The sequence below is a fragment of the Romboutsia sp. 1001713B170207_170306_H8 genome, assembly GCF_015550495.1.
In the GTDB taxonomy this organism is placed as follows: domain Bacteria; phylum Bacillota; class Clostridia; order Peptostreptococcales; family Peptostreptococcaceae; genus Romboutsia_E.
In genome coordinates this window covers 1-461,373 of sequence record NZ_JADNAX010000003.1, presented here as the reverse complement: position 1 = coordinate 461,373, position 461,373 = coordinate 1, and the positions used below count along the sequence as shown (strand labels likewise).

The window sequence follows — 461,373 nt, the reverse complement described above, 5'->3', positions numbered from 1 at the left end:
TGGTTAAATAAACCAGATACTGCAGAAGCATCTGCTATTAGTCCTACAGGAGAACCAAGCAAACAACCACAAGTAAGCGACTTTTACACATCTGTAGGAAAATTTGATTTAGAGGGTACTATTTATGGAATAACATATATATATCCAACAACTTATTCAGGTCAACAACAAATAATTATAAACCTATTAAATGTAAAAACAGGGATTTGGAAAATTCGCCTAACCGGTGATTATATAACTAATGGAGTGTATAATGCTTACTTACCCAATAGGGTATTATTAAATCCAGGAACTAAATTTAGAAACCCTAGTCCAGAAAAAACTATAAATTACCCAGCTACATATAGTGATGTCATAGCAGTGGGTGCGTATGATAGTATAAATCGTGGTTTATGGCAAGAATCATCGAGAGGGCCTACGATAAGTGGTTTGCTTAAACCGGATATTATAGCTCCAGGTGTAAATATTATAGGACCATATCCTGGAAGTAGATATGCAACCATAACAGGAACTGCAGCATCTGCAAGTTATACTTCAGGATGTGTAGCAATGCTTTTACAATATTTATTAGTAGAAGGTAATTATCCTGATAAAGCCTTTGTTCAAAAAATAAGGACTTTATTTAGAGCAGGTGCCACTAGAAATAATGATAATATATATCCAAATAATAATTATGGATATGGTATTTTAAATATAAGAGGTGTTTTTGAAATACTTAGATAGTGGGGGAGATTATGGGAAAATCATACTCAATAGTATATGTAGGGGATATATCTAATGCTTTAAGTAGAAATGGCTTAAATGATTTTATGGTTTTAAATAATCAACTTACAGTTTTATATACAGATGATGATTTTAATTCATTAAGGCTGAATAGAATAGAAGAAATTGCATGGTGGCAAGAGGGAAGGCCTATTAGTAGTTTGATACAAATTGGGGAAGGTATCTCTGATGGAGAAACAGTATCTAGTGCATCTCAAGTTGAATATATAGAAAATAATCCATATATAACTGTAAAAGGTGAAGGTGTTATGATTGCTATAATAGATTCAGGAATTGATTATTTACATCCGGATTTTATAAATGATGATAACACTAGTAAGATTATTTCTATATGGGACCAAAATGGAAATGAAGATGAAAAAAGTCCTCCTCAAGGCATGATTTTTGGAAGTGAATTTACAAGAGAAGATTTAAATAGGGCAATACTAGAAAATGATCCTAGTCTAACTGTAGATAATATTGGAACGGGAACAATTGCAGCAGGAATAGCTTCTGGATCTGGAAGAAAAAATCCTTTATACAAGGGTGTAGCTCCAAAAAGTGAGTTGGTTGTAGTTAAATTAAGAGAATATGAAGGAACATTTTTAGAGGGTAGAATCAACTATATAAATAATGATTTCTTAGCGGCTATTAAATATATAATAGATGTAGCGGAAAAAGAAAATAAACTGACTATAATAAATTTAACTGTAGGAGAAAGATCAAGATCTGTAATTTTAACTAACTTACTAGATACATTTGAGTTTTTAACCAGAACAGGTATTGTTGTAGTTAGTGGAGCTGGAAATGAAGGTAATACAAATATACACTATGAAGGGATATTAAAAAACTTATCTTCTACGGATGTTATTTTAGAAGTAGGAAATCAAAAAGCATTAGACATAACAATGTGTCCGAATGGACCAGGAAGAAGTGGAGTTCAATTAATATCTCCATCAGGAGAATTAAGTTATAGAGTAGATTATTCTCCTGATAATGAGGTATATAGAGGAAAATTTAATTTAGAAAATACAACTTATGAAATACAAGCAATATATCCATGGCTTTTATCTGGTAATGGAGAAGTGTATATAAAAATAAATAATATAAAGCCAGGTATTTGGACAATAAGAACATTTCCAGAATTTGTGACAACTGGTGAATTTGATTTGTATTTACCAAATGGTAACTTAATTTCTAGCAATACTAAGTTTTTGGACCCAAATTCATTTACAACTATAACTTTATATGGAGCAACTGATAGTGTAATAACAGTAGGAGCATTTAATGACAAAACTAATAGTATGTGGATTGGATCATCAAAAGGTCCTATAAGAGCTAGAACTACAATAAAACCTGATATAGTTGCTCCTGGAGTAGATATTATATCTACGTTTATAAATCAAGAATATATAAAATCTACAGGAACTGGTGTAAGTAGTTCATTAACATGTGGAGTTTTAGCATTAATTATGGAATATATATCACTAGAAGGAGGATATCAAAGAAACTCTTTATTTACTCAAGTTTTAAAAACATACTTAATGCTTGGAGCAACTAAAAGTCCTATATACACATATCCAAATGATTCTCAAGGATATGGAATTTTAAATTTAAGATCAACAATAGAAGCTATAGCAAATAATCTATGAATTTAAAAAAGATAATATATTTTACTATATATTAAAATATATGTAATTTGTAATAATGTGAATTTATCACAAAAAAAAGTTAATAATAATTAAAAAGGCAACAAGAGGTGGTGACTTTGATGCAGGATAAAGCTAAAGCATTAAATGGTGAAAATAATCGTAGATTAGATTTAAAACAAGCTCTTGATAGAGCTATAAATGCACCATTTGCAGATGCCCATGATGTATATTCAGAAACTAATGTTAATATACCATCTGAAGAAAATACATTACAAGCTAAAGATTGGGTAGATAATGGAAGTAGAACTTAATATAATTAAAATAAAAGGGCTATCTAATTAGATAACCCTTTTATTGAGAAGGAACAACTATATATTGCCCTGCTTCTATATTGTAGTCATCTGATATAATATTTATATTTTCTTTATATACAATTTTTCTAAAATATTTTAAGTCTTCATTACTAATATCATAATTATATTTTTTTATAATATCATCTATTGTTTCTCCGGAAACAACGAGATGCTTAGTAAATGTTCTATCTGACATTATTTTATTATAAGCATTTTTATAAGGAATTTCATAAAGTTTTGATACTAAAGGTATATTTTTATATGCATAACTAGAAACTTCATCTAAACAAGTTATATAATCATAAAATCCATCTCTGAAAACTTGAGATATAGATTTATTATTGTCTACATTAGGAGCAATAAAAAATAATACTAATAAAAAGAGTAAACAATACTTCAAATATATCACCTCTTAATTAGTATTATTGACAAAAATATAGGGTTTATATCAAATGAAATATAAACCCTATAATTATATATTTTTATTTAACTGGGTAAAGTTATTATAAATGTACTACCTTTACCGATTTCACTTTCAACAGATATTTTTCCATTATGAAGTTCTATTAGATGTTTAGTTATAGTAAGTCCTAGACCACTACCACCTTTTACTTCAGATGTAGAATCTATAACTTGATTAAACTTATCAAAAATTTTATCAATATTTCTTTGACTTATGCCTATACCAGTATCTTTTACGCTGATTTGAATATAGTCATCTAAATCATTTATAAATACATCAATTTTTCCTCCAGGTGGCGTAAACTTCACTGCATTACCAATTAAATTTACAATACATCTTTCTATTTCATATCTGTCACACTCAATAATTTTTTCTTCTATCATAGTATCTATAGTAAATTCTATACCTTTACTTTCTATATAATCTTTTAATCCTAATATAGTTTCTTCGACTATAAATACAATATCTTCTTCTTTTTTATTGATAATATAGCTGTTACTTTGAAGTTTGCTAGTATCTATTATATTATTAATTATATTTAACAGACGTGTACAGTTTCTTCCCATTATATCCATATAGTAATCAAGTTTATCAGGTGTTAGCTCATTTTTTCTGTTAAAGTCTCTTATTAATTGACCAGTACCGTTAATTACATTTAGTGGAGTTCTAAGTTCGTGAGATAAATTAACAAAGTAGTTATTTTTATTCTTTTCTAATGTAATTAATTTATTAAATAACTTTTTATTTTTTTTCATTTCAGATTTTAGTTCTTTAGTTCTATTTTCAACTAAGTTATCTAGCCTTTTAACTTTTGTCATATTAAATTTAATAATAATTAGTGTAAATATAATGTATCCTAAGATTGCTAACTTACTTTTCCAAAAAGGGGGCTTTATAATAAATGAAACTTTATTTTCGTCACTCATTATGCCATTGTAACTTAAAGCCTTAACTTTAAAAGTATATTTTCCAGGTGATAAATTAGCATAAACTATTTTGTTAGTATGAGATAATACCCAATCGTTATCAGAACCCTCAAGCATATAATAATATTGCACACCGTCTAAATTTTTATAATCATCAACAAAAAAACTTAAAGTAATATTATTCTCAGTAGATTCAAATTTACGATTAGAGATATCTTTATAATTTAAACCTTTAACTTCAAACTTATTGAATATTACATTAGGTTTATATTTAGAAGTATTAATATCTTTAGGTTTGAATATATTAAATCCATTTATACCACCAAAATAAAAATCTCCATTTTTATTTTTAAAGTATGACTTTCCATTAAACTCATTACTTTGAAGTCCATCTATAACTGTATAATTTTCAAACACTTTAGTTTTTGTATTGAATTTAGAGATCCCGCTATTAGTACTCATCCAAAAATTATTGTTAGAGTCGATTAAAATACCATAAATATTATTATTAGGTAATCCATCGTTAGTTGTATAGTGAGTAAACTTTTCTGTACTAGTATCAAAAATATTTAGACCATGACTAGTTCCTATAACTATATTACCAAACATATCTTCAGTTATACTTCTAATTGAATTGTTAGTTATACTAGTATTATCATCTTCTATATTCTTATATACTTTAATAGAATTATCTTTGGGATTTAGTTCTACTAACCCTCCATCTAGAAAACAACCTATATAATATTTTCCGTTTTTACTTTCATAAATATCTCTTATAAATAAATCACTTATAGAATTTTTTATAAGATAATTTGTTATATTAGTTATTTCTTTAGTTTCAATATTCATAACAGCTAAACCTACATTTGTTCCAATCCAAAGGTAGTTTTTGCTATCAACAAATAATGATTTTATCATATTAACAGGTAATCCATCTTCAACTGAAAAGTTTTGGATCGTTTTAGAATTTTTATTAACAATAGTAAGCCCATTTGAAGTACCTATATAAATTTCATTGTTTAGGCCTGTTATATCTTGTATAGTATTATCGCATAAACTACTATTTTCACTAGTTAAAAAGTAACGATCATCATTTTTTTTATTTATTATGTTTACACCTGTTAAACTAGTACCAACCCAAATATACTCATCATCATCTTCATAAATTCCATGTATCATATTACTGCTTAAAGAATTTTTATCAAAGGGATCATACTTATAATGTTGAAAGTTATTATTAGGGTCGAAAATAGAAATCCCTTTATATGTTCCAACCCAAATTAATCCACTTTTATCTTCTATTAAACAGTAGGTTTTATCATCTATAAGGCTATTTTGGTCATAAATTTTATTTTTATAATTTATAAAGTTATCGTTTTCTGTATTATATTTAGATAATCCTCCCTGTGTATTTATCCATAAGTTGCCATTAGAATCTCTTAGTATATCTCTTATAAAATTACTAGGAATAGAATTATTTGAATTTGTATTTGTATAAACTTTAAACTCATAAGTATCAATATCTATTTTAAATAAGCCAGATCCTAAGGTAGCAATCCATATATATTTATTGTCATTATAGAGTCTATATATAGGATAGTCTGAGATAGTATTTATATTATTATTAGTAAATTCTTTAATTTTCTTTAGGTTTTTGTCTAGTTTAACTAAACCACTTTGAGTACCAAGCCAGATATCACCATTAGAATCCTCTTCTATTGAGTGTATATACTGTGTAGGTAAATCATTATTATTATTTAAAATCCTTTCAAATGAATCTGTATTTTTATTATATAAGTTTAACCCATTTGAGGTAGTAACTAATATATCACCAGCTTTAGTAACTAAAATTTCGCATATGCGGTCATTTGACAGTGTTCCATTATTAGACTCTGAAAAATATCTAGTAATATTATCATTTTTAGTATTTATTTTATTTAAACCATTTATAGTAGATACCCATACATATCCTTCATTATCTTCAATTATATCTACAATATAATTGCTGCTAATGGTATTTTTATTATAAATATCGTGAGTATATTTTTCAAAGTTATATCCATTGTATTTATTTAAACCATCATTAGTTCCTATCCAAATATAGCCATTGCTATCTTGAAAAATAGTTTCTACTGTAGATTGGGATAACCCATCTTCAATTGTAATACTTCTGAAATTTATGTTATCAGGAGTATTAGCATAAGATAAAACTGGACTTAAAATAATAATAAATAAAGCTAATAAAAATTTATCTATAAAACTTTTTATGTTCTTTGTCATTATTCACCTCGAGAGCTTATTATGTAATCTATAATTAGACTATATCAAAAAATAGGAAATTAATAAATTATAATTGAGTAATAAAATGTAAAAAACATAAAAAAATAAAGATATTGACTAAAATTTTAGAAGTTGGTATAATCTTCTTACAATATAGTAATACTAGAACTAAAGACTATGATGAGAAGAGTAGATATAAAATTTAGTTTTCAGAGAGTTGGGATAAGGTGTGAGCCCAATACGAAATTTATATTGAAGAACATCTCGGAGTCTCTACCCGAAAGCGATAGCAAGTAGGCCTAGACGGATGATCCCGTTACGATCATAAGCATAGCTTAACTAAGAGGTCATATTTTGACAATTAGGGTGGTACCGCGAGAGTATAGTCTTTCGTCCCTTTATATGGGATGAAAGGCTTTTTTTATTTTTAATAATAACTAAAATAGGGAGGAAATACAAAATGCAAAAACAATTTGTGACTGTAAAAGAACTATACAGAAACCAAAATGAGTATATTGGTAAAACTGTAAAGGTAGCAGGTTGGATAAGAACATCTAGAGGATCAAAAAACTTTGGATTTATAGAATTAAATGACGGAAGTTTCTTTAAGAACATGCAAATAATTTTATCTGATGATAAATTAGAAAACTTTAAAGAAATAACTAAGTTACCAATAAGCTCATCAATAATAGTTGAAGGAGAAGTTGTGTCAACTGAAGGAGCTAAGCAACCAATAGAAATACATGCAGCAAATGTTATAGTAGAAGGTGAATCAGACAGCTCATATCCATTACAAAAGAAGAGACATACGCTTGAGTACTTAAGAACAATAGCGCACTTAAGACCAAGAAGTAACACATTCTCTGCTGTATTTAGAGTAAGAAGTTTAACAGCATATGCTATACACAAATTCTTCCAAGAAAGAAACTTTGTATACTCTCACTCTCCAATAATAACAGGAAGTGACTGTGAGGGTGCAGGGGAAATGTTTAGATTAACAACTATGGATTTAAACAATGTTCCTAAAACAGAAGATGGAAATGTGGATTACTCTAAAGACTTCTTTGGAAAAGAAGCTAACTTAACAGTTAGTGGTCAATTAAATGCCGAAATAATGGCTCTTGCATTTAGAAATGTTTACACATTTGGACCAACATTTAGAGCGGAAAACTCATTTACTGCAAGACATGCATCTGAATTCTGGATGATAGAACCAGAAATAGCATTTGGTGATTTAGAAGATGATATGGAACTTGCTGAAGATATGATAAAATACATAATAAGCTATGTTATGGAGAATGCTCCAGAAGAAATGGAATTCTTCAATAGCTTTATAGATAAAGGCTTATTTGAAAGATTAAATAATGTACTTAACTCTCCATTCAAGAGAATTACATATACTGAAGCTGTAGAAATATTAACTAAATCAGGAGTAGAATTTGAATATCCAGTTACTTGGGGAGATGACTTACAAACTGAACATGAAAGATATATAACAGAGCAAGTATTTAATGCACCTGTATTTGTAACTGATTATCCAAAAGATATAAAAGCATTCTATATGAGAATGAATGAAGATGGAAAAACTGTTAGAGCGATGGACTTATTAGTTCCAGGTGTTGGAGAAATAGTTGGTGGTTCTCAAAGAGAAGAAAGAGAAGACGTATTATTAGAAAGAATTAAAGAACTAGGATTAAAAGAGGAAGATTATTGGTGGTACTTAGAGCTTAGAAAGTATGGAACAGCTACTCATTCTGGATTTGGTTTAGGATTTGAGAGAATGATAATGTACTTAACTGGTATGTCAAATATAAGAGATGTAATACCATTCCCACGTACTCCAAGAAATGCTGAGTTCTAAATTTATATAAAAATTTATTAAAAATTATTTTAAATTAAAAAATCACTGAAATGTAAGTTTGACTTAATTTATATTTCAGTGATTTTTATTATTTAATTGAATATAACGATTTATATTTTACGATAAGAGAAGGTTAGATTTAATAGATTAAAATTGGGTATATAATAGATATAAATTTTGAATGAATGAGGTGAATTATGAATTACACTAATATAAATAAATATGAATTGAAGAATCTATTAGAAAGTGAGAAAGAATGTTTACTTTTAGATGTTAGAACTAAAGAAGAATTTAGTGAGTATAAAATAGAGGGAGCAGTAAACATACCATTACAAGAGTTATTTTTTAATATGGATGATATTGAAAAATATAGAGATAAAAAGATAATAGTGTATTGTAGAAGTGGTCATAGAAGTATTACAGCATGTAATTTGCTTTCAATGGAAGGTTATGATGATCTATATAATTTAGAAATGGGAATAATAGACTATGTGATATAGAAAAATATATATAAATACTTAATTAAAGCTTTCAGTTAAGCTATAGTTAAGTATTTTTTTGTATAATAAATTTAATAATTTTAGCAGTTGGAGGATCGGTATGTATAATAACTATTCTAAGATTAACGGTGTTATGACTAGAAAAACAAAAAATAATGATATTAAAAGGAGAAAATTAAAGATAGAAAATTGTCCTAAATGTGACAGGCATATTTATGATATTGACATTTATTGTAAATATTGTGGGTTTAATTTAGAAGAAACATCAATTTATACTAAAGATGTTACTGTAAGTTGGAATTATAAAGACATTATTAACTATTTTAATATGCCTAAAACCTTAATTACAGCTACATTTGCAACATTTATATTATTTATAATATCAATATTAGGAAAAAATATAATTAGTGATTATATTTCTAATATAGACGATTTAGTAAACCCAATACATATATTATTAGGTTTAAACTTAGGTTCTTTAACTTATTATAAATCAACTATGATGGGGTGGAGTGGAAATGAACTAAAACTTGGTCTAGTTGTTTTTGCTATATTACCTATAATATCAATAGCTATATCTAATTTGATTTTTAATAAAAAAAATATTAAGAACATTAAAGATGTATTTAGGAATTCTTTAGGTGTTGGTATTTCTTATGGGATTATATTATTTATTTTAGCTTTAATCAGTAGAATAAAGATTAACTATTCGTATAACATGATGCAGTATGGATATGCTAATCAATTTAGTTTTGGAGCACTAGAAATGGCAATAAAAGGATTTATATTAGGTTTTTTACCTACATATGTAGTTCTTTATAGAAGAGAATATGAAGATGATAATATGTACCTAGAAATATTTAAAAGAGCTATAAACATGTTGTTAGTAGGTTATATATGTACATTTATAATAATATTTATATTGACTATTGTTGATAAAAGTTATCTGTATAGTTTAGGAATGTCTAGCTATACTGATATATTTAGTAAATTGGTAATAATAGCTCAATTATCAGTTTATATATGGTCATTTGGAAATTTTGTTCCTGTAAGTATTGGAAATAAAGTATTATCATTTGGAAATTTAATAAGTTCAGATTTATATTCAACTATAAATTTAATGCTAATAGCTATGTTTTTCTTATCAACATTAGTAATAATAGTATCAGCTTGCAAATTAGAAAGTAAGTATGGAAAAGAAAAAGGTATAAAACCTATTATATTAATGAGCTCTTTTTATGCTATATTAATTGGAACATTATCTATAACAACAAAATTAATGTTAAACGTAGGTACTGATGGATTAAGTTTTAGTAATTTTGCGACAGCATCAGTAATGGGATTTGGATTAATAGAATCGATGATAATTACATTTATATATAGTTTTGTAATATCTTTAATGGGATATAAGTTAAATATATTTAATTAGTAACGGAGGATAAAAATGAAAAATATAGAAAGTGATAGATTTTCAAATATGAAAGAAAAAATATTAAAAGATAAAAGTGGAAGAGAAAATTATAGAGAGAAAGTTAGAATAAATAATTTAATAAATGAAGCTGAAGACAAAAAAACTTTATTATTAATAGAAATGGGGACTTTATCATATCAGAAGATAAGAGACGGATATTTAAGAGATGATGACTTTAATGAAATCTCTAATGAGATTATAGAACTAGATAAATTTATATATAAGTCTAATTTAGAATTAGAAAAATTAGAAAGTTTGAATCGTATTAATAAATGTGAATGTGGAAACACAATAAAAGATCAAGATAAGTTTTGTTCTGTATGTGGAAAAAATGTAGAAGACATATATGAAGAAGAGACTATAATATGTGACTTATGTGAGACTGAAATTGATGCAGACTCTAATTATTGTGTATGTTGTGGTAAAAAAGTAGAATTAAATTATTAAAATAATATTTGATTTTTAACAAATAAAAGACTAATACCGTATATATAAATATGTGTGTTAGTCTTTTTTATTAAGATTTGTAATTAATTTGAAATATTTTATGAGATGAAAAAACATAGTAGATATGATAAACTATAAGATGTATTTAGATTGGTGGGAGGTAGTGTATGAAAAAAGATGTAAAGTCCAAAGGACATAATTTAGACGATACTTTTAGCATAACTATGGAATTAGAAAGGCCTTTGCTTTACGATGAATTAAGAAATGAAGTATATATTCAAGAACAAAATGAAAAGTCAAGAAGAATAAAAAATAATATATTAAAGTTAATTTTAGGGGTTTTAATTATTAGTATAGTTGGTTTTTTTATATGGGCTAGTGACAGCTATAAGCCACAATCCTTAGCAGAAAATTCACTTGTAAGCGATAGTTCAGTAGAAGTAAATGTAGGAAAATATATAACATTCACACCTAAAAATATAAACCCGACAAAAGGATTTATATTCTATCCAGGAGCTAAGGTTGAACCCGAAGCTTATGCTCCATTATGTAAGGAAATTGCAAGTGAGGGATATGAAGTAGTTATAGTAAAAATGCCTCTTAATTTAGCTATATTGTCTTATAAAAAAGGTGAATCTGTAATAGATGAATATAGTAATATAAAAACATGGGTTATAGGTGGACATTCACTAGGTGGAACTATGGCAGCTAAACTAGCAAGTGAAAATAATATGATAGATGGTGTTGTATTGTTGGCATCTTATCCAATGGGAACAGAACTTAAAGATATGGGCAAAGAAGTAATTTCTATTTGGGGAAGTAAAGATGGTGTAGTTAATTTTGAAAATCTAATAAACTCAAAAGAAAAATTACCTACAGATACTACTTATGTGGAAATTGAAGGAGCTAATCATGCTCAATTCGGTGATTATGGTGAACAAAAAGGAGATCAAACATCGATAATAAGTAGGGAAGAGCAAATAGATGTAGCATCAAAAAATATTATAAGATTTATGAATAAGATAAATTAAATTATAAATAAAAAATGCTTGGGCTAAAACCAAGCATTTTTTATTTTAAAGTTTTTTGTATAGATTAACACTGTTCCAATCGACTTTTTTTATGTCATTCTTAAATGCATCAGTGAACCATTTTATATCTTTAAACCTAATACATCTAATAATAAATAAAAGAGCTAAGTATAAAATCAGATCAGCTAGGACTTGTAATATAAGAAGAGATTCTAAATTTAACAGTGAAAAAGTGAACTTAATTGTATAACTAGAAATAATGATGCATATAATTGGCTTAATAACCCAATCTATTAAATCAAACTCTAAATTAGTAACTTTTAAAAGTCTGTTTATACTTAAGGAAGCATTAAATATGGTACTAGCAAAAAGTACTAGTATAAAACCTTCAATTCCACTTTTGGGGATAAATCCCAAAATAATAATAATTCGAAGAACCATGTCCATGAGATTATATTTTAAGGTATACATTTGTTGGTTTAAAGCATTCAAACTACCGTCAACAATTCTATCAAGATACATTAAAGGTATAAGAGGAGCTAATATTCTCATCATAAATCCACTTTCAGTGTTATTATAAATAGCTAATCCTAGTTCTTTTGAAAATATCATAAATAGACCTGTTGCAAATAATGCTATTAAAAGCGTAAACTTAAAAACTTTTGAAATTATGTAATTAACTCTTTTATTTTTATGTAAAGCATTTGATTCAGCTATTTCAGGTATGATAAGTGTTGAAAAAGAAGCTAAAAATATAGATGGAAAATTAAGTATTGGCATAACCATACCTTTTATCATACCAAATATAGCTATGGAAGACTCATTAGATGATCCATATGACCTAAGTGCATTTGGAATAAGTATATCTTCGACTGTTCTTAAAGAAGTTTGAACATATGCGCTAAATGCTATGGGTAAAGAAATTGAACTTATATCTAATAAAGAACATTTATTATTTAAAGATAATACGCTGGTTGATTTTTTCTTTTTTTCAAATAAATATAATAAATAAGAATATATAGCAGAAAGTATAGAACCTGAAGTCATACCAATTGATACTAAAGCACATGTATAGTCTAATCCTAGAGGTATGAATTTACCTACAAACAAACATATAATTAACATCATAGTAAAAACTTCTACAATATCGGATGTAACACTCTTCATGACTTTTCGAACACCATAAAAGTAACCTGCAAAGCAGCAACATATACCAACAAAAGGCATGCTAAATGCTAAAATTTTAAGGGACATTATTGCTCTAGAATCTTTTATCCATACATTGCTTATAAATTCAGAGCTATTATACAGAAATACAGCAGTAAGAGTTCCAAAGAATAAGGTGTAAATAAATCCTTTACTTACTATATTTTTTATCTTTCCATAATTACCTTTACCAAGTTCTTCAGCGACTAAACGAGTGATAGTAACCCTTATTCCTGAGATAGCTAATGTGCTAGCAACTACATTTATACTCATAATTAGCTGGAAAATACCCATACCTTCTGCACCTATTTTATTCGAAAGATATACTCTAAAAATCATATTAACTAATCCAAATGTCATTGTACTAATTGTAAGTAGCAAAGCGTTTAAAATTAATTTTTTTCTTTTTTTTCTCATAAGTAAATATCTCCTATAAAATTATAAAATACATTGATTAAATGGAATGATATATATATTTATATGCTAATGTAAGTCCAAAATATTATAAAAATAGTATATAAAAAATGGATGAAATAAAACTTCATCCATTTTTTATATACTATTAAATGTTAGTATGTCTTTTTAAGAAATATTTTTTTTGAAAAATCACCTTTTTCTTTTTTTGTTGTGTTTCTAAAATTATTAATCTCTTCTTCTGAATATCCATATTCTTTTCCTATTTCAGTTAATAAATCTATAGATTCTACTATATCACTTAATGATTTACTATCTAAACCATCATAGATTGTAGCTATTAAATTTAAGTATAAAGCTTCTAAAGCCTTTTCTTCTTCTAGTATTTCGTAATCAAATCTTTTACCTAATTCTTTTAGCATATCAGGAATATTATTTCTAACAATTTTATTATATGTCCCCATTATTATTTCCCCCTTTTATAGATATTTAGAAAATATAAAATATGATTTTGGTAAATAAGTTTATTTATATAGTAGTAGATTTCAGAATAAAAGTATACAAAATTTTAAAAAATATAAAAAAGACATAATATAAGGAGTAAAAATATGATAGTTAGATTAGGCTATGTAGCTATAGCGCTTAATTTAGAAAAAACAACATCATCTAGTACACTAACGTATGCTAGATATAATAAGTTGAATGAGGATGAAAGAATTAATAAATTAAAATCTGTAACATACTCAAATATAAAAGCATTAGAAGAGATTTTAAAATATAATATTAATAATAATATTCATTTTTATAGATTAACGTCAAATTTAATTCCATTAGCCACTCATCCTCAGGTAATGTGGGATTATAAAATATATTTTAAAAAAGATTTTGAACATATTGGAAATATAATAAAAAAAAGTAATATGAGAGTTGATTTTCATCCTGATCAGTTCAATGTTATAAACAGTACTAAAAAAATGTTGTTGAAAGTACCTTAATTAACTTAAATACAGCAGTAGATATATTAGAGCTATTAAATTATAAAGAAGGAAAACTTGTTATACATATTGGAAGTTCTCAAGGTGGAAAGGAAGAAAGTATAAATAGATTTATATCAAACTTTAATGAATTTCCTAAAAGGATACAAGAAAGATTAATTTTAGAAAATGACGACAAAGTATTTACTGCAAATGATGCACTGAAGATATGTGAAAAAATTAAAGTACCTATGGTTTTAGATATACATCATCACAATTGCAAAAATGACAATGAAAAAATAGAAGACTTATTAAGTAATATATTTGATACATGGAAAAATGAATCGTTGCCTCCTAAAATGCATTTTTCAACACCTAGAGACTTTGAGAATGATAGAAAGCATGCAGATTATATAAAAGTTGATGACTTTATAAAATTTTTATCTATGGCTAAAGATAGAGTTAATAAAGACTTTGATGTTATGATAGAAGCAAAGAAAAAAGATCAGGCATTATTTAAATTAATAGATGATTTAAAACAATGTAAATTTAAAATAAAATTTATAGATGATTCAACTATTGAATTATAGAATGGAATTTTAAAGATGTTCATTTAGCTAGTTTTAATAAATGAGCATCTTTTTAATTTTGTAAAAAACTAACTAAAAAGCGTAAAAAGTTTAGTATAAGTAAACTGGTGCAAAATTAATATAAACATATGATTAGGAATACTAAACAAAAATAAAATTAATATAAACATTTTGAAAAAAATATAAGTTAAGATGTTGAAAAATACACATTTGTTACTTTTAAATAAAATAAAAAGAAAAATGTTTTAAAATATACTTGAAAAATGTATAAAAAATAAATATAATGTAAAAGTAAGTTTAACAATACTGAATTATGAGAATAGAAATAGTAAGTATAATTTATAACTTATTCAAAACTTAATAAAATAGGAGGTGAAATATTGCAAGATACAAATAAAAATATGGATTCCTTATTTGATTTAGAATATGAAAAAGTACCTTTACTGAAAGGTTTAGAAGAATATTCTAATATGGATATAGCTTGCTTTGATGTACCGGGACATGTAAGAGATAATGGTGTAGAAATTCTGAATAAATATTTTGGAAGAAATATTATGAAAATGGACATAAATTCATCACCATTAATGGATAATGTTTCAAATCCAAGGGGAATTATAAAAGAAGCAGAGGATTTATTGGCAAAAGCATATGATGCAGACTACGCTTTTTTTATAACTAATGGTACTACACAAGGTATACATGCTATGATTTTGAGTTGTATAAATCCAGGAGATAAGATTTTACTTCCTAGAAATGTACATAAATCTGTTATAAATGCACTTATTCTTTCTGGTGGAATTCCAGTTTATATACAGCCTGAGTATGATAATGAGATTGGAATTAGCCTAAATGTAAGTATAAATAATATAAAAAAAGCGTTAGATGAAAATAAAGACATAAAGGTCTTATTTTTATTAAATCCAACATACTATGGTGCATGTACCTCATTGAAAGAAGTTGTTGATATTTGCCATGATAAAAATATTTTGGTACTTGTTGATGAAGCTCATGGGGCACACTTTCCTTTTTATGATGACTTACCACCATCAGCAATGCAATGTGGTGCAGATATGTCAGCTATAAGTATTCATAAAACTGGAGGAGCATTAACTCAAGCATCAGCAATTTTAGTTAAAAGTAAAAATATAGATGAAAAAAAGGTAAAACAAAATATAAACCTATTACAGTCAACATCAGCGTCATATTTACTTATGGCAAGCATAGATGGAGCAAGAGCAAATTTAACCCAAAATGGAGGATCTCAATTATCAAAGGCACTTAATTTAGCAAGATATGCAAAAAGTAAATTAAGTAAAATTAAAGGAATAAGAGTAATTTCTCATGAATTCTTAAAAAAAGATGGAGTAAGTTTTATAGATGAAACTAAGCTATGTATAAATGTAGCAGGGTTAAATTTGAGTGGATTTGAAGTTTATGAGTTACTATATAAAGATTTTGGAGTACAAGTTGAACTAGGAGATATGTACAATATATTAGCGCTTATATCTATTGGAACAACTAAGCAAGATATAGACAAACTTATAAAATCTATTTCAATTATTTCTAGGATACATAAGAAACAAAGTTCAAGTAGTGAAATAAATATAAGACAAATAATTCCAAGGGTGGAAATTAGTCCAAGGGAAGCTTTTTACTCTATCAAAGAAAGTATATCTTTAGATAAAAGTATAAATAAAATTTGTGCAGAGTCAATTATGGCGTATCCTCCCGGGATACCAATAATATCTCCAGGAGAGATAATAACAAGTGAAATTATAGAGTATATAAAATTATTAAAAGATAACAATGCGTACTTAACTGATATGAAAGATAAAGAATTAAAAAATATATTAGTAGTAAAATAGCAATTTAAAATTAAATAGAAAGTAGGTAAACTAGTATGAAGTTTGAAACATTAGGTAGACACATCTTAGTAGAATATTACAACTGTGATGAGGAAGTACTTAGAGATCCTAAGCTTATAGAAAAGTTTATGAATGATTCAGCTCTAAATGCTAAAGCAACTATTGTTGATTCAGTATTTCACCATTTTAATCCTTGGGGAGTATCAGGTGCAGTTATAATAGCAGAATCTCATTTAACTATACATACTTGGCCAGAATATGGATATGCAGCTGCAGATTTCTTTACATGTGGAGATATAGATCCATGGAAAAGTTTTGAGTTATTAGAAGAACTTTTAAAAGCAGAAAGAAGTGAATCTACTGAAATTCCAAGGGGATTAACATCAAAAATAAAAAAGTTTGCAAAAAAAGATTTAGGCAATATTACTCATAAGCCAGAAGCTGTATAAATAATAAATACCTAAATTAAAAATAAATAAAAAATAAAATAAATAAAAATAAATTTGGACTAACATTATAACATAAAAAAGAGAAATTTTCAAATTGATGATAAATTAAATAATGTTAATTATATAAATAAAAATAAATAAAATAAATTTGGAGGAATAGTATGGAGCTTTGGTATACAGAAGAATGGACTGACAATGTTCGTTTTTCAATAAAGACAGATAAGCATTTATTCAGTAAACAGTCAGAGTTTCAAAGAGTAGATGTATTTGAGAGTAAGGAATTTGGAAAGTTTTTAACCTTAGATGGACTTATGATGGTAAATTATAAAGATGAATTCATATACCATGATATGATAGTTCATGTGCCAATGGCTACTAATATGAATATAAAAAATATCTTAGTTATAGGTGGCGGAGATGGAGGTACAGTTAGAGAACTTACTAGATATCCTCAAATAGAAAAAATAGACATGGTTGAAATTGATAAAATGGTTGTAGATGTATCTAGAGAATTTATAGATATATGTGCGTGTAAATTAGATGATAAAAGAGTAAGTTTATACTATGAAGATGGTGTGGCTTTTGTTAAAAAGTCAAAAGATAAATTTTACGATTTAATAATAGTTGATTCAACTGACCCTATAGGACCAGGAGAAGGATTATTCTCAGTAGATTTTTATAATGATTGTTATAGAATATTAACAGATGAAGGTATACTTGTAAATCAAAATGAAAGCCCTTACTTTGATTTTAATGCTAGAGAAATGAAAAGAGCAAATGCTAAGATATCAGAGATATTTGAAATAGCTAAGGTTTATCAGGCTCATATACCAACATATCCATCAGGGCACTGGTTATTTGGATTTGCATCGAAAAAGTTAGATCCAATAAAAGACCAAAATGTAAAAGGTTGGGAAAGTTTAAATCTAAAAACTAAGTACTATAATAGCGAAGTGCATGTAGGTGCATTTATGTTACCTCAGTATGTAAAGGATATGTTAGATGAAAAATAAATTTTCTCATGTAAGCACATTTATGAGCATGGATGACTCTTATGAAGATTCAGATTTAATAGTTTTTGGAGTAGGATTTGATGGAACTACTTCAAATAGACCAGGTACTAGATTTGCAAGTAGTGCGATGAGACCTGAATTTTACGGATTAGAAACATACAGTCCAATGTTAGATCTTGATTTAGATGACTTTAATATTTGCGATATAGGTGACTTAGAGTTAAGTATAGGAAATACAGACTTAGTATTAGAAGAAATATACGAAGGATGTAAAAAAATAGTACAGGATAATAAAATACCTTTTATGATTGGTGGAGAACATTTAGTTACATTACCAGCATTTAAAGCAGTTTATGAAAAATATAGAGATATATATGTACTTCACTTTGATGCTCATACAGATCTTAGAGATGAATATAATAATAATAAGCATTCTCATGCAACAGTAATAAAAAGAATTTGGGATATTACTGGAGATAATAGAATATATCAATTCGGTATAAGATCGGGTACTAAGGAAGAGTTTGATTTTGCATTAAAAGAAAAACATACATATATGGAAGTATCGTCAATCGATACATTTGAAAAAGTTGTAAAAAGTTTAGATAAAAAGAATATATATTTAACAATAGATTTGGACGTACTAGATCCATCTATATTTCCAGGAACAGGAACTCCAGAACCTGGAGGTATAACATATAGAGAGTTTGAAAATATATTTAAAATCTTAAAAGATTCAAATATAAATTTAGTAGGATGCGATATAGTAGAGTTAAGTCCTGACTACGATGACACAAATGTATCAACAGTGACGGCATGTAAAATATTAAGAGAATTAGCTTTAGTAGCTCTAGATAAGCATAATAAACAAAATCAAGGAGGAATTGAAAAATGGCAAGACATTTATTCACTTCAGAATCAGTAACAGAAGGTCATCCAGATAAAATATGTGACCAAATATCAGACGCTATATTAGATGCATTATTAGAAAAAGATAGTGCATCAAGAGTAGCATGTGAAACTACAGTAACTACAGGATTAGTGCTTGTTGCAGGGGAAATAAGTACTAATGCATATGTAGATATACCTAAGTTAGTAAGAAAAACAGTTAAAGAAATAGGTTATGATAGAGCGAAATATGGATTTGATTGTGACACTTGTGCGGTAATAACTTCTATAGATGAGCAATCAGGGGATATAGCTATGGGTGTTGATGAAGCTTTAGAAAACAAATCAGGGGAAAGTGTAGAAGATGAAATAGAAAAGGTTGGAGCGGGAGACCAAGGTATAATGTTTGGTTTTGCATGTGATGAAACTGAAGAATTAATGCCTCTACCAATATCTTTAGCTCATAAATTAGCAAGAAAGTTAACTGAAGTTAGAAAATCAGGGTTACTAAGTTATTTAAGACCTGATGGAAAGACTCAAGTAACAGTAGAATATGAAGGAAATACACCTGTGAGAGTGCATACCGTTTTAATTTCTACACAACACGGAGAAGAAGTAAGTAACGAAACTATAAGAGAAGATTTAATCAATCATGTAATAAAAGCTGTTATACCAAATGAATTATTAGATGAAGAAACTATGATATACATAAATCCAACTGGCAGATTCGTTATAGGTGGACCACAAGGAGATACAGGTCTTACAGGTAGAAAAATAATAATAGATACTTATGGAGGATACTCAAGACATGGTGGTGGGGCATTCTCTGGAAAAGATCCTACAAAGGTTGATAGATCAGCAGCTTACGCTGCTAGATATGTTGCTAAAAATATAGTTGCAGCAGGTCTTGCAAACAAATGTGAGATAGAGCTTGCTTATGCAATTGGTGTAGCAAAACCTTTATCTATATTTATAGATACTTTTGGAACTGGCAAAGTTAGCGAAGAAAAATTAGTTGAATTAGTTAACAGTAACTTTGATTTAAGACCAGGTGCAATAATAAGAGATTTAGATCTTAGAAAACCAATGTATAGAAATGTTGCAGCTTATGGACACTTTGGTAGAACAGACTTAGATTTACCATGGGAAAGAACTGATAAAGCTGAAATATTAAAACAGCAAGCATTAGAAATTACAATGGCTTAAATATAAATATTAAAATTCACGCAAAAATTTAGAATATATAGTTAAGTTTAAAATATGTAAGTAGGTTGGCTATGTCAGAGTTTTATCTGATGTAGCCATTTTTGTTATGTAAAGTATAGGTATATAAATAAGATTATTAGCTATCACTAAAAATTTATACGTAACATAATATATATTAAAATAATAGCGTCAAGGGGGAAACACTAATGGACTGTATAAAAATAAAAGAGGGAACTTCCTTAATTAGAGTTCTTAATTCATTACCACAAGTTAATGCTATAGATGTATATATTAATAAAAGACTAGCAATTAGTAATTTACAATATAAACAATTTTCTAATTATATAACATTGCCAGAAGGTGATTATAGAATAGATGTATTTGTAAGTCAATCAACTGATCAACCAATAATAAGTGGTAGTCTAGATTTAGAAGATGGTCAGATATTAACTATAGCATCTATAGGTAATATAGGTGATTTAGGATTATTAGTTATTAGTGATCACGTGGATAAAGAAGTAATACATGATAAAAGTGCATTTAGAATAGTGCAACTATCACCTAACCTACCTTCAGTAAATGTATTAGTTAATAATAAAGATTTAGTCGAAGGATTAGAATATAAGCAAAATATAAGTTATGTAGATGCAAGACCTAATCAGTATACTATTGATTTATACTTAACTGAGAATAATGTATCAGTTTTATCTTTTGGAGCAGTATTAAAGCCAAATAGAATTTACACTTTGTATATAGTAGGAGAATATCCTGATTTATCGGATATTCAATCAGTTGATGTTAATACTTATTTATGTAGATAAGTTAGTTTTATTAAAAGAAGAGAAATCCTATGTATGAATAAACTTATATACATAGGATTTCTTATTTTAGATTTTTACTTTAACTCGATAATAAATGCTTGAGATTGTGGTGGGATACTCATAGTCATTATAGGTGAGTGATATGAACCAATTAAGTCACCAACTTGTAAATCATCTATAGATATTTCGTTGTAAAATTCGTCCATAACTAAAGTTGTATCGCTTACTATTAGTATAAAAGATGTATAAATATTAGACACATCTGTAGCAAATGTTATAAAGGTAAGTCGATGTTGCATATCATACCTTATTTCAGTTACAGTTCCCATTCTAAAAGCACAGCATTTCATAAGAAGCTCCTCCTAATATATATGATAGTTATATATTATGCAAAAATATTTTTATAGTTAATAGGTGAAAGCATCAAATATAAATACTTATAATAATTTACATATATAAATTAATAGAATGATAATGAAAATTTATAATAAAAGTCACGTTTTAAATTTATACAAATATAATAAAATGACAAGACTATTTAGTTTATTATATTTGAAAAGAGGTATAATAATGAGACAAATAAAAGGAATAGATATAAGTAACTGGAGTGGTAGTATAGATTTTGCAGCTGTGAATGAATCTGGAGTAGAAATTGTATATATACAAGCAACTGAAGGAACTTTTTATACTGATCCATATCTTCAGGAATTTTATAATGGAGCAAAAAATAATGGGTTAAAAGTTGGTTTTTATCATTTTTTTAACCCTGGAAGCTCTCCAACACCTAGAGAACAAGCTAGATACTTTGTAGATGCTATTAGTGGTATGGAGGTTGAATGTAGATTAGCAATAGATTTAGAACAAACAGGAGGTTTAGGACCAGAAGAGATTTCGAACCAAGCTGTTGATTTTTTAAAAGCTGTAGAAGAGTATAGTGGCAAAAAAGTTGTGGTATATACTTATACAAATTTTGCACAGACAGAACTTGTTTCAAGTACAGGTATAGGAAATTATCCAGTATGGATAGCTCAATACTCTGAGAGTTCGCCTGAATATAATCCTATATGGGGAAATGAATATTTAGGTTGGCAATACTCTGATACTGGATATATAGATGGAGTAGAAGCAAATATTGATTTAGATATATTTTATGATGGAATATTATTAGATGATTCATCTAAAATAGAAGGAGAAAGAAAACCTGAATCAAATCAAAGTTCAGTTATTTATTATACAGTGCAAAAAGGAGATACATTAAGTGGAATAGCTCAAAGATTTGGTACAACAGTAGCACAATTAGCATCAATTAATAACATACAAAATCCAAACTTAATTTATGTAGGTCAAGTTTTAAAGATATACACATCATCAAGGAATATAATATCAAGAAAAAAAAATTTCTATAGAACTTATGTAGTACAACGTGGAGATACATTAAGTGGTATAGCTCAAAGATTTGATACAACAGTAGATGAATTAGTAAAATTAAATGATATATCAAATCCAAACTTAATCTATATAGGTGAAATTTTAAAGATACCAACAACTAAAAATATAAAAAGAACAGCATCAGTATCAGAACATATGCATACACTGACATATGTAGTAGAAGAAGGAGATACATTAAGTGGAATAGCAAGAAGGTTTAATACAACAGTAGCTGAATTAGTACGCATAAATAATATACAAAATCCAAATTTAATTTATGTAGGTCAAGTTTTAAAAATAGAAACATCTGCATCTTCAAATGATGAAAAAAGCTTTACAGGAAGTTATATAGTTAAATATGGAGACACTTTAACTAGTATTGCAGAGAAATTTAATACAACAGTATCAAATTTAGTTGAATTAAATAATATACAAAATCCAAACTTAATTTATGTAGGAGAAATTTTAAGAGTATAATCCTTAAAATAAATAAAATCGGTAACTTTTGTTACCGATTTTATTTATAATAACATTTATAATACTATGTATAGAAAAGAGTTTAAGATTGAAATTTTAAATACTATAGATATATAATATGTTTATTATGATAATAATACGTATATAAGATTGAGTATATCTATTTAAAAAGAAATAAATATAGATAAAGGAGATATTATAATGATAACAAAAGATAATACAATAGGCGAAATATTAGAAATAAATCCAAAGGCAGCAGATATATTAATGGATTTTGGAATGGGATGCTTAGGTTGCCCATCTGCAACTATGGAAACTTTAGAGCAAGCTTGCTTTATACATGACTTAAAATTAGAAGATGTATTAAATAAGTTAAACAGTAAATAAATTTAAAAAAAGGTAATTTCTATTTTTAGAAATTACCTTTTTTTATGCACATTATATAGTATAGATTAGTAACTTATAATATAATCATAAAATTCAAAAGGTGAGTATATTATGAAGTGCAATCGAAGAATAGTATTTTTAACAGAATTAAAAACTGATTGGGATAAGTTAAATTTAGCTGCAAAGGCATTAGTTTTTATAGGTGGATTTTTATTTTCTACAATAATATTTGTCGCATTATATAAAGTATATTGTAGTGAGATATATAAAACTATTGAAGTTATATTTAGATCATCACTAGCATCTGTATTTGGATTTATATTAAGTTCAAATATAAAGAATGTCAAACCACAAAATATACCTTATGTTGAAAAATATAGTATAAAAGAAGAAGATATAAAAGAAGAAGATATAAAAGAAGATTGTAAAGAGGTAATAGAAAAAAGGTATCGAAATGAAGGAAATTCAGTACAAATTGTAATAGCATTCTTAGTTACTGTAATTTCAGCGATTGTAATGATAATTATATATGTATTTGAAATAACTCAGGATGTAGCTATATTATCTCAATTTAGAGATTTAATGTGTATGTCTATAGGATTTCTGTTAGGGGAGTCAAAAATCAAAAAGAATGATTAATATACTAAAAAATGCTTTAAAAATATTATCAATAATTTTTAAAGCATTTTTTATTTAAATAAATGAAAGAAATTTTTATAGTTATAGATAAAAATATAAGTGTCAAAATATGATATAATTAATAATTACGTATATAAATGTAAGGTGGTATAAAATGAATAATAATTTTGAAAAATTCAATTTAAATAAAGAAATTATAAAATCTTTAAATAATTTAAATTATAAGGTTCCCTCAGAAGTTCAAAGTAAAACAATACCTGAACTTTTAGATAATAAAGATGTAATAGTAAAATCAAAAACTGGGAGTGGAAAAACTGCTAGTTTTGCAATTCCAATATGCGAAAGCATTGATATCAATAATAATAGCGTGCAAGCTTTAATAGTTGCTCCTACAAGAGAATTAGCACTTCAAATAAAAGAAGAGATATCTTCAATAGGAAGATTAAAAAAAATTAGGTGTAGTGCAATTTTTGGAAAACAACCAATAAAAGATCAAATTTTAGAACTAAAGCAAAGAGTACATATAGTAGTAGCAACACCAGGTAGAATAATTGATCATATAGGTAGAAAAACCATATCATTAGATAATTTAAAATATTTTATAATAGATGAAGCAGATAAAATGCTTAATAAAGGATTTGTAGATGATATGGAAAGTATATTTGTAAAACTACCACATAAATGCACAAGTGGGTTATTTTCTGCGACTATAGATGAGAATATAAGTTTGATATGTAATAAATATATGGTAAACCCAATTTATATAGATATAAAGATTAATGAAAAAGAGGTATCACAAAAACAAATAATTGAAAAGTGTATAAATGTAACTAAAGAAAATAGATATGAAACTTTAAAAAAGTTAATTTACAGTGAATCTCCTGACTCATTAATAATATTTGCTAATAAAAAAGATAGTGTAATTGATTTATATAATAAAATGAAAAAAGATAAATTTTTAGTAAGGCAACTTCATGGTGATATGTCGCAAGAAAAGAGATTATATACAATAAAAGATTTTAAAGAACATAAATTTAATATAATGATATGTACAGATGTAGCTTCAAGAGGTATACATATAGATGATATATCCTTAGTAATAAATTATGATATTCCAAAGGATAAAGAAAATTATGTACATAGAATAGGAAGAACTGGAAGGCAAAATAAGTTTGGAAAAGCAATAACACTAGTATCTCAAAATGAGGAAAAGTACTTAGAAGAAATAGAAAATTATACGAATAGAAAATTACATGAAATAGTTGAAATTAATGAAGAAGAAGTTAATATGGGAAGAGTCAGATTTAAAGAAATTGAAAGTAAACTTATAAAATTGAGAAATGATAAGAAGTATGAAAAAGATACAAATTCAGAAGTAACTAGAATTTATTTAAATGCAGGAAAGAAAAAGAAAATAAGAGTTATAGATATTGTTGGAACACTTAGCAATATTGAAGGAATAAATAATGAAGACATTGGAGTTGTAGAAGTTAAAGATTTGTGTTCTTATGTGGACTTATTAAATAATAAAGGAAGTAAATTTTTAAAGAAATATAAAGAGATAAGTATAAAGAAGAAACTTGTAAAAGTTAGAAAAGACAATAAAAATTAAATTATAGGAGGACCTTGATGCTTAACAAAGAACAATTTCTTGCCATGTATAAAATAGATGAAAAAGAATTAGCAGACTTAAATATAGATTGGCAGGATTTAGAAGCAATATATGAAGATTTTATAAAATATAGACAAAGTTATGAAACACAAGCAGAGCTAATTGCAAATATATTAAGAGCTCAGCCTAAAGTTCACTCAGTAAAAACAAGAGTAAAAGATGCAAAACACTTAATTGAAAAAGTTATCAGAAAAACACCTGAAAGAAGGTCTAAGTATGGTAAGGATTTTAAATTTACTGTTGAAAATTATAAAAATGAAATTACCGATTTATTGGGTATAAGAGTTATTCATATTTTCAAAGAGGACTGGGAAGAAATACATGAGTTTATAACTAGTATGTGGGATGTTATGGAAATTGTTGCTAATATTAGAGAAGGTGATAATACTAAAGAATTTGAAGCAAAAAATATAGAGGTATGTTCTAGATTGTCAGGCTATAGATCAGTACATTATTTAATTGAGTCTTACCCTACAAACAAAAAACTTATAGCAGAAGTTCAAGTTAGAACTATCTTTGAAGAAGGATATGGAGAAATTGACCACCAACTTAGATATTCACATAATGATATACCTGAAATTTTAGGACAAAATTTAATGTTATTAAATAGGATTGCTGGAAGCTCAGATGAAATGGCGTCTTTGATAAATATGATGAGTAAAAGCTTTAAACAAGTTGAAATAGAATTTGAGGATAAATTAAGAGAAAAAGATAAAAAAATTAATAACTTAAAGGAAAAGATATTAGATAATATAGACATATCAGATGTAGAAAAAGAAAGTTTAATACAAGATATTGATGAAATATTGAAAAAAGAGTAAAATAATGGGTATATTGGAATTAATTAAGCCAATATACCCATTATTTTTAATTAATTATGTTTTAATTTGAAAGGACATTTATGGAAGATAATATAGAGATTATAAAAAAAGCTATGAAAGGTAATAAAAGAGCTTTTTATTATTTAATAAAAGAGTATACTGCTTATTTATATAAAATAGCGTATCTTCATACTAAACTTGAAGATGATGCAAAAAGTATCTTTGAAGAAACTGTGTATAATGGATTTAAAAATATACATAAATTGAAATCACCGTATAAATTTAAAATCTGGTTAACAAGAATTCTTATAAATGAAATAGATTATTTTTTAGAATCTGTAGGGATGGTTGAATTAGAATTTGAACTAGAAGAAGATAATATTGATTTATTTAAATCTATAGATATATTAGAATCTAAAGTTAAAAGTGTAATTATATTAAGGTATTATTGTAAGTTTAGTGTTAACGAAATAGCTGAAATTTTAGAATTAAACCCAAGTACAGTAGAGACGTTTACAAGAAGGGCCTTTAAAGAAATTAAAAATCTTTTAAAGGAGGATTGTATATGTTAGAAAGAATTGACTTTGACAGTATTGATATAGATAAAAGAACAAAATTTGAAATAAAAGAAGATATAAAATCTTTTAATATAAATTTAGATATTGTAGATAGTATTGAAATTCCAAACCTAAACTCTACAACAAAAAAATGTATAAAAAAAGCAGTAAAAGAAAGATATGAATTTGATAAAGTTATAATTGGTAATATTCTTATTTTTTCTATGTTAATATTCAGCATGGTATCTTTATACAATCCTATATTAACTTATAAAATACCACCAGTGTATAAGTTTTTTAAAAATATAAATGAGTCACTTAATATAGATTTTATAGTTGACTTATTAGGATTTGACAATATTATACCAAAGGTTGATTTAGATGAATCTGGGAAGTTACAAATAATTGAAGATCCAAATCTTATAAAAGAAGATGAAGTTAAAGCTCCAACAAGTTCAAAAGAAGCTTTAAACTTAATACATTCTATGGCGAATACTCTTGTTGAAGCCCAACATAAATGGGGTAGCACAGAAGTTACACCAAAAACTATAGAAATAGCATTAAAAAGTGTTGAACTTATAGATGATGATCATGACAGAATCTACTTAAGAAATGCATTAAATAAGTGGTCTGAAGGTAATTTTTCAAATGGAGTAGATTTACATAACTATGTTTGGGATATGTTAGATGGAAGTATTGGAATTGCAGAAGAATTAGATGAACTAATGATTGAAAAAATATTAAAAAATCATTTTAATAATAAAAATGAATAATAAAAATGGAATATCTTATAGAAAGAATGAGATATTCCATTTTAATTTATTATAATTTTTATTATATTAATAGATGCTAGTATAAATAGTAAAATATCTAAAATTTGCAAAATTTTTCTGGTATTAAAGTTAAATTTTAGTAAATACTTAGCGATTCTAGGGATTATATATTTTACTAAAATGCAAAATGATATAATAATTAGAGATATTTCAATCCAAAGAAAATTTTCTGGCAGATTAAGATTTAATTTAAATGGAATATCTATTAAAAATAAGATTAATAATGATATTGCAATAGATGAATAAATTAAACTTTTATTTTCTTCATATCTTACAATATATTTTTCAAAAAAAACTTTATCTGGAGAATAAGATAAGTAATCTAATATTTTTTCTGGACTAATAAAAACAAAATTATTATTGTAGACACCAACTTCAACTAGATACATAGTTATTTCTTTATTATTTGAGTGTAGAGGATATTTATATACTTTTATAATTCTATGAATGCTTTTATCAATTGCATCTCTTAGTGTTTTAGCAATAACCCTATTTATATCTTCATTTTCATTAACTGTAGCTTCATAATAATAGCTATTATCATGAAAGAGTATATTTCCATCTTGATTTTGAATAATGATTCCAATTATCTTGCTACTCATAAAATCACCTCTACTTATAATTATAATATAAGAGTTTTATTTAGTGCATATATTTATGATATTATAATTATATATGAATTATTAAATAGTAGTATAAAAGTTAATAAATTATTTAAATTTAAAAAGGATATTATCAAATTAATAACGAAATAATAAATTTCAATAATGATTTATTTTTATTGATTAAGTCATAGACAATATATAAAATTATATTAAAAAGAAAATAGGGGGCAATGTATGAAAACTTTAATTATAGGTAATGTTTATGTTGATATAATAATCAATGTAGATCATCTGCCTAAGACTGGTGATGATATTGTGTGTAAAAAACATATTGTTACTGTTGGTGGATGTGCTTATAATGTAGCAACAATATTAAAAAACTTTAACATAGACCATACATTAGTATTTCCTGTAGGAAATGGAATATATGGAAGTATAATAGAAAATGAAGTTATAAAGAGTGGTTATAAACCTAATATTAAAGTAGATAGCGGAGATAATGGGTACTGTATGTGCTTAGTTGAAGAAAGTGGAGAAAGAAGTTTTATAACTGTTAAAGGGATTGAAACTAATTATAGTGAGTCTTGGTTTGAAGGTATAAACCCAGATGACTATAAAAATATATATATATCAGGTTATGAAATGGAAGGCGAAAGTGGACAAATAATATCTAACTGGATAAGTAAATTAGAAGACAAAAATATATTCTTTGCTCCTGGTCATAGAATGGGAGAAATAGAAAAAGAAACCTTAGATAAGATACTAAAACTTAGACCTATAATACATATAAATGAAGAGGAAGCGTTATCATTTACTAATAAAAAAAGTATTGTTGAAGCAGCTAGAGCTATAAATAAAATTACAAAAAATACAGTTTTTATAACTCTAGGAAAAGATGGAGTTATGTGTGCTAACAATTGTGAGTATAGATTTGTTGATAGTTTTGATAGTGAAATTAAAAATACAATAGGTGCAGGAGATAGTCATATGGGGGCTATTATAGCTGGATATTCTATGGGTTATAATCTAGGTGACTGTTGCTATTTTGCTAATAAAGTAGCCTCAAAAGTTGTATCAATAGAAGAAAGCAGGCTAGAAGAAAAATATTTTGATATTAAAGAATATAACATAATATAAATGATTATATAAAATTAGTAGTATAAAATTAAAAAGTTCTTACTATAATTTATAATAAATTATACTTTATGGAATATTATTATAATTATTTTAATATAAAGATTAAAATAAAATTTATTTAAATTATGGGAAGGATGCTATATGAGTAATTTATATAATGAAAGATTAAATAAAAGATACAAGTACATAGTTGGAATTTTGATTGTAATTATGATTACATGTGTATATTTTATATTCTTTTCTGAAGGAAATGCATCTGAAAGTGAAGCAAAAGATATAATAAGTAAAATTGATAAAGGATACGATATAATAGTAACTAGTGACAATTATGTGGTAGGCGATAATACTTATTATACAGTTCATGCTAATATAAAGGATAATGAAAGCTATAGTAATATATTTTCAGTTGGAGAAAAAAATTGCTATAGAGTAAATACTAGTTACTATAATGTTGAAAATCAAGATATTTGGTATGCAAGGTATTGTGTAGATAAAGAAAGTAAGGTTGTTTATATAGAATTTAGAGATAATTCCAAAAGATTAATAAGATACTCTGATTATAATGAAAATATAAACTATGCACTTGATATAATTAAAAAAAAAATAGGTTCAAATATACCTAATGTTGACGTTACTGTAGAAGGTGATATATATACAATACATATATATGAAGTTGTAAAAAATGAAGATGAAAGTCATACAGCAACAATAGGATGGTATGATTTTAATGTTAAAAATAAAGAAGTAAAAGATGTAATGAGTGAAGAAGTATTGAATTAAATTATATATAATATATTAAAGAGCAGTGTATTAGAGGTATATTCTAATATCTGCTTTTTTTGTATATTAATTTACTATATAAGTATTTTTAAAGCTATTTTGAAAATAACATAGTTTTTACAGATAATATATAGTATTATATTATTCATAAAATTTACATAGGAAATTAAGAGAGGAAATATTGAAAGATGGAAAAATTATTTTATAAAGATCAGTATATAAAAAATTTTACAGCTAATATATTAGAAATAAAAGAAATAGATAAAAAATTTCATATATATTTAGATAAAACTGCATTTTTCCCTGGTGGAGGAGGACAGTTTTGTGATTTAGGTGAGATAGATGGAAATAAAGTGTTTAATGTATATGAAGAAGATGGAAAAATATATCATGTTTTAGATATAAAACCAAAAGATAGTTTAGTAAAATGTAGTATAGACTGGGATAGAAGAGAAGATGGTATGCATCAACACTTTGCTCAACATGTATTGTCAGGATGTTTTTATACTAAATATAAAGCTAATACAACAGGAATTCATATAGGAAAGGATTTTAGTACTGTTGATATAAAAGGATATTTAGAGGAAGATCAGATTAGAAATATAGAAATATATGCAAATGAAGTCATAAGACAAAATATACCATTAACTATATTAACACCAAGTAAAGAAGAATTAGATAATATATATTTAAGAAGAGATTTACCTAATACTGATGAAGAAATAAGAATTGTTAAAATTGGAGATCTTGATATTAATGCTTGTTGTGGTGTACATCCAAAATCTACAGGAGAGCTTAGATTAATAAAAATTAAAAGATGGGAAAAAAATAGACAATCTACAAGAATAGAGTTCTTATCAGGAAAAAGAGCAATAGATGATGTATTAAGAAGAGATATATACTTAACCAAAGCTTGTAAATATTTAAAATCTAAGGAAGAAGATTTATTAAAGGCAATAAATAACTTAGAAGAAAAAATAGATAAAGTTATAAAAGATAGAAAAAAATTAGAGAATATAGTATCAAAATATGAAGAAAAAGAACTTATAGAAAGTGGTAAATTAATAAATGATATAATAGTTATAAGTAAAATATATGAAAATGAAGATATTAGATATATAAGTAAGCTTGTTAATAAAATTACAGAAGAACATAAAAATATTGCTTTATTAATTGGTAATGATAGTAAGGAAAAAGTAAATTTAGTTTTTGCTAGTTCTAAAGATTTAAAAGACTTAAATATGAATAGTTTAATAAAAAAAGTATTACCTGTAGTAAATGGTAAAGGTGGAGGTAGTTCTAACTTAGCCCAAGGAGCAGGAAGTAATAATGAAAATCTTGATGAAGCAATAAAATTAGCAATTAAGATTATAAAAAATTAATACGAGGAGTTTAATATGGGAGAATTATTTATTATATTTTTAGCAGTTATTATATTAGATATAATTTCAGTTATAATGTTATTTTCTAAAAAGGGAAAGTTTGTTAAGGACAGTATTTTAATGTATATAATAAGTGTATATGGATTAATATTAGCTTATATTCAATATACATCAGGTCCAAGTAATGATATATTAACAAAGGTACTAAGCTTATTTTATGTAGTATGCTTTATAGGTAGTTTAATATTAAAGAAAAATAATTTTTACTTAAGTAGATTGTTGTTAGGTTTTTCGCTAATTTGTTCAACAATAACTGTATTTTTTATGTAATATGATTAAAATTGACTATATACAATAAATATGTTATTATAAACAAAATGCTCTGTATATCATTGATAAACAGAGCATTTTTATTGTTAAATAGGACGTAATATAGATTATATGGAAGGTGAATCTAATATGAAAAAAGAAATATTCAATGGAGCTAAGTTAAAAATTGCAAGAATATACAGGGGTAAAACCGTAGATCAACTTGCAAAAGAAGTTAATATAAATAAAAAAGATATAATTGCATTTGAAGAAAATAAGTATAAGCCAACTCATGAAAACACAATGAAGTTATCAATAAATTTACAGTTTCCAAGAGAGTACTTTTTTAAAAATGAGAATATGAAAGTTACAGTAGATAGTAGCCACTTTAATCCTCAATCAACTATACCTAGAAATGAAGAAATATCATATAGAGAAAAGTTAATAATGACACATAAAATATACACATTTATGCAAGGTTATATAAAGTTCCCAGAACTTAATTTACCAAATAACTTAAGTAGAAATGACGATGTAGAAGAGATGGCTAACAAAACTAGACGATATTGGGGATTAGGTGATGGAGCAATAGGGAATATGGTAAGCTTGTTAGAAAGCAATGGTGTACTTTTATCGGGTATAAATATAGATAGAAAAGGTGCATCACCATATACTCAAAAGCAAACTTTAAATAAAGTAAGTCAATATGTGGTTGCTCTAGGTAATGATAAAAAATCTGCTACAACTAGAAATTATGATCTAGCATATGAGCTAGCATATATAATATCAAATGAATTAAATATACCATCTAAGAAATTTAATGCGGATGAATTTGCTTGTGCATTTTTATTACCAAAAGACACATTCTTAGAAGATTTAACTAACCCTAATGAATTAGAATTTTATGTAGAAATGAAGGCTAAATGGTTAGTTCCAATTTCGACGATGATATTTAGGGCATATACATTAGGTGCTATAAATTATAAGAAATATAATTTCTTAATGAATGAGATGAATAAAAAAGGATGGCTTAAAAAAGAGCCTTTAGATGATAATATAAAAGGGATTGCACCACAGACACTAAAAACTGCAGTTGAATTACTATTTGAAAATAATATAATGAGTAAGAATACATTAATAGATAATTTATGTAATTTCGGTATAAATATGTATCCAGAAGATATAGAGTTATTAATAGGATTAAAAGAAGGAACTTTAGGTGTTAAAATTAATAAAAGTAAAGAAAATAAAAATAACAACGTTAAAGTTGTAGACTTTAAAAATAAAAAAAGAAAATAAAAGTAATGAGCTATATAATATAGCTCATTACTTTTATTTATATTATTAATTGTTAATTTTATAGATAAGGGCATAATTTAATATACATAATAATTATATAATATATAAAAAGTAAAAATAATAAAAGAAGGTAAATTTAAGTTTATGAAAATATTTTTTGAGATACTTGTAATATTAGCACTAAGTCTATTTTTGCTTAGCATGAATGGATTAAATATATCAGCTTTATTTATAATAAGTTGTATATTAATAATATACTCATTGGTTATTTTAAAAAGAGTTATAACTTCAATTAATAAAAAATGGTTAAAAAAGTTGTATAATATATATAAATTTGTAGTTATTATATTTATAAGCTCATTTTTAATAGTAGAAGGAATGATTATACTTTCTATATGTAACCATAAAGATATGGATGATATAAATGATATAAATTATATTATTGTTTTAGGAGCTGGTCTTAATGATAATAAGGTTGGAAAGTTATTAAAAAATAGATTAGATAAGGCGATAGAATACTATAAATTAAATAATGATGTTAATATAATACTTTCAGGAGGGCTTAAACCTAATAACACCATATCTGAAGCTGATGCAATGTATAATTATCTTATTAGTATGGGAATTAGTAAAAATAAAATAATTAAAGAAGATAAAGCCTTAAATACATTTGAAAATATAAAATATACAAAAGAAATACTAAAAAGTAGAAATGATTTAGATAAACATGTTCTAATTATAACTAGTGAATTTCATATTTTTAGATCACTTATGATATCTAATTTGTTAGGCTTGAAAAGTGAAGGATTAGCTTGTTATACACCTATAAAAATGAGAGTTAATTATATGATAAGTGAGTATATTAGCATAACTAGAGATTTTATTAAAGGAAATATATATAAATTAGACAATTAAGAAAGGTAAGATATGAGACATACATTAGATGAATATATAAGTAAAATAAAATTATTACCACTAAAAAGTAAATATACAAAAGAAGAAATACTAACTAATGATTTTCTTATAGATAAAAATGGGAACTTAGAAATATATTATGCCCCTCATAATGAATATATAAATCCTAATGCAAAAGTGTTTATAGTTGGAATAACACCAGGATTTCAGCAAATGAGTACAGCTTTAGCAAGTGCTAGAGTCGGAATTGAGGAAAATAAAAATATAAAGGAAATTCAATACGAGTGTAAGGTATCAGGTAGATTTAGTGGAAGTTTAAGAAAAAATATAATTAGTATGCTAGATGAAATACACCTCAATAAAGCTTTAAATATAGATAGTTGTGAAGAATTATTTAAAGATAAAGATTATTTACTACATACAACATCTTTAGTTCCATACTCTGTTTTTTCAAAAGGCAATAATTATACAGGTCATAGTCCAAAACTTATAAAAAGTGAATTTTTAATGGACTATGTGTATGAAAATTTTAATGAAAACATTAAAAAACTAGGTGATGTACTTATAATACCTTTAGGAAAAGCTGTTGAGGAAGTATTAGAAATGTTAGCTTATAATAAAATTATAAATGAAGATCAGATATTAAGAGGATTTCCACATCCATCAGGAGCTAATGGTCATAGATTAATTCAACTTAGTGAAAATAAAGAAAATATGATGAAAATAATAAAAAATAAATTTTAATAATCGAAGGTGCCAAAAAATGAAAAGTTGCTAGGCACCTTTATTATTTTTATATTTTATATAATGTAACTAAATAAATACGAAAATGAACAATAACTCTAATTAACTAATGGAATCTTAAGTATACTCTTTAAATGAATGGGATATTTTAAAAATATAACTAAATTAAAATTTAAGGAGTGTGCCATATGACAGATAAAAATCCGACAATGATACAAAGTGGAAGAGGATCTGTATTTTCTGTTTTTAGTGAAGATGAAATAAAAGAGATAACTTCAGATAGTAATAGAAAGGTAGCAGTTTCTGGTAAAATAAATAATCCTGGAATTATAGATGTACCTAATGGAGCATCACTAAAAGACATAATAGAGTTATGTGGAGGTATATTAAATAATAGTAATTTTAAAGCAGCTCAACTTGGAATTCCTTTTGGTGGTTTTTTGACAAAAGAAAGCTTTGACAAAGAATTAGATTTTAAGTTATTTGATGAAAATACTAATAGAACAATTATAATTTTATCAGAAGAAGACTGCATTATTCAGTATGCAAGATATTACATAGATTACTTATTAGGGAAAATGCAAGAAGGTAGCTATGAGCAGTATGGTGTAGTAGAAAATGAAATAAAAAGAATGTGGAGAATATTAGATAGAATTAGTAAAGGACGTTCTAATATGAGAGATATATATCTTTTAAGAACGTTAGCATCTTCTGTTAAGGATACATTAAAACAAAGATATAATATAATGGAAGAAATAATAGATAAGTTTTATCATGAAATAGAAGAACATATAGAAGAAAATAAATGTTACACATCTCAATGTAATCATCTTATAAAGCTTACCATTACACATAGATGTATAGGATGTGGAGCATGTAAAAGAGCATGTCCAGTAGATTGCATAATTGGAGAACCAAGACAACAACACTATATAGATTATAATAGATGTACTCATTGTGGTAAATGTATATCAGTTTGTCCAGTAGATGCAATAACAGCAGGAGATAACACTTTTAAATTTATAAGAGATTTATCTACTCCTAATAAAGTTGTTATTACTCAAATGGCACCTGCTGTAAGAGTAACTATAGGGGAAGCATTTGGATTTGAACCAGGAGATAATGTAGAAAGTAGAATTGCTGCAGGTCTTAGAGCTTTAGGTGTTGATTATGTTTTTGATACAACATGGGCTGCAGACTTAACAATTATGGAAGAAGCAGCAGAGCTTCAAGATAGACTTGAAAAATACTTTGCAGGAGATAAAAGTGTTAAGCTTCCAATACTTACTTCATGCTGCCCAGCATGGGTAAATTTTATTGAAAAAAATTACGGAGATATGTTAGATGTTCCATCATCAGCAAAATCACCAATGCAGATGTTTGCAACTGTTGCAAAAGATATATGGGCAAAAGAAAATGGCATGACTAGAGATGATGTTACATCAGTTGCAATTATGCCGTGTGTTGCAAAAAAATATGAAGCATCAAGACCTGAGTTTTCAAGAGGATTAAACTATGATGTGGATTATGTAATAACAACAAGAGAACTTATAAAAATATTTAGAGACTCTGGAATAGATTTAAAAGAAATTGAACCAGAGGAGATAGATAAAATTATGGGAGAATATACAGGTGCAGGTATTATATTTGGTAGAACAGGAGGGGTTATTGAAGCTGCACTTAGAACTGCTCTTGAAAATATGACAGGTGAAAGAATTAAAAATATAGAATTTCATTCACTAAGAGGATGGGATGGATTTAGAGCTTGTGAAGTTGAAGTTGGTGATATTAAGCTTAGAATAGGTGTAGCTCATGGATTGCAAGAAGCAGGTAAGATGCTTGATAAGATAAGGGCTAAAGAAGAATTTTTCCATGCTATAGAAATAATGGCTTGTGTAGGTGGATGTGTAGGTGGTGGTGGCCAACCTAAGGTAAGAAAAAATAAAGATGAAGTTCTTAGAAAAAGAGGAGAAGGTTTAAATGCAATAGATAGAAGCAAAGAACTTAGGGTATCTAAGGAAAATCCAGCAGTACAAGCTATTTATGAAAAGTATTTAGACTACCCATTAAGTCATAAAGCTCACGAGCTACTTCATACTAGATATTTTGCTAGACCTAAAAAAGGACATGATTATATAAGAGATGAAGATAGATAGATAAAAAAATATAGCTATTATAATAGCTATATTTTTTATTAAATAAATTTCTAATTAGAATTTGAAAGTTTAAGTTTTTTAGAGTTTTCTATAATATTAATAATATCCACTGGATGATTAACTAAATACTTAGGATTATAAAGCTCTAATTCTTCTTTAGCTCTAAATCCCCAAGTAACTCCAACTGTATCTATATTAGCATTAATACCAGTTTTCATATCAGTGTCAGTATCCCCAATGTATAAACAATTTTCTAAAGATATGTTTAGTTCATTAGAAATTATAATAGCACCTGCAGGATCTGGCTTTCTTTTTATGTTAGCTTTTTCACCAGCTAGATAATCAAAGTATTTATTTTCAAACATACTTTCAATATTTTCAATAACCCTATCATGTGGCTTATTTGATAAAACTGCAACTTTTATATTATTATTTTTTAAGTAACTAAGTAAATCATTAATTCCATCATAAGCTTTAACTTTATATAGGCAGTGTACTTTAAAATATTCCGTATAAGTTAGGATACCGTCTTCATAATGGACTAAATCTTTATCACCACAATGAATTAAAGCTCTTTCTACTAATTTTTTATAACCATCCCCTACAAATATTTTACACTCATCTTCACTAATAGGGCCTAAATTATACTTTTTTAAAGTTAAGTTAATTGTATAATTTATAGCTTTAATAGAATCTACTAGTGTCCCATCTAAATCGAAAATACAACATTTATACATCTAATATTCCTCCAATACACATTGATATATATAATTATATATTTATTGGTAAATTATTTCAAATAGCTTACTTGTTATAAGATTATTTTTATTGTAGAATATGGTAAAATTAAATTTTAGTTATTAGGAGTATATTAATATGAGTAATTTAGTTAATGCATCATGGTTAAAAGAACACTTAAATGATAAGAATATTGTAATTGTTGATTGTAGATTTAATCTTATGGATAAAGAATATGGTAAAAGGTCATATGAGAAAGGTCATATTAAAGGTGCTAGAAGAATTGATATAGAAACTGAGCTTTCTAGTGAGGTAAAGGTTCATGGAGGAAGACATCCATTACCATCAATAGATAAACTTAAAAATACTTTTGAGAATGTAGGAATAAGAAATGATTCAATAGTTGTTTGTTATGATGAAGGAGATTTATCAGGACCGGCAAGATTATGGTGGATATTAAAGTACTTAGGACATAAAAATGTATATGTGTTAGATGGAGGTATAAAAGAATTTGAGGAAATTGGGGGAGAAATTACAAGGGAAGTAGGAGATGTTAATAAGGGAAATATAGATATTAATATTCAAGAAAATATGAGAGTAGATATGATATATGTAAGGAATAGAATAGATAATAAGAATGTTGCTATTGTTGATTCTAGAGAATATAAAAGATATATAGGTGAATTTGAACCAGTTGATAAAAAGTGCGGTCATATACCAAATGCAAAAAGTTACTTTTGGATGAACATACTAAATGAAAAAAGTGGAAAATTCAATTTGAAAAGTAAAGAAGAGCTTAATAAATTATTTGAAGAATTAAAAGGATATAAAGAGGTAATCGTTTATTGTGGTTCTGGAATAACAGCTTGTCCAAATAGCTTGGCTCTTAGTGAAATTGGAATTAATCATAAGGTATATACAGGAAGTTTTAGTGATTGGATCAGTTATGATGATAATAAAGTAGATATAAAGTAATAATGTAAAAATAGTTGTCATAAATATGATATATATTTATAACAACTATCTTTATATTAATATATATCAAGTCTTCTTTGTGCTAATAAAGGTAACTCATTTCTAATTTTATTTACATAATCAAAATCTATAGAGCAAATACTATATCCTTCTTCTTCATTCATATGTGAAATAACTTCTCCAAATGGAGATACAACAATGGAGTTTGCATAAGAAATATAAGAAGCATTATAATCTCTAGCAGGAGCACATCCTATAGTGTAAACTTGATTATCAACAGCTCTAGATCTAAATAGAAGTTCCCAGTGAGCAGGCCCTGTACTCATATTAAAAGCTGCAGGAACTATTATTGCTTTAGCTCCATTATCTACCATTAATCTAGAAAGTTCAGGAAATCTAAAATCATAGCAAATGCAAAGTCCTATTTTACCAAATTTAGTATCAAAAACTGTAGCTTTATCTCCAGCATCAAGAGTATCAGATTCTTTAAAAGATTGTCCATTTTCCATGTCGATATCAAAAAGGTGTGCCTTCCTATGTTTAGCTATTTTATTTCCTAAATGATCAAAAACATAAGAGGTATTAAAGATATTACCATTATCATCTTTTTCAGGAATTGATCCAGCAACTAAATATATATTATTTTTTTTTGCTATTTTAGACAATAATGAATAAGACATATCACCTTCTTTTTCTGCATATAAGGAAAAATTAGATTTATCGTAAGGACATGAAAACATTTCTGGAAGAACTACTATATCAGCATAGTCTTTAGCAGATTTTCTTATAAATTTATCAGCTTTTTCTAGATTTTTTACTTTATCCTTTTCAACTAACATTTGAATAGTTGCTATTTTTATTTTATTCATAGAAACCTCCATATTATTAAAGAAATTTAATAATATAGTAGCATACTAAATAAAAGTTTTAGTGTAGAAATATGGGGGTAAAAACTAATAAATTATAATTTAGAATAAAAAGATAATCTTTAATAAAAATATATATATGAATATTAAAATAAAAGTTAATAAAAAAGGAGAAGTTTATAATGTTAAAAAAGGCAGTATTTGCAGGTGGTTGTTTTTGGTGTATGATAAAACCTTTTGATAAATATAAAGGAGTTATAAGTGTAGTATCAGGATATAGTGGAGGATATATAGAAAATCCAACTTATGAAGAGGTTTGCTTAGGTAATACAGGTCACAAAGAAGCTGTTTGTATTACATATGATGATGAAATAATAAGCTATAAAGAATTATTAGATATATTTTGGGGTGCAATAGATCCAACTGATGATGGTGGACAATTTAATGACAGAGGAGATCATTATAAGACTGCTATATATTATTTTGATGAAAATCAAAAACAAGAAGCTGAAGAATCAAAAAAGAAATTGGAAGAGAGTAAATTTTATAATAAACCTATTGCTACTAAAATAATAAAAGTCAAGAACTTTTATGAAGCTGAAGATTACCATCAAGATTATTATAAAAAAAATCCAGAACATTATAATAGATACTATAAAGGTTCGGGTAGATTTGATTTTGTAAAAAGAAATTGGGCAAGAAAAAATTTAACTCCAATTCAATATGAAGTAACACAAAATAATAAAACAGAACCACCTTTTAATAATGAATATAATGATAACTTTGATGAAGGGATATATGTTGATATTGTTAGTGGCGAACCTTTATTTTCCTCTACAGATAAATTTGAGTCAGGTTGTGGTTGGCCAAGTTTTTCAAAAGGAATAAATAAAGAATCATTAATTGGAGTAAGAGATTACTCTCATGGAATGGATAGAATAGAAGTAAGAAGTAAAAATTCAGACTCACATTTAGGTCATGTTTTTGATGATGGACCAAAAGAACTTGGTGGAATAAGATTTTGTATAAATTCTGCATCATTAAGATTTATACCAAAAGAAAAAATGAAAGAACTTGGATATGAGGAGTATTTAAATATCTTTAAAGATTAAAATAAGTAATAATATGTAACCTTGAATTTTAAGTCTCATAAAATAGAGTATACTGAAAGTCTAAACTATTAGGGGGATTATAATGTATAGAAATAGAAGAGATATAGGTACACAAGATTTATCAAACCTTCCACCAACATATTTTATAGAATTACCTAAGAATATTGAAGAAGGTAATGAATCATTGATAGTTCAAATAAAATCTCAATATAATAATAAATATGTAGGAATAGGATTTGATGAATATTTTTATGCTAGTGAAGAAAATCCTACTACAGGAAAAATATTTAGTTTTATATTATTACCTAATAATGAAATATTGATTAGGTTACATGGTTCAAGGTTTTTAACCGTTAATGAAAATGGTCATCTAATTGTGGATTTTAGCAATGAATATCCAGACGTATTTAGATTAGATAGAATAGAAGATCAAGTATATTCAATATTAGCACCAAATGGTAAATACCTAAAGCTTAGAGACGAAGATAATAGGTTAGTAGCAGATGAATATAATATGAGCGAAAAAACAGGATTTAAATTTCGAATAGTACAATATTATTGATAATTTAAATAAAAGGATTGTTTATGTGATAAAGCTATTTACAATAAATTACATAATCAATCCTTTTATTTTAAAATTCTTTTGAAATATTGACATATGTAGATAAACTAACTTATTATTTTAATTAGTATATGTAAAATATTGTAAATATAAATAGTGGAGTTAGAGAGGTTGTGTTTTTATTGAGTAGGGAGATTTTTCAGGGAACAATTATAATGTATGGGCATTGTGATGAAGTTGATGAAAATGTGTTTATAGTAAAATCAAACAAAAGAGTAATCTTAAAAGATGATTCAAAATATGATATCGATAAAAAAAAGTATATAGGGAAGACTGTGAATTATACTATAGAAAAAATTGATGATAAAAATAATTTTATATTAGGAAAGATTGAGTACTCAGAAAATACTATTAAGGCAATAAAAAAAGATTTATATTGCAATGGTCCGGGTAAAATACAAAAAATTTTAGATTGGGGAGCTTATATAAACATTAATGGAACTCAAGTAAAAGCTTTAAATAAAGATATATTTATTGATAATACAAGAATATTTGAAGTATTTAAAAAGGGAGATATAATAGAAAATTTAAAGTTTAAGTCAAAAGAAAAATCTGTTTTAGAAGTTGAGTTAGAATTTAAATTAGTTGGTCCTAAAGTAGGAATAACTAAAGAAGAGTTAAAAAAGGGTAAGGAATATGAAGGAACTGTAAGGACTATAATGCCAACCGCATGTTTTGTATATATTTTAAATGAAAGAGATGTTATTTGTTCTATTCCAGATCAACTAGAAGAAGATATAGACAGAGGTAGCAAAGTTATAGTCAAGCTTACAACTGTTTCTTCATTAAAATCTGAAAATGATAAATTAAGAGGGAAAATAGTAAAAATTATTACAGAGTAGAGGGAGAATAAATGAGATACTTCAATTTAGAAAGTGATGAAAAATATATAATACCTGTAGATTATTATCAAGAAATATTAGATATAGATATAAACTATGATTATAATGAGTTATTAAAAGAACACTTAATAAATAAAGATTGCAAATGGATTATAGAGTTATGTAAGTTTATATATGGATTTAAATTTGCAACATTAAATCAAATAAAGCAATATATGGATTTAGCTGAAGTTGATTTTGATCAAGATAATATACATTTTTTAATAGAAAAAAATGTTCTGAAAAGATGCGTTCTTAAAAATATGAATTGTATTGGGAATGATGAAATAAAAGAAGAAAATATATTATACTGTTCAGGAAAAAATTTAGTAGAAATACTTAGAAATTTCTCGGCTATAGATAGTAGAAAATGGATGATAAGAGATATATCTAAAAGTGCAGAGCGAATTTTAAAAAATGTAATGGCTTTAGATTTTTATATAAACTTAGTACAATCTTATGGAATTGAAAATATAACTAATATAGTTTTAAATCCATCTCAAAGATATATGGTATTAGAAAGTGTAAATATAGAGTTAGAATTCACGTTAACAAATAATGAAAAAGAAGAATGCTTTATAGTAGATATAGTTAGAAAGAGTGATTTAAAAGCTAGTTTTTTAAAAAAGATATTGAAATTTGAAAGATATTTATCAAATGATGCTTGTAAAAGAAGTACTCATGGTATAGATAAAAAGCCAAAGATAATATTTATATGTGAAGATAAAGAAATGTTAAATATAGTTTCAAAGAGATTAAGGGTATCTTCATTGCATATGAATACAACAGTATTATATACATATGATGAAATTTTAAATTTACAGTTTTTAAGTAGTAAAAATGCATTTAAGAGAAATGGTTATAATAGTGAAGAATTATATAGTACAGGAATTATGGAAGATATCAAACATGAAAGTTTAGGTGAGTTAAATGCATAATAATTATAAAATAAGTATCTCCTGTGGACATATTTCTACAAGTTATAATGAGATAGGAAAGTGTGTAATAAATGGATTTAGTGATAAAATAAATGGACGTCTAAAAATATCTATAATGGATATTAAATTATGTGAGTTTTTACATAAATTCAAAATGGCAACATTAGATCAAATAAACAGATATTTTGAAGTTATTGGATGTAATAAAAATTGGTCGTATAGACTTGATAAACTAAATAAATCTTATAATCTAATAAATGAAATAAAATTACATAATGAGAAAAATGAAGATATAATATGTTATACACTAGATATTGGAGGTATGTACTTACTAAATAATTATTCTAATGAAGATATAAATCCAAGAGTTGATGATTTGACAAGTCAAAGAAAAACGTTTGACAGTATATTTCAAATACATCCTTATAGTGTAATCAAATCTTTAGTTTGTACAGAAGTATATCTAAATAAATTAAATGAATCTAATATAGTTAATATGGAGAATAGATTTAGAATAAGGGAATACATGATATTAACAGATAGTGAAAAAGAATGTGGTAAGTCACCATTTTTAAATTTAAAAATAGACTTAATGTTAAATATAGATCAAACAATAGAAACTGCATATTTTATAAAAGTGATAATAGATGATGAAATAGAAAAAATATGTTTAGATATAGACAAGTTTAATATGTTTAAAGTGAATAGATGCTATATAGACAAATATTGCTCACTAGATGTAAAATCAGTTAAGCTAAATTTAGTGTTTACAAATGATGAATATATGAGAATTGTTGAAGCTGGATTAAGGTATAGGGGGATAAATTTAGCTGATATAGTTTTAACTAATATGAAATTTATGATAGATAATAGCAAATCTATAAATGGAGTAGCAATTTAGAGAAAATAGGGTGGGAACATATGTTAAATGAAATAGACAGAGATATAGTTGTAGAAAAATTAAAAAGCAATGAAATAAATAATGCTAAAATAATAAAATTAACAGATAGAGGAGCATATATCTCAATAAATGGAATAAGTGGATTAATTAGAAATTGCGATTTTTCCTATGATAATAGCTGTATTGAAGATTTTTATAAAGAGGGAGATACAATTGAAGGTATTGAATTTAGAAAAATAAGTAAAAATGGACATATTTGTGTAAAGATAAAAAATAAATTTGAAAGTAATAATCCATTAAGTTACAGTGATTTAAAAAAGGGAAATTTAGTATTAGGAATAGTTAAAGAAATTGTAAATGGAAGATGTTTTGTTGGAATTATTAAAGACATAGATATGCTTTGTAATGCAAAATATGTTGAATCTAGAGAATATGAAGGTAGCAAAGTTGTATGCAAAATCAAAAAAGTTGATTTAGAAAAGGGCATACTTAGAGGAGCAATTGTTGATTTAGTAAAAATATAAATATACATAATTTATGATATAATTATATAAGAATAAATTTACTAAGGAGACAAATTATGAGATTATTAACAACTAAGGGTATTAGAAATTTAATTTTATCAGGATTATTATCAACATCACTTTTTATTGGTGGATGCAATAGTAATTCAAATATTGTAGATAATCTAGAACAAGTATCTACTCAAATATCAAACTTACAGGATACTTCAAATAATGAAAATTCATCAGATGAAGTACTTTCTTATGATGAACTTGTGAAATCTTTAAAAAATGGTAATATACCAAATTATGTTTTAAAAGCTACAGTAGAAAGAGTCGTAGATGGAGATACTGTTAAAGTCAAACTTGAAGATGGAAGTAGTGAAAGTTTAAGAATACTTTTGATAGATACACCTGAAGACACTAAGGAAAAGCAATATTTAGGAGATGTAGCTACTAGTTTTGCAAAAGAAAATATTAAGTCTGGTGATACTGTTTATGTAGAAACTGATGGAGCTAAAACAGATAAATATGGGCGTTACTTAGGATACTTATGGTATGATGCAAGTGGTAATAAAGACTATAAGATGTACAATGAAGAAGTTGTAAGAGCAGGACTTGCTAGAGTTGGATATATCTATGATGCAGTTAGACATTTAGATAAAATGAAATTAGCAGAAAATGAAGCTAAACAAGGTAAAAAATATATATGGTCTATAGATGGATATGCAACAGATAAAGGATTTGATCAAAGTTTAGCACCAGTATCAAATAACACAAGTAATGAAAGTAATACATCTCAAAGTAATACTAACTCAGAAGTTGTATATGCAAATATATCTTCTAAAAAGTATCATTCAACATCTGATGCTCATGCTATGAAAAGTTCCACAAAAATGACTGAATCACAAGCAAAACAAGCAGGATATTCACCGTGTAAAACTTGTTATAAATAAAGTAATTAATGAGTATAAATCAAATACTAAAATTTGGTTTATACTCATTTTATTATAATCATTTAGGAAAAATTTAACTGTATTAATAATATTAGAGAACATAAAATAATTTTATACTAAATTAAAGTTAGGAGCTAAGAAGATGACTTATAAAAAAGGATTTAGTATTTTATTATTAGTGTTATTTATTATAATTACTTCATTTAATACAAACTCATATAGTGAAGGAAATAAGAAGAAAGTTTTAATTTTAGCATCGTACAATGCAGAAAATGAGTGGGAAGATTCTGTAATAACAGGTGTAAAAAATAATCTAAATGATGTATTAATAAAAGTTGAGTTTTTAGATTCTACGTCTGCTAATTCAGATATATACAATGAGAGTTTTATGAAAGTATTAAATATTAAATATGAAAATGAAGATATAGATTGTATATTAACTATTGATGATGAAGCTTTAAACTTTGCTAAACAAAATCTATTTAATGAAGAATCATTTATGTATAAAAAACAAATAGTTTTTGTAGGCGCAAATAGTTATGTTTCATTAAATAAAGAAGAAGCTAAATATATTAAAGGACTATTAGAGTATCAAGATAATTTATTTTTTATAGATACAATACTTAATTTAAATAAAGATGTAAAAGATATATATTTACTCTTAGATAAAAGTATATATTGTGAAACTGTAAAAGAAAATGTAAAAGATTTAACTCATTTTACATCAAGAGAGTTTAATATAAATGTTTTATCTGATTACTCATATGAAGGTATAAAAGATAAAATAAGTAACATAGGAGATTCATCTGCCATTATTTTATGTGGAGTTTATAAAGACACTGACAATGGTGATTTTATGAAAGAAGAAGAAATCATTAAAAATATAAAACAAGTAACTAATGCTCCTATATATACGAAATTAGAAAAATACGTAAGAGCAGGTGCGCTAGGTGGAATCATAAATGATGGAGAAAAATTAGGAGAAATTAGTGCAATATTTCTTAAAAAAAAGTTAAATGGAGAAGGACAAAATATTACAATGCCATCTTATAATGCATTTAATGTACCTATGTTTAACTATAAAGCTTTAAGATATTATAAAATAAACCCACTATTACTTCCTCAAAATAGTGTAATTATAAATAAAGGTAAATTTGATTTATTAGTGCCAAGATATATAGAAATATTAATTTTGGGAGGAATATTTGTAATAATACTATTTATATCAATACTTATATATATTCATTTCTTAAATAAAAAGAAAAGATTAAAAGAAAAAGAATTACTTAGAGAGTCAATAGAAAGAGATGAGATAAAAACTGATTTTATAATTACAATGTCTCATGAGTTAAGAACGCCTTTAAATATAATAATAAATGCAAATAAACTACTTAGATTAAAGGTTTATAGTAATAATTATGATTCTGAATTTTTTAGTAAACAGATAAGTTTAATAAATAAAAATTCAAATAGACTTTTAAGGTTAATAAATAATTTAATAGATGTAAGTAAAATAGAAAGTGGATATGTAGATGCAACTTTTAAAAATGAAAATATAGTGGATATTATTGAAGATGCAACTATGTCAGTGGTAGATTTAGCAAAATCTTATGATATAGAAATAATTTTTGATACACAAGAAGAGGAAATAATAACAGCAGTAGATAGAAGTAAAATAGAAAGAATAATGCTAAATTTACTTTCTAACTCTATTAAATTTACTGATAGTGGTGGACATATATATGTAAATATAAGTAAGCTTAATAAAAATATATTTATAGAAGTAAAAGATGATGGAATTGGTATGTCAGAAGAATTACAAACACATTTATTTGAAAAATTTAGAAAAGCAATGTTATACCCTTCTTTAGAAAGGGCAAATGAAGGTAGCGGACTTGGCTTATTTATAGTACAAGGATTGGTAAAAATTCATAAAGGTACGATTAAAGTAGAAAGTAAATTAAACGAAGGTACAAAATTTACTATAACAATACCTCAAGTATTTGTAGATAAAGAAAACTCAAGTCATAATCTTATGAATGTTCCTTTAGCTTACAGTAGTAAAATTGAGCTTTCAGATATATATCATAAAGATGATTAAATCTAATGCAAAATAAATAGTTAAGGATAAATCAATATGATATTATGTTAAATAGAAAGATATATTAATTTAGGGGGAGGGGCTATGTTTAATATTTTAGTATTATTACCATTAGATGATGAAAAAAAGTTAAAGTTAAATTCAATAGCAGCTGATTGTAAAATTGTTTATTCAAGTCAAGAGAAAGTAACTAAAAAAGAATTAGAAGATGCAAACATAATAATAGGAAATCCTGATGTGGATATAATTAGATATTCAAATAATTTAAAATGGATTCAGCTAAACTCAGCAGGAGCAGATAAATATATAAAAGAAGGTGTACTTAATAAAGATGTAATTTTAACTAATGCTACAGGAGCTTATGGATTAGCAGTATCAGAGCATATGTTAGCTATGCTTTTAGAATTATTAAAGAAATTACATCTTTATAGAGATAATCAAAATAAAAAAATATGGAAAAGTGAAGGTAAGGTAAAATCAATAAATAAATCAAGGATATTAATCGTTGGCCTTGGTGATATTGGATGTAGTTTTGGTAAAATGGTTAAATCTTTAGGGGCTTATACAATAGGTGTAAAACGTAGAAATACTTTAAAGCCTGAATTTATAGACGAATTACATTTAATTGATAATTTAGATGAATTATTACCAAGTGCAGATATTGTAGCCATTTGTTTACCTTCAACGAAAGATACACAAGATTTATTTTCAAAGAGTAAAATAGAAAAAATGAAAAAGGGAAGCATTTTATTAAATGTTGGAAGAGGAAATACAGTTGATACGGAATCTTTATGCGATGCATTAGAAAATAACCACTTAGGTGGTGCGGGCTTAGATGTTATAGACCCTGAACCACTGCCTAGTGAACATAGGATATGGGACTTAGAAAATATAGTCATAACTCCACATGTTGCAGGTGGATATAATTTAGATGAAACATATGAAAATATTTTTGAAATAAGTATAAATAACTTAGAACGTTTTATAAATGGTAAAAAATTATGTAATATAGTGGACTTTAGTACTGGATATGTAGAATAAATAAAAAGCTCAAATGATAAAAGAAAAGATTTTGTCATTTGAGCTTTTTATTTATATCAAAGAATAGTAAGTTGCATATTATAAAATGATAGATAGTATTCCTAGATTAGGGGGAGATAATTTTATGAAGAGAGCAGTCTCTGTATTTATAGAAAATAAAAGACATTTATGGATTCAATTTAAATGTTTGTATACATCACTTAAATATATACAAAGTAATGATACGGATTTAGTAGTATTTTGTACTAAAGATATAGTAGATAGTATACCAAATGATTGTATAAAAATAGAATGTGAAGCAGCTAGTAGAAAGACTTTGTGGCAAAATTATGGATATATAAACTCTGTAGAGTGCATGACACATGAAAACTCTGAATTTTTAAATGATTATGACTTAATACTTAGAAGTGATTTAGATACATTCCTAACTCCAGCTTGGAATAATTATATTCCAATATTATATACCGCAGGAAGAGGAGGATATGTAAATGATGAATATACAAAAGAAAAAATATTAAATATATCTAATAAACTAGGATTAAAGCATAAAAATATATTTAATGTAGGTTCTACAAACTATGGTAATGCAGCTTTAGTACGAGAAGTTTGTAAATTAACTACAGAAGTATGTAAGTATATACTACAAAATGAGTTTATAGAAAATGAAGGAAATTGGCCTAGTTGGTATAAGGGGGTATCACTACTTTATGCTAATGAGATAGCTGTTAATCATTTGGTTGATAGTGTAATATTAGATGGTAATAAATTAGATTTTGGTAGTGCTAGTAGAGAAAGTATATATGACCATCCACATATTCATTGTTGGCATACTAATGATAAGTTCTCAAAGTTCATGTTTGAAAATGGAAAATATAATAATGAAAGAATTGATTTATTAAATATAAATGAAGTTGCTGATTACTGTATGTATATTGCATTAAAATCTAGAAATTTTATATAAATTAAATATTAATTATTTAATAATATTTACTATTTGAGGGGAGAAATTCAATGAGAGTAGCAATATTAACAATGTTTAATGGATTAACAAGTACTTATTCTTTGGTGAATGTAGTTGCTGAGCATATAAGGATGTTATTAGATGGAGGGCAAAAGGTAACGTTATTAGTTTGCCAAGATTGTAATGATAGTGAAAGGTATGGTATTTTCTTAGATGAAAGAATAGAATGGGTTAAAGTTTGTAATAGGTATAATGGAAAGCAAATACACTGGAGAGATTATAATTACCCAGGGATAAAAATGCATGGCACATTAATACCTGAATCAGAAGCTATTGGAGAAGATTTAATCGATAAATTAAAAGATGTTGATGTGTGCATGATGCACGATATTCACTATCAAGGATGGCATATGGTTCATAATTTAGCAGTCAGATATGCTCAGAAAAAACTACCTAATGTGAAATTTATAGCCATGACTCACTCCATGCCAGATACTAGCCAAGTTGGTAGAAATGTAGAATGGCCAGATTCTGCAAGATATTCACCTATGCCAAACACGATATACGCATATCCAACTGAATGTGGATTAGAATCTTTATCTAAACAATACAATGTAGATATAAGTAAATGTAGGGTAATAAATAATACACTAGATATAATTCAAGATATGAGTAAAGAAGTTCAAGAACTACATGAAAAAGTAGATTTACTTTCAAGTGATATATTAATAGTATATCCAGCTAGACTTACTACAGGAAAGAGATTTGAGAAGGTTTCAAGTTTAGCTGGAGTTATAAAAAAAGAAACAAATAAAAGTGTAAAAGTTATATTCTGTGAATTCCCATCTATGGACATTGATCCCAAAATGTATAAAAAAACTATAATTAGTCAAGGAGTTAGTTATGGTTTAAATGAAGATGATATAGTATTTACAAGTGACTATGGTCATGTCAGTGGATTTAAGAGAGAATGTGTTTTAGAATTATTTACTTTATCTAATTTATATATATGTCCATCACTTGCTGAGTCTTTTGGTTTGACAGTTTTAGAAGCTGCAAGTAGAGGGAATTATATAGTGCTAAATGAAGCTGTACCAGCGTTAAAAGAAATTGGAAATATGATTGACGGATATTTTATGAGATGGGACGCAAGGAATTTTTATGGTATGACACAAGAAAAATATTATCCAACGGAGTTAGAGTATTATAAATATCATGCTAAAAATATTATAGAGCAAATGGAAAGCAATTGCGTAATAAGAGCAAAAACTATGGCAAGAAATAGATATAGTCCTAAGTGGGTTTATGAAAATCAACTAAAGCCACTTTTATACGAATAAAATAGGAAATTTTAAGGCGTGCTATGTAAACTTAAGGCACGTCTTAATTTATAATTATATGATATAATCAGTATATAACAATTGTATAAGAGGTGAAAGATGAATAAAACAATAGGTATTTTAGCTCATGTAGATGCAGGGAAAACAACTTTTTGTGAGCAAGTACTTTATCATACAAATTCAATTAGAAAATTAGGGAGAGTAGATCATAAAGATACATTTTTAGATAATCATAATATAGAAAAATCTAGAGGTATAACTATATTTTCTTCTCAAGGTAATTTTAAATATAAAGGTTGTGAATATAATTTAATTGATACTCCTGGTCATATAGATTTCTCTCCAGAAATGGAAAGATCCATAAACATTATAGATTATGCAGTTTTAATAATAAGTGGAGTTGAGAAAGTTCAATCACATACAAAAACAGTTTTTAGACTATTGAAAGAATATAATGTTCCTGTATTTATATTTGTAAATAAGATGGATAGAACAGGAGCAAATATAGATAGTGTTCTAAATGATATTAAACTTAATTTAAGTTGTGATATTGTAGATATTAGTAATTCATTAGATATAAAAAATAATTATGATTTAGATGAGAATTTAATAGAATTTATAGCTGAAAGAGATGATATCTTATTTGAAAAATATTTAGACGAATACTATGATAAAGACATGTGGATTAATAAATTAAAAGAAGAAATTAAAAATTGTGAAGTATATCCGTGTTGTTTTGGATCGGCACTAAATAATATTGGTATAGATTCTTTCTTAGATAAGTTAGATTTTTTAACTACTACGAATTACTGTGATGAAGGTGAATTTGTTGGGATAGTGTATAAAGTAATTCATGATGAAAATAAGAATAGAATTACTTTTATAAAAGGTTTAAAAGGCAGTTTAAAAGTTAAAGATGAGATAAAGTATAATAATATTAATGAAAAAATAAATCAAATAAGAATTTACAATGGTGAAAAGTTTATAACTGAGAATACTGCTAAAGGAGGACAATTATTTGCAGTAACTGGACTTAATAATGCAAATATTGGAGACTATATATTTAGTAATGATTTCGAAGAAAGTAAAATTAAATTTTATAATACAAGTACACAAATTCAACCAAATTTAAAAGTTAAGGTCATATTTGATAAATCTTTTAATATAAATGAAGTTTACAGTTACTTTAAGATTTTAAATAGTGAAGAGCCATCACTAAATGTATTTTATGATGATAAGTTAAAAGAAATAAGTGTACATATAATGGGAAAAATTCAACTAGAAATATTAAAAGATATTGTAAAAGAAAGATTTAATTTAGATATAGAATTTGGACAATGTGAGATATTATATAAAGAAACAATAAATAAGGAAACAAATGGATATGGGCACTTTGAACCGTTAGGTCATTATGCAGAAGTTCACATAATAATAGAACCATCTAATAGAAATTCTGGAATAAGTTTTGAAAGCAAGGCATTAGTAGATAATCTACAAATAGGTCATCAAAACTTAGTAAAAACTCATATATTTGAAAGAGAACATAGAGGTATTTTAGGTGGATATCCTTTAACTGATATTAAGATAACTCTAATAAATGGAAGAGCTCACAATAAGCATACAAGTGGAGGAGATTTTAGAGAAGCAACTTTTAGAGCATTAAGACAAGGTATAGAAAAAGTAGAAAATATACTTCTTGAGCCATACTATAAATTTAGGATTGAAATTAGCTTAGATTATATAGGACGTGTATTATCAGATATACAAAAAATGAGTGGAGAATTTGAAGAACCACAAATTATAAATGATAGATCCATAATTAAAGGAAGAGGGCCGGTTAGTACATTTATGGATTACAGTATGGAATTACTATCTTTTAGCAAAGGTACGGGAAGTATACAATATATACAAGATGGATATGATGTTTGTCATAATAGTGAAGAAGTTTTAGAAAAAAGAAATTATAACAAAGATGCAGACATAGATTATACATCAAGTTCTATATTTTGTTCAAAGGGTCAAGCCTACAGAGTAGATTCTGATGAAGTAGAAAATCATATGCATTGCTTATAATTATTTGGGAATAGGAGATATAAATTATGCTTAATAAATTTGAAAAAAACTATGAAGTAACATATAGAGACACTGATGCAAGAGGAGAATGTTTTTTTACTTCTTATATGAATTTTATGGCTGATTGTGGACTTAGTCAAGAAGAGAAGTTAGGATTTTCATTGCCGGAAATGGTAAAAAATAATCATACATGGATGCTTTATGACTATGATGTAATAGTATATAAATATGTTAAATATAAAGAGAAGGTAAGAGTTATAACATATGCTAAAAGTTTAAATAAATTTTACGCACTAAGAGTATTTGAAATGTATAACGAAGATAATGAACTTATAAGTGAGGGAAGTACATTAGCTCTTTTAATTGATACTATAAAAAAAAGGCCATGTAGAATTCCTAATGAGTATTATAAAGCATATGGTGTAGAAAAAGAAAATTGTGGACAAGGAAAAAGAGATTTAGAAGTTAAGAATATTCAAAGGTTAGATTATGAAAAAAAGGTAGAGGTACGTTATACAGATATAGACATGAATTGGCATGTAGGAAATGTAAAATATATTGAATGGGTATTAGAAACTATACCATTATATATAATTAAAAATTACAGAACTCATCAAATAAAAATAAAGTATAAAAAAGAGGTTGTATATGGTACTAATGTAAGTATACAAACTCAGATAAATTGTATAAATGAAGAAAGTAATGAAATTAGTACCATTCATAAGTTAGTTAATGATCAATATGAAGAACTTGCATTAATAGAAACTTATTGGAATAAAGCTAATTTATAAGATAATATAAATATATTCAAAAATATGTAATAAATCCTTTTAAATGATTATATATATAATTACATAAAAATAAATTATAAATATATAATTATAAAAAAGAGGTGTCTTATATGCTAAATAATATGATTAATATATATGACATTAGAGAAGATTTAATTAATTTTATAAACATAGTAAAAGACTTTAAAAATGAATATAAATTTACTGATTATGCAGATTTAAATTCCATAGAATATGAAGTAGAATTTGATAATGAATACAGTGATCATAAAGAAAGTAAAATAGAAGATACATGGCTAGATGAAATGGAAATCTTCTCAGAAAAATTAAATGAAATAGAAACAGAAAATCTTATAATAATTAGCAAAATTATAAGTTTAGGTAAAGATTTAATAAAAGGAAAATCTGAAAAAGAGAAAGTAATAATTATTCAAAATGAATATTTAAGTAATCTTTATGAAGATGAAGATGATTATTATGAAAGTAGAGAAGAAATTATAGAAGATTTGTTTTCTAAAAAAGGAGAATTATTAATAAGATATATTGAACTAGGTGCTAAAAAGCTAAATATTATATAAAAGAACCGCTATTTAATCTAGCGGTTCTCCTTTTTTTACACTACTTTCAAAAACACATAACGCATCAATAGTATTATCATAAAAAGTACAATCTTTACCTTTCGAACCAAAACCACTACAAACCTTAGGACAAATATCACGAACTTTACATTCAAAACAACACTTTATAAGAATATCCATAAATCTACAAGCCATACTATACCTCCTTATTATAAAACTAGGACTAGACTAATTAGATTTAATATTTTTTTATGTAACTTACAGTATTTATATACCATATATTTAAATTTATAATTTGTTATAATTAATTTAATCTTTATATGAGTAATATATATAATAGATAATATAAGATTAAAATAAAATTATAGAAAGGGTGTAAATAATGAATATACTTATAACAAACGATGATGGAATAAATGCAGATGGAATATTAGAATTAGCTAAATCTATGAAAAGCATAGCTAATGTATATATTGTGGCACCAGATTCTCAAAGAAGTGCAACTGGTCATGCAATAACAGTTCATAATCCTATAATGGTAAAGGAGGTTTTTGTAGATGATGAAATAAAAGCATATGCTATTTCTGGAACTCCAGCAGACTGTGTAAAAATAGGAATAGAAGCATTATTTTCGGAGGTAAATTTTGACTTAGTTTTAAGTGGTATAAACAATGGTCCTAATTTAGGTACTGATGTTATATACTCTGGAACAGTATCTGCTGCTATTGAAGGGCTTGTACAAAATAAGCCATCTATAGCTATATCTTATGATAAATTTAATATTAATAAAGAAACTTATAAAGAAGCTACGAAATATGTAGTTGATATAGTTAATAAGTTAAAAGAAAATATGAATATATTTAATGATTGTATACTGAATGTAAATATACCAAGTACTGATATAAAGGGTATAAGAATTACTACTTTAGGTGAAAGAAAATATGAAAATGTTCTAGAGGAGAGAATGAGCCCTTATGGAAATAAGTATTTTTGGATAGGTGGAAAAGTAAAGGAATTACATCAAGATGAAAGTAGTGACATTGTAGCTGTAAAAGAAGGTTATATTTCTATAACACCTGTAAATATAGAGATGACAAATTTAAATAAAGTCAAAATTTTAAAAGATATGAAACTTTTATAGAATAAGTAACCTAATATATGTATATAAAATAAGAGAACAATAAAACTCACAATATTAAAAGAGGTGAAATTATGAAAAAAACTCTTATTTTATATGAAAGTAAGTATGGAAAAACTGAAAAATTAGCAAGAATTTTATCTTTTATTTTAGGTCCAGCTAGATTATGTAATGTAAAAAAAGAATTTAATGATATAAATGAGTTTGAAAATTTAGTCATAACATTTCCTTTATATGAGAATAATTTTGCAGAAAATATAATTACATATTTTGATAAGTATAAATTTGATCTTTCTCAAAAAAGGGTAAGTATAGTTATAGTTGGATCATCTAAAGAAGAGTGCATAAAAGCTGTTTTGAAACTTAAGGATATAATTAATAAAAATGATATTTACTATTATTTTATACATGGAGAGCACGATGTTTATGAATTTGAAGATAAAAAATCAATAACTTGTGGTATAAAAATAAAAGAATACTTTGATAAGCCAATAAAGGAGGCTCCCAGGGAAATTATAAAAAAAGAAATAGATAACTTTATTAATAGTAATAACACATGTACTCTATGTACTGGATATGATAATTTTATTAGGTCAACACCTATAGAATATAAATATTTTAAAGATAATTTTTATTTTATAAGTGAAGGTGGACTAAAGTTTGTAGGAATATTAAATAATAAAAATATTTCAATGAGTATATATGAAAATTATACATCAATGAGTAATTTAAAGGGTCTGCAAGTTAGTGGCGAAGTTAAAATTTTAGATTATTTTAGTGATGAATATAAAGAAGTTCTTAGATTGAATAATATAAATATAGGTAGCTTAAAAAATTTAAATATATCAATGAATATATTTAAGGTGAAACCAAATAAATATGAATATATAAATTCTGATTTAAAAAAAATGGGGTATGATAGTAAACAAATTTATATTAAATTATAACCTTGACTAATGAATTTTTAATGTTTAAACTAATTATATATTAATAAACACTTTGGAAAGAAGGACTAAGATGGAAGCAATATATAGAATAATAGAAGAGAAAATAGCACAATCAGGATATACAGGAGTTGTAGATGGTCAAGAAATTTACGATGAAATATGTGATGAGATAGAAGATAAAGAAAATGGAAGTTATATATTTATGTCTAAGAAAGAAGATGACATATTCTTTGAGTATAAAATAGATGTAATGGATGATGAGTTTAACTTATCTTATATAGATATAAATTCACCACAAGGTAAATTCCATATTGATTTTGATGCAGAATAAAGACATATTTAAAGTTTTAGTAATTATATAGTAGAGGTTAGGTGTGAAAATTTTATTTTTAACACCTAGACCTTTATATATAAACACAAAAACCTAAATATGTCTTTTTTATATAAGTTATGTAAAATAAGTATTCAATTATATTTTTAGGAGGGATTACATATGAATTCACATGATGTAGATTATGTACTTTATGGTGATGATATGCAGTTTGTTGAGATTGAGTTAGACCCTAGAGAAACTGTAGTTGCTGAAGCTGGAGCAATGATGATGATGGACAATGATATAGCAATGGATACTATATTTGGAGATGGTAGCCATAAGAGTAGTTCTGGTGGTTTATGGGGCGCTTTAGGAGGTGTAGCTAAGAGAGTTATAACAGGAGAGAGCCTTTTTATGACAGTTTTCACTAATGAAGGTCACAAAAAGCAAAAAGTAGCTTTTGCATCACCATATCCAGGAAAAATAATTCCCGTTGATTTATCTACTGTTGGAGGAAAGTTAATTTGCCAAAAGGATGCGTTTTTATGTGCAGCTAAAGGAGTAAGCATTGGAATTGATTTTAGAAAGAAAATGAGTGTAGGATTCTTTGGAGGAGAAGGATTTATACTTCAAAAACTAGAAGGTGATGGTCTTTGCTTTATACATGCTGGAGGAACTATAATAAGAAAAACACTAGTACCAGGAGAAAAGCTAAAAGTTGATACTGGATGTTTAGTAGCAATGACAAGAGATGTTAATTATAATATAGAATTTGTAGGAGGAGTAAAAAATACTTTATTTGGTGGAGAGGGTATATTTTTTGCAACACTTACAGGACCTGGTGATGTATGGATACAAAGTTTACCATTTAGTCGTTTAGCATCTAAGGTATTTGCATCAGCACCTCAGTCATATGGAAAACAGAGTGATGAAGGTAGTGTATTAGGTCCATTTGGTAATCTTTTTGAGAGATAAATAATTAGTTGAATAGAGAAATTAGTGTTACTTTGAACCTGATTTCTCTATTTTTTTATTTGTATAAAAATATTTGAAAGTCTAGGTAAAAATAAAAGAGTGAATATTATGTAATAATATGGTAATATATTAAAGTATTAAAAAAATATAATGGTGATTAAAGTGGACTTTAAAATATTTTTAAAACAAAAAAAAAAGAGAGAAAATAAAGAAATATTTTTGAATAAAATGAGTTTAAACCAAAAGATAATCTTTTATTTTATATTCCAAATTATAGGGGTTGTAATGGTTGTAAACGTTTTTTGTCAGAAAGTAATAATAAATACTATTATTGATTTAGAAGAAGTTAGAATAAACCAAAGAATTGATAATATAGTGAACTTTTTAGATAATGAGCTAAGTACTGTTCAAAGTATATGTAATGATTATTCTAATTGGAATAAGATGCATGAGTATATTATATTAAAAACTGATGATATTAAAAATGAATATGCCAAGAAGTTTGAAGAAGAATATTTTGCAGAAGTTAATATGTCTTACTTAAAATTAAATTCGATAATAGTTTTAGATAAAGATGGGAATTTAATATATGAATCTTTAGGTAAGAAAGATGATTCAAATAGCTATGAGAATATAAAACATATTAAATATAAAATTTTAAATAAAGAAATTTTTAAAAGTATAAGTGAAGAAAGGTACAGAGCTGGTATTATACCGTATGAAAATAAATTGTATTTTATTTCTATGAATCCCATTCTTGAAGATAATGGAAGCGGACAAAATGTTGGATTTTTATTAATGGGACGAGAAATAACTAAGGAAAAGCTAGAAAAGATTATACCAAAATTTATAATAACAGAATCTAATAGTATAACATCGAAAGAGAATATAAAAACATATATATCTTTACATTCTGATACAAAGAACTTAGAAATTTCTCAAAAAAGTATAAGTATTATGGAAGACTATATTCCTAATATAGAAGGGGATATATATATAAAAGATTTTGAGAATAATAGTTATATAAATTTTAAATTAAGTACTAGTGAAACTTTAATTAATACTATAAACATGACAAGGATATTATTTTTAGGAATTTTAGTATTATATGTAATTATAATAGTTTCAACATGGACATTTTTAAATAATAGCTTTATGTCTAAAATAAATAATATTGTAAAATCAATATCAAAATTGAAGAAATTTAGTTTAGAAAAGCAGTATAAAGATTTAGACACACATGATGAACTTGTCATTGTAGAAAATCAAATTGATACACTAGTAAAAGAGTTAAATAATCACTATAAAGAAATTGTAATTAAATCAAATACAGATGAACTAACTGGTCTTTACAATAGAGTTGGATTTAATAAAGAATTTGAAATATATAAAGATAACTTTAATAAAGAAAATAATAAGGCAGCATTATTATTTTTAGATATAGATAAATTTAAAAATATTAATGATATATATGGTCATAAAATTGGAGATTCAATATTAATAGAATTAGCTAATCGAATATCTAAAACTTTGATAGCAAATAGTATAGTAGCAAGAACATCTGGAGATGAATTTGTTATTTTTGTAAAAGACTATGAAGATAAAGATCATATTAAAGAATTTGCAAATAATTTAGTTAAATATATGAATAAACCATTTAAAATAGGTAGATATAGTATAAAAGCTACCGTATCAATAGGAATTACATTTTATCCAGATGATAGCAATAATATAAATGATCTTATGGTTCAAGGTGATTTAGCTATGTATAATGTAAAGAAAAATGGAAGAAATAATTATGTTGAATATAATTCATATATGAAAAAATTAGTAACTGGAATATCAATATCTGAAGGTATTAAGTATAAAGAATTATATATGGTTTATCAGCCACAAATAAATCCTAAGACAGGTAATATAGAAGGTGTAGAGTCTCTTGTTAGATGGAATAGTAATACACTTGGATTTGTAGCACCAAATGAGTTTATAAATATAGCTGAAGAAACTGGAACTATACATGAACTTGGTAACTTTATTATAGAAGAGGTATTTAAGCAAATTAATATTTGGGAAGAGATGGAATTTAATATTCCGAAAGTAAGTATAAATATATCTCCAATACAATTAATGAATAAAAATTTCTATAGTAATGTAAATGAAATGTTAGAAAAGTATAAGGTATCAACTGATAAGATTGTATTTGAAATTACAGAAAATTTTGCTATAGAAAATCAAAAGCAAATAGTAGACAATTTAAACGCAATATACAAATCAGGTATAGATATATATTTAGATGATTTTGGTAAAGGATATAGTGCATTAGGATATTTAGAGAAACTTCCAATAAGTGGAGTAAAGATAGATAAACAGTTTATGGACTATATTTGTGAAAATGATAAAATTATAAAAATGATATTTACATTAGCAGAATCTTTAGATTTAAATGTTGTTGCAGAAGGTGTAGAAAATAATGAACAAAAAGAAAAACTTATGAATATAGGAAGTTGTGTAATTCAAGGTTATTTATATAGTAAACCATTATCTGTAAAAGAATTAGAAACTAAATATATATAGTTAAAAAGAGGTTGCTTTAGACAGCCTCTTTTTTAGCTTAGTTATGAATATCTTTAAGTTTTATTTTTACTTTTGGGATAACAGTAAAGAAATAGTATCCATTACCGTTAGGATTAAAGCCCAGTTGACCTTCTGGTATATCATAAACATATATTAGATTAGTAAATCCTGTAGTTTCTTTATCATCAATTATTCCATTTTCGAATTCAATATCTATATCGAAAATACTAGGGCTTGGCAAAGTTTTATTAGGTGCAAGGTAATCTACTATTTGATCTAGTCCAACGAATTGGTTATAATAATTAAATGCTACATTTTTACTTAAGCTTGAAAGTAAAGCAGTATAGTTTCCAGATGCTATAACTCTGCAACCTTGTAGCATAATCGGAATACTTATACTTGGTGAATTAGGGCATACACTAGCTGAAATATCACCACCATATACTTCTTCTGATAAAACTCTAATAAAAGGTGGGTTTATATCATTTGCATATACTAATACATTGTCAATAATGCTAGAAAAATCATTAGGATTATCAGGGTTGCCTATACCATTATGAAGTAAAACCTCTCTTCTAACCTCTATATATATAGGAGGTTGCATTTCATAAGTAGCACAAGATAGACCGTTAGCTAATGGTTTAAAGAATGAATTTTCACTCATATTATACATCTCCTTATAATTGATTTAAATCTATTCTAAAAATTCCTTCTATAAGGTAAACATGTTCACCTGCATCATTAGAGCCAACAGAAGATAATTCAGTATTCATAACTTTAACTTTAAAGTCTGGAATAGGGTCACTTGGATTATCTTGAATTAAAACATCCTCATCGTATACGTAAACAATTCCTCCGACAGTTGCGAAATTCATTTTGTTAAGTTGATTATATGGTTCATTATTATCTATTTCAACATTTTCACTTTGAGTTAAAATCTCTGCTCCAACATAATATCCAATATGCCCATCTAACCTTACAATATTTAAATCAACATCATTAACAATTATTGCTTTAGTAGGATCTGTTGGATCACAAGGATTAGGTATAGTTACAGGTTCTGGAAGTGTATAATTTTCTACAGCTTTATAAAAATTAAGATTATCAGTATTTACTGCTGTGGAACTCCAATTATAAGTTCTTACTCATTAGGAATTAATAATTTATTTAGTGGATTAGTAGTTGCTAGCGATAAGGAAGATGAGCTTAGAGAAGAATTTATAAGGCTAAAAGATGATAATTATTACTATGATAAAGTAGTAAGAGGAATTAGGGAGGTATTAAAAAATCATACATACCAAAAAAGATTATCTTTTATATTAGATAAAATAGGAATAAATATTATTAGAAAAAATATAAGTTTAGGTATACTATCAAGGATAGATACTTTAGAAGAATATAAAACATTGAAAGATATATATTTAAAGCAAACTTATAAATATAAAAAGTTATATATACTTACACAAAATAAATTACTATATGATTTTTTACTAAAAATGAATGAAATAGTAGTTATATATTGTGACAAAAATAATATGAAAAAAGATATAAAAAGCTTATTAGATACTGATTATATTGGATTTATAAATACAAAAAATATATATGGGGATTTTTATTTTGAAGACTTAATGATTGGACGATTGTATAGCAATGCTGAAATCATAGGAAAGTGTTCATTTTACGAAATTAATAAAAGTGGAAGTTTAAATCTAGTAAATGAAAATATGGATTTTAGATATGTAGATAATTTAGATTTAGATAAATGTATAATAAAAAAAGAAATACTAAATTGTAATAAATTGGAGGAAATAATAAAGTATATAGATAATAATGAAATAGATGATATAGATTACACGTATTTTTCTATAGACAAAAATAATTTAACGAAAATTAAGTAATCTATAATATAATAAATGTTATGTTATAATTATTTTAAAAGTTAATATACAGAGGAGGATTTTAATGGGGAGGAAATATAGTTTAATTTTATCCCAATATAAAAACTTATATACAAGTAGGATGAAACTTAGACCATTTAGTATGGAAGATAGAAAAGATGTATTTGAGTTTGCTGGAGATGAAGAAGCTACTAAATTCGTAACTTGGGAAGCTCATAAAAGTATAGATCAATCTGCAAATTCAATTTTAAATTATTACAGTAGAGGCGGAGTATATGCTATAGAGCTAAAAGAAAATAAAAAGTGTATAGGATGCTTTGATATAAGAATAGATTCTGAAAATGATAAGGCATCATTTGGATATATATTAAATAGGCAATATTGGAATAAAGGATATATGACAGAAGTTTTAGATTTAATGTTGAAGCTTTGTTTTGACGTATTAAAGTTAAATAGAGTAGAAGCTGAGCATTATACTGAAAATCCAGGCTCTGGAAGAGTAATGCAAAAATGTAATATGAAATTTGAAGGTAGAGGGATTCAAGAGGTTAAAGTAAAAGGAATTTATCATGATATAGACCATTACGCAATTTTAAAATCTGATTGGATTAAATATAATACAGAAAAGGATGTTGTAAATTAAATGCAACATCCTTTTTGTTTAGAATATTAAAGTGTATAGTTAGCATGCACAGTGGACTTGAAGTTATAAGAACAGTGGGGGCAAATCATTTCTACATCCATAGCTTCATAAGTACCAAATGAACCAGAATTCTTATAAGAGTTTGATATAGTTATATTTCCAAGGTTTTTATCAGACCACACTATTGAATCTTCATTTTTTAAGTTATTATGAGGTGGAACACTTAGTGTTATAAATTCGCCACAATGAGGGCAGTTAAGTTGATAAATATTATTATTATCCATAGCCTAAACCTCCTTTATAGTATATTTTCTATAATAAAATAATAATACCTTCTACTTTTATTATCATATGCAAAAAAGTATATACCTATATATCAAGTCAATAAATTAAATATATATTCTATTAATAATAGTCATATATATTAATAATCAATAAAAAGCTAGTATGGGTATTCATTTATAAAATTAATAATACTTATTGATTTTACGTTACTAGGGGGAGTGATTAATGGCTAATTATATAGATAGTATAGAGATACATAACTTCAAAGGTATTGAAGATTTAATATTAAGCGATATGAAAAGTATAAATATATTAATAGGAGATAACAACTCTGGAAAAACATCAGTTTTAGAAGCAATTAGTTTTTTAGAAAGGCCTTTTGATTTTTCTATGCATTTAAAAATAGCAGGAAGAAAATATATACAAAGAGGAATTAGATATAATGAAATTCAAGGTATATTTAATGATTGTGATTTAGAAAAAGAAATAGATATAATAGCTGATACTAATAATGGTTCTTGTAAGCTAAATATAAAAGGTGAAGAAGAAGAACTTACTTCTATAGAAGAAGGAGATTATATTAGTATAGAACAAGGACCTTTGTACAAATTTAATTTAAAATATAAATTTAATGATAAGATGAAAAAATATTCTGTTGAAAGTTATAAAAGTAATAATTTAAATTTGATTAGAGATAAACGCGAGTTTTTAAATATATCATATTTAGTTCCTATTGATACTTATGTATTAGGAAATTTATTCAAATCTCTAGATTCAGTTATAAAAAAGGGTCAAAAAGAAGTATTAATTGATTTACTAAAATTATTTGATGAAAATATAGTAGATATAAATTTTACATCAGATAAAGAAATATATATTACTAAGAAAAATAAAGAAATAATGAACATGTCAAGCTTTGGTGATGGTCTAAAAAAATCTATTGCTCTTATATCAAAATTAATAGAGGCTCAAAATGGAATATTACTTATAGATGAGCTAGAAACAGGGATACATAAAGATTTATTGGGAAAAGTATTTAAAAGTATTATTAAAAATATAAAAAAATATAACATTCAAATTATTGCAACAACTCATAGTATAGAAATTTTAGAGATACTACTTGAAAATTTAGATGAAAACTTGGATGATATAGCTTTATATAGATTAGAAGAATTTAGAAATAAACATTATGTAAGACAATTTTCAGGGAAAGATGCTTATGAAATAGTAATCCAAGGTGGTGGTGATTTAAGATGATAAATCAATATATTTTCATAGTAGAAGGTGTTCATGATTTAGCATTAATTTCAAAACTACTTATTATCTTGGATTATGCAGAACTTAAAAAAACAAAAGAATTAGTAAGTCCAATTAATAAATTAATGTTAAGAAGTATTCCAAATACTGAAGATAGAATAGATTGTTATAATGAAATACCATATTTTTTTAAAAAAGAAAATGATTATATAGCAATAATAAATGCTAATGGAGAACAAAACTTATTAAGGGAATTAGATTTAAATTTAAAGAAATTAAAGTTTAAAGAAATGCAAAAACTAACTAAAATAATAGTGTTTTGTGATGGAGACCTTGATAATAGAGAAGAAAAAATAAACAAAATAACTGATAAAAAGTTTAAGAATATAAAAAATATAAAAATGTTTGATGTATCTTATATTAAGCATGGTGGATTAAAAATAACTGATATAGATGATTTTATTATACCATTTGAAGTTTTTGTATTTCCAAATAATAAAGATTTAGGTAGATTAGAAAATGTATTATTAGAAAGCATAGATGTAGTGGATAATGAGCTTTTAAAATCAGTAGAGATATTTTTAAATAATGTTCCTTATAAGTATAAAGAAAAATGGTCGATTAAAAATTCTAAGTCTGATAAAGCAAAAATATCATGCTTAGGAAGCGTATTACATCCAGGTGTGGGTAATAGTTTTCATATAAAGGAAAGTGATTGGATTAGTAAAAAAACTATAAATAAATGTGAATATTTAAGTTATATATATAACTATATAAAACATGAATTGGAGATTAAAAATATATAATCATTTTATATATGGATAAATTTCTGAAAATTGAGAAAATAAAATTTGTAAAAAGTTTATACTAGTACTATACTTATCATAAATAAAATTATTAAACAAAAGGAGTATATTATTATGAAATTAGGAAATTTAGCAAGACGATTTTTTAGCTTTTTTAGCTGGGGCTATTATTATTTTAGCGCTAGAAAATTTTTATGCAAATTTAAGAGAAGCTATTTTCCTAATGAGAATAATGTCTATATGAAGTATAGTTATACCTTGTATTATACTAACTAAATACAATATTATAACTTTACAATTTTACTATAGTATGAAAAAGAGCTCATTAGAAGGCTCTTTTTTTATTGAAAAAATAAATATTAATTTAAGGGGGATTTTATAATGAAATTACTAAACAATATTGAAAAGATAGGGAAGATAATGTCAAAGTATATGACTTTTTTAATAATAGGTGCTTGTATATATTCATTTATTAAACCTAAAACATTATTGTGGGTTGTGCCTAATATGAATACAATATTACAAGTTATGATGTTTAGTGTTGGAGTTACAATAAGTTTAGACCAATTTAAAACTGTATTAGAAAGACCAAAAGATGTACTTATAGGAGCTTTAGGTTAGTTTACTATAATGCCATTTGTAGAATATCTTATATGTAAACTTTTAAATTTACCACAAGATATATGCATAGGTCTTATATTAGTAGGAAGTTGTGCAGGTGGGATTTCATCAAATATGATGAGTTTTATTGAAAAAGGGGATGTGGCACTTTCTGTTAGTTTAACAACGGTATCTACACTTATAGCACTAATAGCTACACCAATTATAACATTAGCTTTAGCTGGAAGTTATATAGATGTATCTGTATTATCAATGTTTTTATCAATAGTAAAGGTAGTTTTAGTTCCCATAATAGCAGGAGGTATATGTAATAAATACTTACCTAGAGTTAGTAATGAAGTTGAAAAATGTATACCTATGCAATGTATACCTATGCTATCAAGTGTGGCATTAATGTGCTTGGTAGGTGGAGTAACTGGCAACAGTATTGATAATTTAAAAAGTACAGGAATATTACTATTTACAGCCGTAATAGTGCATAATGTATTTGGTCATTTTTTAGGATATCTTTTAGCCGCAAAATTTGGTATGGGCGAAGAAAAAAGAAGAGTTGTTTCACTAGAAGTTGGTATGCAAAATACAGGTCTAGCTACTACACTAGCAGTAAATCATTTTTCATTAATTGTAGCTTTACCAGCAGCTATTGCAGGAACATGGCAAACAATATTTGCAGTAATACTTTCTAAATACTGGGCAAGTAAGTCAAAGAAAAAAGATACTGAGTTAGAATTAGTAAAAGGTTAGTAATAATTAGTATAATTTCAATAAATAAAAAATATGATTTAATAACAACAAATAAGGACTAGTATTATATAATGCTAGTCTTTTTATATATTAATACCAAGTAATAATAAAAAAGTATATAAGTAAGGGAGAGGGTAAGTTTGGAACAAATAGTAACAATAGTCTTTGCATTATTAGTTGTATGGATAGTTTATAAGTTTTTAAAAGATAAACAATATTCTAATGAGTCATCACTAGGAAATATTGCATCAACTATAGGAGTATTAGGTACCTTTGTTGGTATATCAATAGGACTTTGGAAATTTGACCCTAGTAATATAAGTGAGAGTGTACCCATGTTACTTACTGGTATGAAGATAGCATTTGCAACATCTATAGTTGGTATGAGTGCGGCGATATTTATGAAGTATACTGCATTAAAGCATGAAGACGATGAAAATATAGATGATATTATGGAGCTATTTAATACCATGATAAATGAAAGTAGAGCAGTAAATAATACACTTATAGAAAATCAAAAAAATACGGAACTTGTATTTAATAAAATAAGTGAAGTTTGGATAAGTAATCAAAGTAAATTTACTAGTGATATAAGCAATGAAATTTTGAAATTAAATAATAATACAATATCTAAACAAAATGAGCTTATAGACGAATTTAAAAAATTAGGTGAAACTTTCAAAATTTTAAATAACGGAGTAGAGAATTTATTATCTTGGCAAGAAAATTATAAGAATACAATAGAAATGACAACAAAAGAATTAAATACAGTGGTAAAATCAATAACTTATATAGATGATTCTATAAAAGATATATCACAAAATTCACTATTAATAAAAGAAAACAATGAAAACCTAAGTGATATTTTAAGAGATATAAAATGTGCTCAAAGTATAATTGTAGATGGAACAAAATCAATAATTAGCATATCTCAAAAAGCCGAGCAGTCAATACCTCTAATAAATTCATATTTTGAAAATATAGACACTAATACAAATGAAGCTGTAAACAACCTACAAGGTTCACTTTATGAAAATATACATAATGTAGAAGCGCATTTAGAAAATATAGTATCTGAGGTTATATCAAAAGTTGAAGAAAATAAAAATATATTTAATGAAGAAGTTAAAAATTATATAAGTGAATTTAAGAAAATGGTATACGATATAAATTTATGCATACCAGAAATAAGCAACAGTCTACAAAGAAGTAGTGATAAATTTAATAATGAGTTAAGTTCATTTACAAGAGAAATTCAAAATGCACTACAAGAAAATTATAACTGCATAAATCATCAAGTTAATAATTTAAAAAAATCTACAATTAGTATAAATAATAATTTAGATAATACAATTTCACAATCAACTAAAAGATTAGAAAATATGAATATAGCAACACAAAATCAAATAAAAATTATGGTAGAAGATATGGAAGATATATTTACAAGAAAAATTGAGCATTTAGATAACACTCTTGAAATAGAACTTGAAAAGTCTTTAAATTCATTAGGTAAACAATTAGCTACTATATCTAATAGATTTGCTAAAGATTATATACCTCTTGCTGATAAGTTAAAGGATGTAGTTAAAATAGCAGAAGGAGTTAGATAATATATGAGCAAACTTGATAAATTTAAAAGAAAGAAAAAAACGGAAGAAAATGGATTTTCTTCAATATCAGATCTCATGTCAGGTCTAATGATAATATTTTTATTTATATCAGTAGCTTTTATGAGTAGGGTTGTAGATGAAAATATAAAAATAAAAAAACAGCAAGAAACAGTTGAAAATATAGTAGAAACTTATGAAGAAAATAAAGTAAACTTATATTATGATTTATATAATGAGTTTAAAAGTGATATGAATGGTTGGGATATGGAAATAGATAAGGATGGTACTATAAGGTTTAAAGAACCAGATGTTTATTTTGAAAAAGGTAAATCAGAACTTAAAGATGAATTTAAAGAAATATTAAATTCATTTTTTCCTAGATATATAAAGTTAGTATATGATAATTACAAAGATAATGTAAATGAAATAAGAATAGAAGGGCATACGTCTAGTGAATGGGAAGAAAATTCAACTAAGAAAGAGTCATATTTTGGAAATATGGAATTATCTCAAGATAGAACTAGAAATGTACTTAATTATGTTATGAATATGGATGAATTACAAGTATATGAAGATTGGCTTATTGATAATATAACTGCAAATGGAATGTCTTATAGTAAGCGTATATTAAAAGAAGATAATACTGAAGATGAAAGTGCATCTAGAAGAGTTGAGTTTAAAATTATTACTAATTCAGAAGAAACTATTAATGATATTTTAGATAATTATAATGAGTAGAGGTATATTATGAGATTACCTGATTTTAATGAAAATAGAGTTTTTACAAACATAATAGACAATATGAAAATTAAAAAAGATGAGTATGTTGATTGTAATTTTAATGTTGAATATAAAAGTATTCAATTTAATGATAAAAGTTACACAAGAGATTGGGCAAATGTTGCTCAAAGTTATATGATATCAAAAGGTTGGGCTTGTGAAGAGTGTGGACTTGATTGTTCACTTACTAAGTACTATTTACATGTTCATCATATTAATGGAAATAGATATAATAATAGTTATAGAAATTTAAAATCATTATGTAGAAAATGTTATTTAGAGTTAAATAAACCATATTGCAAATAAGCAATATGGTTTATTTTTATTATTTTAATATTAAGATGTCAAATCAGTTTCTTTTTTTATAAATCTATTAGCATACATTAAAAGTACACCAGTAATAGGCACTGATAATAATATACCAATAAATCCTGTATATTTACTAGCAAATGTAACAGCTAATATTGTAAATATAGGAGGAACACCAACTTGTTTTCCTACAAAGAAAGGCTCAAGTACAGCACTTTCTAATTGTTGAACTATTATCATTACTATTAACACAACTATAGCTTTATCAAGAGAGAAGAATAAGTTAACAACTACAGCTATCACTGTACCGATTATAGGTCCAAAGAATGGTATCATATTAGTAATACCAGCAATTATACCTAAGAATAAAGCATATTTAGATCCTACAATAGAAAGAATGATTATACATATAACTGAATAAATGGCTGAATCAGTGGCTTTTGCAACTATATACACTCCTATATTTTTATCTAAAACATTAACAAATTCTTTTACGACTAAGTAATACTTTTTCAATAATTTTTTAGATAAAATATTTATTACATTTATACATTTTTCTTTAGATAATAGTAAATAAACAGATATAACTATTCCTAAAAATACATTAAATACATAAGAGACTATGGTACTAGTAGTGTTTATTATCATTTCGCTAAGTATACTAGCTGTTGATGTAGATAGTGGAAGCAATATATTTGTTATAAAGTCATTTATTTGAAGCTTTATTTCTTGGTTATTTATATTAAACTTATAATTTGTAGATAGATTATTTATAAATTCTTGTATACTATCAACACCTTGAGGTATATAAGCATAAATATCATTTATATTTGATTTTATAACTGGAATTATAAATAGCCAAGAAAATATTATTACTGCTATTACAAAACCATAAACTATAGCTAATGATATTGGTCTTTTAAGTTTAAATTTATTTTCTAAAATTTTTAAAGGTTGATTAAGTATATATGCTATTACAAAACCTATAAAAAATGGAGCAAGTAAATCACTAATATTAGATAAATTTATTGCTATAAAATTCGATATTGAAGAAAAATGTTTTAAAATTAGTATTCCTATAAAGATAAGCACAATTGGAATTACGTATTTTATAGATTTATATAATTCATCTTTTATTTTGTTCATATTTTAATACCTTCCTTATTAAAAATAAAAAACCTCTAAAGATAAATTCATTTAATGAATGAAAATATCTTTAAAGGTCTTGCAAACAAGATTTCTTGCTAATCAACCGGGATCTTAATCCGAAATGACGATTGATTATCACATTTGTGAAAGCTACTCCCCTTTAAGGAACTCAATTATATAGATTAAATTATATTATATGTTATGTTTAATATCAACAATTATTATTTATTATAGATAAAATAAATATATAAATTAAAATAAAACAACTGTTTAATGGTTAATATATTAATGAGTTTGAGGTGAGGGGTATATAGATTTAGAGGTCTATAAGTTTATTTTGATATAAGGAGGATGGTTATGAGCAATAAAAAGATTTTTTTGTCAGAATTAAAAGATGGAAATATAAAAGTATCTCTTATGGTAATGAAGAAATTATACAAAGATGGAAACAAAGTTGTATATTTATTAAGTGATAAAAGTGGATACATAAATGGAAAAGTAGCTCAAAAAATCAAATTAGAGCCAGGTCAAGTTATAGAAATAGAAGGAAATAAAGACTATACAATAGATATTACAAATTTAAAGTTAATTGAAAATTATGAACTAGAGGATTATCTTGTAAGTGTAAAAAGACCTATAGAAGATATAATGAATGATATAGAAGAATTAACTAAAATATATATAACTTCACCACAAGGCAAAATGTTAAATGATTATTTTTTTAAGGATGAAAAATTCTTAGACAAGTTCAAAAAAGGTATAGGTGGTGTATCTATGCATCATAATTATATCGGTGGACTTGCAGAGCATACTCTTAATGTAATGTATTTAACAAGTGTACTTTGTGATAGATATGATTGTAGACATAAGGAAATAGGAGTTCTTAGTGCAAAGCTACATGATATAGGAAAGATTTATGAGTTAGATTATAACGGTCCTTTTAAATATACTTTAGAGGGAGAATTAGAAGGTCATATTGTTATAGGCATTCAAATGATAGATAGAGCAATTATTGATTTAGATATTCCATTTAGTGATGATTTTATTAGAAGAATTAAGGGGTGTATAGTACAACACCATGGTAAACTTGAATATGGTTCTCCAAAATCTTGTAATATGGAGGAATCATTTATATTAAATTATGCAGATACTGTTGATGCTACTATGAATAAGATAGAACAATTAAAGGAAAATACAAGAGAAAATACATGGTCATCATATGATAGAAGGATAGAAACTAAGCTTTATCTTTAATCATTAAAATAAAAGTAGTAAGTAATATTATTAAAAAACATTATGAAATATGTTAAAAATATAAATATTTAGAATTTAAATTATTCTATTGACGATGTCAACTAAAAGGTCTATAATTGCTTTTATCAATTTATGAATTAATAAAAATATACACAAAGGAGACATCGGTATGGAAAGTACAGTAGAAGCAATATCAGCAAATAATTTAATTTTAATATTTGCAATTATAGGTGTCACAGGTATAGTTTTAGGAAGAGTTAGTGAAATACTAAAAATTCCAGATGTAATACTATATCTAATCGCAGGAATTATAATCGGGCCATCAATGCTAAATATAATAAGTATACAATCTTTTCCAGTAGAAAATAATCTTATACTTACATTTGGATCAGCATTTATATTATTTGAAGGTGGTAAAGAAATAAATTTAAAAATATTAAATAAAGTAAAGCTTAGTGTAGGTATGTTAGCAACAGTAGGAGTTGTGATATCAGCACTTATAGTAGGCGGTGTATCAAGTAAGGTATTTGGACTACCTATAATGACAGCACTACTTTTAGGATCAGTAATTGCATCAACTGACCCAGCAGCGCTTATACCAGTATTTAAGCAAGTTAGTATAAAAGATAAAATAAAGCAAACAGTAGTAAGTGAATCAGCGTTTAATGATGCTGTAGGAGCAATACTAGTATCTACATTACTAGGGGTTGTAACTAGTGGAGAGTTTTCAGCACTAGATAGTGTAAAAGAATTACTAATGTCTGCAGGAGTAGGAGTAGGAGTAGGTATATTAGTTGGATATGTATTAACAGTATTCGTTTCTGATAAGAAAATAGGAGTATTCCACTCATATGCACCTATCATGGCAATACTTAAAGTTGCTTTAGCTTATGAAATAGCTATTGCACTTGGAGGTAGTGGATATATGGCTGTATTTATGGCAGGGCTTATATCAGGAAATAAAAAACTATTTGGACTTTGGATACCAGAATACGATTTTCAGTCTATACACCATTTTTCAGAGAGTGTAGGAACAATGTGTCGTATGTCTATATTCGTGGTTTTAGGAACACAAGTAGACTTAAACTCACTTGTAAAATATTGGGCTCCAGCATTAGTAATAGTATTAGTTTTAATGTTTGTAGCAAGACCATTATCAGTTTTAATATGTACAGCATTTGATAAAAATTCAAAATGGACTTTTAAAGAAAAATTATTTATGATGTGGGTTAGAGAAACAGGCGTTATACCTGCTGCATTATCAGGAATAATTGTTTCTATGAAACTTCCAGGATATGAAATTATATCATCAGTAGTATTTATGACTATTTTAGTTACTCTTATAGTACAAGCAAGTACTACAAAGATGGTTGCAAAAAAACTTGGTGTTTTAGAAGATGAATCATTAGATGAATTACAAGAAGCTATATAAATAATATAAAAGGAGATAATTTTATTTTGAAATTATCTCCTTTTATATTTATACAAGTAATTATATATAAATTGATTCTTATTATTATAATTTAGTATAATAAATAAGAGAATATAGCTGAAAGGAATTATTTATGATGAAGAAAAAATTTATAGATATGAAAAAAGAAGAATTTGAATCATTTTTTAATATACTAGAAAAATCATTTCCAGATAATGAAAGAAGAAAATATGTAGATCAATTATCTCTTTTAGATAAAGAAAACTATAGACCCCTTATTTTTAAAGAGAAGGATGAAGTACTAGCAATAATGGCTACATGGGAGTTTGAAAAATTTGTATTTATAGAGCACTTAGCAGTTGATAATAAATTAAGAGGAAAAGGTGTAGGAACCTCTTTAATTGATAATTACTTAAAAGAATGCAACAAAGAAGTATTTTTAGAGGTAGAACCCCCACAATGTGAAATATCTACGAAAAGAATTAAATTTTATGAAAAGTTAAATTTTTATTTAAATGATTTTTATTATTTACAACAACCTTTAAATGAAGGAGATTTACCATTTGAATTAAAAATTATGAGCTATGATAAAAAGATAGATTCAAAAGACTTTAAAGAATATAAAAATATTATATATAAAGAAGTATATGGAAAATAGATAATTTAAATATAATAAAATATAGAAAATCAACATAAATTTCTATATAAAATAATATACCTATACTAATGTATAATAGGAGGTATTTATATGGATTATAGAGATTTATACGATGGCATAGATGAACCTATTGAATTAGGGGATGGAACTTATATAACACCTATTAACTTTGATAATGGAGCAACAACGCCGCCCTTTAGAAGTGTAACAAAATTAATTTCAGATAATATAAAATATTATGGACCTATTGCTAGAGGCGTAGGATTTAAAGGTGAGTATTGCACTACCATGTTTAATAAGGCTAGAGATACTATATTAGACTTCTTTGGCTTAGGTAGTTGCAATACTCATACTGTAGTATATACAAAATCTGATACAGAGTCATTAAATATACTAGCAAATATACTTATAAAAAATAAAGAAGATATGATTCTTACAACTAGAATGGAACATCATGCTAATGATCTACCCTTTAGAAAATTAGGAAAAATGGTTTATGTAGATGTAGACTGTTTAGGAAGAATTAATATAGATGATATAGAAAAAGAGCTTATAAAAGCAAATGGAAAAATTAAAATTGTAACTATAACAGGTGCATCAAATGTAACAGGATATGTTACACCAATACATGATATTGCAAAATTAGCTCATAAATATAATGCAATTATAATAGTTGATGGAGCACAATTGGTAGCACATAAAGAGATTAATATGAACGGAAATTGTGCAGAAGAATCTATAGACTTCTTAACATTTTCAGCACATAAAGCTTATGCACCTTTTGGAAGTGGAGCTATTGTTGGAAGAAAAGAATATCTAAATCAATCAGATCCATTCTTATCTGGAGGTGGATGTGTTGCAGGTGTATTTGATGAGAGTATTATTTGGACATCAATACCAGAAAAGTTTGAGGCAGGAACTCAAAACTTTTTTGGTGTAATATCAATGGCACAAGCATTAAATGATTTAAAAAATATTGGATTTGAAAATATAGAAGAACATGAGTCTAACCTAAAAAACTATATTATAAATAATATGAAAAGTATAAAAAATGTAGTTATGTATGGAGACACAAATAATACTGATGATAGACTAGGTGTAATAACATTTAATGTTAATGAAAGAAATTACGAAGATTTAGCTATAAAAATGGCTACAGAAAAAGCAATATCACTAAGAGCAGGTAAATTCTGTGCACACCCATATGTATATAGACTGTTAGGAGCTAGTGATAGTGATGCATATAGAGATATAGTTTCAGGGGATTATTACTATGGTATGGTAAGAGCGAGTCTTGGTCTTTATAATACAAAAAATGAAGCAGATAATTTTTTAAATCATTTAGAATTTATTGCAAATAGAAGAAATCCTAATCGTAGATATAGAAGATCTAAAGGAATAATAAGATTTTAAAATTTAAAGAAAGTTTTATTTGACATAAGTATATGATGATAGATATAATCTATAATCAGAGAAAAATTATAAATAATAATCTAGAGGTGAATTATGACAAATGATATGACAAAAGGAAGTCCATTAAAGATTTTCATGTTATTTTCAATACCACTACTTATAGGTAATATATTTCAACAATTATATAGTATGGTTGATACTATAATAGTTGGAAGGTTTGTAGGCGTTGATGCACTTGCGGCAGTAGGTTCTACAGGTTCTATGTTCTTTTTAGTAAATGGTATGATACTAGGACTGACTAGTGGTTTTTCGGTATTAGTATCACAAAAATTTGGAGCAAAAGATGAGGTTGGTCTTAAAAAAGCTGTAGCAAGTAATATAAAGTTAACAATAATCTCAACAATTATAATGACTACAGTTTCTTTAATAGTAAAAAATCCATTACTTTCTCTTATGAATACTCCAGATAATATTTTTAATGATGCAAACACATATATAACTATAATATTTGCTGGTATATTTACTCAAACGGCTTATAATATGGCAGCAGGAATATTAAGAGCATTAGGGGATAGTAAAACTCCTCTATATTTCTTAATAGTATCTTCAATACTTAATATAGTTTTGGATTTAGTGTTTATTATAAACTTTAAAATGGGTGTAGCAGGAGCGGCTTATGCTACAAATATAGCTCAAGGTATATCTGCAATATTATGCTTAGTATATAGTTATAAAAAGTTTAAAGTTTTAAGACTTAAAAAAGAAGACTTTAAGGTAGAAAAAAGCTATTATAGTACACATTTAAAAATTGCTATACCAATGGGATTACAATTTTCAGTGACAGCAGTTGGTATAATTATAGTTCAAAGTGCTGTAAATGTATTTGGTTCAAATATAATAGCAGCATATACAGCATCGTCTAAAGTACTTCAATTAGTTATGCAACCATTAGTATCATTTGGAGTTACTATGGCTACTTATGCAGGTCAAAATTTAGGTGCGAAAAGATTTGATCGTATAAGAAATGGTGTTAGTATAATGAATAAAGTTTCTATTGTAACAAGTTTAATTGCAGGAGCTGTTTTAGTTTTCTTTGGAAAGTATTTCGTAATGCTATTTATGGAAAATCCAAGTGCGGAGATAGTTGGATATACTCAAGAAGTGCTTAATTATTCTGCAATTTTTATGATATTCTTAGGATTTATATTTGTCTATAGAAATGTACTACAAGGTATGGGAGAATCTTTTATACCAATGATGGCAGGAGTTTATGAATTAGTTGCTAGAAGTATAGTTGCATTTACTCTTCCTAAATTTATTGGATTTACAGGAATATGTTTATCAGATCCACTTGCTTGGATAGCCGCAGCTGTTCCTTTAATGTTTGCTTATTATAGCAAAACTAAAAAGATTATAGATGAAAATGAAAAGGAAAAGAATATTGCGACTGTATAGTATAATTTAAATTAAAAAAGCTTAGAGTAAACACTCTAAGCTTTTTTTATAAAATAATGCATATTATATATTATAAAAAGTATTGTGCAAAACACAGTACTGTGTTATCTTAAAAGTAGGTATTATGTTTTACACAGTACTATGCATTTTATACAAGATAAAGAATAAGAAAGGAGTAGTTGATGAATACTCAATTTAGAAAAGGTGTTCTTGAAATTTGTGTTCTTACATTAATATCAAAAAATGATATGTATGGATATGAAATAGTTCAAAATATCTCAAAAGTAATCGAAGTAAATGAAGGAACAATATATCCTATACTTAGACGACTAACGAAAGAAGGATATTTCGAAAACTATATATTAGAATCAAGTGAAGGGCCAGCAAGAAAGTATTATAAAATAACAAAAGATGGTATAGAAAATTTAAATAGGTTAAAAGAAGAATGGAATGAGTTTGTAGTGGCTGTAAACTCATTTATAAATGATTAAGGAGGGATAAAGTTGAAAAAAGAAGATTTTTTAGAAATATTAAAAGATTATCTTAAGAAGGGTTTTTCTGAAGATGAAGTAATGGATATATTAAGAGATTACGAAGAGTATTTTATAGATGGAGCTATAGAAGGTAAAAGTGATATGCAGATAATATCAGGTTTAGGATCCCCAAAAGAAATAGCTAATGAATTATTATCTGAAAGTAATTCTAAAAATACAAGTAAAATAAAGAGTAAAGCTGAAGGCATATTAATAGAAGTAAAAGGTAAATTGAAAAGATATTCAAATAAATTTAAAATAAATCTAAATGATAAAGATCATGCTAAATCAAGAAAGAAAACAAGACTTTTACAAGTACTAATTACTATAATATTAATACCAATTGTAATAAGTATTTTCTTAGGAACAGCTAGCTTTGCATTAGGGCTTGTAAGCTCAGTAGTTTTAGCGGCAGTAGGAGCTCCTTTTGCAGTAAGTTTAATGTCTGTAATGCCTGAAGTTAAGTTAGTAGTTATATTTGGAGTAATTGCTTATATAGGTTTTGAAATATTAATATGGCAATTATTTATTGAACTTATAAAATTAGAAAAAAAATATACAAAAAGATATATAAGATGGATTAATACAAATCAAAGATATATAAATGCAAGTATACAGAAAGAAGAAAATGATCAATATGGAGGTGATCTAGATGAATAAAAAACATATAGCTACAACTATTGGAGTAGTATTTCTTACAACGGGTGTTATAGGTGGAATCATATCAGGAATAAATGCTATGCCATCACTTATGAGTAAATACGATGAGGTACAAAGCAAATTTAATGAAAATGAAGTTTTATACGATGGAGAATTAAATATATCTAAGTTAAGTGTAGAATTACCAGTTAGCCATATTGAGATAAGACATCATAATAAAAACAATGTTTTAGTTGAAAGAACTGGAAATAAAGATATAAGCAATATTACTATTAATAATGAAAATAATGAATTAATAATAAGTGAAGAAAGTAAAAGAGTCAAGAAAGATGCTAAAAATGTAGATGATATTGTTCAGCAAATAATAGATGAGATATATACGTATGATATGTCTACTATAGTAATTTATTTACCTAAAGAAACTGATATAGATGTAAAAACTATTAATGGATATTTAAATGTTGAAAAAGATGTAGTATCAGATACTTTAAATTTTGAAACTAATAATGGTAATATATCATTAGATCCAAGTTTAAGTTTTAAGAATTTAAATATCAAGTCTAACCTTGATGTATATTTATCTACTTCGGAAATGTACGGTATAGAAAATATCAAAGTAGAATCATATAGTGTAAATATACATGATGGAAGCACTGTTTATGAGGATTCTATAATACCTAATAAAGTAGAAATATATACACTAAATAGTGATTATTATAATAATATAAGTATTGATACAAATTTACCAATAGCTAAAAACCTTACAATAAACTCAAACTCTAATGTGCGTCTAGATTTACCTATATTAAAGTATAAGTTTAATTTTAATATAAATACTTTAAGTGGTATATCATATGAGAATTCAGATTATGATAAGTATGTAGGGACTCCTTTAGAAAAGTATTTTAATGAAGATAATGAAGATACTACAAAACGAGAATTTATTGGTGTCATGAATGAATCTCTTTTAGAAAAATCTGATGAATATGTTATTAATATAGAGAGTGACTCTGTAACTTTTGAATAGTAAAATATAAAGATAAAATTTATAAAAAAGGAGTGTAGATAAATATTTTCTACACTCCTTTTTATTTGTAAAATAGTATAATAAATAAAACAGAAAGGAATAAAATTTTATGGAATTAATACAAAGTAAATCAATAGTATCGTCTACGTATAAAGAAAATCCACATTGGTTTGGTATAAACTATAATATGAATATATACAAAGGTTGTTGTCATGGTTGTATATACTGTGATTCTAGAAGTAGTTGCTATCAAATTATTGAATTTGATAGAGTTAGAATAAAAGAAAATTCAATAGAAATAATAAAGAAAAATCTTAAATCAAAAAAAACAAAAGGTGTTGTAGGTACAGGGGCTATGAGTGATCCGTATAATCCATTTGAAAAAAAATATATGTTAACAAGAGAAGCTTTGAAATTAATTGATGAAAATCGATTTGGAATAGCTATTGCAACAAAAAGTAACTTAGTTACTAGAGATATAGATATATTAAAAAAGATACAAAGTCATTCACCTACTATTGTAAAAATAACAATAACAACATATGATGATGAGCTATGCAAAAAGATAGAGAGAAATGTATGTCCAACTTCTGATAGATTTAAAGCTATAAAAGAGCTATCTGATAATGGAATATATGTTGGTGTATTATTAATGCCAATTATGCCTTTTATTAATGATAATGAAGAAAATATAAAAAATATTATAAAATCAGCATATAAATGCGGAGCAAAATTTATATTTTCTTATGGATTAGGAGTTACATTAAGAGATAACCAAAGGGAGTATTATTTTGAACAATTAAGAAAAATATTTCCGAATCAAGAATTAGATAAAAGGTATACAGATTCTTATGGTAAGTCTTATGAGAATCCTGCAAGGAACTATGAATATTTATTCAATGTATTTAAGAGAGAGTGTGAAAAGTATAATCTATTATATGATATGAAAGATATTATAAATGATTATAAAAGAAAGTATGAAAAACAGCAACTTAGTTGGTTTTAAGTACAATTAATATATGTTGTATACTTATATAAAGTATACAAAGTGAAAATTATTATATTTATATTCTATAAAAGTTATACAAAACTAAAAATAAACATACTACAATAATTATAAGAACTAAAACAAAAATTTAACAATAACTTAAGGGGAGATATTATTATGGTGAATAGAATAGTACTAAATGAAACATCATATCATGGATCAGGGGCAATAAAAGAAATAGTAACAGAAGTAAAAAGAAGAAATTTTAAAAAAGCATTTGTATGCTCAGACCCAGATTTAATAAAATTTGAGGTAACTACAAAGGTAACTAATTTATTAGATGAAGAAAATCTTGAATATGAATTATATTCTAATATAAAGCCAAATCCAACAATAGAAAATGTTCAAAGTGGTGTAAAGGCATTTAAAGATTCTAATGCAGATTACATAATAGCTATAGGTGGAGGTTCATCTATAGATACAGCAAAGGCTATTGGTATAATAATAAATAATCCAGAATTTGAAGATGTTAGAAGTTTAGAAGGTTTATCACAAACTAAAAATAAATCTGTACCTATAATAGCTGTACCAACAACAGCAGGAACTGCTGCAGAAGTTACTATAAACTATGTAATTACAGATGTTGAAAAAAATAGAAAGTTTGTATGCGTAGATACTAATGATATACCTGTTGTAGCAATAGTAGATCCAGATATGATGTCAAGCATGCCAAAAGGTTTAACTGCTGCTACTGGAATGGATGCATTAACTCATGCAATAGAAGGGTTTACAACAAAGGCTGCTTGGGCTATGAGCGATATGTTCCATATAAAAGCTATAGAATTAATATCACAAAATTTAAGAGGTGCAGTTAAGAATACTACAGAAGGTAGAGAAGGTATGGCACTTGGACAATATATAGCAGGAATGGGATTCTCTAATGTAGGACTTGGAATAGTTCACTCAATGGCACACCCTCTAGGTGCATTATATGATACTCCTCATGGTATAGCTAATGCAATAATATTACCAACAGTTATGGAATATAATGCAGATGTAACAGGAGATAAGTATAAGTATATAGCAAAAGCTATGGGTGTTGAAAATGTTGAGACTATGAGTGTAGAAGAATATAGAAAAGCTGCAATAGATGCAGTTAAGAAACTTTCTAGTGATATAGGAATACCATCTAACTTAAATGATATAGTTAAGGTTGAAGATATAGATTTCTTAGCAGAATCAGCATATAATGATGCTTGTAAACCAGGAAACCCAAAAGAAGCTAGTAAAGAAGATATTGTTAATTTATATAAATCTTTAGTTTCAGTTGAAACTTTAGCATAAAAATAAAAAATAGCTCCAGTCATTAACTAATGACTGGAGCTATTTTTTATTTTTCTAAATAATGATTTTGTTTTATGTACTGTTTTGGTGTTACACCTCGGTGCTTTTTAAAAGTTTTTATAAAATAACTACTATCATTAAATCCACAATTTAAAGCAATTTCAGTTATAGAGTAATCAGTTGTAAGAAGTTGTTCGCAAGCACTTTCTATTCTATAATAATTTAAATATTCAATAGGTGTTTTATTAGTCATCTCATGAAAGAATTTACAAAAATATTTAGGAGTCATACCTGCAGCTCTTGATAAATCATCAAGAGTAAGAGGACTGCTATATTCACTTTCTATTAATGATAATACATTTTTAAAATGAAGTATTCTTTCTTCAGTTCTCTTATTACTTTTATTTTTATTTTTATATAATTTATATTTTAATATTATACCTATTAAATAATATAAAGAGCCTTGTGTAATAAATTCATATCCTACATTTTCATCTTTCATTGATTTAAATAATCCATCACAACAAGACCTTAATTCATCACAATTGCTTTTTAATATAGGTCCGATGATTTTTTTTTGATTTATTATATCTTGGATTTGTTTTGTACAAGTATGATTTTCTTTTAATAAAACCTTCATATCAAATACAATGCATTCATAAATACAGTTATTTGGAGTTCCACCATGAAACATGCCTTCGTGAATAAAAATTATATCATCTTTTTTTGCTAGTATATTTTCATCATTAATTATTAATGAAAATTCGCCTTTTAAGATTCTTATTATTTCACACTCCGTATGCCAATGATAAGGCATATTATACCTAGGATGAGATGGGGTAACATGATAAAATTCAATTGGAAAATCAAAAGTACCGTGTTGCTTTTTTTCTTTATAATCAAAGTATTTCATAAGACTATCCCCCTAATATAAAAAGTGAATATTATTATATTTTTAAACCATTATATCACAAGAAAACGTTTCTTGGGATGCGTATAATTAAAGTATAAAAGGTAAGAAAAAAAGAAAAAGTCTTACTTTTTAAACTAAAAAAAGAAAATTATAAAATATATTATAAAAATATAAGGGGGATAAAAAAATGGCAAAAAGTAGATTAGTAGGAGGATACCCAGTAATAGGGATAAGACCAACAATTGATGCAAGAAAAGGAGTTTTAGATGTAAGAGGTTCTCTTGAAGAACAAACAATGAATATGGCTAAATCAGCTGCTAAATTATTTGAAGAAAACTTAAAATACTCTAATGGTGAACCAGTTAAAGTTGTTATAGCAGACACTACAATAGGTAGAGTTCCAGAATCAGCAGCATGCCAAGAAAAATTTAGAAAAGAAGGCGTAGATATAACTCTTACAGTAACACCATGTTGGTGCTATGGATCAGAAACAATGGATATGGATCCTACAACTATAAAGGGAGTATGGGGATTCAATGGAACTGAAAGACCAGGAGCTGTTTATTTAGCATCAGTTTTAGCAACTCATGCACAAAAAGGTCTTCCAGCATTCGGTATATATGGTCATGATGTTCAAGATGCAGATGCAACAGAAATTCCAGAAGATGTTAAAGAAAAATTATTAAGATTTGGTAGAGCATCAGTAGCAGCAGCTTCTATGAGAGGAAAATCTTATTTACAAATAGGTTCTATATGTATGGGAATAGGTGGATCTATAATAGATTCTGCTTTTATAGAAGAATACTTAGGAATGAGAGTTGAATCAGTTGATGAAACTGAAGTAATAAGAAGAATGACTGAAGAAATATATGATAAGGATGAATATGAAAGAGCATTAAAATGGACTAAAGAGAAGTGTATAGAAGGATTTGATAAAAATCCAGAGCATGTTCAAAAAACTCGTGAACAAAAAGATGCAGATTGGGAATTTGTTGTTAAAATGATGTGCATAATAAAAGACTTAATGAATGGAAATGAAAACTTACCAGAGGGGTGTGAAGAAGAAAAATTAGGTCACAATGCAATAGCTGCAGGATTCCAAGGTCAAAGACAATGGACTGATTTCTATCCAAACTGTGACTTCCCAGAAGCACTTCTTAATACTTCATTTGACTGGAATGGAAAAAGGGAACCATATATATTAGCAACTGAAAATGATGTATTAAACGGAATAAGTATGCTATTTGGAAAACTACTTACTAATACTCCACAAATATTCTCAGATGTTCGTACTTATTGGAGTCCAGAAGCAGTTAAAAAAGCAACAGGATATGAACTAGAAGGTGTAGCTAAGGAAGCTGATGGGTTTATACATTTAATAAATTCAGGAGCATCTTGCTTAGATGCTTGTGGCCAAGCAAAAGATGAAAATGGAAATGGTGTAATGAAAGCTTGGTACGATATAACAGAAGAAGATCAAGAAGCTATATTAAAGTCAACTACATGGAATGCAGCAGATAATGGATACTTTAGAGGTGGTGGATATTCTTCAAGATTTTTAACAGAAGCTGAAATGCCAGTAACAATGATGCGTTTAAACTTAGTTAAAGGACTTGGACCTGTTGTTCAATTAGTAGAAGGATATACTGTAAAACTTCCAGATGATGTATCTGATAAATTATGGAAGAGAACTGATTATACTTGGCCTTGTACTTGGTTTGCTCCAAGACTTACTGGAAAAGGTGCATTTAAATCAGCTTATGATGTAATGAACAACTGGGGAGCTAACCATGGAGCAATAAGTTATGGACATATAGGAGCGGATATAATAACTTTATGCTCTATATTAAGAATACCTGTAAGTATGCAGAACGTAGATGAAGAAAAAATATTTAGACCAGCTGCATGGAATGCATTTGGTATGGATAAAGAAGGTCAAGACTACAGAGCTTGTAGTACTTATGGACCAATGTATAAGTAATATGTGTAGAAGGTGATATCATGAAAACTGAAAATTTAAAAACTCAAGTCTTAGCATTTGACTTTGGAGCATCTAGTGGAAGATGTATGCTTGGTGTATATGATGGAACAAAAATAAGTATTAAAGAAATACATAGATTTTCTAATGATCCAGTTATTGTTAATGGAACTATGTATTGGGATGTACTTAGATTGTTCTTTGAAATTAAGCAAAGCCTAATAAAAGCAAAGTCATTTGGAAAAATTCAAAGTATAGGAATTGATACATGGGGTGTTGATTTCGCACTACTTGATGAATATGGAAATATACTTGAAAATCCTGTTCACTATAGAGATGGTAGAACAGCAGGAATGGTTGAGGAAAGTTTTAAAAAAATATCAAAAGAAGAGTTTTATGATATAACCGGTAATCAATTTATGGAGATAAATACGGCATTTCAATTACTATCATTAAAAGAAAAAAGATCACATCTGCTAGAAAGAGCAGATGTGATGCTCCTAATGCCTGACTTATTTAATTATTTATTAACAGGTAAGAAGGTTACTGAAAACTCTATAGCATCTACAACTCAATTATTTGATGCTAAAAATAGAAATTGGTCTAATAAAGTAATTGATTCATTGGAACTACCTAAAAAAATATTTACAGAAATAGTACCAAGTGGAACTATAATAGGAAAAATATCTGAGGATATAAGTGAAGAATTAGGTATAGATATGTGTGATGTTGTTGCTGTAGCAGGACATGATACTCAAAGTGCATTAGTATCAGCGCCAGCAATGGAAGATGATTTTGTATTTTTAAGTTGTGGAACATGGTCTCTTTTAGGAACGGAGATTGATGAACCTATAATAAATGAAAAATCAGAACATTATAATATAACTAATGAAGGCGGATATGAAAATAAAGCATCATTTTTAAAAAATATTATAGGTCTTTGGTTAATTCAAGAAAGTAAAAGACAATGGGAAAGAGAAGGAAAAGAATATAGCTTTAGTGAGTTAGAAGAGTTAGCGAAAAAAACAAAACCATTTAAATGTTTTATAGATCCAGATGATCCAGTATTTGTTCCAGCTGGAAATATTCCAAATAGAATCAAAGAATATTGTATGAAAACAAATCAAGAAGTACCACAAAATGAAGGTGAGATAGTTAGATGTATTAATGAAAGTCTGGCACTTAAGTATCGTTATGCACTAGAAGAAATCAAAGACTGTACAAATAAAAATTATAAAACTCTTTATATGCTTGGTGGAGGTATACAAAGTAAACTTTTATGTCAAATGACTGCAAATGCTTGTGATATTAATGTATCAGCAGGTCCTATAGAAGCTACAGTACTTGGAAATATAGCAATTCAATTGATGGCAAGAAATGAAATTAAAGACTTAAAAGAAGCACGCCAAATAATTAAAAATTCACAAGATATAATCAACTATTATCCTACTAATACAAAAGTATGGAATGAAAAGTATGATACTTTTAAAGAAATAATTGAAACTAAGGAGGCAGTAAAATGTTAAAAAATATACCTCAAATTTTATCCCCAGAACTACTAAAGGTTTTATGTGAAATGGGACATAGTGATCAAATAGTAATATCTGATGGGAATTTTCCAGCTGAAAGCATGGGAAAGGACTGTATAGTAATTCGATGTGATGGTCATGGAGTACCAGAGTTGCTAGATGCAATATTAACAGTTTTTCCACTAGATACTTATGTAGAAAAGCCAGTTAATTTAATGGAAGTTATGAAAGGTGATAATGTAGAAACTCCTATATGGAATGAATATAAAGATATAATTAAAAAACATGATAGTCGTGGAGAAGATACAGTAGGAACTATAGAAAGATTTAAATTTTATGATGAAGCTAAAAAAGCGTATGCAATAATTGCAACAGGTGAAAAAGCTTTATATGCAAATATAATATTACAAAAAGGTGTAGTAGTAGACTAAAATTTAAGGGGGCAAATTAAATGGAATGTGTAAAAACTTTATCATATATGGAAATAAGAGAACAAATATGCGATGTATGCCATAAAATGTGGCAATTAGGATGGGTTGCAGCTAATGATGGTAATGTAAGTGTAAAACTAGAAGATGGAACTTTTTTAGCAACTCCAACAGGAATAAGTAAAAGTTTTATAACTCCAGAAAAATTAGTTCATATAGATGAAAATGGTGAAATACTAGATGGGCCAGAAGGTGCAAAACCATCATCAGAAATAAAGATGCATTTAAGATGTTATAAAGAAAGAGAAGATGTAGGGGCAGTAGTTCATGCACATCCACCAACAGCAACAGGATATGCAGTAGCTCACTTAGATATGGATAGATATACTATGATAGAGACAGTAATAGCAATAGGATCAATACCAGTAACTCCATATGGAACACCATCTACTTATGAAGTTCCAGATGCAATAGCGCCATATTTACAAGAACATGATGTATTATTACTTGAAAATCATGGAGCACTTACAGTAGGTTCTGATTTAATAACAGCATATTATAGAATGGAAACATTAGAATTATATGCAAAAATAAGCTTAACAGCACATTTATTAGGAGGAGAAAAAGAAATATCAGAAAAGAACATAAATAGATTAATTGGAATGAGAAAAGGATACGGAGTAACAGGAAGACATCCAGGATTTAAGCGTTATAGAAATAGAAAATAATTAAGGTTAAGTATGCAAAGAGAATATATTAGGGGGGAACTAAAATGGAAGGTAAGTTAAAAAGTTCTGTAGGAAATAAACAAGATTCAACACCAATTGTTCCAAAAAAATATACAGTACATTTTATAATGCTTGTATCATGTTTTATACTATGGGGATTATTAAATAATATGACAGATAACTTGGTACCTGCATTTGGTAGAATATTTATGCTAGAGGCTGCAGATGCATCATTAACTCAAGTTGCATTTTATGGTTCGTATGCAGTATTAGCACTTCCAGCAGCAATACTTATAAAAAAATATTCATATAGAACTGGAGTATTAGTAGGATTAGGCTTATATATAGTAGGGGCTATGGGATATATACCAGCAGCAATATCTCAAAACTTTAATTTATTTTTAGGTTCAGTATTTGTTTTAGCAGGAGGGTTATCTATATTAGAAACAACTTGCAATCCTTATGTAATATCTCTAGGACCAGAAGAAACTAGTGTACGTCGTCTTAATCTAGCTCAAGCATTTAACCCATTAGGATCATTAACAGGTATTATAATGGCTAAATATTTTATTTTAAGTAATTTAAATCCTGCAACTTATGAAGAACGTATAGCTATGAGTCCAGAAGCATTAAGCTCTATTAGAGCTAATGAATTACTATGGGTATGTGTACCATATGTAGGATTAGTTGCAATAGCAATAATAATATGGGCATTTTTCAAAAAGCATAAAGATTCAGAAAAGGATACATCAGGGGATCTTAATATAGTAAGTTCAATTGGTAAATTAGTAAAAATACCTAGATATATATTTGGAGTAATAGCACAATTTTTCTATGTTGGAGTTCAAATAGCTGTATGGACTTGGACTATAGGATATGTAATGACTAATCTTGGATTAGATGAAGCTACAGCATCAGGATATTACTTAATAGCTATAATATCATTCATAGTTTGTCGTTGGATATGTACAGCTTTAATGAAATATATAGATCCAGCGATAATGATGGCAGTATTTGCAGTCGGAGGTATATTATGTAGCTTAGGAACTATATACTTACCAATAAATCAATCTGTATGGTGTTTAGTAGCAATTTCAGCTTGTATGTCATTAATGTTCCCAACAATTTATGGTATAGCACTTAAGGACTTAGGAGAAGAAGTTAAGGTTGGAGCAGCAGGTCTTATAATGGCAATATTAGGAGGTGCAGTTATAACTCCTATAATGGGAAAAATGATAGATACAGGAATGTTATCATCAATAGTACCAGCATACTCAGGAGCTCAAGCAGCAGTTCGTTCATCATTTTTAATTCCAGTAGTATGTTTTGCAGTAGTATTAATATACTCTATATGTTTTAGAACTAAGAAAAATGCTTAGAAAAATATAAATAAAAATTACTATAGAAATTATTATAGTATCAAGAATAACATTATGCTTAATTATAATATTTAGAAAATATTTAAAATTAATTAAATAAAAAATATTGACATAAAAATAAATATAATAGTATAATTGAAAAAAACGATAACAAAATTCTATGAAAAAGAGAGTAGCATAATTTAATTTTATAGAGAGCATAGGATGGTGGAAGCTATGCATTGAGGGTTATGTGAAAAGAGCTTTGGAGAAGACTGCAGGAAAATTGAGTATGGCAGTAGGTGTTCTCGCCTTAAGAGATTGAGTGGGTAAGTTTTTTACCAATAAGAGTGGTAACGCGGAGATAGTTCGCCTCTTGGATTTTATTCCAAGGGGCTTTTTTTATTAAAATATTTCTATGTTATTATTCTTATATTGATATTTATATAAACTTACCAATAAGAGTGGTACCGCGGAAACTCGCCTCTTAGCATAATTGCTAAGAGGCTTTTTTTATGATAAGTTTGGCCAACTATCATATGAAATTATAACTGAAATGGAGAAAGAGTATGGAACTATCAAAAATAAAACAACAAAAGAATAGCAAAATAGATAAAAAAGGTATAAAAGTACCACATACATTAGTAATTATTGCATCAATTATTATGATCGTATCTATAGCAACTTATTTTATACCAGGTGGAAAATATGAAACAGTAATAAATGAAGCTGGAAAATATATAGTAGTAGACGGATCATTTAAATATATTGAAAGTCAGCCACAAAATTTATTTAAAATTTTACAAGCACCTATACAAGGGATTATAGATGGAGCAGAAATTATAGCATTTTTATTTATTATAGGAGGCGCATTTAATTTAATAGCTGAAACTAGAGCTATTGACTTTGGAATAGTCAGAATAGTTAATTTATTTAAGGGTAAAGAGATTTTATTATTACCAATTATCATATTTTCATTTTCATTAGGAGGAGCTACATTTGGAATGAGTGAAGAGTCAGTTGCATTTATATCAATTTTAGCACCTCTAACATTAGCATTAGGATATGATAGTATAGTTGCAGTTGCAATAACTAGTTTAGCTTGTACACTTGGATTTTCATCAGCAATGCTTAATCCATTTACAGTAGGTATTGCACAGTCTATAGCAGGTATTCAATTATATTCAGGTATAGAATTTCGTACTATTATATGGTTTATGACAACTGCTGTAGGAACTGCATTTATAATGGCTTATGCAGTGAAAGTTAAGAAAAATCCAGAAATAAGTACAGTTTATGAAAGTGATCAAGTAAAGCGTAAAAGCCTACAAAGTTTTGAAGAGAGAAAAGATGATTTTACATTATCTCATAAATTTATATTATTAACTTTTGCAATAGCTATAGGAGTAATAGTATGGGGAGTATTAGATAAAGGTTTTTGGATATCAGAAATAGGAGCAGTATTTTTAGCTGTAGGATTTATAAGTGGAGTTCTTGGAAAATTATCTCTAGATCAAATGGCAAATGCATTTATTGAAGGTGCAAAGGGAATGATAGGCCCAGCAATTATGATAGGATTTGCTAGAGGAATAATGATAATAGCAGAAAATGCAAATATAATAGATACTATTTTATACAATTTATCTAATATAATAGGAAACTTACCATCTTTACTTGCTGCATATGTAATGTATCCTATACAAATGTTTATAAACTTCTTTATAAACTCTGGTTCGGGGCAAGCAGCTTTAACAATGCCAATACTTGCACCATTAGGAGATTTAGTAGGAATATCTCGTCAATTAACAGTTTTAATATATCAATTAGGGGATGGATTCTCTAATGCAATGTTTCCTACATCAGGAGTACTAATAGCATGCTTAGGTATAGCAGGGGTTCCTTATGGTAAATGGTTAAAATGGATAATACCATTACAAATTATATTATTTATATGTTCAATAGGGTTTATAACAATAGCATCATTAATAGGATGGGCTTAAAAATATTTTGGAGGGATATAAAATGAAGAATATATTATTAGAAAAAGGACAAGAAGTACATGAAAAGTTATGTGAAATAAGTGATTATATTTACGAAAATCCAGAGCTTGGGAATAAGGAATATAAAGCTGTTGAAGTATTAACTAACTTTTTAAAAGAACATAATTTTGAAATAGAAAAAGAGTTACTGGGTATAGAGACTGCTTTTAGAGCAATTTATGATAGTAAAAAAGAAGGTCCAACTATAGGGTATTTATGTGAATATGATGCTCTTCCTTTAATAGGTCATGGATGTGGTCATAATATGATAGGAACTATGTCAACAGGAGCAGGAGTAATTTTAAGCAAAGTAATAGATGAAGTAGGAGGACGTATTATAGTATATGGAACTCCAGCAGAAGAAACTAATGGAGCAAAAGTTATACTTGCAGAGGAAGGCGTATTTGATGAATTAGATGTAGCTATGATGGTTCATCCAGCAGATATAACTGCTAAAAGTGGGACATCTATGGCACTTTACCCACTACAGTTTACTTATAAAGGAAAAACAGCTCATGCAGCATCATGTCCACAAGATGGAATAAATGCATTAAATAGTGTAATACAATTATTTAATGGTATAGATGCCCTACGTCAACATGTTACTCCAGATGTTAGAATGCACGGAATAATAACTAATGGTGGAGTAGCTGCAAATATAGTTCCAGATGAAGCAACAGCGCAGTTTTATTTTAGAGCAGATAAGAAAGAAACTTTAGATGAATTATTAGAAAAAGTTAAAAAAATTGCAAAAGGAGCTGCTCTTATGACAGGTGCAACTCTTGAAATGAGTAGATATGAATTACCTAATGATAACTTAGTTACAAATGAAAATTTATCAGAAGCCTTTACTGAAAATTTAAAAAACTTAGGAATTACGGATATTTATGAGTCAAGACAAAGTGGATCAAGTGATATTGGAAATGTAAGTCATAAGACTCCTACTATACATCCATATATTGGAATAACTGACTGTTGCATAACAAGCCACAGTGTAGAAATGGCAGATGCAACAACAACCAAACTAGCTCATGAAAGATTATTAATTGGAGCATTAGCTCTTGCCTATACAGGATATGATGTATTAACTAATAATATTGATTTAGATAAAAATAGTTAAAAAACTAAATAAAATGAAAAAAATAAAAAAAGTGGACTGTATATGTCCACTTTTTTTATTATTATCTAATATATAATTTATACGTATAAATTTATGAAGTGTAAAATTATATAGTATATTAATTTAATTACATACTTAACTGAATTAATATATTTAGATATGCTAAAAATAAACTAAATCAAAAACATATGAGGTGAAATTATGAATAAATTCATAGAACAAGCTAAAGAAATAAAAGACGATTTAATAGATTATAGAAGAACAATTCATAGTAATCCTGAAGTAGGAGCAGTATTACCTAAAACAAAAGCTTATGTAATGGATAAGTTAAGAGAATTTGGATATGAACCTAAAGAAATATGTGAAAGTGGTATAGTAGCTACTATTGAAGGTCCTAAGCCAGGAAAGACTTTCTTATTAAGAGCCGATATGGATGCTCTTCCAATGGAAGAATCTACATCATGTGATTTTGCTGCTACAAATGGATGCATGCACTCTTGTGGACATGATATGCATACTGCAATGTTACTTGGAGCTGCTAAATTACTTAAGCAAAACCAAGATGAAATAGAAGGAACAGTTAAGTTAGTATTCCAACCTGATGAAGAAGGGTTCACTGGAGCTAAAAAAATGATAGAAGCTGGAGTACTTTCAAATCCTAAAGTAGATGCTGCAATGGCGATGCATGTTAACTCTGGAACACCATCAAACTTAGTAGTATGTGGACTAGGAACAAGTATAGGTGGATGTAACAGATTTAGAATAGTTGTAAAAGGAACTGGATGTCATGGGGCTATGCCAGAAACTGGAGTAGATCCAATAAACATAGCAGCTCATATATACTTAGCTATACAAGGAATAACAAGTAGAGAAATAGTTGCTACTCAACCAGTAGTTGTAACAATAGGTAAATTTGCAGGTGGAGATGCACCAAATATAATACCTGGTGAAGTTGTTATGGAGGGAACAATAAGAACTTTAGATAAAGAAGTAGGAGAATTCATATTTAACAGAATGAATGAAATAGTTACTACAACTGCTAAAATGTTCAGAGGAGAAGCTGAATTAATAGAATTATCTTCTGTTCCACCATTAGCTAATGATAATGATTTAGCAAATGAAGTTACTGGATACTTAAAAGACATCGTAGGTGAAAGAGGGATCTACATGTTTGAAGGTGGAGGAATGGGTTCTGAAGACTTCGCTTCTTACTCATATGAAGTTCCAAGTTTATATATAATATTAGGAGCTGGAGCTGCTAATGAGAATCCAGAGTTCGGTAAACCAATGCATAATACTAAAGTAGTGTTTAATGAAGATGTTTTACCAACAGGTGCTGCTATACATGCATACAGTGCAATAATGTGGTTAAAAAATCATAAATAATTATACTATAAATAATAACTTCGAAGGTAATATTAATGAGACTACTAGACATTGTATTTTATTTATTAAGAAGTAGTTCTAAAGTTACAATTAAGGAACTATCTAAGGTTTTTAATGTATCTACAAAAACTATAAGAAGAGATTTAGACAAATTATCTATAATAGGAATACCTATAATAACATATAGAGGTGTAAATGGAGGTGTAGAGATTGATAAAAACTATATAATAGCAAAGCATGTATTAAAATATAGTGATTATGAATCTTTAATATTTGCACTTTATATAGGTGAAAGTATCAGCAAAAACATAAGCGAATCTTTTTTAATAGATAAGTTTAAGTCTGTAGATAAAAGTAAGTGTACTAAAATTTTAGATAATATTAAAGATAGATTTATAATAGATTTATTTGAAGATAAGTTTGATACTAAAACTGAAATATGTAAAGATATAGATATAGCACTAGATAATAAATCTTTTATAGAATTAGAAATAAATGATGAAAAATTTGAAGTATATCCAATTTCTTATATATTAAGGAAGGATGGATTATGTTTATATTGTTATAGCAAAGAATATATTGTTATTAATATTAACAAAATATCTAATGTTATAATATGTAATAAAATTTATGATGGTAATATAATTAGTTACAATGAAAATAAAGATAAAATAAAATTTATTTAAATAAAAAGTACTCATATATTATCTATGAGTACTTTTTATTTTGAAAAAATTAAACTTAATATATTTGCGTGACAGTAAAACTTATTAAAATGACGATTAATGTCTGAAAGTTTACAAAATAGTCTAAAAATGGTAGAATATATAATAATAATTAGCATCTAATTAAATATTAGAATTAGTGCTAATTAATATATTAGGAGATATAGTATGTTAGAAAAATTAAATATAGAATTATGGGATATTATTAATATAGCCACAGGGACTGTAGACTGGATTATTTTCTTTTTATCAATTGACTCATTTGGAAAGAGAAAATTATCTAATATAAAATATATACTTGGAATTATGTTCATATTTATACTTATGGGATCTATCAATGTATCTGGTATTAATCCAAATACAAAGATTATCATATGTATGATAGTAGGAGGTATATTCTATTCTTTATTTTATAAAGATAAAATATATAAATGTGTATTAGTTACACTATTATTTTGGTTAGGGTTAATTCTTGCTGAAGGGTTAGCTGTAAGTATAGTAGTAATGATGAATGAACTAAATAATATTAACATAATTTTAAATGGTAATTTATTTAGGATAGAAGCTATTATAGTATCAAAAATATTTTTATCTATAACTCTTATAATCTTTAAGTATTTTAAATTATCATTAGACTTTAAACCAAAAGATATGATACTAATAAGCTTGCCATTATTATCAAATATAGTTAGCTTATTGTTAATTTTTGGGTATAACTTAAAAAGTGATGGAATTAGTACGGAACATATTATTGTGTTAGTATTTACAACAGCACTTATAGTATTATCAAGTATAGTACTTTTAATAGTAATAAGAAAAATTATAGAAGATGATAAAGTTAAATTAGAGTATGAGCTTATAAATGAAAGAATAAAAACAAATCACAAAAACTATGAAAATATATATGATATATATGATAGATTAAAATTTGTTTATCATGATTTAAAAAATCATATGATCTGTATGAAGGGGTATGACACAAAAGAAGAAATAATATCTTACATAAATAATTTAGAAAATCAAATAGGTGATTTTGAGAAAGTTAAAAATACAGGAAATAAAACATTAGATATAATTTTAGGCGAAAAAATACATCTTTGTAAAAAACATAATATTAAGTTTGAAGATAATATAAATATATCTAAGTTAGGTTTTATTAAAGATATTGATATATGTGCTATATTTGCAAATGCAATAGATAATGCAATAGAAGCATGTGTTAATATAGATAATGAAATAGAAAAAAGGATAGAGGTAAAAGCCACATATATTAATGGTTTTTCAATAATAAAATTTATAAATTCTAAAGTGAATGATATTAGAATTATTGATGAACGTATAAAAACTAGTAAAGATGATGAAAAGATACATGGGATAGGTCTTGCTAGTATTGAATATATAGTTGATAAATATGATGGTGAAGTAGTTGTTAATTACTCAGATAATGAATTTATATTAAAAATAATGATACCAATAGGTGGATAGGAGAGTAGACTAATGAAAAAAATAGCATTAAAGTTATTAAAAAATATGTCAGCATTAAGTTTAGGGATAGCTGTATTATCAGCAAATAGTGCAAGTTCATGGATAGCGCATCAAGCAAAAGAACCTCAAGCTTTAAATAAACTAAAGAAATAATATAAGAGATAAGCCTCTCCTTAATTATAAGGAGAGGCTTTATGAATGAGGAGGAAATATGTTTAAAAGTTTATCATATAAGTTTGCTGATATGCTTAGTAAAAATGATATAATAGAGGACGAAGATTTTGAAATATATAGGTATGGTTTTGAAACATTGATTTATTTTATAGTAAATATATCAGTAGCATTATTTATAGGTGCTATTTTTGATAGATTTATACATACAATTATCTTTTTAACTTGTTATTGCAGTATAAGACAATTTACTGGTGGGTATCATGCTAGAAATTATACAGAGTGTACGTTGACATTTGTTGTTATTTATACCATAACTATTTTTATGGCTAATAACATAAATATTAATAAATATAAGTATTTATTAATATTATTTATGATTTTTAGTATGTATATAATTTATAAGATTGCTCCTCAAGAGCATAGAAATAAACCACTTAGCAAGGAAGAAAAAGAAAAGTATAAAAGAGTTGTTATGAAAATAGTTGGACTTATAAGTATTATATTTATAGCTAGTATTTTATTTAATATTTTTAAAGAATATATTATATATTCTTTACTTGCTATAATTTGGACTTGTATATTATTACTATTAGGAATTTATACAAAATAAATATTAAATAAAAAGATATTAACATGAAACTATGTTAATATCTTTTTTATTTCAATAAAAGTATTTTTAGAATAGATAATAAAATTTTTTTACATATATTTAAGAAATATATTAATTTTATACTTTATGTTATAATATAAAATATAAGAATACGGGAAATAGTAACTATATTAGACACTTAGAAAGGGGGATTATTGTTGCAAATTAAATTGAAAAATAATGATAAAAATTATTTTTATAGATTTATAGGAATTGAAGATTTTTTTAAGTATAATGATGAATTAAAAACACTTCAATCAAAATGTAGTGAACTAGAAAATGCATGTTTAATATTTGATAATGAAATTGTATTAAGTGGAGAAATGGAACTTATACAATATATATATAATGAATTACAAACTATGAATATAAATGATTTGATTAATCAAGATATAACTATATTTGATGATTTTCAAATTAACAATAAGTTTTTAGAAGCATTACAATATGCAGTTAATTTAGGCATGAAAAATGAAAATTTTTTTAATGATAATATAAGAAATAACTTTATAACAAAACTTATAGTTTGGACATATATGTACGTTAAAAATATTGATTTTAATAAGGGCTATAATCCTCTATGTATTTATTACGGAAAAATAGAAAGACATGAAATCTACTTTTTAATGTTACTTTATAAGATGAATTTTGATATTTTATATATAAACCCTTTAAAAGAAGAATATTTCGAAGAAATAGATAAAGATAAATTGAGTATATGTAAAAAAAGTATGAAAATAGACTCAATAGAATCTTTTAATGAAAGATGTAAAAAGGGAAAAATAATAGAGAATATAGAGACTATCACAAAACAAATTCAAAAAGAAATACATGAAGAGCTTTTTGTAAATACAGGAATGTTTAAACCATGGCAGTTTAGAAATGGATTTACTAAAAGTGTACTTTTAGACACTATAGTAGAAGATATAGAGATTTACTTTAATGAGCCAGCTAAGTTAAGAGATGGATTTGATGTTGATGGAAATATAGTTAAAGTTCCAACTTTCTTTTATAAAATAGATGGTGCGTATGCTGATAGAAGTAAATATGTTAAATTAGTATCTAAATGCTTAGAACCATATCCTATTTCATCTTCAAATAAATTATTCTTTGAGAATGGAAAAATATCATATGATGAAGGCATAAGTGATGAGATGTTTCAACTTATGTTTTGTCAACTAAGTGATGGTACTTTTGATATAGAGGAAATTAAAAAATTAAATATCTATAAATTTCAAAAATACAATGAAGTAGTACAAAACTTTTTACTTAATAAATTTAATGAAGTAATAAAAAGGAATGATTTATTTGTAAATAAATTAGATAAAGATAGTTGCTTAAAACTACTTGTATTAGTTCTTAATTTGAACCATGATATTATAAGAATAATAGATAATTTTGATTTTGTTGGAGATATTCCTAAAATAGTTATATTTTTAAATAAAGAAGATACTATAAGTGAAAATATGATTATGTTACTTGGATATCTTCATAATATAGGAATTGATATTATAATATTCAATCCTTCTGGAATGTGTAATTTAAGTAATGTAATAAGAAGTGATAAATTTAACCAAGTAAGATTAGATAAAATAAGCTATGACACAACATACAATAAGTTAGTCTTTAGTTTAATAAAACCAAGTGTATTTACAAAGCTATTTAAATAAAAGTAACAATATAGGAGATATATCATGAATGAATTTAACAGTGAAGTAGATATAATAGAACAAAGTGATATTTATAAACAAAATTTAAGACAGTTACCAGAAGTTCAAAATTTAACTAATGAAATAGAAGTACAAAATTTAAATTCTATAATTCAATTTGGACAAAAAGCAAGTGAAAATATATCAAAAATATCTGATGAATTATTATCATCTATGAAAGAAGTAAAAGCTGAGGAAGCAGGAGAAATGCTTGTAAGTCTTACTAAAATTATGGACAAGTTTGATATAAAAGAACTTGAAAATCAAAAGCAATCAAGTTTAATGACAAAATTGTTTAAAAAGGCAGGCGATACTATAGCTAAGTTATTCCAAAAATATGATACTATGGGATATGAAATAGAAAAAGTTTATGTACTTCTTAAAAGGTATGAAAATGAAATAAAAGAATCAAATGCAAAGCTTAAAAAGCTATATGATGGAAACTTAGAACATTATAAGCAGTTAGAGAAATACATTGTTGCTGGTGAATTAGCAGCTGAAGAAGTTGATATGTATATAAATCAATTTACAAATGACAACACTATGAATCCTGAAGAAAGATATATGATGATTCAAAAACTTGAAGTTTGTAAGGAAATGCTACAACAACGTTTATATGATTTAAAAGTAGCTGAAAATATAGCTATACAAGCAGCGCCGATGATTCAGACAATGCAAATGTCAAACTTTAATTTATTAAGAAAGATAAATACATCTTTTATAATAACATTGCCAATATTTAAGCAATGTTTAGCACAAGCTATAATTTTAAAAAGACAAGAAATACAAGCAAAATCTTTAAAACAATTAGATGATAAAACTAATGAGCTTATAATGAGAAATGCACAATCTACTGCTAGACAATCTGTAGATATAGCTAGAATGAGTTCAGGAAGTGTTGTAGCAATTGAAACATTAGAAAAATCCTACCAAACAATAATAAAAGGTATAGAAGATACTAAAGCAATACAAAATGAAAATAAAGCAAGAAGAAATGAAAATACTATAAAATTAGAGCAAATGAAGGCTAGTATGAAAAGAAATATACCAAGCGCATAATATAAAGGGGGTAAATAAATGGCTATAAATTTAGGAATAAATAAGAACACTGTAAATGCATTAAACTTACAAAAAAATGATATATTAGATTTAACTAAAAAGAATCCAGGTCTTGAAAATGTAATTCTAGGAGCTGGATGGGATGTAGCAAGTATAGGTCAAGATTTTGATATAGATATAGCAGCATTTTTATTAGATGCAAGTAATAAAGTTACTCAAGTTCCACAAGATGTAATATTTTTCAATAATAAGTTTGGAGATGGAATTTATCTAGAAGGAGATAATAGAACTGGTACAGGTGATGGTGATGATGAAAGAATACAAATTGATTTAAGTAAAATAAGAAGTGATATTCAAAAAATAGTATTCATAGTTACTATACACAATGCACAAGAAAAAAGACAAACTTTCGGTATGGTAAATAATTCTTATGTAAGATTATTAGATGCTAAAAATAATGAAAAAGAAATCTGTAGATTTAACTTAAAAGAAAATGGATCAACTGTTACTTCAGTTATATTCGCAGAGTTATACAAAGATGGTTATGAATGGTATTTCAAAGCTTTAGGTGATGGTAAAATAGCAGACTTAAATGGTATGCTAGGTTTATATATGTAATAAAAAAATACAACTAAGGGGAAATCTTATGAATTTATTAAACTTACAAAAAAATGATATATTAGATTTAACTAAAAAAGATCCTTCATTAAACAATATAGTATTAGCAGCAGGATGGGATGTAGTTAAAAGAGGATTCTTTAATTTTGGTGCAGCAGATATGGACCTAGATTTATCAGCAATATTATTAGGTGAAGATGGAAGAATAATAGGCGAAGAAGGCATAATATACTTTAGAAATCAAAGAGGCCCAGGTATATTTTTACATAATGACAATAGAACAGGAGAAGGACATGGTGATGATGAAAAAATATCTATAACATTAAATAGTTTACCTTCTAACTGTAAAAAGGTTATTTTCTCAGTAAATATATATCAAGGAAAAGAAAGAAGACAAGATTTTTCAAAGGTAAGAAACGCCTATGTTAGAGTTCTTAATAGCGATAAAGGTGATAGTGAGATATGTAGATATAACTTAAGTGAAGATGGTGGAAAAGCCACATCACTTATATTTGCAGAATTAGAAAAAATAGGTTCTGACTGGAATTTTAAAGCAGTTGGACAATTATTAGAGGGTAACTTAACTACATTAATACAAAAATATCAATAAGAGGTGAATAATATGGGAATAAATTTAGGTGGAACACCACAAATATTAAACTTACAAAAAAATGAAATATTAGATTTAACAAAGAGAAATCCAGGACTTAAAAAAGTTACTCTAGGAGCTGGATGGGATATATCAAATGGTGGAGTTGATTTTGATATAGATATAGCAGCATTTTTATTAGATGCAAATAATAAATTTAATACTGTATCAAATGTAATATTTTTCAATAATAAACAAGGGCAAGGAATAGCTTTATCAGGAGATAATAGAACTGGTGCTGGAGATGGTGATGATGAAACTATTTCAATAGACTTAGATAGTATAAATCCAAGTATACAAAAAATAGTTTTCGTAGTTACAATACATGAAGCTCAATCTAGAAGACAAACATTCGGGATGGTAAATAATTCTTATGTAAGACTATTAGATACTGTAAATAATGATAGAGAACTTTGTAGATTTAACTTAAAATCAGATGGATCAACTGCTACATCAGTTATATTTGCAGAGCTTTATAGAGATATGGGAGAATGGCAATTTAAAGCTCTTGGAGAAGGGAAAATAGCTGACCTTAATGGGGTATTAGCTTTATATAACTAAATAGAAAATTTAAAATTAATATGTTTTATAAAAATAGAGTGTAATTACTTACGCTCTATTTTTTATGCTTAAAAATTTGAGAATAAATAAGGAATTTTATTAATAGCTATAAATAAAAATATACTAAAGTAATAGAGGGGATTTTATATGGAATTGGAGATAAAAAAAGATAAAACAGAAAAATATTTAGATAATCAGTTTTATGAATACTATCATATAGAAGGGTTACCTAAAGGTATAGAGTGTAATTTTAAAATTATATATGGAGAAAAATATAGAGATTTCAATATATCACCGAATGACTATTATGCAACATTTGTAGATATAGAAAAGAAAAGTGTATTTATTTCATTATGGTATGACAATTTTGATATTAATTATAATAGACAAGGCAATTTTGAAGAAATTATAAAAGCAATTATAAAATATATGCCAGATAATTTTAGCGATTATAATATTTTCTTTTATGATGTAGATAGTAATATTGAAAGCAAGATAGTAGAAAAATATGCACCAAAACTTGAAATAGGAAAATACAAAGCTAAGTTATATTTAATTTATGAAGGATAAATATAGTCTTAATTAATAAATATTATAAAATGATTTATTATAAAGAGTTAATATACAAAAAGAACTGTAGATAAATTTGATTTTATACAAACCTTACCTACAGTTCATTAATTTATTATTTATTATCCATTATAAATTTCTTCATTTAAGTTATTTTCTGATTTAGATACATAAACAGCAGTTGCAGCATCTCCAACTACATTTAGTGAAGTAACAAGCATTTCTATTGGTCTGTTTATTGCTAGTATTAATGAATAAGCAAGTACTGCTGCATCATTTTGATATCCCATACCTGTTAAAACTGTAAATAATATTATAGCTCCAGCACCAGGTGCAGCAGGTGTACCAATTGATGCTATTAAAGCTAATAATGATATTATCAATATATTTCCTACAGTAACATCATATCCAGCACTAGATGCTATAAATATAGCTGCAATAACTTGCATTATAGCAGTTCCGTTCATATTAATAGTCATACCAAGTGGTAATGTAAAAGAAGCTATTTCTTCACTTACACCTAAATCTTCAACAATAGTCTTCGTATTTAAAGGAAGTGTTGCAGCAGATGAAGAAGTAGAGAAACCAAATAAAGCTACTTTTGAAATTTTCTTTACAAATATTATTGGATTTAACCCAGTAGTAAAGTAAATAAATAAAGCATATCCAACAGTTAAAAATAACAGTAAGGCTATAGTAGTAGTACCAACATATGCAAGGGCTGGTTTTAAATGATCAATACCATAAATTGCAAAAGTTCTTGTTATTAAAACAAAGATAGCTATTGGTCCAAACTTAGTTATTATAAATGTTAAGAAAGTAGTGATTATTTTATTTATATCTTGTAATAACTTTTTTAATACTAAAATTTCATCACCTAATGAGTTAATGCAAATTCCAGTAACACTAGCTAAGAAAACTATAGATAAAACACGTCCATTTTCACCAAATACTGAAGTTATATTGTTTGGTATAGCTTGTACAAATACTAAAAGTGGATTGCTAGAAACAGCTCCTTCACTTGAAGATATATTGTTTATACTTACATTAAATAATCCGAGTTTATTAGCAGTCATTCCGAATAAACCAGCTAATATTAATGCAAAGATAGATGTACCTAAAAATCCTAATATTGTTTTATAAGATATACGACCTAATTTTTTTGTATCACTTATATTACACATAGCAAGAGTTATTGATGTAAATACCATAGGTACTATTACTAATTGTAGTGAATTTATAAATAGTTGACCAACTATATAAAAGATTCCAATTGCCTTATTTGCATCTGGTTTAGTTATATCTTGGAATAATAAATTATTTATTATTGTCCAAGTGTCACCATTTCCATTTGAGATTAAGTTTTCTCTTAAGAAAATAAATGATGTTCCAGCTATTAATCCTATTATTAAGGCAGTTGCCATTTTGATAGCCAATTTGTTGGCGTGATTTATTGAAGTTTGAATTTTACTCATATAGTATCCTCCTAAAATTTTTTTTAGGATACCAAAAAAGCCTTAATACCAAAAGATATTAAGGCAAAAATACTACGTTACGTACATTTCCTTATTAGTCTCACAGGACTATCTTAAAGGTATCCTGTTTTTTAATATACAGTATAGAAAAGTATGTGTCAATAAAAAATTACATTAAAATATATATTTTGACATATAACAATTAGAGGATAAATAAATATTAAAGTAAATTTAAACTATAGATATTATTTTTAATATAAATTTATTAAGGGGGCGATTTAGTGATATTAAAAGGAAATATAATATTTACATCAAGGCCAGATAAATTTGAAACCTATCCTAATAGCTATATATTAGTTATAGATGGTAAAGTAAAAAGTATTACAAAAGAAATTCCTAAGGGGTATACAAAAGAAGATGTAGAAGACTTAGGAAATTCACTTATTATTCCAGGCTTTGTAGATATACATGTACATGCACCGCAACTATATAATGTAGGGATTGGATATAGTAAGCAGCTTATTCCATGGCTTAATGAATATACATTTCCACTAGAAAGCAAGTTTAAAGATATAGAATTTGCATATAAGGCATATGAAAAATTTGTAAAAGAGTTATGCAAAGTAGGAACAACTAGGTCTTGTGTTATGGCAACACTTCATAAAGATGCAACAAAGATTTTAATAGAACTTTTTGAAAAATCAGGTTTAGGTTCATATATTGGTAAAGTAAATATGGATAGAAATTCACCAAGTTATTTAATAGAAAATACAAAAGAATCTATACGAAATACAAAAGAACTTATTCTAGAACTAAAATCAAGAAATAGAACTGATGATAATTTTAAACCATTAGTTAATTATATAATTTCCCCTAGATTTGTACCAAGCACTACACCAGAGCTTATGAAAGGATTAGGAAAAATATCGAAGGACCATGAGATACCAATTCAATCTCATTTAGATGAAAATAATGATGAAATTAGATGGGTTAAAGAACTTCATCCAGAATGCAATAGTTTTTGTGAGGTTTACGAATATTATGGACTTCTTAGAAAAAATAAAACAATAATGGCTCATTGTATTTATAATGAAGAAGATGAAATTGAGATTTAAAAAAAATATAATATAATGGTAGCACATTGTCCTCAATCTAATTTTAATTTATCCAGTGGTATTATGCCTCTTAGAAAATATTTAAATAAAGGTATATCAGTAGGGCTAGGTTCAGATGTAGGCGCAGGTCATACTTTGGATATGAGAAAGCATATTATATCTAGTATTATGGCATCCAAAATCTATTGGTTAAGCAATCCTAACTTTATACCTATAAGCATTAATGAAGCATACTATTTAGCAACAAAAGGTGGAGGAAGTTTCTTTGGCAAAGTTGGTAGTTTTGAAGTTGATTATGAATTTGATGCTCTTATAGTTGATGATAATTTAGATAATAGAAGTCTTAAGTTAGAAGAAAGACTTGAAAGATTTATTTACTCTGGTAATAATAATTGGGTTAAGAGGTGTTATGTAAGAGGTAATATATTAAGTAATATATAGGTTATAAAATATGAATAATTTTTAAAATAAAAAGTAAAAAATTCTTGTTTTGTGATATAATTTGATTATTTAAAAAACTTATAAGAGACATTGGAGGGATAATCAATTATGAAATACAAAGCTATATTATTTGACGCAGATGAAACTTTATTTGATTTTAAGAAAGCTGAAAGAGAAGCCTTTAAAAATACTATGATAGAATTTGGATTCGATTATGATGAAAATTATCATTTTAGTATATACAAAGAAATAAATGATGCTATATGGAAGGAACTTGAAGAAGGACTTATAACTCAATCAAAATTAAAAATAGAAAGATTTAAAAGATTTAGTGATAAATTAGAAGTTAAATTTGATGAAAATAAATTTGCAGCTTCTTATATGAAGCACTTAGGGAATGGGTCATTTTTATTTGATGGAGCAGTGGAGCTTATAGAAGATTTAAGTAATAAATATACACTTTCTATTGTTACTAATGGACTTACTTCAGTGCAAGAGAATAGAATTAAAAAATCTGTTATAGCAAAGTATTTTAAAGATATAGTTATTTCAGAGGAATTAGGCGTATCAAAACCAAATCCAGAAATTTTTGAACATGCTATAAGTAATTTAGGTGGTTTTAGTAAGGATGAAGTCCTTATGATTGGAGATAGTTTAAGATCTGATATAAGGGGTGGCATTAACTATAATATAGATACTTGCTGGTTTAATCCAAATAATGTAGAAAATAAAACAGATTTAAGTCCTACTTATGAAATATCTAATTTTGATGGTATAAGAGATTTATTACTAAATAAGTTTTAGTAATCAAAAAGTCTAATTGGACATTATGTCCAATTAGACTTTTTATAGTTTAATGTTTTTTAGATTATATAAAATAGATAAAATAACTAAGCTAGATAATGAAAATAAAATTATAAAAGATAAGAAAAATCCAATAATAATATTCCATTTAATGATAAAAATTTTAAGGATATTATAATCAAATCCAAATACAGTAAATATTGTATTTAAAATAAACATTCCTAAAAATAAAGTGATTAATCCTGAATAACTTCCTTTTAAGTCATTGCTACTTAAATTCATATTTATAGAAATAGAAAAAGTTATAAATACAAAAATCCAAAATCATATAGTAAAAAAAGGATTACTTAATAAAATAATCATAACTATGTTATAAAAATCAGAAATATAAAGGTTAATTAAGCTTATAATATTGAAACTTTCAATTAAAGTATTATAAGAATTTATATTAATAGAACTTATAATATTACCACATAAATGAGGTATTAGAATTCTAAAACTAAAGGCTATAACAAGTGGTCCCATAATTATAGGGCCAATACCTATAAAAAAGTTTCCAATCTTTTGATACAAGCTACTTCTACTATATGAATGACTTACATACCCTAAAACCCCATCATTTTTACTTTCAATAGGTCTATATAGCTTAATATCACTTACTTTATGATTAAATAGCTTTGCTATTATATAGTGACTTACTTCATGTACTGGCACACCGATTATACCTGTTATTGTAAGAGAATTGCTATCAAATATCCAATAAAGATATTTATTTAGTTTTTTATTTATCAATGTTATTAATAGGGCAAATACCATAAAAATACCTATTAATGAGATTGTTGTTATTAGTGTATATTTTATTATATTTATCATATTTTTCTCCATTAATATAGTTTTGTTTTATATGATAGCACTAGAGCTTGATTTGTGCAAATTATAAAAAACATTTAATGCTTATATAACGTAACTTTTATATATAAGTGAGAATAATATATTAAGTGATAATAAGCATAGGGGGTGCAAAATGGCAAATATATCGGGGCGATTAATATTTGATATAAATAGAAATGCCAAAATTGATGTACAAGATTATGGAATTATAGACATACCTATAGTATTGCAAAACATATCAACAAATGAAAAATTGGGAGTATATACAGATAAAGAAGGAAACTATACTTTTACAAATGTACAAAATGGAAATTATCGTATAGTTTTGGTATATGGCTATAGTGGCAAAATACTTAGTACACCGGCAGAATTCATAAATACAAATACGGAGGTAGGAGAAATACCAACTGCAAAACTTCCTCCATATACAGTTTTAACTGGAAGTTACCCTAAACAAACAAATACATTAAATGCTGTAACACCTACAACTATATTTGTAACAGTTTCTGATGATAAAAATATAGAGGCAGAAACTATTTTTATTGGACCAGCAAGATATGAATCAATTAATTTATTATTAGATAGCTCTGCAACAATATCAGAAGTGAATTTATTAGATGCTGTAGATTATGGAACATTTGGAGATGTAGAAGCTGGAACACATCCAAATGGAGGTCCACTTATAAATCCCTATCCAGGAATAGCATATAGTTTTACTTTTGTTCCTCAAAGAGAAGTTATTCATGATGGATATTATAGTATAGGTAATACAATAGACCCATATCCACATTTTTTTTGGTGGAGATTATCAGACCATACAACTAGTATAGAAACTGGTAGAATGGAAATTGTAAATGGAGCATATGAAGGAGCTAGTTTTTTTCATACAAGAATTGATGTTGATACTAATACTGATTATGTATTTTCTGCATGGTTAATAAATCTTGATGATAATGCATCTCAAGAAGCACCTAAATTTGGTGTTGAAATTATGGGAGATACACCTGAGGAGATATTATATAATGATAAATTGGAAGATCTCTTTAGACCAACTGAGTCAATTTTGCCAATATGGAAAGAAATAGGTACAGCCTTAAATACAAGTGATAATAAATCAATAGGACTAAATTTTTATAGTGAAGGAGCAGCGGCTCCAGGAAATGATTATGCAGTTGATGATGTGAAGTTAAGATTAATAAGGTATCCTGTGATTTCTCCAGTAAAAGAAGTTGACAGTGGAACTTCAAATGTTGGAAATACAATACAATACACTGTAACTTTAGATAATACAAATGATAATCCATTAACGGATGTTATATTTAAAGATCCACAACCATCATCATTAGAATTTATCAGTGGAAGTGTAACTATAAATAACATATCATATCCATCATATAATCCAAATGATGGATTTAATGTACCTAACATTGAAGGAAAAAGTAAAACAATCATTACTTTCAAGGTAAAAGTAATAAGTTTGCCACAAGATCCAAATATAATCAATAAAGCCAATGTAACTTATAAATATACTCCAATAAGAGGTGGAATACCAAATACTTTTAATAGAGATAGTAATGACACCAAAGTCTATATTGGTAGAGCTATTATAGGTGGAGTAACAGAACCAAATGCAAGTTTTTCAAAATTAGTTGATAAAGAATATGTACAAATTGGAGATACACTAACATATACTATAATTGCACAAAATAGAGGTAATATTGAGGCTAATAATATAAAAATAGATGATGTTATACCAAATGGAACAAGTTATATAGAAAATTCAATAACATCAACAGTTGCATTTACAGGAAGTCCACTTACAAGTATAAATTTAACAAATCCGCTACAACCAGGAGAACAAGCAGTGATAATGTTTCAAGTAAAAGTAAATACTCTTCCTAATCCAAATCCAATACCAAACGTAGCAAATATAACATATAGTCATATTGTAAATCTAGATGAAGGTGAAGTAGTTGAACATAGTATTAGTAATACAGTTTATACATTAGTAGTGAATCCAAATGTATCAATAGTAAAATCAGAAAATATAAGCAAAGCAATTATTGGAAATGAAGTAACTTACACTTTACTTGTGGAAAATATAGGCAATATAGAATCTATAAATACTATAGTAAAAGATAATCTTGTACCACAACTAACTTTCGTTTCAGGCAGTTTAGTTATAAATAATAGAGCTTCTAATTATAGTATAGTTACAGGTGTAAACTTAGGGACTTTAAATGTAGGTGATAAAGTTATATTAACATTTAAAGCAATAGTAAATGATACACCACCAACGTTAACTATAGATAATAGTGCAAATGTTACTTATAGTAGTTTAATTGGAGGAATAAGTATTGATAGTAGTGCAACAAGTAATGTAGTTCAGTTAGATGTTTATACTCCTAGTATTGAAGTAACTAAGCAGTCAAGTAAGCAAGAAGTGTGTGTAGGAGAAACTTATATTTACACTATAAATGTTACAAATACTAGTGACTTAGATATATCAAATGTTATACTAAATGATAATTTACCATCAGCATTTAAAGTTATAAGCATAGATGTAAATGGGATAATAATACAAAGCACTGAACTTAATGGACTTAATATAGGAAATTTAAATATAGGAGAAACGGTAACAATATTAGTAACAATACTTGTAACGTCAAATAATATTAATAACTTTAAAAATATAGTAACTACAAGTGGAACAGTTCAAGTAAATACAGCTAACCCACCAGTAACAGTAAAAGGATCAGCAATAGATAAGCAATCTGTAATAGTAATAGATAAGAATCCAAATATATCAATCGTAAAATCAGAAAATATAGATGAAGCTATAGTAGGAAATATAGTTACCTATACATTAGTAGTTAAAAATACAGGTAATACACTTAATACCAATGTAATTGTAGAAGATAAGCTTGAGCCAGAATTAACATTTGTATCTGGAAGTTTGAAAATAAATGAAGTACAATCAAATTTAAATATAACAACAGGAGTAAATATAGGAAATTTAGATGTAAATGAAGAAGCAATATTAACTTTTGAAGCTAAAGTAAATTCTGTTTTAGAAAATTCAACTATAACTAATTATTCAACAGTTAGTTATGATGTTATAGATCAAAGTTCGATTACTAGCTATAGTTCAACTAGTAACACCGTTTCATTAAACGTTTATAATACGGGCATTAAAGTTACAAAAGTATCAAATGAAAATATTGTATACCCTGGGGAAACATTTAACTATACAATAACAGTTACAAATAATAGTGGATTAAAAGTATCTAATGTCATATTGCAAGATAGTCTACCATCTCAGCTATCAATACGAAGTATAAGTGTAAATGGAACTATTGTAGGAACAACTAATCTTAATGGATTAAATATAGGTGATTTATTAGTAGGACAGACAACGACTATAGTAGTTACAGTATATGTATTATCAGATAATCTTAATAATTTTAAAAATATTGTTACTGCAAGTGGAACAGTACAAGCTAATAATGCTAATCAACCAACTACAGTAAGTGGTTCAGCTACAGATACTCAATCAGTTACAAGTATATGTCCCAATTTAAGTATATGTATAGTCAAACTAGAAAGTACATCTATAGCAACTGTTGGTAAGACGATAATTTATACTATAATAGTTAGAAATACGGGTAATATGACATATGAAAATACGATAATAGAAGATCCACTTTCATCACAACTTACATTTGTTCCAGATAGTTTAATCATAAATGGAGTTCCTTCAAATCAAAATATAATAAATGGAGTTAATATTGGAACTTTAAATGTAAATCAACAAGTTGTATTGACTTTTAAAGCAGTAGTAAATTCAATATGCCCAAGTCTAGTTATATCAAATAATGCAAATGTAAGATATAGTGTTGTACGAAATATGAGTACTAATAATTTAATTGATGAAAGTAATACTGTATATTTGGAGATATTAAATCCTCAGCTAAATATAATAAGAAAAGTTGATAAAGAGAATATATGTGTAGGAGATATTATAACTTATACTATAATAATTGAAAATATTGGTGATATAGAAATAGGTTCTAATAATATACCATTAGTTTTTTTCGATAAGTTATGTGAAAATGTTGATTTTATAAGTGATAGCTTAATGATAAATGGATATAAAGTTTATAATAAGAGCATTGAAAAAGGAATAATATTAGGTACTGTTAGTATAGGAGAAAGAGCTGTTATAGAATTTAAAGTTAAGGTTCGTTCTTGTTGTGATATTATGATAAAAAATAAACCTATACTAATGTATGGAATAAAAGGTATGAAAGGATTTATTGTAACAGATTTTGTTAAATAAATTGAGTAAACTTAATAAAAGAATGGTAGATGCTTATATCTACCATTCTTTTATTAAATTAATATTATAGATTAAATTTAATGATAAATAGAAATATTTAAATTAAAAATATATTACATTTATGACAAAGTTCAACAAATTTCTATTAAAGTGTATATTATAATACATTAGTTCGCATATTTTATATTTTGCAAATTGAGGGAGGAATTTATGTTTAAATTAAAAAAATGTGGTATTATAACAGCTATTTTTATAGTTGGTATGAGTAGTTTTTCAAATGCTCATTCTGGGAGAACTGATGGTTCGGGAGGTCATAGAGATAATCAAAATAAATCTGGACTAGGTAGCTATCATTATCATTGTGGAGGATATCCTGCACATTTACATACTAATGGATGTCCGTATAAAAGTTCAGGTGAAACTACACAATCATCGGCGACAGTACAATCGTCAACATCAACACAATCATCAAACACAACGCAATCATCAGTAGAAAGTGATAAGAAGAAAGCGAAAACTAAGGGATATGATCAAGGGTATAAAGATGGATATAATAATAGTTATATAGATACATCATCTTACACTGGAAATTATCGTGAGGAATATAGTGAAGGATACAAAAATGGGTATGATGAAGGAAGTAAAAAACTTGAGTTAGAAATAGATTCTGTAAAAAATAGTGGATATAATATTGGTTTATCAGGAGCTTTATTAAATAATATTTATACAAATAAGGCATTATCACAAGCATATGAAGAAGGATATAATAAAGGCTTTAGTGAATATAAAAAAGTAAAAATAGAAGAGTATACTTTACAAGGTAAAAATGATAGTTATGAAGATAAGGCAATAATAGATTTTACAGATGATATTGAAGAAGAATTTAAAAATGCATATATACAATCATATAATGATGTTCAATTAGAATTAAAAAATAAATACTATAAATTAGGTTTTACATCAGCTATTAAAGGTGAAGAATATAAATCTATAGATGAAAATAATGAAAAATATATAGGATGGTTTAAGACTGGTTATGACGATGGAACTTCTAGCCTAGAAGATGAAATAGAAAAGGCTTATAATTTAGGTTATGAAGGTGAAGAGCTAGATATAAGTGAAGAAATGAACTTGGCTGAATATGTAATTAATGAATCTTATGTCAAAGGTGTTAGTGATAAAAAGAAAGAAACAACTTCTGGTATTGTTGGCTTAGGAGCAATAGCTGGAGTTGGTGGAGCAATTTATTACAAAGCTAGAAAGAATAGAATGAATAGAGATAAAGATAAAGTTTAGAATAGTATATAGGATTTATAGGTAAGTTTAATTTTACATAAACCTACTTATAGATCCTATATCTAATAATTAAGTATAAATAAAAATTACTTTTTCTTTATAGTACTACCTATAATAAGACCACCTAACATTCCAAAACATATTCCATAAGAAATAGCCTCTGGACCGAAGATACTTGTAAATGCGGAACCTAGTGCAACTCCAAAACACATTCCTAAGGTCATTCCCATAGACATATAATCATCTTCTATATAATCACTTCTTTTATTTGATTTATCATTTATCAAACTTTTTCTTTTTTTGTTAACTCTTTTAACTTTATTTATGAACATAATAGCTAAAAGACCTACAGCTAATAATGGTAAAATAATATTAATCATAAATCTTACTCCTTATAATCTATTTAAAATAGCAGAATATATAAATATAATGTATTAGAATTATATTATCATATTAGAATTATTTTACAATCGAAAATTAGTTACAAATTCTATTCATGAAGAAATTAACCTGAAATATTATCCAAATTATACAACCTATTTGTTATAATAAATATAATAATTAACATTATAGGGGGATAAAATGAAAAATAAAAAAGAAAACAAACTAATAGGAAACTTATTAAAAAGTGGTAATGTATATAAATTAAAATGTGAAAAATGCAAAAGCATATCAGTACAAATAAGTGAAGATAAACAACCAGACCTTGTATGCTTAGAGTGTGGAGGAGTATGCAAAGTTTTATGATAGAAATTAAGAGCTCAAATATAGATAATAAAGGTAATATACATAAAATTATAAACTATGAAAATCCAACACAAAGTCAGATACAAAGTATATATAAGTTACTAAAAAATCAAAATAAAATAAATGATAAAGAGGAACTAAAAGATAAATTTCAAAATAAAGCATACAAAAATGGTAAGGGTGCATTATTTTATTTTATAGATAATGAAGCAGTTGCAAGTATATGTGTAGTACTTGAAAGCCGCAAAAACTATAGGAAATAGCTTTATATATGATATAACAATAAATAAAGAAATAAACAACAAATATGCAATACTAGAGTTACTTATAAAAGAAGGAATATCACTATCAAAAGAGCATGGAGCAAATGATATTAGATTAGGCATAAGTCCTGATGTAATAGAAGTTTTTAAAAGTCTTGGATTTAAGGATGAATATAGAGCATTACAAATGGAACTAAATGATACTGATAAGAGGTGTGAAATTTTACAGCTAAAAGAATTGAATTATTATAATAAAGAAAAGTATATAAAAATATATAATAGTTCATTTAAAGATATGCCTCATGGGTGTATTATTTGTGAAGAAGATGTAAAAGAGTATTTAAGAAAAATTAATAATAATAATGATAAAACTCACTTTTACTATATTGTATGTGATAATCAAGATGAAATAGGATTTATGGAAGTTACTATTGAAGATGGAAAAGGAATGTTTGATATTGGTCTTTGTAAAAAATATAGAGGTATGGGATATGGTAGTAGATTATTAGAAACTGCAATTTCTTTTTTAGTAGAATTAGGAGCTAGTGTTAATTTAATTGTTATTGAAGATAATAAGGTTGCTTATGAAATGTATAAGAAAAGAGGATTTGAAGAAAGTTTTATAAAAAGCTATTGGAAAAAACTTAATGTTTAAAATAAATATGACTAGGTAAAATCTAGTCTTTTATTAATAAATCATAATATGTTTTTTTGTAAAGTTAGCAAGTGTAGAAAGTTTTACTAAGAGAACAAATAATTTAATTTAATTTAATTTATTAATTATACCAAATAGGAGAATAGTATGGGGAATGTAGTATTTACAGTTTATATAAGCATAGCATTGATTTTCTTAATATATAGTATAATATCGTGTAAAAAGAAGCGTATAATTTACACTATACGTAATAAAAGGATAAATGTTTCAAAAGATAATTATTATAATTTACAATTATTATTTTGTATAGCAAATTGTATTTTATTAATATTAGAGAGTGTAATTGCTTATAATAAAACGAGCACAAGCCTTTTTGTATCATATTATCTTGCTACATTTTGGTTAGTAAACTATTTATTAAAGTTTATAGGAATTAAAATGAAATACTTAAATACAAATTATAAATAATTTTAGAATAATATGAAAAAAAAGTAGTGATATCCTAATTGGTATACCCCTACTTTTTTATTATTGAAATATTTTCAATAATAAATTATAACTTTTTGATACTTTCATTAGTCTAATATATGAGAGGAGACATAATATGGATGAAAAATTAGTTAAAAAAGCGATCAAAGGAAACTTCAATGCATATAGCATTCTAGTGCATAATTTGAAGAATGAAGGATATAAAATAGCTTATACAATTTTGAAAAATGAACATGACAGTATAGATGCATACTTACAAGCAGTAGAAAAAGGATTGAAAAATATTACAAGCTTAAAAGAGGCTAAATACTTTAAAACATGGTTTTTAAAAATTGTTATAAACGAAGCTAAAAATATTATTAATAAAAATAACAAAGTAATTTATCTAGAAGAATTAGAGGAAAGAAAAGATGTTAAACATGAGGATAAAGAATCTAAGCTAGATTTAGAAGTATGTTTACAGAAAGTAGAACCACAAATTAGGGAAATGATAAGACTTAAATATTATATGGGATATAAATTAGAAGAAATATCCAGCATTTTAGATGTACCAATAGGAACTGTGAAAGGAAAGATGTATACAGCATTAAAAGATATGAAAAAACAGTTGGAGGTGAAGTAATATGAGAATTTATGATAATGATATAGAAAAGTTACTTGAAGAATTTGAAAGTGAAGAAATAAAAGTTCCAGATAAATTAGACGATAAGTTAAATTTGAAATTAAAAGAACTAAAGCTTAACCCTTATAAAAAATGGATAGTATCTTCTGCTGCATCTATTTTAGTAATAGGAATTTCTTATATTACAATTCCATCTTTTAGGAGTTTTGGAGATTCAGTTTTTAAATATATATTTAGTGATATTGGTTTTGAGAATGCAGTTAATAATGAGTATAGTAGTGGAGAAAATCAAAAAATAAAAATAGGTAATTATAATATTAGTATAGAAAATATATACATAGATACTTTGAGAATCAGTTTTGAAGCAGTAATTTTAGGTGATATTAAATATATTGATGATATGGATGCAAATAGTAGTTTATATGTTGAAGGAATTAGCTTTGAAGAGATATCAGTAAATAACGGCGTTTTTTATGAAGAAGATAATAAGTTAAAAGCTAATGTTCAAATTATTGGTGATGGAGTTTCTAATTTAATAAAAAATAAAGACAGGTTAAATTTAAAATTAAAATTAGTAAAGTATATTGATACTGAAGAGGAGATATTAGGTAAAACGGACATAACTATTAATATACCTAAGGATGTACAAAATACAAAAGAAATTAAAATAAATAAAGTAATAAAAGATGATGGTTTAAATATTAGTATAGAAAAGTTAGTAGTATCGCCTACAATGATGTATATGGATACATCAGGCGAATTAGAGGAAGTTGGAAATATACAAGGATTATACAACTTTAAGATATTATCAGATAATGGAAGTATGTATAATGAAAGTTTATCACTATCAGGTATTGGAAAAGATGGTGGATGGAGACAAACTATAATTCCATCAGTTTATTATGATAAAAGCAAAAGTTTAAATTTAAAAGCTGAGGGTGTACTTATTGATGCCAATAAAGAAATAGAAATTAATTTAAATGATACTTACCCAAAAGAAATAGATTATTTTGGACATGTATTAACTATAAGAAAAGTTGAGTATATAGATAACAAATTAATTGTGGAAGTTTTAGAAGATGATAATATTAGCTATGCTGGAGCAAGTTCTATAGATAAAGAATATGCAAGTTCTGGTTATTATATATCTGAAGGGTGGTATGGAAGTAGGTTTGATATTGATAAAAGAGATAGTTATAATTTAAATTTAGCATTAATATTAAAATATAACTATCCTATAGATGTTAAGATTAATGTGATTAGGTAAAATATATAAGCCTAAACTATAAGGGGGAAACCAGTATGAATGAGGTTATACAAACTATAAACAAAAGGGTATCGCTAAGAAAATATCAAGCAAAAAATATATCAAAGGAACACATAGACATAATAATAGACAGTGCCATAAAAGCACCAACAGCAGGTAATATGATGATGTATTCAATATTAAAAATACAAGATGAAAAAACAAAAGAAATTTTAAGTAAAAGCTGCGATAATCAACCACTTATAAAAAAAGCACCTTTAATACTTATATTTTTGGCGGATATGCAAAAATGGTATGACTATTATAAATTATGTAATATAGAAAATATAAAATATCCAGGTATGAATGATTTTATGTTATCTATAAATGATGCAATAATAGCATGTGAAAATGCTGTTTTAGCATCAGAAAGCTTAGGTATTGGAAGTTGTTATATAGGGGATATTATGGAAAATTATGAAGTACATAAAGAATTATTAAACTTACCCAATTATACATTTCCAGCAGCTATGATAACTCTTGGATATTACCCGGAAAATATTAAGAGAATATATAGGGAAAGATTTAAAAAAGATTACGTTGTATTTGATGAAAAATATAGAAGATTAGATGATAAAAGTTTAATAAAAATGTTTGAAGAAAAAGAAGAGAATATGCCTAAGTATAATGCTTTTAATGCAAAAAATTTTGGGGAGTTAACTTATAAAAGAAAAACTAGTGCAGATTTTTCTATTGAGATGGATAGATCTATAAAGAAGTGGATTAAGAGTTTTACTAATTATTTAGAAGATTAATAACAATAAAAACTAGTGCTTGGTATTTTCCCAAGCACTATCTAAAGAAACCTACGCTTGCTAAAATTATACCTATTACACCTAGCCCTGCTAACCAAGTGATTATAATATTTGTAATAACTGTCATAAATTCACCTCCATTAGTAAATATAGTCAATTATATGAAAATATAAACTAATAAAGGGAAGATATATAGTTTAAAATAAAAATGTATCTATTATTAGGAATGTGTGATATAATAATATTTGTAGCGATACACAAATAAATTAAGAAAAACCTAGTAATAGGTTTACAGGAGTATTTTTAATGAAAAATGGAATAGTAAAATGGTTTAACAATGAAAAAGGATTTGGTTTCATATCAGTAGAAGGTGGAGATGATGTATTCGTACATTTCACAGCTATACAAACTGATGGGTTTAAATCATTAGAAGATGGTCAAAAAGTAAGCTTTAATATAGTTGAAGGTTCTAGAGGCCCACAAGCAGAGAACGTAACTATATTATAATATATATACATGTTCATGGAAAAGACACATTATGTGTCTTTTTTATTGCAATTGAAATAAAAAGTAGATGTCTTAATACATTAAAATAATATAAAGACATCTACTTTTTATTATAGAAAAATAATGAATATTAGCTTATTTATTATTTATAATAACATTTTACTTTAATATTTTGGTTAAAATTTCCAAAGTTTGAACCAAAGATATTAATACCACCAGGATTCTGAGTATCTTTAGGGCATTCTATCTTGAAAGATAAGCTATCCATATCATCTTTGATTAAATCAGATAATTTAATATCTGAAAGTTTAATACCATCAAGGAATGATCCTTCATCATTAATTTTAATCATCTTTAATAAGCCATATTCAGTTCCTAAATCCCACCAACTAGGAGTGAAAACTCCCTTTCTATCACCAAAATCACCTGGACTTGTCCATTTGCCTAAAGATAGATTATTTAGATAAAAATAAATATCAGATTTAAAGGAATTATTATATCCTGGAAACTCAGAGCAAATTTCTAAAGAAATTTCTATCTCAGTTAAATTGTTAAAGTCTATATCATAAATTGGTATAGAATATTCTAGATAACCAGATGTAAACCATATAAGAGAAATTTCGCTACGATTAGGAGAAGCAAAATATCTTGGATCATCTAATATACCAAATAGCTTATCTTTTGAAGCCAATCCACAAGGAGCATAAATTTTAAAAGCTGAGTAAGATCCTATAGGAATATCTATTTCAGTGTAATTACTAGGATTTTCCTCATAATTATTATTTAGTATGACTTGTACTTCACTAGTCTTTATTTTACATAACTTTAGTAATCCTCTTACACCAGGTTGAGAATAAGATTCTACAATTCCAACGCTTTCTAGTTGATTTATATGTTTAGTAATTACTGCAGACGACATATTAAGTTCAGAACTTAAATCTTTTATAGACATTTCTTTATTTTGTATTAAAGAAATAATTTTTAATCTAGTTTCACTTGCTAATGCTTGAAAAAATGCTAAGTTTTTATCTAAAGCTTTTATATATATCTTACTTAAATTCTTATTACTCATTTTTAAATTGTACCTCCGTATTATAAGAATATTATAACATAATGCTTATGTAGATTAGAAAAAATGTGAAATTTTAAATAAAAAATAAAGGAAAACGTTGACAATAGATATTTCATATATTATATTTATACTGTAATTAAGTTAACTAAAGAGTTAATAAAACAACTGAAAAGTTTATGATAATTATTAAATTCTATAAAAATACTGAAAATAGAATGTGTAATTAGTTATATGATTAACTGTATAGTTAACTTTATATAATTAAATTAGGGGGTATCATATGTTAAAGAAGTTATATTATCCAAATCCTCAATTTATAAGAGAAAATTGGATAGATTTAAATGGACAGTGGAAATTTACTTTTGATGATGAAAATTTAGGGGAAATAAGTAAAGAATTTTTAAATGATGATTTTTATAAAATTAATATAATTGTTCCATATAGTTATCATACTAAAAATTCAGGTATAGGATTAAATGAAGATAATCAAATAGTATGGTATAAGAAAGATTTAAACCTAGAAGTTAAGAAAAATAAGAAGTACATATTAAACTTTGGAGCAGTAGATTATAAGTGTGATATATGGATTAATGAAAATCATATGTTTACTCATAAAGGAGGACATACACCTTTTAACTTAGATATTACTAATTATCTTAAAGAGGAAGGTAATTCAATAGTAGTAAAAGTTGAAGATAGAAATTCTTGTAGACAACCAATAGGAAAACAATCATGGAAGGATACAAACTTTTTATGTTGGTACACAAGAACTGTGGGTATATGGCAACCTGTATGGATTGAAGAAGTAGGTCAAAATTACATAACAAATATAAAAATGACACCAGATATAGATAATGCATCTATTGATTTAGATATATTTATAGGTGAAGATGATAATGATACAAGCCTTGTAGGAGAGATATATTTTGAAGATAAGCTAATCAATAAATTTACAACAATGTTCAAATCACAAAGGAGTAGACTAAGTGTAGATGTAAGTTCTGAAAATCCTCATTTTAGACTAAATTTCTGGACTCCAAATACACCAAATCTATATGATATAAAATTCAAGTTATACAAAAACAATGAACTAGTTGACTCTATAGATAGTTATTTTGGAATGAGAAATGTAGAGTCTATAGGTAAAAAGATATATTTAAACAATCAAGAATTTTATCAAAAACTAGTACTAGATCAAGGATACTTTAAGGATGGTGGATTAACAGCAACTCCAGAAGAGTTAAAAGATGATGTACTTAAAATAAAGGAAATGGGATTCAATGGAGTTAGAAAGCATCAAAAAATTGAAGATAATAGATTTATGTATTTATGTGATACTTTAGGTTTAGTAATGTGGGCTGAGATGCCAAGTACATTTGAATATAGTAAAGAAACTAATGAAAATGTAACTAGAGAATTATATGAATTTATAGATAAGCATTACAATAATCCATCAGTAATAATATACACATTATTAAATGAGTCATGGGGAATTAATGAAGTATATAAAGATGTAAGACAACAAAACTTTGTAAATGCTTTAGTATATTTAACAAAATCATTAGATAGTACTAGATTAGTAGTAGGAAATGATGGATGGGAACATACAACAACTGATATATTAACGATACATGATTATAATTCTGATAAAGATACAATGAGAGAAAGTTATAAAAATATAAATGAAGCAGCAAATGGATCGCCATCAAGAACAAGTACAAGAAGATGTTATAGCAAAGGGTATGAGTATAATAATGTACCAATCATAATAAGTGAATATGGTGGTGTAGCATATGATACAAGTAAAGATGATGAAAAAGATGCTACATGGGGATATGGAGAAAGACTTATAGGAGAAGAATCAGTACTTAATAAGATTAAGGAATTAACAGAAGTAGTAATGGACATTGAAGATGTTTGTGGTTTATGTTATACACAGCTTTCAGATGTAGAACAAGAGATAAATGGATTGTTAGACCATAACCATGAATATAAATTTGATCCAAAGATAATAAGGGAAATACTAGAGTATAAACATAATTTAGGTTTTATTTTTAAATAAATTAAAGGGGGAAAAGAATAATGGAGAGTTCATTAAAAAATAATATAAGCACATCTGTAAGTAAAAAGGAGTACTTTGGATATTTTGCTTATGGATTTGGACAATGCTTTAGTTACGGATTAGTTGGTTCATTTATATTATTTTTCTATACTAATATATTAAAAATATCAGTTGCAGCAGCAAGTACAATATTTTTAATAGCTAGAGTTTGGGATGCAGTAAATGACCCAATGGTAGCAGGGTTTATGGATACAAGAAGAACAAAATCAGGTAAATTCAAAGGATATATGAAGTTTGCTCCACTTTTTGTAATGATATCAAGTATATTATGCTTCGTATCTCCAGACATATCTACAAGTGGTAAGGTTATATATGCTGGTATTACATATATATTATGGGGAACAGTTTATACAATATCAGATATACCATTTTGGTCATTATCAGCAGTTATATCAGATGATCCACAAGAAAGAACTAGCTTAGTAACTGCAGCTAACTTAGGAGTTTTTGCAGGTATAGGTATAGTTGGATCAGTATTACCTCCATTAGTTATAATGTTTGGAAAAGGTGACTTATCTAAAGGATATTTACTAGGTGTTATAGCTATAATGGTAGTTGGTTATGCATTTATGATGTTTGGATATTCTACTATAAGAGAAAGAGTAGAGCCATCTAAAGCAGAAAAAGTTGCAGTAAAAGATGTTGTAAATACTTTAAAAGCAAATAAACATTTATTCAAAATGTTAATAATATTCTTTATGAATTTATTTATGAATATTGTAAACGGAATGGTAATATACTTCTTTACTTATAATATGGGAAATGATGGACTTATGACTATATTTGGTATAGTAGGAACTGCAAGTGCGCTAGGGTTCTTCTTTATACCAATGTTAACTAAGAAGTTTAAGAAAAAACATATATTATTAGGAATTGCTTCAATTGATATAGCAGTAAGAGTAGCTCTTTACTTAATGGGGTACGATAATGCAACGTTATTAATGATAATGCTTGCTGCAACACAATTCTTACATGCATCTGCAGGTCCTATAATGTCTACTATGATAGCAGAAACTATAGAATATAGTGAAGTACAAACTGGCAAAAGATGTGAAGCTATAATATTTAGTGGACAAACATTTACTGGGAAACTTGCAGCAGCAATATCAGGAGCTTTAAGTGGAGCAGTATTAACATTTATAGGATATAATGCTAATGTTTCAGTACAATCACCAGAAACACTTAATGGATTATTCTTAGCTATATCTATAATTCCTGTATTAGGATCAGTTATAAGAATAATAGTACTATCTACATATAAATATACAGAAGACGAATATAAAAACGACTTAGAAATATTAAAAAATAGAAAAGCAATATAATATAAATCATAAGAAATAGATAAGAATTATTAAATATAACTCTTATCTATTTCTAGTTATATAAAAATGGGAGAGATAAATGAGTATACTAAAAACAGAATTTGGAATTGATAAAAACAAAAATAAAATATATGAATTTAAATTAGAAAATAAAAAAGGGAATTATATAACAGTTTTAAACTATGGAGCAACAATAAGAAATATAGTTATATCAGATAAAAATAGTGAAAAAGTTGATGTATGCCTTGGATATAAAACAATATCAGAATACGAAAATAATGATGGATACTTAGGAGCTGTTGTAGGTAGACATGCAAATCGTATAAAAGAAGGTAAATTTAAACTTAACGAAAAAGTATACAACTTGGCAACTAATGATAGAGGTAATCACCTACATGGTGGAGATAAGGGATTTGATAAACATATATGGGAATATGAAGTAAAGGATAACAAGCTAGTCTTAAAAAGAGAATCAAAACATTTAGAAGAAGGATATCCAGGAAACTTAATTGTAAAAGTTGAATATGAATTTAATGATGAGAATGAATTAATAATAAACTACGAAGGAAAAAGTGATGAAGATACTGTAGTAAATCTTACTAACCATACATATTTTAATTTAAATGGAGAAAGTAGTGGAACTATATTAAATCATACGTTAAGTTTAGAATCCAGTTATTATACTGAGAATGATGAAAAATGCTTACCGACAGGAGAAATATTAAGTGTAGAAAATACGCCTTTTGACTTTAGATGTGAAAAGCAAATTGGAAAAGATATTAATGATACATATGTACAATTAAAAAATGGAGTAGGGTATGATCATAACTATATATTAGATTCAAAGCAAGATTTAAAATATGCAGGCTTTTTATGTGGAGATGAAAGCAATATAAAAATGGATCTTTACACTACTTGTCCAGCAGTTCAATTTTATAGTGGGAATGTATTATCAAATCGTCTTGGAAAAAATGGAGTTAATTACAATGAAAGATACGGGTTATGCCTAGAAACACAGTATTATCCAAATGCATTAGAGCATAAGCATTTTCCATCTGTAGTATTAAAAAAGAATGATTTATTTAAGGAAAAGACAATTTATAAATTCTCATTAAAATAATATAAATTTAAATAGAAATATAAAAGATTCTAAAAGTTCATATTGAACTTTTAGAATTTTTTTTAGGACAAGCACCTAAAAATAATTTTTAAATATAATAATTAATAATTATATATAATTAGGTGGTGATTTATATTAAAACTGCAACTAATATAGGTAAATGTCCTGAATGTGGCGAACATGTTGACTTAAGAATATTTAAATCAAAAATGACAAGCATAGCTATAATAATATTATTAATTGCAGTATCATTATTAATATTAATAGGAGCTATATATGAACCAATGATAGAATTGGTATCAGTAATTATACTATTAGCATCTATATTATATTTTAAGTTATCATTAATATTGATATATGTATTGTTCTTTAAATTAGGATTATATATAGTACCAGCATTTCGATGTAAAAAATGTGGAGCATTAATTAAATTTTCTAAAGATGAATATGAAAATATTAAAGGAACAATAGAGTAAACATATATAGAAGGATAAACTATTTAATTTTTAATGGAATTATATTTACTAATATAAAATTTGAAAGTTTAGCAAGAATTAATATAAACTTAATGGATTATTAAAGTGTAAGGATATGCAAAAACAAAAATGCATATCCTTTTTATCTAATTTAGATAGTAATCAATAAAAATAAACTTTTTATTATTTAATAATTATAAAGTTACTGTATTAATTGACATGATAAAATAAAGGTGATATATTATATACCAAACGGTCGGTATAGAAAGGGTAGAAATTAATGACTAAAAATAGTACTAAGGAAAATTTAATTAAAGCTATGTATAAATTAATTGCTGAAGAAGGTTATGAAAAAGCATCTATAAACAAGATTTGTACATTAGCTGGTGTGAAAAAGCCAACATTTTATCATTATTTTAATTCAAAAGAAGAAGTATTTATTAATATAATTAAAGAAACATATCCATCTAACTTTGGTATTATTTTAGATGAAATAAAGTCTATTACATCAATTGAAGATTATAAAAAAGCATTATATGAGTATGGTGATAAGTTTATTGAATCATATGAAGAAGATATAGATATACGCAAAATTTGTGCTGAAATAGATTTACAAACAACTAGAATTGATGAAGCAAAAAAGATAGTAGATGAATGTGAAAATATTATAGCAGATAATTTGTACAAAATTGCTTTGCATGGTAGGGAAATAGGTGCATTTAGTAAAGAAGCAGACCTTAAAACATTTTCTCAAAATATACATAATATGATCATAGGTTTAGATAAATCATTTATTTGTAATATTAAAATTGATGCAAGAAAGATTTGGAGATTTAATATTGATGCTATGTTTGCACTTTGTAAGGAGATAAGATAATGAATCAAGAACATTTTGGAATAATGGAACCGAAAAAGTTATTTGCTAAGCTAGCAGTACCAAGTTTAATTAGTATGCTATTTTCATCTATATATATGATGGCAGATGGAATATTTGTTGGTAAAGTAATAGGAAGTAAGGCTTTAGCAGCTATAAATCTTGTATTTCCAATAATTATGATTGTTTTTGCATTTGGAGATATGATAGCATCAGGAGCAGCTGTAAAGATAGGGATTAAACTAGGTGAAAAGAAAGAAGAAGAAGCAAGTGAAATTTTCTCAGTAGCCATTTTATTTATATTCATTTTAAATATTGTTTTTGCAGCCTTAAGTTTAATTTTTGCAAGAGATATTATTTTTATTTTAATTAAAGATAAGCAACTTGCAGAGCATGCATATAAGTTTGCTTATGTTTTTATTTGGTTCTTACCAATTATAGCTCCTTTTTTTGCTATAGATAATTATTTAAGAATATGTGGTAAGGCTAATATGAGTATGTGGATAAATATAAGTGTATCAGTACTTAATATTATTCTAGATGCTATTTTTATAGGATATTTAAAACTAGGGATAGAATACGCAGCTCTTGCTAGTTCATTAAGTATGTCTATTGGAACAGTAATTTTAATATATCCTTTTATTATGAAAAAAGTAGTACTTAAATTTACAAAACCAAAAATAAAAATAAAAGAGATATTAGGAATTATTTACAATGGTAGTTCAGAATTTTTTAGTAATATTTCTGGATCTGTTATGGCAATTATTATGAATATTTTTTTACTTCATTTTGGTGGAGCAGTAGGAGTAGCGGCATATTCTATTGTTATGTATATAGAATCATTAATTGTACCAATGCTTTTTGGAATGATAGATTCTGTACAACCTGTTATTAGTTATAACTATGGTGCTAAAAATAATAAACGTATAATGACTTTTTTCAAAATAACTTGTACTGTAGCACTTACTATTTCTATTTTAACAATGATTATAATATTTGTATTTCCTAATTTTTTAGTTAGATTGTTTTCTTCTAAGTCAGACATAGCTGTCATAAACATGGCTAAGAAGGCACTACTTTTATATGCACCATCATATTTATTTACTTGGTTTATTATGACGGTAAGTGGATTTTTGACAGGACTTGAAAAAGCTACTTCATCTATTGTACTTATGTTAGCAGAGTCAGTAGTATTACCATTATTTATGACTTTAGTTTTAACTAAATTTATTGGTGTTTATGGAATATTTGTAACTCCAACAATTAGTGGGGCAATATCTGTAGTTGTTGCTCTTATTCTTTGGAGAAAATGTATCAAAAATGAAATGAACCTTTAATATAGGATAATAAAAAAGGAATAATTCAGAGACAAAATAAAGTAAAGGTAGCATAGCATTGCGACCTTTACTTTATTTTGTTTTTTAGTAAATCACGTATCTCTTCTAATAAGGCTATATCATCAGGTTTTGAAGGTTCACTATTTAAACTTATAGCATCTCCTTTTTTTATTTTATTTACCATCTTAACAAATAAAAACAATATAATTGTTATTAATAATAAATTCATTAAATTATCAATAAAACTTCCTATAGCAATAGAAGCACCACCATTTCCAATAGGTATTGTATAATCTTTATAATCACTAATTTTAAAGAAAATACTAATTATAGGCATAACTAAGTCAGAAACTACAGATGATATAACTTTAGAAAAAGTATTTCCTATAATAACACCTAAAGCAAAATCGATTACTTTACCTTTGGTAATAAAATTTCTAAATTCTACTAAAAATTCACTCATGATAATCCTCCGTATTAAAGTTATATAAATTTAATATGAGTAAATAATATACATTCTATTCTTATTTAAAATAATAAGATGAGTATAAAAATATATGTAAAATTAAGAAGTTAATAACTAGTATAATTGTCTAAGCTATATTATAATTGAACAATCGAACCTATTAACTATGAGGAGACTTTTATGAGAAATGACAAAAATATAAAAGATGTTATATTAATGATAATTGCTGGAATTATACTAATTTCAATAATTTATGGATTTATATTTTTTTTCGGAGGATCTATTTTATTATTATTTGGACTAAAATACGATAGTTTTTGGTCTTTGGCGAAGTTTTTGGAGTATTATTGATTTTAAGTATACCAATAGATTTTATAGTGGTATGCTTTTTAAAGGTATTAAAAGAGATAAAAGGATTAACAGATATTCAACATAATATATTATATTTTATATTAGGTATACCATTAACTATGATTATAATTGGAATGTCAGAATACCTTATTAAAGGTGTTTCTTGTTCAATGTTAACTGCATTTATATTTTCTATAATAACTTATTTATTTAATTTATTTTTAGATAAAAAGATAAGTGAAGAATAGCTATTATAATAAGAACTCTAATATGATAAATTATATTGGAGTTCTTATTATAATTTATTTAGATTATATTAATTTGCAATATCTAATATCATATCTTCTTTTTTTGATTTTCTTGATAAAAATACAAAGAAAGATACACATAATATAATTTGAATTAAAGTAGATATTGGTGTTGCAAGACCTACTTTAAATAAAGATACAGGTTCTAGCTTACTCATTAAATATGATACAGGTATTCTAACGCAAAAAGCACCGACTATACCTTGAATCATAACAAATGTTGTTTTGCCACATCCATTGAAATATCCAACCATACTAAACATGATAGCAGTAAATAAACAGTCAACTCCATAAGCTTTCATATAATCCCAAGAAGCTAAAATAACAGCATCATCTTTAGAGAATATTCCTGAAAGTAAATTTCCATGTAAGAATGTAATATAAAACATTAAAACTCCACAGCATAAAGATGATAATACAGCATAGAATAAAACTTTTTTAGCTCTATCATACTTCATAGCACCATAGTTTTGTGCCACAAATGCAGATACTGATTGAGAGAATGATAATGGTATTAACATTATAAATCCAACCAACTTTTCAGCAACACCTATACCTGCTGATGCAATTACTCCCATTGAGTTACCTATCATCATAATTACTAAAAATGATAAGTTTACAAGGACATCTTGTAGAGCTATTGGAGCACCATATTTAATTATTTGTGAAGTTAAATTCTTATGGAACTTTATACTTTTTTTAGAAAACTCAAAAGGAAGTCCGCGTTTTTTTATTAATATTAAAGATAAAATTACACTAGTTGATTGAGCCAAAACAGTAGCACAAGCTGCACCTGTTGCTGCCATTTTAAATACACCAACGAATATTAAATCACCTATAATATTTGTTATACAAGCTATACCAACTGTTATAAATGGTGTTTTTGAATCTCCAAGACCCCTAAATACTCCTCCAATAACATTATAAGAAATTACGAAAACTGCACCCATAGCACAAATTCTTATATATGAAGTTGTATTATTAAAAGCTTCTGCTGGAGCATGCATTAAAGTTGCAATAGAAGGTGCAAAGCTAACAACAGTAATAGTTATAATTATAGCTAGAACAGCAAATATTGAAATACCACTTCCTACAACATTTCCTGCTTCTTCTCTTTTTCCTTCGCCAAGTTTTTGTCCTATTAATATAGTAACTCCCATAGTAAGTCCAGTAATCATTGATGTTATAGCAAGCATTACCTGACTTCCAGTTGAAACAGCAGATACATCAGCAGCATTACCAAACTGCCCAACTATAAGTAAATCTACAGCTCCATACATAGTCTGTAAAAACAGAGCCATTAGTATTGGTATTGTAAATTTTAATAAAGGTGAAAATATTTTACCTTCTGTAAAATTAGATACTTTTGTCATATATCAATCTCCTTACTTAAATTAAGTTTTGCACAAAACAATATTTATATAATATCTTATAGTCTAGAGATTAAAAATTATTCTAGACTATTTCTCATTTTATTAAGAACTTTATAAAACACTTTTATTTCTTCTTGTGTTAAATCATTAGATAATTTATTTTCAATTGAATCAATTGCATTAGAAATTTTCTCGTTAAGTTCTATAGATTTTTCTGTTAAAACTATTTTCTTTAAACGAGCATCTTTAGCAACAGGTATTCTTTGAATTAAATCACTTTTCTCCATATTATTTAGCATAAGACTAATAGATGAACGTTTTAAGTCGAATTGTTTTTCTAAGTCTTTTTGAAATATATCTTTACTTTTTTCTATATTAGAAATAAAATCTATTACATAAGCTTGAGATACAGTTAAATTATCATCTATTGCGTTAATTACAGCAGCATCCATCTTTCTTGAAATTATGTGGTTTATTTTACTAATATCAAGTCCTAGCTTTAATTTATCTTTATTTATCATAATATCACCTTTTTTAAATATGTTTTGTACTAAACTATAATACATAGTATATATATTTGTGTCAATAGTAATTATTAATTATATTATTAAATTAATGTAATTATATACAAAAATAAAATTCGAATTGGAGTATTTGGAGAATGAATGAGGTTACTAAGCAAAAAAACAAAAGATTACTTATAATGATAATAGGCAATATAATTTTAGGAATAGGAATAACATTATTTAGAAATGTAGGATTTGGGGTAGATCCATTTATGTCTATGACTATTGGAATAAGTAATAAGTTTTCTATTCAATTGGGGATTTTTCAAATGTGTCTTAATATAGGTTTGTTTGTAACACTTTTTTCACTTATAAAAAAATTAATGGGACTTGGAACAATTGTAAATATGTTATTTTTAGGCTATATGGTTCAATACTTTAGTTTTTTATATGGTGAATTTTTAGCTGCACCAAGTACTATACTAGGAAAGTTAATATTATTATTAGTTGCTTTATTAGTACAAGTAATAGGTATGTCGCTTTATATTACAGCGGATCTAGGAATTGCACCTTATGATTGTTTACCAATTATACTGTCAGAAAAAACTAGATTTGAATTTGGAATATGGAGAGTATTTTGTGATACTATTTGTGTTATACTTGCAATAGTATTTGGTGGAAGTATAGGTATAAGTACACTTATAATTGCATTTGGAACTGGACCATTAGTACAGTTCTTCAATAAATATTTTGAAAAAAAGATATTAAAAAAGAATATAGATATAAATTATATGATGAATGATGTATAAAAAGGTGCTAGGTTTATAGCGCTTTTTTTTAAAATTTTTATTTATTATAAATATATAAAAGATAATAGAGTATGAAATGTAAAATATATTTTCAAAAATTGTAATTAAATGAATAAAATGATAAGATTATAATATAAAAATTCTTATTTAGTATTATATTGTGAGGGGAATATTAATTAAATATGAAATCAGTATTTAACAAATTTGACAGTTATGTGTTAGTAATAAATTATAACGGGGATATAGTTTTTGCAAATGATAAATTATTAAAAAGGTTAAAATATAAAGATGATTTATACAAGCTTAAACTAAAAGATATTTTATTAAATAAAGATGATTTTGATATAAATATGTTAGAAACATCAAAAGATATAAAAATTGATTTAAATTTTTACTCTAAAGATAAGGAAATAATAAAACTATATAGTAATATAAGTATAGATTACTTTGAAAAAAATGAATGTATATTTATAATATCTAAAGATATAAAATATAAATATTATACAATTGAAGACTTAGAAAACTTATTAGATAAATGTGAAGTTAAGGCATATATAAAAGATAAAAACTCAAGATATTTATATGTAAATAAAGCATTTGCAGGTATATTTCTAAAAAATAAAGACGATATAATAGGTTTATCTATGAGAGATTATGCAAATGAATGCTTAGTTAATGAATATGAATCTAGTGATAGAGAAATTATAAATTCAAGAGAAGATAGATCGTGTAATCAAAGAGGAAGATTAGGTAATGGTGAAGAGGTCTGGTATAATGCATATAAATCTCCAGTATATGATGAAGATGGAGAGTTTAAGTATATGGCATGTACACTAAGGGATATAACCTTAGAAAAAGTAGTAAAAGATGGGCTCTATAAAAACTATAATCAAATAACAAATTTAACAAATTTAGATACAGCTACATCAAATTTCATAGATATGAGCAATTTATTAAAAAGAATAGGTGAAAAAATTGTAGATCGAATAGGTGCAGATGGTCTTTCTATATTATTATATGATAAAGAAAAAAATGGTCTTATTCCATATACTGTCCTTAATGATGCGAAGAAAGCTTTTAAAAATATAGATTTTATACCAATAAAAAGTGAACAAGGATATGAAAGTATGGTAAATGGTAAATTTGAAGGGTTAACTAAAGTAGAGGATTCTTTAATAAAGTATGATGAAAATCCACAATATTTGCCAAATCTTACATATGTAGGTTCATATAGAATTAGACTTTATAATGAATTTATAGGTATCTTAAATATCTCATATAAATGCAAATGTACTCCAGTTTATAATCAAGAAGAGTTTATGAAATCTATATGTAATAGTATAGCTATGATAATTAAGAATAGTAGACTTTTACAAGAAGTAATATTAGAAAATGAAAAAAGAGAATCAACAGAGCAAGAATTAGAACTTTATTTAAGTACAGCAGTAGATTTAGTTTCTATTTTTGATGAAAATGGTAACTTTTTAAAAATAAATTCAAATTGGACCAAGTTATTAGGGTGGAGTGAAGATGAATTAATTAATCATTCATATAGAGAGTTTATGCATCCAGAGGATATAAAAGATAATATATATAGAATTGATATGTTAGGCACACCATATATGCACACTAATAGATATTTACACAAAAATGGTGAATATATATGGTTAGACTGGAGACTTAAATATGATGATGAAAAAAAGATAATTGTGGGAACGGCAAAGGATATAACCGAGAAGATGAATATAGAAAAACAAAAGAAAAAGTTAGAAGAGAAAGTTCATTTGGAAAGTATTAAAAATGAATTCTTTGCCAATATATCACATGAATTTAAAACTCCTATAAATATAATTTTAGGGACAATGCAACTAACGAAGAAAAACATAGAAAATAATAAATTAAATTCAGAAAGCTTATTTAAATATATAGATACAATAAGACAAAATTCATATAGACTTTTAAGATTGGTAAATAATCTTATAGATATAAGTAAAGTAGATATAGGATATTATAATTTAAATCCTTCAAATAATAATATAGTAAGTATCATAGAAGATATAACTCTTTCTGTAGTAGATTATGTGGAAGATAAAAATATAGAGCTTATATTTGATACAGATATAGAAGAAGTTATAACTGCTTGTGATCCGGATAAAATAGAAAGAGTAATACTTAATCTTTTATCTAATGCTATTAAGTACACTCCTAATAATGGAATTATCAATGTTAATATAACTTCAGATTTAGAAAATGTAATTGTATCAATTAAGGATAGTGGAGTTGGTATTCCATCAGATAAGTTAGATGTAATATTTGATAGATTTAGACAAGCAAATAACCTTTTAACTAGAAGATGTGAAGGTAGCGGTATAGGTTTATCTTTAGTAAAGGCAATAGTTGAAATGCATGGTGGAAATATACAAGTGTATAGCAATGTTAATAAAGGAACTGAATTTGTATTTAATATACCTATTAGATTATTAGATAAAGAAGATGAGCATGTACATAATTATGATAGTAAAGATTTTCATGTGGAAAAGTGTCATATAGAATTTTCTGATATATATAGTTTATAATAATTAAATTTATAGTGAAATGAATAAAAGTAGGATATCTCAAAATGATTTTTCAATCGTTAAAGGAGATATCCTTTTTTTATGTAATATGATAAATTAAAATTTGATGATAAATAATAAAAATTTATTGTTTATCGATAAAAAATTATTGTATTTATATAAAAAATATATTAATATATTTATATAAATTAAAAAAGGAGAGTGTAAAAATGAAAAATAATTATTCTAAAATTTTAAATATTATAGTTTTAGTAGGTATATTATTAACTATAATGTTGTTAGCAGGTATTCCTTTTATATTAGGGGCACTTAGTAAAAGCGCAGATATAGGTATTGAATCAAAATTTATAGTAACGATAACTGGAGGGGTTTATATTTGTGCACTTCCTTATGTAGTTGCATTATTTAATTTAAGAAGATTATGTAAATATATTACAAGTAAAGATGCTTTTTCAAGAAGTATACCAAAGTATATAAATAATATTGCTTATTGTGCTTTTAGCGAAGTTATTATTTTTAACTTAATGAATATAATATTTTACTTTGCATTTGATATATATCTTTATGCAATTACTATTTTTAGTTGTGTTATAGTTTCATTCTTATCACTGGCAATAGGCGTGTTTGCACTTATTTCATCTAAATTGTTTGAAAGAGTCATAGAGATTAAAGATGAAAATGATAAAACTATTTAAGGAGGATATTATATGGCTATAATCGTGAATTTAGATGTGATGATGGCAAAAAGAAAAATGAGTGCAACAGAGCTTTCTAATAAATTAGGAATTACTATGGCTAATTTGTCTATATTGAAAAATAATAAAGCTAAAGCTGTGAGATTTACTACCTTAAATGAAATATGCAAGGTTTTAGATTGCCAGCCAGGAGATATTCTTGAGTATGTGAAAGATGATGAATAAGTTATTGATACATATTTTTAGTGGTAAAAAGGGATGAACTCTATGTGAGTTTATCCCTTTATTTTTATTTTATCAACTTAAGAAAACTTAAGAATTACTTATAAATTACTTAAGGTTTGTAAAATAGAATAAACTCATAAACAAATAAGTTAGTTAAATAAAAAGGAGAATATAAAAATGAAAAATGTATTAATAATATTTGGCGGAAAATCAAATGAATATGGGGTATCTTTAAAATCTGCTTCTGCTGTTATAGATAATATAGATAAAGAAAAATACAATCTTATGATGATAGGAATAACTCAAGAAGGAAAATGGTTAAGATTTAACGGAACAACAGATGAGATAAGAAATAATACATGGTTTAATAACAAAGACTGTAAAGAAGCATTTATATCACCATGTAGAAGTCATAAAGGATTTATAGAAATAGATAATTTTGAAACAAAAATAATAAAAGTAGATGTAGTATTTCCTATACTACATGGTAAGTTTGGAGAAGATGGAACACTACAAGGATTATTAGAATTATCAGGAATACCATTTGTAGGATGTAAGACTTTATCATCAGCAATCTGTATGGACAAGGCAATTGCTCATAACATAGTAAGCGAAGCTGGAATAAATGTAGCTAAATCAGTAACAATCTTTGAAGAATATGAAAATGTAGTTAATATAATAAAAGAAAAAAATATGAAAACTCCGCTATATATAAAACCTGCAAAATCAGGGTCTTCAATAGGTATAACAAGAGTATCAAATTTATCTGACTTATATGAAGCTATAGAAAAAGCATTTATTCATGATAATAAGATAGTAATAGAAGAAGCAATAGATGGATTTGAAGTTGGATGTGCAGTTTTAGGAAAGAGTGACCTTATAGTTGGTGGAGTTGATGAAATTGAATTATCAAGAGGATTCTTTGATTTTAATGAAAAGTACACTTTAGAAACATCCAAAATTCATGCACCAGCTAGAATTAGTGATACTAAGCTTGAGGAAGTAAAGAAAACTGCTATTAAAATATATAAATTACTTTCTTGTGAAGGAATGGCAAGAGTGGATATGTTTATTGATAAAAACGGAGATATATTCTTTAATGAAGTAAATACAATACCAGGATTTACTGGAAGTAGTAGATACCCTAAAATGATGGACTTAATAGGGCTTAGTTACATTAAATTAATAGATAAATTAATTGAAGTTACATTAGTAAATGAACTAGTTGAAACTTTAAGTGTATAGGAAGTTTTATTATGAATGTATTAATAGATAAATATAAAAAAGATTCTTATTTACAAAATGAAGAATATGAAACTATAAAACTTACAAAGGAAGATTTATATTTAGGGAACTTAATATTAGTCAATCAAGGTAATGAATTTAAACAAAAGGGAGTAAAGCTACTCCCTATAGATAACTTATATTTTGAAATTTATTGTGATAAGCCAATATATGTTAGTCAAGAAATAATTAAACCACTGTTAAATTTAATTGATAGTATAAATGCAAGAAAGAAGCTTATAGCAGTTAGTGGATATAGAAGTGAAGAAGAACAAGAAGAAATATATAATAATTCAATATTAGAAAATGGAATAGAGTATACAAAAAAATATGTAGCAAGACCAAAAGAAAGTGAGCATCAAACTGGATTAGCAATTGACCTTGGAGAGATAGTAGAAAATGTAGATTTTATATGTCCATCTTTTCCTGACTATGGAATATGCAAAGATTTCAAAGATTTAGCTAAAGAATATGGATTTATAATGAGATATAAAAAAGATAAAGAAAACATAACAAATATATCAGAGGAAAAATGGCATTTTAGGTATGTAGGAACACCTCATGCAAAGTTGATTAATAAATATAATTATTGCTTAGAAGAGTATATAGACTTTTTAAAACAATTTAAATATAACACTAATCATTTAAAAATAGAAGAAAATAACTCAAAAATAGAGATATTCTATATTGAAATGAAAGGTAATGCAGTAGAAATAAATCTAGATAAACATAAAAAGTATAATATATCAGGAAATAATGTTGATGGTTTTATAATTACTTCATTTGAACATATGGAGACTAATTATGAACTATGAAAAAGTAAATGATAAAATAAGATTTGGTAATATAGACTTATTTAAGTTTATTGCATCAATACTTGTAATTACAATTCATACAGATCCATTAATTACTTATAGTGACTCTGCAAACTTTATATTAACTAGAATAATTTCAAGATTAGCAGTACCATTCTTTTTTATATCATCTGGATATTTGTTTTCAATAAAATTAAGTGATGATAAATGTAACAATAATAAATCTTTATTTAAATATATAAATAAAGTATTTAAATTATATTTATTTTCAATAATTATTTATATTCCTATTAATTTATATAATGGTTACTTTAAGGAAAATAACAGTATATTAAGTATCTTAAAGGACTTAATATTTAATGGAACTATGTATCATCTTTGGTACCTTCCTGCATTAATATTAGGTATGATTATAGTTTATTTACTAATAAGTAGATTTGAACTAAAAAACACATTAATTATATCAATACTTTTATATATTGTAGGTTTATTTGGAGATAGTTATTATGGAATATCTAACAATATAAGTTTATTAAAACATACATATGATATTTTATTTTTAATATTTAAATATACTAGAAATGGTTTATTCTTTGCGCCTATATATATTACTTTAGGTTATAAATTATCATGTATGTATGATAAAAACAAAGTAGATAAATTATTAAAAAGAGATTTATTATTATTTATAATTTTCTTTTTATTATTTTTTATAGAATCTACAATATTAAAAATATATAACATACCAAAACATGATAGTATGACAGTATTTTTAGTAGCAGCTGTATATTTCTTATTTAAGATATGCTTACAATTTAAAAATATACAAATGAAAAACTTAAGACAACTAAGCTTATATATTTATATATTACATCCTATGATTATAGTTCTATCTAGAGTAATAGGAAAAATAACAAAACTTAGTTATTTTATTATAGATAATAGTTTAATTAATTATATTGTAGTAATTATACTGTCAATTTTAATATCAATAATATTAATAAATATAAAAGAAAATAAATTTTAATAGATAATAAGCAGAAAAAGAAGAAGAAAAGGGGCAAATGATGGATCAATATATTTGGACGGGTATTTGGATATTAACATCTAATATAGTAATAGCTCTTAAGATGTACTTAGTATTTTTAAGTATATTATGGATAACAAAAAAAGAAAAATATTTAAATTAATGCAATCTATATTTGAAGTTATGTTACTTACATATACAATAACTCTATTGAAAATAACAGGGATAATAGGAATGAAGTTTTATTTTTCATATGTAATGAATGGCATGTATAACATGAATCTGATACCTTTTAAAGATGTATCTATAATGATGTTATTTCTAAACTTTTTATTATTTTTACCATATGGATTTTTATTACCATGTGTATTTAAAAAACTAAGAGTTAATGGAAAGAAAATTTTAATTATAGGATTTACTACTAGTTTTAGTATAGAATTATTACAATTATTTGGTGGAAGATTTGCAGAGATTGATGATATTTTAATTAACTCACTTGGAGCTTATACTGGTTTTATAATTTTTTCTTATATAAGCAAAATTATTAGTTATCGCAAAGATGGTGAACATATCCTAATAGAAAAGTCATAAATATTAATAAACAAGGAGATTGAAATGAGTAATATAGAAAATACAAATAAAGAAGGCCTAAGAGCATATAGAGAAATCAATCTTTCAAATTTAAAACACAACTTACTTCAAATAAAGTCATTAATAGATGATAACTGTAAAGTAATGGCCGTAGTAAAAGCTGATGCTTATGGACATGGTGCAGTAGAAATATCAATATATTTACAAAGATTAGGTATAAAACATTTTGCAGTAGCATGTATAGATGAAGCTATTGAACTTAGAAAAGCAGGTATAAAAGGTGAAATTTTAGTACTTGGTTATACTCCTATTTATAGTAAAAATGACTTAATAAGTTATAATATTTCTCAAACTATAGTTGATATAAATTATGCAAAAGAATTATGTAAATTAGAAGGTATCTTAGATGTTCATATTAAATTAGATACAGGGATGAATAGATTAGGTACAAAATTTGAAGAATTAGAAGAACTTATTAATATATATAAAAGTGAAAAATTCAATGTAAAAGGAACATTTAGCCACTTATCTAGAGCGGACAGTGTATTAGAAGATGATGTAAACTTTACAAATAATCAAGTTAATAAGTTTTATGAGATAATAGATAAATTAAAAGAATGTAATATAGATGTAGGTAAAATACATCTTCAAAGTAGTTATGGTATTACAAATTATAAAAACTTAAAATGTGATTTAGTTAGACCAGGAATAATATTATATGGCGTTTCAAGTATGCCTAATGATAAAAAACTTAAAAAGTTAGGACTTAAACCAGTACTTTCACTAAAAACAAAGATTGCATCTGTAAAAGATGTTTATAAATCTGAAACTGTAGGGTATGGAAATAATTTTACAGTAACTAAAGATATGAAGATTGCTATAGCTACTATTGGTTATGCTGATGGATATCCAAGGGGGCTATCAAAATGTGATTTTGAAGTATTAATTAATGGACAAGTTGCTAAAATTATAGGTAATATATGTATGGACCAAATGATATTAGATGTTAGTGATATAGATAATATAAAGGATGGAGATACAGTTACCTTAATAGGTGAAGATAAGAAGTTATATATTTCAATAGATAAAATTAGTGAAGTAACTAATACTATTAACAATGAAACTTTAACAGCTATAGGAGATAGAGTTACGAAGATATACATTTAGCAAAAAATAATGTATAATTATGCATGTTATAAGGTGTATACTTAGAAAATTCTAAGTATACACCTTTCTTGATATTATAATATTTAAAAAGTAAACAATATAAGTTAGTAAGGAGCGAAATAAATTGAAAAATACAATACTTGTAGTAGATGATGAAGCAGAAATAAGAGATTTACTAGAGATATATTTATCCAATGAAGGTTATGATGTAATAAAAGCTAGTAATGGAGAGGAAGCTATTGAAATAGTTAATAATAATGATATAAAACTAATTGTATTAGACGTAATGATGCCTAAGATGGATGGTATAGAAGCTTGCAAGAGAATAAGAGAAAAAATGAATATACCAATATTAATGCTTAGTGCAAAGTCAGAAGATATGGATAAAATACAAGGAATTATGACTGGAGCTGATGATTATATAACAAAGCCATTTAATCCATTAGAGCTTACGGTTAGGGTAAAAGCACTTTTAAGACGAGCATATTATTTTAATAATAGAGAAGAAAATACAAGAGATAATATTATAACAATAGAATCATTAAAAATAGATAAAAGTAAACACATAGTAACTGTTGATGATATAGAAATACCATTAACATCAAGAGAATTTGATATTTTATATTTATTAGCTAGTAATAGAGGAAAAGTATTTAGTACAGAAGAAATATTCTCAAAGGTATGGAAAGAAAAATACTATCAATCTAATAATACTGTAATGGTTCATATGAGTAGAATAAGAGATAAAATAGAAAAACATATGAAAGGAAGTAAAGTTATTCATACAGTATGGGGGGTAGGATATAAAATTGAAAAATAAAGACAGAAATAATTATGTAATCAAAGTATATAAATATATTTTTGGTCAAGTAATATACTTAGCAGTAAGTGCTGCTATTGCTATTTTTACATTATTTATCTTACGTACCACTATAAGTGACTTTCAACATTTACCTATAATTAGACAACTGGTACATTTATTTTTATATATGAAAAATAATTATATTGGTGATTTTATTACATATTCAACTATAGTATTCATTTTAACTTCATGTATATATCTTATACTCACTCATAATAAAGTGAAAAATATAGCTCTATTAATGGAAAGTGTAGAGATAATGGCAAGTGGTGATTTAGATAAAAGAATAGATGTTAATTCAGATGATGATATAGGAGAATTATCAAGAAATATAAATCATATAATTGAGCAATTAGAAAATAAGACAGTAGAAGAAAGAAAAGCTCAACAAACAAAAACTGATTTAATAACTAATGTATCCCACGATTTAAGAACACCATTAACATCTATAATAGGATATCTTAACCTTATAGAAGAAGATAGATACAAAGATGAAGTTCAGCTTAGGTATTATACAAATATAGCTTATGAAAAGTCAAAGGATTTAAATATACTTATAAATGACTTATTTGAACTAACAAAATTACAAAATAATACATTACCTCTTAATAAGATTGACATTAACTTAGTAGAATTGGTATCTCAGGTAATATCATATTTGGGCTATCAACTAAGTGAAGTAAATATGGAAATAAGGCCTCAATTTTCTAATGATAAATTAATAGTAAATGCAGACCCTGATAAGCTTGTAAGGGTACTAGAAAACTTAATAAATAATGCAATTAAATATGGAAGTGATGGAAAATATATTGATATCATTACTAAAAAAGAAAGTAATAAAGCAGTGGTAGAGATAATTAACTACGGAGAACTAATACCACAATCAGATATACCATTTATATTTGATAGATTTTATAGAGTTGAAAAATCAAGAAATAGAAATGATGGAGGTTCTGGTTTAGGACTTGCTATTAGTAAAAATCTAATAGAAGCTCATAATGGAAATATTTTAGTTGAAAGTAATAGTAGTAAAACTTCATTTAAAATTATTTTACCAATAGAGTAAAAAATGAAAAAGACTGTAGATAGGTTTGTTTAAAGCAAATCTATTTACAGTGTTTATTTAATTCAAAGTTTATATAGTTACCAGTAAATACTTGGTCTAAATATTCAATTATTATAGGGTTTATAACTGTATATAGCTTAGATGAAAATTTATCTAAATAAATACCAGTTATTGGAGCTAACTTTATATGGAATCCATTGTCAACTAAGCTCATATTTATTTTAGTTAAATTATCTATTGCAGATTTTATTTGTGATTTTACATCTGTAAATTCTATTGAAGAATTATTTAGTATTGTATATAGTTCCTTTAAATCTATTTCTATATTTGAATCTTCATTATTTGTTATATTGTTTTCAAATTCTTTATGTATTATATAATAGAGTATTAGCTTTTCAAGTGTAGGTAGTTTAGTAGGTGATGAGTATATTATCTTAGGTAAATAAATTTGCATTAATATTCTCCTTAAAAGTATTTATAGTATGTAATGTAAGATATATTTTACTTACTTTAAATTAAGTAGTCAAGGTTATGAAAAAAGGGAAGAGTGTATATAGAAATCTGAAGATTAATTAAAGAATATAAAAATAGCTAGATTTTCAATAAATCTAGCTATTTTTATATTCTTAGTTTTCGTATTTAAAAGATGGGTCATCATTATAAGGATATACTTTTAATTCGCTACTTGATAAATCTTCTTTGTTCATATCAATTACATTTAGTTGACTATTTTTATAAGTTCTATAATAATAAATTCCTTTTTCTTGGCACATACAAGATGTATATTGAGTAATTTCATTTCTACCTTGTGGGTCAATTACTGTACCGCTTATCATAGCTACGTTACTTAATATATTAAAGAATTCAATTACACCAGCATTTTCATAATCACCTATAGTTACATGACTTTTTAAAAATGAAGTTTTTACAAATCTAGATTGGGAAGAAGAATCTCCAGGAAGTCCAAAAGCACCACTACCATTTCCTAAAGTAACTAACTCTAAATCACTCCATTTACGAGTATCTGGTCTACTTGTAGTTAATCCTGTATATTGAGTTAAATTTAATAAGTGCCAATCAAATGATGGTGCATTAGTTAATACTCCTACAGGATTGTCAAATACTTTAAGACCATCTTCAGTTTTTTCTATAACTAATGATTTTCCTGATTTATCAGTTACAATCCAGTGAAGAGTTGGAAGTGGAGTTTTTTCATCATATGCTTTACCAACGATATTTAAATTATCTAAATGAGGTCTTAACTCATCTAGAGTTTCAAAGTTTGATGTTATCCAAAGTATTAAATCATATGGCGGTATATTTTCCTTACCTTCTACCACATCCTTTGACCAATATGCAGCTGGAAAGTTAAGTCCTGCACATGCTAATCCCTTTTCATTTAGTGCTTCTGCAAATAATGGATGTTTTCCATTTAAACTTGCCATACCTATTACTGCATATTTAGTGTTTTTAATTTGCTCACTAATTTTATCCTCATATTTAAAGTTTCTTGGAACTAAAACAACAGATTGTCCAAATGTATATTCTAAGTCCATATTTCTACCAAATAGATGGTATCCATCATTAGTTTTTAATGTTAGAGACGTACACATAACTAAAACCCTCCAAATTATATATTTTATTTAGTATTAACAAATTTAGTATTACCAAAATAAAATCATTATATTTAAAATTGAATTTTTTAGATTTATGATATAAATGGAAGGTATTTTTACAAATTTTAAATACTATAGTTTGAAATTTATATTAGAATATAATGGTAATTTTGTGTAAAATATAATGTTAAAGTTAGATAAAAATGGTATTATATATATTAACAAAATACATAATCATAGGGGGACTTCAAAATGAGTAACAATTGTTTTTATTGTCAAAAAAATGAAGCATTAGATGAATTAATGATAGAAATATGCGAATTAGAAGCATCTACATTATATTTATTTAAGGAGCAAACATATAGGGGAAGATGCTTAGTAGCTTTTAATGGTCATAAAAATGAATTATTTGATTTAACTGATGAAGAAAGAGATTTATTTATGAAGGATGTAACTAGAGCTGCTAAAGCAATGAAGTTAGCATTTGATGTAAACAAAGTAAATTATGGAGCATATTCAGATAAAATGCCTCACTTACATTTCCACTTAGTACCTAAGTACGAAGATGGACCAGGATGGGGAGGCACTTTTGAGATGATGCCATCACCAAAGGTTCTTTTAAGTGAAGAAGAGTATACTCAATTAATAGATAAAGTAAGAGAAAACTTATAGTATATAATAAAGAAGCTAATTAAAGTAAAAGAAATATTTCTTTTATATAAATTAGCTTTTTTTATTTTTATAAAAAAATAATTTAAAAATTATATTATAAGTGAGTAATATAAATATAAATAGGGTAAAGATATATGTATAAATCATATATAATACTATGAAAGCAGAGGGATGATGACGTGGAAAATTTATTAAAAAATCAAAAAAGTTTAATGATAAGTTCATTAGGAAAAGATAACAATCCAGAAATAAGTTATGCACCATTTGTAATGATAGATAATAAAATTTATTTATATTTAAGTAAAGCTGCAAATCACTATTATAACTTAAGAGATAATCATAAGTGTAGTGTAATGATTATAGAAGATGAAAGTACATGTAAGACAATATTTGCAAGAACTAGAGTATCATTTGCTTGTGAAGCAAATATGATGGAGTCTGTTAGTGATGAGATATTTGCTAAATTTGATGAAGTTCATGATGCTAAAATGATGTCAATGTTTAAGAATATGGACTTTGATATGTTTGAACTTAATATAAAGTCTGGAAGACTTGTAAAAGGATTTGGACAAGCTTATGAAATTAAGTTTGTTGATGGAAAAGCAGAGTATACTCAAGTTACTGGAAATGGAAATCAAATGGGACATGGTATGTCTAGTGATAAGATGAAAGAAATGATAGGTCGTAAGTAAGAAAATATATTAAAATAACCACATCTTAGTATTTTAAATGTTATTGATTCTAAGGTGTGGTTATTTAATATGTCATAAACTTTATAAATATCTACACAATTCTTCTATTATAAGATATTGATACATTATTACTCGTTAATAGCTTCAATTCCTTGTTCTTTAAGCTTACGCAAATTATCCTTCACATTTTTAAGCATTTCTGGTGAATGTCCTTGCCAATCACTTATTTCCCCAACAACTTTCAATGGATAGGTAGTTCGATAAGAACGAGTTGGATTGCCAGGAAATTTTTTATCAGTTAAATTAGGGTCATCTTCAAATTCACCAGTAGGTTCAACAATATATATTTTTTCAGTATTATCACCAAGTGTTAGTTCTGCTCCCCAGATTGCTGCATCTAAGGTTGCTGTCATATAAACAAAATTAGCTTTTTTACGTTTACCGTAATTAGATTTAAATCCTGTTTTAATTAAGTCCCCTATTTTAAGATTAGCCTTAGTTCCGTGGTAAAAAGGACCTTCATCTAAAATTAAATCTGATTTATTTTGAATATGTGTTTTATTTTTAATACTCATAAAATATCTCCTTATATTTTTAATATAGTTATATTATCTTAGTTTATATTTCATAAAAATTGTAGACTTAAGTTTTCATTTTATATCTGATATAATTAAAGTAGAAGGAGAACTTTACTAAATAGTAGTGAATTTCTTTTTTTATTTATATCAATTTTAACTAGAAATAATTTTATTTATAAATTCATTTTATGTAGCTATAGAAAAATATTCATAAGATGTGTTATAGTGGATGTATCTGATAAATATAGATAAAAATAGAAAGTTTATTAATGATATATCAATATAGAGTTAAATTGAAAGGGATATTTAATATGCAAAATCTTACAATAAATCAAGCCATGCTAAAAGTAGCAGAATTGGAAAGAAATTATAGATACAAATTACCTAATCTTTTAAACAAAAAGAAGGCTAGCATAACTTATATACTAGAATCTAATGGAAGTAGATTTGATTGTGATGAAAAAATTGATTTTAAAGCAGAGTTAGATGAATTAATGCTTTTATCTAAAGAAATAGAAACACTAAAAACAGCAATAGCTTACGCAAATAATACTACTGAAATAGAAGTATTAGAAAGTAAAATAAGCATTCAAGGAGCCTTAAATAAGGTGAAACTAAAAAGAGAATTAGCTTTTCAACTTGAAAATCTACTTGAGAATGTTAAAGTTAACAAAGAAAGAAAAGTAGATGCTGCTGCAACTTCTGTATATTACAAGATTACTGAGTTGAATTTTGATAGAAAAGAAATGGAGAAATTAGTAAAAGACCTAAATGAAGATGTTTTAGAATTAGAAATTGCTATAAACAAAGCTAATAATGAAACATTTATACAATTTTAGTTGATTATTATAATATGAGGTGAAAACCTCATATTTATAATAAAATATGCTTTGATGGATAAAAGTTATACAATTTTTAGCTTTAATAGCTTTCAAACAGGAAATAAGAATTATATTAAGTACAAATATCAAGGATTTTACAATTTACAAATATCAAGTTATTTAAAAATTTAAACTTACAATTAAAACTTAAATATCATAATTTAATTATTAATTATTAATAATTAAATAAATCCATCAAGCATATGAAAGGCTATAAATATTGATTTAAAATCTTTATTTATAGCCTTTTTGTATAGAAATTAATATTTTAATTACATATTAATCTTTATAATAATACAATTACAATTAGATGTATAGGATAAAACCAATAAAACATCCATCTTACAAACTTATTATTAACTCCAAGTTTACCATTATACATAAGTATTGGAACTATTGCAAAACCCATCATCCATTGATAACCTCATAAAGTTATAGCCTTTATAAAATCAGGTACTATAACAACAATTAATTCAAATAAATTCATAAAAATATTATTTAACTAAGGAAATAGAATAATAATTTAGGGAAATATAAAACATATTAATAAAACAAATAAGTGAGGTGTATATCATGGAAAATATACTAAAATACTACTTAATGCCACATCCACCACTAATAATCCCAATAATTGGAAAAGGGCAAGAAAAAACAATTCAAAATACAATAGATGCTTGCAATAAAATAGGAAAAGAAATAGGAAATCTAAAACCAGAAACAGTTGTAATTATAACTCCTCATGGAACTATGTTCTCAGATGCCATTGCAATATCAAATGAAGAATATATAAGAGGGGATTTTGGACAATTTAGAGATTTTGATACTCAAATTGAAGGTACAATAGATAAAGAATTTAATGAAGGATTAATTAACATTTGTGAAAGAGAAAATATATCAGCAGCAGGTGTAGATTCTAATCTTCTTAGAAGATTTAATAGAGATTATGAATTAGATCATGGTGCAATGATTCCTATGTACTTTATAAATAAATATTATAAAGACTATAAAATAGTTCATATTACATATGCAGCTCTTAGCGATATTGAATTATATAAATTTGGAATGGCAATAAAAGAAAGTGCTAAGAACTTAAACAAAAAAATAGTATTTATAGCTAGTGGTGATTTATCTCATAGATTAAGTGAAGAAGGCCCATATGAATACTCTCCAGAAGGATCTAAATTTGACAAAGCTTTATTAGAAAATTTACAAAGTGGAAATGTATTAAATGTATTTAATATGGATAAATATGCAGTCCAGTGTGCAGGTGAATGTGGACTTAGATCTGTATTTATTATGCTTGGAGCAATGGATAAAGAAAAAGTAAACGGAGAATTATTATCTTATGAAGGTCCCTTTGGTGTTGGATATGGAGTTATGACTTTTAATAATGAGTTAAAAGATGATAGCATTTTAGAATCATTAATAAATATGAAAAGAGAAAAATTAAATAAAAAAATATTAAGCTCTAACCCCTATGTTAAGTTAGCAAGAGAAAGTTTAAATCATTACTATAGTAGTGGAACTCTTATGGCAAAACCATCAAACTTACTAAAAGAATTAAGTGAAGAAAAAGGTGGAGTTTTTGTATCATTAAAAAAATTCAATAACTTAAGAGGATGTATAGGTACTTTTTTACCAACAACAGACTCTATAGCAGAAGAGATTATAACTAATGCGGTACAAGCAGCTACACAGGATCCAAGATTCACAAGGGTAGAAGAAGATGAATTAATAGATATTGATATATCTGTAGATGTATTAGAAAGACCACATAAAACAACAAAAGAAGATTTAGACCCTAAAAAATATGGAATAATAGTTAGTCAAGGATATAAAAGATGACTATTACTTCCAGATTTAGAGGATGTAGATACAATAGAAGAACAGATTCAAATTGCTTGTGATAAAGCAGGAATAGATTCTAATGGAGATTATGAAATAGAAAGATTTCAAGTTACTAGATATAAAGAAGGTGATTAAATGGATGAAAAACTAAGATTCTATAAATCACAGGAAGGTTATGTAAAATGTGAGCTTTGTCCTCATAATTGCTTATTAAGTGAAAATAAGTTTGGAGTATGTGCTCTTAGAACTGTAAAAAATAATATACCTGTTGTTATAAATTATGGAGAAGTAACTTTATTTAATGTAGATCCAATAGAGAAAAAACCACTTTATCATTTTAAACCAGGAAGTGAGATTTTATCTGTAGGGACTTTTGGTTGTAATATGAAATGTAGCTTTTGTCAAAATTATGAAATATCACAAAATAAGCCACAATCAAAATTTACAGACATAGATGAATTAATAAATTTAATTGTAAATATACCTGATAATGTAGGGATAGCATTTACTTATAATGAACCTTTTATGTGGTATGAATATATATATGATGTGGTTAAGAGAATAAAAGAATATGATAAACATATTAGCGTTGTTTTAGTCACTAACGGATATGTAAATAAAGAACCTTTAGAAAAAATACTTCCATATATAGATGCAATGAATATAGACTTAAAAGGATTTACAGATAGATATTATAATAAAATTTGTAAAGCAGATATACAGCCGGTATTAGAAACTATAAAAATAGCAAGTAAATCAACTCATGTTGAGATAACTACCTTAATGGTAAGTGATGAAAATGATTCAGTAGAAGAAATAGAGTATATTGCAAAATTTATATCGAGTATAGATAAAAATATTCCTCTTCATTTAAGTAGATATTTTCCAAGATATGAAATGAAAAACCCACCAACTATGGTTGAAAATATAATGAAAGCAAAGGAAGTGGCTAAGAATTATTTAAATTATGTTTATGTAGGGAATATTGCAGGTGTAGATAATAATACTTATTGTCCTAATTGTGGATATAATTTAGTTAACAGAGATGTTTACTTGACTCAAGTACATATTCATGGACATAAGTGCCCTAGTTGCAAAGAATATATAAATATAGTATTTTAATGATTTATAATTTTAAATCTATTATATTATGTGGTTGATAAAGTAGGCTAATTGAACTCGTAAAAATTTTAAAATAGAAAAAGTAACAATAAACAGCCTTATTAATATGATAAATATAGTCATTAGAGAATATAGTTCATTTATAACCTCATAATAAAGCTACTATGAAAGGAGTCAATTTAATGAGAAAAATTGTATTAATAAGGCATGGTCAAAGCTTATGGAACTTAGAAAATAAATTTACAGGATGGACTGATGTAGACCTATCAGAAAATGGATTAATAGAAGCTAGAAAGGCTGGAAAAATTCTAAGTGAGTACGGATACGAATTTGATATGGCATACACATCAGTTTTAAAAAGATCTATAAGAACTCTATGGATAATACTTGATGAGATGAATCTTATGTGGATACCAGTCTATAAATCTTGGAAATTAAATGAAAGACATTACGGAGCTTTGCAAGGTTTAAATAAAGATGAAATAGCAAAAAAATATGGAAAAGAGAAAGTTAAGCAATGGAGAAGGTCTGTAAATATTGCACCACCATCATTAACAATAGATGATAATAGATACTCAGGAAATGATACTAAATATAAACATTTGCCAAAAGATAAAATACCATTTACAGAAAGCTTAAAAGATACAGAAAAAAGAGTAATAGAAGAGTGGTATGATGAAATAGTATCTAGTTTAAAATATAATAAAAAGATTATAATATCTGCGCATGGCAATACTTTAAGAGCTTTAGTAAAATATCTAGATAATATAGAAGATGATGATATTGAGAATATGAATATACCAACAGGAATACCTTTAGTATACGAGTTAGATGATGACTTAAAACCAATAAGACATTATTATTTATCATCAGAAGGGGAAGTTGAAGAAAAAGAAACTGCTAAGTCTATATAATAAAAAAATCCCCTTAAAACTATTTTGGTATTAAGGGGAAATACTTTATTTGATAAGGTGATTAAATAAATAACATAATGTTGATTTAACTGTTCTTGCTAAGTACATTACTTTATATTATTATAAATCTATAACATAAATCATAGGGGGGGATATAGTGAATAAAGAACTTAATAAATCAGTTAAACATTATACTATAGAAGACTTAGAAGAAATACTAGATAAACTACCTTATCAAATATGGTTAAAAGATGAAGATGGAAAGTATGTATACATTAATAAATTAGGAATAGAGAAGGTTGGATTATCTAAAGAAGACATAATAGGCAAGTCTGACTATGATATTAGAGATTATAATATAGCAAAACAGTGTGCTGAAACAGATAGAGTTTTAATAGATAAGAACCATGATATATACAATGAAGAACAGAGCAATATAGATGGACAGGATATATATCATAAAGTACACAAATTTATAGTAAACCAAAATACTACCAAGAAAAATCTTATAGGTGGTATAGCAGAAGAGATAAGTTTAGATAAAAAAATACAATTGGAATTAGAAAGCAACCTTTTAAGTTATTTAGATGAAAGTAAAATTGAAGATGATTCTAAAAATATTTTACATTCTGCATTAGTAAGCTTAAAGAAATTTATAAAATGTAAAAATATAGAAATTTTTTTATATGATGAAGATAAAAAAAATTTCAACTTATATTTAAGTGAAAATAAAGAAGAAAGTAAATTTAAAGAAGGATCACAAATACATATAAATGAAGAAATAGAAAATAAACTATGCTCTAATGAAGTTTATGAAAATAGATACTTTGAAATACATGAAAGTATATCTAAGTTGCAAAAAGATAATATAAAAGATAATTTAAAAATTAAAAGTATGAAATTAGCTAATAAGCTATTTGGACTAGTATGTATATCTTATGAAGAAGAAATAGATAATACATGTAAGGATGATTCTTATTTGGAAGAAATTTTAACTAAAATAAGTATTATAATAAAACAAATAGAAAATAAAGATCAAATATCGTGCATAAATCAGAAAAAAGATGAATTAGAGTCTATAATTGAATTAGAATCTATAAAATCAGATTTCTTTGCGAATATTGTATCTCACGAATTTAGAACACCAGTTAATATAATACTTTCTATTGTACAGTTAGTAAATTCATATATTAACAGTACAAATTCTAATATTAGTAAAACAAAAATGACAGAATATTTAAAAATATTAAAGCAAAACGCATATAGATTGTTAAGGTTAGTTAACAATATTGTAGATACAGCAAAGATAAGTAATAACTCATATGATTTAAGATTAGAAAATCACAATATTATTAGCATAGTAGAAAATATAACTATGTCAACTGTAAGATATGCCAATGACAAAAGATTAAATATAGTCTTTGACACAGATAAAGAAGATGTAATATTAGCTTGTGACTCAGATAATATTGAAAGAATAATGTTTAATTTAATATCAAATGCAATCAAATTTTCATATTGCAATACTGATATAGAAATAAAAATAAAGACGGATTTAGACTTAAATAGATTATTTGTATCTGTCAAAAATTATGGTCAAACAATAGACGAATGCGATAGAGAGCGTATATTTGGAAAGTTTACTCAAATAGATGATTTATTTATTAGAAAGAATGAGGGTAGTGGTATAGGATTATTTTTAGTTAAAAAATTTGTGGAAATGCATAGTGGTAAAATATATATAGATAGTATAGAAAATGCTACTCAGATAACATTTTATTTACCTATATATACTATAGATGAAGAATATGTATATAATCAAAAAATAGGTAAAAATGATATTATAGAAAAGTGCGATATTGAACTTTCAGATATATACATATAAAAAGAAAACTACTTTAAGTATTTTGGTGAAATAAAATACAAAAGTAGTTTTCTGAATATTTTTATAACATCTACTTATATATAAATATATGTTATAATTAATCTACTAAATACATACTAAGACTATAATATTATAAGTAAAATAGTCATTATTCGATCTTTAAACTATTATTATTGCATATTCAAAACTTATAGGAATTTTTACCATTTTGGAGGAATTATATGAGATTATTAGAAATATTATTTTATTTATTAAAGAATAATAAATCTACAACTAAAGAGCTTTCTAAACATTTTAATGTATCAATGAAGACCATACAAAGAGATATAGATAAATTGACTATTTTAGGTATACCAATAGTTACGCATAGAGGTGGTAATGGTGGTATAGAGTTAGATAAAGATTATACTATACATAAAGGATTTATGACTATAGATGATTATAAATCTTTAATAATGTCATTATATATATCTGAAAAAATATTTAAAAATGTAAATACGTCTTCTATTATAGAAAAAATGTTAATGATAGATTCTAAAAAAGTTAAATATAATTTAGACAAATTAAAATCATGTTTTGTGATTGATTTAGAAAACAATGATATAGACATATTTAATGAAGTATGCATTAGAATTAACCAAGCATTAGATGCTGGTAAAGCTATTGAAATAATAGTAGATGAAAAGAAATATGAAACATTACCAATATCATATATTTTAAGAAAAGAAGGAATGTTTTTATATTGCTATAGTGATGATTATATGTTAATTAAGATAAATAAAATATCACAATCTAAAATTATAGATAAAGTAATCAATAAAGATTTAATTGAATATATAAATAATAAAAATGATATAAAAATGATTATATGAATTAAAAAGTCTCTATATAGAGACTTTTTTTATTATATTAATATGCATTAATGATTTTACAAAAAAATACAAAATTATCCAAAAAAATACTTTTTTATAATGAATAAGACTCTATATGTCATATTAATTAAATATAATTAAAACCTGTTTGAATATTGTAAGGGTTTTAAGATGGTTTTTCTATAAAATTATTATATATTTTATAGTTCAGATTAGTTAATTATTTAGTAATTATAGATACAATCACTAGGAATTTATTATGTGAAGGAGGCGATTATTATATTATTTGCAAAAAAATAAATATTAAATTGATTATCATCGCTAGTATATTTATGATAATATTCATCTTAGCAAATAGCTTCTTCGTAGATTCTATTCTAGATAAAAGTATTGAACTTACTTGTAATGTTTACCATAATCAAATTTCTAGTAGAATAGACGAAGAAATTGACCTCTTAAAAATTAGTACTGAAAAAATAGCTAATGATAATAAAATTATAAATATTTTAGATGAAAACAGGAGCTTCGAAGAATTAAGTAGAGAAGAATCTGAATTGATATTAACTGAAATTAATGCATTTGAAGGAGTTTTAAAGTCATCAAGTTTTGTTAAAACAATTAATATTGCTAGTTTATCAGGAGAGTATTTATTTTCTAATGGTGTAGTATATGAAAATTTTGACTTTACTGAAAGACCGTGGTTTAATAAAGGACTTCTAAATAGTAATAGTAAAACAATTATAACTGATATGCATAAGGATTATAGTACAAATTTAGAAACTATAGCAATTATATCATTCATTTATTCTGATGATAATGAACTTTTAGGGGCAGCCGTTTTGGATATATTTGTAAAAGATTTACTAAAATATTCAAATACATCTTTTTACTCAGGAGACTTAAATACATATATTTTGAAGAATAATGAAATACTTTACTCAGAAGATGGAGAAATAAAAGATAATAAATACATAAATAACCATAATAATTATTATATTAGTAATAATAAAGATTACCTAGGTAATGGAAATTATTTATTATTTTCTTTTAATAAGTCTTCTATTAAAAATAATCCATATATGAAATTGGTTATTGAATCAACAACGATTATTTTATTTGCAATAGGTATATTTATATCAATAGCATTAGTAGTAGCAATACGATTAGCATTTAAGCCTGCATTAAAATCAATTGAAAAGTTAAGATATATATTAAATTATTTAGATGAAGGTAAGATTTCATTTGAAAATAAAGATGAATTTAAGCAATTAGAGATAATTTCAGATTCTTTAGGTAAGAGCTTTGATAAAAAAGTTCAATCTCTTATTTATTATGATGAATTGACTAATTTACCTAATAGAAAACAATTAAAAATAATTTGCAATGAATTAATAGATAGTAAAACTAAGTTTGCATTAGTTTTTATTGATTTAAATAAATTTAAGATAATAAATGATGTGTATGGACATTTAGTTGGAGATCAATTATTAGTTAAGTTTAGTAATATTATGAAGAATGCTTTGAATGATAAAGGCATTATTACTAGATATTCTGGGGATGAATTTGTAATTGTATACAAAGACTTCAAAGATGATTTAGAATTTATGCATTACTATAAAAGTGAGATTTTATCAAAATTTAAAAAGCCTATAGAGATTAATAAAGATATTAAAACATTTATTGACTTTTCAACAGGTGTAGCAGTTTATCCTAGAGATGGTTTGGATGTTGATGAATTAATTAATAAAAGTGATTTTATGATGTATAAAAATAAAAAAGATAATATTAATCACCAAATATTATTTTTTAATGATGATACTTACATGGATATGCTGTATATTGAAACCATTAAAAATGAATTAACATATGTATGTGAAAGAAATGAACTTATATTAGAGTTTCAACCAATCTATGATGAATATAAAAAAGTAAAAAAGGCTGAGGCTTTATTAAGATGGAACAGTAAAAAACTAGGTTTTATACGACCAGATAAATTTATTAACTATGCAGAAGAGACTATGGATATCATAAAAATAGGATACTGGGTGATTGAAGAGGTTTGCAGATATATCAAGAATAATAATTGGAATATAGAAATTAGTATCAATGTATCGCCTATTCAATTGATGGAAATTAATTTTGATAAAAATGTAAAGAAAATTATAGAAAAATATAATGTAAGCTATAACAAACTTTGCTTTGAAATTACAGAATCTGTTATATTGGAGAATAATGATACTGTTTTTAAAAATATAGAATCTTTTAGAATGAAGGGGATTAAGATAGCGTTGGATGATTTTGGAACTGGCTATGCATCATTTAATTACTTAACCAAGTATTCATTAGATATTTTAAAGATAGATAAGGTGCTTTTGGATAATGCTTCTCAAAATGATTTTGAGATTATTAATCATATAAAAAAGATCTCAAATATATTAAATATGAAGGTAATTATTGAAGGAGTAGAAACTGAAAGTCAATTTAAAAAACTAAAAGAAATAAAATGTGACTTATTCCAAGGATATTATTTATCAAGACCATTAGGAAATGAAGAGTTTTCTAAACTTTTAGAGAATATAGATTATTAGTATTTAATATGAAAATCCCCCCTATAAAATTAGTTTTTTATAGGGGGATTTTTTAAAGACATAGATACAATAAATAAGGGGAGAAAAGTTAGTCTATACTGTTATTGATACAAATAAGAAGGTAATAGTTTATGATGATTAATATATAATTACATATTAAATGTTATAAATAGTATAACTATTGTTATTATAAAAGGAGAAAAGAACACTATTTTTCCTTTAACACTACCTATATTAACAGTCCAACCTATACCAAATCTTTTCTGAACAAATAAAGATGGATCATTAGGGTTATTATATATACTTCCAAATATCCAATTATCATCATCATCTACAGAATAAACCGCAGTTTTATACTTACTTGGTGATTTATAATACAAGTATGTTTGGTAAATAGAAGATACAACTAATAATATTGTAGTAGTCCACATTATATAAGTATTCACACCACTAGCATTAGCTGTAGCAATTAATATATTAATAAATAAAATCTGACATGATCAGTTTAATATAAAGAAAGTAAAGGCAATTTTACTTAAATAATTTAAATGAGCTTTTTTACTTTCATTAATATTAACATAACTTAACTTAGCTCTACTTTTTAAAGAGTTTACAGAACTAGTATATATTATTATTCCAATTCCTATACTCATAAGCACAATTCCAAATACACTGAAAAATGATTTTTGTGAAAATGCATCTGGCTGACCACTAAATCCCCAGTGAGTAGGTATAACGTCAGGTAGTGAATTATATTGAGTAGATAAATATATTGATACTAGTATATTAACTATAAGTGGAGCTAAAAATAGAATTGAGTATTTTTTTATAATTCTATTTTTTTCATTAATAAAATCTGTATCTAGTATAATTTTAGTTCTTTGTAGCTCTAAATCGTTTATTTCTAACGATAAATCTTTTTTTTTTAGTTTTTACTTTATTATGGATATATACAAATATAATAAATTGATATATACAAAATCCTAATATTGGAATAATAGAAGAAGCTAAATAAGCTTTAAATATATAAATACTAATTAATGTAATTATTATAAATGCAATAAATCCTATAGTAAGAAGTAATTTAAATTTTTTATCTAAACTTTTAAATTCTTCTTTTGTAAAATAATCACTATTTAAACTAACACTATAAAACTGTCTTTTTCCACTTAACGCTTGAGTAAAGTACATCATTACATACACAACAATAACATTGGAATATTTATCAAAACTGCTAAAGTACTATTTATAATCTTTCACCCCATAACTATCAAATAATTTATTACAATAGTCTATAAATTCTTCCTTAGACCTACCTAAAAGATAACTCTTGGCAGTTAATAGTTCTAATGTAGATTTGATTTTTTCAACATTGTCATCTTTTTTTCTAAAGGAAGAGTATTTACTATAGCGCCTTTTCTTCTATCGATATTTATATATCCCTCATCTTTAAGCAAGTTATAGGATTTATTTACAGTATGAAGATTAACTCCTATTTCTTCGGCCATATTTCTAACAGACGGTAATGATTCGTTCAGTTTTAAATCACCAGTTGCAATAGATTTTATAATTTGTTCTTTAATTTGTGTATATATAGGAATATCACTGTTAAAATCTAAGTTTAGTATCATTTTATCACCTCTTATATTACATAATATATTTGTTATATATACAATATAACAATATAATGAGGGATTGCAAGTAAATTGATAATTATCATAATAAAATAGATAATATAAAGTATGACATAGAATATCAAAATAAATAGCAAAAATTGTAAAATTGTAGTGAAAATGATAAAATATATAAAATATGAAACTATAGAGAATTAATAGTTTTGGATTTGTAAGGGGGATATTAATTATAGATGAAATCGATATTTAATAAATTTGATAGCTATGTACTAGTAATCAAATATGATGGAAGTATAATTTTTGCAAATGATAAATTATTAAAAAAATTAAAATATGAGGAAGAAGAATTATACAATTTTAATATACAAGATATTTTAGTAACAAAATATAATGAAATAATAAATATATTAGAATACTCAAAGGATACAACTATTGATTTAAGCCTTTATTCAAAGTCTAAAGAAATAATAAAAGTTTATAGTGATATAAGTGTTGATTATTTTAAAAAGAATAAGGAAATTTTTATTATTTCTAAAGATATAAGACATAAATATTATACAATTGAAGATTTAGAAAATTTACTTGATAATTCAGGAATGATGATCTATATAAAGGATAAAGATTCAAGGTATTTATATGTAAATAAATCACTTTCAAAAATCTCACTAGTAAATCAAGAAGATATGCTTGGATTATCAATGCAAGATTATCTTCCAAAAGATTTATATAAAATTCATCAAGAGAGTGACAAAGAAGTACTTAGACTAAAACAGGATAGGCACTATAATCAAAAAATAACAATTGATGGTGAAGAAGTTTGGTATGATGTATATAAGTCTCCTATATATGATGAAAATGGAGATTTTAAATATATGACATCTACAATTAGAGATATAACAATAGAAAAAATATTAGAGGATGAAGTTTACAAGAGTTATACTCAAATAAATAATTTAGATATAAATAATCTTAATAATATAGATATGTATAATTTATTAAAACATATAGGAGAAAAAATAGTAAGTGCAACTAACGCAGATGGACTTTCCATACTATTATATGATAAGGATGAAAAATCGCTTATACCATACATTAAGCTTGCAGGTGCACTAGAGGGACTTAAGGGTATTGATAAAATACCTATAAGAAATGATGAAGAATATAAAAATATGATATATGGTGAATATGATGGATTAAAGTTAGTAGATGAATATTCAATTAAATATGATGTAAATGAAGATTATTTTAAATCTGTTAAATATATAGGCTCATATAAAATTCAGCTATATGATGAATTTATAGGAATATTAAATATATCTTATAAATATGATTATATACCAACATACAATAGAGATGATATCATGAGATCTATGTGTAATGGAATAGCTATGGTCATTAAAAATTGTAGACTTTCAGAAGAAATCAAAAATGAAAATGAAAAAAGAAAATTAGTAGAACTAGAATTAGAAAATTATCTAGATATAGCAGCAGATTTGGTTTCTACCTTTGATAAGAATGGAAAATTTCTAAAAGTAAATGAAAATTGGACTAAGCTACTAGGATGGGATAAAGAAGACTTAATTAATAAATCATATGTAAATTTTGTACATCCAGATGATGTAAATAACTATAGATCATTTAAGAATATGAAAGATACAACAGCTACTTTAACTAATAGATATATACATAAAGATGGTAGATACATATGGCTAGATTGGAACTTCAGATATGATGAGAAAAAAAGTATAATTATAGGAACTGCAAAAGATATTACAGAACAAAAGGATATGGAAATTCAAAAGAGAAAGTTAGAAGAGAAAATTCATTTAGAAAGAATTAAAAATGAATTCTTTGCTAATATATCACATGAATTTAGAACACCTATAAATATAATTTTAGGAACAATACAATTGATTAAAAAAAATATAGAAAATAATAACATAGGAATAGAAAACTTAAATAGGCATTCAGATACAATAAAGCAAAACTCATATAGGCTTTTACGATTAGTAAACAACCTTATAGATATAAGTAAAGTAGATATTGGATATTATAATTTAAAGCCTTCAAATCATAATATAATAAATATAATAGAAGATATAACGCTATCAGTAGCTGACTATATAGAACATAAAGATATAAATCTGATATTTGATACAGATACTGAAGAAGTAATAACCTCCTGTGATCCTGATAAGATAGAGAGAGTAATGTTAAATCTTTTATCTAATGCTATTAAGCATACACCTGAAGATGGAAGTATAGAAGTTAATATAACTACTGATGATGATAACATAATTGTATCAGTAAAAGATAGTGGTGGAGGTATTCCATCAGATAAGCTAGATATTATATTTGATAGATTTAGACAGGCAAACAATCTTTTAACACGAAGATGTGAAGGTAGTGGTATAGGTTTATCTTTAGTAAAGGCAATAGTTGAGATGCATGGTGGAAAAATACAAGCATATAGTTCTATTGGAAATGGAACTGAATTTGTTTTTAATATACCTATTAAGTTATTAGATAATAAAAAAGAATATGAATATAATTATGATAGTAAAGATTTTCAGATAGAAAAATGTCACATAGAGTTCTCAGATATATATAGTTTGTAGTATAAAAAAGAAGGAGTAATTTAACAATTAGAAATAGAATATAGATGTAACATATAAAGAAAGGGTGTGGTAAAAATACTTAGAAAAACAGTGAGTTTTGATAAAAGTAATATTAGTGAGTATAGGATGCCAAATGAACATTTTATATATCATATCACACCGGTAATAGGTATTAAGAAAAATACAGAAGAAGATAAAGTAGAAGAAATAATAGACGTGATAGAAGGTAATAAAGGTCTTAAGAACATTTTACTTTCAATAATAGTTGGTATATCAATGATATATAAGATACCTGTATGGGTCATTGAGTATTCACCAGTAATATTAATGGAAATTGAGAATTTAATATTAACTATAGGAAGGATGATGGGTATTTAATAAACTAAGAAAAGGTGTAGTAAAATTTTGTTTACTACATCTTTTTTAGTGTATATTTAATAATTTTAAAGTTATGGTATAATAAAATAGAAATTATTAATAAAAAGGGGATAATATTATGAAAACTTGTACTCAATGTAACAATAAGTTTACATTTATAGATAGATTAAAGTTTCTTTTCAATGGACATTTAAAGTGTACACATTGTAATGCAGATTATAGATCTGAAGCAAATATATATAGGGGAATATACATTTTTACTATACTTATGTTGAATATATTTATATTTAATTATGTTATTATTTTAAATGATTTCTTAGAACAAACTATTGTGCAAGTATTAATAATAACTATAACTTTTCCATTGTTTGATTTGCTACCTAACAGATGGCAGAAATACAAAAGAGTTAATTAGAATTTTATAGTTAAAGAAGCTTAATAAAATTATTTTATTAAGCTTTTTCTATTGTTCAAATGAATACATTTTTATTCATACCTATGTAAAATCATACACTAATTATAACATATTGTTAATTTATAAAACACTCATAAAAATAGTGCTTAACACTTAATGCCAAGCACTATTTAAAGAAACCTACGCTAGTTAAAATTATACCTATTACACTTAGGCTGACTGCCTAGTGATTATAATATTAAGAAGGATTATAACAATATAACCTTTACTAATAAATATGGTCAACAATGCAAAATTTTAAACTAATTAAGTTTAATTTAGTTATAAAAAAATAATGATCTGATTTAAATCAATGTTAACAATTATATAATAAAAAATAAATACGCAATTGTTATATATTACAAATTAAAGTCCAACAAATATAACTAACTTCGTATTATATTAAAATTATTTATAATATAAGCACTATATTAAAACATAGCCTACAATTTAATAATTACTTTACCATTAGTATGTCCATTAGCAACTAATTTTAATGCTTCGCCCGCTTCTTCAATAGTAAATATACGTGAATCTATTGAAGGTACAATGTTATTCTCTTCAACAATTCGCGTAATTTCTTTTAATTGTTCTCCGTCAGCACGTACAAAAATAAAACGATATTCCTTTTCTTCTTCTCTAGCTAATTTATCATATTTTGCACCCGCAAGTGAGAATAATTTTCTCTTCAAAAATGGAAATCCATTTTTTTCAGCAAAATTTTTGTTTGGACCTGTACGCAAACTTAATAATCGACCACCTTTTTTTAGAATAGACAGTTCCCTTTTAAACTCCTTAGGACCAAGAGTATCTATTACAAAATCAACTTCATGGATAACTTCCCAATAATTCTCCTTAGTATAATCTAAATAACTATCAACCCCCAACTTCATCATTTGTTCACGAGCTCTTGCATTACCAGAAACAATAACACTAAGTCCCATTGATTTAGCTATGGGAATAGCCATTTGTCCAAAGCTTCCAGATCCACCTGGAATAAATACAGTTTGTCCTGCTTTTGCTTCTAACTCTTCATGTAATCCTTGATAGGCAGTTAAACCTGTTAATGGGACAGCAACTGCCTCTTTAAAATCAAGATTTTTGGGCATATGACTAATGGCATCAGTATTAACTGCTACATATTCAGCAAATGCTCCTATTTTATCTATCGGAAGGCGAGAGTATATTTTATCTCCTTTTTTGAATTTAGTAACATTTTTGCCGACTTCCTCTATTATTCCAGATAATTCATTTCCTAATGTTAGTGGCATATTATAGTCTTGAATTAATTTTACACTTCCCGTAAGAATTAAAATTTCTAATGGATTAACAGCAGCTGCTTTAACTCTTACTAAAACTTCATTATCACTAATTTTAGGAATAGGGATATCATTAATCGTTACATTTATATCTTTTGAATATTTATTAATTTGTACAGCTTTCATATATTTCCTCTTTCTATATTAAATCAATATATTAGATTTATTCTTCCTGTAATTACTTGTTCTCTATTCTTCATTGTATGTATAATTTTTAGAGTTTAGCTAACATACCTTTTCAGATTTCTTGTGATACTATTTTTTTATTAGTTTTCTTCGGAATCCAAGATATTATATAATTTGTATTTTCAGGAACCTCAATATTATCTTGTGATAATTTTTCAAACTTTCCAGACAAACCATTTTCTAATGTTGTTTGATGGAAATGACTTAAACCTATACCAACATCAACTTTCTTTATAAGTTTTTCTTCTGGTTTTGCATTAGCTTTATGAGTTTCATAAAAATGATAAACTTCTCCTTTTTTTAGAACTCTCCATGGTTGTGCATTAGTAGCTGAAGGAGCTAAACGAAGCATTTCCAAAGAAGCAGCATATTCATTAGCATCTTGCTCAGTTAAAGGAGTTAAAAAGTTATCCTTAAAGAAAATATCTTTCCATGGTTTTCTCTGATCTGACTTCATAGTCTTACGCATAACTGATTCTCTTAAGCTTCTTTTTGAAGCTGGATATCCTACAGGGGAAATAGCTGGGAATAAATCACTTTCTTTAATATCCATAGCAGACATAAAGTTATCACGACTAAAAGTTGCTGCTAACCATACTGTTCCAAGTCCCATATTAGTTGCATATAAAATTAGGTTTTCAAACTCATATCCTGCTGCTTCAAGACCTAGTTCAGTATTTTCTACTGATACTCCTAGGAAAGTAGTAGCTCCTTTAATAACTCCATAAGTTCCTAATTTTTCGCCTTTAGCATCTAAATCTTTATCTATAATATGAAAATTTACTTTCACTCCAAATGGATTTGTTAAACTATCAGCATATGCCATAAGTTTTTCTTTATCTTGTGTAGAAAGCTTTCTTTCTTCATATGATCTTACACTATTACGTTTTTTATAGTTTCTTGTACTGGAATATTTATTTTCATTTTTTACCTCCACACAATTAGTATTTTAATTAATTTCCTTGATAATCATACTTAAGCACTAAATCTGCTAAAGTATATTTTGACATAATATCTTTTATTCCTTCGCGTACAGCATTATAAGGCTCTTCTAAAACATCATGTATCTTACAACCAACTGGACATTCAGGAGATGGATTTTTGTGTATTCCAATTAAATTTTCTAGTGAAGTTGGATCAACTGCATTATATACATCAAAAATCGTAATTTCTGATGGATTCATCGCCAATTCTGCACCTGCAGAACCTCGGCGAACCTTAATAATTCCTGCTTTTTTTAGTGATCCAAATATGTTACGAATAATAACAGGATTAGTTCCTGTACTATTTGCAATTATTTCGCTTGTTACCTTAACTTTATCTGAGAACATTGCTATTGATATTAGAATGTGTATCGCTAAAGAACATTTTGTATTGATTTTCAAAACTTATCCTCCTGTTATAATAAAAATTAACTAACTTGTAATGATTGATGTTACAACTTAAGTGATATGATAATATCATATTATTATTTTATTTGCAATAAAATAAATTTTAAAGATTATTGGATTATAGTTAATTAGTGATAGAGCCTGATTTTTTTATGTATTACTGTAATGATATATTTAGGAGTTTGTACAAATTAATATCCTGTAACAAAACAAAATATGCAAATGGAGGAACTTCTTCTTCTAACAAATACCATAAAACTGCTACTGATCATGGTATGAAATGTGCCATAAAAATGACTGAAACTGCTGCTAAAAAGAAAGGTTATGTAGCTTGTAAAGTTTGTTATTAATGTTAATCTAATGATTTTATTTAGATAGAGAATATGATAAATAAAGATTAATAATTTGTAGAAGATATTTAATAAACAATATTAATATATTACGAACAATTTATAGTAAGTTATATATGTAACCATATCTTATAATTCAATGTATTGAAAAGTCTAAGGTGTGGTTGTTTTTATGCCACATTTATCACTAAGAGGTGTAACATAGCCAAAATAAAAAAGATGTACTACCATACAAATCATAAAAAAGTATTACAAAAAGTATAATTATAACAGAAAAAATAATAAGGAGGTTACACATGAGTAAAAAAGAAGCCAATGAATTCTTAGATTCACTAAAATTAAACGAATCTCCAACAAATGAAGAATTTTATCAAGCAATACTATCAGCATATATGGACAGAACAAGACAAGTATACTTTATATGGAAAAAAATCAAAGAATTATACCCAGACATAGATGCAAATAAAATTATAAGAGAAGGATCATGGGACTTTGGTTTATATCAAGGACAAAAAATATTAGAAAAATACGGTTATGAAAACATAGGTCCAAAAGAAGCTATAATGGGTCAAACATCAAAAGGTGGAGTAATGGTATTTGACCAAGAAATACTAGAATTTACAGATGAAAAAGCTGTAAAAATGTTTAATCAATGTCCTCATGTAAAAGCTTTAACAGAACTTGGACTAAGTAAAGAAGAAATAAAAATGTTTTGTAGAGATATGTTAGGTCAATGTGACTATGCAATTTGCCATCCTTTCTCTAATGTAGAGATAGAGTTTCCAACAACAGTAGCAGATGGAGAAGGAAATGGATGTGCTATGACAATTACTAGAGTAAAAAAATAAGGTGGTGTAAGTATGAGAAAACCTACAAAAACTGAAGCTATTATACCCATAGTAGCAATGCTTGTATTATTAGGTGTAGGATATGGATACTATAAATTACCGATACAAGTTTTATTATTAGTAGCAGCATTTATAGCATTTTTAGTAGGAAAAAGAGTTGGACTTGATTGGGATACTATGATGAGTGGAATAACAGAAAAAGTATCTAGTTCTATGATATCAATATTTGTAATGATATGTGTAGGTGCACTTATAGGTACTTGGATAGTATCTGGCGTAATACCAATGATGATATATTATGGAATTAAGTTAATTAATCCAAGATTTTTGTTAGTAACTGCATTTATAGTAACTGCAATAATATCAGTATTTACAGGCACTTCATTTGGTTCAGCAGGTACAGCTGGTGTAGCAATAATGGGTATTGCATATGCTCAAGGTGTTCCATTACCTTATGCAGCAGGAGCTGTTATATCAGGCGCTGTATTTGGTGATAAGCTATCTCCATTTTCAGATACAACAATACTAGCACCAATTGCAGCAGGATGTAATTTATATGATCATATAAAACATATGATGTATACTACAGGAGCAGCAACAATACTAAGCTTAATCGTTTTTACAATAATAGGATTTAACACACCTCATAGTCTATTATCAGATAATGAAAAAGTAACACTTATGCTTACAGGGCTTAGTTCTATATTTAAATTTAGTTGGTTATTAATAATACCACCAATAATAGTATTTGTTGGTGCATATACTAAAAAGCCTATAATACCTATGTTATTACTATCTTCAGTAGTAGCAGTACTTCTTGCTATATTTGTTCAAGGATTTAGTATAAATACAGCGTTAGATGCATTAGTAAAAGGATTTAGTGTAGATATGCTTCAAACTAGAGGAGTTGATACATCTTCTATTGTACCTGAAATTGCAACACTTTTAAATCGTGGTGGAATGGTGGGTATGATGTCAACTGTATTACTTATATTGTGTGCTTTTTCATTTGCAGGTATTGTTAGTAAGGTTGGATGTATGGAAGTTATTTTATCTATGATAGTTTCTAAGGTTAAATCTGTTGGTAAACTTATTTTATCTACAGTAATAGCAACAATACTTATGTCTATATTTACAGGTAGTTCTTATTTAGCTATATTAATTCCAGGAGAAATGTTTAAGGATTTATATAAAAAGTGGGGACTCCATGCTAAGAATTTATCTAGAACATTGGAGGACTCTGGTACTTGTGTAGTTCCACTTGTTCCTTGGTCAATTGCAGGTATTTACATGTCCACAACTCTTGGTGTTCCAACTCTTGAATATCTTCCATTTGCAGTTCTTTGTTATTCTAGTTTTGTTTTTGCTATAATATTTGGATTTACTGGATTCTCCATTGCTAAGATTAAAAATAAAGATTAATATGTATGGTAAACAAATCGATGAGTAAATTAGAGGAAAATGATGAGGAATTTATTAAGTGACTTTATAAAATAGAGAAGTATGGAGTGATATTTTGTTACTTTATACTTCTCTTTTTTATTTAATTTATATGTATGTTTTTAATTATAAAAATATAAAGTAATATCTTCCGATTAAAAGGGAAATAAGTTGAACTTTTGGAAAACGTTAACTTAAGTTATTATAATAATATAAAAACTATAAGGGGGAGAAAAAGATGAAAAACTTAAAAGTAAAAATATATGCAGATGGAGCAGATGTAAATTCAATGTTAAAAGAATATGATAAAGGTTTAGTGAAAGGATTTACAACAAACCCTTCTTTAATGAAAAAAGCAGGAGTAAAAGACTATAAAAGTTTTGGAAAAGAGGTTGTATCTAAAATAACAGATATGCCAATATCATTTGAAGTATTTGCAGATGATGAAGAATTAATGATAAAGGAAGCTAGAGAAATAGCTACTTGGGCTGATAATATATATGTAAAAGTTCCAGTAGTAAATACAAAAGGTGAATTTAATAAAAATGCAATAAATGTATTAGCAAAAGAAAATGTAAAATTAAATATAACAGCAGTATTTACAATTAATCAAGTTAAAGATATATTAGAAAGTTTAGAAAAAGATAGTCATGCAATAATTTCAATATTTGCTGGAAGAGTAGCTGATACTGGTGTTGATCCAATGGACTTAGTAAAAGAATCAGTTGAGTTAGCAAAGGAATACAAAAATGTTGAGATATTATGGGCTAGTTGTAGGGAGTTATACAATATATTCCAAGCAGAAAACTCAGGGTGCCATATAATTACTGTTCAAAATAGTATATTAGATAAACTAGATAATGTAGGAAAAGATTTAACTAAATATTCTGTAGAAACAGTTCAAGACTTCTTCAAAGATGCTAACAGCTTAGGATTTTCAATACTTTAAAATAGGGGTAGTAAAATGATTGATAATTTATTAAATGAAGAAAATGTAGATGTAAATGTAGATGTAAGCTCATGGCAAGATGCCATTAAAGAAGTTGGAAAATTATTATTACTTAACGATAAGATAGAGAAAAGATATATTGATTCAATGATAGATACAGTAACAAATATGGGTCCATACATAGTAATGGCTAAAGGGATTGCAATGCCTCATGCTAGACCAGAGCATGGAGCTAAAGAAACTTCATTATCAATAATAACATTAAAAGAGCCAGTTGAATTTGGGAATGAAGATTTTGATCCAGTAAGAATGGTTATAGGTTTATCATCAGTAGATAGTAAATCTCATCTAGAGCTACTATCAGATCTAAGTAATATTATGGACGATGAAGATTTAATAGAAAAAGCTAAAGATTGTAAAGAGAAAAGTGAATTAATTTCATTAATAAAAAAAGTATACGCAGAAAGTATATAAATTTGGGAGGAATTATAATGAAGATAATAACAGTATGTGGAAATGGAATAGGAAGTAGTTTAATGTTAGCAATGAAGATACAAGAATTATGTGATGCAGAAGGAATATCAGCAGATGTAGAATCTTGTGATGCAAACTCTGCACCAGGAAAAACTTGTGATTTATTTGTAACAGTAAAAGAATTAGCTCCAAACTTAGATCAAAGTAAAACTTTAATTGTAAGAAGCTATACAAATAAGAAAAAGATAAAAGAGGACATATTAGAAGAGTTAAAAAATAGATCATCAGCATTAAAATAAAAATAATAAGGGGTGATTAAATGAGTAGCATATTAGGATTTTTCAATGACTTTTTAAGTCAACCAGCTTTACTTATGGGTCTAATGTCATTTGTAGGATTAGTAGCATTAAAAAGACCAGGTCATAAGATTATGTCAGGAACATTAAAGCCTATACTAGGATATTTAATGCTGGGTGCAGGGGCTGATTTTATCACAGCAAACTTAAATCCACTAGGTGAAATGATACAAGCAGGATTTCATATAAACGGAATTATACCAAATAATGAAGCTATAACTTCTTTGGCACAAACTATATTAGGTGTAGAAACAATGTCCATATTAATAGTAGGACTTTTAGTAAACTTAATAGTAGCAAGATTTACAAAGTTTAAGTATATATTCTTAACAGGTCATCATAGTTTATTTATGGCATGTTTATTATCAGCAGTTTTACAAACAGCAGGATTTAATGGAGCTGTATTAATAGCTGTAGGAGGTATATTCTTAGGAGTAATAAGTGCTATACTTCCAGCTATAGGTCAAAAATATACTCTTAAAGTTACTGATGGTGATGATATAGCAATGGGTCACTTTGGTAGTTTAGCTTACTATATATCTGCATGGATAGGTTCTAAAGTAGGTAAACCAGAAGATAGTACTGAGCATATAGAAATACCAGAAAAATGGAGTTTCTTAAGAGATACAACTATATCAACAGCACTTACAATGATGGTATTTTACTTAATAGCAGCTATTGCAGCTGGTCCAGAATTTGTAGCAGAAATATCCGATGGAACAAACTTAGTGTTATTTGCATTAATGAGTGCAATGAAGTTTGCAGTTGGAGTTACAATAGTATATTCTGGTGTTAGAATGATATTAGGAGATTTACTTCCAGCATTCCAAGGAATCGCAATGAAGGTAATACCAAATGCAATACCAGCAGTAGACTGTGCAGTATTCTTTACTTATGCACAAACAGCAGTTGTTATAGGATTTGTTTCAAGTTTTATAGGCGGTATAATAGGAATGTTAATATTAGGTGCTGTAGGTGGAGTTTTAATAATACCAGGACTAGTACCACACTTCTTCTGTGGTGCAACAGCAGGTATATATGGTAACTCAACTGGTGGTAAAAAGGGTGCAATAGTAGGATCATTTATAAATGGATTATTAATAACATTTATACCAGCATTATTACTTCCAGTGCTAGGAAACTTAGGATTCCAAAATACAACATTTGGAGACTTTGACTTTGGTGTAATAGGTATATTAATAGGAAAATTATATGAATATCTAGGGTCTATAGGAGTACTTGGATTATTAGTAGTATTAGTTGCATGTGTTATAGTTCCTAACTTTATGAAAACTAAAACTAATGTAATAAATAATTACTATGAAGATGAAGAAAGTGAAAACATATAGTTAAATATATAATACTTAATAGCAAGGCTTTATAGCCTTGCATTAAGTGCTTTGGGGAGAGAATAGCATAATGTTAAATTCAAGATGTATAAAAATTTTAGAGTTATTATCTAAAGAAGATAAAACATATAGTGTAGATCATATAGCCAATAAATTTAATGTTTCTAACAGAATGATTAGATATGACATAGATTCTATAAATGATTATTTAAGAAAGCATAAAATTAATGAGATAGAAAAAAAGCCTAATTCTCCAATAAAGCTAAATATAAGTAAAAAAGAAAAAGAAGAAATTGAAGAATTAATAAAAAACATCAATATACAAACATATATACTATCTAATAGTGAAAGATGTGGACTTTTATTATATGAACTTCTAAGTTTGAATAATGAGTGTACATATTCTTATCTTCAAGATAAGCTAGGTGTAAGTAAAAGTACAGTAGTATCTGATTTGAAAAAAGCGAAAGAATGGTTAAAACAATATAATTTAAATATAGTTAAATCAAGTAATAAGGGGATTTTAGTTGAAGGTTTAGAAGTTAATATAAGAAGAGCTATAGCGGACTTATTAATAGCAAATAATGAATATAATGTAATGATAACCTTAGAAAAATTGTATACAAAGGAAAATTCTGATACAATAAAAAATTTTAGAAAAATAAAACTATCATCTACTAATATAGAATATATAAAGGGCTTAGTTAGAGAATTAGAGGTTAGTTTTGGAACATTTTCAGATAATGATTTTATGAATATAGTAATTTATATTTATATAATAGTTAATAGAAATATAGATAAAAGGTTTATTGATGATAATACATATAAATCAATAGAAAGTGAATATGCAAAAGAGCATATTGAAGTATGCAAACTTATTGAAAAGCTTAATAGTAAATTCTCATTAAACATAGATAAACAAGAAATAAGCTACTTATCATCAATTATATTATCATCAAGTAAAAATAATAAAAATATATTTGAATCTAAAGACTATCTAGAAGCAAGTAGTTTAGCAAATTTAATAATACTTCAAATAAGAAAGCAATATATAAAAGACTTTAGTATGGATTCCAAGTTATATAAATCATTCATAAATCATATAAACAATTTAATATTTAGAATAAAGTTTAATACATTTACTTATAATCCTATATGTGACTCTATAATGAAAAACTATAAAGAAGAGTTTTTAATTTCGAAAAATATTGCTAAGATTATAGAAGAGAAATTTAATTGTGAAGTTAATGATGATGAGATAAGTTATATAACTATGTATATATATACAGCTAAAGAAAATATGAAAGATAAAACTAAAGATGGTAAAAAGAATATAATAATAGCTTGTAATTCAGGATTTGCGACAGCTAGATTATTAGAATCTAGAATAAGTAATATATTTGATGTAAATATAGTAGCAATAACATCAATACATGATATAAATACATATAAAGAAAATGAAAATATAGATTATATAATATCAACAACAGAGATAAGTGATTGCTATTTTGCTCCAGTTATAACTATTCCTGCCATATTTAATGATAGTGATGTTAATAATTTAAAACAATATTTTAGTTATAAGATTAATAAAGAGAAAAACTATACTATCACTGATTTAATAAAGATAATAGAAGATAGTTGTGTAATAAAAGATAAGGATAAATTGGTGCAAGATATAGAGAAATATTTGAAAACAGGTAGTAGGAATTTTAAGAGTATAAAGCATTGTATAAATAGGTCTAATATACAATTAAATATAGATGCAAAAGATTGGGAAGATGGTGTAATAAAAAGTGCCAAACCATTAATTGATGATAATATAATTGAAGAAGGCTATGTTGATGCAATAATTGATAATATACATAAGCTAGGGTCTTATATTGTTGTAGATGATATGATAGCTATGCCTCATGCAAAGCCAGGAAATTATGTAAATGATTTTGGAGTATCCATAACTACTTTTAAAAATCCTATTAAAATTGGGACTTATAATAATATAAAAATATTTATAACTATATCAAGTCCTAATAATGATAGTCATATTGACTTTATTACACAGATTATGAAGCTTATTGATAAAGAAGAATTTATAAATTTATTAGAAAATTCATCTTCAAATGATGATGTTTTAGATTATATTAATTATATATAGAGCTACTAGTAAGTAGTTTAATATTTTTATATACAATATTAGGATTATTATCAACTGATATGAGTTTTAAGTTTAGATAAAGTACTCAAAATAAACAAGTTTTAAACTAAAACTATGAAAAGAGAAAGGATGAATTAATATGAGTTCATCCTTTTTTTATACTTTAATTAAAAAAAGGGTGATATCACTTAATTATAATCACTATCTAAAGAAATTTACGTTTGATAAAATATATTAAGATGATAAATATATAATGATAATTTAAGAGATGAAATAAAAAAAGGGAATATAATATTAGGGGCAGGTGCAGGAACATGATCTTTAGCAGGACTTTTACCATATGGAGATGCTAATCAAATAGTTGTAGAAATGGGAGATGAAGTATTACCTGTTGTTAAATATACGCCAGTATTAGCTGGAGTTTGTGGAACAGATCCATATTAGTTGCTCATATGGGTCTTACTACTAAAGGTACTATAGGTGCAAAAACTGCACTTACATTAGATGAAAGTGTAAAAAGAGTTCAAGCAATAGCTGATGCTGGTAAATCTGTAAATCCAGATATAATTGTAATCTGTCATGGTGGTCCTATAGCTGAGCCATGTGATGCAGAGTATGTAATTAAGAGAAATACTGGTGTTGATGGTTTCTTTGGTGCATCTAGTATAGAGAGACTTGCTACTGAGTCTGGAATTAAGAATCAAGCTGAGGCTTTTAAAAATATAAGTAAATAATTATTGATGAAAAAGAGTGATTAAATAGATTATTATTTAGTCACTTTTTTTTATTTGAGTATTTTCTAAAAGGACAAGCTTTCTATTAGAAATAAGGAAATATTAATAATTATATTCATAAAATGTATAAAATACATTTAAGGAGTGAATATATGAAAGTAATTTCAGTAGTAAATTACAAAGGAGGAGTAGGAAAAACAACAGTAACATCAAATTTAGCAGCAGGACTTGCAAAGAGAAAATATAAAGTATTAGCAATAGACCTAGATCCTCAATCAAATTTAACTTTTTCGTTTTTTAATTTAGATGAGTGGAAAGATAAATATGCTCAAAATAAAACTATAAAAAATTGGTTTGAAAGTAAGGGGGATTTGAGATTTGAAAATCTAATCTTAAATCCTAATAATGTAAAAGATAAGAATCTAAACATAATAAGTTCTCATATAGGACTTATATATTCTGACATAGACATGGCTTGCAAAATATCTAGTATAAGTAATAAAAATCAAAAAGAAAACTACATAAAATTACATGATATTTTAAAGGATGGAATTAAAGAGTTAAGGGGATATGATATTGTTCTTATAGATTGCCCACCAAGTTTTAATATGATAACAAGAAATGGAATTGTAGCTAGTGATTACTATCTAGTACCTATTAAGCTAGACCGCTTATCTACATTAGGACTTGAAGAACTTAATAAACACATAAAAGAGTTAGAAAAAGATTATAATGATAATTTGAAAAATACTAATAAAGAAATATCTCCAAAATTTTTAGGGGTAGTTTGTAATATGGTAACTAGAAGAAAAGAAGGTTTAATTTCAACTGAGGAATATTACTTATCTCAATTAAAACAAGGAGATATACCGGTATTTAATAGTATGCTAAGAGAAAATAAGTCAGTATACGGAGATGCTCCTAAAGAAGGTATCCCAGTAACCATGAGAAAATTAAATAGCCAATATAATGACATAAATAAGGAGTTAGATAATTTAGTTAATGAATTTTTAGAAAGGATAGGTATGTAATGGAAGATAGTAAGAAATTAATAGAGATTATTTATAAATTTATTTCTAAAGCAAAAAATGATGATTTAAATAAATTAATTAGTGGTGAGTATAAACTTGCATTTACTAATGTTGAGGTTAAGAAAAAAGAAATTTTAAAAGACAATGGAGAAATTGAAGCCATTTATAAAAAAATAAAGAAAAGTAATAGTAGGGAAGAAGCTAAAGATATACTAGTTAAATCTAAACTTACTAAGGTGAAGTTACTTCAGTTGAGTGAGTTTTTAGAGGTAAAAATTCCTAAGAGTTACAATAAGGATAAGATTATTGAGAGAATAGTAGATATTGTAATTGGATGGAATTTAGAGAGAGAAACCATTGGAAAAGTTAAATTAAAATAGATTAAAAAAAGGTGATGCTTATATGACTTATAAAAATAATAAGAAGCACTACCTTTTAAATTACTCTATTCTAAGCTTTAAATAAAAAAATTTAAGAAAACTGTCAAAAGAAGCTATATTCACTTTTAATAATAAAACAATAAGATTTGTACATAGAAGTATTATAGTTATAAATGAATATTTAAAAGAAAACTCTAAAGAAGAAAAAGAAATAGAAGAAAATGAAATTCTTCCGAATGATTTTACAAGGCTTATAAGGGAAGGTAGTTCATAAAATGAATAATGTAACTTAATCAAGGAAAAATTACTATAAGAGGTGATTAACTTGAAAGAAAAAGATAAAATTATAAAAGAATTAAATAAATTTCTGACAGGTATAAATATGGCCTATGATACTTTTAAAACTTATGAAGAGAAAGTAAATGATAAAAATTTAAAAAATGAGTTTACAAAGGTTCTAAATACATTTGCTTCGCAGAAAAAATCAATTAATTCATATATAACTGATTTAGACCATGATGCAAAAGAATCTATGGGAATAGATGCTAAAGTTAGTGAGATTTTTCAAAAAATGAAAGATATGTTTATGCATGAGGATAAAGATATTGTAAATCATGCCCTAAAAAATATGGAACGAGGTATAACAAGTTCTGAAAGAGTAGTACTTTCCCTACAAAAGATGACTTCAAATGAAGATATAATTAATTCTTTAAATAATATAGTGGACGAATTTAAGAATATATCTGATAATTTTCAAAGAATTTATGAAAGTATGTAATTCATATTATATTGTATAATTAGAATATAAATAAAAAGGTTATGAAAAAGAATTAAGTCTATTTCATAGCCTTTTTATATTATTTTTATTTATATAATTTTGATTCTAATTCTTGAGAAATAGCCATGTTGTAAATGTAAGAGTTACTTACTTCAACAATTAATTTTTCTTCAAGTTCTTCAGATAAATTCATGTTGTTTATCTTCATAGCATATCCCATAACATAAGGCATTATCTCTCCTACACCTTCACAGTTATAGTAGTTTAATCCTTCTTCAGTAATACCGTATTTTTGTCCTAATAGAGGTACGAATGTTCTTCCACCAAATAAGTCTGCCATAAATCTAGTATATGCATGAGCTGCTAATAACTCATATTAATGCTACTTAGCACTACCTTGTCTTATTAATCCTGCAAAATCATTTGGAAGTATTTCATTTTCTTCAATTTCTTTAGCAATTTTTTCAAAATCATAAGGTACTTCTATTATTTCAACTTTAACAGAAGAGTTTATATCTATAGTTACATAGTTAGCATTTGGACTATTAGTTTTTGGTTTTCCAACACTACCTGCATTAACTAATAATTTATCACCATAATATTTAGAATATGGTATATGAGTATGACCACAAACTAATATATCTTCTTTAAGTTCTCTCATAACTTCTTCAGATTCTTTAGAGTTTTCTTTTAAGTATTCATTGATTAATCTTGTACTTCCATGAACAAATCTTATAGTTTTATTGTTGAAAGTAAAAGTAATTTCTTTAGGTAAATTTCTTAGATATTCTTTATTTTCATCAGTTGTTTTTTCACTAGTAAAGTGCATAGAAAGAGCTGCTTTTTCTGCATCTTTTGGGTCTTTGTAATCACATCCACATACTATTTTGAAGTTTCCTATGGCATCATCATAGTTTCCCATTATAGTAAGGATTTTTTCTTTTCTCAGAACTTCTATAACTTCATTGGGTCTAGTACCATATCCTACTAAATCACCTGTGCATACAATCATATCCACATTTCTATTTTTAATATCTACTAAAACTTCATTAAGTGCATATACGTTGCTATGTATATCTGATATTACTGCTATTTTCATATTTATAACTCCTTCATCAAATTGTCTTAATTCATATAATAATATTTAATTTTATTTTTGTAAATATTTGCATCAACTTTTTTTGATATATTTTAATGTTTTTCACTTTTGTTTATAGTTATATTTATATGTTATACAATGTTTAAATTAAGTAGATTCTATTATCAATTGTAAAATATTTGTTATAATAAATATATTGGAGGTATTTACATGAACAACATAGATTTAGTTTTTAAAGCATTATCCGACCCTATTAGATTGGATATTTTAAAAATACTTTATTCTGCTGATAGTGTATGTGTTTGCGAGCTAGTTGATAAGTTTAATATATCTCAATCAAAATTATCTTATCACTTGAAAATGCTGCTTTCAGCTAACATTATAAATAAAACATCTAGAGGGAAATGGAATTATTATTCTGTAAATAAAGATATCTTGTCACAAATATTAACTTATGAATTAATTAAAAATTTATTTTTATAATCAGTTGCCAAATCAAAAAAAATTGATATAATAACTATATAGTATTACATCAATTTTTTTTGATGTATAATGGGAGGTTATTATGAGTATTTTTAATTTTTTTACAGAACAAATACTAGGCATGAAGTGGTTATCTGATTTAATTAATTTATTTGTTGAGAATGTTCTTAATTTAAATGTTTCTAGTAGAATTGGTGGTAGTGTTCAATTTTTTATATATGATACTATAAAAATATTTATCCTTTTAGCAGTATTAATATTCTTTATATCATATATACAAAGTTACTTCCCACCAGAGAAAACAAAGAAAATATTAACTAAATTCAAAGGAGTAACTGGTGCTACAATTTCAGCATTACTTGGAACTGTAACTCCATTTTGTTCCTGCTCTTCTATTCCAATATTTATAGGATTTACTAAAGCTGGGCTTCCTCTTGGTATAACATTTTCATTTTTAATATCCTCACCAATGGTTGATTTAGCATCACTTTTACTGCTTTCTTCATTTTTTGGTATGAAAATTTCTATTTTATATGTTGTATTAGGACTTATAATTGCCATAGTTGGAGGTACTATAATCTCTAAAATTAATATGGAAAATGAGATAAAAGTTTACACTGAAGAAACTCGTGAGTTATATGATGAGTCTGAAAACTTTAATCAAAAGCAAAGACTTGATTATGCTTTAAATGATACAAAGATAATAGTAAAAAACGTCTATAAATATGTAATAATAGGTGTTGGTATAGGTGCATTAATTCATAACTGGATACCACAAGATGTTATTTTAGCTATACTTGGCTCTAATAATCCATTCTCTGTAGTTATAGCATCTGTAATAGGTATACCAATGTATGCAGATATATTTGGAACTATTCCAATAGCTGAGGCTCTGTTTATGGCAGGAGTTCCAATAGGTACTGTACTTGCATTTATGATGAGTGTTACAGCTTTATCTCTTCCATCAATTATAATGTTAGCTAAAGTTGTTAAACCAAAGTTGCTTACTATTTTTGTTATTATTGTTACTGTTGGTATAATGATAACTGGATATTTATTTAATTACTTTGGATTATATTTAATGTAGTATAAAATAAAACTTTATTAGATAAATAAAAAAAGTCCAACAAATTATTTGTCGGACTTTAATTCGTAATATATTATAGCATATATTTATACACTATATACCAATATATGGTATTATTTAACTGAACATAATTAGGAGGCATTTGAATGGATTTTTTTATAAACCTAGGAATTTTAGGTATATCATTAATAATGTTAGGTAAAGTAACAATTAAGGGAAATACATATACACAAGAACTTAGTAATTTTAAAATATTAGATAATATTGTGAATTATATGGAATCTGAAGGATTAGCAAAAATCAATTTAAAATATGGAAAACAACTACTGATTACTGGTATAATTGGAACTTTATTTTATAACACATTAGGCTTATTGATGGTTTTTGTAATGGTTTTAGTTCTTAGCCTATATCTTATAAATGTATTTATTAGTGGATATAAGTTTTACATTAACATAAGATAATATTTATGATTTTAAAATGGATATATAATTTCAGGGGGAGACAAAATGTTAATAGGCAAAAACAAACTAAAAAAGCACAATTCATTTGATGTTCTAGATGCAGATCTTTTAGAAAACTATTTAAGTGAAATGGCACTTAAAGGTTGGATGATAAGTGATATAAGTATAAGAAATTTAACTTTTGAAAGAATTGATCCGAAAGTAGTAAATTTCTTTGTAGATATTACAAAAAAGAATTTAGTAGGAAACAATAGTGTACAAGCCTTAGAATATACAAAATCATGCCAAGAAAAAAATTTAGAACTTATCTGTGGAAATGAAAAGTTTCAAATATTTATAAATAACTCAGATAATAAAAACTTAGATAGACAAAAACTAAATTTTATAAACGTATTTAAAGAATACTTTTATATGATATTTACATTTTCTATTATTATACTAAATATTTATTTAATTAGCACAAAGCAAAATGGGCTTATAATAATAACAGACAATCGTATGCTGATATTATTATTTTTATTTATACTAGCTATATTTATTAATATAAGCATATTTATTTTAAAATTAAAAAAATATAATGCTATAGTTAAAAATAAGGATTTAAATTTTGATATTTGGGATAACTTTAAGAAGAAAAGTTTTTATACAAAATTATTAAGTAATACAGGTACTTTAGCAATTATTATGACTATATTTTTTATAGTTGGTATTAATGGTAGCGAAAAGCTTGTTTCAAATAAAGATATACCATTATCTTTAGAAGATTTTAATGAGGATATTTCAGGAAACAGACAAGTTTATAAATCGAAGTCTTCATCACCTTTTGGAAAATATTATACATATTCTGATTATGCCTTTGTAGAAAGTAAAAAAATACATTATGATAATACAAGTAAGGGATATTATGAGGAGTATATTGAAAAATCTAAGGGCTATGTTGCTTATTCAGTAATTGAAAGTAAGTATGATAAAGTATTAGAAATGGCTTTACAGTCTATTTTATCAGAATATGATAGATATGGATTTAGTTATAAATATGATAAAAATGATACAAAGGACTGGGGAGCAAAGTCAGTTTATACTGTCATTGATACAAACGAAAAGGTAATAGTTTATGATAATGTGATTATTACTATTAATATAGATGATTTTGATATTAACAACTATATAGACTTAGTCAAAGAAAAACTTATAATTTAAAAGGAACATACATATATAGTTGAAATCAGGAGGAAAAATGATTATAAAGGTTGTATTCAACTGTGAAAATGACTTTGATTATATATATTGCCCAGAAAATATTAATATTACAAAAAACACATCTGTTTAAATAGATGTGTTTTTTTCAACACATTACATATTAAATGTTATAAATAGTACAACTATTATTAGTATAAAAGGAGAGAAGAATACCACTTTTCCTTTAACACTTCCTATATTAACAGTCCAACCTACACCAAATCTTTTTTGAACAAATAACGATGGATCATTAGGATTATTATATATACTTCCAAATATCCAATTATCATCATTATCATCTACAGAATAAACAGCAGTCTTATACTTACTTGGAGACTTATAATATAAGTATGTTTGATAAATAGAAGATACAACTAATAATAAAGTACTAGCCAACACTATATAAGTATTTAGACTACTAGCATTAACTGTAGCAATTAATATATTGATAAATAAAACTTGCATTGAAATATTTAGTATAAAGAAAGTAACTGCAATTTTATTTAAATAATTTAAATGAGCTTTTTTACTTTCATCAATATTATCAGAGCTTAGTTTGGCTCTAGTTTTTAAAGAATTTACAGAACTAATATATATTATTATTCCGATTCCAATACTCATAAATATAATACCAAAAACACTAAAAAATGATTTTTGTGAAAAAGCATCTGGATCACCACTAAATCCCCAGTGAGTAGGTATAACATCAGGCATTGAATTATATTGAGTAGCTACATATATGGCAACTAATATAGTAATTATAAATGGAGCTAAAAATAAAATAGAGTATTTTTTTATAATTCTATTTTTCTCATTAATGAAATCAGTGTCTAATATAACTTTAGTTTTTTCTAATTCTAAATCACTTATTTCTAAAGATAAATCTTGTTTTAAAGCTTTTACTTTATTATGGATATATATAAATACAATAAATTGATATATACAAAATCCTAATATTGGAACAATAGAAGATGATATATAAGCTTTAAATACATAAATGCTCACTAATGTAATTACTTCAAAAGCAATAAAACCTATAGTAAGAAGTAACTTAAATTTTTTATCTAAATCTCTAAATTCTTTTTTTGTAAAGTAATCACTATTTAAGCTAACTCCATAAAATTGTCTTTTACCACTTAATGCTTGAGTAAAATACATCATCACATAAATAAATAACAACATTGGAACATTTATTAAAACAGCTAAAGTACTATTCATAATCTTTCACCCCATATTTATCAAATAATTTATTACTATAGTCTATAAATTCATCCCTAGACATACCTAAAAGATAACTCTGTGCAGTTAAAAGCTCTAATGTAGATTTGATTTTTTCAACATTCTCATCTTTTTTCTCTAAAGGAAGATTATTTACTATAGCACCTTTTCTTCTATCGATATTTATATAGCCTTCATCTTTAAGCAAGTTATATGACTTATTTACAGTGTGGAGATTAACTCCTACTTCTTCGGCCATATTCCTAACTGATGGTAATGATTCATTTATTTTTAAATCACCTGTTGCAATAGATTTTATAATTTGTTCCTTAATTTGTGTGTATATAGGAATATCACTGTTAAAATCTAAGTTTAATATCATTTTATCACCTCTATATTAAATAATATATTTGTTATATATATAATATAACAAATATATGAAGTATTGCAAGTAAATTAATGATTATTTTAAATAATTGGTATATAAATACATAATGCAAATAATAGTAATCGTAAGTTTAATAAAAAAGGAAAAAAGTTACCGATAAGTATAAAAAGTTCTGATGATTTTTCAATATTATTATATGATAAGTAGGAGAAATCACTTATACCATATATTAAGCTTAATAATTCAATAGATGATTTTGAAGTTATTGAGAAAATACCTATAGAAAGTGATAAAGAATATGAAATTATTAAAGAGGGCTAACAATAGCCCTCTTTAATAATACTTTTTAGTACATAATATATTAATATTACAAACTTGCTTATAGGAATAATAAACTTATTTATTATTTAAGTATTTTTTTAAAGCACATATTAATAAGTACATAATGTATATAACTAATATCTTGATTGTAAGATTAATAGCCATATTTAATAATTGCATAATACTAATTAAAATTAAATTAAAATCAAATCCCATATTTGTTGTTTCTTCTATAAGACTCATAAAATACCCCTTATTTATAAAATTTTAATTAATATTATATTACACTATTATACAATATTTAACAATTACGAATAATATAACAAATTAAATAACTACATTTTAGAATGTAAAATATTGAAACTACTAAAATATGGTTATTTTTATTATATTATTTTATTATTTTATTATATTAAACCCATTAAGAATAATTTTTCCCACAATAACAGAAATTTCCACAGGACTTTCTTTTAAGCTATTTTTAAGCCAAGCGTCAATAATGCCAATAGAACCTGAAACTACAAAATTATAAAAATATTCAAATTTATCAATTTTATTTGTATTAAATAAAACCATCCAATGATTAAAATATTCTCTAATTGACTTAACAATTCATTTTCCAACTGTTCAGCCATATCATAAATATCCTTATAGTGAAGATAAAAAGTTCCTCTATTCAAGTCAACTTTATCACATAATTCTTTTACAGTTATATCTTTAATACTTTTTTCTAGTAATAAAGCTGTAAAGCCATCCTAAAGTTATTTTCTTGTTTTTTTATTCTACGATCTATTTTCTTTTCCATAAATCTCCTTTCAAAAATAAACAGATTTCAAAAAAATGTTTATTAAAATACGGTTTGTTATTTTGGTGTTCATATATGAACATAAGTATTATTATTGATTATAGTCCGATTTACTATATCTGTAATAGTTTACATGTTTTGTAGTAAACAAGTAAAGATTGACTACGATATGAATAACTACTTACCAGATGAAGCAACTTCATCAATAGCATTAGATGTTATGGATAAGGAATATGGTACGTCCATACCAAATGCTAGAGTAATGGTATCAGATTTAAGCTTATCATAAGCAAAAGCATGAAGGAGAAATTACTGAAAATAGAGGGGGTCAGTAACCTGGTTAGATGATGTAATTGACTTAGATACACCATTAGAAACATTGTCTAAAGAGGTAGTTGAAAATTATTATAAAGATAATAAGGCTTTATATACAGTTACAATAGATGAAAATAAAAGAATTAAAACAGTAAATGAGATTAGAAATTTAATTGGAGATGAAAACTCCATGGCAGGTTCTGCAGTAAATACATCAATAGCAACACAAGCTACAACTAAAGAAGTAAGTAAAATAATATTATTTATTATTCCACTATATTTAGCAATACTGATGTTAACATTAACATCATGGTTTGAACCAATACTACTTCTTGGGAGTATAGGTATAGCAATTAAATTAAATCAAGGTACAAATTTAATATTTGGAACAATATCCTTTGTAACAAATGCAGCAGGAAATGTACTGTAATTAGCAGTGTCTATGGACTATTCCATATTACTTTTACACAGATTTTCTGAAATGATATAAGAAGGATATGAACCAAAAGAAGCAATGACTAAGGCATTAGCAAAATCTACAAGATTTATATTATCTAGTGGACTTACTACAGTTATAGGTTTTGCAACTTATAAAGTAGCTATTTTTATATAGGTATATTTGGTAGATATGATAAATTTTTATTAGTTTATAATAATAAGGTATTTGATTAGTTGACAAGTTAACTAATTAAGCATACAATAGTTAACAAGTAAACTATTTTAAGGAGAAGCTACTATGGAAGAATATATAATAAAGTTTGCAACCATAATAAAAGAACTAAAAAGAAAAAATAGAAGTGTAATATCTTCGTATAAATTATCTCCTAACGAGATAGATATACTTGTAGCATTAGATATGGAGGTATATGATAAAGCTGCAGAAATTGCAGAGAGTTTTGAAATATCTAAATCTCTTGTTTGTAGGTCTGTAGATTCCCTTATAAAAAAGGGATATATAGATACAAAAAAAGATGAAAAAGATAAAAGAATAACTCGTTTAATACTAAAAGAAGATGCAAAGCCTATAGTGAAATTATTGAAGGAAAATAGAAATAAAACAACAGAAGTTATATTAAAAGGTATAGACAAAGATGAGTTAGCTATTTTCAATAAAGTATTAGATAAAATGAAAAAAAATCTTTTATAGTAAATATGAAATATTATTTATAATGTATAAAATTTAATAATTGGAGGAGGAATAAAATGAGTAAAAAAAATGCTGATTTGGGGAAAGACTCCATAGGTAAATTAATGTTAAAATTATCAGCACCAGCTATAATCGCTCAAATAGTCAATGTATTATACAACATAGTTGACAGAATATTTATAGGTAGAATGCCGAGTGGCGATTTAGCTATGGCAGGTGTAGGAGTTGCGTTTCCTATAATCTTATTAATATCTGCATTCAGTTCATTAGTAGGTATGGGTGGAGCACCACTTGCTGCTATAAGAATGGGTCAAAAAGATAATGACGGTGCAGAAAAGATAATGGCAAATAGTTTTAGTTTATTAATTATAATTGCAATCATACTAACAATAGTATTTACTTTATTTAAAGAGCCTATATTAATGGCATTTGGTGCAAGTGATAAAACTTTAGTATATGGTATGGATTATATAGGTATTTATTTAATAGGAACAGTATTTGTTCAAATTGCACTTGGAATGAATGCTTATATAAATACTCAAGGTTTTGCTAAAATAGGAATGATGACAGTAACAATAGGTGCTATTATAAATATAGTATTAGATCCAATATTTATATTTGGTTTAAATTTAGGCGTTAAAGGTGCAGCACTTGCAACATTAATATCTCAAGCAGTTTCTGCAATATGGGTACTTAAGTTCTTGTTTGGAAAAAATAGTATACTTAAAATAAGAAAAGAAAATCTAAAATTAGATAAAAAAATAGTAGGGTCAATAGTAGGCTTAGGAATGGCACCTTTTATAATGCAGTCTACAGAAAGTCTTGTACTAATTTCACTAAATACTCAATTATCTAAGTATGGTGGAGACTTAGCTGTTGGAGCTATGACGATTATGAGCAGTATAATGCAGATGACTATATTACCTCTTACGGGACTTACACAGGGAGCTCAGCCAATAATAAGTTACAATTTTGGTGCGAACAATATAGATAGAGTAAAGAAGGCGTTTAAAGTATGTTTAATATCATCTTTAGTATTTACATCAGGTGCATATATATTACTTATGACTTCATCAGAGTTTGTAGTTAAAATATTTAACAGTGATCCATCATTATTAAAGATAACATCTGACAGTATTAAAGTTTATTTCGCAGCAATATTTATACTTGGAGCTCAAATAGCTTGCCAACAGACATTTTTAGCATTAGGTCAGGCAAAGATTTCTCTATTCTTAGCTTTACTTAGAAAGATAATATTATTAATTCCACTAATATTTATATTACCAAACTTTACAAGTGATGGATTATTTGGTGTATTGCTAGCAGAACCAGTTGCTGATATAATAGCAGCTTTAACTACATTAATATGTTTTGCAGTGTTTTATAAAAAAACATTATCTAAAACAAATAAAACAAAAGAAGATAAACCTGAAATAAATAATACAGTTATAAAATCTGTTTAGGTTAAGACGACTGAGGTGGATACTGTAAAAATTTCTCTTTTATTTTTTTATAAAAAACAGCTTTCTATAATAATTTAATATTATTATAGAAAGCTGTTAAATTTTGTATTTACAAACTTTTTAACAAAATCACAATTTTTACTTTTAAATTACTCTATTCTAAGCTTTGAAAGTGTCTTGGATAAATCATTTATACTATCAGAGAGCACTAAAAGCTTTCCTTCTATCCTAACCAACAAGTACATTGATAGGGCAATTGGAAAGCCGACATTTGCTATGATAGTTAGAAAGTCAGCTTCCATTTTTCTACCTCCTATAACTTAAGGTCATATTCAGTAGCGTATGTTTCAACCACTCTTGCCTTAACTGCCTCTTTTAAATCTACTTCTCCTGGGCAGAATATATTTTTTTCTATAATCAAGTTCATAGCATCTATTACCTGCGTTTCTGTTAAACTTTCCTTTGGATCATCTACTGTTAAATTAACTGTGTTCCCTCCTGCAGATTTAAACGTCATTACCAATCTTTTACTTGCTTCCATAAATTATTACCTCCTTATTTTATTTAAATTTTATAATATAGATGTTGAGTCTAGTTTTAATGTGTCATACAAAGTATGCTTTTGCAAACCTTCTATTGCTTTTGCCACAGCTAAAATGTCATCAGATGAAGCATCTTCCTTTAGATTGGAATAAGTTTTAGTGCCTATAAGTGCCTTTCCATTATCACCTAATCCTTTATCAAATCTTAATTTTAAAGATGAAGCATTAATTGTTTCAGTTGCCATAAAATCTACCTCCTTATTTATTATTTAATTAAATGATAAGATTTTTATTTATCATGTGTTGGGAAGATATAATAAATAAAAATAATAAGAAGAGTAACAAAATTAAGGATATGTTGATTAATTTAGCAACTAAAGAAACTTGTATAACTATAAACACTATTAGGAATAGATATATTGAATTAGCTTAAAGCTAAGAAACTTTTAATAATATTTATTGCTTGTATTATTTAATAAATTACATAATACAAGCAATATAAGATAGTTCGTAATTGTTATATAATGCGAGTAAAGTATATTTTATTTAGAAGTGAATATCATAATTAATACAAAAAAATATACAAGGAGAATTATTATGAGCAAATTAACAATTAGTAATATAGAAAAATTTTCGGTTGAAAGAAAAATTATATATTATATGACAACTAAATCATGGCAGAATATACCTCATGTATCTTATATGTATGAGCCAGATGTTACAGATTTTATTGATTAATTTAAAAAATTAAAAACAGAATATAGTTCTTTGAAAAATGTCTCTATTAATTCATTAATGTTAAAAGTATTTTCAGAGGGGCTAAAGTTTGCTCCAAAACTAAACTCTCACATATCATATAATCAAAGTACTGGTGAAGGAGAAATTCGAACTATTAAGGAGATTAATGTGAATATGCCTTGGATTTTACCAAGTGGAAAAATGATGACGATAAGTATAAATAATATTGAATAAATGTCTTTATGTGAAATAAATAAACATATCAAAGATTTAGGTGAAAAAATTTCAAATATGGATACACAAGCTTTATCTAAATCATTTTCAGATAAAATAAACTATAATATTATAGATAGGATAATAAGTGGAGAACATGAAATTTCTAAAGATAATAAGGATAAAAATAAATCTAACTTACCAATAAAAATTGGTACTATAACTATATCAAATATTGGTTCTACATATAGGGAACAAAAAGGTGCTATTGCTATGTTAGATATTATACCACCACAAGTTTGTGTAATTGGATTTGGTGCAATTTTAGAAAAACCAGGAATATACATTAATGAAAGTAGTGAAAAGACTATTGGTATTCGCAAGGTGCTACCTATATGCTTAGCATTTGACCATCGTGCATTAGATTTTGGTGAAGTAATACCCTTTATTAAAAAATTAGATAGTGTATTTGAAAATCCAAGTATAATTAAAGATTTATAATATATTAGTTCACTATATTAATATATTGCGAAATAATTTATATAAAAGTAGCTAGACAATGGAAATTCCAATATGTCTATCTATTTTTATTATTTATCACATAATTAGCTAATAGAGTTTAAATATAAAAAAATACCAAGACTCTTTTGAGTCTTGGTATTTTACTTATTTTTTTCTTCTTCGATAGCTAAAAGCATACCTATTTTTATAGAATTCAATACTGTACTAATAGCCTCTTTAGAAGCAGGTTTACCACAAAACATTAAACCATCTTGTTGTAACATTTCTTGTGTATTTTTTAAAATTTCTTCTAGATCTTTTTCAGATTTTTTACTTATATCGCACTCATTATGATTTTGAAACTCACTAATCCCTAATAAATAATCAATAGAAACTTCTAATGCATCAGCAAGTCTTGAAAGTACTGCTGATTTAGGTTCAGTTAATCCATTTTCGTATCTAGATAAATTAGACTCAGTTATATTGGCTTTCTTAGCTAATTCTTTTTGCTTTAAATCTAAATTATGTCTAGCTTTTTTTATTCTTTGAGCAATAGTTTCCAACTTCATACCCCCTATGAGTAAATTTGACTAGATTTAGTAATATATTACAATGATAACATAAGATTACAAAAAAGTAATAAAAATGGTATAAATGGGAATATTAAATAAAATTATAAGAAAATAAGTAATAAAATTATCGAAAATTAATTGACACTGTAAAAAAATGGTACTACTATTTAATTACAACTAGGGGATAAAAACTTAAACTTAAAAACCATATAGGAGGGTAAAATGGGACTGAGGATACTTAAATCAAAAAGGGTGTTACAAGGATTGACTCAAGTACAAGTAGCAGAAAAATTGAACTTAAATCCAAAAACATACAATTATAAGGAAAATGGTAGGACTAAATTTACATTAGATGAAGTTACAAAAATTATTAAAATATTAAATTTAACATTAGAAGACGTAGATGAAATATTTTTAGAAGTAAGTAACTTATCATAAAACTTATAAAAAGATGGGAGAAAATCATGGCTTTATATAGACATGTAAGAAGTGAAATATGGGTAAATCCTAAAGTCAGCGAATGTATGAACAGCAATGAAAAATTAATTTTTGTATATCTATTAACTAATCAACATACAACACAAATCGGAATTTATAAAATAACCAAAAAGCAAATAGCATATGATCTAGATTTACCAATGAATATAGTAGAAGAAACATTAGAAAAATTTGAAAATGATTTAAAAATAATAGTCTACAATAAAAGCACTTATGAAATTGCAATTACTAAATGGGGTAGATTTAATCTTACTAACTCAGGACGTCCAATTAAAGATTGTATTAAAAAAGAACTTTTAGAAGTAAAAGATGTAGAGCTTTTGAAAGTTATAAGTGAACATATAAGAAAAGAAGAAATAAAAGAACTATTTGATAATGCTTATGATAACGTAGCGTTAACGTTAGGTGGACAAAAAGAAAATAAAAAAGAAAAACAAAAAGAAAATGAAAAAGAAATACTTAAAAATAGCAATGACTTAAGTAAGTATGCAAAGTTATACACAGAAAATATAGGCGTAATTAATGGAATAGTTTCTCAGTGGTTAATCGAAATATCTGATAGTGTAGATTTACTCTTATTTAAAAAAGCAATAGAAATAGCAACTAATAAAGGAAAATGTAGCAAAGGTTATGTACAAGGAATTATCAATCAATGGAAGGATAAAAATATAAGAAGTATAGAAGATTTAGATTCATATAAACTTCAAGAAAAAATAAATAAAAGCTCGAATATAAGAAGCTTAAAATTTGAAGAAGAAAAAGTAAACTACTCTAAACCGAGTGAAGAATATTTAGCTTATGCAAGGTCATTAAGTGCAATCAATTAAATGGGGGATACAGATGTATAAATGTGATAAATGCAGAGATATGTTATTTGTATTAAATAAAGATGAAGCAATACCATGTGAATGTAGGGATATAAGAATAGCAGAAACTATATTACAAAAAAGTGGAATAAGTGAAAAGTTTAGAGAAAAAACATTTGAAAGCTTTAAATATGAAATAGATAGTGAAATTTTAAGAGCTTATACAAAAGTAGTAAATTACAGCAAAGATTTTGTAAGAGCTTTTGATAATAGCAAAAATAAAAGAGCTATCAATAAGATAAGCTCAATTATATTAGTTGGACAAGTAGGTTCTGGCAAAACTCACTTGTCAATGGCAATAGCTAACACATTATTAAGTAAAGGAATAAGCGTTATTTATATGCCTTTTAGGGATATTATAACACAAATAAAGCAAAACATTCTAGATGAAGAATATTATAAAAAATACATTTCAAGATACCAAAGAGCAAAAGTACTTTTAATAGATGACTTATTCAAGGGTAATATTTCTAAAAGTGATATTAACATTATCTTTGAAATAGTAAATTACAGATATTTAAATAATTTACCCATGATAATTAGCAGTGAATACGATATTAATTCTTTGTTACAAATTGATGAAGCTATAGGAAGTAGACTTATAGAAATGAGTGAAGAAAATATAGTTCAAATAAAAGGAAAAAAATTAAACTATAGAATATATAAGGGAAAATAAAGGAGAATTTTTATATGGGAATGTTAAATAACTTTTTTAATAAAGCTGTAAAAGAAAATATGTATCCTTTTGGTAGCAAAGAATGTGGAAACTTCTTAAGAGAAGTTTATAAAGATAGCATAGATGATACTATAATACTTACTGAAGGTATAAATTATAAATTAATAATATAAACTTCTACCATAAAAATAAGTGTTAGCATAGCTGACACTTATTTTCATGTCTAAGTATAGATAAATAATTATATATGATAAAATATAATTATAATAAAATAGACAAGCAATTATAAGGAGATAAATGTTAATGCTTTTATATCAAATAAATAATAATAAAATGGAAGAAATAAAAGAAAAGCCATTTAAAAAAGAAATAGAGCTTCATAAACTATGTGAAAATAATTTAGAAAATATATTTGGATTAAAATTTGTAAAAAGAGAGTTTAACTTTAACAACTTTAGATTAGATACACTAGCATTCGATGAAAGTAATAAATCCTTTGTAATTATTGAATATAAAAAGATATCTAACTTTAGTGTAATAGATCAAGGATACGCATACTTATCGTTAATGTTAAACAACAAAGCTGAATTTATACTTGAATATAATGAAAGCTGCAAAGAATCATTAAAAAGAGAAGATGTAGACTGGAGTCAGTCAAAAGTTATTTTCGTATCTCCAACATTTAATAACTATCAAAAAGAATCTATAAATTTCAAGGACTTACCTTTTGAATTATGGGAAGTAAAAAGATTTTCTAATGATACTATAAGTTTTAATAACATAAAGCCATCAAAAACTTCAGAATCTATTAATACGATAGCTACAACGAGTGAGCAAATAAAAACTGTTAATAAAGAAGTAGTAGTATATACATAAGAAGATCATTTAAATAAATCCTCAGAAGATATAGTCGAGTTATATAATACTATTAAAGAATTTATATTAAGTTTAGATGATAGCATAACTATAAAACCTAAGAAGTTAGAAATAGGATTTTCATATAAAAATAAGATAATTATAGATATACTTTTACAAAAGAAAGCTTTAAAGATATGGTTAAATACGAGATATGGAATGCTAGATGATAGTAAAGGTATAGCTAGAGATGTTACTAATATAGGCCATTGGGGAAATGGTGATTATGAAATACAATTATCAAATGATGATGAGTTAGAATATATTTTTAGTTTAATAAAACAATTATATAGAATAAAAAGTAAATAAATAATTAGACATATAAAAATTATTGGGGGGAGGATATAAAATGCAACTTTATTATGGTGGAAACACATTAAAAGAATCAATCAATAGTACTAGAGATATAAGTAAAATTAAGATAGCTGTTGCATATTTTTCTGAGTATGGGCTAAAGACTTTAAAGGATTTAATAAAGAATAATAATCTAAATAAAAATAGAGTAGAACTTTATTTATCTCCAGAATTTACAAATAAAAATCAAGGTAAAATATTAAAGGAACTTATAGATATTGCAAAGGTAAATATAGTTTTTGATGCTAAGTTTCATCCAAAGGTATATCTATTTGAGTGTAAAAATAAGAATAAATTAATATTTGGATCTTCTAATTTTACTCAAAATGGTATAGAAAATAATATTGAATTTGATTCTATTATGGAAATTGAAAATAATTCACTATATAAAACAAAGGTAGATTTATTTTTTGACCATTGTAACAGTAAATCTAAATTAGTGGATGAAGAGATTATTAAATAGTATGAAAGTATAGAATCAGAATTAGAAGAGTTAAGAAAAGTTCAAAAGAAAATAACTAAAAGAATTTATGCAAATGAAATGAAAGAGGATCCATTTGATGAAGATGATTACGATTTTACTAACTATTACTTTAAATACAGTGATTATGAAACATTTTTCACTAGAAATGAGAAAAAAGATGATATTAGTATAAATAAATGTAGAGCAGAAGTTAAAGAGAAAATTTTAGAAATACATAAAAATATTTATAGTAAGGTTAAAAAATTAGGAATTAATTGTCATTGGAGAAAAGATCATATTACGTCTTTAATAAGACCATGCACATATAATTATGGAAAAGTTGATTGGCTTGGGGTTAGATATGGGAAAACCGAGTCTGAAATTAAAGTACTAAATATGGGTACAGATAAAGGTGAAGGTTTAGGGTTTCAAAAACATGCATGCATTCAATATGCTATAAGTGCTGATGTATTTGAGGTTAATTTATTTCATTCAGTTCCTAATGATGCATTTGATAGAAGTACTATATATGAAAGATTAAAAAATGATAGATTTAGAAATAGTATAGAAAATGAGCTAAGTAATTTAAAAGGTCATGGATTTATATGGACAATAAATGAAAAAACATTTGATATTGATAAAGATGATATAAGTCAGTTTCATAAGTTTTATATAAGTAATGATTGTGAAGGTAAGTTTTCTTCTTTGAGTAAGGTATTTAACCCAGATGATGAAGAAATAAAAAGTTTAGATTCTATATGTGATATTGTATATAAGTATATAGAAATGCTAATTCCTTTATACAATTTAGTAAGTTATAGATTGAAATAAAAAAGTGTATTTAATAAAAATAAGGAGAATAATATGCAAACTAGTAAATGGACAGATGAAGAAGACTCTTTATTAAAAAAACTATATGAGGATAACATACCTGTAAAATCAATAGTAGAGATGATGAATAGAACTGAAGGAGCTATAAAATCTAGGGCTAGAAAATTAAAAATAAAAAAATCAAAAGAGTGGTCAGAGTATGAGGATAATATAATAAAAGACGGTTATGAGAATGGTGAAAGTAATGAATCTATAGGAAATAGAATAGGAAGGCATAAAAGTTCTGTTCAGCGTAGGGCTAAAGTATTGAACTTAAAGCATCCATCTAAGTGGAGTAAAGAGGAAGAAGAATTAATAAAAGAAGGCATAGAATCTGGTTTAACAATAAAAGATATAGCAACAAAGTTAGAAGGAAGAACAGAAGGTAGTGTATATTCAAAAGTAAAAAATATGGGATTAAGTGTATTAGAAAGATGGTCAAAAGAAGAAAATAAACTACTACATTTATATAATACTGATACTAGTATAGAAGAAATCTCAAGTATGCTTAATAGAACCATTAAAGCAATAAATTCAAAATTACATAAACTAGGAATAAAAAGAAAAAATGATGATTGGAGTGAAGAGGAAGATAATATACTAAGAGAATCTTATAATAATAGAGAAAAAATTAAGAGTATCGCTGATAAATTAGGAATAAGTGAAAATGGAGTAATTAATAGAGCTAAAAGATTAGGAATAAAACATGATAGTTATTGGGATATTGAAGAAGAAAATATATTAAGGGACTTGTATTCTAAAGGGTATACAAGCAATTATATTGCTCGGAAAATTGGAAGAACAGAATCTGCAGTATTTGCAAAAGCTCAAAGTTTAGGTTTAGTTCACCAAAAGTACTTTACGGAAAATGATATAGATATAATAAGAGAAGGTTACGAATTAGGTAAAAGTGTATCTGATATAGCACTGGAAATTGGTAAAAGTTACAAAGGTGTGTCATTTAAAGCAAGAGAATTAGGTTTTAGACATCCTAGATTAATAACAGAAGACGAAGATAGTGTAATAAAGCATGGATATAAAAATGGAGATGAGTTAAAAGACATAGCAAATAAAATAGGTAGAAGTGTTGGTGTTGTTCAGCAAAGAGCAGCATTATTAGGTATAACTACCCAAAAAGCTAGATGGTCAAATGATGAAGATGATGTTCTTATTGAATGTTATAAGAATGGAGAAACTTTAAAAGAAATATCTACTATTTTGGGTAAAAGTAAAGATGCAGTATGGGCTAGAGCTAATAGACTAGGGATAACAAATTCTATAAATTATTGGACCGAGGAAGAGGATAAAATCATTATTGAAGGATATAAGAATAAATCTAATATAAAGGATATAGCTATAAAAATAAATAGATCATATATAAGTGTTTTAAGTAGAGCTAATAATTTAGGTATAAAGTATCCAAATTATTTTACAGAAGAAGATGATAAATTAATAATTGAAGGATACGAAAATGGAGAGTCTATATTAGAAATAGCCAGTAAAATAGATAAAAGTATAGGTTGAACTGTATGTAGAGCTAAATTACTAGGTGTAAAACATGCTTGTTTTTGGACAGAGGAAGAAGATAAAATTTTAGAGGACTCATACAATAAAGGATATACATTAAAAGAAATATCAGAATTACTTAATAGAAGTAAAAGCTCTATTTCAGCTAGAGGGCAATTATTAGGCATAAAGAATATAAACTTTATAGATACTAAGGAAGCTAGAAAAAAGTATATAGAAGAAAAAGCTATTAAAGTTGGAAATAATATAGAAGTAGTAGAATGCAGCATAAGCGCAAATGCTACATGTACTTTTATCTGCAAGGAATGTAATAAAATTAATACAACTAAAAATAGTACATATTTATATATATTAAATTATAAAACTGAAGAACCACATAAAAAATGTAGTTGTAAGCATAAGACTTCAATTATGGAAGAATACATAGAAAAAATACTTTCAGAGCGAGGATACTTATATAAAACTGAGGCTAAAGTAGAGGGGCTTAAGAATAAATCATCTTTAAGAATAGATGCTGTTATTCTTAAAGATGAAAAATCAATAAGTAAAGACATTCTTAATGATAATGAGATTAGTTGCAGTATAGAGTTAGATGGGCAGTTTCATTTTAAAGAAACATCTTTTGGTAATGATTTAAAAGGACAATTAGAACGAGATGGTATAAAAAATGAATTTTCTATTGAAAGAAAAATACCACTTCTTAGAGTTCATTATGAAGATGGATTGAAGTATGATAAGTTAGAAAAAATAGTAGTAGATTTTATTGAAAATGTAAATTCAAAAAATATTGATAATGTAATAACTTATTCAGAATGTTATCCTGAGGACATGAGGATTCTAGTATCTTATGAGGAAATAAAGGAAGATATTATTTGATTTTATAACTTATTGAACTAATTAGAAATATTGTTTAAAACTTTGACAATATCTAACTCAAATCCATTAATATCATCAATACAAGAAATCTTATACTTAGTACCATCCTTAGGAGCATTATTCAACGAAATAAATAAACTAGCTCCATGGAAATGGAACCTAATAATCCACTTCCTAACATTATTAGTATAAAGAACTCCTAAATAACGCCCAGCAACTCTTTGACATATATTATCAACATCAGTATACTTAGATAACATATCTAAAACTAAATCATAAGCTTGAATCTCAAGGTCTAAAAGCTCTCTTTCTGATTTTTTAGAAGTTTCTTCCTTAATGTTATCATTAGGAATTTCTATATTATCCTCTGTAGTTTTATCTATACTAATTTCATTATAAGAATCATCTAATGTACAATCGCTATTAAACTTATTATTTAAAACATCTTGTATAATAGGTCTAAACTTGTTAATTATAGCACTTGTCTTTCTACCTTCATAGAAATTATCCAACACTAATTGAACAAACTCATCAGGAACTTGATTAATTAATTTATCAATACTTTCATATACACAATCATAATCTTGGTTATTAGATATAGTATCAATTAATTCTAGCTCATCAAAATTATTCTTAGAGAATCTATTTAAAAAATCAATAGATTTATCATCTAAATTATCTAAATTAACTGTTAAAAAAGGAGTAGTATCTAAAATATTAGCTTTTTCTAAATCAGTATAAAATCTATATTCAATTCCATTTGTTAAAATAGCAAACTTTGATTCTGTAGTAGTAAAATATCTATGTAACTGTCCTGTATGTTTGTCTAGATTTTCATAAACTGATTTGGCTTCTATTAATATAACAGGTTTATTATCTTTTATAATTGCGTAATCTACTTTTTCGCCTTTTTTTATACTATGATCTGCCACAAACTCAGGTACAAATTCCATTGGGTTAAATACATCGTAACCTAATAAGTAAAAGAAAGGCATTATTAAAGCTGTTTTTGTTGCTTCTTCAGTGGATAAAGAATCCTTTAAAGATACAGCTCTATTACTAAATTCATGTAACTTCTTTGTAAAACTCATAGTCAATCTCCTTTAATGCTAATGTAACGGCGTAAAAAATATTATTTTCTCGTTCTATTATAGAAGAAAACCGTTTTTTTATCAATTAGAACGGGAAAATTTAGAGATTATATTTAATATTAAAATTGATAGTATTCAAATATATAACTACAAATAAACAAATAAGGACAAAAAATGACAAAAAGTATATTGTATAATTACAATATAGAACAAACTTTAAGTAAAGAGAACTATGAAAAATAATCAAGGGGACAAAATAAATGTTAAAAAGAGCAATAAAAGTACTGACAAACAAACCAACAGAGATAACAGGACCAGTATTCACAAAAGAATACAACAAAGAAAACAAACAAATAACAGATCTAGAAAACTTATTAAAAGTAACCGATGAAAACACAAGAAAGAGCATAGAAAGAGACATAAAAAAGCTAAAATACGGTCAAATTGGAGAAAACAACGTATACTACGAACTAAAAAACAGCTTCATACCAATGGTGTGCTTACACGATCTAAGAATAGAATATAAAGGAATGGTAGCACAAATAGATTTTATAGCAATAACATCAAAATACATATACGTAATAGAATGCAAGAACCTAGTAGGGAACATAAAAATAACAAAAGATGGAGAATTCATAAGAAGTATAAAAAACTCATATGGAAAAGTCGTATCAACAGAGGGGATGTATAGTCCAATAGTTCAAAATGAAAGACATATAAACATAATAAAGGAAATTCTAAAAGAAGAGCTTAAATATAAATTTAAACTAACAAGAATAGAATCGCTAATAGTAACAGGAAATACAAAAACAATAATAAATAAAAAAGATGCTCCAAAATCTATTAGTGAAAAGATAATAAGACATGATCAATTAATAGAAAGAATACAAGCAGAACAAAAAAATAAGAAAATTGATTGGACATTTATAGAAGAAGATATGATGAATATATCAGAGTGTTTAATGAAATATCATAAAGAAATTACGTATGATTATGATAAAAAATACTCAATGAAATCAAATGATAAAATAGATATAAAAGTAAAAAGTGAAGACGAATTAAGATCAGAACTTAAATCATACAGACTAGCTATTAGTAAAAAAGAAGAGATTAAACCATTTATGGTATTTAATAATGAAACTATGGAAGAACTTATTTCTAATAGACCTAAAGATTTAGATGAATTAAAAAATATAAAAGGTTTTGGAACTGTAAAATGTGAAAAGTATGGAACTGATTTAGTTGCAATGATGTTATAGCATACAAAGATCATTACAAATATAAATAAGACAATTTTAACAACGGGGGAGAATTATACATGCTATATTACATATTTTTTATTTATGTTTTTGCTTTAATTATTTTAGTTAGCATAAGGAATACAAAATCAAATAAAATAAAGGGAAGTTCAACTTATAAAGAATTAAATCTGAAAATAGAAAAATTCATAAGTGAATTTGAAAAAGCTAAAAGTGGATACTTTACAAATTCTATAAAAGTAAAAATTATAAATGAATATAAAGACATATATAAACTAACAAGAACTAATAAATATAAAAAATTAAATAATGTAAATATAAATAAATTCAATGAGATATATAGGAATTTAGACAAATTAGTAAGAGAATATAATAAAACTTATATTAATAAAGAGCTACTAGAACATAAAGACTTACTTGATAATATAGATGGTAAATCTTTAGATAAACAACAAAGAGAAGCAGTAGTAGTTGATGAAGATAATAATTTAGTATTAGCAGGAGCAGGTAGTGGTAAAACACTTACAATATCAGGCAAAGTTAAATATTTAGTAGATGCAAAAAATATAAAAGCAGAAGAAATATTATTAATTTCATTTACAAAAAAAGCTGCAGAAGAGATGAATGAAAGAATATCTCAAAAACTAGGACTTAATGTAGAGTCTAAAACTTTCCATAAGTTAGGTCTAGATATTATAAAAGAAAAAAGAAAGAAGTCTCCAGATATATCAGATAGTTTAAATAAAGTAATTAATAACTATTTTAAAGAAGCTGTATACAAAGATAAAGCTAACTTAAATAATTTGATGGGATTCTATGGATGTTATATAGATATACCAAAGGATCTAGATGATTTTGAAAACTTGGGAGAATACTATAAACATTTTAATAGTAGTAATTTTACAACTATAAAAGGTAAGCTTGAATTACAAAATATAAATAAAGCTGAGGAACAAAAACTAAAGATAGATAAAAAAACTATAAATGGAGAGCAAGTAAAGAGTATAGAAGAGGTAATAATAGCTAACTATCTTTACTTAAATGGAGTAAAATACATATATGAATATCAGTATCCTTATGATATAGAAGATAACTATAGAAAAATATATAGACCTGATTTTTATCTTCCAGATTATGATGTGTATATAGAACATTTTGGTGTTAATAAGGATTATAATGCACCATGGTTAAGTGAAATAGAAGAGCAAAAGTATGTAGAAGGTATACAGTGGAAAAGAGAATTACATAAATAAAATAAAACAAGATTGATTGAAACTTATTCTTATTATAATTCAGAAGGTAGATTATTAAGTGAATTAGAGCAAAAGTTAAGTAAATTGGGTATTGAGTTTAAATCAGTAGATTGTGAAGATATATATAATACTATAATAAAGAATGAAGAAGATAAATATTTTAAAGAATTTAGAAAGTTAATAGCTACATTTATAGGGTTATTTAAATCTAGAGGATATACATTAAAGAATTTTGATGATTTATTATTAAAAGCAAAACAGATAAAAAGCCCATATTTAAAAGAGAGAAGTATATTATTTTTAAATATAATTAAACCAATTTATGTAGAATATCAAAAGTCACTATCAGATAATCTAGAGATAGATTTTAATGATATGATTATTGAAGCTACTGAAATAGTTAGAAAAGATGAAGTTAAATTTAATTATAAATATATAATAATAGATGAATATCAGGATATATCTCAAAGTAGATTTGAGTTAATAAAAGAAATAAAAAGACAAACTAATGCTAAGCTTATGTGTGTAGGTGACGATTGGCAATCTATATATAGGTTTACAGGTAGTGATATAGATTTATTTACTAATTTTAAAAAGCATGTAGGATATTATGAATTATTAAAAATAGAAAAGACTTATAGAAATTCACAACAGTTAATTGATATAGCTGGTAAATTTGTTATGAAGAATAAGATACAATTAGTTAAAAATCTTAAGTCAGATAAACAAAACAAAGTACCTATAAGAATACTTCAGTATACTGATGATATATCAAAGGGTATAAGTAAGGCAATTAAGGATATAGTTAAAAATTATGGAGAAGGGTCAAGTATAACTATATTAGGAAGAAATAATTTTGATATTAATGTATTGGAAAATGATGTATTATATAAAGTTATAAAAACAGAAAATGATGTTATTATAAAATCAAAGCTATATCCAAATGTATCAATAAATTATCTTACAGCTCATAAATCAAAGGGATTAGAAGCTGATAATGTTATTATAATAAATCTGCAAAATAATATAACAGGATTTCCAAATCAAATGACAGATGATCCAGTGTTAGATTTAGTATTAACAAAGTCTGATAATTTTGATTTTGCAGAAGAGCGTAGATTATTTTATGTAGCTTTAACTAGAACTAAAAATACATCTTATTTAGTTATTCCAGAAAGTAATTCTTCTGTATTTTGTGATGAATTAATCAAGGAATTCAATATTAATGTTGAAAGAGTAGATGATTTAAATTTAAAAGAGAGAATTGCATGTCCTAAGTGTATAGATGGTAAATTAGTTAAGAGGTTTGGTTCAGATAAGAAAGGCTTTGTAGGATGTACTAATTATCCAATGTGTGATTTTACAAGTAAGTCAACAGACATACTTGCAAGTGGTATAGTTTGTAGTAGTTGTGGAGGCTATATGGTTATTAGAAGTGGTGTTAAGGGTAAGTTTTTAGGATGTACTAATTACCCTCATTGTAAAAATACACAAAGGTATGAAGATGAGGTATATTTAAAGGATATTGTTTCATAAAAATATGAGCTAGCATTCTAATAAAATGCTAGCTTTAAATTATGCTTTTAAGTAAAAATATTATAATTAAATATACAAAAATATTAAATTTGGAAAGATTAAATATAAAGAATATAAGTAAGTAACAAAAGGGAGATATATTTATATGAATATACATGACATATTAAATAAAATAATGAATGATTATCTAAAAAAGATAAAAGAAGAAAATTGTAACTCACAAAGTTCAATGTATCAGTTAGTAGTAAATGAAACAAAACAAATAATAACAAAAGATATAGAGCAAATGAACATAATAGACATGGAATTAGAAGTTAAGTCATCTTGTGGTAAGGGTGGATGGACATATAATCCATGGATAGCCATATTTAATCCTAAAATAACAAAAACAATACAAGAAGGAGTGTATATAGTATATTTATTTAGTAGAGATATGAAGAGAGTGTATCTAACTCTAAATCAAGGATATACGAATTTACAAAATAAACTTGGAAAAAAAGATTCTAAGTTAGAAATGATAAAGAAGCGTGATTACTTAAGGAGCAAACTTAATAAATATGATTTTAAAGATGATAATAACATAAATGTAGAAAAACCAGAGTATGAAGAAGGATGTATTTTTTATAAACAGTATAACCTTGGATCAATACCTTCAGAAGAAGCTTTATTACATGATCTAGAAAATATGATAGAGATTTATAAGGAATATTATTATAATATATTTTTAACAAATAATGAGGCAGAGTGCTTTTTTAATGAAATGAAAAATACTAAAATGTCTAAGAGTTATAAAATTCCATTGTTATATGCATTTTATAATGATGGAGATATAAAGTTAAAGATAAATGATAATGATATATTAAAATCATTTGAACAGTTTTATAAGAGAGATGAATTTAAAGATGATTTAAGTATTAATATAGATAATATAAATTATGATGAACAAGAGCAAAAGAATCTTCTAAAAATAGCGAAGGATAATCCAATAAAAAACTTCTTAAAAAATACATCACAATATTTTTATGAAGAAGAAGAGCTATTTTGTTTGAATGAAGTATTAAGACCCTATATAAAAGATGAAAGTTTTAAATTGAAATTTAAAGAAGTATTAGAAACTTTAGAGTCTTTATATCTAAGAAGAAAAATAAAAAATGTAGCGGAGCCAGATATGATAAATAAAAAATATTTAGTTGAGTGTATAGAGAAATATATTAAGAGTAAAGGGTATACATATGAATATAATCAATTATCAAATCTATATCTATCACTAAAAACAAAACCATTTGTAATACTAGCGGGAATAAGTGGTACGGGAAAATCAAAAATAGTACAACTTCTAGCTAATTCACTAGGAGCAACATCAGAAAATAAACAATTTAAAACAATAAGTGTAAGGCCAGATTACAATGATAGTACGGAATTAATAGGATATAAAAATTTAAATGATGAGTTTATACAAGGGACCTTAACAAAAGTAATAGCCGAAGCATCAAAAGAAGAAAATAAAAATAAACCATACTTTGTATGTTTAGATGAAATGAACCTAGCAAGAGTAGAATACTATCTAAGTGATTATCTAAGTATAATAGAAAGTCGCAAAAAAGTAGATGGAGAAATAATAACAGATAATATAGTAGATGAATATAAAATAAAGCTATATATACCAGATAACCTATATATAATAGGAACAGTAAACATGGATGATACAACATTCCAATTTAGTAGAAAAGTACTAGATAGAGCAAATACAATAGAATTTTCCGATGTAGACTTAGAAAATCTATTTCCAGAAGAAATACAAGAAGAACAAGAAGCACTACAAGTTGATAATAACTTCTTAAAAACAAGTTATCTAAAGACTATAGACATAGAGCAAGAATACAGAGAATATGCAAAAACTATAAATAAAAAAATAATAGAAATAAATGAAATACTAAAAATATCACAAAAACAATTTGCATATAGAGTAAGAGATGAAATCATATTCTATATGATAGAAAATAAAAAATCACAATTACTAGAAGATGATTTAGCATTTGATTATCAAATAATGCAAAAAATACTTCCAGCTATAGTAGGTAGTGAATATAGTATATGTGAAGTTTTAATAAAATTATTCAACTTTGTATGTGATAAAAAAGTAATAGAAGAGATAGATATAGAAGAAGCAGAAAACTATATAAAAAATGAAAATGTAAGATATGAAAATAGTGCTAAGAAAATACTATATATGCTAAAAGGATATCAAAATGATGGATACTGTAGTTACTGGTATTAATAAAGATATATTAAAAATATCAACAAATGACTTTACAATATATTTATCTGGAAATATTGAAAATAAAAAATTTAGAGCTACTAATAATCATAAAGATATAACTTCATATATAAGTGTAGAATCACAATATTATGATGTAGAAACTTACTCATTAAACAGCTTTAAAGAATTAGAACTTAATGATACAAACTTCATGTATCCTAGTTTTTTTGAAGATGGAAGTTATAATATATATTTAGAGAATAATAGTAAATCTCACTTTGAAATATATCATACAGACAAAGAGATAAGAGATAACATAGTATCAAGACGTAGAGATGTGTATGGATCTTTTAAGTTTAACGGAGACATAGGATATTCTACATTTAAAGTATTAAAGGATAATGCTATAGTATTAACATTTACAATACAGGTATTTCCATCAAAATTAGATTACTTGGATGATTACAATGAGATTCTAAGAGATATAAATGAAGAAATAAACTCATTAGTGTTTGAGTTTATTTCCAAAACTTTCTCAAGAGTAGAAATAAAGGATGTAAAGAATCAAACTAACTTAGAGTTTATAACTATACTTAACAGCATTTATGAAAACTTAGAAAAAGCTATTAAGAGAATAGAAAATCATCCTAAGCATGGTGTTATAAAAGAGCTTAATTTAAAAAATGAAAATAAAGCTAAAAGAATATGTGTTAAAGATACTATAAAACATAAAAGAAAAAATCAAAATTCAAATAATGTAGTAGAAGTAAAAAAGAAAACAACTTTTGATATATATGAAAATCAGCTTGTAAAGGATATAATAAGCAAAACTATAAAAAAGATAAAATGTGTAAAAAAAGAAATAGAGAAATCAAAGAATAAAGACCATATTTTTTATAAGAAGTTATCATTTTATGAATCTAAATTAAATAATCATTTGAATACATTTTTTAAGGATATAAGCGATATAAAGAGTAATAAGTCTATGACTTTAGCATTTAAAATGGCAAGTGGATATAAGGAAGTGTATTACTACTATAATTTATTATCCAAGGGCCTTGATATATGTAGTGGTGTATATGATATCAATTATAAAAAGCTTTGGAACTTATATGAGATTTGGTGCTATATAAAGATACATAATATTATAAAAGAATTAGGCTATAAAACTAAGAATTCATCAATGATACAAGTTACTTCAAATGGGTTAACTTTATCATTATTACAGAATAAAAAATCAAAATGTATATATGAAAATGATAAAGGTAATAAGTTAGAACTTTGGTACAATAAGCCTTATTATGGATTACCAACTACTAATCAAAGACCAGATACAGTACTTTGTTTAAAGAGTGATAAAAATTCTGATAGAGTTTATTTATTTGATGCTAAATATAGATTATATATAGATAACAATGGGGTTATAGGACCTATGGAAGAAGATATAAATGTTATGCATAGATATAGAGATTCTATAGTTAGTGAAAATAAAGATGAGAACTATTATAAATATGAAACATATGGAGCATATGTAATGTTCCCTTGTAGTGATGAAGAATCTTATAAAGAACATAAATTTTATAAGAGTATAGATAAGGTTAATATAGGTGCAATACCTATGCTTCCAGGTTCAACATCACTTATGAAGAAACATATATGCAAATTAATAGATGAATCATATATAGAAGCTATAAATAATAATCCTATATTTGATGAAGAAAATGATTATTATAAGTTTAAGAATAAAAATGTAATGATAGTTAATGTAAAAGATAAAGAACATTTTGATGCATATAAAGAGCATAATTTTTACCATATACCAAAAAGTACCTTATCTAAGGTTGATATTAATGTACAGTATTTAGCATTTTATCAATCTAAGAGAAGTTTTAAGGCTGATAGTGGAATTTATTATTTTGCTAAGATAAAGGATGTATATGAATACAAAAGAGGTAATTGTTTAGAGCTTAAATGTAGTAATAAATCTAAAATAGATGATATATATATAAGATTTAATCTTGAGAAGTTTGAAAAAGTAGGTCCTATTGATATAGTAGAATACGGCCCAGTTACATTTAATTATACTACTATGTATTTACTAAAAAATGCAGAAACTATGCATGAGTTGTATTTGAATAATAGGAAAGAAATTGAAGTATATAAGGTTTTAAAAAGTTTTAGTAAGAAAAATAATCTTATTTTAAAGAAAGAAAAAGGTGGATTTACTATAGGAGAGAATTATGTCAGAGTTATAAACAATAAAATTATAAAACTTAATGATGAAATTATTGATGATTTAGAGAGAGCTTTATTAAATTTAAGATAATTTTATATAAAAAATAAACATAGTTTAAGTTTTCACAACATAGATATTATAGGTAAGATTTTTTATATTATGGAGGTTTACAAAATGAGTAATTCAAAAAAGTTTCTTATATGTAGTGTCTGTGGAAATATGGTCGGAATGATAGAAGATAAAGGACCTAAACTAGTATGTTGTGGAAAAAAGATGAATGAGCTAGTAGCAAATACAACAGAAGCTTCAGTAGAAAAACATATACCAATAGTAAATATAGATAACAATAAAGTAAAAGTACAAGTTGGAAGTGCACTACATCCTATGACTCAAGAGCATCACATAAGCTGGATATATCTTTTAACAACACAAGGTGGGCAACGTAAATCTTTAGAAATAGATAGTGATCCAATTGTAGAATTTGCATTAACTGAAAATGATAAATTATTAGAAGTATATGCATATTGTAATCTTCATGGATTATGGAAATTAGAATTATAAATAAAATTTAAAAGTTTAAATATATTATAAAGATAAAAATATAGGGGTACATAATTAATGTACCCCTATATTTATGTAGGATATGCAATTTAAAGTGTAATTGGTATTGCAATATGATAAAAAAGCTAAAAGAATGAATTTGAATGCAGAGGATTATATGGGTAATAGATTATATCTATAAATTTTAATAGTAATAAATGGACAAATATGAATATATTAACTGATAAGTTTTAATAAAATACATATATACAAACTATATTTAGTTTTAGTATAATGTTGTGTATTGTCATATATAGGGAGGGCTTAATAAATGAAATCAAGGTTTGAAGGCGGACTACTTGGGCTTATAGGTGTTAATATACTAGCATATTTTATAACTCTTATAACATTTGGATTAGCTACACCATGGGCTATGTGTATAAAGTATAATTGGGAAGCTAAGAATACAGTTATAGAAGGAAGACGATTAAGATTTATAGGTAAAGGATCTAGTCTATTTTTACATTATATAAAATGGTGGATACTTACTATAATAACTTTTGGTATATATGGATTTTGGTTATATATAAAATTATTACAATGGAAAACTGAAAATACTATATTTGAAGATAAATAAAAAGATTCTAATTGGATACTGTATCCAATTAGAATCTTTTTATTTAGGCTATATTATATAACTTGGTAGTTAATTATATTATATAATGCGAATAAAAAATAAGATGTTTTGTAATTTTAAATAGAATAGTAACTAATAAGTGTGACAAAGTTACATATAAAAATATGTAAGGATGATATTATAGATATAGAATAGATAATAAAAAAGATTAACAAAGGAGATAAAAAATGACAAAACCATCAGTTTACCATAGTCAGGGATATACTTGTGCAGAAGCATTAATAAAATCTTACAATGAAGAACATAATACAGATATACCAGTAGCAATTGGAAGTGGAATGGGTACTGGTATGACAGTAGGAAGTTTATGTGGTGCTGTAAATGCTGCGGCAATGATAGTAGGATATATAAAAGGAAGAGAAAGTAATGAAAATAAAAATGAGGCTAGAGGTTATGCTAGAGAATTAATGAGTAGAGTAAGAGAAAATTTTAATTCTGAAATCTGTGCAGATCTTAAAAAAAGTAAAATAAGTTGTGCAGAGATAATTGAATTTTCATATGAAGCTTTAAATGAGATACTAGACAAATAGAGGAGGCATCAATATGGGATTTTTTTCAAATATATTTGGAAGTAGAAACTATACTAATATCAATAATGAAGAGTTACAAAGTATAATCAAAAATAATAAAAATGCTTTAATATTAGATGTTAGAACTATTGGAGAATTTAGAAGTGGTCATATTCCTAATGCGAAAAATATACCAGTTCATGAATTAAATACACAGATAAACAATTTGGATGCTTATAAAAATGATGATATTATAGTATATTGTGCATCTGGAGGTAGAAGCTCCAGTGCTGCAAATATTTTAAATAAGAATGGATTTAACAAAGTATATAACTTAGGTGGAATAGGGAAATATAAAGGTAAATTAACATAATTGAATGTAAAGGAATTCAGAATTTTAACATATTATTATAGTAAGTTATAGAAACAACCACATCTTATAATTCAATGTATTGAATTATAAGATGTGGTTGTTTTATGCCATACTTATCAAGAAGATGGCTAACAGAGCTTTTATTTATAATTATTATTTAACATTTTTTAATTATATTATTTTCAAATCCACCTCTAGCAGATTTTTTATTATTTCGAACTTCTAAAACTTCATCTTCACTATATCTATACTTTTTATCAATAGCAAATAGAACTTCCATAACATCAGCAATTTCAACTTCACACTTTTTACCAGATTCTTTGATAATCTCAGGAATTCTATCTCTAATTAATTTATTATAAACTTTCATAATAAACCTCCTAAATAATATAAAAAAATTATAAATCCTCTAAAAATGAATGTAAAAAAATGATAGTATATAGTTATAAGTAAAATATGAGTGTATGAAATAATATTAAATATAAATTGTATAACAGGAAATTACTTAAACAGAACATTATCATCGGCACTGTATATGATAAAAGAGATATTAGGAGATAAAGTAGATTTTGTACTAAATTAAGTCAATAATTTAATATAAAAAGGAGGAATTTATGAACTGTATATTTTGTAACATGGAAGATAATTACATACTTGAGAATAAACTAGCTTACGCAATTTATGATAAATACCCAGTAGGAATAGGTCATATGCTATTCCTACCGAAAAGACACGTAAAAGACTTCTTCCATATAACAAAAGAAGAAAGAGAAGCTATATTTAATCTAATAGATGAAGGAAAAAACTATTAGATGAGAAATACTCTCCAGACGCATACAACATAGGAGTAAACTGTGGAGAATACTCAGGACAAACAGTAATGCACGTCCATGTACATCTAATACCAAGATACAAAGGAGACACAAATTCACCACAAGGTGGAGTAAGATGAGTAATACCAGAAAGAATGAAGTACTAAAAAAGGATGTAGATAAATGAAAAAAGACATATACAAAAAGTTAGATGAATTAAACATAAAATATAAAATACTAAAACATAAAGAAGTATTTACCGCTGATGAATTTTACGAAGCAACTAAAGATATGCCAGGATATCACTGTAAAAACTTATTTTTAAAGAACTCAAATAAAAGTAAAAACTATTTATTAGTAGCAAAACATGATAAAAATGTAAACTTAAAAGATATAAAAGCACAAATAGGAAGTACTAGACTTTCGTTTGATTCACCAGAAAATTTATACGAACTATTAAAGGTAACTCCAGGAAGTGTAAATCCATTTAGTATTATAAATGATGTAAATAGTAAAGTAGAGTTATTAATAGATAGTGATTTGCTAAATGGTGAAAATCTTAATTTTCATCCATCTATAAATACAGAAACATTTAATATATCAGGAGAAGATTTTAATAAATTTTTAGAGCATATTAATAATAATGTTATAAAAGTAAATATTATATAAAAATGAGAAACATTTTATTAGTATATAAAAAAATAATATAAAATTAGTATCAAATAACTAATAAGTGCATATAATAATATATGTAGTAACATACAAATAAATTAAAAGGTGTCTAGAAATAGATTTTAGGAGTATTTTTTATGAATAATGGAACAGTGAAATGGTTTAACAATGAAAAAGGATTTGGATTTATATCAGTAGAAGGTGGAGATGATGTATTCGTACATTTTTCAGCTATACAAACTGACGGATTTAAATCTTTAGAAGAAGGTCAAAAAGTAAACTTTAATATAGTTAAAGGTGCTAGAGGTCCTCAAGCTGAAAACGTAACTATATTATAATATATATGTTCGTGGAAAAGACACATTGTGTGTCTTTTTTTATGTCTATAATATACTTAACTTTTCTATTGTTTATTTATAAATAGGATATGTTTAATATGGTGTTGATATTAGGAACAATTTTAATAATAAAAAAGTAGGGGTATACCAAATCATATAACTCCTACTTTTTTGTTCGTATTATATTAACATTGTGGATTAAATATTATTTTTTTTATTGGCTTGTATAAAAACAACATAATAATAAAACTTATTATAATTACTGTAAATACTGCATTGTATCCATAAGTAGTGTATTGTATTATACTTTGACCAGAGTCTCTTGATATAAGTTCCCCTGTTATTGAAGTAATCATAGTAGGCTTAATTATAAAAAAAGATAATGCTCCTATAATACCTGAAATTATAATTGAAAGAAATGCATGATGCTTATATTTGTAACTATTCATATTTTTACCATATAACATAGCCTATAAATTATATAAAAATTTATGATATAACTTTAGCAATTTCTTTATTATTTAATAGAAAATTAATTAAAATTGGTATAAATATTAATTGAATTATCATACCTGGTATAGCAGGAAAAAGCCCTGAAGCAACGTAAGTTATTGGACTTACCTGCGGAGCTAAAGTTAAAGAAACTACAAATGCACCAGCTATAGCAAAGAGTCTACCTACAACCATTGCACAAATAAGAGAAATATATACCTTATTAGTTTTAGAAAAAACTAATCCAGTCACTAATCCATAACCACAAAGTTCAAATGCAATAATAGGCATTACAGGAACTAATGGTGGCATACTAGTTAATAAACCACTAAGTATAGGTGTTATTATACCAACAGCAGCACCAAGTGCAGGTCCTAGAAAATATCCTGCCATTAAAACTGGAATATGCATTGGTAAAAATACAGATCCTCCCATATTGAATATATGGAATATCATAGGTAAAATAACTCCAAATGCTACAAACAATCCTGATAATACTAATTTTTTTGCTTTCATAATAATCCCCCTGATTAATTAAAATAATTTTATACTAAATGTAAATTCTAGCTATTTTGTATTACAATATAATACATTTCATCGTCTTCAAATGCTTCAATTACATTCAAAGAAGCATTTATAAATACTTCTTTTTGTTTACTAACTTCCATTAAAAGTGATTCATTAACACGCTCATCAGCATTTTTATGTAGATTGTTTAGAAACTTTCTACTATTAGAATGAGCAATCATCAAGATACCATTATTACGTAAGTTATTTTTTACAAGTTTTGATATAGTGTTTGTTTTATCTTCTAAATGAGGATACATAGAATAAAGAATTATTTTATCATACTTAGATTCTATATTTTCATCTTCTACATCTACTAAATCAAAGTGAACATTAGGTATTTTCTTAAATTTTTCACATGCAATATCTAGCATACCCTTAGAAATGTCAACTCCTCTAATTAAACCATTAGGTGATAGTTTAATTAAAAATGGTATTAACACTCCTGTACCAGTACTTACATCGAGTATAGTGTCGTCTTCTTTTAGTTTTAACTTACTTAGAATATAATTGATTTTACTTTCATTAACTTCAATCATATTATCCCAATTTTTAGCTACTGAATCAAAAAAATCTACCTGTGACATATAATCCCCCCTTTTTGCACAAAAAAAGGCCCTAAAGATTAAAAACCTTCATGGCCTTATTACAAATATTTCATTAATAAAATAGTAGCACAGCTATAATTATTTAGCAATAAAATGATGAAAGAAATGTTTTATAGCTTTTTTATAGCATATTTTATTTAGATTAAAGTAAAGAAGAGAATAATTTTGAGAAACCTTCTTTAATTTTTACATAATTACTTCTATTATTATATTCTTCTAAAGTTAATCTATTAGACAGTAACATATCTTTTTCAAACTATTCACGTTGTTTTTTAGCAATGTCTTCACAATAAATTAAAGCATTTACTTCAAAGTTTAATTCACAACTTCGTGTATCCATGTTTGCAGTACCTATTGAGCACACCCTATCATCTATGACTACAGTTTTAGAATGAAGAAATGCATTTTTATCATAATGATAGATTTCAATGCCGAAGTTTAATAATTCTCCTGCATAAACTAAATTAGCCCAATAAACGAATGGATGATCACCTTTGCCAGGAATCATTATTTTTATATCAACACCAGAAATAGATGCAAGTTTTAAGCTATCAGCTATGCTTTGATCTAAAATCAAATATGGTGATTGTATATAAATATAATCCTTAGCTTTTTGAATCATTTCTAAATATGACCATTTAATTTCATATCTATTGTATGGATTTGGACCACTTGATATTATTTGTATTCCAGGTTCTGAGTAATTAAAATCATATATAGTATTAGATTTAAAATCTTTTAATACAGAAGTTAAGTCTATATTTTCTTTAGTTGCATAGTTCCAATCAGATAAGAATCTTAAGTTTAAATCTTTAACAGCACTTCCATCAAATTTTATATGAGTATCTCTCCAATAACCAAATTTAGGGTCTTTACCTAAGTATTCATCACCAACGTTGAATCCTCCAACAAAACCAATTTTATTGTCTATAACAATGATTTTTCTGTGATTTCTAAAATTCATATTTAGGTTTACTAGTTTTAGTATAGCAGGGAAGAACTCACCAGTTTTTACGCCAGCATCTATTACAGATTTTAATTTTTTATTTGTAAGAGATCTACTACCTACTGAATCATATAATAATCTAACTTCAACACCTGACTTTGCTTTTTCTTTTAATATTTTTAATATTTGAGAACCGATTTCATCATCTTTAAAGATATAAAATTGTATATTTATACTTTTTTCAGCTTTTCTTAGACTATCTAAAATTTCATTAAATAATTCTTTACCATCAAAAAATAATTCTACTTCGTTATTGTTTCTATAAGGTGAATACTCCATAGATTCTATGGCTCTAATTATTTCATAATTACTAGAATTTTTAATACTATCATTAGAAATTCTCATCTGATCTAATTGATCTGTATATGTTTTAAAAAATTCCATTTTAGATTTTTTCATTATGAATATATCAGATTTCTTAATCTTTCTACCAATTAGTAAGAAAAGTATAAAGCCTATATAAGGCAATAGAGTTAAAATTAATGCCCAGGATATTATACTATTAGCTGAACGTTTTTCTTTAAAAATCATATATATGATTGTTATTATATTTAAAATATGAACTAATATAGATAAAGTGGCAATAATCATAAATTTAGTATCCTTTCAAATGGAGTTAAACTTTTTTATATATAAATTATGATAGCCTTTAAATTTAAATTTATGTAAAAAGACTAATTGAGGTATGTTTATGCATATACTAGTATGTGAAAGCTTTATTAATGAAAAAGTTGGATAGGAATAAGGAGGAGCACCATGATAGAAAAATTTGATATCAATATAACGCCCTTTCAGCTAGAAAGAACAATGCATATTTATTTACCAGATGATTATTACGATAGTGAAGAAAGATATCCTGTTATGTATATGTATGATGGTCATAATTTATTTAATGATAATGATGCAACATATGGAAAGTCGTGGGGGCTATCAGATTTTTTAGATAACTATGATAAGAAGTTTATTATTGTTGGAATGGAATGTAATCATACTGGAAATGAAAGATTAAATGAATACTGTCCTTATAATATAGAAGATGAGTCTATAGGAAAAATTAATGGAAGAGGACAACAATTAATGGATTGGGTAGTTAGTGAGTTAAAGCCATTAATTGATAATATATATAGAACCTATCCGTCTAGAGAGTACACTGGAATTGGAGGAAGCTCTATGGGTGGGCTAATGGCATTGTATACTATTATAAAATATAATAAGTATTTTTCTAAGGCTGCATGTTTATCACCATCTATATTTTTATGTATGGATGAATTGAATGAGGAATTAGAGTCATCTATAATTGACTCGAATACTAGAATTTATTTTAGCTTTGGAACAAGGGAAGTAAGAAATATGGATTTGATTTTAGATTATATAGGTTATTTTGATGATTATTTTACTCATTACAATGCAAGTAGCTATGTTTATATAGCTAAAAATGGAAAACATAATGAATCAACATGGGAAAAACAAAATAAAATTTATTTTGACTTTTTATATGGTATGTAGTTAAATAATTCTCTAAACTTAATATAGAAATTAATTATTAACAAAGTGGATTTTTATAAGCAATTCCTTTTATAAATACAAAAACCTTATTACCGAATTTTTCATAATTACTAATTTTAAATCCAGAATTCTACTTGTTAGTTATTTTATAATTCCAACTATGGGAGGATGGATGCTAGGATATATTGATGAAAAAATATATAATGGTTCTATAGTGCCAAGTATATTACTACATGGTATAGTTAATTTTGGAAGAGATATTATGCTTATATTTTAAGGTACAATTTTAAAATATTATGAATAATCTATAGTAAGTTATAGAAGTAACCACATCTTAGAGATTAATGTATTAAAAAGTCTAAGGTGTGGTTGTTTTTATGCCATATTTATCACTAAGAGGGATAGCATAGCCTAATTATAATATAAATTGTTCACAATATATAACAATTGTGAACTAATTTATATTGTTTATCATGAAGTTATCTAACATAGCCATAAAATATTATATAAGATAATAAACAATTAATCCTCCTACGTTTAAAAATAGATATAGAGGGATTAACATTTATTTTTAGCAACTAACGAAGTTGTTGGCTATATGAAGTTATTCGACCACACAGTGGCAATCTAAGCGAATTTTTTATAAAGAAGTTTCTCTTAAAACTAAATCTTCGTTTCTCTCAATAAAATGTCTAATAGACCATTCATTTTGTAATAACAATACTGAATTGTCATTTTTATCTTCGACTAATAATGTCTCCATTGGCATTGAAAGCCTACCATATTTAGAAAGATCATTTTCAATCCAACGTACATAGCGATAAGGTAGTGAATTCATTAGAATCTCAACACCATATTCTTGTTTTAGGCGATATTCTAAAACTTCAAATTGAAGAATTCCAACTACACCTATAATAAGTTCTTCCATACCAGAATTAGGTTGTCTGAATACCTGTATAGCACCTTCTTCTGATAACTGTGTAATACCCTTCACGAACTGCTTTCTCTTAAGAGCATTTTTTGTAGAAACTCTTGCAAAATGCTCAGGAGCAAATTGTGGTATACCAGTGTATTGTAAATTTGATTGTTTTTCACTTAATGTATCACCAATATTAAATATACCTGGATCATGTATACCTATAATGTCCCCTGGATAAGCTGAGTCTATAATAACACGGTCTTGTGCTACAAACTGTTGAGGTTGAGATAGTTTAACCTTTTTGTTTCTTTGTACATGAGTTACTGTCATACCTTTTTCAAATTTACCAGAGCAAATTCTAAGGAATGCAATTCTATCTCTATGATTTTTATCCATATTAGCTTGAATTTTAAATATAAATCCTGAGAAGTTATTAGAATTAGGATCAATATCACCTAAATTACTACTACGAGGACTTGGCGGTGATGTTATTTCTAGGAATGATTCTAAAAATGGTTCTACACCAAAGTTAGTAAGAGCACTTCCGAAGAATACAGGCGTCAATTCACCCTTTAATATTTCATCTAAATCAAAATTATCTCCAGCAATATCTAAAAGTTCAATATCTTCTAGTAGCTTTCCATGAAGAGCATCACCTAATAAAGCATTAAATTTTTCATCAGATACCTCTCCAGTTATAGAATTAGCAATAGATTGTCCATGATTACCATCATCAAATAATTCAATTTGATTTTTATGACGGTTAAACACACCTTTAAATTCTTTACCAGAACCAATTGGCCAGTTTACTGGACAAGAGCGAATTCCTAGAACATTTTCAATATCTTCAAGTAGCTCAAATGGATCTTTTCCTTGACGGTCCATTTTATTTATAAAAGTAAAAATTGGTATTCCTCTCATCTTACAAACTTGGAATAATTTCTTTGTTTGATCTTCGACACCTTTAGCAGAGTCAATAACCATTACTGCACTGTCTGCTGCCATAAGAGTTCTATAAGTATCTTCACTGAAATCTTGATGCCCTGGAGTATCAAGAATATTTATGCAAAAGTTATCATATTCAAATTGAAGAACACTTGATGCAACAGATATACCTCTTTGTTTTTCAATTTCCATCCAGTCAGATACTGCATGTTTTTGAGATCTTCTTGATTTAACTGAACCTGCTTCACGAATGGCACCACCATATAATAGAAACTTTTCAGTTAATGTAGTTTTTCCTGCATCGGGATGGGAAATGATTGCAAAGGTTCTTCTTCTTTTAACCTCATCAATCAAGTTTAAATTTTGTTCTGTCATTTTTTATCATCCTTTATTTTAATTTTACGATTATCCAAATATAAAAAACCATAATCCTATTGATATTATAACTTTATTGCAAAACTGTCAATATAGAAACTTTATGAAAATAGCTCCACTTAAAACGGCAGTCCTCAATGCCTGCCTTTTATAGTAGTAAGGAGTAAAATATATATCAACATTATCTTTAAACATAGCGTAATTTTTAAATTCTTTTGGTGATATTTTATATTCTTTAACAAATGCTTTATAGAATACAGATCAATCTTAAGGATAGGGGAGTCTGGGTTTTATACAGGGAGTATAATATAATCCTTTTATAGATAAAAGACAAAGGAGAAGTATATAATGAAGAAAAATTTAAACTTACTTTACTTTAGTCCTACTGATGGAACTAAGAAAATTGTAAGAGAAGTAGCAAGAGGAATAAATTTAGAATATAAAGAGTTTAATATTACATTACCTCAAAATAGAGTGGAGGAATTAGATTTTGATGAAAATGATATAATTCTAGTTGGTATGCCAACATATGCTGGTAGATTCCCTAAATTATTACATACATATATGGAAAAAATAAGATGTAATAATTCTTTAGCTATATTTATTGCTGCATATGGATTAAATAGTTGTTTAATTTTATAAGTTTTATGTTTTATATATAAATTAAACTATATTGAGAAAATATAGTAAAAATATTTACTAAAAAATATTGATAAGTTACTAATTAATATTACACAAAATAAAAAAATAATGTATAATAAACTTAAGATAAACGTTTTCTACAAAGTGTTGATTAAAAAAATATTTACTAGGGGGATCTTATGAAATTAAAAAAAGGAATGATAGTTTTGTGTAGTTTAGCAATTTCATTAACAACATTACAGTCTAACTTTATTATAGCCAGTGCAAAAACAAGTAATGAAACAGAAACAGGAATTTTTATAGATAAGGTTGAGGGAGTTACAGAAGATACGATAAAGGGTGTAGACGTGTCTAGTATAATTTCATTAGAAGAAAGTGGAGTTAAGTTTTACGATTTTGAAAATAAAGAACAAGATGCTATAAAAACTTTTGCTGATGCAGGAGCTAACTATGTAAGAATTAGAGTTTGGAATAATCCGTATGACTCAAATGGTAATGGATATGGTGGAGGAAATAATGACCTTGAAAAAGCCATTAAAATAGGAAAAAGAGCAACAGAGAATAATATGAAAGTGTTAATAGATTTTCATTACTCAGATTTCTGGGCAGACCCAGCTAAGCAAAAAGCACCAAAAGCTTGGGAAAGCTTTACATTAGAAGAAAAAGAAGAAGCTGTATATAATTATACAAAAGAAAGCCTTCAAAAACTTAAAAGTGAAGGTGTAGATGTAGGAATGGTTCAAATAGGTAATGAAACAAATAACGGATTTGTAGGGGAAACTAGCTGGACTAATATGTCTAAGTTATTTAATGTAGGAAGTAGAGCTGTTCGTGATTTTGATAGTAATATTTTAGTGGCTCTTCATTTTACTAATCCAGAAAAGAGTGGTAACTATGAAAATATATCTAAGAAGTTATATGATAATAATGTAGATTATGATGTATTTGCAAGTTCTTATTATCCATTTTGGCATGGTACTTTAGATAATTTAACTAATCAATTAAGTAATATAGCAAGCAAGTATAATAAAAAAGTTATGGTAGCTGAAACTTCTTATGTATATACAGAGGAAGATGGGGATGGTCATTATAATACTTCTCCAAAGAGTGATCAAACTTTAGATTATACAATATCTGTACAAGGACAAGCTGATTCAGTGAGAAATGTATTTCAAGCAGTAGCTGATGTAGGTGAATCTGGTCTTGGTATATTTTACTGGGAACCAGCATGGTTACCAGTTGGAAGTAGCAGTAATTTAGAAAGTAACAAGTTACTATGGGAGAAGTATGGTTCTGGATGGGCATCAAGTTACGCTTCAGAATATGATCCTGATGATGCAGGTAAATGGTATGGTGGTAGTGCAGTAGATAATCAAGGTTTATTTGATTTTAACGGTAAGCCATTAGAGTCTATAAATATATTTAAGTACATAATGACAGGTTCTACAACTACAAAGAGAGTTGAAAGAGTTGAAAGTGTAAGTGTAGAGACATATGATAAGAATGATATAAACTTACCAGATACTTTAACAGTAAAATATAATGATAAGAGTACGACTGAGGTTGATGTTACTTGGAGTAATAGTGATATAAAGAAACTTCAAAAGCTCGTTCGTGGTACTTTTGATGTAAGTGGAAAGTTTAAAACTAAAGACAAAGAACTTAAGAAACTATCTGCTAAAGCTAATGTGACATTATTACTTACAAATCATGTTGTAAATCATTCTTTTGAAGAAGATGATAGTGTTTGGCAAGTAGAGTATTTAAATGATAATAATGGATGTGCAAATATAAAATGGGAAGATCCTAAGAGTGGAGATAGAGCTATGCACTTTTGGTCAAATTCTGATATGGAGTTTGTAGTTTATCAAACTATTTCAGGATTAGAAAATGGAATTTATGAGTTAAAAGGAAATATACAAGGTGGAGATGCAACTAATTCAGAAATGAAGCTATTCTCAAAGACATCTTCAGGGATACAGGAAGAAGGTTTTGAGGTTGATGGATGGAGAAATTGGAAGACACCTATTATAGAAAATATACCTGTAAATGATGGAGAAATTACTATAGGTGTTAAAATAAAAGCTCCAGCTTATGCATGGGGAACTATGGATGATTTTGAATTAGTTAAAATAAAATAAATTTTTACTTATTGACTTTCTAAATATAATATTATAGAATTATTTTCTGTAAAAGAGCTATAATATATGGCGTATTATAATTTTTATAATGTCAGTGTATGTAAAAATTTACTTAATAAGTAGCAAGGTTCTAAAAAATTAAATAAAACAATAACAATCCAAGTGCGTGCACTGTCAGTACGCATTTGGATTTTTTATTATGCAAAAATTTAAAAAGGAGGAGATATATAATGGAATCATTAGATTTATTAAAAGGAAATGAAAAAAGAGTTTTCTATCATTATTTAATACCATCAATTTGTTCAACTTTAGTAACATCAATTTATATATTAGTTGATACATTAATTATAGGACAAGGTGTTGGTGCAGATGGTATACTAGCTCTTAATATATTTTTACCATTTTATTCTATATATATGGGCATTGGACTATTATTTGGAATAGGCTCTGGTATATTAATGTCTGTGGAAGATGGTATAGGAAATACTGAAAAATCAAATGAGTATTTTATAAATAGTGTTTTATCTGTAGGGCTAGTTGCAATTATACTTACAATATTATCAATTTTAAATTTAAGAGAAATTTCATATTTCTTAGGTGCAAATGAAAGTAGTATTGATTTAGTTATGGAATATGGAAAATATATAGTCTATGCTACACCAATATTTATTTGTACTAATTTCTTAGGACCTATAATTAGAAATAGGAAAGAGCCTAATTTATGTATGATAGGTGTACTAATTGGAGCTGGTCTTAATATAGTTCTTGATTATTTATTTGTTTTTCCAATGCAAATGGGAATGAAAGGTGCTGCTATAGCAACTGTTATTGGAAGTTTAACAACATCTTTAGTACTGTTAACTCATTTTATAAAAAAGAAAAATAGAGTTAAAATATCTATCAAAGTATTATCACTTTCTATGATTAAGAAAATAGTATTATGTGGTGGTTCTAATTTTTTAATGGAAGTAGCTAGTGGGTTTGTGATTTTTATTTTTAATATACAAATATTAAAGTATATTGGAGATAATGGAATTGTTGTTTATGGAATAATTTCAAATTGTGTATTAGTTGGAATAGCTTTATTTAATGGTGTGGCACAAGCAAGTCAACCAGTTATATCAACTAATTATGGTGCTAATGAAAAGAAAAGAGTAGATAATGTTTTAAAATATGCAATGTACACAACTATAGCTATAGGAAGTATTTTATTTTTTATAGTTTTTGTATTTACAAAAGAAGTAATATTAGTTTTTGTAAATGCTAATAGTGATGTTATAAATATTGGTATACCTGCAATTAGAATGTATTTAAGTGCATTTTGTATTATGAATATTAATATTTTAGTATGCAATTATTTACAATCTGTTGGTAGAGAAAAGTTATCTGTTAAGATATCTATAGTAAGAGGATTTTTATTAAATGTAATTCTTATTTTTGTAATGCCTATCTTATTTGGTGGAAGTAGTTTATGGCTTGTTGTTCCTATAACAGAGTTAGTTACTTTTATAGGTATTGGAATTTATTCAAATAAAATTAATTTTCTAAAGGTTACTACTAAATAGACTAGAAAAATTATAGCCTTTATTATATTAAATAGGTTATATTTAAATAAAAGAATAAAAGGGGTAGGGAATATGAAAATAACAAGATTTATACACGATAGTAAGGAGAAATGGGGAGCTTTAAATGAGGACAAAATAAATATAATAAAAGGAAATATATTTGAAGAATATGAAATAACAGAAGAAAAAGTAAGTCTTGATGATGTAAAGCTATTAGCACCATGTAGCCCTACAAAAGGAATATGTGTAGGGCTAAATTATAGAAATCATGCAAAAGAAATGAATGAAGAATTACCAAAAGAACCATTAATATTCATGAAGCCATCATCGTCACTAAACAATCCAAATAGTGGTATAAAATATCCATCAATATCAAAAAATTTACACTACGAAGCAGAATTAGGAATAGTAATAAAGAAAAAAGCTTATAAGGTATCAAAAGATAAAGCTAATGACTATATCTTAGGATATACTTGTGCAAATGATGTAACAGCAAGAGATATACAAAAACAAGATGTACAATGGACTAGAGGAAAATCATTTGATACATTTATGCCAATAGGACCGGTAATAGCAACAAATATAGATCCGCATAACTTAGATATAAAACTATACTTAAATGATGAAATACGTCAATCATCAAATACTAAGGAATTTATATTTAAAATTCCTGAAATAATAGAATTTATAACTCAAGGAATGACACTTTATCCTGGAGATGTAATACTTACAGGAACTCCATCAGGTGTAGGTGAAATGAACATAGATGATGTTGTAACTGTAGAAATTGAAGGTATAGGTAAATTAAAAAATATAGTAATTAAAGATTAATACATAAATAAAAACTATTTTGATGATTTTATTCATTTTAAAGTAGTTTTTTTATTACAAATCAATAATTTTATTGTAATGTGGGTATATAAATAATAATTTAGTATTTATATAAAGCATAAAAGGGAAGGAATAAATTTATGAAAGGAAGCGTTGAAAGAGCTTGTATAGATATATTACTTAAAGTTCCAAAAAATATAAAAACTGTAAAGTATAAAAAAATAGAAAAGGCAAGACTTTTAAGGGAAATTAAAGCCAAGATAAATGAAGGGAAAAGTTATATAGATATAGCAATAGAGTTAGAAATACATACAATAGATGTACTTAATATTTTGCAAGAAGAAATAATATTTGGGATAAATTTAACTAAGGGAATGATAGAACACCTTATATCTAAAGGAATAACAATAAGTGAAATATCTGAATTATATAAGTGTAAAAAAGTAAATATTATATATGCTTTAAATGATATAAATAACAATATTTCAAAAAATAAGGCTATAGAAATAGAAACTGCAATAAAAATAAATGATTTATTAGAAAATAATATAGGATTTGATTTTATATCGAAATCTTTAAAAATAGATGAATACAAAGTTTTTACTATTTATAATAAATACTTTCATAAATACAATAACAATGTTATAAGTTTTAATCAAATAGAAGAATTAATTAAATTAAATCTTTCTGATGTGAATATAGCAAGGTTTTATAGTATAAATGAAGATGATATGAATTTGGTAAAAGAGCAAATTAAATATAATAAACAAATTAGAAAATCAAAAATAGATGATAAAAATAAAGATAATTTAAGTATGATAGAGAAATCATACAAAGAAAGTACAAATATGGACTTTCACTGTATTAGAAGTAAAAATAGAAAGTATAAGTAAAATTATAAGGAGAGGTAACTTATGAGTAATAGTCAAAAAGTATGTGGCTGCTTTAATGTAACAGTTCAAGATTTAATAGATGCAAAGGAAAAAGGATGTAAAAGTGTAAAAGAAATAATGAATGAGACTCACGCTGGAAAAGCTTGTGGAAGATGTAGGCAAAAAGCAGAAATAACTATAATAAAAGTTTTACAAAATAGATTATATATTAAGTAGTTTAAAAGGATGATAGTTTATAAACTATCATCTTTTCTGTTAAATCAAGTATACAATAAAATGTTAAAATATATCTTAAAATAAAATGTAAAAATATGTTATAATTACTAGGTATATGAAAAAATAGAAAATTCGGATTTGAGGGGAGAATATGGGGAATTATATATACCAAAAAATGATACAAGAAAGTCCCATTGCATATATATGTGTAGAAGTTATTAGAAATGATAAAAATGAAATTACAGAAGTAGAAGTAGTACGCGTCAATAAGGCATTTGAAGAGCTTTCTAATATGGACAGAGAAGATCTTATTGGAAAAAGGTCTAATGACCTTATTGATAAAGATCAAATTAGTATATGGTACAATGCTATTTTAGAAACTATAAAAAATGAAAAATATGAATTTGAAAAGTATGTAAACGTTATAAATAGGATTTGTAAGATGGAATGTTACAATGAAGATGGAAAATATATACATTTTAGGGTATATAAAATAAGCGAAAGTGCATTTAAATTGCCTATGTCAATTAAAAAAGCACCTTTCCCAGCTTGGATAAAAGATAGAAATGGTAAATACTTAGATGTAAGTGAGAAATATTTAGAAGTAGAAAATCTTAAATATAGTGATATTATAGGTAAAACTGATTATGATTTAGTAGAAAAAGAAAAAGCTAATAAGTATATAGAAGAAGATCAACACGTAATTAAGGAAAATGAAATACATGTATTTAATAATATAGTTCAAAAAAATCTGAAACCAAGTACTTTGAGATAGCTAAATGGCCTCATATAGATGATGAAACGAATATAGTTATTGGAACTATGGGGGTTTCAATAGAAACAACTAATGAAGTAGAACTTATAAAAGAAGCTAAAGAGAATCAAGAAATATTCTTACAAATAGTTAATAATGTAGAGGATATTATATTTATAAGGGAAGAAGATAAGATCATTTATATAAATAAAGCATTTGAAAAAATACATGGTATAAAAGCAGAAGAATTAAATTTATATGAAGATATAAATGGATGGGTTAATCATTGGGATGAAGTTGAAATTGAAAAAGAGTTTAAACCATATGAATATAATAAAACGGACACAATGTTTTTAAAAGTAACTAAAGATAAAGAAGATAGATGGTTTTATGGTAGGTATTGCCCAATTTTAGATGAAGATGAAAAGGTTTTAAGAAAAGTATGCATAGTATCTGATATAACTAATGCTAAAAAACTTGAATTACAAATGGAAAAGTTAAGAATGGACTTTTTTGCAAACTTATCTCATGAACTTAGAACTCCTTTAAATTTAATACTTAGTTCATATCAAGTTCTTAAATTAAGAATGAATAAGTTAAACTCTGAAGAGTTTGAATATTTTGATAGATATTTAAATATTATTAAGCAAAATAGCTATAGGTTATTAAAATTAATAAACAACTTAATAGATTCAACTAAACTAGATTCAGGTAGCTTTACACACAATCCTAAAAATAGATATATTGTAAGATGTGTAGAGGATATATGCATGTCTGTTTCTGAATTTATTGAAAGTAATAACTTAAATTTAGTTTTTGATACAAATGTTGAAGAAAAAATAATATCTTTTGACCAAGATAACATAGAAAGAATAATGTTAAACTTGCTTTCAAATGCAATTAAATTTAATAAAGATAATGGGATTATATCTGTTGAAATAAGTTGTGAAGATAATATCAAAATAATGGTTAAAGACAATGGAATAGGAATACCTTGTGATAAATTGGAGGCAGTTTTTGGAAGATTTGAACAAGTAAGAAGTAAGATGAATAATAATAGAGAAGGAAGTGGAATAGGTCTTTCTTTAGTTAAATCCTTAGTTAATATGCACGATGGAGATATATGTGTAAAAAGTAAATTAGGAGAGGGTTCTGAGTTTATAATTACATTGCCAGATGTTTTAATTGAGGGTGAAGAATCTGATGTATCAGAGTTTAATAATAATTTTAAAAATATAACTAAGATGAGCGTAGAGTTTTCAGATATATATTTATAAATAAAAGGATAGATTTTTAAATAATCTATCCTTTTATTTATAAATATTTGAAATATAGAATTTTTATTCACAAAATTAATTAAATGAGAATATAATTTATTAAAATAAAGTAAAAAATTTTATATACACTCTTAAAATATAATTAATGAAGTGTAGGCATCTATGAGACCTTATTCTCATGGATGCTTTTTAATATAAAGTAAAATTAGGGGGACTATTTATGAGAAATTCTAATATAAAAAGCGACAAAGATATAGCAATGAGAGTCTCGACTAACAGTATTATATTCAATGCCATCTTATCAGGATTTAAATTATTTGCAGGTATTATATCAAATTCTAGTGCTATGGTATCAGATGCAGTACATTCTGCTTCAGATGTTTTTAGCACAATTATTGTTATGATTGGAGTTAATATTTCTAGTAAGGAAGCTGATGAAGAACATCAATATGGTCATGATAGGTTTGAATGTGTAGCAGGTATGATACTTGCTTGCATACTTTTTGCTACAGGGATAGGTATAGGTATAGTTGGTATAAAAAAAATATTTGGACCTACCAGTGAAAATTTACAAATACCAGGATTTTTGGCATTACTAGCAGCTATAATATCAATTATTGTAAAGGAAGGAATGTATTGGTATACACGCTTTTATGCAAAGAAGATAAATTCTAGTGCTCTTATGGCAGATGCATGGCATCATAGGTCAGATGCAATGTCTTCCGTAGGTAGCTTTATTGGTATATTTGGAGCGAGAATTGGATTTCCTATGCTTGATCCTATTGCAAGTTTAGTTATATGTTTATTTATAATAAAAGCATCTTATGATATTTTTAAAGATAGTATGGATAAGATGATAGATAAATCATGTGATACTGATATTATAAATAAAATGAAAGATGTAGTTAAAAGTCAAGATGGGGTTTGTGATATAGATGATATGAAAACTAGAATGTTTGGTTCTAAGATTTATTTAGATGTAGAGATTTCTGTTAATGGAAGTATATCCTTAGAAGAGGCTCATAAAATAGCACAAGCTGTTCATGATAAGATTGAAGGAGAATTTCCTCTAGTAAAACATTGTATGGTGCATGTAAATCCAGCTGGATTTAAAAATATGGATTAATAATGAAGGGCTATCTTATTTAAGGTAGTCCTTCATTTAGCTATTATAACCTTAACTTCAGAGTTACGATATTTTTCAATTATAGAAATATCAGTATTGCTATCAGTAATTATTAGGTCTATATCACAAGAATTGCCAAAAGATGCAGTAGATATATTTTCAAATTTAGTATAGTCTAATAGAGCAATACACTTTTTAGAACGTTTTAACATTTGTTTTTTTAATTCAACTTCATAAAGATTAAAATCAGTTAACCCCTCATCTAAAGTAAAACCATGAGATGATACAAAAGATATATCAGCATTTATTTTATCTAATAAATCACATCCAAGTAAACCTTCAGTACAAGCTGAATTTTTTGTAACAATTCCACCTATAAAAATAACTGTAATATTGGGTAAATCTTTTAAAGCCATCATTGTATAAATTCCATTTGTAATTACCGTTAATCTTTTAAATTTTACTAACTTTTTAGCTAAAGCTAATGCAGTTGAGCTTGCATCAAGAATAATACACTGGTCATCTTGTATTAATTTTAAAGCTTCATTAGCAATAATTTCTTTTTCGAAATTATTTTGTTTATTTCTTTTATCAATATCTATTGTATAGTGTTTTTCTAATATTGCAGCTCCACCATGGAATTTTTTTAATAATTTTTCTTTTTCTAAAAAATTCAAATCATTTCTTATAGTACCTGCAGATACATTTAATTCTTTACAAAAGTCATTAGTAGTCATTCTAATATTTTTATTCAATAAGTTAATTATTTGAATATGACGTTGTAGCATTAGCATAATTTCACTCCTTATAGTTATTTATATATGATAAATATGGTTATTTTTATATCAATTATTAATTAAAATGTATCACATAAAAGGTTGAAAAACAATCAAATAACAAAAAATAAAAAATAAATAACAATGAAATAAAAATAAAACGAAAATAAAAAATAAAAAACGCAAAAAAACACTTGCTAATTTATAATAAAGATATTACTATATAAATATAAAAACAAGTAAATGAAAATAACATTGCAGGGGGAGTATAGAATAATGGAATTAAATAATCAATTTAGACCAATAACAGCTATAACAATGGGAGATCCAGCAGGTATTGGACCAGAGATAGTTGTTAAAACTATGCTAGACAAGGATTTATATAATGAATGTAAACCTTTTATTATAGGGAGTATTAAAATTTTAGAAAGAGCAATGAAAGTATTAGGTGTTACTTTAAATATTAATAAAATAACGTCTCCATCAGAAGCAAAATATGAATACGGAACAATGGATGTATTAGAAACAGGAGATTATGATTGTGACTCAATTGAATATGGGAAAATACAAAAACTAGCAGGTCAAATGAGTATTGATTACATAATGAAGTCTATAGAATTAGGAAAAAAAGGAGAAGTTCATGCAGTATCAACTGCTCCAATACACAAATCAGCAATAAAATTAGTAGGAGTAAAGCAAGCAGGTCATACAGAGATATATCAAGATGAAACAAATTCTCCATACGCTCTTACAATGTTTTCAGTTCATAAATTAAGAGTATTCTTTGTTAGCCGTCATATGTCATTAAAAGATGCATGTGATTTTGCTTCAAAAGAAGAAGTTCTAAATAATATCAAAAATATATATAAAGAATTAAAAAAATTAAATATGAAAAATCCGTTAATAGCAGTTGCAGCATTAAATCCACATGGTGGAGACAATGGACTATTTGGTAGAGAAGAAATAGAACAGTTAATACCAGCTTGTGAAGCTGCTAAGGAATTAGGTATAAATGTTACAGGGCCAGTTCCAGCAGACTCGGTATTCAACTTAGGTAAACAAGGAAGATATGATGCAATCCTTTCTTTATATCACGACCAAGGACATATTGCTTGTAAAACTTTAGATTTTGAAAAATCTATAACATTAACATTTGGATTACCATTTATAAGAAGTTCAGTAGACCATGGAACTGCATTTGATATAGCAGGAAAAGGTATTGCTGGTGCTGTTAGTATGATTGAATCAACTAAAGTGGTTTCTCAATATGCAAAGATGATGTATGGAAATAGTGAAAAGAAGGGAGAGGAAGTAACTTGCCAATTATAGGGGCTGTAGCAGACGATTTAACTGGAGCTACTACAGTAGGTGTATTACTTTCCAAGTCAGGAGCAAAAACAGCAGCATTTTTTAATGAAGTTGCTGCACAGGAATGTGAGAATGTGAATGAATACACAGGGATAATTGTAAGTAGTAACAGTAGACCATTACCATCAGATGAAGCTTATGAAAAAGTTACTAAGGCAACAAAAGCTTTAAAGAAAATGGGAATAAAGCAATTTTCAAAAAGAATAGATACAACTCTTCGTGGAGGAATAGGTGTAGAAATAGATGCAATGTTAGATGAAATAGGAGATGACTATGTAGCAATAGTAGTACCTTCTATGCCAAAATCTAATAGGGTATTAGTAGGTGGATTTTCTGTTATAAATGGAGTTGCTTTAACAAAGACTCCAGCAGCAAATGATGTTAGAACTCCTGTAAAGGAAAATTATATACCAAGACTTTTACAAGATCAAAGTAAGAGAAAAGTTGGATTTGTTGGATTAGATTATGTTTTAGGTGGAAAAGAAAGTGTAAAATTATCACTTATATACTCAAAGGATGAGGGCAATAGAATAATAGTTGTAGATGCTATAGATGATGAAGATGTAGATACAATAGCAAGTGCAGTAGTTGAATTGGGATGGAATGTACTTGCAGTTGACCCTGGACCATTTACAGAAAGATTAGCTTATCATAATGGATATATGTCAAATAAAGTTTGGGAAAACGTTAATATAAAAGAGGATTACACAGAAGAAAAAACTGTATTAATAGCAGCTGGTAGTGCTACTCCAGTAACTAAAAAACAAATGGAAGTTTTATGTAGTGATGAAAGGAATGTAAGAATACATGTTAATCCAAGAGCCTTAATAAATGGAGGAGTAGAAGCTGAGTTAGAAGTTAAAAAGGCTATTGATAAAGTTGTAGAACTTGTAAGTAAAAAAAATCAACCAAGGTCAATATTATTAGAGACAGCTCTTAGTGGAAAATTACTAAATCTGGATAAAGAAGATGAGAAACATGGATATGAGTATGGTTCTTGTGCAGAAAGAATAAACTCTTCATTAGGATATATAATATGGTCATCTTTAGATAAATTAGGAAGAGATAAGTTTGCAGGATTATATATGACTGGCGGGGATACAATGGTAAGTGTATGTCGTCAATTAGGTGTTGAATGTATAGAGCTTATAGACTATGTAATACCACAAGCTGATGTTGGAAAGTTAGTAGGGTCAAAATATAATAAAATGCCTGTTATAGGTAAAGGTGGATTAACAGGAAGTGAAAATACTGCGGTTGATATAGTCAATCGATTATTCAAAGAATCTAAAAAAGAAAGTAAGGTGTATAAAGATGAGAAGGAAGATAGTTGCTTCAAGTTGGAAAATGCACATTAATTCTATAGTTGATGGAAAAAACTTAGCTAAAGATATATGTGATAAAGTAGGAAAAGTTGAAGATGTAGATATATTTATATTACCGACATTTCCTATGATACATACAGTAAGCGAAGAATTTAAAGGAAGTAATATAAAATATGGAGCTCAAAATGTTTGTTTTGCAGAAAAAGGTGCATATACAGGAGAAGTCCCAGCGAATGTATTAAAAGAAATTGGCTGTACTTATGTTGAATTAGGTCATGCAGAACGTAAAGCTATGTTTTCTGAAAGCGATATCTTAGTAAATAGAAAAGTTAAGATTTGTGAAAAGTATGATTTAATACCTGTAGTTTGTATAGGAGAAACTAAAGAAGATTTAGATAACAATATTGGAAAACAAACTTTAAAAACACAAGTTGAATGGGCTTTAGAAGGTTTAAGTGATGATTTTAGAAAAAAGGTAATCCTAGCTTATGAGCCAGTTTGGGCTATAGGTCAGCCTAAGGCTGCACGTCCTGAATATGTAAATGAAACTCACAAATATATTCGTAAAATTATTGAACAAGAGTATGGAAAAGAAGTAGCAAATTCAATAAGAGTTATATATGGAGGTTCTGTAAGTCCAGAAACTGCACCAGATTTAGTAAAATATGAAGATATTGATGGATTATTTATAGGTAGATTTGGGTTAAAGGGAGAGAACTTTAAAGCTATGGTAGATAGTGCTTTAAATGTAGTTAAAAAAGCTTTATAAAGTTTAAATTAAAAGGAGGAAATAAAGATGAAATTAGCTATAGGATGCGATGAAGCAGCATTTGATTTAAAAGAAAGTGTAAAAGAATTATTAATAGGAAAAGGGATTGAAGTTGAAGATTTTGGAACATATACATCTGATGAAAAAGTATTATATCCAGATGTAGCTATAAAGGTTGCAGAATCTATACAAAAAGGAAATAACGAAAGAGGTATACTTGTTTGTGGAACGGGAATAGGTATGGCAATAACTGCAAATAAAGTACAAGGGATAAGAGCTGCAGTATGTCACGATCCATATTCAACAGAACGTGCTAGAAAAAGTAATAATGCACAAATAATGTGTATGGGAGCTAGAGTTGTAGCTCCAGAGCTTGCAAAATACCTAGTTGAAATATGGTTAACTTGTGAATTTGCAGGTGGAGGTTCTCAAGATAAAGTAGATAGAATTTGTGAATATGAAAAGAATACAAAAACTGCAATGAATATATAAATAAAGTCATATATAGGTCAATGTAAAACATTGACCTATATAATAAGTTAACTTAAAAAATGTATATGAAATAATAGTTATATAATAAATAAAAATAAGGAGATTGATTATACATGAAAATTATATCGAAGATGCAAAAGATTCCTGGTGGGCTTGTAATTATTCCTTTATTAATCGCAGTTTTTATAAATACTGTATTTCCTCAGTTTTTTGAAATAGGTGGATTTACAACTGGTTTATTTAAAAATGGCCAACCAGCAATGATGGGATTATTCTTAATTATATGTGGTTCTGCTATAAACATAAAGCAAGTTGGATTACCTCTTTATAAAGGGACAGTATTAACAGGAATGAAGTTTATAGTAGGTGTTTTAATGGGATTAACAGTAGCTAAAATATGCGGTGACAATGGAATACTAGGAATTACTCCGATGGTTATGATAGCTGCAATAACTAATTCAAATAGTTCTTTATATATTTCTTTATCATCTCAGTTTGGAAATGCCACAGATACAGGAGCAGTATCAGTACTTTCATTAAATGATGGTCCATTCTTTACATTAGTTGCATTAGGAGCAACAGGTCTTGCAACTATTCCAATAAATTCATTAATAGCAACAATAATACCTATATTAATAGGTTTTATATGGGGAAATTTAGATAGTGATTTTAAAGATATGTGTAAAAAAGCTCAACCTATAGTTACTTTTTTTATGACTATAGCAATAGGTTCTAATACCAATCTTGCAACAATAGCAACAGCAGGAGCATCTGGAATACTACTTGGATTAATATCAACTGTAACAGGATTTTTATTTTATTTCTTATATAACTTATGTCTTAAAAAAGAAGAAAGAAGTGCAATGGGTGCAGCAATTGGTACAACTGCTCTAAATTCATCAATGACGCCAGCAGCAGTAGCAGAGGCAGATCCATCAATGGCACCATATACAGAAATGGCAACTGCTCAATGTGCAACTGCATCAATAGTTACATTATTCTTATGCCCATTCATAGTTGCGTTTTTAGATAAAAGATTAAAGAAGAAAATGGCTAAAGAAGGCATAATATCAGACACTGAGTTGGAAGGAGTATAAGATATGAAAAATATTTTAGTTGCTCAATCAGGAGGCCCTACATCTGCAATAAATGCTACAGTAGCTGGAATAGTTGAGATGGCTAAGATTTCTGGAAATATAAATAAAATATATGGAGCCAAGAATGGTATTCAAGGAGTTATAGAAGAAAGTTTTATAGAACTAAATGAAATATTAAAAGATACTAGTGATGTGGATTTACTTTATAAAACTCCAGCAGCAGCTCTTGGATCTTGTAGATTAAAACTTAATGATATAGATAAATGTGAAAATCAATACGAACAAATAATAAAAGTGTTAAGAAAATACTCTATAGCCTACTTTATATACATAGGTGGGAATGACTCAATGGATACAGTAGAAAAATTAAGTAGATACTGTAGAGTAAAAAATATAGATGATATAAATATAATTGGGGCACCAAAAACGATAGATAATGACCTAGTTGAAACTGATCATTGTCCAGGATTTGGATCAGCAGCTAAGTATATAGCAACAACTTTTTCTGAATTAGAAAGAGATTGTTCTGTTTATAATACACAATCAGTTACTATAGTAGAGGTAATGGGAAGAAATGCAGGATGGCTAACTGCTTCATCTGCATTATCAAGATTAAATGGCGGAATTGGACCAAATCTTATATATTTATGTGAAAATGATTTTGATATAAATAAGTTTACTAATGATGTAAAGGAAAAGTTAAAAGATAATAACTCAGTTATAGTAGCAATAAGTGAAGGTATAAAAAATTCAAATGGTCAATATATATCTGATGAAGTACAATCTGGTGTTAAAGATGTATTTGGTCATAATTATATAGCTGGTGCAGGAAGAGTTCTTGAGGAAATAGTAAGAAATGAAATAGGCTGCAAAGTAAGGTCTATAGAATTAAATTTAATGCAAAGATGTGCAGGACATATAGGAAGTAAAACTGATTTAGATGAGTCTAAAGCTCTAGGCATGAAGGCATTTCAATGTGCTAATGAAGGAAATTCAGGAGTAATGGTAGGCATTAAAAGGATAAGTTCTAATCCATATAAAATCGAATTTGTTACTACTGATATTAAGAATGTTGCAAATCTAGAAAAGAAAGTTCCCTTAAGCTGGATAAATTCAAATGGAAATGATGTTAAAAAAGAAATGATAGATTATTTAAAACCTTTAATACAAGGTGAAGTAAGTATAAATTATAAAAATGGTATACCTGAATATATGAACTTATACTAAGGTGTAAAAGGAGGAGATTAATATGAAGTTTTTCTTAGATACAGCTAATGTTGATGATATAAAAAAGGTAAATGATATGGGAGTAATTTGTGGAGTTACTACAAATCCATCTCTTGTGGCTAAAGAAGGAAGAGATTTTAATGAAGTTATAAAAGAAATAACTGAAATAGTTGATGGAGCTATAAGTGGAGAAGTTATAAGTGAAGATGTTGAAAATATGATAAAAGAAGGACGAGAAATAGCTAAAATACATCCTAATATGGTTGTAAAAATACCTATGACAGAAGAAGGTCTTAAAGCAACTAATATTCTTTCTAAAGAAGGTATAAAAACAAATGTAACATTAATATTCTCAGCACCACAAGCCTTGCTTGCTGCAAGAGCTGGTGCAACGTATGTAAGTCCTTTCTTAGGAAGAATCGATGATATATCAATGAATGGTATGGATTTAATAAAAAGTATATCTAAAATATTTAAAGTGCATGATATACAAACAGAAATTATAGCAGCAAGTGTAAGAACTCCTATACACGTTATAGAAGCAGCACAAGCAGGAGCTGACATAGCAACAGTTCCAGCTAAATTAATGTATCAAATGTTAAAACATCCTTTAACAGATCAAGGTTTAGAAAAGTTTAAAAAAGATTGGGAAGATGCTTTTAATAAATAAAGTATTAACTATTAGGGGGAATAAAGATGAATTCTAATTTAAATGAAAAGTGTATAAATGCAATAAGAATACTCTCTGCAGATGCTATACAAAAAGCAAACTCAGGTCATCCAGGATTACCTTTAGGTTCAGCTGCAATGGCATTTACATTATGGTCAAAAATGAATCATAATGGAAAAAATCCAAAATGGCAAAATAGAGATAGATTTATTTTATCAGCAGGGCATGGTTCTATGTTAGAATACTCATTATTACATTTATTCGGATATAAAGTAAGTATAGATGATATAAAAAACTTTAGACAAACAGGAAGTATAACAGCAGGTCATCCTGAATATAATCATACTCCAGGTGTTGAGATAACTACAGGACCTTTAGGACAAGGTATATGTAATGCTGTAGGTATGGCTATTGCAGAAGAATATTTAGCTAATAAATTTAATAAAGAAAAGTATAATATAGTTGATCATTATACTTACTCAATAGTAGGTGATGGTTGTTTAATGGAAGGTATATCAGGAGAGGCAAGTTCATTAGCAGGAACATTAGGGCTTGGAAAACTTATAGTTTTATATGATTCTAATAAAATCTCTATAGAAGGAAGTACTGATATAGCATTTACAGAAGATGTTGCTAAGAGATACGAAAGTTATAACTGGCAAGTTATTAAAGTTTCTGATGGTAATGATATAGAAGCTATAAACAATGCTATAGATGAAGCTAAAGCAGAAACTTCAAAACCTTCTATGATAATAGTAAGTACTAAGATAGGATATGGTTGTCCTGCAAAAGAAGGAAAAGCATCTGCTCATGGAGAGCCACTAGGAATAGATAATATAAAAGCTTTTAGAGAAAATCTTAATTGGCCAAGTGAAGTTCCTTTTGAAGTTCCAAGCGAAGTATATGAAAATATGGATAAATACATAAAATCTGGAGAAGAAAAAGAAGCTAATTGGAATTCATTATTACAATCTTATAAAAATGAATATCCAGAATTAGCTAAAGAATATGATTTATGGTTTAATAAAGATATAAATGAAAAAGCTTTATTAGAAAATGAAGAATTCTGGAGTTTTGATAAAGAAATGGCAACTAGAGAATCTTCGGGAATATTAATAAATAGATTAAAAGATTTAGTACCAAATCTTATAGGTGGTTCAGCTGATTTAGCTCCATCTAATAAAACTTATATGAAGGATAAAGGTGATTTTTCAAAAGAATATAAAAGTGGATCAAACCTTCATTTTGGAGTTAGAGAACATGCAATGGCAGCTATTTGTAATGGAATGTATGCTCATGGCGGATTAAGAGTATTTTGTGCTACATTCTTTGTATTTAGTGATTATATGAAAGCTTCAATGAGACTTTCTTCACTAATGAATTTACCTATATCATATGTATTAACTCATGATAGTATAGGTGTTGGAGAAGATGGACCAACTCACCAACCAATAGAACAATTAGCAGCTCTTAGAAGTATGCCTAATATGACTGTATTTAGACCGGCAGATTCAAAAGAAACTGCAGCAGGATGGTATTATTCTATTTCTAATAAAACTACACCAACTTCACTAGTATTAACTAGACAAAAATTACCTTTATACGAAGGTGATGGAAAAAGAGCATTAAAAGGTGGATATATACTAAGGGATTCTAAAAAAGACAACCCAGATATAATACTTATAGCTTCTGGTTCTGAAGTAGAACTTATATATAGAGCATATGATAAACTTAAAGAACAAGGTATAGATTCAAGAGTTGTAAGTATGCCATCATTTGAGTTATTTGATGCTCAAAGTAAAGAATATAAAGAAAGTGTACTTCCAAATAAAGTAAGATCAAGATTAGGAGTAGAAGCGTTATCTTCATTTGGATGGCATAAATATATAGGACTTGATGGAGATATATTATCACTAGATCATTTTGGAGAATCAGGAAATGCAAATGATTTATTTGAAAAATTTGGATTAACTGTAGATAATGTAGTAGAAAAAGCAATTAAAGTAGTAGAAAATAATAAAGAATTAGTTTTTTAAATAAAATATAAAAAAGGGTTACCTTAAAAATTAGGTAGCCCTTTTTATTATTCACAAACTGTAATATTTATACCAGCATTACGGTATTTTTCTAAAGCTTTATTATCAGCTTTATTATCAGTTATTATTAAGTCTAATTCATTAGATTTACAAAAAGATGCTGTTGAAACATTTTCAAACTTAGAAAAATCTAATAAAGCAATTGATTTTTTAGATCTTTTTAACATTTGTTTTTTTAACTCAACTTCATAAATATTAAAGTCAGTTAATCCTTCATTTAAGGTAAATCCATGAGCAGATACAAAAGATATATCAGCATTTATCTTACTTAATAAATCAACTCCTAGTAGACCTTCAGTACATCCAGAGTTTTTAGTAACTATACCACCTATAAATATAACTGTAATATTAGGTACATCCTTTAAAGCTAACATAGCGTAAATTCCGTTTGTAACTACAGTTAGTCTGTCAAATATATGTAATTTTTTAGCAAGTGCTAATGATGTAGAACTTGCATCTAATAAAATGCATTGATCGTTTTTTATTAAATTTAGAGCTTCATTAGCTATATTCTCTTTTTCTATATTGTTTATTTTATCTCTTTTATGAAATTCAAGATTATTTGATTGATCTGGTAAAGTAGCACCACCATGAAATTTCTTTATTAGCTGTTCTTTTTCTAAAAAGTTAAGGTCATTTCTAATAGTAGCTGCAGAAACATTTAATTGTTCACAAAGCTCATTAGTAGTCATTCTAGTATTCTTATATAGTAATTCCATTATTTGATTATGTCGTTCTAGAGTTAGCATAAGGTATCACCTCCATATTTTATATAAATTATCATTTTTCACTATTATAATTTACTAAAAATATATCATATAAAAAATAAAAAAACAATTTAAAAATAAAAATAAAATGAAAAGAAAGATAAATAACAAAAAAAGAAAAGAAAAGATAATAAATATTAAAAAATGGTTGCGAAATAATAATTAGGGTACTACCATATAATTATAAACGTAAATGAAATTAATTATAAAAAATAAAAAACAAAAACAAATAAAAGGGAAACTGAAAAAATAAATTTGGTTCAGGGAGAGATTATTATGAATACAAACATTAAAGATGTGGAATGTTTTTTATTAGATATGGATGGAACGATATACTTGGGAAATGATTTGATTGATGGAGCAAAGGAATTCTTAGAAGAATTAGAAAAACAAAATAAAAGATATATATTTATGACAAATAACTCCTCAAAATCAAAAATAACTTATGTAGAAAAGTTAAGAAGATTAGGAATAAATTGCCAAGTAGAAAACATATTTACATCAGGGGAAGCTACAGCAATATACTTAAAGGAAGAAAGTAAAAATCCAAAAGTATTTTTATTAGGAACAAAAGATTTAGAAGAAGAGTTTATAAAACATGGAATAACCTTAGTTAATGATAGTTATGAAAAGCCTGATTATGTAGTATTGGGATTTGACACAACTCTTACATATGAAAAAATATGGAAAGCATGCGATTATTTAAGAGAAGGGGTTACATATATAGCAACTCACCCAGATTTAAACTGTCCCCTTGAAGGTGGAAAATATATGCCAGATACTGGCTCAATGATAAAGCTAATAGAAGCTTCAACAGGAAAGTTACCTTATATAATAGGAAAACCAAACAAAGGTATAGTAGAAGCTATAAGTAAAAAATTTAATATAGAAAAGTCTACAATGGCTATGGTAGGAGATAGATTATATACAGATGTAATGTTAGGAATAAATTCAGATATAACATCTGTATTAGTATTGTCAGGGGAAGCTACTATGGGAGACTTAGAAATGTCGGATATAAATCCAACTTATGTATTTAATTCAGTAAAAGATATTTATCGTAATATAAAAGAAGTTGATGTATTAGCATAGAATAATAAAAAAGTGGGGGAAAATAAATGAATAATAATATTTCCATAGAAAATTTACTAAAAGGAATACAAAATTGTAGCTGTAAAAGAGATCATAATGTTTCTATAGAAGATGTAATAATAGAAGATAATGCAATTGATAAGCTAGAAAGTTTATTAAATAAGTACGGATATAAAAATTTATTTTTAGTATATGATAATAACACTTATAAAGTATGTAATGAGAAAATAAATAAGGCTTTAGAAAATAAAGGATTTAATATAAATTCAATGGTTTATGTTAGAGACCATGAATTAACTCCAGATGAAAGATCTTTAGCAGAACTTATGGTTAATTTTAATCCAGGTAATGAGTTTATAATAGCAGTTGGATCTGGAGTAATAAATGATATATGTAAATATGCAAGTTATAAATTAAATAAGCCATATATGGTTATTGCAACGGCTCCTTCAATGGATGGGTATGCATCAAATGTATCTGCACTTACTTTAAACAATTTAAAAGTAACATATCCAGCTAACCTTCCGAAGGCTATAGTGGCAGATATAGAAATATTAAAAAATGCTCCATACAGAATGATACTTGCTGGATTTGGAGATATAATGGGTAAATTCTCTGCTTTAAAAGATTGGAGATTAGGTCAAATAGTAAATAATGAGTATGTATGTGAGGAAGTATATGACTTAGTTAATTACTCAATAAATAATTTATTAAAAGAGGCAGAAAATATAAAAAATAGAAACACTTCAGGAATAAAAAGCTTAATGGATAGCTTAGTTCTTACAGGAATTGGAATGGCATTCGTAGGAAATTCAAGACCAGCTTCAGGTTCAGAACATCACTTATCACATTATATAGAAATTCAATCATTATTAGGAAACTTTGATATACCATCACATGGAGAAAAAGTAGCATGTGGTACAGTTCTTACTCAAAGATTAAGAGAAAGATTAGTAAATACAAATAAAGAATTAGAAGAAAGTAAAGAATATAAATTCAGTTTAGATGAATGGAAAAAAGATATATTAAGTAAATATAAAGAAGCATCAAATGAAATATTTAGCTTATGTGAAAAAAATGATACATTATCAGAATCTAAGAGATTAGAAAGGGTAAATTCAATACATAAAAATAAACAAAAAATAGTAGAACTACTTTCTAGCGGTCCATCATCTAAAGAAATAATTGATATATATGATTCTATAGGATTAGATTATGATTATTCATTTATAAGTCATGAAATGTTACAAGATGCAGTTTTATATGCCAAAGAAATAAGAGATAGATATACTATAAGTCACTTATTATGGGACTTAAGATTATTAGATGAGTATAGTAAAGTTATACCAAATGAATATTACAAAGAAAAAGCATTATCTAAATAAAAATATTAAGGGGCTAGCAAGATAAATATAAGCCCTTTAATAATAGATATTTAGAAAACGTTATCTTATAAATATTAATATAAAAATATATTCAAGGGGGAAGTTTTTTAATGAAGTATGTTATAGGAATAGACTATGGAACGCAATCAGGGAGAGCTGTAGTTGTTAATTGCGAAAATGGAACTGTAGTAGGAGAATCAGTGTATAACTATTCAGATGGGGTTATAGATAAGGTTCTTCCAACAACTAAAGAAGAATTACCAGTTGACTGGGCATTACAAAATCCAAATGACTATTTAGAAGTTTTATTTAAGGCAGTTCCAGAAGCTGTAAAAGATTCAAATGTACACAAAGATGATATAATTGGTATAGGTATAGACTTTACAGCTTGTACAGTATTACCTATAAATGAAAAAGGTGAAGCACTTTGTAATCTTGATAAATATAAAAATAATCCTCATGCTTGGACTAAATTATGGAAGCATCATGGTGGTCAACCAGAAGCTAATATAATAAATGATCTAGCAAAAGAAATGGGAGAAGGATTTTATAAGAGAATAGGTAAAATATCTTCAGAATTATTATTACCTAAAATATTTGAATTAGTTAACGATGATCCAGATCTTTATGATGAAGTTTATGCATTTATAGAAGGAACTGATTGGGTAACGATGCAAATGACAGGAAGATTAGTAAGAAGTAATGGAACTTTAGGATATAAGGCATTATGGAATAAAAAAGAAGGATATCCAACTAAAGAATTTATGGCTAAGTTAAATCCAAAGTTAGAAAACTTCTATGAAGAAAAATTATTTGGTGAAGTAAGGACTTTAGGAGAAAAAGCAGGAGAATTACTACCAGAAATGGCTAAAAAGATGGGACTTAATCCAGGGATAGCAATATCTTGTGGTAACATAGATGCACATGTTTCAGCTCCAGGATGTGGAGTTGTAGATAGTGGAAAAATGTTAATGATAATGGGAACTTCAACATGTGATATTGTAATATCAGAAGAAGAAAAACCAGTTCCAGGAATATTTGGATTAGTTGAAGATGGGGTTGTTCCAGGATTATATGGATATGAAGCAGGTCAAACTGCAGTTGGAGATATATTTGAATGGTTTGTAAATAACTGTGTACCAGAAAATTATTATAAAGAAGCTAAAGAAAGAAATATAGGAATACATCAATTATTAGAAGAAAAAGCATCTAAATTAAAGCCAGGTGAAAGTGGTCTTGTAGCACTAGATTGGTTTAATGGAAATAGATCTATACTTGTAAATGCAGATTTAACAGGAATGATATTAGGAATGACTCTTCATACTAAGCCAGAGGAAATATACAGAGCATTAATAGAAGCAACTGCATATGGTCAAAGAGTTATAATAGAATCATTTATAGAACATGGAGTGCCAATAAATGAATTATATGCTTGTGGTGGATTATCACAAAAGAATAATATGTTAATGCAAATATATGCTGATATAACTAATATACCAATAAAAGTATCTGCAGAATTACAAACTACATCATTAGGATCTTCTATGTTTGCAGCAGTAGCAGCAGGTAAAGATGCAGGCGGATATGATAATATAGTTCAAGCAGCAAATAATATGGCAAGATTAAAAGATGAAGTATATGTTCCAATTGAAGAAAATGTAGAGATTTATGAAAGATTATATAAAGAATATAAAATCTTACATGATTATTTTGGAACTGGAATAAATGATGCTATGATAAGATTAAAAAATATTAAAAAAGAAGTTAAAGAAAATACTGTAAGTGTACTTGCTTAAATTTTTAGGGGGATTAATAATGCTTGAGAACTTAAAAAAAGAAGTTTTTGAAGCTAATTTAGAATTAGTAAAACATAATTTAGTCATATTTACCTGGGGTAATGTAAGTGGAATTGATAGAGAAAAAAATTTAATAGTTATAAAACCAAGTGGAGTTAGTTATGATAGGATGACAGTAGATGATATGGTTGTTGTAGATTTTGACGGCCATGTAGTTGAAGGAAATTTAAAACCATCATCAGATACAGATACACATATTGAGCTTTATAAAAAGTATGAGGAAATAGGTGGAGTAGTTCACACTCATTCAACTTTTGCAACTGGATGGGCTCAAGCTAAACTTGGTATCATACCATTAGGAACTACTCATAGCGATTATTTTTATGGAGAGATACCTTGTACTAGAGAGTTAAGTAAAAATGAAGTAGAATATAATTATGAAAAAAATACTGGATTAGTTATACTTGAAGAACTTGAGAAAAGAAATATAGAACCCCTTAGCATACCATGTATATTAGTTGCTAGCCATGGTCCATTTGCGTGGGGGAAAGACTCTAAAAATGCAGTTCATAATGCAGTAGTATTAGAAGAGGTTTCTAAAATGAATTTTATATCAAAGAGTTTAAATCCAAGTATTAGTAATATAAATGATTACGTTCTAGATAAGCACTATCTTCGTAAACACGGAGAAAACGCTTACTACGGTCAGTAATTATAAATATATTTAAATTAAAGGGGGACTAAAATAATGGCTATCTTAAGAACAGCTATAGGTGGTACTATAGCAGGCTTGTTTGCAGGAGGAGTATGGGGAGCATTTTCAGCACAACCATATGGGATAATAGGAGGTTGGTTTGCAGCATTAGTTATAATTGGCTTAATGTGGTTTATGAATCATTATGTTGGACTTATACATAATTCAGCAGAAGGATCTTTTGTTGATATGGCAACAGCAATAGGAACTACTTGTATAGTAAGGGATTTAATTATGAATGGAGTAGTTGAATTACCATCTTCAATACCAACATTTATATGTTTAGCAATAGGAGGAATAATAGGTGGAGCATTAGCTTATGTTGTTCAAAAAAGTATGGAAAAAGATAGTGAAGAATCTCTAAATGCTTAAATAATAAAATATATTATAAAAATATAGTGGGGGTATTATAATGACTATACAATTTATGTTTACTACAATATTAGGAGGAATTGTATTTGCTTTTTTATGTAACTTTGTTTGGGGTAAATTAGTTGATAATTTTGGACCAATAGGAGGATGGGTTGCAGCAGGTACACTTGTTGGAACTACTTGGGCCTTAAATCATGGAATAAATTTAGTGCATCAAGGTGGAGGAATATGGATGGATATGGCAATTGCTGCATGTTTTGGAGGCCTTACATTCTCAACAATGAATGGTGGTAGTTTAAAAAAATGTGTTCCAACAATATTTGGAACTATAATAGGTGGCATAATAGCAGGAACAGCTTTATCAATTATCTTATAAATTAAAGATTAAATATAATTAATAAATTTAGGGGGAAAAATGAGAAGATTATTTAATGATCCATATGATATAGTTGAAGAAATGTTAGAAGGATATGAAAAAGCGCATAAAGATACAGTTCATCTTTTAGAAAATGATAAAAGAGTAGTAGTTTATAATGAAGCACCTAAAAAAGATAAAGTCGGAATAGTAATAGGTGGAGGAAGTGGTCACGAACCTTTATTTTTAGGATATGTTGGGGAAAATTTTGCTGATGCAGCAGTAATAGGAAATATAAATACATCTCCATCACCAGAGCCTTGTTACAATGCAGTTAAAGCTGTTGATAGTGGAAAAGGTTGCTTATATATGTATGGTAACTATGCAGGGGATGTAATGAACTTTGATATGGGTGCAGAAATGGCACAAGATGATGGTATAAGAGTTGAAACAGTTCTTGTAACTGATGATTGTGTATCTTCTAAAGATATAGAAAATAGACGTGGTGTTGCAGGAGATTTATTTGTATTTAAAACAGCATCCGCAGCAGCTGCTATGGGAAAAGATTTAGATGAAGTTAAATATATAGCTCAAAAAACAAATGCTAATTGCAGATCAATGGGTGTTGCAATGTCTTCATCTACATTACCTGTTACTGGAAACACTATCTTTGAAATGGAAGAAGGAGATATGGAAATAGGAATGGGTATACATGGTGAACCGGGAATAAAAAGAGAAAAATTACGCCCAGCTGATGAAGTAATGACTGAAATTATGGATAATATATTACCAGACTTACCATATGAAAATGGAGATGAAGTCTATGTTTTAGTTAATGGTTTAGGTGGAACACCACTTATGGATTTACATGTATGCTATAGAAAAGTACATGATATATTAGAAGAAAAAGGTATAAAAGTATATAAATCTTTAGTAGGAACATACGCATCATCTATGGATATGTGTGGAATGTCTGTAACTTTATTAAAGTTAGATGATGAATTAAAAGAAGCTATGGATTATCCATGTGATACTCCGTATTTTACAATAAAATAATATTATAAGGGAAAATGTTTTTGTAAAATGTAAATAAGGGGAGTTAGGTATTATGACTAATATTAGTTTAGATAAAAACTATTTTATAAAAGTAATAAAAGATTTAGTTCAAATGGCTGAAGAAAAAAATGAATATTTTACAAAGTTAGACTCTGAAATAGGAGATGGAGATCATGGCATAAACTTAAATATAGGATTTAGAGAAGTTTCTAAACAGCTTTCAACATGGGAAGACTTAGATATAACTTCTTTATTTAAAAAAGTTGGAATGAGTTTACTTTCAAAAGTAGGAGGTTCTTCTGGACCTTTGTATGGAAGTTTCTTTATGAAATTTGGCGTACCAGCAGCTAATAAAAATGAAGTTGATTTTAATGAATTTTATCAAATGTTTAAAATGGGTATAGAGGCGATAGAATCAAGGGGTAAGGCTGTTGTTGGAGAAAAAACAATGGTTGATGCGCTAAGACCAGCTTTAGATGAATTTACAAAATCAATAGAAGAAGGATTGGAAGTAGAAGAGTGCTTTGAAAATTTTGTGAAATCTGCAAATGAAGGAGCAAAGTCTACTATTGATATAGTTGCAACAAAAGGAAGAGCAATGAGGCTAGGAGAAAGAGCTATAGGACATATGGACCCAGGTGCAGCTTCAGCATGTTATATACTAGATGTATTTAATAAAAATTTAAAATCTTATTTAGAAATATCAACAATATAATAATAGAAAAAATAAGAGGTATGCTATAGAGCATACCTCTTATTTTTTATGTTATTACATAGAAATATAAAATAAAAATATATGAACTTATTATAAAAAAGATTATAAAATAATATTTTAAAAATAAAAAAATAGAAACTGATCGAAATTTATACTATAATATAAATTAGAATGATAATCAAAGGGAGAGTTTAATAATGGAGCTTATTAGCGTATTAGACTTACTTAGTATAGTTCAAGGTATTATGAAATTAATAAAACCAGAGATAGTTGAACATGGAAAAGAAGTTGCATATATATCTTATAAAATAGGTGAAAAACTAGGGTATAGTAAAAAGCAACTTTACTATTTAATAATAACAGGAGAAATACATGATTTAGGGGCATATAAAACAGAAAATATTGATTGTATTGACAGGTTTAGATATAAAGATAGTAACAGACATTCATATTATGGTTATGTGCTTCTTAAACATAGTAAGGGGCTTAGTAATTGTGCTAGTACTATTTTATATCATCATTGTTCTTATAAAAATTTTAATGATAAAATTATTAAAGATATACCAGTTCCAGATGATGCTTTTTTAATATCTTTAGGAGATAAAATATCTCTAATCTGCAATAATGAGGATTATAATAAGGAAGAAATAATAAATAAAATAAAAAGTATTAATAAAGAAGATTTTAATCCAGTTCATTTTGAAATATTAATGGATTTAATATCAAATGAAAATCTTATTGATAATATAATAAGTGGGGAATATAAAAAAGAAATAAATCAAGTAGTTAATAACTCATATATAAAAGTAGAACAAGCAACTGAATATCTAACCTTAATACCACTTGGTGTAGATTTATATAGTTATGAAACAGCACTACATACTATAAGTGTAGCTTTCTTAGCAAAAAAGGTAAGTAAGAGCTTGGGACTTAAAGATGAGGATATTATGAAAATAGAAATATCTTCATATCTTCATGATTTAGGTAAGGTTGGTATACCAAAGTATATATTAGAAAAAGAAGGTCCCCTAACCTTTGAAGAATTTGAATTGATGAAAAGGCATGTGTTATTTACAAGACAGCTTTTAGAAGAAGCTAATATAGATAAAGATATAATATCTATGGCATGCAATCATCATGAAAAGTTAGATGGTAGTGGATATCCAATAGGAATAGATTCAAGTGAACTATCTATAGGAGATAGAATTATCTCAGTATGTGATATATTTTGTGCTCTTACTGAAAAAAGACATTATAAGGATGCATTCTCAAAAGAAAAAATATACAATATAATTTCCCAAATGGCTGATAACGGCCTTATAGATAAAAATATTTGTAATCATGTTATGAATGATTATGATAATTTAAATTCATATTTAAATAATTTAATAAGTGGATTTGAAAATGCAATTGACAGCATAAAAAAAGAGTACAACAGTATATTAAAATATGGAGAAGAAAATAATATAAAAATATATTAAAAATATATTTTTATTTAAATAAACTATTTAGTGGAGGTAAAACTATGGCAACAATGTATTGTCCTAAATGTATAATAGAAGTTATGGACTTAATAGATCATGAAGAAGGAAATGATTTTGAAATAATAAATGAAGGTAGTGAAAATGAAATAAGAGAAGATTATCACTACGTTCTTGATACATACAAATGTCCTGAATGTGGATTTGAAGTAGAAGATTATATGGAAGACGAAGAAGAGTAAAGTTTTGTTGCAGGGAGATGTGTATATAAATTACAATTCATGCAGCTAAAAGATGCTGCTAATGTATTGTAATTTATATACTACATCTCCTACTGCTTACAAAGTTGACTGGAAAGATATAGAGAATAGAAGAGATATATAATAACTGAATTTAATAAAAAAGAACCGCTTTGCGGTTCTTTTTTTTATACTGCGAATTCGTCAGATAAGTTGTCTAAAGAAGAGTTTTCTTTGCTTGATCTTGCTTTGAATTCTAGGAATATTATTGTTAATATTATTAAAACTATACTTAGAGTACCTAAGAATCTTAAGTTAGTGTTTATACTAGTTCCTCCAGAGATTGTACTTCTGAATGCTGATACTGCATGAGTAAATGGAAGATAGCTTGTTATCTTAGCTACGAAATCTCCAGATAATTCTACAGGGTAAGTACCAGTAGAACCTGATAATTGTATAACCATTAATACTAGTGTTATAAATTGACCAACTTTTCCAAATACTATACTAATTAAGTATATTATACTCATAAATGTAATTGAAGTTATAGCTGCTACTAATATAGTTTTATTTAAGTCAACAGGACTAAATCCATCGAAGTAGTGTAGTGCTGTTAACATTACCATTGAAGCTATTATAGCAACTGGATACATTATACTTGCTTTGCCTAACCATAATCTAAATCCTGATTTTGTTTTTGAAATTCCTTGAGTTAATGGATACATCGTACAGAATGCCATACATCCAACCCAAAGTCCAACAACCATCATATATGCTGCCATTGCATGCCCATTATCTGCTACTTTAGTTATTTGAGTTTCGTTGCTGCTTACAGGTGCTGAGAACATTTCTGATGTATTATCACTTACATTAGAAAGTTTATCATTTAAAGTATCTGCTCCGTCAGCTAAACTTGATTGTAAAGTATCAGTTCCTTCAGATGCAGTTTTTAACCCATCTTTTAAAGTTAATGAACCTGCATATAATTCTTTAACACCAGATGATATTTTATTAGAACCATCTGAAAGTGATGCTACACCTTGTTTTAAAGCAGAGTTATTAGCAACAAGTTTGCCAGCTCCTGCATTCAATTCATTAGCACCAGAACTTAAAGTGTTTAATCCATCTGAAAGAGTCTTAGTAGATGTTTTTAATGTAGCAAACATTTCTTCATATGAAGAAAGATTTGAATTTACTTGATCAACAACTGCTAATGCTCCCTTTTGTGCTGCTCCTCCTGCAATTTGACTTATAGTACTTGAAACTGTTGGTGAAATTGCATTAGTAATAGAATCAGCAGTAATATTAGATGATACACCGTTTAAAGTATTAGATATAATTCCAACAACTAAAGTTTGTGCTTGCTCTTTAGTATATCCTACTGATTGAAGAGCATTAATCATTTGAATTATATTACCATCGCTAAGTACTTTAGCAGAAACTGCAGATATAGTATCTTTAGATGTTAAAGTAGAGCTTACATTATTACTAACAGCACTACCTATACCTGAAGATAATTTGCTAGCATAACCAGAAGTACTAGAAGCTGCAGTACTCATTAATGTGTTTTGTTGTTCCTCACTTAAAGAAATATTAGGAATAGATATATTAGCAACTGCCGAGTTTAATTTATTAGCACCTTCTGCTAATTGAGATGCTCCACTAGCTAATTTTTTAGATGCATCGTTTATAGACTCAACTCCGCTTAAGTATGTATTAAGCCCTTGTGATAATGTTGTTGTACCATCAGTGAAAGTTAACATACTATCAGATAATGTACCTAATCCATTACTTATCTTAGTACCACCATCTTCTAATTTAACTAATCCATCTTTAAGCTCTAAAGAACCATCAGCTGCTTCTTGTAATCCATCACCTAAAGTTTCAAATTGATCGAAAACTACATTTGCATAAGACTCAGTTACAGTCTCAGATATAGTTTTTTGAATCTTAGATAATGCACTTTGGCTCATTTTACTAGCAATATAATTTTTACCTGGGTTTGTAGCATATTCTAATACCATTTTCTCAGGATTTTTATCTAGTAAAGTAATAGCATTTTCTGAAAAGTTTTTAGGTATTGTAATTACCATATAGTAAGTACCATTCTCTAATCCTTTCATAGCTGTATCTTCATCAACAAAATTAAATGCTAATGAGTCATTATCCTTTAAACTATCAACTAATTTTTCTCCTACATTTATTTTCTTATCTTCGTAATTAGTAGGTTTATCATTATTTACTATAGCAACAGGAAGATTACTAACCTTACCATATGGATCCCACATAGAACTTAAAAATAAAGTTGAATATATTGTAGGTATTGTTACTATAGCTATAAGTGCTACAATTAGGAATTTGTTGTTAATTAGATTTTTCCATTCTTTTTTTAGCATACTTACACACCTTTCTCAATATTTAGTTTTTAATTTTAAATTATAAACAACATGGTGTTGTTTTTCGTTATAATATGAATTATAATTTTATACGAAGTACTATTCAATCATTAAAAAAAACAAAAATGTATGATAACCGACATTTTTATTGATGAATGTTGGATATGTACACGAAAGGAACAATATTAATGGATGAAATCATGGATACAAAAAAAGATCGTAGAATTAGAAAATCAAAGGAATCATTAAAAAATAGCTTAATAGAACTGATGAGTAAAAAGTCAGTAAATAATATTACAGTAAAAGAACTAGTTTCTACTGCTGATTTAAACAGATCAACATTCTATAATTATTACTCTGATATACCGGATATGTTATCTAAGCTAGAAGATGAACTTTATAAAGAATTTCTATATACAATACAAATACATCTTACTAAAGAGCCAAGAATAGCTGATATTTCAGATAATGTTCATGGATTTATTGAAGATATGTGTAATGTAATAAAAAATAATTATGAGTTTTGTAAGTGCATTTTTAGTAAAAATGGAGATATCAATTTTTTATTTAAGTTAGAAGAACTAGTTGAAAATAATATAAAAGATCAACTTAGGGAAAGATGTGAAGGCAGAATAAATAATCTAGCATACGTATATTCTTTCTTTAAAAGTGGATATATAGGTATTCTAAAGAACTGGATGAAAGGTGGTTGTATAGAATCATCAGAAGAAATTGCAGATTTAACTTATAGCCTAGTTAAAAGTGTAGTAGAAACTTGTAAGATATAGTTAAAAAATTCGACAATTTCGGAGTTTGATTTACATTATTTTATATATTTATCTAAATTTATTTATGTTATAATTAAAATGTGTTTATAAAATAAATTTAGATAATTATAGAGGTTGATAAAAAATGATAAATAACAAGATTAAGGTTGTTTGTGATGGCATTGCAAATATGCCAAGAGAGTTAGCCAGGCAATATAATATAGAAATAGTTCCTTTAACTATTAATATTGATGGAAAAGAGTACAAAGATGTTGATATAACAGATGAAGAATTCTATGTTATGATGAGAGAAGCTAAGGATATGCCGAAGACTTCTCAGGCTACTTATATTGACTTTAAAGAAATATTTGATAGACTTGTATCTGATGGAAGTACTGTTTTATATATAGCAGGTTCTTCTAAATCATCAGGTACGTATCAATCTGCAGTTCTTGCTAGTAAAGATGTATATGGTGAGATTCATATATTTGATAGTATGAGTATTAGTTTTGGATGTGGAATGTTAGTTTTGAGTGCAGCTAGAATGATAGAAGATGGTTCTAGTTTAGACGAAGTTTTAAATGAATTAGAAAAGTTAAGGGATAGAGTTTTCGTATCTATGTCTATGAACTCATTAGAGTATCTTAGAAAAGGTGGAAGAATATCTAATGGTAAGGCCTTAGTAGGTAATATGTTAAGTCTAAGACCAATGCTTACTGTAAAGGATGGATTAATATTCCAAGAAGGTCAAGTTAGAGGTAATAAGAAAATAATACCTACGATAATAAAGAGAACTAAAGAAGTATGTGGTGAGGACTTTAGCGATAAAGTTGTAGCTATAGGTTGTGGAGACAATTTAGAAGAAAGAGAACAATTAAAAGAAGCGGTTTTAAGAGAATTAAACCCAAAAGAATTAATTGAGATAACTATAAATCCTCCAATGTGTTCACACTCAGGGCCTGGTTTTATAGGACTTACATGCTTTAAATAAAATATAAATTAATTCGTAGAGGGAGTTTAGGATATGAATAATATAAAAATAATATGTGATACTATGAATGATGTGCCACAAGATATAGTTGATAAGTATGACATAGATGTACTGCCTGCAACTATAATATTTAATGAAAAAGAATATAAAGCAGGTGTAGATTTAAATGGTGATGAATTCTATAAGATGTTAAGAGAATCTAAAGAAATACCTAAGACTTCACAAATAACATACGCTACATTTAGTGAAGTATTTAATAAATATATAAATGAAGGAAAAACTGTACTATATTTAGCAGGATCATCAGTAAGTTCTGGAACATATCAATCTGCAATGCTTGCTAAAAGTGATATAGAAGGACCTCTTTATATATTTGATACTTATAGTTTATGTATAGGTGGAGGTATGCTTGCTAAGGAAGCTGCTATAATGGCTAATGAAGGAAAGTCTGTAGAAGAAATAATTGAAAAATTAGAAGAATTAAAAGAGAAGGTTCAAGTTTACTTCTCAGTTGATGCATTAGATCATTTACATAAAGGTGGAAGAATATCTGGTGCAAAGGCTGCTGTAGGAACTTTACTTAATATAAAGCCAATTTTAAAAATAGAAGATGGTTTAGTTAAGCAAAAGTCTCAAGTAAGAGGAAGTAAAAAGATTATGTCAGGTCTTATGGAAAAATTAAGTGAAGAAGTTTCAGGAGATTTTTCTGATATAGATGTTTATGTTGCATATAATGATGACTTAGACCTTAGAGATCAATTTATTGAAAGAGTTAAGGAAAAGTTAAATCCTAGAAATGTTTATTCAATTCAAATAGGGTCATGTGTTGCTTGTCACTCTGGTCCTGATGTTTTAGGTATAGCTTGTTTAAGTAAATAAAAAGAATGATAAGAGGATATGCTCAAATAAATGGTTATTTAAATTTATTTTGAGCATATCTTTTTATATGTGCATTTTATATTAAGCCATAGATATATACGTTAACTTAGAAATTAGTAACTAATTACAATTTATGACATATTATATTATAGGTAGTATAAATACCTATACATCTAAATATTATATAAAGGAGATGCTCTATAATATGAAAGATAAAGCAAAAAAAAGTGTTAAAAAAGTTACTAAACCTGTTACTGATGTAGGTAAAGAATTAGTAAATGGTGTAGGAAATGTAGGTAAAGAAGTAATTGATACTGTAGGAAATGTAGGTAAAGATGCTATTAAAGGTGTAGGTGGAGTAGTTAAAGAAACTTATAAAACTGGTAAAAATGTAGGCAAAGCAGTTAAAGATAATGTTAGTAAAAAATAAATAACTATAAATTTAGATGCGACAATATAGAGTCGCATTTAATTTTTATAAACCTCAATTAATATAGGAAAATGATTTTAGTAAAGCGTAATGATAAATAATGTTGTATAATAAAAGTATACAGATATAGGAGAGATATTTGATGATATATTTATGTAAATACATACTGTATTTTTTTTTATATGCTTTCTTTGGATGGTGTTGTGAGTGTATTTATTGCTCATTTGGAGATAAGAAAGTGGTTAATAGAGGATTTCTTAATGGTCCTATATGTCCAATATATGGATTTGGAGCATTATTTATAATTTTTTTATTAAATGATTATATAGGAGACTGGGCCATAGTTTTTACAATGGGACTTATAATGACGTCAATTTTAGAATATGTAACAAGTGTTATATTAGAATTTTTATTTCATAGTACTTGGTGGGATTACTCAAATAGAATGTTTAATATTAATGGAAGGGTATGTTTAAAAAATTCTATATTATTTGGAATGATGAGTGTAGTATTAATGGAAATTATTCATCCTATGGTAGTGGAATTTGTAGACGACATAAATATAAATTATTTATATATATTAGTATTTTTATTAATATTATATATAATTATAGACATTTCAATAACTTTAAATTCTTTAAATAAGTTGCGTTATAAGTTAGAAAGATTAGAAGAAGCTTTAGAAGATCTAAAAAAAATAAACATACATGTAAAATCAGAAAAATTTACCGAAGAAAATATACTCAAATCTATTTATAATTTTAGACAAAAAGATGATAAATTAAAGTTTAAAATTAATGATATTTACTCTAAACTAGTCAATATAAAGAAAAAATCAAAAGTTCAAAGAAGGATTTTAAAGGCATTCCCAAATATGAATCACAAGAATAGAAATGAAGGGCTTAAATACTTAAAACAAATGCTAAAAGATAAGACAAAATAATATACTTCTAATATAAGGAGGGTAAACTATGTTTAAGAAAAAAGCATATACTCTAGATGAACTAGACAAAACATTAAAGGAAAAGTATAATGCCAAGTCTTTCTCAGTAGAAGAATTTAAGGACCTTATTAAAGAGATCTCAAATCACCCTGAAAACTCAGTTAGACTTTATATAATAGATGATGAAAAAATTATAGATGAAAATCTAAGTGATTATGAAAGAAGAGAGGTTTTAGATACTATTTATTATTTAAAAATGAATGAGATAATAATAGACTACTCTACAGATGAAGGAAGATTGGAAGCTAAAACATTAGATGATATAAAGCGAGGTAAATTAATTAGAATTATAGTAGAAAGTACTGATAATATAACTTTTACCGGTTTTACAATGCAAGGAAGTGCAGAAGGTATTTACAATGAATTAATTGAAATGTTAGGTGATGAAAAATAATATAGAGGTGTCGTTAATTATGGGAATTAACAGTTTAAATGATATTAAGTTTATAGGAGTGGGTGTAAAAGGAATAGACATAGTAAATAAGTTATCTCATGATAATAAAAAATATATAAAGCTCTGTGCAATAGACATAAAAGATACTAATATAGATGAAAAAGTAAGTGAAAGGTTGATAATAAAAAATCTATATAATAAAGATAAGGACTTGTCTAAGGTAGATTTTTTTCAAATAACAGACATTATAAATAGAAATAAAGAAATTATATATAAAATAATAGAAAAAGAAAAAATAGTTTTTATTACATGTGATATATGTGACTTAACCTCTGTTCATATACTTATAGAGTTAGGTAAAATGGCCAAGAAAAGCAATATACTTGTAATTCCAATAATTATAAATACTCAAGATAATCAAAATATTAATTATAAGTTTTTTATGAAGAAAGTTAACAATATGATAGGTCCAACTATAAACATTTCAAATAATAAAGTTTTTGGAAATATAAAATATCTAAATGATAAAATTGATGATTATTATATAATTCATTCTATAATAGATTTATTTATAGATAATTTAATGTCTACATGTAGTTTAAATGTTGACTATGAAGATATGAAGTGGATTTTTTCTGGAGAACAAGATGTTGAAATGAGTATAATCAAAATAAATGAAAAAAGCTCGGAAGATGATATGAAAATAAAACTAGTAAAACATAGAATATGTAAAGGAAGTTATGAACATCCAGAAAAAATAATGATAAATGCAACGGCAAATGAAGATTATATGAGCTATGATGAAGCTATTAAACTATTACAAAGAGTTGCACTAGTACTTCAAGAAGGTACAGAAGAAGCTTGTCAGATAACGTTTTCTTTAAAGTTTATTAAAAAGAAAAGTAAATCCTTAGAAGTCTTAACAGTCCAAGCGTAAATTAATAAAACGGTTAAAATAATTAGAATATTCTAATTATTTTAACCGTTTTATTTTAATCTATATATTCTTCTCCGTTAATAACAAGAGAAGAAGGATTATTATTTTCTAATATTATATCAAAATAAATTTCTCCCTCAGAAGGATGCTGAAAATATCCAGTTGCATAAACAGTATTTCCGTTTTTATGCATATCTTCTGTTGTAACTTTATAGTTTATTCCTGCATACTTTTTTACTGTTTGTTCTATTATTGAGGAGTAAGTGGATGCCTTAGATTTAGCAACATTAATATTTTCTGAAGTAAAAGTATTCTGAGATTTAGATGAATCATTGTTATTAAGCAGAATTTTATCTGCGATAAATAATAAACCTATAAAAAGTATTACGCAAAGAATAACTTTAGTATACTTGTTTTTATTGAAATACTCTTTTACTTTATTGAATTTCTTTACTCCTTTTTTTCTTCTGCTAGGATACTGAAGAACTTTATGTGAGTTATCGTGTTCTTTATAAAATCGTAAATAATCTTTTTTACTGTTATGGATTTTATTTAGATTTTTTAGTTCTTCTTTTTTACTTTTAAAATGAATTGTATTTTTATTGATGTTAGAAGATTTCAAACTGTTACCCCCTTTTAAACTCCCCTTAAGTTTTTATTAATTTCTATATAAATAATCATACTATAAAGTATTTGAAATACCAATATTATATAATAATCATAATTATGCAATATAATACAAGAAAATTTATGAAAGTTTAAAAAAATACAATTACAAACAGGATAAAAGTATAAAAATGTAAATTTAAGAAAAAATAAAATAATATTTAATCAAGTGATAACTCTTTTTCTTTAAGAGGATATAAAGATCTATCTAAAATGCCTTGCAAATAAGCTATTAATACACCATAATTTACTATTGGAACATTTAGCTCTTTTGCTTTTTCTATTCTACTCATCATAGCAGTTCTATTCATCATGCAGCCACCACAATGTATTATAAGAGAATACTTATTTACATCATCTGTAAATGTTACTCCAGAAGTAAATTCAAAATTAAGATCTTTTTTTGTTTTTTCTTTTAACCATTTAGGGATCTTATAAGTTCCAATATCATCGCTTTGTCTATGATGAGTACATCCTTCTGCAATAAGTATTTTATCTCCATATTTTAAATTATCTATAGCATGAGCACCTTTAACTAACTCATAAAGATCTCCTTTTTGTCTTGCGAACAGTATGGAAAATGAAGTTAATGGAATATCTTTTGGAGTATCTTTTGAAACTCTTTCAAAAGCTTGAGAATCTGTTATAACTAAGGTTGGTTTTTGATTTAGATTAGCTAAGGTTTCTTTTAAAGTAGTTTCCTTAGTTATAATAGCCATAGCACCACTATCTAGTATGTCTCTTATGACTTGTTGTTGAGGAAGTATAAGCCTTCCTTTTGGAGCAGCTTTATCTATAGGTATAACTAAGACTATGAAGTCATTTTCATTTATTAAATCACCAACTAATCTAAACTCAGTACTTTCTTCTTTGGTATTAGATATTATACATTCTTTTAACTTATCTATACCAACATTGTTAATAGTAGATACGCACACTATAGGACATTTGGCTAGTTTTTTACTTTCTTCTAAGACATTATTTTCATTGTTTAGCATATCTATCTTATTTAAAACTAAGATATGTGGTATTTTTTTATCTTTAAATTTTTCAATTAAAGATAAATCTTCTTCTCCTATGCCTATAGTAGAGTCTACTACTAATAAGGCAACATCAGTTTTATCCAAAACATCTAAGGATTTATTTACTCTAAGTTCACCTAATTCTCCTATATCATCAAGTCCAGCAGTATCAATAAGAACACAAGGTCCGATAGGTAGAATTTCCATAGGTCTAAAGACTGGATCAGTAGTAGTTCCTGCAACATTTGATACTATTGCAGCGTTTTGATTTGTTATTGCATTAATTACACTTGACTTACCTGCATTTCTTTTTCCAAATAATCCAATATGTACTCTAACGGATTGAGGTGTTGAATTTAAACTCATATTTATTACCCCCTTTTATATAAAAATTTAATTTTGACTTTATATATTAAGATATTAATCCTGGTAAATTTTGATAATATCTTAAATGGTAGTATTTAATATACTTAAAATCTACAATAAATAAAAAATAAAATTAAAAAAATTAATTTTACGTATTGAAAACGAACAGCTGTTCGTATATAATAAAAACAGAACGAATGTTCGACAAAATAAAATAAAAAAATATTTATAAATTTTGTAATAAAGTAATTGATACATAAATATATATAGACTATAAAGAATTAAATTTAAGGAGTGGGATATACAAATGAGAACAGTTAAAAATATTCAAGATATAACAGTTGCTAACTTAAAAAATGGAGAAGTTACTTTAATTCAATTAGAAGAGATATATAATAAATTTGGATTTATATTTGAAGCAAGTGAAGGAAGATTTATTAAGATAAAAAGAGAGATACGCCATTAATAATAATTTATATATAGATATATAAACCTAGCTTTATACATAATGTAGATAAGCTAGGTTTTTTTAGGAGTGATAAGTTATGAAAATAGTGTCTTACAATATACACAAAGGTAGCGATATAAAAAAAATACCTACTTTAAAAGAGATTATCAAATATTTAAAAAATCTAGAGTGTGACATTATATGCTTACAGGAAGTTTTATATCATCAATTTGTAAAGATAAAATCAGATTTAGAAATTGATGGAGTGTTTGCAGCTAATGTAAACAATAAAACTATGAAGTATGGTGTATGTACTTTTTCTAAGTATAAAATTAAAGGTAGCAATAATTTTTTATTAACTAGTAAAAAGGAACAAAGAGGAGCACTAGCTATAACTATAGATATTAGTGATGAAGAAAATATTAATATAATTAATACACATTTAGGGTTAGATAAAGAGGAAAGAAATATACAGATATTAGAGATACTTAGTTTAAAAAATAGATTTATAGGTTCGAGCATAATATGTGGTGATTTTAATGAAAAAAATATATATTTAAATTCATATTATGATAGTGCTGTTTATTTAAAAAAACATGGTGAAGAAACTCTTCCTAAATATAATGTTAGAATAGACTATATATTTGTAGATAAAAGATACACTCCAAAAAGTTATATTGTAGATAAAATAAATTTATCAGATCATTATCCAATAATTTGTACAATTTAGAAAAGGGTAACAATAAAGTTACATATTCCACCTAAATATTGTTAAAGTTATTTAAATTATATTAAAATGTACTTAGTTATATACTATATTTTGTAGTAAGTGGGGGTGGAGTGATGAATAGTGAAGTTATTGTTGAAGAAAGTATAGCCAGACATAATAATGCTAAATTGAAAATATACATTACAATAGGTATATTAGTAGCTATAATTGGAGGCTATATGATATATTCATTTAACAATAATTACATGTATAATGGAAAAATAGCTAATAACATTTTTGTAGAGGGTGTAAATATCTCATTAATGACAAAAGAAGAAGCAATAGCTTTAGTTAATGAAAAATATAAGCCAGAGAGTTTATCTTTAACTTATAATAATGAAAGTTTTGATGTAGTACCTGAGGATATAAACCTTAAGTATAATATTGAAGAAGTTGTAAATAATGCATATAACTATACTAAAACGGACTCATATTTTGAAAATGTAAAAAGATTATTTCAACTAGATAAATCAAAGCAAGAATACACATTAACAAGTTCTTTTGATGAAGCTAAGTTAAGTGAAGTTATAGATAGTATAGCTAGTAAGGTTAATGTACCTGTAAAAAATGCTAAGTTATACATATCAGGTGGTAGTTTTAGTGTTACTCCATCATTAATAGGTAAGGAGTTTGATGTAGCTGCAAATAAAGAAGCTATATATGAAGCTATTAATAGTAGAAAATATGGACAAGTTAGCTTAAAGGTAAACGATGTACAGCCAAATATAACTACAGCAATGGCTCAAAGTGTAGATACATTATTAGCAGAGCATAGTACAACATTTAGTTCTAGTCACTCAGGTAGAGCCGGTAACATTAGAGTTTCTGCTCAAAGAATAAGTGATGTACTTCTTATGCCTGGTGAAACATATTCTTATAATGAACAAACTGGTATAAGAACATTAGCTAATGGTTTTTATAATGCTCCAGTAATAATAGGTGGGGATCTTAAAGATGCACCAGGTGGTGGAGTATGTCAGACATCTACTACTTTGTACAATGCAGTTTTATATTCTGGACTAACTATAGAGCAAGTTAAGAATCACTCAATAACTTCAAACTATGCTCCAAGAGGTAAGGATGCAATGGTGAATGATAGTGGAAGTGATTTAAAGTTCTCTAATCCATATGACCATCCTATATATGTAAAAAGTTATGTAAGTGGTGGAACTGTTACTTGTCAAATTTATGGAAATTCACAAGATAAGCAAAATATAGAAATAAAGTTAGAAAACTTTAATATGGGTGCTAAAACATATAGAGTATTTAAAGATTCTAATGGTAAACAATTAAAAACAGAATACATAGCAACAAGCGTATATAAAAAATAAAAATATAAAAGGTTGATGATAAAATTAATAATGAGTCATCAACCTTTTTATTTTTACAAATAAATAAAAACTTTGTAAATTAAATGGTAAAACATGTAACAAAATTGCTATAATAGATTTATATGGAGTTTTAAGATTTATTTGGAGGAAAAGATAATGCAATTTGTAGGAAATAGGTATGATATTTTAAATTATAATGGAGAAATAGAAGTGGGGAAATTATATGAGGCTAGAGATACCTATTATAATAATTTAGTTTATTTAAAGCTTATAAATAATGTAGAGACATTAAGTAAGGGATTCATTCCTGATTTGATAGATGAGGCGACAGTTTTAAATCAAATAGACTCCGATCATATTAGTAATTTATTACATATAGATATACATTGTTCTGAATATGATGTATATTATTATATAGTTAGTGAACACTTCAGGGGACAAACACTAAAAAGTTTTATTTACAATAATATATTAGATAAAATTACTATAGCTAATATAGCTATGAAGCTAATAAAATCTTTAGAAATAGCAAATAGAAATAATTTATATCATGGAAGTCTTAACCCAAATAATATATTAATTGATGAAGATCAAAATATAAAAATATTTGATTTTGGTATGACTAAGGCAAATAAAGGAGTACACTTACGATTAGATAAAGAATTAAGTTATTTATGTCCTCATCAGCTAAACATAGATTACACAGATAAAGAGAGTGATTTCTTTTCATTAGGTATAATCTTATTTGAAATGATGTTTAGAGAACTTCCTTTTGGAAATGATTATAATGATAAAGAAATGCTAAAGAGTGTTGATAAAGGTGTGAAATGGAGTCTTTTATATTACGATGAAGACTTAGAGGAAATTATAAGGATAACTAAGAAATTATTAAGTAGAGATGAAAAATATAATTCAGCTCAAGAAGTATTAGTTGAATTAAGTGATATAGTATATAAAAGTACCCAATTGGAAGATGTTAATGAGGAGTTTGAAGAGGAAGAGGAAATAGAGATTTATACAAGTAATCACATAAATAAAAAGCTACTTATGAGTGTAGCTACAATATTATTAGTGATTATGTTAGTTATAGGATTTATATAAGTCTAATTTAAGTAAGGAGAAGATAAATGAAGGTTAACTGGAATGAAAAGTACACAACAATTTCTGTATATGCATTTATAGTTGTTTGCTGTAGTATAGTATTTTATCTTATAAGTTCTCAACTTAAAGTATTTACAGGTAAAATAGGTGAAGTTATAGGTATTTTACAACCATTTATTATAGGATTTGTAATTGCCTACTTATTAAATTTTATATTAAAATTTTATGAAGAAAAGATAGAAAACATTGATGGATTTAAAAGTATGAGTAAGAAAGTTAGAAGAAGTACTTGTTTACTTTTAACTTATATAACTGCTTTTTTAATTATATACTTATTTATGAACTTCGTTGTACCTCAGGTAATAGAAAGTATAGTTGGATTAGTTAATAATATACCATCATATTTAAATAATCTTACAGTATTACTTGAAGATATAATGAAAAATTTAAACTTAGAGCCTAAGTACTTTGATATTGCAAATGAAAAATTAACTGAAATTGTTAACTATATAATACAATTTGCAACAGATTTATTACCTATATTAGGAAATTGGGTTGTTAATATAGCATCAAGTATTTGGAATATAATACTAGGATTAATAGTATCATCTTACTTATTAATAGATAAAGAAAGATTCTATGGAGTAGGAAAGAAAATAGTATATGCTATATCTTCAGAAAGGGTAGCTAATAGAGTTTTTGAATTGGTAAGTAGAAGTAATTATACCTTTGGTAGGTTTTTAAGTGGAAAAATAATAGATTCAGCTATAATAGGAGTTTTAACATTTATTGTGTTAAATATCTTTAAAATGCCTTATTCAACATTAATATCAGTTATAATAGGTATAACTAATATAATACCATTTTTTGGACCATTCTTTGGTGCAATACCATCAGCTATAATAATACTATTTGTTTCACCTATAAAGGCTGTATGGTTTTTATTAATAATATTAGTAATACAGCAAATAGATGGGAATATAATAGGTCCTAAAATATTAGGAGATTCAATTGGAATATCTGCATTCTGGATATTATTTGCATTATTAGTAGCAGGTAAGTTCTTTGGAATTGTAGGTATGGTAATAGGAGTACCTTTATTTGCTATAATTTATTCTATAATAAAAGAAGTTATAGAAGGCAAATTAAGACGTAAAGGATTACCAGAGGATACAGAAGAATATATGTAAACAGAAAAGATTGTCTCAAAGTAACTATTAAAATGTTAAAAATTGAGGCAATCTATTTTTAATTAAGAGGAGGAATAAAAGTGAAGATAACATACATTCATCATAGTTGCTTTAGTGTAGAATTAGATAAAGTTACATTACTATTTGATTATTTTAAAGGGGATTTACCTAAATTTGATAAAGATAAAAAATTATACGTATTTTCAAGTCATCAGCATCATGATCACTTTAATTCAATTATATTCGATTTAGAAAAAGAGTATAAAAATATTAAATATATTCTTTCTAATGATATAAACTGTAGAAAATCAGAAAACACAGTTTTTGTAGGTCCAAATGAAGATATAGAAGTAGATAGATTAAGAATAAGAACATTAGAGTCTACAGATTTAGGAGTTGCATTTATTATTACGTTAGATGGAAAAACTCTATATCATGCGGGTGACTTAAATTGGTGGCACTGGGAAGGGGAAAATACTGATGCTCAAAATAAGGATGCAGGAGATAGGTTCAAATATGAAATGAAAAAATTAAAGGATAAAAAAGTAGATGTTGCATTTTTACCTCTTGATTCTAGACAAGGAGAGCAATTCTATTTAGGATTTAATGAATTTATGAATATGACGGATACTAAATATGCTTTTCCAATGCATTTTTGGAGAACATATAGCATTATAGATAAGTTAAAAGAAATGGATATGGCAAGTTCATATAAAGATAGAGTTGTTAAAATAAATAAAGAAAATGAAGTATTTGAAATAGAACTATAGCATAACTTAGAAGTTATAATAATAGACTCTCTATAGAAAGCAAATATTTATATGGAGGGCTATTATGAAAAAAAGGATTATTTGTATTTTTACTACTATTGTAATTCTTATGTTTAGTATTGTTGCTTTTGCAGAAGATACAACTACATCATCAAATTTATTTTCATGTGATAGTAACATAGCTGTAAATAAAGATGTAGATGGTGATGTTTATACATTTGGAAATAGTATAAGTATAGGCAATATTATAGGCGGAGATATTATAAGTGCAGGTAGAGACATTAATATACAATCAAGTGAAGTAAAAGGAAATATAAGAACTGCAAGTCAGACAGTAAATATAGATGTAGGTAGAACTAAAAATATAACTGTAGCAGGTGAAAGTATTAATATAGGGGATAAGACTAATGCCAATGCAATATATTTAGCAGCAAGTGATATAAGTTTTAAAGGTGAAACTAATGACTTTTATGCAAGTGCACAAACTATAGTAATAGATGGTACTGTGAATGGAAATTTAAATGTGGATTGTGAAAATATAACTTTTACAGAAAATGCAGTGGTTAAAGGTAATATTAAGGTTAAATCATCTAATGAACCAAATTTAAATTCAAAAATGTCTATGTCAGATATAGACTATGAAAAAATTACAACTAATAATGAAGAAGAAGGTATATTTACTAAATCAAATATAGTAGATTTTTTGATAAGCTTAGTTGCAGCTATAATAACTGGATTAATTTTATATGTATTACTTAATAAGTCATTGTTTGGATTTGATAGAAAATTAAGTAAATCTTATAAATATTTATTAATAGGATTAGCTGTACTTATTATAATGCCAATACTATCATTACTTCTTATTATTAGCGTTATATGTGTACCCGTTGGTATAATAATCTTAATTTTATATGGAATAATAATATACTTATGCCCAGTTATTTTAGGTATAATTTTAGGCCAATTAATTTTATCAAAACAAAATCCAATACTTCAAGTTTTATTAGGTATATTAATAATTAAAGTTTTATTACTAATACCGTATATAAGCTTTATTATATGGTTTTTAAGTGTATTATTTATATTAGGTTTAATTACTATGAAGCTATATAGCTATATATGTAAAAAATAAAATAGCAACATTTAGTTGCTATTTTATAAAGGAGGTCTTTAATGAACTGGGATCAGCTGTTGAGAATACATGCTAAGTATTAAAGAGCTTTAATAGGCTATATCAGTATTATGTGTAAAAAGAGATTTACTATTCTAATATATAAGGATATACAACAATGAATAAATATTTTAATAACCTCCAAACTAATTACTGATATAGTAAGTTGTCTGGAGGTTTTTTGTGTGAATGAATGTAAGTGGACATCTGTTCATAATCAAGGATTAAAATGTTGTAGAAAAGCAGATGCATCTGGATATTGTATATTTCATAAAGAAAATAAAAATAGAGAGGAAAATTCATTATTTATATATTTGATAATGAAAGAAAAGATAAGTGACTTTAGAGGATTTGTATTTGAAGATGATTTTATTATAAGAGACGTAATTAAATATGATTATTTAAAACTAAACTTTGACGAAGCAATATTTAAGAAAAAGGTATTTTTAAATCAGTATAATTTTAAAAAAAACCTTACTTTAAATTATACTGATTTTAGAGGGTATACAACTCTTGAAAGTTCAATTTTCCAAGAAAATTTAGAACTTAATAAAACTAAGTTTAATAAAAAATACATAGCCAATAAAGCCTTTGAAAAGGTACATTTTAACGGACAAGCATTTGTAATAACAAGTGTAAAAAACTTACCTCGATTAGAAGGTATAATTTTTAGTCCATGTACAAAATTAGTATTAAGGTATGTTAAATATTCAAAAGCACATGCTTTATATGGAAAAATAAATTATAGAATAGCTAGAACGCAAGCTAATATAATTGGTGATAATGAAAGAATAGGATACTATTATTATAATGAAAGAAATTATGCCAGTAAAATAATGAAAAGCAGTGACTATCCTAAGTATAGTGAATATTTAAATGAAAAATTTTTTGATAATTTATCTAAATATACAATAGGATATGGAGAAAAACCACTGAGGCTATTAGTAACCACTGTAATTGTAATTAGCATGTTTACTTTTTTATATATGTTTTGTGGGGTTAAAAACTCTAAGGGGATATTTATAGGTATAGACTTAAATAATATAAAAAACTATTCAATAAAAGACGTGTTGGATATATATTTAGATTTATGGTATTTTAGCACGGTAACATTTACCACATTAGGTTATGGAGATTTAACAGTTAGTACATTCTTTGGAAAAATACTAGTCTGTATAGAAGCTTTTGCAGGTGTAACAATAGGTTCTACATGGGCATCATTGGTAATAAAAAGGATGATAAGGTAAGTTAGTAAATAATTACTGATATAAATTTTACTTATAAGGCAAAAAATAAGATAGACTTATTAAATCTGAGAAGGTGAGATCTTTGAAAAAGGGAGCACAAAAATTACTAATACTTATAATCATCTTGACATTTGTAACTCCTACAAACGTTTATGCTTTAGATAAGATAGATAAGTATTCAAAATCATCAATCTTAATAGACCAAGATACAGGCAGAGTTTTATATGAAAAAGAACCTGATGCAAAAAGACCTTTAGCTAGTTTAAGTAAAATGATGACTTTTTTAATTGCAATAGAGGCTATAGAAAATAAAGAAGTAAATGCAAATGATATAGTCAAAATTGATAAAAATATAGCTAAAGTAAGAGGCTCAAGCTATCACTTAAAAGAAGGAGAAGAAGTTCCTTTAATTGAGCTTATGAAAGGTCTTATGATAGTATCTGGTAATGATGCATCTATTGGTATAGCAAGACACATTTGTAAAGATGAAAAAGCATTCGTTCAAAGAATGAACAAAAGAGCAAAAGAACTTGGCATGGTAAATACTTACTTTGTAAATCCTAATGGACTACCTATATATAGTTTGAGTGATCCAAAAGCTCAACCAATGCAAAATATATCAACAGCAAGAGATATATCAATTTTAGCAAAATATATGTTTGATCATTATGAAAAACAAGTAACATCAATTACTGATATGTCAACTTACTCAAATCCTAAAAGAGGATTTGTAAAAAATAACACAAATGCATTACTTAGAATAATACCTGAAGTAGATGGAATAAAAACTGGGTATACAGGAAATGCTGGATATTGTTTAGCATTTTCAATGAAAATAAATAAAAATGAAGATAATGAAAGAGACAGAAGAGTTATAGGTGTAGTTCTTGGTGCTAATCATAAAGACAAAAGAATTTCAGCTGCAATATCAATGTTAGATTATGCTAAGAATGATTTTAAAAGTGAAACTTTACTACAAAAAGGAACTTTAATTGGGAAAAGATATATAAAGAAAATAAATGACCTTGAAGTAACTTTAGTAGCAGAAGATGAAGTATATGCAGTAATAAACAAAGAAGAAAATTTAAAATCTCAAGTTACATTTAAAGAAATAACTTATCCTATTAAAAAAGGTGATGTGCTAGGTGTAATAAAATACTACACAAATAATGGAGACATATTAGGTAGTGTAAATATAGTTAGTGCAAATGATGTAGATAATGTATCTTTCATCAATAAAATTAAAATATTATTCTTTGAGTAAATAAATACAAATTTGGATATAATTCAAAGGATAAATACAAAAATATATGATAATAAAATGTTGTATTTTATAAAACCCTATGTTATACTACTAGAGGTGAAAAAATAAAATATAATTAATCACACACGGTGATGGGATCCTTAAAAGGTGCCCAATGAGGTTTTTTAGGGAGTTGATCACACCGGAGGTATAAAACCAAGGAGGTAAAGCAATGTCAGTAATATCAATGAAACAATTATTAGAAGCTGGTGTTCACTTCGGACATCAAACTAGAAGATGGAACCCTAAAATGGCTAAATTCATCTTCACAGAAAGAAACGGAATCTATATAATAGATTTACAAAAAACAGTTAAGAAAGTAGAAGAAGCTTACAGATTCACTAAAGAAATAGCTGAAACTGGAAAGCCAATCTTATTCGTAGGAACTAAGAAGCAAGCTCAAGAAGCTATAAAAGAAGAAGCTGAAAGATGTGGAATGTTCTACGTTAACGAAAGATGGTTAGGTGGAATGTTAACAAACCACAAAACTATACAAACTAGAATAAACAAATTAAGAGAATTAGAAAGAATGGAAAACGAAGGTGTATTCAACGTTCTTCCTAAGAAAGAAGTTATAAAATTAAGAGCTGAAAAAGAAAAATTAGAAAAATATTTAAATGGTATAAAAGATATGCCTGAATTACCAGGAGCTATATTCGTAGTAGACCCAAGAAAAGAAAATATAGCTATACAAGAAGCTCATAGATTAGGAATCCCAGTAATAGGTATAGTAGATACTAACTGTGATCCAGATGAATTAGATTACGCAATACCAGGAAATGACGATGCTATAAGAGCTGTTAAGTTAATAACTGGAGCTATGGCTACTGCTATAATAGAAGGTAGACAAGCAATAGCTGACGAAGCTGAAGAAGTATCTGAAGATCAAGAATAATTAAAAACTGAATGGTAAGGGTCATTCCCTTACCATTAATAATATATAGGAGGAATTTAAAATGGCTATAACTGCACAAATGGTTAAAGAGTTAAGAGAAAACACTGGCGCTGGAATGATGGACTGTAAAAAAGCTTTACAAGAAGCTGAAGGAAACATGGAAAGAGCTGTTGATATATTAAGAGAAAAAGGTTTATCTAAAGCTGCTAAGAAAGCAGATAGAGTTGCTGCTGAAGGTTTAGTTGCAATAGAAATGAACGCTGACAATACTGCTGCTGTAGTAGTAGAAGTAAACTCAGAAACAGACTTCGTTGCTAAAAACGAAGATTTCAAAGTATTCGTTAAGGATGCTGCTGAAATGGCTTTAGCTTCAGAAGCTAAAGGTGTTGCTGCTTTATTAGCAGAAACTCACAAAGAAGGTAAAGCATTACAAGATGTTTTAAATGATAGAGTTGCTAAAATAGGTGAAAAATTAGACTTAAGAAGATTTGAAAAAGTAACTACTGAAGGACAAATAGCAGGTTACATACATGGTGGAGGAAAGATAGGAGTTCTTGTTGAACTTTTAACTTCTGCTAAGAACGACGAATTAATAGCTATGGGAAGAGATATAGCTATGCAAGTTGCTGCAATGAATCCAAAATATGTTTCTAGAAACGATGTTGATCCTGAGTACATAGCTCACGAAACAGAAATATTAACTCAACAAGCTTTAAACGAAGGAAAGCCAGCTAACATAGTTGAAAAAATGATAAAAGGTAGACTTGAAAAGCAATTAAAAGAAGTTTGTCTTTTAGAACAACCTTTCGTTAAAAACGGAGACTTAACAGTTAAGCAATTAGTTGCTGAAACTGCTAAAAAACTTGGAACTGAAATAGAAGTAGGAAGAGTTGTAAGATTCGAAGTTGGTGAAGGTATAGAAAAGAAAGAAGAAAACTTTGCAGAAGAAGTTGCTAAGCAACTTAAGTAATTAACCAAAAGAGAGCACTTACGTGTTCTCTTTTTTAGAAATGTAAGAAAATTTGTAAAATACATATAATAAAATAGGAACAATTTAGAGGAGGATTTCTGATGAACAAACCAATGTACAAAAGAGTATTGTTAAAGCTTAGTGGAGAAGCTTTATCAGGGGCAAAAGGCTTTGGTATTAACAACGAAGTTGTAAATGATATAGCTACTGGAATCAAAAAGTTAAGAGAAATAGATGTAGAAGTAGCTGTAGTTGTAGGTGGTGGTAACTTCTGGAGAGGAAGAACTTCTGAAGGAATGGACAGAACTACTGCAGACTATATAGGTATGCTTGCAACTGTAATGAACTCTATGGCGCTTCAAGATGCTCTTGAAAACATAGGTGTTGAAACAAGAGTGCAAACTGCTATAGAAATGAGACAAATAGCAGAACCTTATATAAGAAGAAGAGCCGTGAGACACTTAGAAAAAGATAGAGTTGTTATATTTGGTGCAGGAACAGGAAATCCATATTTCTCAACTGATACAACAGCAGCACTTCGTGCAGCAGAAATGGAAGCTGAAGTTATATTATTAGCTAAAAATGTAGATGCTGTATATGACAAAGATCCAAAAGTACATTCAGATGCTAAGAAATTTGATGAATTAAGCTATATAGATGTTCTTCAAAAAGGATTAAAAGTAATGGATTCAACAGCAACATCTTTATGTATGGACAATGAAATACCTATAAAGGTATTTGAGCTTTCAACAGAGAATATATTAAAGGCAGTAATGGGCGAGAAAATAGGTACAATAGTAAAATAATAGATAATACTTTAAGGAGGCAATTAATATGAAAGCAGTACACGCTGAGTTAAAAACAAAAATGGACAAAACAATAGAAGCACTTAAGTTTGAATTTACAACTATAAGAGCTGGAAAAGCAAACCCTCAAATGTTAGATAAAATAAGAGTTGACTACTATGGAACTCCAACACCAATAAATCAAATAGGAGCTATATCTGTTCCAGAACCAAGAACTTTAATGATAAGCCCTTGGGATAAGTCTGCTATGAGTGAAATAGAAAAAGCTATAAGAAACTCTGACTTAGGACTTAACCCAACTAGTGATGGTGAAGTTATAAGAATAAATGTACCAGCATTAACAGAAGAAAGAAGAAGAGAATTAGCTAAGAAAGCTCATAAAGTAGCTGAAGAATTCAAAGTTAGACTTAGAAACGAAAGAAGAGATGCTAACGATAAATTCAAGAAAATGGAAAAAGAAGGCGAAATAACAGCTGACGAATTAAAGAAAGCTCAAGAAGACGTTCAAAAAACTACTGATAAATATGTTAAAGATATAGATACATTATTAGCTGCTAAAGAAGCAGATATAATGGCTGTTTAATAAAGTGAATAAATATTACGAACTTTTAGGCCTTCATTTAGATGATGTAAAAAAGTTTTTTGAAAGAGAAAATATTAATTATACTATAAAAACTATTCAAGGAAATAAAGATAAGGATAAACTTATTATTCCTAAGGTTATAAAAATAACTGAATTAGAAGATGGTGTAGAATTAATAGTCACATACTTTTCTGACTCCTTAAAATAAGGAGTCAGAATAATATTGGAGTTATATATGAATAGTGAATTAATTTATGATATCGACTTAGAAAATGTACCTACTCATATAGCTATAATTATGGATGGTAATGGACGATGGGCTAAAAAAAGATTTCTTCCAAGGACAGCTGGACATAAAGCAGGAGTAGAGACTATAAGAGAAGTTGTAAAAGAATGTTCAAAACTTGGAATAAAGTATTTAACATTATATGCCTTCTCAACAGAAAACTGGAAAAGACCTAAATTAGAAGTAGACACTCTTATGAACTTGTTAGTTTCTTACCTAAAAAGTGAAATAAAAGAACTACATAAAAATAATGTTAAAATTGCAACTGTAGGTGATATAAGTAAATTACCTGAAGTATGTATTAGAGAACTAGATAATGCTAAAGAGTTAACAAAAGATAATACTGGAGTAACTTTAAATTTAGCATTAAACTATGGAAGTAGAAATGATATAACAAATGCAGTTTTAGATATAGTAAAAGATTGTAAATCTGATAAAATAAATATAGATAGTATAAATGAAGATACTATAAAAAACTATTTAAGTACAAAGTCTACTCCGGACCCAGATTTACTTATCAGAACTAGTGGAGAGCAAAGATTAAGTAATTTCTTATTATGGGAATTAGCTTATTCTGAATTTTACTTCACTGACATACACTGGCCTGACTTTAATAGGCACGAATTACAAAAGGCAATATATGTTTATCAAAGTAGGGATAGAAGGTTTGGAGGACTTAAGTAAGGAGATTAATTAATATGCTTACAAGAATCATTGCTGCATTAGCTTTAGTCCCACTACTTGGAATATTAATATATGGAGGGATTCCTTTATATATTACTGAGATAGTATTAATTTCTATTGCATTACATGAGTTTTATAAGGCCTTTAATCAAAAAAATATAAAGCCAATATACTGGTTAGGATATGTTTTTGCTGTATATATAGGTATAAAGAATTACCTTAAGCTACCAGTATCATATACCCTTACTTTAGGTTTTATACTATTTTTAATTGGAATTATTTACATGTTAAGCTTGAGACATGACATAATAGATATAGCAATTACAACTTTAGGAATAATGTATGTAGGCATATTTATGGATTTTATAGTTTTAACTAATAATAATTTTGAATTAGGGAAAATTTATGTATGGCTTATATTTATAATATCTTTTGCAACTGATACATTTGCATACTTCAGTGGTTATTTATTTGGAAAACACAAATTAATACCTAAAATAAGTCCTAAAAAGACTATTGAAGGTTCAATTGGTGGAATCGTAGGAAGTATAGTTTGCTGCGTAGTATTTGGATATATATTCAAATTAGATTTAATTCATATGGCCATAATAGGAAGTATAGGAAGTATAGTTGCACAATTAGGAGATTTATTTGCATCTGCTATAAAAAGATATGTAGGAATAAAAGATTATGGAAAATTAATACCAGGTCATGGTGGTATATTAGATAGATTTGATAGTGTTATATTGGTTGCACCATTTGTATATAATGCGATAAATCTTTTTGTTAAGTAGCTTCAGTGTAAACTGAAGCTTTAATTATTTTTAACTTTAATATGAAATTTTAGTGAATAATGTAAATAATATATTTAACAATGGTATAATACAAAGAGGACATAAATATAACATAGTATTAAAATCTTGTTAGAAAGGAATAATTTAAGATGAAGAAAATATCGATATTAGGGTCGACGGGTTCTATAGGAACACAGACTTTAGATGTAGTTAGAAAAAATCCAGATAAATTTCAAGTAATTGCAATATCAGCAAACAGTAGTGTAGATTTATTATTAGAACAAATAATAGAATTTAAGCCTAAATTTGTAGCTGTTTATAATGAGGATAGTGCAAATAAATTAAAGACAATGATACCTAAAGAAATTGATATAGAAGTTTTAAGTGGTATGGAAGGTTTAGAAAGAATTTCATCATTAGATGAAATAGATGTATTATTGACGGCTATTGTTGGTATGATAGGACTTGTTCCAACTTTATGCGCAATAAGAAATGGTAAAGATATAGCCCTTGCAAATAAGGAGACATTAGTTACAGCAGGAAAATTAGTTATGAGTGAAGCTAAAAAGCATAATGTAAAAATATTACCTGTAGATAGTGAACACAGTGCTATTTTCCAAAGTTTAAATGGAGAAAAATATAAAAATATAGATAAGATTATTTTAACTGCTTCAGGTGGACCATTTATAGGAAAAATTAAGGATGAACTTTTAAATGTAACTAAAAATGAAGCATTAAAGCATCCAAACTGGAGCATGGGTAGAAAGATAAGTATAGATTCTTCTACTTTAATGAATAAAGGATTAGAAGTGATAGAAGCTAAATGGCTATTTGATGTAGATTATAAGGATATAGATGTTGTTGTACATCCTCAAAGTATAATTCACTCAATGGTACAATTCAATGATAGCTCAATTATAGCTCAAATGGGTTGTCCAGATATGAGGCTTCCAATTCAATATGCCCTTACATATCCAGATAGAATGTTAAATGATTTTGAAAGACTAGATTTTACAAAGTTCTCAACATTTACTTTTGAAAAGCCAGATTTAGAAACTTTCCCATGTCTAAAGCTAGCATATGATTGCTTGAAAATGGGAGGTACATATTGTGCAGTACTTAATGCTGCAAATGAAGTTTTAGTAAATGAATTCTTAGAGGATAAAATTGGGTTTTATGACATACCATATTACATAGAGGAAACTCTAAAGGCACATAAGTCGATCGAAGACCCTACATTAGATGAAATCTTAGAGATAGATAAATGGGCTAGAGAATTCGTAAAAAATTGTATAAAGTAGGATGGTGAATTTATGACAATAATAGTTGCCATATTATTATTTGGTTTAATTGTATTTATACATGAATTAGGTCATTTTCTTTTTGCTAAAATCAATGGAGTAAAAGTACATGAATTTGCAATAGGTATGGGACCTAAATTATTTAGTATTAAAAAAGATACAGAGTATTCAATTAGACTTCTTCCATTAGGTGGATTTGTAAGTATGGAAGGTGAAGATGAAGAATCAAAAAGTCCAAGATCATTTGGAGAAAAAAGCATACTTCAAAGGGCTAGTATAATATTTGCTGGACCATTTTTTAATATAGTGTTTACTATAATATTATTTATACCTATATTTATGTTTATAGGAGCTCAAACAACAACATTAGGAAATGTTATTGAAAATGGGCCTGCATATGATGCAGGAGTAAAAAGTGGAGATGTTATAGAAGCTATAGATGGTAAAAAGGTAGATACATGGCAAGATATAATATTAAGCTTAAATAATTCTGATGGTAGTGAAGTTAAGCTATCTATAGATAGGAATGGAGAAGATAAAGAAATAACTGTAACTCCAGAAAAAAATGATGAGGGTAGATATGTAATTGGAATAGAAACAAAAGTAGAGAGAAGTATTTTTTCATCTATAAAAAATGCATTTGTTACAACTTGGGATATGACAAAGCAAATGGTTATATTCTTAGGTCAATTAGTTACAGGAACTGTTCCTGGAGGTGTTAGTAATTCAGTTACAGGACCTTTAGGAGTTATTAATATAGTTTCAGAAGCTGCTAAAGTGGGTATTATAAATGTAATGTATATAGGTGCAGTAATAAGCTTAAACTTAGGTATAATTAACCTAGTACCACTTCCTGCATTAGATGGTGGTAGATTATTAATGTTACTTATAGAAGCTATAAGAGGTGGAAGAAAAATAGATCCTAATAAGGAAGCTATGATAAACATAGTAGGCTTAGGTGCTTTAATGTTATTTATGGTATTTATAACTTATAAGGATATACTAAGGCTATTTTAGTCATCATATAGGTAGAAGGTGAAAACATGTACAAAAGAAGGTTAAGTAGAGAAGTTAGCGTAGGTAATGTGAAAATAGGTGGTAACAATCCTATAAGTGTTCAATCTATGACTACTACTGATACAAGAGATGCTAATGCAACTATAGAACAAATAAAAAGATTAGAATCTGTAGGTTGTGATATAGTTAGAGTTGCAGTTCCAGATATGGAAGCTGCTAAGAACATTGGAAAAATAAAATCAGGAGTGAATATTCCTGTAATTGCAGATATACATTTTGATCATAGACTTGCAATAGAAGCTATAGAACAAGGTGTTGATGGAGTTAGAATAAATCCAGGGAATATTGGAAGTATAGACAAGGTTAAAGCTGTAGTTGAAAAATGTAAAGAAAGAAACTTAAAAATAAGAATCGGTGTCAATGGTGGATCTTTAGAAAAAGAACTTTTAGAAAAATATGGTTCAGCAACTGCTGAGGCACTTGTAGAGAGTGCATTAGGCCATGTAAAGATATTAGAAGATTTAGATTTCCATAATATAGTTATATCTCTTAAATCATCAGATATATATAAAACATTAGATGCTTATGAGCTTATATCTGAGAAAGTAGATTATCCACTACATATAGGTATAACTGAATCTGGTAGTATTAAAAAAGGAACTATAAAGTCTTCTATAGGTGTAGGAGCTCTTCTTTTAAAAGGGATAGGAGATACTATGAGAATATCTCTTACAGGTGATCCGACAGAAGAAGTTATAGTTGCTAAAGAGATACTAAGAAGTTTAGATTTATTAAATGATAAAATAAAAGTAGTATCTTGCCCTACTTGTGGAAGATGTAATATTGATTTAATAAGTACGGTTAATGAAGTTGAAGAAAAAATAAATAATATGGATAAAAACATAACTGTTGCTATAATGGGATGTGCAGTTAATGGTCCAGGAGAAGCTAGAGAAGCTGATATAGGTATTGCTGGTGGAAAAGGTGAGGGTCTTTTATTTAAAAAAGGTGAAATAGTTAGAAAGATAAAAGGTGATAGATTAGTAGAAGAATTATTAGAGGAAATTGAAAAGTATTAAATTTTAAACAGTATTAAATTGGTTTAGGATATATAAATTAATTTAATACTGTTTTTTTACTGTATTTAATGACTTAAATTTAACAAAGTTGATAATGGCAACTAACTATAAAGTATATTAGATATTATTAAATTGTTTTGAAAAAATACAATAATACCAATGAATAAATACAAAATTATACGAAAAATAAGGCGGGAAAAGGATTGCTTTATGAAATGTATAACTTTTTACAATAAATTACTTTAAAATACAAAAAGTGATAAAAATAATAAAAAATGGTTGCAAATGTTTTCTTTTGTAGTTATAATAAGCATAGAAGTTAGTTTTTTAACAAACGCACTTATGAATTATTTAATTTTATTACAAAATGGGAGGAATTATTATGATTACATTTTTATCTTGTCTAGCTATATTAATAGTTGGATACTTTACTTACGGTACATTTGTAGCAAAAACTGTTGGATTCGATGATACAAAAGAAACTCCAGCATTAAGACTACAAGATGGTGTTGACTATATGCCAATGCCTTGGTACAAAGTTTTTTTAATACAATTTTTAAATATAGCAGGTACAGGTCCAATATTTGGGGCAATAATGGGGGCTTTATTTGGTCCAGTTGCATTCTTATGGATAACATTTGGGACTTTATTTGCAGGAGGAGTTCATGACTTCTTATCTGGTGTTATATCAATGAAACATGATGGAACTTCTGTTTCAGAAGTTGTTGGTATATACTTAGGGGATACAATGAAGAATATAATGAGAGTATTCTCAGTTGTACTTCTTATATTAGTTGGTACAGTATTTGTTACATCTCCAGCTGGATTATTATCTAATATAACAGGAATGAACAATACTATATGGGTTGCACTTATAATAGTATACTACATAGTGGCGACAGTTTTACCCGTTGATAAAGTAATAGGTAAGATATATCCAATATTTGGAGCAGCATTATTATTAATGGCAGTTGGATTATGTGGTGCAATGTTTATAGGACATTTCAATGGAAGTATGGAAATGGCTGAAATGACATTACAAAACTTACATCCAAATGGAGATAGTGTATTCCCATTCTTATTTACTACTATAGCATGTGGTGCATTATCAGGATTCCATGCTACTCAATCACCTATGATGGCTAGATGTGTAAATAGAGAAAGTGAAAATAAGAGAATATTCTATGGAGCAATGGTTGTAGAAGGTATAGTTGCATTAATATGGTGTGCTGTAACAATAGCATTCTTTGGAGATTCTTTAAGCATACAAGCTGCTTTAACTGAGTTTGGTGGACAATCAGGTGTTGTTAATGTAGTTTCAAAAGAATTATTAGGACCAGTTGGTGCAATACTTGCAGTACTTGGTGTTGTTGCTTGTCCAATAACAAGTGGAGATACAGCATTTAGAAGTGCTAGACTTACAATAGCAGATGCTTTTAAAATAAAGCAAGAAGGTATAAAAAATAGATTTATATTAGCTATACCACTATTTGTAGTATGTATAGCATTAACTCAAATAGATTTCAACATAATATGGAGATATTTTGCTTGGTCTAACCAAACTCTAGCAACAATATTCCTATGGACAGGTGCAGTATTCTTACTTATAAATAAGAAGAATCCTTGGATAGCAGCATTACCAGCAATATTCATGAGTTATGTTGTAATATCTTATATACTACAAGCTAAAGAAGGTTTCAGATTAAATGGAACAATATCAGATGTAGTAGGTATAATAGGTGCCATATTATTAGCAGTATGGTTTATGCTAAAAGTTAAAAAAGTAAGATCAGAGCAAGCTAAAGAAGCTGCTTAATATATGAAAATATCCTATAAGGTAAAGTCCTTATAGGATATTTTTATATATATCAATATAAATGTTAAGTTGATTTATATAGTAAACTTAGTCTATAATTAATTCGCATAGATTATAGTAGCTATAAAAAGGAGTTAAATATATAATGAGTAATAAAACACAAAAGAGGGATTCACAAAGAAAGCTAAAAGGATGGGTTAAATTAACTTTAGGGGTTATTGGAATAGTATTAATTATTATTTTGTTTAATAAAATAGACTATCTTATAAAAAGTGGAATTAGTTTATTTAATGATGATAGAACGGTTGTTGTAATAGATATTGGTCATGGTGGTAAAGACCAAGGAACTCAAAGTTCAAATGGAAAAATATTAGAAAAAGATATAGTTCTAAGTATTGGAAATAAAGTACTTAAGAAATTAGAAAAAGATAAAGATATAAAGATTTTAGCTACAAGAACAACTGATGAATTTATATCTTTAAAAGATAGAAATAAATTTGAAGTAGATAATAATGCACAGTTATTCATATCAATACATGCAAATGCAGCTCCAAAGTCATCAAATGTAGATGGTATAGAGACTTTTTATTGGGATAAGGAAAATGAAGACTCATATAATTTAGCAAAAGTAGTACATGATAAATTGATTCAATATACTAATGCAAATGATAGAAGCATAAAGCCTGGTAATTACCAAGTCATAAGAGATGCTAGCTGTCCATCTATACTTATAGAAACAGGATTTTTAACTAACTACTTAGAATCAATTAACTTATCTAATGATAAGTATCAAGATAAAATAGCTAATGCAATAGTTGAGGGGATAAAGGAATATTTACAACTTAATAGCTCTGAAGATAAACAAGGTTAAGATTATATTTTCTTAACCTTATTACAATTTTTAGGATTTTTATTTAGAAATAATGAATATAGATATAAGTGTAAAGATAATCTAAATAAAAGTAGGGGGCGAGTATATGTGTAAATTAAAAAATAAATTACAATCAAGCAAGTCAATGCTATTAAATGCTCAAAAAGAAGGATATGCGGTACCAGCATTTAATATACATAACCTGGAAACTATTGAAACTGTATTAGATGCAGCGAGAGATTTAAAATCGCCAGTTATATTAGCTGCTACACCTTCAACAGTAAAATATGCTGGAGAAGAGTACCTATTAGCTATCATAGAAAAAGCAAAAGAAATAAATGACATACCACTTACATTTCATTTAGATCACCATGAAAATGTAGAAGATATAAAAAGAATAATTTCACTTGGGTGTAAATCAGTTATGATAGATGCATCGAAGTATCCATTTGAAGAAAATGTATCTATAGTAAAAGATGTTGTTGATTTTGCACATGAATATGGTGCAACTGTTGAAGCTGAACTTGGTAAATTAGGAGGGAAAGAAGATGATTTAGTTGTTGATGAGAGAGATTCCTTTTTTACAGACCCTAATGAAGCAGTAGAATTTGTAAAATTAACTAACGTAGATTCATTAGCAGTTGCTATAGGAACAGCCCATGGCCTATATAAGAGAGAGCCTAAACTAGATTTTGAAAGGTTGGATAAAATAAGAAATTTAGTTCATATTCCTCTAGTACTTCATGGAGCATCAGGCGTTCCAACTCAAGCCGTAAAAATGGCTACTAGTCTTGGAATATGTAAAGTTAATATAGCTACAGAGCTTAAAATTCCTTTTTCTAATGCTATAAAAGAGTATTTTAAAGAGCATCCAGATGCAACAGATCCAAGACAATATCTAGTACCAGCTAAAAAAGCAATGTATGATGTAGTTGTAAATAAAATAAAAATGTGTAATAGCCAAAGTAAAGCATTAAGTTATAATGATAGTATATATTAAAATTTATAAATTTATGAATTAAGTAAGTGTTTATTGGCAAAATAAATAAAGGTAAAGATATAGTAACTGTGTATAAATAAAAATCCTCTATATGATTATCAATATAATATTGATAATTTATATAGAGGATTTTTAGTTACAAATTTGTAACTAAAATATTTAAAAATACCGTTATTGACAAATAGAGGAATTTAAAATATGCTATTTAATATTAAATTTTAATCAATAATAATAACATTTTTAACTAATAATATATCTAAAAATAAAAATATCTATTAAAAAGTAAAAAACTAATTATAAAATTAAAATTGACAAAATAAAAAGATAAAGGGGACTGAGTATGAATAAAAAACTAATTATATCAAAAAGTTTAGTATTTATATTTGTAGTAGCCTTTGTAGTTGGATTTAAAAGTATATTTGGAGATGAAAATACACTAATAGGAATAACTACAATAACTGCTACACTAATGTTTTTAAGTAAAGATTTAACCATATCACCTATAAGGAATTCTATTAGATTAATTTTACTTAATTTATTTATAGGTATATGTGCAATGATTGCATTATCAAATATATGGTTAGGTATTGTGATTAATTTTATAGCTTTATTTACAGTGAGTTATACACTTTGCTATAATCTAGAAACACCAATGTATTTTCCATTTACTCTACAATATTTATTTTTATTATCAGCTCCAGTAAACATAGACCAAATACCCAAAAGATTATTAGCTCTTATATTTGGAGCATTATTTATAATGTTAGCTCAAATAATAGCTAATAAAAATAAGATGTCTAAAAGTGGAAATAAAATATTAATAAGTGTTTGTAATGCAATAACATCAAAGATTGAAAGTATGAAAGGCAAATCTAAAGAAAATACAGATATAGATATAGAGTCTAATATAAATGTATTTAGAAAGATGGTTTATGATAAAAGAGAAGTTGAATTTTATCTAACAGAAGAAGGTAGAATAAAACTTAATTTATCTGTGGCGTTAGAAAGTATATATACAATGCTTAAAGTAATTGATAAATCAGATGATGTATTGTATATAATTAATAACTTAGAACAACTAATCTTAGACACAAAAGATGTTTTAGAAGGCAAAGATATTAAAACTGATTTAGAAAAAGATATATATGAATTCTTAAGTGAATGTGAAAAAAGAAATATAAGTGACTTACTTACACTACAACTTTTAGATAGTACTATACTTTTAAAAGATACATTACAAGAATTAAAGAACTTAAAAAAGGAAAACTATAACTTAGTTAAATCAATAGGAGACATTAAAAATAACGGAAAAATTAAATACATGTCTAAAAATCATAAATCTCTTAAATTCTGTTATGCAATGCGTGTAGCAATAACAATTACATTTGGAGCATTTATAACAGATTTATTTAATTTATCAGAAGGTCGATGGATAATGTTTACAATGTTATCTATTATTAATCCAATATATGAGATATCTAAAGGCAAAATAAAAGATAGAATATTATCTACAATAATAGGAAGTATAATTGTATTTATATTATTTAATATATTTAAAGATACTACATCAAGAAGTTTAATATTAATGTTAACTGGCTATATAAGTGGATACTTGAAAGAATATAAGCATAGTACAATATGTGTAACTGTATCTGCAATTGGTTCTGCAGCAATTTTAGGAGATATAGGATCATTAACACTAAATAGATTAATATTTGTTGCATTAGGTGCATTAATTGCGATAATAGCTAATAAAGTGATATTTCCATATAAACTAAAGGATTCAAATGATGAGTTACAAGCAATATATAAAGGTGCGGTATCAGATATGCTTAGAGAAATTAAAAATGTTGCAGAAGGTATTAAGCAACCTCATGGTATAAAGAACTTACTTATAATTACATCTTTAGTAGAAGAAAAGTTAAAAGTTAATAATCAAATACTAGGTATTAATTCTTATGATAAATTAATAAAAGAAGAAAGATTTTTAGTTACAAATATATATGAGCTATATATTTGGATTATAAGAGAAAAAGTTAATCCAAAATATGTAAAGTATATTTTAGATGAAATAAATCAATTAATTGAGTATAAAAATGAACCAATCGAAAATACAATAGAAGAAATAAAAGCAAATATAAGAGAAATAAAAGATTTAAGAACTAAAATAACATTAAGCAGTATAGTTATTATTTTAAAAGAATTAAGAAAAATATCAGATATAAAAATAGCAATTTAAAAATAAAAAGCTTAAGGTATTCATGCCTTAAGCTTTTTATATTAAAAGTGTAAGTGTTCCAAGTGTTATAATTATCAGTCCTATAAAAGATTTTTTTGTCAGCTTTTCTTTTAAGAATATATAAGAAAAAGCTACAGTAATTAAAATACTTAATTTATCTATTGGAACAACTATACTTGCTTCTCCATCTTGTAATGCTTTATAGTAGCACAGCCAAGACATACCAGTTGTTATACCTGATAAGCAAATAAATATCCAACTTTTTTTATCTATATTTTTTATTTCCCACTGCTTTTTAGTTATAAACACAACAATCCATGCCATTATTAAAACTACAATAGTTCTAATAGCAGTTCCTAGATTAGACTCAATTCCAATAATACCTATTTTACCTAGTATTGATGTTAAACTAGCAAAAACAGCTGAAAGAATAGCATAAAACATCCATTTATTATTAGTTTTAGTATTATCATCAATATCTATTTCCTTTTTAGTAATCATCATATAAGTACCAATAGCAATACATATCATACCAATAATTTTAGTAAAAGAAAGAGATTCACCAAGAATTATAAATGCTAAAATCATAGTTAACACTGTACTTGACTTATCAATAGGTGTAACCTTATTAACATTTCCCAGTTGAAGGGCTTTAAAATAACATAACCAAGAGCCTCCTGTTGCAAGACCAGATAATATTAAGAATAATAGAGTTTTATAGCTAATATTAGGTATTGTATCAAAAGATCCTACGACAAATACCATTAACCATGAAAAAATTAAAATAATAATAGTTCTAATTGCAGTTGCTAAATTTGAATCAGTATTATTTATTCCTATCTTTGCAAGAATAGCAGTAATACCAGCAAATAAAGCTGAACCAAATGCGAATATTAACCACATTTATGTATAGTCCTCCCATAAGTATATTAATGAATATTAAAATCAATTGAAATTAATTAGTATATTTAACTTATTTAGTTTAGTATATTTTTAATAATATATCAATCAATTTTATAAAACTTTGTGAATAAGTTATATTAAAAATATATTTATATAAATAAAGAAGATATAGTATTGTCATACTATATATAGTATGTTTTTATTTAAAAAATATATTAATACACAAGATAAAGTGTACAAGTTAATATAAAAATAGCTAAAATATATTAAGAATGGGAGTTACAAAGTTATGAAGAAAATCATAAAAAGAGATGGTACAACTGAACCATTCAATAAAGTAAAAGTAATGAATGCTATTTATAAGTCAACTATAAATAGCAAAGAAGGAGAAGATAAAGAATTACCCAAAATAGTTGCTGATAAAATAGAAGAAATAGTAAATTCAAGGGAAGAAGAAATAAGCGTAGAAGATATACAAGATAATGTAGAGCTTTTATTAATGGAATCTAATAGAAAAGATGTTGCAAAAAAGTATATATTATATAGAGATAAAAGAGCTGATATAAGAAAATCAAAATGGCATATGGATGAATTACAAAAATCAATTTGGACTAACAAATATCAATATAATAATGAATCTTTTGATGAGTGGATAGATAGAGTTTCAGGAAATAACAGAAAGATAGCTAAGTTAATAAGAGAAAGAAAATTTCTATTTGCAGGAAGAATTCTAGCAAATAGAGGTTTACCTAAGGATGGAATTAAAGTAACTTACTCAAATTGTTATGTTTTAAGTCCACCAGAGGATAACTTAGAATCAATATTTGATACAGCTAAAAAGCTAGCAAGAACATTTAGTTATGGTGGTGGAGTTGGATTTGATATATCTAAATTAAGACCAAGTGGAGCATTAGTTCACAATTCTGCAAAAACAACTACAGGAGCAGTTAGCTTTATGGATTTATACTCAATGACAACTGGATTAATTGGTCAAAGAGGAAGAAGAGGAGCTTTAATGATATCTATGGATATAAATCATCCAGATATAGAATCTTTTATAGATGTAAAAACAGATTTAGAAAAAGTAACTAAAGCTAATATATCTGTTAGAATAAATGATAAGTTTATGGAAGCTGTAGAGAAGAAGGAAAAATATAAATGTAAGTTTGTAGTAGAAGAAACTAAAGAAGTAATAGAAAAAGAAGTGGATGCGTATAAGTTATTTATGAAGCTTATAACTAATAATTGGGACTTTGCAGAACCTGGAATACTTTTTTGGGACAACATTGAAAGATATCATTTATTAAGTGAAGATGAAAAGTTTAAATATGCTGGAGTTAATCCTTGTGCAGAAGAGCCACTACAACCAGGAGGAAGTTGCTTATTAGGTTCTATAAATTTATCTGAATTTGTAGTAGAACCATTTACAGAAAATGCAATTTTTGATAAAGAAAAATTTAAAGATACTGTATCTGATTGTATAATTGGACTTAATGAAGTATTGGATGAAGGACTAAACTTACATCCATTAGATGAACAAAAAGAAAGTGTTAGAGAATATAGACAAATTGGTTTAGGCGTTATGGGTATAGCTGATATGCTTATAAAACTAAATATAAGATATGGCTCAGAAGAATCTATTAAATTATGTGAAGAATTAGCTAAAATAATGTTAAATAGTGCTATTAAGCAATCTGCATTATTAGCAAAAGAATTAGGAAGCTATGAAAAATATAATAAAGAAGCTATATTTAAATCTGATTTCTTTATTAATAATATAGATGATGATGTTAAAGAGTTAATAAAAAAATATGGATTAAGAAATTCACAAATATTGACAATACCACCAACGGGTTCTATATCTACAATGTTAGGAATAAGTGGAGGAATAGAGCCGATGTTTAATACTTCATATATAAGAAAAACTGAAAGCTTACATGATGAAGATGTATTTTATAAGGTATATACACCTATTGTTAAAGAATATATGGATATAAACGATATTTTAGACGATAATGATTTACCTAATATTTTTGAAACTGCTATGACATTAAAACCTGATGAAAGAATAAAGATGCAGGCAGCATGGCAAAAGTATATTGATGCATCAATATCATCTACAATTAACCTGCCTTATGAAGCTACTGTTGAAGATGTGTATAATATATATATGTTAGCATGGAAAAATAAACTTAAAGGTATTACTATTTATAGAGATGGTTGCAAAAGAAGTGGAATTTTATTAAATGATAAGGCTGATAAAAAGGCAAAAAAAGAAGATAAGCATGATGAAGGAATAGTTACATTAGAAGATGGTGTTGAAGAATTTATTTGTCCGGAATGTGGAAATAAAACAGTTATTCCTACAGGAGGATGTGCGATTTGTTTACAGTGTGGGTATAGTAAGTGTAATTAAGTAGTATAAATAAAAGATAGTTAGGATATATATATTATATTATATATATCCTAACTATCTTAATTATTAAATATTATCTTTTATTGATGGTAAAAATATATTTTTATAATGTATTCAGAATAGTTCCACTTCTTTCCCAGGAAATATTATCTCCTCTACTATCATCTAATATAAATCCTGCATTGTTGATTTTTTCTTTTATTAGTCTTTTAGATTCTGCTGCCTCATCTCCTGTACCAACCTTATTATCATAAAGAGAGTATTTTTCACGAAGTTTTTTTGGAGATAAATTAGGCATTATAACGTTTGCACCAGCCTTTAAACCCAATTCTCTACCTACATTGCTTATTGTACCAAGTGCTGTTGTAGCTGGTAATAAAACTTTTGGTAATAATAACCTTGTTATTGCGAGCATTAATAGCGTCTTATCTAAACTACCAGCTTTTTCATTTTTAAATGGGGTGTCATGATGAGGAATAAATGGACCTATACCAACCATATGAGGATCTAATTCTTTTAGATATATTAAATCTTTTGCTAAATTTTTAGTTGTTTGGAATGGGGATTCTACCATGAATCCAGCACCAACTTGAAATCCAATTTCTTTTAAAGTTGAAAGGCATTTTTTTCTATCATATAAGTTTAAATTTTCTGGATGTAATTTAGAATAGTGTTTTTCACAGGCTGTCTCATGTCTAAGTAAATATCTATCAGCTCCTGCATCAAATAATTTTTTGTAAGAATCATAACTTCTTTCTCCCAAAGATAAAGTTATGGCACAATCATTATAATTTTCCTTTATCAGTCTTATAATATTAATCAATCTATCATCTGTAAAAAAAGGATCTTCTCCACCTTGAAGTACGAAGGTTTTGAATCCAAGTTTATATCCAATTTTACAGCATTCTAGTATATCATCTAAAGAAAGTCTATATCTATCTATATTCTTATTAGAACAACGTATACCGCAGTAATAACAGTCATTTTTACAGTAATTAGTAAATTCTATAAGTCCTCTTAAAAAAACTTTGTTTCCATAATAGTGATCTCTTACTTCACTTGCTTTTTTAAATAAATATTCTTTGTCTTCTGAGCTAATATTATCAATTAAATAAATTAATTCATCTTCTGATAAGTTATGAGTCTCACACAATTTATGTATTAATGCCATAATGTACAATTTACTTTACTCCTTTCAGATTAGGATTTGTTTTCTTTAAAATAAATTGTAGTACTTAATTTCTTAAATTGCTATATAATTATATTAGTATAAATAAAAGTTTATAGATTAAATTTATTATTTTGTAAAATATAGTAATTTCTTATAAAATTAAGTAGAAACCGTTATACTACATAAATAAATGAATGTAAATCTTATACTGTGTTAAAAAAGTTTTAATATATAGAATTTTAATAATAAAAAATAAAAAAACTATTTATTGACATAAAGTGAAGTATGAATTACTATTAGTAATAAGAAAATACAGAAAATTCAAAAACGCATTGAAGGGAAGAGTAATTATAAAATTAAGTCAAAGCGAGCTGGTTATGGTGAGAGTCCAGTACAAGATTTATAACGAAGAACATCCCAGAGCTACTAACCGAAATCTTTAATTAAGAGAGTAGACTTAGTCGGAGCCAAACCGTTATCATATTGGTAGTGTATGAATTGTACGCTAATAGAGTTGAACTTTTATTAAAGTTAAATTGGGTGGTACCGCGGAAGACAGCCTTTCGTCCCTTTTATATAGGGATGAAGGGCTTTTTTTAATATCAAGAATTAATAACAAAAAGGAGTGTTGTAGTATGTGTTTAATAGTACCCAAAAAATATGAAACTAGCTTAGGAGTAATAGAAACTCAGCAAGCAATAAAAGATTTAAAGGACTTTTTTGAAAATAGATTAGGGGAAATGTTAAAATTAACAAGGGTTTCATCACCGTTATTTGTTTTACCAGAAACAGGAGTAAATGATAACCTAAACGGAATAGAAAAACCAGTAAGCTTTACAGTGCCTCATTTAAATAAAAATGCGGAAATAGTACATTCACTAGCTAAGTGGAAAAGAATGGCTCTTAAAAAGTATGGTTTTTCAGTAGGAAAAGGTCTATATACTGATATGAATGCTATAAGAAAAGATGAAGAATTAGATAATCTACACTCTTTATATGTAGATCAATGGGATTGGGAACTTATAATAAATAAGGAAGATAGAAGTATAGAAACACTAAAGAAGGTTGTAAAAGATATATATCAAGTATTTAAAGAAACTGAAGAGCATGTACATGCTATATATCCAGAAGTAAGATGTGATTTACCAGAGGAGATAACTTTTATAACATCACAAGAATTATTGGATATGTATCCAAATTTAACACCTAAAGAAAGAGAAGATGCAATAGTTAGAGAAAAGAAAGCAGTATTTTTAATGCAAATAGGTAAAGTTTTAAGTAACGGTCAAAAACATGATGGAAGAAGTCCAGACTATGATGACTGGGAATTAAACGGAGATATATTATTCTATAACCCAGTATTAGATAATGCTATAGAACTTTCTTCTATGGGGATAAGAGTAGATGAAGAAAGATTAGAAAGACAATTAGAAGTATCTGGATGTGAGGATAGAAAAGAATTAGAATTCCATAAAGCCTTATTAAACGGAGAGTTACCTTATACTATAGGTGGAGGAATTGGTCAGTCTAGAATATGTATGTATTTTTTAAACAAGGCACACATAGGTGAGGTTCAAGTTGGAATTTGGCCAGAGAAAATGATTAAAGAGTGCAAAGAAGCAGGAGTATATTTATTATAAATTTATATAATAGGTAGTTTTTAAAACTAGTTTAGTTAATAAAATAAATTCCAAGTCATATAGATTAAAATAATCTTAAAATGGCTTGGAATTTATTTTGTTTAACTAAAATAAATTTCCTATAATAAAAAGTAATTTTATATACTAATTAACAAGATAGGACTTAAATTCATAAAATATCTATATAACTACTAATGCAGGGAGGGATATAGATGAAGCCAGAATATGGAGATGTAATATGTGTAAATCATGGTATTTATAATCATTTTGGTATATATGTAGATGAAAATCATGTCATCCATTATGCTGGTAAAGATGAAGATTTTTTTTTGAGAAAAATGCACATAGATGAAACTTCTATGGATAAATTTTTGGGAAATTCAAATAGATATTATGTATACAAATTTTCAGAAGATAGTTCTAAATCAGTGAAAAGAATAAGAGCTAATGGTTTAAATAGAGGTTATAAAGAAAGTGCATATGCAATGTATATGTTATTAAAATTAAAAAATAAGATAAAATATAAAATTTATTCTCCTGATGAAACAGTAAAAAGAGCTAGAAGTAGAATTGGAGAGCGTAGGTTTAATTTAGGATTTAATAATTGTGAATATTTTGCAGTTTGGTGTAAAACTGGAGTTAGTCAATCATATCAAGTTAATTTAGTGTTAGATGCAATATTTATTAAGAGTAAAATAGATATATATTAATAGAATATATTTAAAATATCTAGTTTATAATGAGTACTTTATAAAAGTTAAAGCAAAATAATGGTATAATGTAAAGTAGAGCATATAAGAAGTATTATTAATATAAGGGGGAGTATATTTGAATGCACAGGAATTACAGAAAATAAAATATAAAAAAATGGTAGAAGAACCCGTTGAAAAATTAGTTATAAAAATGGCAATTCCTACGATAATAAGTATGTTAATTACATCATTTTATAATATTGCAGATACTTTTTTTGTAAGCCTTATAAATAGTAGTGCAACAGCAGCTGTAGGAGTTATATTTTCATTAATGTCAATGTTTCAAGCAATAGGATTTTGTTTTGGTCATGGTTCGGGAAATTATATTTCAAGAAAATTAGGTGCTAAGGAAAATGAAGCTGCGATAAAAATGGCATCGACAGGATTTTTCTCAGCATTTTTTATTGGCGTTATAATAACTATAATAGGCATAATGTTTTTAGACCCTCTTGCTAAAGTATTAGGAGCAACAGACTCTATATTACCTTATGCAAAAAATTATATGGGCATAATTTTAATTGGTGCTCCATTTATGATTTCTTCATTTGTATTAAATAATCAGCTTAGATTACAAGGAAATGCATCTTATGCTATGATTGGTATAGCAACAGGTGCAGTTTTGAATGTTATATTAGACCCTATTCTTATATTTAAGCTTAATATGGGAATTAAAGGTGCGGCTTTAGCTACTGTAATCAGTCAAATTATTAGCTTTAGTTTACTAATTAAGCTTTGTGATTATGGAGGAACTATACCAATAAGATTTAAAAATTTTGAGCCAAACTTAAATAAATATAAAGAAATATTACATGGAGGAGTACCATCATTATGTAGACAAGGAATAACAAGTTTTGCTACTATATTTCTTAATATTGGAGCAGGATTATATGGTGATGGAGCAGTAGCTGCAATGTCTGTAGTTATGCGTATTACAACATTTGCAAGCTCTGCTTTAATTGGATTTGGTCAAGGGTTTCAGCCTGTTTGTGGATTTAACTATGGAGCTAAAAATTATAAACGTGTAGAAAATGCTTTTTGGTTTTGTGTAAAAGTATCTACAATAGTTTTAAGCATATTAGGTGTACTTGGTATTATATTTGCACCAAGTATAGTATCATTATTTACTAAAGATGATTCTAGTTTAATCGAAATAGGTGTTACAGCACTTCGTATGCATTGTATTGCATTTCCATTCTTAGGATGGATAATACTATGTAATATGTTACTTCAAAATATAGGAAAGTATGTAAAGGCAAGTATATTAGCCATGGCAAGACAAGGATTATGCTTTATACCTATGATAATAATACTACCTAGGATATTTGGAGTTACAGGTATTCAGATTAGCCAGTTAATAGCTGACTTATTAACATTTATAATAGCTCTACCTATGGGTATGAGTACATTAAAAGAATTTAAATTAATGAGCAAAAAAGATGATAAAAATTTGATATAATGTAAATAGACTACTTATAGAAAATATAAGTTAATTTATAAAACTATAAACTAACTTATAATAAAAAAATTAGAGCGGGTTAAAATTATATAACACAGGTGCTTATATAATAAATATAAATTATGAACGTAGAAGCTGTCTTAAAATAAAAGACAGCTTCTAACTTGTTTTATAAAGTTATAAATAGAATAAAAGAAAACAGGTGAGATTATGGACTTTAAAATAGTAAATGACATACTAATTGATAACACGGATAAAACTAGATTAAGTAGAGGTACGGAATACTATAAAGATGGATATGTAGAAGAAGTAAAATATACAAATGAAGATAAAGTTTTGACTATTGAAGGTAGAGTAGCTTCAGAATTTCAAAATAGAGTTTATAATAGCTCAATAGTAATCGATTCAAAGAACAAAAGAGTCGCATCAGGTAGTTGTAATTGCCAAGATTGTATGAGTAGAAGTACATCTACTAATTTAGCTATATGCAAGCACATAGTAGCAATGACTATGTATGTAGTAAACTTATTAAAATCAGATGTAATAAGCAGTTTAAAGCAGACAACTTTTACAGTAAAAAATAAAAGCAAGGTTCATAGAAATAAAAATTTTATAAATAAAGAATTGTTAAATTACTTTAAAAGCAATTCTAAAGAGGAAGTTAATTTAGATATTAAACTAGAAATGGTAGGACCAAATACTATTTGTGCAGACTTTAAAATAGGTATTGATAAAATGTATGTACTTAAAAACTTAAGAGAGTTTGCTTTTGCAAGAGCTAATTCTAACAGTCTAGTGTATGGAGTTGATTTTGTTTATAATCCTATAGATAATTATTTTTCAGAAGAAGATGAAAAAGTAGTTAATATGATAGAAGAATATGGCCTAGGCCTTTCATATATTGCACCACAAAGAGAGCTTAGATATATGACCTTAGGAGGACCAAAGGTTAGAAGGTTAATGGAAGCTTTAGAACATAGAGAATTTGATTTTAAATTTAGAAATATGTATTATACTCCAAGAATAATAAGAGGAGAACTACCTATAAATATAGATCTAGAAATGGATGATGATAATATATTACTTAAAAATGAAGGACCACTTCCTATTCCTATATCTCAAAAAGGTGATGTAGTTTTTTATAAAGGTGATATATACTTACTTAATTCTGAAAATGGCATATATTACAATAAATTATATAGTGTACTAGATGAGTTTAAGGAAATATCATTTACTAAAAGTGAAGTTAATGAGGTACTAAGTAATGTTGTTCCAAAACTTAAAAAAATATGCAGTAATGTAAAAGTCGATGAGAAGATAGAAAAAAATACTTCCGGAGAGTTAGAAGTTAAATTTTACTTTGACTTAGAAGATAGCAAAATAACTTGTGATCTTAAGTTTGAATACGAAGGCGAATATGAAGGTAAATTTGTAATAAGAGATACTATAAAAGAACAAGAAGCTATATATAGACTTTATAGTAATTACTTTGAAGATTATAAAAATAAATATGTATTTAAAGGCAATGATGCACAATTATATGATTTTTTAAGTACGGAAATAAATAGATTGAAAAATATAGGTGAAGTATACTACTCTGAAAAATTAAAAGAACGAAAAATATATAATTCAGCTAACATTAAAGTAGGACTTGGAGAAGAAGTAAATCATTATTTAGAATTTAATTTTGAAATTGAAGGTGTAGATGAAAGCGAATATAAAAAAATAATAGACGCATTTAAAATTAATAAAAGATTTTACAAATTAGGAAATGGAAATTTTGTAAACTTAGAAGAAGCCGAAACTAAAGAAATGTTTAAGCTTATGGAAAGTTTAGGATTTACTGATAACTATAAAAATATGAAAATGCATACAAGTAAATCTTTATTTATAAATGATTTACTTACTGAAAAAAAGCTTCCTCATATAGATGGGATAGAAAAAACTAAAGAATTAGTAGATAAGTTTAAAAATCTTAAAAATGTATCTGTAGAAATACCAAAAAACTTAAATGCAAACCTTAGAGATTATCAAGTTGATGCTTTAAGTTGGTTTGAAACTTTAGATTACTGTGGATTTGGTGGTATTTTAGCAGATGAAATGGGACTAGGAAAAACTATACAAACAATAGCATTTTTGTTATGTAAAGAAAATAAAAAGAGTTTAGTAGTAACTCCTACTTCACTTATACATAACTGGAAAAGCGAATTTGAAAAGTTTGCGCCAAGTATAACGGTAGGTATAGCTCATGGTATTAAAAAAGAACGAGAAAAAGTGGTAGATAATATTAATGATTATGATGTAATACTAACTACTTATGGTTCCCTTAGAAATGATTTAGATAAATATGAAAATATAAACTTTGACTATTGCATTATAGATGAAGCTCAAAATATAAAAAATCCAACAGCTATGAGTACGGATGCAGTAAAATCTATAAAAGCTAATAATAGATTTGCCCTTACAGGAACTCCAATAGAAAATAATTTAATGGAGTTATGGTCTATCTTTGATTTTATAATGCCTGGATATTTATATAATTTAACTAAATTTAATGCAGTTTTTATAAGAGATGAAGGTCATATAGAAAATCTAAAAAGAATGATAAGACCATTTATACTAAGAAGAACTAAAAAACAAGTTATAAAAGAACTTCCAGATAAAATAGAAAGACAATTTTTAGTTGAAATGGGTAAAGAACAAAGAAAAGTATATGGAGTATATGTAGAAGATATACAAAAAAAACTTAAAGAAAAGAAGAATATAAAAGATAAAATAACCGTATTTTCTTATTTAACAAAATTAAGACAACTTTGTTTAGACCCAAGTGTAATAATACAAGATTATAAAGGTAAAAGTGCCAAAACTGATGCATGTTTTGAAATTATAAAAGAATATACAGAAGAAAATAATAAGATATTAGTATTCTCACAATTTACAAGTGTACTTAAAAATATAGGAAAGAAATTATCTCAAAATAATATAAGCTATAGTTATTTAGATGGACAAACTAAGGCGATAGATAGAATAAAACTTGTAAATGAATTTAATGAAGGAAATGATAAAAAGGTATTTTTAATTTCTCTAAAAGCAGGAGGAACTGGTCTTAATTTAACTTCTGCAAATACAGTTATTCATTTTGATCCTTGGTGGAATCCATCAGTTGAAAATCAAGCAAGTGATAGAGCTCATAGATTTGGTCAAAAAGACGTTGTTGAAGTTATAAAGCTTATAGCCAAAGGAACTATAGAAGAAAAAATAGTTGAACTTCAAGAAAAGAAAAAGGAATTAATTGATGATATGATAGATGGAAATTTATCTGATGGAAGTGTATTAAAGAGTTTATCAGATGAGGATATACTCGATTTATTAAAGTAAAGAGGTAAATTTATGACAGATATTTTTATAGTAGAAGATGATAATGCTCTAAGTAGAGAAATCAGTTTAACCTTAAGTAAATGGGGATATAGTGTATGTGAAGTTAGAAATTTTGAAAATATAACTGATGAAGTTTTAGAAAAAAATCCAAAGCTTGTATTAATGGATATAAACTTACCTTGTTATGATGGATTTTATTGGTGCTTACAAATAAGAAACTTTTTAAAAGTTCCAATAATATTTATATCATCAAGAGATAACGATATGGATATTATAATGTCAATAAATATGGGAGGAGATGACTATATAACAAAGCCATTTTCACCCCAGATTTTAGTTGCAAAAATACAAGCAATACTTAGAAGAACATATTCTTATAACAGTGATATAAAAAATGAAATAATAAAATTTAAGGATGTAATATTAAATATTGTTGAAGGTAAAATTTATTATAAAAATAAAAATACAGATTTAACTAAAAATGAGTTGAAAATTATGAAGATACTTATGGAAAATCAGGAAAAAATAGTTAGTAGGGAAGAAATAATAGAAAATCTTTGGTATAGTGAAGAATTTATAAGTGAAAACACTTTAACAGTTAATATAAATAGACTTAGAAAAAAATTAGAAAGTATAGGCTTAGAAGAATTTATACTTACTAAAAAAGGACATGGATATATTATAAAATGAGATTTATAAATTATTTGAAAAATACAAAGGTAATTTTTATATTAATAATCTTAATAATGATAATAGTAAATTTAATTATAATTTTAGATCCTAATTTATCTAAAAGCACTGATAGCTTAATATATATGAATTTACTAGTTTCATTAACATCTATTATATTTTTATATTTAGATTATTTAAATTATAAAAAAAGAGTTAATAATTTTATTAATGCAGTAAGTGATTTTAATATAGAAAATTATGAACTGAAAGAAAGCTATGAATATAAAAGAGTTAAGAATATAATAGATAAAAATGAAGATGAAGTAAAATCTTTAAAAAAAGAATTAGAAGAAATAAATGATTATATGACTAATTGGATACATGAAGTGAAAATACCAATATCAGTTCTTGAGATAATTGGAAAGAGAGTAAGTGAAATAGAATATGGAAAAGATTTATCTAAACAAATAAAAGCTGAAGTTACTAGAATAGATAAATTAGTAGAACAAGCTATGTATTCAAGTAGAGCAGGAAATTATAATTCAGATTTTTTTATAAATGAAGTTAATTTAGAAAATATAGTTAAAGAGGTAATTAAGAAAAATAAATACCAATTTATATATAATAAAATAGAGTTAAATGTTTTAGACTTAAATAAAGTTATACTAACTGATAAAAAATGGATTACTCATATAATAGAATTAATAATTGATAATGCTATTAAATATAGTGAGAGTTATGGGAAAATAGAAATTTATACAATTGAAAATAAAAAAGGATTGGAACTGCATATAAAGGACTATGGAATAGGAATAGCACCACAAGATATTGATAGAGTATTTGACAAAGGTTTTACAGGTGTAAATGGAAGAAAAAGGACTAAATCTACAGGTATAGGACTTTATATAGCTAAGAATATATTAACAAAGTTAAGTCATGATATAAATATAATATCTAAACAAAATGAGTTTACTGATGTAATTATAACATTTTATAATTTATCTGATTACTTTAATACTATTGAATAATATTAATATTTACGGTAAACATCAATTTACATAAATTACGTAATATAAGATTTATTTTATAAGAAGAATAGGAGAATTAAAATTATGGTAAAAAATTTTGCTCATCGTGGATTTAGTGGAAAATACCCAGAAAATACTCTTTTAGCTTTTGAAAAAGCTATTGAGGTTGGTGTAGATGGAATGGAATTTGATGTTCAGCTAACAAAAGATGGAGAAGTTGTCATAATACATGATGAGACTATAGATCGTACTTCTGATGGTACTGGTAGAGTATGTGATTATACATATGATGAATTATTAAAATATGACTTTTCATGGAAGTACAGAGCACAGTTTGGAAAAATAAAATTGCCTCTATTAAGAGAATATTTCGAACTAGTAAAGGATACTAACATAATATCCAATATAGAGTTAAAAAATAGTGTATATGACTATGAAAAACTAGAAGAGAAAGTATATGAACTAATAATTGAATATAACTTAAAAGATAAAGTTATTATATCATCATTTAATCATGAAAGTATTATAAGAATGAAAAATATAGATGATAGTATTAAATGTGGATTTTTATCTGATTGCTGGATGATGGAGCCAGGTAAATATACTAAAAATTATAATGTAGAATGCTACCATCCATCAGCATATTATCTTACTAAAGAAAAAGTAAATAAAATACAAAATGAAGGTATAGAAGTTAATGTTTGGTTAGGTAAAGAGAAAGTTAGTTATAAAAAATTAATAGAAATGGGAATAGACTCATTAATATCTGATGATCCTGATGTGATAAAAAAACTTGTAAATAGATAGTTATTTTATACTTAAAAAGGGTAATAGGGAGTAGAGAAAATGAAAGATAGACATAAGCCATTTGTACAAGAAGTAAAGAATTCAGATACTATGATAATATTTATACATGGTATAGTAGAAAGTCCATATCAATTTAGAAATCTTGCTCAAATTGCAATGGATAATAATATATCTGTTTGTGGAGTACTCCTTGCTGGTCATGGAAAAAGTGGAAAAGATTTTGTAAAAAGTAATTTAAATATGTGGAGAACTTCAATTGAAAGGGAAATTGAAAAGTATAAAACTAAATATAAAAATATAATACTAGTAGGACATTCAATGGGGGCATTATTATCTATTGAATTCTATTTAAAGTACAAGCAAAATATAAAATATATTGTTGCAATAGCAACACCGTTATGTATAAGAGTAAAATTTAATATTATAAGAAGCTGTATAAAAATAGCTCTAGGAATAATTCCTAAAGGTGATCTTTTAACAAGATATGCGTATGAAGCTATTAGTGTAAATGAAACAAATTTATTTAATTATATAAAATGGGCACCAAGATACATAGATTTATTTAAGCTAATAATAAAAGTTAGATTAAATTTAAATAATATAGATATACCAATGCTAATATTTCACTCTATGAACGATGAACTTGTAAGTTTAAAAAGTATAAAAATATATAAAAAGAGTTTTAAATACAATAATAAGTTAAATAATAAAAGTATTATAAAATTAGAAAGCTCAGGTCATTTCTATTATGATTATGATGATTTAGAAGTTTTAGAAAGTGAATTTAAATCATTTATATGCATGAAATAAAAAAGTATCTTAAAATAAAAATTTTAAGATACTTTTTTATTATATAGATTCTATATATTTTACATTATTTTTATTAATAGAAACTGCACTACCGAGATCTCTTCCAGATAGTGTCAAGAATCCCGCATCTTCGTTTTTATTAAATTTATCCATCCATTCAATTAAAGATGAAAAATTTCGAATACTATCTTTTTCAATTATTCTCGTGAATCCGTTATTATAAGTTATTTTTATTTTATTTATATTTTTCAAAACAATCACACTCCTAGAAGAATTATACCCATATTTTCAATTTATTTAAACATATTACTCTTTATAAGACTAAAAAAGAAAAATATACAAATAATAACTTAAATAAATTATTTATACACAAGGAGGTAAAAATGAAAAGATTAAGCATTTTAGGTATAATATTTACTTTAATGTTAAACTTCAATATGACTGGATGTGCAAAAAGAAATAGTGAAGAAGTTGAAAAAACAACAAATGAAAGTATTCAAAACACACAATCAGAAACTGAAAAAGCAAATGAATTAAGTAAAGATGAGTACAAGGATTTATTAACTAAGAATTATGAAAAATATTTAGAACCTATAGATATAAAGGATGAAAGTGTAGATGATTTACTAGATAATAACAGTAACTTAAATAATGAAGAGTTAATAAAGAATTATGAAAATTTATTATCAGATAGTAAAAATAATATAGAATCATTTAAGAAATCTATAACAGGATTAAAAATAATTGATTCTAAATTACAAGAATTAAATAGTGATTTAATATCATACTCAGATAAAGCAATTGAAATAATAATAAAAAAACAAGATGATTTAAATTTAAAGAAAGAAGATTTATTAAAAAGTGATAAAAACTCATTAATAAATTATTTAGATAGAGAATTAGATGAAATAGATAATAATGATAATATTGATGATGTTTTAGATAAAATAGAAGATTTATTAGGTATAGATTTAAGTAAATAATTAAAAATAATAAGGAGTACTACATAAAACTAAGGAGGAAGTAAAATGGAATTAAAAAAATTATTAGCACTAGGATTAGCGTTAGGTTTATCAGTAGGATCAGTTGGTTGTACTAATAAAAAGGGTGAAACTACAACAGATAATAACACTAATACAACACAAAATAGCACTACAACACAAGATAATGGGTATTTAAATACAGAGTATGCAAATACTTACTCTGGTCTTTACACTAATAATATATCTCCTTTAAATAATTATGCAATGTATAGTAGTGTAGATGAAGTAAATAACGCTTATAAAACTAAAGAATACCCTGGTAATGAAAAATATTTATCAGAAGTAAAAGCAGCGTATCAAGATAGTAAAGAAAAATTACAAGCTTTTGTTAATGGATTAAAAAATGATGCAAAAACTGATGATGCAAAATTAAAAGAAGCAAATCAAGAGCTTATAGATGAAGGTGAAGATTTAATAGAAGAAATAGATGAAAAAATAAGTAGATTAGATACAATTCCTAAAGATGCATACAATAAGAGCCAAGATGAATTTATTAAATTAGTTGATGATACAACTAAAGTTGAAAATGATGTTAGATCTGAGTTTGATAAAATGATAAAAGATATGAATAATATGTTAGGAATAGATACTACATCTAATAATGGAAAAAACAAATAGTCTAAAAAGTGTGCAAAATAAAAATATTCAGAAAATATATTGACATATGGAAAAAAAACTATAATATATAAATCATAGAAGTACAAAATAAAATAATTCCTTATCAAGAGAGGTGGAGGGACTGGCCCGATGAAACCCAGCAACCAGTATATTTTATATACAAGGTGCTAAATCCTGCAATTCATAAGAATTGAAAGATGAGTATAAACTGCTTACAAAAGCCTGAGTTTATACTCAGGCTTTTTAAATTTAAAGCGTTAATTGAATTATATTTGGGAGGAGTAAATATGATAAGCATTAAAAATGTAAACAAATATTATGGTGATACTAAGGTTTTGAATAATGTTAATATGGAAATTAAAAATGGGGAAATTTTTGGAATTATTGGCCATAGTGGAGCTGGAAAGTCAACGCTGCTTAGATGTATAAATGGCTTAGAGGACTATCAAGAAGGTTGCGTACTTGTAGGAGAGAAAGAAGTCAAATCATTAAAAGGAGAGGGACTTAGATTACTTAGAAAAGATTTAGGAATGATATTTCAACACTTTTCACTATTAGAAAGAAAGACGGTATTTGAAAATGTAGCCTTACCATTAGAATGTTTTAAATATTCTAAGAAAGAAAAAGAAGAAAGAGTAAAGGAATTATTAGACCTAGTAGGTTTAAGTGATAAAAGTAATATTAAACCAAGAAACTTAAGTGGAGGTCAAAAGCAAAGAGTAGCAATAGCAAGAGCATTAGCATTAAATCCAAAGGTTCTTCTTTGTGATGAAGCAACTTCAGCATTAGACCCAAATACTACAAAATCAATACTTAGTTTATTACAAGATATAAATAAAAAGTTTGGAATAACAATTATTATGGTAACTCACCAAATGGAAGTTATAAAGCAAATATGCACAAGAGTAGCAATAATGGAAGATGGTGAAGTTTTAGATATAAATGAAACAGAAGAAGTTTTTTTTAATGATAGTAAAGCACTTAGTAAGTTAATTGGGGAAGAAAATATAATTTTACCAAAAGGAACTAATATAAAAATATTATTCCCTAAAAATGTTTCTAACAGTTGTGTCATAACAAGTATGGCTAGAAATTTAGATATAGATTTCTCAATCGTATTTGGAAGGTTAGAGAAATTCAGAGATGAAATATTAGGGTCATTAATTATAAATGTATCTTCAGAATATGGAGATAGAGTTAAAGCATACTTAGAAAGTGAAGGGCTAAGATGGGAGGAGATAAACAATGAATCAAACTAGTTTAAGTACATTTTTAACAGAAATTTTAGGAGAAGCGCTCTTAGAAACATTATACATGATATTAGTACCAACAATACTTGCAACAATAATTGGATTTATATTAGCAATAACATTAGTTGTAACAAAGCCAAATGGATTAAAGCCTTGTAGTTTAATATATAAAGTATTAGGATTTATAGTTAATATTTTTAGAAGTTTCCCATTTATTATACTTATAGTTGCTTTAATTCCATTTACAAGACTAATAGTTGGCACATCAATAGGAGAAGAAGCTGCAATAGTTCCTATAACTGTTGGTGCAGCTCCATTTATAGCTAGAATAATAGAGAGTGCATTAAATGAAGTTGATTATGGATTAATAGAAGCTGCAAAATCATTTGGAGCTACTAAAACTCAAATAGTATTTAAAGTAATGATAAAAGAAGCAATGCCTTCTATTGTGTCAGGAATAACATTATCAGTAATTTCAATACTAGGATATACTGCAATGGCAGGTGCTGTTGGGGCTGGTGGACTTGGAAATGTAGCGCTTACTTATGGACATCAAAGATTTGATACAGCAGTAATGATTTACACAGTAATAACTCTTATAATAATTGTTCAAATAATACAAAGTTTAGGAAATTTAGCTTATAAAAAACTAAAATAGTATATAATAGAGGGATAAAATTATGAAATTAAAAAAAATATTAGGATTAGGTTTGGGATTAGTGATAATGACATCAGTAGTGGGATGCTCTTTAGGTGAGAATAGTAGCAAAAAAGCAGATGCATCAGAAGATAAAACAATAGTTGTAGGTGCATCATCAACTCCTCATGCAGAAATACTAGATGCAATAAAACCTCTAGTAGAAGAAAAAGGATATAAATTAGATGTGAAAATATTTGATGATTACGTATTGCCAAATACAGCTTTATCTGAAGGGGCTTTAGATGCTAACTATTTTCAGCATATTCCATATTTAGAAGAAACAGTAAGCCAAAAAGGATATGATTTAACTTACTCTGTTAAGGTACATCTAGAACCAATGGGAGTGTACTCAAATAAACTAAAATCATTAGGTGAGTTAAAAGATAATTCAAAAATAGCAATACCAAATGACCCTACTAATGGATCAAGAGCTATACAATTATTAGCTGATAATGGATTAATAAAGGTTGATAATAAAGAATTATTAACAGTAAAAGATATATCTGAAAACAATAAAAATATAGAGTTTATAGAAGTAGAAGCAGCTCAACTTCCAAGCGTATTGCAAGATGTAGATGCAGCTGTAATAAATACAAATTATGCATTAAGCGCAAACTTAAATCCAACAGAGGATGCTATAGCAATAGAATCTTCAGATTCACCATATTCAAATGTATTAGCATGCAGAGAAGATAATAAGGAAAGTGAGAAGATAAAAGTTTTATCTGATGCTTTAACTAGCGATAAAGCAAAGAACTTTATTGAAGAAAAATATGAAGGTAGTATAATACCATCATTTTAGTAATTAATTCTTGAACTGGGATATTATTATATTCCAGTTTTCTTCATACTATTATACATATTTAAAGTCGTGATATACTAAGTTTAAATACATTTATAAAGGAGATGCTACTTTGGATAAACATTTTTTTCAACAAGATGCAATAGAATTAGCTAAAAGTATTTTAGGTATGTATCTGATAAGAGAGTATGATGGAAAACAAATAGTAAGTAAAATTGTAGAAACAGAAAGTTATATGGGAATAAATGATAAAGCAGCTCACGTATATAAGGATAAAAAAACAAATAGGACAAAACCTTTATACTTAGAGGGAGGTCACATATATGTTTATTTAATTTATGGTATGTATTATTGTCTAAATATATCTGCAAATAAAGAAAATATACCCGAATGTGTTTTAATTAGAGCTGTGGAACCTATTGAAAATATAGATGAAATATCAGAAAATAGATATAAAAAAGAATATAAAGACTTAAATACATATCAAAGAAAAAATATTACAAATGGACCAGGAAAGCTTTGTATGGGACTAAAAATAGATAAAAGCTTAAATGAAAAAAGTATATTAGGAGATGAATTATACATAAGTGATTTTTATTATAAAAATAATGAAAAAATTTATGCAGATAATAACTTTGAAATTGAGATAGGAAAAAGAATAAATATAGATTATGCTCAAGAAGCTAAAGATTATCTTTGGAGATTTTATATAAAAAATAATAAATATGTTTCTGTAATTGAAAAAAATAAAACTGTGAGCAAGTAAAGCTCCCAGTTTTATTATAAAAGTTTAGTTGTAATAAATCTTATAACTATAGGTAAAACTGTTAATACAGTTGTTAATCTAGTAAGATGAAGTAAAGCAACAATATGTGTTTGTGCACCAAATGATTCAGACATAATAACCATATCTGTTAAACCACCAGGAGCTGAACTAAATAACGCAGTTGGCAAATCAAGTCCTGTAGTTTTATGTAATATAAGTCCTAAAATTATACTTAAAAAAGTTAATCCAATAACTAAGATTATAGATGGGATTATAAGTTTTTTTAGACCTAAAATAGAATCCATAGTAAAATTAAGTCCAATTATACAGCCAATAACTATTTGTGCAATAGTTTTGAAGTTAGAAGGAACGTAACCTTTACTGATAAAAACGTTATATATACCAACAGAAATCATAGACCCAATCATAGCTCCTGCAGGAATTTTTAACTTAACCCCAATTACTCCTCCAATAGAGCCAATAGCTAAAGTGTATATTATTTTGTCTAATCCAATAGCCGAGCTTAAAATAGCCTTATCCATATATATCCTCCTAGATTATGTCATTAATTTTGATTATACAATACAAGTATTCATTTTGCTACATAAAACACTTTAAGAACACTAAATAATATTGTAATATATATATGGATTATAATTTTTTAAGGAGTGTAAAATGGAAACTGTATTTAAAAAAATAGACGTTACAGACTTAAGACCAATAAGAGAAGTAGTTTTAGATGAAATAAGAAGTGCAATCTTTGAAAATAAAATAAAGCCTGGAGATAGATTAGTAGAAAATGTAATTGCATCTAGCATGGGTATAAGTAGAACGCCTGTAAGAGAAGCTTTAAGACAATTAGAGATAGAAGGATTAGCAGTAAATATTCCAAGAAGAGGTACATTAGTAAAAGGAATTTCAAAGGAAGATGCTATGGAAATTTACGATTTAAGGGAAGTTTTAGAAGGGTTAGCAGTAAGGCTAGCTTGTTTAAACATATCTAGAAGAGAAATAAATCGTTTAAAAGAAATTATAGATATAATGAAAGAAACTATGAATGAAGAAAATTATGATGAATATATGAAAGCACATACTGAATATAATGATATAATTATGTCAGCTAGTAAAAATAAAAGATTATTATCACAAATAGAAAATATATATGAATACTTAAAAAGCTTAAGAAAAGTAGGATTACATGCAATAGAGAAAAGATCGGATATTTTAGAAGAGCATATAAAAATAGTACAAGCAATTGACAAAGGTAATGAATATTTAGCAGAGGAAGAAGCTAGAAAGCATGTTAGAAATGCTAAAAAGAGATTTATTGAATCAACTAAATAATATATAGAGAGTTAACGATATAATTACTTGTTAACTCTATTTTTTTATATATAAAATTTTAAAAATTTATATCTATAAATGATATAATAAAAAGAAATTGGAATAAAATGAAATTTAATATTTTAAGGAGGTTAAATATGAAAAGGATAGGATTTATAGGTGCAGGGAATATGGCATCTGCGATAATTGGAGGTATAATTAATTCTAAATTATTAAATACAGATCAAATAATAGCTTCAGCTTTAAGTGAATCTACATTAGAAAGAATAAAAATAGATTTTGGAATAGAGACTACTAAGGATTCAAAGGAAGTAGTTAAAAATTCAGATATAATTGTAGTTGCTGTTAAACCCAATATTTATGATATAGTACTAGAAGAAGTTAAAGAATTTATAGATGATGAAAAATTAATAGTAACAATAGCTGCAGGAAAAAGTATAGAGTCAGTAGAAGCAGTTATAGGAAGTGATAAAAAAATAATTAGAACTATGCCAAATACACCAGCTTTAGTGAATGAAGGAATGTCTGCTATTTGCCCAAATAAAAATATAACAAAAGAAGATTTAGATTTAGTAATAGAATTGTTTAATTCATTTGGAAAATCTGAAGTAGTTAAAGAATCTTTAATCGATTCAGTAATAGGAGTGAGTGGTTCATCACCTGCATATGTATTTATGTTTATAGAAGCATTAGCTGATGGAGCAGTAAAAGAAGGTATGCCAAGAAATCAAGCGTATAAGTTTGCAGCACAAGCTGTTATGGGTTCTGCAAAGATGGTTTTAGAAAGTGGAAAACATCCAGGTGAATTAAAGGATATGGTTTGTTCTCCAGGTGGAACAACTATAGATGCTGTTGCTGTATTAGAAGAAGAAAATCTGAGAGCATCTGTTATAAAAGCTGTAAGTAAGGCTGCAAAAAAATCAAAAAAAATGAGTAAATAATAAAAGGGGATCATAATGTTTGATAGCGATAAAATAATTGAGATAAAAAATTTAAAAATGAGCTATGGAGAAAAAGAAGTATTAAAAGGTATTAATTTAGATATAAATAAAGGGCAAATTATAGGATATATTGGTCCGAATGGTGCGGGAAAAAGTACTACTATAAAAATAATTTTAGGTATTATAGATGGTTATGACGGAGAAATAAAATTATTTGGAAGAAATATCAAAGAAAAAGAATTTGAATACAAAAACAAAATAGGTTATGTTCCAGAAGTTGTAAAAGTATATGAAAGCTTAACTGCAAGGGAGTATTTGACATTTATAGGTCAACTATACGGACTAGATTATAAAAAGTGTGATGATAAATCTAGAAAGCTTATGAATGTTTTAGGAATAGGAGAAGCATATGAAAGTAGAATATCATCCTACTCAAAAGGTATGAAACAAAAGGTAGCTATAATATCTTCATTATTGCATAATCCAGATATATTATTTCTAGATGAACCATTAAGTGGTTTAGATGCAAATAGTGTTCTTCTTATTAAAGAAATAATAAGCAAATTAAAAGAAGATGGAAAAACTATTTTTTACTCATCTCACATTATGGAAGTTGTAGAAAAGATAAGCGATAGAATAATAGTTTTAAATGATGGAAATATAGCTGCAGATGGTAATTTTGAAGAGATAAAAAGCGCTAGCTTTGATGGATCTTTAGAAGAAATATTTAATAATATAACTGGATTTGATGAGCATGATAACCTATCAACACAGTTTATAGATATTTTAAATGAGGTGTAGAATATGAAAAATTATTTTACACTTAGAATATTAGATTTATTTAAAGGTATTTATACAAAGTTTGGTGTTGATTATAATACTATGAGATTAATTCTTCAAGTAAAGCTTACATTAGATAGTAGAAGGGTTCCTAATACTATAGATAATAGTAAAAATTTAAAAGAAAAAAACTATTTTTATAGTTCATTAATTGTATATGCTATATTAGGTGTTATGTATATACCAATGTTATTTATGAATATTGATATAAGACTAAAAATGACGATGTATTTTTCATGTTTTATGATTTTATTATTAACTATATTAATATCAGATTTTTCAAGTGTTATACTAGATATTGATGATAAAGATATAATCGGAATAAGAGGAATAGATTCAAAAACTTTAAATGCAGCGAAAACCACACATATATTTATATACATATTTACTTTAAGTTTGGCTTTATGTGGATTTAGCATGATTGTATTTTTAAGATTTGGAATTAAAAACTTTTTACTATTTTTATTTAGTATTGCTCTTATAGATATATTAATGATAGTAATAACAGCTATTTTATATTTAATAATTCTTAGGCTATTTAAAGGAGAAAAGCTTAAAGATATGTTAAATACATTCCAAATAGGATTCTTATTACTATTTACAATTGGATATCAATTTATAATTAGAAGCTTTGATTATATGAACATAGACTTTGTATATAATTCATCATGGTGGAATATATTTTTTGTACCAATGTATTTTGCATCTAACTTTAAACTTATACAAGGTAATGATATTGACACTATGACTATAATATTAAGTATATTATCAATAATAGTACCAATAGTATCTTTATTTATATATAAAAGATTAGTACCGGTATTTGAAGAAAGTTTACAAAAGTTAAATGATAATTATTATAAAATTAAAGTAAAAAAAGATCCTTTAAGATTTAAGATTAGCAAATATATTTGCAAAGATAAAGAAGAAAGAGCTATATTTAATTTTGTTTATAATGTATTAGATAAGGATAGAACGTTTAAAACAAAGGTATATCCATCTTTAGCATTAGGAACATTTATGCCTTTAATTATGATATTTACTTCATATGATAATAGTGGTATATTTAATTATTTAAGTGAAATAAAAGGAAGCTATTTATTTTTAAGTGGTTACTTTGCAGTAGTAATAATGCAAAATATAGTATCCATGGTTGGATATTCAAATGAATATGAAGGAGCATGGATATATGAAATACTTCCTATCAAAAATAAAAGAAATATATATACTGGAATGTTTAAAAGTAGTTTAATTAAATTATTTTTACCATCATTTATATTACTAAGTATAATATTTGCTTTTATATTCGGCATATCAGTTATAAAACATATGATAGTACTTCTTTTATCAGGAATACTTGTATCAATGGCAACATTTAAACTAAATGAAAAAAGTCTTCCATTTTCTAAGCCATATAATGTTGCAAATTCATCTAAAAATATGTTTGTAGTTTTTAAAGCTATGTTTATAACTTTAATTTTAGTAGGAATTCATTTTGGTATATGTATTACAAAGCAAAGTATTTTTATTTATGGCTATTCATTCTTATTAGTAGGATTAATCGCATTGCTTTGGAATAAAGTATTTACAGTAAAATAAAAACTTTATATAAAAACATATTGAAAAAAAGACTATTTTAATCATACTATGTAAGTATGTGAGAAATAGTCTTTTTTTTAAAACTTTTTTGTGAAAAATAGAGTCTAATAGGTGAATATAAAATTAAATAATTAGAAGAGGGGATATAATGGAGGAGATAATCTTAGTCAAAAGGGCCATAAAGGGGGACCGAAAGGCATTTGAAGAATTAATACATATATATTCAGATAGATTATATAGAGAAGCTTATATACGATGTAAGTATGAAGATGATGCAAAGGAAATAATTCAAGAAACAATTTATAAAGCTTATAGAAATATAAGCTCACTAAAAGAGCCTAAATATTTTAAAACTTGGATAAGTAGAATTCTTATAAATACTTCTAATGACTATATAAGCAAAATTGGGATGATTGATTTAGAACACGATGAAAGTTCATATATAAAAGAAATAATAGTAGATGATAAAATAGAAACAAAAATAGATTTATATAATGCTATAGATGAATTAGAAGATAAATATAAAGATGCAATAATATTAAGATATATACATGATATGAAAATTGAAGAAGTATCTAAAGTATTAAATAGGTCTATTAATACTATAAAGACCCACCTTAGAAAAGCAATTTTTGATATGAAAAATCTATTAAAGGAGGGATATAGTAATGAGTAAAAACAATAAGATAATAAATGATAAATCAGGCAATGAAATTGAAAATATAAGTTTAGAAGAATTAGATTTAGAAATGAATGAATTTTATATAGATAAAGAAAAAATTAACTCAATTAAAGCACCTAATGATATGAAGATTTGGATAAAGGAATCTATAGATAAAGCTGAGTTAGATATAAAGAAAAGTAAAAATAAAAAAAGATTAGTAGCAAGTGCGGCGAGTATATTTATTATTTTTAGCGTAGGTGTATATAACCCTGCATTAGCTCATAAAATACCTATTTTAGAAATGGCGTTAAGAAATATAAATTCAACTTTGAAAATTGATGAACTAGCATATAGGTTAGGAATAGATAATATAGTTCCCAAAGCTACTTTAGACAAAGATAATAAAATAAAGTTTGTTAAACCTATAAAATATAAAGTAAATAATGTAGATAATATAAGTGAAGATCAAGAAGATGAGATATTAAGTAGTATTAATGATAACTCAGAAAGCCCTAAAAGTGAATATTTAGCAGTTCAGTTTATACATAAAATGTCAAATAGTATAATAAACCCTATAGACAATAAAAAGTATGGAAATATAGAGATAACACCAAAAAGTATAGAACTAGCAATTAGTGGATTAGAATATATTAAAAATAATGAGGCAAGGAATTATTTATATGCAGAACTTAATAAGTGGAAAAAGGGTGAATTTAGAAATGCTGTAGAAGTTCATAACTATGTATGGAATATATTAGATGGACAAGTTGGTAAAGCTATATCTATAAATGAAGAAAGGATAGAAGATATAATTAATAATTACTTTAATAATTAATAAGGGGGAGAACTAAATGAAATTAAAGAGAATTATTTTATTAATAAGCATTATAAGTTTTACGATGATTTTTTTAGTAGGATGTGGCACTAAAGATAAAGTACAAAGCAGTATAAACAATTATGTACAATTACTAAATGAAAAAAAGTATGATGAATTTTATGAAGGATTATCAAAAAAATCTAAAGAATATATTGAAACTGAGTATGGGGGTAAAGAAGGATTTATAAATAAATATACATCAATTTATTCTGCTATGAATGTAAGTAATATTAAAATAGCATTAAAAGAAAGTAAGGAAAATTTACAAGTCCCTATAAGTATTAGCATGGATACATCTGCTGGACAGTTAAAATATGATGATTTAATTATAAAATTAGAAAAAGAAGATAATGAATATAAAATATCTTGGAGTGAGAGTCTTATATTACCTAACATGATTCAAGGAGATAAAATAAGAGTTCAAATATATAACGGAAGTAGAGGAAGAATATTAGATAGAGATGGAAATATACTTGCATATGATGGAGAAGTTAATTATATATATATAAATCCAAAAACTTTTGATAAGAGTAATGTAAGTAATTTAGCTAGTATTTTAGATATTAGCGAAGAATATATACAAAATAAGTTAGATAGTAATTCAAATCCAGACCACCTAATATTTATTGTAAAAGTTTCAAAGTATGATGAAGAAAAGGCAAGTAAAGCACTTGAAATAGAGGGGGTTAATGTACAAGTAGGAATATCAAGAGTCTATGCACAAGGTGAGGCATTTGGTAGTTTACTTGGTTATATTGGAAATATAACAGCTGAAGAATTAGAAAAAAATTCAGATAAAGGTTACACTGCAAGTAGTCAGATAGGTAAAAATGGATTAGAACAAGTATATGAAGAGAAGTTAAGAAGTAAAGATGGAGTACATATTTATATAGAAAGAGGAGAAGAAAAAATTACTGTAGCCAAAACAGATTCTAAAGATGGAGAAGATATACAATTGGCCATAGATTCAAAGCTTCAGCAAGAAATATATAATCAAATGGATAATGAAAAAGGTGCATCTATTGCAATGAATTCTACTACAGGAGAAGTATTAGCTATGGTAAGTTCACCTTCATATGATTCAAATACATTGGTAAGTTACAAAACTAAAACTATAGCTAAAGAGTTGGAAGAAAGCAAAAATGCAGAGTTTGATAATAGAGCAAATAATGCGTACTCTCCAGGGTCTACAATGAAGCTTATAACAGCAGCAATTGGTCTTGAAAATAATGTAATAAATCCAAATGAAAAAATGAGCATAAAAGGATTAACTTGGCAAAATTCTTCTTCTTGGGGAAATTATAAAGTAAGTAGAGTAAAAGATATAGATTCAGTTGGTTTATATGAGGCAACAATATATTCTGATAATATATACTTTGCTGATAAAGCTATCAAGTTAGGACGCGAAAAATTTATATCAGGTGCTAAGAAGTTTGGAATAGGAGCAGATATAAAATTTGAATATCCTATGGCTAAATCACAAATTTCTAATAGTGGAAGTATAGAAGATGAAATACTACTAGCAGATACGGGTTATGGTCAAGGAGAAGTACTTACCACTCCTCTTGAAGTAACTATGGCATATAGTTCATTGGCTAATGGTGGAAAAATAATGGCGCCTAGACTAGTTATAAGTGAAAATAGTGAACCTAATATATATAGTGAAGCTATATCAAAAGATTTTTTAGAAGAATTAAAAAAAGATTTTTCTGGAGTAATAAATGATCCTAATGGAAGTGGATATTTATGTAAAATAGATGGAGTTAATCTAGCAGGGAAGACTGGAACTGCAGAAATAAAATCTAGTAAAGATGATAATAATGGGAATGAAAATAGTTGGTTTGTAGCAGTAGATCTAGATAATTCAAAATTATCAATAGCTATGGTAATGGAAGATATGAAGGATAAATCTACATCTTCATATTTAGTTCCAAAAGTAAAAAATGTAATAAAAAGCTACTTAAATAGATAATTTATTAATTTAAAATTAGTATAGTTGATAGAATATAGAAGAAAATATATTTACGAAAATAAATATATAGGAGAATGAAAATGAAAGATTTAAAAATAATATTATCAACTATACTAGTTATGTTTTTTATAGTTTTAAGTAACTCATATGCACAAGAAAAGAATGATTTAAGTGCAAATAATATGTTTACAATAGAAGTTAAGAGTATAAATGAAGAAAGTGAATTCTTTAAAGCAAATATAAAATATCCATTTTTAAAAATTAAAGAAAATTATAATGATAAAAATACTATCAAAGTAATTAATAAAATTAATGAGGATATAGAAAAATACGTATTAAATTTTAAAGAAGAGATAGAAAAACAGTCTAAAAAATATGAAAATGAATATACAAATGATCTTTCAAAAGATAAAAATCAACAATATGTAAAATATCAGTATGAAGCGTATTCAGAGTACGATGTTACTTATAATAAAAATAATATTATCTCAATACCTTTAACTACATATAATTTCACAGGAGGAGCTCATGGGATAACTTATTTAAAATCATTTAATTACAATTTACTTACTGGAGATAAAATTTTATTAAGTGATATGTTTAAAAAAGATGTAGATTATAAAAAAGTAATTAATGATTATATAAATTCAGAAATAAATAAAAATAAAGAGTTATACTTTACAGGAAAAGAAGGGTTTAATGGGATATCTGATAATCAAGATTTTTATATTGAAGATGATGGAATTGTGATTTATTTCCAAGTTTATGATATAGCACCATATTATGTTGGAATTCCAAAGTTTAAAATTGACAATAATCAATTTAAAAAATACTTAAATATATAAAAAAGACAGATAATAAAATCTGTCTTTTTTTATTTTAGTTATTTTATTGTTCTGTAGCATGTTCACTATCAGAAGGATTTACTGTATCATTATTGTTTGAGTTATCTACATCTTCAGATGGATTTTCAACTGTACCATTTTGAGTTGATGAAGAATCTGGTTGAACATTTTCATAGGTAGTAGAGTTTTGTTCTAATGAATTAACATCACTATCATTAGATTCTTCTGTAGTAGAAGTATTACTATCCACATTATTAGAATCATTATTATCAAACAATCCTGTAAACCAATTCCAAATTTTTGCAAAGAATCCTTCTACTTGTTCACTTGAAGGTAAGTTTATAGCATCCTTATCTGTAGCATCTATAACTGCATTATCTCCAAGTAGAGTATCGTTAGTATTTTCAAGTATACCTAAATCTTTGTTTCCTTCAAATATACCAGACACCCACTGACCGATACCACTAAACCAATTTTTTATAGAGTCGAAAAATCCTGGTTTTATTTCTCCAGCAGCGATTAAACTATCATTTACGTTATCTTTAACGCTATTTAAAGCATTTTTTATGCTATTATAATCATAATCTTGTTGTGCTATTTTAGCCATTAATTCCTCTATTTGTTTTTGTTGTTCACTTGTTAAAGTTATATTATAGTTATTAGTAATATTATTTATAGTCTCAGCTATTTGAACAGTATCACTAGTGTTGTTCTTTATTATTTCTGTTTTTATATCATTAATAATTCCTGTAGCTTTATCTTGACCAGATTCTCCACCTATTTCATCAGCTAAATCACCAGTTATTATTAATTCTTCTGATGCAATTTCCTTTTTATCTTCATCTAAAGGCTCTCCAGTTGCATCTTCAAAAGCCTTCATTATACCTGTCATCATTCCTGTTCTTATCTATATAGATTTATAGAAAATGATTATAGACATAAAAAATACTATTACAACCATTGAATTATCAAATAAGTATAATTCTATAATTAGACAAAATGTTGTAGAATAGGAAAAGTGAGTTATAGAAATACTAATCAAATAATTAATAATTAAAGGAAGGACACTGAAACTATATGATTAGATACAGACCAAAAGAAATATTGACTACAGATTTATCAGGATATAAACCTAAGAAAAAACGTGAGGTTATAATTATAAAGTACGATACGAACAATGAAGATGTTTGGATACCGAGTCAGTTAAGTGATTATTTACATGTATATAAATCTGAAAAAAGTAATAATACGAAATTTAGTATGGGGTATGCAATTTGTGAATTTATAAATTACACATTAGAACAAGTTGAAAAAGGAGAAAATAAAGACTTTGAAATATTGAAAGAAAAAGGATTTTATGGTTTAAATTTTAAACATGTTGCTGAATACATAACGTACATATCAAAATATAATAATTTAAGTTACACAACTGTGAGAAGGAAAGAAAATGTTATTATTGATTTCTTTAAATTTCTTAATCAAAAAAATATATTAACGGATAAGGATGCAACTGTAGAGAGAAAACTTATTCAAATAAAGCGTAACGGACATTCAACAAGAAAAGGAATGTATGTTAGCATACATCCGTTTGATAATAATCCTAAGTATAAAGTTTATAGACCAGCTAAAAATCCTTCAAGCCAAGATGGAGAGAAAAAGAAAGCTCCATTAAAAGATATGAATGAGGAGGTTTGGATGCTAATGCTAGAATTTGCAGAAGAAAGATACCCAGATATAGCATTTGGAGTAGCATTACAATGTATGGGTGGATTAAGATTGGGAGATGTAGTTAATCTAACAATTGATGATGTTAAAGCAGTAAAAGAACAACATGTAATATATTTAAATATTGAAGATAGACAGATTGAGCTATTTGGGAAAAAGAGTTGTAAAAAATCAGAAGTAAAAACGGTTAGAGAAAATCAGCCAGTTTTCAACTTTAATGGAGAGTTGTTTAAGTCAATGGATAAATATATGAATTATCTAAATCGTCAGAAAAGAAATAATAAAAATGCATTATTTATAAATAGTCATGGTAATCCAATGACAGGAAATACTTATGAACAGAGATTTCAAAAACTAAAAGCAGATTTTATAGATTTTTTAGAGTACTCAAAACCTACGGAAGCATATGTACTAAAAGAGCATACGTGGGCGACCCATATAGGTAGGCATATATTTACTAATTTTATTATTAGAAAAGGCTTGACGCAAAACTCGATGGGAGAGCATGACCCTAAAATACTATCGGCATTAAGAGGTGATAAGAGTATAGCATCAGCACTTACATACATAAACCCAGTTGCACTAGTAGAATCAGTTACAGAAATTATTTCTCAAATTAGTAAAGCTTCTAAAGAAAGGGGTTAAATTAATGATAGATAAAATAGATAGAATTAAATATGTAGATAAAAAAGAAGCATGTGAATTATTAGAGCTAACGTATAAACATTACGATAAGCAATCGGCAATAGACAGAATTATAATAACAATTGCAGAAACGTATGAGTTCAAAAGTGTAAAGATAGACAGAAAAAACTTATATTTAAAAGAAGATGTACTAAATCTTATTGAGAAGGTAAATGAATTTTATAATAATCATTATCCTTCTAATATTGCAAATGAAATATGTCCAGAATTAAGATACTCTAAGTTTGAAAAAGTAGCTATACCTAAAGCATACAATCTGATACTAAGAGGTGTTACAAAATCAGAGCCTGGAACTAAAGTAGCATACAAAAAGAATGAAATAGATAATTTTTTAATAGCGAGAAATGAAATATTAGAAAAGATAGAAAAAGGAGAATTAATAAAAAAGAAAGATGCTGAAAAATTTTTAGGAATATCTGAGAGACCTTTCAATAGGTACAGAAAAGAATTAAACCTAGAAGAAATAATATTTAAGCAAACCATGTACTTTAACAAATCAGATTTAATGTACATAAAAGATACAATGGATAAGCCAAAAACCAAGAATACAAAGTGTATAGTTGATGATGAAGAATTTAAAAAATATATAGACAAGCACGAAGCTTGTAAAATGCTAGAAATAACGAATGAACATTACAATGATAGTAATATGAAAACGGCATTAAGAAATGTTGTGGTTGGATTTAATATTAAATGTATAACTAAAAGTAGTAGAAATTTCTATTTAAAAGAAGATATAGAGAAAGCAATACTAGAAACTCAAGAGTTTTTCAAAAAACATTATACAGTAGAAGAAGCAAAAATTATTAGACCTAACTTGTATACTTTAAATATAGAAAGAGTTAAAGTGCCTTCTCATTATAAAGTGATTTTAAGAAGTAGCCTCAATTTTAACTATAATATGATTAATGTATATAGGAAAGAAGATATTGATAAATACAATGAAAACTTAATAGATATTGAAACACATATCAAAAATGGAACATACCTGTCTCATAAAGAAGCTTATGAAATGCTAAATATGACTAGAAATATATTCAACAAAGCTAGAGAAGAATACAAAATTAAGGAAATTAACTATAAAACTTCATTGTATTTTGAGAGAAAAGAAATATTAGCATTACTTAAAGAGCAAGAAACGTTTTATAAAACTTATATAGATAAGAAAGAAATGAAAGAAAAATATTTGAATGAAAATACTTATTATAAATATGGAAAAGGCTTAAAAAAATACAAAGCCCCATTAATCGCTTATACAGAGGATAAATATCGTTCATTACAAACAGCTAATGGTGATTGTCATAAGATATCAGATATAAAAGAACTTGTAAAAAGCTTGGAAAGTATTAAAAGAGAAAATCAATGTAAAGCTTATGAAGAAGGTAAAGGTAGAGATTACATAAATTATAATATTGAAGGTGAAACATATTTTGATACTTTTAATCTTAGATTATATGATAACTGGGATGGATTTAGTGAAAAATCAGTATACACAAAAGAAAAATGGTTTAAATTTATGTCTGACAAAATAGAAACTATGAATGCATCTAAAAAGGTAGCATTAGGTAAAGTGAATCATTATATTAGATGCACTAAAGCATTAGAACTAATGTTAGATTACTTTGATATTAATGAAATATACCAACTAACTACAAATCAGATTAATACTTACTTCAATATAATTGAAACTAATATAATAAGGATTACATTATATGAATTTCTAGGTATAGTTAGTGCGGATTTAAAAACAATGCTAAAGAGTAAAAGAAAAGGATTTAGGTTTGAATTAATACATAGCCCCCATGCAAATGTGAATAAAAAAGAAGAAGCTGAAGTGTATGACTTTGAAGTATACCAAGAAATCTTTAAGTATCTGATAGACACAGATATCCACATAAAGAAGTCTATACATGAGATAAGAATGAAAAATACTGTTAAATATGTATCTACTTGGCTATATGCAATGCTACATTTAAATAATGCTTGGAGACATGGTGATACAACTAGATTTCCTAGATTAAAAATAGAAGACCTACTGGAGTTATATGGAATTGATAGTTTTGAATGGTTTTTAAATAATGAAATTACAATAGATAAAGCAAGAGCCATTATATCAAGAATTATTCAATGGGAAATAATAATTTCTAAAACTCAAATAACAGGCTCATTCTTTTGTTCAGATGAACTAGCTCCAGCAATTGCAACAAGTATTGCAATACTAAGTTTATATCATCGAGACAATCCTGTATCTAGATATGGTGACTCAATTATGGTCTTAGGAAGCAAATATAATGATGTATATCAAAGTCATTTAAATAATTTATTTGAAAACTTAAATAATAGTGAATTTAAGTTTAGTTCAAAGAAGATGAATAAAACTGTAATGACATATATATATTATTTAGCTAATCTATCAGGAGATAACAAATCACTATTATATGCTAAAAAAATTAGAGAACATATGAGTAAAGAGTCAACGCTACATTATATAAATATAGATTTCAAGCATATAGAAAGCTTAAGCAAGCAATTATTTATGAGAGGTGAGTTTGGATACATATCAAACCTGTTATTATCTAGAGTACATGGAGAGCAAATAACTACGCTTGAAAATACAACAGAGCAAATAATGAGATTAAATTATATATTTGGAGATGTTTTTAAAATGCATTCTGCTGTAGGATTCCTTAATACAATCAGAAATGAAAGAGAACTAGTAGTTGCAACTTTAGCAGAAAAGAGCTTAAAAGAATGTCAAGAGATTCTAACTGATTTATTTGCTAAGAAAATGCCATCAAGAGAATTAAATGTGCAGTGCTTGATGTCAAAAGAAGGATGCCAACGACCAAATTTAAAAACATGTTTCGAGTGTCAATACCACATACCATCGATATATGCATTAACAACTTTATGCAAAAGTTTGATGGAAGATATTAATCAATACCATACATCATCAAAGATTAAACAATACAAGTTATCTTTAGCTATAGAAAGAAAACTAGTACTATTAAAAGAAGCTATAGAAACATTTGGATATGATTATGTGTATAGTTGTTTAAATATTGAAGAAGGACAACTTGAAATATTATTGGATGATATCAAAACACCTATAGAGTATATAGATAAATTTTAAACGGAGGAGATATTAATAAATGGATATATTAAAAAATATTGATATTCAACTTATAAAAGAGGAAACAGTTGACCTATCAAATATAAAAGAAACCTTGAAGACTCGACTTGAAAATAGTGGTTTATTGCAATCAGAAAGTACGAAATATACTTCGGATATGACATTTGAAAGTGATGTATGGATTTTAAAAGAAGGTTTAAAACAGGTTTATTGTAATTTAAACATGGAATTTCTTAGCGATATGAAAAGATTTAACCATATGAGTAATGAAGATATTATTATATTTAAGTGTTGGCTAAGTAGAAAAATATTAGATGGAGAATCAATAGGTAAATTAAGAAATGCTTTAACCTCTGTAGAGAGTATAATTAAGTTGACTAATAACTTTAATTTAAGTGATATTGAGAATAATACAGGTAATGCTATAGCTACATTTCTAGTTAAATATAAAGGTAAAACTAAAAAAGATAAAGCTGACGAAATATTAGACTATATATATTACCTTGATGAATTAGATGTAGCAGGAGAAGGACATTACAAAGCTTTAGAAAGTATATTAACACAAAGTTATGATAGAGAAGATAAGGCAAGAAAATTACCATCTGAAAATGATATGCTACTATTTGATTTCTATATTAAATATTTCTACGAAGAAGATAAAAATTTTGATGAAGATATAAAAATGTTTTATATACCTATATTAATTTGGTGGAAATTGACAACAATTATACCGATTAGACCATCAGAACTATGTAGTGAAATGAAAAGGGATTGCTTAATAAAAGAGGATGAAAAATATTATATATCAATTAATCGTGTAAAAGTTGATAAATCTAATAAGGGAGCTGTACGAAAATCTAGAATACCTCTATTAAATAAGATAGAAGTAACAAAAGAAATATATGATTTAATAGATTTCTATATAAGAAAAACAAATGAGTATGGCAAAAGCGATACACTGTTCTCATATAGAGCATTGTGTGCATTTAGAAAAAATATAGCAATTAATAATGCAAAAAAGTACGGATACATAACAATGCCAGAAGTACAAAAAATTGATGAAGACAATTTCTCATTAAATGTTTTAGGACCTCTTTTAGATAGTTTTCATAGACAGATATTATCTAAATCATATGGCATAAATATAAGTGATAATATCGACCCAGGTGACACAAGACATTTAGCATTTACATCACTTTTATTACAAGGTGTATCTCCAATTGAGATTGCTATGCTAGGTGGTCATACTTCATTATCATCACAAGACCACTATCAAGGGCATACTAGACTTTATGTTGATTCTGAGATAATGACTTTTATTAGAAATAAAAAAATAGTACAGGAGGAAGGTTCAAAAAGCTTGAAAGAAAGGATATTTAACATGGATGAAGAATGTAAAAGAGATACTGAATATTGTATACCTACAGAAGATGGAGCTGGATACTGCACCATAGATTTAACTTCAGAAGATATAACTTGTAACGGTGAGAATTGCCTAGAATGTAATCATTGGTGGTGTCCACCTACCAATGAAAGCTTTATTACAGTAGTAAAATATTTAAAAGAAAATGTTATTAGACCTATAGATTTAGCAATAAAGAAAGAATCGATGTTTCTAGAAGAGCTACTAGATAATGTAAAGACTAAGAACGTTAATGGTCTATTAGAATTGGACCAGGATTACGAGAATGAATTACAAACAGTGATTAAAAGATTAAATAGAAATATCTTATTAAATGCAGAAACGAAAAAAAGTTTAATAGACTATAATGATTTCAATAAATATTTAAATATTATGGCTAGTGGAGGAGAAAGATGGCTAGAGCAAAAAGAGAAATAAATGAAATAGAAGTAGAAGAAATTATAAGACTTAAATTAGAAGAATTGGGTGGGGCTAAAAATAAATTAACTAATAACTCAGTATTTCAATTCAATAAAAAAATAGCGAATAACCCAGAGTATAAAAGGAAAGATGGTCAACTATTTAATCTATATGGATATGATTTTTGGGCTGGGAATTATAAAGGTGAAGATTACTATGGAAAAAAGAAGATAAATGAGATAAAGAATGAAACAAATATAAAAGTTGCTGGGGAAACATTTATACCAGAAGTTCAGGATGTAATATTATTAGTAAATCAATATCATGAAAAGCCAGAAGTACTTTCGAGAAAGTTAGTAAGTATATTTACAGCGGATAAGAAGAAATTAGCTAAATTAGAAAAAGAAAACCAAAAGTTAAAAAAAGATGTAAGTAAGTATAAGAAAAATTTAGAAGATTTTCAAGTTGGTTTCGCTTCATTATTCTGTAACTCTCATTACTCTAATAATTCATTAAATGATGTTATATCTATGAAAAGGTCAAATGATGAATTTGTTTATAATGAGCTTAAGGATATGTACAAAGATGAAGATAAAATACTACAATTAGCTAAAATAAGTAATGAAAATGAAGAAGCTAATAATAAATCAATAAATATCGTAAATGAATCTGTATTAGAGTCAAGAAGAAATAGAGCCAGAGGATTAAGTAGAAATCCAAAATAATATAGAATTCTGTATAGTTGAATTTATAGAAATAAGGATAGAGTTATAAAATATAGCTCTATTTTTTTATATAAATATATCTTAAGATTAATTTATATAAAAGAACGATGTAATTAAAAAATTACATTGTGATAATGTAGGAAAATATAAATAGAGTATAAACTCAAGTTATTGTCTTTATTATTCATAAAAATGAAGTATGTATAAGTTACAAATTTAGTCTATACTATGCTAATTATATTGCATTTTATAGTAAATTTGGCTCTCATAGATTAATCTAATTGTAAATTATGGTAATATATAGAAGTGTAAGAAAAGTAGACTTTTAGGAGGTTTAGTTATGGAAAATAATAAACAAATATATATAAATAAGTTATTTAGCATACTAATGAAAATAACTTTTGATAAAGATAATAAAAATAGAATAGTTCAAAATAATCTTGTCATTAAGAATGATACAAGCTTAGTTCATTTAAATAAAATGTCAAATAATTCATTAGAATCAAGGATAGCATCGGTAAACACAGCAACAAGAAATGTTATATTAAATATTGCAAAATCTATGGAGCCTATGAAACAAATTTCCAACATGATTAACAGAACTGTGGAAAAAATAGCAAAAACAATGCAGGCTACAGCCAGTTATTTTTCAAGTTACAAAACAGCACAAAAAATGTTAGGCTTATATTCAAAAAATGTAATAACTAATTTACAGAAATTAAATACTGAAAAAAGATATCAAGATAATATAAAGAAACTACTATATAAAAATGCATTTATAAGATATAAAGATGCAGTAAATATGCTCCATCAAAATAATATATTTCCACCCATAAACTACATAATAGAAAAAGATATTTCTTACTTCGAAGATGGATTTAATATAAAAGAATTTATTATTAGCGAAGAGGTAGTATCTTTTTATTTAAGCAGAATTAGAAAATGGAAGGAGAAGCATAAAAATATTGATGTTATAGAGCTAATAGATGAAATAGAATTTAACCTGCAACATAGAAAAGCTAAGACACTTTCACTTACAATTCCAACATTAATGGAAGCTCTGCTAAAAAGTAGTTCAATTGACTTAACAAAGAAGAATACAAAATCAAATGGAGGATTATATCCAACGATTAAAAAGTTTTTGATAGAAAAGTTATTTGAGCCACTAAATATAATATTCTTACATAAAAAATTTATAAATGAAAATCTATATAACAATACACGAAATGCTAAAAATTTTAGTAGGCATACGGTACATGGTGAGAAACTAGAGCTAGCTAACATGGAAACAGCGATGAATATGATATTTATATATGATTTAATGCAGGAAATAATAATAACAAAAAAGACTCAACAAAAAATAGCTTAATTTAAATTAGAAATAATAGATAGTAATAAAAAAGCGATGTAATTAAAAGATTACATCGCTTTTTATTGATATCTGAAAGAATGATTTATTTCCTCTTTCTAGATAATTATTATAATATTATTACTTTTGATTTATTTCAAATTTTATTGTTGCTTTATAAACATCTTTCTTATGAGCCAATCCACCTTTAAGCATCATATATATGGTATGAGATATATCATTACCAGCAGGCAGAGCATCTAGTAGTTGTAGTTTTGAATTAATGCTATCAAATACATTATATGTTGGCTCTGAACTAGCCTTTATTTTAAATATATTCTTATCTAGAATTGCGGACTTATCAGAGTTTTGAATCTCATGTGGTAAATAAGCATTAACTTCATATGGCAATGAACTACTTACTGTTAATTCAACTGCATTTGTTTTTTCAAAATCATCAACCACATTAAAATCATCAAATGATATAGAATTAGTATTTAAGCTTAGACTTAACATATTTTCAGTCTTTATATAAACATCTACATTACCTGTGGCTGTTTTCTTTTCTAGTATTAAATTATTAAAGTTTGCAATGGTATTTAGCCTTGTTTGTAGTTGGTCTTTCAGAAGAGATTCCTCCATTTGATTTACTTCCTATTTTTTATTTTTATATATTAAAAAAATTATCTGTGAATTATTACTAAATTTAGACTTAACATGTTAAATATTAAATTATTAATAATTTATATATCTAAAAAATACAAAATAAGAATAAAAATATTGATATTTTGCAAAATTTTACAAAATATTTAAATGTGAAGTGTTATTCTATTGATGATAAAAGATATATTTAGGGGAGAATAATAATGAACAGGTCAAAACAAAGATTCTATACATCAATGACGAGTGCTTTTTTAGGGGATGTAGGTAAAAAGATAGAAGGGAACTCCGGATACACTAATTTAATGCATATTAAGAATTTATACTTTGCCCAAGTTATACCATTAATAGACAAAGAAATAGACAGTAAATTTAATGAAAGCAATAAAGAAGAAGCGTACAACAAACTATATACATTCTTTGACAGTTATTTGAATGAGACTGGAACGCCATTCTTTTATAATACACAGATACATAAAAATCTATACGATAAGGTATATAGCGACACAAAGGATGTATCATTATTTTGGAAAACAAGGAAATTATTCTATGTAAAAAGTGAAGCTCTATATACTTCATTAAACTTTGAAATAGATGGGGTTAAGTTTAATTTTGATGCATCTAATATAACTCATCAATCAAATAACGAAAAGAAGAGCTTAGAATTCATATTATCAAATATAATCTGGGAAAATGATAAAAATGAAATAACATTCAAGGTATTTTACAAACAGTCAAATCCACATAAATTACTTGCAGAAAAAATAGATATGAAGTCTGCAAAATTAGATTCTATAAGAAAAGAGATAAGCAAAAAATTACTATCGAATGAAGAATTTTATAACAATACTATTATATTTAATAAAAATAATTTAGACATATCAGCATTTATAAAGAGAGACGGAGCAATCGATGCAGATAAGTTTAAATATTTAGCTAATATATACTCAACAAAAGAAGGACTATTAGATTATTCATTAATTGAAATTGGTATAAATATTACAGAGGAAAATGACTTAGCAAGATTAGAATACTACGCTTCAAAACAATCTATAGATATAAATTTAAAAACTATAAAGAAGGCTATATCAACGTATAAGAAACAAAATGAGATAGACTACTTCGTACATAAGGATTCACAAGGGTTCTTAAGAGAGCAATTTAATTTATATCTGTACAATTATTTATTTAGTGGTGACCACAATTTATGGTCTGAAGAAAGGATAAATGAAATATCTAAGCTGAAAGAAGTAGCCTATAAAATAATAGATTATATTTCAGATTTTGAGGAAGAGTTAAAGCAGATATGGCTAAAGCCTAAATTTGTTAAAAAATCAAATTATGTTTTTACAATAGATAAAATAAGTGAAAATATTGAACTCATACAATTAATATTAGAAAACAAAGGCTTTGAAAGTCAAATAAATGAATGGAAGTTATTGCATAAAGATGAAGAGAATAAAAGAACGTGGAAAGAATTTAAGATAGCTGAAACTTTCAATAAGGATGACCTTCTAATAACTGAAGAGGGGAAAGTAAAAGTAAATAAAAAGTATAAATATTTACCAATAGACACAAAGAATTTCAAAGATATAGAAGGAGAGATATTATCACACTTTAAGAATTTAGATGATATTCTAGATGGTGTATTGATTAAAAGTGATAACTATCAAGCTTTGAGTACAATTATGAACAAATATAGGAATAATATAGAGTTGACGTACATAGACCCTCCATTTAATACAGGAGAAGATTTCCCGTATAAAGATGGGTATCAGGATAGTACATGGCTATCAATTATGAGTGATAGATTGGCTTTAAGTCATGAGTTACTTGGTGATGATGGAAGTATTTACCTTCATCTTGGGGAAGATGCAAGTTATATGGGAAGAATTTTATTAGAAAATATATTTGGGGAAGATTGCTACCAAAATAATATTATTTGGGCTTACACGCTAATAGGTGGAAATGCGAAAAAGTTTGAGCGTAACCATGAATATATAACTTGGTTCTCAAAGACACCAAAAGGATATATTTTTAATAAAGATGAGGTTCGTCAACCTTATAGCGAGAAGTTCCTTAAATCAATTAAGTTAAATGAAGAGGGAAAACTTGTTTACACTAGAGGAGCTGGGAGAGACGGAGAAAAACTAAATAGGAAAAAAGAAACAGAAATAAATCCTCTTGGGAAAGCACCTTCTGATGTATGGGATGATATAAATTATGTAGATGACGAAGAGTTGGTTGAAAGACTACGTCAAATATATGGAGTGAAATCTGATATTTGGCAAGATATAGCATACATGCCACCAACACCAGAACGTATAGGATTTGCAACACAGAAACCCGAAGAATTATTGTATAGAATAATATCAGCATCTTCGAATAAAGGTGGTAGAGTCCTAGACTTCTTCTCTGGTAGTGGAACAACTATCTGCACTGCTCACAAGTTAGAGAGAAAATGGATAGGTATAGAAATGGGAGAACACTTTGATAATGTTGTAGTACCAAGATTAAAGAGAGTCCTTGCAGGTCATGATTCATCTATATCAAAGAAGGTCAAATGGAAAGGTGGAGGTATGTTTAAGTATTATGAATTAGAACAATATGAAGATGTTTTAAAAAACGCAAAATATACTTTCCAAGAAAATATTAATTTATTCTACAATAGCGATAAATTAATAGATGTATTAAAAATTGATGAAAATAAAGAAGTTGCATACCTAGACTTTAAAGAGCTCTACCCAGATATAGATATAGCAGAAACAATATCTAATTTAACAGGCAAAACAATAACTACTATTGATAGTGATAAGGCGGTATTTAATGATGGCTCAACTATTGAATTAAATAATATGAAGTGGGACGAGAATAAAAATCTTAAACCTCTATTCTGGTGGGGGAAATAGTTATGTACAGTTGTTTACTACAAAAATATATTGATACAGTTGCCGATGGAAATATAGATATTACGAATTTAATGCTTGATTTAAAGAGTTTTAATAGTGAAGAGGATATAAATCTCTATGAGTATCAAATAGAGGCTCTAGAAAACACGTGCAAGCTTTTGATACAATATTTTAAAATAGATAAAGAAGAAATATTAGATTATTACTATTCTAATTTAGAAGATGAAGCTAGAAAAAAATTAAATATAGAATTGGAAAATAAAGAAGCAGATATTCTTAGGAGCTATTTTGATGTAATCGAAAATAAGATATCATTCTTACAGTTTACAAATAGAGCCAGCTACTGGATGGCTACAGGCTCAGGAAAAACATTAATCATTGTAAAGCTTATAGAAATATTATATAAGTTAATGAAAAGTAATGAATTACCAAGTAAGAAAATACTAATAGTTGCACCTGATATAAAATTAGTAGAACAGATAAAAAGCCATATAGATATATTTAATAGCGATAGACAAAGGGATTGCAATATTTACCTGAAAGATTTGAAGTCTTATGAAAACATGGAGTTCTCTGCAATAAATCCATTAGCTCCCAACTCTATAACTATATATTATACATTGAGTCATCATATTTCTAATCAAAATAAAGATTTATTACTAGATTACAAATCTTATATTGAAAAAGATGGATGGTACATAATACTTGATGAGGCTCACAAAGGAGATGCTCAAGAAAGTACAAGGAAGCAATATCTAAATATACTTGCACGTAATGGTTTTTTATTTAACTTTTCAGCTACTTTTACAGACCCGATAGATATAATTACAACAATATTTGACTTCAAGCTAGATGAATTTATAAAAAGTGGATATGGTAAAAATATAAAAGTTCTAGATGAAGAGTTTAGAAACTTTAAAGATAAAAATAAAAGAGATGAAGAATTTAAGATAGTTGAAAAAGAAGATATATTAATAAAATCATTTATTGTTTATACCGCATTTAAAAAAGCTAGTAAATATCTAAATGATTATTCTAACAAGTATTCATTGGACCTTATATATCACAATCCACTTATGATAACTATATCAAAAGAAATAAAAACAGACGATGCAGATATGAAGTTGTATTTTAAGTGCTTAGCAGATATAGCTAAAGGCGTGGATAAAAATGTATTAGATAATCTAAAAGAGGAAGTTGTAAACAAGTTAAAATCTAATCAGATATATTCTATAGGAGAAGAGGTAGTGGATGATGAATTAATAGCTATCATACAATCTGTTACATATGAAGATATATTATTAAATGTATTTAATTCAAAAAGTCCGGGAGAAATCGAAGTTAGTGAAATTGGGAAACAGAGTGATGAACTTACATTTAGACTAAAGACATCTGATGTATCTACTCCATTTGCTTTAATAAAAGCATCCAAAGTAGCTGTGTCATGGAAGAAGAATGTACTAAATGGATATAATTTTACTGAAGACATAGTTGCAGATGAAAAAGGTAGATTTGAAGACATTAGGCATAACATGAATGAAATAAATATCCTGATGGGGTCAAAACAATTCGTTGAAGGATGGGACAGTAACAGACCTAATGTTATAAATTTTATAAATATGGGTGTATCCGATGAAAATACAAAACTAGTCTTACAGGCTATAGGAAGAGGCGTAAGAATAGAACCATATAAAAATAATAGAAAAAGGCTAAAGAAGTCTGAATATTTAAGTAAAATAAAAGCCTCTCATAGAGAAGAAATTCTCCCACTAGCAAATATCATGGAATCGCTATTTGTATTTGCAACAAATAAAGAAATAATAAAAAATATACTTAAAAATCTAGAAAAAGATGATTGGAGAAATATTAAAGGCGTAAAGAAGACTGTAATTAAAAAAGATATACTAGTACCTGTATATAAAGATGTAGAGACAAATAATGTACCATATAAAGTATCTAAATCAGATTATAATACAGTTGAGTCATATATTGATAATTCGTCAAAGGCGTTGCTACTTGTAAGGGATTCATTAAATCTAAAGACTATAAATAAAATAAAGAATAAAGATAATATTATAGTAAAGGATGATATAAAATCAAAAGATATAGAGCCATTAAAAATAATTAACACTATTGAACATCATTTTGCACAAAAAGGTAAAGAATTAGTAGATTTTATTAAAGATGAAAAAATCAGCATAACACATTATAAAAGCATTAAAGGAAACCTAAAAGATGTATCTAGCGAAGAGCTTTTATGCTTGGAAAAAGGTATAAAACATATACTTAATCCAAGTAAAAAAGATTATAGTCAGAGCCAAATAGAAGTTATAGAGCTAGTTAAATCTGTTGGTGAAGACAAAGTAAAGAATAATGAAACATTAATAAACCTGTTAACGCAAAATGGATTAAGCCTAGATGATATACTTAATTCTAAAATAGCGGAAACTCTTAATTCTGAGTATAATATAAAACTTAAGAATATAGCGTCTCACTATTATAATCCAATAGTTCTATCAAAGAATAACTACAAATATAAACATATTATAAAAAATGAAAGTGAGATAGAGTTTCTTGAAGTGTTAGAAAAATATATTCAAAATAATCAAGTTGATTGTGATTGGTGGTACTTTTCAAAAATAGATGAGTCTCAAGATGATATATACATACCATACTATGACAATCAATCACAAAAGTATAGAAAGTTTTATCCAGACTTTGTATTTTGGATAAAAAAGGATGATATGTATCATATCAAATTTGTGGACCCTAAGGGTTTAACTAGAGAAGAAAATCCAATGGATAAGGTTAGAGGCTTTAATGAAATCTTTAATCAAGAAATATATTCTATAGGAGATTTAGATATTCAAGTTGAACTTCTATACTACAATGGAGATGACAAAGAGCATCAAGAACTTAATGAACATAAATTCTATAAGGATAGTTTATATAAGTTATTTGAAATAAAGGGGCTAGCACTAGCGTAATAGTTTAAGTATTAGAAAAATAAAGGAGCGTTCGTTTTAAATAAACATGAATGCTCCTTTAATTTTCCTATTGTTATCGATGTAATTAAAAAATTACATTGCTATTTATCTTGATATCTTATTTTCATTATATGTAATCGATTAAATTCTTCTGCCAAGGTCTTATTAAAAGCAGATACAAATTTATAAAATAATAATCCAATCTTACGCTCAAACTTGGTATTAAAATTATTTATATAAATAAGAACTAAAAATTCTTCTAATGTAAATTTTTTATTTCTAAAGTCTATTCTTCTAATAGTATATATCAAATCATCTATAAGCTCTAAATCATCGTATTTATCATCACTTCTCATATATTTATACATCTCATCAATTTGTTTAATTTTAGACTCAGTATCTTGCTTGAATTTTTTAGAAACTCTAATATCATTAGCATGAAGTATATCGCCACAAGAAATAACATCTTCTATAGTGAAGTATTTACTGTTAAATAAATTCATACTATCTTTATCTCTAAATAATAAGGTGTAATATAATTCAAAAAATACTTCATCGTAAATATTTGCAAATCTTAGATAAAACTCAACTAAATTATTTAAATAACGCTCCTTGAAAGCTTCTATACGCATATCACCTGAATATGTAGCAAATAGTATTAATTTTGAATTAGGGTTGTTTAAAATAGCGTTTATTGCAGAATAAGGTACATTGCTACATATAGATATAAGCTCTTTATCGAACTTTTTCCAATTATCCATTATATCAAGCATTTGAGAACTGGATATTTTATCACTACCTTTAGACTCTAGATTAAATAGCTTAAGTAATCCATCAGTATCAGTCTTTGAGATACCTGAGTTCTTATATTCAATAATTTTATACTCAGAAACACCTAACATCTTTTTATCTATAGATATATAATTAAAAGCGATAAGTTTCGAAATTGATTTACTAACATTCATTCTGCTTAATGATAGTTCTTTAGCTATTTGCTCTTGTGTATATTTTAAATTGTTAAAGTTTAATAAGAATATATAAACTTTCATATCACCAGCAGATAACCTTCTATCTAACATTAATTTATTTATTAAGTCTATTTTATCATAATCAGAAATAGAGCCTCCTATTGTTTTATTATGATGCTCTACATTCTTAGTGTTATTTTCTTTAAACATATCATAAAAGATTAACATAATTATTGTCCTTTCTGTATCGATGTAATTTAAATATTACATTGATTTTATTATATAAAAACAAAATATTCAAGAGCTAAAGAGTTCAATAATATTAATACTTAATTTATTTAAATATGGTTATATATTACGTTTGATTAAAATTGTATAAAATTACCCAAAATTATGTAGAATATGCTAAAATCATATATAGTTAATAGAACCAAAATATTAATTGAAACAATAGAAAGATACAAATGAATATTAAACTAAGCTTTAATGAATATAAATTTGAAATTTAATTCTATAAAAGGGGATATATTTAAAATGAGATTAAATCAAAAACATATAGATGTAGCAACTATTTTAGTAGATGCAATAAATAAAGGAGAACCAATTTATTACGAGTATTTAAGACAAAAAGTAAATTTAGGTATGATGGAGCTGTGGGGGTACTTAGGCGATTTATCTATTTAAAGTTTCAATCATAATATACCACTTATTTCAGCGGTGGTAATAAGCCAAGAACATCAAATATCAGGTAACGATTTCTATAAAAGTATTTATTATCCATGTAGAAATATAAACGCAAAAACTACAGACGAAAAATTAGAAGTATACATAAGTGAATTTAAATTAATACAAGAATATAGAAATTGGAATAAGTTATTAGAACTACTAAATAGAGAGGTACACCCAAAGGTAAATAGATTGAAGAAAAAAACTTTTAAAAGAATGAATATAGTAACAACTACATCACTACCACCGTTAGAAAAAACTAAAGATATTGATGTTGAAACCATTTACGAAGAAGGAAAGAAAAAGTTAGAAACCCATATTACAAAAGAAAGAAACTTAAAGTTAATACCTCATGCAAAAGAACAGTTTAAAGAGAAAAATGGTCATTTGTTCTGTGAGTTATGTGGATTTGACTTTGAAGATTTTTATGGAGAGATAGGAAAAGACTTTATAGAGGGACATCATATAAAACCTATATCAGATATGGAAAAAATACATTTTAGCACGACAAAAGATATAATGATGTTATGCTCTAATTGCCATGAGATGGTTCATAGAGGTATTAGAAACAATATAAGTTTTGATGATATAAAAAGTTACATAAAAATAAAACAATAAAAGAAAGGAATTAGTTATCAAGGTTGAGTATGCAAAGAAATGTTTTATGTGTGAGTTTGGATTTGACAATGATGAATACCATGAAAAATATAATCCAGTGCATCCAGACGTATTAGAAATTATATGTAATGGAAGCGAGGAGCATTGGGGTAAAAAGGTAAATCATGATTTTTATTGTAATTGCTGGGAACCGAGCTTTAAAGAGTTTAGCAGATGCTCAAAAGGTTTAGAATATAATGAATTTTATAAGGATAAGATAAAATTGTTGCCTAAATAAACCTCATTATTCAAATAAGTAGTATTTTTGAAAAGTAAGATGGAAATAATAAACTATAAAGAAGTATGTATGACAATATAGCTATTACATACTTTAAATTAAGAATCAAGAATTTAAAATGGTACTTAATATGGAGAGGATATTATGTATAGGGACAATTTTAATAAGTGTGAGAATTGTAATAAAAAAGATATTTGTCTAAGAGAATGTATCTTTGATAGAGAGTTATTAGATAGTTCATATGTAAATTATTATGCAGAACAAATAGGATTAAATGATAATTATCATAGAGAAGGAATAATGATTGAAATCAGTATGTTTGGTAAATATGAATAAAGAGAGGTGAGCTTTAGTTAAAGCTGACCTCTCTTTTTAACTTCTAAATGCATAAACCTTTATACTTGCAGTTTTTACAACCACTAATATCTTCTGTTGTTTTAAAGTGAGTTATATCTTTAGCTTTATTTAAAGAAGTATCATCAAGATAATCCATAAATCTTTCAACATTAGAATTTATAATAGTATCCAAATTAGATAAATCATCATATGAAAACTGATATTCTTTGTAAGTTCCTTGAGATAAATATTCTAATCTACAAACAATATCTTTCACGTTAACAGCGTATGTTTCAACTACATATCTTGCATAAACAAGCATTTGAAGTCTATGCTTTTCATCTTCACTACCTGTTTTCCAGTCAACTATAACGTATTTACCATCACTATTAACATAGAGCAGGTCTAAAAGGGCAAATATTTTAGTGTTATTAGCAATAAAGCTAGGGAAATCTTCTTTGCTATTCTCTAAAACAGTAAGTTTATTTATATGTATATCTTCAAATGTATGAGATAAAGCTACATTGCAAATACACTTTGTTAATAATCCTTTTATTTTTTCACCATCGTATTTTGTTATATCATCTCCATAGAAATATTCATTCAGCATATCAAAACCTTTAATTTTAGGGTCCCAGCTGGAATTATATGATTTACTCTGTATGCAACTATTTCTAAACTTGAATATAGCGACATTAATATGTCTTTCTAAAGCAGATGGCGTTAATACAAAATCTTCTGAGGATGTAACTAAGTTTATAAAGTCCTTAGCTTTTTCGTGTACCATATTACCAGCTAAAATATCCTTATTAGTCATTTTTTTAAATTTATAGACCTCTTTAGTATAAGGGTCAGTAGATTCTTCCCAACCGTTGTGTGCTCCATAGTAAGTATAGAAATATTCTCTTTCACATTTTTCTAAGGTGGAGACTCTTGATGTTGACCATGTGAGCTCAGGGTAAGGGGTGCTCTGGTAGCTCATAATAAAAACCTCCTTGGAATTAGTATTGATACGAAACATTCGTTCTTTAATTATAATATTTCCAAATAAATTGAAAATTATTTTTTGAAAAAAATACCAATAATATGTTAAACTTAAATATCATTATAAAATTAATAAATAGGGAGAACAGCTATGTTTGACAATAAATTTGAAAAAATACGTGAATTATATTTAAGCTATCTAGGAAACATTGATATAAAAGAAGAAATATTTAATCCTAATAATGAAATAAGTGAAGAAATACTAAATTTAGAAGATAGAATTAAATGTATGTACTTTGAAAGTATACAAGAAATTTCAGATGATAAGGCATTTATTACTAGCTTGGATATAAGAAAATTAATTAAACATTTAAAATTAAATCAAGGTATTAAAGAAATAGATTACCAAATGCCAATTGAACTATTAGAGTTACTATCTGGATATTTTGAGCCAAATAAAGTTCTTCCAAATATAGAAAATGAATGTTGGAAAGATATAATTGAAATTTTAGTGAAGTTAAATAAAATAAAAGTAAATAATTTTAAAATGAATGATTACGAATTAGATTTAAAAATAAATTCAGCAAAGTACCTAATTGATAATAAGTTTAATGTAACTATAGAAGAAGATGAAGTTTATATATCTAAAGATATAAGCGAGAAAATACATAAGAAAATAGAAAATTTAGTAATGTATTTAGGCGGTCAAAATTTAATTAACATACTCTTAGGTAAATATTTAAATACATTATACAATGACGAATTAAAAAAATATATGATACACAGACAAAAAACTACTTTCTTCAATGAGCCTTTAGAAGCTCAAATACCTTGGAATTATATAATCCAAATTTCATTAAAGTATTTTTCTAAAAATAATATCGAAAAAGTAAACTCCAATAGATATTTAAAAGAATTAGAAAAATTATTTGAAATAACTAAGGCGTATACTGTATGTTTAAATATTCAATCTTTTAGCATATATACAGATATATTTTTAGATTCCAGTTCACTTCCTAAGTACTATTATCAAAATATTTTATATGATAAATTATTTTGTATAAAGCAATGGAATAAAGAATACGCAAGAAAAATTTTAATAGGTTTATATGAAGACTATTTCATAAAAGTAGAAAATAAAAGATATGAGTTTAATGAATATGTACAAGTATTTGATGAGTTACTATCCAATCATAATTATGTTAAAACATTTAAGTATAATGAATTATGTGATAGATTATCAAATATAAACCCATCAAAAATAGAAGCGATATTAAAAGATATATCTTATGAAAAATATGAAGTAAATAAAGATTTTAAGGGTATCTGGGATGAGATAAATTTCTACAAAAAACCTATTATAAAATATGGAGAACAGTATGTTATACTACCATCTTCTCTAACATCATACTCTTTTATAGAAGTTATAGATAATAAAATAAAAGAAAGCTATAGGAGACTTAATAGAGATTTAGGTAGCAAGTATGAAGAATATATAAAGTATGAATTAGATAATAAAGGATATAAGTATTTAGATGGTGGATACAAATACACATACAATAATGAAAGTAAAGATAATGAATGTGACCTAATTTTGGAAGATGAAAATAATATTGTATTTATAGAAATAAAAAAGAGAATTATAGATGAGAATATCTATAAAGGTGATGATGTTAGATATTATGTTAGTTTAGCTGATTCATTAATGCATTCTCAGCTACAATCAGGATACCACATGATACAGTTGATACATAATGGAAAACTTGAATTATATAAAAGAGAAAACGGCAAAACTGATTATAGTAAAAAAATAGGTGAAGTAGACTATAATAATAAAAACATTATAAGGATTAGTTTAGTACTTCAAGATTATGGATTTATCGATAATAAAAATACAACTGAGAAATTTTTAAACAGTATTAAATTTATGAATTATAAAGCTGTCGATGCAGAAAGAGAAAAAGAGCTAGAAAAGTTTAATAAAACTCAAGAAAAGCTAAATGCTCAATTTGATATAATTAAAAATATTCAAGGTCATAATGATAAAGTGTACTTTAATTCAGTACTAAGGAGTTTTCAACAAATTATGTGTTCATTAGAAAATTCTAATTCTGTAAATGAATTTATTGAAAACCTTACATTTGATTTGCATATTTCATTTGGAAATTATGATTTTTATCAATCACTTTATAACTATAAGGGGATAAGTTCTATTAAATAAATTGATGAGTACCAAAAACGGACGTTTATGGTACTTTTTCATATGTATAAATATTTAGCTAATATACCAATCAAAAACTGTACCAAAACAATTACCTTTATCAAAGAACTAAAAATACCTATTGTATATATTTTTGGTACTAATTTGGATATACTAAAAATCAGAGGTGATATTTATGAAACTTGGATACGCACGTGTAAGTACGGTAGACCAAGATTTAGAAAAACAGATACAACAACTTACAAAAGAAGGTTGTGAAAGAATATATGAGGAAAAAATAACTGGAACTAAAATGGATAGACCTGAATTAGATAAATTATTAGATAACTTAAGAGAAAATGACTTGGTGATTATAAATGATTTGACGAGACTTAGCAGGTCAACGAAAGATTTATTTAAGATAGTAGAAATAATAGAAGCTAAAGGTGCGAATATAAAATCGTTAAAAGAAAGTTGGATAGATACAACTACACCACAAGGAAAATTAATGTTTACTATATTTGCAGGTATTAGTCAGTTCGAAAGAGATTTAACATCAGAGAGAACAAAAGAGTCATTAGCAGTTGCAAGAGCAAGAGGTCGTAAAGGCGGTAGACCTAAGAAAGATGCTTCTAAAATAGAGCTAGCAGTTAAAATGTATAAAAGCAAAGAATATTCTATAAAGCAAATAACAGATGCCACGGGAGTAAGTAAAACTACTTTGTATAGATATATTTAATATTTTTCTATAAAAATTATATTGTGTATGAGAGGATAGTTGTAAAACTTTCCTTTTTTTGTTGAAATATGCCCACTCTACTTTTAAAACATTATATAATGATAATATGAATTATAAATAAGAGAAGAGGAGCTATAATGAAAGAAATATTTGAAATGGTAAGTACGGTACTGTTAAGCTTAGGCGGTGGTGGTGTCATTGTGATGGGTATGTCTAGTTGGTTAGGTAAAGTATGGGCAAATCGCATTCTAGAAGATGAAAAAAAGAAACATCAAAAAGAAATAGAAGATTACAAATCTCAACTTACTGAAAAGATTAACCATTTAAATGTAATTAATGAAAAAGCATTACATATATCGAAAGTTCAATATGACACAGAATTTAATATATATAAAGAAATTTGGGGGAAATTATTCACTTGTATAATAAATACGAATAATTTGTATCCATCAGGTATGGTAAGTGTACCTACTGATGAAAAAGAGTTAGAAGAATACAATGATAAAAAATATAAATTATACATGGAGGCATATAAAGAATTTTCTATAACTATTGATACATATGCTCCATTTTATAAAGAAGAATTTTATAATAAATTTTTAGAAGTTAGAAATTTATGTGTAGAAAAGGGGAATATATTTCATACATATGTGTATGATGTGCCTTATAATCAAACTTTTGCGCTTGTTAGGGATTCAAAAATAACAGGAGAAGAGAGAAAAAGAGTTTACATTGAAATACCAGCAGAATTAAAAGTATTACAGGATTCTTTACGAAAAGAGATAAGGGAATATTTGTTAAGTTTAGAAGTGAAGTAGACATAAGCTAGATTTTATATTCAAAAAAACGATGTAAATAAAATATTACATTAATGGAGGGGTGTTAAATTTATTGTTTATTATTTTATAATTAAATTATAATCAAATTTTATAAATCAAAAAGACAGGCAATTAGATGCCTGTCTTTAACTTACTATATTGCTATACTAATTTTATTGACCTGAAGTATTTTCACTATCAGGCGAGTTTGCTGAATCACCAGTGTTTGAACTATCTGCATTATTTGAAGTATTTTTACCTTCAGCAGGAGCATCTGTAGTTGTTGTTGAATTTGGTTGAACATTTTCATCTGTATTAGAGTTTTGCTCTAATGAATTAACAGCATCATCGATACTGTTATCATTGTTAGATTTCTCAGTTGATGGAGTCGAATTATTATTGTTATCTTCTACATTATTAGAATCATTATTGAATAATCCTGTAAACCAATTCCATATCTTAGCAAAGAAACCTTCAACTTCTTCATTTGAAGGTAAATTTATAGCATCTTTATCTGTTGCATCTATTACAGCATTTTCTCCTAATACACTATCGTTAGTAGAACCTAAGATACCTAAATCTTTATCTTCACTTCCACCAAATATACCAGCGAACCAATCTCCTATACCAGTAAACCAACCTTTTATAGTATCGAAGAATCCTTGATTAACACCTTCTCCAAGTTCATCTAACTTGTCATTTATAGTATTTTTTATACCATTTAAAGTATCTTTCATTTGATTGTAATCATAATCTTGTTGAGCTATCTTAGCCATTAATTTCTCTAATTGTTTTTGTTGCTCAGCACTTAGAGTTACATTGTAATTGTTAGTTACATTATTTATAGTATCAGCTATTTGAATAGTATCGCTTGTATTATTTTTTATTATATCTGTTTTAATATCATTAACGATACCTGTAGCTTTATCTGGACCTATCTCTTCACCTAAGTCACCTGTAATTATTAACTCTTCAGAAGCTATTTCTTTTTTCTCTTCATTTAAAGATTCTCCAGTAGCATCTTCAAATGCTTTCATTATTCCAGTTAGGGCATATATGATAACCTCATGGGTTAACATCTTTTATTATAAGTCGCTACACTTATAATGTCATTTCGATTGCTCTAATGACCACTTCTATTAAGAACGTGAGAAGACTAATTCTTCACCTTCAGCTTTACCTGTTAAGGGCAACCCATTTCCATTACCAATAGCTTGTAATGTACTCCCATTTCAGGGATAGTCGTTGAAGATTCTCCTTATCTAATTTAAAGACTTAGGAGCTTTCCTGCATGAACACCCATTGTCACAAGATACTTAGGATTTAACCATATATCTATCTCTACGTTTTTTCTGCTTTCGCACCTTCATAAACTCCTTTCGGGTATATTGTGGGGTAGAGCTTTAGGGATTACCTGCATTTAAAGTTGTGTCCTATACAGATTTCTCTATATACGGAGCCCGCTTACTCCTGTACCACTAACTGGGAATGTACTTGCAACTACCACATCAGCATCTGTCATACCAGTTGTTGCCAAAGTACTTGCAACCATTGAAGATGTAAGCCAAGTAAGGTTAGCAGTTTTTACATTTATACCACTACCAGCTTTTGTAGGCTCAACATAAGCACAAGAATAAGTTTTCTTACCTAATTGAGCTTCAGTAGCAACACCTTCTAAGTACTTTCTTTCTTCTTGATTATTAACCTCAAGTATAACTACTTCATTTTCATTAACACCGAAGTATTTTAAAATAGTAGCTCTTTGCTCGGGAGTATTATTAACACCTATTGTTACAACTCTCGCCCCATCAGCAAATGCAAAATTTATGCTTCCTAGCACTAAAGTACCACATATAGCTAGAGAAGCTATTCTTTTCTTTAAGCTCATAAATCAATCTCCTTTTTCATTACATATTTAAAAATAAATATAGTAAGCACGCATATAGTTTATTTTTTATATACGCTTCAATTTTATAACTTTGACAACAAAATTAAAGTTACAAAATTGAAATGTACATAAAATGAAACTAAGAATAAAAAATAAAAAGATATGATTAATGTTCGTATTTATAAGATTACAAGATTGTTTTTTCATTAAAGGAGATAAATATTAATATGAAAAAAATAAAAAATAATAGAGTTAATTTAATTTAGGTCTGTACAATATCACTTATCAATTATATAATAAATGTATGAATTTACTATGAATTACTAAAAATAAAGTTGTAGAAATCAAACATACACCTGATATTTACAACATTCCTTTCAATTCTATAACAATTTATATATAGATAACCGTGCCTGATACAGGGAATGGAGCCGCAGCAACTACGTTAGCATCTTCTATACCAACTGTTGACATTATACTTGCTATCATAGAACTTGTAGCCCAAGTTATATTTGCAGTTTTAACATTGATACCACTACCAGACTTAGTAGGCTCAACATAAGCACAAGAATAAGTTTTTTTACCTAGCTGTGCTTCAGTAGCAACACCTTCAAGATACTTTCTTTCTTCTTGGTTATTTACTTCTACTATTACAACTTCATTTTCATTAACACCAAAATACTTTAACATAGTAGCTCTTTGTTCAGTACTTAAGTTTGCACCTAGAGTAACAACTCTAGTTCCATCAGCAAATGCAAAATTTATGCTTCCTAAAAATAAAGCACCACAAAGTAATAAGGAAGTTATTTTATTTTTTAATTTCATACTCAATCTCCTTTAATTTATCGTACAAACAATGTATACGATTTGTTATCAGAATTTATGTATCCCCCTGTTAATATACTATAAACTATTTTTTTATTCAATGCATTTACAATTTTGTAACTCTAATGACAAAAAAGTTAAGAATTTCTTAATAAATATTAATAAAAAATAAAAATATTCTAGTTTATAGACTTATAAATATTATAATTACTAGAATATTTTTGTCAATACTTTTAAATTATCTATATATCTAGATGATGTAAATAGGATTTAGCATGAAAATCATTTAAAAGTGCATCAAATGATTTATTATCTGATTTGTATCCTATTCCTTCTCGACCTATAGATTCATCTATAATTTTATACTGATTACAAGAATTTTTTATTTTATTAAGATCTTTATTTGAAATTATATAGTAAATTTCAAGAATATTTTTGGGTACATGGTATACAAATTTAGGTTTAATAAAAAATCGTGCATCTTTTATATACCCATTATCATACAAAGATTTAATAACCAATCCATTTTTTAAATGTTGAGGATGGTTATCATATTTATAAGTATGAGCAATATGAGTTACACTTTTATATTTTTTTTCAAAACTTAAAGCAGTTTCTTTCATTAAATTAAAGTCCGATGAATTAGAAGGATTTTTATCTGATAAGATTAAGACATTTTCTTTTTTTATGCCTAAAGCCTCAACGGATGATAAAAATTCTTTATTACGTATTTCCCTTTTTTCTTCAATAGTTAAATCTTTATATTTATCATACTTATCAAAAATATAAGATCCCGATCCATTTGAAATAAGCACTATAAAAACATGATTATTGCCTCTTTCATTTATTGCATTTAAAATAGCACTACCAGCCCAAAGAATTTCATCATCTTGATGCTGAGGATAAAAAACAACATAGTCATTAAATTTTTTATTTGAATAAAGAGATATGTAGTTTATAAACAATAAAATAAATATCAAAATAGGTAGCAATATCCATATAAAGTACTTTTTTGATTTAAATTTCATCTTATATCAACTCCTTTTTATAAGAAGATTTATAATATACTATGAAAAAAGGATATATATTTGACAAATAATTATAAAAAAGTATGTCTAAAAATACTCAAAATAGTAAGAAAAATGAGTATAATTGACATACCATATGTATATTATCCACCTAAAGTAACGTCTTGTTTATCGTACCAATTTAACGCATCATAAAAATCTTGTGGCTTAAATGCAGGCCAGTAACTATCTATTATATAAAAATCTGAATATACAGATTGAACTGGTAAAAAACCACTAAGTCTTCTTCTTCCACCCCATCTAATAATTAAATCAATACGTGAAATATCTTTTGAATGAAGATATGGAAGTATACGTTTCTTAGATGTATCGTTACCCTTTAATAAATTTAAGTCCCATTCCCAACCATAATGTATCAAGAAATTAACTTTAATACCTCCATTACCAAATTTCCTTCTAGTAGTAAAAGGAATTAATTCCTTTGGAAATGCACTAGATTCTGTATTTCCAACGACTAGTATTTCACAGTCTTCTTTAGTTAAAAGCATGACAGAATCAATACAAGCCTTTGTAAATGCTAATTTTTGATCTGATGGGCGTTTTGTATTATCAACTGTAAATCCATAAAAAGTTACTTCTTTTACATTTTCTTTTTGACAAAGCTTAAATACCTCAAGACCTGGATTAACTCCATATACATATCCTTTATCCTTACTTAAATTATTTTCTAAAGCCCAACGTCTATTTCCATCGGGTATTATTCCAATATGCTCTGGTACTCTCATAGAACCTCCATAAAATATAAATTATTGTATTATTTTCTCCATATAATTAAAAAAATAAACTCAAAGGTTGTACTTTATAATAAAAAATGAGAATTATATAACTTATTTATGACTAATTTTTAATTAATTTGCATTAATTGACAATAATAAATATGAATGATATGCTTTCTAAAGAATGAGTTTAATATAAAAAGGGGTGGGAATTATGCGTAAATGCATGGATGCTGATAATTTACACAGAAGAATAAAAAAAGTTATTGGTCAATTAAATGCTATAGATAAAATGATTGATAAAGATGTACCTTGTGAGGACATACTAATACAAATAAATGCAGTAAAGAGTGCAGTACATAAGGTGGGGCAAATTGTACTAGAAGGTCACTTAAGTCACTGTGTAAAAGATGGAATAGAACACGGAGATGCAGATAAGGCAATAGATGAATTTGCTAAAGCAATAGAACATTTTGCACGAATGTCATAGATTAAAAAAGTTATCTAATATAATACTTTTAATTAAAAGTTTATAATTAGATAACTTTTTTATTAATAGATAAATTTATTGACAAATATAAATATATAGAACTACTATTTAATCATAAATACATATACCCCTATGGGTATAAAAGGGGATGGGATTATGATTAAATTAAAGTTATTTATGGAAGATGGAGAAAAAAGGAAGGTATTAGTACTTATAGTATCGGCAGTATCACTATTTATTAGCTTTTTTGATTTAGTACAAAGCTCTATTGACTTTGCGTGGATATCAATTATGCTTTGTGGTTTACCAATAATAAAGGATGCTATTATAGGATTAATAAAAGAATTTGATATTAAAGCAGACGTACTTGTATCTATTGCACTAATTGCATCAGTAATAATAGGTGAAGTTTTTGCAGCTGGTGAAGTTGCATTAATAATGACATTAGGAGCATTACTAGAAGAACATACGGTAGCAAAAGCTAAAGCAGGTATTGAAAAACTAGTACATTTAACTCCAACAACAGCAAGGGTAATGAGAAATAATAAAGAAGAAATAATATCAGCTAAAGATGTTTTAGTAAATGATATTATAAAGGTACTTCCAGGAGAAACTATACCAGTAGATGGTATAGTAATAGAAGGTGCAACATCTATTGATCAATCCATAATGACAGGGGAGTCAATGCCTGTAGATAAAGGAATATGGGATGAAGTTTTCAGTGGTACGGTAAATCAATTTGGAGCATTTACAATGAAAGCTACAAAGGTTGGAGAAGATAGTTCACTTCAAAAAATGATAAAATTAGTTCAATCTGCAGATTCAGGAAAAGCTAAAATTGTAGGGATAGCAGACAAATGGGCTACATGGATAGTTGTAATTGCATTAATCTCAGCAATATTAACTTGGATTATAACAGGGGAAGTAATTAGGTCTGTTACAATCTTAGTTGTATTTTGCCCATGTTCATTAGTACTAGCAACGCCAACAGCTATTATGGCTGGTATAGGGAATGCGACTAAATATGGTATTTTGATTAGAGAAGGAGATGCACTAGAGAGGTTATCTAGAATAAAAAAAATTACATTTGATAAAACAGGAACGCTAACATATGGAAAACCTAAGATTACGAATATATATTCTTTTGAGGAAAATTTAAGTAATGATGAATTATTAAAGTTAGCTGCAAGTGTAGAAAAGTTATCAGAACATCCAATTGGAAAATCTATAGTAGATTGTTTTAAGAATAAATCAGATTCTAAATTATATGAAGCTACTAACTTTAAAATGGAAATTGGAAAAGGTGTTTGTGCCACTGTAAATAATCAAAAAGTATTTGCTGGAAATAAAAAATTGTTAAATTATAATAAATTAGATTTATCAAATAAAGAAGAAAGTTTAGTAAGTAAGTTTGAAGAAAAAGGAAGCATAATTATATTTATAGCCAATGAAGATGCAATAAAAGGATTTATAGTACTTGAAGATGTACTTCGTGATAGTGCAAGGAATATGATTGAAAAAATAAAAAGATTAGAGGCAGAATGTATATTAATAACTGGTGATAACAATCAAACTGCTAATAATATAGCATCTATGGCAGGAATCAAGACTGTTTACTCTGAGTGTCTGCCAAGTGATAAGCTATCTATTATAGATAATTTACAAAAAGATAACTATAAAGTTTGTATGGTAGGTGATGGTATAAACGATGCTCCAGCGTTAAAGAAATCATTTGTAGGTATAGCTATGGGTGGAATTGGAAGTGATATTGCTATTGAGGCAGCGGATATTGCTTTAGCAAGTGATGATATAAAGTGCATTCCTCATTTGCTAGCTTTATCTAAGAAAACAATGAAAACTATAAATATAAATTTAATATTATCAATGTTACTTAACTTTGTAGCTATATTATTAGCTATGACAGGTGTACTAAACCCAATAGTAGGAGCGCTTGTGCACAATATTGGTTCAGTACTAGTAATAATACACTCAGCTTTATTACTGAAGTGGTGTAGCTAATAAAAATTAATTTATCTTAAATATAAATTTACAGATTTAATAATACAAATAATAATTAGAAAAGATAAATTAGGAGGTTATAATGAGTTTATATTTAGGTAAGATACATTATTGGCTATATAACAAAATACTATGGTTTGAAGGGTTGGAAGATGAAATTATAAACTTGGCAAAAGAAGAAGGTATAGATGTAGATAAAAAATTTGAAATATTAATTAAAAACTTTGGAGAAAAATTACCAAATAAGCCATTAGAAGAACTTATAGATATGAAGAATATACATGGATGGCTGCAAGATAAAATAACTTGTGCAGAAGAAAGAATGGCATTTTGGATAAGAGAAATTTTAAAAAAAGATAGTGAATCTATTACTAAGATAGAAAAGATATATATAGATCAAGGTCTTAAAGCAGGTAAAGAATGTTTAGAAAATAATATAGACTTATCCAATGCTAAATCTATATTTAAAAAGATTGATGATTACATACTAGATGGAATGCCATGTGATAGAGTAAATGAGATATTAGAATCTAGTGATTATATTGTAAGTTGGAAGAGAAGAATATGTGTACATAAAAAAGTTTGGGAAAATGATGTAGAATTATTTTATCAATTAAGAAGCCTTTGGATAAAGTCGTTTATAAATACTGTTAATAATGAATTTAATTATGTAGAAGAAGATGGTATAAATAAAATAGAGAGAGTTTAATGATATAAACTAAGAAGCTAAACTTAAGTTTTGAAAGAAAGTATAGCCTCTTAGTTTTATTAAATTAAAATCTATATCGATTTATATAAGAATCGAAGCACCAATTGTTTAAAAATGATTTAGCTGAGTTATAGCCAGAATCAAATAAGCGTAATTTTTCATCCTGTGAAATATCAAAGTTTACAGAATCTATACCTAATGTAGGTATATTAACTATTCTAATAGTATCACTTTCTTTATAGTAAATATCTTCGCTAGTATTTAGTGAAGTTTCAACTATATCTAAAGCATAAGATGTAAACCTTGTTCTTTTTTTAGGACAACTTACTTTATCATCAAATAGATTTAAACCAAATGTAGGCCATCTAGGTATTCCTGGAATATCGAATATCCAAACTGGAAAATTACTTAAAAGTCCACCATCAACAATATAATTATTTTGAATACTATCATTAATTATTACAGGTCTAAAAAAGAATGGTATACTAATGCTCATTCTAACTGCTTTTGCAATTTCAAAATCTAAAGGATTTATATTGTATTTAATTAAATCATCTGGAAGTATAACAAGTTTTTTATTTGTTACATCTGCGGCTATAATTTTCAACTTACTTTCACCATCTATATATACATCTCTAAAAGTAGTTTTATTTTTAGCTCTAAATTTTTCGTTTAAAAATTTTTCTACAGGGTCTCCAGAATAAATGCCTTTTCTTATTAAAAGATTAGATAGTGGACCAAGTATAGGTATAGAATTTAATGATTTTTCATGTATAAAAGTTTTTAATTTTAAGTCAAATAAAATATCTGTAAGTTCCCTAGAGGTATATCCAACAGCCAGTAAAGATGCTACAATTGCACCTGCAGAAGTTCCAGCTAGTTTTTTCCAGGAGTAACCTTGATCTTCAAAGTATGAAATAGCTCCAACAAGAGCAATGCCCTTAACTCCACCACCTTTACATACTAAGTCTGCATACATATATAATTCACCACCAAATAAAATAAATATCTTATTACATAATATTACATTATTTGAAAAGTGAACCAACTATATTAAATATAATGAATTTCGGGCAAAATTTATTTAAATCATAATAACAAAGATAAGGTGTATGCAAAATGAAAAAAGTAATTATTATTGGAGCTGGAATTGGTGGATTGTGTACTGCCATAAGATTACTTAATAAGGGGTATAAAGTTACTATACTAGAAAAAGAAAATCGAGTAGGAGGAAAGGTAAATTTAAAAGAAAAAAATGGATTTAAGTTTGACTTAACCGCATCTGTATTAATGACTCCAGATATTTATACTAAAATATTTGAAGAAGTAGGCAAAGATTATAAAGATTATTTTGAATTAATAAATTTAAATTTAATTTATAGAGTTAATTATAATGATAAGTCTTACTTAGATATTTATAGTGACACTAGAAAGATGATTAATTTTTTAGAAGATATCCAAGAAGGTCTGTCTATAGAGTATTTTAATCTTATTATGACATCATTTAAAAAATATTTAATAAGCAAAAAAGGATTTTTAGATGAACCTATGATTGACATAAATGAAACACTTAATTTAAAATCATTACAAAATTTAATTTATATAAATCCAATTTCTAGTGCTAGTAGATACATTTCATCTAAAATAAGTAATAAAAAACTAAGAGAGTATTTTATATTTAAATCAATGTATATTGGAGTAAATCCGTATACTAACTCAAATTTATACACACTAATACCTTCAATATCTAGTATGTATGGACTTTGGTATATAAAAGGAGGTATGTATAAATATATTAGTAGTTTAGAAAGACTTATAAAAGAGCTTAAAGGAGAAATTAAGTTAAATAAAGAGGTTAGTAAAGTTATAATAAAAAATAATAATGTTATAGGTGTAAAATGTGATAATAAAATATATGAATCAGATATAGTCATATGTAATGCCGATTATCCATATACAATTAAAGATTTATTTGAAGATAATTTTAAGGAGTTTAGATATAATAAAAATAATATAGATAATAAAGACTACTCATGTTCAGTATTTATTATTTATTTGGGATTAAATAAAAAATATGAAAATTTAAAAGTACATAATATATATATAAATGATAACTTTAGAGAAAGTATAGAGGCAGCATTTAAAGGTTGTATACCAAAACAACCATCATTGTATATATATTCACCAAGTTCTATAGATGAAAGTATGTGTCCAAAAGGATGTAGCGTTATGAATATTATTGTAAGGGTTCCAAATTTAAAATTTAAAGATATAAAATGGGATAGAAAATTTATACGCGCATTTAGAGATAAAATAATACTTGAAGTTAAAAATATAAAAGGGTTAGAGGATATTGATAAAAATATTGTACATGAAAGCTACCTAACACCATTAGATTTAAAAGATAAATTTAATGCTTACTATGGAAATGCATTTGGTATTAGTCATAAATTAAGCCAAATAGGATATATGAGACCTCATATTAAGTCAAAAACTATAAAAGGATTATATTTTATAGGTTCATCAACTCATCCAGGTAATGGCGTATCAGTAATTATAGATGGAAGTAAGATAGTAAGTGAAGTTATTAATAATGATAATAAGGAGTGAGTTATAATTAAAAGATTTTTAAAATTATTATTAAAAGTATTTTTAGTAATGATAATTATAATGTTAATATTTTTTATTTATACTAAATATATTGAAAATAAATATAAGGATGAAAATAAGAATATAAGCGAAGAAGACCTTAAAGTAATAACAGAAGTTGTTTCATTGGCTAAAGAAAAGATAAAGTTAGAGTATGTATGGGGTGGAAAAGGTGAAGTTATAACTGAAGAAAGACTTAATGAGCTTATATCAGAATATGGTATAGATTATTATCCGTTAAATAAGGAAAGATACATTGGAAAGCAAGGATTTGATTGTTCTGGACTTACATACTGGACATATAAAAAGGCAACTGGTATAAATATAGGATACTCAACTATTCAACAAAAGGATATATTAAAAAGTTATAAAGTAAGTAAATTTGAAATTCAACCTGGAGATTTAATATATACTCCAGGGCATGTAGTAATGTATATTGGTAAAGGACAAGTTATACAATCATCAAATAATATGGTATATCCAATTGGTGGAGTAAAACAGTCACCTTTTTTCATGTATAGTAATGGAGATATATATAGACCTATAGATTATATAAATAATATAAAAGAAATACAGTAATAAGATTTGAATATATTTTAAAATTTTTATACTTATTATATAATAATATAAATTAAAACACCTAAGGAGAATACATTAAATGATTAAATGGGGAATAATAGGACTTGGTGCAATAGCTAATGCTTTTGCAAAGGAAATAAATGAAACAGAAAATGGTAAATTAGTTGCAGTATATGGAAGAACAGAGACTAAAGCAAAAGAATTTTCGAATAACTATGGAATTGAAAAATTTTATAGCAATATTGATGAATTCTTAAATGATAATGATATAGATGCAGTTTACATAGCTACACCTCACAATTATCATATGGAATATGCAACAAAATGTATAAATGAAAAAAAACATATATTATGTGAAAAGCCATTTTCTTATAATAAAAAAACAAGTAAGTTAGTTTTAGATTTAGCCAAAGAAAATAATGTTTTTATAATGGAGGCCCTATGGACATTATTTTTACCAGCAATTAAAGAGGCGAAAAGATGGATTGATGAAGATAAGATTGGAAATATAAAAATGATAACAGCTAACTTTGGATTTAAAAGTAAAGAGGATATTAATTCACGATTATATAATCCGAATCTTGCTGGAGGAGCTCTTTTAGATGTGGGTATTTACACAATATTATTGTCTAACTTTATGATGAGTGATATTCCAAAGGAAATAAATGCCACTTCAGTTATGACTAGAACAAATGTAGATGAAAGTGATGTTATCAGTTTAAGATATGAAAATGATGCATTAGCATCTTTAACATGTTCCATAGCTTTAGAGACAGATAATACAGCCGTTATATATGGAGAAAAAGGTAAAATAATTATTCCTAAATTCCATATGGCAAAAGAAGCTTATTTATATTCAAAAAATGAAGAATTATATTTTAAGGATAATTATAATAAATCAGGATATAAATATGAAATTATTGAAGTGAATGATTGTATAAAAAATAACAAAGTTGAAAGCGATATAGCATCTCACAAAGTAACTTTAGATCTAGCAAGCTTAATGGATATAGTTAGAAGTAAAATAGGATTAGTTTATCCATTTGAATAAAATACAGATATAACAAAAAAATTTTATAATAATATAAAAAATTCAGTTAAAAATACACCTAAAAAAAGGTGTATTTTTTTTAACAAACAAACTGTTGACAAAGTCAATTAAAAGGAGTAAATTAACTTATTGGAAATTAAAGTAAAATAAAAGGGGGGATAACTTATGTTATCATATCATTTCTTACTAGACCTATCTTTAATTTTATTAAGTACAAAGGTATTAGGTTTAGTGACTAGACGATTTAAAATGCCTCAAGTTGTTGGTGCATTATTAGCTGGACTAGTATTAGGGCCTGCTATGTTAAATATACTTAAAGAAACTGATTTTATATTACAGCTATCTGAACTTGGAGTTATAGTTTTAATGTTTTGTGCAGGATTAGAATCTGACTTAGAAGATTTAAAAAAAACTGGTAAAACTTCTTTTATTATAGCTGTTTTAGGAGTTTTAGTGCCTTTAATTGGAGGATTCTTAGTAGGCCATTTTTATGGGTATATAAGTGGTGATACTGGGAATACATTTTTTAAAAATATATTTATAGGAATAGTTTTAACTGCAACTTCAGTTAGTATAACAGTTGAAACATTAAAAGAAATGGGAAAATTAAATACATCTGTAGGTACAGCGATATTAGGAGCTGCAATTATAGATGATATACTTGGAATAGTAGGTTTGACATTAGTAACAAGTCTTTCAGACACATCAGTTAATGTCAGTAGTGTATTGTTAAAAATAGTTGGATTTTTTATATTTGCAATCATAGTAGGAATAATTTTTTATAATATATTTAAAAGGTGGTCTGAACGTGAAGATAGAGATAGAAGAAGGTTTATAATAGCTGCATTTGTATTTTGTTTGGTATTTGCATATATATCAGAAGAGATATTTAATGTAGCTGGTATAACTGGTGCATTTATAGCAGGGCTAACATTATCTAATATAAATAAAAAAGAGTATATAGAAGCTAGGCTAGGTGTAGTATCCTACACTTTATTATCACCAGTATTTTTTGCAAGTATAGGATTAAAGATAGTTTTACCTAAAATGGATATAAACATGATTATATTTGCAACATTATTAACTATAGTGGCAATACTAAGTAAAATAATTGGTTGTGGATTAGGAGCAAAACTTTGTAAATATTCTAAAAAAGAATCATTTCAAATTGGTATAGGGATGGTATCAAGAGGAGAAGTTGCACTTATAGTAGCTAGTAAGGGGGCAGCATTAGGTCTTATATCATCAACAATGCTGGGGCCAATAGTAATTGTAGCTGTAATAACTACTATTATATCTCCAATACTATTAAAATTAGCATTTAGAAGTAAAAAAGAATCTTTACAAGTTGATTTAGTAAAATAGTATATAAATTATAAAAGGATGGTCTTTTAAACCATCCTTTTATAATTTATATTTTTACGGGTGAATCGTAGTTAATATCTTTAGTATCAACTTTTATAGACTCAATAATAACATCTTTAACTGGTCTATCATTAGCACCTGTTTCAACATTTTCAATTTCATGAACAATGTCCATACCATTTATAACCTTACCAAAAGAAGCATATTGACCATCTAAATGTGGAGCATCTTTAGTTACTATAAAGAATTGACTTCCACCACTGTTTTTGCTTTGACTTCTTGCCATAGATATTACACCCTCAGTATGACTTAAGTTATTTGTGAATTTATTACTTGTAAATTCACCTTTTATTTTATAACCAGGTCCACCCATACCACTTCCCTCAGGGTCTCCACCTTGAATCATAAAGTCTTTTATAATTCTGTGGAAAGTAAGCCCATCATAAAATCCATTATTTGATAATTCTATAAAATTATTTACGGTATTTGGAGCTATATGTGGATATAATTCAACTTCAACAGTACCAAAATCTTTGAATGTTATAGTTGCTATAGGTAATTCTTTAGGTGGAGTTCTCACTTCATCAACTACAGTATTTGATGAACAACCAACTAAAGAAAGTACTGATGCTATAATACTTGCAATAAATCCTTTTTTCTTTTTTGTTGTCATATATGTACCATCCTTAATTTTAATATTATTTATTATATCATAAAGAAATTGACTACTCAAAATAAACTAGACGAAAAGCAAGATAAAATAATACTAATTTATTTCTACTTGAATATAGAATTAACAAGTATTTACATATATATAACAATCTTTTTTACAAATAATATAAATATATTTACTTAAAGGAGGAACCTTATGGATAAGAAAAATAAGTGTGAATGTAACAATCAATGGGCAGGTGCAAATGCATCTTTAACAAGTAAGGCAGAAATAAAACAAAAAGATGAAAATAATAATCAATGGACATCCACTTTAAAGAAAAGTCCAGATGTATATGGTGAAAATTGTCATCCAGAGAAACATAACAAATAGGTATACATATAATATAAGAGTAGTAGTTTTTAAAAAATATAATTAAAAAAATATTTAGAAAATTAAAAAATGATTGACAAAGATATAGTATGCATATATTATATAAATATAAAATTAATTAAACGCAGAGAAAAGGAAAGTAACTTTAAAAATACTTATACAGAGAGTTCCTGTTGGTGAGAAGGAGCAAAGGATATTAAAGCGAAAATGGCCTTGGAGTGGTGTACCGAGATCGTAAAGATTTAGGCTACAACGGGTTCACCCGTTACAGTGATAAAGTATAACCAAAATGTTGGTGTACTTGATGAGGTTTGTATCGTGAGATACAAATAAATTAGGATGGTAACACGAAGATATTACTCTCGTTCCTAAGACGTAGTCTTAGGGATGAGAGTTTTTTATTGCTTATATAGCTAACGCTCGGGCTAAGTATTTATAAGTAAAAAGTGGTTATACATTAAAGTACTGACATTATAATTAAAATAAAAAAGGAGAGATATGAAATGAAAAATGAAATAAAAAAAGGTAATCCATTTGCCTTATTACCATTAGCTGTGTTTTTGATCCTATTTTTAGGAAGTGGAATTATAAGTGGGGATTTTTATAAACTACCAGCTTTAGTAGCATTTATAATAGCAGCAGGTGTAGCATTATTATTTAACAGAAAAGCAACCTTAGAGGAAAAATTAAATGTATTTTGTAAGGGAGCAGGAGATTCTAATATTATTACAATGGTTATAATATTTTTACTTGCAGGAGCATTTTCAGGAGTTGCTAAAGCAACTGGAGGTGTAGATGCAACAGTTAATTTAAGTTTATCAATACTACCATCAAATTTAATAGTTACAGGTCTATTTGTAATAGGATGCTTTATATCAGTTTCAATGGGAACATCAGTAGGTACAATAGCAGCATTAGCACCAATTGGTTTAGGTATAGCGGAAAAAACATCTATACCAGTAGCATTAGTAATAGGAGCAGTTGTAGGTGGAGCTATGTTTGGTGATAATTTATCTATAATATCAGACACAACTATAGCTGCAGTTAGAACTCAAGGATGTGAATTAAAAGATAAGTTTAAAGTGAACTTTTTTATAGTTTTACCAGCGGCTATAATAACAGCAATATTATTAACGATTGTAACATCAGGATATAATATAAATTTAGGTCAAAACTATGAGTATGAAATAATAAAAGTTGTTCCTTACTTATTGGTATTAATAGGTGCTTTATGTGGAGTAAATGTATTTGTATTACTAGGTAGTGGAGTTTTATTTGCAGGTGTTGTAGGATTAGCGACAAGTACTTTTGATATATATGGTCTTATAGAAGCAGCTTCAACTGGAATAAGTGGAATGTATGAATTATGTTTACTATCAATAATAATTGGTGGTGTAGTTGAACTTATAAAATATAATGGTGGAATAGATTATGTACTTTACTTTATAACAAGTAAAATAAATAGTAAAAAAGGTGCTGAATTTGGTATAGCAGCTTTAGTTAGTGTTATAGATTTATGTACAGCAAATAATACAATAGCTATAGTTGCAGCAGGACCATTAGCTAAAAATATATCAGAAGAATATGGAATTGATAAAAGAAAATCAGCTAGTATATTAGATATATTCTCATCTTGTTGGCAAGGGATAATACCATATGGAGCACAATTATTAACAGCTGCAGGTGTAGCGGGAATATCTCCAGTAGAGATAATACCATATCTTTACTATCCAGGATTAATGTTTATATGTGGAATACTGTCAATTGCATTTTCAAAATCGGTATCTGAAAAGTTTAAAGCTAAAAACATAGCTTAATAAATATTAAACTTAATATTACTAGGTAGATCAATTGTAGACGAATCATCTGTTAAACATTAATGAGTAAGTTGATGGTACGAGTGTATCTAGGTACTAAAAAATAAAAAAATAGCTATTGAATATAATCAATAGCTATTTTTGTTTTTAATAAAAATTTCTAAAAATTAAGAATATAAGTATACAATTTAAAAAATTATTGTTATAATGTAAGGAAAATTAAAAATATTCTAAAAATAATTTTGATAGAATATGACATTAATATATTTATCAAAAGAGTAATTGGGGGGAAAACGATGAAAGAAATGATTAACAAATGGAACAAAATAAGCTTAGTTAAAAGAATTTTAGTAGGATTAATTATTGGTATTATATTAGCTTTAGTAGTTCCAAATGCTGCTAGTCCAATCGTAATATTGGGATCATTATTTGTAGGAGCATTAAAATCAGTCGCACCAATACTGGTATTTTTCTTAGTAATGACAGCAATATCTCAGCATGATAGTGGTAAAAAAACGAATATGAAGTCGATAATATGTCTTTATCTTTTAGGGACATTTTTAGCAGGACTTGTTGCAGTTGCAGCTAGTTTTTTATTCCCAATAACATTAACTTTAGGTGCAAGCGTAACAGACGTTACACCTCCGAGTGGAGTTGTTGAAGTATTAAAGAACTTATTACTTAATGTGGTTGATAATCCAGTTAAAGCTTTATTTAATGCAAATTATATAGGTATATTAGCTTGGGCACTAATATTAGGATTTGCTCTTAAAAATGCTGAACAAAGTACGAAAATAATGATAAGTAATGTTTCAGATGCTTTATCACAAATTGTGAGATGGATAATAAACTTTGCACCATTTGGAATAATGGGACTAGTGTTTGATAGTATAGCTACACAAGGATTAGAGACATTATTAGGATATGGTAAATTAATAATTTTATTAGTTGGTTCTATGGCATTTATAGCACTTGTAATAAATCCGTTAATAGTATTTATAGGGATACGTAAGAATCCATATCCATTGGTACTTAAATGTTTAAAAGATAGTGGATTAACGGCATTCTTTACTCGTAGTTCTGCAGCAAATATACCTGTAAATATGGAATTATGCGAAGAGTTAGGATTAGATAAAGATACATATTCAGTATCCATTCCTTTAGGGGCTACAATTAATATGGGAGGAGCTGCAATAACTATATCAATACTAACTCTTGCCGCAGTACATACTTTAAATATAGAAGTTGATATGGGAATGGCCTTAGTTCTTAGTTTATTATCTGCAGTAAGTGCTTGTGGAGCTTCAGGGGTTGCAGGTGGTTCATTATTATTAATTCCTCTTGCTTGTAGCTTATTTGGAATATCAAATGATATAGCAATGCAGGTAGTTGGTGTTGGGTTTATAGTTGGAGTTATACAAGATTCTTGCGAAACTGCACTTAATTCATCTACAGATGTTCTTTTTACAGCGGTAGCAGAACTTTCTAAAAAGCGCAAACAAGAATCTAGAAAAGAAGTTGAGTATGTAAAAGATTTTAGTTAATATTTTTATTAAGAGTCTAGAGAATCTAATGTATTAGTCTAATGCATTAGATTCTTTTTATATATAATTAAATAGAGTAAAACTTGCTATAATAATAAGTGAAATAATTTAAAGAGGTAAGATATGGAGAAGATAGGATTAATATTAGAAGGAGGCGGTATGAGAGGTATTTATACTGCCGGTGTTTTAGATTTTTTATAGAAAAAGATATAGAGGTAGATATAGTTATCGGTGTTTCAGCAGGAAGTTGTCATGGTGCGTCTTATTTATCTAGACAGTTCAAGAGATCGTACCATGCTACCTTAGATTATATAGAAGATAAAGAATATTTAAGTTTTAGAAATCTTATAAAAACGGGATCTATATTCGGCATGGATTTTATATTTAATAAGATACCAAATGAATTAAACATATTTGATCATAAAACATTTAACAAATCAAAATCTAAATTTATAGTGGTAACAACTAACTGTGAAAGTGGTAAAGCTGAGTATTTTGAACTAAAAGATATGAATAAAGAAATATTATATATGCAAGCATCATCATCAATACCTATGTTCGCAAATATTGTAGAAGTTGATGGATATAAATTAGTTGATGGAGGAATAGCAGATTCTATACCTATAGAATATTCATTAAGTCAAGGATATAAAAAGAATATAGTTATACTTACAAGAGATGAAACATACAAAAAAGATAAGTTAAAGTTTATACCTATAATAAAAAGTAGGTATAGAGAATATCCAAAGCTAGTAGATGCTATGGAAAATAGACATATTAATTATAATAAAAGTTTAGATTTAGTAAAAAAATTAGAGGATACAGGAGATGCTTTTGTTATTAGACCTAAAAAGCCAGTAAAAATTAGCCAACTAGAAAAGAATAGAGAAAAATTAAATCAGCTATATGAAGATGGATATAATGATGCAAAAGAGGTTTACAATGATATTCTAAAGTTTATGAAAAAAGAATAATTTTAAATAATACATAAAAGATTCAAGTTTATAATGGAAATTTTAGCTTTTTATAGCTTGTAATATTATTAATTTTTTATTATATTAAATTTTGAAGTTAAACTTATATCAAAAATAATAAAAGTTAAATTAAAACTTTAGGAGGAAGACTTATGGGATTAACAGCACATAATAATGCAAATAAAGGAGATATAGCAGAAACTATACTATTACCTGGAGATCCATTAAGAGCTAAATTTATAGCAGAGAATTTTTTAGAAGATGCAGTTGAATACAACACTGTTAGAGGCATGTATGGATACACTGGATACTATAAAGGGAAAAGAATATCTGTACAAGGAACAGGTATGGGTGGTCCATCAATGGGAATATACTCATATGAACTAATACATTTTTATGGAGTTAAGAATCTTATAAGAATAGGTTCAGCGGGAGCATTAAGTAAGGATTTAAAAATTCAAGACTTAGTTATAGGAATGGCTGCTAGTACAGATTCAAACTTTGGAGCTCAATACAACTTACCTGGAACTTATGCTCCATCAGCAAGTTTTGATCTTGTAAAAAAAGCTTATGATATAGCTAAAGAAAAAGGTATAGATGCAAAAGTTGGGAATATTTTATCAAGTGATGTATTTTACAGTGATACTGGTATGGAGTCATTAAAAGTATGGAGTAAGATGAATATATTAGCTGTGGAAATGGAAGCTGCAGCTCTTTATATGAATGCAGCTAGAGCTGGGGTTAATGCACTTTGTATGCTTACGATTTCAGATTTACCATTTGAAGGTGTTGCTACTACTGCAATGGAAAGACAAACAGCATTTACAAAAATGATGGAAGTTGCATTAGAATTAGCATAATAAATAAAAAAGAACTGATAAAATGATGTTATAAATTATTTTATCAGTTCTTTTTTATTTATTAAAATTTGAATTAGTTGCAAATTGACCAATATTTGATAATATAAAGTATATAAAAGTTATAATAAGGAGATATATATGCCTAAATATGCAAAATTACAAAAAAATATAAATGGAAAAGAAAAATATGTAATAACTCCAATGATACCAGGTGGATACCTAACACCTCAAACACTTATAAAAATAGGTGAAGTAGCTAAAAAATATAATGCATCTGTAAGATTAACATCTGCACAAAAAATAGCAATTGGTAATATAAAAGAAGAAGACATAGATTCAATATGGGAAGAACTAGAAATGGAACCTGCCATAAAAAATATATGCTCAGTAATAAATGTAGAAATGTGCTCGGCAAATTTTTGCAGAAGATCAAAGTATCCGATAATAGGATTAGGTATAAAAGTGACAAAGAAATTTCATGGAATGGAATTACCAGGTAAAGTAAAAATTGCAGTAGCAGGATGTAAAAACGCATGTATAAATGCATATACAAAGGATATTGGAATTTTATCAAATGTTGAGGGAAAATTATTTATAGTTGTAGGTGGAAAGGGTGGTGTAAACCCAAGAAAATATGATATATTAGCTGAAAACCTAAATGAAATTGAAGTAATAGATATTATTGATAAATTACTTTATTTATACAAAAGAAATGCTTTAGATAGCGAAAAGTTTACTATGTTTATAGAAAGAATTGGTATAAAAGATATAAAAGAGAATATATTATTAAAAATTTAATAATATGATATTTAAGATAGACTATAAAATAACGGGAGACATTGCTATTGAATATAAAAAGTTTAAGTTTAAATAATATAATATCTTTTGATAGATTAGAACTTATTTTTTCATCAGGAATAAATATTATAGAGCAAAAAAATATAGAAATAAATACAAAAATATTAAAATTAATTTATGCTATGTATAATAATAATACCCATATTGGAAAGTGTAATTTTGATTTAGCCTATACATATTTTAAAAGTAATGCAATAAGTTTAATTAATGATAAAATAAATCTAATTGATAATAAGCCAAACATAAAGATAGTTTATGATGATGATAGCTATTTTACTTACGACTTATTAAAATATGAAGGAATTAAAGCCGAAATTAACGGAGTAGATAAATATTATAAAAGTGGTAATTATAAAATTACGTTTATACCAGCTGATGATATTTTATATAATTCAGAAGAAATATTAAAATCTAATAAAGATTATAAAAGTTTTTTTGATAAAACATATATAGATATAATTAATAAATCTAAACAAAATGAAGATAAAAGTTTAGATAAAAAATATGAAAAAATATTAAATTTAATTTCAAAATCAATTGATGGCATACCAGTATATGAAAATCAAAACTTTTATATTGTAAAAGAAGATAAATATAAGATTAATTTATCAAAAGAAAGCAAAGAAAATAGAAAACTTGCTTTATTTTACTTATTAATAAAAAATGGTTTTATACAAAAAAATCGAGTACTTATTTGGGATAGACCAAGTGAATATTTAAGTAAAAAAAATATATTTTTATTAAAAGAAATACTGAAATATTTTGAAAAAGAAGGAATGCAGATTTTTATAAGTGGAAATGATTTAACTATTAAAAATTAAAGGAAAAGCCAGTCAATTTGACTGGCTTTATTTTTATCCAATAAACATTTGTGTCCAATATAATTGTCCTTTTGAATTTTGAGCAATACCTATACCTATTTCAGTGAAGTTAGCGTTTAATATATTTGCTCTATGACCTTCAGAATTCATCCAAGCAGTAACTACTTCAGATGGAGTTTTTTGTCCCATAGCTATGTTTTCTCCAGCTGTACGATAGCTTATTCCAAATTGCTTCATCATGTCAAATGGAGAACCATAAGTTGGAGAAGTATGGCTAAAGTAGTTTTTATTTACCATATCTTGAGATTTTATTGTAGCTACATTAGCTAAAGAAGCATTTGATTTAAGTGGACTTAAACCGTATTTAGCTCTTTCTTTGTTAACTAAGTTAACAACTTCTTGTTGATAAGCTGCGAAGCTATTTGAAGTTGATTCAGAGTTATTGTCAGAACCAGTATTGTTATCTGAAGTATTATTTCCAGAGTTGTTATCAGAATCAGTATTGTTGTCTGGAGTATTATTTCCAGAGTTGTTATCAGAACCAGTATTGTTATCTGAAGTATTATTTCCAGAGTTGTTATCAGAACCAGTATTATTATCTGAATTATCATTTCCTGTATCTGGAGTAGTTGGTTTATTTATACAGTTTGAATTTAAATCAAATTTATACTTTTTACCGTTTATACATAGATAAATAGAACCTTTTCTAGTGTATTTTGTAGTTTTTGTTGTTGTGCTAGTTAATGCACTTGCAGGTACTGCTGTACTTACCGTAGTTACAGTGACTACACCTAAAGCTAATAATGTTTTTAGTTTCTTTACCATAAAACATATCTCCCTTCATTATTAAAAATATATTTGTTTAAAATATTTAAAAAATGTTACTTATTTGTAACCTTTTATCTAGGGGGGTGCCCCTTTGTAAATCCATGATAACATAGAAATTTGTCGAAAAACCATGTAAATTTATGTAAAATGTATTATAAAAGAATTAAATTAAGTTATTTCAATGATTATAGAAATTATTAAGAATAGAATAAAAGGTTTGACTACAGTGTTATGGGTAAAGAAATATATAATATAAATCGAATAGTAGAATAAAAAATGATACCCTATATATAAACTTAAATTAAGTTTATATATAGGGTATCATTGATAAGGTTGAACCTATATTTTTATATTGTTAATTAAATCATATTAAAAAAGTACATATAACCAACATATAATGCAGACAGTCCAACTAATCCATATATTATTCTACTAAATGAACTTATATTTCCAAATTTTCCATCGCCAGCAAAAATAGCAGCCACAAGGTCTAATTTAGCTACTGACACTAAGCCCCAATTAAGGGCACCGATTAAAACTAATATAACAGCTATATTATAAATAATTGTCATATGAATAACCTCCTACTCCTGTTTTTATTTGAGATTATAGACAGGTTGATATAAATTTATACATTATTAAATTTTAATAATTTTATAAGAAACATGTTTAAAGTAAAGCTTAGGTGGTATATATGTAGTATACTTAATAAAGTTAATAAAGTTTTATACTAGAATATATATATACTAAAATTAGGAGGAGAAATAATATGAAAAAATTTGTATGTACAGTATGTGGATATATCCACGAAGGAGAAACAATAGAAGGATTTGTATGTCCAGTATGTAAAGTAGGAGCTGACAAATTCGAAGAAATGTCAGGAGAATTAAATTGGGCTGATGAACACAGAATAGGTGTAGCACAAGGTGTAGATGAAGAGGTTATAGAAGGATTAAGAGCAAACTTTGTTGGAGAGTGTACAGAAGTAGGAATGTACTTAGCAATGAGTAGACAAGCTGATAGAGAAGGATATCCAGAAGTAGCAGAAGCTTATAAGAGAATAGCATTTGAAGAAGCAGAACATGCTGCTAAATTTGCTGAATTATTAGGAGAAGTAGTTGTTGCTGATACTAAAGAAAACTTAAGAGTAAGAGTTGAAGCAGAATACGGTGCAACTGATGGAAAATTAAAATTAGCTAAGAAAGCTAAAGAATTAGGATTAGATGCTATACATGATACAGTTCATGAAATGTGTAAAGACGAAGCTAGACATGGTAAAGCATTCTTAGGATTACTAGAAAGACATTTCGGTAAACAAAACTAATAATAAGTTTTTATTTATATAAATTAATTTTTAACATTTTAAAATACCTTAAGATATTTAATATCTTAAGGTATTTTTATTTTATAATTTTACTTATATATTTTATTAATAAGTATGGTAATATTTATACATATATAATGATTTTAGTATATTATAGTTATAATATTAAATAAGTATAAAAATAAGGAAAGGTAATAGAATGAAGAATAATAAAGCAATATTTAGTATAGTAATAATTATAGCATTTTTAATAGGTGGCTATATATTTATAAGACCCAGTAAAGAGACAGTAAAACAAAATAATGTAAATAATAAAGTAGAAGAAGATAATGGTGTAAATAATAATAAAACAATAGCATTTCTAAGAGCAATACAAGGCGTTAAAATTGAAAGTTTAGAATTAGTTGATAATCCAGTGGGATTTAATGGAAGTTTCTTAGCTCCAAAAAATTCTATAAAAAATGGAGTAGACTATTTTTTAGAAGAAAGTAAAAATGATAAAATAGATAAAGTTCAAGTAGATATAGGTAGTGGATATATAAAAATTAATGTAGATTATAAAGTAAGCAATACAATAACTACACCAATAGAATTAAAGATAATACCATCTATTAATAATCATAAGGATTTACTTTTAAAAATAACTGAAGTTAAATTTTTAGATTTAAAAATAGCCGATTGGATAATAAATATGGGAGTCAATAAGTTTTTAAACGATTGGTTTACAAATGAAAGTGATTTAATAGTTAAATTTGACGATAGTAATGTAATTATAGATAAAAGTAATTTTAAAGAGTTTACTTTAAATAATATATCTATTGATTCACAAGCTTTAAAAATAGATATGTTTATTAATATGGAAAATATGAAAGGCTTTCAAAATTAAATAAAATAATAAAAAATGGCCTATAAATTATAGGTCATTTTTTATTTTAAATGAAATGAGGAAATTTAAAGATATTTATCAAAATACTTATGGAAAATTATGTAAAAGTTTTTAGAAAATGTAACTTTTTTGTAATAATTTACATAAAATCTATTTACATAATTAAAAATTTCATATAAAGTTACATATAAGGTATAAATTACAATTATATCTACTTTTTATCATAGAATATAGAAAATGGGAGAAAGTAAGCAATGAGTAAGAAAATAATAATGTCTTTAGGGATAAGTGCAGCAGCTTTATCACTAAGCTCGATAGAAGCAGATGCAGCACAAACTTTAACAGTGGCAACATCAGTATTAAATGTAAGAACTGGGGCTGGAACTAATTATTCTATAATGTCAAAAGTTTATGAAGGTGACAAATTAGAAGTAATAGGAAGTTCAAATGGATGGTATAATGTAAAGTTATCAAGTGGAAAAACTGGATGGGTAAGTGGAGATTATGTAAGTGTAAGTGGCTCATCTAGTGATACAAGTACAACGATTAAAACAGGAATAGTAAATACATCTGTACTAAATGTAAGAAGTGGAGCTAGTACAAGTTACTCTATAATAGGTAAAGTATATAGTGGAAATACTGTAGAGATAATAGGAAGCTCAAATGGATGGTATAACATAAAGCTATCAAGTGGAAAAACTGGATGGGTAAGTGGAGATTACGTAAATGTAGGTGGATCATCTAATGATACAAGTACGACAATTAAAACAGGAATAGTAAATACATCTGTACTAAATGTAAGAAGTGGAGCTAGTACAAGTTACTCTATAATAGGTAAAGTATATAGTGGAAATACTGTAGAGATAATAGGAAGCTCAAATGGATGGTATAACATAAAGCTATCAAGTGGAAAAACTGGATGGGTAAGTGGAGATTACGTAAATGTAGGTGGATCATCTAATGATACAAATACGACAATTAAAACAGGAATAGTAAATACATCTGTATTAAATGTAAGAAGTGGAGCTAGTACAAGTTACTCTATAATAGGTAAAGTATATAGTGGAAATACTGTAGAGATAATAGGAAGCTCAAATGGATGGTATAACATAAAGCTATCAAGTGGAAAAACTGGATGGGTAAGTGCAGACTATGTAAATGTAGGTGGATCCTCTAGTAACTCTGGATCATCTAGCAACTCTGGATCAACTGTTACTAATAAAGCTCAAGCTATAGTTGACTTGGCTAATAAACAAATTGGAAAGCCATATGTATGGGGAGCGGAAGGTCCAAATGCATTCGACTGTTCAGGTCTTACTTACTATGTATATAAAACTGCTTTAGGAATAACATTGCCAAGAACTTCTACAGAGCAATCTAAAACTGGTACAACTGTAAGTAGATCAAATTTACAGCCAGGAGATTTAATATTCTCAAGTACTAATGGAAGTGGTAGTGTAAGTCATGTAGGTATATATATAGGTAATGGTCAAATGATTCATGCTCCGAAACCAGGTGATACAGTTAAAAAGACTAATATAAATACTACATATTGGAACAATGCATATCTTTGGGCTAAAAGATATATATAATAGAATTACTTAAAAGTTGTAAAAACACCTCAAGAAATAATTATTTCTTGAGGTGTTTTTATTTAAATATGATAAAATTATATTATGTGAAATAAAGATAATTATAAAATATAGGGGAGGAATATATGAAAATAAAGTCAAAATTATTATCTAATAACATAAGTATACCTTCAATAGGATTTGGAACATATAAATCTGGAAATGAAAAAGAAACTGCTATAGTAGTAAAAGAAGCTTTAAATTTAGGATATAAAATGATAGATACCGCATCGTTTTATAAAAATGAAGTTGGTATAGGAAATGGAATAAAGGAAAGTAAAATAAATAGAGAAGATATATTTTTAGTAACTAAGCTTTGGAATGATGATCATGGCTATGAAAATACTATTGAAGCATTTAATAAGTCAATAAATAACCTAAAGGTAGATTATATAGATTTGTACCTAGTTCATTGGCCAAATAAATTAAATGCTGAAACTTGGAGAGCTTTTGAATATTTATATGAAAATAAAAAAGTAAAATCAATAGGTGTATGCAATTTTAAAATCGAGCATTTAGAAGAGTTAAAGAAAACAGCAAAAATAATGCCTATGGTAAATCAAATAGAAATACATCCATTTAGCACAAAAAATGATATAGTAAATTATTGTGAATATAATAATATTCAAGTTGTTGCATGGGGTCCAATTGCTAGAGGAAGAGTATTTACTAATGATTTAATGATTGAATTATCGAATAAATATAAAAAATCAATACCACAAATAGTATTAAGATGGCATATTCAAAGAAATATAATTCCAATACCAAAATCATCAAATAAAGATAGAATAAAAGAGAATATAGATATATTTGATTTTGAAATTTCTAGCGAAGATATGAAGCGTATAAACTCTTTAAATGAAGGAGATAACATATCTGTGTCAACTCCTCCTGTAAACACAATATATTAAAAAAATAGATAAAAACTTAATTTAAAAGTGTAGTTATAAAGTCATTATGATTTTAAACTACACTTTTAACATTATAAATCTAATTTTAAATCCCCATAATTTATAAATCCTTTTTTTCTCATAAATTCAGAAATAATAAAAGTAATGACTGCAGGAAGTACAAAATGAAGAAGAATAATTCCTATCCAAGTTGATATAGAATTACCCATAGCATTTAAAGTTCCAAATTGACCTACAAAACCACTAGTACCCATTCCGGAGCCAATTGGAATATTTTCCATCTTAAATATAGTAGTAGACAATGGACCTACAATAATAGAAGTTAAAGTTGGAGGAATCCATATTTTATAGTTCTTAATAATATTAGGCATTTGTAACATTGAAGTACCTACTCCTTGTGCAATAAGACCTCCCATACCATTTTCTTTTAAACTCATTACAGCGAATCCTACCATTTGACAACAGCATCCAACTGTAGCAGCCCCACCAGCAAGGCCACTAAGACCTAGCATCATACAGATAGCTGCACTACTAATAGGAAGAGTAAGAGCTATTCCAACTAATGCAGAAACTAAAGCACCCATAATGAAAGGTTGCATATCGGTAGCATTCATTATTAAATTTCCAAAGGAGTTCATAAAAATAGAAATAGCAGGTCCAATGATCCGAGCAGCTAAAACACCAACTAATATAGTTATAGCGGGAGTAATTATTATATCTATTTTAGTTTCTTTAGAAATTATTTTTCCACATTCAACGGCTAATACAGCAGCAACAAATGCTCCTACTGGGCCACCTAGCTCATTACCACATGCACCAACTATAGCACATGAGAACATAACTAATGGAGGTGCTTGAAGACCATAAGCAATAGATATAGCTATACAAGGTCCTGTAACTTGTTTTGAAAGTGGATTTATTACTTCTGTAAATAATGTTATATTAAACATTTCTCCTAAGGTATTAAATATTGTACCTATAAGTAATGAAGAAAACAATCCTAGTGCCATATAACTAAGAGCATCTATAAGATAACGATTGATTGACACTTCTACATTTTTTCTTTTTAGAAAGGTATGTATATTTGACTGTTTATTAATTGTATTATTCATAATAACTCCCCTTTTATATAAATATATTTTAAATTTATTAACTTTATTGTACATAAAAGTTGGTGACAAGACAACTGTTTATGCATTATGTAATGAAATAAATATATAAAGATATAAAATTAAATACTTATTTAACTAATTTTTAGTTGTAAATTGAAGAACAATACTTAAATTAAGAACAGTCTATTATAATTAGATAATATATGTAAAAAATAATTAAAATGTTTATAAAATATATTATAGGAGTAGATAAAATAAAATAATAGATTTAAAATATAATTATAGAAAATGAAAATTATTATCAAATGATGTTAAATATTTTAAGGTGGTGAATTTTATGAATGTTTTAATTGGAATATTAATACCTTTTGTAGGAACTGCATTAGGATCATCATGTGTATTTATAATGAAGAAAGAAATGAATACGGTAGTAAATAAGGTGCTACTAGGGTTTGCATCTGGAGTAATGATTGCAGCATCTGTATGGTCATTAATTATACCATCTATTGATATGAGTAGTAATATGGGCAAGTTTTCGTTTATTCCTGCTGCAGTTGGAATTTTAGTAGGGGTATTGTTTATGCTTGCTTTGGATAGTGTTATTCCTCATCTTCATTATAATTATAGTAAACCAGAAGGAATGGCAGTAGGAATTGTTTTTGCTGGAATTTTAAATAATGGAAACACTATAAGTATAGCAGCAGCATTTGCTCTTTCAATTGGAATTGCAATTCAAAATTTTCCTGAAGGCGCTATAATATCTATGCCATTAAGAAGTGAGGGGGTAACTAAATCAAAATCATTTTACTATGGATTATTATCAGGAATTGTTGAACCAATTGGCGCTGCTTTGACTATTATATTCTCAAGTTTTATAACTCCAGCTATGCCTTATTTTCTATCTTTTGCAGCAGGAGCTATGATATATGTTGTTGTTGAAGAATTAATACTAGAAGCATCGGAAGGAAAGCATTCTGATATAGGTACTATTGGTTTTGCTTTAGGATTTGTACTTATGATGATTTTAGATGTAGCATTAGCTTAAATTAAAAATTGTTAAATATTAATTATAGATGTAAATATAATATGGGATTAATATTATCTGTTTATTTATAAATATAGTATAAAACTTGAGCATATTGGATATAAATTAAATACCATTACCAAATAAATTTTTTAACTTAATATTTAAATACTCCTTATAAAATGAAATAGTAAGCGTACGCTTACTATTTCATTTTATATGTTAAATATCATATATATAATAGAATTACTTATAACTTAAATATTATAAAAGATTTTAGAAAGAATAAAATATGGGTATTATAAATGTAGATTAAAAAATATTTTCATATATACATTGAAAAAAAGATTGATGTATTATACTATAAAAAGGTAAACATTGGTTTACTTTTAATCATAAGCTTGGAAGGAGTACTAAAATTATGTCACAACAATTAGTAAAAGAGAGAGTAATTAAATATTTAATGGAAGATTTATTAGTTCCACATGATATGATAGATACAGATGTACCTTTATCAGAATTTGAAGAAGGTGCAGAAGGTGTACTTGATATAATAGTAAATGTAAAAGATAATGAGGATTACTATGCGCCAGTTTTAATAGTAAAATGCTTAGATGAAGATGTTGCTATGGAAGGTGAAACTGTACAAAAGCAAATAGACTTCTTAGAAGATGTAGATAATATAACTATGGCTGGAAGAATGATATTAACTAATGGAAATGAAATGATGTATGCAGATTGGACTGGAGAAGAGTATGATACAGATGCAGAACTTCCTACATATGAAACAATGGTAAAAGAATTCTTTGAGATGGAAGAAAAAATAAAAGCTATGGAAGCTGAGCATCATCACGATGGATGTGGATGCGGACATGAACACGGACATCATGAAGATCATGAATGCGGATGTGGTGGACATGAAGATGGAGGATGCTGTGGAGGACATAACCATGATGAAAATCATGGATGTGGATGTGGACATCATCACGAATAATTAACAAGAAAACTTGACTATAATTTTTAATGATGTTATTATTAAATGGTTAAAATTCACTGATAAAACCGTAAGTGTTGGGGCAATAATACTAAGGATTTATTAATGGTGGGATTTATAACGTCGTTCGAAAATGAGAGACCACAGATTTGTGGTCTTTTATTTTGCCTAAAATACAATATTTATAGAAAAAAAGAGGAAATTTAGGGGTAATAGTAGAATAATATTTACAATAAAATAAGTGTATGAAAAATTTTGTATAAACATAATTTTTTATAAAGTGCGTATTTATAGTATATAAACAAAAAATATTATAAAAAAATTTAGTAAAATCTGAGATGATTAAAAAAAATAAAAGGGTTTTTTTATATATATGTAGAATTATTGTTTAATAAAATAATTGACTTTTTATAAAAACTCAATATGGTATAGCGGGTATCTGGTATTTTTTCATAATTACAATCATATTATATAGATAAATAGAGCTACAGACACTTTAATATTGAATTTAATAAACTATATGTATAGAAGGGGTTAGATTATGGGGGCTAAAAAAGAAAATACTTACGAGAACTATATTTACGGGGAATCATCGAATTCATCAAATGCAATGAAAATGTACTTAAAAGAAATTGAAGAGTACAAAATGTTGTCTGCAGTAGAGGAAGTAGAACTAGCAAAAGCAATCTGTGACTCTACACCTGATGCTAAAGAACAATTTATAAATGCAAATTACAGACTAGTAGTAAGTATAGCAAAAAAATATAGAAAAGAAAGCGTAGATATGCTTGATTTAATTCAAGCAGGAAATATTGGACTTATAAAAGCTGTAGAGAAATATGATTACACAAAAGGTTATAAATTTAGTACTTATGCAACTTGGTGGATAAAACAAAGTATAACAAGATATATTGATGATTGTGAAAATACTATAAGGATACCGGTGCATCTTCATCAAAGGATTAATTTTGTAAAAAGAAAAAAACAAGAACTAGCGAATGTACTTCAAAGAGAACCTTCTTTAGAAGAGCTTGCGGAAGTGTGTGATCTTGAAGTTGAAAAAGTTATAGATATATTAAAAAGAGATAAGAGTATAGTTTCATTAGATACACCTATCAAGGAAGATGAAGATAGTAGCTTAGTTGAATTTATACCATCGGATGCTAACTTTGCAGATGTTGTAATACATGAGGTAGAACAGCATAACTTAAGAGAAAAAATAGAAGAATTATTAACTGGACTTAGTGATCAAGAACAAAAAGTTTTAAGAATGAGATTTGGACTAGATGATGATGATCCAAAGACATTAGAGGAAATAGGAAAAGTATTTGGAGTTACAAGGGAAAGAATTAGACAAATAGAAGCTAAAGCGATACGTAAACTTAGACATCCTAGTCGATTAAAACAACTAAAGCATTTTTATTAAAACCTAGACACAATATGAATATGGAGTATTAATATATATTCCATATTCATAAATTGAGTTTAGGTTTTATTTTTAATTTTTGCTATATATAGCGGAATCTTTATAAGTTGATACTTCTACACTTACTAATTTTATATCTTCAAATGTTTCTTCAATAGAAACCTTCATTATATTGAATATATTTTCAGCTAAATTTATTAATGTTGGCTTAAATGGAACATCTTTATATGGAAGTGAAGGTAATGGAGCATGTGTTTTTGTTCTTTCTCCAATTTTTATTAATGTTTTATGAAACCAATTTTGATCTATTTCTAAATCGAATAGTTTTCTTAGACCTGAAGAGTCAAATGAACTTTCCTTGTTATCATCTCTGTTTAAAATTTCTACTATAAAAATTATATCAATGGATTCTGGTTTACCCACCTGATAAACATTTAAATATCTGGAGTAATAAGTTGGATAAGTGATTTTCATAAATTTTGACATAATGTTCCTCCTTATTAATACTATTATATTCTAATCTATTCTAATAAGTTATATAGAGTTACAAGGTTTCATATACTTTAGTAGATAATTTACTTAATTTAGAGGTTGGTATCTATGAGTTTTGTTAGTAGAGAAAAGGAGTTTTTAAAATTTAGTTCTATTCTTGAGAATTTAATAAGCATAATAGAAAATATAGAGATTAGTATAATTGAATCTGATGTAAATAGAACTTATAAAATGTTAAATGATATAAGATATGAAATTGAAGTTAGTTTAGAAAACTTAGTAGAATTATTACATCCTTTTTTATTGTTTATAGTAGGTTCAGGAAACTATGGAAAGTCTACACTTATAAATGCTCTTATAGAAGATAATTTAATAAAAACTAAAGACTTACCAAATACTTGGAAGTTAGATTTATTTTGTAAATCTAATAATGAAAAAATAGAAATTATTTACAATGATAAAACTGTAGTATCAATGTCTTTAGAAGAAGGAGTAGATTTAATAAATAAAGAAGAAGATAAATTTAGAAAATCTAGAAAGAAAATATTTAATATATTAAGAGAGCATAAATTGAATAAAAATCTAAGTATAAAAGACTTAAAAAGATTAAAATTATCTTTGGAAGAACAATATCAATATATATCTGATATTGTAGAGGTAAAGTATTATTTTAATAAAAATGGTATATTAAATGATTTTATCATTGTAGATACTCCAGGATTAAATCAAATATTAAGTAAAAGTATGGTAAGTTCAATAAAAGATTACTACATTAAGTCTGATGGAATAATATGGATTATAGATGCTCAAAATATTATTTCTAAGAAAAGTAATGATCTTATTTCAGATATTAATAAATTAAATAAATTATATAATGGCAGAAAGAATATGATATTAGTAGTAAATAAAATGGATGTAATTGAAAGTAGCGATAAGGTTAATGTACATAAGGTTAAGGCAAAAGTTAAGGAGATTTATAGTGATATATTTGATGATATAGTATTTATTTCTGCAAAGAATGCAGTTAATGGCATTTTAAACAATGATACTGTCCTACTTAACAAAAGTAATATAAGTATTTTAAGAAGCTCTATAAATAGACACTTCAAAGAAACCTCACAAGAAAATCAAATAAAATCAAAACATAAAAACTTAATGTTAATGTCACAAAAAATCATGAAAATTATAGAAGAATATAAAAGAGAAGTATATAAAGATATATCTATATATAATAATTCAAACTTTCACTTAAATGAAAATATAAATATACATAAAAAATATATAATAGACTTATTATACGATATAAAAAATAAACCATATTATAAATTAATAGATATAAAAGAAATAGAAACAAGATTAAATGATATAGAAGAAATTTGTAAAAAAGAATTAAATAGGTTATATGAAAATAATTATAAAAGTTATAGTGGTAAAAAAAATATAGAAATAGAAAAGATAGATTTTCATATATCTTTTACTAAGAATAAGAACATTATAATAGATTATAATGCGTTAAAAGAGCTAAATAATGTAAAAGAAAAATCAAAAGATAAAGTTTTAGATTATATGAGAAGTAAAAGTTTTAAAAGAGTTTCTAGTGATGATCTAGATATAAAAAATCAAATCTATGGCAAGTTAAATACTTTGATTGATGAATGTATTTGTGATGTAGAAGCTAATTTTGAATTAATTAAAAATAAAGTGGAGTTAGTTAAATATAATACATTTAAAGAAAAATATTTGAGTAAAGAATATATAAATAGTCACATAGCAGAATTAGAAATAATTTATAATATTGTGAAAAATTTGAGGTGATATTATGAAAGAAATAAAAGAATCTATGTATAAAATAAAAGAAAAGCTTTTACAATCTCCTTTGAGAAGTATATTAAGTGAAGGAGATAATATACCTTTTAAAAGCATTGTTGAAGGTAACTTAAATGATAACATAGAGAGTATAGAAATTTTACAAAACAACGAATCTAAGCCGTTAAATATAGTAATAGTAGGGGAGGTTAAATCAGGTAAATCAACTTTTTTTAACACTTTACTAAAAAAAGATATAAGTGAGGTTGATGTACTTGAGTCAACATCATCAATAATAGAAGCTAGTTATGGAGAAAAATATGAAAATAACTTTGAGGATGGAATTTATAAAATTAAATTAAATTTAGATTTATTAAAAAAAATAAATATAGTTGACACCCCAGGTTTAAGAAGTATGACTACAAAAAATGAAAATAGAACTTTAAGCTATATACAAAATGCTGATATTATTTTATTTGTAATAGATGGTACTCATATAGGACAAGAAGATATAATAAATTCTTTAGATTTGATAGAGACACTTAAAAAGTCTATTGTAGGAATAGTAAATAAAGGAGATTTATTAGAAGATAATAAAGAAGAAGTTTTAGAGTACATACAAGAAGAGTATGGACTTTATATTGATAAGTTCTTCTTAATATCTTCTTATAAAGAGTATAAGAATGAAGATGATGAAACTGAGCGTAGTGAACTAAATAATAATTTTTATGATTTATTAAAATATATAGATGAATTATATAATAGCTCAATAGATATAAAAGAAAGGAGCACTGAAAATTCTCTTAAAGGAATTATTCAAAGAGAAATAATAACTAACTATGATTACTTTAAAAGTATAACAATGTTATATGAAGAAGTGAAAAAATATGAACAAATGCTTAGAAAAAAGCTAGATTATATAACTTCTAAGATGAATTTTGAAATAGACGATTGGATAGATAGATTGTTTTTTTATGATGAACTTGAAAAGATTAAGGAAAATTTAGAATATGCTAAAGACTATATAAATGAAGGATATATAAATAAGTGTTTAAATGGAAGAAAAGAAGAACTAGATAATTTATTTTTTAATGAATGGGATGAATGTTTAAAAGAAATTCAAAAAGAAATAGATAGTAATATAAATAAGTGTGTAGAAAGTATATACTATAAAGATGAGTTTTTAAATAAAAGTCCATATAAAATGGATAAAGATGATTTAAATATAAATGAAATGCTTGCCACAGTAGGTACAGGTGCTCTTTTAGGAATAACATCAGGGGGGATTGTTTCAGTATATAGTGCAGCAGTTGGTTCAAGTGCTGCATCTATGACTATAGGATCAGCTCTTATGATGTATTGTCCACCATTATTTATAGCAGGAACAATTAGTGGAGCTTTAGGTAAAATAATTTATGATAAGGTAAGATATGAGAATCAAAATAAGAGTAGTTTAAATGAAATAGAGGAATTTATTAAAAAGCTTAAAGAAAATGTAAAGGTTGATCTTAAATCAAATTATTATAAATGTAGTGAGGACATAGTTTTAACTAGTAGTGATATATTTAAAAAAGAAAAAGGCATAAATATGAATAGATATGAATTAGATAAATTTATAAATCAAATAGAATCTTATGTTGAAGAATTAAAAGAATATTTAATAGAATAAATCATTTATTTAACAAAAAATGACATTCTAACATATATTATGGTATGACTATAAATTAAGGAGAATGTCATAATGATAAGCTTAAGTTTATGTATGATAGTTAGAGATGAAGAAGATGTAATAAAAAGATGTTTAAATAGCGTAGCGGGAGTAGTAGACGAAATTATAATTGTAGATACAGGATCTATTGATAAAACAAAAGAAATAGCTATGGATTTTACAGATAAGATATTCGATTTTAAGTGGAATGATGATTTTTCTGAAGCTAGAAATTTTTCATTTAGCAAATCTAGCAAAGATTATATATTATGGCTGGATGCAGATGAATATTTTGATAAAGAAAATAAGAATAAACTGAAAACTTTAAAAGAAAGTTTAAGTGATGATATAGATGTAGTAACACTTGAAACGAATATGTTAAAGAAAAATAATAATTGTATTTCTTTTATAGGGAGAAGAAATCGAATTGTAAAAAGAATAAAAAATTTTAGGTGGATAGGATTTGTCCATGAATATATAGATGTAGAAGGTGAAGTTTTTGATAGTGATATATCTATAATTCATAATAAATTGAAAACTGTAACAGATAGGAATCTGATTTTATATGAAAAAAATATAGAAAGTGGAAATACTTTAAGTGATAGAGATCTGTATTATTACGGAAAAGAATTGTATTGTAATAAATATTATGAAAAAGCGATATCTATATTAGAAGAATTTATAAAAAAATGTATATGGGTGGAAGAGTTAGTTGATTCTTTACGTAAGATTGGAAAGTGTTATTTATATTTAAATGATCATGAAAAGGCTAGAACTTACTTTTATAAATGTTTTGAATATATTTCACCTAATATTGGGGTTTTATATGATATAGCAGAGTCTTTTGAAATTCAAAAAGAGTATAGAAAAGCAATATCATGGTATGAAATTATATTAAAATTAGAGAATTCTAGTGAGTTTAATTTATGTGAATGTGAGTGTATAGGATGTATAGACTTTAATGTAAACTTGAGCCTTTGTGTATGTAATTTTGAAATTGGAAATATAAATAAATCATATTATCATCATCTTAAGTGTAAAGAAATAGACCCTCAAAATGCATGTGTAACTAAAAATGATGAAATATTTAATAATATGAAAGCCTAGGCATTAATCCTAGGCTTTTAAATATGTTTTTTAATTTTATCTACAGTTTTATAAAGAAACATAGCCGAATTATTTATTAATGAATCAATGTAGTCTTTATTATCATTAAAATCATCATCGGAATACAATTTAGTAACATCCATTCCTAGTAATAAATTTATACTCATAATACGATTTAATTGAATACAAACCATAGATAGAAAATAAATTATACAAAGACTAATCATAGATAAACTAATAAGAGTGAAAACAACCATTCATATCCCCCCAGTTAGAACATAAGTACATGTCCTTTAATTTAATTCTACTATATTAGAGGTATTATATCATCTTAAAAAAAAGTATAAAATTTATCAAATAACTACAATATAATACACAAAAAAACATATTTATGGAGTAAACACAAAAATCTATTAGTGGCAAAAAAAGTAAAATGTTATTTATTGTATAAAACTTTTATCAAAGGTTAAATAAAATTTGGAAAATATTATTGACTAATTAAAGCTTAATATAGTAGATTATTTACTAACTGTTAGTTTACTAAATAATCTAACTAAATAAGTGGAGGAAAATGACGTGAGTAAAGAAGCAGCAAAGAAGAAATCTTCTTTCAGCATAGTAGAAACTATAATAATAAATCCTAAAGTAAATGGAGAAACAGTTCATTTACAATTTGAATTAAGAGAAAATAAAGAAATAACTGTTATAGGTGGAATTGATACTATAACTAATTTCTTTGAATTAGATATTGTGGAAAAGATTGATAATGGGTATAAGTTAGGCATAAGAAAATCAGATGATGTAAAAAGAAATCCAAAGTCTTATAAATATTTTACTAACATATGTAATTATAAAAAAGAAGTTGTATATGCACTTAAAAAACATTTTAAGTTACCACAAGATGAATTTATATATTTTTATAGACCAGATATATTATTGATGAATGAAAAAGAAACAATACAATTTATAAAAGAAAGGAAAAAATATAATAATTTTAAGAAGTTTGTTAGAAATACTATTAATAGACAGAGGTTATATCATCAAATGCTAAATATACCATATAAGCTTAACTATAATTTATTAACTTTATTAAAAATAAAACTAGGTTAATAAAATACTAATACTAAAGTACATAATTAATATTAAAAAGATTATATATCAAAGTAATTATAAATTTATGCTTTGATATATAATCTTTTTTTATATAAAATTATTATATAATATTTAAATTTATATTTATTCAAAAAAATTCAATAAGATTAAAAGGTAAACTTATATATAAGATGAAAGCTGTTACATCAATTATTAAACATAATTTATATACTCAGTATATATTAGATAAAGATTTAAGAATAGTTTTAGGAAATATAAATGAGATATTTATGCCGGAAGATTTATTTGATCAAATAGCCAAAGAAATATATGGTGAAAATAAAGTAACCTTAAGCTTAAATCAAATAGAAAAACATATAGAATATAAGATAAATATAATAAGAGAAAATCATCATTATATTTATCTAAAAATACTAAATTAGTACCTATTTATAGTGATAATATAAATGAATATGGAATTATAATAGATAATAAATTTAAAGATATGTGTGATAACATGTTTGAAGAAATATGGAATAATAAGAATAATTTGGTTATTGATAATAAAGATGAAATAATAGATATTATAATTGAATTTTTAGGGTATACAAAAATAATTAATAAAAAACTCTATCAATAGAAATAATAATTATAGTTTATGAATAATTTGAATTTACAGCTATATTTAAAGATATGAACATTGACTATAAACTAAATTATAAATAAACTAAGTCTTGTAAACAGCAAAGTTAAATATAGCTGTTTTAAAATTATATTTAGACTAATCGTATACACTAGGAGGAAATAAAATGCAAAGAACTATTTACTTTAATGGTAAGGTTATAACAGTAGATGATAAAAATACAATTGCTGAAGCTGTTTTAGTTGAGAATGGTAAGATAGCAAAAGTTGGATCAAATGAAGATATTTTATCAAATAAAGATGAAAACACTAAGTTAATAGATTTAGAGGGAAAAACTATGGTTCCAGGATTTTATGATCCACATGGACATTTAGTTGCTCAAGCTCAAGTATTAATGATAGTTCCTCTAAGTGAAGTTAAATCAAAAGAAGAAATTATTCAAAGCTTAAAAGAATATTATAAGATGAACAAAGATAGTATGAAAAAAGGAGATTGGATAATTGGATTTGGGTATGATAACTCTAAGTTCCCAGATGGTCAACATCCAACTAAGTTTGATTTAGATCAAGTTACTACAGAATATCCTATAACTATAAGTCATGCTTCAGGACATATAGCAGTTGTTAACAGTTTAGGATTAGAAAAGTATGGATATGGTGGTGTAGATTATGTAGTTCCAGAAGGTGGAGTTGTAAGAACTGTTGAAGGAAGTAGAGAAGCTAACGGTGTCTTAGAAGAAAATGCTATCTTGGATGAAGAAAAGAAAAAAGTAACACCTGAGTTTGGGATGGAAAAAGTACTAGAAAGTATAATTAAATGTGAAAAATTATATGCATCTATGGGTATAACAACAACTCAAGATGCATCTGTTGATGAGAATAATCATTATAATGAATTATTATTGGCACTAGCAAATAAAAATCAGCATATAATTGATATTGTTGGACTATCTACACAATTTTCAACATTTAATCAAATGAAAAATGAAGGAACTCCAAAGAGAGAATACTTTAATCACTATAAATTAGCAGGAGCTAAAACATGGTTAGATGGTTCTCCACAAGGTAAGACAGCTTGGTTAAGTGAGCCTTATTATGAAGTTCCAGAAGGTCAACCAAGTGATTATTCTGGTTATGGAACTCAAACTGATGAAGTAGTAACAGAATATTTTGTAAATTGTATAAATAATAACTTACAAGTTAATGTTCATACAAATGGTGATTTAGCTTGTGAGCAATTCTTAAGATGCTATGAAAAAGCTATGGAGATAACAGGACATGGTTCTGAATTAAGACCAGTTATGGTACATTGTCAAGCATTAAGAAAAGACCAAATGGATAGAGTAAAAAAAGTTGGAGCAGTGCCTACATTCTTTAATGACCATGTTTGGTATTGGGGTGATTATCACTATGAGTCAGTATTTGGTCCACAAAGAGCTCAAAATATATCACCTCTTGGATGGGCATTAAAGATGGGGATTAAATTTACGCTACACCAAGATCCACCAGTAAAATTACCAAATCAATTACTAGGAATACACAATGCTGTAAATAGAAAAACACAATCAGGCAGAGTATTAGGTGAAGAACATAAAATACCAGTTATAGAAGCCTTAAAAGCTGTAACAATAAATGCAGCTTATCAATACTTTGAAGAAGATATAAAAGGAAGTATAGAAGAAGGAAAATATGCTGACTTTGTAATTCTTGATAAAAATATTTTAGAAGTAGATCCACAAGAAATAAAAAATATAAATGTAGTTGAAACAATAAAAGAAGGAAATACAATATTTAAAGCATAAGATTTATAATATGATATATAATAAAAGTCTGGGTAATTCCAGACTTTTATTATATAAATAAATTATACACACTAGTTGTTATAAAACAAACAACAAAAGCTATACAAGTAGGTAATAAAAAACCAATTGCAGTCCATTTTAAACTACCAGTTTCTCTTTTTATAGTTAATAAAGTAGTTGCACATGGCCAATGAAGTAAACTAAATAACATAACATTAAGAGCTGTCAAATATGTCCATCCATGTTCAACTAAAACGTTACCTAGAGCAAATGTATCAAGATCAATCATTGATCCAGTAGATAAATAAGCCATTAATAGTATTGGTATTACTATTTCATTTGCAGGAAAACCTAGTATAAATGCTAGCAATATAAATCCATCTAACCCTATTACTTTAGCTAAAGGATCTAAGAAGTTTGCTACATGAACCAATATACTAGTGTCTCCAATATATATATTTGCACATAGCCAAATAATTATGCCTGCAGGTATAGCAATTGTTATAGCTCTACCTAACACGAATATAGTTCTATCGACTATAGATGTATAAATAACTCTACCGATTTGAGGTGCTCTATAAGGTGGTAGTTCTAATGTGAAAGTAGAAGTAACACCTTTAAGCAAAGTTTTAGATAAAATATAAGATACAAGAAGTGTTATAAGAACACCAAATATTATAAGTAGAGTAATACATAAAGCAGTAGATATGCTAGATAATGCAGAGTTAGTAATTATAGATGTAAAGAAAATAGTAGATATAGCTATTAAAGTAGGAAATCTACCGTTACATGGCACAAAATTATTAGTAAGTATAGCTATAAGTCTTTCTCTAGGAGAATCTATGATTCTACAACCAATAACTCCAGCGGCATTACATCCAAACCCCATACACATAGTTAAACATTGTTTACCGTGACAGCAAGCTTTTTTAAATAAATGGTCTAAATTAAATGCAACTCTAGGTAAATAACCAAAATCTTCTAATAATGTGAATAATGGGAAGAATATAGCCATAGGTGGTAGCATAACAGATACAACCCATGCTAAAGTTTTATAAAGACCATCTACAAGCATTCCATTTAGCCAAGTAGGCGCATTAATTGAATTTAAAGCGCCTGTAAGTTTAGGCTGCAAGCCAAATAAGAAGTTTGATAATAACTCTGATGGATAGTTAGCACCTTCTATAGTTAGCCAAAGTATAAAGGCAAGCAATAAAAGCATTATAGGCATTCCAAAATACTTTGAAGTAAGTATTTTATCTATTCTTTCATCTCTATCTAATTTATTTTTAGATTCTACTATAGTGGATTTAGAGCTTAAAATATTAGCCATATCATAATTAGTTTTGCTAAACTGATCCCTTATATTTTTATCAGAATTTATCTTAGGTATTTTATCTTTTATTTTATTAAGCGAACCTTTATAATCAAAAGTTATATATTTATCCATAGACTCTAAAATGCTCTTATCACCATCTATAAGTCTAAGTCCTAGCCATCTAGGATTAAGTTGTGGGATCAACTCGTGTAATTCATCTTTTATTAAATTTACATTATTTTCTATATTCTCCCCATAAGTTATATATTTATTTTTAAAATTATATTTTTCAGATGAAACTTTATCTATAGCTTCTAACAAATCATTCATGCCATAACCAGAACGAGCTGCAGTTAAAACAACTGGAATACCAAGTTCTTCTTCTAATATATTTTTATTAATCAAAATGCCTTTCTTTTTGGCTTCATCTATTAAATTAATACATAAAATAACCTTATTAGTAAGTTCCATTACCTGGAAAACTAAGTTTAGATTTCTTTCTAAACAGTTAGCATCACATACAACTATAACTGCATCTGGATTACCAAAGCAAATAAAATCTCTTGCAACAATTTCTTCTTGAGATAATGCAAATAATGAGTATGTTCCAGGTAAGTCTATTAAAGCATAGTCTTTATTTTTATGATTAAAATCACCACGGGCTGTAGCTACAGTTTTACCAGGCCAGTTACCAGTATGTTGTTTAAGTCCTGTTAAATAATTGAATACGGTACTTTTCCCTGTATTTGGATTGCCAGCTAAAGCTATTACATATTGATCTTCTTTTTTTTCAATATCAAACATGTCTTTTAAAGATTTTGTTTTAGTACTCTGATGAGTTAATCCCATTTTTAATCCCCCTTTAAATATAATGATAAGTTAAAGTGTTGATACTAAAATCAAATTACTTTCTTCATTTCTTAAAGCTATTTTAGTTCCCCTAATGTTGTAAACTGTTAAATTATTTTTTGGACCTTTTCTAACTACATCTATTAAAGCACCTTCAGTTAAGCCAAGTGCTAGCATTCTTTCTCTTAAATTTCCATTAGATAAAAGTCTTTCGACTTTAACTGTATTTTTAACCTGAATATCAGCAAGCTTCTTCATGATACACCTCCAAGTAAATTTTTAGCCTAAGCTAACATTCTTAATTTAAGTTATGCACAGATATATATGATTGTTACTTAAAAAAATCAAATTATAGTAATTAATGTAATTTTTTTTAATATAAATTAATATAAGTCCATATAGTGGGGTGATTCTATGAAGAGTAGAGAAGATTATTATACATTTAATGAATACATGAAATATAACTCGCTTACGCCAAGTGAAGAAGATTATATAGAAATGATTTATAGATTATCTTTGCAAGAAGAGAAAATAAAACTAAAAGAAATTGCAACATCATTAAATATAAAGCCACCATCTGTAACTAAGATGATAAAAAAGTTAGAATCTAAAAAATTATTAATATATAGAAAATATGGCTATATACAATTAACAGGTATAGGTACTATAGTTGGTAAAAGATTATTTGATAGACATAATATTATTTATACATTTTTAAAAACTATTGGACTTAGTAATTACATACATGAAGAAACAGAAAAGATAGAACATACGATTAATATAGAAACACTTATAAGAATAGAGGAAGTTACAAATTTTTTAAAAGAAAATGAAGATATATTAAATAAGTTGAGGACTTATCAAAATAAATAAAAGATGGAATAAATCTATTTCTAAAGATAGTATTATTCTATCTTTTATTGGAAGTAGAATAAATATTATAATTTATATAGTAAAGCAACTTAAAAAAGTACAAGTTTTCAAATTATATGCATATCTATAATTATATAGAATTTAGATAGGTGGTGTATTATGAAGTTATATAAGCTTATTGAAAACATAGATATAATAAGCACATATGGTAACTGTAATATAGATATTGAAAATATAGAATATGACTCTAGAAATATTAAAAAAAATGGCTTATTCATATGTGTAAATGGATTAAATGTAAATGGACATAAGTTTATTAAAAGTGCTAAAGATAATGGTGCAATAGCATTTTTAATAAATGAAGATGTAGATATGATAAGTGGATATACATACATAAAGGTAAAAAATACAAAAGACGCAATGGCAAAGCTAGCTAGCAATTTTTACAATAATCCAAGTGAAAAAATTAATATAATAGGTATAACCGGAACTAATGGAAAAACAAGCATTTCAACATTTTTAAGTCAGGTCTTAAATGTTAAAAGAAAATGTGGATTAATAGGTACTATAAAAATTGATGATGGAAAGAATGAGATAACTTCTAAAAATACAACTCCAGAATCTTTAGATTTACAAAGAAGCTTTTTCAATATGTTAAATAATAACTGTGAATATTGTGCAATGGAAGTATCATCTCATTCATTGGCATTAAATAGAATTGAAGGTATAAATATTAATTTAGGGATATTTACGAATTTAACTGAGGATCATTTGGATTTTCATAAAGACTTAAATGAATATAGAGATGTAAAAGAAAGATTATTTCATAAAACCCAAAATGCTAATATTATAAATATAGATGATGAATCAGGTAGAATAATATTAAATCATATAAAAAATATAAAGACACCATATTATACATATTCAATAGAAAATAAAGCTGATTTTGTAGCTAAAGATATAAAAATGAATTCAAAGGGAGTTTCATATACTGTAGTTACACCTACATATGAAGCAAAAATAATTGTTCCAGTACCTGGAAAATTTACAATATACAATACCTTAGCAGTGATAAGCGCCTGTTATATACTAAATATACCAATTGATATTATACAAAAAGGTCTTAAAACATCTAAGGGAATAGAAGGTAGATTTGAAATTGTACAAAATAATAAGGGTATAAATGTAATAGTAGATTATGCTCATACGCCAGATGCATTAGAAAATATATTAAGTACAATAAAAGAATTTTCTAAAGGAAAAGTAATTACAGTTTTTGGGTGTGGTGGAGATAGAGATAAACAAAAACGACCAATTATGGGTAAAATAGCTCAGGATAACTCAGATATAACAATAATAACTTCAGATAATCCAAGAAAAGAAAAACCTTTAGATATAATTGATGATATATTATTAGGAATAGATAAAAGTATAAATAACTTTTTAGTAATAGAAGATAGAAAGCAAGCGATAGAAAAGGCAATAAGATTATCAAATAAAAATGATATTATATTAATAGCAGGAAAAGGACATGAAACCTATCAAATTATAGGTAATATTAAATATGATTTTGATGATAGAAAAATAGCTAAGGATATTATTAATAGTATATAAATAGAATACCTTTTATACTATCATTTTAGGAAGTATCTAACATAAATGTGCGTACTTTACCATATAAATAGAGTTGTATACAATAAATATATACAAAACTTATATAGGGGTGAAATTATGAAAGTATTAATGATAAATGGAAGTCCAAATAAATATGGATGTACTTATACAGCTCTTCATGAAGTAGAAAAAATATTAAATAAACATAATATAGAAACGGAGATACTTTATCTTGGAAATAAGCCTATTTCAGGATGTATAGCATGTGGAAGTTGTAAAAAAACTGGAAAATGTGTATGGAATGATAAAGTAAATGAAATAGTAGAGCAACTTGATAGTATTGATGGTATTATTGCAGGGTCACCAGTATATTATGCAGGTGCTAGTGGCCAGATAACTTCATTTCTTGATAGATTATTTTACACAGGTGGAAGTAAAATGGCTACTAAACTTGGAGCATCAGTAGTATCCTGTAGACGTGGAGGAGCTAGTGCAACCTTTGACCAATTAAATAAGTATTTTACTATAAGTAATATGCCTATAGTATCATCTCAGTACTGGAATCAAGTTCATGGATTTACTCCAGAGGATGTATTAAAGGATGAGGAAGGCCTACAAACAATGAGAACTTTAGGAGAGAATATGGCTTGGCTTTTAAAATGTATAGAAGCAGGAAGAAAGCTAGAAGTTAATAAACCTGTTTATGAAAATAAAATAATGACTAATTTTATATAAAATTTAGTTATTTATATAATTACATATAATAAAAATTGGCAGATTATTTTGTTATCTGCCAATTTTTATTATTCTATTTATTAGAGCTTCATTTTGATATGAGGAATATTAGCTTCAATGTAAGGATCAGATATCTCTTTAAACCCGCAAGATATATAAAGATCTTTTATGTATTCTTGTGATGATAAAATAATATGACTTTCGTTTAGTATATTTTGAATAAACTCAATAGATGTTAAAATCATCTTCTTAGCGATGCCATTATTTCTAAAGTCAGATAAAACTAGTACCCTACCTATTGAAGCTTCTCCATAAGAGCTAAACTTTTTAGGAATTATTCTGGCATAAGATATAACCTTGTCTTCTTCTTCTAAAAATATATGATAACAATTTTTATCAAGATTATCAAAGTCATTTTCACAAAAAATTTGTTGTTCACAAGCAAAAACTTCATACCTAGATTTAGCTATTTCATACATATCATTAGCTGTAAGTTCATTGAAATGTTTTATTTTAAACATACTCTACCTCCAATTCATTTTTGTTTATTATAACAAAAATAATAGAAGTTGAAATTATTAAATGTGTATTATCTTGGAAAAAGTGATATACTTTAAACTAAATGATATAAAAATTTATAAATAAGGTATGGAGGTTTATAAATTGAATTCTACGAAAAAATTAACTGAAGCAGCGTTATTAACATCCTTGTTTATTGTTATTACGATTATAGCTATAGGAACAGGTATTGGGTATGCAGCTTATTTAGATTTTGTAATTCCTGTATTTTTTTGTATAATATATTTAAAATGTGGCTTTAAATATACAGTTTTATCAAGTATAAGTTCATTGGTTATAGTTTCTTTAGTTTTAGGTAATATAGGAACTGCGATATGGATGAGTCAGAGTATTATACTTGGAATACTATGTGGGATACTATTGACAAAGACTACAACTATAGTAGATGATTTTGTGTATGGATCTATAGTTGGAGTTATACTTATGGTATTTATAGATATATATGCATCAGCTTTAATAGGATATAGCTTTATGAATGAGTTTCAAGGATATGCAAATATGTTACATATAAAAAAATATGCAAACTTAGTTTATTATATGTGTATAGCCCTACTTCCAATGGGAACTATATTTAGCATTTATTGTTTATCATTATTTTTAGGTAAAAAGCTAAATATACTAAAAGATAATTCTAAGAAAAAGCTTTATATGATTAAAAATTTTAAGGCTTGTGGAAGATATATATGTTGTTCTAAGAATGTATTTTATTATTGCTCAATATATATAGTATTAATAGAAGTTTTAAATATTATTGGGATAAAAGTAGATCAAACATATATAAAAACTATTTTAATATCTTCAGAGTATGTATGTTTTTATTTTGTAATAAGAGATGCTTTTACACTGATTCAAAACTATTTAATATTAAAAAATAAAAAGCCATCATACATAAGAATTTTTTCAATAATAACAGTGTTGTGTATAGTATTTTTATTTAAAATAACAACATTTATATTAATTGCTAGTAATATAATTTTAGATAAAAAAATAAATATAAGAATAAAACAAATAGGATTAGTAAATAATTATGTAGATAAATTAATATATAGTTAACAATATTACATAATTATAGAAAAAATTATATATAATAATAAAAAAGGTTGACAAAACTTAAAAATCCACATATATTAGAATTAACAATTTTAAAAATTAAAGCTAAGAAAAGAAGAAGTAGATTGATGTAGTTTTTCAGAGAGTTTCCGGTTGGTGAGAGGAAATAAACAAGTTTTTCGAAATACATCTTGGAGCAGTACCCTTGAAATGAATTTTAGTAGGGGGATATCGTAGTAGCACACGTTACAGTGCTAAGGTATACACTTAGTGTACTTATTGAGGTTAATATTGCGAAATATTAATAAATTAAGGTGGTAACACGTAAGCATAGCTTTCGTCCTTTTATAGGATGAGAGCTTTTTTTATACTTAAAAAAGTAAATTATTAAAATAATATGTAAGGAGAGAATGGAAATGACTATGACAGTATATGATGAATTAGTTGCAAGAGGATTAGTAGCTCAAATAACTGATGAAGATGAATTAAAAGAACTTATAAACACAGGTAAAGCAACATTTTATATAGGATTTGATGCTACTGCAGATAGTTTACATGTTGGTCACTTTATGGCTTTATGCTTAATGAAGAGATTACAAATGGCAGGAAATAAACCTATAGCTCTTGTAGGTGGAGGAACAACTATGGTAGGTGATCCATCTGGAAGAACAGATATGAGACAAATGATGACTGCAGAGCAAATAAACTACAACTGTGAATGCTTTAAAAAACAAATGAGTAAATTCATAGATTTTGGAGAAGATAAAGCTTTATTAGTTAATAATGCAGATTGGTTATTAGATTTAAATTATGTAGAATTATTGAGAGAAGTTGGAGCTAATTTCAGTGTTAATAGAATGCTTACAGCTGAATGCTATAAAAATAGAATGGAAAGAGGTCTTAGCTTCTTAGAATTTAATTACATGATAATGCAAGCTTATGATTTCTATCATTTATATGAAAAATATGGATGCCAAATGCAATTAGGTGGAAATGACCAATGGAGTAATATGCTTGCTGGTACTGACTTAATAAGACGTAAGTTAGGAGAAAATGCATATGCAATGACTATAACATTACTTCTTAACTCAGAAGGAAACAAAATGGGTAAAACAGCAAATGGTGCTGTGTGGCTAGATCCTAATAAAACCACTCCATTCGAATTCTATCAATACTGGAGAAATGTTTCAGATGCAGATGTATTTAAATGTATGCGTATGTTAACATTCTTACCGATTGAAAAAATAGAAGAAATAGAGAAGTGGGAAGGTAATAGAATAAACGAAGCTAAGGAAGTTTTAGCATTTGAATTAACTAAACTTGTTCATAGTGAAGAAGAGGCTATGAAAGCTCAGGAAAGTTCAAGAGCATTATTCTCTGGTGCATCTCATGAAAATATGCCAACAACTGAAATAGAGGAATCTGATTTAACTGATGGAAAAGTAGATTTAATAACATTATTAGTTAAAGCAGAGCTTGCTCCTACTAGATCAGAAGCTAGAAGAAATATAGAGCAAGGTGGAGTAACTGTAGATGGGGAAAAAGTAACAGATGTAAAAGCTACATTTACTAAAGATGATTTAGCTGATGAAGGTTTAGTATTAAAACGTGGAAAGAAAAAATTCAAGAAAATAGTTTTAAAATAAAGTTATAAAACAAAAGGCGCTTAGTTTTACTAAGGGCCTTTTATTTTATAACAGCATTTTTATATCTGGTATATACATTTAATTAAAAAAATAGAGCTATCATTAGGATAAATTTTATCTAAGATAGCTCATTTTATATTTTATATTAAATCTCTCTTTTTTTATTGAAAGTAATAAATTTATTATTAACTAGTATATTAAAGAATGTGATTAATCTATCTAATAATGGTTCAGCTTCATTTCCGAAATGCTCTTTTACTTCTTTAGAAATTTCAAAAACAGATTTTTTACCATTTATACATTTCCATATAAAGCTTCCAAATTTATCTAATTTTATTTCGCTTTTAGGTGGAGCATGAAATATTTTTTGGGCTACTTTATCAAAAAAGCCAGTTCTTTTTACTTCTAATACAACTATATTTTTATCATTTACATACCAACTTATTTTAGGATTTATAATTGGTATAAAGTCTAAATAATTTTTATTCTTTTTACTAAATTTTTTCATCTGAATACTCCTAGATTATTTATAGGTATTTTTAAGCTGATTTACTTTTTTCTTTATACCAAATAGTAGCTTTAAGTAAAGTAAGTATTAAAACTATAAAGAATATTATCGATCCAATTTTACCTAAGCTAAATCTAGATAAATCTAAAAAATCAGCAAGGCTACCATTACTAAGCGGTATTATAGCAAAGATTGCAAGTAATACACCGACTAATCCTTCACCAGCGATAAGTCCAGATGTATATAATATACCTCTATTGATCTCTTCTTTTTTACAATCCTCAGATTTAGATTTTCTTTTTTCAAGGAATAATCTAATTAATCCACCAGACATTATACCTGCACTTAAATGTATTGGAAGATATAAACCTATTGCAAATGGAAGCACAGGTATACCTAATATTTCTACAGCTAAAGCTATAGCAGCGCCAGCAAATATAAATGCCCAAGGTAAATTACCATCCATAACACCTTCAACAACTAATTGCATTAATGTAGCTTGAGGAGCAGGAATTTCTTTTGATCCAAACCCCCACGCTGCATTTAATAAATATAATACAGCACCTATTGTAAGAGCAGAAATTATAACACCTATAATTTCGCCTATTTGTTGTTTTTTAGGAGTAGAACCTACTAAAAAACCTGTTTTTAAATCTTGAGAAGTATCTCCTGCTATTGCAGCTATTATACATATAACAGATCCTATAGATATAGCTCCTATCATACCTTCATGTCCTGTAAGACCAGAAGATTTAAGTATAATAGTACATATAAGTAAAGTAGCTATAGCCATACCAGACACAGGGTTGTTGCTACTACCAACTATACCAACTATTCTAGATGATACTGTTGCGAAGAAGAAACCAAATACAGCTATAAGTAATGCACCTATAAAATTAACAGGAATAGATGGTAAAAGCCATATAGCAACAACGACTAATAGTATGCCTATTAAAACTATATTCATAGGTAAGTCTCTATCAGTTCTTAATGAATTGCTAGATGAGTCTCTATTAGAATAGTCCTTCATTGCTTTAGCAAATGTATTTATTATAAGTGGAAGAGATTTTATAAGGCTTAAAATACCGCCAAAAGCAACAGCGCCAGCTCCCATATATTTTATATAGTTACTCCAAATTCCCCAATATCCTAGTTCACTTATAGGAACAGCTGCAGGGAAGATTGTAGCATTGGCACCGAATAAACCTATTAATGGAATTAAAACTAACCATCCTATTATAGCTCCAGCAAACATATATCCTGATATTTTATATCCGCATATATAACCAACACCTAAAAGAGCAGGAAGTACATCTATACCAAATGCAGCATTTTTATAGCCTGGAATTTCCCATTCAATTTCACTTGGAAATAACTTTAGACCATCAGTAATAAATTTATATAGCATAGAAATTCCAAGTCCAGCAAAAACTACTGAAGCTTTCGAACCACCTTCTTCTCCAGCAAGTAAGACTTCAGCACAAGCTGTTCCTTCTGGATAAGGTAGCACACCATGTTCTTTAACTATTAAAGCTTTTCTTAGAGGAATCATAAATAAAACACCAAGTAAACCACCACATAAAGCAATAAGGGCAATTTTTAATAAACTAGGGCTTGGCATTGACCACTCTTTCATCCATATAAATAAAGCAGGTAAAGTAAATATAGCGCCAGCAGCTAAAGACTCACCTGCAGAACCTATAGTCTGAACTATATTATTTTCAAGTATAGAGTCTTTTCTTAATATAACTCTTATAACTCCCATTGATATAACAGCAGCAGGTATAGAAGCACTGACAGTCATACCAACCCTAAGTCCTAAATACGCATTTGCAGCTCCGAATACTACAGCTAATATACATCCTAATACAATAGATGTAATTGTAAACTCAGGAAGAACTTTATCAGCTGATATAAATGGTTTAAATTCTTTTTCCTTAGAATTTGATTTACCATTACTCATTTTGTTACCCCCTATAATATTAAATTTTAAAATTTTAAGTAAACTATTAATAAAGATATAATTACAGATAATTTTGATTAAATAAAAAGCCTATATATTATAAATACATATAAGCAAATAATTAGTTATTTAGAACTTTTTATTATATGATATTTATGCATATATAATTTATCATATAAAAATTATATATAATAAGTAGATCTAATATGCAAAATTAAATATATTTAGAAAATTCTGAAAAATATTTTAATATACAAAAAGTTATGCTATTATTAAAAATAAACATAAAAACTAAAGTATTTATATATCTACGTTTTATAATTTATTCCAAACTAGTAGTTACATCAAAAATTATAATTTAATAAAGCTAATTCGTAGATTGTGAGTATTAAAGGTTAAGGGGGAATGAATTATGGATTTTGTAGATAAAATGGGAGTATTTGTTAAGAAATACATGTCTTTAATGGTATTAATAGCATCAATAATAGCTTATTTTAACCCAAATATATTTTTAGGCGTAGTACCTAATATGAACACTATATTAGGTTTTATAATGTTTGGTATGGGAATGACCTTAAAGAAAGAAGATTTTACTTTAATTGTAAAAAGACCTAAGGATGTAGTATTGGGAACATTAGCTCAATATATAATAATGCCATTAAGTGCATTTATAATTGCAAAACTATTTAATTTGTCAGGGGAACTTGCAGTAGGACTTATATTGTTAGGCTCATGTCCTGGTGGAGTAACATCAAATGTAATGAGCTTTATAGCAAAAGGGGATGTTGCTTTATCTGTAACGTTTACAACGATAGCTACAATACTAGCACCTATAATAACACCGGCATTTATTCTTTTATTTGCAGGTCAGTGGGTTCAAATTAACGTAGTTGGAATGTTTATATCAATAACAAAAGTTGTTATATTACCTATACTATTAGGTTATATATGTCATAGATTTTTTAGCAAGCTTACACAAAAATGTGTAAGAATATTAACATCAATATCAGGATTAGCTATGGTAGTTTTAGTAGGGGAATAGTTAGTGCTAATATAAATAAATTAACTATATCAGTTATATTTGTAGCATTAGCAGTTATAGTTCATAATTTACTAGGTTATATTGGAGGATATATAGTAGCTAGTAAAATAGGATTTAGTGAAGAAAAAAGAAGAGTACTTTCAATAGAAACAGGTATGAAGAATGAAACTTTAGCAACAACCATTGCTATGGCTCACTTTGCACCACAGGCAGCAATTGCACTAGCAATAGCAGGTATATGGCATGCTTTTTCAGTATCCGTACTTGCAAATTATTGGGCAAATAAAAATAGTGAAGTTAAAAAAAGTTCTACAGTAGAATTAGCTGATTAGAGAATAAACCTAATGAAGTTTTTTAATAAACTTTTATTAGGTTTATTTATATGTGTAAATTTAAATAAACAGAGTCCAAAAAAATTAAAAAGAGTATAATATAAGTAAGAGGTAGGGCAAAATATTTGAAGAGGAGGCAATCTAAATGACTAATGTTATAGGACTTATAGAAACAAAAGGATTTATAAGCTCATTACAAGCAATAACTGTTATGTTAAAGTCCTTTGATGTAAAGCTAGTTGGAGTAAAAGAGATTGGTCTTGCTTTAGTTACTGTAGCTATAACTGGTGAAGAGCAAGAAGTTAAGAATGCCCTAGATTTAGCTGCTGAAGAAGCAGGATGTTTAGGAGAAGTATATGCAGTTAATATTATAAAAGATGCACCAAGAGAAATTATAGAATTTATAAAAAAAAATAATAATAATATATAGTAAAAAAGGCATGCTAAAATTTTATTTTGAAGCATGTCTTTTTTATATTTACACTTATTTACAAATATTGATATTTATAATAATGTATATAGTAAATATATAGGATTATAATGGGGGGAGAAAAAATGAAGAAGTATTTACCAGAGTTAGGTTTAGGGTTAGTTGCTATAATTTGGGGAACTGGATTTATAGGATCTCAATTATGTCTAAATGGTGGCTTTACACCTTTACAAATACTAACAATAAGATTTTTTGTAGCGGCTATATTATTAAATATTATTTTTTATAAAAATTTAAAGAGTAATGCTGATAAACATAGTATAAAAGCAGGGGTAATTTTAGGAACTATTTTGTTTATAGCTTTTGAATTTCAAACTGTAGGTCTATCTTTTACTACACCATCAAAAAATGCTTTTATAACTGCAGCAAATGTTGTTATAGTACCTTTTATAGGTTATTTAATATACAAAAGGAAAATTGATAACTGGGGGATAATAAGTAGTATTGTAGCTTTAGTTGGAATTGGGATATTATCTTTACAAAAGGATTTATCCATAAATCGAGGTGATTTTTTAACATTTATATCAGCTGTAGGATTTGCATTTCATATTTTTTATACAAGTGAATTTGCAAAAAAGTATAATCCATTTGTATTAACTTCTGTTCAATTCAGTATTGCATTTTTTCTTTCATTTATAGTTCAAGTTATTTCTAATCAAATGACTATAAGTGTAGACAGTAGTGCATACATAGGTGCAATTTATTTAGGTTTATTTAGTACAACATTATGCTTTTTATTACAGACTATATGCCAACGCAAAACTAGCGAAACGAAAACTGCCATAATTTTATCAACAGAGTCTGTATTTGGAACAATATTTTCTATAATTATATTTAAAGAGATAATTACAATTAAGTTAATTATAGGATGTGTGATGATTTTCATAGCAATAATTATTTCGGAAACGAAGTTGTCATTTCTTTTTAAAAAAGATAAAGAAGTTATTGAAGAAGATGAAAATATAACCTTAGGTTAAATAATAATTTCTAGTATTAAAAAATATATTTGTTAAATAATAAATATAAAACAAATCTTAAAAGGAAGTGACAATATGGCTAAACATCCTAATAGAGTACCTAAGTACAATAAAAAACCAAATGCTATGAAAATAGAAGCATCAAGAGAGCTTGGAATAAATCATCTAACTGGTGCAGAGGTTAATGTAGATTTAGCAGCTAATAAAGAAAGTAAGTATAGTAAAGATACAACAAGAAGAATGCATGATCAAAGAAGACAATTAGCTGATAAAAGTAAAGGTAAATAAAGCGTAAAAATTATTAAATAAAATATAATAAAAATAGGGTGAATAAATACATATTTATGCACCCTATTTTTATGCGAAATATTAGTTAATATGTTAATATTAAAATAAGAAGAAGCATATTAAAAGGGGGATAATATGGGGATATACTTAGACAATGCAGCTACATCTTATCCAAAGCCAAAGGTAGTAGCAAATGCAGTTTATGATTTTATGATAAATAATGGTACGAGTTCAGGTAGGGGATCATATCAAAAAGCAATGGAATCAGATTTTCTAGTTTATAACGCAAGAAAAGAAATTGCATCTTTATTTAACTTTGATGATCCTAAAAGAGTTATTTTTACATCAAATGTGACGGAGTCTTTAAATTTAGCTATAAGAGGGATATTAAAAGAAGGTGACCATGTAGTAACAAGTAGTTTAGAACATAATGCAGTTTGGAGATGCCTAAAAACTTTAGAAAAAGAAAGAAAAATAAGTATAACAAAAATAGATGCTACTAAAGAAGGTCACACAAATATAGAAGAGATAAATAAAAGTATTAGAGATAATACAGCATTAATAATTTTTACTCATGCATCGAATGTATTAGGAACAATACAACCGATAAAAGAAATAGGAAGAATAGCAAGAATTAGAAAAATACCATTCTTAGTTGATGCAGCTCAAACCGCAGGTGTACTTCCTATTGATGTTAAAGAAGATAATATAGATTTATTAGCATTCACAGGACATAAGAGCTTATTAGGACCAATGGGAACTGGTGGACTATTAATAAATTGTGAGTATAATATAGAACCTTTAAAGAGCGGAGGTACGGGAGGAGATTCAGCTTATGAATATCAGCCTGATTATTATCCTAACAAATTGGAAACAGGAACTTTAAATGTAGGTGGTATAGCAGGCCTTTTAGAGTCTGTTAAATATATAAAATCTGAAGGAATTGATAAAATCCACAAAAAAGAAACTGAGATCACAAAGTATGCTTTGGAAAAGCTTCGATTTGTAAAAAATATGGAAATATATGGGCCTAAAAAAAGTGATGATATTTTAGGTGTAATATCATTTAATATAAAAGGTATGAGAGCTGAGGATGTTGCTTATGTTCTTGATAGTAAATATGATATTATGGTAAGAGCAGGATTACATTGTGCTCCAAGTGCTCATGACTTAATAGGAACTAAAGATATAGGAACACTAAGAGTAGGTATTGGATATTTTAATGAAAAAGAAGATATTGATAAATTAGTATATGCTTTAAATAAAATTCAAAAATAAAAAGGGGAATATATATGTATTTAGATAAATTAACTTTAAGCTTTATTCAGCCATGTACTACAGATTCGCTTAGGATAAGAATAAAGGCTATACCAAGTAGAAATATAAGTGGAATATTTCCATATTTAAACACATATTGTAAATCAGGTATTTATAATAAAAAAGCAAATACATTTACGTTAAATTATGGTCCTAAAATTATTATCATGTATGATGAAGCTATAAATGTATCAAAATTGCTTAATGAAACTGATGCATTTGAGACTTTGGATTATATAAAAAATCTTATAAATAAAGTGAATGAAAATAAAGATGAAATAAAACCTTCATATGAAATGAGGAAACTTCCCAGTCCGATAGAAGTTTATAAATATCTTCCTAAGATAAATTGTGGAAAGTGTAATGAAGTTACTTGTTTATCATTTGCAAATAAATTAATAAACAATAAAACTAAACCTAGAAACTGCGTACACTTATACGAAAAAGGAAATGAGGAAAATAAAGATAAAATAGAATCAATCTATATGATGTTAGGAAATGATTTATAAAATAATAATTAATCTTGATATTTTTATACATAAAATGGTAATATATAGGAGTATAAGTCAAAAAAATTATAAAAAATTCATATTATTTGTTTAACACCAAAAAATGGGGGTAAAAACATATTATAATAAATATGATTTTGTAATTTAATACATCAAATGGAGGAGAGAAAATATGAAAAAATTCGTATGTACAGTATGTGGATACATCCACGAAGCAGATTCTATAGAAGGTGTTGTATGTCCAGTATGTAAAGTTGGAGCTGACAAATTCGAAGAAATGTCAGGAGAATTAAAGTGGGCTGATGAACACAGAATAGGTGTAGCTCAAGGAGTAGACGAAGAAGTTATAGAAGGATTAAGAGCTAACTTTGTTGGAGAATGTACAGAAGTAGGAATGTACTTAGCAATGAGTAGACAAGCTGATAGAGAAGGATATCCAGAAGTAGCAGAAGCTTACAAGAGAATAGCATTTGAAGAAGCAGAACATGCTGCTAAATTTGCTGAATTATTAGGAGAAGTAGTTGTTGCTGATACTAAAGAAAACTTAAGAGTAAGAGTTGAAGCTGAATACGGTGCAACTGATGGAAAATTAAAATTAGCTAAGAGAGCTAAAGAGTTAGGATTAGATGCTATACATGATACAGTTCATGAAATGTGTAAAGATGAAGCTAGACATGGTAAAGCATTCTTAGGATTATTAGAAAGACATTTCGGTAAGCAAAATTAATATATAATTTAGTTTATTAATAAAAATACCTTAGCGGTTTTACATGCTAAGGTATTTTTTTACTTTTATCCAAACTCTGGTTGATGAGTATCTTTTAGTTCAAATGGTAGTGTGATTACATCTGTACCCTTTGGTTTTAAAGATCCTTCTTCAGTCCATGTTAACCAAACTGTAGTTGTTTCATTATCTGCACCTAAAAAAGATAGCTCTTCTAATTCCAATCTGACTGTTGAATTAGCAGGAATAGAAATATCTCCTTGAAATGCATCTCCATATGCTCCCCATTCAACTGTTATATCTTTATTACTATGATTAGTAATTTTTATCACAGGATAATGTTTCTCATAAGTTTCTTCATAACTATTTTCGCCTGTTATTGAAGAATAATCACCATATGATACCACTGTAAATAAAAATAATAAACATATTACAGATAAAATAAATTTAAATTTTTTCATATAAACAACTCCTAGAAAACTTAAATGTAAATCAATTTTCTATATTAGTATCTTCTATAGAAAATTTAAATATACATGGATGTTTATATGAATATAATTTTATTTATAAATAGCTTTTATAGGATCTAACCTAGATGCTTTAAAAGCAGGTACAATTCCAAATATAACACCAACTAATATTGTAGTTATACTAGCAAATAAAATACTATTAACACTCGGTATTGCCTTAAAAGGAATATAGTTTGCTGCATAATTAGTTGCAAATAGACCAACAATTATACCTAGTACTCCTCCTAATATGGTTATACAAATACTTTCAACTAAAAACTGTATTAGTATAGCTCTAGGTTTTGCACCAATAGCTCTTCTTATACCTATTTCTCTTTGTCTTTCCATTACAGATACATACATGACATTCATAACGCCAATGCCACCAACAAATAGAGATATAAAAGTTATAAGAATGACAACTTTATTTATACTTGAAGTCATAGACTCTAGTTCGTACATTTGAGACTCAGCTAAATAAGATAAATCTTCTGTCATATAAGTACCTTCTATACTTGGATGTAAGTCATATAATCTTTCAATGACTTTATTGGCAACTTCAAAAACATCATAATTTTTTGAAGCGACTAGATCTAATCCATAAATTTCAGTAGAGTAATCGTATTGCTTAACCAAATTTTCAAATGATTTATTTGGCACATAAGCAGTTGGCATATTATAGTATTCGTCATAATTATAAGAAGTATCAGACATATCAGAAGCGTAATTTTCATCAAGAACTCCGATAACTTCAAATATATATCCGCTTATAGTAATACCTTTACCAATTGCATCCTCAGGAGAATTAAATAAGTCTGTAGCATTTTGCATAGTAATCATAATTACATTTCTATCCTCATCATCTAATGAGAAACTTCTACCGTATAAGGTGTTCGTGTTAGAATCTTCCTTAAGAGGAGATAGATCTATGTATGTTGTTTTTTTATCAAAAGAAGCATCGAATGAATATATAGAGCTTTCATCTATACCAGAGTTAGTAGGACCTATTTTCTCAACACCATCTATAAATGATAATTCCTCTATATCTGAATAAGTAAAAGGTGATAAAAATATATTATAGTCATTCATATATGCATTTTCAGATTCAAAATATATACTAGTTTTATTTGGGCCAACATTAGTAACAGTTTTGCTAACTTCTTCTTTTAAGCCATTACCTATTGAGCTTATTAATATAACTGAGGTGATACCAATAATTATCCATATAAGAGCCATAAAAACACGAAGTTTATGACCTTTTATATTTACTAAAGCATTTTTTATTAAGTCCATAGGGGCACCTCCAATGAAGTAAAAGCACCATCTTTTAAAGTTATGACTTTAGTAGCATACTTAGTTAAATCTTGATCATGAGTGACCATAATGATAGTTTTACCATTATAATTAAGTTCTCTTAATAATTCCATTATCTCTTTGCTAGTTTCACTATCTAAAGCTCCTGTAGGTTCATCTGCGAATATTATTTGAGGATCATTAACTAACGCTCTAGCAATAGCTATACGTTGTTGTTGACCTCCAGATAATTGTTTAGGAAATTGATTTATTTTTTCTAAAAGACCTACATCAGATAAACATTTTTCTACTATATTTCTATTTTCTTTTTTATTTGATTTATTGTAAATCAGTGGAAGCTCAACATTTTGATATATATTTAAACTATCTATTAAATTAAATTGCTGGAATATAAATCCTATATTTTTATTTCTAAAAACGGAACGTTGGTTTTCGTTAAGTTTACTTACATTCTCATTATTGAATAAATAGTCACCTTCATCAAATTTATCCAAAAATCCTAAAATATTAAGTAAGGTTGTCTTTCCACTACCTGATTTTCCCATAATCATAACAAATTCACCTTTTTGAATACTTAAATCTAGACTTTTTAATATTTGAACTTTTTCTTTCCCTACCTTATAGTATTTTTTTATATTTTGTAACTTTATTAGACTACTCAACTTCAGACTCCTCACCTGTTATATCTTTAGATGTATTTTGTATATTTTCTGGATTTTCATATAAAGTTAAAGATTGTCCTTCTTGCATTTCTTCAGTAGGGTTTTTTAATATAACATCATTTTCGCTTAAACCAGATTTGACTACAGCAAATTCTTCTGTTTGGCTATCTATTTCAATAATTTGTTTTTTTAGTATACCGTTTAAATCTTTAAACACGTAGTAATCACCTTCAGAACCTAGAATAGATGATACAGGAACCTTAGTATAAGCATCATCTAATATAACTGATGCTTGAACATGAAATCCATTTACTAATCCATCTTGGCTATCAAATGAAATATTTATATCATAATAAGATAAGTTAGATTGTTGCTGATAGTCATTTGATGAAGAATTTGTAGGCCTTTGAGATATAAAGCTTATTCTTCCCATCAACTCTTGATTCGTAGAGAACACTAAAACTTTTGCAGTTTGATCTATTTTTATTTTTGCTAAATCTTGTTCACTAGCTTGACCTTGCATATAGAATTCATTACTTTGAACCGTTATATATGAGTTTGCAACTTCTGAATCTTTACTAACTTCGTTTAAATGTACATTTCCATCAAATGGAGCGTAATATGTAACTGATGCTTTTTCACTTAATGACTTTATTTGAGCATTTAACTTATTAATCTCAATATTAAGTGAATTATCGTTAGGATCCTGAGATGACTGTAATTGAGATATTTGAGCTTTAAGCTCACTTATTTCGTTTAAAATAGATTGATTTTTACAAGTAAAAAGTGTATCCCCTTTTTTTACAGATTGACCATTTTCTACTTTTAAACTATCAACTTCTTCGCCTTCTGACAAGTTTATATCCTGAGATTGTTTAGGCATAACTATACCATTTATATAAACTTTTTCATTTTCTGGAATAACATAAGTTTCTATATAAGGAATATCATCCTCACTACTTACCTCAACATCTTTTCCTCTATTAAAAGCGTAAGTAATACCTATAGTTAAACATAATGCAGTAGTAATACCTATAATGATTTTAGACTTTTTGTTTTTAAATTTATCTTTAAATAACATATACCCACTCCTTTAAAAAAAATAATACCTCTATAAAATTATAGAGGTAAATGGTACAATAAGTCAAAACTAATTATAAAAATTACTAAATTGTAACTTTTGAAAGAAATATTAAAGTATATATATTAAGCTGTAATCTCAATTGATTTACTTCTTAGGTTATCTAAATTTTTATGAAGAACATATCTTATAGATCCAATTTCATTTTGTTTTTCTAATTTTAATTCAAATCCTAAGCTTAAAATTGTATTTAAGCTAAATATATTTTGAGAGTTAACAACAGTAACGATATTTCTCATATCTCTTTCTATTGATAAATCAATTCTAGTTTCTAGTAATATGCGATGAAGAGCATTTCCACGATAAATTGGATCAACCATAACAAATCCAGAGATATAAGTAGTATCTATATCATCATTGCTCATTCCAATTTCAAAAAGCATATCTTTATATTCTCCTCTAGGTGCTTCACATAATGCAGAAGCAACTAAGTTATCTTCTATATAGCATCCAACTATGAAACCTCCATTATCTAATACATCTTCTAAATAAGATATATCACGAGATTTAAGCCAGCTTTTATTTTCCATAGAATGGTTTACTTTATTGTATAAGTTAATAACGTCCTTAAATTTATCTTTAGTTATATAGCAAATATTACCGTATAAATTTTCGCAAGGGTTCCCGTTAAATTTTGATAATTGTATTGTTTTTATCAATTAAGTACCTCCGAATCTTATAGGATAGACCTATAAAGTAATTTATAAACTTCATATCGAATAATAGGTAGAAAATATGTTTTCTCCAAAGTGAATTTGTAAATATAAAATAGGTATGTAACCTAGTCACAGACTATATTATAGTCTGTATATTGTAACTTAAAAATAAGTATAAGATATTATAACATAAACTTAAAAAAATTAAAGTGAAAAAAGTCGATTTTTATCGAAAAAAATAAGAAATCTGAAGAAATGATATAATAATTAGGAAAACGATTAAGATAAGACAATAGAAAAGACTTAGAAATCTAAGTCTTAAAAATTTTTTGATAATTATATAAATTAATCTTGGTAATTTGCTAAGGCGTTGCTAGCTGCAAACACAGCTTCTTTTACATATGTTATTGTATTTTCTATTTGATGTTTATTATTTTGTTTTTCTACAGTTTTTAATGCATGATTTAAGCAACTTTGTGCGCTTTGAAGTTGGTCAAATGCGTCTTTTAATTCATCTTTTGAATTTTTCATAATTAACCTCCATGAAAATAAAAATATTTATTAAAAGTATTAGCATAAAAAAAATATATATTCATATTTTGAATGACATGTATCAGAATATAAAATTGTTTATGGGAAAATATAAAGATATAATTTCAAACTAAGGAGCACAATATGGTTAGATATAAAAGATTAACTTATTTATTTTTCACTTTAATATTAAGCATTTTTTTATTAGGTATGAATAAATTAGAAAATATTGAAGATAAAAAGATATTTAACAATATAAGTATACAAAATGTAGATGTAGGAGGATTGAGATATAAAGAAGCTTTAAATAAAATTAATGACAAGTATAAAATAAAGCCTATAAAAATTACCTATGAGGAAAAAACATGGATATTACAACCGTCTAAAATTAATTTGAGCTATAATGTAGAAGATGCTTTAAATAAAGCATACTTATATACCAATACAGATGATAATTTAGAAAATACAAAAAGAAAAATAGGGCTTTTGTTTAATAAAAATTACAATATAAATCTTAATGCAACTTATGATGAAAGTAAATTAAGTGAGTTTATAGAATATATAAGAAAAGAAATTGATGTAGATGTAACAGAGGCAAACTTTGAAATTAAAGGTTATGGAGAAATAGTAAGAACAGAATCTAAAGTAGGAAAAGAAGTAGAAGTAATAAAGTTAAAAGAAAAAATATATAATATGTTGGTAAATAAAGAAATAGAAGATATAAAGCTTCCTGTAAAAATAGTAAAGCCAAGCATAACAACAGAAGATATAAATTCTATTGATACTATATTAGGTCAATTTAGCACATCCTTCAATGATAGTACGTCTAGAGGGAGTAATATACATGTTGCAGGAGAGAGTACAAGTAATAAGTTAATAATGCCTAATGAGGTTTTTTCTTATAATAAAGCAACAGGAGCTAGAAACTGGGTCAATGGATACAAAACTGCTAAAGTCATAGTTGGAGGTAAATACGTAGATGGAGAAGGTGGTGGTGTATGTCAAGTATCTACTACTATATATAATGCAGCACTATTATCTGGTGTTGGCATAGAAGAAGTACACAATCATACATTCCAATCTAGATATGTTCCAAGAGGTAGAGATGCAAGTGTATCTTATGGATATACAGATTTAAAGTTAAAAAATAATTTTACACATCCTATATATATTTATAATATAGTAGGTAATGGATGTATAACATCTAGAATATATGGATGTAAAGAGGATAAACAAAAACTTTATATAAAAACAGAGGAAGAACATAAGAAAGATAATATTATAGTAAAAACATATAGGATATATTTAGATGAAGAAAGTAATAAAATAATAGAAGAACTTATATCTACTAGTAAATATAAGATAAAATAGTAAGACTTACCATATATGGTAGGTCTTTTTTATAGAGAAATTAATGGATAAAAGTACGAATTTTATGAAAATATAAACAAATTTTATATAATCATGTTTAGATTAGGAACACAAGGGTATAAGTTAAGTATAAGAAAATTAAAAGTGAATTTTAAATAAATTAATATAAATAAATTAATATAAGGAGGAAAAAATTATGAAAAAATTTGTATGTACAGTGTGTGGATATATATATGAAGGAGATGAAGCTCCTAGTTTATGTCCAGTTTGTAAGGTTGGTTCAGAAAAATTTGAAGAAATGTCAGGGGAAATGAAATGGGCAGATGAACATAGAATCGGATTAGCAAAGGGAGTAGATGAAGAGATAGTGGAAGGATTAAGAGCTAACTTTATAGGTGAATGTACTGAGGTTGGAATGTATATAGCTATGAGTCGTCAAGCAGATAGAGAAGGATATCCAGAAGTAGCAGAAGCATATAGAAGAATAGCTTATGAAGAAGCAGAACATGCAGCTAAATTTGCTGAACTTCTTGGAGAGGTAGTTGTTGCTGATACTAAAGAAAACTTATCTGTAAGAGTTGAAGCTGAATATGGAGCAACAGATGGAAAATTAAAACTAGCTAAAAAAGCTAAAGAGCTAGGTTTAGATGCAATTCATGATACAGTACATGAAATGTGCAAAGATGAAGCAAGACATGGTAAGGCATTCTTAGGACTTCTTAAAAGACATTTTGAAAAATAATAAATTATAAAAAAGAAACTATTATATAAAATATAGTTTCTTTTTTTATATAATAATTAAGTTGTGAATTTAACAACATAATTTTGTATACATAATATTATTATAAATTAAAATTATTATAAAAAAACTAGATATAATAGTAAAATTTTATGTTTAAATTAGTAGTAAATTATTACAAAACATATAAAATATAGTATACTTTATGTATACATAACACTATAAAAAGTTAAAAAAATAACAAAAGTTATTTGAAGTACATAAATAAAATTGGGGAAACTATAAAGACAGGATGGGGAAAATTATTATGGGAAATAGAATTATAAGTAAAAGAGTATTAGCAGATAATATTTATTTAATGGAAATTGAATCAAAGAGGATTTCAAAATCGGCACAACCTGGCCAATTTGTTATAGTAAAAATGGATGAAAAAGGCGAGAGAATACCTCTTACTATTGCTGATTATGACAGAAATCAAAATACTGTTACAATTGTTTTTCAAATAGTTGGCGCCTCAACTAAGTTATTAGCAAACCTTAATGAAGGGGATTACATAACAGATTTTGTTGGACCATTAGGTCAACCAAGTGAGTTTATACATGAAGATATAGAAAATCTTAAGAAAAAAAAGATTATATTTATAGCAGGCGGAGTTGGTGCAGCACCAGTATATCCGCAAGTTAAATGGTTTAAAGAGAATAATCTAGATGTTGATGTAATAATTGGATCTAGAAACAGAGAGTTACTTATTTTAGAAGATGAAATGAAAGCAGTTGCTAAAAGTTTATATATTTCAACTGATGATGGTTCATATGGATATAATGGAAGAGTTACTGAGTTATTAAGAGATTTAGTTCAAAATAAAGGCAAAAAATATGATCATGCAGTTGTAATCGGCCCTATGATAATGATGAAGTTTACAAGCATGTTAACTAAAGAGTTAGAAATACCTACTACAGTAAGCCTAAATCCTATAATGGTTGATGGAACTGGAATGTGTGGAGCATGTAGAGTAAGTTTAGGAGATAAAATTAAATTTGCTTGTGTAGATGGTCCAGAATTTGATGGTCACTTAGTTGATTTTGATGAAGCTATGAGAAGACAATCCATGTATAAGACAGAAGAGGGAAGAGCAATCTTAGAATTAGAGGAAGATGGAACATCTCATCATAGTAATTGTGGATGTGGGGGTAGATAATATGGGAATGAATAAAATGGAAAGAGTTCCAGTTAAAGAACAAGATGCAGAAAAAAGAAGAACTAATTTTGATGAAGTATGCTTAGGATATAATATGGAAGAAGCTATATGTGAAGCAAATAGATGCTTAGGTTGCAAAAAGCCTCAATGTGTATCAGCTTGTCCTGTAGGAGTAGATATACCTGGATTTATAGGAAAGATAAAAGAGAATGATATAGAAGGTGCGGCAAAGATAATAGCTAAGAGTAGTTCACTACCGGCTGTATGCGGTAGAGTATGCCCACAAGAAAATCAATGTGAAGGCAAATGTGTATTTGCTAGAAAATCTGCATCAATTGCTGTAGGAAAGTTAGAAAAATTTGTAGCAGACTGGTCAAGAGCCAATAATATAGATTTAACAGAAACAAAACCTAAAAATAATAAAAAGATAGCTGTAATTGGAAGTGGACCAGCAGGCCTTGCATGTGCAGGAGACTTAGCTAAGAATGGGTATGATGTAACTATATTCGAAGCTATGCACGAAGCAGGTGGTGTTTTAACTTACGGAATACCAGAATTTAGATTACCTAAAAAAGAAATCGTCAATGCTGAAATAGATAGTATTAAAAAATTAGGTGTGAAAATAGAAACTAATGTAGTTATAGGAAGAACTATAACTATAGATGAATTAATAGAAGAAGAAAAATTTGAAGCTATATTTATAGGATCTGGAGCAGGTCTACCTAAGTTTATGGGAATAAAGGGCGAAAATGCAAATGGTGTATTCTCTGCAAATGAATTTTTAACTAGGGTAAACTTAATGAAAGCGTATAAAGATGATTATGCAACTCCAATAAGAGTTGGTAAGTCTGTAGCAGTTGTAGGTGGAGGAAATGTTGCTATGGATGCAGCAAGAACGGCTCTTAGATTAGGAGCAAAAACTCATATAGTATATAGACGAGGTGAATCAGAGTTACCTGCAAGGAAAGAAGAAATACATCATGCAAAAGAAGAAGGTGTAATATTTGATACATTAACTAATCCAGTAGAAATTTTGCTTGATGAGAGTGGAAATGTTAAAGGTATGCTGTGTGTGAAGATGGAATTAGGAGAACCTGATGAATCAGGAAGAAGAAGACCTATAGTGGTAAGTGGATCAGAATTTATTATAGATGTAGATACAGTTATAATGTCACTTGGAACAAGCCCTAATCCACTTATAAGCTCAACTACAGAAGGTTTAGAAATTAATAAAAGAGAATGTATAGTAACAGATGAAAATGGTCTTACATCAAGAAAAAGTGTTTATGCTGGAGGAGATGCAGTAACTGGAGCGGCTACAGTAATATCTGCAATGGGGGCAGGTAAAAAGGCAGCTAAGGCAATTGATGAATATATACAAGAAAAATCCTTATCAGAAGAAAAAATTCAACTTGCATAAAATAATATAAATAAAAATTTTACTATGATGATATAGATTATATAATAAGGTTTAATACATAGAAATTAAGTTGATTTTTAGAAGAAATCTAAATAAGAATATAATAGTTAACTTGAGTAAATAATAATAAATGAATAAAATAAGATTTCTCTTAGAGGTGAACTAATGGAAAAGAAATTATTATATATAAGTGTCAATTCAAAGCCTGAGGATTTATCTTCTAGCAAAACTGTAGCTAGAGAGTTTATAAACAAATTTTTAGAAAAAAACAAAGATTTTAAAGTTGAGGAAGTTGATTTATATAAAGATCATATACCAAGACTTGAATATCAATATTTTGAAGGTAGAAATGCCATAATAAAAGAGGACGATGCTAAAAAATTAGATGACAAGGATCAAAGAGAAATACAAAAAATTAGAGATTTATGCGATCAGTTTGCAAGTGCTCAAGTTTATGTAATAGCATCTCCTATGTGGAGTTTAGGATTTCCTGCTCCCCTTAAAGAATATATGGATTGTATAATACAAGTTGGAAAAACAATTAAATTTGAGAATAATAAACCTAAGGGATTACTAGGAGATCAAAATAGAGCATTAGTATATATTCAATCTAGTGGAGGAAATATTCCTTGGATATTGGACCCAATACTTGATAAAGGTGAAAATTATATTGCTAGTATAATGAAGATATTAGGAATTAAAAAGATTGAAGAACTTATGGTATCAGGTACTGGAAATACAGAAGAAGAAAGGTTAGAAGCTATAAAAAAAGCAAGTGAAAAAATAGATAAGATTATAGAAAAAATAAGTATATAGGGTATTACCCTATATACTTATTTTTTATTAATAAATTAAGTATATTGATATTAATCTAATAAATTTTAGAATAATTACATAAAAAAGTTATAAAAATTTTGAAATGAGCATAAATTATATAATTGAGAAAAATATATCTTAAGGAGGTATTAGAATTATGCTTACAAAAAGGATAATACCGTGCCTAGATGTTATAAATGGTAGAGTCGTAAAAGGGAGGAAATTTAAAGATATAATAGATGTAGATTCACCAGAAGTATTGGCTAAATTATACAACGATAGTGGAGCTGATGAACTTATATTTTATGATATAACAGCATCATATGAAGACAGAAAAACATCTCTAAATTTTATCAAAAGAGTAGCAGAGTATATAGATATCCCATTTTGTGTAGGTGGAGGGGTAAGTAGCTTATATGATTTTAGCAATATACTTAGGCAAGGAGCTAATAAAGTATCAATAAATTCTTCAGCCGTAAAAAATCCAGGATTAATTAAACAAGCATCACTAGAGTTTGGAACTAAAAGCGTAGTATTATCAATAGATGCTAAAAAAAATTGTGAGGGATCTTGGAATGTATATATAAAAGGTGGTAGAGAAAAAACAGATATAAATGTAATAGAATGGGCAAAAAAGGGTGCAAATCTAGGTGCAGGAGAAATAGTTATAAGTAGTATAGATGAAGATGGAATGAAATGTGGATATGATATAGAGCTTTTATCTAAGATTACAGAAGTTGTAAATATACCAGTTATAGCATCCAGGGGTGCAGGAAGTATGGATGATTTTTGTAAGGTTATAAAAGAAGCTAATGTAGATGGTGTGCTTGCTGCATCAGTATTTCACTTTGGAGAAATAAATATAAGAGAGTTAAAGGACTATATGGTATGTAATGGTATTTCAATTAGTTGATTAAAAAACAAATGGAAAAAAACATACTAGTATGAAACATTTTACTAGTATGTTTTTTTATATTTAATAAATGTAAAAAAATTAAAGAATATACAATATTTAAAAATAACAAAAATTCAATATCGTTTATAAAAGATAAAATTTTACTAATAATATATATAAATAAAAAATCAATTAAAGTTTTTGTTTATCAAAATGCCTAAGTTTAGACAATATAGGTATTTAAGGAAGGGGAGGCGATGCGATGAGCAAAAACAAAAAATACAAATACAGTTTTTTTGTTATACTTTGTATATCACTTTTTGGAGCCGGATTAATGGTTGGATTTAGTTATGCCAATAATAATCCGCTAATAAGAGATGATAAACTATATAATACAACAATAACTAATATAATTTACAAATCTACAAATGAAATCAATAAAGGACCATCAAAGAGTGTTGGTAAAGTAGCATATATAACAATAGACGATGGACCTTCTAAATATACAAATGAAATCCTAAATGTATTAAATAAGTATAATGCTAGAGCTACCTTTTTCATGATAGATTCTAATATGAAATCATATCCAAATGAAGTTAAAGCTATTATTGAAAATGGAAATACACCAGGATTTCATAGTGTATCTCATGATATTCATAAGTTATATAAAACTAGTAAGTCAGCAAAAGAAGAGTTTGATATAAATAAACAAACTTTACTAGATTTAGTTGGAGTTGAGTCTAATATAGTTAGGCTACCATATGGTAGTAAACCATATACACCATATGAATGTTATGAAAGTTTAGTAGAAGCTGGATATAAGATGTGGGATTGGGATATCGATACAGAAGATTGGAAGGTTAATTCTGAAAAAGTTTTAGAAAATGTAAAAACATATTCTAGGGGAAAAGATAATATAGTGATACTTATGCATGAAAGAAAGCAAACTGCAAACTCATTAGATTCAATATTAAGTTATTTAAGTAATGAAGGTTATATATTTGTACCAATAGAAGAAGATGAAACGCCACAAAACTATTGGTTAAGAAATTTAAAATAAAAGACTAAAAATGGAGCGCATAACTATGAATAAAGTATTATATATTGGATTAATAAGTTTAGCATGTTTGCAAATTAGTGGTTGTAGCAATAATATAGCTACTGTAAATGGAGTGAAAATAAGTAAAGATGAATATGAAAAAACAAAAAACATTATAGAAGCAACAAGTAACTATATAAATTATAATTACAATTATAATGAAGATAATGATCTAAAAAATGTAATAGTAGATTTTATGGTAGATAATGAAGTTGTATATCAACAAGCAAAGTTAAATGGATTTGAACCCACAAAACAAGAAGTAGAAATAAAATATAAGGAATTAGAAAAAGCAATTGCATCTAATCCATCGTATAAAAAGGCAATTGAAAGTACTAATATAGATGAAGAATATTTGTATAATATAGTAAAAAAAGATATAGCAATAGAAAAATATAAACAAAAATACAAAAGCAATTTAGAAATAAGAGATGATGAAATTAAAGACTATTATTTTAAGCATAAAAATAAATTTTTTATAGAAGAAGTTAATGCATCTCAAATTTTAATTTCTACTTTAGATGAAAATAATATTGAAGTAAGTAGTGACAAAAAAGTTAGATTAAAAGAAAAAGCAGAAAATATCTCTCAAATGATTAAAGAAAAACAAAGCTTTGAAGAATTAGCAAAAAAATATTCTGATGATAGACTAACTGGTAAAAATGGTGGAAATCTTGGATACTTTACTAAAGATGATAAAAATATTGAATTTACAAGTGTAGTATTTAGTTTAGATAAAAGTGAAGTATCAGAAGTATTTGAAACTTCATATGGATATCACATAGTTAAAATAAATGATATAAGAAATACTATGAAAAAATATGATGACTGTAAGGATGAAATAAGGGAAATTATATTAAATGAAAAATATATGAATCATATAGAAGAATTAAATAAAAAGTCAAAAATAAAATCATAAATATTGTAAAAAGGAATGAGTTAAATAAAATTTATATCATTCCTTTTTTCTATAAATAAAATGATATAATTATAAGAGGAGCTATAAAGAATTATTAGGAGGAAATATGAAAGATAGAACAGATTTAACTAGTGGCAGTATAAGTGATAAACTAATTAAACTAGCATTACCCATTATGGGAACATCTTTTATACAAATGGCATATAATCTAACAGATATGATGTGGGTTGGTAAAATTGGAAGTAAAGCAGTAGCAGCAGTTGGAACTGCAGGATTTTATCCTTGGTTAGCTATGGCTTTTATAATTATATCTAGAGTTGGTGGAGAAGTAAAGGTTTCCCAAAGTATAGGAGAAAATAACTTTAAAAATACAATATCGTATATAAAATCTGCAATAGAAATAAATATTATATTAGCAATTTTATATTCATTAACAATAATTATGTTTAATAAATTTTTTGTAGATATTTTTCAATTAGGAGATAATCAAGTTATATTAATGTCTAGAGAATATCTAATAATAGTAGCATGTGGATTTGTATTTTATTTTATTAACCCAGTATTTACTGCAATTTTCAATGGACTTGGAAATAGTAAAACACCATTTAGAATAAATACTATAGGATTAATAGCAAATATAATATTAGATCCAATATTAATATTTGGACTGTTAGGTTTTCCAAGTCTTGGGGTAATAGGAGCAGCTATAGCAACAGTAGCATCTCAAGTTATAGTTACTATAACATTTTTATTGAAAATAATAATAAGTAAAAATGAGTATTTTAGAATTAAGTTATTCAGAAGAATAGAATTAAATTACTACAAAGAACTATTTAAGCTTGGATTACCAGTAGCAATACAAAATGGTATGTTTACATTATTCTCAATGGCAATTGGAATTATAGTTGCATCATTTGGTCCTGTAGCCATAGCGGTTCAGAAAGTAGGATCTCAAATTGAATCTATCTCTTGGATGAGTACGGATGGGTTAGCAGTTGCCTTATCTAGCTTTGTAGGGCAAAACTATGGAGCTAAAAATTACGATAGAGTTACTAAAGGATGTAAAATAGGTATAATTACTTCAATAATATTGGGTATTATAACTACACTGGTATTAGTATTTTTAGGAGAAAAAATATTTTCTTTATTTATAAATGAAAGTGATGCTATATCAAAAGGAGGAATGTATTTAAAAATTTTAGGATACTCTCAGTTATTTATGTGTTTAGAAATAATAATAAGTGGAGCGCTGAAGGGTATAGGAAGAACTTACATACCATCTATAATAATTACAATTTTTACAGGAGCTAGAATCCCAATGGCATATTTTTTATCTAAGCCTGAAATTTTAGGGATTGATGGAATATGGTGGAGTATAAGTTTAAGTAGTATATTTAAGGGGATTTTATTATTAAGTATATTTGAATTTTTACTAAAAAGTAATAAACTTTATTCAAAAATAAATAATAATTTTAGTTTTAGAGAAGAAGTTGCATCATCTTCAGACAAAAAATAAATACTATTTTGATAGTTGAGGGGATAGTTTATGAAAAATATAAAAATATGCATAGGAAGTTCGTGTCATTTAAAGGGTTCAGATGAGGTTATAAAAAAGTTTCAAGAATTAATAAATGAATTTAAATTAGAAGATAATATAGAGTTATATGGTTCATTTTGTTTAGATAGATGCACTAATGGTGTATCTGTTATGAGATGGGATGGAGAAATTTTATCTGTTTCAAGAGATAATGTAAGGGAAATTTTTGAAAAAGAGATAATACCATATATATAAAAGAAGGGGGATAACATGTGGTATACAAATTTTAATAAAAATCACTGTAGAAGCTGTTACGCATGTGTAAGAGTATGTCCTGTAAATGCAATTAAAGTAAAAAATGGGCAAGCGCAAATTATGGAAGAGAGATGTATAGTGTGTGGCGAATGTTCTAAAGTATGTCCACAAAAAAATAAACTTATAAAATCAGAATTATCTAAAGTAAAGCAATATATAAAAAGCGATAGTAAGGTAGTAGCTTCAGTAGCTCCAAGTTTTTCATCAATATTTGGAAATGATAGTAAAAAGATACCTAAATTATTAAGAAGACTAGGTTTTGACTATATAGAAGAAACTGTTGTATCAATTGATCCAATTATAGAAAAATATAAAATATATGCCAATAAAGATGATAAAAATAACTATATAACTAGCTTTTGTCCAGCAATGAATAATCTTATTCAAAAGCACTATCCACTTATTAAAGAAAATTTAATACCTGTAATTTCACCATTTATATATCATGGAAGAATACTGAAAAAGAAATATGGTGAAGATGCTAAAGTGGTTTTTATAGGTCCATGTTTAGCAAAGAAAGCAGAAGCTTATTATGAAAATTCTGTTGATGCTGTAATTACATTTGGAGAGTTAAAAAAATGGATTAAATCAAGTAATGTAAAATTGGAAAGTTTAAGTGAAGAAGATTTTGATGAAACGTATAAAGAAAAATTACTAGTATCTATAGTTGGAGAAACTAGTAATTTTATAAAGGATAACTATACTAAAAAGGAAATAATAGCAGTAGATGGAATAGAAGATAGCATTAAAATTCTAGATGCAATCCAAGACAAAAGATTTACAAATACATTATTTGAGCTAAATGTATGTAGACATGGGTGTTTAGGGGGGTCAGGCATGCCTACAGATGGAGTTACATACTATGAAAGAAAAATAAATTTAATTAATTATGCAAAATCAATTAAAGAAAAAAATTATGATTATAGCAAACCATCAACAGAAATATTGGAATATAAAATAAATTTAGATAAAGAATTTGAAAATCTAAGCTGTCCACTTAAAGAGCCAAATGAAAGTGAAATAATGCAAATATTAAACTCTATGGGGAAGAATAAAAAAAGTGATGAATTAAATTGTGGTGTATGTGGTTATTCCACATGTAGAGAAAAAGCAGTTGCTGTTTATAACAAAATAGCAGAAGTTGATATGTGCCTACCATTTATGAGACAAAAGGCTGAAAATCTATCGGATGTAATTTTTGACTCAACTCCAAATCTAATAGGATTAATAGATGAAAACTTAGATATAATACAGTTCAACCCAGCTGCAGAAAAATTTTTCTCAATACAAAGAGGTTTTAGTAAAGGAATGCCAATTATAATGTATTTAGATGAAGATACATTTAAAAATGTAAAAGACAAAAAGACTAATATTATAAGAGAAAAAATTACTTTAGAAAATAACAGAACTCTTATTCAAACAATAATATGGTTAGAAGAAAATAATGTAATAATATGGATTGCAGATGATATAACAAAAGATGAAAATATCGAAAAAAAGCTTCAAAAAATGAAAGTAGATTCTATAAATATGGCTCAAGAAGTTATAAATAAGCAAATGATGGTAGCGCAGGAAATAGCAAGCTTACTAGGTGAAACTACAGCTGAAACAAAGGTAACTTTAACGAAACTAAAAAAGCTTATATTAGAAAAGGAAGGAATTAATTAATGAGGTTTTTTATAGACTTTGCATCAGGGAGCTTAAATAAATATAAAGAAGAGTTATGCGGAGATAGAGTAGAATTTTATAATGGTGATGATAAATTTATAGCTGTTATGTCAGATGGTTTAGGTAGTGGAGTAAAAGCCAATATTTTAGCAACCTTAACTGCTAAAATAGCTTTAACTATGTTAAAAGAAGGTTTAGATATAGAAGAGGTTGTAGATACTATTATAAATACTTTACCAATATGCAAAGTAAGACAAGTATCTTATTCCACATTTACTATTATTAGTGTAGATACAAATGGAATAGCATATATTGCAGAGTTTGATAATCCAAGTGTATTTTTTTTAAGAAATGGAGATACCAGACCTATAAATTGGAATGAAAAAATAATTGATAACCGTAAAATAAGAGAATGTAAATTTGAGTTAAAAGAAAATGATCTTTTAGTAGTAGTAAGTGATGGTGCTATTTATGCTGGTGTAGGTGAAATCTTAAATTTAGGATGGGGATGGAAAGATATAGCAGTTTATCTAAGAAGATTCACTAATAGTGGAATGAGTGCTAAGAAGGTAAATAACAATTTATTAGGGGCATGTAATCAATTATATATGGAAAAGCCAGGTGATGATACAACTGTAATGACTATAAAAGCAGTTTCTTCAAATAAAGCTGTATTATTTTCAGGTCCTCCAATAGATAAAAATAAAGATAGAGAAATAGTACAAGAAATTATGGCTACCCACGGAAAAAGAATAGTATGTGGAGGAACTGCAGGTAATATAGTTGCTAGAGAGTTAGGTGTTCAAGTAAAAACAAGTTTTAGATTTATAGACAAAGATGTACCACCAATTGGCTACATAGATAGAATTGATTTAGTTACAGAGGGCGTTCTTACATTAAGAAAAGCTATAGAAAAATTAAATAAAATAAAATCATCCAACGAGTTAAGTTTTATTTATAAAGAAGATGGGGCATCACAGTTAGCTAGAATACTATATGAAGATTGTACTCATATTAAAATGATTATAGGAAGAGCAATAAATCCAGCACATCAAAACCCCGATTTTCCAAATGAATTAAGCATTAAATTATACCTATTAAATGAACTTAAAAATATTTTAATAGAATTGGGAAAAATAGTAGAGGTTGAATACTATTGACATGTACTAGTATTGTACTGATTTTGCCATAAAAATGACACAATTAATATATATAATGTAATTAGAAACAGAATCAAACCCTTAACCTAATTTTAAATGAAATAAATAAATAACCCTTAACTTATTTAAAAAGCCTTAGAATTCCTCCAAAATTCTAAGGCTAATTTTTTTATAATTTTAAATTATTATTGAAATTATAATTAAAGAATCCTACAATTACATCTAAGTTGAATACAACACAACCTATATGTAAATAATTAAGTAACATATAAAAAGGAGGTAAACTCATGGGTAAATTTCCAAATAGAGAAGAATCATTAAAATTACTTAATGAATATAACAAAGAAGATCATTTAATAAAGCATGCCCTTAGTGTAGAAGGAGTTATGAAGTACTTTGCAAGACTATATGGTGAAGATGAAGAAAAATGGGGTGTAGTTGGACTACTTCATGACTTAGATTATGAGATGTATCCTAATGAACATTGTAAAAAAGTTGTAGATATAATGGAAGATAAAGGATTAGATCAAGAATTAATTAGGGCAGTAGTTAGTCATGGATATGGATTAGTATGTGATGTAAAGCCTAAAAGCAATATGGAAAAAGTATTATATACTATAGATGAACTAACAGGACTTATAAGTGCGACAGCTATAATGAGACCATCTAAAAGTATTATGGATTTAGAGTTAAAATCGGTTAAAAAGAAATTTAAATCTAAGGGATTTGCTGAAGGTGTAAATAGAGAAGTTATAAAAAATGGAGCAGAAATGCTTGGTATGAGCTTAGATGATGTAATAAATAATTCCATACTTGGAATGCGTGAAGTAGCAGAGGATATTGGATTAAAAGGTGAATTATAGAAAATTAAGGGAATACTTTAAAGTAATCCCTTAATTTTTTTGTTAAATTTTTTATAAACTTCGATCATATAAGGTTCAGTTGAATACTTATCAACTTCATTTATTGGAATCCACATAACACCTTTAGTTTCATCTTCATTGATTATAAGTTCTTCATCTTCATCAGCTTCTAGTAAATACGCAACTGATAAATGTAAATGGGATGATATGTAATTACCCTTTTTCACATGACCATCTACAGTAAGTACATCTAATGATAAAATATCTTCAATAATAGGAATTACATTTTTTAGGCCAGTTTCTTCTTTAGCTTCTTTAATCGCAACCTTAAGCAAGTCACTATCTCCATCAGCATGTCCACCAGTCCAAGACCAAGAGTTATAGATTTTATGAAATATTATAAGTGTTTTATCTCTATTTTTATTAACTATATATCCAGAACTAGTTATATGAGCTACCGTATTTTCTCTAGTTAAAATATCAGAAAAATTATTTAAACAACTTAAAATAAGTTCTTTATCACGTGATTCTTGTTCATTATAAGGTTTATAATTTTGAATACTTTTTATATAATCCATATTCTACTCCTTTTAAAATAAGTTGATATATTTATATTACCATAGATTATAAAGATATGTATAATTAAGTATAGAATAAATATTAGTATAAAAATAATACTATAAATAGTTATATAATTATTAAAGTTTAAGGAGAAATACTATGTTTTCAAACTTTTTAGTAAAAAAACTTATATCTAATAGCGAAGATATAGAAAATGAGGTTGTAAGAAATAAGTACGTATATTTTGCAGGTCTTATTGGGGTAATTTCTAATTTGATATTAACCATTATAAAATTAGGGGTAGGATTTATAACCAATAGTGTATCGATTACTGCAGATGGATTTAACAATTTATCAGATATGGCATCTTCAATAATAACTATAATTGGAGTGAAATTAGCAAATAGACCACCTGATAAAGAGCATCCATTTGGTCATGGAAGAATGGAGTATTTATCAGCTCTTGTGGTTGCATTTATGGTAATGATTGTAGGATTTCAATTTGTAAAGTCATCAATAGAAAGGATAATAAATCCAGTAGAAATAACATTTGAATTTATACCATTTATATTACTTTTATTATCTGTTTTAATTAAAATATGGTTAAGTATATTTAATAAAACTATAGGTAATAAAATAAACTCAAATGCATTAAAAGCAACTTCACTTGATGCACTTGGAGATGTATTTACATCAAGCTGTGTATTAATATCTTTTGTAGCAGCTAGATTTACATCTATACCAATAGATGGTTATGTAGGATTAATAGTATCAGCTGCCATTCTTTATGCTGGTTTCTCTTTAGTAAAAGATACAGTTAGTCCTCTTCTTGGAGAAGCCCCAGATGAAAATATGGTCAAATCTATTACTGAAGGGGTATTATCCTATGAAAATATAATTGGAGTACATGATTTAATAATACATAATTATGGAGTTGGAAAATGTATGGCATCTATTCATGCAGAAATTCCATCAAATTTAGATATAGTTACAATTCACAATATTATTGATAGAGCAGAGCGTGAGATTTCAGAGAAGTTAAATATATACTTAGTAATTCATATGGATCCGATGTGTATACATTGTGATAAGGTTAAAAAAGAGAAAGATATGGTTGAAAAAATAATTAGTAAATATGATTATATAAAATCTATGCATGATTTTAGAATTACTGAGGGTGAAGAAGAAATAAACTTAATTTTTGATATAGTAGTTGATGCAAGTTATTTAAAGGATAAAGAAAATGAAGATAAAATAAAAAATAATATAACCGAAGAAATAATAAATTTAAATCCGAAATATAACTGTATAATCACTATAGACAAAGAATTTTAAACTAAAATGATTATATATTGAAAATATTACAAAGATTACAATTTGAAAATAAAGGTACCATTTTATGGATTTATCATGTATAATGTAAAAATATTTAAAAATTCATCAAAGGAAAGGTGTTGAAATGATATGAATATATGTATAATTGGAGCGGGAAACATAGGAACGTACCTTGCAGCTTATATATCAATGAAGGAAGATTGTAAGGTATGGATACATACTTCAAAACCACACTTATTTAAGGATGAACTAATTCTAATTGAGGAAGAAAAGAACTTAAGTCACAATGTAAAGTTACACTGCGTTACTTCAAGTTTAGAAGAAGCAGTTAAAGATGCGGATTATATTTTAATAACGCATCCATCATTCTTAATTGAAAAAACAATTAATGAAATAAGTAATTTTGTAAAACCAAATGCTGTTGTAGGGATTATACCGGGATTTGGAGGAAAAGAGTATTTTGCTAAAAAATTAATAGAAAAAGGTGCTATATTCTTTGGAACGCAAAGAGTACCATCAATAATAAGATTAGAAAAATATGGAGAATGTGTTGTACTTAAAGAAAAAAATCCATTTATGAAAATCGGAGCAATACCAAGTAAATATACAGAAAAAATATGTGAAGATATGACCAAGTTAATAGACATTACATGTAAGCCAGTAAGCAATTATTTAGCTATAACATTATCTCCATCAAATCCAATAATGCATCCATCAAGATTGTATGAATTATTTAAAGATTATAAACATGGAGAAACTGTATACAAAAGAAGTCCTCTATTCTATGAAGAATGGGGAGATGAAGCATCTAAAACATTATTAGAATTAGATGAAGAGCTATATACTATATTTGAATCATTAAATGAAAATAATAACTTTAATTCAAAATGTATTGAGCAAATAAAAACTAGATTTGAAACAGAAGACCCAAGCGTTTTAAGCCATAAAATAAATACAGCACCAGGTTTTCAAGGCATAGGTTCACCAATAGTTAAGTGTATAGATGGATTTATTCCAGATTTAAGTTCTCGATACTTTATAGAAGATGTTGAGTTTGGATTATGTATTATAAAGGCATTTGCAGAGCTTTGTGAGTTAGATACTCCTAAGTTAGATGAGATTATAAGATGGTCAGAATACTTATTAAATAAAGAGTATTTAGTAGGAACTCAATTAAAAGGTAAAGATTCTAAGGAATTATTAATTCCTCAAAACAAAGGTATTAAAACGAAAAAAGAATTAATAGAGTTTTATACAAGTTTATAAATTCAAATAATAAAAGGGATGTCTTATATATATAAGATATCCCTTTTATTATTTGAATGAATTAATTTTTTTATGGGAATTTTATATTTAAGTATATTAGTTTAAATACAAAAAGGAGAGCTTAAATGAAAGAAGATAAAATAATAGAAGATCCTAGATTCAAACAATGTAATAGAGAAGCAATAATGGGTTTATTACTTGGATTATTAAATTTAATATGGTGGTTTGCATGGGGATATGGATTAGGGTCTAAGCCTGTAAGTGAATATACATATATATTAGGATTTCCAACCTGGTTTTTTATGAGTTGTATAATAGGAGGAATATTATTTTCAATATTGACTGTAGTTATGATAAATAAATTATTTAAAAATATGTCATTAGAAGGGCTTACAAAAGAAGAATTTGAAAAATATAAAAAGGAGTTTGATTAATGAATTATATTAATTATGGAGTTTTAATTCCAATATTAATTTACTTTTTAGTAGTTTTTGCTGTAGGATTTTACTCCATGAGATATGTAAATGCAGCTAGAAATTCACAAAGTGAAAATGGATTTATGGATGAATATATGACTGGTAATAGAGGGCTTGGTGGATTTGTTTTAGCAATGACCTTAGTTACTACTTATCTTAGTGCAGGGAGCTTTATAGGAGGACCTGGAACAGCTTATACACAAGGATTAGGATGGGTGTTTTTAGCCATGGCTCAAATGCCGACTGGATATTTTACACTAGCAGTTTTAGGTAAGAAGTTTGCTATAATAGCAAGAAGAATAAATGCAGTAACAATTACAGATTTTTTAAGAGCTAGGTATAAATCAGATATAGTCGTGGTAATTACATCATTATCAATAGTAACATTTTTTGTAGCAGCTATGGCAGCACAATGGGTAGGTGCTTCAAGACTATTACAAGGAGCAGTTGGACTTGATTACAATGTAGCCTTAGCAGCTTTTGGAATAACAGTAATAGTACATACTGTAATAGGTGGATTTAGAGCAGTTACTATTTCAGATACTGTTCAAGGAATAATAATGACAATTGCAACAATAACTATATTTGTAGGGACAGTAATTGCTGGTGGTGGAATTGAAAATATAATTTCTAATATGGAACTAATAAATGAAGGTATGATAACTCCATTTGGTATAAGTGAGGGGCATATGACAATACTTTGGGTTACATCATTTTGGATCTTAGTTGGATTTGCAGTTGTTGGAATACCATCGGTATCTCAAAGAGCTATGAGTTATAAAGATACTAAAAGTTTACATCAAGGTATAAAATATGGAACTATAGTTTCTATGATATTACTTTTAGGAATGCATTTAGTGGGAGCTTTTGGAGTTACTTTAATAAGTGGAATAGAATCAGGTGACCTGGTAATTCCGACTCTTACAACAAAGCTGTTCCCATCAATAATTGCAGGTATACTTCTAGCAGGACCGCTTGCTTCTATAATGTCAACGGTTGACTCACAATTACTAGTTGCATCTGGAACGATAGTAAATGACCTATATATAAATTACATTAATCCAAAATTAAAAAATAATTCTAAAAAAACTGGTATGATTAGTATAATTGCTACAGCTATTATTGGAGTAGCTATATACTTAGTTGCTTTTAATCCACCAGATTTAATTGTTTGGCTTAATTTATACGCTAATGCAGGAATAATATCTACTTTCTTATGGCCTATTATATTAGGTTTATACTGGAAGGGAGCAAATTCTTATGGTGCTATTGCATCTATTGTTTCTGGAATATGTACATATGTATTATTTAGCAAAATTTGGCCAAGACCCTTTGGTTTACATACGATTGTACTTCCACTATTTATATCATTAATGCTATTTGTGTTAGTATCAAGTATAACTAAAAAAACAGATAAAGAAATTATTGAAACTTTTTGGGGAGTATATTATAAAAAATAATATAAATTTAAGAATATTAAAAAGTTAAAGTAAAATAATTTAGGTTATTACTATTTATATTATTTTAATAAATTAATATATTTAATTATACTAAATAGAAAATAAAAGATATACTTTTAGTAGGGCACAATAAGGAGGGAAAGTTATGGGATATAAACAAGACTGGTTACTTAATCAAATAGAAGATTTAGTTAGATTTGTAGCTAAAATAATATTTAACAAAGATACAATTACTTATGAAATAGAAAATGATAGTAATTTAACAGAGTGTGATCTTTTATATAAAAAAATAAAGTCATTATTACAAGAAGATAAAATATGTGAAAGCGAAGATTTAATTTTCAAAAATCTAGATAAAGATAATAATGATTACTTAAAATTAGCAATTGATTTCTATAGTACTATTAATAAATATGATGATAAAAAATTAGAAGTATATAATTTTTCAAGAGAAGAAATAATAGATGGATTGAAAGATGTTTTAAATATTTATAATATACCAACCATAGTAATATAATAAAGTATGTTATAAAGTCGCTAAAGCGTATAGAAGGGGGAAATATTATGAAGTACTATATTGTAGATGCTTTTACAGAAAAAACTTTTGGTGGGAATCCAGCAGGTGTATGTATACTAGATAACTCAATTGAACATAGTATAATGCAAAAAATTGCATCTGAAAATAATTTATCAGAAACAGCTTTTGTCACAAAAAATAAAAACTGTGAAGATTGTTATGATTTAAAATGGTTCACACCAAAAGCTGAGATAGATTTATGTGGACATGCAACGCTTGCATCAGCATTTGTAATATTTAACTATATAGATAAAAATATTGATAAAATAAAATTTTCAACATTAAGTGGGGTATTAGAAGTTACTAAGGACAAAGAATCTTATACAATGAATTTTCCAAATAGGATGCCTAAAAAAGTAAATATAAGTAATGACATAATAGAAGCAATTGGAAAGGCACCATTAGAAGCATACTTATCAAGGGATTTAATTCTTATTTACAATAAAGAAGATGATATTAAATCATTAAATCCCGATTTTTCAAAATTAGAGTTATTAACAGATGGTATAGGTATAGTTGTTACATCAATTGGAAAAAATGAAGATTTTATATCACGTTGCTTTTTTCCAAAATTAGAAGTGAATGAAGATCTTGTAACTGGTTCATCTCACAGTAGTTTGATACCTCTTTGGTCTGCAAAATTAAAAAAGAATAAGATGATTACAAAACAATTATCAGATAGAGAAGGTATTTTAGTTTGTGAAATAGACGGAGATAGAGTCAAAATAAGTGGAAAAGCAAGATTATACTTAAAGGGTGAAATTTATATATAAATAATATAAAAAAGAGCAAATTTAAAGTTAAATTTGCTCTTTTTTGTATACATGAAAAATATGTGACATATATCACAGAAATAAATATGAATATATTATAATATTATATTGTATAAAAATTAACAATAAACGACATGAATATTTGTTAAAAAAATAACTTGAAAAGTAATGAGGGGGATATTCTATGGAGAATGTTACATTAAAAGAAATAAATGGAATTATGGAGAAAACTTCATTTATTGAGAAAGTTAGGAATATGCCAATTGCGGTTATGCCAACATTTGTAGGAGCATTAACTCTTTCAAATATATATTTACCGCTTGGATATAATGGAATAAGGCATATAACTGCATTGGCAGCAACAATAACTTTAATAGCATATATAATAAAAATAATATGTTGTTTTGACACAGTAAAAAAAGAATACTCTAATACAGTTCCAGCAAGTTTATATGCAGGAATAACAATGGTTATTATGATTTTAGGAAGTTATGTTTTTACTTTTAACTCAATATTAGGAAAATGTTTGTGGTTTGTAGGTCTTATAATTCATGCTATACATATAGTTATATTTACTTATAGGAATGTTATAAAAGGATTTAATATGAATACTTTTTTACCGAGCTGGTTTGTCACTTACAATGGAATAATGGTATCAACAGTAGTTGGTGGAGTCATGAATGAGCCGGAAATATGCAAAATAGTAGTGTATTATGGAATAACTGTTTTATGTATAATAATGCCATTTATGATTTATAGATTAGTAAAATATGATGTAAAAGATCCGATGTATCATACTCAAGCGATAATATTAGCACCATCAAGTCTTTGCTTGGTAAGTTATTTTAACTTTATACAAAATCCAAACTCAGCAATAGTTTATGGATTATACATTGTAGTTTTATTATCATTAGTATTTGTTTTATACAAAATGCCAAAATTCTTTAGTTTTAAGTTTAATCCTGGATTTGCAGGACTTACTTTCCCAATGGCTATAGGAATTGTAGCATCCGTAAAAATGAGTGGTTTTTTAGAAGCTAATGGATATACTACTTTATCAATAATTGTAAAAGAATTATCAGGTGTTCAAATTTATATAACAACGGCAATAATATCATTTGTTTTATTTAATTTTATGAAAATGTTAGTGAATAGTTATAAAAAATAAGTAAACTAAAAATAATTGTTAAAACTTAACCGAATAGGAGAATAAATATATGAAGAAAATTCAATCTACTTGTAACTTATGTGCATTAGCTTGTAACATAGATTTTTATGTTGAAGGTGAAAAAATAATAAAAGTAAGTCCAACAAAGCATTATCCTGTTAATAAAGGTTTTTGCTGTATAAAAGGATTAAATTTAGATAAACAACAAACTAAAGTTAAAAAAAGCATATATCCTCTTTTAAAAGATGAAAATGGAAATATAAAAGAAATATCTTGGGAAGAAGGATTTAAAGTATTTGTAAAGAAAATGACTGATATTCAAGAAAAGTACGGGAAAGAAAGTGTAGCTTATATAAGCACAGGTCAGATGACAACAGAAGACATGGCTATACTTGGCCATGTAGGTAGAAATTATATGAAGATAAATGGTGATGGAAATACGAGATTATGTATGGCAACATCAGTTGTAGCTCACAAGCAAACCTTTGGATTTGATGCACCTCCATATACTTTAAAAGATGCTGAGCTTTCAGATACATTAATATTTATAGGAGCAAATCCAGTAATAGCTCATCCAGTATTCTGGGGGCGTATAATGGAACATAATAAAGACGCAAATATAATAGTCATAGATCCAAGAAAGTCGGAAACTGCTATGATGGCTAATGAATGGATAGATATAAATCCTAAAGGGGATTTAAGTCTTTTATATACCGTTGCCAATGTATTAATAGAAAATGAATGGATAAATAAAAATTATATAGAAGATAACACTGAAGGCTTCGAAGAATTTAAGGAACATGTAAGTAAATTTACTTTAGATACTGTTTATGAAAAAACTGGTATATCTAAAGAGAGAGTATATAATTTAGCTAAAACAATATATGAAGGAAAAAGAGTTTCGTTATGGTGGACTATGGGAGTTAACCAAAGCTATGAGGGGGTAAGAACAGCTCAAGCAATAATAAACATAGCTTTAATGACCGGAAATATGGGCAAACCAGGCACAGGAGCAAATTCATTAACAGGACAATGTAATGCCATGGGATCAAGAGCATTTAGCAATACTTCAGGATTATATGGCGGAGGAGATTTTGATAATCCAATCAGAAGAAAAGCAGTATCAGAGGCTTTAGAGGTAGATGAAAGTATACTTGCTACAAAACCAACTATTCCATACAATGCAATAATAGAAAAAGCTATAGCTGGAGAAATAAAAGGGTTATGGATACTATGTACTAATCCAAGACATTCTTGGGCAAATAATGACGAATTTAGAAAGGCGGCACAGAATCTTGAATTCCTAGTTGTTCAAGATATATATTCAGATACACATACAGCACAGTTGGCTGATTTATTTTTACCATCAGTGCCTGCAATTAAAAAAGAAGGAGTACTAATAAATACGGAACGAAGATTATCTAAAGTTAATCCAGTTTTACAAAAAGAAGAAGGCGAGCTAAGTGATTATGAAATAATATACAACATAGGTAAACATTTAGGAATGGGAAGCTTACTAGATAATTGGAAAACTCCAAGAGATGCCTTTGAATTATTAAAAAAATGTTCAAAGGGAATGCCTTGTGATATAACAGGTGTTACTTATGAATTACTAGAAGGTCCAAATAAAGAAGGCTCAAAAGGAGTTCAATGGCCATTTAAAGAAGGGGACATTATAAGTGAGGATGAAAGAAGACTCTATGAAGATTGTAAATATTATACACCTTCTAAAAAAGCTAAGTTCCACTTTGAAGATGTAAGAGAAAATCCTATGAAAACAAATGAAGAGTATCCATATATTTTTAACTCAGGAAGAGGAACAGTAGGACAATGGCATACAAATGTAAGAACTAGAGAGATTGATGAAAGTGTAAAAATATACTCTGAAAAATCTTATATGTTTATGAATCCAGAATTAGCTAAAGAGTTAAATATAAGCGAAAATGAAAGAGTAAAGGTGAAGTCAATGAATGGAGTTTGTAGTGAATTTGATGTAAAAATAAGTGATACAGTAAAAAAAGATCACTTATATGCACCAATACACTATATAGAAACAAATGCACTTACACCATCTATTTACGATCCATATTCAAAAGAACCATCATTTAAAACAGTACCAGTAAAAATAATGAAAAAGTAAGAGGTAGTAAATATGAAGAGAATAAAAATTGATAGATCTAAATGTGTTGGATGTTTAACTTGTACTACAGCCTGTATCGTATCGCATAATTCTGAAGAAAGTAGAAGTAGAATAACAATAGATTCTAATGGGATATATGCTCCAATTTTCTGTAGACACTGTGATAAACCAGAATGTGTATATACTTGTATGACAGGTGCTATGAGTAAAGATAATGAAGCTGGTCTTGTAAAATATGATAAAGATAAATGTGCTAGTTGCTATATGTGTATAATGGCCTGTCCATATGGTGTATTAAAAGCAGAGAGTACGCTTCACAAAGAGATCATGAAATGTGATGGATGTAAAAGTACAGAAAAAGGTACACCTCAGTGTGTAGAGAAATGCCTTATGAGAGCTATTACATTAGAGGAGGTATAATATTATGAGATTTATAGTTATAGGTGCTTCAGCATCAGGAATTAGTGCAGCAAAAACATTAAGAGAGTTTGATAAAAACTGTGAAATAACATTAATATCAAAGGATGAGTATGTTTATTCAAGATGTATACTACATCATTATATATCTGAACATAGAGATATAGAACAACTTAATTTTACAGATGAAAAATTCTTTGAAAATTATAATATAAACTGGATAAAAGGTGTAGAAGTAAAGAAAGTTATTGATACTGAAAATAAAGTAGTTTTATCTAATAATAAAGTAATTGATTATGATAATTTAATAATAGCTAGTGGAGCATCATCTTTTATACCACCAATAGAAAATTTAAGAGAAGCTAATAATGTTGTAGGACTTAGAAACTTAGATGATGCTATACTTATAAAAGAAAAGGCAAGTAAGGTACAAAGTGTAGTAGTTTTAGGAGCTGGTCTTGTAGGTATAGATGCATTGAGTGGACTACTTCATTATAATATTGAATTAACATTAGTTGAAATGGGTAATAAGATACTTCCCCTTCAATTAGATAACTATACATCAAAAGTATATGAAGATAAATTTAAGGCAAACAATGTACGTATAAAATTAGGAGTAAAAGCTGAAAAGTTACTTATTGATAAAAATAACAATCCAAAAGCATTACTTTTAAATACTGGTGAAAAAATACCATGCGAATTAGTAGTAGTAGCTACAGGGGTAAGATCTAATTTAACTTTTTTAGAAAATAGCAATGTAGAGTGTGATAGATTTGGATTAATAATAGATACTTTTGGTAAAACCTCTGTAGATAATATATATGGTGCAGGAGATGTTACTGGAAGAAATCCAATATGGCCAACAGCAGTAAAAGAAGGCATAATAGCAGCTAAGAATGCTTTAGGTATAAGTGCGGAGATGACTGACTTTTTTGGAAGTAAAAATACAATGAATTTTTTAGGAATACCGACATTATCATTAGGTATGGTAGAAGTAGAAGATAAAAGTTATAATATAGAGATACAACAATGTGATGGTAATTATAAAAAGATAATTCACAAGAATGGAAAAATATATGGAGCTATAATTCAAGGTGATTTATCTTACGCTGGAGTTTTAACTCAGCTGATAAAAGAAAATATAGATATATCAAGAGTTAAGAAAAATATATTTGATATAGATTATGCAGATTTCTTTAACCTAGAAAAAAACTTAGAATTTAGTTACAATTAATATTTTTATAGTTATACGGGTATGATTTTAGGAGGTAAGAAGTGGCAAAAGTAATTAATATAGTAGGCAGCTGCTCTAATGTTGGAAAAACCTTTGTAATGGAAGGCATTATAAAAGAACTTAAAGCTAGAAATTATAAAATAGCCACAATAAAACATGATGTACATGGATTTGATATAGATCATGAAGGAAAAGATACATATAAACATAGACAAGCGGGAGCAGATACTGTTATAATATCTTCAAAAAATAGATATGCAAAAATAAAAGAATTAAAAGAAGAAATGAATTTAAATGAAATTATAAAAGATATACATAGTGAAAATGATATTATATTAGTTGAAGGTTATAAGAGGAGTTCACTTAGAAAAATAGAAATTTATAGAGATAAAATAAGTAAATCTATAATTTCACCGAAGGAAAAATTAGTAGCTATAGCTAGTGATATACCATTTAATTATGGGGATATAGCTGTAATAAACAAAAGCAACTTTAAAGAGCTAGCTGACTTAATAGAAAAAGAAGAAGATTATAAAATTGAAAATTAATTGATTATATTTTCTTGAGCATAGTAACCTAAAGATAATACTATGGACGCTATGCCTGAATTAATTTAATTCACAGGGTAATTTTTGAAAAGAAATTATCTCCACATTTTGGGAAGGAAAATAAGCATCAAATTATTATAAATGCTGTATTAATTTGAATGATAAGGCTTATTACTTGTACAAAAAAGTAATAAGTTTTTATTTTTTAGGGGGATTTTCACTTGAAGAAAGCGAATTTTTACATATAATTAAATATTTTGATATATAAATTAAAATTATGTGAAAAGAGGATAAAAATGAAATCATTTATAAGTTTAGAAGAAAGTTTAGAAATACTCAATTCTAATATTGAAAAGTGTGAAAAAGAAAAAGTATTCATACTTGATGGCATAGGTAACATAATTGCAGAAGATATTTACTCAAAAATCAATAATCCACCTTTTGATAAATCAGCTATGGATGGATATGCTATAAATATTAAAAATATTAATGAAAACTCTAGATATAAGGTAATAGGGGAAGTTTTTGCAGGAGATGTATTTAAAGGTGAAGTAAGAGAACATGAAGCTGTGAAAATTATGACTGGAGCACCAATACCTAAGGGATGCAATGGTGTAATAAAAAAGGAAGATGTATTAAGTGAAAATGAATATATAACACTCCTAAAAGATATAGAAAAAGATGCAAATATATGTTTTAAGGGAGAAGATATAAAGGAAAATCAAATTTTGATAAGATGTGGAAAGAAGTTAGAGTATTCAGATATAGGAATACTTTCAAGTTCTGGTATAAAAGAAATTACAGTTTATAAAAAACCTAAAATAGCTTTTTTGACCACAGGAAATGAAGTATTTGATATAGATAAAGAATTAGAAGAAGGAAAGATATATAATAGCAACAAGTATAGCATATTAGCAAGGATTTTAGAATTAGGTTTTAATTGTGAGTATATAGAGCACTCTGACGATAATGCTTATGATATAGGAAGTAGAATAAAAGAGTTATCTAACAAAGTAGATTTAATAATAACAACAGGGGGAGCTTCTGTAGGAGATAAAGATTTATTAAAAGAGGCTATTGATATGATAAATGGCGAAAAGTTATTTTGGAAAATAACGATAAAGCCAGGTTCAGCCGTATTAGCTAGTAAATTTAATCAAACACCTATAATAAGTTTATCTGGAAATCCAACAGCAGCTTTAACAACTTTTGAACTTTTAGTTAAACCCATATTAGAAAAGCTTAGTGGAAAAGATGAAATATCTATAAATAGAGAAAAAGCTGTACTTAGTGATTATTATAATAAATGTAGTAAACAAAGACGATTTTTAAGAGGTAAAGTATTTCATATAGATGAAAAGCAATATGTATCTATAACTCAAGTTAAAAGTGGAAATGGTATTTTATCATCTACTTTGGATTCAAATTGCTTAATTGAGATAGAAAAGGGAAATATAGGGTTAAAAAAAGGAGAAATAGCAACGATTATTAAGTTATAGGAGGAGTGTTATGTTATATAAATAACACTAAAGACGATGATAGACCAATTTGGAAGAAATATAGATTACTTAAGAATATCAGTTACAGATAATTGTAATTTAAGATGTATTTATTGCATAGATGAAAATAATATTTCTTTTTTAAAAGAAGATAAAAAGCTTACCCATGATGAAATATATAAAGTAGCTAAAGAATGTTCAAATCTAGGAATTAGAAAAATTAGGATAACAGGAGGAGAACCTTTAGTAAGAAAAGATATAAATGACTTATTATATAAATTAAATAGTATAGATGGAATAGATGAAATATATATAACAACTAATGGAGTATTATTAGGTGAAAAAATAGAAGAATTATATAAAAATGGACTTAAAGGTGTTAATATAAGTTTAGATTCATTAAAAGAAGATAGATTTGAAAAATTAACTAAATTTAATAAGTTAAATGATGTGTTAATATCAATAGATAAGGCTATAAGTCTTGGTATAAAGGTTAAAATAAATACAGTAATAGTTGATGAAATAAATAAAGATGAAATACTAGATTTTGTTAATTTAACAAAGTATATGGATATAGATATTAGATTTATTGAACTTATGCCAATAGGTGAAGGTAAAAAGCATAAAGGCATAAAAAATGATGAAATTATAGAAATAATAAAATCTAATTTTAAAAACATTCACGAAGAAAAAAGAGTAAAGAGTAGCGGGCCTGCTTTTTACTTAAAAATAAATAACTATAAAGGTAAAATAGGATTTATTAGTCCAATATCGAATTGTTTTTGTGATCAGTGCAATAGAATTAGATTAACATCAGAAGGTTTTTTAAAGAAATGTCTTCATTATAATTATGGAGTAGATTTAAGAAAGCATTTGAGATCTGATATTTCTGAAAATGAACTTAGAAAAATAATACAAAAGACTATATTTGATAAACCAGAAAAGCATTTATTTATGGATCTATGTGATGATAAAGAAAATAAGTATATGAATAGCATTGGAGGATAACATTATGGGTGAGATATTAGCAATTTGTATAAGTGAGAAAAAGGGTACATTAAAAAATGAAATTAATGAAGCTAATTTTATAGAGGATTTTGGAATTGAAAATGATGCTCATGCTGGTAAATGGCATAGACAAGTTAGCTTATTAGCGTTTGAAAAAATTGATGCATTTAGAAAAAAAGGTGCTAATGTAGATTTTGGTGCTTTTGGAGAAAATTTAGTTGTTGAAGGAATAGAGCTTGAAAAACTTCCTATAGGTCAAAAGATACAAATAGGAGAGGTGCTTTTAGAGGTTACTCAAATAGGTAAAAAGTGCCATGACAAATGTCAGATATATTATCAAGTAGGAGAATGTATAATGCCTAGAAATGGTATATTCACAAAGATATTATCTGGAGGAAGAGTTAAAGTTGGAGATAAGTGTGAATTAGTTTAGATAAAGTGAATAATACCCCATATTAAATAGAATAATAAAAGTATTAAGTTTTAAATAAAAGGAGAATTAATATGGGATTAGAAAAAGAAAAATATTTAAAAATTAGAAAAGCTCAAGCACAAGGTGTTAGAACAGTTGAAGAACTTAAAGAAATGTATAATTTAGAGATTAATGACAATGAAGAACTTAAAGAAATAGAATCATTATTAAGAAATGCCTGTGCATGTAAAAATGTAACCATAGATGAAGTTGTAAAAGCGGTTGAAAATGGTGCAGATACTGTTGAAAAAGTTGGTGAAGCTACTAAAGCAGGTACTGGATGCGGTAGATGTAAAGGAATAATATCTGACATTATAGAAAATAAAAGATAATTAATATAATAAAAATCCTTATGAAAATATATGTAATCATAAGGATTTTTATTATTTTTATTTACGAAAAATGATGAGTTTTAAATAATTATATGAAAATAAGGGATAATAATCATATAGATTTATAGAATTTTTGAAAATATATATATAGTTTTGAAAAGGAGAAACATATGAAGCAATACACTTTTAAAAATAGAGACGACGTTGTAGAATTTTTAGATAATCATAATTTTAAATACTATATTCCAAGATTAAGAGAATATATGAGTAACATTAAAGATGAACTTAAATATTATTATATAGAAGTATCAAACTCTGAAGAAGTAGAAAATTGTTATATTGTATCTATTTCAGGAGAAAGAGAATTTAAAGAAAACTTTTTTGATATTAATAAAGTTGATGAGTTTAAAGATACTGCTTACAACATAGAATATAGAGATAGTAAATATAAAGAAGGAATAGAGCATGACTACTTTTAAAATATGTAATGTAAAATGTTACTTTTACAATTCAATAAACTGTATTTTATTATACTTAAATTGAATGTAATTAAGATTAGTAGTACTTAAATATAAAAATAGAATCAGCATAATCAGGTACTGATTCTATTTTGTAATATGATAATTTTTATATAACTTACTTAAATATTACATGCAACAAATAAAGCAACTATGAGTATTATCTTTTTTATAGTTCTTATATTTAGACTCCAACCTACACAATAACATCTTTATATTTATCTTATGACTCATAATATAAGTATGTTTTATAACATATAATCTATTATAATTAATAATATAGTAGAAGCTGGTTTATATCACTTGCATTGGCTGTTGTAATTAATAAATAAAATTTAACATCCTATATTTTTTATATTAAGAGTGAAATATCAATTCATATACACATAAATACATTACTAAAAACACTTATGAATGATTTTTGTGAAAATGTATCTGTTTTATTAGGAAATCACTAATGAGTAGATATTACGTCAGTAATTTAGTTATACTTAGCATGAAACTAATATTGTGACTATATAAAATATATGTTATTTAATTCCCAGTAGAATGTATTCTATATTATAAATTAAATTTCAAAAATTACATAAAAAAGACAAATAACGACATAAAAAAATAGATTTATATGATAAAATTTATATAAAAGTAGGGGGGTATATATGTATATGATAGGCAAAAAACATACAAAAAATGAAAATACGTTACTAATTTATATTATTTTAAGTATGATACTATTATCAATTACTCTTATTGTAAATGTATTTTTTAAAGATAATATTGAAATTGATTATTTAAGTTCGACATTACAATTCATAAAGCTATTCAACGTTATAATTTCTATACTAGGTGTAGTTAGCTGTTTAGTATCATATAATAGAAGTAAATATAATGATATGTTTATTACATCATTAATGTATATAGGACTAGCAGTTGGAATATTATTTGGCCAGATAGATTATTTACCGTTTTATCATGATGAATTAAAACTGTCTACATATATAGTTGTTTCATCTTCTTTACTTAGAATTTTTTTACTTACACTTTCTGTATTACCAGAAAATAAATTGAAAAATAAAATAAATAATAATAAACTTATTTCAGTTTTAATTACTATATTTTTAACTATAATACTTGGAACATTTGAAAGAAAGATAACTACGATATATAGTTCACAATACAGTAATAATTTTTTGATAGTATATAATATTTTTTTAATAATCATTTATACTACCTGCTCAATAAAATTACTTACTAGAGCATTGAAGAAAAATGAGTATATGTTTGTAGTTTTAAGCTCAAGTATATTTATCCTTGCTATAAAAGCTGCTTATGCTATATACATATCAAATAAGTTAACATTTTATACTAAATTAATATCAGTATCGCTAACATATATATGTTTTTTTATTATTATCATAGGAGCATTAATTGAATTATTTATGTATATATCTAGAACTAATGCACTGAATGATAGATTAAGGATATTTCACAGTTTAGCAGAGAATAATAATCACAGTTTTACTCTAATATTCGATGAGGATACAAACTTATTCTATGTTAATGATAAAGTAAAAGAGTATTACGAATGTAATAATGATATTAATAAATTAGAATTAATTTTTAAAGAAAAAATTAACTCTATTGATAAGCAAAGAGATATTATAGAAGCATTAGAGCTAAATAACTCATGGAGAGGGATAATAAAGAGTAGAAAATATGATAAAACTATAGATTGTTGTGTTCAGCCAATTAACTTAGCAAAAAATAAAAAATATATAGCTGTTACATATATAGATATAACAGAAGCTGTTAAAAATGAGTTAGAAGTAGAAAAACTTAGACTGTATGATAAAGAAAAAAGTGAATTTATAGCTAATATTTCTCATGAACTAAAAACACCATTAAATTTATTTTATTCATCTATTCAATTATTAGATAAATTTATTGAAATAGATGAAATAGACTTTAAGCTTATTTACAAAAAATATAATAAAGTATTACATACAAATTGTGATCGAATGACAAGGTTAGTAAACAATATTATGGATTTATCTAAGATAGATATAGGTGTTTTAAAAGCTGATTTTAAAAATTATAATATAATATCTATTGTAGAAGATGTAACTTTATCTGTTGTAGAATATGCATCACTAAAGAATATAAATATACAATTTGATACAGATGAAGAAGAGCAAATAATAAAATGTGATGCTTATATGATAGAGAGAGTTATGCTTAACCTATTGTCAAATGCAATTAAATTTTCTAGTGAAAATGCAAATATTTTTGTAAATATACTAACAAATAAAAAATGGATTGAAATAAATGTAACAGATGAAGGAATAGGAATCTCTAAAGAAAATCAAAATATAATATTTAATAAATTTGTGCAAATAGATAAATCATTTACAAGAGCAAATGAAGGAAGTGGCATAGGTTTAAGTATAGTACAGTCTATAATAAATCTTCATGAAGGAATTATAAATGTAGAGAGTGAGCTAAATAAAGGTACAGTATTTAGAATAGTATTACCGAATAAATGCATAGAAAATAAAAGTTCAACTATATACAATGTTGATAATTATAAAGTAAAATTGGAATTATCAGATATATATGAGGTTAGTATATAGTAGATATTTAAAATAATAAAAAATATGAAGGATATATCACTTTTATAAGTGCTAAATTCTTCATATTTTTTATTCTAACATATACGAGAGTATTTACATTTATAATAAAGTAAATTATTATATGAGTAAAATCAATTTGATATAAGAGATTATAAAATGGAACTAATGAAAATAAAGGCATTATGTGATGAAACCCGAATTAGGATTATAAATATTTTAAGCGATGGTACGCTTTGCGTATGTGAAATAGAGTCAATATTAGAAATAAGTTAATTAAGTGTATCAAGATATTTAAATAAATTGATGAATGCAAACTTAGTAACTTATTATAAAATAAATGATGATATATTAAAGAATCATGAATTTATAAATTTTATACTAGAGGAAGAATTGAAACAAGATGAAAAGTTAAAAAAATGACTATAAAATACTTCAATGCTATAACAATGCTGGACTTAACTGTGAAAATATAGAAAAAGTATATAAAGAAGAGAAATAGATTGGACTTAAAAGAAGATTACAGTTTGGAGGAAATAATATGGTCTATAAATTTAAAGCAATAATACAAAATAGGCAAGATAAAGATGCTACTTATATAGAAATACCATTTGATGTAGAAAAAGAATTTGGATCAAAAAGAGTAAAGGTAAAAGCGACTTTCGATGGAATAAAATATAGAGGATCTATTGTAAAAATGGGTACCCCTTGTTACATTATAGGTATTACTAAAGATATAAGAAAGCAAATTAGTAAAGATGCAGGAGACAACGTATTTGTTGAAATAGAAAAAGATGAAGAAATTAGAGTAGTTGAATTACCAGATGATTTTAAATATGCTCTTATTGAAAATGAATTTGCTATGAAATTTTATGATAGTTTATCATATTCATCCAAAAGAAAATATGTACAATGGATAGATAGTGCTAAAAAAGTTGAAACAAGAGAGAAGAGAATAGTTGAAGCAGTTTCAAAATTAGAAAATAAAATTAAACTTTAAATAATATATAAAGTACTAAAGGTTTATTTATAACCTTTAGTACTTTATAATATTTCTTTTTATAAGTTCTTTTTTTACACTTGGATAAGAATCTAAGTTAGTATGTGGTAGAAAGCTTGCAGCTCTCATTTTTCCAACAAAGTCTGTAGCATTACTAAGTTGTAAATACTCTATATTATTTTTTATTTCATAAATATCATTTAATAAATATCTATTAGTAAGTAAATTATATGCACCTTTTAAAGATGTATTTCCTGGGCAAATTATTTTATTGGATTCTAAATCAGGATATATACCGATTGTTATAGCAGCGTTTAGATTTAAATGCGTTCCAAAAGCACCAGCTATATAAAATAAATCTAAATCATTTATATCTAGGCCTATCTCCTCTAATAAATAAGCTACCATTGTATTTGCAGCTGCTTTAGTTTTTAAAAACTGCTTTATATCATTTTGAGTAAAAGTTAGACTTATACCATTGAAACTCTCTTCCTGAGATACATATTCAACAGCATAATCATTTTCAAATTTAATTATTGATGGTGAATTATTAGGAAGTAAAGTTCCTGCAAAATCAATACATTTATTTAAAAATAGTTCTGAAATTAAATCAACTATTCCTGAACCACAAATTCCTTTAGGCTTTTCATTATTAATAGTCGTATATATAATTTTATTATTTATGATTTTTATACTATCAATAGCTCCAGTAGTAGCTCTCATACCATACTTACTAATTCCACCTTCTAGTGCAGGTCCAGCAGCACCTGCAGCTGCAACAAGAAAATCTTTATTTCCTATAACTAACTCACCATTTGTGCCTATATCTATAAAAGCTGATAATTTATCTTTTTTATGAATACCAGTATATAAGAGTCCGCTTATAATATCTCCACCTAGATAATTTGCTACAGATGGAAAACAGTAAACATATCCATTTATGGGCAAATCTAAATCTTTTCCATAAATAAATCCACAGTCATTGAGTACAGGTGTAAATGGATATTGGAAAATTGTCCATGGATCGAGTCCTAATAAGAAATGTATCATAGTTGTATTTCCTGCAATAGTCATTATAGGACACTCTCTTACATGTATATTAGTCTTATTTTCTAGTGAACTTAGTAATTCTTTTAGGCTTTCTATAGTTATATTTTTAATTTCTTCTAATCCATATTTATTTTCCTTTGTATAAAATATTCTACTTAAGATATCATCACCATATTTAATTTGTTTATTAAATACACTTTCTTCTGCAATTATATATCCATTATTTAAGTTAATTAATTGCATTATTATTGTTGTACTTCCCAAATCTACAGCCAGTCCATAATGTTCATTTGTTGTATCGTTTTCTTCTATTCTTGTAATTATCCAGTCATTTTCTCTTTTAACCATAGTAACTGTGATTTTAAAATTATTATTACGACACAATGGATATAAGGATTTTGTTATATTGTATGGCATTATAACATTTTTATATTTAGCATTTAAAAAATTTAATATCCTATCCTTATCTCCAGTTGTATCATTACTATCAGGGATATTTAGTTCTAGGTATATCTTTTCACTTAATGATTTCAATATTTTCACCTCTATTAATTTTAGTTCACATTATAAATAATAGTATAAAATTTATAATATCTCAGTAATTTTGTTATTAATAAGTTTTTGTAATTGTTTTGATATAAATTTAATAATGCTCATATGTTAGAATTTAATTAGAAAAAAATAAAAATTTGTGGAATAGTAAAAGAATATGTATAAATATCGTATTAAGATGAAAAGGTGGTGATTATAATGGGAGGTTTTACTAGAATATCAATGATAGCAATGACGATATAAGCAACTTTTTAGTTTTTTATATCTGTAGTAATTATAAAGTTAAGGTGGAAAAAGGAATAGAAAAATATCAAATAAATTTAACATATATATGTAATTAATGGATATAGGTAAGTTTTTATAAAAAACTAACTATACCTTTAGAAATTATTATTTAATAGATTCATAATCTATTTTAGATTCTTCATCAGTTACCTCAATTTTAAATATAACAGGTCTAATACCATCGTTATATGAGCAGATTGCAATTCATTTATTGTCTATCCAATCATCATAGTAAAACTCTTCACTACCATGAGATAAAGCAAATACATATTGATACATCACCTTCTATGCTTCATCACATGATCCTTCAGGATTTGCATAGTCCCCGTAAAGTATATCTCCAACTTTATATATAGGGCAGTTTCCTAGATTCTTATATCCATACTTTTTTGATAAATCTTCGTGAAATGTTGTTTTTAAAACTTCTATTTTACACTTTTTCATAAAAAAAGCCTCCTAATAAATATTAAAAAATGAGCATGAAAAAATATAATAAATCTGATTTAATTAATGTTAAGTGATAAGATTCTTAATAATCAACTACAAGACTTAGAAAGAGATGGGATTATTATACGAAAAGAATACCTTCAAATTCCTTCTAAGGTTGAGTATTCACTTTCAAAAAGATGTTTATCATTAATGCCTATTTTAGAGTAAATGTGTAAATGGGGTGAAAATAATAGAGATAATAGTTATTAAAAATATAAGTTTTTTTATTGAACTTTAGGTATATAATAAATATTAGTAAATTAAAATATAAGTATATTATATACTTAAAGGAGAAAAGCATAATGAATAGTGGACAAGAGAAATTCTTTAATTTTATAATTGAAAGAGTTGATGTACAAAATCAAAATAAAGCAAAAAAATTATTAAATGAAAGCTTCTCAAAGCAAGATTAAGGAACTTTTAACAAAGAATATATGATAAGCTTTATTCCAAGAATGTTACAGTTAATCAAACATGAATGTATAGAAGAAGTAAAAAATATAATGACTAATCATAAAGCTTAAAATGGTAAAAAGTATATATAAGTTATTATCTAGTTTTTGTACATAGTAAAGTAAATTTAAAAATAAAAAAATCCTACAAAATACTTGTTGGATTTTTTTATTTTAATTATAATATACAATGCTATTTAAATAATTGTTAAAATTACTCATAAAGTAGTTTATAAAACTTATTTAAGGGTATTATCAAATTTATATAATAATGGAAGGAAATTATAGTATGAAAAAATTATTGAAATTATTAAGTTTGTCAATATGTACAATAATTGTTGCTACATCTTTTGTAGGATGCAGTAAAAATTATACAGAAGAAATAAACTTTTTCAACTATGGAGAAAACATAGACGATGAAACAATAAAAGAATTCGAAAAAGAGTACGGCATAAAAGTAAATATGGAAACTTTTGATGATATGGAAGCAATGTATCAAAAAGTTAGCAGTGGAGCAGTTAAATATGATGTTATATTAGTATCAGATGCATTAATGCCAAGAATGATTTCTAAAAATCTTATACAGAAGTTAAATAAGGATAACATACCTAATATATCTCAAATGGATGAAAATTATTTAGATTTAGATATAGACCCAGGTAATAAGTACTCAGTTCCATATATGTTTGGAACAGTAGGCCTTATATATAACAAAGATGTAGTAAAAGAAGAAGTAAATAGTTGGGACATATTGTGGAATGAAAAATATAAAGGCAAAATATTTATGTTTGATACATATAGAGATACAATAGGAGTAGCGTTAAAGAAACTTGGATATTCTTTAAATTCAACTAACCCAGAAGAATTAAAAGAAGCAGAAACATTATTATTAGAGCAAAGAAAACTAGTTGATCCAATATATGGTGTAGATAATGGAACAGTAATGATTCCAGCTGGAGAAAGTGATATAAATATGATATGGTCTGGAGAAGGATTAAATCTTCAAGAAGAAAATCCAAACCTAGTTTATGTAGTCCCAGAGGAAGGAGCAAACTTCTGGATTGATAGTTTATGTATACCATCAAATGCTAAAAATGTAGAAGCTGCGGAGAAGTTTATAAATTTTGTAAGTGATAAAGAAAGTGCATTGAGAATAGCAGATGAGATAGGATATACAACACCAAATAAGGAAGCTAGAGAAATGCAACCAGAAGAAGTAAAGAATAATCCAAATGCATATATGACTTCAGAAATAATGGATAGATGTGAAATTTATGCAGATTTTACATTAGATGTTAAAAAGATGTATGATGAAGTTTGGTTAAATATAAAATCAAATGATTAATATATGTGAGGGAAGATTAAATATCTTTCCTTATTTTTATGCTATAATTTAATTCAAATGAGCTTAGGAAACTAGAGATAAAAAAGGGGGAAGGCTTATATGCCAATAAGAATACCAAAAGAACTACCAGCATTTGAAGTTCTATCAAATGAAAATATATTTGTAATGAATACACAAAGGGCTAACACACAAGACATTAGGCCTTTAAAAATAGGAATATTAAATCTTATGCCTATAAAAATTCAAGCAGAAAATCAACTTTTAAGGTATTTATCAAATACACCACTTCAAGTAGAAATAACATTACTTCAAACTAGAACTTATAAGTGTAGCCATACACCAATAGAACACTTAGAAAAATTTTATAGATATATAGATGATGTAAAAGATCAAAAGTTTGATGGGCTAATTATAACTGGAGCACCAGTAGAGAAAATGGAATTTGAAGATGTTGAATATTGGGATGAGTTAAAAGAAATAATGGAGTGGACTAAGAGCAATGTATTTTCAACAATGCATATATGTTGGGGGGCTCAAGCTGCACTTTACTATCATTATAATATTGAAAAATATACTTTAGATAAAAAATTATTTGGAGTATATAAACATTGGAATAACTGCCAGTATGAAAATTTGACAAGAGGATTAAATGATATATTTTATGCTCCACACTCAAGACACACATCAATAAAAAGAGAAGATATAGAAAATATAAAAGAATTAGATATATTGTCAGAATCTGAGGAAGCTGGAGTATTTATAGTAGCAAGTAATGATAGAAGGCAAATATTTATAACGGGTCATTTAGAGTATGATAGAGATACTTTAAAAAATGAATACTTTAGAGATTTAAATAAAGGTCTTGAAATAGAAATTCCTATGTACTACTTTGAAAATGACGATGTAAACTCTATACCTAGAGTTAATTGGAGGGAAAGTGCTAATATAGTATTTGGAAATTGGCTAAACTACTGTGTATATCAAGATACACCTTATAATATTAATGACATAGGAATTAATTTGGTTAAAGTAAAATAAATTTTATATAAATAAAATAAATAAGTTTGTTGCATGATGATATAATGTAAAATACAATATACTTAATTAAATAAACTTAAATGAAATCTTATTTAGAGAGGTGGAGGGATAGGCCCTATGAAACCCAGCAACCAGTATTAAAAATATATGGTGCTAATTCCTACTTATGTATTATTCATAAGAAAGATAAGAGAGTATGCTTTGGAAATTAGGCCCTCTTTTATAAAAGAGGGTTTTATTATTTTTTTTATATATTATAGGGGGCATTAAGAATGGGAAATAGAAAATTAGGATTTGATACAATACAAGTTCACGGAGGACAAAATCCAGATCCAACAACAGGTTCTAGAGCTGTGCCAATATATCAAACTACATCTTATGTATTTAACAGTGTTGAACACGGAGCAAACTTATTTTCACTTAAAGAAGAAGGTAATATTTATACAAGGATTATGAATCCAACAACAGATGTTTTTGAACAAAGAATGGCACTATTAGAAGGCGGAGTAGGTGCAGTTGCGGTAGCATCAGGTTCAGCAGCTATAACTTATGCTATTTTAAATATATTAGGATCAGGAGATGAAATAGTATCAGCAGGAACTTTATATGGAGGTACTTTTAACTTATTTTCTACAACGCTGCCAAGACTTGGAATCAAGACCACATTTGTAGACTGCGATAATCCTGAAAATTTTAAGCATGCTATTAATGAAAATACTAAAGCTTTATACATTGAAACTATAGGTAATCCGGTAATAAATATAGCGGATATAGAAGCTATTGCAAAAATTGCACATGAAAATAATATACCACTTATAGTTGATAATACTTTTGGAACACCATATTTAGTTAAGCCCTTTGAATTTGGTGCAGATATAGTAGTTCACTCAGCTACAAAGTTTATAGGTGGTCATGGAACGTCTATAGGAGGGGTTGTAATTGATTCTGGGAATTTTGATTGGGAAGGTAGTGGTAAATTTGATGTCCTTGTGGAGCCAGATTCAAGTTATCATGGTATGAGCTACACAAAAGATGCAGGTAAAGCAGCCTACATTACTAAATTAAGAGTCCAACTTTTAAGGGATACAGGTGCTTGTATAAGTCCATTTAATTCATTTTTATTATTACAGGGGCTTGAAACCTTATCACTAAGACTTGATAGACATGTTAGTAATACTAAAAAAATAACAGAATATCTAATTAATCACTCACAAGTATCATGGGTAAATTATCCTGGCCTTAAAGATAACAAATATTATGAGCTAGCTAGTAAATATTGTCCTAAGGGACCAGGTTCTATATTTACATTTGGAATAAAAGGTGGAGTCAAGGCTGGTAAAGTATTTATAGAGTCATTAAAAATTTTCTCCCACCTGGCAAATGTTGCCGATGCAAAATCTCTTGTTATACATCCAGCAAGTACAACTCATGCTCAATTAAATGAAGAAGAACAAAAACTAGCAGGTGTTTCACCAGATATGATAAGGGTATCTGTTGGTATAGAAGACGTAGAGGATTTAATTGCTGACTTAGAAAATGGTTTAAAAAAAGCAAGTGAAATTTGTTTAGAAAAAATTGCTGATTAAAAAATAGTCAAATATAAGTTTACCATTAAAAATAGTAACTATACTAGATATTAAACTTCTAGAGTAGTTAATATTTTTATAAATTATATAAGAAGATGATATTGAAAGAAATCATAAAAAGAAACATTGAAAATAAAACGTAGATAAAAAACTAAATATGTTTAAGAATATTAGATAAAGTATATATAAATACTAAATATAAAACTATTAAAGATAAAAGGAATAAGGATTATGACTAAGGAAAAAAGACGTATAATAATAGATTTTGAAGTATTATCCAAAGGTGGGTTTTGGATGTGTTGTATGAAAGATTATAAGACAAAAAAGGAACATACAATAATAAACAATAGGGATGAACTTATAAGAGTTTATAATAAAAATAAAAATTCAATTTGGGTTGGATATAATATAAAAGGATATGATCAATGGATACTAAAGGCAATTATAGCAGGATTGAATCCTTGTGAAGTATCAGATAAGCTTATAGAACAAAAAATATCAGGATGGCAAATTGATAGAAACTTACATAAAATCCCATTATATATTTTTGAAATAAATGATAATTTTAGAAGTTTAAAAGAGCTTGAATTATTTATGGGAGAAGATATAAGGGAAAGTACAGTATCTTTTGATTTAAATAGATATCCAAATGAAGAAGAAATTAAAGAACTTACTACATATTGTCTACATGATGTTAGAATGACTACAAAAGTATTTGAAGAAGTTTATTATAAATATGAAGCTCAGCGTGGTCTTATAGAGTATTTTAATTTAGATGAAATTATGTTTAATAAAACAGAGGCTCAGCTAAGTGCATACATATTAGGAGCAAAAAGGCCTAACTACGACAGAAATGATACTAATGAGTTTGAGATAATAGATACAATAAGGCTTAGTAAATACAATGATATAAAGAAGTGGTATGAAGATTATAATAATAGAGATTTGAAAAAGTATCTAAGAACCACTGTATATGGAATAGAAACCGATTTTGGATGGGGAGGACTTCATTCTGCTAGAAAAAAATATGAGGCTAAAGATTATATTGTTAATTCTGATGTAAGCTCTTTTTATCCATCTATAATGATAGAATATAACCTTAATAGTAGGAATGTAAAAAATCCAGATAAATATAAGGAAATAAGAGATACAAGATTTAATTTAAAAAAAGAGAAAAATCCAATAGAGAAGTCTTTGAAAATAGTTTTAAATAGTGCATATGGAGCTTGTATGGATGCAACTAATGATCTTTATGACCCAAGACAAGGAACAGCTATTTGTGTAAATGGTCAACTTTTATTATTAGATCTTATAGAAAAAGTTGAATTAGAATTTAAGGATAATGCTCAGTTTATACAAGGAAATACAGATGGTGTTATGTTTAAGTTTAATTCTAAAGAAGATGTTAATAGATATTTAGAAATATGTAAAACTTGGTGTGAAAGAACTAAAATGGAACTTGAACACGATTTTATTAAAAAAATAATACAAAAAGACGTTAATAATTATGTATACATCAAAGAAAATGGAGAGGTAAAGAGCAAAGGTGCTTATGTAAAAAAATTGAGCATAATAGATAATGATTTACCAATAGTTAATAAAGCTATAAAAGAAAAATTAATTAATAATATTGATATTGAAGATACAATTAATAATTGTAATAAGCTTATAGAGTTTCAAAAGTGCGTAAAAATAACGGGAAAATATAGCCATGCAGTACATGGAGATGAAAATATAAATTTAAAAGTACTTAGGGTATTTGCTAGTAAAAGATACTTTGATTATCCTATTATGAAGATGAAGGGTGATAATAAGTTAGAAAAAATAAGTTATACTCCAGATAGAGTATTTATAGATAATAGTAATATTAAAGATAAAGAAGTACCTGAAAATCTTGATAAATCATGGTATATATCATTAGCAAAGGAAAGACTTGATAGCTTTGTTCCAGAAAATACTATTACCTTATTTGATTTTTTAGATATGACTCAAAATTAAAAGTTAAAATGATAGGGGTATAAATATGGTATTTTAATGAATATTTATTTAATATTATATTTTATAAAGGGGAGTGAGTTATGTCAAATAAAAGTAGAATATTAATAAATAGGGATGGATTTACATCTAAGTTAGGATTTATACTTGCGTGTGTAGGTTCAGCGGTAGGTATGGGTAATATATGGATGTTTCCATATAGAGTAGGTCAATTTGGAGGAGCAACATTTCTTATACCGTATTTATTATTTGTTGTATTATTAGGATATGCAGGTCTTATAGAAGAGTTTGCATTTGGGAGAATGACTCAAACTGGTCCTATAGGATCTTTTGATTATGCAATGAAATCTAGAGGATATAAAGGAGGAAGTGTATTTGGAATAATTCCAGTTCTAGGAGCATTTGGTATAGCTGTAGGATACGCAGTAGTCGTGGGATGGTTTATTAAATTTTTAGTAGGTTCTATAACTGGTGATATGCTAAGAACTCTAGATTCTGGAGTTTATTTTGGAGAAATATCCGGAAATTTTGGGCATCTATAACATCACTTATAAATTTACTTGAAGTTCCAATAGAAGCTTTAGAAAATAAGTTAAATTTAAAAAGAAATACATCTGTTTTTTTAGTTTGTATAGTGACATTTTTAATTGGTATATTTATAGAAAATGGATATATTTTAAGCAGATGGATGGATATTGTATCCATATACATAATACCTTTTGGGGCTTTTATATCTGGAGTGATGTTTTTTTTGATTATAGGTATTAAAAAAGCTAAAGCTGAAATAGAAACTGGAGCTAAAAAGCCTCTTGGAATTTGGTTTGAACCTATGGCAAAATATGTATTTGTGTTATTAACATTAATTGTATTAGTAGGTGGGGGAATTCTAGGTGGAATAGGATAAAATTTAAAAATAAAAAGATAAAATGGCATGAATAAGAGTTAGTTATAACTAAAATTCATGCCATCTTTGTATATTTAGACTATTAGATTATAGTGTATTGGAAATTTTCAAATAATAAACGAGTTCCTTCATCTATTTCCAAAGGTAGAAGGGCCCTTGCTATGCTTATTCTTTCCTTATGTTCATCTTCAAGTATAGCATAGTCTCCATTTATTAGTGCAACTATATACTCTCTTGTAATCATATTTTTATCCCCTCTTAAAGTTATATTCATATTATATATTTTTAACTGACAAAAAACAATTAATTTTGGTGTCCTTTTGGTGTTTATTTAAGTATGCTATAATCTTAATATTAAACTCAAAAGAGAGGGTATTTATATGAGTAAAGATAAATTATTACATAATAAAAATACAATATCTATAAAGTATAAAGGTATAGATATTAATGTAAATTTAATATATAGAAAAAGAAAGAATATAACTATACAAATCAAGCCTAATTATGAAGTAAGTATAATAAGCCCTTTAGGCGTTCCTAAAAAACTTTTAAAGAATTTTTTAATTGAAAAAAGTGATTGGATTTTAAAGAAGTTTGATGAGTATAAAGAGGTTGAGCATATATATAAAGAAAAAGAGTTTGTAGATAATGAAAAGTATATGTACTTGGGAAAAGAATATAATTTAAAAATTATTATCGATGAGAATGAAGAAGTATTTATAGATAATGACTTACTTATAGTAAGGGTAAAAAATACTGAAAAAGAATATATCAAAAATAAACTAAAGCTTTGGTATAAAAAAGAAAGTGAAAGAATAGTAATTGAAAGGTTAGTTTATTGTAGAGAACACTGTAGCATGATGATGAGGCTAATACCAAGTAAATTAAAGGTCAAGGAACAAAAAAAGAGATGGGGTACTTGTACATCTAAAAGATCTATATATATAAATTCTAAAATATCTATGGCTAGAAAAGAAGCAATAGATTATATTCTTATACATGAATTTAGTCATTTAGTACATATGAATCATTCAAAAGACTTTTACAGTTTAGTAAAACAAATGATGCCAAATTATAAAGAACAAGAAAAATGGCTTAAAGAAAACTCTTATAAATTAAAGCTTTAAACATATAATTTTAGTAATAGATATGTAAAGGAGGCGTTAGAGTGGCAGATAAGACTAATAGTAGAAAAACTAATTCTAGAAATAGCAATTGCAATACTAATGGTTCAAGTAATAATAGTAATCAAAGTGGTCTAGGATTAGCATCTATTAGTTATGCAGATTTTGTTATTTTATCGTCTACTTTGTCATATGCAATAGCTGAAGAGCTAAATGATGCAGATTTGGATATGCTTATAGCATTTTTTGGTATGATTGTATCTGATTTAGCAATACTTAGAACTAGTCGTGGTATTAACAATGCTCAACAAATATCTACTCAAGAGGAAGAGACAGAATCAGAATCTATAATTGGATCAGAAGATACTTCAACATCATCATCAACTTTAGCATCTGTTGGGAACGTTAGATCTAATTCAAAAAAGAAAAAACGTATAAAAAAGATAAAAAGAAAAAAGAAAAATAAAAGAAATGAATTAACGTAAAAAAATAAATATTCAGAAAATTTAAATAATACGATTGACATAGATATATATATTGAATATAATTCTATTAACAACAAACAACTTTATTAAAAAAGCAAAGATGGAGACAAAAATACTTAAGTACAATTAATTACAGAGAACCAATTGTTGCTGAGAGTTGGTATTAATTGAAGTATATAATGATCACTCCTAAGCTTTCATACTGAAATTATTAGTAAGTATGAACGTATTCCAGCGTTATATGGATAGGGTTAATATATGACCTGAAAAAGAGTGGTAACTATATTTTTATAGTTACAAATAAGGTGGTACCGCGGAAGACAACTTTCGTCCTTATAAGTAAGATAGGTTTGCTTATATTGATGAGAGTTTTTTTATTTAAAATAGTGAATTATATATAATTAGGAGGTAGTTTTATATGGATAGAAATTTATATGCTAATTTAAATCAAGGAATAGACTCTTTTTTAAGAGTAGCCATGACATTAAGAAGAAAAGAGATAGCTATAAAAGCTATTAGTATGACTACTGATAAATATGAAAATACTGGGATAAAATTAACAATAAATGAAGATAAAACTTCTTTGCAAGAAGTTATAAATTATATGAATAAGTTGTATGATGTAAAAGACTTAAAAGTACAATAGTTAACAGTTAATAAGGGGGATAAAATGAGAAGTGATAAAGTAAAAGAAGGATTAACTAAAGCACCACATAGATCTTTATTTAAGGCAAGTGGGTATACAGATGAAGAGATAGGTAAACCTTTTGTAGGCATAGTAAACTCTTTTAATGAGATAGTTCCAGGTCATATACATTTAAGAGAGTTAACTGAATGTGTAAAAAGAGGTGTTTTAATGAGAGGAGGAACACCTCTTGAATTTCCATCTATTGCAGTTTGTGATGGAATAGCTATGAATCATGAAGGAATGAAATATTCTCTAGTAAGTAGAGAAATTATAGCAGATAGTATAGAAATAATGGTTAAAGCACATGGATTAGATGGTATAGTTCTTATACCAAGTTGTGACAAGGTAGTTCCAGGGATGTTAATGGCTGCAGCAAGGATAAATATACCATGTATAGTTGTAAGTGGTGGACCAATGCTTGCAGGAAATCTTAATGGAAATAGAGTTGATTTGATAACTACTTTTGAAGCTGTTGGAAAAGTTGCTGATAATAAAATTAGTGAAGATGAACTTTTAGATTTAGAAGATGCAGCATGTCCAACTTGTGGTTCTTGTGCAGGTATGTTTACTGCAAACTCTATGAATTGTATGACTGAAGGTCTTGGAATGGCACTTAGAGGTAATGGTACAATACCAGCAGTTTACTCTGAAAGAAAAAGACTTGCGAAAAAAACTGGTATGAAAATAATGGAACTAATTGAAAAGGATATAAAAGCAAGAGATATTATGAATAAAAAGTCATTTGAGAATGCTCTAGCTTTAGATATGAGTTTAGGATGTTCTACAAACACAGTTCTTCATTTAACAGCTATAGCTCATGAAGCAGGAGTAAAGATGAACTTAGATAAAATAAATGAAGTAAGCTCAAAGGTTCCTAATTTATGTAAGCTTAGTCCGGCAGGAAATGATTACATAGAAGATTTAAATGCATGTGGTGGAGTGTATGCAGTAATGAATGAGCTAAATAAAAAGAGGTTAATTAATACAGACACTTTAACTTGTGAAGTTAAGACTGTAGGAGAACTATTAATAGAAAAAAATGATAATAGTGTAATAAGAGATATAAATAATCCATATTCCAAAGAGGGTGGAATAAAAGTACTTAGAGGGAACTTAGCACCTGATGGAGCTGTAATAAAAAAATCTGCACTAGATTCTAAAGTAGTTGAATTTACTGGAGTAGCTAAGGTATATGAAAGTGAAGAAGATTGTGTAGATGCTATACTTTCAGGAAAAATAAAGAAAGGCGATGCTGTAGTTATAAGATATGAAGGTCCAAAGGGAGGTCCTGGTATGAGAGAAATGCTAACTCCAACATCTGCACTTTGTGGTATGGGTTTAGATGCTGATGTTTGTTTAATTACAGATGGAAGGTTCTCAGGAGGAAGTAGGGGATTTTCAATAGGACATGTATCACCAGAAGCAGCTGAAGGTGGACTTATAGCATATGTATGTGATGGTGACTTAATAAAAGTAAACTTGAAAGAAGGATGTTTACAACTCTTAGTAGATGAAGGTGTTATAACCAAAAGAAAAGAAAATACAGAAATAAAACTTAAGAACTTAAGTGGGTACTTAAGGAAATATGCAAGTTTAGTTAGTTCAGCAGGTAAGGGAGCTGTATGTGAATAGTAAATGAGGAGGTGTAGTATGCAGGGTGCTAGGATTGTATTAGAGTGTCTTAAAAAAGAAGGTGTAAACACTATATTTGGATATCCAGGAGGTGCGGTAATACCTTTATATGATGCACTATATGACTATAAAAATGATTTTAAGCATGTAAGAACTAGCCATGAACAAGGACTTGTACATGCAGCTGATGGATATGCAAGAAGTACAGGAAAAGTTGCTGTATGTTTTGTAACATCTGGACCAGGAGCAACTAATGCTGTAACAGGTATAGCTACAGCCTATATGGATTCTAGCCCTTTAGTAGTAATAAGCGGTCAAGTTCCAACTACATTACTAGGTAAGGATTCCTTTCAAGAAATAGATATAACAGGTGTTACATTATCAATAACTAAGCATAATTATTTAGTTAGAAATATTAAAGATATAGCTCCAACTATAAAAGAAGCTTTTAAGGTTGCTAACACTGGAAGAAAAGGTCCTGTACTTATAGATATACCTAAGGATTTATTTTTAGAGGAGATTGATTTTAATCCAGACAATTACACTTCTTATTTACATAAAATCGATTTAAATAAATTAAACACTTTTGAATTGGATGAAGTTAATAATGAAAGTTTAAATAAAGCTATAGATTTAATACATAAATCAAAAAAACCAATTATCTATGCTGGTGGAGGAGTTAAATCATCTAATGCGGAGGATTTATTACTTGAATTTGCTAAAAAAATAGATACTCCAGTTGTAAATACACTTATGGGGCTAGGGAGTATAGATAGAAAAGATAAACTATCTTTAGGATTAGTTGGTATGCATGGAAGTAGAGAGAGTAATTTAGCTCTTTCTAATTCAGATTTAGTAATAGCAATAGGAGCTAGATTTAGTGATAGAGTTGTAGGAAAGACATCTGAATTTGCAAAAAAAGCAAATATAATTCATATAGATATAGATCCATCAGAATTAAATAAAAATGTAGAGACAGATGTAGTTTTAACTGGAGATGTAGCAAATGTATTAAAAGTACTAATTAATAGCGTAAAAGTTAAAAATAATGAGAATTGGAAAGAGAATATAAAAGAATTTAAAGAAGATATAATGTTAAAAAAAGATGAGTTTCATCCTAAGAATATATTAAAGTTATTAAACCAAAAGATAGGTTCAAATAGCATCGTTGTAACAGATGTGGGTCAACATCAAATGTGGACAGCGAAGTACTGGGAGTACTCTAAGGGAAAAACACTAATAACTTCAGCTGGCCTTGGAACTATGGGATTTGGGTTAGGTGCAGCAATAGGAAGTAAGGTTGGTAATGAAAATAAACTGGTAGTTTTAGTTACTGGAGATGGAAGTTTTAGAATGAACTGTAATGAGCTTGCAACAGTGTCAAAATATAGAATACCAATAGTTATAGTACTTCTTAATAATGGAGCACTTGGAATGGTAAGGCAGTGGCAAAAACTATTTTCACATGAAAGATACTCAGAAACAGATATAGATAATAGTTTAGATTATGTAGTTCTAGCTAAGGCATATAATATAGATGGATACAGTATAAGTGATATAGATGAATTAAATTTAGTTTTAAATAAAGTAGATTTTAATAAACCAATAATCTTACAGTGCAATATAAATAAAGATTATAATGTATATCCGATAGTACCGCCTAATGATGCATTAGAAAACTTAATATGTCATTAGATTAAAATATAAAAATACTTAAGAATATAGGGGGATTTAAAAATGAAAAAAATGTACTATGAAAATGATGTAAACTTAGATGTTTTAAAAAATAAAAAGGTTGCAATATTAGGTTATGGAAGTCAAGGTCATGCACATGCTCAAAACCTTAGGGATAGTGGAGTAGAAGTAGTAGTAGGATTACATGAAGGCAGCAAATCAAGACAAAAAGCTGTAGATGATGGATTTGAAGTTGTAAGTGTTTCCAATGCTACAAAACAGAGTGATATAGTAATGTTACTTCTTCCAGATACAGCTCAAAAGCAAATATATGAAGATAGTGTTAGAGATAATTTAAGAGAAGGTCAAACCTTAGCTTTTGCTCATGGATTTAATATACACTATAATAGAATAACTCCACCGGATTTTGTAGATGTTGTAATGGTAGCTCCAAAAGGACCAGGGCATTTAGTTAGAAGTGTATTTAAAAATGGAAGTGGAGTTCCAGCATTATTTGCAGTAGAGCAGGATCACACTGGTGATGCTGAAACTACAGTTTTAGCCTATGCAAAAGGAATAGGTGCAACTCGTGCTGGAGTACTTAGAACTACATTTAAAGAAGAAACTGAAACTGATTTATTTGGAGAACAAGCAGTTCTTTGTGGTGGAGTAAGTGAGCTTATAAAATCAGGATTTAAAACTTTAGTAGATGCAGGTTATCAACCAGAAGTAGCATATTTTGAATGCTTACATGAAATGAAATTAATAGTGGATTTAATCTATGAAGGTGGATTTGAAGCAATGAGATACAGTATAAGTGACACTGCTGAATATGGTGATTATGTATCAGGTCCAAGAGTAATAACTGATGAAGCAAGAAAAGGAATGAGAGATATCTTAAATGATATACAAAATGGTAAGTTTGCAAAAGAATGGATAGAAGAAAATGAAAGTGGATGCGTAAACTTTTTAGCTAAGAGAAATGAAGAATACAATTCGCAAATATCTGAAGTTGGAAGAAATTTAAGAAATATGATGTCTTTTTTAAATAAAAATGAACAAAAAGTAAAGGCAACAAATTGTTAATTAACACAAATTAAGATTACTTAGTACTGCTATAATAAATATTTATTATAGCAGTACTTTTATTTTTTAGATAAAAGAATTTTAATTATTACCAATTAGATGGTAGAGGTGCAACAAATTTTATAATATAATTAATATTAAGTTGAAAAGTAAGTATATATTACAAATGGGGAAGGAGAATAGATTTATGAATAAATCAAAAGTATATTATACGAACTTAAGAACAAAATTTGGAGAAACTTTACCATTAAAACTAGAAAAGCTTGTAAAAAAAGCAGGTATAGAAGAAATAGATTTTAAGGATAAGTTTACTGCTATAAAAATACACTTTGGAGAAGCTGGTAACTTAGCTTATTTAAGGCCTAATTATTCAAAAGTTATAGTTGATTTAGTAAAGAATAACGGTGGAAAAGTATTCTTAACAGATTGTAATACATTATATGTTGGAAAAAGAAAAAATGCTTTAGAACATCTTGATACAGCTTATGTAAATGGATATAACCCTTTTGCTACAGGATGCCATGTTATAATAGCGGATGGACTTAAGGGAACAGATGAAGCTCTTGTAGAAGTTAAGGGTGGAGAATATGTCAAAGAAGCTAAAATAGGACAAGCTATAATGGATGCAGATATATTTATTAGTATGAATCACTTTAAAGGACATGAGTCAACTGGATTTGGAGGAGCACTTAAAAATATAGGTATGGGATGTGGTTCTCGTGCTGGTAAGATGGAGATGCATAGTAGTGGTAAACCATTTATACAAGAAGATAAATGTGTGAGTTGCAAGGCTTGTTACAAAAATTGTGCTCATGGAGCTATAAGTTTTAATGTAAATAAAAAAGCACAGATAAATCATGATAAATGTGTTGGATGTGGAAGATGTATAGGAAGTTGTAATTTTGATTCAGTAAAAGCTGCTGGAGATGAAGTAAATGATGTATTAAATAAAAAAATTGCAGAATATTCTTATGCAGTATTAAATGGAAGACCAAACTTCCATATAAGCTTAGTTGTTGATGTATCTCCATATTGTGATTGCCATGCAGAAAATGATTTACCTATAATACCAGATGTAGGTATGTTTGCATCATTTGATCCAGTTGCACTTGATATGGCATGTGCTGATGCTTGTAATAAGCAGAGTGTAATAAAGGGAAGTAGATTAGATGAAATGGATCACAATTGTTGTGATCACTTTATAAATAATCATCCAGAAACTAACTGGGAGGTCTGTATAGATCACTCTGTTAAGTTAGGGTTAGGTAATAAGAAATATGAATTAATTGAAATATAAGGTATATTAAGTATATAAAAGGGGTTGTTTTATAATAATTAGTAAAACAGCTCCATTTTTATATTATAATTAAAAAATATAATATAAAAATGGTATTGTCTATTGATAAACTTATGAAAAATATAATAAAATAAATTTATCAAACAAATATACAAAAAGTGATTAAAATATTAAAAATTCAATAAAAAGTATTCATATTTGGGAGGGTAATAAAATGAAACTAAAAAAATCTATAGGACTGTTATTTGTGAGCCTATGCCTATCATTAGGATTAGTAGGATGCAATAATAGTGGGAGTAGCAATTTATCTAATTCAAAACAATTAATAGAACTAAATATATCTGCAGCAGCAAGCTTAAAAGAAGTTATGGAAAAAATAGAAGAAGAATATATCAATATAAATGAAAATGTAAAATTAGTTGTAAACTATGGTTCTTCAGGATCTCTTCAATCTCAAATAGAAGAAGGAGCACCATGCGATGTATTTATATCAGCAGGTCAAAAGCAAATGAAAGCATTAGATGATAAAGGGCTTTTGCTAGAAGGTACATATAAAGATTTATTAGAAAATGATTTAGTTTTAATATCATCAAAAAGTAGCGATATAAATAGTATTGATGATTTAACTACAAATAAAGTAAAACACATAGCTGTTGGAGAGCCAGAAAGTGTTCCAGCAGGAAAGTATGCAGATGAAGTTTTAATAAACTTAGAGTTAAAAGATAAAGTAAGTGATAAACTAGTTTTTGCCAAAGATGTTAAAGAGGTTTTAGCATGGACGCAATCGGAAAATGCAGAAGTTGGATTTGTATATTATAGTGATGCTATAAATTCTGATAAAATAAAAATAGTTGAAACTACATCGGATACATCACATACTGCAATAATATATCCTATAGCTGTTATAAAAGATAGTAAGGAACAAGAAGAAGCAAGAGATTTTGAAGAATTTTTATTAAGTGAACAAGGACAATCAATTTTCAAAGAATTTGGGTATAAAAGTATTAAATAGACTTTAAATGGAGGGCTACGGAGTGATTGCAGAATATTCTCCATTATGGATATCGTTAAAATCAGCATTTTTATCAACAGCAATAACTTTTGTAATTGGAATATTAGTATCTTACTTGATGGCAAATTACAAAGGTAGATATAAAGGACTAATAGATGGATTACTTACCCTTCCTTTAGTATTGCCTCCTACAGTAGTAGGATTTTTTTTACTATTATTAATAGGTAAAAATGGATTTGTAGGAAAATTATTATTAAATTTTGATCTAACCTTAGTATTTAGCTTTACTGCAACGGTTATAGCATCGACAGCGGTAGCATTTCCTATGATGTATAGAACATCAAGATCAGCCTTTGAACAAATAGATGATAATCTAATATCTGCAGCAAGAACGTTAGGTCTAAGTGAGTGGAAGATATTTTATAAAATTGCTATTCCTCTAGCATTGCCGGGTATAATTGCAGGAATTGTGCTATCTTTTGCAAGAGCACTAGGTGAGTTTGGAGCCACATTAATGATTGCAGGAAATATACCAGGTAAAACTCAAACTATGCCACTTGCAATATTTTTTGCAGTTGAAGGAAGAGACATGCAAAAGGCAATGATATGGGTATTAATTATTACATTAATTTCTATAATTATGATATTAGTACTTAACTATTGGTCTGAAAATCAGCAAAAGATAATTGGAAAAAGTAGAAAGAAAGGAATATAGATAAATGAGCTTATATGTAGATATAGAAAAGAACTTATCTTCCTTCACCCTAAAAACTAAATTTGAACAAAAAAGTGGTATATTAGGTTTTTTAGGAGAGTCTGGATCTGGAAAAAGTATGACATTAAAATGTATAGCTGGGTTAGAAAATCCAAGTAAAGGTAAAATAATATTAAATGATAGGGTATTATTTGATTCAGAGAAAAATATAAATTTAAATACTCAAGAAAGGAAAGTTGGCTTTTTATTTCAAAACTATGCCTTATTTCCTCATATGAATGTAACTCAAAATATTGAACTAGGTCTTTCTAAATTACCAAAATCAACAAGAAAAGAGATATCTAAAGAATACATAAAACGATTATGTATAGACGGATTAGAAGATAGGTATCCATGGCAACTATCAGGTGGTCAGCAACAAAGAGTGGCATTGGCTAGAGCTTTGGCACCTTCACCAGATATACTACTTTTAGATGAGCCATTTTCAGCCCTAGATTATCATTTAAGAGGAAGTATGGAAAAGGAGTTAATAAGTATATTAAATGCATATAAAGGTGACGTTATATTTGTTACGCATGATAGGGAGGAGTCTTATCGTGTATGTGATGATATATTAGTATATGATAAGGGAATAAGTATGCCCAAAAGGGAAGTTCATGATTTATTTGATAAGCCTATGTCTTATACTGAGGCTAAAATTACTGGATGCAAAAATATAAGTGAAATAGATATATTCGATGATAATATAATTTATTCAAGAGATTGGAATATTAAATTTAAGCTAAATAAAAATATAGATAAAAAAATAAAGTACATAGGAATAAGAGCTCACTATATATCAATTGTACATGAAGAATCTAATAATACATTTAATTTAAAAATAAATAATATAATTGAAAATCCTTTTAGTTATACTTTGTTTGCAAAAAATGATAATTGTATAAAAAGTATTCAATTAGAGGTAAGTAAAAATATAAAACCTTTAAATATTGGAGATAATGTGTTAGTAAAATTTGAAGAAGATAAAATATTCTTATTTTAATATATAAAAAAGTATGTAATGCATTATTATAAATATAAAAATGATGTAATCAATAAATTTTTATATCTATAAATAATAATTAAAATAAATAGGAGATAGTTATGTTTTTTATAGGAATTTTAGGTATAGATAAAAAAACAAAGAAATTAAAGAGTTACATAATATAACTTGTAATAATTGTGATAATTTAAGTGTAATGAAATTAATAAAAAATTACACTTATTTTCATATATTTTTCATACCTATTTTTAAATGGAATGAAAGTTATTATTTAATGTGTAAAAACTGTGATTCTATATATAGTATATCTAATGAAAAGGGAAATGCTATAGAAAAAGGATTGGATTCAAACCTAACTTATTGGGACTTGAATGAAATTAAAACTGATAATAGATGTAAGAATTGTGGAAATAAAATAGATAATGATTACAGATACTGCCCTTATTGTGGAGAACAAATATAAATATATTGGTTATAGGAGCTACTTTGATTTTTTAGTAGCTCCTATTTTTATAAAAAATAAAATATATATTGCATTATCAAAATGATAATTGTATAATATGATTATTGTATTATCATTTTGATAACACGATCATAATAATTAAGAATTTTAAGTTAAAATTCTTAATTCATAATAATTATATAAATTTATATATAGTGTTTTGTTAAAAAAATAAAATAAATTTAGAAATTTGCTTAAAAATTATATTGACTAGACTATGTTAATAATATATCATAGTCTTATGAGCGATAATTAAATAAATTTATATAAAATTATATTTATTATGGTACATTCAACAAAAAAATACATAAATATGCTTATTAGGAGGAATTATAAAATGGGAAAAAGTTCATTTTTATCAGAATTTCTTATGATTACTGATATAAAAACTGTTATTTTTATATCAATTCTTATAGGAACATTTTTCATAGTTAATGTTTTTGAAAAAAAGAAAATTAAATTTTCGACTAGAACAATTTATGCAACTATGATAGGTCTTTTATTAGGAGTCATAATACAAGTAGTAGCAGGACTTCCAGAAGATCCAACTCAAGTTACTTGGCTACAAGAAGTAAGTAAATGGTATGGTCTATTTGGATCTGGATTTATGGATTTACTAAAAATGTTAGTTGTTCCATTAGTATTTGTATCTATATTAAGAGTTATAATTAATATGGGTGAAGGAGAAGATTTAGGAAAACTTACATTTAGATCTTTAGGTATGCTACTTGGAACGACTGCACTAGCAGCAACAGTTGGTATAGTGGTTGCAAATCTTATGAAGTTAGGGGTTGGTAGCACTAATATAGTAGAGTCTACAACTGAAATGAGAGAAATAACGCCTTTAGTAGATACATTAAGAGGTCTTTTACCATCAAATCCAGTTGCATCTATGGCAGAAGGGAATATAGTTGCAATAATAATATTTGCTACATTCTTAGGATTGGCAGTTAAGAGACAAAGAAAGAAATATGCAGACATAATCAAGCCATTTGAAAATTTAGTTGAAGCATTTTATAAAATAATAGTAAGTGTGGCTATGACTGTAATAAAGTTTATGCCTTATGCAGTAGTAGCAATGCTTGCAAATACTATAACAGCTCGTGGATTATCATCTATGATATCTGTATTTGAGTTTGTAGCTGCACTTTATATATCTGTAGCAATATTATTTATAATACATTTAGTAATAATTACTTTAAATGGGTTAAATCCAATAACTTATGTAAAAAATGCAGTAGAGCCTTTACTTTTAGGATTTACATCTAGATCAAGCTTAGGAACATTACCAGTAACGATAGAAACTTTAAAAGATAAGCAAGGTGTAGATGAAAGTGTAGCAAGTTTTACAGCAAGTTTAGGTGCTAATATGGGGATGAATGGATGTGCAGGAATATATCCAGCTTTAGTTGCAGTAACTGTAGCTAATATGGCTGGTGTTGAGATGAATGCTAGTTTCTATGCAATGCTATTTATAGTAATAACTATAAGTTCATTAGGAATAGCAGGACTTCCTGGAACTGCTACAATGGCAGTGTCAGTAGTTTTATCAGGGGTTGGCCTTGGCGCATATTTCCCATTAGTAGGAGGAATAATAGCTATAGATCCTATATTAGATATGGGGCGTACTATGATAAACGTAAATGGGGCAAGTACTACAGCTATATCAGTTGCAAAATCTTTAGGAAAATTAGATAAAAATATTTTTAATGGGAATATAGAAAAAGAAAATAATAAAGAAAAAACTGCTTAGTTAACAAAAAGGTGATTCTTGATGATAGAATCACCTTTTTTACTATATAAATAAAATTTAATTATATAAAGGATATTATTATCTATAAATTATACATAATTCAAATAGATCTAATAAAAAATAACAAAATACTTATTTTAATCAAAAATAAGTATAAATTTATGAAAAATTTTGCTATGTATATACTGTAAACGCTATGTAAGCATCTTTTGACAAAAATGTCAATTGACAGAATAGAAACGAATAGTTACAATTTAGTTACATAATCCTAAATGGCAAGCAATATAAATTAAAAGTAAACTTTATGAGGTTATAATACAGGGGGAAACTTATGAAAATTAAAGAAAGTAAGTTGATTGCACTATTTTTAGGGACATCATTGGTACTATCAGTTTCTTTAGCTGGATACTGGACTTTAAATAAAGAGCAAGTTTCTATAATTATTAAGGGGGAAGAAATTAAAGTATCTACATTTAAGAAAAGCGTAAAAGAGTTGCTTGATGAGAATGGAATAAAATACGATGATAATGATATAATAACTCCAAGCTTAGACTCAGAAGTAAAGGACTATATGGATATTAAAGTAGTTGATGTAACTACGTCAACAGTAAGTGAAAAAGAAGAGATACCTTTTGAGGTTCAGTTACTAGAAGATAATGAACTACTTAAAGGAAAAACAGAAGTAGCTCAAGAAGGTGAATCTGGAGAAAAAGAATTAACTTATACACTTACATATCATGATGGAAAATTAATTAAAAAAGTACTAGAAGAAGAACGCATATCTAAAGAGCCTACTAATAAGATTGTAAAAAGTGGAACCAAAGAAGAAATTATAGTAGCATCAAGATCAACAACGTCAAGAAATACATCACAAGAATTAGGAGAAACGTCGTCTTCAATAAGCGGAACTCATATGTCTGTAGTTGCAACTGCATATGCAGGTGATTCTATAACATCTACAGGAACAATACCTAAATGGGGTACTATAGCTGTAGATCCAAGTGTAATACCATATGGAAGTAGGGTGTATATACCTCAATTTGATATGACATTTATAGCGGAAGACTGTGGAGGTGCTATAAAGGGCAATAAAATTGATATATTTATGAATAGTGAATCTCAGTGTATACAATGGGGAAGAAGAAGTATTGATATATATATAAAATAGGGTTATAAATTTGGTTATATATACTTTACTTACATAAAAAATTGTATTACTATTAAATGTGTAAATTTAATTATACTAAAAGATATAGATTTAAAAGGAGAAATATATATGGGATACAAAGCAAGTTATGAAACATGGTTAAATAATCCTTATTTTGATGATGCAACAAAAAAAGAGCTAAATCTTATAAAGGATAATGAAAAAGAAATAGAAGATAGATTTTATAAAAATTTAGAGTTTGGAACAGCAGGTCTTAGGGGTGTAATTGCAGCAGGAACAAATAGAATAAATAAATATACAGTAAGAAGAGCTACATTTGGACTAGCTAATTACATAGAAAAAAATACAACTGAAGAAGAGAAAAATAGAGGTGTAGTGATAGCACATGATAATAGACATATGTCTAGAGAATTTTGTATAGAGGCTGCTAATACATTAGCTGCATGCGAAATAAAGGCATACATATTTGATAGTTTAAGAACAACTCCTGAATTATCATTTGCGGTTAGAAGTTTAAATACTATAGCAGGTATAGTTATAACAGCAAGTCACAATCCACCAGAATATAATGGATATAAAGTGTACTGGGAAGATGGGGCTCAAGTAATGCCTGAAATAGCTAATGCTATAACAGATGAAATAAATAGTATAGAGGATTATAGTATAATACCAACTATAACTGAAGAAAATAAAAGCTTAGTTGTAATGTTAGGAAAAGAACAAGATACAGCTTTTATAGAAGAAGTTAAAATTCAATCAATAAGAAGACATGTTATACAAAAAGTAGGAAAAGAATTTAAAATAGTATATACTCCACTTTGTGGAACTGGAAATGTACCAATAAAAAGAGCCTTAAATGAAGTAGGATTTGAAAATGTGCTTATAGTTCCTGAAGAGGAAATGCCAGATCCAAACTTTGCTGGAATAGAATATCCTAACCCAGAAGAACAAAAGGCATTAACAAGAGGAATAGAACTTGCTAAAGCTAGTGGATCTGACTTAGTAATAGCAACTGATCCTGACTGTGATAGAGTTGGTGTAGCCGTTAAAACTGTTAGTGGAGATTATGCACTTTTAACTGGAAACCAAATAGGTGGACTTTTAACTAATTATATAATAGAAGGTTTAAAAGAAAATAATAAGCTAAAAGATGATTCAGTTCTTATAAAAACTATAGTTACATCTGAATTTGGAGCGGATATAGCAAAAGCTAACAATATAGATGTAATGAATGTGCTTACTGGATTTAAATTTATAGGTGAAAAAATAAAATCTTTTGAAGAAACTAATAAAAATACATATCTTTTTGGATATGAAGAAAGTTATGGATACTTAGTAGGAACTCATGCAAGAGATAAAGACGGAGTTGTTGCTTCATTATTAATAGCTGAAATGGCAGCGTACTATTATTCTAAAGGAATGAGTTTATATGAAGGGTTATTAGAATTATATAAAAAGTATGGATTCTTCAAAGAAAAGACTATTTCTATAACATTAAAAGGTATAGAGGGGCTTAATAAAATTCAAGAAATAATAAGTTATTTTAGAAATACTGAAATATCTAGTATAAATAATGTTAAAGTCGTAGATTTAAAAGATTATCAAAAAGGTATAGATAATCTTCCTAAGGCAAACGTATTAAAATACTTCTTAGAAGATGAATCTTGGATAGCTGTTAGACCATCAGGAACTGAGCCTAAGCTTAAATTTTATATAGCTGTAAAAGGGGAAAATGAGGAAAATGCAAATGAAAAGCTAGATGGAATAAAGATTAGTTTAGATAAAATTTTAAATAATGTAATGGATGTAGAAACTGTAAAATAAATATAAAAAGGTGCGAATATCATCGCACCTTTTTATATTTCATAGTATTATATAAATATAAAATAAAAAGGAGGAAAGATAATGGTAAAAGTAACAAAAGAAAATATTCTAGAAATAATAAGAAAATCAAGATATAGTGAAATAAACTCTAAAGCAGCAGAAATAGCATTTTACTTATTACTATCTCTATTCCCTTTTTTACTATTTACTATAAATGCATTAGCATATATACCAATAATGCAAACAAATAGGTACATATACATATTAGAAAAAATAATACCTCAAGGTGCATTTGATATAGCATCTTCTATGATACAATCAGCTATAGACAATAGAAGTATTAGTTTAGTTATAACCAGTTTTTTTCTTACTATATGGACATCATCAAGAGCAGTTAGAGGATTAATTAGAAGTATTAATAGAGCATATAATGTTAAAGAAACTAGATCTTATTTTAAAGTATTTCGTATTGCAATGATTTTTACTATAATGCTTTTGATACTTATATTTTCATCCATGATATTTTTAGTTTTTGGCGAAAGGTTAGGTCATTTTCTATTGAATTATATAGGCGTAGATAGGGTTCTTATAAATATATGGAATATGTGGAGATATTTGATTGGTTTATCAACTATGATTATAATATTTCTAAGTTTATATATGTATACTCCAAACAAAAAAGTAAAAATAAAAGATGCTATACCTGGTTCTATTATATCAACTATATCTTGGTTTTTCATATCCTATGCATACTCATATTATGCTAGTCATTTTGCAAACTATGAAGTTATATATGGTAGTATAGGCGGAGTAATAATTTTAATGACTTGGATGTATTTAAGTAGCTGGGCTATATTAATTGGATCAGAGGTTAATGCAAAATTATATCTTATAAGAAATATAAGATATAAAACTAAGATAAAAAGAAAAATATATAAAAATAAATGAAAATATTAACTTTTTTGTAGGATGTTTTGTATAATATAAATACAATGAATTATTTAATTTATATAAAAAGGAAAATTAATATTATTGACATAATAGAGGAATATTAATTAAAATTAATTAAATAAAAGTTGATAAAAATAAAAGTGATGAATAGGAAGAGTAAATTTAACTCGGTTACCAGAGATGGAAGCTCATAGGCTGAAAGGCTTTCTTAATTAGAAAAATTGAAAACTACCTAGGAGCTGCATTCTGAAGTTATCTTTGATGTTAGTAAGAATAGCCGTTTGACAACGTTAAAGTTATAAGTGGATTTTATAAATCAAATTAGGTGGAACCGCGGGAATATACTCTCGTCCTTTTATTAAAGGATGAGAGTTTTTTGATTATAAATAACAAATAGTATAAAAAATAATATAAAGGTGATGAATAGGAAGAGTAAATTTAATTCGATTATCAGAGATGAAAGTTTATAAGCTGAAAGGCTTTCTTAATTAGAGGAATTGAAAAATACCTAGGAGCTGCTAGAAAAACTAGCCGTTAGCTGCGATAAAGTATCAAGTGAGTTTAAGTACTAATTTGGGTGGAACAGCGAACAGACTCGTCCCATTATATATGGATGAGTCTGTTTTTTTATAAATTTAAATCTATGGAGGTATGAAAATGAGAATAGGAATATTAGGTTATGGAACAGTAGGAAGTGGATTAATAGATGTTATTGATAATAATAAAAATAAAAGAAATATAGAAGTTATTAACATTTTAGTAAGAGATAAAAGTAAGTATGAAGGGTTAAAATATTACAATAAATTAACAACTGATATAGATGAAATATTTAATAAAAACTTAGATGTAATAGTTGAAGTAATGGGAGGATTGCATCCTTCATTAGAATATATAAAAAGAGCTTTAGAATGTAAGATAAATGTGGTTACAGCAAATAAAGATTTATTGGCAGAGTATGGTGATGAATTAGTTAGATTAGCAAAAGAAAATAATGTTACTATAAAATTTGAAGCATCAGTAGGAGGAGGTATTCCTGTACTAAAACCATTAATAGAATCCTTAGAGGGAAATTGTATAAATAGCATATATGCAATATTAAATGGAACTACAAATTTTATATTATCAAAAATGTATAATGAAAATTTATCTTATGATGTTGCTTTAAAACAAGCACAAGATTTAGGTTTTGCTGAATCTAATCCGGAATCAGATGTATTAGGATATGATGCAGCTAGGAAATTATCTATATTATCTACTTTAGCTTATGATAACAGAGTTTATTGGAAAGATTTATATTTAGAAGGGATAACTAATATAGATAAAAAAGATATAGAATATGCTAAAAGATTAAATTGTAAGATTAAGCTAGTAGGTCAAAGCAAATATGAAAATAATAAAATAAGTGGATTTGTAAGACCTGCACTAGTAAGCTATGATAGTATACTTGCAAATATAGAGAATGAATATAATGTGGTAGTTTTAAATGGGGATTCTGTAGGCGAAGTATCATTTGTAGGTAAAGGTGCAGGTAAACTTGCAACAGGTAGTGCAGTTTATGGTGATGTAATTGATATATTAGATAATAGATTTTCATCAATAGATTCATTTACAAAAGAAAAAGTAGAAGTAAACAAAACTTTAGATAATAGCTGTAGTGCGTTACTTAGATTTAAAAGTAATAGTATAAATGAAATATTAGATATATTAAAAGATGAAATGAAGGATTATAGTATATTAAATGATAACGAAGAATTGGCTATATTTGTTGATGCAGATTCAGAGTATGAAATAAATAATAGCCTGGATAAGATATCTAAAAAAGATTACTGCTGTTTAATAAGCAAATTAATAAAAATAAATTAATATAAATAGCGTGTAGATAAAATAAATTTATGTACACGCTTAAGTAATTATCTAGTAAAAATTAATTCACAATCACTAGATAATTCATTATTAAATTTATAACCCATTAAATCAAAACTTTTTAAGTCCATTATATTATCAATTTTATTTTTTATAATAAACTTAGACATATGACCTCTAGCTTGTTTTGAATACATACCTATAACTTTATATTTATTGTTTTTTTCATTGAAGTCTTTGAATTCTACATTGACAAATTTACATGTCTTATTCAATTCTTTTATATCAATAGCTTTTACATATTCAGAGGAAGCTAAATTTAGTAAAGTTTTATTATTATGGGTAGATAGCTCTTTTATAATAAAATCAGTTATTTTATCTTTCCAAAATTTATATAAGTTTTTACCTTCTTTATTTTCAAGTTTTGACTTCATTTCTAGCCTATATGGTTCTATTACATCACACGGAGATAAAACTCCATATAATCCAGAAAGTATTTTAAAGTGATCTGTAGCAAAGTCAAAATCATCTTCAGTGAAGTTAGAAACATTCATACAGTTAAAAACTTCACCATTAAAAGCTAATATGCTTTGCAATCTAACATTACTATCTAAGCCATAATTTTCATATCTAATTAGATTTAGTTTACTAAGGTCTTCGCTTAAATTCATAAGGTTTTGAACTTGGTAAATATCTAAATTTTTTAATAGTCTCATTAAATAATTAGCTTCATCTATAAAATAAGGAATAGAAGATTTATTTAAAGATATATTTTTATCAAACTTCATTGTTGTTGTTGGAGATATTATCGTTATCATACTTAGTCCACCTTTATATTATAATACTTTTAATATATACCAATATAAGTACATAATAAACAAATATATATAATAAATAATATAAAAAATAAATAGAACATACTATTGAATTTAAAAAACATACACTATATCATCTAGGAATGATATTGATAATGTATTAACTTTAAAAAGTATTGAATAAATAATAAATATGATATACAATATAAAAAGTAGTGTACGCTAAATAAACTGAAAAATATATATAGGGGGAATATTTAATGATAAAAGTAGGTATAAATGGATTTGGAAGAATAGGACGAAATATTTTAAGAATAGCGCAATCTATGTTAGATGAGAATATAGAAATAGTTGCAATAAATGCTAGAGCAGATGCAAATACTTTAATTCACTTATTTAAATACGATTCATGTTATGGAATCTTTAATGGTAAGGTAGAAGTGAAAGATGAAAATACTATTAAAGTTAACTCTAATGAAATAAAAATACTTAGATATAATGATCCAGAAGATATACCATGGAAGTCTATAGGTGTAGATATTGTTATAGAATCTACTGGAATGTTTACTCAAAAAGAAAAAGCATTAAAACATATAAAGGCAGGGGCTAAGAAGGTTATAATAACTGCTCCAGGTAAAGATGAAGATATAACCATTGTTATGGGAGTAAATGAAGAAAAATATAAAGATGAAAAACATAATATAATTTCTAATGCATCTTGTACAACAAACTGTCTGGCACCACTTGTAAAAGTTCTAGATGATAAATTTGGAATTGAAAAAGGGTTAATGACAACGATACATGCATACACTAATGATCAAAGAATATTAGATAAGAATCATAAAGATTTGAGGAGAGCAAGAGCAGCAGGTGAATCAATGATACCAACAACAACAGGGGCTGCAAAAGCTGTGGCAAAAGTACTACCTCAATTAGAAGGAAAATTAAATGGATTCTCAGTTAGAGTTCCAACTCCTACAGTATCATTAGTAGACCTTGTTTGTGAGCTTAAAGAGGATGTAACTATAGATGAAGTAAATAGGGCTTTGAAAGAGGCATCAGAAGGAAATTTAAATGGAATACTAGGATATTCTGAGGAACCGTTAGTTTCTATAGACTATAGAGGTGATAGTAGATCATCTATAGTAGATGGATTATCCACTATGATAATTGATAAGAATATGGTGAAAGTTGTATCTTGGTACGATAATGAATGGGCATACTCTACAAGAACTATAGATTTAGTTAATTATGTATCTAAGAATATGAAATTAGGCTAAAATATTTAGTAAATATTATATGTCATTCAAAAAGTGACAAAAAACGCCTAAAAATATTGCAAATCCCATATTTAGTAATTATAATAAGATATATTAATTATAAAAATATATATAGGAGGAACAATATGGAAGCAGAAAAAGTCTTGAAAATGGATGAATCTATTTCATCAAGAAAAGTTAAAGCTGTTAACTTAGAGACATTTATATTTTTAGGTGTTTTGGTTATTGGTTTTGGATATATAGCTAGCGTTATGGGAGCTGGAATAATGTTTAAAGTTATAATGAACACGGCTCATGATTTACTTTTAAATACTGTATTTTTAATAATGGCAATGGCAGTATTAGCAGGCGCCTTAAGTGCCTTACTTTCTGAATTTGGAGTTATTTCACTGATAAACAAATTATTTAAAGGATTTATGAAACCTTTATATGGATTACCAGGTGCCAGCATAACTGGAGCTATAGCAACGTATTTATCTGATAATCCAGCTATAATATCTTTTGCAAAAGATAAGAACTTTACTAAATACTTTAAAAAGCATGAAATACCAGCTTTATGTAATCTAGGTACAGCTTTTGGAATGGGACTTATACTTACAACATTTATGATATCTCAAGGTAAAGAATATGCGTTACCAGCTATCATAGGTAATATATCAGCAATAATAGGTAGCATTATAAGTGTTAGAATAATGCTATATTTCACAAAAAGGTTTTATAACTATGATTGTAGTAAAGATATTAATACCAATAATTTAAAAAATGATACTGAATATAGAGAAATAAGGGACGGTAATATATTTCAGAGGATATTAGATGCAATGTTAGAAGGTGGAAAAAATGGAGTAGAGATGGGAATAGCTATAATACCAGGTGTATTAGTAGTTTGTACTATGGTTATGATTCTTACATTTGGACCATCAACAGACCCAATTACAGGAGCGCCTATTTATACAGGAGCAGCTTATGAAGGAATAGCTTTACTTCCTATTATAGGAGAAAAGTTAAGTTTTATATTAGAACCGTTATTTGGATTTACATCTCCAGAAGCAATAGCATTTCCGATAACTTCACTAGGGGCTGTTGGAGCAGCTATGTCTTTAGTTCCTCAATTTATTATTGATGGAGTAATAACTCCAAATGACATAGCAGTATTTACTGCTATGGGTATGACTTGGAGTGGATATTTAAGTACACATGTAGGAATGATGGATGCATTAAATGCTAGGGGATTAACAAGTAAAGCTATAATATCTCATACTATAGGTGGTATATGCGCAGGAATGTCAGCACACTTTTTATATATGTTATTATCATAAAAATTAAATACATAAAAGAAAAGGTGTATCTAAATTAATTTTATAATTTTGATACACCTTTTTGTTAACGATTATTAATGATCTTGATGTTTTTTATGACTACTTATAGGTCTTGCAGTATTTTGACTTACAGAGCCTGTTTTTGATGGTCTAAGTCTTGGTTCTAAGTTAAGCTCTTCAGATTGTTCTAATTTAAAGTTAGGATTCTTTTTATCATTTCTATTATATCGAGTTTTACTATCTTCTCTTTTATGTTTATTTAATGTCATATTAACCTCCTAAAAATGAAAAATAATATATTAATAATTTAACCTAAAATATAATTAGTATTCTTTATGAATTATAAATGTAAAAATAGATAATCATATATTTAGATAAATTTTCAGTGGATTTTGGAAAAAGGAGGCAATAATTTGAGTATAGCTATTAGTATATTAGGAGGTTTGGGACTTTTTTTATATGGTATGAACCTAATGGCGCAAGGTTTGCAAAACTCTGCAGGTAATAAGTTAAAAAAAATAATAGGGTTATTGACAAGTAATGTAGTCATGGGAGTACTAGTAGGAACTGTTGTTACTGCAATAATACAAAGTTCAAGTGCTACTACTGTAATGGTTGTTGGGTTTGTAAATGCTGGAATAATGACGTTAAATCAAGCTATAGGAGTTATAATGGGAGCTAATATTGGTACGACAGTAACAGCTCAATTAGTTAGTTTTAAACTAGAAGGGCTTGCTCCAATATCATTAGGGATAGGTATAATTTTATATCTTTTTTCTAAGAAAGCCAGTGTAAAAAATATTGCGGAAATACTTTTAGGATTTGGTATATTATTTACAGGAATGGAATTTATGAAAGATGCTGTAAAACCATTAGCTGAATACAAAGGTTTTACAGATGCTTTAATTAGTTTTGGACATAGACCAGTACTAGGATTATTATTAGGATTTGCTATTACAGGTATAGTACAAAGTTCTAGTGCATCAATGGGTATGTTAATAGCTCTTGCAGCGCAAGGATTGATTCCACTTAGTTCAGCACTTCCTATACTTTATGGTGATAATATAGGAACTTGTGTAACATCACTAATTTCTAGTATAGGAGCTAGCAGGAATGCAAAGAGAGCAGCTATAATGCACTTGTTATTTAATATAATAGGAAGTTTACTATTCTTACTTATATTAAATAGACCTATAACATACATTGTAACAAGAATAGATCCAACAGATGCAGCAAGACAAATAGCAAATGCTCATACTTTATTTAACTTAATAAATGTTGCTATACTATTACCATTTTCTAAATATATAGTAAAATTAGCAATGCTTGTAGTTCCAGACAACAATGATAAAAATGATGAAAAAAGCACTAAATATCTTGACGAAAGAATGTTAGAAACACCATCTATAGCTCTAGGAAATACTGTAAAAGAAATAATGAGAATGGGAGATATAGCTAAAATTTGTTTATCAAGTTCTATGGATGGATTTGTAAATAAATCGGATAAAAGTATAAAAATTGCACTAGAAAATGAAGAAACCATAAATGTATTACAAAAAAGTATATTAAATTATCTGCTTAATTTATCTAAGACATCTCTTCCAAATAATTTAGTGGAGTCAGTAGATGGTTTATTTAATACAGTGAATGATATAGAAAGAATAGGAGATCACTCTGAGAATATAGCAGAACTAGCGCAAACAGCTATTTCAGAAGATCTAGATTTATCAAATGAGGGTGTTGAAGAAATAAGTCATATGTATGATTTAGTATTTGAAAATTTAAAAGGCGCACTTAAGCTAATTGATGAAGAAGATACTTACTTAGCAAATGAAATTTTAGAAAGAGAAGATGAAGTAAATAAGATAGAAAAATCAATACGTGTAAATCATATATATAGACTTAATAATGATAAGTGTGAAGTAGATTCTGGTATTTTATATATAGATCTAATTAGTAATCTAGAGAGAATTTCAGATCATTGTGCTAATATTGCTAAAAGAGTATTAGAGTAAAATAAAAGTAGCATAGTTATTCAATAAAAATAGCTGTGCTACTTTTATTTATAAGTATGTGATATAATAATATAAGATTATTATAATGGTAAAGGTGGGCTAGTAATGAAAGTAGTTAAAGATGCTATATACTCGAAATATTTTAGCTATGATATTGACGAAGATATAATTATTTATGAAGGTAGATTTTGTATTTATTTAGACAAAAAATATAAATGCAATGGAATAATTTATTATAAAATGATACCGCCGATGTCTATAAATTTTGAAGCATCTATAATACATACTCAAGAAGAAGATTTTGACCTAGCCTTAGACTATGACAATGCAATATTAGAGGTCTATGGATATAAACCTGCATATGTAACTGTAAATTCGATAAATAATGATAATATAGATGGATACATAAATGATAATAATTTAAAGTCTAAAAATACTTATGTTGAATATATAGATTTTAATATAATTAATTTAGATCAACTTCCTGGGAAGCTTATAAACTATGAAAGTAAACTTTTTGCAGGTAGAATTGAGTTTGAGGTAAATGATTTTAAGATTATAATAGATAAGCGGTATGATTATAGGAAAGAATTAAATGAAGAATTAAAAATTAAATCTGGATCTATAATAACCCATGTAGGTAGGATATTAAAAAAAGACAATAGTTTATTTAAGACTAATAATATTGATAATATTTTAGATAGAATAGCTACATCACTTAGCTTTATGTGTGGTAGATATATAGATATATGCCTGGCTAATGGATATTTAAATAATAAAAATGTTTATAGGCTTTGGAGAGAATGTATAGTTACACCATTTAAATTTGTTCCAACATGGAGTGATACCATTTCAAATTATTATAATATAGAAAAATACATATCGTTAATGTGTACAAAATTAGAAGATAGCTATTATGAACCAACTATAAAGCACATTATAGACTGGTACATAGAATCATCAAATAATATAACTTTAGAAAATAATATAATATCAGTTCAAATTGCTCTTGAAGCATTATCATATGTTGTTTTAGTAGAAATATATGAGATTATTGATGAGGTAGATTTTGATGAAAATTCATCATCTAAAAATATTAGGATGCTTTTAGATATGTGTAAAATACCATATGGGCAAAAAGAATTGTACTTATTTGATGATTGGATTAAAAGTAAGTTTGATGATGGTGTAGACTTGGTAATATACTTTAGAAATAAAATTGTACATCCAAGTAGAAAAGGACATAGAGCTAATTTAAGTGTTGATGATATGTGGAATATAATTCAGATTGGGACAAGATACATAGAACTTGCGTTATTATATCTTATAGGATACAAAGGTGAATACTCAAATCGATTAAAATATAGATCGTATGGAGAAGTTGAGTTAGTTCCATGGAATTTAATATAATAAAAATTATAAGAAATGATTAAAACATAAATAATAAGGGTAGATACTAAAAATAATGATAAATGAAAGGAATTTTTTAATTTTAATATGATTAAGTTTTATGGATATGCTAAATGTTCAACTGTTAGAAAAGCTAAAAAATGGTTAAATGAAAATAACATACAGTTTGAAGAGATCGAAATAACTGAAAATCCACCAAGTAAAGAAGAATTAGAAAGAATATATAAACTTAGTGGATATGAAATAAAGAAGTTTTTCAACACTAGTGGAGTTAAATACAGAGAGCTAGGGCTTAAGGATATAATTAAAAATGAATCAGAGAATAAACTTTTAGAAATATTATCAAGTGATGGTATGCTTATAAAAAGACCATTAGTTTATGATGATAAAAATGTTTTATTAGGATTTAAAGAAGATGAATGGAAAAATAAATTATTATAAAAAAAAGCGTAGTAACTTATAAAAAGTTAACTACGCTTTTTTTGAAATTTTGCGATTACATCAATCATATTATCTTTTATTTCATTACTTAAAACCGTAGATTTTAATTTAGGATTTTCTATATGATCATATACTGGATCTAAGAATTCTACCTCAACATTCATAGACTTAATTTTACCAATTGGCTCGTATCCACTATATGTTTCTTTAGAATTTTTTATTACTAATGGGATTATAGGGCAATTAGCTTTATATGCAATTTTTAGTGAGCCAGCTCTAAAATCTGATATTAAAGCATTTGGATCTTTTACCCATGTTAAATCTCCCTCTGGAAATATAGCCATACTGTGTCCTTCTATTATATTTTTAGAAGTCTCTATTATACTTTTTATGCCTTCTCGAGTATTTTCTCGATTTATATATACGCATTTTATTAGTTTAACCCAGTGACTTATAACAGGCATATTTCTCCAAACAGGAACATCTGCAATGACAACTCCAATAGGTCTATCAACACTAGCTAATAATATGAAGCTATCTAACATACTAGAATGATTTATTATAAATAAAGACGGGTCTTCTGGTAATCTATCTTTTCCTAAAACGTTTAAATTAATATTTACAATAGAAAGTGCTTTTCTAGCATGTTTTTGTAAAAAACTAAACATTTCATCAACCGAGTACTTACTAGGATTTAATTCATATTTAATTAATTTTGGAATAGCTAAGCATAATACTAATATTAAATAAAGTACGAATTTTATATAGTTAAGCAATTATTTCATCTCCTTAAAATATTAATAATACCATTAATGATTTTATCATAAAATGAATTTATTTACAAATTAGAGAATATAAATAAGACAAGGTAACTTATTTAACTATATATATTATTATAGGAGGATGAAATTTAGTGAATAAACTTAGTGGAGTGAGATATGATGAGCGATTTTTAAAAATAAAAATATCTGCAAATACAGGTGATAATATTTTTTTAAAGCTACCAATAAGTTTTGTGAAAAGATTAGTTGCAAATAATGCAATTGACTTCTTCAAAAATCAGGATGATATTATTGATAGTCAAAAACTACTAAAAATAATGCTTGATGCTTTTGAATACAATGTTGTTGGAGAAATAGCATATCTAGAAAGAAGCAATGGAGATAAAATCCGATTTATAATTGATTAATTAAATATAAAAGCGGTTGATAAAATAATTTCACTTTAAATTTATTTTATCAGCCGCTTTGTTTATTTATATAAAATATTAAAAATTAAGTTGACGTAAAATTAAGATATAATTATAATAAAGGTAAACCTATAAATATGATGTGGTTAACTAAAAGGAGAAGTAATTAATGAGATTAAAAACAACAGATATAGTATTAAGTGGACTATTTGCAGCTTTAACTGCTATATTAGCGCAAATAGCTATCCCACTTCCATTTACAACAGTACCATTAACTATGTTAATATTTTCAGTTGCACTTGCTGGAATGATATTAGGATTTAAAAGAGGATTTTTATCTATGGTTATATACTTATTACTAGGTGCAGTAGGAATGCCTGTATTTGCCCAAATGAGTGGGGGTATTGGTATATTACTAGGACCTACAGGCGGATTTTTACTAGGTTGTCCGATTATGGCATTTATAGTTGGATTTGTATCAGAAAGATATTCATCAAAATTATATGTTTTTGTAGCTATGACATTAGGGCTGGTTATGGATTATGCAGTAGGTACAGTTATGTTTTCTATAATTACAAAAGTTAGTATATATCAAAGTATACTATACTGCGTAGCGCCGTTTGTATTTGTAGATTTAATAAAAATAATTTTAGCTATAAGTATAGGTGTAACTGTAAGTAAAAGAATAAGGTTGGTGTAAAATAATGTTAAAAATAAGACCGCACCATATACTTTGTATGAGAGCATATACAGGTAGTGGATATAGCAAAGAATTTTCTATTAAAATAGAAAGTATTATAAGAAATCTTAAAGTATATAATGAGTTTTTGAAGTCTTATAATCTAGAGAACGAAGTAAATAAAGTTGAAATAGTCTACTCTACAGATAGTATTTGTGAAAGTTGTCCAAATAAATTAGATGATAATATATGTAACTCTCAAGAAAAAGTAAATCTAATAGATTGTAAAATGATTAAATACTTTAATATTAAAGAAGGTGTATACAACTATAAATATATAGAAAACTTAGTATATAATAATATTAATGAAGTGATATTTGATGACATATGTAGGAGCTGTGAATGGTACCATGTAACGAACTGCAAAAAATATATATTGTAGTAAAATGAGGGGATATTATGAATAGGGTAAAGGAATTAATAGGTAGAAAATTTTTAAAAGATATAGAATTTTTAGAACTAGAAGATAACGATTGTGTAATTGAATGCAAGTATATAAAACCTCATAATGCTCATTACAATGAATATAAAATTGTAATTGACAATGACGGTTTAATAGAGGAATATCTAGTTTACTTGAAACATTTAGATTAGATAAAATTAAAAATTAAATTATCTTAAAATAAAGTGTTATAAAATACAAAGTTTGCGTAATACTCAATAAACTGTATTTTTATAGCACTTTATTTTTATTAAAGTATAATTATATTAAAAAAACACTAAAAAAACAATTTGTGAAATGTTGGAATTTAAACGTTTTATGAGGTTTTTAAAATGCTTGTTAAAAAAAGTGAATAAATATTATTGAATAAAGAAAAAAAAGCCTATATAATTAATTTGTCGATTGGGATACAGAAAAAAAATATTGTATACCAAAAAAGTCGTAAAAATTGATTGGAGGAATACTTGCTATGGAATTAACAATAGTTGCTAGCGCTGGTACTTTAGAATCAAGTGATATACAAATAATACTAGAACCAAATGAAAATGGTATTGTTATAGAACTTGAAAGTACAGTTAAAGCTCAGTTCGGAGAACAAATTGAAAACGTTATCAAAGAAACTCTTAAAGAACTTAATGTAGAAAATGCAAAAGTATTTGCAAATGACAAAGGGGCTATAGATCCTGTAATAAAAAGTAGAGTACAAACTGCAGTATATCGTTCAGCAAAGTCTAGCGATTACAAGTGGATGTAAGGAGGGGCAAAAATGAAATTAAGACGTTCGATGCTATTTGTTCCTGGAAATAATCCTGGAATAATAAGAGATGTTCATATATATAAGCCAGACTCAGTAATGTTTGA

464 protein-coding genes, 8 pseudogenes, 3 riboswitches and 8 other annotated features (1 of these 483 only partly in view) are annotated in these 461,373 nt (G+C 26.6%); of the genes and pseudogenes, 380 read left to right on the top strand and 92 right to left on the bottom strand.

From position 1 onward, the window contains the following. The 3 genes from cspBA to I2A66_RS09325 all read left to right on the top strand — a co-directional run. Positions 1–723 carry the final stretch of a bifunctional germination protease/germinant receptor pseudoprotease CspBA gene (gene cspBA / locus I2A66_RS09335; protein ID WP_207734756.1) on the top strand. Its footprint begins 2,595 nt before the window's first position, so the window shows 723 of its 3,318 coding nt (coding positions 2,596–3,318); its start codon lies off the left edge, out of view; it ends in the stop codon at positions 721–723. An 11-nt stretch (positions 724–734) separates the two neighbouring features. Continuing rightward, a complete protein-coding gene (cspC, locus tag I2A66_RS09330) occupies positions 735–2,414 on the top strand; it encodes a bile acid germinant receptor pseudoprotease CspC (protein ID WP_147515788.1) in 1,680 nt (559 codons plus the stop codon). A gap of 119 nt (positions 2,415–2,533) precedes the next feature. Then, positions 2,534–2,725, top strand: coding sequence for a CDIF630_02480 family spore surface protein (locus tag I2A66_RS09325; RefSeq protein WP_122638578.1), 192 nt, complete (start codon positions 2,534–2,536; stop codon positions 2,723–2,725). Between the two features lie 40 nt (positions 2,726–2,765). On the opposite strand, the gene I2A66_RS09320 is transcribed toward I2A66_RS09325, so the two are convergent. Both I2A66_RS09320 and I2A66_RS09315 read right to left on the bottom strand, forming a co-directional pair. Then, positions 2,766–3,167 (bottom strand): hypothetical protein, encoded by a 402-nt coding sequence (locus I2A66_RS09320; RefSeq protein ID WP_147515789.1) that lies wholly within the window; start codon positions 3,165–3,167, stop codon positions 2,766–2,768. Positions 3,168–3,253: 86 nt separating this feature from the next. After that, entirely contained in the window at positions 3,254–6,436 is a 3,183-nt protein-coding gene (locus tag I2A66_RS09315; RefSeq protein ID WP_122638580.1) for a ligand-binding sensor domain-containing protein, read from the bottom strand. Between the two features lie 168 nt (positions 6,437–6,604). Then, positions 6,605–6,837, top strand: a binding site (T-box leader). Between the two features lie 59 nt (positions 6,838–6,896). Here I2A66_RS09315 and asnS point away from each other — a divergent pair. The 5 genes from asnS (at position 6,897) to I2A66_RS09290 (ending at position 11,746) form a co-directional block, all read left to right on the top strand. Continuing rightward, positions 6,897–8,297, top strand: a complete 1,401-nt coding sequence (gene asnS, locus I2A66_RS09310) for an asparagine--tRNA ligase (RefSeq protein WP_122638581.1) — start codon at positions 6,897–6,899, stop codon at positions 8,295–8,297. Between the two features lie 197 nt (positions 8,298–8,494). Then, the gene (locus I2A66_RS09305; RefSeq protein WP_122638582.1) at positions 8,495–8,797 is read left to right on the top strand and encodes a rhodanese-like domain-containing protein; all 303 of its coding nucleotides are present in this window, start codon (positions 8,495–8,497) and stop codon (positions 8,795–8,797) included. A 100-nt stretch (positions 8,798–8,897) separates the two neighbouring features. Continuing rightward, the gene (locus I2A66_RS09300; RefSeq protein ID WP_195251496.1) at positions 8,898–10,226 is read left to right on the top strand and encodes a hypothetical protein; all 1,329 of its coding nucleotides are present in this window, start codon (positions 8,898–8,900) and stop codon (positions 10,224–10,226) included. A 15-nt stretch (positions 10,227–10,241) separates the two neighbouring features. Next, positions 10,242–10,715, top strand: a complete 474-nt coding sequence (locus tag I2A66_RS09295) for a zinc ribbon domain-containing protein (RefSeq protein WP_147515792.1) — start codon at positions 10,242–10,244, stop codon at positions 10,713–10,715. Positions 10,716–10,882: 167 nt separating this feature from the next. Next, positions 10,883–11,746, top strand: coding sequence for an alpha/beta hydrolase (locus I2A66_RS09290; RefSeq protein ID WP_164488956.1), 864 nt, complete (start codon positions 10,883–10,885; stop codon positions 11,744–11,746). A gap of 45 nt (positions 11,747–11,791) precedes the next feature. Here the strand turns inward: I2A66_RS09290 and I2A66_RS09285 are convergent, their stop codons facing one another. Together I2A66_RS09285 and I2A66_RS09280 are read right to left on the bottom strand one after the other, a co-directional pair. After that, on the bottom strand, positions 11,792–13,369 hold the full coding sequence (locus tag I2A66_RS09285) for an oligosaccharide flippase family protein (RefSeq protein ID WP_147515793.1): 1,578 nt from the start codon (positions 13,367–13,369) through the stop codon (positions 11,792–11,794). Between the two features lie 152 nt (positions 13,370–13,521). Continuing rightward, positions 13,522–13,830 (bottom strand): hypothetical protein, encoded by a 309-nt coding sequence (locus tag I2A66_RS09280; protein ID WP_147515794.1) that lies wholly within the window; start codon positions 13,828–13,830, stop codon positions 13,522–13,524. A gap of 144 nt (positions 13,831–13,974) precedes the next feature. On the opposite strand from I2A66_RS09280, the pseudogene uvsE reads away from it, so the two are divergent. The 7 genes and pseudogenes from uvsE to I2A66_RS09245 all read left to right on the top strand — a co-directional run bounded on the left by uvsE (position 13,975) and on the right by I2A66_RS09245 (position 21,172). Next, positions 13,975–14,930 (top strand): annotated as a pseudogene (gene uvsE / locus I2A66_RS17870) (UV DNA damage repair endonuclease UvsE). A gap of 380 nt (positions 14,931–15,310) precedes the next feature. Next, on the top strand, positions 15,311–16,795 hold the full coding sequence (locus I2A66_RS09270) for an aminotransferase class I/II-fold pyridoxal phosphate-dependent enzyme (RefSeq protein ID WP_243113302.1): 1,485 nt from the start codon (positions 15,311–15,313) through the stop codon (positions 16,793–16,795). A gap of 35 nt (positions 16,796–16,830) precedes the next feature. Next, a complete protein-coding gene (gene speD / locus I2A66_RS09265; protein ID WP_122638588.1) occupies positions 16,831–17,244 on the top strand; it encodes an adenosylmethionine decarboxylase in 414 nt (137 codons plus the stop codon). 161 nt (positions 17,245–17,405) lie between these two features. After that, complete coding sequence (gene speE, locus I2A66_RS09260; RefSeq protein ID WP_122638589.1) at positions 17,406–18,257, top strand: polyamine aminopropyltransferase; 852 nt, start codon at positions 17,406–17,408, stop codon at positions 18,255–18,257. Continuing rightward, positions 18,247–19,182, top strand: a complete 936-nt coding sequence (gene speB, locus I2A66_RS09255; RefSeq protein ID WP_122638590.1) for an agmatinase — start codon at positions 18,247–18,249, stop codon at positions 19,180–19,182. Before speE ends, speB begins: the two co-directional genes overlap by 11 nt. Further along, positions 19,149–20,351, top strand: coding sequence for a methionine adenosyltransferase (metK, locus tag I2A66_RS09250; protein ID WP_122638591.1), 1,203 nt, complete (start codon positions 19,149–19,151; stop codon positions 20,349–20,351). The genes speB and metK overlap by 34 nt, the downstream gene beginning before the upstream one ends. Positions 20,352–20,557: 206 nt before the next feature. Further along, positions 20,558–21,172: a DUF4397 domain-containing protein gene (locus tag I2A66_RS09245; protein WP_195251494.1), complete on the top strand. Its 615-nt coding sequence runs from the start codon at positions 20,558–20,560 to the stop codon at positions 21,170–21,172. A 74-nt stretch (positions 21,173–21,246) separates the two neighbouring features. Here I2A66_RS09245 and I2A66_RS09240 read toward each other — a convergent pair whose 3' ends face one another. After that, the gene (locus I2A66_RS09240) at positions 21,247–21,522 is read right to left on the bottom strand and encodes a hypothetical protein (RefSeq protein WP_147515796.1); all 276 of its coding nucleotides are present in this window, start codon (positions 21,520–21,522) and stop codon (positions 21,247–21,249) included. 220 nt (positions 21,523–21,742) lie between these two features. On the opposite strand from I2A66_RS09240, the gene I2A66_RS09235 reads away from it, so the two are divergent. From I2A66_RS09235 to I2A66_RS09205, 7 genes are all read left to right on the top strand, one after another. Further along, positions 21,743–23,077 (top strand): LysM peptidoglycan-binding domain-containing protein, encoded by a 1,335-nt coding sequence (locus tag I2A66_RS09235; protein ID WP_147515797.1) that lies wholly within the window; start codon positions 21,743–21,745, stop codon positions 23,075–23,077. A 201-nt stretch (positions 23,078–23,278) separates the two neighbouring features. Then, the gene (locus I2A66_RS09230) at positions 23,279–23,464 is read left to right on the top strand and encodes a DUF1858 domain-containing protein (protein ID WP_122638595.1); all 186 of its coding nucleotides are present in this window, start codon (positions 23,279–23,281) and stop codon (positions 23,462–23,464) included. A gap of 111 nt (positions 23,465–23,575) precedes the next feature. Beyond that, the gene (locus I2A66_RS09225; protein WP_195251492.1) at positions 23,576–24,103 is read left to right on the top strand and encodes a hypothetical protein; all 528 of its coding nucleotides are present in this window, start codon (positions 23,576–23,578) and stop codon (positions 24,101–24,103) included. 154 nt (positions 24,104–24,257) lie between these two features. Continuing rightward, the gene (locus tag I2A66_RS09220; protein ID WP_122638597.1) at positions 24,258–25,715 is read left to right on the top strand and encodes a DEAD/DEAH box helicase; all 1,458 of its coding nucleotides are present in this window, start codon (positions 24,258–24,260) and stop codon (positions 25,713–25,715) included. 17 nt (positions 25,716–25,732) lie between these two features. Next, positions 25,733–26,596, top strand: a complete 864-nt coding sequence (locus I2A66_RS09215; protein WP_122638598.1) for a RelA/SpoT domain-containing protein — start codon at positions 25,733–25,735, stop codon at positions 26,594–26,596. 80 nt (positions 26,597–26,676) lie between these two features. Continuing rightward, positions 26,677–27,168, top strand: a complete 492-nt coding sequence (locus I2A66_RS09210; RefSeq protein WP_122638599.1) for a sigma factor-like helix-turn-helix DNA-binding protein — start codon at positions 26,677–26,679, stop codon at positions 27,166–27,168. Continuing rightward, positions 27,162–27,926: a DUF6241 domain-containing protein gene (locus I2A66_RS09205; RefSeq protein WP_122638600.1), complete on the top strand. Its 765-nt coding sequence runs from the start codon at positions 27,162–27,164 to the stop codon at positions 27,924–27,926. The genes I2A66_RS09210 and I2A66_RS09205 overlap by 7 nt, the downstream gene beginning before the upstream one ends. Positions 27,927–27,967: 41 nt before the next feature. Here the strand turns inward: I2A66_RS09205 and I2A66_RS09200 are convergent, their stop codons facing one another. After that, the gene (locus I2A66_RS09200; protein ID WP_122638601.1) at positions 27,968–28,588 is read right to left on the bottom strand and encodes a hypothetical protein; all 621 of its coding nucleotides are present in this window, start codon (positions 28,586–28,588) and stop codon (positions 27,968–27,970) included. Positions 28,589–28,825: 237 nt separating this feature from the next. Between I2A66_RS09200 and I2A66_RS09195 the strand changes: the two genes are divergently transcribed. The 8 genes from I2A66_RS09195 to I2A66_RS09160 all read left to right on the top strand — a co-directional run bounded on the left by I2A66_RS09195 (position 28,826) and on the right by I2A66_RS09160 (position 37,313). Next, positions 28,826–29,728 (top strand): PfkB family carbohydrate kinase, encoded by a 903-nt coding sequence (locus I2A66_RS09195; protein WP_195251489.1) that lies wholly within the window; start codon positions 28,826–28,828, stop codon positions 29,726–29,728. Positions 29,729–29,869: 141 nt separating this feature from the next. Further along, the gene (locus I2A66_RS09190; protein ID WP_195251488.1) at positions 29,870–30,508 is read left to right on the top strand and encodes a hypothetical protein; all 639 of its coding nucleotides are present in this window, start codon (positions 29,870–29,872) and stop codon (positions 30,506–30,508) included. 188 nt (positions 30,509–30,696) lie between these two features. Further along, the gene (locus I2A66_RS09185; RefSeq protein ID WP_195251487.1) at positions 30,697–31,890 is read left to right on the top strand and encodes an alanyl-tRNA editing protein; all 1,194 of its coding nucleotides are present in this window, start codon (positions 30,697–30,699) and stop codon (positions 31,888–31,890) included. Between the two features lie 15 nt (positions 31,891–31,905). After that, positions 31,906–32,220: a hypothetical protein gene (locus tag I2A66_RS09180; protein WP_147515800.1), complete on the top strand. Its 315-nt coding sequence runs from the start codon at positions 31,906–31,908 to the stop codon at positions 32,218–32,220. A 129-nt stretch (positions 32,221–32,349) separates the two neighbouring features. Then, a complete protein-coding gene (locus I2A66_RS09175) occupies positions 32,350–33,498 on the top strand; it encodes an XRE family transcriptional regulator (protein ID WP_147515801.1) in 1,149 nt (382 codons plus the stop codon). Positions 33,499–33,642: 144 nt separating this feature from the next. Continuing rightward, positions 33,643–34,413 (top strand): YdcF family protein, encoded by a 771-nt coding sequence (locus I2A66_RS09170; protein WP_195251486.1) that lies wholly within the window; start codon positions 33,643–33,645, stop codon positions 34,411–34,413. A gap of 12 nt (positions 34,414–34,425) precedes the next feature. Next, positions 34,426–35,157 carry a hypothetical protein gene (locus tag I2A66_RS09165; RefSeq protein WP_147515803.1) on the top strand — a complete coding sequence of 244 codons (732 nt, stop codon included), beginning with the start codon at positions 34,426–34,428 and terminating at the stop codon, positions 35,155–35,157. Positions 35,158–35,345: 188 nt separating this feature from the next. Next, complete coding sequence (locus I2A66_RS09160; RefSeq protein ID WP_195251485.1) at positions 35,346–37,313, top strand: [FeFe] hydrogenase, group A; 1,968 nt, start codon at positions 35,346–35,348, stop codon at positions 37,311–37,313. A 50-nt stretch (positions 37,314–37,363) separates the two neighbouring features. Here I2A66_RS09160 and I2A66_RS09155 read toward each other — a convergent pair whose 3' ends face one another. Further along, positions 37,364–38,050, bottom strand: a complete 687-nt coding sequence (locus tag I2A66_RS09155; RefSeq protein ID WP_147515805.1) for an HAD family hydrolase — start codon at positions 38,048–38,050, stop codon at positions 37,364–37,366. A 139-nt stretch (positions 38,051–38,189) separates the two neighbouring features. Here I2A66_RS09155 and I2A66_RS09150 point away from each other — a divergent pair, with 139 nt between their 5' ends. Then, on the top strand, positions 38,190–39,026 hold the full coding sequence (locus tag I2A66_RS09150; protein ID WP_147515806.1) for a sulfurtransferase: 837 nt from the start codon (positions 38,190–38,192) through the stop codon (positions 39,024–39,026). A 56-nt stretch (positions 39,027–39,082) separates the two neighbouring features. On the opposite strand, the gene I2A66_RS09145 is transcribed toward I2A66_RS09150, so the two are convergent. Continuing rightward, complete coding sequence (locus tag I2A66_RS09145; protein WP_122638611.1) at positions 39,083–39,895, bottom strand: carbon-nitrogen hydrolase family protein; 813 nt, start codon at positions 39,893–39,895, stop codon at positions 39,083–39,085. 179 nt (positions 39,896–40,074) lie between these two features. Here I2A66_RS09145 and msrA point away from each other — a divergent pair, with 179 nt between their 5' ends. From msrA to I2A66_RS09075, 14 genes are all read left to right on the top strand, one after another. Continuing rightward, positions 40,075–41,004: a peptide-methionine (S)-S-oxide reductase MsrA gene (msrA, locus tag I2A66_RS09140; protein ID WP_122638612.1), complete on the top strand. Its 930-nt coding sequence runs from the start codon at positions 40,075–40,077 to the stop codon at positions 41,002–41,004. Positions 41,005–41,086: 82 nt separating this feature from the next. Next, a complete protein-coding gene (locus I2A66_RS09135) occupies positions 41,087–41,566 on the top strand; it encodes a fascin domain-containing protein (protein WP_122638613.1) in 480 nt (159 codons plus the stop codon). Positions 41,567–41,781: 215 nt separating this feature from the next. Beyond that, on the top strand, positions 41,782–42,468 hold the full coding sequence (locus I2A66_RS09130) for a hypothetical protein (protein WP_147515808.1): 687 nt from the start codon (positions 41,782–41,784) through the stop codon (positions 42,466–42,468). Positions 42,469–42,479: 11 nt separating this feature from the next. Beyond that, on the top strand, positions 42,480–43,445 hold the full coding sequence (locus I2A66_RS09125) for a hypothetical protein (protein WP_195251484.1): 966 nt from the start codon (positions 42,480–42,482) through the stop codon (positions 43,443–43,445). Then, complete coding sequence (locus I2A66_RS09120; RefSeq protein WP_195251482.1) at positions 43,438–44,346, top strand: hypothetical protein; 909 nt, start codon at positions 43,438–43,440, stop codon at positions 44,344–44,346. Before I2A66_RS09125 ends, I2A66_RS09120 begins: the two co-directional genes overlap by 8 nt. 20 nt (positions 44,347–44,366) lie before the next feature. After that, a complete protein-coding gene (locus I2A66_RS09115; RefSeq protein ID WP_122638617.1) occupies positions 44,367–44,870 on the top strand; it encodes a hypothetical protein in 504 nt (167 codons plus the stop codon). A gap of 56 nt (positions 44,871–44,926) precedes the next feature. Next, positions 44,927–45,805, top strand: a complete 879-nt coding sequence (locus I2A66_RS09110) for a thermonuclease family protein (RefSeq protein ID WP_122638618.1) — start codon at positions 44,927–44,929, stop codon at positions 45,803–45,805. A 142-nt stretch (positions 45,806–45,947) separates the two neighbouring features. After that, the gene (locus I2A66_RS09105) at positions 45,948–47,906 is read left to right on the top strand and encodes a sensor histidine kinase (RefSeq protein ID WP_122638619.1); all 1,959 of its coding nucleotides are present in this window, start codon (positions 45,948–45,950) and stop codon (positions 47,904–47,906) included. An 84-nt stretch (positions 47,907–47,990) separates the two neighbouring features. Next, positions 47,991–48,947 carry a D-2-hydroxyacid dehydrogenase gene (locus I2A66_RS09100; RefSeq protein ID WP_122638620.1) on the top strand — a complete coding sequence of 319 codons (957 nt, stop codon included), beginning with the start codon at positions 47,991–47,993 and terminating at the stop codon, positions 48,945–48,947. A gap of 124 nt (positions 48,948–49,071) precedes the next feature. After that, positions 49,072–49,908: a DUF7164 domain-containing protein gene (locus tag I2A66_RS09095; RefSeq protein WP_122638621.1), complete on the top strand. Its 837-nt coding sequence runs from the start codon at positions 49,072–49,074 to the stop codon at positions 49,906–49,908. Positions 49,909–49,958: 50 nt separating this feature from the next. Next, positions 49,959–51,248: a glycosyltransferase gene (locus I2A66_RS09090; protein WP_122638622.1), complete on the top strand. Its 1,290-nt coding sequence runs from the start codon at positions 49,959–49,961 to the stop codon at positions 51,246–51,248. Between the two features lie 99 nt (positions 51,249–51,347). After that, positions 51,348–53,321, top strand: a complete 1,974-nt coding sequence (locus I2A66_RS09085) for a GTP-binding protein (protein WP_122638623.1) — start codon at positions 51,348–51,350, stop codon at positions 53,319–53,321. 26 nt (positions 53,322–53,347) lie between these two features. Further along, entirely contained in the window at positions 53,348–54,112 is a 765-nt protein-coding gene (locus I2A66_RS09080; protein WP_195251480.1) for an acyl-[acyl-carrier-protein] thioesterase, read from the top strand. 110 nt (positions 54,113–54,222) lie between these two features. After that, complete coding sequence (locus I2A66_RS09075; RefSeq protein ID WP_147515814.1) at positions 54,223–54,690, top strand: hypothetical protein; 468 nt, start codon at positions 54,223–54,225, stop codon at positions 54,688–54,690. Positions 54,691–54,702: 12 nt separating this feature from the next. Here I2A66_RS09075 and I2A66_RS09070 read toward each other — a convergent pair whose 3' ends face one another. Then, positions 54,703–54,885: a hypothetical protein gene (locus I2A66_RS09070; protein WP_147515815.1), complete on the bottom strand. Its 183-nt coding sequence runs from the start codon at positions 54,883–54,885 to the stop codon at positions 54,703–54,705. 187 nt (positions 54,886–55,072) lie between these two features. Here I2A66_RS09070 and surE point away from each other — a divergent pair, with 187 nt between their 5' ends. The 5 genes from surE to I2A66_RS09045 all read left to right on the top strand — a co-directional run bounded on the left by surE (position 55,073) and on the right by I2A66_RS09045 (position 60,637). Then, a complete protein-coding gene (gene surE, locus I2A66_RS09065) occupies positions 55,073–55,831 on the top strand; it encodes a 5'/3'-nucleotidase SurE (RefSeq protein ID WP_122638628.1) in 759 nt (252 codons plus the stop codon). Between the two features lie 71 nt (positions 55,832–55,902). Continuing rightward, a complete protein-coding gene (locus I2A66_RS09060) occupies positions 55,903–56,775 on the top strand; it encodes a flavodoxin domain-containing protein (RefSeq protein ID WP_122638629.1) in 873 nt (290 codons plus the stop codon). 70 nt (positions 56,776–56,845) lie between these two features. Continuing rightward, entirely contained in the window at positions 56,846–57,106 is a 261-nt protein-coding gene (locus I2A66_RS09055) for a hypothetical protein (RefSeq protein ID WP_147515816.1), read from the top strand. A gap of 162 nt (positions 57,107–57,268) precedes the next feature. Then, positions 57,269–58,063 (top strand): TIGR00266 family protein, encoded by a 795-nt coding sequence (locus tag I2A66_RS09050; RefSeq protein WP_195251478.1) that lies wholly within the window; start codon positions 57,269–57,271, stop codon positions 58,061–58,063. A gap of 285 nt (positions 58,064–58,348) precedes the next feature. Next, complete coding sequence (locus I2A66_RS09045) at positions 58,349–60,637, top strand: EAL domain-containing protein (protein WP_195251476.1); 2,289 nt, start codon at positions 58,349–58,351, stop codon at positions 60,635–60,637. Between the two features lie 37 nt (positions 60,638–60,674). Here I2A66_RS09045 and I2A66_RS09040 read toward each other — a convergent pair whose 3' ends face one another. Together I2A66_RS09040 and I2A66_RS09035 are read right to left on the bottom strand one after the other, a co-directional pair. After that, positions 60,675–61,301 (bottom strand): hypothetical protein, encoded by a 627-nt coding sequence (locus I2A66_RS09040; RefSeq protein WP_195251474.1) that lies wholly within the window; start codon positions 61,299–61,301, stop codon positions 60,675–60,677. 13 nt (positions 61,302–61,314) lie between these two features. After that, on the bottom strand, positions 61,315–61,512 hold the full coding sequence (locus I2A66_RS09035) for a hypothetical protein (RefSeq protein ID WP_195251472.1): 198 nt from the start codon (positions 61,510–61,512) through the stop codon (positions 61,315–61,317). Positions 61,513–61,626: 114 nt separating this feature from the next. Here I2A66_RS09035 and I2A66_RS17865 point away from each other — a divergent pair. The 3 genes and pseudogenes from I2A66_RS17865 to I2A66_RS09025 form a co-directional block, all read left to right on the top strand. Beyond that, positions 61,627–61,950: pseudogene (locus I2A66_RS17865) on the top strand (glycosyltransferase family protein); the annotation flags it as partial. 93 nt (positions 61,951–62,043) lie between these two features. Then, entirely contained in the window at positions 62,044–62,535 is a 492-nt protein-coding gene (locus I2A66_RS17220; protein ID WP_243238703.1) for a hypothetical protein, read from the top strand. Between the two features lie 64 nt (positions 62,536–62,599). Beyond that, on the top strand, positions 62,600–63,178 hold the full coding sequence (locus tag I2A66_RS09025) for a GNAT family N-acetyltransferase (RefSeq protein WP_147515824.1): 579 nt from the start codon (positions 62,600–62,602) through the stop codon (positions 63,176–63,178). 26 nt (positions 63,179–63,204) lie between these two features. Here the strand turns inward: I2A66_RS09025 and I2A66_RS09020 are convergent, their stop codons facing one another. Further along, positions 63,205–63,462, bottom strand: coding sequence for a hypothetical protein (locus I2A66_RS09020; RefSeq protein WP_122638641.1), 258 nt, complete (start codon positions 63,460–63,462; stop codon positions 63,205–63,207). Positions 63,463–63,688: 226 nt separating this feature from the next. On the opposite strand from I2A66_RS09020, the gene I2A66_RS09015 reads away from it, so the two are divergent. The 7 genes from I2A66_RS09015 (at position 63,689) to I2A66_RS08985 (ending at position 69,587) form a co-directional block, all read left to right on the top strand. Then, positions 63,689–64,720, top strand: a complete 1,032-nt coding sequence (locus tag I2A66_RS09015) for an AAA family ATPase (RefSeq protein WP_147515826.1) — start codon at positions 63,689–63,691, stop codon at positions 64,718–64,720. Further along, the gene (locus I2A66_RS09010; protein ID WP_147515827.1) at positions 64,717–65,526 is read left to right on the top strand and encodes a DUF3226 domain-containing protein; all 810 of its coding nucleotides are present in this window, start codon (positions 64,717–64,719) and stop codon (positions 65,524–65,526) included. The genes I2A66_RS09015 and I2A66_RS09010 overlap by 4 nt, the downstream gene beginning before the upstream one ends. A 381-nt stretch (positions 65,527–65,907) precedes the next feature. Beyond that, on the top strand, positions 65,908–66,147 hold the full coding sequence (locus I2A66_RS09005; protein WP_122638644.1) for a hypothetical protein: 240 nt from the start codon (positions 65,908–65,910) through the stop codon (positions 66,145–66,147). 9 nt (positions 66,148–66,156) lie between these two features. Next, positions 66,157–66,891 carry a bile acid:sodium symporter family protein gene (locus tag I2A66_RS09000; RefSeq protein WP_147515828.1) on the top strand — a complete coding sequence of 245 codons (735 nt, stop codon included), beginning with the start codon at positions 66,157–66,159 and terminating at the stop codon, positions 66,889–66,891. Positions 66,892–67,031: 140 nt separating this feature from the next. Continuing rightward, positions 67,032–68,501, top strand: coding sequence for a hypothetical protein (locus I2A66_RS08995; RefSeq protein WP_122638646.1), 1,470 nt, complete (start codon positions 67,032–67,034; stop codon positions 68,499–68,501). A 3-nt stretch (positions 68,502–68,504) separates the two neighbouring features. After that, complete coding sequence (locus I2A66_RS08990) at positions 68,505–69,239, top strand: OmpA family protein (RefSeq protein WP_147515829.1); 735 nt, start codon at positions 68,505–68,507, stop codon at positions 69,237–69,239. A gap of 9 nt (positions 69,240–69,248) precedes the next feature. Next, the gene (locus I2A66_RS08985; RefSeq protein WP_122638648.1) at positions 69,249–69,587 is read left to right on the top strand and encodes an HNH endonuclease signature motif containing protein; all 339 of its coding nucleotides are present in this window, start codon (positions 69,249–69,251) and stop codon (positions 69,585–69,587) included. Positions 69,588–69,617: 30 nt separating this feature from the next. On the opposite strand, the gene I2A66_RS08980 is transcribed toward I2A66_RS08985, so the two are convergent. Further along, complete coding sequence (locus I2A66_RS08980) at positions 69,618–70,736, bottom strand: AI-2E family transporter (RefSeq protein WP_195251471.1); 1,119 nt, start codon at positions 70,734–70,736, stop codon at positions 69,618–69,620. A 360-nt stretch (positions 70,737–71,096) separates the two neighbouring features. Between I2A66_RS08980 and I2A66_RS08975 the strand changes: the two genes are divergently transcribed. From I2A66_RS08975 to fucO, 10 genes and pseudogenes are all read left to right on the top strand, one after another. Next, positions 71,097–71,993 (top strand): 3'-5' exoribonuclease YhaM family protein, encoded by an 897-nt coding sequence (locus I2A66_RS08975; RefSeq protein WP_147515831.1) that lies wholly within the window; start codon positions 71,097–71,099, stop codon positions 71,991–71,993. A gap of 169 nt (positions 71,994–72,162) precedes the next feature. Further along, positions 72,163–73,425, top strand: a complete 1,263-nt coding sequence (locus tag I2A66_RS08970) for a cation:proton antiporter (RefSeq protein WP_122638651.1) — start codon at positions 72,163–72,165, stop codon at positions 73,423–73,425. Positions 73,426–73,558: 133 nt separating this feature from the next. After that, positions 73,559–74,083, top strand: a complete 525-nt coding sequence (locus I2A66_RS08965; protein WP_195251469.1) for a GNAT family N-acetyltransferase — start codon at positions 73,559–73,561, stop codon at positions 74,081–74,083. A 90-nt stretch (positions 74,084–74,173) separates the two neighbouring features. Continuing rightward, positions 74,174–75,496 (top strand): aminotransferase class V-fold PLP-dependent enzyme, encoded by a 1,323-nt coding sequence (locus tag I2A66_RS08960; protein ID WP_195251467.1) that lies wholly within the window; start codon positions 74,174–74,176, stop codon positions 75,494–75,496. A gap of 93 nt (positions 75,497–75,589) precedes the next feature. After that, positions 75,590–76,951, top strand: coding sequence for an MATE family efflux transporter (locus tag I2A66_RS08955; RefSeq protein ID WP_122638654.1), 1,362 nt, complete (start codon positions 75,590–75,592; stop codon positions 76,949–76,951). A gap of 182 nt (positions 76,952–77,133) precedes the next feature. Then, positions 77,134–77,442, top strand: coding sequence for a PadR family transcriptional regulator (locus I2A66_RS08950; protein ID WP_122638655.1), 309 nt, complete (start codon positions 77,134–77,136; stop codon positions 77,440–77,442). A 12-nt stretch (positions 77,443–77,454) separates the two neighbouring features. After that, positions 77,455–77,638: pseudogene (locus I2A66_RS17860) on the top strand (DUF1700 domain-containing protein); the annotation flags it as partial. A 498-nt stretch (positions 77,639–78,136) separates the two neighbouring features. Further along, complete coding sequence (locus tag I2A66_RS08940; protein WP_147515835.1) at positions 78,137–79,171, top strand: DUF4097 domain-containing protein; 1,035 nt, start codon at positions 78,137–78,139, stop codon at positions 79,169–79,171. Positions 79,172–79,280: 109 nt separating this feature from the next. Then, entirely contained in the window at positions 79,281–80,177 is an 897-nt protein-coding gene (locus I2A66_RS08935; protein ID WP_122638658.1) for an SPL family radical SAM protein, read from the top strand. A 159-nt stretch (positions 80,178–80,336) separates the two neighbouring features. Continuing rightward, positions 80,337–81,503 (top strand): lactaldehyde reductase, encoded by a 1,167-nt coding sequence (fucO, locus tag I2A66_RS08930; RefSeq protein WP_122638659.1) that lies wholly within the window; start codon positions 80,337–80,339, stop codon positions 81,501–81,503. A 46-nt stretch (positions 81,504–81,549) separates the two neighbouring features. Here fucO and I2A66_RS08925 read toward each other — a convergent pair whose 3' ends face one another. Continuing rightward, positions 81,550–82,416: an AraC family transcriptional regulator gene (locus I2A66_RS08925; RefSeq protein WP_122638660.1), complete on the bottom strand. Its 867-nt coding sequence runs from the start codon at positions 82,414–82,416 to the stop codon at positions 81,550–81,552. A gap of 187 nt (positions 82,417–82,603) precedes the next feature. Between I2A66_RS08925 and I2A66_RS08920 the strand changes: the two genes are divergently transcribed. The 18 genes from I2A66_RS08920 to I2A66_RS08835 all read left to right on the top strand — a co-directional run bounded on the left by I2A66_RS08920 (position 82,604) and on the right by I2A66_RS08835 (position 101,181). Next, a complete protein-coding gene (locus I2A66_RS08920) occupies positions 82,604–84,397 on the top strand; it encodes an L-fucose isomerase (protein ID WP_195251462.1) in 1,794 nt (597 codons plus the stop codon). 20 nt (positions 84,398–84,417) lie between these two features. Then, the gene (locus I2A66_RS08915; protein WP_147515836.1) at positions 84,418–85,920 is read left to right on the top strand and encodes a rhamnulokinase; all 1,503 of its coding nucleotides are present in this window, start codon (positions 84,418–84,420) and stop codon (positions 85,918–85,920) included. Next, positions 85,914–86,354 carry an RbsD/FucU family protein gene (locus tag I2A66_RS08910; protein WP_122638663.1) on the top strand — a complete coding sequence of 147 codons (441 nt, stop codon included), beginning with the start codon at positions 85,914–85,916 and terminating at the stop codon, positions 86,352–86,354. Before I2A66_RS08915 ends, I2A66_RS08910 begins: the two co-directional genes overlap by 7 nt. A gap of 20 nt (positions 86,355–86,374) precedes the next feature. After that, complete coding sequence (locus I2A66_RS08905) at positions 86,375–87,079, top strand: class II aldolase/adducin family protein (protein WP_122638664.1); 705 nt, start codon at positions 86,375–86,377, stop codon at positions 87,077–87,079. Positions 87,080–87,123: 44 nt separating this feature from the next. Next, the gene (fucP, locus tag I2A66_RS08900) at positions 87,124–88,458 is read left to right on the top strand and encodes an L-fucose:H+ symporter permease (protein ID WP_122638665.1); all 1,335 of its coding nucleotides are present in this window, start codon (positions 87,124–87,126) and stop codon (positions 88,456–88,458) included. Positions 88,459–88,609: 151 nt separating this feature from the next. Further along, positions 88,610–88,817 (top strand) — a binding site (T-box leader). A gap of 189 nt (positions 88,818–89,006) precedes the next feature. Then, positions 89,007–90,437 carry a YfcC family protein gene (locus I2A66_RS08895; RefSeq protein ID WP_122638666.1) on the top strand — a complete coding sequence of 477 codons (1,431 nt, stop codon included), beginning with the start codon at positions 89,007–89,009 and terminating at the stop codon, positions 90,435–90,437. Between the two features lie 22 nt (positions 90,438–90,459). Continuing rightward, positions 90,460–91,596, top strand: coding sequence for a M20 family metallopeptidase (locus tag I2A66_RS08890; RefSeq protein ID WP_122638667.1), 1,137 nt, complete (start codon positions 90,460–90,462; stop codon positions 91,594–91,596). A gap of 201 nt (positions 91,597–91,797) precedes the next feature. Further along, complete coding sequence (locus I2A66_RS08885) at positions 91,798–92,982, top strand: M20 metallopeptidase family protein (RefSeq protein WP_122638668.1); 1,185 nt, start codon at positions 91,798–91,800, stop codon at positions 92,980–92,982. Between the two features lie 35 nt (positions 92,983–93,017). Next, positions 93,018–93,668: a helix-turn-helix transcriptional regulator gene (locus I2A66_RS08880; protein ID WP_147515838.1), complete on the top strand. Its 651-nt coding sequence runs from the start codon at positions 93,018–93,020 to the stop codon at positions 93,666–93,668. A gap of 207 nt (positions 93,669–93,875) precedes the next feature. Beyond that, on the top strand, positions 93,876–95,192 hold the full coding sequence (locus I2A66_RS08875) for a sensor histidine kinase (RefSeq protein WP_195251460.1): 1,317 nt from the start codon (positions 93,876–93,878) through the stop codon (positions 95,190–95,192). A gap of 12 nt (positions 95,193–95,204) precedes the next feature. Beyond that, positions 95,205–95,345, top strand: a complete 141-nt coding sequence (locus I2A66_RS08870) for a cyclic lactone autoinducer peptide (RefSeq protein WP_122638670.1) — start codon at positions 95,205–95,207, stop codon at positions 95,343–95,345. 58 nt (positions 95,346–95,403) lie between these two features. Continuing rightward, the gene (locus I2A66_RS08865; protein ID WP_122638671.1) at positions 95,404–95,976 is read left to right on the top strand and encodes an accessory gene regulator ArgB-like protein; all 573 of its coding nucleotides are present in this window, start codon (positions 95,404–95,406) and stop codon (positions 95,974–95,976) included. A gap of 197 nt (positions 95,977–96,173) precedes the next feature. Beyond that, entirely contained in the window at positions 96,174–97,685 is a 1,512-nt protein-coding gene (locus I2A66_RS08860) for a YceG family protein (protein WP_243238702.1), read from the top strand. A gap of 24 nt (positions 97,686–97,709) precedes the next feature. Beyond that, the gene (locus tag I2A66_RS08855; RefSeq protein WP_122638674.1) at positions 97,710–98,783 is read left to right on the top strand and encodes a toxic anion resistance protein; all 1,074 of its coding nucleotides are present in this window, start codon (positions 97,710–97,712) and stop codon (positions 98,781–98,783) included. 18 nt (positions 98,784–98,801) lie between these two features. Next, positions 98,802–99,401, top strand: a complete 600-nt coding sequence (locus I2A66_RS08850) for a TerD family protein (RefSeq protein ID WP_122638675.1) — start codon at positions 98,802–98,804, stop codon at positions 99,399–99,401. A gap of 28 nt (positions 99,402–99,429) precedes the next feature. Continuing rightward, positions 99,430–100,011 (top strand): TerD family protein, encoded by a 582-nt coding sequence (locus tag I2A66_RS08845; protein ID WP_147515842.1) that lies wholly within the window; start codon positions 99,430–99,432, stop codon positions 100,009–100,011. A gap of 12 nt (positions 100,012–100,023) precedes the next feature. Next, complete coding sequence (locus tag I2A66_RS08840; protein WP_122638677.1) at positions 100,024–100,611, top strand: TerD family protein; 588 nt, start codon at positions 100,024–100,026, stop codon at positions 100,609–100,611. Between the two features lie 147 nt (positions 100,612–100,758). Continuing rightward, entirely contained in the window at positions 100,759–101,181 is a 423-nt protein-coding gene (locus I2A66_RS08835) for a hypothetical protein (protein WP_147515843.1), read from the top strand. A 122-nt stretch (positions 101,182–101,303) separates the two neighbouring features. On the opposite strand, the gene I2A66_RS08830 is transcribed toward I2A66_RS08835, so the two are convergent. After that, a complete protein-coding gene (locus I2A66_RS08830) occupies positions 101,304–102,656 on the bottom strand; it encodes a dicarboxylate/amino acid:cation symporter (protein WP_243113305.1) in 1,353 nt (450 codons plus the stop codon). A gap of 281 nt (positions 102,657–102,937) precedes the next feature. Here I2A66_RS08830 and I2A66_RS08825 point away from each other — a divergent pair. Together I2A66_RS08825 and I2A66_RS08820 are read left to right on the top strand one after the other, a co-directional pair. Continuing rightward, positions 102,938–104,212, top strand: a pseudogene (locus I2A66_RS08825) (amidohydrolase family protein). A gap of 108 nt (positions 104,213–104,320) precedes the next feature. Then, positions 104,321–105,016 carry a YjjG family noncanonical pyrimidine nucleotidase gene (locus I2A66_RS08820; protein ID WP_147515845.1) on the top strand — a complete coding sequence of 232 codons (696 nt, stop codon included), beginning with the start codon at positions 104,321–104,323 and terminating at the stop codon, positions 105,014–105,016. Between the two features lie 324 nt (positions 105,017–105,340). Here the strand turns inward: I2A66_RS08820 and I2A66_RS08815 are convergent, their stop codons facing one another. Continuing rightward, positions 105,341–105,889, bottom strand: a complete 549-nt coding sequence (locus I2A66_RS08815; RefSeq protein ID WP_122638680.1) for a hypothetical protein — start codon at positions 105,887–105,889, stop codon at positions 105,341–105,343. A 151-nt stretch (positions 105,890–106,040) separates the two neighbouring features. Here I2A66_RS08815 and I2A66_RS08810 point away from each other — a divergent pair, with 151 nt between their 5' ends. Continuing rightward, positions 106,041–110,246, top strand: coding sequence for a DUF7507 domain-containing protein (locus tag I2A66_RS08810; protein WP_195251458.1), 4,206 nt, complete (start codon positions 106,041–106,043; stop codon positions 110,244–110,246). A 210-nt stretch (positions 110,247–110,456) separates the two neighbouring features. Beyond that, positions 110,457–111,542 (top strand): YHYH domain-containing protein, encoded by a 1,086-nt coding sequence (locus I2A66_RS17640; RefSeq protein WP_330615464.1) that lies wholly within the window; start codon positions 110,457–110,459, stop codon positions 111,540–111,542. Positions 111,543–111,628: 86 nt separating this feature from the next. Here I2A66_RS17640 and I2A66_RS08800 read toward each other — a convergent pair whose 3' ends face one another. After that, entirely contained in the window at positions 111,629–111,922 is a 294-nt protein-coding gene (locus tag I2A66_RS08800) for a DUF2700 domain-containing protein (protein WP_122638682.1), read from the bottom strand. Between the two features lie 202 nt (positions 111,923–112,124). Here I2A66_RS08800 and I2A66_RS08795 point away from each other — a divergent pair, with 202 nt between their 5' ends. The 8 genes from I2A66_RS08795 to cspD all read left to right on the top strand — a co-directional run bounded on the left by I2A66_RS08795 (position 112,125) and on the right by cspD (position 116,886). Then, positions 112,125–112,289, top strand: a complete 165-nt coding sequence (locus I2A66_RS08795) for a hypothetical protein (RefSeq protein ID WP_164488962.1) — start codon at positions 112,125–112,127, stop codon at positions 112,287–112,289. Then, positions 112,286–112,552: a hypothetical protein gene (locus I2A66_RS08790; protein ID WP_195251456.1), complete on the top strand. Its 267-nt coding sequence runs from the start codon at positions 112,286–112,288 to the stop codon at positions 112,550–112,552. Before I2A66_RS08795 ends, I2A66_RS08790 begins: the two co-directional genes overlap by 4 nt. Continuing rightward, entirely contained in the window at positions 112,524–113,207 is a 684-nt protein-coding gene (locus I2A66_RS08785) for a GNAT family N-acetyltransferase (protein WP_195251455.1), read from the top strand. Before I2A66_RS08790 ends, I2A66_RS08785 begins: the two co-directional genes overlap by 29 nt. 147 nt (positions 113,208–113,354) lie before the next feature. Further along, positions 113,355–113,675 carry a hypothetical protein gene (locus tag I2A66_RS08780; RefSeq protein ID WP_122638684.1) on the top strand — a complete coding sequence of 107 codons (321 nt, stop codon included), beginning with the start codon at positions 113,355–113,357 and terminating at the stop codon, positions 113,673–113,675. Positions 113,676–113,811: 136 nt separating this feature from the next. Next, positions 113,812–114,318 (top strand): sigma-70 family RNA polymerase sigma factor, encoded by a 507-nt coding sequence (locus I2A66_RS08775; protein ID WP_122638685.1) that lies wholly within the window; start codon positions 113,812–113,814, stop codon positions 114,316–114,318. Between the two features lies 1 nt (position 114,319). After that, complete coding sequence (locus tag I2A66_RS08770; RefSeq protein WP_195251454.1) at positions 114,320–115,585, top strand: DUF5643 domain-containing protein; 1,266 nt, start codon at positions 114,320–114,322, stop codon at positions 115,583–115,585. 35 nt (positions 115,586–115,620) lie between these two features. Beyond that, a complete protein-coding gene (locus tag I2A66_RS08765; protein WP_147515849.1) occupies positions 115,621–116,379 on the top strand; it encodes a nitroreductase family protein in 759 nt (252 codons plus the stop codon). Between the two features lie 306 nt (positions 116,380–116,685). Further along, complete coding sequence (gene cspD, locus I2A66_RS08760) at positions 116,686–116,886, top strand: cold-shock protein CspD (RefSeq protein ID WP_122638688.1); 201 nt, start codon at positions 116,686–116,688, stop codon at positions 116,884–116,886. 142 nt (positions 116,887–117,028) lie between these two features. On the opposite strand, the gene I2A66_RS08755 is transcribed toward cspD, so the two are convergent. After that, on the bottom strand, positions 117,029–117,958 hold the full coding sequence (locus tag I2A66_RS08755) for an ArsR/SmtB family transcription factor (protein ID WP_122638689.1): 930 nt from the start codon (positions 117,956–117,958) through the stop codon (positions 117,029–117,031). Between the two features lie 280 nt (positions 117,959–118,238). Between I2A66_RS08755 and I2A66_RS08750 the strand changes: the two genes are divergently transcribed. From I2A66_RS08750 to I2A66_RS08725, 6 genes are all read left to right on the top strand, one after another. Further along, positions 118,239–120,020 (top strand): sugar-binding domain-containing protein, encoded by a 1,782-nt coding sequence (locus I2A66_RS08750; RefSeq protein WP_195251453.1) that lies wholly within the window; start codon positions 118,239–118,241, stop codon positions 120,018–120,020. Between the two features lie 20 nt (positions 120,021–120,040). After that, positions 120,041–121,402: an MFS transporter gene (locus tag I2A66_RS08745; RefSeq protein ID WP_122638691.1), complete on the top strand. Its 1,362-nt coding sequence runs from the start codon at positions 120,041–120,043 to the stop codon at positions 121,400–121,402. Positions 121,403–121,481: 79 nt separating this feature from the next. After that, positions 121,482–122,522: an aldose epimerase family protein gene (locus I2A66_RS08740; RefSeq protein ID WP_122638692.1), complete on the top strand. Its 1,041-nt coding sequence runs from the start codon at positions 121,482–121,484 to the stop codon at positions 122,520–122,522. 122 nt (positions 122,523–122,644) lie between these two features. After that, complete coding sequence (locus I2A66_RS08735) at positions 122,645–122,998, top strand: hypothetical protein (protein ID WP_124097555.1); 354 nt, start codon at positions 122,645–122,647, stop codon at positions 122,996–122,998. A 280-nt stretch (positions 122,999–123,278) separates the two neighbouring features. Further along, positions 123,279–123,875 (top strand): TetR/AcrR family transcriptional regulator, encoded by a 597-nt coding sequence (locus tag I2A66_RS08730; RefSeq protein ID WP_122638694.1) that lies wholly within the window; start codon positions 123,279–123,281, stop codon positions 123,873–123,875. Then, positions 123,875–125,209, top strand: a complete 1,335-nt coding sequence (locus I2A66_RS08725) for an MATE family efflux transporter (protein WP_195251452.1) — start codon at positions 123,875–123,877, stop codon at positions 125,207–125,209. Before I2A66_RS08730 ends, I2A66_RS08725 begins: the two co-directional genes overlap by 1 nt. Before the next feature lie 67 nt (positions 125,210–125,276). On the opposite strand, the gene mscL is transcribed toward I2A66_RS08725, so the two are convergent. Beyond that, positions 125,277–125,672, bottom strand: coding sequence for a large conductance mechanosensitive channel protein MscL (gene mscL, locus I2A66_RS08720; RefSeq protein WP_122638696.1), 396 nt, complete (start codon positions 125,670–125,672; stop codon positions 125,277–125,279). Positions 125,673–125,855: 183 nt separating this feature from the next. Here mscL and I2A66_RS17855 point away from each other — a divergent pair. Continuing rightward, positions 125,856–126,274: pseudogene (locus tag I2A66_RS17855) on the top strand (YrvL family regulatory protein). Between the two features lie 68 nt (positions 126,275–126,342). On the opposite strand, the gene I2A66_RS08705 reads toward I2A66_RS17855, so the two are convergent. Together I2A66_RS08705 and I2A66_RS08700 are read right to left on the bottom strand one after the other, a co-directional pair. Next, on the bottom strand, positions 126,343–127,707 hold the full coding sequence (locus I2A66_RS08705; protein ID WP_122638698.1) for an MATE family efflux transporter: 1,365 nt from the start codon (positions 127,705–127,707) through the stop codon (positions 126,343–126,345). A gap of 77 nt (positions 127,708–127,784) precedes the next feature. After that, entirely contained in the window at positions 127,785–128,228 is a 444-nt protein-coding gene (locus tag I2A66_RS08700) for a MarR family winged helix-turn-helix transcriptional regulator (protein WP_122638699.1), read from the bottom strand. Positions 128,229–128,368: 140 nt separating this feature from the next. On the opposite strand from I2A66_RS08700, the gene I2A66_RS08695 reads away from it, so the two are divergent. The 12 genes from I2A66_RS08695 (at position 128,369) to I2A66_RS08645 (ending at position 139,330) form a co-directional block, all read left to right on the top strand. Continuing rightward, a complete protein-coding gene (locus I2A66_RS08695) occupies positions 128,369–129,022 on the top strand; it encodes a YczE/YyaS/YitT family protein (protein WP_195251449.1) in 654 nt (217 codons plus the stop codon). Positions 129,023–129,204: 182 nt separating this feature from the next. Beyond that, positions 129,205–131,598, top strand: a complete 2,394-nt coding sequence (locus I2A66_RS08690) for a PAS domain S-box protein (RefSeq protein ID WP_195251447.1) — start codon at positions 129,205–129,207, stop codon at positions 131,596–131,598. A gap of 209 nt (positions 131,599–131,807) precedes the next feature. Beyond that, positions 131,808–132,293, top strand: a complete 486-nt coding sequence (locus I2A66_RS08685) for a DUF2975 domain-containing protein (RefSeq protein ID WP_122638702.1) — start codon at positions 131,808–131,810, stop codon at positions 132,291–132,293. Positions 132,294–132,305: 12 nt separating this feature from the next. Continuing rightward, positions 132,306–132,518, top strand: coding sequence for a helix-turn-helix domain-containing protein (locus tag I2A66_RS08680; RefSeq protein ID WP_122638703.1), 213 nt, complete (start codon positions 132,306–132,308; stop codon positions 132,516–132,518). 177 nt (positions 132,519–132,695) lie between these two features. Continuing rightward, on the top strand, positions 132,696–133,763 hold the full coding sequence (vanG, locus tag I2A66_RS08675) for a D-alanine--D-serine ligase VanG (protein ID WP_207734755.1): 1,068 nt from the start codon (positions 132,696–132,698) through the stop codon (positions 133,761–133,763). A gap of 11 nt (positions 133,764–133,774) precedes the next feature. After that, positions 133,775–134,617 (top strand): D-alanyl-D-alanine carboxypeptidase family protein, encoded by an 843-nt coding sequence (locus tag I2A66_RS08670; protein WP_122638705.1) that lies wholly within the window; start codon positions 133,775–133,777, stop codon positions 134,615–134,617. Continuing rightward, a complete protein-coding gene (locus tag I2A66_RS08665) occupies positions 134,607–135,644 on the top strand; it encodes an acyltransferase family protein (protein ID WP_147515857.1) in 1,038 nt (345 codons plus the stop codon). The genes I2A66_RS08670 and I2A66_RS08665 overlap by 11 nt, the downstream gene beginning before the upstream one ends. A gap of 40 nt (positions 135,645–135,684) precedes the next feature. Continuing rightward, positions 135,685–135,807: a hypothetical protein gene (locus I2A66_RS17420; protein ID WP_279309970.1), complete on the top strand. Its 123-nt coding sequence runs from the start codon at positions 135,685–135,687 to the stop codon at positions 135,805–135,807. Then, a complete protein-coding gene (locus tag I2A66_RS08660) occupies positions 135,774–136,235 on the top strand; it encodes a VanZ family protein (protein ID WP_195251445.1) in 462 nt (153 codons plus the stop codon). The genes I2A66_RS17420 and I2A66_RS08660 overlap by 34 nt, the downstream gene beginning before the upstream one ends. A gap of 24 nt (positions 136,236–136,259) precedes the next feature. Continuing rightward, complete coding sequence (vanT, locus tag I2A66_RS08655) at positions 136,260–137,402, top strand: serine racemase VanT catalytic subunit (protein ID WP_147515858.1); 1,143 nt, start codon at positions 136,260–136,262, stop codon at positions 137,400–137,402. 124 nt (positions 137,403–137,526) lie between these two features. Then, the gene (locus I2A66_RS08650) at positions 137,527–138,222 is read left to right on the top strand and encodes a response regulator transcription factor (RefSeq protein WP_122638710.1); all 696 of its coding nucleotides are present in this window, start codon (positions 137,527–137,529) and stop codon (positions 138,220–138,222) included. Next, a complete protein-coding gene (locus I2A66_RS08645) occupies positions 138,212–139,330 on the top strand; it encodes a sensor histidine kinase (protein WP_243238701.1) in 1,119 nt (372 codons plus the stop codon). The genes I2A66_RS08650 and I2A66_RS08645 overlap by 11 nt, the downstream gene beginning before the upstream one ends. A 40-nt stretch (positions 139,331–139,370) precedes the next feature. Here I2A66_RS08645 and I2A66_RS08640 read toward each other — a convergent pair whose 3' ends face one another. Then, positions 139,371–139,784 (bottom strand): hypothetical protein, encoded by a 414-nt coding sequence (locus I2A66_RS08640; protein WP_195251443.1) that lies wholly within the window; start codon positions 139,782–139,784, stop codon positions 139,371–139,373. Positions 139,785–139,956: 172 nt separating this feature from the next. Further along, a complete protein-coding gene (gene bsh, locus I2A66_RS08635; protein WP_122638712.1) occupies positions 139,957–140,943 on the bottom strand; it encodes a choloylglycine hydrolase in 987 nt (328 codons plus the stop codon). Between the two features lie 255 nt (positions 140,944–141,198). On the opposite strand from bsh, the gene I2A66_RS08630 reads away from it, so the two are divergent. Together I2A66_RS08630 and I2A66_RS08625 are read left to right on the top strand one after the other, a co-directional pair. Further along, entirely contained in the window at positions 141,199–141,618 is a 420-nt protein-coding gene (locus I2A66_RS08630) for an HIT family protein (protein ID WP_147515860.1), read from the top strand. A gap of 179 nt (positions 141,619–141,797) precedes the next feature. After that, a complete protein-coding gene (locus I2A66_RS08625; RefSeq protein WP_122638714.1) occupies positions 141,798–142,310 on the top strand; it encodes a HugZ family pyridoxamine 5'-phosphate oxidase in 513 nt (170 codons plus the stop codon). Between the two features lie 128 nt (positions 142,311–142,438). Here the strand turns inward: I2A66_RS08625 and arr are convergent, their stop codons facing one another. After that, entirely contained in the window at positions 142,439–142,885 is a 447-nt protein-coding gene (gene arr, locus I2A66_RS08620) for an NAD(+)--rifampin ADP-ribosyltransferase (RefSeq protein ID WP_195251440.1), read from the bottom strand. A 314-nt stretch (positions 142,886–143,199) separates the two neighbouring features. Here arr and I2A66_RS08615 point away from each other — a divergent pair, with 314 nt between their 5' ends. Beyond that, positions 143,200–143,727 carry a hypothetical protein gene (locus I2A66_RS08615; protein WP_122638716.1) on the top strand — a complete coding sequence of 176 codons (528 nt, stop codon included), beginning with the start codon at positions 143,200–143,202 and terminating at the stop codon, positions 143,725–143,727. A gap of 328 nt (positions 143,728–144,055) precedes the next feature. Here the strand turns inward: I2A66_RS08615 and I2A66_RS08610 are convergent, their stop codons facing one another. Next, positions 144,056–144,181 carry a TraX family protein gene (locus I2A66_RS08610; protein WP_195251438.1) on the bottom strand — a complete coding sequence of 42 codons (126 nt, stop codon included), beginning with the start codon at positions 144,179–144,181 and terminating at the stop codon, positions 144,056–144,058. 161 nt (positions 144,182–144,342) lie between these two features. On the opposite strand from I2A66_RS08610, the gene amrA reads away from it, so the two are divergent. The 6 genes from amrA (at position 144,343) to I2A66_RS08580 (ending at position 152,998) form a co-directional block, all read left to right on the top strand. Then, positions 144,343–145,614, top strand: a complete 1,272-nt coding sequence (gene amrA / locus I2A66_RS08605; RefSeq protein WP_330615463.1) for an AmmeMemoRadiSam system protein A — start codon at positions 144,343–144,345, stop codon at positions 145,612–145,614. Positions 145,615–145,752: 138 nt separating this feature from the next. Continuing rightward, positions 145,753–146,739, top strand: coding sequence for an AmmeMemoRadiSam system radical SAM enzyme (gene amrS / locus I2A66_RS08600; RefSeq protein ID WP_147515863.1), 987 nt, complete (start codon positions 145,753–145,755; stop codon positions 146,737–146,739). Positions 146,740–146,921: 182 nt separating this feature from the next. Continuing rightward, positions 146,922–147,653 carry a 2,3-diphosphoglycerate-dependent phosphoglycerate mutase gene (gene gpmA / locus I2A66_RS08595; RefSeq protein ID WP_122638718.1) on the top strand — a complete coding sequence of 244 codons (732 nt, stop codon included), beginning with the start codon at positions 146,922–146,924 and terminating at the stop codon, positions 147,651–147,653. Positions 147,654–147,810: 157 nt separating this feature from the next. After that, positions 147,811–149,538 carry a sensor histidine kinase gene (locus tag I2A66_RS17635; RefSeq protein WP_147515864.1) on the top strand — a complete coding sequence of 576 codons (1,728 nt, stop codon included), beginning with the start codon at positions 147,811–147,813 and terminating at the stop codon, positions 149,536–149,538. Between the two features lie 221 nt (positions 149,539–149,759). Further along, entirely contained in the window at positions 149,760–150,410 is a 651-nt protein-coding gene (locus I2A66_RS08585; RefSeq protein WP_195251436.1) for a helix-turn-helix transcriptional regulator, read from the top strand. A gap of 332 nt (positions 150,411–150,742) precedes the next feature. After that, on the top strand, positions 150,743–152,998 hold the full coding sequence (locus tag I2A66_RS08580) for a bifunctional diguanylate cyclase/phosphodiesterase (protein ID WP_195251434.1): 2,256 nt from the start codon (positions 150,743–150,745) through the stop codon (positions 152,996–152,998). A 149-nt stretch (positions 152,999–153,147) separates the two neighbouring features. Here I2A66_RS08580 and I2A66_RS08575 read toward each other — a convergent pair whose 3' ends face one another. The 4 genes from I2A66_RS08575 to I2A66_RS08560 all read right to left on the bottom strand — a co-directional run bounded on the left by I2A66_RS08575 (position 153,148) and on the right by I2A66_RS08560 (position 154,629). After that, positions 153,148–153,429, bottom strand: coding sequence for a DUF5808 domain-containing protein (locus I2A66_RS08575; protein WP_122638724.1), 282 nt, complete (start codon positions 153,427–153,429; stop codon positions 153,148–153,150). Positions 153,430–153,498: 69 nt separating this feature from the next. Continuing rightward, the gene (locus I2A66_RS17850) at positions 153,499–153,771 is read right to left on the bottom strand and encodes a DUF1648 domain-containing protein (RefSeq protein WP_442970886.1); all 273 of its coding nucleotides are present in this window, start codon (positions 153,769–153,771) and stop codon (positions 153,499–153,501) included. Positions 153,772–153,871: 100 nt separating this feature from the next. Beyond that, positions 153,872–154,192, bottom strand: a complete 321-nt coding sequence (locus I2A66_RS08565) for a hypothetical protein (protein WP_147515868.1) — start codon at positions 154,190–154,192, stop codon at positions 153,872–153,874. A gap of 152 nt (positions 154,193–154,344) precedes the next feature. After that, on the bottom strand, positions 154,345–154,629 hold the full coding sequence (locus tag I2A66_RS08560) for a GntR family transcriptional regulator (RefSeq protein ID WP_306666830.1): 285 nt from the start codon (positions 154,627–154,629) through the stop codon (positions 154,345–154,347). A gap of 236 nt (positions 154,630–154,865) precedes the next feature. On the opposite strand from I2A66_RS08560, the gene I2A66_RS08555 reads away from it, so the two are divergent. The 3 genes from I2A66_RS08555 to I2A66_RS08545 all read left to right on the top strand — a co-directional run bounded on the left by I2A66_RS08555 (position 154,866) and on the right by I2A66_RS08545 (position 158,043). Beyond that, on the top strand, positions 154,866–157,250 hold the full coding sequence (locus tag I2A66_RS08555) for a PAS domain-containing sensor histidine kinase (protein ID WP_195251432.1): 2,385 nt from the start codon (positions 154,866–154,868) through the stop codon (positions 157,248–157,250). A 66-nt stretch (positions 157,251–157,316) separates the two neighbouring features. Further along, entirely contained in the window at positions 157,317–157,628 is a 312-nt protein-coding gene (locus I2A66_RS08550) for a hypothetical protein (RefSeq protein ID WP_147515870.1), read from the top strand. Between the two features lie 118 nt (positions 157,629–157,746). Continuing rightward, positions 157,747–158,043 carry a hypothetical protein gene (locus I2A66_RS08545; RefSeq protein ID WP_147515871.1) on the top strand — a complete coding sequence of 99 codons (297 nt, stop codon included), beginning with the start codon at positions 157,747–157,749 and terminating at the stop codon, positions 158,041–158,043. Positions 158,044–158,525: 482 nt separating this feature from the next. Here the strand turns inward: I2A66_RS08545 and I2A66_RS08540 are convergent, their stop codons facing one another. The 3 genes from I2A66_RS08540 to I2A66_RS08530 form a co-directional block, all read right to left on the bottom strand. Continuing rightward, a complete protein-coding gene (locus I2A66_RS08540) occupies positions 158,526–159,527 on the bottom strand; it encodes an NADP-dependent oxidoreductase (protein WP_122638728.1) in 1,002 nt (333 codons plus the stop codon). 112 nt (positions 159,528–159,639) lie between these two features. Further along, positions 159,640–160,524 (bottom strand): nitroreductase family protein, encoded by an 885-nt coding sequence (locus tag I2A66_RS08535; protein ID WP_195251430.1) that lies wholly within the window; start codon positions 160,522–160,524, stop codon positions 159,640–159,642. Between the two features lie 16 nt (positions 160,525–160,540). Next, the gene (locus I2A66_RS08530; protein WP_147515873.1) at positions 160,541–160,972 is read right to left on the bottom strand and encodes an RrF2 family transcriptional regulator; all 432 of its coding nucleotides are present in this window, start codon (positions 160,970–160,972) and stop codon (positions 160,541–160,543) included. A 188-nt stretch (positions 160,973–161,160) separates the two neighbouring features. Here I2A66_RS08530 and I2A66_RS08525 point away from each other — a divergent pair, with 188 nt between their 5' ends. The 13 genes from I2A66_RS08525 (at position 161,161) to I2A66_RS08470 (ending at position 171,822) form a co-directional block, all read left to right on the top strand. Then, positions 161,161–161,328, top strand: a complete 168-nt coding sequence (locus I2A66_RS08525) for a hypothetical protein (protein WP_164488967.1) — start codon at positions 161,161–161,163, stop codon at positions 161,326–161,328. Positions 161,329–161,624: 296 nt separating this feature from the next. Continuing rightward, positions 161,625–162,176 (top strand): hypothetical protein, encoded by a 552-nt coding sequence (locus I2A66_RS08520; protein WP_122638731.1) that lies wholly within the window; start codon positions 161,625–161,627, stop codon positions 162,174–162,176. 12 nt (positions 162,177–162,188) lie between these two features. After that, positions 162,189–163,598: a Na+/H+ antiporter NhaC gene (gene nhaC, locus I2A66_RS08515; RefSeq protein ID WP_195251428.1), complete on the top strand. Its 1,410-nt coding sequence runs from the start codon at positions 162,189–162,191 to the stop codon at positions 163,596–163,598. Positions 163,599–163,854: 256 nt separating this feature from the next. Beyond that, complete coding sequence (locus I2A66_RS08510) at positions 163,855–164,565, top strand: transaldolase (protein WP_147515875.1); 711 nt, start codon at positions 163,855–163,857, stop codon at positions 164,563–164,565. 15 nt (positions 164,566–164,580) lie between these two features. Then, a complete protein-coding gene (locus I2A66_RS08505) occupies positions 164,581–165,039 on the top strand; it encodes a PTS sugar transporter subunit IIA (RefSeq protein WP_122638734.1) in 459 nt (152 codons plus the stop codon). A gap of 17 nt (positions 165,040–165,056) precedes the next feature. Continuing rightward, positions 165,057–165,338: a PTS sugar transporter subunit IIB gene (locus tag I2A66_RS08500; RefSeq protein WP_122638735.1), complete on the top strand. Its 282-nt coding sequence runs from the start codon at positions 165,057–165,059 to the stop codon at positions 165,336–165,338. Positions 165,339–165,358: 20 nt separating this feature from the next. Further along, positions 165,359–166,744 carry a PTS ascorbate transporter subunit IIC gene (locus I2A66_RS08495; protein ID WP_122638736.1) on the top strand — a complete coding sequence of 462 codons (1,386 nt, stop codon included), beginning with the start codon at positions 165,359–165,361 and terminating at the stop codon, positions 166,742–166,744. Between the two features lie 70 nt (positions 166,745–166,814). Then, on the top strand, positions 166,815–168,899 hold the full coding sequence (locus I2A66_RS08490; protein WP_195251427.1) for a BglG family transcription antiterminator: 2,085 nt from the start codon (positions 166,815–166,817) through the stop codon (positions 168,897–168,899). Between the two features lie 369 nt (positions 168,900–169,268). Beyond that, positions 169,269–169,343: a hypothetical protein gene (locus tag I2A66_RS17770; RefSeq protein ID WP_334294984.1), complete on the top strand. Its 75-nt coding sequence runs from the start codon at positions 169,269–169,271 to the stop codon at positions 169,341–169,343. Then, positions 169,322–169,633 (top strand): phosphoenolpyruvate hydrolase family protein, encoded by a 312-nt coding sequence (locus I2A66_RS08485; RefSeq protein ID WP_330615462.1) that lies wholly within the window; start codon positions 169,322–169,324, stop codon positions 169,631–169,633. The genes I2A66_RS17770 and I2A66_RS08485 overlap by 22 nt, the downstream gene beginning before the upstream one ends. 152 nt (positions 169,634–169,785) lie before the next feature. Next, entirely contained in the window at positions 169,786–170,664 is an 879-nt protein-coding gene (locus I2A66_RS08480) for a ParA family protein (RefSeq protein WP_164488968.1), read from the top strand. Then, complete coding sequence (locus I2A66_RS08475) at positions 170,664–171,044, top strand: hypothetical protein (RefSeq protein ID WP_122638739.1); 381 nt, start codon at positions 170,664–170,666, stop codon at positions 171,042–171,044. Before I2A66_RS08480 ends, I2A66_RS08475 begins: the two co-directional genes overlap by 1 nt. Before the next feature lie 325 nt (positions 171,045–171,369). Beyond that, positions 171,370–171,822 carry a DUF2383 domain-containing protein gene (locus I2A66_RS08470; RefSeq protein ID WP_122638740.1) on the top strand — a complete coding sequence of 151 codons (453 nt, stop codon included), beginning with the start codon at positions 171,370–171,372 and terminating at the stop codon, positions 171,820–171,822. Between the two features lie 85 nt (positions 171,823–171,907). Here I2A66_RS08470 and I2A66_RS08465 read toward each other — a convergent pair. Together I2A66_RS08465 and I2A66_RS08460 are read right to left on the bottom strand one after the other, a co-directional pair. Further along, positions 171,908–172,183: pseudogene (locus tag I2A66_RS08465) on the bottom strand (biliverdin-producing heme oxygenase); the annotation flags it as partial. A 21-nt stretch (positions 172,184–172,204) separates the two neighbouring features. After that, positions 172,205–172,921, bottom strand: coding sequence for a metallophosphoesterase family protein (locus I2A66_RS08460; RefSeq protein WP_147515877.1), 717 nt, complete (start codon positions 172,919–172,921; stop codon positions 172,205–172,207). A gap of 210 nt (positions 172,922–173,131) precedes the next feature. Between I2A66_RS08460 and I2A66_RS08455 the strand changes: the two genes are divergently transcribed. The 4 genes from I2A66_RS08455 to I2A66_RS08440 all read left to right on the top strand — a co-directional run bounded on the left by I2A66_RS08455 (position 173,132) and on the right by I2A66_RS08440 (position 176,155). Continuing rightward, a complete protein-coding gene (locus I2A66_RS08455; RefSeq protein ID WP_122638743.1) occupies positions 173,132–173,404 on the top strand; it encodes an ArsR/SmtB family transcription factor in 273 nt (90 codons plus the stop codon). Between the two features lie 82 nt (positions 173,405–173,486). Beyond that, positions 173,487–174,491, top strand: a complete 1,005-nt coding sequence (locus I2A66_RS08450; protein WP_195251426.1) for a permease — start codon at positions 173,487–173,489, stop codon at positions 174,489–174,491. Between the two features lie 146 nt (positions 174,492–174,637). Next, positions 174,638–174,955, top strand: a complete 318-nt coding sequence (locus I2A66_RS08445) for a hypothetical protein (protein WP_147515879.1) — start codon at positions 174,638–174,640, stop codon at positions 174,953–174,955. 45 nt (positions 174,956–175,000) lie between these two features. Beyond that, a complete protein-coding gene (locus I2A66_RS08440) occupies positions 175,001–176,155 on the top strand; it encodes a DUF2812 domain-containing protein (protein ID WP_147515880.1) in 1,155 nt (384 codons plus the stop codon). A gap of 153 nt (positions 176,156–176,308) precedes the next feature. On the opposite strand, the gene I2A66_RS08435 is transcribed toward I2A66_RS08440, so the two are convergent. The 4 genes from I2A66_RS08435 to I2A66_RS17845 all read right to left on the bottom strand — a co-directional run bounded on the left by I2A66_RS08435 (position 176,309) and on the right by I2A66_RS17845 (position 178,721). Next, a complete protein-coding gene (locus I2A66_RS08435) occupies positions 176,309–177,412 on the bottom strand; it encodes a DUF1648 domain-containing protein (RefSeq protein ID WP_195251425.1) in 1,104 nt (367 codons plus the stop codon). Beyond that, entirely contained in the window at positions 177,405–177,794 is a 390-nt protein-coding gene (locus tag I2A66_RS08430) for a GntR family transcriptional regulator (RefSeq protein WP_122638749.1), read from the bottom strand. Before I2A66_RS08430 ends, I2A66_RS08435 begins: the two co-directional genes overlap by 8 nt. 402 nt (positions 177,795–178,196) lie before the next feature. Continuing rightward, positions 178,197–178,364 carry a hypothetical protein gene (locus I2A66_RS08425; RefSeq protein ID WP_164488969.1) on the bottom strand — a complete coding sequence of 56 codons (168 nt, stop codon included), beginning with the start codon at positions 178,362–178,364 and terminating at the stop codon, positions 178,197–178,199. Positions 178,365–178,520: 156 nt separating this feature from the next. Continuing rightward, positions 178,521–178,721 carry a TetR-like C-terminal domain-containing protein gene (locus I2A66_RS17845; RefSeq protein WP_442970885.1) on the bottom strand — a complete coding sequence of 67 codons (201 nt, stop codon included), beginning with the start codon at positions 178,719–178,721 and terminating at the stop codon, positions 178,521–178,523. A 338-nt stretch (positions 178,722–179,059) separates the two neighbouring features. Between I2A66_RS17845 and I2A66_RS17200 the strand changes: the two genes are divergently transcribed. From I2A66_RS17200 to I2A66_RS08405, 4 genes are all read left to right on the top strand, one after another. After that, positions 179,060–179,215: a hypothetical protein gene (locus I2A66_RS17200; protein ID WP_243238699.1), complete on the top strand. Its 156-nt coding sequence runs from the start codon at positions 179,060–179,062 to the stop codon at positions 179,213–179,215. Positions 179,216–179,305: 90 nt separating this feature from the next. After that, on the top strand, positions 179,306–179,671 hold the full coding sequence (locus I2A66_RS17195) for an MMPL family transporter (protein ID WP_243238698.1): 366 nt from the start codon (positions 179,306–179,308) through the stop codon (positions 179,669–179,671). A 306-nt stretch (positions 179,672–179,977) separates the two neighbouring features. Continuing rightward, on the top strand, positions 179,978–180,388 hold the full coding sequence (locus I2A66_RS08410) for a MarR family winged helix-turn-helix transcriptional regulator (RefSeq protein WP_195251424.1): 411 nt from the start codon (positions 179,978–179,980) through the stop codon (positions 180,386–180,388). A 56-nt stretch (positions 180,389–180,444) separates the two neighbouring features. Further along, a complete protein-coding gene (locus I2A66_RS08405) occupies positions 180,445–181,851 on the top strand; it encodes an MATE family efflux transporter (protein ID WP_147515882.1) in 1,407 nt (468 codons plus the stop codon). A gap of 149 nt (positions 181,852–182,000) precedes the next feature. On the opposite strand, the gene I2A66_RS08400 is transcribed toward I2A66_RS08405, so the two are convergent. From I2A66_RS08400 to I2A66_RS08390, 3 genes are read right to left on the bottom strand one after another with little or no spacing between them, the layout of a single operon-like run. Continuing rightward, the gene (locus tag I2A66_RS08400) at positions 182,001–182,153 is read right to left on the bottom strand and encodes a YvrJ family protein (protein ID WP_147515883.1); all 153 of its coding nucleotides are present in this window, start codon (positions 182,151–182,153) and stop codon (positions 182,001–182,003) included. An 11-nt stretch (positions 182,154–182,164) separates the two neighbouring features. Then, positions 182,165–182,392 (bottom strand): DUF2922 domain-containing protein, encoded by a 228-nt coding sequence (locus I2A66_RS08395; RefSeq protein ID WP_195251423.1) that lies wholly within the window; start codon positions 182,390–182,392, stop codon positions 182,165–182,167. A 30-nt stretch (positions 182,393–182,422) separates the two neighbouring features. Continuing rightward, on the bottom strand, positions 182,423–182,638 hold the full coding sequence (locus I2A66_RS08390) for a DUF1659 domain-containing protein (protein WP_147515885.1): 216 nt from the start codon (positions 182,636–182,638) through the stop codon (positions 182,423–182,425). A 71-nt stretch (positions 182,639–182,709) separates the two neighbouring features. Here I2A66_RS08390 and I2A66_RS17000 point away from each other — a divergent pair. From I2A66_RS17000 to I2A66_RS17180, 4 genes and pseudogenes are all read left to right on the top strand, one after another. Further along, a pseudogene (locus I2A66_RS17000) lies at positions 182,710–182,826 on the top strand (IS1595 family transposase); the annotation flags it as partial. A 164-nt stretch (positions 182,827–182,990) separates the two neighbouring features. Next, on the top strand, positions 182,991–183,131 hold the full coding sequence (locus tag I2A66_RS17190; RefSeq protein WP_243238697.1) for a hypothetical protein: 141 nt from the start codon (positions 182,991–182,993) through the stop codon (positions 183,129–183,131). Positions 183,132–183,188: 57 nt separating this feature from the next. Next, positions 183,189–183,365, top strand: coding sequence for a hypothetical protein (locus I2A66_RS17185; protein WP_243238696.1), 177 nt, complete (start codon positions 183,189–183,191; stop codon positions 183,363–183,365). After that, positions 183,366–183,845, top strand: a complete 480-nt coding sequence (locus I2A66_RS17180) for a 2-oxo acid dehydrogenase subunit E2 (protein WP_243238695.1) — start codon at positions 183,366–183,368, stop codon at positions 183,843–183,845. Between the two features lie 161 nt (positions 183,846–184,006). On the opposite strand, the gene I2A66_RS08380 is transcribed toward I2A66_RS17180, so the two are convergent. Continuing rightward, complete coding sequence (locus I2A66_RS08380) at positions 184,007–184,414, bottom strand: helix-turn-helix domain-containing protein (RefSeq protein WP_147515886.1); 408 nt, start codon at positions 184,412–184,414, stop codon at positions 184,007–184,009. A gap of 225 nt (positions 184,415–184,639) precedes the next feature. Between I2A66_RS08380 and I2A66_RS08375 the strand changes: the two genes are divergently transcribed. The 10 genes and pseudogenes from I2A66_RS08375 to I2A66_RS08335 all read left to right on the top strand — a co-directional run bounded on the left by I2A66_RS08375 (position 184,640) and on the right by I2A66_RS08335 (position 191,462). Next, on the top strand, positions 184,640–184,855 hold the full coding sequence (locus I2A66_RS08375) for a helix-turn-helix transcriptional regulator (protein WP_147515887.1): 216 nt from the start codon (positions 184,640–184,642) through the stop codon (positions 184,853–184,855). 26 nt (positions 184,856–184,881) lie between these two features. Continuing rightward, positions 184,882–185,742 carry a DnaD domain protein gene (locus tag I2A66_RS08370; RefSeq protein WP_147515888.1) on the top strand — a complete coding sequence of 287 codons (861 nt, stop codon included), beginning with the start codon at positions 184,882–184,884 and terminating at the stop codon, positions 185,740–185,742. Positions 185,743–185,755: 13 nt separating this feature from the next. Beyond that, a complete protein-coding gene (locus tag I2A66_RS08365; RefSeq protein ID WP_147515889.1) occupies positions 185,756–186,457 on the top strand; it encodes an ATP-binding protein in 702 nt (233 codons plus the stop codon). Positions 186,458–186,471: 14 nt separating this feature from the next. Next, a complete protein-coding gene (locus I2A66_RS08360; protein WP_195251422.1) occupies positions 186,472–186,630 on the top strand; it encodes a hypothetical protein in 159 nt (52 codons plus the stop codon). A 130-nt stretch (positions 186,631–186,760) separates the two neighbouring features. Next, complete coding sequence (locus I2A66_RS17175) at positions 186,761–187,333, top strand: hypothetical protein (protein WP_243238693.1); 573 nt, start codon at positions 186,761–186,763, stop codon at positions 187,331–187,333. A gap of 12 nt (positions 187,334–187,345) precedes the next feature. Beyond that, a pseudogene (locus tag I2A66_RS17170) lies at positions 187,346–187,681 on the top strand (DUF5655 domain-containing protein); the annotation flags it as partial. Positions 187,682–187,721: 40 nt separating this feature from the next. Next, entirely contained in the window at positions 187,722–188,189 is a 468-nt protein-coding gene (locus tag I2A66_RS08350; protein WP_195251420.1) for a phospholipase D-like domain-containing protein, read from the top strand. Positions 188,190–188,267: 78 nt separating this feature from the next. Further along, a complete protein-coding gene (locus I2A66_RS08345; protein ID WP_195251419.1) occupies positions 188,268–189,020 on the top strand; it encodes a hypothetical protein in 753 nt (250 codons plus the stop codon). 33 nt (positions 189,021–189,053) lie between these two features. Further along, entirely contained in the window at positions 189,054–190,583 is a 1,530-nt protein-coding gene (locus I2A66_RS08340; RefSeq protein WP_147515891.1) for a hypothetical protein, read from the top strand. A 414-nt stretch (positions 190,584–190,997) separates the two neighbouring features. Then, positions 190,998–191,462 carry a hypothetical protein gene (locus I2A66_RS08335; protein WP_195251418.1) on the top strand — a complete coding sequence of 155 codons (465 nt, stop codon included), beginning with the start codon at positions 190,998–191,000 and terminating at the stop codon, positions 191,460–191,462. Positions 191,463–191,479: 17 nt separating this feature from the next. Here I2A66_RS08335 and I2A66_RS08330 read toward each other — a convergent pair whose 3' ends face one another. Beyond that, entirely contained in the window at positions 191,480–192,553 is a 1,074-nt protein-coding gene (locus I2A66_RS08330; protein WP_147515893.1) for a type I restriction endonuclease, read from the bottom strand. 260 nt (positions 192,554–192,813) lie between these two features. Here I2A66_RS08330 and I2A66_RS08325 point away from each other — a divergent pair, with 260 nt between their 5' ends. From I2A66_RS08325 to I2A66_RS08285, 9 genes are all read left to right on the top strand, one after another. Further along, the gene (locus I2A66_RS08325; protein ID WP_195251417.1) at positions 192,814–193,812 is read left to right on the top strand and encodes an NERD domain-containing protein; all 999 of its coding nucleotides are present in this window, start codon (positions 192,814–192,816) and stop codon (positions 193,810–193,812) included. Between the two features lie 59 nt (positions 193,813–193,871). Beyond that, the gene (locus I2A66_RS08320) at positions 193,872–195,065 is read left to right on the top strand and encodes a UvrD-helicase domain-containing protein (RefSeq protein ID WP_195251416.1); all 1,194 of its coding nucleotides are present in this window, start codon (positions 193,872–193,874) and stop codon (positions 195,063–195,065) included. Between the two features lie 12 nt (positions 195,066–195,077). Beyond that, a complete protein-coding gene (locus I2A66_RS08315; RefSeq protein WP_195251415.1) occupies positions 195,078–196,601 on the top strand; it encodes a UvrD-helicase domain-containing protein in 1,524 nt (507 codons plus the stop codon). 145 nt (positions 196,602–196,746) lie between these two features. Further along, on the top strand, positions 196,747–198,879 hold the full coding sequence (locus I2A66_RS08310) for an MrcB family domain-containing protein (protein ID WP_147515896.1): 2,133 nt from the start codon (positions 196,747–196,749) through the stop codon (positions 198,877–198,879). Further along, positions 198,851–201,187: a DUF2357 domain-containing protein gene (locus tag I2A66_RS08305; protein ID WP_147515897.1), complete on the top strand. Its 2,337-nt coding sequence runs from the start codon at positions 198,851–198,853 to the stop codon at positions 201,185–201,187. Before I2A66_RS08310 ends, I2A66_RS08305 begins: the two co-directional genes overlap by 29 nt. Before the next feature lie 84 nt (positions 201,188–201,271). Further along, on the top strand, positions 201,272–201,658 hold the full coding sequence (locus tag I2A66_RS08300; RefSeq protein WP_147515898.1) for a desulfoferrodoxin family protein: 387 nt from the start codon (positions 201,272–201,274) through the stop codon (positions 201,656–201,658). 310 nt (positions 201,659–201,968) lie between these two features. Continuing rightward, on the top strand, positions 201,969–202,274 hold the full coding sequence (locus I2A66_RS08295) for a DUF898 domain-containing protein (protein ID WP_147515899.1): 306 nt from the start codon (positions 201,969–201,971) through the stop codon (positions 202,272–202,274). Positions 202,275–202,501: 227 nt separating this feature from the next. Further along, positions 202,502–202,864: a C-GCAxxG-C-C family (seleno)protein gene (locus I2A66_RS08290; RefSeq protein ID WP_195251414.1), complete on the top strand. Its 363-nt coding sequence runs from the start codon at positions 202,502–202,504 to the stop codon at positions 202,862–202,864. 13 nt (positions 202,865–202,877) lie between these two features. Continuing rightward, positions 202,878–203,216: a rhodanese-like domain-containing protein gene (locus I2A66_RS08285; RefSeq protein WP_147515900.1), complete on the top strand. Its 339-nt coding sequence runs from the start codon at positions 202,878–202,880 to the stop codon at positions 203,214–203,216. Between the two features lie 157 nt (positions 203,217–203,373). Here I2A66_RS08285 and I2A66_RS08280 read toward each other — a convergent pair whose 3' ends face one another. After that, positions 203,374–203,586 (bottom strand): nucleoside triphosphate pyrophosphohydrolase, encoded by a 213-nt coding sequence (locus I2A66_RS08280; RefSeq protein ID WP_147515901.1) that lies wholly within the window; start codon positions 203,584–203,586, stop codon positions 203,374–203,376. A gap of 244 nt (positions 203,587–203,830) precedes the next feature. Here I2A66_RS08280 and I2A66_RS17630 point away from each other — a divergent pair, with 244 nt between their 5' ends. The 4 genes from I2A66_RS17630 to I2A66_RS08265 all read left to right on the top strand — a co-directional run bounded on the left by I2A66_RS17630 (position 203,831) and on the right by I2A66_RS08265 (position 205,038). Beyond that, positions 203,831–204,028, top strand: coding sequence for an HIT family protein (locus I2A66_RS17630; RefSeq protein WP_330615461.1), 198 nt, complete (start codon positions 203,831–203,833; stop codon positions 204,026–204,028). A gap of 29 nt (positions 204,029–204,057) precedes the next feature. Then, entirely contained in the window at positions 204,058–204,168 is a 111-nt protein-coding gene (locus tag I2A66_RS17840; protein WP_442970884.1) for an HIT family protein, read from the top strand. A gap of 43 nt (positions 204,169–204,211) precedes the next feature. Next, positions 204,212–204,697, top strand: coding sequence for a prolyl-tRNA synthetase associated domain-containing protein (locus I2A66_RS08270; protein WP_147515902.1), 486 nt, complete (start codon positions 204,212–204,214; stop codon positions 204,695–204,697). 140 nt (positions 204,698–204,837) lie between these two features. Next, positions 204,838–205,038 carry a cold-shock protein gene (locus I2A66_RS08265; RefSeq protein ID WP_122638765.1) on the top strand — a complete coding sequence of 67 codons (201 nt, stop codon included), beginning with the start codon at positions 204,838–204,840 and terminating at the stop codon, positions 205,036–205,038. A 185-nt stretch (positions 205,039–205,223) separates the two neighbouring features. Here I2A66_RS08265 and I2A66_RS08260 read toward each other — a convergent pair whose 3' ends face one another. The 4 genes from I2A66_RS08260 to cls all read right to left on the bottom strand — a co-directional run bounded on the left by I2A66_RS08260 (position 205,224) and on the right by cls (position 208,302). Next, complete coding sequence (locus tag I2A66_RS08260; RefSeq protein WP_195251413.1) at positions 205,224–205,487, bottom strand: hypothetical protein; 264 nt, start codon at positions 205,485–205,487, stop codon at positions 205,224–205,226. Positions 205,488–205,527: 40 nt separating this feature from the next. Beyond that, the gene (locus tag I2A66_RS08255; protein ID WP_195251411.1) at positions 205,528–206,046 is read right to left on the bottom strand and encodes an ECF transporter S component; all 519 of its coding nucleotides are present in this window, start codon (positions 206,044–206,046) and stop codon (positions 205,528–205,530) included. Positions 206,047–206,093: 47 nt separating this feature from the next. Continuing rightward, positions 206,094–206,684 (bottom strand): class I SAM-dependent methyltransferase, encoded by a 591-nt coding sequence (locus I2A66_RS08250; RefSeq protein WP_147515905.1) that lies wholly within the window; start codon positions 206,682–206,684, stop codon positions 206,094–206,096. Positions 206,685–206,961: 277 nt separating this feature from the next. Then, positions 206,962–208,302: a cardiolipin synthase gene (cls, locus tag I2A66_RS08245; protein ID WP_279309969.1), complete on the bottom strand. Its 1,341-nt coding sequence runs from the start codon at positions 208,300–208,302 to the stop codon at positions 206,962–206,964. A gap of 165 nt (positions 208,303–208,467) precedes the next feature. Between cls and I2A66_RS08240 the strand changes: the two genes are divergently transcribed. After that, entirely contained in the window at positions 208,468–209,217 is a 750-nt protein-coding gene (locus I2A66_RS08240) for an alpha/beta hydrolase (RefSeq protein ID WP_147515907.1), read from the top strand. Positions 209,218–209,857: 640 nt separating this feature from the next. Here the strand turns inward: I2A66_RS08240 and I2A66_RS08235 are convergent. Continuing rightward, the gene (locus tag I2A66_RS08235) at positions 209,858–211,456 is read right to left on the bottom strand and encodes a peptide chain release factor 3 (protein WP_147515908.1); all 1,599 of its coding nucleotides are present in this window, start codon (positions 211,454–211,456) and stop codon (positions 209,858–209,860) included. A 348-nt stretch (positions 211,457–211,804) separates the two neighbouring features. Here I2A66_RS08235 and I2A66_RS08230 point away from each other — a divergent pair, with 348 nt between their 5' ends. The 9 genes from I2A66_RS08230 (at position 211,805) to I2A66_RS08190 (ending at position 220,901) form a co-directional block, all read left to right on the top strand. Beyond that, on the top strand, positions 211,805–212,098 hold the full coding sequence (locus I2A66_RS08230; RefSeq protein WP_195251409.1) for a flavodoxin family protein: 294 nt from the start codon (positions 211,805–211,807) through the stop codon (positions 212,096–212,098). Between the two features lie 179 nt (positions 212,099–212,277). After that, positions 212,278–214,239: a glycosyl hydrolase 53 family protein gene (locus I2A66_RS17415; protein ID WP_195251407.1), complete on the top strand. Its 1,962-nt coding sequence runs from the start codon at positions 212,278–212,280 to the stop codon at positions 214,237–214,239. A 230-nt stretch (positions 214,240–214,469) separates the two neighbouring features. Further along, on the top strand, positions 214,470–215,804 hold the full coding sequence (locus I2A66_RS08220) for an MATE family efflux transporter (RefSeq protein ID WP_122638774.1): 1,335 nt from the start codon (positions 214,470–214,472) through the stop codon (positions 215,802–215,804). A 72-nt stretch (positions 215,805–215,876) separates the two neighbouring features. Beyond that, entirely contained in the window at positions 215,877–216,635 is a 759-nt protein-coding gene (locus I2A66_RS08215; RefSeq protein WP_122638775.1) for a fumarylacetoacetate hydrolase family protein, read from the top strand. A 140-nt stretch (positions 216,636–216,775) separates the two neighbouring features. Further along, positions 216,776–217,528, top strand: coding sequence for a hypothetical protein (locus I2A66_RS08210; RefSeq protein WP_195251405.1), 753 nt, complete (start codon positions 216,776–216,778; stop codon positions 217,526–217,528). Between the two features lie 21 nt (positions 217,529–217,549). Then, positions 217,550–217,744, top strand: coding sequence for a (2Fe-2S)-binding protein (locus I2A66_RS08205; protein ID WP_122638777.1), 195 nt, complete (start codon positions 217,550–217,552; stop codon positions 217,742–217,744). Between the two features lie 151 nt (positions 217,745–217,895). Continuing rightward, complete coding sequence (locus I2A66_RS08200; protein ID WP_147515912.1) at positions 217,896–218,519, top strand: PAS domain-containing protein; 624 nt, start codon at positions 217,896–217,898, stop codon at positions 218,517–218,519. Between the two features lie 47 nt (positions 218,520–218,566). Next, a complete protein-coding gene (locus I2A66_RS08195; RefSeq protein WP_147515913.1) occupies positions 218,567–219,775 on the top strand; it encodes a PAS domain-containing sensor histidine kinase in 1,209 nt (402 codons plus the stop codon). Positions 219,776–219,995: 220 nt separating this feature from the next. Continuing rightward, entirely contained in the window at positions 219,996–220,901 is a 906-nt protein-coding gene (locus I2A66_RS08190) for a cation diffusion facilitator family transporter (RefSeq protein ID WP_122638780.1), read from the top strand. 32 nt (positions 220,902–220,933) lie between these two features. Here the strand turns inward: I2A66_RS08190 and I2A66_RS08185 are convergent, their stop codons facing one another. Then, positions 220,934–221,695 (bottom strand): DeoR/GlpR family DNA-binding transcription regulator, encoded by a 762-nt coding sequence (locus I2A66_RS08185; RefSeq protein ID WP_122638781.1) that lies wholly within the window; start codon positions 221,693–221,695, stop codon positions 220,934–220,936. A 258-nt stretch (positions 221,696–221,953) separates the two neighbouring features. Between I2A66_RS08185 and pdxA the strand changes: the two genes are divergently transcribed. The 8 genes from pdxA (at position 221,954) to tkt (ending at position 230,661) form a co-directional block, all read left to right on the top strand. Continuing rightward, the gene (gene pdxA / locus I2A66_RS08180) at positions 221,954–223,006 is read left to right on the top strand and encodes a 4-hydroxythreonine-4-phosphate dehydrogenase PdxA (RefSeq protein WP_147515914.1); all 1,053 of its coding nucleotides are present in this window, start codon (positions 221,954–221,956) and stop codon (positions 223,004–223,006) included. Further along, a complete protein-coding gene (locus I2A66_RS08175; RefSeq protein ID WP_122638783.1) occupies positions 222,994–224,403 on the top strand; it encodes a four-carbon acid sugar kinase family protein in 1,410 nt (469 codons plus the stop codon). Before pdxA ends, I2A66_RS08175 begins: the two co-directional genes overlap by 13 nt. Then, positions 224,360–225,139 (top strand): triose-phosphate isomerase, encoded by a 780-nt coding sequence (tpiA, locus tag I2A66_RS08170; protein ID WP_122638784.1) that lies wholly within the window; start codon positions 224,360–224,362, stop codon positions 225,137–225,139. The genes I2A66_RS08175 and tpiA overlap by 44 nt, the downstream gene beginning before the upstream one ends. A gap of 27 nt (positions 225,140–225,166) precedes the next feature. After that, positions 225,167–225,631, top strand: coding sequence for a ribose 5-phosphate isomerase B (rpiB, locus tag I2A66_RS08165; protein ID WP_122638785.1), 465 nt, complete (start codon positions 225,167–225,169; stop codon positions 225,629–225,631). 113 nt (positions 225,632–225,744) lie between these two features. After that, the gene (locus I2A66_RS08160; RefSeq protein WP_147515915.1) at positions 225,745–226,728 is read left to right on the top strand and encodes a 2-keto-3-deoxygluconate permease; all 984 of its coding nucleotides are present in this window, start codon (positions 225,745–225,747) and stop codon (positions 226,726–226,728) included. A 3-nt stretch (positions 226,729–226,731) separates the two neighbouring features. Beyond that, positions 226,732–227,955 (top strand): 6-phosphofructokinase, encoded by a 1,224-nt coding sequence (locus I2A66_RS08155; RefSeq protein WP_147515916.1) that lies wholly within the window; start codon positions 226,732–226,734, stop codon positions 227,953–227,955. A 22-nt stretch (positions 227,956–227,977) separates the two neighbouring features. After that, the gene (gene fsa, locus I2A66_RS08150; protein WP_122638788.1) at positions 227,978–228,625 is read left to right on the top strand and encodes a fructose-6-phosphate aldolase; all 648 of its coding nucleotides are present in this window, start codon (positions 227,978–227,980) and stop codon (positions 228,623–228,625) included. A gap of 26 nt (positions 228,626–228,651) precedes the next feature. Beyond that, positions 228,652–230,661, top strand: coding sequence for a transketolase (tkt, locus tag I2A66_RS08145; protein ID WP_147515918.1), 2,010 nt, complete (start codon positions 228,652–228,654; stop codon positions 230,659–230,661). 47 nt (positions 230,662–230,708) lie between these two features. On the opposite strand, the gene I2A66_RS08140 is transcribed toward tkt, so the two are convergent. Continuing rightward, the gene (locus I2A66_RS08140) at positions 230,709–231,470 is read right to left on the bottom strand and encodes a DeoR/GlpR family DNA-binding transcription regulator (protein WP_195251403.1); all 762 of its coding nucleotides are present in this window, start codon (positions 231,468–231,470) and stop codon (positions 230,709–230,711) included. Between the two features lie 294 nt (positions 231,471–231,764). Between I2A66_RS08140 and I2A66_RS08135 the strand changes: the two genes are divergently transcribed. The 10 genes from I2A66_RS08135 to I2A66_RS08090 all read left to right on the top strand — a co-directional run bounded on the left by I2A66_RS08135 (position 231,765) and on the right by I2A66_RS08090 (position 240,736). Beyond that, entirely contained in the window at positions 231,765–232,580 is an 816-nt protein-coding gene (locus I2A66_RS08135) for an HAD-IIA family hydrolase (RefSeq protein ID WP_122638790.1), read from the top strand. 26 nt (positions 232,581–232,606) lie between these two features. Next, on the top strand, positions 232,607–233,965 hold the full coding sequence (locus I2A66_RS08130; RefSeq protein WP_147515920.1) for a sn-glycerol-1-phosphate dehydrogenase: 1,359 nt from the start codon (positions 232,607–232,609) through the stop codon (positions 233,963–233,965). 110 nt (positions 233,966–234,075) lie between these two features. After that, the gene (locus I2A66_RS08125) at positions 234,076–235,761 is read left to right on the top strand and encodes a ribulokinase (RefSeq protein ID WP_122638792.1); all 1,686 of its coding nucleotides are present in this window, start codon (positions 234,076–234,078) and stop codon (positions 235,759–235,761) included. Between the two features lie 19 nt (positions 235,762–235,780). After that, a complete protein-coding gene (locus tag I2A66_RS08120) occupies positions 235,781–236,473 on the top strand; it encodes an L-ribulose-5-phosphate 4-epimerase (protein WP_195251401.1) in 693 nt (230 codons plus the stop codon). Between the two features lie 36 nt (positions 236,474–236,509). Then, positions 236,510–236,887, top strand: coding sequence for a Lin0368 family putative glycerol transporter subunit (locus tag I2A66_RS08115; protein WP_122638794.1), 378 nt, complete (start codon positions 236,510–236,512; stop codon positions 236,885–236,887). A gap of 40 nt (positions 236,888–236,927) precedes the next feature. Continuing rightward, on the top strand, positions 236,928–237,263 hold the full coding sequence (locus tag I2A66_RS08110) for a Lin0368 family putative glycerol transporter subunit (protein WP_122638795.1): 336 nt from the start codon (positions 236,928–236,930) through the stop codon (positions 237,261–237,263). 39 nt (positions 237,264–237,302) lie between these two features. Continuing rightward, a complete protein-coding gene (locus I2A66_RS08105) occupies positions 237,303–238,298 on the top strand; it encodes a dihydroxyacetone kinase subunit DhaK (RefSeq protein WP_147515922.1) in 996 nt (331 codons plus the stop codon). Positions 238,299–238,350: 52 nt separating this feature from the next. Then, positions 238,351–239,013: a dihydroxyacetone kinase subunit DhaL gene (dhaL, locus tag I2A66_RS08100; RefSeq protein ID WP_122638797.1), complete on the top strand. Its 663-nt coding sequence runs from the start codon at positions 238,351–238,353 to the stop codon at positions 239,011–239,013. A 197-nt stretch (positions 239,014–239,210) separates the two neighbouring features. Further along, positions 239,211–240,494, top strand: coding sequence for an HD domain-containing phosphohydrolase (locus I2A66_RS08095; RefSeq protein ID WP_122638798.1), 1,284 nt, complete (start codon positions 239,211–239,213; stop codon positions 240,492–240,494). A gap of 44 nt (positions 240,495–240,538) precedes the next feature. Then, positions 240,539–240,736 (top strand): hypothetical protein, encoded by a 198-nt coding sequence (locus I2A66_RS08090; protein WP_122638799.1) that lies wholly within the window; start codon positions 240,539–240,541, stop codon positions 240,734–240,736. A 185-nt stretch (positions 240,737–240,921) separates the two neighbouring features. Here I2A66_RS08090 and I2A66_RS08085 read toward each other — a convergent pair whose 3' ends face one another. Continuing rightward, the gene (locus I2A66_RS08085) at positions 240,922–243,129 is read right to left on the bottom strand and encodes a YhgE/Pip domain-containing protein (protein ID WP_122638800.1); all 2,208 of its coding nucleotides are present in this window, start codon (positions 243,127–243,129) and stop codon (positions 240,922–240,924) included. A gap of 200 nt (positions 243,130–243,329) precedes the next feature. On the opposite strand from I2A66_RS08085, the gene I2A66_RS08080 reads away from it, so the two are divergent. The 7 genes from I2A66_RS08080 to I2A66_RS08050 all read left to right on the top strand — a co-directional run bounded on the left by I2A66_RS08080 (position 243,330) and on the right by I2A66_RS08050 (position 248,530). Then, positions 243,330–243,917 carry a TetR/AcrR family transcriptional regulator gene (locus I2A66_RS08080; protein ID WP_207734753.1) on the top strand — a complete coding sequence of 196 codons (588 nt, stop codon included), beginning with the start codon at positions 243,330–243,332 and terminating at the stop codon, positions 243,915–243,917. 124 nt (positions 243,918–244,041) lie between these two features. Beyond that, positions 244,042–244,887: a DegV family protein gene (locus tag I2A66_RS08075; RefSeq protein ID WP_122638802.1), complete on the top strand. Its 846-nt coding sequence runs from the start codon at positions 244,042–244,044 to the stop codon at positions 244,885–244,887. A 33-nt stretch (positions 244,888–244,920) separates the two neighbouring features. Then, a complete protein-coding gene (locus I2A66_RS08070; protein WP_122638803.1) occupies positions 244,921–245,766 on the top strand; it encodes a DegV family protein in 846 nt (281 codons plus the stop codon). A 205-nt stretch (positions 245,767–245,971) separates the two neighbouring features. Next, the gene (locus tag I2A66_RS08065; protein ID WP_122638804.1) at positions 245,972–246,196 is read left to right on the top strand and encodes a hypothetical protein; all 225 of its coding nucleotides are present in this window, start codon (positions 245,972–245,974) and stop codon (positions 246,194–246,196) included. A 142-nt stretch (positions 246,197–246,338) separates the two neighbouring features. Then, complete coding sequence (locus tag I2A66_RS08060) at positions 246,339–247,139, top strand: putative ABC transporter permease (RefSeq protein ID WP_195251399.1); 801 nt, start codon at positions 246,339–246,341, stop codon at positions 247,137–247,139. Positions 247,140–247,167: 28 nt separating this feature from the next. Further along, positions 247,168–247,593: a hypothetical protein gene (locus I2A66_RS08055; RefSeq protein WP_122638806.1), complete on the top strand. Its 426-nt coding sequence runs from the start codon at positions 247,168–247,170 to the stop codon at positions 247,591–247,593. Positions 247,594–247,612: 19 nt separating this feature from the next. Then, complete coding sequence (locus I2A66_RS08050) at positions 247,613–248,530, top strand: hypothetical protein (RefSeq protein WP_147515924.1); 918 nt, start codon at positions 247,613–247,615, stop codon at positions 248,528–248,530. 55 nt (positions 248,531–248,585) lie between these two features. On the opposite strand, the gene I2A66_RS08045 is transcribed toward I2A66_RS08050, so the two are convergent. Beyond that, positions 248,586–249,152 (bottom strand): hypothetical protein, encoded by a 567-nt coding sequence (locus tag I2A66_RS08045; protein ID WP_122638808.1) that lies wholly within the window; start codon positions 249,150–249,152, stop codon positions 248,586–248,588. Positions 249,153–249,357: 205 nt separating this feature from the next. Continuing rightward, on the bottom strand, positions 249,358–250,584 hold the full coding sequence (gene hydF, locus I2A66_RS08040; RefSeq protein WP_195251397.1) for a [FeFe] hydrogenase H-cluster maturation GTPase HydF: 1,227 nt from the start codon (positions 250,582–250,584) through the stop codon (positions 249,358–249,360). Positions 250,585–250,891: 307 nt separating this feature from the next. On the opposite strand from hydF, the gene I2A66_RS08035 reads away from it, so the two are divergent. The 23 genes from I2A66_RS08035 to I2A66_RS07925 all read left to right on the top strand — a co-directional run bounded on the left by I2A66_RS08035 (position 250,892) and on the right by I2A66_RS07925 (position 274,255). Continuing rightward, positions 250,892–251,050 (top strand): hypothetical protein, encoded by a 159-nt coding sequence (locus I2A66_RS08035; protein ID WP_164488972.1) that lies wholly within the window; start codon positions 250,892–250,894, stop codon positions 251,048–251,050. Positions 251,051–251,129: 79 nt separating this feature from the next. Next, entirely contained in the window at positions 251,130–251,762 is a 633-nt protein-coding gene (locus I2A66_RS08030) for an endonuclease/exonuclease/phosphatase family protein (protein WP_122638810.1), read from the top strand. Positions 251,763–251,875: 113 nt separating this feature from the next. Continuing rightward, positions 251,876–253,132, top strand: coding sequence for a VanW family protein (locus tag I2A66_RS08025; RefSeq protein ID WP_147515926.1), 1,257 nt, complete (start codon positions 251,876–251,878; stop codon positions 253,130–253,132). 156 nt (positions 253,133–253,288) lie between these two features. Next, entirely contained in the window at positions 253,289–254,233 is a 945-nt protein-coding gene (locus tag I2A66_RS08020) for a protein kinase domain-containing protein (RefSeq protein ID WP_122638812.1), read from the top strand. 26 nt (positions 254,234–254,259) lie between these two features. After that, positions 254,260–255,423, top strand: coding sequence for an AI-2E family transporter (locus I2A66_RS08015; RefSeq protein ID WP_122638813.1), 1,164 nt, complete (start codon positions 254,260–254,262; stop codon positions 255,421–255,423). A gap of 80 nt (positions 255,424–255,503) precedes the next feature. Then, the gene (locus I2A66_RS08010; protein WP_195251395.1) at positions 255,504–256,193 is read left to right on the top strand and encodes an MBL fold metallo-hydrolase; all 690 of its coding nucleotides are present in this window, start codon (positions 255,504–255,506) and stop codon (positions 256,191–256,193) included. Positions 256,194–256,257: 64 nt separating this feature from the next. Then, positions 256,258–257,325 (top strand): polymer-forming cytoskeletal protein, encoded by a 1,068-nt coding sequence (locus I2A66_RS08005; protein WP_195251393.1) that lies wholly within the window; start codon positions 256,258–256,260, stop codon positions 257,323–257,325. Between the two features lie 224 nt (positions 257,326–257,549). Beyond that, positions 257,550–258,611 (top strand): potassium channel family protein, encoded by a 1,062-nt coding sequence (locus tag I2A66_RS17500; RefSeq protein WP_147515929.1) that lies wholly within the window; start codon positions 257,550–257,552, stop codon positions 258,609–258,611. Positions 258,612–258,693: 82 nt separating this feature from the next. Then, entirely contained in the window at positions 258,694–259,875 is a 1,182-nt protein-coding gene (locus I2A66_RS07995) for a D-alanyl-D-alanine carboxypeptidase family protein (protein ID WP_164488973.1), read from the top strand. Between the two features lie 211 nt (positions 259,876–260,086). Then, a complete protein-coding gene (gene rpsB, locus I2A66_RS07990) occupies positions 260,087–260,809 on the top strand; it encodes a 30S ribosomal protein S2 (protein ID WP_122638818.1) in 723 nt (240 codons plus the stop codon). Between the two features lie 61 nt (positions 260,810–260,870). Beyond that, positions 260,871–261,779 carry a translation elongation factor Ts gene (gene tsf / locus I2A66_RS07985; RefSeq protein ID WP_147515930.1) on the top strand — a complete coding sequence of 303 codons (909 nt, stop codon included), beginning with the start codon at positions 260,871–260,873 and terminating at the stop codon, positions 261,777–261,779. Positions 261,780–261,880: 101 nt separating this feature from the next. Beyond that, positions 261,881–262,585 carry a UMP kinase gene (gene pyrH / locus I2A66_RS07980; RefSeq protein ID WP_122638820.1) on the top strand — a complete coding sequence of 235 codons (705 nt, stop codon included), beginning with the start codon at positions 261,881–261,883 and terminating at the stop codon, positions 262,583–262,585. A 28-nt stretch (positions 262,586–262,613) separates the two neighbouring features. Next, complete coding sequence (frr, locus tag I2A66_RS07975; RefSeq protein ID WP_122638821.1) at positions 262,614–263,168, top strand: ribosome recycling factor; 555 nt, start codon at positions 262,614–262,616, stop codon at positions 263,166–263,168. 4 nt (positions 263,169–263,172) lie between these two features. Next, positions 263,173–263,376, top strand: coding sequence for a hypothetical protein (locus tag I2A66_RS07970; RefSeq protein ID WP_147515931.1), 204 nt, complete (start codon positions 263,173–263,175; stop codon positions 263,374–263,376). Positions 263,377–263,403: 27 nt separating this feature from the next. Continuing rightward, complete coding sequence (locus I2A66_RS07965; protein WP_147515932.1) at positions 263,404–264,138, top strand: isoprenyl transferase; 735 nt, start codon at positions 263,404–263,406, stop codon at positions 264,136–264,138. Between the two features lie 14 nt (positions 264,139–264,152). Continuing rightward, positions 264,153–264,932 carry a phosphatidate cytidylyltransferase gene (locus I2A66_RS07960; RefSeq protein ID WP_122638824.1) on the top strand — a complete coding sequence of 260 codons (780 nt, stop codon included), beginning with the start codon at positions 264,153–264,155 and terminating at the stop codon, positions 264,930–264,932. A 149-nt stretch (positions 264,933–265,081) separates the two neighbouring features. Then, entirely contained in the window at positions 265,082–266,233 is a 1,152-nt protein-coding gene (locus I2A66_RS07955) for a 1-deoxy-D-xylulose-5-phosphate reductoisomerase (RefSeq protein WP_195251391.1), read from the top strand. A gap of 12 nt (positions 266,234–266,245) precedes the next feature. Beyond that, on the top strand, positions 266,246–267,250 hold the full coding sequence (gene rseP / locus I2A66_RS07950; RefSeq protein WP_147515934.1) for an RIP metalloprotease RseP: 1,005 nt from the start codon (positions 266,246–266,248) through the stop codon (positions 267,248–267,250). A 26-nt stretch (positions 267,251–267,276) separates the two neighbouring features. Further along, the gene (gene ispG, locus I2A66_RS07945; protein ID WP_147515935.1) at positions 267,277–268,329 is read left to right on the top strand and encodes a flavodoxin-dependent (E)-4-hydroxy-3-methylbut-2-enyl-diphosphate synthase; all 1,053 of its coding nucleotides are present in this window, start codon (positions 267,277–267,279) and stop codon (positions 268,327–268,329) included. Between the two features lie 382 nt (positions 268,330–268,711). Further along, positions 268,712–270,145 carry a carbon starvation CstA family protein gene (locus I2A66_RS07940; RefSeq protein WP_122638828.1) on the top strand — a complete coding sequence of 478 codons (1,434 nt, stop codon included), beginning with the start codon at positions 268,712–268,714 and terminating at the stop codon, positions 270,143–270,145. A gap of 145 nt (positions 270,146–270,290) precedes the next feature. After that, entirely contained in the window at positions 270,291–271,016 is a 726-nt protein-coding gene (locus I2A66_RS07935) for an N-acetylmuramoyl-L-alanine amidase family protein (protein ID WP_147515936.1), read from the top strand. A gap of 106 nt (positions 271,017–271,122) precedes the next feature. Next, complete coding sequence (locus I2A66_RS07930) at positions 271,123–272,016, top strand: tagatose-bisphosphate aldolase subunit GatY (RefSeq protein WP_122638830.1); 894 nt, start codon at positions 271,123–271,125, stop codon at positions 272,014–272,016. Between the two features lie 340 nt (positions 272,017–272,356). Further along, a complete protein-coding gene (locus I2A66_RS07925; RefSeq protein WP_195251389.1) occupies positions 272,357–274,255 on the top strand; it encodes an FUSC family protein in 1,899 nt (632 codons plus the stop codon). A 36-nt stretch (positions 274,256–274,291) separates the two neighbouring features. Here the strand turns inward: I2A66_RS07925 and I2A66_RS07920 are convergent, their stop codons facing one another. Next, positions 274,292–275,158 (bottom strand): EamA family transporter, encoded by an 867-nt coding sequence (locus I2A66_RS07920; RefSeq protein WP_147515938.1) that lies wholly within the window; start codon positions 275,156–275,158, stop codon positions 274,292–274,294. Positions 275,159–275,447: 289 nt separating this feature from the next. Between I2A66_RS07920 and I2A66_RS07915 the strand changes: the two genes are divergently transcribed. Further along, a complete protein-coding gene (locus I2A66_RS07915; protein ID WP_147515939.1) occupies positions 275,448–277,574 on the top strand; it encodes an adenosylcobalamin-dependent ribonucleoside-diphosphate reductase in 2,127 nt (708 codons plus the stop codon). A 103-nt stretch (positions 277,575–277,677) separates the two neighbouring features. Here the strand turns inward: I2A66_RS07915 and hydE are convergent, their stop codons facing one another. Further along, on the bottom strand, positions 277,678–278,745 hold the full coding sequence (gene hydE, locus I2A66_RS07910) for a [FeFe] hydrogenase H-cluster radical SAM maturase HydE (protein ID WP_147515971.1): 1,068 nt from the start codon (positions 278,743–278,745) through the stop codon (positions 277,678–277,680). Positions 278,746–279,068: 323 nt separating this feature from the next. Beyond that, positions 279,069–279,319, top strand: a binding site (T-box leader). Between the two features lie 61 nt (positions 279,320–279,380). Here hydE and asnA point away from each other — a divergent pair. The 8 genes from asnA to I2A66_RS07870 all read left to right on the top strand — a co-directional run bounded on the left by asnA (position 279,381) and on the right by I2A66_RS07870 (position 289,288). After that, on the top strand, positions 279,381–280,385 hold the full coding sequence (gene asnA, locus I2A66_RS07905; RefSeq protein ID WP_147515940.1) for an aspartate--ammonia ligase: 1,005 nt from the start codon (positions 279,381–279,383) through the stop codon (positions 280,383–280,385). Between the two features lie 212 nt (positions 280,386–280,597). After that, the gene (locus I2A66_RS07900) at positions 280,598–281,095 is read left to right on the top strand and encodes a lecithin retinol acyltransferase family protein (RefSeq protein ID WP_122638835.1); all 498 of its coding nucleotides are present in this window, start codon (positions 280,598–280,600) and stop codon (positions 281,093–281,095) included. Positions 281,096–281,213: 118 nt separating this feature from the next. Next, on the top strand, positions 281,214–282,593 hold the full coding sequence (locus I2A66_RS07895; RefSeq protein WP_330615460.1) for an MATE family efflux transporter: 1,380 nt from the start codon (positions 281,214–281,216) through the stop codon (positions 282,591–282,593). A 210-nt stretch (positions 282,594–282,803) separates the two neighbouring features. Then, on the top strand, positions 282,804–285,971 hold the full coding sequence (locus I2A66_RS07890; protein ID WP_195251388.1) for a DEAD/DEAH box helicase: 3,168 nt from the start codon (positions 282,804–282,806) through the stop codon (positions 285,969–285,971). A gap of 12 nt (positions 285,972–285,983) precedes the next feature. Then, on the top strand, positions 285,984–286,661 hold the full coding sequence (locus I2A66_RS07885) for a response regulator transcription factor (protein ID WP_147515942.1): 678 nt from the start codon (positions 285,984–285,986) through the stop codon (positions 286,659–286,661). Positions 286,662–286,786: 125 nt separating this feature from the next. Next, the gene (locus I2A66_RS07880; RefSeq protein WP_243238691.1) at positions 286,787–287,671 is read left to right on the top strand and encodes a sensor histidine kinase; all 885 of its coding nucleotides are present in this window, start codon (positions 286,787–286,789) and stop codon (positions 287,669–287,671) included. An 84-nt stretch (positions 287,672–287,755) separates the two neighbouring features. After that, positions 287,756–288,478, top strand: a complete 723-nt coding sequence (locus tag I2A66_RS07875) for a glycerophosphodiester phosphodiesterase (protein ID WP_122638839.1) — start codon at positions 287,756–287,758, stop codon at positions 288,476–288,478. 39 nt (positions 288,479–288,517) lie between these two features. Next, on the top strand, positions 288,518–289,288 hold the full coding sequence (locus tag I2A66_RS07870) for an alpha/beta hydrolase (protein WP_147515944.1): 771 nt from the start codon (positions 288,518–288,520) through the stop codon (positions 289,286–289,288). 39 nt (positions 289,289–289,327) lie between these two features. On the opposite strand, the gene I2A66_RS07865 is transcribed toward I2A66_RS07870, so the two are convergent. Continuing rightward, a complete protein-coding gene (locus I2A66_RS07865; RefSeq protein WP_124097558.1) occupies positions 289,328–289,549 on the bottom strand; it encodes a hypothetical protein in 222 nt (73 codons plus the stop codon). 122 nt (positions 289,550–289,671) lie between these two features. Here I2A66_RS07865 and I2A66_RS07860 point away from each other — a divergent pair, with 122 nt between their 5' ends. From I2A66_RS07860 to I2A66_RS07835, 6 genes are all read left to right on the top strand, one after another. Further along, a complete protein-coding gene (locus I2A66_RS07860) occupies positions 289,672–290,271 on the top strand; it encodes a hypothetical protein (protein WP_195251386.1) in 600 nt (199 codons plus the stop codon). A gap of 45 nt (positions 290,272–290,316) precedes the next feature. Continuing rightward, positions 290,317–290,949, top strand: a complete 633-nt coding sequence (locus I2A66_RS07855; RefSeq protein ID WP_122638843.1) for a hypothetical protein — start codon at positions 290,317–290,319, stop codon at positions 290,947–290,949. Between the two features lie 97 nt (positions 290,950–291,046). Beyond that, positions 291,047–291,153, top strand: a riboswitch (SAM riboswitch). A gap of 83 nt (positions 291,154–291,236) precedes the next feature. Next, complete coding sequence (locus I2A66_RS07850) at positions 291,237–292,208, top strand: methionine ABC transporter ATP-binding protein (protein WP_122638844.1); 972 nt, start codon at positions 291,237–291,239, stop codon at positions 292,206–292,208. Beyond that, positions 292,195–292,857, top strand: a complete 663-nt coding sequence (locus I2A66_RS07845; RefSeq protein ID WP_147515946.1) for a methionine ABC transporter permease — start codon at positions 292,195–292,197, stop codon at positions 292,855–292,857. Before I2A66_RS07850 ends, I2A66_RS07845 begins: the two co-directional genes overlap by 14 nt. A gap of 22 nt (positions 292,858–292,879) precedes the next feature. After that, entirely contained in the window at positions 292,880–293,701 is an 822-nt protein-coding gene (locus tag I2A66_RS07840) for a MetQ/NlpA family ABC transporter substrate-binding protein (protein WP_195251384.1), read from the top strand. A 112-nt stretch (positions 293,702–293,813) separates the two neighbouring features. Next, on the top strand, positions 293,814–294,467 hold the full coding sequence (locus tag I2A66_RS07835; RefSeq protein WP_122638847.1) for a DNA-3-methyladenine glycosylase: 654 nt from the start codon (positions 293,814–293,816) through the stop codon (positions 294,465–294,467). A 14-nt stretch (positions 294,468–294,481) separates the two neighbouring features. On the opposite strand, the gene I2A66_RS07830 is transcribed toward I2A66_RS07835, so the two are convergent. Beyond that, a complete protein-coding gene (locus I2A66_RS07830) occupies positions 294,482–295,009 on the bottom strand; it encodes an AbrB family transcriptional regulator (RefSeq protein ID WP_122638848.1) in 528 nt (175 codons plus the stop codon). A gap of 133 nt (positions 295,010–295,142) precedes the next feature. Here I2A66_RS07830 and I2A66_RS07825 point away from each other — a divergent pair, with 133 nt between their 5' ends. From I2A66_RS07825 to I2A66_RS07790, 8 genes are all read left to right on the top strand, one after another. Continuing rightward, a complete protein-coding gene (locus I2A66_RS07825; protein WP_122638849.1) occupies positions 295,143–295,811 on the top strand; it encodes a GntR family transcriptional regulator in 669 nt (222 codons plus the stop codon). A 137-nt stretch (positions 295,812–295,948) separates the two neighbouring features. After that, positions 295,949–296,752, top strand: coding sequence for a pyrroline-5-carboxylate reductase (proC, locus tag I2A66_RS07820; protein ID WP_122638850.1), 804 nt, complete (start codon positions 295,949–295,951; stop codon positions 296,750–296,752). 15 nt (positions 296,753–296,767) lie between these two features. Next, a complete protein-coding gene (locus I2A66_RS07815; RefSeq protein WP_122638851.1) occupies positions 296,768–297,553 on the top strand; it encodes an ABC transporter ATP-binding protein in 786 nt (261 codons plus the stop codon). 3 nt (positions 297,554–297,556) lie between these two features. Further along, positions 297,557–299,191 (top strand): hypothetical protein, encoded by a 1,635-nt coding sequence (locus I2A66_RS07810; RefSeq protein ID WP_122638852.1) that lies wholly within the window; start codon positions 297,557–297,559, stop codon positions 299,189–299,191. Between the two features lie 148 nt (positions 299,192–299,339). After that, entirely contained in the window at positions 299,340–299,867 is a 528-nt protein-coding gene (locus I2A66_RS07805; RefSeq protein ID WP_195251382.1) for a sigma-70 family RNA polymerase sigma factor, read from the top strand. Next, positions 299,860–300,690 (top strand): DUF6241 domain-containing protein, encoded by an 831-nt coding sequence (locus I2A66_RS07800; RefSeq protein ID WP_122638854.1) that lies wholly within the window; start codon positions 299,860–299,862, stop codon positions 300,688–300,690. The genes I2A66_RS07805 and I2A66_RS07800 overlap by 8 nt, the downstream gene beginning before the upstream one ends. Before the next feature lie 16 nt (positions 300,691–300,706). Then, positions 300,707–302,704 (top strand): penicillin-binding transpeptidase domain-containing protein, encoded by a 1,998-nt coding sequence (locus I2A66_RS07795; RefSeq protein ID WP_147515950.1) that lies wholly within the window; start codon positions 300,707–300,709, stop codon positions 302,702–302,704. A gap of 80 nt (positions 302,705–302,784) precedes the next feature. Further along, positions 302,785–303,549 carry a DUF3298 and DUF4163 domain-containing protein gene (locus I2A66_RS07790; protein ID WP_195251381.1) on the top strand — a complete coding sequence of 255 codons (765 nt, stop codon included), beginning with the start codon at positions 302,785–302,787 and terminating at the stop codon, positions 303,547–303,549. Positions 303,550–303,592: 43 nt separating this feature from the next. On the opposite strand, the gene I2A66_RS07785 is transcribed toward I2A66_RS07790, so the two are convergent. Further along, a complete protein-coding gene (locus tag I2A66_RS07785; RefSeq protein WP_279309968.1) occupies positions 303,593–304,441 on the bottom strand; it encodes a DUF1002 domain-containing protein in 849 nt (282 codons plus the stop codon). 185 nt (positions 304,442–304,626) lie between these two features. Between I2A66_RS07785 and I2A66_RS07780 the strand changes: the two genes are divergently transcribed. From I2A66_RS07780 to I2A66_RS07760, 5 genes are all read left to right on the top strand, one after another. After that, on the top strand, positions 304,627–305,919 hold the full coding sequence (locus tag I2A66_RS07780; protein WP_195251379.1) for a tyrosine-type recombinase/integrase: 1,293 nt from the start codon (positions 304,627–304,629) through the stop codon (positions 305,917–305,919). 4 nt (positions 305,920–305,923) lie between these two features. Continuing rightward, positions 305,924–309,112, top strand: coding sequence for a hypothetical protein (locus tag I2A66_RS07775; protein ID WP_195251378.1), 3,189 nt, complete (start codon positions 305,924–305,926; stop codon positions 309,110–309,112). A gap of 19 nt (positions 309,113–309,131) precedes the next feature. Continuing rightward, a complete protein-coding gene (locus I2A66_RS07770; RefSeq protein WP_195251377.1) occupies positions 309,132–310,952 on the top strand; it encodes a site-specific integrase in 1,821 nt (606 codons plus the stop codon). Next, entirely contained in the window at positions 310,928–311,659 is a 732-nt protein-coding gene (locus I2A66_RS07765; protein ID WP_195251376.1) for a hypothetical protein, read from the top strand. Before I2A66_RS07770 ends, I2A66_RS07765 begins: the two co-directional genes overlap by 25 nt. Positions 311,660–311,999: 340 nt before the next feature. Next, the gene (locus tag I2A66_RS07760; protein ID WP_195251374.1) at positions 312,000–313,028 is read left to right on the top strand and encodes a hypothetical protein; all 1,029 of its coding nucleotides are present in this window, start codon (positions 312,000–312,002) and stop codon (positions 313,026–313,028) included. 120 nt (positions 313,029–313,148) lie between these two features. On the opposite strand, the gene I2A66_RS07755 is transcribed toward I2A66_RS07760, so the two are convergent. Then, complete coding sequence (locus tag I2A66_RS07755) at positions 313,149–313,649, bottom strand: hypothetical protein (protein ID WP_195251372.1); 501 nt, start codon at positions 313,647–313,649, stop codon at positions 313,149–313,151. Between the two features lie 224 nt (positions 313,650–313,873). Here I2A66_RS07755 and I2A66_RS07750 point away from each other — a divergent pair, with 224 nt between their 5' ends. Together I2A66_RS07750 and I2A66_RS07745 are read left to right on the top strand one after the other, a co-directional pair. After that, entirely contained in the window at positions 313,874–316,576 is a 2,703-nt protein-coding gene (locus I2A66_RS07750) for a DNA methyltransferase (protein WP_195251370.1), read from the top strand. A 2-nt stretch (positions 316,577–316,578) separates the two neighbouring features. Further along, positions 316,579–319,563: a DEAD/DEAH box helicase family protein gene (locus I2A66_RS07745; protein ID WP_195251368.1), complete on the top strand. Its 2,985-nt coding sequence runs from the start codon at positions 316,579–316,581 to the stop codon at positions 319,561–319,563. 101 nt (positions 319,564–319,664) lie between these two features. Here I2A66_RS07745 and I2A66_RS07740 read toward each other — a convergent pair whose 3' ends face one another. Continuing rightward, positions 319,665–320,741: a helix-turn-helix domain-containing protein gene (locus I2A66_RS07740; protein WP_207734752.1), complete on the bottom strand. Its 1,077-nt coding sequence runs from the start codon at positions 320,739–320,741 to the stop codon at positions 319,665–319,667. Positions 320,742–321,065: 324 nt separating this feature from the next. On the opposite strand from I2A66_RS07740, the gene I2A66_RS07735 reads away from it, so the two are divergent. The 4 genes from I2A66_RS07735 (at position 321,066) to I2A66_RS07720 (ending at position 322,488) form a co-directional block, all read left to right on the top strand. Beyond that, a complete protein-coding gene (locus I2A66_RS07735; RefSeq protein WP_195251364.1) occupies positions 321,066–321,215 on the top strand; it encodes a hypothetical protein in 150 nt (49 codons plus the stop codon). 33 nt (positions 321,216–321,248) lie between these two features. Continuing rightward, entirely contained in the window at positions 321,249–321,875 is a 627-nt protein-coding gene (locus I2A66_RS17625; RefSeq protein ID WP_195251362.1) for an HNH endonuclease, read from the top strand. Positions 321,876–321,921: 46 nt separating this feature from the next. Continuing rightward, positions 321,922–322,152, top strand: coding sequence for a hypothetical protein (locus I2A66_RS07725; RefSeq protein WP_195251360.1), 231 nt, complete (start codon positions 321,922–321,924; stop codon positions 322,150–322,152). A gap of 144 nt (positions 322,153–322,296) precedes the next feature. Next, on the top strand, positions 322,297–322,488 hold the full coding sequence (locus I2A66_RS07720) for a hypothetical protein (RefSeq protein ID WP_195251359.1): 192 nt from the start codon (positions 322,297–322,299) through the stop codon (positions 322,486–322,488). Between the two features lie 43 nt (positions 322,489–322,531). Here the strand turns inward: I2A66_RS07720 and I2A66_RS07715 are convergent, their stop codons facing one another. Then, the gene (locus I2A66_RS07715; protein ID WP_195251358.1) at positions 322,532–323,470 is read right to left on the bottom strand and encodes a PD-(D/E)XK nuclease family protein; all 939 of its coding nucleotides are present in this window, start codon (positions 323,468–323,470) and stop codon (positions 322,532–322,534) included. Between the two features lie 153 nt (positions 323,471–323,623). Between I2A66_RS07715 and I2A66_RS07710 the strand changes: the two genes are divergently transcribed. The 3 genes from I2A66_RS07710 to I2A66_RS07700 all read left to right on the top strand — a co-directional run bounded on the left by I2A66_RS07710 (position 323,624) and on the right by I2A66_RS07700 (position 327,229). Further along, a complete protein-coding gene (locus tag I2A66_RS07710; RefSeq protein WP_195251357.1) occupies positions 323,624–325,693 on the top strand; it encodes a hypothetical protein in 2,070 nt (689 codons plus the stop codon). 175 nt (positions 325,694–325,868) lie between these two features. Continuing rightward, entirely contained in the window at positions 325,869–326,411 is a 543-nt protein-coding gene (locus tag I2A66_RS07705; protein WP_195251356.1) for a recombinase family protein, read from the top strand. Between the two features lie 137 nt (positions 326,412–326,548). Further along, positions 326,549–327,229: a hypothetical protein gene (locus I2A66_RS07700; protein WP_195251355.1), complete on the top strand. Its 681-nt coding sequence runs from the start codon at positions 326,549–326,551 to the stop codon at positions 327,227–327,229. Positions 327,230–327,402: 173 nt separating this feature from the next. On the opposite strand, the gene I2A66_RS07695 is transcribed toward I2A66_RS07700, so the two are convergent. The 5 genes from I2A66_RS07695 to I2A66_RS07675 all read right to left on the bottom strand — a co-directional run bounded on the left by I2A66_RS07695 (position 327,403) and on the right by I2A66_RS07675 (position 331,755). Further along, positions 327,403–328,308 carry a DUF1002 domain-containing protein gene (locus I2A66_RS07695; protein WP_243238689.1) on the bottom strand — a complete coding sequence of 302 codons (906 nt, stop codon included), beginning with the start codon at positions 328,306–328,308 and terminating at the stop codon, positions 327,403–327,405. A gap of 368 nt (positions 328,309–328,676) precedes the next feature. Then, positions 328,677–329,117 (bottom strand): DUF1002 domain-containing protein, encoded by a 441-nt coding sequence (locus tag I2A66_RS07690; RefSeq protein ID WP_195251352.1) that lies wholly within the window; start codon positions 329,115–329,117, stop codon positions 328,677–328,679. 393 nt (positions 329,118–329,510) lie between these two features. Beyond that, a complete protein-coding gene (locus I2A66_RS07685; RefSeq protein WP_195251350.1) occupies positions 329,511–329,942 on the bottom strand; it encodes a DUF1002 domain-containing protein in 432 nt (143 codons plus the stop codon). 242 nt (positions 329,943–330,184) lie between these two features. Next, positions 330,185–330,970 (bottom strand): PIG-L family deacetylase, encoded by a 786-nt coding sequence (locus tag I2A66_RS07680; RefSeq protein ID WP_122638859.1) that lies wholly within the window; start codon positions 330,968–330,970, stop codon positions 330,185–330,187. A 143-nt stretch (positions 330,971–331,113) separates the two neighbouring features. Beyond that, positions 331,114–331,755, bottom strand: a complete 642-nt coding sequence (locus tag I2A66_RS07675; RefSeq protein ID WP_147515952.1) for an undecaprenyl diphosphate synthase family protein — start codon at positions 331,753–331,755, stop codon at positions 331,114–331,116. Positions 331,756–331,960: 205 nt separating this feature from the next. Here I2A66_RS07675 and I2A66_RS07670 point away from each other — a divergent pair, with 205 nt between their 5' ends. The 3 genes from I2A66_RS07670 to I2A66_RS07660 all read left to right on the top strand — a co-directional run bounded on the left by I2A66_RS07670 (position 331,961) and on the right by I2A66_RS07660 (position 334,964). After that, entirely contained in the window at positions 331,961–332,236 is a 276-nt protein-coding gene (locus I2A66_RS07670; RefSeq protein ID WP_122638861.1) for a metal-sensing transcriptional repressor, read from the top strand. Between the two features lie 156 nt (positions 332,237–332,392). Next, entirely contained in the window at positions 332,393–334,255 is a 1,863-nt protein-coding gene (locus tag I2A66_RS07665; RefSeq protein ID WP_195251348.1) for a heavy metal translocating P-type ATPase, read from the top strand. An 82-nt stretch (positions 334,256–334,337) separates the two neighbouring features. Continuing rightward, the gene (locus I2A66_RS07660; protein ID WP_195251346.1) at positions 334,338–334,964 is read left to right on the top strand and encodes a hypothetical protein; all 627 of its coding nucleotides are present in this window, start codon (positions 334,338–334,340) and stop codon (positions 334,962–334,964) included. A gap of 64 nt (positions 334,965–335,028) precedes the next feature. Here I2A66_RS07660 and I2A66_RS07655 read toward each other — a convergent pair whose 3' ends face one another. Then, a complete protein-coding gene (locus tag I2A66_RS07655; RefSeq protein ID WP_122638863.1) occupies positions 335,029–335,943 on the bottom strand; it encodes a patatin-like phospholipase family protein in 915 nt (304 codons plus the stop codon). Positions 335,944–336,083: 140 nt separating this feature from the next. On the opposite strand from I2A66_RS07655, the gene I2A66_RS07650 reads away from it, so the two are divergent. From I2A66_RS07650 to I2A66_RS07635, 4 genes are all read left to right on the top strand, one after another. Beyond that, positions 336,084–337,574: a phytoene desaturase family protein gene (locus I2A66_RS07650; protein WP_195251344.1), complete on the top strand. Its 1,491-nt coding sequence runs from the start codon at positions 336,084–336,086 to the stop codon at positions 337,572–337,574. A 60-nt stretch (positions 337,575–337,634) separates the two neighbouring features. Further along, on the top strand, positions 337,635–338,192 hold the full coding sequence (locus I2A66_RS07645) for a C40 family peptidase (RefSeq protein WP_243238688.1): 558 nt from the start codon (positions 337,635–337,637) through the stop codon (positions 338,190–338,192). Between the two features lie 79 nt (positions 338,193–338,271). Next, the gene (locus I2A66_RS07640; protein WP_195251343.1) at positions 338,272–339,243 is read left to right on the top strand and encodes a Gfo/Idh/MocA family protein; all 972 of its coding nucleotides are present in this window, start codon (positions 338,272–338,274) and stop codon (positions 339,241–339,243) included. A gap of 165 nt (positions 339,244–339,408) precedes the next feature. After that, entirely contained in the window at positions 339,409–340,608 is a 1,200-nt protein-coding gene (locus I2A66_RS07635; protein WP_195251342.1) for a cation:proton antiporter, read from the top strand. A 46-nt stretch (positions 340,609–340,654) separates the two neighbouring features. On the opposite strand, the gene I2A66_RS07630 is transcribed toward I2A66_RS07635, so the two are convergent. After that, on the bottom strand, positions 340,655–341,281 hold the full coding sequence (locus tag I2A66_RS07630) for a peptidylprolyl isomerase (RefSeq protein WP_147515956.1): 627 nt from the start codon (positions 341,279–341,281) through the stop codon (positions 340,655–340,657). 195 nt (positions 341,282–341,476) lie between these two features. Between I2A66_RS07630 and I2A66_RS07625 the strand changes: the two genes are divergently transcribed. From I2A66_RS07625 to I2A66_RS07595, 7 genes are all read left to right on the top strand, one after another. Further along, entirely contained in the window at positions 341,477–341,653 is a 177-nt protein-coding gene (locus tag I2A66_RS07625) for a hypothetical protein (protein ID WP_164488974.1), read from the top strand. 118 nt (positions 341,654–341,771) lie between these two features. Next, positions 341,772–342,026: a binding site (T-box leader), on the top strand. A gap of 130 nt (positions 342,027–342,156) precedes the next feature. Further along, a complete protein-coding gene (locus I2A66_RS07620) occupies positions 342,157–343,470 on the top strand; it encodes a Na+/H+ antiporter NhaC family protein (RefSeq protein ID WP_147515957.1) in 1,314 nt (437 codons plus the stop codon). Between the two features lie 296 nt (positions 343,471–343,766). Continuing rightward, positions 343,767–345,014, top strand: coding sequence for a serine/threonine transporter SstT (gene sstT / locus I2A66_RS07615; RefSeq protein WP_122638869.1), 1,248 nt, complete (start codon positions 343,767–343,769; stop codon positions 345,012–345,014). Between the two features lie 137 nt (positions 345,015–345,151). Then, positions 345,152–345,988, top strand: coding sequence for a patatin-like phospholipase family protein (locus I2A66_RS17620; RefSeq protein ID WP_330615467.1), 837 nt, complete (start codon positions 345,152–345,154; stop codon positions 345,986–345,988). 152 nt (positions 345,989–346,140) lie between these two features. After that, entirely contained in the window at positions 346,141–346,848 is a 708-nt protein-coding gene (deoD, locus tag I2A66_RS07605) for a purine-nucleoside phosphorylase (protein ID WP_122638871.1), read from the top strand. A gap of 138 nt (positions 346,849–346,986) precedes the next feature. Next, positions 346,987–347,646: an NAD(P)/FAD-dependent oxidoreductase gene (locus I2A66_RS07600; protein WP_147515959.1), complete on the top strand. Its 660-nt coding sequence runs from the start codon at positions 346,987–346,989 to the stop codon at positions 347,644–347,646. A gap of 47 nt (positions 347,647–347,693) precedes the next feature. After that, positions 347,694–348,527, top strand: a complete 834-nt coding sequence (locus tag I2A66_RS07595; RefSeq protein ID WP_195251341.1) for an AAA family ATPase — start codon at positions 347,694–347,696, stop codon at positions 348,525–348,527. A 33-nt stretch (positions 348,528–348,560) separates the two neighbouring features. Here I2A66_RS07595 and I2A66_RS07590 read toward each other — a convergent pair whose 3' ends face one another. Together I2A66_RS07590 and I2A66_RS07585 are read right to left on the bottom strand one after the other, a co-directional pair. Next, positions 348,561–349,352, bottom strand: a complete 792-nt coding sequence (locus I2A66_RS07590) for a CAP domain-containing protein (RefSeq protein WP_195251340.1) — start codon at positions 349,350–349,352, stop codon at positions 348,561–348,563. A 362-nt stretch (positions 349,353–349,714) separates the two neighbouring features. Further along, positions 349,715–349,927, bottom strand: a complete 213-nt coding sequence (locus tag I2A66_RS07585; protein WP_122641382.1) for a DUF378 domain-containing protein — start codon at positions 349,925–349,927, stop codon at positions 349,715–349,717. Between the two features lie 197 nt (positions 349,928–350,124). On the opposite strand from I2A66_RS07585, the gene I2A66_RS07580 reads away from it, so the two are divergent. The 4 genes from I2A66_RS07580 (at position 350,125) to I2A66_RS07565 (ending at position 354,107) form a co-directional block, all read left to right on the top strand. Beyond that, positions 350,125–350,679 carry a ferritin family protein gene (locus tag I2A66_RS07580; RefSeq protein WP_122640037.1) on the top strand — a complete coding sequence of 185 codons (555 nt, stop codon included), beginning with the start codon at positions 350,125–350,127 and terminating at the stop codon, positions 350,677–350,679. A gap of 199 nt (positions 350,680–350,878) precedes the next feature. Continuing rightward, positions 350,879–351,565 carry a hypothetical protein gene (locus I2A66_RS07575; RefSeq protein WP_147516177.1) on the top strand — a complete coding sequence of 229 codons (687 nt, stop codon included), beginning with the start codon at positions 350,879–350,881 and terminating at the stop codon, positions 351,563–351,565. A 254-nt stretch (positions 351,566–351,819) separates the two neighbouring features. Then, positions 351,820–353,157, top strand: coding sequence for a C40 family peptidase (locus tag I2A66_RS07570; RefSeq protein ID WP_195251339.1), 1,338 nt, complete (start codon positions 351,820–351,822; stop codon positions 353,155–353,157). Positions 353,158–353,282: 125 nt separating this feature from the next. Beyond that, positions 353,283–354,107, top strand: coding sequence for an aldo/keto reductase (locus I2A66_RS07565; RefSeq protein ID WP_195251338.1), 825 nt, complete (start codon positions 353,283–353,285; stop codon positions 354,105–354,107). A gap of 71 nt (positions 354,108–354,178) precedes the next feature. On the opposite strand, the gene I2A66_RS07560 is transcribed toward I2A66_RS07565, so the two are convergent. Continuing rightward, positions 354,179–355,219, bottom strand: coding sequence for a PTS transporter subunit IIC (locus tag I2A66_RS07560; RefSeq protein WP_147516175.1), 1,041 nt, complete (start codon positions 355,217–355,219; stop codon positions 354,179–354,181). 337 nt (positions 355,220–355,556) lie between these two features. Between I2A66_RS07560 and I2A66_RS07555 the strand changes: the two genes are divergently transcribed. From I2A66_RS07555 to I2A66_RS07545, 3 genes are all read left to right on the top strand, one after another. After that, positions 355,557–356,264 carry a ZIP family metal transporter gene (locus I2A66_RS07555; protein ID WP_195251337.1) on the top strand — a complete coding sequence of 236 codons (708 nt, stop codon included), beginning with the start codon at positions 355,557–355,559 and terminating at the stop codon, positions 356,262–356,264. A gap of 400 nt (positions 356,265–356,664) precedes the next feature. Beyond that, complete coding sequence (locus I2A66_RS07550) at positions 356,665–357,237, top strand: type I restriction enzyme HsdR N-terminal domain-containing protein (protein ID WP_122640838.1); 573 nt, start codon at positions 356,665–356,667, stop codon at positions 357,235–357,237. Between the two features lie 541 nt (positions 357,238–357,778). After that, complete coding sequence (locus I2A66_RS07545; protein WP_122640836.1) at positions 357,779–358,663, top strand: sigma-70 family RNA polymerase sigma factor; 885 nt, start codon at positions 357,779–357,781, stop codon at positions 358,661–358,663. Positions 358,664–358,735: 72 nt separating this feature from the next. Here the strand turns inward: I2A66_RS07545 and I2A66_RS07540 are convergent, their stop codons facing one another. Continuing rightward, on the bottom strand, positions 358,736–359,149 hold the full coding sequence (locus I2A66_RS07540) for a hypothetical protein (protein ID WP_122640835.1): 414 nt from the start codon (positions 359,147–359,149) through the stop codon (positions 358,736–358,738). A 114-nt stretch (positions 359,150–359,263) separates the two neighbouring features. On the opposite strand from I2A66_RS07540, the gene I2A66_RS07535 reads away from it, so the two are divergent. The 3 genes from I2A66_RS07535 to I2A66_RS07525 all read left to right on the top strand — a co-directional run bounded on the left by I2A66_RS07535 (position 359,264) and on the right by I2A66_RS07525 (position 363,776). Then, a complete protein-coding gene (locus tag I2A66_RS07535) occupies positions 359,264–360,970 on the top strand; it encodes a dynamin family protein (protein WP_195251335.1) in 1,707 nt (568 codons plus the stop codon). A 4-nt stretch (positions 360,971–360,974) separates the two neighbouring features. Further along, positions 360,975–362,630 (top strand): dynamin family protein, encoded by a 1,656-nt coding sequence (locus I2A66_RS07530; RefSeq protein ID WP_147516171.1) that lies wholly within the window; start codon positions 360,975–360,977, stop codon positions 362,628–362,630. A gap of 72 nt (positions 362,631–362,702) precedes the next feature. Continuing rightward, entirely contained in the window at positions 362,703–363,776 is a 1,074-nt protein-coding gene (locus I2A66_RS07525; RefSeq protein ID WP_195251333.1) for a glycosyltransferase, read from the top strand. 17 nt (positions 363,777–363,793) lie between these two features. Here I2A66_RS07525 and I2A66_RS07520 read toward each other — a convergent pair whose 3' ends face one another. After that, on the bottom strand, positions 363,794–364,033 hold the full coding sequence (locus I2A66_RS07520; protein WP_122640829.1) for a hypothetical protein: 240 nt from the start codon (positions 364,031–364,033) through the stop codon (positions 363,794–363,796). A gap of 319 nt (positions 364,034–364,352) precedes the next feature. Between I2A66_RS07520 and I2A66_RS07515 the strand changes: the two genes are divergently transcribed. From I2A66_RS07515 to I2A66_RS07505, 4 genes are all read left to right on the top strand, one after another. Then, on the top strand, positions 364,353–364,886 hold the full coding sequence (locus I2A66_RS07515) for a hypothetical protein (protein ID WP_147516170.1): 534 nt from the start codon (positions 364,353–364,355) through the stop codon (positions 364,884–364,886). 173 nt (positions 364,887–365,059) lie between these two features. Continuing rightward, complete coding sequence (locus I2A66_RS07510) at positions 365,060–365,311, top strand: hypothetical protein (protein WP_122640827.1); 252 nt, start codon at positions 365,060–365,062, stop codon at positions 365,309–365,311. Positions 365,312–365,373: 62 nt separating this feature from the next. Continuing rightward, positions 365,374–365,508 (top strand): hypothetical protein, encoded by a 135-nt coding sequence (locus tag I2A66_RS17410; protein WP_279309967.1) that lies wholly within the window; start codon positions 365,374–365,376, stop codon positions 365,506–365,508. A 169-nt stretch (positions 365,509–365,677) separates the two neighbouring features. Further along, positions 365,678–367,312, top strand: a complete 1,635-nt coding sequence (locus I2A66_RS07505; RefSeq protein WP_122640825.1) for an amidohydrolase — start codon at positions 365,678–365,680, stop codon at positions 367,310–367,312. Positions 367,313–367,361: 49 nt separating this feature from the next. On the opposite strand, the gene feoB is transcribed toward I2A66_RS07505, so the two are convergent. Both feoB and I2A66_RS07495 read right to left on the bottom strand, forming a co-directional pair. Beyond that, a complete protein-coding gene (gene feoB, locus I2A66_RS07500; protein WP_147516168.1) occupies positions 367,362–369,479 on the bottom strand; it encodes a ferrous iron transport protein B in 2,118 nt (705 codons plus the stop codon). A 30-nt stretch (positions 369,480–369,509) separates the two neighbouring features. Beyond that, positions 369,510–369,737, bottom strand: a complete 228-nt coding sequence (locus tag I2A66_RS07495) for a FeoA family protein (protein ID WP_122640822.1) — start codon at positions 369,735–369,737, stop codon at positions 369,510–369,512. Between the two features lie 156 nt (positions 369,738–369,893). Between I2A66_RS07495 and I2A66_RS07490 the strand changes: the two genes are divergently transcribed. From I2A66_RS07490 to I2A66_RS07480, 3 genes are all read left to right on the top strand, one after another. Then, positions 369,894–370,352, top strand: a complete 459-nt coding sequence (locus I2A66_RS07490) for a metal-dependent transcriptional regulator (protein WP_122640820.1) — start codon at positions 369,894–369,896, stop codon at positions 370,350–370,352. A 159-nt stretch (positions 370,353–370,511) separates the two neighbouring features. Beyond that, a complete protein-coding gene (locus I2A66_RS07485; protein WP_147516167.1) occupies positions 370,512–371,966 on the top strand; it encodes a UDP-N-acetylmuramoyl-L-alanyl-D-glutamate--2,6-diaminopimelate ligase in 1,455 nt (484 codons plus the stop codon). A gap of 117 nt (positions 371,967–372,083) precedes the next feature. Further along, positions 372,084–372,701: a flavodoxin family protein gene (locus tag I2A66_RS07480; RefSeq protein ID WP_122640817.1), complete on the top strand. Its 618-nt coding sequence runs from the start codon at positions 372,084–372,086 to the stop codon at positions 372,699–372,701. Positions 372,702–372,781: 80 nt separating this feature from the next. On the opposite strand, the gene I2A66_RS07475 is transcribed toward I2A66_RS07480, so the two are convergent. Continuing rightward, positions 372,782–373,222, bottom strand: a complete 441-nt coding sequence (locus I2A66_RS07475) for a GNAT family N-acetyltransferase (protein ID WP_122640815.1) — start codon at positions 373,220–373,222, stop codon at positions 372,782–372,784. A gap of 142 nt (positions 373,223–373,364) precedes the next feature. Between I2A66_RS07475 and I2A66_RS07470 the strand changes: the two genes are divergently transcribed. Both I2A66_RS07470 and tyrS read left to right on the top strand, forming a co-directional pair. Then, the gene (locus tag I2A66_RS07470) at positions 373,365–374,333 is read left to right on the top strand and encodes a DUF2232 domain-containing protein (protein WP_147516166.1); all 969 of its coding nucleotides are present in this window, start codon (positions 373,365–373,367) and stop codon (positions 374,331–374,333) included. 95 nt (positions 374,334–374,428) lie between these two features. Further along, positions 374,429–374,678: a binding site (T-box leader), on the top strand. A 74-nt stretch (positions 374,679–374,752) separates the two neighbouring features. Then, positions 374,753–375,976, top strand: coding sequence for a tyrosine--tRNA ligase (tyrS, locus tag I2A66_RS07465; protein ID WP_122640848.1), 1,224 nt, complete (start codon positions 374,753–374,755; stop codon positions 375,974–375,976). Positions 375,977–376,121: 145 nt separating this feature from the next. On the opposite strand, the gene I2A66_RS07460 is transcribed toward tyrS, so the two are convergent. Both I2A66_RS07460 and I2A66_RS07455 read right to left on the bottom strand, forming a co-directional pair. Continuing rightward, positions 376,122–376,484, bottom strand: a complete 363-nt coding sequence (locus tag I2A66_RS07460) for a PqqD family protein (protein ID WP_122640813.1) — start codon at positions 376,482–376,484, stop codon at positions 376,122–376,124. A 31-nt stretch (positions 376,485–376,515) separates the two neighbouring features. Beyond that, entirely contained in the window at positions 376,516–378,447 is a 1,932-nt protein-coding gene (locus I2A66_RS07455; RefSeq protein WP_122640811.1) for an OPT family oligopeptide transporter, read from the bottom strand. 412 nt (positions 378,448–378,859) lie between these two features. Here I2A66_RS07455 and I2A66_RS07450 point away from each other — a divergent pair, with 412 nt between their 5' ends. From I2A66_RS07450 to I2A66_RS07415, 8 genes are all read left to right on the top strand, one after another. Next, on the top strand, positions 378,860–379,489 hold the full coding sequence (locus I2A66_RS07450; RefSeq protein WP_147516164.1) for a bile acid:sodium symporter family protein: 630 nt from the start codon (positions 378,860–378,862) through the stop codon (positions 379,487–379,489). Then, on the top strand, positions 379,429–379,821 hold the full coding sequence (locus tag I2A66_RS07445; protein WP_195251331.1) for a hypothetical protein: 393 nt from the start codon (positions 379,429–379,431) through the stop codon (positions 379,819–379,821). The genes I2A66_RS07450 and I2A66_RS07445 overlap by 61 nt, the downstream gene beginning before the upstream one ends. 145 nt (positions 379,822–379,966) lie before the next feature. Continuing rightward, entirely contained in the window at positions 379,967–380,251 is a 285-nt protein-coding gene (locus tag I2A66_RS07440; RefSeq protein WP_122640805.1) for a BMC domain-containing protein, read from the top strand. 125 nt (positions 380,252–380,376) lie between these two features. Next, a complete protein-coding gene (locus tag I2A66_RS07435) occupies positions 380,377–381,288 on the top strand; it encodes a DMT family transporter (protein WP_122640803.1) in 912 nt (303 codons plus the stop codon). A gap of 75 nt (positions 381,289–381,363) precedes the next feature. After that, the gene (locus I2A66_RS07430; protein WP_147516162.1) at positions 381,364–381,576 is read left to right on the top strand and encodes a hypothetical protein; all 213 of its coding nucleotides are present in this window, start codon (positions 381,364–381,366) and stop codon (positions 381,574–381,576) included. A 135-nt stretch (positions 381,577–381,711) separates the two neighbouring features. Then, entirely contained in the window at positions 381,712–382,854 is a 1,143-nt protein-coding gene (locus tag I2A66_RS07425) for an aminotransferase class V-fold PLP-dependent enzyme (protein ID WP_147516161.1), read from the top strand. A gap of 14 nt (positions 382,855–382,868) precedes the next feature. Then, positions 382,869–383,402, top strand: coding sequence for a (Fe-S)-binding protein (locus tag I2A66_RS07420; protein WP_122640799.1), 534 nt, complete (start codon positions 382,869–382,871; stop codon positions 383,400–383,402). 172 nt (positions 383,403–383,574) lie between these two features. Then, a complete protein-coding gene (locus I2A66_RS07415; protein ID WP_122640798.1) occupies positions 383,575–384,129 on the top strand; it encodes a ferritin family protein in 555 nt (184 codons plus the stop codon). Positions 384,130–384,194: 65 nt separating this feature from the next. Here the strand turns inward: I2A66_RS07415 and I2A66_RS07410 are convergent, their stop codons facing one another. The 6 genes from I2A66_RS07410 to I2A66_RS07385 all read right to left on the bottom strand — a co-directional run bounded on the left by I2A66_RS07410 (position 384,195) and on the right by I2A66_RS07385 (position 388,939). Continuing rightward, positions 384,195–384,587, bottom strand: coding sequence for a hypothetical protein (locus I2A66_RS07410; RefSeq protein WP_147516160.1), 393 nt, complete (start codon positions 384,585–384,587; stop codon positions 384,195–384,197). 99 nt (positions 384,588–384,686) lie between these two features. Next, positions 384,687–385,928, bottom strand: a complete 1,242-nt coding sequence (locus tag I2A66_RS07405) for an ABC transporter permease (RefSeq protein WP_195251330.1) — start codon at positions 385,926–385,928, stop codon at positions 384,687–384,689. Continuing rightward, entirely contained in the window at positions 385,919–386,611 is a 693-nt protein-coding gene (locus I2A66_RS07400; protein ID WP_147516158.1) for an ABC transporter ATP-binding protein, read from the bottom strand. Before I2A66_RS07400 ends, I2A66_RS07405 begins: the two co-directional genes overlap by 10 nt. Then, complete coding sequence (locus I2A66_RS07395; protein ID WP_147516157.1) at positions 386,604–387,692, bottom strand: efflux RND transporter periplasmic adaptor subunit; 1,089 nt, start codon at positions 387,690–387,692, stop codon at positions 386,604–386,606. Before I2A66_RS07395 ends, I2A66_RS07400 begins: the two co-directional genes overlap by 8 nt. A 125-nt stretch (positions 387,693–387,817) precedes the next feature. After that, on the bottom strand, positions 387,818–388,411 hold the full coding sequence (locus tag I2A66_RS07390) for a GNAT family N-acetyltransferase (RefSeq protein WP_122640788.1): 594 nt from the start codon (positions 388,409–388,411) through the stop codon (positions 387,818–387,820). A gap of 342 nt (positions 388,412–388,753) precedes the next feature. Then, positions 388,754–388,939, bottom strand: coding sequence for a hypothetical protein (locus tag I2A66_RS07385; protein ID WP_195251329.1), 186 nt, complete (start codon positions 388,937–388,939; stop codon positions 388,754–388,756). A gap of 144 nt (positions 388,940–389,083) precedes the next feature. Here I2A66_RS07385 and I2A66_RS07380 point away from each other — a divergent pair, with 144 nt between their 5' ends. From I2A66_RS07380 to I2A66_RS07320, 13 genes are all read left to right on the top strand, one after another. Continuing rightward, positions 389,084–390,310, top strand: a complete 1,227-nt coding sequence (locus I2A66_RS07380; RefSeq protein WP_122640785.1) for a VanW family protein — start codon at positions 389,084–389,086, stop codon at positions 390,308–390,310. A gap of 196 nt (positions 390,311–390,506) precedes the next feature. Further along, positions 390,507–391,052, top strand: a complete 546-nt coding sequence (locus I2A66_RS07375; RefSeq protein ID WP_147516155.1) for an NADH peroxidase — start codon at positions 390,507–390,509, stop codon at positions 391,050–391,052. Between the two features lie 304 nt (positions 391,053–391,356). Beyond that, on the top strand, positions 391,357–392,247 hold the full coding sequence (locus I2A66_RS07370) for a sulfide/dihydroorotate dehydrogenase-like FAD/NAD-binding protein (RefSeq protein ID WP_122640783.1): 891 nt from the start codon (positions 391,357–391,359) through the stop codon (positions 392,245–392,247). A 1-nt stretch (position 392,248) separates the two neighbouring features. Continuing rightward, the gene (gene gltA, locus I2A66_RS07365) at positions 392,249–393,667 is read left to right on the top strand and encodes an NADPH-dependent glutamate synthase (RefSeq protein WP_122640782.1); all 1,419 of its coding nucleotides are present in this window, start codon (positions 392,249–392,251) and stop codon (positions 393,665–393,667) included. 165 nt (positions 393,668–393,832) lie between these two features. Continuing rightward, on the top strand, positions 393,833–394,483 hold the full coding sequence (locus I2A66_RS07360) for an FMN-dependent NADH-azoreductase (RefSeq protein WP_122640781.1): 651 nt from the start codon (positions 393,833–393,835) through the stop codon (positions 394,481–394,483). Between the two features lie 157 nt (positions 394,484–394,640). After that, positions 394,641–395,396 carry an imidazole glycerol phosphate synthase subunit HisF gene (hisF, locus tag I2A66_RS07355; protein ID WP_122640780.1) on the top strand — a complete coding sequence of 252 codons (756 nt, stop codon included), beginning with the start codon at positions 394,641–394,643 and terminating at the stop codon, positions 395,394–395,396. A gap of 244 nt (positions 395,397–395,640) precedes the next feature. Beyond that, positions 395,641–396,438 (top strand): polysaccharide deacetylase family protein, encoded by a 798-nt coding sequence (locus tag I2A66_RS07350; protein ID WP_122640779.1) that lies wholly within the window; start codon positions 395,641–395,643, stop codon positions 396,436–396,438. 25 nt (positions 396,439–396,463) lie between these two features. Next, on the top strand, positions 396,464–397,396 hold the full coding sequence (locus I2A66_RS07345) for a peptidylprolyl isomerase (protein ID WP_195251328.1): 933 nt from the start codon (positions 396,464–396,466) through the stop codon (positions 397,394–397,396). Between the two features lie 106 nt (positions 397,397–397,502). Further along, positions 397,503–398,912, top strand: coding sequence for an MATE family efflux transporter (locus I2A66_RS07340; protein WP_122640777.1), 1,410 nt, complete (start codon positions 397,503–397,505; stop codon positions 398,910–398,912). A gap of 30 nt (positions 398,913–398,942) precedes the next feature. Then, positions 398,943–399,188 carry a (2Fe-2S) ferredoxin domain-containing protein gene (locus I2A66_RS07335; RefSeq protein ID WP_122640776.1) on the top strand — a complete coding sequence of 82 codons (246 nt, stop codon included), beginning with the start codon at positions 398,943–398,945 and terminating at the stop codon, positions 399,186–399,188. Between the two features lie 15 nt (positions 399,189–399,203). Further along, positions 399,204–400,916: a [Fe-Fe] hydrogenase large subunit C-terminal domain-containing protein gene (locus I2A66_RS07330; RefSeq protein ID WP_122640775.1), complete on the top strand. Its 1,713-nt coding sequence runs from the start codon at positions 399,204–399,206 to the stop codon at positions 400,914–400,916. After that, positions 400,916–402,076 carry a SpoIIE family protein phosphatase gene (locus I2A66_RS07325; protein WP_122640774.1) on the top strand — a complete coding sequence of 387 codons (1,161 nt, stop codon included), beginning with the start codon at positions 400,916–400,918 and terminating at the stop codon, positions 402,074–402,076. The genes I2A66_RS07330 and I2A66_RS07325 overlap by 1 nt, the downstream gene beginning before the upstream one ends. A gap of 287 nt (positions 402,077–402,363) precedes the next feature. Next, positions 402,364–402,939: an HDIG domain-containing metalloprotein gene (locus tag I2A66_RS07320; RefSeq protein WP_122640773.1), complete on the top strand. Its 576-nt coding sequence runs from the start codon at positions 402,364–402,366 to the stop codon at positions 402,937–402,939. A 17-nt stretch (positions 402,940–402,956) separates the two neighbouring features. Here I2A66_RS07320 and I2A66_RS07315 read toward each other — a convergent pair whose 3' ends face one another. Continuing rightward, positions 402,957–403,517 (bottom strand): NUDIX hydrolase, encoded by a 561-nt coding sequence (locus I2A66_RS07315; protein ID WP_122640771.1) that lies wholly within the window; start codon positions 403,515–403,517, stop codon positions 402,957–402,959. A gap of 142 nt (positions 403,518–403,659) precedes the next feature. On the opposite strand from I2A66_RS07315, the gene I2A66_RS07310 reads away from it, so the two are divergent. From I2A66_RS07310 to I2A66_RS07220, 19 genes are all read left to right on the top strand, one after another. Continuing rightward, a complete protein-coding gene (locus I2A66_RS07310) occupies positions 403,660–404,835 on the top strand; it encodes a cation diffusion facilitator family transporter (RefSeq protein WP_122640770.1) in 1,176 nt (391 codons plus the stop codon). 129 nt (positions 404,836–404,964) lie between these two features. After that, on the top strand, positions 404,965–406,101 hold the full coding sequence (locus I2A66_RS07305; protein ID WP_147516151.1) for an NAD/NADP octopine/nopaline dehydrogenase family protein: 1,137 nt from the start codon (positions 404,965–404,967) through the stop codon (positions 406,099–406,101). Between the two features lie 125 nt (positions 406,102–406,226). Then, positions 406,227–406,535 (top strand): YhdT family protein, encoded by a 309-nt coding sequence (locus tag I2A66_RS07300; protein ID WP_122640767.1) that lies wholly within the window; start codon positions 406,227–406,229, stop codon positions 406,533–406,535. Further along, entirely contained in the window at positions 406,535–408,037 is a 1,503-nt protein-coding gene (gene panF, locus I2A66_RS07295) for a sodium/pantothenate symporter (RefSeq protein ID WP_195251327.1), read from the top strand. Before I2A66_RS07300 ends, panF begins: the two co-directional genes overlap by 1 nt. Positions 408,038–408,182: 145 nt before the next feature. Then, a complete protein-coding gene (locus I2A66_RS07290) occupies positions 408,183–408,554 on the top strand; it encodes a DUF6483 family protein (protein WP_122640763.1) in 372 nt (123 codons plus the stop codon). Between the two features lie 47 nt (positions 408,555–408,601). Next, positions 408,602–409,387, top strand: coding sequence for a PhzF family phenazine biosynthesis protein (locus I2A66_RS07285; RefSeq protein ID WP_147516149.1), 786 nt, complete (start codon positions 408,602–408,604; stop codon positions 409,385–409,387). A 184-nt stretch (positions 409,388–409,571) separates the two neighbouring features. Then, positions 409,572–410,555, top strand: a complete 984-nt coding sequence (locus I2A66_RS07280; protein WP_330566293.1) for a TDT family transporter — start codon at positions 409,572–409,574, stop codon at positions 410,553–410,555. A gap of 49 nt (positions 410,556–410,604) precedes the next feature. Continuing rightward, positions 410,605–412,695: a molybdopterin oxidoreductase family protein gene (locus tag I2A66_RS07275; RefSeq protein ID WP_147516148.1), complete on the top strand. Its 2,091-nt coding sequence runs from the start codon at positions 410,605–410,607 to the stop codon at positions 412,693–412,695. Between the two features lie 12 nt (positions 412,696–412,707). Beyond that, positions 412,708–413,115: a 4Fe-4S dicluster domain-containing protein gene (locus tag I2A66_RS07270; protein ID WP_122640757.1), complete on the top strand. Its 408-nt coding sequence runs from the start codon at positions 412,708–412,710 to the stop codon at positions 413,113–413,115. A gap of 4 nt (positions 413,116–413,119) precedes the next feature. Then, positions 413,120–414,346 (top strand): NAD(P)/FAD-dependent oxidoreductase, encoded by a 1,227-nt coding sequence (locus tag I2A66_RS07265; protein ID WP_122640756.1) that lies wholly within the window; start codon positions 413,120–413,122, stop codon positions 414,344–414,346. A gap of 41 nt (positions 414,347–414,387) precedes the next feature. Next, entirely contained in the window at positions 414,388–414,894 is a 507-nt protein-coding gene (mobB, locus tag I2A66_RS07260; protein WP_122640754.1) for a molybdopterin-guanine dinucleotide biosynthesis protein B, read from the top strand. Then, a riboswitch (molybdenum cofactor riboswitch) is annotated at positions 414,895–415,029 on the top strand. A gap of 161 nt (positions 415,030–415,190) precedes the next feature. After that, positions 415,191–416,393, top strand: a complete 1,203-nt coding sequence (locus tag I2A66_RS07255; RefSeq protein ID WP_122640753.1) for a molybdopterin molybdotransferase MoeA — start codon at positions 415,191–415,193, stop codon at positions 416,391–416,393. Positions 416,394–416,429: 36 nt separating this feature from the next. Continuing rightward, positions 416,430–417,401 carry a GTP 3',8-cyclase MoaA gene (gene moaA, locus I2A66_RS07250; RefSeq protein ID WP_147516147.1) on the top strand — a complete coding sequence of 324 codons (972 nt, stop codon included), beginning with the start codon at positions 416,430–416,432 and terminating at the stop codon, positions 417,399–417,401. Between the two features lie 4 nt (positions 417,402–417,405). Then, positions 417,406–417,834 carry an MOSC domain-containing protein gene (locus I2A66_RS07245; protein WP_147516146.1) on the top strand — a complete coding sequence of 143 codons (429 nt, stop codon included), beginning with the start codon at positions 417,406–417,408 and terminating at the stop codon, positions 417,832–417,834. Positions 417,835–417,905: 71 nt separating this feature from the next. Next, positions 417,906–418,205 (top strand): (2Fe-2S)-binding protein, encoded by a 300-nt coding sequence (locus I2A66_RS07240; RefSeq protein ID WP_147516145.1) that lies wholly within the window; start codon positions 417,906–417,908, stop codon positions 418,203–418,205. Between the two features lie 170 nt (positions 418,206–418,375). Further along, positions 418,376–418,684 carry a hypothetical protein gene (locus I2A66_RS07235; protein WP_122640747.1) on the top strand — a complete coding sequence of 103 codons (309 nt, stop codon included), beginning with the start codon at positions 418,376–418,378 and terminating at the stop codon, positions 418,682–418,684. A 698-nt stretch (positions 418,685–419,382) separates the two neighbouring features. Next, on the top strand, positions 419,383–421,353 hold the full coding sequence (locus tag I2A66_RS07230; protein WP_195251326.1) for a sensor histidine kinase: 1,971 nt from the start codon (positions 419,383–419,385) through the stop codon (positions 421,351–421,353). 156 nt (positions 421,354–421,509) lie between these two features. After that, the gene (locus I2A66_RS07225) at positions 421,510–421,626 is read left to right on the top strand and encodes an ArsR family transcriptional regulator (protein ID WP_122640741.1); all 117 of its coding nucleotides are present in this window, start codon (positions 421,510–421,512) and stop codon (positions 421,624–421,626) included. 265 nt (positions 421,627–421,891) lie between these two features. Then, on the top strand, positions 421,892–422,350 hold the full coding sequence (locus tag I2A66_RS07220) for a YdeI/OmpD-associated family protein (RefSeq protein ID WP_122640739.1): 459 nt from the start codon (positions 421,892–421,894) through the stop codon (positions 422,348–422,350). Positions 422,351–422,386: 36 nt separating this feature from the next. Here the strand turns inward: I2A66_RS07220 and I2A66_RS07215 are convergent, their stop codons facing one another. Further along, the gene (locus I2A66_RS07215; RefSeq protein ID WP_122640737.1) at positions 422,387–423,934 is read right to left on the bottom strand and encodes an ASKHA domain-containing protein; all 1,548 of its coding nucleotides are present in this window, start codon (positions 423,932–423,934) and stop codon (positions 422,387–422,389) included. A gap of 588 nt (positions 423,935–424,522) precedes the next feature. After that, positions 424,523–424,681, bottom strand: a complete 159-nt coding sequence (locus I2A66_RS17615) for a hypothetical protein (protein ID WP_330566290.1) — start codon at positions 424,679–424,681, stop codon at positions 424,523–424,525. 66 nt (positions 424,682–424,747) lie between these two features. Here I2A66_RS17615 and I2A66_RS07205 point away from each other — a divergent pair, with 66 nt between their 5' ends. The 7 genes from I2A66_RS07205 (at position 424,748) to I2A66_RS17605 (ending at position 432,046) form a co-directional block, all read left to right on the top strand. After that, a complete protein-coding gene (locus I2A66_RS07205) occupies positions 424,748–424,894 on the top strand; it encodes a winged helix-turn-helix transcriptional regulator (RefSeq protein WP_122640736.1) in 147 nt (48 codons plus the stop codon). Positions 424,895–425,467: 573 nt separating this feature from the next. Further along, positions 425,468–426,523 carry an ABC transporter substrate-binding protein gene (locus I2A66_RS07195; RefSeq protein ID WP_122640735.1) on the top strand — a complete coding sequence of 352 codons (1,056 nt, stop codon included), beginning with the start codon at positions 425,468–425,470 and terminating at the stop codon, positions 426,521–426,523. Positions 426,524–426,622: 99 nt separating this feature from the next. Further along, positions 426,623–427,561 (top strand): homoserine O-acetyltransferase MetA, encoded by a 939-nt coding sequence (gene metA, locus I2A66_RS07190; protein WP_122640733.1) that lies wholly within the window; start codon positions 426,623–426,625, stop codon positions 427,559–427,561. A gap of 85 nt (positions 427,562–427,646) precedes the next feature. Further along, a riboswitch (SAM riboswitch) is annotated at positions 427,647–427,754 on the top strand. Positions 427,755–427,833: 79 nt separating this feature from the next. Next, on the top strand, positions 427,834–429,147 hold the full coding sequence (locus I2A66_RS07185; protein ID WP_147516140.1) for an O-acetylhomoserine aminocarboxypropyltransferase/cysteine synthase family protein: 1,314 nt from the start codon (positions 427,834–427,836) through the stop codon (positions 429,145–429,147). Positions 429,148–429,378: 231 nt separating this feature from the next. Beyond that, positions 429,379–431,145: a hypothetical protein gene (locus I2A66_RS07180; protein WP_243113409.1), complete on the top strand. Its 1,767-nt coding sequence runs from the start codon at positions 429,379–429,381 to the stop codon at positions 431,143–431,145. A gap of 80 nt (positions 431,146–431,225) precedes the next feature. Continuing rightward, on the top strand, positions 431,226–431,684 hold the full coding sequence (locus I2A66_RS17610; RefSeq protein ID WP_330615459.1) for a hypothetical protein: 459 nt from the start codon (positions 431,226–431,228) through the stop codon (positions 431,682–431,684). A gap of 92 nt (positions 431,685–431,776) precedes the next feature. Beyond that, the gene (locus tag I2A66_RS17605; RefSeq protein ID WP_330615458.1) at positions 431,777–432,046 is read left to right on the top strand and encodes a hypothetical protein; all 270 of its coding nucleotides are present in this window, start codon (positions 431,777–431,779) and stop codon (positions 432,044–432,046) included. An 82-nt stretch (positions 432,047–432,128) separates the two neighbouring features. Here the strand turns inward: I2A66_RS17605 and I2A66_RS07170 are convergent, their stop codons facing one another. Next, positions 432,129–432,290 (bottom strand): DUF3006 domain-containing protein, encoded by a 162-nt coding sequence (locus I2A66_RS07170; protein WP_122640730.1) that lies wholly within the window; start codon positions 432,288–432,290, stop codon positions 432,129–432,131. 136 nt (positions 432,291–432,426) lie between these two features. Here I2A66_RS07170 and I2A66_RS07165 point away from each other — a divergent pair, with 136 nt between their 5' ends. The 16 genes from I2A66_RS07165 (at position 432,427) to I2A66_RS07090 (ending at position 450,862) form a co-directional block, all read left to right on the top strand. Further along, positions 432,427–433,173: a M48 family metallopeptidase gene (locus I2A66_RS07165; RefSeq protein WP_147516119.1), complete on the top strand. Its 747-nt coding sequence runs from the start codon at positions 432,427–432,429 to the stop codon at positions 433,171–433,173. A gap of 41 nt (positions 433,174–433,214) precedes the next feature. After that, complete coding sequence (locus I2A66_RS07160; RefSeq protein ID WP_147516118.1) at positions 433,215–433,655, top strand: hypothetical protein; 441 nt, start codon at positions 433,215–433,217, stop codon at positions 433,653–433,655. Between the two features lie 88 nt (positions 433,656–433,743). Further along, positions 433,744–433,993, top strand: a binding site (T-box leader). Between the two features lie 80 nt (positions 433,994–434,073). Further along, the gene (locus tag I2A66_RS07155; RefSeq protein WP_122640725.1) at positions 434,074–434,301 is read left to right on the top strand and encodes an ACT domain-containing protein; all 228 of its coding nucleotides are present in this window, start codon (positions 434,074–434,076) and stop codon (positions 434,299–434,301) included. 24 nt (positions 434,302–434,325) lie between these two features. Continuing rightward, a complete protein-coding gene (ilvD, locus tag I2A66_RS07150) occupies positions 434,326–435,975 on the top strand; it encodes a dihydroxy-acid dehydratase (RefSeq protein WP_147516117.1) in 1,650 nt (549 codons plus the stop codon). 18 nt (positions 435,976–435,993) lie between these two features. After that, positions 435,994–437,670 (top strand): biosynthetic-type acetolactate synthase large subunit, encoded by a 1,677-nt coding sequence (gene ilvB, locus I2A66_RS07145; protein ID WP_122640722.1) that lies wholly within the window; start codon positions 435,994–435,996, stop codon positions 437,668–437,670. A gap of 42 nt (positions 437,671–437,712) precedes the next feature. After that, on the top strand, positions 437,713–438,735 hold the full coding sequence (ilvC, locus tag I2A66_RS07140; RefSeq protein ID WP_122640720.1) for a ketol-acid reductoisomerase: 1,023 nt from the start codon (positions 437,713–437,715) through the stop codon (positions 438,733–438,735). A 187-nt stretch (positions 438,736–438,922) separates the two neighbouring features. Continuing rightward, positions 438,923–440,032: a DUF362 domain-containing protein gene (locus tag I2A66_RS07135; protein ID WP_122640718.1), complete on the top strand. Its 1,110-nt coding sequence runs from the start codon at positions 438,923–438,925 to the stop codon at positions 440,030–440,032. Positions 440,033–440,246: 214 nt separating this feature from the next. Then, entirely contained in the window at positions 440,247–441,044 is a 798-nt protein-coding gene (modA, locus tag I2A66_RS07130; RefSeq protein ID WP_122640716.1) for a molybdate ABC transporter substrate-binding protein, read from the top strand. Between the two features lie 22 nt (positions 441,045–441,066). Then, the gene (gene modB / locus I2A66_RS07125; RefSeq protein WP_122640715.1) at positions 441,067–441,759 is read left to right on the top strand and encodes a molybdate ABC transporter permease subunit; all 693 of its coding nucleotides are present in this window, start codon (positions 441,067–441,069) and stop codon (positions 441,757–441,759) included. A gap of 4 nt (positions 441,760–441,763) precedes the next feature. Continuing rightward, a complete protein-coding gene (locus I2A66_RS07120) occupies positions 441,764–442,801 on the top strand; it encodes a sulfate/molybdate ABC transporter ATP-binding protein (RefSeq protein WP_147516115.1) in 1,038 nt (345 codons plus the stop codon). Between the two features lie 145 nt (positions 442,802–442,946). Next, entirely contained in the window at positions 442,947–443,264 is a 318-nt protein-coding gene (locus I2A66_RS07115) for a zinc ribbon domain-containing protein (protein ID WP_330615466.1), read from the top strand. Positions 443,265–443,640: 376 nt separating this feature from the next. Beyond that, on the top strand, positions 443,641–445,056 hold the full coding sequence (locus tag I2A66_RS07110) for a cation:dicarboxylate symporter family transporter (protein WP_243113421.1): 1,416 nt from the start codon (positions 443,641–443,643) through the stop codon (positions 445,054–445,056). A gap of 331 nt (positions 445,057–445,387) precedes the next feature. After that, positions 445,388–446,224: a 3D domain-containing protein gene (locus I2A66_RS07105; protein ID WP_122641208.1), complete on the top strand. Its 837-nt coding sequence runs from the start codon at positions 445,388–445,390 to the stop codon at positions 446,222–446,224. Between the two features lie 108 nt (positions 446,225–446,332). Beyond that, positions 446,333–448,048: a phospho-sugar mutase gene (locus I2A66_RS07100; RefSeq protein ID WP_195251325.1), complete on the top strand. Its 1,716-nt coding sequence runs from the start codon at positions 446,333–446,335 to the stop codon at positions 448,046–448,048. Between the two features lie 81 nt (positions 448,049–448,129). Beyond that, positions 448,130–448,996, top strand: coding sequence for a YihY/virulence factor BrkB family protein (locus tag I2A66_RS07095; protein ID WP_122641206.1), 867 nt, complete (start codon positions 448,130–448,132; stop codon positions 448,994–448,996). A gap of 137 nt (positions 448,997–449,133) precedes the next feature. Beyond that, positions 449,134–449,357: a binding site (T-box leader), on the top strand. Positions 449,358–449,409: 52 nt separating this feature from the next. Next, positions 449,410–449,605 (top strand) — a binding site (T-box leader). A gap of 51 nt (positions 449,606–449,656) precedes the next feature. Next, complete coding sequence (locus I2A66_RS07090; RefSeq protein WP_122641205.1) at positions 449,657–450,862, top strand: homoserine dehydrogenase; 1,206 nt, start codon at positions 449,657–449,659, stop codon at positions 450,860–450,862. Between the two features lie 47 nt (positions 450,863–450,909). Here the strand turns inward: I2A66_RS07090 and I2A66_RS07085 are convergent, their stop codons facing one another. Beyond that, complete coding sequence (locus I2A66_RS07085) at positions 450,910–451,680, bottom strand: YaaA family protein (protein WP_147516111.1); 771 nt, start codon at positions 451,678–451,680, stop codon at positions 450,910–450,912. Between the two features lie 257 nt (positions 451,681–451,937). Between I2A66_RS07085 and gap the strand changes: the two genes are divergently transcribed. Together gap and I2A66_RS07075 are read left to right on the top strand one after the other, a co-directional pair. Next, on the top strand, positions 451,938–452,957 hold the full coding sequence (gene gap, locus I2A66_RS07080) for a type I glyceraldehyde-3-phosphate dehydrogenase (RefSeq protein ID WP_122641203.1): 1,020 nt from the start codon (positions 451,938–451,940) through the stop codon (positions 452,955–452,957). A 125-nt stretch (positions 452,958–453,082) separates the two neighbouring features. Further along, a complete protein-coding gene (locus I2A66_RS07075) occupies positions 453,083–454,276 on the top strand; it encodes a CD0519/CD1768 family membrane protein (protein ID WP_243238687.1) in 1,194 nt (397 codons plus the stop codon). A gap of 74 nt (positions 454,277–454,350) precedes the next feature. On the opposite strand, the gene I2A66_RS07070 is transcribed toward I2A66_RS07075, so the two are convergent. Then, positions 454,351–454,545: a hypothetical protein gene (locus tag I2A66_RS07070; protein WP_122641202.1), complete on the bottom strand. Its 195-nt coding sequence runs from the start codon at positions 454,543–454,545 to the stop codon at positions 454,351–454,353. A gap of 144 nt (positions 454,546–454,689) precedes the next feature. Here I2A66_RS07070 and I2A66_RS07065 point away from each other — a divergent pair, with 144 nt between their 5' ends. From I2A66_RS07065 to I2A66_RS07055, 3 genes are all read left to right on the top strand, one after another. Beyond that, a complete protein-coding gene (locus tag I2A66_RS07065; RefSeq protein WP_122641201.1) occupies positions 454,690–456,291 on the top strand; it encodes a Na/Pi cotransporter family protein in 1,602 nt (533 codons plus the stop codon). Positions 456,292–456,396: 105 nt separating this feature from the next. After that, positions 456,397–457,701: a hypothetical protein gene (locus I2A66_RS07060; protein WP_122641200.1), complete on the top strand. Its 1,305-nt coding sequence runs from the start codon at positions 456,397–456,399 to the stop codon at positions 457,699–457,701. A gap of 87 nt (positions 457,702–457,788) precedes the next feature. Then, positions 457,789–458,142, top strand: a complete 354-nt coding sequence (locus tag I2A66_RS07055) for an arsenate reductase family protein (RefSeq protein WP_122641199.1) — start codon at positions 457,789–457,791, stop codon at positions 458,140–458,142. Positions 458,143–458,168: 26 nt separating this feature from the next. Here I2A66_RS07055 and I2A66_RS07050 read toward each other — a convergent pair whose 3' ends face one another. Next, positions 458,169–458,918 (bottom strand): lysophospholipid acyltransferase family protein, encoded by a 750-nt coding sequence (locus I2A66_RS07050; RefSeq protein ID WP_122641198.1) that lies wholly within the window; start codon positions 458,916–458,918, stop codon positions 458,169–458,171. Positions 458,919–459,055: 137 nt separating this feature from the next. Between I2A66_RS07050 and I2A66_RS07045 the strand changes: the two genes are divergently transcribed. The 5 genes from I2A66_RS07045 to citD all read left to right on the top strand — a co-directional run bounded on the left by I2A66_RS07045 (position 459,056) and on the right by citD (position 461,266). Further along, on the top strand, positions 459,056–459,331 hold the full coding sequence (locus I2A66_RS07045; RefSeq protein WP_207734750.1) for a hypothetical protein: 276 nt from the start codon (positions 459,056–459,058) through the stop codon (positions 459,329–459,331). A 169-nt stretch (positions 459,332–459,500) separates the two neighbouring features. Next, complete coding sequence (locus I2A66_RS07040; RefSeq protein WP_147516110.1) at positions 459,501–460,031, top strand: biotin transporter BioY; 531 nt, start codon at positions 459,501–459,503, stop codon at positions 460,029–460,031. 4 nt (positions 460,032–460,035) lie between these two features. Further along, positions 460,036–460,452, top strand: coding sequence for a DUF1284 domain-containing protein (locus I2A66_RS07035; protein ID WP_147516109.1), 417 nt, complete (start codon positions 460,036–460,038; stop codon positions 460,450–460,452). Positions 460,453–460,469: 17 nt separating this feature from the next. Continuing rightward, positions 460,470–460,664 (top strand): hypothetical protein, encoded by a 195-nt coding sequence (locus I2A66_RS07030; protein WP_122641195.1) that lies wholly within the window; start codon positions 460,470–460,472, stop codon positions 460,662–460,664. 317 nt (positions 460,665–460,981) lie between these two features. Then, positions 460,982–461,266 (top strand): citrate lyase acyl carrier protein, encoded by a 285-nt coding sequence (gene citD, locus I2A66_RS07025; protein ID WP_122641194.1) that lies wholly within the window; start codon positions 460,982–460,984, stop codon positions 461,264–461,266. The last annotated feature ends 107 nt before the right edge of the window (positions 461,267–461,373 follow it).

Excerpts from the sequence above, each read along its gene's own strand:
- cspC (WP_147515788.1), top strand. The coding sequence starts at position 735 with ATGGGAAAATCATACTCAATAGTATATGTAGGGGATATATCTAATGCT.
- I2A66_RS09325 (WP_122638578.1), top strand. The coding sequence starts at position 2,534 with ATGCAGGATAAAGCTAAAGCATTAAATGGTGAAAATAATCGTAGATTA.
- I2A66_RS09315 (WP_122638580.1), bottom strand. The coding sequence starts at position 6,436 with ATGACAAAGAACATAAAAAGTTTTATAGATAAATTTTTATTAGCTTTA.
- asnS (WP_122638581.1), top strand. The coding sequence starts at position 6,897 with ATGCAAAAACAATTTGTGACTGTAAAAGAACTATACAGAAACCAAAAT.
- I2A66_RS09305 (WP_122638582.1), top strand. The coding sequence starts at position 8,495 with ATGAATTACACTAATATAAATAAATATGAATTGAAGAATCTATTAGAA.
- I2A66_RS09300 (WP_195251496.1), top strand. The coding sequence starts at position 8,898 with ATGTATAATAACTATTCTAAGATTAACGGTGTTATGACTAGAAAAACA.
- I2A66_RS09295 (WP_147515792.1), top strand. The coding sequence starts at position 10,242 with ATGAAAAATATAGAAAGTGATAGATTTTCAAATATGAAAGAAAAAATA.
- I2A66_RS09290 (WP_164488956.1), top strand. The coding sequence starts at position 10,883 with ATGAAAAAAGATGTAAAGTCCAAAGGACATAATTTAGACGATACTTTT.
- I2A66_RS09285 (WP_147515793.1), bottom strand. The coding sequence starts at position 13,369 with ATGAGAAAAAAAAGAAAAAAATTAATTTTAAACGCTTTGCTACTTACA.
- I2A66_RS09280 (WP_147515794.1), bottom strand. The coding sequence starts at position 13,830 with ATGGGGACATATAATAAAATTGTTAGAAATAATATTCCTGATATGCTA.
- speD (WP_122638588.1), top strand. The coding sequence starts at position 16,831 with ATGAAGTTTGAAACATTAGGTAGACACATCTTAGTAGAATATTACAAC.
- speE (WP_122638589.1), top strand. The coding sequence starts at position 17,406 with ATGGAGCTTTGGTATACAGAAGAATGGACTGACAATGTTCGTTTTTCA.
- speB (WP_122638590.1), top strand. The coding sequence starts at position 18,247 with ATGAAAAATAAATTTTCTCATGTAAGCACATTTATGAGCATGGATGAC.
- metK (WP_122638591.1), top strand. The coding sequence starts at position 19,149 with ATGGCAAGACATTTATTCACTTCAGAATCAGTAACAGAAGGTCATCCA.
- I2A66_RS09245 (WP_195251494.1), top strand. The coding sequence starts at position 20,558 with ATGGACTGTATAAAAATAAAAGAGGGAACTTCCTTAATTAGAGTTCTT.
- I2A66_RS09240 (WP_147515796.1), bottom strand. The coding sequence starts at position 21,522 with ATGAAATGCTGTGCTTTTAGAATGGGAACTGTAACTGAAATAAGGTAT.
- I2A66_RS09235 (WP_147515797.1), top strand. The coding sequence starts at position 21,743 with ATGAGACAAATAAAAGGAATAGATATAAGTAACTGGAGTGGTAGTATA.
- I2A66_RS09230 (WP_122638595.1), top strand. The coding sequence starts at position 23,279 with ATGATAACAAAAGATAATACAATAGGCGAAATATTAGAAATAAATCCA.
- I2A66_RS09225 (WP_195251492.1), top strand. The coding sequence starts at position 23,576 with ATGAAGTGCAATCGAAGAATAGTATTTTTAACAGAATTAAAAACTGAT.
- I2A66_RS09220 (WP_122638597.1), top strand. The coding sequence starts at position 24,258 with ATGAATAATAATTTTGAAAAATTCAATTTAAATAAAGAAATTATAAAA.
- I2A66_RS09215 (WP_122638598.1), top strand. The coding sequence starts at position 25,733 with ATGCTTAACAAAGAACAATTTCTTGCCATGTATAAAATAGATGAAAAA.
- I2A66_RS09210 (WP_122638599.1), top strand. The coding sequence starts at position 26,677 with ATGGAAGATAATATAGAGATTATAAAAAAAGCTATGAAAGGTAATAAA.
- I2A66_RS09205 (WP_122638600.1), top strand. The coding sequence starts at position 27,162 with ATGTTAGAAAGAATTGACTTTGACAGTATTGATATAGATAAAAGAACA.
- I2A66_RS09200 (WP_122638601.1), bottom strand. The coding sequence starts at position 28,588 with ATGAGTAGCAAGATAATTGGAATCATTATTCAAAATCAAGATGGAAAT.
- I2A66_RS09195 (WP_195251489.1), top strand. The coding sequence starts at position 28,826 with ATGAAAACTTTAATTATAGGTAATGTTTATGTTGATATAATAATCAAT.
- I2A66_RS09190 (WP_195251488.1), top strand. The coding sequence starts at position 29,870 with ATGAGTAATTTATATAATGAAAGATTAAATAAAAGATACAAGTACATA.
- I2A66_RS09185 (WP_195251487.1), top strand. The coding sequence starts at position 30,697 with ATGGAAAAATTATTTTATAAAGATCAGTATATAAAAAATTTTACAGCT.
- I2A66_RS09180 (WP_147515800.1), top strand. The coding sequence starts at position 31,906 with ATGGGAGAATTATTTATTATATTTTTAGCAGTTATTATATTAGATATA.
- I2A66_RS09175 (WP_147515801.1), top strand. The coding sequence starts at position 32,350 with ATGAAAAAAGAAATATTCAATGGAGCTAAGTTAAAAATTGCAAGAATA.
- I2A66_RS09170 (WP_195251486.1), top strand. The coding sequence starts at position 33,643 with ATGAAAATATTTTTTGAGATACTTGTAATATTAGCACTAAGTCTATTT.
- I2A66_RS09165 (WP_147515803.1), top strand. The coding sequence starts at position 34,426 with ATGAGACATACATTAGATGAATATATAAGTAAAATAAAATTATTACCA.
- I2A66_RS09160 (WP_195251485.1), top strand. The coding sequence starts at position 35,346 with ATGACAGATAAAAATCCGACAATGATACAAAGTGGAAGAGGATCTGTA.
- I2A66_RS09155 (WP_147515805.1), bottom strand. The coding sequence starts at position 38,050 with ATGTATAAATGTTGTATTTTCGATTTAGATGGGACACTAGTAGATTCT.
- I2A66_RS09150 (WP_147515806.1), top strand. The coding sequence starts at position 38,190 with ATGAGTAATTTAGTTAATGCATCATGGTTAAAAGAACACTTAAATGAT.
- I2A66_RS09145 (WP_122638611.1), bottom strand. The coding sequence starts at position 39,895 with ATGAATAAAATAAAAATAGCAACTATTCAAATGTTAGTTGAAAAGGAT.
- msrA (WP_122638612.1), top strand. The coding sequence starts at position 40,075 with ATGTTAAAAAAGGCAGTATTTGCAGGTGGTTGTTTTTGGTGTATGATA.
- I2A66_RS09135 (WP_122638613.1), top strand. The coding sequence starts at position 41,087 with ATGTATAGAAATAGAAGAGATATAGGTACACAAGATTTATCAAACCTT.
- I2A66_RS09130 (WP_147515808.1), top strand. The coding sequence starts at position 41,782 with ATGTATGGGCATTGTGATGAAGTTGATGAAAATGTGTTTATAGTAAAA.
- I2A66_RS09125 (WP_195251484.1), top strand. The coding sequence starts at position 42,480 with ATGAGATACTTCAATTTAGAAAGTGATGAAAAATATATAATACCTGTA.
- I2A66_RS09120 (WP_195251482.1), top strand. The coding sequence starts at position 43,438 with ATGCATAATAATTATAAAATAAGTATCTCCTGTGGACATATTTCTACA.
- I2A66_RS09115 (WP_122638617.1), top strand. The coding sequence starts at position 44,367 with ATGTTAAATGAAATAGACAGAGATATAGTTGTAGAAAAATTAAAAAGC.
- I2A66_RS09110 (WP_122638618.1), top strand. The coding sequence starts at position 44,927 with ATGAGATTATTAACAACTAAGGGTATTAGAAATTTAATTTTATCAGGA.
- I2A66_RS09105 (WP_122638619.1), top strand. The coding sequence starts at position 45,948 with ATGACTTATAAAAAAGGATTTAGTATTTTATTATTAGTGTTATTTATT.
- I2A66_RS09100 (WP_122638620.1), top strand. The coding sequence starts at position 47,991 with ATGTTTAATATTTTAGTATTATTACCATTAGATGATGAAAAAAAGTTA.
- I2A66_RS09095 (WP_122638621.1), top strand. The coding sequence starts at position 49,072 with ATGAAGAGAGCAGTCTCTGTATTTATAGAAAATAAAAGACATTTATGG.
- I2A66_RS09090 (WP_122638622.1), top strand. The coding sequence starts at position 49,959 with ATGAGAGTAGCAATATTAACAATGTTTAATGGATTAACAAGTACTTAT.
- I2A66_RS09085 (WP_122638623.1), top strand. The coding sequence starts at position 51,348 with ATGAATAAAACAATAGGTATTTTAGCTCATGTAGATGCAGGGAAAACA.
- I2A66_RS09080 (WP_195251480.1), top strand. The coding sequence starts at position 53,348 with ATGCTTAATAAATTTGAAAAAAACTATGAAGTAACATATAGAGACACT.
- I2A66_RS09075 (WP_147515814.1), top strand. The coding sequence starts at position 54,223 with ATGCTAAATAATATGATTAATATATATGACATTAGAGAAGATTTAATT.
- I2A66_RS09070 (WP_147515815.1), bottom strand. The coding sequence starts at position 54,885 with ATGGCTTGTAGATTTATGGATATTCTTATAAAGTGTTGTTTTGAATGT.
- surE (WP_122638628.1), top strand. The coding sequence starts at position 55,073 with ATGAATATACTTATAACAAACGATGATGGAATAAATGCAGATGGAATA.
- I2A66_RS09060 (WP_122638629.1), top strand. The coding sequence starts at position 55,903 with ATGAAAAAAACTCTTATTTTATATGAAAGTAAGTATGGAAAAACTGAA.
- I2A66_RS09055 (WP_147515816.1), top strand. The coding sequence starts at position 56,846 with ATGGAAGCAATATATAGAATAATAGAAGAGAAAATAGCACAATCAGGA.
- I2A66_RS09050 (WP_195251478.1), top strand. The coding sequence starts at position 57,269 with ATGAATTCACATGATGTAGATTATGTACTTTATGGTGATGATATGCAG.
- I2A66_RS09045 (WP_195251476.1), top strand. The coding sequence starts at position 58,349 with ATGGTTGTAAACGTTTTTTGTCAGAAAGTAATAATAAATACTATTATT.
- I2A66_RS09040 (WP_195251474.1), bottom strand. The coding sequence starts at position 61,301 with ATGAGTGAAAATTCATTCTTTAAACCATTAGCTAACGGTCTATCTTGT.
- I2A66_RS09035 (WP_195251472.1), bottom strand. The coding sequence starts at position 61,512 with ATGAATTTCGCAACTGTCGGAGGAATTGTTTACGTATACGATGAGGAT.
- I2A66_RS09025 (WP_147515824.1), top strand. The coding sequence starts at position 62,600 with ATGGGGAGGAAATATAGTTTAATTTTATCCCAATATAAAAACTTATAT.
- I2A66_RS09020 (WP_122638641.1), bottom strand. The coding sequence starts at position 63,462 with ATGGATAATAATAATATTTATCAACTTAACTGCCCTCATTGTGGCGAA.
- I2A66_RS09015 (WP_147515826.1), top strand. The coding sequence starts at position 63,689 with ATGGCTAATTATATAGATAGTATAGAGATACATAACTTCAAAGGTATT.
- I2A66_RS09010 (WP_147515827.1), top strand. The coding sequence starts at position 64,717 with ATGATAAATCAATATATTTTCATAGTAGAAGGTGTTCATGATTTAGCA.
- I2A66_RS09005 (WP_122638644.1), top strand. The coding sequence starts at position 65,908 with ATGAAATTACTAAACAATATTGAAAAGATAGGGAAGATAATGTCAAAG.
- I2A66_RS09000 (WP_147515828.1), top strand. The coding sequence starts at position 66,157 with ATGCCATTTGTAGAATATCTTATATGTAAACTTTTAAATTTACCACAA.
- I2A66_RS08990 (WP_147515829.1), top strand. The coding sequence starts at position 68,505 with ATGAGCAAACTTGATAAATTTAAAAGAAAGAAAAAAACGGAAGAAAAT.
- I2A66_RS08985 (WP_122638648.1), top strand. The coding sequence starts at position 69,249 with ATGAGATTACCTGATTTTAATGAAAATAGAGTTTTTACAAACATAATA.
- I2A66_RS08980 (WP_195251471.1), bottom strand. The coding sequence starts at position 70,736 with ATGAACAAAATAAAAGATGAATTATATAAATCTATAAAATACGTAATT.
- I2A66_RS08975 (WP_147515831.1), top strand. The coding sequence starts at position 71,097 with ATGAGCAATAAAAAGATTTTTTTGTCAGAATTAAAAGATGGAAATATA.
- I2A66_RS08970 (WP_122638651.1), top strand. The coding sequence starts at position 72,163 with ATGGAAAGTACAGTAGAAGCAATATCAGCAAATAATTTAATTTTAATA.
- I2A66_RS08965 (WP_195251469.1), top strand. The coding sequence starts at position 73,559 with ATGATGAAGAAAAAATTTATAGATATGAAAAAAGAAGAATTTGAATCA.
- I2A66_RS08960 (WP_195251467.1), top strand. The coding sequence starts at position 74,174 with ATGGATTATAGAGATTTATACGATGGCATAGATGAACCTATTGAATTA.
- I2A66_RS08955 (WP_122638654.1), top strand. The coding sequence starts at position 75,590 with ATGACAAATGATATGACAAAAGGAAGTCCATTAAAGATTTTCATGTTA.
- I2A66_RS08950 (WP_122638655.1), top strand. The coding sequence starts at position 77,134 with ATGAATACTCAATTTAGAAAAGGTGTTCTTGAAATTTGTGTTCTTACA.
- I2A66_RS08940 (WP_147515835.1), top strand. The coding sequence starts at position 78,137 with ATGAATAAAAAACATATAGCTACAACTATTGGAGTAGTATTTCTTACA.
- I2A66_RS08935 (WP_122638658.1), top strand. The coding sequence starts at position 79,281 with ATGGAATTAATACAAAGTAAATCAATAGTATCGTCTACGTATAAAGAA.
- fucO (WP_122638659.1), top strand. The coding sequence starts at position 80,337 with ATGGTGAATAGAATAGTACTAAATGAAACATCATATCATGGATCAGGG.
- I2A66_RS08925 (WP_122638660.1), bottom strand. The coding sequence starts at position 82,416 with ATGAAATACTTTGATTATAAAGAAAAAAAGCAACACGGTACTTTTGAT.
- I2A66_RS08920 (WP_195251462.1), top strand. The coding sequence starts at position 82,604 with ATGGCAAAAAGTAGATTAGTAGGAGGATACCCAGTAATAGGGATAAGA.
- I2A66_RS08915 (WP_147515836.1), top strand. The coding sequence starts at position 84,418 with ATGAAAACTGAAAATTTAAAAACTCAAGTCTTAGCATTTGACTTTGGA.
- I2A66_RS08910 (WP_122638663.1), top strand. The coding sequence starts at position 85,914 with ATGTTAAAAAATATACCTCAAATTTTATCCCCAGAACTACTAAAGGTT.
- I2A66_RS08905 (WP_122638664.1), top strand. The coding sequence starts at position 86,375 with ATGGAATGTGTAAAAACTTTATCATATATGGAAATAAGAGAACAAATA.
- fucP (WP_122638665.1), top strand. The coding sequence starts at position 87,124 with ATGGAAGGTAAGTTAAAAAGTTCTGTAGGAAATAAACAAGATTCAACA.
- I2A66_RS08895 (WP_122638666.1), top strand. The coding sequence starts at position 89,007 with ATGGAACTATCAAAAATAAAACAACAAAAGAATAGCAAAATAGATAAA.
- I2A66_RS08890 (WP_122638667.1), top strand. The coding sequence starts at position 90,460 with ATGAAGAATATATTATTAGAAAAAGGACAAGAAGTACATGAAAAGTTA.
- I2A66_RS08885 (WP_122638668.1), top strand. The coding sequence starts at position 91,798 with ATGAATAAATTCATAGAACAAGCTAAAGAAATAAAAGACGATTTAATA.
- I2A66_RS08880 (WP_147515838.1), top strand. The coding sequence starts at position 93,018 with ATGAGACTACTAGACATTGTATTTTATTTATTAAGAAGTAGTTCTAAA.
- I2A66_RS08875 (WP_195251460.1), top strand. The coding sequence starts at position 93,876 with ATGTTAGAAAAATTAAATATAGAATTATGGGATATTATTAATATAGCC.
- I2A66_RS08870 (WP_122638670.1), top strand. The coding sequence starts at position 95,205 with ATGAAAAAAATAGCATTAAAGTTATTAAAAAATATGTCAGCATTAAGT.
- I2A66_RS08865 (WP_122638671.1), top strand. The coding sequence starts at position 95,404 with ATGTTTAAAAGTTTATCATATAAGTTTGCTGATATGCTTAGTAAAAAT.
- I2A66_RS08855 (WP_122638674.1), top strand. The coding sequence starts at position 97,710 with ATGAATGAATTTAACAGTGAAGTAGATATAATAGAACAAAGTGATATT.
- I2A66_RS08850 (WP_122638675.1), top strand. The coding sequence starts at position 98,802 with ATGGCTATAAATTTAGGAATAAATAAGAACACTGTAAATGCATTAAAC.
- I2A66_RS08845 (WP_147515842.1), top strand. The coding sequence starts at position 99,430 with ATGAATTTATTAAACTTACAAAAAAATGATATATTAGATTTAACTAAA.
- I2A66_RS08840 (WP_122638677.1), top strand. The coding sequence starts at position 100,024 with ATGGGAATAAATTTAGGTGGAACACCACAAATATTAAACTTACAAAAA.
- I2A66_RS08835 (WP_147515843.1), top strand. The coding sequence starts at position 100,759 with ATGGAATTGGAGATAAAAAAAGATAAAACAGAAAAATATTTAGATAAT.
- I2A66_RS08830 (WP_243113305.1), bottom strand. The coding sequence starts at position 102,656 with ATGAGTAAAATTCAAACTTCAATAAATCACGCCAACAAATTGGCTATC.
- I2A66_RS08820 (WP_147515845.1), top strand. The coding sequence starts at position 104,321 with ATGAAATACAAAGCTATATTATTTGACGCAGATGAAACTTTATTTGAT.
- I2A66_RS08815 (WP_122638680.1), bottom strand. The coding sequence starts at position 105,889 with ATGATAAATATAATAAAATATACACTAATAACAACAATCTCATTAATA.
- I2A66_RS08810 (WP_195251458.1), top strand. The coding sequence starts at position 106,041 with ATGGCAAATATATCGGGGCGATTAATATTTGATATAAATAGAAATGCC.
- I2A66_RS17640 (WP_330615464.1), top strand. The coding sequence starts at position 110,457 with ATGTTTAAATTAAAAAAATGTGGTATTATAACAGCTATTTTTATAGTT.
- I2A66_RS08800 (WP_122638682.1), bottom strand. The coding sequence starts at position 111,922 with ATGATTAATATTATTTTACCATTATTAGCTGTAGGTCTTTTAGCTATT.
- I2A66_RS08795 (WP_164488962.1), top strand. The coding sequence starts at position 112,125 with ATGAAAAATAAAAAAGAAAACAAACTAATAGGAAACTTATTAAAAAGT.
- I2A66_RS08790 (WP_195251456.1), top strand. The coding sequence starts at position 112,286 with ATGATAGAAATTAAGAGCTCAAATATAGATAATAAAGGTAATATACAT.
- I2A66_RS08780 (WP_122638684.1), top strand. The coding sequence starts at position 113,355 with ATGGGGAATGTAGTATTTACAGTTTATATAAGCATAGCATTGATTTTC.
- I2A66_RS08775 (WP_122638685.1), top strand. The coding sequence starts at position 113,812 with ATGGATGAAAAATTAGTTAAAAAAGCGATCAAAGGAAACTTCAATGCA.
- I2A66_RS08770 (WP_195251454.1), top strand. The coding sequence starts at position 114,320 with ATGAGAATTTATGATAATGATATAGAAAAGTTACTTGAAGAATTTGAA.
- I2A66_RS08765 (WP_147515849.1), top strand. The coding sequence starts at position 115,621 with ATGAATGAGGTTATACAAACTATAAACAAAAGGGTATCGCTAAGAAAA.
- cspD (WP_122638688.1), top strand. The coding sequence starts at position 116,686 with ATGAAAAATGGAATAGTAAAATGGTTTAACAATGAAAAAGGATTTGGT.
- I2A66_RS08755 (WP_122638689.1), bottom strand. The coding sequence starts at position 117,958 with ATGAGTAATAAGAATTTAAGTAAGATATATATAAAAGCTTTAGATAAA.
- I2A66_RS08750 (WP_195251453.1), top strand. The coding sequence starts at position 118,239 with ATGTTAAAGAAGTTATATTATCCAAATCCTCAATTTATAAGAGAAAAT.
- I2A66_RS08745 (WP_122638691.1), top strand. The coding sequence starts at position 120,041 with ATGGAGAGTTCATTAAAAAATAATATAAGCACATCTGTAAGTAAAAAG.
- I2A66_RS08740 (WP_122638692.1), top strand. The coding sequence starts at position 121,482 with ATGAGTATACTAAAAACAGAATTTGGAATTGATAAAAACAAAAATAAA.
- I2A66_RS08730 (WP_122638694.1), top strand. The coding sequence starts at position 123,279 with ATGACTAAAAATAGTACTAAGGAAAATTTAATTAAAGCTATGTATAAA.
- I2A66_RS08725 (WP_195251452.1), top strand. The coding sequence starts at position 123,875 with ATGAATCAAGAACATTTTGGAATAATGGAACCGAAAAAGTTATTTGCT.
- mscL (WP_122638696.1), bottom strand. The coding sequence starts at position 125,672 with ATGAGTGAATTTTTAGTAGAATTTAGAAATTTTATTACCAAAGGTAAA.
- I2A66_RS08705 (WP_122638698.1), bottom strand. The coding sequence starts at position 127,707 with ATGACAAAAGTATCTAATTTTACAGAAGGTAAAATATTTTCACCTTTA.
- I2A66_RS08700 (WP_122638699.1), bottom strand. The coding sequence starts at position 128,228 with ATGATAAATAAAGATAAATTAAAGCTAGGACTTGATATTAGTAAAATA.
- I2A66_RS08695 (WP_195251449.1), top strand. The coding sequence starts at position 128,369 with ATGAATGAGGTTACTAAGCAAAAAAACAAAAGATTACTTATAATGATA.
- I2A66_RS08690 (WP_195251447.1), top strand. The coding sequence starts at position 129,205 with ATGAAATCAGTATTTAACAAATTTGACAGTTATGTGTTAGTAATAAAT.
- I2A66_RS08685 (WP_122638702.1), top strand. The coding sequence starts at position 131,808 with ATGAAAAATAATTATTCTAAAATTTTAAATATTATAGTTTTAGTAGGT.
- I2A66_RS08680 (WP_122638703.1), top strand. The coding sequence starts at position 132,306 with ATGGCTATAATCGTGAATTTAGATGTGATGATGGCAAAAAGAAAAATG.
- vanG (WP_207734755.1), top strand. The coding sequence starts at position 132,696 with ATGAAAAATGTATTAATAATATTTGGCGGAAAATCAAATGAATATGGG.
- I2A66_RS08670 (WP_122638705.1), top strand. The coding sequence starts at position 133,775 with ATGAATGTATTAATAGATAAATATAAAAAAGATTCTTATTTACAAAAT.
- I2A66_RS08665 (WP_147515857.1), top strand. The coding sequence starts at position 134,607 with ATGAACTATGAAAAAGTAAATGATAAAATAAGATTTGGTAATATAGAC.
- I2A66_RS17420 (WP_279309970.1), top strand. The coding sequence starts at position 135,685 with ATGGATCAATATATTTGGACGGGTATTTGGATATTAACATCTAATATA.
- I2A66_RS08660 (WP_195251445.1), top strand. The coding sequence starts at position 135,774 with ATGGATAACAAAAAAAGAAAAATATTTAAATTAATGCAATCTATATTT.
- vanT (WP_147515858.1), top strand. The coding sequence starts at position 136,260 with ATGAGTAATATAGAAAATACAAATAAAGAAGGCCTAAGAGCATATAGA.
- I2A66_RS08640 (WP_195251443.1), bottom strand. The coding sequence starts at position 139,784 with ATGCAAATTTATTTACCTAAGATAATATACTCATCACCTACTAAACTA.
- bsh (WP_122638712.1), bottom strand. The coding sequence starts at position 140,943 with ATGTGTACGTCTCTAACATTAAAAACTAATGATGGATACCATCTATTT.
- I2A66_RS08630 (WP_147515860.1), top strand. The coding sequence starts at position 141,199 with ATGAGTAACAATTGTTTTTATTGTCAAAAAAATGAAGCATTAGATGAA.
- arr (WP_195251440.1), bottom strand. The coding sequence starts at position 142,885 with ATGAGTATTAAAAATAAAACACATATTCAAAATAAATCAGATTTAATT.
- I2A66_RS08615 (WP_122638716.1), top strand. The coding sequence starts at position 143,200 with ATGCAAAATCTTACAATAAATCAAGCCATGCTAAAAGTAGCAGAATTG.
- I2A66_RS08610 (WP_195251438.1), bottom strand. The coding sequence starts at position 144,181 with ATGATGGGTTTTGCAATAGTTCCAATACTTATGTATAATGGTAAACTT.
- amrA (WP_330615463.1), top strand. The coding sequence starts at position 144,343 with ATGGAAAATATACTAAAATACTACTTAATGCCACATCCACCACTAATA.
- amrS (WP_147515863.1), top strand. The coding sequence starts at position 145,753 with ATGGATGAAAAACTAAGATTCTATAAATCACAGGAAGGTTATGTAAAA.
- gpmA (WP_122638718.1), top strand. The coding sequence starts at position 146,922 with ATGAGAAAAATTGTATTAATAAGGCATGGTCAAAGCTTATGGAACTTA.
- I2A66_RS08585 (WP_195251436.1), top strand. The coding sequence starts at position 149,760 with ATGAGATTATTAGAAATATTATTTTATTTATTAAAGAATAATAAATCT.
- I2A66_RS08580 (WP_195251434.1), top strand. The coding sequence starts at position 150,743 with ATGATAATATTCATCTTAGCAAATAGCTTCTTCGTAGATTCTATTCTA.
- I2A66_RS08575 (WP_122638724.1), bottom strand. The coding sequence starts at position 153,429 with ATGTGGACTACTACAATATTATTAGTTGTATCTTCTATTTACCAAACA.
- I2A66_RS08565 (WP_147515868.1), bottom strand. The coding sequence starts at position 154,192 with ATGATGTACTTTACTCAAGCGTTAAGTGGAAAAAGACAGTTTTATAGT.
- I2A66_RS08560 (WP_306666830.1), bottom strand. The coding sequence starts at position 154,629 with ATGATACTAAACTTAGATTTTAACAGTGATATTCCTATATATACACAA.
- I2A66_RS08555 (WP_195251432.1), top strand. The coding sequence starts at position 154,866 with ATGAAATCGATATTTAATAAATTTGATAGCTATGTACTAGTAATCAAA.
- I2A66_RS08545 (WP_147515871.1), top strand. The coding sequence starts at position 157,747 with ATGAAAACTTGTACTCAATGTAACAATAAGTTTACATTTATAGATAGA.
- I2A66_RS08540 (WP_122638728.1), bottom strand. The coding sequence starts at position 159,527 with ATGAAAGCTGTACAAATTAATAAATATTCAAAAGATATAAATGTAACG.
- I2A66_RS08520 (WP_122638731.1), top strand. The coding sequence starts at position 161,625 with ATGAGTAAAAAAGAAGCCAATGAATTCTTAGATTCACTAAAATTAAAC.
- nhaC (WP_195251428.1), top strand. The coding sequence starts at position 162,189 with ATGAGAAAACCTACAAAAACTGAAGCTATTATACCCATAGTAGCAATG.
- I2A66_RS08510 (WP_147515875.1), top strand. The coding sequence starts at position 163,855 with ATGAAAAACTTAAAAGTAAAAATATATGCAGATGGAGCAGATGTAAAT.
- I2A66_RS08505 (WP_122638734.1), top strand. The coding sequence starts at position 164,581 with ATGATTGATAATTTATTAAATGAAGAAAATGTAGATGTAAATGTAGAT.
- I2A66_RS08500 (WP_122638735.1), top strand. The coding sequence starts at position 165,057 with ATGAAGATAATAACAGTATGTGGAAATGGAATAGGAAGTAGTTTAATG.
- I2A66_RS08495 (WP_122638736.1), top strand. The coding sequence starts at position 165,359 with ATGAGTAGCATATTAGGATTTTTCAATGACTTTTTAAGTCAACCAGCT.
- I2A66_RS08490 (WP_195251427.1), top strand. The coding sequence starts at position 166,815 with ATGTTAAATTCAAGATGTATAAAAATTTTAGAGTTATTATCTAAAGAA.
- I2A66_RS08480 (WP_164488968.1), top strand. The coding sequence starts at position 169,786 with ATGAAAGTAATTTCAGTAGTAAATTACAAAGGAGGAGTAGGAAAAACA.
- I2A66_RS08475 (WP_122638739.1), top strand. The coding sequence starts at position 170,664 with ATGGAAGATAGTAAGAAATTAATAGAGATTATTTATAAATTTATTTCT.
- I2A66_RS08460 (WP_147515877.1), bottom strand. The coding sequence starts at position 172,921 with ATGAAAATAGCAGTAATATCAGATATACATAGCAACGTATATGCACTT.
- I2A66_RS08455 (WP_122638743.1), top strand. The coding sequence starts at position 173,132 with ATGAACAACATAGATTTAGTTTTTAAAGCATTATCCGACCCTATTAGA.
- I2A66_RS08450 (WP_195251426.1), top strand. The coding sequence starts at position 173,487 with ATGAGTATTTTTAATTTTTTTACAGAACAAATACTAGGCATGAAGTGG.
- I2A66_RS08445 (WP_147515879.1), top strand. The coding sequence starts at position 174,638 with ATGGATTTTTTTATAAACCTAGGAATTTTAGGTATATCATTAATAATG.
- I2A66_RS08440 (WP_147515880.1), top strand. The coding sequence starts at position 175,001 with ATGTTAATAGGCAAAAACAAACTAAAAAAGCACAATTCATTTGATGTT.
- I2A66_RS08435 (WP_195251425.1), bottom strand. The coding sequence starts at position 177,412 with ATGAATAGTACTTTAGCTGTTTTAATAAATGTTCCAATGTTGTTATTT.
- I2A66_RS08430 (WP_122638749.1), bottom strand. The coding sequence starts at position 177,794 with ATGATATTAAACTTAGATTTTAACAGTGATATTCCTATATACACACAA.
- I2A66_RS08425 (WP_164488969.1), bottom strand. The coding sequence starts at position 178,364 with ATGAGTCTTATAGAAGAAACAACAAATATGGGATTTGATTTTAATTTA.
- I2A66_RS17200 (WP_243238699.1), top strand. The coding sequence starts at position 179,060 with ATGTTTTGTAGTAAACAAGTAAAGATTGACTACGATATGAATAACTAC.
- I2A66_RS08410 (WP_195251424.1), top strand. The coding sequence starts at position 179,978 with ATGGAAGAATATATAATAAAGTTTGCAACCATAATAAAAGAACTAAAA.
- I2A66_RS08405 (WP_147515882.1), top strand. The coding sequence starts at position 180,445 with ATGAGTAAAAAAAATGCTGATTTGGGGAAAGACTCCATAGGTAAATTA.
- I2A66_RS08400 (WP_147515883.1), bottom strand. The coding sequence starts at position 182,153 with ATGGAAGCTGACTTTCTAACTATCATAGCAAATGTCGGCTTTCCAATT.
- I2A66_RS08395 (WP_195251423.1), bottom strand. The coding sequence starts at position 182,392 with ATGGAAGCAAGTAAAAGATTGGTAATGACGTTTAAATCTGCAGGAGGG.
- I2A66_RS08390 (WP_147515885.1), bottom strand. The coding sequence starts at position 182,638 with ATGGCAACTGAAACAATTAATGCTTCATCTTTAAAATTAAGATTTGAT.
- I2A66_RS17190 (WP_243238697.1), top strand. The coding sequence starts at position 182,991 with ATGAGCAAATTAACAATTAGTAATATAGAAAAATTTTCGGTTGAAAGA.
- I2A66_RS17185 (WP_243238696.1), top strand. The coding sequence starts at position 183,189 with ATGTTAAAAGTATTTTCAGAGGGGCTAAAGTTTGCTCCAAAACTAAAC.
- I2A66_RS17180 (WP_243238695.1), top strand. The coding sequence starts at position 183,366 with ATGTCTTTATGTGAAATAAATAAACATATCAAAGATTTAGGTGAAAAA.
- I2A66_RS08380 (WP_147515886.1), bottom strand. The coding sequence starts at position 184,414 with ATGAAGTTGGAAACTATTGCTCAAAGAATAAAAAAAGCTAGACATAAT.
- I2A66_RS08375 (WP_147515887.1), top strand. The coding sequence starts at position 184,640 with ATGGGACTGAGGATACTTAAATCAAAAAGGGTGTTACAAGGATTGACT.
- I2A66_RS08370 (WP_147515888.1), top strand. The coding sequence starts at position 184,882 with ATGGCTTTATATAGACATGTAAGAAGTGAAATATGGGTAAATCCTAAA.
- I2A66_RS08365 (WP_147515889.1), top strand. The coding sequence starts at position 185,756 with ATGTATAAATGTGATAAATGCAGAGATATGTTATTTGTATTAAATAAA.
- I2A66_RS08360 (WP_195251422.1), top strand. The coding sequence starts at position 186,472 with ATGGGAATGTTAAATAACTTTTTTAATAAAGCTGTAAAAGAAAATATG.
- I2A66_RS17175 (WP_243238693.1), top strand. The coding sequence starts at position 186,761 with ATGCTTTTATATCAAATAAATAATAATAAAATGGAAGAAATAAAAGAA.
- I2A66_RS08350 (WP_195251420.1), top strand. The coding sequence starts at position 187,722 with ATGCAACTTTATTATGGTGGAAACACATTAAAAGAATCAATCAATAGT.
- I2A66_RS08345 (WP_195251419.1), top strand. The coding sequence starts at position 188,268 with ATGAAAGAGGATCCATTTGATGAAGATGATTACGATTTTACTAACTAT.
- I2A66_RS08340 (WP_147515891.1), top strand. The coding sequence starts at position 189,054 with ATGCAAACTAGTAAATGGACAGATGAAGAAGACTCTTTATTAAAAAAA.
- I2A66_RS08335 (WP_195251418.1), top strand. The coding sequence starts at position 190,998 with ATGGAAGAATACATAGAAAAAATACTTTCAGAGCGAGGATACTTATAT.
- I2A66_RS08330 (WP_147515893.1), bottom strand. The coding sequence starts at position 192,553 with ATGAGTTTTACAAAGAAGTTACATGAATTTAGTAATAGAGCTGTATCT.
- I2A66_RS08325 (WP_195251417.1), top strand. The coding sequence starts at position 192,814 with ATGTTAAAAAGAGCAATAAAAGTACTGACAAACAAACCAACAGAGATA.
- I2A66_RS08320 (WP_195251416.1), top strand. The coding sequence starts at position 193,872 with ATGCTATATTACATATTTTTTATTTATGTTTTTGCTTTAATTATTTTA.
- I2A66_RS08310 (WP_147515896.1), top strand. The coding sequence starts at position 196,747 with ATGAATATACATGACATATTAAATAAAATAATGAATGATTATCTAAAA.
- I2A66_RS08305 (WP_147515897.1), top strand. The coding sequence starts at position 198,851 with ATGATGGATACTGTAGTTACTGGTATTAATAAAGATATATTAAAAATA.
- I2A66_RS08300 (WP_147515898.1), top strand. The coding sequence starts at position 201,272 with ATGAGTAATTCAAAAAAGTTTCTTATATGTAGTGTCTGTGGAAATATG.
- I2A66_RS08295 (WP_147515899.1), top strand. The coding sequence starts at position 201,969 with ATGAAATCAAGGTTTGAAGGCGGACTACTTGGGCTTATAGGTGTTAAT.
- I2A66_RS08290 (WP_195251414.1), top strand. The coding sequence starts at position 202,502 with ATGACAAAACCATCAGTTTACCATAGTCAGGGATATACTTGTGCAGAA.
- I2A66_RS08285 (WP_147515900.1), top strand. The coding sequence starts at position 202,878 with ATGGGATTTTTTTCAAATATATTTGGAAGTAGAAACTATACTAATATC.
- I2A66_RS08280 (WP_147515901.1), bottom strand. The coding sequence starts at position 203,586 with ATGAAAGTTTATAATAAATTAATTAGAGATAGAATTCCTGAGATTATC.
- I2A66_RS17630 (WP_330615461.1), top strand. The coding sequence starts at position 203,831 with ATGAACTGTATATTTTGTAACATGGAAGATAATTACATACTTGAGAAT.
- I2A66_RS08270 (WP_147515902.1), top strand. The coding sequence starts at position 204,212 with ATGAAAAAAGACATATACAAAAAGTTAGATGAATTAAACATAAAATAT.
- I2A66_RS08265 (WP_122638765.1), top strand. The coding sequence starts at position 204,838 with ATGAATAATGGAACAGTGAAATGGTTTAACAATGAAAAAGGATTTGGA.
- I2A66_RS08260 (WP_195251413.1), bottom strand. The coding sequence starts at position 205,487 with ATGAATAGTTACAAATATAAGCATCATGCATTTCTTTCAATTATAATT.
- I2A66_RS08255 (WP_195251411.1), bottom strand. The coding sequence starts at position 206,046 with ATGAAAGCAAAAAAATTAGTATTATCAGGATTGTTTGTAGCATTTGGA.
- I2A66_RS08250 (WP_147515905.1), bottom strand. The coding sequence starts at position 206,684 with ATGTCACAGGTAGATTTTTTTGATTCAGTAGCTAAAAATTGGGATAAT.
- cls (WP_279309969.1), bottom strand. The coding sequence starts at position 208,302 with ATGATTATTGCCACTTTATCTATATTAGTTCATATTTTAAATATAATA.
- I2A66_RS08240 (WP_147515907.1), top strand. The coding sequence starts at position 208,468 with ATGATAGAAAAATTTGATATCAATATAACGCCCTTTCAGCTAGAAAGA.
- I2A66_RS08235 (WP_147515908.1), bottom strand. The coding sequence starts at position 211,456 with ATGACAGAACAAAATTTAAACTTGATTGATGAGGTTAAAAGAAGAAGA.
- I2A66_RS08230 (WP_195251409.1), top strand. The coding sequence starts at position 211,805 with ATGAAGAAAAATTTAAACTTACTTTACTTTAGTCCTACTGATGGAACT.
- I2A66_RS17415 (WP_195251407.1), top strand. The coding sequence starts at position 212,278 with ATGAAATTAAAAAAAGGAATGATAGTTTTGTGTAGTTTAGCAATTTCA.
- I2A66_RS08220 (WP_122638774.1), top strand. The coding sequence starts at position 214,470 with ATGGAATCATTAGATTTATTAAAAGGAAATGAAAAAAGAGTTTTCTAT.
- I2A66_RS08215 (WP_122638775.1), top strand. The coding sequence starts at position 215,877 with ATGAAAATAACAAGATTTATACACGATAGTAAGGAGAAATGGGGAGCT.
- I2A66_RS08210 (WP_195251405.1), top strand. The coding sequence starts at position 216,776 with ATGAAAGGAAGCGTTGAAAGAGCTTGTATAGATATATTACTTAAAGTT.
- I2A66_RS08205 (WP_122638777.1), top strand. The coding sequence starts at position 217,550 with ATGAGTAATAGTCAAAAAGTATGTGGCTGCTTTAATGTAACAGTTCAA.
- I2A66_RS08200 (WP_147515912.1), top strand. The coding sequence starts at position 217,896 with ATGGGGAATTATATATACCAAAAAATGATACAAGAAAGTCCCATTGCA.
- I2A66_RS08195 (WP_147515913.1), top strand. The coding sequence starts at position 218,567 with ATGGGGGTTTCAATAGAAACAACTAATGAAGTAGAACTTATAAAAGAA.
- I2A66_RS08190 (WP_122638780.1), top strand. The coding sequence starts at position 219,996 with ATGAGAAATTCTAATATAAAAAGCGACAAAGATATAGCAATGAGAGTC.
- I2A66_RS08185 (WP_122638781.1), bottom strand. The coding sequence starts at position 221,695 with ATGCTAATGCTACAACGTCATATTCAAATAATTAACTTATTGAATAAA.
- pdxA (WP_147515914.1), top strand. The coding sequence starts at position 221,954 with ATGGAATTAAATAATCAATTTAGACCAATAACAGCTATAACAATGGGA.
- tpiA (WP_122638784.1), top strand. The coding sequence starts at position 224,360 with ATGAGAAGGAAGATAGTTGCTTCAAGTTGGAAAATGCACATTAATTCT.
- rpiB (WP_122638785.1), top strand. The coding sequence starts at position 225,167 with ATGAAATTAGCTATAGGATGCGATGAAGCAGCATTTGATTTAAAAGAA.
- I2A66_RS08160 (WP_147515915.1), top strand. The coding sequence starts at position 225,745 with ATGAAAATTATATCGAAGATGCAAAAGATTCCTGGTGGGCTTGTAATT.
- I2A66_RS08155 (WP_147515916.1), top strand. The coding sequence starts at position 226,732 with ATGAAAAATATTTTAGTTGCTCAATCAGGAGGCCCTACATCTGCAATA.
- fsa (WP_122638788.1), top strand. The coding sequence starts at position 227,978 with ATGAAGTTTTTCTTAGATACAGCTAATGTTGATGATATAAAAAAGGTA.
- tkt (WP_147515918.1), top strand. The coding sequence starts at position 228,652 with ATGAATTCTAATTTAAATGAAAAGTGTATAAATGCAATAAGAATACTC.
- I2A66_RS08140 (WP_195251403.1), bottom strand. The coding sequence starts at position 231,470 with ATGCTAACTCTAGAACGACATAATCAAATAATGGAATTACTATATAAG.
- I2A66_RS08135 (WP_122638790.1), top strand. The coding sequence starts at position 231,765 with ATGAATACAAACATTAAAGATGTGGAATGTTTTTTATTAGATATGGAT.
- I2A66_RS08130 (WP_147515920.1), top strand. The coding sequence starts at position 232,607 with ATGAATAATAATATTTCCATAGAAAATTTACTAAAAGGAATACAAAAT.
- I2A66_RS08125 (WP_122638792.1), top strand. The coding sequence starts at position 234,076 with ATGAAGTATGTTATAGGAATAGACTATGGAACGCAATCAGGGAGAGCT.
- I2A66_RS08120 (WP_195251401.1), top strand. The coding sequence starts at position 235,781 with ATGCTTGAGAACTTAAAAAAAGAAGTTTTTGAAGCTAATTTAGAATTA.
- I2A66_RS08115 (WP_122638794.1), top strand. The coding sequence starts at position 236,510 with ATGGCTATCTTAAGAACAGCTATAGGTGGTACTATAGCAGGCTTGTTT.
- I2A66_RS08110 (WP_122638795.1), top strand. The coding sequence starts at position 236,928 with ATGACTATACAATTTATGTTTACTACAATATTAGGAGGAATTGTATTT.
- I2A66_RS08105 (WP_147515922.1), top strand. The coding sequence starts at position 237,303 with ATGAGAAGATTATTTAATGATCCATATGATATAGTTGAAGAAATGTTA.
- dhaL (WP_122638797.1), top strand. The coding sequence starts at position 238,351 with ATGACTAATATTAGTTTAGATAAAAACTATTTTATAAAAGTAATAAAA.
- I2A66_RS08095 (WP_122638798.1), top strand. The coding sequence starts at position 239,211 with ATGGAGCTTATTAGCGTATTAGACTTACTTAGTATAGTTCAAGGTATT.
- I2A66_RS08090 (WP_122638799.1), top strand. The coding sequence starts at position 240,539 with ATGGCAACAATGTATTGTCCTAAATGTATAATAGAAGTTATGGACTTA.
- I2A66_RS08085 (WP_122638800.1), bottom strand. The coding sequence starts at position 243,129 with ATGCTAAAAAAAGAATGGAAAAATCTAATTAACAACAAATTCCTAATT.
- I2A66_RS08080 (WP_207734753.1), top strand. The coding sequence starts at position 243,330 with ATGGATACAAAAAAAGATCGTAGAATTAGAAAATCAAAGGAATCATTA.
- I2A66_RS08075 (WP_122638802.1), top strand. The coding sequence starts at position 244,042 with ATGATAAATAACAAGATTAAGGTTGTTTGTGATGGCATTGCAAATATG.
- I2A66_RS08070 (WP_122638803.1), top strand. The coding sequence starts at position 244,921 with ATGAATAATATAAAAATAATATGTGATACTATGAATGATGTGCCACAA.
- I2A66_RS08065 (WP_122638804.1), top strand. The coding sequence starts at position 245,972 with ATGAAAGATAAAGCAAAAAAAAGTGTTAAAAAAGTTACTAAACCTGTT.
- I2A66_RS08060 (WP_195251399.1), top strand. The coding sequence starts at position 246,339 with ATGATATATTTATGTAAATACATACTGTATTTTTTTTTATATGCTTTC.
- I2A66_RS08055 (WP_122638806.1), top strand. The coding sequence starts at position 247,168 with ATGTTTAAGAAAAAAGCATATACTCTAGATGAACTAGACAAAACATTA.
- I2A66_RS08050 (WP_147515924.1), top strand. The coding sequence starts at position 247,613 with ATGGGAATTAACAGTTTAAATGATATTAAGTTTATAGGAGTGGGTGTA.
- hydF (WP_195251397.1), bottom strand. The coding sequence starts at position 250,584 with ATGAGTTTAAATTCAACACCTCAATCCGTTAGAGTACATATTGGATTA.
- I2A66_RS08035 (WP_164488972.1), top strand. The coding sequence starts at position 250,892 with ATGAGAACAGTTAAAAATATTCAAGATATAACAGTTGCTAACTTAAAA.
- I2A66_RS08030 (WP_122638810.1), top strand. The coding sequence starts at position 251,130 with ATGAAAATAGTGTCTTACAATATACACAAAGGTAGCGATATAAAAAAA.
- I2A66_RS08025 (WP_147515926.1), top strand. The coding sequence starts at position 251,876 with ATGAATAGTGAAGTTATTGTTGAAGAAAGTATAGCCAGACATAATAAT.
- I2A66_RS08020 (WP_122638812.1), top strand. The coding sequence starts at position 253,289 with ATGCAATTTGTAGGAAATAGGTATGATATTTTAAATTATAATGGAGAA.
- I2A66_RS08015 (WP_122638813.1), top strand. The coding sequence starts at position 254,260 with ATGAAGGTTAACTGGAATGAAAAGTACACAACAATTTCTGTATATGCA.
- I2A66_RS08005 (WP_195251393.1), top strand. The coding sequence starts at position 256,258 with ATGAAAAAAAGGATTATTTGTATTTTTACTACTATTGTAATTCTTATG.
- rpsB (WP_122638818.1), top strand. The coding sequence starts at position 260,087 with ATGTCAGTAATATCAATGAAACAATTATTAGAAGCTGGTGTTCACTTC.
- tsf (WP_147515930.1), top strand. The coding sequence starts at position 260,871 with ATGGCTATAACTGCACAAATGGTTAAAGAGTTAAGAGAAAACACTGGC.
- pyrH (WP_122638820.1), top strand. The coding sequence starts at position 261,881 with ATGAACAAACCAATGTACAAAAGAGTATTGTTAAAGCTTAGTGGAGAA.
- frr (WP_122638821.1), top strand. The coding sequence starts at position 262,614 with ATGAAAGCAGTACACGCTGAGTTAAAAACAAAAATGGACAAAACAATA.
- I2A66_RS07965 (WP_147515932.1), top strand. The coding sequence starts at position 263,404 with ATGAATAGTGAATTAATTTATGATATCGACTTAGAAAATGTACCTACT.
- I2A66_RS07960 (WP_122638824.1), top strand. The coding sequence starts at position 264,153 with ATGCTTACAAGAATCATTGCTGCATTAGCTTTAGTCCCACTACTTGGA.
- I2A66_RS07955 (WP_195251391.1), top strand. The coding sequence starts at position 265,082 with ATGAAGAAAATATCGATATTAGGGTCGACGGGTTCTATAGGAACACAG.
- rseP (WP_147515934.1), top strand. The coding sequence starts at position 266,246 with ATGACAATAATAGTTGCCATATTATTATTTGGTTTAATTGTATTTATA.
- ispG (WP_147515935.1), top strand. The coding sequence starts at position 267,277 with ATGTACAAAAGAAGGTTAAGTAGAGAAGTTAGCGTAGGTAATGTGAAA.
- I2A66_RS07940 (WP_122638828.1), top strand. The coding sequence starts at position 268,712 with ATGATTACATTTTTATCTTGTCTAGCTATATTAATAGTTGGATACTTT.
- I2A66_RS07935 (WP_147515936.1), top strand. The coding sequence starts at position 270,291 with ATGAGTAATAAAACACAAAAGAGGGATTCACAAAGAAAGCTAAAAGGA.
- I2A66_RS07930 (WP_122638830.1), top strand. The coding sequence starts at position 271,123 with ATGTGTAAATTAAAAAATAAATTACAATCAAGCAAGTCAATGCTATTA.
- I2A66_RS07925 (WP_195251389.1), top strand. The coding sequence starts at position 272,357 with ATGAATAAAAAACTAATTATATCAAAAAGTTTAGTATTTATATTTGTA.
- I2A66_RS07920 (WP_147515938.1), bottom strand. The coding sequence starts at position 275,158 with ATGTGGTTAATATTCGCATTTGGTTCAGCTTTATTTGCTGGTATTACT.
- I2A66_RS07915 (WP_147515939.1), top strand. The coding sequence starts at position 275,448 with ATGAAGAAAATCATAAAAAGAGATGGTACAACTGAACCATTCAATAAA.
- hydE (WP_147515971.1), bottom strand. The coding sequence starts at position 278,745 with ATGGCATTAATACATAAATTGTGTGAGACTCATAACTTATCAGAAGAT.
- asnA (WP_147515940.1), top strand. The coding sequence starts at position 279,381 with ATGTGTTTAATAGTACCCAAAAAATATGAAACTAGCTTAGGAGTAATA.
- I2A66_RS07900 (WP_122638835.1), top strand. The coding sequence starts at position 280,598 with ATGAAGCCAGAATATGGAGATGTAATATGTGTAAATCATGGTATTTAT.
- I2A66_RS07890 (WP_195251388.1), top strand. The coding sequence starts at position 282,804 with ATGGACTTTAAAATAGTAAATGACATACTAATTGATAACACGGATAAA.
- I2A66_RS07885 (WP_147515942.1), top strand. The coding sequence starts at position 285,984 with ATGACAGATATTTTTATAGTAGAAGATGATAATGCTCTAAGTAGAGAA.
- I2A66_RS07880 (WP_243238691.1), top strand. The coding sequence starts at position 286,787 with ATGAATTTACTAGTTTCATTAACATCTATTATATTTTTATATTTAGAT.
- I2A66_RS07875 (WP_122638839.1), top strand. The coding sequence starts at position 287,756 with ATGGTAAAAAATTTTGCTCATCGTGGATTTAGTGGAAAATACCCAGAA.
- I2A66_RS07870 (WP_147515944.1), top strand. The coding sequence starts at position 288,518 with ATGAAAGATAGACATAAGCCATTTGTACAAGAAGTAAAGAATTCAGAT.
- I2A66_RS07860 (WP_195251386.1), top strand. The coding sequence starts at position 289,672 with ATGAAAAGATTAAGCATTTTAGGTATAATATTTACTTTAATGTTAAAC.
- I2A66_RS07855 (WP_122638843.1), top strand. The coding sequence starts at position 290,317 with ATGGAATTAAAAAAATTATTAGCACTAGGATTAGCGTTAGGTTTATCA.
- I2A66_RS07850 (WP_122638844.1), top strand. The coding sequence starts at position 291,237 with ATGATAAGCATTAAAAATGTAAACAAATATTATGGTGATACTAAGGTT.
- I2A66_RS07845 (WP_147515946.1), top strand. The coding sequence starts at position 292,195 with ATGAATCAAACTAGTTTAAGTACATTTTTAACAGAAATTTTAGGAGAA.
- I2A66_RS07840 (WP_195251384.1), top strand. The coding sequence starts at position 292,880 with ATGAAATTAAAAAAAATATTAGGATTAGGTTTGGGATTAGTGATAATG.
- I2A66_RS07830 (WP_122638848.1), bottom strand. The coding sequence starts at position 295,009 with ATGGATAAGGCTATTTTAAGCTCGGCTATTGGATTAGACAAAATAATA.
- I2A66_RS07825 (WP_122638849.1), top strand. The coding sequence starts at position 295,143 with ATGGAAACTGTATTTAAAAAAATAGACGTTACAGACTTAAGACCAATA.
- proC (WP_122638850.1), top strand. The coding sequence starts at position 295,949 with ATGAAAAGGATAGGATTTATAGGTGCAGGGAATATGGCATCTGCGATA.
- I2A66_RS07815 (WP_122638851.1), top strand. The coding sequence starts at position 296,768 with ATGTTTGATAGCGATAAAATAATTGAGATAAAAAATTTAAAAATGAGC.
- I2A66_RS07810 (WP_122638852.1), top strand. The coding sequence starts at position 297,557 with ATGAAAAATTATTTTACACTTAGAATATTAGATTTATTTAAAGGTATT.
- I2A66_RS07805 (WP_195251382.1), top strand. The coding sequence starts at position 299,340 with ATGGAGGAGATAATCTTAGTCAAAAGGGCCATAAAGGGGGACCGAAAG.
- I2A66_RS07800 (WP_122638854.1), top strand. The coding sequence starts at position 299,860 with ATGAGTAAAAACAATAAGATAATAAATGATAAATCAGGCAATGAAATT.
- I2A66_RS07795 (WP_147515950.1), top strand. The coding sequence starts at position 300,707 with ATGAAATTAAAGAGAATTATTTTATTAATAAGCATTATAAGTTTTACG.
- I2A66_RS07790 (WP_195251381.1), top strand. The coding sequence starts at position 302,785 with ATGAAAGATTTAAAAATAATATTATCAACTATACTAGTTATGTTTTTT.
- I2A66_RS07785 (WP_279309968.1), bottom strand. The coding sequence starts at position 304,441 with ATGACAGGTATAATGAAGGCTTTTGAAGATGCAACTGGAGAGCCTTTA.
- I2A66_RS07780 (WP_195251379.1), top strand. The coding sequence starts at position 304,627 with ATGATTAGATACAGACCAAAAGAAATATTGACTACAGATTTATCAGGA.
- I2A66_RS07775 (WP_195251378.1), top strand. The coding sequence starts at position 305,924 with ATGATAGATAAAATAGATAGAATTAAATATGTAGATAAAAAAGAAGCA.
- I2A66_RS07770 (WP_195251377.1), top strand. The coding sequence starts at position 309,132 with ATGGATATATTAAAAAATATTGATATTCAACTTATAAAAGAGGAAACA.
- I2A66_RS07765 (WP_195251376.1), top strand. The coding sequence starts at position 310,928 with ATGGCTAGAGCAAAAAGAGAAATAAATGAAATAGAAGTAGAAGAAATT.
- I2A66_RS07760 (WP_195251374.1), top strand. The coding sequence starts at position 312,000 with ATGGAAAATAATAAACAAATATATATAAATAAGTTATTTAGCATACTA.
- I2A66_RS07755 (WP_195251372.1), bottom strand. The coding sequence starts at position 313,649 with ATGGAGGAATCTCTTCTGAAAGACCAACTACAAACAAGGCTAAATACC.
- I2A66_RS07750 (WP_195251370.1), top strand. The coding sequence starts at position 313,874 with ATGAACAGGTCAAAACAAAGATTCTATACATCAATGACGAGTGCTTTT.
- I2A66_RS07745 (WP_195251368.1), top strand. The coding sequence starts at position 316,579 with ATGTACAGTTGTTTACTACAAAAATATATTGATACAGTTGCCGATGGA.
- I2A66_RS07740 (WP_207734752.1), bottom strand. The coding sequence starts at position 320,741 with ATGTTTAAAGAAAATAACACTAAGAATGTAGAGCATCATAATAAAACA.
- I2A66_RS07735 (WP_195251364.1), top strand. The coding sequence starts at position 321,066 with ATGAGATTAAATCAAAAACATATAGATGTAGCAACTATTTTAGTAGAT.
- I2A66_RS07725 (WP_195251360.1), top strand. The coding sequence starts at position 321,922 with ATGTGTGAGTTTGGATTTGACAATGATGAATACCATGAAAAATATAAT.
- I2A66_RS07720 (WP_195251359.1), top strand. The coding sequence starts at position 322,297 with ATGTATAGGGACAATTTTAATAAGTGTGAGAATTGTAATAAAAAAGAT.
- I2A66_RS07715 (WP_195251358.1), bottom strand. The coding sequence starts at position 323,470 with ATGAGCTACCAGAGCACCCCTTACCCTGAGCTCACATGGTCAACATCA.
- I2A66_RS07710 (WP_195251357.1), top strand. The coding sequence starts at position 323,624 with ATGTTTGACAATAAATTTGAAAAAATACGTGAATTATATTTAAGCTAT.
- I2A66_RS07705 (WP_195251356.1), top strand. The coding sequence starts at position 325,869 with ATGAAACTTGGATACGCACGTGTAAGTACGGTAGACCAAGATTTAGAA.
- I2A66_RS07700 (WP_195251355.1), top strand. The coding sequence starts at position 326,549 with ATGAAAGAAATATTTGAAATGGTAAGTACGGTACTGTTAAGCTTAGGC.
- I2A66_RS07695 (WP_243238689.1), bottom strand. The coding sequence starts at position 328,308 with ATGTTAACCCATGAGGTTATCATATATGCCCTAACTGGAATAATGAAA.
- I2A66_RS07690 (WP_195251352.1), bottom strand. The coding sequence starts at position 329,117 with ATGAGCTTAAAGAAAAGAATAGCTTCTCTAGCTATATGTGGTACTTTA.
- I2A66_RS07685 (WP_195251350.1), bottom strand. The coding sequence starts at position 329,942 with ATGAAATTAAAAAATAAAATAACTTCCTTATTACTTTGTGGTGCTTTA.
- I2A66_RS07680 (WP_122638859.1), bottom strand. The coding sequence starts at position 330,970 with ATGAAATTTAAATCAAAAAAGTACTTTATATGGATATTGCTACCTATT.
- I2A66_RS07675 (WP_147515952.1), bottom strand. The coding sequence starts at position 331,755 with ATGAGAGTACCAGAGCATATTGGAATAATACCCGATGGAAATAGACGT.
- I2A66_RS07670 (WP_122638861.1), top strand. The coding sequence starts at position 331,961 with ATGCGTAAATGCATGGATGCTGATAATTTACACAGAAGAATAAAAAAA.
- I2A66_RS07665 (WP_195251348.1), top strand. The coding sequence starts at position 332,393 with ATGATTAAATTAAAGTTATTTATGGAAGATGGAGAAAAAAGGAAGGTA.
- I2A66_RS07660 (WP_195251346.1), top strand. The coding sequence starts at position 334,338 with ATGAGTTTATATTTAGGTAAGATACATTATTGGCTATATAACAAAATA.
- I2A66_RS07655 (WP_122638863.1), bottom strand. The coding sequence starts at position 335,943 with ATGTATGCAGACTTAGTATGTAAAGGTGGTGGAGTTAAGGGCATTGCT.
- I2A66_RS07650 (WP_195251344.1), top strand. The coding sequence starts at position 336,084 with ATGAAAAAAGTAATTATTATTGGAGCTGGAATTGGTGGATTGTGTACT.
- I2A66_RS07645 (WP_243238688.1), top strand. The coding sequence starts at position 337,635 with ATGTTAATATTTTTTATTTATACTAAATATATTGAAAATAAATATAAG.
- I2A66_RS07640 (WP_195251343.1), top strand. The coding sequence starts at position 338,272 with ATGATTAAATGGGGAATAATAGGACTTGGTGCAATAGCTAATGCTTTT.
- I2A66_RS07635 (WP_195251342.1), top strand. The coding sequence starts at position 339,409 with ATGTTATCATATCATTTCTTACTAGACCTATCTTTAATTTTATTAAGT.
- I2A66_RS07630 (WP_147515956.1), bottom strand. The coding sequence starts at position 341,281 with ATGACAACAAAAAAGAAAAAAGGATTTATTGCAAGTATTATAGCATCA.
- I2A66_RS07625 (WP_164488974.1), top strand. The coding sequence starts at position 341,477 with ATGGATAAGAAAAATAAGTGTGAATGTAACAATCAATGGGCAGGTGCA.
- I2A66_RS07620 (WP_147515957.1), top strand. The coding sequence starts at position 342,157 with ATGAAAAATGAAATAAAAAAAGGTAATCCATTTGCCTTATTACCATTA.
- sstT (WP_122638869.1), top strand. The coding sequence starts at position 343,767 with ATGAAAGAAATGATTAACAAATGGAACAAAATAAGCTTAGTTAAAAGA.
- deoD (WP_122638871.1), top strand. The coding sequence starts at position 346,141 with ATGGGATTAACAGCACATAATAATGCAAATAAAGGAGATATAGCAGAA.
- I2A66_RS07600 (WP_147515959.1), top strand. The coding sequence starts at position 346,987 with ATGCCTAAATATGCAAAATTACAAAAAAATATAAATGGAAAAGAAAAA.
- I2A66_RS07590 (WP_195251340.1), bottom strand. The coding sequence starts at position 349,352 with ATGGTAAAGAAACTAAAAACATTATTAGCTTTAGGTGTAGTCACTGTA.
- I2A66_RS07585 (WP_122641382.1), bottom strand. The coding sequence starts at position 349,927 with ATGACAATTATTTATAATATAGCTGTTATATTAGTTTTAATCGGTGCC.
- I2A66_RS07580 (WP_122640037.1), top strand. The coding sequence starts at position 350,125 with ATGAAAAAATTTGTATGTACAGTATGTGGATATATCCACGAAGGAGAA.
- I2A66_RS07575 (WP_147516177.1), top strand. The coding sequence starts at position 350,879 with ATGAAGAATAATAAAGCAATATTTAGTATAGTAATAATTATAGCATTT.
- I2A66_RS07570 (WP_195251339.1), top strand. The coding sequence starts at position 351,820 with ATGAGTAAGAAAATAATAATGTCTTTAGGGATAAGTGCAGCAGCTTTA.
- I2A66_RS07565 (WP_195251338.1), top strand. The coding sequence starts at position 353,283 with ATGAAAATAAAGTCAAAATTATTATCTAATAACATAAGTATACCTTCA.
- I2A66_RS07560 (WP_147516175.1), bottom strand. The coding sequence starts at position 355,219 with ATGAATAATACAATTAATAAACAGTCAAATATACATACCTTTCTAAAA.
- I2A66_RS07555 (WP_195251337.1), top strand. The coding sequence starts at position 355,557 with ATGAATGTTTTAATTGGAATATTAATACCTTTTGTAGGAACTGCATTA.
- I2A66_RS07550 (WP_122640838.1), top strand. The coding sequence starts at position 356,665 with ATGTCACAACAATTAGTAAAAGAGAGAGTAATTAAATATTTAATGGAA.
- I2A66_RS07545 (WP_122640836.1), top strand. The coding sequence starts at position 357,779 with ATGGGGGCTAAAAAAGAAAATACTTACGAGAACTATATTTACGGGGAA.
- I2A66_RS07540 (WP_122640835.1), bottom strand. The coding sequence starts at position 359,149 with ATGTCAAAATTTATGAAAATCACTTATCCAACTTATTACTCCAGATAT.
- I2A66_RS07535 (WP_195251335.1), top strand. The coding sequence starts at position 359,264 with ATGAGTTTTGTTAGTAGAGAAAAGGAGTTTTTAAAATTTAGTTCTATT.
- I2A66_RS07530 (WP_147516171.1), top strand. The coding sequence starts at position 360,975 with ATGAAAGAAATAAAAGAATCTATGTATAAAATAAAAGAAAAGCTTTTA.
- I2A66_RS07525 (WP_195251333.1), top strand. The coding sequence starts at position 362,703 with ATGATAAGCTTAAGTTTATGTATGATAGTTAGAGATGAAGAAGATGTA.
- I2A66_RS07520 (WP_122640829.1), bottom strand. The coding sequence starts at position 364,033 with ATGGTTGTTTTCACTCTTATTAGTTTATCTATGATTAGTCTTTGTATA.
- I2A66_RS07510 (WP_122640827.1), top strand. The coding sequence starts at position 365,060 with ATGAAAGCTGTTACATCAATTATTAAACATAATTTATATACTCAGTAT.
- I2A66_RS17410 (WP_279309967.1), top strand. The coding sequence starts at position 365,374 with ATGTGTGATAACATGTTTGAAGAAATATGGAATAATAAGAATAATTTG.
- I2A66_RS07505 (WP_122640825.1), top strand. The coding sequence starts at position 365,678 with ATGCAAAGAACTATTTACTTTAATGGTAAGGTTATAACAGTAGATGAT.
- feoB (WP_147516168.1), bottom strand. The coding sequence starts at position 369,479 with ATGGGATTAACTCATCAGAGTACTAAAACAAAATCTTTAAAAGACATG.
- I2A66_RS07495 (WP_122640822.1), bottom strand. The coding sequence starts at position 369,737 with ATGAAGAAGCTTGCTGATATTCAGGTTAAAAATACAGTTAAAGTCGAA.
- I2A66_RS07490 (WP_122640820.1), top strand. The coding sequence starts at position 369,894 with ATGAAGAGTAGAGAAGATTATTATACATTTAATGAATACATGAAATAT.
- I2A66_RS07485 (WP_147516167.1), top strand. The coding sequence starts at position 370,512 with ATGAAGTTATATAAGCTTATTGAAAACATAGATATAATAAGCACATAT.
- I2A66_RS07480 (WP_122640817.1), top strand. The coding sequence starts at position 372,084 with ATGAAAGTATTAATGATAAATGGAAGTCCAAATAAATATGGATGTACT.
- I2A66_RS07475 (WP_122640815.1), bottom strand. The coding sequence starts at position 373,222 with ATGTTTAAAATAAAACATTTCAATGAACTTACAGCTAATGATATGTAT.
- tyrS (WP_122640848.1), top strand. The coding sequence starts at position 374,753 with ATGACAGTATATGATGAATTAGTTGCAAGAGGATTAGTAGCTCAAATA.
- I2A66_RS07460 (WP_122640813.1), bottom strand. The coding sequence starts at position 376,484 with ATGAAAAAATTTAGTAAAAAGAATAAAAATTATTTAGACTTTATACCA.
- I2A66_RS07455 (WP_122640811.1), bottom strand. The coding sequence starts at position 378,447 with ATGAGTAATGGTAAATCAAATTCTAAGGAAAAAGAATTTAAACCATTT.
- I2A66_RS07450 (WP_147516164.1), top strand. The coding sequence starts at position 378,860 with ATGGATTTTGTAGATAAAATGGGAGTATTTGTTAAGAAATACATGTCT.
- I2A66_RS07445 (WP_195251331.1), top strand. The coding sequence starts at position 379,429 with ATGTGTAAGAATATTAACATCAATATCAGGATTAGCTATGGTAGTTTT.
- I2A66_RS07440 (WP_122640805.1), top strand. The coding sequence starts at position 379,967 with ATGACTAATGTTATAGGACTTATAGAAACAAAAGGATTTATAAGCTCA.
- I2A66_RS07435 (WP_122640803.1), top strand. The coding sequence starts at position 380,377 with ATGAAGAAGTATTTACCAGAGTTAGGTTTAGGGTTAGTTGCTATAATT.
- I2A66_RS07430 (WP_147516162.1), top strand. The coding sequence starts at position 381,364 with ATGGCTAAACATCCTAATAGAGTACCTAAGTACAATAAAAAACCAAAT.
- I2A66_RS07425 (WP_147516161.1), top strand. The coding sequence starts at position 381,712 with ATGGGGATATACTTAGACAATGCAGCTACATCTTATCCAAAGCCAAAG.
- I2A66_RS07420 (WP_122640799.1), top strand. The coding sequence starts at position 382,869 with ATGTATTTAGATAAATTAACTTTAAGCTTTATTCAGCCATGTACTACA.
- I2A66_RS07415 (WP_122640798.1), top strand. The coding sequence starts at position 383,575 with ATGAAAAAATTCGTATGTACAGTATGTGGATACATCCACGAAGCAGAT.
- I2A66_RS07410 (WP_147516160.1), bottom strand. The coding sequence starts at position 384,587 with ATGAAAAAATTTAAATTTATTTTATCTGTAATATGTTTATTATTTTTA.
- I2A66_RS07405 (WP_195251330.1), bottom strand. The coding sequence starts at position 385,928 with ATGGACTTAATAAAAAATGCTTTAGTAAATATAAAAGGTCATAAACTT.
- I2A66_RS07395 (WP_147516157.1), bottom strand. The coding sequence starts at position 387,692 with ATGTTATTTAAAGATAAATTTAAAAACAAAAAGTCTAAAATCATTATA.
- I2A66_RS07385 (WP_195251329.1), bottom strand. The coding sequence starts at position 388,939 with ATGAAAAATTCAAAAGATGAATTAAAAGACGCATTTGACCAACTTCAA.
- I2A66_RS07380 (WP_122640785.1), top strand. The coding sequence starts at position 389,084 with ATGGTTAGATATAAAAGATTAACTTATTTATTTTTCACTTTAATATTA.
- I2A66_RS07375 (WP_147516155.1), top strand. The coding sequence starts at position 390,507 with ATGAAAAAATTTGTATGTACAGTGTGTGGATATATATATGAAGGAGAT.
- I2A66_RS07370 (WP_122640783.1), top strand. The coding sequence starts at position 391,357 with ATGGGAAATAGAATTATAAGTAAAAGAGTATTAGCAGATAATATTTAT.
- gltA (WP_122640782.1), top strand. The coding sequence starts at position 392,249 with ATGGGAATGAATAAAATGGAAAGAGTTCCAGTTAAAGAACAAGATGCA.
- I2A66_RS07360 (WP_122640781.1), top strand. The coding sequence starts at position 393,833 with ATGGAAAAGAAATTATTATATATAAGTGTCAATTCAAAGCCTGAGGAT.
- hisF (WP_122640780.1), top strand. The coding sequence starts at position 394,641 with ATGCTTACAAAAAGGATAATACCGTGCCTAGATGTTATAAATGGTAGA.
- I2A66_RS07350 (WP_122640779.1), top strand. The coding sequence starts at position 395,641 with ATGAGCAAAAACAAAAAATACAAATACAGTTTTTTTGTTATACTTTGT.
- I2A66_RS07345 (WP_195251328.1), top strand. The coding sequence starts at position 396,464 with ATGAATAAAGTATTATATATTGGATTAATAAGTTTAGCATGTTTGCAA.
- I2A66_RS07340 (WP_122640777.1), top strand. The coding sequence starts at position 397,503 with ATGAAAGATAGAACAGATTTAACTAGTGGCAGTATAAGTGATAAACTA.
- I2A66_RS07335 (WP_122640776.1), top strand. The coding sequence starts at position 398,943 with ATGAAAAATATAAAAATATGCATAGGAAGTTCGTGTCATTTAAAGGGT.
- I2A66_RS07330 (WP_122640775.1), top strand. The coding sequence starts at position 399,204 with ATGTGGTATACAAATTTTAATAAAAATCACTGTAGAAGCTGTTACGCA.
- I2A66_RS07325 (WP_122640774.1), top strand. The coding sequence starts at position 400,916 with ATGAGGTTTTTTATAGACTTTGCATCAGGGAGCTTAAATAAATATAAA.
- I2A66_RS07320 (WP_122640773.1), top strand. The coding sequence starts at position 402,364 with ATGGGTAAATTTCCAAATAGAGAAGAATCATTAAAATTACTTAATGAA.
- I2A66_RS07315 (WP_122640771.1), bottom strand. The coding sequence starts at position 403,517 with ATGGATTATATAAAAAGTATTCAAAATTATAAACCTTATAATGAACAA.
- I2A66_RS07310 (WP_122640770.1), top strand. The coding sequence starts at position 403,660 with ATGTTTTCAAACTTTTTAGTAAAAAAACTTATATCTAATAGCGAAGAT.
- I2A66_RS07305 (WP_147516151.1), top strand. The coding sequence starts at position 404,965 with ATGAATATATGTATAATTGGAGCGGGAAACATAGGAACGTACCTTGCA.
- I2A66_RS07300 (WP_122640767.1), top strand. The coding sequence starts at position 406,227 with ATGAAAGAAGATAAAATAATAGAAGATCCTAGATTCAAACAATGTAAT.
- panF (WP_195251327.1), top strand. The coding sequence starts at position 406,535 with ATGAATTATATTAATTATGGAGTTTTAATTCCAATATTAATTTACTTT.
- I2A66_RS07290 (WP_122640763.1), top strand. The coding sequence starts at position 408,183 with ATGGGATATAAACAAGACTGGTTACTTAATCAAATAGAAGATTTAGTT.
- I2A66_RS07285 (WP_147516149.1), top strand. The coding sequence starts at position 408,602 with ATGAAGTACTATATTGTAGATGCTTTTACAGAAAAAACTTTTGGTGGG.
- I2A66_RS07280 (WP_330566293.1), top strand. The coding sequence starts at position 409,572 with ATGGAGAATGTTACATTAAAAGAAATAAATGGAATTATGGAGAAAACT.
- I2A66_RS07275 (WP_147516148.1), top strand. The coding sequence starts at position 410,605 with ATGAAGAAAATTCAATCTACTTGTAACTTATGTGCATTAGCTTGTAAC.
- I2A66_RS07270 (WP_122640757.1), top strand. The coding sequence starts at position 412,708 with ATGAAGAGAATAAAAATTGATAGATCTAAATGTGTTGGATGTTTAACT.
- I2A66_RS07265 (WP_122640756.1), top strand. The coding sequence starts at position 413,120 with ATGAGATTTATAGTTATAGGTGCTTCAGCATCAGGAATTAGTGCAGCA.
- I2A66_RS07255 (WP_122640753.1), top strand. The coding sequence starts at position 415,191 with ATGAAATCATTTATAAGTTTAGAAGAAAGTTTAGAAATACTCAATTCT.
- moaA (WP_147516147.1), top strand. The coding sequence starts at position 416,430 with ATGATAGACCAATTTGGAAGAAATATAGATTACTTAAGAATATCAGTT.
- I2A66_RS07245 (WP_147516146.1), top strand. The coding sequence starts at position 417,406 with ATGGGTGAGATATTAGCAATTTGTATAAGTGAGAAAAAGGGTACATTA.
- I2A66_RS07240 (WP_147516145.1), top strand. The coding sequence starts at position 417,906 with ATGGGATTAGAAAAAGAAAAATATTTAAAAATTAGAAAAGCTCAAGCA.
- I2A66_RS07235 (WP_122640747.1), top strand. The coding sequence starts at position 418,376 with ATGAAGCAATACACTTTTAAAAATAGAGACGACGTTGTAGAATTTTTA.
- I2A66_RS07230 (WP_195251326.1), top strand. The coding sequence starts at position 419,383 with ATGTATATGATAGGCAAAAAACATACAAAAAATGAAAATACGTTACTA.
- I2A66_RS07225 (WP_122640741.1), top strand. The coding sequence starts at position 421,510 with ATGGAACTAATGAAAATAAAGGCATTATGTGATGAAACCCGAATTAGG.
- I2A66_RS07220 (WP_122640739.1), top strand. The coding sequence starts at position 421,892 with ATGGTCTATAAATTTAAAGCAATAATACAAAATAGGCAAGATAAAGAT.
- I2A66_RS17615 (WP_330566290.1), bottom strand. The coding sequence starts at position 424,681 with ATGAAAAAGTGTAAAATAGAAGTTTTAAAAACAACATTTCACGAAGAT.
- I2A66_RS07205 (WP_122640736.1), top strand. The coding sequence starts at position 424,748 with ATGTTAAGTGATAAGATTCTTAATAATCAACTACAAGACTTAGAAAGA.
- I2A66_RS07195 (WP_122640735.1), top strand. The coding sequence starts at position 425,468 with ATGAAAAAATTATTGAAATTATTAAGTTTGTCAATATGTACAATAATT.
- metA (WP_122640733.1), top strand. The coding sequence starts at position 426,623 with ATGCCAATAAGAATACCAAAAGAACTACCAGCATTTGAAGTTCTATCA.
- I2A66_RS07185 (WP_147516140.1), top strand. The coding sequence starts at position 427,834 with ATGGGAAATAGAAAATTAGGATTTGATACAATACAAGTTCACGGAGGA.
- I2A66_RS07180 (WP_243113409.1), top strand. The coding sequence starts at position 429,379 with ATGACTAAGGAAAAAAGACGTATAATAATAGATTTTGAAGTATTATCC.
- I2A66_RS17610 (WP_330615459.1), top strand. The coding sequence starts at position 431,226 with ATGTCAAATAAAAGTAGAATATTAATAAATAGGGATGGATTTACATCT.
- I2A66_RS07170 (WP_122640730.1), bottom strand. The coding sequence starts at position 432,290 with ATGATTACAAGAGAGTATATAGTTGCACTAATAAATGGAGACTATGCT.
- I2A66_RS07165 (WP_147516119.1), top strand. The coding sequence starts at position 432,427 with ATGAGTAAAGATAAATTATTACATAATAAAAATACAATATCTATAAAG.
- I2A66_RS07155 (WP_122640725.1), top strand. The coding sequence starts at position 434,074 with ATGGATAGAAATTTATATGCTAATTTAAATCAAGGAATAGACTCTTTT.
- ilvD (WP_147516117.1), top strand. The coding sequence starts at position 434,326 with ATGAGAAGTGATAAAGTAAAAGAAGGATTAACTAAAGCACCACATAGA.
- ilvB (WP_122640722.1), top strand. The coding sequence starts at position 435,994 with ATGCAGGGTGCTAGGATTGTATTAGAGTGTCTTAAAAAAGAAGGTGTA.
- ilvC (WP_122640720.1), top strand. The coding sequence starts at position 437,713 with ATGAAAAAAATGTACTATGAAAATGATGTAAACTTAGATGTTTTAAAA.
- I2A66_RS07135 (WP_122640718.1), top strand. The coding sequence starts at position 438,923 with ATGAATAAATCAAAAGTATATTATACGAACTTAAGAACAAAATTTGGA.
- modA (WP_122640716.1), top strand. The coding sequence starts at position 440,247 with ATGAAACTAAAAAAATCTATAGGACTGTTATTTGTGAGCCTATGCCTA.
- I2A66_RS07120 (WP_147516115.1), top strand. The coding sequence starts at position 441,764 with ATGAGCTTATATGTAGATATAGAAAAGAACTTATCTTCCTTCACCCTA.
- I2A66_RS07110 (WP_243113421.1), top strand. The coding sequence starts at position 443,641 with ATGGGAAAAAGTTCATTTTTATCAGAATTTCTTATGATTACTGATATA.
- I2A66_RS07105 (WP_122641208.1), top strand. The coding sequence starts at position 445,388 with ATGAAAATTAAAGAAAGTAAGTTGATTGCACTATTTTTAGGGACATCA.
- I2A66_RS07100 (WP_195251325.1), top strand. The coding sequence starts at position 446,333 with ATGGGATACAAAGCAAGTTATGAAACATGGTTAAATAATCCTTATTTT.
- I2A66_RS07095 (WP_122641206.1), top strand. The coding sequence starts at position 448,130 with ATGGTAAAAGTAACAAAAGAAAATATTCTAGAAATAATAAGAAAATCA.
- I2A66_RS07090 (WP_122641205.1), top strand. The coding sequence starts at position 449,657 with ATGAGAATAGGAATATTAGGTTATGGAACAGTAGGAAGTGGATTAATA.
- I2A66_RS07085 (WP_147516111.1), bottom strand. The coding sequence starts at position 451,680 with ATGATAACGATAATATCTCCAACAACAACAATGAAGTTTGATAAAAAT.
- gap (WP_122641203.1), top strand. The coding sequence starts at position 451,938 with ATGATAAAAGTAGGTATAAATGGATTTGGAAGAATAGGACGAAATATT.
- I2A66_RS07075 (WP_243238687.1), top strand. The coding sequence starts at position 453,083 with ATGGAAGCAGAAAAAGTCTTGAAAATGGATGAATCTATTTCATCAAGA.
- I2A66_RS07070 (WP_122641202.1), bottom strand. The coding sequence starts at position 454,545 with ATGACATTAAATAAACATAAAAGAGAAGATAGTAAAACTCGATATAAT.
- I2A66_RS07060 (WP_122641200.1), top strand. The coding sequence starts at position 456,397 with ATGAAAGTAGTTAAAGATGCTATATACTCGAAATATTTTAGCTATGAT.
- I2A66_RS07055 (WP_122641199.1), top strand. The coding sequence starts at position 457,789 with ATGATTAAGTTTTATGGATATGCTAAATGTTCAACTGTTAGAAAAGCT.
- I2A66_RS07040 (WP_147516110.1), top strand. The coding sequence starts at position 459,501 with ATGAGATTAAAAACAACAGATATAGTATTAAGTGGACTATTTGCAGCT.
- I2A66_RS07035 (WP_147516109.1), top strand. The coding sequence starts at position 460,036 with ATGTTAAAAATAAGACCGCACCATATACTTTGTATGAGAGCATATACA.
- I2A66_RS07030 (WP_122641195.1), top strand. The coding sequence starts at position 460,470 with ATGAATAGGGTAAAGGAATTAATAGGTAGAAAATTTTTAAAAGATATA.
- citD (WP_122641194.1), top strand. The coding sequence starts at position 460,982 with ATGGAATTAACAATAGTTGCTAGCGCTGGTACTTTAGAATCAAGTGAT.